This is a genomic window from Microbacterium sp. W4I4, assembly GCF_030816235.1.
GTDB lineage: Bacteria > Actinomycetota > Actinomycetes > Actinomycetales > Microbacteriaceae > Microbacterium.
Map to the genome: position 1 here is coordinate 458,439 of NZ_JAUSXT010000001.1, position 450,501 is coordinate 908,939.

General features: G+C 68.7%; 431 protein-coding genes, 12 tRNA genes, 1 other RNA gene and 6 pseudogenes (2 of these 450 running past the window's edge). 192 read left to right on the top strand and 258 right to left on the bottom strand.

All coding sequences use genetic code 11. The features are described 5' to 3' along the window. Positions 1-36: the 3' end of a S9 family peptidase gene (locus QF046_RS02095; RefSeq protein ID WP_307365722.1), read on the top strand. The gene continues 1,122 nt to the left of window position 1, outside the view; only the last 36 of its 1,158 coding nucleotides appear in the window; its start codon lies off the left edge, out of view; the stop codon is at positions 34-36. A 12-nt stretch (positions 37-48) separates the two neighbouring features. Here the strand turns inward: QF046_RS02095 and QF046_RS02100 are convergent, their stop codons facing one another. Beyond that, a complete protein-coding gene (locus QF046_RS02100; RefSeq protein WP_307365726.1) occupies positions 49-480 on the bottom strand; it encodes a SufE family protein in 432 nt (143 codons plus the stop codon). Positions 481-498: 18 nt separating this feature from the next. Continuing rightward, on the bottom strand, positions 499-1,395 hold the full coding sequence (locus QF046_RS02105) for a sulfurtransferase (protein WP_307365728.1): 897 nt from the start codon (positions 1,393-1,395) through the stop codon (positions 499-501). 130 nt (positions 1,396-1,525) lie between these two features. Here QF046_RS02105 and zapE point away from each other — a divergent pair, with 130 nt between their 5' ends. The 3 genes from zapE to QF046_RS02120 all read left to right on the top strand — a co-directional run bounded on the left by zapE (position 1,526) and on the right by QF046_RS02120 (position 4,545). Next, positions 1,526-2,569 carry a cell division protein ZapE gene (zapE, locus tag QF046_RS02110; RefSeq protein ID WP_307365730.1) on the top strand — a complete coding sequence of 348 codons (1,044 nt, stop codon included), beginning with the start codon at positions 1,526-1,528 and terminating at the stop codon, positions 2,567-2,569. A gap of 113 nt (positions 2,570-2,682) precedes the next feature. Then, positions 2,683-3,918, top strand: coding sequence for an ammonium transporter (locus QF046_RS02115; protein WP_307365732.1), 1,236 nt, complete (start codon positions 2,683-2,685; stop codon positions 3,916-3,918). 21 nt (positions 3,919-3,939) lie between these two features. Continuing rightward, a complete protein-coding gene (locus QF046_RS02120; RefSeq protein ID WP_307365734.1) occupies positions 3,940-4,545 on the top strand; it encodes a type II toxin-antitoxin system PemK/MazF family toxin in 606 nt (201 codons plus the stop codon). Between the two features lie 23 nt (positions 4,546-4,568). Here the strand turns inward: QF046_RS02120 and QF046_RS02125 are convergent, their stop codons facing one another. Further along, a complete protein-coding gene (locus QF046_RS02125; protein WP_307365737.1) occupies positions 4,569-5,720 on the bottom strand; it encodes a DUF1611 domain-containing protein in 1,152 nt (383 codons plus the stop codon). Between the two features lie 249 nt (positions 5,721-5,969). Here QF046_RS02125 and QF046_RS02130 point away from each other — a divergent pair, with 249 nt between their 5' ends. Further along, positions 5,970-6,362 (top strand): SPW repeat protein, encoded by a 393-nt coding sequence (locus tag QF046_RS02130; RefSeq protein WP_307365739.1) that lies wholly within the window; start codon positions 5,970-5,972, stop codon positions 6,360-6,362. A 1-nt stretch (position 6,363) separates the two neighbouring features. Here the strand turns inward: QF046_RS02130 and QF046_RS02135 are convergent, their stop codons facing one another. Beyond that, entirely contained in the window at positions 6,364-7,263 is a 900-nt protein-coding gene (locus tag QF046_RS02135) for a TIGR01777 family oxidoreductase (protein WP_307365741.1), read from the bottom strand. Between the two features lie 70 nt (positions 7,264-7,333). Between QF046_RS02135 and QF046_RS02140 the strand changes: the two genes are divergently transcribed. Then, entirely contained in the window at positions 7,334-8,026 is a 693-nt protein-coding gene (locus QF046_RS02140) for a spermidine synthase (RefSeq protein ID WP_307365743.1), read from the top strand. A 28-nt stretch (positions 8,027-8,054) separates the two neighbouring features. On the opposite strand, the gene QF046_RS02145 is transcribed toward QF046_RS02140, so the two are convergent. Next, a tRNA-Val gene (locus tag QF046_RS02145) sits at positions 8,055-8,130 on the bottom strand. 199 nt (positions 8,131-8,329) lie between these two features. Between QF046_RS02145 and QF046_RS02150 the strand changes: the two genes are divergently transcribed. From QF046_RS02150 to QF046_RS02170, 5 genes are all read left to right on the top strand, one after another. After that, positions 8,330-8,402, top strand: a tRNA-Gly gene (locus QF046_RS02150). Positions 8,403-8,455: 53 nt separating this feature from the next. Next, positions 8,456-8,526: transfer RNA gene (locus tag QF046_RS02155), tRNA-Cys, on the top strand. A gap of 26 nt (positions 8,527-8,552) precedes the next feature. Further along, positions 8,553-8,624: transfer RNA gene (locus QF046_RS02160), tRNA-Val, on the top strand. Positions 8,625-8,729: 105 nt separating this feature from the next. After that, entirely contained in the window at positions 8,730-9,017 is a 288-nt protein-coding gene (locus QF046_RS02165; protein WP_307365745.1) for a hypothetical protein, read from the top strand. 123 nt (positions 9,018-9,140) lie between these two features. After that, positions 9,141-9,416, top strand: a complete 276-nt coding sequence (locus tag QF046_RS02170; RefSeq protein ID WP_307365747.1) for a DUF2510 domain-containing protein — start codon at positions 9,141-9,143, stop codon at positions 9,414-9,416. A gap of 325 nt (positions 9,417-9,741) precedes the next feature. Here QF046_RS02170 and QF046_RS02175 read toward each other — a convergent pair whose 3' ends face one another. Further along, complete coding sequence (locus QF046_RS02175) at positions 9,742-10,599, bottom strand: M20/M25/M40 family metallo-hydrolase (RefSeq protein ID WP_307365750.1); 858 nt, start codon at positions 10,597-10,599, stop codon at positions 9,742-9,744. 22 nt (positions 10,600-10,621) lie between these two features. After that, positions 10,622-10,804: pseudogene (locus tag QF046_RS02180) on the bottom strand (M20/M25/M40 family metallo-hydrolase); the annotation flags it as partial. Here QF046_RS02180 and QF046_RS02185 point away from each other — a divergent pair. Next, a complete protein-coding gene (locus QF046_RS02185; RefSeq protein ID WP_307372910.1) occupies positions 10,761-10,901 on the top strand; it encodes a hypothetical protein in 141 nt (46 codons plus the stop codon). The pseudogene QF046_RS02180 and the gene QF046_RS02185 overlap by 44 nt on opposite strands. A 156-nt stretch (positions 10,902-11,057) precedes the next feature. Here the strand turns inward: QF046_RS02185 and QF046_RS02190 are convergent, their stop codons facing one another. Continuing rightward, a complete protein-coding gene (locus tag QF046_RS02190) occupies positions 11,058-11,684 on the bottom strand; it encodes a trimeric intracellular cation channel family protein (protein ID WP_307365752.1) in 627 nt (208 codons plus the stop codon). A gap of 311 nt (positions 11,685-11,995) precedes the next feature. Between QF046_RS02190 and thrS the strand changes: the two genes are divergently transcribed. Together thrS and QF046_RS02200 are read left to right on the top strand one after the other, a co-directional pair. Beyond that, a complete protein-coding gene (thrS, locus tag QF046_RS02195) occupies positions 11,996-13,933 on the top strand; it encodes a threonine--tRNA ligase (RefSeq protein WP_307372636.1) in 1,938 nt (645 codons plus the stop codon). Further along, entirely contained in the window at positions 13,930-14,526 is a 597-nt protein-coding gene (locus QF046_RS02200) for an HIT domain-containing protein (RefSeq protein WP_307365754.1), read from the top strand. Before thrS ends, QF046_RS02200 begins: the two co-directional genes overlap by 4 nt. Positions 14,527-14,607: 81 nt before the next feature. Here the strand turns inward: QF046_RS02200 and pdxY are convergent, their stop codons facing one another. Then, positions 14,608-15,459: a pyridoxal kinase PdxY gene (gene pdxY / locus QF046_RS02205; protein WP_307365756.1), complete on the bottom strand. Its 852-nt coding sequence runs from the start codon at positions 15,457-15,459 to the stop codon at positions 14,608-14,610. Between the two features lie 32 nt (positions 15,460-15,491). After that, the gene (locus QF046_RS02210) at positions 15,492-16,799 is read right to left on the bottom strand and encodes an aminotransferase class I/II-fold pyridoxal phosphate-dependent enzyme (RefSeq protein ID WP_307365758.1); all 1,308 of its coding nucleotides are present in this window, start codon (positions 16,797-16,799) and stop codon (positions 15,492-15,494) included. Between the two features lie 80 nt (positions 16,800-16,879). Here QF046_RS02210 and pdxS point away from each other — a divergent pair, with 80 nt between their 5' ends. Together pdxS and pdxT are read left to right on the top strand one after the other, a co-directional pair. Then, positions 16,880-17,782 (top strand): pyridoxal 5'-phosphate synthase lyase subunit PdxS, encoded by a 903-nt coding sequence (gene pdxS, locus QF046_RS02215; RefSeq protein ID WP_307365760.1) that lies wholly within the window; start codon positions 16,880-16,882, stop codon positions 17,780-17,782. Positions 17,783-17,788: 6 nt separating this feature from the next. Next, positions 17,789-18,382, top strand: a complete 594-nt coding sequence (pdxT, locus tag QF046_RS02220; protein ID WP_307365763.1) for a pyridoxal 5'-phosphate synthase glutaminase subunit PdxT — start codon at positions 17,789-17,791, stop codon at positions 18,380-18,382. A gap of 15 nt (positions 18,383-18,397) precedes the next feature. Here the strand turns inward: pdxT and QF046_RS02225 are convergent, their stop codons facing one another. Then, positions 18,398-19,111 (bottom strand): 4a-hydroxytetrahydrobiopterin dehydratase, encoded by a 714-nt coding sequence (locus tag QF046_RS02225; RefSeq protein WP_307365765.1) that lies wholly within the window; start codon positions 19,109-19,111, stop codon positions 18,398-18,400. Between the two features lie 148 nt (positions 19,112-19,259). Between QF046_RS02225 and QF046_RS02230 the strand changes: the two genes are divergently transcribed. Together QF046_RS02230 and ruvC are read left to right on the top strand one after the other, a co-directional pair. Continuing rightward, positions 19,260-20,021 carry a YebC/PmpR family DNA-binding transcriptional regulator gene (locus QF046_RS02230; protein WP_307365766.1) on the top strand — a complete coding sequence of 254 codons (762 nt, stop codon included), beginning with the start codon at positions 19,260-19,262 and terminating at the stop codon, positions 20,019-20,021. Positions 20,022-20,124: 103 nt separating this feature from the next. Continuing rightward, positions 20,125-20,691 carry a crossover junction endodeoxyribonuclease RuvC gene (gene ruvC, locus QF046_RS02235; protein ID WP_307365769.1) on the top strand — a complete coding sequence of 189 codons (567 nt, stop codon included), beginning with the start codon at positions 20,125-20,127 and terminating at the stop codon, positions 20,689-20,691. 25 nt (positions 20,692-20,716) lie between these two features. Here ruvC and QF046_RS02240 read toward each other — a convergent pair whose 3' ends face one another. The 4 genes from QF046_RS02240 to QF046_RS02255 form a co-directional block, all read right to left on the bottom strand. Next, positions 20,717-22,234 carry an alpha-N-arabinofuranosidase gene (locus QF046_RS02240; protein ID WP_307365771.1) on the bottom strand — a complete coding sequence of 506 codons (1,518 nt, stop codon included), beginning with the start codon at positions 22,232-22,234 and terminating at the stop codon, positions 20,717-20,719. Between the two features lie 99 nt (positions 22,235-22,333). Then, positions 22,334-23,686, bottom strand: a complete 1,353-nt coding sequence (locus tag QF046_RS02245) for an ABC transporter substrate-binding protein (protein ID WP_307365773.1) — start codon at positions 23,684-23,686, stop codon at positions 22,334-22,336. A 44-nt stretch (positions 23,687-23,730) separates the two neighbouring features. Further along, positions 23,731-24,624, bottom strand: coding sequence for a carbohydrate ABC transporter permease (locus QF046_RS02250; RefSeq protein ID WP_307365775.1), 894 nt, complete (start codon positions 24,622-24,624; stop codon positions 23,731-23,733). Next, positions 24,621-25,520, bottom strand: coding sequence for a carbohydrate ABC transporter permease (locus QF046_RS02255; protein ID WP_307365777.1), 900 nt, complete (start codon positions 25,518-25,520; stop codon positions 24,621-24,623). Before QF046_RS02255 ends, QF046_RS02250 begins: the two co-directional genes overlap by 4 nt. Positions 25,521-25,612: 92 nt before the next feature. Between QF046_RS02255 and QF046_RS02260 the strand changes: the two genes are divergently transcribed. From QF046_RS02260 to QF046_RS02290, 7 genes are all read left to right on the top strand, one after another. Further along, the gene (locus QF046_RS02260) at positions 25,613-26,659 is read left to right on the top strand and encodes a LacI family DNA-binding transcriptional regulator (RefSeq protein WP_307372638.1); all 1,047 of its coding nucleotides are present in this window, start codon (positions 25,613-25,615) and stop codon (positions 26,657-26,659) included. 85 nt (positions 26,660-26,744) lie between these two features. Continuing rightward, the gene (gene ruvA / locus QF046_RS02265) at positions 26,745-27,353 is read left to right on the top strand and encodes a Holliday junction branch migration protein RuvA (RefSeq protein WP_307365779.1); all 609 of its coding nucleotides are present in this window, start codon (positions 26,745-26,747) and stop codon (positions 27,351-27,353) included. Next, positions 27,346-28,380 (top strand): Holliday junction branch migration DNA helicase RuvB, encoded by a 1,035-nt coding sequence (gene ruvB / locus QF046_RS02270; protein ID WP_307365782.1) that lies wholly within the window; start codon positions 27,346-27,348, stop codon positions 28,378-28,380. Before ruvA ends, ruvB begins: the two co-directional genes overlap by 8 nt. 69 nt (positions 28,381-28,449) lie before the next feature. Next, positions 28,450-28,866, top strand: a complete 417-nt coding sequence (gene yajC / locus QF046_RS02275; protein ID WP_307365784.1) for a preprotein translocase subunit YajC — start codon at positions 28,450-28,452, stop codon at positions 28,864-28,866. Between the two features lie 35 nt (positions 28,867-28,901). Continuing rightward, positions 28,902-30,644, top strand: coding sequence for a protein translocase subunit SecD (secD, locus tag QF046_RS02280; protein WP_307365786.1), 1,743 nt, complete (start codon positions 28,902-28,904; stop codon positions 30,642-30,644). Then, positions 30,644-31,633: a protein translocase subunit SecF gene (gene secF / locus QF046_RS02285; RefSeq protein WP_307365788.1), complete on the top strand. Its 990-nt coding sequence runs from the start codon at positions 30,644-30,646 to the stop codon at positions 31,631-31,633. Before secD ends, secF begins: the two co-directional genes overlap by 1 nt. A gap of 80 nt (positions 31,634-31,713) precedes the next feature. After that, positions 31,714-33,966, top strand: coding sequence for a bifunctional (p)ppGpp synthetase/guanosine-3',5'-bis(diphosphate) 3'-pyrophosphohydrolase (locus QF046_RS02290; RefSeq protein WP_307365791.1), 2,253 nt, complete (start codon positions 31,714-31,716; stop codon positions 33,964-33,966). Here QF046_RS02290 and QF046_RS02295 read toward each other — a convergent pair. The 3 genes from QF046_RS02295 to QF046_RS02305 form a co-directional block, all read right to left on the bottom strand. Continuing rightward, positions 33,953-34,516 (bottom strand): hypothetical protein, encoded by a 564-nt coding sequence (locus QF046_RS02295; RefSeq protein WP_307365793.1) that lies wholly within the window; start codon positions 34,514-34,516, stop codon positions 33,953-33,955. The two genes, QF046_RS02290 and QF046_RS02295, sit on opposite strands and share 14 nt — an antisense overlap. 75 nt (positions 34,517-34,591) lie before the next feature. Then, positions 34,592-35,938 (bottom strand): DUF349 domain-containing protein, encoded by a 1,347-nt coding sequence (locus tag QF046_RS02300; protein ID WP_373425644.1) that lies wholly within the window; start codon positions 35,936-35,938, stop codon positions 34,592-34,594. Positions 35,939-35,996: 58 nt separating this feature from the next. Next, complete coding sequence (locus tag QF046_RS02305) at positions 35,997-36,302, bottom strand: hypothetical protein (RefSeq protein WP_307365795.1); 306 nt, start codon at positions 36,300-36,302, stop codon at positions 35,997-35,999. Positions 36,303-36,472: 170 nt separating this feature from the next. Here QF046_RS02305 and nirB point away from each other — a divergent pair, with 170 nt between their 5' ends. Genes nirB through QF046_RS02330 form a run of 5 tightly spaced genes read left to right on the top strand, consistent with a single transcriptional unit; the run spans position 36,473 to position 42,468 of the window. Continuing rightward, positions 36,473-39,052: a nitrite reductase large subunit NirB gene (gene nirB / locus QF046_RS02310; RefSeq protein WP_307365798.1), complete on the top strand. Its 2,580-nt coding sequence runs from the start codon at positions 36,473-36,475 to the stop codon at positions 39,050-39,052. After that, positions 39,049-39,435, top strand: a complete 387-nt coding sequence (gene nirD / locus QF046_RS02315) for a nitrite reductase small subunit NirD (RefSeq protein WP_307365800.1) — start codon at positions 39,049-39,051, stop codon at positions 39,433-39,435. Before nirB ends, nirD begins: the two co-directional genes overlap by 4 nt. Beyond that, the gene (cobA, locus tag QF046_RS02320; protein WP_307365802.1) at positions 39,432-40,667 is read left to right on the top strand and encodes a uroporphyrinogen-III C-methyltransferase; all 1,236 of its coding nucleotides are present in this window, start codon (positions 39,432-39,434) and stop codon (positions 40,665-40,667) included. Before nirD ends, cobA begins: the two co-directional genes overlap by 4 nt. Next, complete coding sequence (locus QF046_RS02325) at positions 40,664-41,791, top strand: uroporphyrinogen-III synthase (RefSeq protein ID WP_307365805.1); 1,128 nt, start codon at positions 40,664-40,666, stop codon at positions 41,789-41,791. Before cobA ends, QF046_RS02325 begins: the two co-directional genes overlap by 4 nt. Continuing rightward, positions 41,788-42,468: a sirohydrochlorin chelatase gene (locus QF046_RS02330; protein WP_307365807.1), complete on the top strand. Its 681-nt coding sequence runs from the start codon at positions 41,788-41,790 to the stop codon at positions 42,466-42,468. The genes QF046_RS02325 and QF046_RS02330 overlap by 4 nt, the downstream gene beginning before the upstream one ends. Positions 42,469-42,526: 58 nt before the next feature. On the opposite strand, the gene QF046_RS02335 is transcribed toward QF046_RS02330, so the two are convergent. Continuing rightward, entirely contained in the window at positions 42,527-43,477 is a 951-nt protein-coding gene (locus QF046_RS02335) for a formate/nitrite transporter family protein (protein ID WP_307365809.1), read from the bottom strand. 173 nt (positions 43,478-43,650) lie between these two features. Here QF046_RS02335 and QF046_RS02340 point away from each other — a divergent pair, with 173 nt between their 5' ends. From QF046_RS02340 to QF046_RS02420, 17 genes are all read left to right on the top strand, one after another. Then, positions 43,651-44,982, top strand: coding sequence for a replication-associated recombination protein A (locus QF046_RS02340; RefSeq protein WP_307365811.1), 1,332 nt, complete (start codon positions 43,651-43,653; stop codon positions 44,980-44,982). Positions 44,983-45,155: 173 nt separating this feature from the next. Beyond that, positions 45,156-45,785, top strand: a complete 630-nt coding sequence (gene rpsD, locus QF046_RS02345) for a 30S ribosomal protein S4 (RefSeq protein ID WP_307365813.1) — start codon at positions 45,156-45,158, stop codon at positions 45,783-45,785. 61 nt (positions 45,786-45,846) lie between these two features. Beyond that, positions 45,847-46,035, top strand: coding sequence for a hypothetical protein (locus QF046_RS02350; protein WP_307365815.1), 189 nt, complete (start codon positions 45,847-45,849; stop codon positions 46,033-46,035). A 67-nt stretch (positions 46,036-46,102) separates the two neighbouring features. Next, positions 46,103-48,763, top strand: coding sequence for an alanine--tRNA ligase (alaS, locus tag QF046_RS02355; RefSeq protein WP_307365817.1), 2,661 nt, complete (start codon positions 46,103-46,105; stop codon positions 48,761-48,763). Further along, positions 48,760-49,242, top strand: a complete 483-nt coding sequence (ruvX, locus tag QF046_RS02360) for a Holliday junction resolvase RuvX (RefSeq protein ID WP_307365819.1) — start codon at positions 48,760-48,762, stop codon at positions 49,240-49,242. Before alaS ends, ruvX begins: the two co-directional genes overlap by 4 nt. Further along, a complete protein-coding gene (gene mltG / locus QF046_RS02365) occupies positions 49,235-50,722 on the top strand; it encodes an endolytic transglycosylase MltG (protein WP_307365821.1) in 1,488 nt (495 codons plus the stop codon). The genes ruvX and mltG overlap by 8 nt, the downstream gene beginning before the upstream one ends. A gap of 25 nt (positions 50,723-50,747) precedes the next feature. Next, positions 50,748-51,572, top strand: coding sequence for a shikimate dehydrogenase (locus tag QF046_RS02370; RefSeq protein ID WP_307365823.1), 825 nt, complete (start codon positions 50,748-50,750; stop codon positions 51,570-51,572). A 4-nt stretch (positions 51,573-51,576) separates the two neighbouring features. Continuing rightward, a complete protein-coding gene (gene aroC / locus QF046_RS02375) occupies positions 51,577-52,806 on the top strand; it encodes a chorismate synthase (protein ID WP_307365825.1) in 1,230 nt (409 codons plus the stop codon). Then, positions 52,793-53,323 carry a shikimate kinase gene (locus tag QF046_RS02380; RefSeq protein ID WP_373425747.1) on the top strand — a complete coding sequence of 177 codons (531 nt, stop codon included), beginning with the start codon at positions 52,793-52,795 and terminating at the stop codon, positions 53,321-53,323. Before aroC ends, QF046_RS02380 begins: the two co-directional genes overlap by 14 nt. Next, positions 53,320-54,399 carry a 3-dehydroquinate synthase gene (gene aroB / locus QF046_RS02385; RefSeq protein ID WP_307365829.1) on the top strand — a complete coding sequence of 360 codons (1,080 nt, stop codon included), beginning with the start codon at positions 53,320-53,322 and terminating at the stop codon, positions 54,397-54,399. The genes QF046_RS02380 and aroB overlap by 4 nt, the downstream gene beginning before the upstream one ends. A gap of 12 nt (positions 54,400-54,411) precedes the next feature. Further along, the gene (locus tag QF046_RS02390) at positions 54,412-54,876 is read left to right on the top strand and encodes a hypothetical protein (RefSeq protein ID WP_307365831.1); all 465 of its coding nucleotides are present in this window, start codon (positions 54,412-54,414) and stop codon (positions 54,874-54,876) included. Positions 54,877-54,908: 32 nt separating this feature from the next. Further along, a complete protein-coding gene (aroQ, locus tag QF046_RS02395; protein WP_307365833.1) occupies positions 54,909-55,364 on the top strand; it encodes a type II 3-dehydroquinate dehydratase in 456 nt (151 codons plus the stop codon). Beyond that, a complete protein-coding gene (locus QF046_RS02400) occupies positions 55,361-56,164 on the top strand; it encodes an alpha/beta fold hydrolase (RefSeq protein ID WP_307365835.1) in 804 nt (267 codons plus the stop codon). Before aroQ ends, QF046_RS02400 begins: the two co-directional genes overlap by 4 nt. Positions 56,165-56,327: 163 nt before the next feature. Next, positions 56,328-56,891, top strand: coding sequence for an elongation factor P (gene efp / locus QF046_RS02405; protein WP_307365837.1), 564 nt, complete (start codon positions 56,328-56,330; stop codon positions 56,889-56,891). 2 nt (positions 56,892-56,893) lie between these two features. Beyond that, positions 56,894-57,304, top strand: coding sequence for a transcription antitermination factor NusB (gene nusB, locus QF046_RS02410; RefSeq protein WP_307365839.1), 411 nt, complete (start codon positions 56,894-56,896; stop codon positions 57,302-57,304). 70 nt (positions 57,305-57,374) lie between these two features. Beyond that, a complete protein-coding gene (locus tag QF046_RS02415) occupies positions 57,375-60,644 on the top strand; it encodes a DEAD/DEAH box helicase (protein ID WP_307365841.1) in 3,270 nt (1,089 codons plus the stop codon). 97 nt (positions 60,645-60,741) lie between these two features. After that, positions 60,742-62,316 carry a Rieske 2Fe-2S domain-containing protein gene (locus QF046_RS02420; protein WP_307365843.1) on the top strand — a complete coding sequence of 525 codons (1,575 nt, stop codon included), beginning with the start codon at positions 60,742-60,744 and terminating at the stop codon, positions 62,314-62,316. Positions 62,317-62,329: 13 nt separating this feature from the next. Here the strand turns inward: QF046_RS02420 and QF046_RS02425 are convergent, their stop codons facing one another. After that, on the bottom strand, positions 62,330-63,235 hold the full coding sequence (locus tag QF046_RS02425; RefSeq protein ID WP_307365845.1) for an NUDIX domain-containing protein: 906 nt from the start codon (positions 63,233-63,235) through the stop codon (positions 62,330-62,332). 194 nt (positions 63,236-63,429) lie between these two features. On the opposite strand from QF046_RS02425, the gene pyrR reads away from it, so the two are divergent. The 29 genes from pyrR (at position 63,430) to QF046_RS02570 (ending at position 95,158) form a co-directional block, all read left to right on the top strand. Continuing rightward, complete coding sequence (pyrR, locus tag QF046_RS02430) at positions 63,430-63,960, top strand: bifunctional pyr operon transcriptional regulator/uracil phosphoribosyltransferase PyrR (RefSeq protein ID WP_307365846.1); 531 nt, start codon at positions 63,430-63,432, stop codon at positions 63,958-63,960. Then, positions 63,957-64,922 (top strand): aspartate carbamoyltransferase catalytic subunit, encoded by a 966-nt coding sequence (locus tag QF046_RS02435; protein WP_307365848.1) that lies wholly within the window; start codon positions 63,957-63,959, stop codon positions 64,920-64,922. The genes pyrR and QF046_RS02435 overlap by 4 nt, the downstream gene beginning before the upstream one ends. Then, positions 64,919-66,226: a dihydroorotase gene (locus QF046_RS02440; protein WP_307365850.1), complete on the top strand. Its 1,308-nt coding sequence runs from the start codon at positions 64,919-64,921 to the stop codon at positions 66,224-66,226. Before QF046_RS02435 ends, QF046_RS02440 begins: the two co-directional genes overlap by 4 nt. After that, positions 66,223-66,729, top strand: coding sequence for a hypothetical protein (locus QF046_RS02445; RefSeq protein WP_307365852.1), 507 nt, complete (start codon positions 66,223-66,225; stop codon positions 66,727-66,729). Before QF046_RS02440 ends, QF046_RS02445 begins: the two co-directional genes overlap by 4 nt. Continuing rightward, the gene (carA, locus tag QF046_RS02450; protein ID WP_307365854.1) at positions 66,726-67,898 is read left to right on the top strand and encodes a glutamine-hydrolyzing carbamoyl-phosphate synthase small subunit; all 1,173 of its coding nucleotides are present in this window, start codon (positions 66,726-66,728) and stop codon (positions 67,896-67,898) included. The genes QF046_RS02445 and carA overlap by 4 nt, the downstream gene beginning before the upstream one ends. Further along, positions 67,898-71,185, top strand: coding sequence for a carbamoyl-phosphate synthase large subunit (gene carB / locus QF046_RS02455; protein ID WP_307365856.1), 3,288 nt, complete (start codon positions 67,898-67,900; stop codon positions 71,183-71,185). Before carA ends, carB begins: the two co-directional genes overlap by 1 nt. A 14-nt stretch (positions 71,186-71,199) precedes the next feature. Further along, complete coding sequence (gene pyrF, locus QF046_RS02460; RefSeq protein WP_307372643.1) at positions 71,200-72,099, top strand: orotidine-5'-phosphate decarboxylase; 900 nt, start codon at positions 71,200-71,202, stop codon at positions 72,097-72,099. Then, positions 72,092-73,000, top strand: coding sequence for a guanylate kinase (gene gmk, locus QF046_RS02465; RefSeq protein WP_307365859.1), 909 nt, complete (start codon positions 72,092-72,094; stop codon positions 72,998-73,000). Before pyrF ends, gmk begins: the two co-directional genes overlap by 8 nt. A 79-nt stretch (positions 73,001-73,079) precedes the next feature. Further along, a complete protein-coding gene (gene rpoZ / locus QF046_RS02470; RefSeq protein WP_286302125.1) occupies positions 73,080-73,334 on the top strand; it encodes a DNA-directed RNA polymerase subunit omega in 255 nt (84 codons plus the stop codon). Positions 73,335-73,445: 111 nt separating this feature from the next. Further along, entirely contained in the window at positions 73,446-74,642 is a 1,197-nt protein-coding gene (gene metK / locus QF046_RS02475) for a methionine adenosyltransferase (RefSeq protein ID WP_307365863.1), read from the top strand. 7 nt (positions 74,643-74,649) lie between these two features. Further along, positions 74,650-76,635 (top strand): primosomal protein N', encoded by a 1,986-nt coding sequence (locus tag QF046_RS02480; RefSeq protein WP_307365865.1) that lies wholly within the window; start codon positions 74,650-74,652, stop codon positions 76,633-76,635. 69 nt (positions 76,636-76,704) lie between these two features. Next, positions 76,705-77,625 (top strand): methionyl-tRNA formyltransferase, encoded by a 921-nt coding sequence (gene fmt, locus QF046_RS02485; RefSeq protein ID WP_307365867.1) that lies wholly within the window; start codon positions 76,705-76,707, stop codon positions 77,623-77,625. Beyond that, complete coding sequence (locus QF046_RS02490; protein ID WP_307365868.1) at positions 77,622-79,028, top strand: RsmB/NOP family class I SAM-dependent RNA methyltransferase; 1,407 nt, start codon at positions 77,622-77,624, stop codon at positions 79,026-79,028. The genes fmt and QF046_RS02490 overlap by 4 nt, the downstream gene beginning before the upstream one ends. 4 nt (positions 79,029-79,032) lie before the next feature. Beyond that, entirely contained in the window at positions 79,033-79,713 is a 681-nt protein-coding gene (gene rpe / locus QF046_RS02495; RefSeq protein WP_307365871.1) for a ribulose-phosphate 3-epimerase, read from the top strand. Next, complete coding sequence (locus tag QF046_RS02500) at positions 79,710-79,973, top strand: phosphoribosyl-ATP diphosphatase (RefSeq protein WP_292703086.1); 264 nt, start codon at positions 79,710-79,712, stop codon at positions 79,971-79,973. Before rpe ends, QF046_RS02500 begins: the two co-directional genes overlap by 4 nt. A gap of 38 nt (positions 79,974-80,011) precedes the next feature. Further along, complete coding sequence (gene hisG, locus QF046_RS02505) at positions 80,012-80,854, top strand: ATP phosphoribosyltransferase (protein WP_307365874.1); 843 nt, start codon at positions 80,012-80,014, stop codon at positions 80,852-80,854. Then, positions 80,854-81,615: an imidazole glycerol phosphate synthase subunit HisF gene (gene hisF / locus QF046_RS02510; protein ID WP_307365876.1), complete on the top strand. Its 762-nt coding sequence runs from the start codon at positions 80,854-80,856 to the stop codon at positions 81,613-81,615. The genes hisG and hisF overlap by 1 nt, the downstream gene beginning before the upstream one ends. Positions 81,616-81,623: 8 nt before the next feature. Further along, the gene (gene hisI, locus QF046_RS02515) at positions 81,624-81,995 is read left to right on the top strand and encodes a phosphoribosyl-AMP cyclohydrolase (protein ID WP_307365878.1); all 372 of its coding nucleotides are present in this window, start codon (positions 81,624-81,626) and stop codon (positions 81,993-81,995) included. Between the two features lie 2 nt (positions 81,996-81,997). Further along, the gene (locus tag QF046_RS02520) at positions 81,998-82,591 is read left to right on the top strand and encodes a Trp biosynthesis-associated membrane protein (RefSeq protein ID WP_307372647.1); all 594 of its coding nucleotides are present in this window, start codon (positions 81,998-82,000) and stop codon (positions 82,589-82,591) included. Positions 82,592-82,624: 33 nt separating this feature from the next. Then, positions 82,625-82,858 (top strand): HGxxPAAW family protein, encoded by a 234-nt coding sequence (locus QF046_RS02525; RefSeq protein WP_307365880.1) that lies wholly within the window; start codon positions 82,625-82,627, stop codon positions 82,856-82,858. Beyond that, positions 82,858-83,667: an indole-3-glycerol phosphate synthase TrpC gene (gene trpC, locus QF046_RS02530; protein WP_307365882.1), complete on the top strand. Its 810-nt coding sequence runs from the start codon at positions 82,858-82,860 to the stop codon at positions 83,665-83,667. Before QF046_RS02525 ends, trpC begins: the two co-directional genes overlap by 1 nt. Beyond that, entirely contained in the window at positions 83,664-84,887 is a 1,224-nt protein-coding gene (gene trpB / locus QF046_RS02535; RefSeq protein WP_307365885.1) for a tryptophan synthase subunit beta, read from the top strand. The genes trpC and trpB overlap by 4 nt, the downstream gene beginning before the upstream one ends. Further along, positions 84,884-85,687 (top strand): tryptophan synthase subunit alpha, encoded by an 804-nt coding sequence (gene trpA, locus QF046_RS02540; protein WP_307365887.1) that lies wholly within the window; start codon positions 84,884-84,886, stop codon positions 85,685-85,687. The genes trpB and trpA overlap by 4 nt, the downstream gene beginning before the upstream one ends. A 10-nt stretch (positions 85,688-85,697) precedes the next feature. Then, positions 85,698-86,696: a prolipoprotein diacylglyceryl transferase gene (gene lgt, locus QF046_RS02545; protein ID WP_307365889.1), complete on the top strand. Its 999-nt coding sequence runs from the start codon at positions 85,698-85,700 to the stop codon at positions 86,694-86,696. A 102-nt stretch (positions 86,697-86,798) separates the two neighbouring features. Continuing rightward, positions 86,799-91,358 (top strand): glutamate synthase large subunit, encoded by a 4,560-nt coding sequence (gltB, locus tag QF046_RS02550; protein ID WP_307365891.1) that lies wholly within the window; start codon positions 86,799-86,801, stop codon positions 91,356-91,358. Beyond that, a complete protein-coding gene (locus QF046_RS02555) occupies positions 91,351-92,817 on the top strand; it encodes a glutamate synthase subunit beta (protein ID WP_307365893.1) in 1,467 nt (488 codons plus the stop codon). Before gltB ends, QF046_RS02555 begins: the two co-directional genes overlap by 8 nt. Positions 92,818-92,876: 59 nt before the next feature. Next, positions 92,877-94,325 carry a pyruvate kinase gene (pyk, locus tag QF046_RS02560; RefSeq protein WP_307365895.1) on the top strand — a complete coding sequence of 483 codons (1,449 nt, stop codon included), beginning with the start codon at positions 92,877-92,879 and terminating at the stop codon, positions 94,323-94,325. A gap of 62 nt (positions 94,326-94,387) precedes the next feature. After that, positions 94,388-94,470 (top strand) — tRNA-Leu (locus tag QF046_RS02565). Positions 94,471-94,540: 70 nt separating this feature from the next. Then, positions 94,541-95,158 carry an ANTAR domain-containing response regulator gene (locus tag QF046_RS02570; RefSeq protein WP_307365897.1) on the top strand — a complete coding sequence of 206 codons (618 nt, stop codon included), beginning with the start codon at positions 94,541-94,543 and terminating at the stop codon, positions 95,156-95,158. A 68-nt stretch (positions 95,159-95,226) separates the two neighbouring features. On the opposite strand, the gene QF046_RS02575 is transcribed toward QF046_RS02570, so the two are convergent. Next, positions 95,227-95,598 carry a hotdog fold thioesterase gene (locus QF046_RS02575; RefSeq protein WP_307372649.1) on the bottom strand — a complete coding sequence of 124 codons (372 nt, stop codon included), beginning with the start codon at positions 95,596-95,598 and terminating at the stop codon, positions 95,227-95,229. A 96-nt stretch (positions 95,599-95,694) separates the two neighbouring features. Between QF046_RS02575 and polA the strand changes: the two genes are divergently transcribed. From polA to QF046_RS02610, 7 genes are read left to right on the top strand one after another with little or no spacing between them, the layout of a single operon-like run. Then, positions 95,695-98,346 (top strand): DNA polymerase I, encoded by a 2,652-nt coding sequence (polA, locus tag QF046_RS02580; RefSeq protein WP_307365900.1) that lies wholly within the window; start codon positions 95,695-95,697, stop codon positions 98,344-98,346. Between the two features lie 10 nt (positions 98,347-98,356). Next, positions 98,357-100,030, top strand: coding sequence for a DUF885 domain-containing protein (locus QF046_RS02585; RefSeq protein WP_307365902.1), 1,674 nt, complete (start codon positions 98,357-98,359; stop codon positions 100,028-100,030). A gap of 41 nt (positions 100,031-100,071) precedes the next feature. After that, positions 100,072-101,424, top strand: coding sequence for an MFS transporter (locus QF046_RS02590; RefSeq protein ID WP_307365904.1), 1,353 nt, complete (start codon positions 100,072-100,074; stop codon positions 101,422-101,424). Positions 101,425-101,465: 41 nt separating this feature from the next. Next, positions 101,466-102,221: an SGNH/GDSL hydrolase family protein gene (locus QF046_RS02595; RefSeq protein WP_307365906.1), complete on the top strand. Its 756-nt coding sequence runs from the start codon at positions 101,466-101,468 to the stop codon at positions 102,219-102,221. Between the two features lie 5 nt (positions 102,222-102,226). Beyond that, on the top strand, positions 102,227-102,874 hold the full coding sequence (locus QF046_RS02600) for a YitT family protein (protein ID WP_307372652.1): 648 nt from the start codon (positions 102,227-102,229) through the stop codon (positions 102,872-102,874). A 17-nt stretch (positions 102,875-102,891) separates the two neighbouring features. Next, the gene (locus tag QF046_RS02605; RefSeq protein WP_307372655.1) at positions 102,892-103,620 is read left to right on the top strand and encodes an SUMF1/EgtB/PvdO family nonheme iron enzyme; all 729 of its coding nucleotides are present in this window, start codon (positions 102,892-102,894) and stop codon (positions 103,618-103,620) included. Between the two features lie 39 nt (positions 103,621-103,659). Continuing rightward, complete coding sequence (locus tag QF046_RS02610) at positions 103,660-104,478, top strand: arginase family protein (protein WP_307365908.1); 819 nt, start codon at positions 103,660-103,662, stop codon at positions 104,476-104,478. Between the two features lie 4 nt (positions 104,479-104,482). Here the strand turns inward: QF046_RS02610 and QF046_RS02615 are convergent, their stop codons facing one another. Next, a complete protein-coding gene (locus QF046_RS02615) occupies positions 104,483-105,811 on the bottom strand; it encodes a nitrate/nitrite transporter (protein WP_373425646.1) in 1,329 nt (442 codons plus the stop codon). Between the two features lie 257 nt (positions 105,812-106,068). Between QF046_RS02615 and QF046_RS02620 the strand changes: the two genes are divergently transcribed. The 4 genes from QF046_RS02620 to QF046_RS02635 all read left to right on the top strand — a co-directional run bounded on the left by QF046_RS02620 (position 106,069) and on the right by QF046_RS02635 (position 110,046). Beyond that, entirely contained in the window at positions 106,069-107,046 is a 978-nt protein-coding gene (locus QF046_RS02620) for an acyl-CoA desaturase (RefSeq protein WP_307365910.1), read from the top strand. A 12-nt stretch (positions 107,047-107,058) separates the two neighbouring features. Beyond that, positions 107,059-107,283, top strand: a complete 225-nt coding sequence (locus QF046_RS02625; RefSeq protein ID WP_307365912.1) for a ferredoxin — start codon at positions 107,059-107,061, stop codon at positions 107,281-107,283. Beyond that, positions 107,261-108,898 carry a bifunctional phosphatase PAP2/diacylglycerol kinase family protein gene (locus tag QF046_RS02630; RefSeq protein WP_307365913.1) on the top strand — a complete coding sequence of 546 codons (1,638 nt, stop codon included), beginning with the start codon at positions 107,261-107,263 and terminating at the stop codon, positions 108,896-108,898. Before QF046_RS02625 ends, QF046_RS02630 begins: the two co-directional genes overlap by 23 nt. A 65-nt stretch (positions 108,899-108,963) precedes the next feature. Next, positions 108,964-110,046: a DNA polymerase IV gene (locus QF046_RS02635; RefSeq protein ID WP_307365915.1), complete on the top strand. Its 1,083-nt coding sequence runs from the start codon at positions 108,964-108,966 to the stop codon at positions 110,044-110,046. A 126-nt stretch (positions 110,047-110,172) separates the two neighbouring features. On the opposite strand, the gene QF046_RS02640 is transcribed toward QF046_RS02635, so the two are convergent. Continuing rightward, complete coding sequence (locus QF046_RS02640; protein WP_307365917.1) at positions 110,173-110,658, bottom strand: HIT family protein; 486 nt, start codon at positions 110,656-110,658, stop codon at positions 110,173-110,175. A 31-nt stretch (positions 110,659-110,689) separates the two neighbouring features. Here QF046_RS02640 and QF046_RS02645 point away from each other — a divergent pair, with 31 nt between their 5' ends. Beyond that, a complete protein-coding gene (locus QF046_RS02645) occupies positions 110,690-111,190 on the top strand; it encodes a GNAT family N-acetyltransferase (RefSeq protein ID WP_307365919.1) in 501 nt (166 codons plus the stop codon). Here the strand turns inward: QF046_RS02645 and QF046_RS02650 are convergent. After that, complete coding sequence (locus QF046_RS02650; RefSeq protein ID WP_307365921.1) at positions 111,187-111,648, bottom strand: GNAT family N-acetyltransferase; 462 nt, start codon at positions 111,646-111,648, stop codon at positions 111,187-111,189. The genes QF046_RS02645 and QF046_RS02650 overlap by 4 nt on opposite strands. Positions 111,649-111,698: 50 nt before the next feature. On the opposite strand from QF046_RS02650, the gene QF046_RS02655 reads away from it, so the two are divergent. Together QF046_RS02655 and QF046_RS02660 are read left to right on the top strand one after the other, a co-directional pair. After that, positions 111,699-112,250, top strand: coding sequence for a GNAT family N-acetyltransferase (locus tag QF046_RS02655; protein ID WP_307365922.1), 552 nt, complete (start codon positions 111,699-111,701; stop codon positions 112,248-112,250). Next, on the top strand, positions 112,247-112,720 hold the full coding sequence (locus QF046_RS02660) for a DUF1990 family protein (protein WP_307365924.1): 474 nt from the start codon (positions 112,247-112,249) through the stop codon (positions 112,718-112,720). The genes QF046_RS02655 and QF046_RS02660 overlap by 4 nt, the downstream gene beginning before the upstream one ends. 36 nt (positions 112,721-112,756) lie before the next feature. Here QF046_RS02660 and QF046_RS02665 read toward each other — a convergent pair whose 3' ends face one another. The 8 genes from QF046_RS02665 to QF046_RS02700 all read right to left on the bottom strand — a co-directional run bounded on the left by QF046_RS02665 (position 112,757) and on the right by QF046_RS02700 (position 118,837). Beyond that, positions 112,757-113,287, bottom strand: a complete 531-nt coding sequence (locus tag QF046_RS02665; protein WP_307365926.1) for a GNAT family N-acetyltransferase — start codon at positions 113,285-113,287, stop codon at positions 112,757-112,759. A gap of 262 nt (positions 113,288-113,549) precedes the next feature. Then, positions 113,550-113,975: a type II toxin-antitoxin system VapC family toxin gene (locus QF046_RS02670; RefSeq protein WP_307365928.1), complete on the bottom strand. Its 426-nt coding sequence runs from the start codon at positions 113,973-113,975 to the stop codon at positions 113,550-113,552. Next, positions 113,972-114,232, bottom strand: coding sequence for a type II toxin-antitoxin system Phd/YefM family antitoxin (locus QF046_RS02675; RefSeq protein ID WP_307372660.1), 261 nt, complete (start codon positions 114,230-114,232; stop codon positions 113,972-113,974). Before QF046_RS02675 ends, QF046_RS02670 begins: the two co-directional genes overlap by 4 nt. A 66-nt stretch (positions 114,233-114,298) precedes the next feature. Then, on the bottom strand, positions 114,299-115,099 hold the full coding sequence (locus tag QF046_RS02680; RefSeq protein ID WP_307365931.1) for a bifunctional 2-polyprenyl-6-hydroxyphenol methylase/3-demethylubiquinol 3-O-methyltransferase UbiG: 801 nt from the start codon (positions 115,097-115,099) through the stop codon (positions 114,299-114,301). Continuing rightward, a complete protein-coding gene (locus QF046_RS02685) occupies positions 115,096-115,623 on the bottom strand; it encodes a GrpB family protein (RefSeq protein WP_307365934.1) in 528 nt (175 codons plus the stop codon). Before QF046_RS02685 ends, QF046_RS02680 begins: the two co-directional genes overlap by 4 nt. After that, positions 115,610-117,958, bottom strand: coding sequence for an excinuclease ABC subunit UvrA (locus tag QF046_RS02690; RefSeq protein ID WP_307372664.1), 2,349 nt, complete (start codon positions 117,956-117,958; stop codon positions 115,610-115,612). Before QF046_RS02690 ends, QF046_RS02685 begins: the two co-directional genes overlap by 14 nt. A 14-nt stretch (positions 117,959-117,972) precedes the next feature. Further along, the gene (locus QF046_RS02695; RefSeq protein ID WP_307365936.1) at positions 117,973-118,383 is read right to left on the bottom strand and encodes a VOC family protein; all 411 of its coding nucleotides are present in this window, start codon (positions 118,381-118,383) and stop codon (positions 117,973-117,975) included. A gap of 10 nt (positions 118,384-118,393) precedes the next feature. Beyond that, a complete protein-coding gene (locus tag QF046_RS02700) occupies positions 118,394-118,837 on the bottom strand; it encodes a helix-turn-helix transcriptional regulator (RefSeq protein WP_307365937.1) in 444 nt (147 codons plus the stop codon). 105 nt (positions 118,838-118,942) lie between these two features. On the opposite strand from QF046_RS02700, the gene QF046_RS02705 reads away from it, so the two are divergent. Next, on the top strand, positions 118,943-119,515 hold the full coding sequence (locus QF046_RS02705; protein ID WP_307365939.1) for an HdeD family acid-resistance protein: 573 nt from the start codon (positions 118,943-118,945) through the stop codon (positions 119,513-119,515). Here the strand turns inward: QF046_RS02705 and QF046_RS02710 are convergent. Further along, complete coding sequence (locus QF046_RS02710) at positions 119,502-120,266, bottom strand: SDR family oxidoreductase (RefSeq protein WP_307365941.1); 765 nt, start codon at positions 120,264-120,266, stop codon at positions 119,502-119,504. The two genes, QF046_RS02705 and QF046_RS02710, sit on opposite strands and share 14 nt — an antisense overlap. Before the next feature lie 115 nt (positions 120,267-120,381). On the opposite strand from QF046_RS02710, the gene QF046_RS02715 reads away from it, so the two are divergent. From QF046_RS02715 to QF046_RS02730, 4 genes are all read left to right on the top strand, one after another. Continuing rightward, complete coding sequence (locus tag QF046_RS02715; RefSeq protein WP_307365943.1) at positions 120,382-120,855, top strand: NfeD family protein; 474 nt, start codon at positions 120,382-120,384, stop codon at positions 120,853-120,855. 8 nt (positions 120,856-120,863) lie between these two features. After that, positions 120,864-121,793, top strand: a complete 930-nt coding sequence (locus tag QF046_RS02720) for an SPFH domain-containing protein (protein WP_307365946.1) — start codon at positions 120,864-120,866, stop codon at positions 121,791-121,793. Beyond that, positions 121,790-122,551: a glycerophosphodiester phosphodiesterase family protein gene (locus QF046_RS02725; protein WP_307365948.1), complete on the top strand. Its 762-nt coding sequence runs from the start codon at positions 121,790-121,792 to the stop codon at positions 122,549-122,551. The genes QF046_RS02720 and QF046_RS02725 overlap by 4 nt, the downstream gene beginning before the upstream one ends. A gap of 116 nt (positions 122,552-122,667) precedes the next feature. Beyond that, the gene (locus QF046_RS02730; RefSeq protein ID WP_307365950.1) at positions 122,668-123,051 is read left to right on the top strand and encodes an RNA polymerase-binding protein RbpA; all 384 of its coding nucleotides are present in this window, start codon (positions 122,668-122,670) and stop codon (positions 123,049-123,051) included. A 1-nt stretch (position 123,052) separates the two neighbouring features. Here the strand turns inward: QF046_RS02730 and lnt are convergent, their stop codons facing one another. From lnt to QF046_RS02775, 9 genes are read right to left on the bottom strand one after another with little or no spacing between them, the layout of a single operon-like run. Further along, positions 123,053-124,573 (bottom strand): apolipoprotein N-acyltransferase, encoded by a 1,521-nt coding sequence (lnt, locus tag QF046_RS02735; RefSeq protein WP_307365953.1) that lies wholly within the window; start codon positions 124,571-124,573, stop codon positions 123,053-123,055. A gap of 8 nt (positions 124,574-124,581) precedes the next feature. Next, positions 124,582-127,056, bottom strand: a complete 2,475-nt coding sequence (locus QF046_RS02740; RefSeq protein WP_307365956.1) for an RNA helicase — start codon at positions 127,054-127,056, stop codon at positions 124,582-124,584. Next, the gene (gene tatC, locus QF046_RS02745) at positions 127,053-127,871 is read right to left on the bottom strand and encodes a twin-arginine translocase subunit TatC (protein ID WP_373425648.1); all 819 of its coding nucleotides are present in this window, start codon (positions 127,869-127,871) and stop codon (positions 127,053-127,055) included. The genes QF046_RS02740 and tatC overlap by 4 nt, the downstream gene beginning before the upstream one ends. Before the next feature lie 3 nt (positions 127,872-127,874). Further along, positions 127,875-128,156, bottom strand: a complete 282-nt coding sequence (locus tag QF046_RS02750) for a twin-arginine translocase TatA/TatE family subunit (protein WP_307365958.1) — start codon at positions 128,154-128,156, stop codon at positions 127,875-127,877. Between the two features lie 31 nt (positions 128,157-128,187). Then, on the bottom strand, positions 128,188-129,180 hold the full coding sequence (locus QF046_RS02755) for a YafY family protein (protein WP_307365960.1): 993 nt from the start codon (positions 129,178-129,180) through the stop codon (positions 128,188-128,190). Beyond that, positions 129,177-130,169 (bottom strand): YafY family protein, encoded by a 993-nt coding sequence (locus QF046_RS02760; RefSeq protein ID WP_307365962.1) that lies wholly within the window; start codon positions 130,167-130,169, stop codon positions 129,177-129,179. The genes QF046_RS02755 and QF046_RS02760 overlap by 4 nt, the downstream gene beginning before the upstream one ends. Next, entirely contained in the window at positions 130,166-131,074 is a 909-nt protein-coding gene (locus QF046_RS02765; RefSeq protein WP_307365965.1) for a peptidylprolyl isomerase, read from the bottom strand. The genes QF046_RS02760 and QF046_RS02765 overlap by 4 nt, the downstream gene beginning before the upstream one ends. Positions 131,075-131,084: 10 nt before the next feature. Then, positions 131,085-132,095: a tRNA (adenine-N1)-methyltransferase gene (locus tag QF046_RS02770; protein WP_307365967.1), complete on the bottom strand. Its 1,011-nt coding sequence runs from the start codon at positions 132,093-132,095 to the stop codon at positions 131,085-131,087. After that, complete coding sequence (locus QF046_RS02775; RefSeq protein ID WP_373425649.1) at positions 132,092-132,769, bottom strand: HAD family hydrolase; 678 nt, start codon at positions 132,767-132,769, stop codon at positions 132,092-132,094. Before QF046_RS02775 ends, QF046_RS02770 begins: the two co-directional genes overlap by 4 nt. A 90-nt stretch (positions 132,770-132,859) precedes the next feature. On the opposite strand from QF046_RS02775, the gene QF046_RS02780 reads away from it, so the two are divergent. Then, the gene (locus QF046_RS02780) at positions 132,860-133,702 is read left to right on the top strand and encodes a PAC2 family protein (protein ID WP_307365972.1); all 843 of its coding nucleotides are present in this window, start codon (positions 132,860-132,862) and stop codon (positions 133,700-133,702) included. Positions 133,703-133,744: 42 nt separating this feature from the next. Here the strand turns inward: QF046_RS02780 and QF046_RS02785 are convergent, their stop codons facing one another. Together QF046_RS02785 and QF046_RS02790 are read right to left on the bottom strand one after the other, a co-directional pair. Beyond that, on the bottom strand, positions 133,745-134,575 hold the full coding sequence (locus QF046_RS02785) for an undecaprenyl-diphosphate phosphatase (protein WP_307365975.1): 831 nt from the start codon (positions 134,573-134,575) through the stop codon (positions 133,745-133,747). A gap of 50 nt (positions 134,576-134,625) precedes the next feature. Further along, on the bottom strand, positions 134,626-135,921 hold the full coding sequence (locus QF046_RS02790) for a M20/M25/M40 family metallo-hydrolase (protein ID WP_307365977.1): 1,296 nt from the start codon (positions 135,919-135,921) through the stop codon (positions 134,626-134,628). Between the two features lie 109 nt (positions 135,922-136,030). On the opposite strand from QF046_RS02790, the gene QF046_RS02795 reads away from it, so the two are divergent. Next, a tRNA-Leu gene (locus QF046_RS02795) sits at positions 136,031-136,113 on the top strand. A 184-nt stretch (positions 136,114-136,297) separates the two neighbouring features. Here QF046_RS02795 and QF046_RS02800 read toward each other — a convergent pair. Together QF046_RS02800 and QF046_RS02805 are read right to left on the bottom strand one after the other, a co-directional pair. After that, positions 136,298-137,392 (bottom strand): VIT1/CCC1 family protein, encoded by a 1,095-nt coding sequence (locus QF046_RS02800; RefSeq protein WP_307365979.1) that lies wholly within the window; start codon positions 137,390-137,392, stop codon positions 136,298-136,300. Between the two features lie 99 nt (positions 137,393-137,491). Continuing rightward, on the bottom strand, positions 137,492-139,234 hold the full coding sequence (locus QF046_RS02805; protein ID WP_307365981.1) for a DEAD/DEAH box helicase: 1,743 nt from the start codon (positions 139,232-139,234) through the stop codon (positions 137,492-137,494). Between the two features lie 114 nt (positions 139,235-139,348). On the opposite strand from QF046_RS02805, the gene QF046_RS02810 reads away from it, so the two are divergent. Further along, positions 139,349-140,182: an SGNH/GDSL hydrolase family protein gene (locus QF046_RS02810; protein WP_307365983.1), complete on the top strand. Its 834-nt coding sequence runs from the start codon at positions 139,349-139,351 to the stop codon at positions 140,180-140,182. A gap of 6 nt (positions 140,183-140,188) precedes the next feature. On the opposite strand, the gene QF046_RS02815 is transcribed toward QF046_RS02810, so the two are convergent. After that, positions 140,189-140,992: an RNA methyltransferase gene (locus QF046_RS02815; RefSeq protein WP_307365985.1), complete on the bottom strand. Its 804-nt coding sequence runs from the start codon at positions 140,990-140,992 to the stop codon at positions 140,189-140,191. Between the two features lie 68 nt (positions 140,993-141,060). Here QF046_RS02815 and QF046_RS02820 point away from each other — a divergent pair, with 68 nt between their 5' ends. Beyond that, positions 141,061-141,915: a Sir2 family NAD-dependent protein deacetylase gene (locus QF046_RS02820; protein ID WP_373425650.1), complete on the top strand. Its 855-nt coding sequence runs from the start codon at positions 141,061-141,063 to the stop codon at positions 141,913-141,915. Between the two features lie 9 nt (positions 141,916-141,924). After that, positions 141,925-142,509 (top strand): histidine phosphatase family protein, encoded by a 585-nt coding sequence (locus QF046_RS02825; protein ID WP_307365987.1) that lies wholly within the window; start codon positions 141,925-141,927, stop codon positions 142,507-142,509. A 107-nt stretch (positions 142,510-142,616) separates the two neighbouring features. Here QF046_RS02825 and QF046_RS02830 read toward each other — a convergent pair whose 3' ends face one another. From QF046_RS02830 to QF046_RS02850, 5 genes are read right to left on the bottom strand one after another with little or no spacing between them, the layout of a single operon-like run. Continuing rightward, complete coding sequence (locus QF046_RS02830) at positions 142,617-143,426, bottom strand: CoA ester lyase (RefSeq protein ID WP_307365990.1); 810 nt, start codon at positions 143,424-143,426, stop codon at positions 142,617-142,619. Beyond that, entirely contained in the window at positions 143,423-143,899 is a 477-nt protein-coding gene (locus tag QF046_RS02835) for a MaoC family dehydratase (RefSeq protein WP_307365993.1), read from the bottom strand. Before QF046_RS02835 ends, QF046_RS02830 begins: the two co-directional genes overlap by 4 nt. 26 nt (positions 143,900-143,925) lie before the next feature. After that, on the bottom strand, positions 143,926-145,092 hold the full coding sequence (locus QF046_RS02840; protein WP_307365995.1) for an acyl-CoA dehydrogenase family protein: 1,167 nt from the start codon (positions 145,090-145,092) through the stop codon (positions 143,926-143,928). Beyond that, entirely contained in the window at positions 145,089-147,038 is a 1,950-nt protein-coding gene (locus QF046_RS02845; protein WP_307365997.1) for a biotin carboxylase N-terminal domain-containing protein, read from the bottom strand. The genes QF046_RS02840 and QF046_RS02845 overlap by 4 nt, the downstream gene beginning before the upstream one ends. 5 nt (positions 147,039-147,043) lie before the next feature. Beyond that, positions 147,044-148,597: a carboxyl transferase domain-containing protein gene (locus tag QF046_RS02850; RefSeq protein ID WP_307365999.1), complete on the bottom strand. Its 1,554-nt coding sequence runs from the start codon at positions 148,595-148,597 to the stop codon at positions 147,044-147,046. A 98-nt stretch (positions 148,598-148,695) separates the two neighbouring features. Here QF046_RS02850 and QF046_RS02855 point away from each other — a divergent pair, with 98 nt between their 5' ends. Beyond that, complete coding sequence (locus QF046_RS02855) at positions 148,696-149,289, top strand: TetR/AcrR family transcriptional regulator (protein ID WP_307366001.1); 594 nt, start codon at positions 148,696-148,698, stop codon at positions 149,287-149,289. 37 nt (positions 149,290-149,326) lie between these two features. On the opposite strand, the gene QF046_RS02860 is transcribed toward QF046_RS02855, so the two are convergent. Genes QF046_RS02860 through pdhA form a run of 3 tightly spaced genes read right to left on the bottom strand, consistent with a single transcriptional unit; the run spans position 149,327 to position 152,833 of the window. Then, complete coding sequence (locus tag QF046_RS02860) at positions 149,327-150,703, bottom strand: dihydrolipoamide acetyltransferase family protein (RefSeq protein WP_307366004.1); 1,377 nt, start codon at positions 150,701-150,703, stop codon at positions 149,327-149,329. Further along, positions 150,700-151,719, bottom strand: coding sequence for an alpha-ketoacid dehydrogenase subunit beta (locus tag QF046_RS02865; protein WP_307366006.1), 1,020 nt, complete (start codon positions 151,717-151,719; stop codon positions 150,700-150,702). The genes QF046_RS02860 and QF046_RS02865 overlap by 4 nt, the downstream gene beginning before the upstream one ends. Position 151,720: 1 nt before the next feature. Continuing rightward, positions 151,721-152,833: a pyruvate dehydrogenase (acetyl-transferring) E1 component subunit alpha gene (pdhA, locus tag QF046_RS02870; RefSeq protein ID WP_307366009.1), complete on the bottom strand. Its 1,113-nt coding sequence runs from the start codon at positions 152,831-152,833 to the stop codon at positions 151,721-151,723. 167 nt (positions 152,834-153,000) lie between these two features. Between pdhA and QF046_RS02875 the strand changes: the two genes are divergently transcribed. Continuing rightward, the gene (locus tag QF046_RS02875; protein ID WP_307366011.1) at positions 153,001-153,474 is read left to right on the top strand and encodes an Lrp/AsnC family transcriptional regulator; all 474 of its coding nucleotides are present in this window, start codon (positions 153,001-153,003) and stop codon (positions 153,472-153,474) included. Here QF046_RS02875 and QF046_RS02880 read toward each other — a convergent pair. Beyond that, positions 153,446-154,348 (bottom strand): alpha/beta fold hydrolase, encoded by a 903-nt coding sequence (locus QF046_RS02880; protein WP_307366013.1) that lies wholly within the window; start codon positions 154,346-154,348, stop codon positions 153,446-153,448. The genes QF046_RS02875 and QF046_RS02880 overlap by 29 nt on opposite strands. Positions 154,349-154,413: 65 nt before the next feature. Here QF046_RS02880 and QF046_RS02885 point away from each other — a divergent pair, with 65 nt between their 5' ends. Beyond that, a complete protein-coding gene (locus QF046_RS02885; RefSeq protein WP_307366015.1) occupies positions 154,414-154,677 on the top strand; it encodes a hypothetical protein in 264 nt (87 codons plus the stop codon). A gap of 5 nt (positions 154,678-154,682) precedes the next feature. Here QF046_RS02885 and QF046_RS02890 read toward each other — a convergent pair. Continuing rightward, positions 154,683-154,758 (bottom strand) — tRNA-Arg (locus QF046_RS02890). 47 nt (positions 154,759-154,805) lie between these two features. Between QF046_RS02890 and orn the strand changes: the two genes are divergently transcribed. The 4 genes and pseudogenes from orn to QF046_RS18245 all read left to right on the top strand — a co-directional run. Beyond that, a complete protein-coding gene (gene orn, locus QF046_RS02895; protein WP_307366017.1) occupies positions 154,806-155,432 on the top strand; it encodes an oligoribonuclease in 627 nt (208 codons plus the stop codon). 36 nt (positions 155,433-155,468) lie between these two features. Then, positions 155,469-155,541 (top strand) — tRNA-His (locus QF046_RS02900). 78 nt (positions 155,542-155,619) lie between these two features. Beyond that, positions 155,620-156,312, top strand: coding sequence for a response regulator transcription factor (locus QF046_RS02905; RefSeq protein WP_307366019.1), 693 nt, complete (start codon positions 155,620-155,622; stop codon positions 156,310-156,312). A gap of 452 nt (positions 156,313-156,764) precedes the next feature. Continuing rightward, positions 156,765-157,604: pseudogene (locus QF046_RS18245) on the top strand (sensor histidine kinase); the annotation flags it as partial. Here QF046_RS18245 and QF046_RS18250 read toward each other — a convergent pair. From QF046_RS18250 to QF046_RS02925, 3 genes are read right to left on the bottom strand one after another with little or no spacing between them, the layout of a single operon-like run. Then, entirely contained in the window at positions 157,544-158,125 is a 582-nt protein-coding gene (locus tag QF046_RS18250) for a GtrA family protein (protein ID WP_373425651.1), read from the bottom strand. The pseudogene QF046_RS18245 and the gene QF046_RS18250 sit on opposite strands and share 61 nt — an antisense overlap. Beyond that, the gene (locus QF046_RS02920) at positions 158,118-158,882 is read right to left on the bottom strand and encodes a polyprenol monophosphomannose synthase (protein WP_307366023.1); all 765 of its coding nucleotides are present in this window, start codon (positions 158,880-158,882) and stop codon (positions 158,118-158,120) included. Before QF046_RS02920 ends, QF046_RS18250 begins: the two co-directional genes overlap by 8 nt. Then, positions 158,875-160,428, bottom strand: a complete 1,554-nt coding sequence (locus QF046_RS02925) for a glycosyltransferase family 39 protein (protein WP_307366025.1) — start codon at positions 160,426-160,428, stop codon at positions 158,875-158,877. Before QF046_RS02925 ends, QF046_RS02920 begins: the two co-directional genes overlap by 8 nt. A 202-nt stretch (positions 160,429-160,630) precedes the next feature. Here QF046_RS02925 and QF046_RS02930 point away from each other — a divergent pair, with 202 nt between their 5' ends. The 3 genes and pseudogenes from QF046_RS02930 to QF046_RS02940 all read left to right on the top strand — a co-directional run bounded on the left by QF046_RS02930 (position 160,631) and on the right by QF046_RS02940 (position 161,730). Further along, positions 160,631-160,975, top strand: coding sequence for a metallopeptidase family protein (locus QF046_RS02930; RefSeq protein WP_307372671.1), 345 nt, complete (start codon positions 160,631-160,633; stop codon positions 160,973-160,975). Beyond that, positions 160,972-161,263: pseudogene (gene clpS, locus QF046_RS02935) on the top strand (ATP-dependent Clp protease adapter ClpS). The gene QF046_RS02930 and the pseudogene clpS overlap by 4 nt, the downstream one beginning before the upstream one ends. Continuing rightward, positions 161,260-161,730 carry a DUF2017 family protein gene (locus QF046_RS02940; RefSeq protein WP_307366027.1) on the top strand — a complete coding sequence of 157 codons (471 nt, stop codon included), beginning with the start codon at positions 161,260-161,262 and terminating at the stop codon, positions 161,728-161,730. The pseudogene clpS and the gene QF046_RS02940 overlap by 4 nt, the downstream one beginning before the upstream one ends. A gap of 11 nt (positions 161,731-161,741) precedes the next feature. On the opposite strand, the gene QF046_RS02945 is transcribed toward QF046_RS02940, so the two are convergent. From QF046_RS02945 to dinB, 3 genes are read right to left on the bottom strand one after another with little or no spacing between them, the layout of a single operon-like run. Further along, positions 161,742-162,323 (bottom strand): hypothetical protein, encoded by a 582-nt coding sequence (locus QF046_RS02945; RefSeq protein ID WP_307366030.1) that lies wholly within the window; start codon positions 162,321-162,323, stop codon positions 161,742-161,744. Next, on the bottom strand, positions 162,307-162,627 hold the full coding sequence (locus tag QF046_RS02950; RefSeq protein WP_307366032.1) for a hypothetical protein: 321 nt from the start codon (positions 162,625-162,627) through the stop codon (positions 162,307-162,309). Before QF046_RS02950 ends, QF046_RS02945 begins: the two co-directional genes overlap by 17 nt. A gap of 38 nt (positions 162,628-162,665) precedes the next feature. Beyond that, a complete protein-coding gene (gene dinB, locus QF046_RS02955) occupies positions 162,666-163,922 on the bottom strand; it encodes a DNA polymerase IV (protein WP_307366034.1) in 1,257 nt (418 codons plus the stop codon). A 127-nt stretch (positions 163,923-164,049) separates the two neighbouring features. Here dinB and QF046_RS02960 point away from each other — a divergent pair, with 127 nt between their 5' ends. Beyond that, positions 164,050-164,424, top strand: coding sequence for an SPW repeat protein (locus QF046_RS02960; RefSeq protein ID WP_307366037.1), 375 nt, complete (start codon positions 164,050-164,052; stop codon positions 164,422-164,424). Positions 164,425-164,526: 102 nt separating this feature from the next. Then, on the top strand, positions 164,527-165,126 hold the full coding sequence (locus QF046_RS02965; protein WP_307366038.1) for a TetR/AcrR family transcriptional regulator: 600 nt from the start codon (positions 164,527-164,529) through the stop codon (positions 165,124-165,126). 16 nt (positions 165,127-165,142) lie between these two features. On the opposite strand, the gene gatB is transcribed toward QF046_RS02965, so the two are convergent. Genes gatB through gatC form a run of 3 tightly spaced genes read right to left on the bottom strand, consistent with a single transcriptional unit; the run spans position 165,143 to position 168,467 of the window. After that, positions 165,143-166,657 carry an Asp-tRNA(Asn)/Glu-tRNA(Gln) amidotransferase subunit GatB gene (gene gatB, locus QF046_RS02970; RefSeq protein WP_307366040.1) on the bottom strand — a complete coding sequence of 505 codons (1,515 nt, stop codon included), beginning with the start codon at positions 166,655-166,657 and terminating at the stop codon, positions 165,143-165,145. Further along, positions 166,657-168,171 carry an Asp-tRNA(Asn)/Glu-tRNA(Gln) amidotransferase subunit GatA gene (gene gatA, locus QF046_RS02975; protein ID WP_307366042.1) on the bottom strand — a complete coding sequence of 505 codons (1,515 nt, stop codon included), beginning with the start codon at positions 168,169-168,171 and terminating at the stop codon, positions 166,657-166,659. Before gatA ends, gatB begins: the two co-directional genes overlap by 1 nt. Beyond that, entirely contained in the window at positions 168,168-168,467 is a 300-nt protein-coding gene (gene gatC / locus QF046_RS02980) for an Asp-tRNA(Asn)/Glu-tRNA(Gln) amidotransferase subunit GatC (protein ID WP_307366044.1), read from the bottom strand. Before gatC ends, gatA begins: the two co-directional genes overlap by 4 nt. A 91-nt stretch (positions 168,468-168,558) precedes the next feature. Between gatC and QF046_RS02985 the strand changes: the two genes are divergently transcribed. After that, entirely contained in the window at positions 168,559-170,262 is a 1,704-nt protein-coding gene (locus QF046_RS02985; RefSeq protein ID WP_307366046.1) for a long-chain-fatty-acid--CoA ligase, read from the top strand. A 100-nt stretch (positions 170,263-170,362) separates the two neighbouring features. Beyond that, positions 170,363-172,192, top strand: a complete 1,830-nt coding sequence (locus tag QF046_RS02990) for a DEAD/DEAH box helicase (RefSeq protein WP_307372674.1) — start codon at positions 170,363-170,365, stop codon at positions 172,190-172,192. A 178-nt stretch (positions 172,193-172,370) separates the two neighbouring features. On the opposite strand, the gene QF046_RS02995 is transcribed toward QF046_RS02990, so the two are convergent. From QF046_RS02995 to QF046_RS03010, 4 genes are all read right to left on the bottom strand, one after another. Continuing rightward, on the bottom strand, positions 172,371-172,886 hold the full coding sequence (locus tag QF046_RS02995; protein WP_307366048.1) for an AAA family ATPase: 516 nt from the start codon (positions 172,884-172,886) through the stop codon (positions 172,371-172,373). Further along, positions 172,879-175,197: an NAD-dependent DNA ligase LigA gene (gene ligA / locus QF046_RS03000; protein ID WP_307366050.1), complete on the bottom strand. Its 2,319-nt coding sequence runs from the start codon at positions 175,195-175,197 to the stop codon at positions 172,879-172,881. Before ligA ends, QF046_RS02995 begins: the two co-directional genes overlap by 8 nt. A gap of 92 nt (positions 175,198-175,289) precedes the next feature. Continuing rightward, positions 175,290-176,387, bottom strand: coding sequence for a tRNA 2-thiouridine(34) synthase MnmA (gene mnmA / locus QF046_RS03005; RefSeq protein ID WP_307366052.1), 1,098 nt, complete (start codon positions 176,385-176,387; stop codon positions 175,290-175,292). 10 nt (positions 176,388-176,397) lie between these two features. Continuing rightward, entirely contained in the window at positions 176,398-177,573 is a 1,176-nt protein-coding gene (locus QF046_RS03010) for a cysteine desulfurase family protein (protein ID WP_307366054.1), read from the bottom strand. Between the two features lie 109 nt (positions 177,574-177,682). Between QF046_RS03010 and glgX the strand changes: the two genes are divergently transcribed. The 3 genes from glgX to glgB all read left to right on the top strand — a co-directional run bounded on the left by glgX (position 177,683) and on the right by glgB (position 184,126). Further along, positions 177,683-179,752 carry a glycogen debranching protein GlgX gene (glgX, locus tag QF046_RS03015; RefSeq protein WP_307366056.1) on the top strand — a complete coding sequence of 690 codons (2,070 nt, stop codon included), beginning with the start codon at positions 177,683-177,685 and terminating at the stop codon, positions 179,750-179,752. 97 nt (positions 179,753-179,849) lie between these two features. Further along, complete coding sequence (locus QF046_RS03020; protein ID WP_307366058.1) at positions 179,850-181,922, top strand: alpha-1,4-glucan--maltose-1-phosphate maltosyltransferase; 2,073 nt, start codon at positions 179,850-179,852, stop codon at positions 181,920-181,922. Further along, a complete protein-coding gene (gene glgB, locus QF046_RS03025) occupies positions 181,919-184,126 on the top strand; it encodes a 1,4-alpha-glucan branching protein GlgB (RefSeq protein ID WP_307366061.1) in 2,208 nt (735 codons plus the stop codon). The genes QF046_RS03020 and glgB overlap by 4 nt, the downstream gene beginning before the upstream one ends. 11 nt (positions 184,127-184,137) lie before the next feature. Here the strand turns inward: glgB and QF046_RS03030 are convergent, their stop codons facing one another. Next, positions 184,138-185,088: a tetratricopeptide repeat protein gene (locus QF046_RS03030; RefSeq protein ID WP_307366063.1), complete on the bottom strand. Its 951-nt coding sequence runs from the start codon at positions 185,086-185,088 to the stop codon at positions 184,138-184,140. Beyond that, entirely contained in the window at positions 185,085-186,938 is a 1,854-nt protein-coding gene (locus tag QF046_RS03035; protein WP_307366065.1) for a glycosyl transferase, read from the bottom strand. Before QF046_RS03035 ends, QF046_RS03030 begins: the two co-directional genes overlap by 4 nt. A 163-nt stretch (positions 186,939-187,101) precedes the next feature. On the opposite strand from QF046_RS03035, the gene QF046_RS03040 reads away from it, so the two are divergent. Further along, positions 187,102-188,181 (top strand): AI-2E family transporter, encoded by a 1,080-nt coding sequence (locus QF046_RS03040; RefSeq protein WP_307366067.1) that lies wholly within the window; start codon positions 187,102-187,104, stop codon positions 188,179-188,181. Between the two features lie 19 nt (positions 188,182-188,200). Here the strand turns inward: QF046_RS03040 and QF046_RS03045 are convergent, their stop codons facing one another. The 9 genes from QF046_RS03045 to rpsB form a co-directional block, all read right to left on the bottom strand. Further along, on the bottom strand, positions 188,201-188,917 hold the full coding sequence (locus QF046_RS03045) for an alpha/beta hydrolase (RefSeq protein ID WP_307366069.1): 717 nt from the start codon (positions 188,915-188,917) through the stop codon (positions 188,201-188,203). After that, positions 188,914-189,201, bottom strand: a complete 288-nt coding sequence (locus tag QF046_RS03050) for a hypothetical protein (RefSeq protein ID WP_307366071.1) — start codon at positions 189,199-189,201, stop codon at positions 188,914-188,916. Before QF046_RS03050 ends, QF046_RS03045 begins: the two co-directional genes overlap by 4 nt. Positions 189,202-189,210: 9 nt before the next feature. Next, entirely contained in the window at positions 189,211-189,870 is a 660-nt protein-coding gene (locus QF046_RS03055) for a transglycosylase SLT domain-containing protein (RefSeq protein WP_307366074.1), read from the bottom strand. A 63-nt stretch (positions 189,871-189,933) separates the two neighbouring features. Continuing rightward, positions 189,934-190,518 carry a DivIVA domain-containing protein gene (locus tag QF046_RS03060; protein ID WP_307366076.1) on the bottom strand — a complete coding sequence of 195 codons (585 nt, stop codon included), beginning with the start codon at positions 190,516-190,518 and terminating at the stop codon, positions 189,934-189,936. Beyond that, positions 190,518-191,768: a phosphatidate cytidylyltransferase gene (locus QF046_RS03065; RefSeq protein WP_307366078.1), complete on the bottom strand. Its 1,251-nt coding sequence runs from the start codon at positions 191,766-191,768 to the stop codon at positions 190,518-190,520. Before QF046_RS03065 ends, QF046_RS03060 begins: the two co-directional genes overlap by 1 nt. 5 nt (positions 191,769-191,773) lie before the next feature. After that, a complete protein-coding gene (gene frr, locus QF046_RS03070; RefSeq protein ID WP_307366081.1) occupies positions 191,774-192,328 on the bottom strand; it encodes a ribosome recycling factor in 555 nt (184 codons plus the stop codon). A 73-nt stretch (positions 192,329-192,401) separates the two neighbouring features. Continuing rightward, positions 192,402-193,118, bottom strand: a complete 717-nt coding sequence (pyrH, locus tag QF046_RS03075) for a UMP kinase (protein ID WP_307366083.1) — start codon at positions 193,116-193,118, stop codon at positions 192,402-192,404. Positions 193,119-193,217: 99 nt separating this feature from the next. Continuing rightward, complete coding sequence (gene tsf, locus QF046_RS03080) at positions 193,218-194,045, bottom strand: translation elongation factor Ts (RefSeq protein WP_307366085.1); 828 nt, start codon at positions 194,043-194,045, stop codon at positions 193,218-193,220. A 45-nt stretch (positions 194,046-194,090) separates the two neighbouring features. After that, on the bottom strand, positions 194,091-195,029 hold the full coding sequence (gene rpsB / locus QF046_RS03085; RefSeq protein ID WP_307366087.1) for a 30S ribosomal protein S2: 939 nt from the start codon (positions 195,027-195,029) through the stop codon (positions 194,091-194,093). A gap of 316 nt (positions 195,030-195,345) precedes the next feature. Between rpsB and QF046_RS03090 the strand changes: the two genes are divergently transcribed. Then, positions 195,346-195,927: a murein hydrolase activator EnvC gene (locus QF046_RS03090; RefSeq protein ID WP_307366089.1), complete on the top strand. Its 582-nt coding sequence runs from the start codon at positions 195,346-195,348 to the stop codon at positions 195,925-195,927. Positions 195,928-195,945: 18 nt separating this feature from the next. Here the strand turns inward: QF046_RS03090 and QF046_RS03095 are convergent, their stop codons facing one another. From QF046_RS03095 to QF046_RS03135, 9 genes are all read right to left on the bottom strand, one after another. Beyond that, positions 195,946-196,848: a tyrosine recombinase XerC gene (locus QF046_RS03095; RefSeq protein ID WP_307366091.1), complete on the bottom strand. Its 903-nt coding sequence runs from the start codon at positions 196,846-196,848 to the stop codon at positions 195,946-195,948. 71 nt (positions 196,849-196,919) lie between these two features. Then, positions 196,920-198,104: a DNA-processing protein DprA gene (gene dprA, locus QF046_RS03100; RefSeq protein ID WP_307366093.1), complete on the bottom strand. Its 1,185-nt coding sequence runs from the start codon at positions 198,102-198,104 to the stop codon at positions 196,920-196,922. Then, positions 198,101-199,633 carry a YifB family Mg chelatase-like AAA ATPase gene (locus tag QF046_RS03105; protein ID WP_307366095.1) on the bottom strand — a complete coding sequence of 511 codons (1,533 nt, stop codon included), beginning with the start codon at positions 199,631-199,633 and terminating at the stop codon, positions 198,101-198,103. The genes dprA and QF046_RS03105 overlap by 4 nt, the downstream gene beginning before the upstream one ends. Next, entirely contained in the window at positions 199,630-199,992 is a 363-nt protein-coding gene (locus QF046_RS03110) for a YraN family protein (protein WP_307366097.1), read from the bottom strand. The genes QF046_RS03105 and QF046_RS03110 overlap by 4 nt, the downstream gene beginning before the upstream one ends. A gap of 97 nt (positions 199,993-200,089) precedes the next feature. Next, entirely contained in the window at positions 200,090-200,416 is a 327-nt protein-coding gene (locus QF046_RS03115; RefSeq protein ID WP_307366099.1) for a DUF2469 family protein, read from the bottom strand. A gap of 12 nt (positions 200,417-200,428) precedes the next feature. Beyond that, positions 200,429-201,088 carry a ribonuclease HII gene (locus tag QF046_RS03120; protein WP_307366101.1) on the bottom strand — a complete coding sequence of 220 codons (660 nt, stop codon included), beginning with the start codon at positions 201,086-201,088 and terminating at the stop codon, positions 200,429-200,431. Continuing rightward, positions 201,085-201,816, bottom strand: coding sequence for a signal peptidase I (gene lepB / locus QF046_RS03125; RefSeq protein ID WP_307372678.1), 732 nt, complete (start codon positions 201,814-201,816; stop codon positions 201,085-201,087). Before lepB ends, QF046_RS03120 begins: the two co-directional genes overlap by 4 nt. Positions 201,817-201,933: 117 nt before the next feature. Continuing rightward, positions 201,934-202,278, bottom strand: coding sequence for a 50S ribosomal protein L19 (gene rplS / locus QF046_RS03130; protein WP_307366103.1), 345 nt, complete (start codon positions 202,276-202,278; stop codon positions 201,934-201,936). 173 nt (positions 202,279-202,451) lie between these two features. Then, a complete protein-coding gene (locus QF046_RS03135) occupies positions 202,452-202,940 on the bottom strand; it encodes an MFS transporter permease (protein ID WP_307366105.1) in 489 nt (162 codons plus the stop codon). Positions 202,941-203,042: 102 nt separating this feature from the next. Here QF046_RS03135 and map point away from each other — a divergent pair, with 102 nt between their 5' ends. Beyond that, complete coding sequence (gene map, locus QF046_RS03140) at positions 203,043-203,825, top strand: type I methionyl aminopeptidase (protein ID WP_307366107.1); 783 nt, start codon at positions 203,043-203,045, stop codon at positions 203,823-203,825. 29 nt (positions 203,826-203,854) lie between these two features. On the opposite strand, the gene trmD is transcribed toward map, so the two are convergent. The 4 genes from trmD to rpsP are packed head-to-tail and all read right to left on the bottom strand — an operon-like array spanning position 203,855 to position 205,810. Next, on the bottom strand, positions 203,855-204,562 hold the full coding sequence (gene trmD, locus QF046_RS03145; protein ID WP_307366109.1) for a tRNA (guanosine(37)-N1)-methyltransferase TrmD: 708 nt from the start codon (positions 204,560-204,562) through the stop codon (positions 203,855-203,857). 2 nt (positions 204,563-204,564) lie between these two features. Next, positions 204,565-205,158 carry a ribosome maturation factor RimM gene (rimM, locus tag QF046_RS03150; protein WP_307366111.1) on the bottom strand — a complete coding sequence of 198 codons (594 nt, stop codon included), beginning with the start codon at positions 205,156-205,158 and terminating at the stop codon, positions 204,565-204,567. Continuing rightward, a complete protein-coding gene (locus tag QF046_RS03155) occupies positions 205,142-205,372 on the bottom strand; it encodes an RNA-binding protein (RefSeq protein WP_307366113.1) in 231 nt (76 codons plus the stop codon). Before QF046_RS03155 ends, rimM begins: the two co-directional genes overlap by 17 nt. A gap of 6 nt (positions 205,373-205,378) precedes the next feature. After that, complete coding sequence (gene rpsP, locus QF046_RS03160) at positions 205,379-205,810, bottom strand: 30S ribosomal protein S16 (RefSeq protein WP_307366115.1); 432 nt, start codon at positions 205,808-205,810, stop codon at positions 205,379-205,381. A 207-nt stretch (positions 205,811-206,017) separates the two neighbouring features. Between rpsP and QF046_RS03165 the strand changes: the two genes are divergently transcribed. Then, a complete protein-coding gene (locus QF046_RS03165; RefSeq protein WP_307366117.1) occupies positions 206,018-207,163 on the top strand; it encodes a glutamate--cysteine ligase in 1,146 nt (381 codons plus the stop codon). Between the two features lie 9 nt (positions 207,164-207,172). Here QF046_RS03165 and QF046_RS03170 read toward each other — a convergent pair whose 3' ends face one another. Continuing rightward, positions 207,173-208,144, bottom strand: coding sequence for a sugar-binding transcriptional regulator (locus tag QF046_RS03170; protein WP_307366120.1), 972 nt, complete (start codon positions 208,142-208,144; stop codon positions 207,173-207,175). A gap of 111 nt (positions 208,145-208,255) precedes the next feature. Here QF046_RS03170 and QF046_RS03175 point away from each other — a divergent pair. Further along, positions 208,256-209,969: pseudogene (locus tag QF046_RS03175) on the top strand (glycerol-3-phosphate dehydrogenase/oxidase). A gap of 85 nt (positions 209,970-210,054) precedes the next feature. Beyond that, positions 210,055-211,569, top strand: a complete 1,515-nt coding sequence (glpK, locus tag QF046_RS03180; RefSeq protein WP_307366122.1) for a glycerol kinase GlpK — start codon at positions 210,055-210,057, stop codon at positions 211,567-211,569. 1 nt (position 211,570) lies between these two features. Here the strand turns inward: glpK and ffh are convergent, their stop codons facing one another. After that, positions 211,571-213,124 carry a signal recognition particle protein gene (ffh, locus tag QF046_RS03185; protein WP_307366124.1) on the bottom strand — a complete coding sequence of 518 codons (1,554 nt, stop codon included), beginning with the start codon at positions 213,122-213,124 and terminating at the stop codon, positions 211,571-211,573. A 173-nt stretch (positions 213,125-213,297) separates the two neighbouring features. On the opposite strand from ffh, the gene QF046_RS03190 reads away from it, so the two are divergent. Then, entirely contained in the window at positions 213,298-214,878 is a 1,581-nt protein-coding gene (locus QF046_RS03190) for a UDP-N-acetylglucosamine 1-carboxyvinyltransferase (RefSeq protein ID WP_307366126.1), read from the top strand. A gap of 31 nt (positions 214,879-214,909) precedes the next feature. Here QF046_RS03190 and QF046_RS03195 read toward each other — a convergent pair whose 3' ends face one another. Continuing rightward, positions 214,910-215,494, bottom strand: a complete 585-nt coding sequence (locus tag QF046_RS03195; protein WP_307366128.1) for a TetR/AcrR family transcriptional regulator — start codon at positions 215,492-215,494, stop codon at positions 214,910-214,912. Between the two features lie 118 nt (positions 215,495-215,612). On the opposite strand from QF046_RS03195, the gene lipB reads away from it, so the two are divergent. Further along, entirely contained in the window at positions 215,613-216,263 is a 651-nt protein-coding gene (lipB, locus tag QF046_RS03200; protein ID WP_307366130.1) for a lipoyl(octanoyl) transferase LipB, read from the top strand. Continuing rightward, positions 216,260-217,252, top strand: a complete 993-nt coding sequence (gene lipA, locus QF046_RS03205) for a lipoyl synthase (protein ID WP_307366132.1) — start codon at positions 216,260-216,262, stop codon at positions 217,250-217,252. Before lipB ends, lipA begins: the two co-directional genes overlap by 4 nt. On the opposite strand, the gene QF046_RS03210 is transcribed toward lipA, so the two are convergent. Together QF046_RS03210 and ftsY are read right to left on the bottom strand one after the other, a co-directional pair. Continuing rightward, on the bottom strand, positions 217,249-217,749 hold the full coding sequence (locus QF046_RS03210) for a DUF2004 domain-containing protein (RefSeq protein ID WP_307366134.1): 501 nt from the start codon (positions 217,747-217,749) through the stop codon (positions 217,249-217,251). The genes lipA and QF046_RS03210 overlap by 4 nt on opposite strands. Positions 217,750-217,787: 38 nt before the next feature. After that, a complete protein-coding gene (gene ftsY, locus QF046_RS03215) occupies positions 217,788-218,663 on the bottom strand; it encodes a signal recognition particle-docking protein FtsY (RefSeq protein ID WP_307366136.1) in 876 nt (291 codons plus the stop codon). Positions 218,664-218,687: 24 nt separating this feature from the next. On the opposite strand from ftsY, the gene QF046_RS03220 reads away from it, so the two are divergent. Continuing rightward, positions 218,688-219,089 carry a hypothetical protein gene (locus tag QF046_RS03220; RefSeq protein ID WP_307366138.1) on the top strand — a complete coding sequence of 134 codons (402 nt, stop codon included), beginning with the start codon at positions 218,688-218,690 and terminating at the stop codon, positions 219,087-219,089. Next, positions 219,089-219,373 (top strand): hypothetical protein, encoded by a 285-nt coding sequence (locus QF046_RS03225; RefSeq protein ID WP_307366140.1) that lies wholly within the window; start codon positions 219,089-219,091, stop codon positions 219,371-219,373. The genes QF046_RS03220 and QF046_RS03225 overlap by 1 nt, the downstream gene beginning before the upstream one ends. Before the next feature lie 117 nt (positions 219,374-219,490). Here the strand turns inward: QF046_RS03225 and smc are convergent, their stop codons facing one another. Continuing rightward, complete coding sequence (gene smc / locus QF046_RS03230) at positions 219,491-223,015, bottom strand: chromosome segregation protein SMC (protein ID WP_307366142.1); 3,525 nt, start codon at positions 223,013-223,015, stop codon at positions 219,491-219,493. Positions 223,016-223,572: 557 nt separating this feature from the next. Between smc and QF046_RS03235 the strand changes: the two genes are divergently transcribed. Genes QF046_RS03235 through QF046_RS03255 form a run of 5 tightly spaced genes read left to right on the top strand, consistent with a single transcriptional unit; the run spans position 223,573 to position 227,701 of the window. After that, positions 223,573-223,851, top strand: a complete 279-nt coding sequence (locus QF046_RS03235; protein ID WP_307366144.1) for a hypothetical protein — start codon at positions 223,573-223,575, stop codon at positions 223,849-223,851. Positions 223,852-223,861: 10 nt separating this feature from the next. Then, the gene (locus tag QF046_RS03240; RefSeq protein ID WP_307366146.1) at positions 223,862-224,959 is read left to right on the top strand and encodes a GNAT family N-acetyltransferase; all 1,098 of its coding nucleotides are present in this window, start codon (positions 223,862-223,864) and stop codon (positions 224,957-224,959) included. Further along, the gene (locus tag QF046_RS03245; protein ID WP_307366148.1) at positions 224,956-226,047 is read left to right on the top strand and encodes a GNAT family N-acetyltransferase; all 1,092 of its coding nucleotides are present in this window, start codon (positions 224,956-224,958) and stop codon (positions 226,045-226,047) included. Before QF046_RS03240 ends, QF046_RS03245 begins: the two co-directional genes overlap by 4 nt. A gap of 17 nt (positions 226,048-226,064) precedes the next feature. Further along, positions 226,065-226,586 (top strand): GNAT family N-acetyltransferase, encoded by a 522-nt coding sequence (locus tag QF046_RS03250; protein WP_307366150.1) that lies wholly within the window; start codon positions 226,065-226,067, stop codon positions 226,584-226,586. Between the two features lie 14 nt (positions 226,587-226,600). Beyond that, on the top strand, positions 226,601-227,701 hold the full coding sequence (locus QF046_RS03255) for a hypothetical protein (protein WP_307366152.1): 1,101 nt from the start codon (positions 226,601-226,603) through the stop codon (positions 227,699-227,701). On the opposite strand, the gene QF046_RS03260 is transcribed toward QF046_RS03255, so the two are convergent. The 7 genes from QF046_RS03260 to QF046_RS03290 form a co-directional block, all read right to left on the bottom strand. After that, positions 227,679-228,197: an N-acetyltransferase gene (locus tag QF046_RS03260; RefSeq protein WP_307366155.1), complete on the bottom strand. Its 519-nt coding sequence runs from the start codon at positions 228,195-228,197 to the stop codon at positions 227,679-227,681. The two genes, QF046_RS03255 and QF046_RS03260, sit on opposite strands and share 23 nt — an antisense overlap. A gap of 48 nt (positions 228,198-228,245) precedes the next feature. Beyond that, on the bottom strand, positions 228,246-229,139 hold the full coding sequence (gene mutM / locus QF046_RS03265; protein ID WP_307366157.1) for a bifunctional DNA-formamidopyrimidine glycosylase/DNA-(apurinic or apyrimidinic site) lyase: 894 nt from the start codon (positions 229,137-229,139) through the stop codon (positions 228,246-228,248). A 6-nt stretch (positions 229,140-229,145) separates the two neighbouring features. Further along, on the bottom strand, positions 229,146-229,853 hold the full coding sequence (gene rnc, locus QF046_RS03270) for a ribonuclease III (RefSeq protein ID WP_307366159.1): 708 nt from the start codon (positions 229,851-229,853) through the stop codon (positions 229,146-229,148). A 10-nt stretch (positions 229,854-229,863) separates the two neighbouring features. Beyond that, entirely contained in the window at positions 229,864-230,073 is a 210-nt protein-coding gene (gene rpmF, locus QF046_RS03275) for a 50S ribosomal protein L32 (protein WP_307366161.1), read from the bottom strand. Positions 230,074-230,075: 2 nt separating this feature from the next. Then, positions 230,076-230,570 (bottom strand): DUF177 domain-containing protein, encoded by a 495-nt coding sequence (locus tag QF046_RS03280; protein WP_373425748.1) that lies wholly within the window; start codon positions 230,568-230,570, stop codon positions 230,076-230,078. 128 nt (positions 230,571-230,698) lie between these two features. Further along, complete coding sequence (coaD, locus tag QF046_RS03285; protein WP_307366163.1) at positions 230,699-231,196, bottom strand: pantetheine-phosphate adenylyltransferase; 498 nt, start codon at positions 231,194-231,196, stop codon at positions 230,699-230,701. Between the two features lie 25 nt (positions 231,197-231,221). Further along, positions 231,222-233,396 (bottom strand): ATP-dependent DNA helicase RecG, encoded by a 2,175-nt coding sequence (locus QF046_RS03290; RefSeq protein ID WP_307366165.1) that lies wholly within the window; start codon positions 233,394-233,396, stop codon positions 231,222-231,224. Positions 233,397-233,469: 73 nt separating this feature from the next. On the opposite strand from QF046_RS03290, the gene rsmD reads away from it, so the two are divergent. After that, entirely contained in the window at positions 233,470-234,078 is a 609-nt protein-coding gene (gene rsmD / locus QF046_RS03295; RefSeq protein WP_307366167.1) for a 16S rRNA (guanine(966)-N(2))-methyltransferase RsmD, read from the top strand. Here rsmD and thiL read toward each other — a convergent pair. Beyond that, the gene (gene thiL, locus QF046_RS03300) at positions 234,045-235,055 is read right to left on the bottom strand and encodes a thiamine-phosphate kinase (protein ID WP_307366169.1); all 1,011 of its coding nucleotides are present in this window, start codon (positions 235,053-235,055) and stop codon (positions 234,045-234,047) included. The genes rsmD and thiL overlap by 34 nt on opposite strands. Positions 235,056-235,078: 23 nt before the next feature. Between thiL and QF046_RS03305 the strand changes: the two genes are divergently transcribed. Continuing rightward, positions 235,079-235,552 (top strand): DUF3515 family protein, encoded by a 474-nt coding sequence (locus QF046_RS03305; protein ID WP_307366171.1) that lies wholly within the window; start codon positions 235,079-235,081, stop codon positions 235,550-235,552. Positions 235,553-235,599: 47 nt separating this feature from the next. Here QF046_RS03305 and QF046_RS03310 read toward each other — a convergent pair whose 3' ends face one another. The 7 genes from QF046_RS03310 to QF046_RS03340 all read right to left on the bottom strand — a co-directional run bounded on the left by QF046_RS03310 (position 235,600) and on the right by QF046_RS03340 (position 243,165). Next, positions 235,600-236,688 carry a D-alanine--D-alanine ligase family protein gene (locus tag QF046_RS03310; RefSeq protein ID WP_307366172.1) on the bottom strand — a complete coding sequence of 363 codons (1,089 nt, stop codon included), beginning with the start codon at positions 236,686-236,688 and terminating at the stop codon, positions 235,600-235,602. Continuing rightward, positions 236,594-237,730: an NAD(P)H-dependent glycerol-3-phosphate dehydrogenase gene (locus tag QF046_RS03315; RefSeq protein WP_307366174.1), complete on the bottom strand. Its 1,137-nt coding sequence runs from the start codon at positions 237,728-237,730 to the stop codon at positions 236,594-236,596. The genes QF046_RS03310 and QF046_RS03315 overlap by 95 nt, the downstream gene beginning before the upstream one ends. Continuing rightward, on the bottom strand, positions 237,720-238,469 hold the full coding sequence (locus QF046_RS03320) for a 1-acyl-sn-glycerol-3-phosphate acyltransferase (protein ID WP_307366176.1): 750 nt from the start codon (positions 238,467-238,469) through the stop codon (positions 237,720-237,722). The genes QF046_RS03315 and QF046_RS03320 overlap by 11 nt, the downstream gene beginning before the upstream one ends. A gap of 4 nt (positions 238,470-238,473) precedes the next feature. Beyond that, a complete protein-coding gene (gene murA, locus QF046_RS03325; RefSeq protein WP_307366178.1) occupies positions 238,474-239,838 on the bottom strand; it encodes a UDP-N-acetylglucosamine 1-carboxyvinyltransferase in 1,365 nt (454 codons plus the stop codon). A 107-nt stretch (positions 239,839-239,945) separates the two neighbouring features. Then, the gene (leuD, locus tag QF046_RS03330) at positions 239,946-240,566 is read right to left on the bottom strand and encodes a 3-isopropylmalate dehydratase small subunit (RefSeq protein ID WP_307366181.1); all 621 of its coding nucleotides are present in this window, start codon (positions 240,564-240,566) and stop codon (positions 239,946-239,948) included. A gap of 2 nt (positions 240,567-240,568) precedes the next feature. Beyond that, positions 240,569-241,999 carry a 3-isopropylmalate dehydratase large subunit gene (gene leuC, locus QF046_RS03335; RefSeq protein ID WP_307366183.1) on the bottom strand — a complete coding sequence of 477 codons (1,431 nt, stop codon included), beginning with the start codon at positions 241,997-241,999 and terminating at the stop codon, positions 240,569-240,571. A 173-nt stretch (positions 242,000-242,172) separates the two neighbouring features. Further along, positions 242,173-243,165: a TerC/Alx family metal homeostasis membrane protein gene (locus QF046_RS03340; RefSeq protein ID WP_307366185.1), complete on the bottom strand. Its 993-nt coding sequence runs from the start codon at positions 243,163-243,165 to the stop codon at positions 242,173-242,175. A 224-nt stretch (positions 243,166-243,389) separates the two neighbouring features. Here QF046_RS03340 and QF046_RS03345 point away from each other — a divergent pair, with 224 nt between their 5' ends. Genes QF046_RS03345 through QF046_RS03365 form a run of 5 tightly spaced genes read left to right on the top strand, consistent with a single transcriptional unit; the run spans position 243,390 to position 247,681 of the window. Beyond that, entirely contained in the window at positions 243,390-243,947 is a 558-nt protein-coding gene (locus QF046_RS03345) for an RNA polymerase sigma factor (RefSeq protein ID WP_307366188.1), read from the top strand. After that, a complete protein-coding gene (locus QF046_RS03350) occupies positions 243,944-245,005 on the top strand; it encodes a DUF4349 domain-containing protein (protein WP_307366190.1) in 1,062 nt (353 codons plus the stop codon). Before QF046_RS03345 ends, QF046_RS03350 begins: the two co-directional genes overlap by 4 nt. 59 nt (positions 245,006-245,064) lie before the next feature. After that, positions 245,065-245,601: a helix-turn-helix domain-containing protein gene (locus tag QF046_RS03355; RefSeq protein WP_307366192.1), complete on the top strand. Its 537-nt coding sequence runs from the start codon at positions 245,065-245,067 to the stop codon at positions 245,599-245,601. 1 nt (position 245,602) lies between these two features. Beyond that, positions 245,603-246,850: an MFS transporter gene (locus tag QF046_RS03360; protein WP_307366194.1), complete on the top strand. Its 1,248-nt coding sequence runs from the start codon at positions 245,603-245,605 to the stop codon at positions 246,848-246,850. A gap of 24 nt (positions 246,851-246,874) precedes the next feature. Further along, positions 246,875-247,681, top strand: coding sequence for an SDR family oxidoreductase (locus tag QF046_RS03365; protein WP_307366197.1), 807 nt, complete (start codon positions 246,875-246,877; stop codon positions 247,679-247,681). A gap of 45 nt (positions 247,682-247,726) precedes the next feature. Here the strand turns inward: QF046_RS03365 and QF046_RS03370 are convergent, their stop codons facing one another. From QF046_RS03370 to QF046_RS03390, 5 genes are all read right to left on the bottom strand, one after another. Next, complete coding sequence (locus QF046_RS03370) at positions 247,727-249,097, bottom strand: HNH endonuclease signature motif containing protein (protein ID WP_307366199.1); 1,371 nt, start codon at positions 249,095-249,097, stop codon at positions 247,727-247,729. A gap of 122 nt (positions 249,098-249,219) precedes the next feature. After that, positions 249,220-249,295 (bottom strand) — tRNA-Glu (locus QF046_RS03375). A gap of 62 nt (positions 249,296-249,357) precedes the next feature. Next, on the bottom strand, positions 249,358-250,383 hold the full coding sequence (locus QF046_RS03380; protein ID WP_307366201.1) for an LLM class flavin-dependent oxidoreductase: 1,026 nt from the start codon (positions 250,381-250,383) through the stop codon (positions 249,358-249,360). 28 nt (positions 250,384-250,411) lie between these two features. After that, positions 250,412-251,260: an SDR family NAD(P)-dependent oxidoreductase gene (locus tag QF046_RS03385; RefSeq protein ID WP_307366203.1), complete on the bottom strand. Its 849-nt coding sequence runs from the start codon at positions 251,258-251,260 to the stop codon at positions 250,412-250,414. A 93-nt stretch (positions 251,261-251,353) separates the two neighbouring features. Then, positions 251,354-251,426: transfer RNA gene (locus QF046_RS03390), tRNA-Glu, on the bottom strand. Between the two features lie 167 nt (positions 251,427-251,593). Here QF046_RS03390 and QF046_RS03395 point away from each other — a divergent pair. After that, the gene (locus tag QF046_RS03395; protein ID WP_307366205.1) at positions 251,594-252,232 is read left to right on the top strand and encodes an MBL fold metallo-hydrolase; all 639 of its coding nucleotides are present in this window, start codon (positions 251,594-251,596) and stop codon (positions 252,230-252,232) included. 16 nt (positions 252,233-252,248) lie between these two features. Here the strand turns inward: QF046_RS03395 and pepN are convergent, their stop codons facing one another. Then, the gene (gene pepN, locus QF046_RS03400) at positions 252,249-254,759 is read right to left on the bottom strand and encodes an aminopeptidase N (RefSeq protein ID WP_307366207.1); all 2,511 of its coding nucleotides are present in this window, start codon (positions 254,757-254,759) and stop codon (positions 252,249-252,251) included. A gap of 50 nt (positions 254,760-254,809) precedes the next feature. Next, positions 254,810-256,012, bottom strand: coding sequence for a PLP-dependent aspartate aminotransferase family protein (locus QF046_RS03405; RefSeq protein WP_307366209.1), 1,203 nt, complete (start codon positions 256,010-256,012; stop codon positions 254,810-254,812). A 114-nt stretch (positions 256,013-256,126) separates the two neighbouring features. On the opposite strand from QF046_RS03405, the gene QF046_RS03410 reads away from it, so the two are divergent. Next, a complete protein-coding gene (locus tag QF046_RS03410; protein ID WP_307366211.1) occupies positions 256,127-256,621 on the top strand; it encodes an Lrp/AsnC family transcriptional regulator in 495 nt (164 codons plus the stop codon). Positions 256,622-256,647: 26 nt separating this feature from the next. On the opposite strand, the gene msrA is transcribed toward QF046_RS03410, so the two are convergent. After that, on the bottom strand, positions 256,648-257,205 hold the full coding sequence (gene msrA / locus QF046_RS03415; RefSeq protein WP_307366214.1) for a peptide-methionine (S)-S-oxide reductase MsrA: 558 nt from the start codon (positions 257,203-257,205) through the stop codon (positions 256,648-256,650). Between the two features lie 176 nt (positions 257,206-257,381). On the opposite strand from msrA, the gene QF046_RS03420 reads away from it, so the two are divergent. Continuing rightward, positions 257,382-257,855 (top strand): carboxymuconolactone decarboxylase family protein, encoded by a 474-nt coding sequence (locus tag QF046_RS03420; RefSeq protein WP_307366216.1) that lies wholly within the window; start codon positions 257,382-257,384, stop codon positions 257,853-257,855. A gap of 12 nt (positions 257,856-257,867) precedes the next feature. On the opposite strand, the gene QF046_RS03425 is transcribed toward QF046_RS03420, so the two are convergent. Continuing rightward, positions 257,868-258,863 (bottom strand): pirin family protein, encoded by a 996-nt coding sequence (locus tag QF046_RS03425; RefSeq protein ID WP_307366218.1) that lies wholly within the window; start codon positions 258,861-258,863, stop codon positions 257,868-257,870. A 248-nt stretch (positions 258,864-259,111) separates the two neighbouring features. Here QF046_RS03425 and QF046_RS03430 point away from each other — a divergent pair, with 248 nt between their 5' ends. Continuing rightward, complete coding sequence (locus QF046_RS03430; protein WP_307366221.1) at positions 259,112-260,893, top strand: 5'-nucleotidase C-terminal domain-containing protein; 1,782 nt, start codon at positions 259,112-259,114, stop codon at positions 260,891-260,893. A gap of 388 nt (positions 260,894-261,281) precedes the next feature. Further along, positions 261,282-261,650, top strand: a complete 369-nt coding sequence (locus tag QF046_RS03435; protein ID WP_307366223.1) for a hypothetical protein — start codon at positions 261,282-261,284, stop codon at positions 261,648-261,650. Positions 261,651-261,729: 79 nt separating this feature from the next. Here QF046_RS03435 and QF046_RS03440 read toward each other — a convergent pair whose 3' ends face one another. After that, the gene (locus tag QF046_RS03440; protein WP_307366225.1) at positions 261,730-265,806 is read right to left on the bottom strand and encodes a metallophosphoesterase; all 4,077 of its coding nucleotides are present in this window, start codon (positions 265,804-265,806) and stop codon (positions 261,730-261,732) included. A gap of 198 nt (positions 265,807-266,004) precedes the next feature. Here QF046_RS03440 and QF046_RS03445 point away from each other — a divergent pair, with 198 nt between their 5' ends. After that, positions 266,005-266,949, top strand: coding sequence for an O-acetyl-ADP-ribose deacetylase (locus tag QF046_RS03445; RefSeq protein WP_307366227.1), 945 nt, complete (start codon positions 266,005-266,007; stop codon positions 266,947-266,949). Between the two features lie 272 nt (positions 266,950-267,221). Here the strand turns inward: QF046_RS03445 and QF046_RS03450 are convergent. From QF046_RS03450 to QF046_RS03490, 9 genes are all read right to left on the bottom strand, one after another. Next, positions 267,222-267,293, bottom strand: a tRNA-Gln gene (locus QF046_RS03450). Positions 267,294-267,403: 110 nt separating this feature from the next. Then, a complete protein-coding gene (locus tag QF046_RS03455) occupies positions 267,404-267,901 on the bottom strand; it encodes a lipocalin family protein (RefSeq protein WP_307366229.1) in 498 nt (165 codons plus the stop codon). A 92-nt stretch (positions 267,902-267,993) separates the two neighbouring features. Next, complete coding sequence (locus QF046_RS03460) at positions 267,994-269,295, bottom strand: threonine/serine exporter family protein (protein ID WP_307366232.1); 1,302 nt, start codon at positions 269,293-269,295, stop codon at positions 267,994-267,996. Between the two features lie 44 nt (positions 269,296-269,339). Then, a complete protein-coding gene (gene gltX, locus QF046_RS03465; RefSeq protein ID WP_307366234.1) occupies positions 269,340-270,848 on the bottom strand; it encodes a glutamate--tRNA ligase in 1,509 nt (502 codons plus the stop codon). Positions 270,849-270,909: 61 nt separating this feature from the next. After that, positions 270,910-272,169: an MFS transporter gene (locus tag QF046_RS03470; RefSeq protein ID WP_307366236.1), complete on the bottom strand. Its 1,260-nt coding sequence runs from the start codon at positions 272,167-272,169 to the stop codon at positions 270,910-270,912. After that, positions 272,166-272,942 (bottom strand): fumarylacetoacetate hydrolase family protein, encoded by a 777-nt coding sequence (locus tag QF046_RS03475; protein WP_307366238.1) that lies wholly within the window; start codon positions 272,940-272,942, stop codon positions 272,166-272,168. The genes QF046_RS03470 and QF046_RS03475 overlap by 4 nt, the downstream gene beginning before the upstream one ends. Positions 272,943-272,979: 37 nt before the next feature. Next, positions 272,980-274,074, bottom strand: coding sequence for a branched-chain amino acid aminotransferase (locus QF046_RS03480; RefSeq protein ID WP_307366239.1), 1,095 nt, complete (start codon positions 274,072-274,074; stop codon positions 272,980-272,982). 47 nt (positions 274,075-274,121) lie between these two features. Beyond that, positions 274,122-275,171, bottom strand: a complete 1,050-nt coding sequence (locus tag QF046_RS03485; RefSeq protein ID WP_307366241.1) for a 3-isopropylmalate dehydrogenase — start codon at positions 275,169-275,171, stop codon at positions 274,122-274,124. A 129-nt stretch (positions 275,172-275,300) separates the two neighbouring features. Further along, on the bottom strand, positions 275,301-276,845 hold the full coding sequence (locus QF046_RS03490; RefSeq protein WP_307366243.1) for an MFS transporter: 1,545 nt from the start codon (positions 276,843-276,845) through the stop codon (positions 275,301-275,303). A gap of 79 nt (positions 276,846-276,924) precedes the next feature. On the opposite strand from QF046_RS03490, the gene QF046_RS03495 reads away from it, so the two are divergent. Next, positions 276,925-277,488: a TetR/AcrR family transcriptional regulator gene (locus tag QF046_RS03495; protein WP_307366245.1), complete on the top strand. Its 564-nt coding sequence runs from the start codon at positions 276,925-276,927 to the stop codon at positions 277,486-277,488. Here the strand turns inward: QF046_RS03495 and serA are convergent. The 3 genes from serA to QF046_RS03510 all read right to left on the bottom strand — a co-directional run bounded on the left by serA (position 277,464) and on the right by QF046_RS03510 (position 280,034). Next, a complete protein-coding gene (gene serA / locus QF046_RS03500) occupies positions 277,464-279,083 on the bottom strand; it encodes a phosphoglycerate dehydrogenase (RefSeq protein ID WP_307366247.1) in 1,620 nt (539 codons plus the stop codon). The two genes, QF046_RS03495 and serA, sit on opposite strands and share 25 nt — an antisense overlap. 115 nt (positions 279,084-279,198) lie before the next feature. Next, positions 279,199-279,546 (bottom strand): hypothetical protein, encoded by a 348-nt coding sequence (locus QF046_RS03505; RefSeq protein WP_307366249.1) that lies wholly within the window; start codon positions 279,544-279,546, stop codon positions 279,199-279,201. Further along, on the bottom strand, positions 279,543-280,034 hold the full coding sequence (locus tag QF046_RS03510) for a DNA polymerase III subunit gamma/tau (protein WP_307366251.1): 492 nt from the start codon (positions 280,032-280,034) through the stop codon (positions 279,543-279,545). Before QF046_RS03510 ends, QF046_RS03505 begins: the two co-directional genes overlap by 4 nt. Positions 280,035-280,106: 72 nt before the next feature. On the opposite strand from QF046_RS03510, the gene QF046_RS03515 reads away from it, so the two are divergent. Then, positions 280,107-281,033, top strand: a complete 927-nt coding sequence (locus tag QF046_RS03515) for a hypothetical protein (RefSeq protein ID WP_307366253.1) — start codon at positions 280,107-280,109, stop codon at positions 281,031-281,033. A gap of 96 nt (positions 281,034-281,129) precedes the next feature. Here the strand turns inward: QF046_RS03515 and QF046_RS03520 are convergent, their stop codons facing one another. From QF046_RS03520 to QF046_RS03550, 7 genes are all read right to left on the bottom strand, one after another. Continuing rightward, positions 281,130-281,873: a copper homeostasis protein CutC gene (locus QF046_RS03520; protein ID WP_307366254.1), complete on the bottom strand. Its 744-nt coding sequence runs from the start codon at positions 281,871-281,873 to the stop codon at positions 281,130-281,132. 80 nt (positions 281,874-281,953) lie between these two features. Further along, positions 281,954-283,303: an alpha-L-fucosidase gene (locus tag QF046_RS03525; RefSeq protein WP_307366256.1), complete on the bottom strand. Its 1,350-nt coding sequence runs from the start codon at positions 283,301-283,303 to the stop codon at positions 281,954-281,956. Further along, a complete protein-coding gene (locus QF046_RS03530) occupies positions 283,300-284,880 on the bottom strand; it encodes a M81 family metallopeptidase (protein WP_373425654.1) in 1,581 nt (526 codons plus the stop codon). Before QF046_RS03530 ends, QF046_RS03525 begins: the two co-directional genes overlap by 4 nt. Further along, positions 284,877-285,866: an ROK family protein gene (locus QF046_RS03535; protein ID WP_307366258.1), complete on the bottom strand. Its 990-nt coding sequence runs from the start codon at positions 285,864-285,866 to the stop codon at positions 284,877-284,879. Before QF046_RS03535 ends, QF046_RS03530 begins: the two co-directional genes overlap by 4 nt. Before the next feature lie 8 nt (positions 285,867-285,874). Then, positions 285,875-286,804: a carbohydrate ABC transporter permease gene (locus QF046_RS03540; protein ID WP_307366260.1), complete on the bottom strand. Its 930-nt coding sequence runs from the start codon at positions 286,802-286,804 to the stop codon at positions 285,875-285,877. Then, complete coding sequence (locus tag QF046_RS03545; protein WP_307366262.1) at positions 286,794-287,705, bottom strand: carbohydrate ABC transporter permease; 912 nt, start codon at positions 287,703-287,705, stop codon at positions 286,794-286,796. Before QF046_RS03545 ends, QF046_RS03540 begins: the two co-directional genes overlap by 11 nt. 25 nt (positions 287,706-287,730) lie before the next feature. Next, complete coding sequence (locus QF046_RS03550; protein WP_307366264.1) at positions 287,731-288,990, bottom strand: ABC transporter substrate-binding protein; 1,260 nt, start codon at positions 288,988-288,990, stop codon at positions 287,731-287,733. 152 nt (positions 288,991-289,142) lie between these two features. On the opposite strand from QF046_RS03550, the gene QF046_RS03555 reads away from it, so the two are divergent. After that, positions 289,143-290,273, top strand: coding sequence for an ROK family transcriptional regulator (locus QF046_RS03555; protein WP_307366266.1), 1,131 nt, complete (start codon positions 289,143-289,145; stop codon positions 290,271-290,273). A gap of 17 nt (positions 290,274-290,290) precedes the next feature. Here the strand turns inward: QF046_RS03555 and QF046_RS03560 are convergent, their stop codons facing one another. Then, positions 290,291-291,559, bottom strand: coding sequence for an alpha-L-fucosidase (locus QF046_RS03560; protein WP_307366268.1), 1,269 nt, complete (start codon positions 291,557-291,559; stop codon positions 290,291-290,293). A gap of 144 nt (positions 291,560-291,703) precedes the next feature. Between QF046_RS03560 and QF046_RS03565 the strand changes: the two genes are divergently transcribed. The 3 genes from QF046_RS03565 (at position 291,704) to QF046_RS03575 (ending at position 295,447) form a co-directional block, all read left to right on the top strand. Beyond that, complete coding sequence (locus QF046_RS03565; protein WP_373425656.1) at positions 291,704-292,744, top strand: iron ABC transporter substrate-binding protein; 1,041 nt, start codon at positions 291,704-291,706, stop codon at positions 292,742-292,744. 73 nt (positions 292,745-292,817) lie between these two features. Further along, positions 292,818-294,329, top strand: a complete 1,512-nt coding sequence (locus tag QF046_RS03570; protein ID WP_373425749.1) for an ABC transporter permease — start codon at positions 292,818-292,820, stop codon at positions 294,327-294,329. Then, the gene (locus tag QF046_RS03575) at positions 294,326-295,447 is read left to right on the top strand and encodes an ABC transporter ATP-binding protein (protein WP_307366272.1); all 1,122 of its coding nucleotides are present in this window, start codon (positions 294,326-294,328) and stop codon (positions 295,445-295,447) included. Before QF046_RS03570 ends, QF046_RS03575 begins: the two co-directional genes overlap by 4 nt. 71 nt (positions 295,448-295,518) lie before the next feature. Here the strand turns inward: QF046_RS03575 and ilvC are convergent, their stop codons facing one another. The 7 genes and pseudogenes from ilvC to QF046_RS03610 form a co-directional block, all read right to left on the bottom strand. Then, a complete protein-coding gene (gene ilvC / locus QF046_RS03580; RefSeq protein ID WP_307372691.1) occupies positions 295,519-296,583 on the bottom strand; it encodes a ketol-acid reductoisomerase in 1,065 nt (354 codons plus the stop codon). A 5-nt stretch (positions 296,584-296,588) separates the two neighbouring features. Next, positions 296,589-297,098: an acetolactate synthase small subunit gene (gene ilvN / locus QF046_RS03585; protein ID WP_307366274.1), complete on the bottom strand. Its 510-nt coding sequence runs from the start codon at positions 297,096-297,098 to the stop codon at positions 296,589-296,591. A gap of 3 nt (positions 297,099-297,101) precedes the next feature. Continuing rightward, positions 297,102-298,907, bottom strand: a complete 1,806-nt coding sequence (locus tag QF046_RS03590) for an acetolactate synthase large subunit (protein WP_307366275.1) — start codon at positions 298,905-298,907, stop codon at positions 297,102-297,104. 56 nt (positions 298,908-298,963) lie between these two features. Then, positions 298,964-300,698 (bottom strand): annotated as a pseudogene (gene ilvD / locus QF046_RS03595) (dihydroxy-acid dehydratase). Between the two features lie 9 nt (positions 300,699-300,707). Beyond that, positions 300,708-301,505, bottom strand: coding sequence for a trehalose-phosphatase (otsB, locus tag QF046_RS03600; protein ID WP_307366277.1), 798 nt, complete (start codon positions 301,503-301,505; stop codon positions 300,708-300,710). Continuing rightward, on the bottom strand, positions 301,502-302,926 hold the full coding sequence (locus QF046_RS03605) for a trehalose-6-phosphate synthase (protein WP_307366279.1): 1,425 nt from the start codon (positions 302,924-302,926) through the stop codon (positions 301,502-301,504). Before QF046_RS03605 ends, otsB begins: the two co-directional genes overlap by 4 nt. A gap of 46 nt (positions 302,927-302,972) precedes the next feature. Then, complete coding sequence (locus QF046_RS03610; RefSeq protein WP_307366281.1) at positions 302,973-304,202, bottom strand: MFS transporter; 1,230 nt, start codon at positions 304,200-304,202, stop codon at positions 302,973-302,975. 144 nt (positions 304,203-304,346) lie between these two features. Between QF046_RS03610 and QF046_RS03615 the strand changes: the two genes are divergently transcribed. Continuing rightward, positions 304,347-304,625, top strand: a complete 279-nt coding sequence (locus tag QF046_RS03615) for a hypothetical protein (protein WP_307366283.1) — start codon at positions 304,347-304,349, stop codon at positions 304,623-304,625. A 121-nt stretch (positions 304,626-304,746) separates the two neighbouring features. Here QF046_RS03615 and QF046_RS03620 read toward each other — a convergent pair whose 3' ends face one another. From QF046_RS03620 to QF046_RS03630, 3 genes are read right to left on the bottom strand one after another with little or no spacing between them, the layout of a single operon-like run. Then, positions 304,747-305,925, bottom strand: a complete 1,179-nt coding sequence (locus QF046_RS03620) for an acetyl-CoA C-acetyltransferase (protein ID WP_307366285.1) — start codon at positions 305,923-305,925, stop codon at positions 304,747-304,749. Beyond that, positions 305,922-306,575 carry a CoA transferase subunit B gene (locus QF046_RS03625; protein WP_307366287.1) on the bottom strand — a complete coding sequence of 218 codons (654 nt, stop codon included), beginning with the start codon at positions 306,573-306,575 and terminating at the stop codon, positions 305,922-305,924. The genes QF046_RS03620 and QF046_RS03625 overlap by 4 nt, the downstream gene beginning before the upstream one ends. Position 306,576: 1 nt before the next feature. Continuing rightward, positions 306,577-307,353 (bottom strand): CoA transferase subunit A, encoded by a 777-nt coding sequence (locus QF046_RS03630; protein ID WP_307366289.1) that lies wholly within the window; start codon positions 307,351-307,353, stop codon positions 306,577-306,579. An 80-nt stretch (positions 307,354-307,433) separates the two neighbouring features. On the opposite strand from QF046_RS03630, the gene QF046_RS03635 reads away from it, so the two are divergent. Further along, positions 307,434-308,252: an IclR family transcriptional regulator gene (locus QF046_RS03635; RefSeq protein WP_307366291.1), complete on the top strand. Its 819-nt coding sequence runs from the start codon at positions 307,434-307,436 to the stop codon at positions 308,250-308,252. Between the two features lie 124 nt (positions 308,253-308,376). Here QF046_RS03635 and QF046_RS03640 read toward each other — a convergent pair whose 3' ends face one another. Genes QF046_RS03640 through QF046_RS03680 form a run of 9 tightly spaced genes read right to left on the bottom strand, consistent with a single transcriptional unit; the run spans position 308,377 to position 316,979 of the window. Further along, positions 308,377-309,279 (bottom strand): alpha/beta hydrolase, encoded by a 903-nt coding sequence (locus QF046_RS03640; protein WP_307366293.1) that lies wholly within the window; start codon positions 309,277-309,279, stop codon positions 308,377-308,379. Then, on the bottom strand, positions 309,264-310,016 hold the full coding sequence (locus QF046_RS03645; RefSeq protein ID WP_307366295.1) for a 3-hydroxybutyrate dehydrogenase: 753 nt from the start codon (positions 310,014-310,016) through the stop codon (positions 309,264-309,266). Before QF046_RS03645 ends, QF046_RS03640 begins: the two co-directional genes overlap by 16 nt. Then, positions 310,013-310,690: a TetR/AcrR family transcriptional regulator gene (locus QF046_RS03650; protein WP_307366297.1), complete on the bottom strand. Its 678-nt coding sequence runs from the start codon at positions 310,688-310,690 to the stop codon at positions 310,013-310,015. The genes QF046_RS03645 and QF046_RS03650 overlap by 4 nt, the downstream gene beginning before the upstream one ends. Next, positions 310,674-312,218 carry a class I adenylate-forming enzyme family protein gene (locus QF046_RS03655; RefSeq protein ID WP_307366299.1) on the bottom strand — a complete coding sequence of 515 codons (1,545 nt, stop codon included), beginning with the start codon at positions 312,216-312,218 and terminating at the stop codon, positions 310,674-310,676. Before QF046_RS03655 ends, QF046_RS03650 begins: the two co-directional genes overlap by 17 nt. An 8-nt stretch (positions 312,219-312,226) precedes the next feature. Continuing rightward, complete coding sequence (locus QF046_RS03660) at positions 312,227-313,345, bottom strand: branched-chain amino acid ABC transporter permease (protein ID WP_307366302.1); 1,119 nt, start codon at positions 313,343-313,345, stop codon at positions 312,227-312,229. A 2-nt stretch (positions 313,346-313,347) separates the two neighbouring features. Beyond that, positions 313,348-314,223: a branched-chain amino acid ABC transporter permease gene (locus QF046_RS03665; protein WP_307366304.1), complete on the bottom strand. Its 876-nt coding sequence runs from the start codon at positions 314,221-314,223 to the stop codon at positions 313,348-313,350. Continuing rightward, positions 314,220-314,930 carry an ABC transporter ATP-binding protein gene (locus QF046_RS03670; protein ID WP_307366306.1) on the bottom strand — a complete coding sequence of 237 codons (711 nt, stop codon included), beginning with the start codon at positions 314,928-314,930 and terminating at the stop codon, positions 314,220-314,222. The genes QF046_RS03665 and QF046_RS03670 overlap by 4 nt, the downstream gene beginning before the upstream one ends. Continuing rightward, positions 314,927-315,739, bottom strand: coding sequence for an ABC transporter ATP-binding protein (locus QF046_RS03675; RefSeq protein ID WP_307366309.1), 813 nt, complete (start codon positions 315,737-315,739; stop codon positions 314,927-314,929). Before QF046_RS03675 ends, QF046_RS03670 begins: the two co-directional genes overlap by 4 nt. Before the next feature lie 52 nt (positions 315,740-315,791). After that, on the bottom strand, positions 315,792-316,979 hold the full coding sequence (locus QF046_RS03680) for a substrate-binding domain-containing protein (protein WP_307366310.1): 1,188 nt from the start codon (positions 316,977-316,979) through the stop codon (positions 315,792-315,794). A gap of 128 nt (positions 316,980-317,107) precedes the next feature. On the opposite strand from QF046_RS03680, the gene QF046_RS03685 reads away from it, so the two are divergent. Together QF046_RS03685 and QF046_RS03690 are read left to right on the top strand one after the other, a co-directional pair. Continuing rightward, positions 317,108-317,548, top strand: coding sequence for a MarR family winged helix-turn-helix transcriptional regulator (locus QF046_RS03685; RefSeq protein WP_307366312.1), 441 nt, complete (start codon positions 317,108-317,110; stop codon positions 317,546-317,548). Beyond that, positions 317,545-318,771: an MFS transporter gene (locus tag QF046_RS03690; RefSeq protein ID WP_307366314.1), complete on the top strand. Its 1,227-nt coding sequence runs from the start codon at positions 317,545-317,547 to the stop codon at positions 318,769-318,771. Before QF046_RS03685 ends, QF046_RS03690 begins: the two co-directional genes overlap by 4 nt. 11 nt (positions 318,772-318,782) lie before the next feature. On the opposite strand, the gene QF046_RS03695 is transcribed toward QF046_RS03690, so the two are convergent. Beyond that, positions 318,783-319,706, bottom strand: a complete 924-nt coding sequence (locus QF046_RS03695; RefSeq protein WP_307366316.1) for a LysR family transcriptional regulator — start codon at positions 319,704-319,706, stop codon at positions 318,783-318,785. Between the two features lie 127 nt (positions 319,707-319,833). Here QF046_RS03695 and QF046_RS03700 point away from each other — a divergent pair, with 127 nt between their 5' ends. From QF046_RS03700 to QF046_RS03715, 4 genes are all read left to right on the top strand, one after another. Beyond that, positions 319,834-321,417, top strand: coding sequence for an amidohydrolase (locus tag QF046_RS03700; RefSeq protein ID WP_307366318.1), 1,584 nt, complete (start codon positions 319,834-319,836; stop codon positions 321,415-321,417). Between the two features lie 101 nt (positions 321,418-321,518). After that, positions 321,519-322,487: an ABC transporter substrate-binding protein gene (locus QF046_RS03705; RefSeq protein WP_307366320.1), complete on the top strand. Its 969-nt coding sequence runs from the start codon at positions 321,519-321,521 to the stop codon at positions 322,485-322,487. Between the two features lie 9 nt (positions 322,488-322,496). Beyond that, a complete protein-coding gene (locus QF046_RS03710) occupies positions 322,497-323,459 on the top strand; it encodes an amino acid ABC transporter permease (RefSeq protein ID WP_307366321.1) in 963 nt (320 codons plus the stop codon). Next, positions 323,456-324,220 carry an amino acid ABC transporter ATP-binding protein gene (locus QF046_RS03715; RefSeq protein ID WP_307366323.1) on the top strand — a complete coding sequence of 255 codons (765 nt, stop codon included), beginning with the start codon at positions 323,456-323,458 and terminating at the stop codon, positions 324,218-324,220. The genes QF046_RS03710 and QF046_RS03715 overlap by 4 nt, the downstream gene beginning before the upstream one ends. A gap of 33 nt (positions 324,221-324,253) precedes the next feature. On the opposite strand, the gene QF046_RS03720 is transcribed toward QF046_RS03715, so the two are convergent. Beyond that, entirely contained in the window at positions 324,254-324,739 is a 486-nt protein-coding gene (locus QF046_RS03720; RefSeq protein ID WP_307366325.1) for a hypothetical protein, read from the bottom strand. A 73-nt stretch (positions 324,740-324,812) separates the two neighbouring features. Between QF046_RS03720 and QF046_RS03725 the strand changes: the two genes are divergently transcribed. Beyond that, positions 324,813-325,907, top strand: coding sequence for an LOG family protein (locus QF046_RS03725; protein ID WP_307366327.1), 1,095 nt, complete (start codon positions 324,813-324,815; stop codon positions 325,905-325,907). Between the two features lie 60 nt (positions 325,908-325,967). Here the strand turns inward: QF046_RS03725 and QF046_RS03730 are convergent. Then, positions 325,968-326,040, bottom strand: a tRNA-Lys gene (locus QF046_RS03730). Positions 326,041-326,193: 153 nt separating this feature from the next. Between QF046_RS03730 and QF046_RS03735 the strand changes: the two genes are divergently transcribed. Together QF046_RS03735 and QF046_RS03740 are read left to right on the top strand one after the other, a co-directional pair. After that, positions 326,194-327,003: an inositol monophosphatase family protein gene (locus QF046_RS03735; RefSeq protein WP_307366329.1), complete on the top strand. Its 810-nt coding sequence runs from the start codon at positions 326,194-326,196 to the stop codon at positions 327,001-327,003. A gap of 31 nt (positions 327,004-327,034) precedes the next feature. Then, positions 327,035-327,610, top strand: a complete 576-nt coding sequence (locus tag QF046_RS03740; RefSeq protein WP_307366331.1) for a hypothetical protein — start codon at positions 327,035-327,037, stop codon at positions 327,608-327,610. Between the two features lie 55 nt (positions 327,611-327,665). Here QF046_RS03740 and QF046_RS03745 read toward each other — a convergent pair whose 3' ends face one another. Next, a complete protein-coding gene (locus QF046_RS03745; protein ID WP_307366332.1) occupies positions 327,666-327,863 on the bottom strand; it encodes a hypothetical protein in 198 nt (65 codons plus the stop codon). A 98-nt stretch (positions 327,864-327,961) separates the two neighbouring features. Here QF046_RS03745 and QF046_RS03750 point away from each other — a divergent pair, with 98 nt between their 5' ends. After that, on the top strand, positions 327,962-328,573 hold the full coding sequence (locus QF046_RS03750) for a TetR/AcrR family transcriptional regulator (protein WP_307366334.1): 612 nt from the start codon (positions 327,962-327,964) through the stop codon (positions 328,571-328,573). A gap of 88 nt (positions 328,574-328,661) precedes the next feature. On the opposite strand, the gene ssrA is transcribed toward QF046_RS03750, so the two are convergent. Next, positions 328,662-329,031: a transfer-messenger RNA gene (gene ssrA, locus QF046_RS03755) on the bottom strand. Between the two features lie 146 nt (positions 329,032-329,177). Here ssrA and QF046_RS03760 point away from each other — a divergent pair. Further along, positions 329,178-329,837 (top strand): SIMPL domain-containing protein, encoded by a 660-nt coding sequence (locus QF046_RS03760; protein WP_307366336.1) that lies wholly within the window; start codon positions 329,178-329,180, stop codon positions 329,835-329,837. Between the two features lie 56 nt (positions 329,838-329,893). On the opposite strand, the gene hflX is transcribed toward QF046_RS03760, so the two are convergent. Next, positions 329,894-331,402 (bottom strand): GTPase HflX, encoded by a 1,509-nt coding sequence (gene hflX, locus QF046_RS03765; RefSeq protein WP_307366338.1) that lies wholly within the window; start codon positions 331,400-331,402, stop codon positions 329,894-329,896. Positions 331,403-331,474: 72 nt separating this feature from the next. On the opposite strand from hflX, the gene QF046_RS03770 reads away from it, so the two are divergent. Then, the gene (locus QF046_RS03770) at positions 331,475-332,119 is read left to right on the top strand and encodes a class I SAM-dependent methyltransferase (protein WP_307366340.1); all 645 of its coding nucleotides are present in this window, start codon (positions 331,475-331,477) and stop codon (positions 332,117-332,119) included. A 30-nt stretch (positions 332,120-332,149) separates the two neighbouring features. Here the strand turns inward: QF046_RS03770 and dapF are convergent, their stop codons facing one another. From dapF to QF046_RS03850, 16 genes are all read right to left on the bottom strand, one after another. After that, on the bottom strand, positions 332,150-333,022 hold the full coding sequence (gene dapF / locus QF046_RS03775) for a diaminopimelate epimerase (RefSeq protein WP_307366342.1): 873 nt from the start codon (positions 333,020-333,022) through the stop codon (positions 332,150-332,152). Positions 333,023-333,045: 23 nt separating this feature from the next. After that, positions 333,046-333,585 carry a dihydrofolate reductase family protein gene (locus QF046_RS03780; RefSeq protein WP_307366344.1) on the bottom strand — a complete coding sequence of 180 codons (540 nt, stop codon included), beginning with the start codon at positions 333,583-333,585 and terminating at the stop codon, positions 333,046-333,048. A 40-nt stretch (positions 333,586-333,625) separates the two neighbouring features. Beyond that, positions 333,626-334,555: a tRNA (adenosine(37)-N6)-dimethylallyltransferase MiaA gene (miaA, locus tag QF046_RS03785; protein WP_307366346.1), complete on the bottom strand. Its 930-nt coding sequence runs from the start codon at positions 334,553-334,555 to the stop codon at positions 333,626-333,628. Next, complete coding sequence (miaB, locus tag QF046_RS03790) at positions 334,552-336,102, bottom strand: tRNA (N6-isopentenyl adenosine(37)-C2)-methylthiotransferase MiaB (RefSeq protein WP_307366348.1); 1,551 nt, start codon at positions 336,100-336,102, stop codon at positions 334,552-334,554. Before miaB ends, miaA begins: the two co-directional genes overlap by 4 nt. A gap of 90 nt (positions 336,103-336,192) precedes the next feature. After that, positions 336,193-336,927 carry a regulatory protein RecX gene (locus tag QF046_RS03795; protein WP_307366350.1) on the bottom strand — a complete coding sequence of 245 codons (735 nt, stop codon included), beginning with the start codon at positions 336,925-336,927 and terminating at the stop codon, positions 336,193-336,195. 2 nt (positions 336,928-336,929) lie between these two features. After that, positions 336,930-337,979 carry a recombinase RecA gene (recA, locus tag QF046_RS03800; RefSeq protein ID WP_307366352.1) on the bottom strand — a complete coding sequence of 350 codons (1,050 nt, stop codon included), beginning with the start codon at positions 337,977-337,979 and terminating at the stop codon, positions 336,930-336,932. Between the two features lie 257 nt (positions 337,980-338,236). Beyond that, positions 338,237-338,458, bottom strand: a complete 222-nt coding sequence (locus QF046_RS03805) for a DUF3046 domain-containing protein (protein WP_307366354.1) — start codon at positions 338,456-338,458, stop codon at positions 338,237-338,239. A gap of 16 nt (positions 338,459-338,474) precedes the next feature. Next, a complete protein-coding gene (locus QF046_RS03810) occupies positions 338,475-338,783 on the bottom strand; it encodes a helix-turn-helix domain-containing protein (RefSeq protein WP_307366356.1) in 309 nt (102 codons plus the stop codon). Between the two features lie 174 nt (positions 338,784-338,957). Further along, positions 338,958-339,440, bottom strand: coding sequence for a CinA family protein (locus QF046_RS03815; protein ID WP_307366358.1), 483 nt, complete (start codon positions 339,438-339,440; stop codon positions 338,958-338,960). Then, entirely contained in the window at positions 339,437-340,012 is a 576-nt protein-coding gene (gene pgsA / locus QF046_RS03820; protein WP_307366362.1) for a CDP-diacylglycerol--glycerol-3-phosphate 3-phosphatidyltransferase, read from the bottom strand. The genes QF046_RS03815 and pgsA overlap by 4 nt, the downstream gene beginning before the upstream one ends. After that, entirely contained in the window at positions 340,012-342,762 is a 2,751-nt protein-coding gene (locus tag QF046_RS03825; protein WP_307366364.1) for a DNA translocase FtsK, read from the bottom strand. Before QF046_RS03825 ends, pgsA begins: the two co-directional genes overlap by 1 nt. A 120-nt stretch (positions 342,763-342,882) precedes the next feature. Next, the gene (locus QF046_RS03830) at positions 342,883-344,559 is read right to left on the bottom strand and encodes a ribonuclease J (RefSeq protein WP_307366366.1); all 1,677 of its coding nucleotides are present in this window, start codon (positions 344,557-344,559) and stop codon (positions 342,883-342,885) included. Positions 344,560-344,620: 61 nt separating this feature from the next. Further along, positions 344,621-345,598, bottom strand: coding sequence for a 4-hydroxy-tetrahydrodipicolinate synthase (gene dapA, locus QF046_RS03835; protein WP_307366368.1), 978 nt, complete (start codon positions 345,596-345,598; stop codon positions 344,621-344,623). 70 nt (positions 345,599-345,668) lie between these two features. Beyond that, positions 345,669-346,430 (bottom strand): SDR family oxidoreductase, encoded by a 762-nt coding sequence (locus QF046_RS03840; protein WP_307366370.1) that lies wholly within the window; start codon positions 346,428-346,430, stop codon positions 345,669-345,671. Continuing rightward, the gene (locus QF046_RS03845) at positions 346,430-346,906 is read right to left on the bottom strand and encodes a dihydrofolate reductase (protein ID WP_307372694.1); all 477 of its coding nucleotides are present in this window, start codon (positions 346,904-346,906) and stop codon (positions 346,430-346,432) included. The genes QF046_RS03840 and QF046_RS03845 overlap by 1 nt, the downstream gene beginning before the upstream one ends. 17 nt (positions 346,907-346,923) lie before the next feature. Continuing rightward, entirely contained in the window at positions 346,924-347,736 is an 813-nt protein-coding gene (locus QF046_RS03850) for a thymidylate synthase (RefSeq protein WP_307366371.1), read from the bottom strand. A 94-nt stretch (positions 347,737-347,830) separates the two neighbouring features. On the opposite strand from QF046_RS03850, the gene QF046_RS03855 reads away from it, so the two are divergent. From QF046_RS03855 to QF046_RS03865, 3 genes are all read left to right on the top strand, one after another. After that, entirely contained in the window at positions 347,831-348,256 is a 426-nt protein-coding gene (locus QF046_RS03855) for a thioredoxin family protein (protein WP_307366373.1), read from the top strand. Beyond that, positions 348,253-348,837: a DUF4395 domain-containing protein gene (locus QF046_RS03860; RefSeq protein WP_307366375.1), complete on the top strand. Its 585-nt coding sequence runs from the start codon at positions 348,253-348,255 to the stop codon at positions 348,835-348,837. The genes QF046_RS03855 and QF046_RS03860 overlap by 4 nt, the downstream gene beginning before the upstream one ends. Before the next feature lie 87 nt (positions 348,838-348,924). Then, positions 348,925-349,350: an OsmC family peroxiredoxin gene (locus QF046_RS03865; protein ID WP_307366378.1), complete on the top strand. Its 426-nt coding sequence runs from the start codon at positions 348,925-348,927 to the stop codon at positions 349,348-349,350. A 72-nt stretch (positions 349,351-349,422) separates the two neighbouring features. Here the strand turns inward: QF046_RS03865 and QF046_RS03870 are convergent, their stop codons facing one another. The 6 genes from QF046_RS03870 to QF046_RS03895 all read right to left on the bottom strand — a co-directional run bounded on the left by QF046_RS03870 (position 349,423) and on the right by QF046_RS03895 (position 357,065). Next, positions 349,423-349,860, bottom strand: a complete 438-nt coding sequence (locus QF046_RS03870; RefSeq protein ID WP_307366380.1) for a hypothetical protein — start codon at positions 349,858-349,860, stop codon at positions 349,423-349,425. Further along, complete coding sequence (dapB, locus tag QF046_RS03875; protein ID WP_307366382.1) at positions 349,857-350,603, bottom strand: 4-hydroxy-tetrahydrodipicolinate reductase; 747 nt, start codon at positions 350,601-350,603, stop codon at positions 349,857-349,859. The genes QF046_RS03870 and dapB overlap by 4 nt, the downstream gene beginning before the upstream one ends. 63 nt (positions 350,604-350,666) lie before the next feature. Beyond that, positions 350,667-351,269: a histidine phosphatase family protein gene (locus QF046_RS03880; RefSeq protein WP_307366384.1), complete on the bottom strand. Its 603-nt coding sequence runs from the start codon at positions 351,267-351,269 to the stop codon at positions 350,667-350,669. A 113-nt stretch (positions 351,270-351,382) separates the two neighbouring features. After that, positions 351,383-352,408, bottom strand: a complete 1,026-nt coding sequence (locus tag QF046_RS03885; protein WP_307366386.1) for an aldo/keto reductase — start codon at positions 352,406-352,408, stop codon at positions 351,383-351,385. A 220-nt stretch (positions 352,409-352,628) separates the two neighbouring features. Continuing rightward, positions 352,629-354,902: a polyribonucleotide nucleotidyltransferase gene (locus tag QF046_RS03890; protein WP_307366388.1), complete on the bottom strand. Its 2,274-nt coding sequence runs from the start codon at positions 354,900-354,902 to the stop codon at positions 352,629-352,631. A 261-nt stretch (positions 354,903-355,163) separates the two neighbouring features. Next, on the bottom strand, positions 355,164-357,065 hold the full coding sequence (locus tag QF046_RS03895) for a GDSL-type esterase/lipase family protein (protein WP_307366390.1): 1,902 nt from the start codon (positions 357,063-357,065) through the stop codon (positions 355,164-355,166). A 180-nt stretch (positions 357,066-357,245) separates the two neighbouring features. Here QF046_RS03895 and QF046_RS03900 point away from each other — a divergent pair, with 180 nt between their 5' ends. Together QF046_RS03900 and QF046_RS03905 are read left to right on the top strand one after the other, a co-directional pair. Next, the gene (locus QF046_RS03900) at positions 357,246-357,854 is read left to right on the top strand and encodes a DedA family protein (protein ID WP_307366392.1); all 609 of its coding nucleotides are present in this window, start codon (positions 357,246-357,248) and stop codon (positions 357,852-357,854) included. Positions 357,855-357,898: 44 nt separating this feature from the next. Next, positions 357,899-358,072, top strand: coding sequence for a DUF5302 domain-containing protein (locus tag QF046_RS03905; protein WP_307366394.1), 174 nt, complete (start codon positions 357,899-357,901; stop codon positions 358,070-358,072). A gap of 33 nt (positions 358,073-358,105) precedes the next feature. Here the strand turns inward: QF046_RS03905 and QF046_RS03910 are convergent, their stop codons facing one another. The 3 genes from QF046_RS03910 to QF046_RS03920 are packed head-to-tail and all read right to left on the bottom strand — an operon-like array spanning position 358,106 to position 360,755. Continuing rightward, positions 358,106-358,855, bottom strand: a complete 750-nt coding sequence (locus tag QF046_RS03910) for an SDR family oxidoreductase (RefSeq protein ID WP_307366396.1) — start codon at positions 358,853-358,855, stop codon at positions 358,106-358,108. 31 nt (positions 358,856-358,886) lie between these two features. Further along, positions 358,887-359,531, bottom strand: a complete 645-nt coding sequence (locus QF046_RS03915; RefSeq protein ID WP_307366398.1) for an FMN reductase — start codon at positions 359,529-359,531, stop codon at positions 358,887-358,889. Positions 359,532-359,534: 3 nt separating this feature from the next. Then, positions 359,535-360,755, bottom strand: a complete 1,221-nt coding sequence (locus QF046_RS03920; protein WP_307372696.1) for an LLM class flavin-dependent oxidoreductase — start codon at positions 360,753-360,755, stop codon at positions 359,535-359,537. Between the two features lie 134 nt (positions 360,756-360,889). On the opposite strand from QF046_RS03920, the gene QF046_RS03925 reads away from it, so the two are divergent. After that, on the top strand, positions 360,890-362,035 hold the full coding sequence (locus QF046_RS03925; protein ID WP_307366400.1) for an acyltransferase family protein: 1,146 nt from the start codon (positions 360,890-360,892) through the stop codon (positions 362,033-362,035). Positions 362,036-362,086: 51 nt separating this feature from the next. Continuing rightward, the gene (locus tag QF046_RS03930) at positions 362,087-363,091 is read left to right on the top strand and encodes an isopenicillin N synthase family oxygenase (RefSeq protein WP_307366401.1); all 1,005 of its coding nucleotides are present in this window, start codon (positions 362,087-362,089) and stop codon (positions 363,089-363,091) included. 7 nt (positions 363,092-363,098) lie between these two features. On the opposite strand, the gene QF046_RS03935 is transcribed toward QF046_RS03930, so the two are convergent. From QF046_RS03935 to rpsO, 3 genes are all read right to left on the bottom strand, one after another. Beyond that, on the bottom strand, positions 363,099-363,434 hold the full coding sequence (locus QF046_RS03935; protein WP_307366403.1) for a transcriptional regulator: 336 nt from the start codon (positions 363,432-363,434) through the stop codon (positions 363,099-363,101). After that, complete coding sequence (locus QF046_RS03940; protein WP_307366405.1) at positions 363,427-364,278, bottom strand: hypothetical protein; 852 nt, start codon at positions 364,276-364,278, stop codon at positions 363,427-363,429. The genes QF046_RS03935 and QF046_RS03940 overlap by 8 nt, the downstream gene beginning before the upstream one ends. A 269-nt stretch (positions 364,279-364,547) precedes the next feature. Further along, positions 364,548-364,817, bottom strand: coding sequence for a 30S ribosomal protein S15 (gene rpsO / locus QF046_RS03945; protein WP_307366407.1), 270 nt, complete (start codon positions 364,815-364,817; stop codon positions 364,548-364,550). A gap of 154 nt (positions 364,818-364,971) precedes the next feature. Here rpsO and QF046_RS03950 point away from each other — a divergent pair, with 154 nt between their 5' ends. Next, positions 364,972-366,264, top strand: a complete 1,293-nt coding sequence (locus QF046_RS03950) for an MFS transporter (RefSeq protein WP_307366409.1) — start codon at positions 364,972-364,974, stop codon at positions 366,262-366,264. Positions 366,265-366,304: 40 nt separating this feature from the next. On the opposite strand, the gene QF046_RS03955 is transcribed toward QF046_RS03950, so the two are convergent. The 6 genes from QF046_RS03955 to QF046_RS03980 all read right to left on the bottom strand — a co-directional run bounded on the left by QF046_RS03955 (position 366,305) and on the right by QF046_RS03980 (position 371,469). Next, entirely contained in the window at positions 366,305-366,853 is a 549-nt protein-coding gene (locus QF046_RS03955) for a YceI family protein (protein WP_307366411.1), read from the bottom strand. Positions 366,854-366,999: 146 nt separating this feature from the next. Then, entirely contained in the window at positions 367,000-367,368 is a 369-nt protein-coding gene (locus tag QF046_RS03960) for an FKBP-type peptidyl-prolyl cis-trans isomerase (RefSeq protein WP_307366413.1), read from the bottom strand. Positions 367,369-367,452: 84 nt separating this feature from the next. Further along, the gene (locus QF046_RS03965) at positions 367,453-368,265 is read right to left on the bottom strand and encodes an ABC transporter permease (protein ID WP_307366415.1); all 813 of its coding nucleotides are present in this window, start codon (positions 368,263-368,265) and stop codon (positions 367,453-367,455) included. A 7-nt stretch (positions 368,266-368,272) separates the two neighbouring features. After that, a complete protein-coding gene (locus tag QF046_RS03970; protein WP_307366417.1) occupies positions 368,273-369,100 on the bottom strand; it encodes an ABC transporter permease in 828 nt (275 codons plus the stop codon). Between the two features lie 76 nt (positions 369,101-369,176). Beyond that, complete coding sequence (locus tag QF046_RS03975) at positions 369,177-370,358, bottom strand: extracellular solute-binding protein (RefSeq protein WP_307366418.1); 1,182 nt, start codon at positions 370,356-370,358, stop codon at positions 369,177-369,179. Between the two features lie 40 nt (positions 370,359-370,398). Beyond that, a complete protein-coding gene (locus QF046_RS03980) occupies positions 370,399-371,469 on the bottom strand; it encodes an ABC transporter ATP-binding protein (RefSeq protein WP_307366420.1) in 1,071 nt (356 codons plus the stop codon). Positions 371,470-371,578: 109 nt separating this feature from the next. Between QF046_RS03980 and QF046_RS03985 the strand changes: the two genes are divergently transcribed. Both QF046_RS03985 and QF046_RS03990 read left to right on the top strand, forming a co-directional pair. Beyond that, positions 371,579-372,385, top strand: coding sequence for a FadR/GntR family transcriptional regulator (locus QF046_RS03985; RefSeq protein ID WP_307366422.1), 807 nt, complete (start codon positions 371,579-371,581; stop codon positions 372,383-372,385). 31 nt (positions 372,386-372,416) lie between these two features. Continuing rightward, entirely contained in the window at positions 372,417-373,127 is a 711-nt protein-coding gene (locus QF046_RS03990) for a cache domain-containing protein (RefSeq protein ID WP_307366424.1), read from the top strand. Between the two features lie 133 nt (positions 373,128-373,260). Here QF046_RS03990 and QF046_RS03995 read toward each other — a convergent pair whose 3' ends face one another. Continuing rightward, on the bottom strand, positions 373,261-374,556 hold the full coding sequence (locus QF046_RS03995; RefSeq protein ID WP_307366427.1) for a PrsW family intramembrane metalloprotease: 1,296 nt from the start codon (positions 374,554-374,556) through the stop codon (positions 373,261-373,263). Between the two features lie 60 nt (positions 374,557-374,616). Between QF046_RS03995 and QF046_RS04000 the strand changes: the two genes are divergently transcribed. After that, entirely contained in the window at positions 374,617-375,486 is an 870-nt protein-coding gene (locus QF046_RS04000; protein WP_307366429.1) for a fumarylacetoacetate hydrolase family protein, read from the top strand. 149 nt (positions 375,487-375,635) lie between these two features. On the opposite strand, the gene QF046_RS04005 is transcribed toward QF046_RS04000, so the two are convergent. The 4 genes from QF046_RS04005 to QF046_RS04020 all read right to left on the bottom strand — a co-directional run bounded on the left by QF046_RS04005 (position 375,636) and on the right by QF046_RS04020 (position 379,923). Further along, positions 375,636-377,096 carry an aspartate ammonia-lyase gene (locus QF046_RS04005; RefSeq protein WP_307366431.1) on the bottom strand — a complete coding sequence of 487 codons (1,461 nt, stop codon included), beginning with the start codon at positions 377,094-377,096 and terminating at the stop codon, positions 375,636-375,638. Positions 377,097-377,145: 49 nt separating this feature from the next. Then, entirely contained in the window at positions 377,146-378,063 is a 918-nt protein-coding gene (locus QF046_RS04010; RefSeq protein WP_307366433.1) for a phosphodiesterase, read from the bottom strand. A gap of 61 nt (positions 378,064-378,124) precedes the next feature. Continuing rightward, the gene (locus QF046_RS04015) at positions 378,125-378,460 is read right to left on the bottom strand and encodes a peptidase (RefSeq protein WP_307366435.1); all 336 of its coding nucleotides are present in this window, start codon (positions 378,458-378,460) and stop codon (positions 378,125-378,127) included. Next, positions 378,457-379,923, bottom strand: coding sequence for an inorganic phosphate transporter (locus tag QF046_RS04020; RefSeq protein ID WP_307366437.1), 1,467 nt, complete (start codon positions 379,921-379,923; stop codon positions 378,457-378,459). The genes QF046_RS04015 and QF046_RS04020 overlap by 4 nt, the downstream gene beginning before the upstream one ends. A gap of 198 nt (positions 379,924-380,121) precedes the next feature. Between QF046_RS04020 and QF046_RS04025 the strand changes: the two genes are divergently transcribed. Together QF046_RS04025 and QF046_RS04030 are read left to right on the top strand one after the other, a co-directional pair. Further along, positions 380,122-382,227, top strand: a complete 2,106-nt coding sequence (locus QF046_RS04025; RefSeq protein ID WP_307366439.1) for a S9 family peptidase — start codon at positions 380,122-380,124, stop codon at positions 382,225-382,227. 297 nt (positions 382,228-382,524) lie between these two features. Beyond that, a complete protein-coding gene (locus QF046_RS04030; RefSeq protein ID WP_307366441.1) occupies positions 382,525-383,493 on the top strand; it encodes a hypothetical protein in 969 nt (322 codons plus the stop codon). A 155-nt stretch (positions 383,494-383,648) separates the two neighbouring features. On the opposite strand, the gene QF046_RS04035 is transcribed toward QF046_RS04030, so the two are convergent. From QF046_RS04035 to truB, 6 genes are all read right to left on the bottom strand, one after another. Beyond that, positions 383,649-384,677 (bottom strand): 6-phosphofructokinase, encoded by a 1,029-nt coding sequence (locus QF046_RS04035; protein WP_307366443.1) that lies wholly within the window; start codon positions 384,675-384,677, stop codon positions 383,649-383,651. Between the two features lie 221 nt (positions 384,678-384,898). Next, positions 384,899-387,046 (bottom strand): DEAD/DEAH box helicase, encoded by a 2,148-nt coding sequence (locus tag QF046_RS04040; RefSeq protein ID WP_307366446.1) that lies wholly within the window; start codon positions 387,044-387,046, stop codon positions 384,899-384,901. A 172-nt stretch (positions 387,047-387,218) separates the two neighbouring features. Then, positions 387,219-388,166, bottom strand: coding sequence for a bifunctional riboflavin kinase/FAD synthetase (locus QF046_RS04045; RefSeq protein ID WP_307366448.1), 948 nt, complete (start codon positions 388,164-388,166; stop codon positions 387,219-387,221). Next, entirely contained in the window at positions 388,163-388,555 is a 393-nt protein-coding gene (locus tag QF046_RS04050) for a hypothetical protein (protein ID WP_307372699.1), read from the bottom strand. The genes QF046_RS04045 and QF046_RS04050 overlap by 4 nt, the downstream gene beginning before the upstream one ends. 72 nt (positions 388,556-388,627) lie before the next feature. Beyond that, on the bottom strand, positions 388,628-388,996 hold the full coding sequence (locus tag QF046_RS04055; protein WP_307366450.1) for a hypothetical protein: 369 nt from the start codon (positions 388,994-388,996) through the stop codon (positions 388,628-388,630). After that, the gene (gene truB / locus QF046_RS04060) at positions 388,993-389,886 is read right to left on the bottom strand and encodes a tRNA pseudouridine(55) synthase TruB (protein ID WP_307366451.1); all 894 of its coding nucleotides are present in this window, start codon (positions 389,884-389,886) and stop codon (positions 388,993-388,995) included. Before truB ends, QF046_RS04055 begins: the two co-directional genes overlap by 4 nt. A 43-nt stretch (positions 389,887-389,929) precedes the next feature. Here truB and QF046_RS04065 point away from each other — a divergent pair, with 43 nt between their 5' ends. Beyond that, positions 389,930-390,817 carry an A/G-specific adenine glycosylase gene (locus tag QF046_RS04065; protein WP_307366453.1) on the top strand — a complete coding sequence of 296 codons (888 nt, stop codon included), beginning with the start codon at positions 389,930-389,932 and terminating at the stop codon, positions 390,815-390,817. Positions 390,818-390,828: 11 nt separating this feature from the next. On the opposite strand, the gene rbfA is transcribed toward QF046_RS04065, so the two are convergent. The 8 genes from rbfA to QF046_RS04105 all read right to left on the bottom strand — a co-directional run bounded on the left by rbfA (position 390,829) and on the right by QF046_RS04105 (position 401,484). Further along, positions 390,829-391,260: a 30S ribosome-binding factor RbfA gene (gene rbfA, locus QF046_RS04070; RefSeq protein ID WP_307366455.1), complete on the bottom strand. Its 432-nt coding sequence runs from the start codon at positions 391,258-391,260 to the stop codon at positions 390,829-390,831. A 65-nt stretch (positions 391,261-391,325) separates the two neighbouring features. Then, positions 391,326-394,085, bottom strand: a complete 2,760-nt coding sequence (gene infB, locus QF046_RS04075; RefSeq protein WP_307366457.1) for a translation initiation factor IF-2 — start codon at positions 394,083-394,085, stop codon at positions 391,326-391,328. Positions 394,086-394,179: 94 nt separating this feature from the next. Next, complete coding sequence (locus QF046_RS04080) at positions 394,180-394,452, bottom strand: YlxR family protein (protein WP_307366460.1); 273 nt, start codon at positions 394,450-394,452, stop codon at positions 394,180-394,182. Between the two features lie 52 nt (positions 394,453-394,504). Beyond that, entirely contained in the window at positions 394,505-395,488 is a 984-nt protein-coding gene (gene nusA / locus QF046_RS04085; RefSeq protein WP_307366462.1) for a transcription termination factor NusA, read from the bottom strand. A 138-nt stretch (positions 395,489-395,626) separates the two neighbouring features. Continuing rightward, complete coding sequence (locus tag QF046_RS04090; protein ID WP_307366464.1) at positions 395,627-397,681, bottom strand: PhoX family phosphatase; 2,055 nt, start codon at positions 397,679-397,681, stop codon at positions 395,627-395,629. 130 nt (positions 397,682-397,811) lie between these two features. After that, positions 397,812-398,846, bottom strand: a complete 1,035-nt coding sequence (locus QF046_RS04095) for a TIGR00730 family Rossman fold protein (RefSeq protein WP_307366466.1) — start codon at positions 398,844-398,846, stop codon at positions 397,812-397,814. Between the two features lie 29 nt (positions 398,847-398,875). Then, on the bottom strand, positions 398,876-400,630 hold the full coding sequence (locus QF046_RS04100) for a proline--tRNA ligase (RefSeq protein WP_307366468.1): 1,755 nt from the start codon (positions 400,628-400,630) through the stop codon (positions 398,876-398,878). Positions 400,631-400,713: 83 nt separating this feature from the next. Further along, positions 400,714-401,484: an isocitrate lyase/phosphoenolpyruvate mutase family protein gene (locus tag QF046_RS04105; RefSeq protein ID WP_307366470.1), complete on the bottom strand. Its 771-nt coding sequence runs from the start codon at positions 401,482-401,484 to the stop codon at positions 400,714-400,716. Between the two features lie 107 nt (positions 401,485-401,591). On the opposite strand from QF046_RS04105, the gene QF046_RS04110 reads away from it, so the two are divergent. Next, a complete protein-coding gene (locus QF046_RS04110) occupies positions 401,592-403,013 on the top strand; it encodes an RNB domain-containing ribonuclease (RefSeq protein WP_307366472.1) in 1,422 nt (473 codons plus the stop codon). After that, entirely contained in the window at positions 403,010-403,858 is an 849-nt protein-coding gene (locus QF046_RS04115; protein ID WP_307366474.1) for a phosphotransferase family protein, read from the top strand. The genes QF046_RS04110 and QF046_RS04115 overlap by 4 nt, the downstream gene beginning before the upstream one ends. Positions 403,859-403,879: 21 nt before the next feature. Here QF046_RS04115 and QF046_RS04120 read toward each other — a convergent pair whose 3' ends face one another. The 5 genes and pseudogenes from QF046_RS04120 to QF046_RS04140 all read right to left on the bottom strand — a co-directional run bounded on the left by QF046_RS04120 (position 403,880) and on the right by QF046_RS04140 (position 407,847). After that, positions 403,880-404,593: an alpha/beta fold hydrolase gene (locus QF046_RS04120; RefSeq protein WP_307366476.1), complete on the bottom strand. Its 714-nt coding sequence runs from the start codon at positions 404,591-404,593 to the stop codon at positions 403,880-403,882. A 38-nt stretch (positions 404,594-404,631) separates the two neighbouring features. Continuing rightward, the gene (locus QF046_RS04125; protein ID WP_307366478.1) at positions 404,632-405,612 is read right to left on the bottom strand and encodes an aldo/keto reductase; all 981 of its coding nucleotides are present in this window, start codon (positions 405,610-405,612) and stop codon (positions 404,632-404,634) included. Between the two features lie 69 nt (positions 405,613-405,681). Then, entirely contained in the window at positions 405,682-406,536 is an 855-nt protein-coding gene (locus tag QF046_RS04130; RefSeq protein WP_307366481.1) for a hypothetical protein, read from the bottom strand. Positions 406,537-406,542: 6 nt separating this feature from the next. Next, a pseudogene (gene ispG / locus QF046_RS04135) lies at positions 406,543-407,695 on the bottom strand (flavodoxin-dependent (E)-4-hydroxy-3-methylbut-2-enyl-diphosphate synthase). Beyond that, complete coding sequence (locus tag QF046_RS04140) at positions 407,683-407,847, bottom strand: hypothetical protein (protein ID WP_307366482.1); 165 nt, start codon at positions 407,845-407,847, stop codon at positions 407,683-407,685. The pseudogene ispG and the gene QF046_RS04140 overlap by 13 nt, the downstream one beginning before the upstream one ends. A 159-nt stretch (positions 407,848-408,006) precedes the next feature. Here QF046_RS04140 and QF046_RS04145 point away from each other — a divergent pair, with 159 nt between their 5' ends. Further along, positions 408,007-409,884, top strand: a complete 1,878-nt coding sequence (locus QF046_RS04145; RefSeq protein WP_307366484.1) for an anthranilate synthase family protein — start codon at positions 408,007-408,009, stop codon at positions 409,882-409,884. A gap of 27 nt (positions 409,885-409,911) precedes the next feature. On the opposite strand, the gene QF046_RS04150 is transcribed toward QF046_RS04145, so the two are convergent. After that, complete coding sequence (locus tag QF046_RS04150) at positions 409,912-411,225, bottom strand: RIP metalloprotease (protein WP_307366486.1); 1,314 nt, start codon at positions 411,223-411,225, stop codon at positions 409,912-409,914. 415 nt (positions 411,226-411,640) lie between these two features. Here QF046_RS04150 and QF046_RS04155 point away from each other — a divergent pair, with 415 nt between their 5' ends. The 3 genes from QF046_RS04155 (at position 411,641) to QF046_RS04165 (ending at position 414,386) form a co-directional block, all read left to right on the top strand. Then, a complete protein-coding gene (locus QF046_RS04155) occupies positions 411,641-411,892 on the top strand; it encodes a hypothetical protein (RefSeq protein WP_307366489.1) in 252 nt (83 codons plus the stop codon). Positions 411,893-412,045: 153 nt separating this feature from the next. Next, on the top strand, positions 412,046-412,702 hold the full coding sequence (locus QF046_RS04160) for a DUF1775 domain-containing protein (protein WP_307366491.1): 657 nt from the start codon (positions 412,046-412,048) through the stop codon (positions 412,700-412,702). Between the two features lie 73 nt (positions 412,703-412,775). Then, complete coding sequence (locus QF046_RS04165) at positions 412,776-414,386, top strand: Mur ligase family protein (RefSeq protein WP_307366494.1); 1,611 nt, start codon at positions 412,776-412,778, stop codon at positions 414,384-414,386. 84 nt (positions 414,387-414,470) lie between these two features. Here QF046_RS04165 and dxr read toward each other — a convergent pair whose 3' ends face one another. Both dxr and QF046_RS04175 read right to left on the bottom strand, forming a co-directional pair. After that, positions 414,471-415,556 carry a 1-deoxy-D-xylulose-5-phosphate reductoisomerase gene (gene dxr, locus QF046_RS04170; RefSeq protein ID WP_307366496.1) on the bottom strand — a complete coding sequence of 362 codons (1,086 nt, stop codon included), beginning with the start codon at positions 415,554-415,556 and terminating at the stop codon, positions 414,471-414,473. A gap of 66 nt (positions 415,557-415,622) precedes the next feature. Next, positions 415,623-416,582 (bottom strand): FKBP-type peptidyl-prolyl cis-trans isomerase, encoded by a 960-nt coding sequence (locus QF046_RS04175; protein ID WP_307366498.1) that lies wholly within the window; start codon positions 416,580-416,582, stop codon positions 415,623-415,625. Between the two features lie 128 nt (positions 416,583-416,710). Here QF046_RS04175 and QF046_RS04180 point away from each other — a divergent pair, with 128 nt between their 5' ends. Continuing rightward, on the top strand, positions 416,711-417,487 hold the full coding sequence (locus QF046_RS04180; RefSeq protein ID WP_307366500.1) for a 1-acyl-sn-glycerol-3-phosphate acyltransferase: 777 nt from the start codon (positions 416,711-416,713) through the stop codon (positions 417,485-417,487). A gap of 10 nt (positions 417,488-417,497) precedes the next feature. Here the strand turns inward: QF046_RS04180 and QF046_RS04185 are convergent, their stop codons facing one another. Next, a complete protein-coding gene (locus tag QF046_RS04185) occupies positions 417,498-417,983 on the bottom strand; it encodes an OsmC family protein (RefSeq protein ID WP_307366502.1) in 486 nt (161 codons plus the stop codon). 55 nt (positions 417,984-418,038) lie between these two features. Here QF046_RS04185 and QF046_RS04190 point away from each other — a divergent pair, with 55 nt between their 5' ends. Beyond that, a complete protein-coding gene (locus QF046_RS04190; protein ID WP_307366504.1) occupies positions 418,039-419,034 on the top strand; it encodes an asparaginase in 996 nt (331 codons plus the stop codon). 28 nt (positions 419,035-419,062) lie between these two features. Here QF046_RS04190 and QF046_RS04195 read toward each other — a convergent pair whose 3' ends face one another. From QF046_RS04195 to prmC, 17 genes are all read right to left on the bottom strand, one after another. Continuing rightward, positions 419,063-421,744 (bottom strand): FtsK/SpoIIIE domain-containing protein, encoded by a 2,682-nt coding sequence (locus QF046_RS04195; RefSeq protein WP_307366506.1) that lies wholly within the window; start codon positions 421,742-421,744, stop codon positions 419,063-419,065. A 57-nt stretch (positions 421,745-421,801) separates the two neighbouring features. Next, positions 421,802-422,596, bottom strand: coding sequence for a PP2C family serine/threonine-protein phosphatase (locus QF046_RS04200; protein WP_307366508.1), 795 nt, complete (start codon positions 422,594-422,596; stop codon positions 421,802-421,804). A gap of 72 nt (positions 422,597-422,668) precedes the next feature. After that, positions 422,669-423,652, bottom strand: a complete 984-nt coding sequence (locus QF046_RS04205; RefSeq protein ID WP_307366510.1) for an aldo/keto reductase — start codon at positions 423,650-423,652, stop codon at positions 422,669-422,671. A gap of 122 nt (positions 423,653-423,774) precedes the next feature. Beyond that, the gene (locus tag QF046_RS04210; RefSeq protein ID WP_307366512.1) at positions 423,775-424,554 is read right to left on the bottom strand and encodes a DUF5684 domain-containing protein; all 780 of its coding nucleotides are present in this window, start codon (positions 424,552-424,554) and stop codon (positions 423,775-423,777) included. 132 nt (positions 424,555-424,686) lie between these two features. Then, entirely contained in the window at positions 424,687-425,427 is a 741-nt protein-coding gene (locus QF046_RS04215; protein ID WP_307366514.1) for a YaaA family protein, read from the bottom strand. 78 nt (positions 425,428-425,505) lie between these two features. After that, complete coding sequence (locus tag QF046_RS04220) at positions 425,506-425,766, bottom strand: F0F1 ATP synthase subunit epsilon (protein WP_307366516.1); 261 nt, start codon at positions 425,764-425,766, stop codon at positions 425,506-425,508. A gap of 2 nt (positions 425,767-425,768) precedes the next feature. After that, entirely contained in the window at positions 425,769-427,223 is a 1,455-nt protein-coding gene (gene atpD / locus QF046_RS04225; protein ID WP_307366518.1) for a F0F1 ATP synthase subunit beta, read from the bottom strand. Between the two features lie 26 nt (positions 427,224-427,249). After that, positions 427,250-428,146: a F0F1 ATP synthase subunit gamma gene (locus tag QF046_RS04230; RefSeq protein ID WP_307366520.1), complete on the bottom strand. Its 897-nt coding sequence runs from the start codon at positions 428,144-428,146 to the stop codon at positions 427,250-427,252. 19 nt (positions 428,147-428,165) lie between these two features. After that, complete coding sequence (gene atpA / locus QF046_RS04235) at positions 428,166-429,806, bottom strand: F0F1 ATP synthase subunit alpha (protein WP_307366522.1); 1,641 nt, start codon at positions 429,804-429,806, stop codon at positions 428,166-428,168. Between the two features lie 51 nt (positions 429,807-429,857). Beyond that, positions 429,858-430,646, bottom strand: a complete 789-nt coding sequence (locus QF046_RS04240) for a F0F1 ATP synthase subunit delta (RefSeq protein ID WP_307366524.1) — start codon at positions 430,644-430,646, stop codon at positions 429,858-429,860. Further along, on the bottom strand, positions 430,646-431,188 hold the full coding sequence (locus tag QF046_RS04245; RefSeq protein WP_307366526.1) for a F0F1 ATP synthase subunit B: 543 nt from the start codon (positions 431,186-431,188) through the stop codon (positions 430,646-430,648). The genes QF046_RS04240 and QF046_RS04245 overlap by 1 nt, the downstream gene beginning before the upstream one ends. A gap of 27 nt (positions 431,189-431,215) precedes the next feature. Continuing rightward, the gene (atpE, locus tag QF046_RS04250) at positions 431,216-431,452 is read right to left on the bottom strand and encodes an ATP synthase F0 subunit C (protein ID WP_042541851.1); all 237 of its coding nucleotides are present in this window, start codon (positions 431,450-431,452) and stop codon (positions 431,216-431,218) included. 44 nt (positions 431,453-431,496) lie between these two features. Then, positions 431,497-432,240 (bottom strand): F0F1 ATP synthase subunit A, encoded by a 744-nt coding sequence (gene atpB / locus QF046_RS04255; protein WP_307366544.1) that lies wholly within the window; start codon positions 432,238-432,240, stop codon positions 431,497-431,499. A gap of 182 nt (positions 432,241-432,422) precedes the next feature. Then, positions 432,423-432,926: a hypothetical protein gene (locus tag QF046_RS04260; RefSeq protein WP_307366547.1), complete on the bottom strand. Its 504-nt coding sequence runs from the start codon at positions 432,924-432,926 to the stop codon at positions 432,423-432,425. Further along, a complete protein-coding gene (locus QF046_RS04265) occupies positions 432,923-434,119 on the bottom strand; it encodes an MraY family glycosyltransferase (RefSeq protein ID WP_307366549.1) in 1,197 nt (398 codons plus the stop codon). The genes QF046_RS04260 and QF046_RS04265 overlap by 4 nt, the downstream gene beginning before the upstream one ends. Continuing rightward, positions 434,116-434,889 (bottom strand): L-threonylcarbamoyladenylate synthase, encoded by a 774-nt coding sequence (locus tag QF046_RS04270; protein ID WP_307366551.1) that lies wholly within the window; start codon positions 434,887-434,889, stop codon positions 434,116-434,118. The genes QF046_RS04265 and QF046_RS04270 overlap by 4 nt, the downstream gene beginning before the upstream one ends. A gap of 48 nt (positions 434,890-434,937) precedes the next feature. Beyond that, positions 434,938-435,795: a peptide chain release factor N(5)-glutamine methyltransferase gene (gene prmC, locus QF046_RS04275; protein ID WP_307366553.1), complete on the bottom strand. Its 858-nt coding sequence runs from the start codon at positions 435,793-435,795 to the stop codon at positions 434,938-434,940. Positions 435,796-435,896: 101 nt separating this feature from the next. Between prmC and cysK the strand changes: the two genes are divergently transcribed. After that, positions 435,897-436,844: a cysteine synthase A gene (gene cysK / locus QF046_RS04280; RefSeq protein WP_307366555.1), complete on the top strand. Its 948-nt coding sequence runs from the start codon at positions 435,897-435,899 to the stop codon at positions 436,842-436,844. An 11-nt stretch (positions 436,845-436,855) separates the two neighbouring features. Then, positions 436,856-437,425, top strand: coding sequence for a serine O-acetyltransferase EpsC (gene epsC / locus QF046_RS04285; RefSeq protein WP_307366557.1), 570 nt, complete (start codon positions 436,856-436,858; stop codon positions 437,423-437,425). A gap of 88 nt (positions 437,426-437,513) precedes the next feature. Here the strand turns inward: epsC and QF046_RS04290 are convergent, their stop codons facing one another. From QF046_RS04290 to lysA, 6 genes are all read right to left on the bottom strand, one after another. Next, positions 437,514-437,762 carry a hypothetical protein gene (locus QF046_RS04290; RefSeq protein WP_307366559.1) on the bottom strand — a complete coding sequence of 83 codons (249 nt, stop codon included), beginning with the start codon at positions 437,760-437,762 and terminating at the stop codon, positions 437,514-437,516. 866 nt (positions 437,763-438,628) lie between these two features. After that, positions 438,629-439,702: a peptide chain release factor 1 gene (gene prfA, locus QF046_RS04295; RefSeq protein WP_307366561.1), complete on the bottom strand. Its 1,074-nt coding sequence runs from the start codon at positions 439,700-439,702 to the stop codon at positions 438,629-438,631. A gap of 25 nt (positions 439,703-439,727) precedes the next feature. Further along, positions 439,728-441,821 (bottom strand): transcription termination factor Rho, encoded by a 2,094-nt coding sequence (gene rho, locus QF046_RS04300; RefSeq protein WP_307366564.1) that lies wholly within the window; start codon positions 441,819-441,821, stop codon positions 439,728-439,730. 164 nt (positions 441,822-441,985) lie between these two features. Then, on the bottom strand, positions 441,986-442,948 hold the full coding sequence (thrB, locus tag QF046_RS04305) for a homoserine kinase (RefSeq protein ID WP_307372702.1): 963 nt from the start codon (positions 442,946-442,948) through the stop codon (positions 441,986-441,988). A gap of 29 nt (positions 442,949-442,977) precedes the next feature. Beyond that, on the bottom strand, positions 442,978-444,294 hold the full coding sequence (locus tag QF046_RS04310) for a homoserine dehydrogenase (protein ID WP_307366566.1): 1,317 nt from the start codon (positions 444,292-444,294) through the stop codon (positions 442,978-442,980). A 71-nt stretch (positions 444,295-444,365) separates the two neighbouring features. Next, complete coding sequence (lysA, locus tag QF046_RS04315; RefSeq protein WP_307366568.1) at positions 444,366-445,757, bottom strand: diaminopimelate decarboxylase; 1,392 nt, start codon at positions 445,755-445,757, stop codon at positions 444,366-444,368. Between the two features lie 119 nt (positions 445,758-445,876). Here lysA and QF046_RS04320 point away from each other — a divergent pair, with 119 nt between their 5' ends. Continuing rightward, complete coding sequence (locus QF046_RS04320) at positions 445,877-446,917, top strand: YihY/virulence factor BrkB family protein (RefSeq protein ID WP_307366571.1); 1,041 nt, start codon at positions 445,877-445,879, stop codon at positions 446,915-446,917. Positions 446,918-446,923: 6 nt separating this feature from the next. Here QF046_RS04320 and QF046_RS04325 read toward each other — a convergent pair whose 3' ends face one another. Genes QF046_RS04325 through QF046_RS04335 form a run of 3 tightly spaced genes read right to left on the bottom strand, consistent with a single transcriptional unit; the run spans position 446,924 to position 450,411 of the window. After that, a complete protein-coding gene (locus QF046_RS04325; protein WP_307366575.1) occupies positions 446,924-447,676 on the bottom strand; it encodes a DUF2993 domain-containing protein in 753 nt (250 codons plus the stop codon). 16 nt (positions 447,677-447,692) lie between these two features. Further along, a complete protein-coding gene (argS, locus tag QF046_RS04330; protein ID WP_307366577.1) occupies positions 447,693-449,360 on the bottom strand; it encodes an arginine--tRNA ligase in 1,668 nt (555 codons plus the stop codon). A gap of 52 nt (positions 449,361-449,412) precedes the next feature. Further along, positions 449,413-450,411, bottom strand: coding sequence for an N-acetylglucosamine kinase (locus QF046_RS04335; protein WP_307366579.1), 999 nt, complete (start codon positions 450,409-450,411; stop codon positions 449,413-449,415). 87 nt (positions 450,412-450,498) lie between these two features. On the opposite strand from QF046_RS04335, the gene QF046_RS04340 reads away from it, so the two are divergent. Beyond that, positions 450,499-450,501, top strand: the beginning of a protein-coding gene (locus tag QF046_RS04340) for a MurR/RpiR family transcriptional regulator (RefSeq protein ID WP_307366581.1). The gene runs 933 nt beyond the window's last position; only the first 3 of its 936 coding nucleotides appear in the window; the start codon lies at positions 450,499-450,501; its stop codon lies beyond the right edge, outside the window.

Here is a 450,501-nt window from a genome sequence, read left to right on the forward strand (position 1 = left end):
ATGGATGCACAGGGACTGGTGCCGGCGGCATCCTGAGCGTGGCGCGGGTCAGCGCTTCTGGACCACCTGGCGCTTCGCGCGCATCAGCATCCCCGTCATCCCGGCGATGCGCAGCGGCGAGACGGCCCTCGTGAGGCCGATCGTCTGCGGGTAGTCGCCCGGGATCGCGAGCACCTCGTCGGCGGTGAGGCCGGTCAGGCCCTGCACCAGGATGCTCGCGAACCCGCGGGTCGTGGGAGCCTCCGGCGGCGCCGTCGCGTGCATGGCGACGACGCCGTCGGTGACCTCGACGTTGATGAACACAGGGGACTGGCACTCGGCGACGCGCTCGTACATCTCGTCGTGGCCGACGAGGTGCTCGGGCACCGGCGGAAGCTCGTCGGAGTACTCCAGCAGAAGCTCCAGGCGTTCCGCTTCGGGAAGCTCCAGGAACTCCTCGCGGACCTCGGCGAGACGAGCGGGAAGGTGCGTGTCAGTCACTCTGCAATTCTCCCACGCTCAGAGGGAGCCGGGCTCCGAGCCCGTCGCGATCGGGACGCGCACGGCGCTGCCCCACTCGGTCCAGGAGCCGTCGTAGTTGCGCACGTTCTCGAATCCGAGCAGGTGCTGCAGCACGAACCAGGTGTGGCTGGAGCGCTCACCGATGCGGCAGTAGGCGACGACGTCGTCACCCGCCTTCAGGCCGGCGCCGTCGAGGTAGATCTCCTCGAGCTCGGCGCGCGTCTTGAACCCGCCGTCCTCGGCGACCGCGCGGCTCCACGGCACGCTCTGCGCGGTGGGGATGTGGCCGCCGCGAAGCGAGCTCTCGTCGGGGTACGCGGGCATGTGGGTGCGCTCACCGGAGTACTCCTCGGGGGAGCGGACGTCGATCAGCGGACCCTGGCCGATGAACGCGAGCACGTCCTCCTTGTAGGCGCGCAGCACGGAGTCGTCGCGCTCGACGATCGGGTACTCGGTCGCCTCGCGGACGGTCTTGTCCTTGGTGATGGCGCGGCCCTCGGAGATCCACTTGTCGCGGCCGCCGTCGAGCAGGCGCACGTCCTCGTGTCCGAACAGCGAGAACACCCAGAGCGCGTAGGCCGCCCACCAGTTGTTCTTGTCGCCGTAGATGACGACGGTGTCGTCGCGCGAGATGCCCTTGCGGCTGAGGAGCTCGGCGAAGCCCTCGCCGTCGACGTAGTCGCGCACGACCGGGTCGTTCAGCTCGGTGTGCCAATCGACCTTCACCGCGCCCGGGATGTGTCCCGTCTCATACAGCAGGACATCCTCGTCGGACTCCACGACGACCAGGCCCGGCTTGTCGAGATTCGCCGCCAGCCACTCCGTGGTGACGAGCCGGCCGGGTTCGGAGTACTCGGAGAATTTGGTGGATGAGTTGTCGATCTCGACAGTCACAGTTGCTCCTCTTGATTCAGGACGCGGGGTTGGGTGATTCGACGGCGTAAAGTTGAGCCGTCTCCTTCGACGATAGATCCCTTCGGGTGGGCCCGCATCCGGTTCGTAAGACTATGACTTCAGGAATGTGATGACCCAGCAGATCAGCACGGGCGTCGTGCACCTCATCGAGCGCACGCCGTCGGTCACCGGACCCGAGATGCTGGCGAGCATGACACCACCGCCGCAGTTCGCCTCGGCCACCTTCGAGACCTATCGGGCCGACCCGGCCTACCCGTCGCAGGAGGCCGCGAAGGAGACGCTGCAGCGATTCGCCGGAAAGAGCGAACCGGCCAGGAAGACGGGCCTGTTCCGTCGGGCGCCGAAGGAGACGCCGATGAAGCCGGGCGTGTATCTGGACGGCGGCTTCGGCGTCGGCAAGACGCACCTGCTGGCATCCGTCTACCACGCGCTTCCCGCGCGCCGGAAGTACTTCGGCTCGTTCATCGAGTACACGGCACTGGTCGGAGCCCTCGGCTACCGCAACACGGTTGACCTGATGCGCGGCGCGGACCTGCTGTGCATCGACGAGTTCGAACTCGACGATCCCGGCGACACGATGGTGATGACCCGTCTGCTGGGTGAGCTCGTGGCGTCCGGCACCAGACTCGCAGCCACCTCGAACACCCCGCCCAACGCGCTCGGAGAGGGCAGATTCGCCGCCCAGGACTTCCTGCGCGAGATCCATGCGATGTCCGACAGCTTCGAGACGCTGCGCATCGACGGCGTCGACTACCGTCAGCGCTCGATCGACGGCAGCGCGTCCGTGCTGGAGGATGCCGAGTACGACCGGCGCGTGGCCGACGCCGCGGGCGACGGCGTCGCATCCGATGACGAGTTCTCCGAGGTGATCCGTCACCTGGCGAAGGTGCACCCGTCTCGGTACATCCGCATGATCGACGGGCTCGACGCCGTGGGGCTGCGAGACGTGCGCGTGCTCACGGACCAATCCGAGGCGCTGCGTTTCGTGGCCTTCGTCGACCGCGTGTACGACGCTCAACTGCCCGTACTGGCGACGGGGGTGCCGCTGGATTCGGTGTTCGCCGAGGAGATGCTGGGCGGCGGATATCGCAAGAAGTATCTGCGTGCGGTGTCACGACTGAACGCTCTGACGCATTCCACCCGAGCCGCGTAACACGCTGTTCACATTCGCGCGCTCGGCGTAACCGCCCTGCAACACGGCGAGCGATCGGCTGAAACGCAGCGCCTCCACACTGGAGCTCACTCTTCCCGAAAGTGAGGTTCGTTATGGATGCCGCAGGCAACATCTCCTGGGTGATCACCGCCACTGCGCTCGTTCTGCTCATGACGCCTGGCGTCGCATTCTTCTACGGCGGTCTCGTCAAGGCGAAGAGCGTCATCAGCATGATGATGATGAGCTTCGGGGCCATCGGGCTCATCGCCGTTCTCTGGTTGCTGTACGGCTTCGCGATGAGTGCCGTCGAATCGCCCTGGCAGTTCGCCGGCAACCCGTTCTCGGACTTCGGCCTCGCCGAGTCCTCGCAGGAGCCGGGCGCGAACGTCGCCCTCCTCTCGGTTGCTTACGGTGCGACCTTCGCGATCATCACGGTCGCTCTGATCTCCGGCGCGATCGCCGACCGCGCCAAGTTCGGCCCCTGGCTGATCTACGTCGGCATCTTCGGCACTCTCGGGTACTTCCCGATCGCCGCATGGGTCTGGGGCGGCGGCTGGGTCATGAACCTCGGCTCGATGCTGTTCGGTGAGGACAGCGGAATCGCTGTGATCGACTATGCCGGTGGTACGGCCGTGCACATCAACGCCGGTGCTGCGGCGCTCGCTCTGGCGATCGTTCTCGGCAAGCGCATCGGCTTCCAGAAGGGCATCCAGAGGCCCCACAACGTGCCGCTGGCGCTGCTGGGCGCTGCGCTGCTGTGGTTCGGATGGTTCGGTTTCAACGCCGGGGCCACCTGGCTGAACGAGGACCTCGCAGGTGCCGGCCTCATCATGATCAACACGCTCGGCGCGGCTGCCGCCGGCATCCTGGGCTGGATCCTGGTGGAGAAGCTCAAGGATGGCAAGCCGACCTCGGTCGGTGCGGTTTCGGGTCTCGTCGCCGGTCTCGTCGCCATCACCCCCGCCTGCGCCAACCTGACCCCTGGCTGGTCCGTGCTGCTGGGCGCGCTCTCCGGCATCGTCTGCGCCCTCGCGATCGAACTGAAGTTCCGCTTCGGCTACGACGACTCGCTCGACGTGGTCGGCCTGCACCTGGTGGGCGGTCTCTTCGGAACCGTCTACCTCGGCTTCTTCGCCACGGGCCAGGGCCTGTTCGTCGGCGGTGACGCTCGACTGCTCGCCGTGCAGGTGATCGCCTCGCTCGGCGTCATGGTCTACTCGTTCATCGCGTCGTTCGTGATCGGATTCGCGATCGAGAAGACGATCGGCTTCCGCGTGAACAGCGAGGAAGAGGTCGCCGGTGTCGACCTGGCCGTGCACGGAGAGGCCGGTTACGCACTGGTCGAGTGACCCGCGGATAGGGTGGGGTGCGTGAGTTCGACGAAGCGCATCCTGTCCGCGGTGGCCGACATGATCATCCGGATGCTGGCGAAGGAAGACCCGAAGCGGCCTTCCCGACCCCGGCATCCGGATGCCGTGCTTCGGCCGGACGGTCGTGCGGGCGCCCCGCCCGTGACGCGGGGTGCGCAGCATCCCGACCAGGAGGTCTCGCCCGGGCGGACGCAGGGCTCGCAGACGATCCAGGTCGATCCGGAACGCGTGCGGGACGTGAGCGTCAGCTACTCGCCGTCCCGCAACAGCCTTCCGAATGCCGGCGAGGTGATCTGGACGTGGGTGCCCTACGAGGAGAACGACGGCCGCGGCAAGGATCGTCCCGTGCTGGTGATCGGACGGCAATCGGCCGACCGCGTGTATGCGGTGCGGATGACCAGCAAGGCGCACGACGGCGATCGCGACTTCCTCTCGATCGGCTCCGGTGACTGGGATTCGCAGGGACGCGAGTCCTGGGTGGACATCGAGCAGCTCTACAGCGTGCAGCACGAGGGGATGCGGCGCGAGGCCGCCGTGCTCGACCGCACCCGGTACGACGGCGTCGCGCAGGCGCTCATCCGGCGGTACGGCTGGGCGCGCGCCTGACTCGAATGCCCGGACGCGTCCGATCAGGCCGCGACCGGCGCGGCGAGCTGCGGAAAGGCGAGCAGCACCATGTCGATGAGCTCGTCCGCTGACTCGGTGAGCGGGTCGGTGGTGGGGAGACCGGACTGATCGGCGATGATGCGGATGGCTTCGGGGATCTCGGCGCGGGTCATGCCCTCGTGGTTGACGGTGATCCCGATGACCTTGGCCTCGCTGAACGTCTCGATCAGGGTGATCTCGCTGGCGAGGGTCGGCATGGCGATGCGCGGGAAGTCGCCCAGGGTGAGCCGGCGCGGCGCATGCTGGAGGATCGCCGCAGCAGGTCGGCTCCCGCGCAGGATGTACGCCGATGTCAGGTAGGCGGGGTGGCTGAGCGCCCCCTGTCCTTCCACGATGATGACATCGGGGTTCTCACCCTCGAAGGCCGCGACGACCTGGTTCTCGACCTCACCGGAGCAGTACTGCGGGATGAGCGCATCCAGCGCCACGCCGTACTTCCCGCCTTGGATGATGGTGGTCTGTCCGGTGCCGACCAGGACGGCGCGGATGCCGCGGGCGTTGAGTGCCTGCGTGAGCAGCGTTGCAGTCGTGCGTTTGCCGATCGCGCCGTCTGTGCCGAGGACGACGATGCGGGGACAGGTGACATCGAAGATGCGACCGGAGAACTGATGCAGTTCTTCGATGCGCCGCGGGCGGCGGACATCGGTGATCGTGACGCCGCTCAGCAGGCTCGCCGCGACGAACTCCACGTCATCGCCGAGGAACTCGTGCAGGCCGTTGATGATGTGCATGCCGCGGGCGATTCCGTCCAGGAGCACGACGCGCTGCTCCGGCGAGAGACGGCCATCGCTGGGTGCGACACCGCAGATCAGGTAGTCGGGAGTGCGTCCCGCGTGTGCGATCGCCTCGTGAAGATTGGCCAGGATGGGGATGCCGTTCGCCTTGCCGTCCAGGATCATGCCCGCATCGGCGCCGGCGTTGTCGCTGTCGATCACGCTGAGAATGTCGTACTTCTCGGAGTGACGGACGAGGCCGTTGGCGGTCTTGCCGTCCTGTCGGGCGAACTGGCCCTCACAGTAGATCACGGCGGTGGAGCCGGCCGGAAGCGACGGGCCGGCAGCCGGATGTCGCTCGTCTCGCGGGAGGTCGGCATGGGTCGGGACAAGAGTTTTCATCGGATTCCTCAGCTGTCGCACAGAGGAGGCGACAAGAAACGGAGGGCCGTGAAGCTGTCGGTCGACGAGAAGTCTTCCCTGATGGCCGGCGAAGTGCCGACAGGGCTGACGCTACCAGTCCGGTGAGGGGGGAAGGGCCGGCGAGGCTCAGCGAGGGACGGGCGGCGGTTCGCGGGTCGGGCAATCCGATCGTCCCAGGGCTCCGAACAGGTGGTGAGCCGCTGTCCGCGGCGACACGAAGGAGGAATCATGCGTTTCATCCCCACCAAGGTCCACGGCATCCTCGACTACGTCGTGGGAGCGGCGCTGATCGTCGCACCGTGGCTGTTCGGATTCGCCGGTGTCGGCGGAGCCGCTGTCATCATCCCGATCGTGCTCGGTGTGGGCCTCATCGTCTACAGCCTGTTCACGAAGTACGAATGGGGTCCGTTCGGGTTCATTCCCATGCCGGTGCACCTCGCGTTCGACATCGTCGCGAGCCTGTTCCTGGCTCTCTCGCCCTGGATCTTCGGGTTCGCCGGCGAGGCGGTGAACGTCTGGCTGCCGCACGTGGTCGTCGGCGCCGCGGTCATCGTGGTCGTGCTGTTCTCGCAGACCCAGCCTCAGGGCGCGTCCGTGAAGTCCGGTGCTGTCCGCGCCTGAGTCACCCTTGCAGCGCCGTCGCGATGGCTGCGGCGGCGCTGTGGTGTTCGAAGGCGAAGCCCGTGCCGGTGAGCGCAGCCGGCACGGCATCGACGGATGCCAGCAGCAGTGCGTCAGCGGCGGGGCGTCCTAGTGCCGCGCGCAGCGCCCATGATGGTGCCGGCAGCAGGTAGGGCCGGTGGAGTCGTCGCGCAAGCTCCCGGCCGATCTGGCCCGCCGTTGCAGGGGTCGGACCGCTGAGATTGACGGGACCGGTGAGATCGGTGCTGATCACGTGACGGATCGCGCGGACCTCATCCTCGAGGGAGATCCATGGCCAGAGCTGCGTACCGGGTCCGAGTGGTCCGCCAAGGCCCATCCGGGTGAGCAGAATCATGGACTTCAGCACAGCTGCCGGATGCAGCAGCGGCGCGGTCCGCAGAAGGGCGACGCGCGTTCGGTCGGATGCTGCCAGCGCCGCACCCTCCCACTCCACGCACAGTTCCGCGAGGAATCCGCGCCCTGGCCCGGACTGCTCGTCGACGGTTGCGCCCGAGCGGTCGCCGTAGTAGCCCACGGCGGATGCTGAGATCAAGGCGGGAGCCTGGTCGCCGAGGCTCGTGAGAGCGGCCGCGAGCGTGCGCGTGGGACGCAGTCGAGATTCGCGCAGCGTCTTCTGGTAGCGCGATCCCCAGGGCAGTCGCCCGATGCTCGCCCCATTGAGGTTGACGACGGCATCCGCTCCGGCGAGCACGTCGGGGGAGAGGGCGTCGTCGTCTGTGAGCCACTCGACCTCGTGCGGAGTGCTGGCACGGCGCCTGACGAGGTGGACGACCTCTGAGCCGTCCTCCCGCAGTGACGCGGTGAGCGCCTGCCCGATCAGACCGCTCGCGCCGGAGATGATGACTCGCTTCGGTGTCATGTCCGCCTTCCGTGCTCGCCGCCTGATCTGACATTACGTCGCCGGCGATAGACGTGCGAACATCGGACCCATGAGCAAGCGATTCGAGGAACTCGACTGGCAGCAGACGCCCATGGGGGAGGTGACCCTGCGGCGACGGTTCGACCTGGTTCTCGGCACTGACGTCTTCGAGGCGATCCTCAACGACGAGCACCTCATGTCGACGCACTTCACGGTCGCTGAGATCGAGCTCGCCCACCTCGGATTGGCCGCCCTCGAAGGACGCGATCTCGACGTGCTGGTCGGCGGCCTCGGACTCGGGTACACCGCGCAGGCGGTGCTCGAGCATGAGAACGTGCGCTCCCTCACGGTCGTCGAGGCGATCGACGTCGTCGTGGACTGGCACCGCCGAGCCCTGCTGCCGATCTCGGCTGCGCTCACCGCCGACCCACGCCTCAGCATCGAGATCGGCGACTTCTTCGCCCGGATGCGAGACGACCAGACGCCTCGCGTCTTCGACGCGATCATCGTCGACATCGACCACTCGCCCAGTCACCACCTGCATCCCAGCCATGCGCCGTTCTACACGGAGGCCGGCATTCAGGCGATGCGGCGGCACCTGGCCCCTGGCGGTGTGTTCGCGCTCTGGTCGGACGATGCGCCCGACGCCGCCTTCACAGCGGTGCTCGCTGGCGTGTTCGAGCATGTGCAGGCCGAGGTCGTCGCGTTCGACAACGCGCTCACCGGCGGCCGCTCGGCAAACTCGGTCTACGTCGCGCATTGAGGCGTCTGCGGACCGAGGGAGGAGATTGTGGTGGGCGATACCGGACTCGAACCGATGACCTCTTCCGTGTGAAGGAAGCGCGCTACCAACTGCGCCAATCGCCCATGTGGAGTTGTGTCGTGCACCGTGGCACAGATCAAGAGCATACCCGATCAGAGCGCGGCCCCCGACACCGGGGCGCGCGCCGGGCGTGGCGTGAGGGCCGCGTTCGGGCCGGACACGCCCGGCGTCGCGCGGCGGTTTGGCGATGGGGCGAAACCTGAGCTAATGTATTCCAAGTGCCCGGGTCACCGGGAACGAAATGCGGATGTAGCGCAGTTGGTAGCGCACAACCTTGCCAAGGTTGGGGTCGCGAGTTCGAGTCTCGTCATCCGCTCGAGTGCAGGATTCTCTCCGGAGGAGCCGGCATGTGGGTTCCAATCCACCTCTGGTGGCGTGGCCGAGTGGCTAGGCACCGGCCTGCAAAGCCGTTTACACGGGTTCGAATCCCGTCGCCACCTCGCTGAAAACTGAATAAGCCTTTTAGGCGCGATTGGCGCAGCGGTAGCGCGCTTCCCTGACACGGAAGAGGTCACTGGTTCGATCCCAGTATCGCGCACAGAGTAAATACCAGATCAGCCCCAGTTTCCTGGGGCTTTTTTGGTTCCACTACCGTGTCGCTACCGATAGGTTCCGGTTTCCGACTGGTACTAGGGTTCGAGCTATGGACCCTGCAATTGAGTACCTGCGCTCTCGTCGTGGCTTCACGGATGCCGCCAGCATGACGACCTACCGGGTCTATATTCACAACCGCGAAGTTGAAGTTGCGATCCGCGATTACGGAGACGACGTGACGCGCGGCCGCTTCTCTGCGGAGGCCCGTCTCGTCGATGTGCCCGACGGTCGCGAGCTAGTGATGAACACCTTCGGCCTGAGCTTGGGTAACCCCGACGACTCAGTCGAGGCTGCGTTAGATAACGTCCACTGGAATGTGTTCGAGTTCGAAGAGTAGTCGCGGGCACTGTGGTACTGGTGAGGCACGGCCGCGGATGCCAAGGCGTTTACGGGGCGCTGGGCCACACTATGCTGACGAGGTCGAGACTGTGCGACGTGGGGTCGCCGAAGGGGGAACGCTGTGAGCACACCCGCTGGTTGGTATGACGATGGCAGCGGCCGTCAACGTTGGTACGACGGCGTGCAATGGACCGATCACTTTGCCCCGACGCCGGTTCAACCAATGCACACGATGGGCCCGATGACCTCGTCCCAGTTGAACGTGAAGCGCGAAGTTTCGTACGTCCGACCGCAGCAGGGCCACAGCATCGTTATGCACTTGCTGCTCGGCGTTCTCGTGGTCTGGATCAACGTCATTTACATCTCCGTCAGCCCCAACCACTATTGGCACGCGTGATGGTTTCTCCGAGTGCTACCACGTGACTATTGGAGTGAGCGGTCGGTAGCCAAGAATTGCGTTCACGTTGTTGTGAAGCTCGCTGAGGTCAATGTGGTCCCAGGGCTTCGCATTCCGAAGTGCTGCCCATCCGACGAGTCCTTCGATGTGCTCCAGGGAGCGAAGGTAGGACGGCAGACCCAGGAAGACGCGCACGCTCTTTCTCAACGCAGTCTGGCCCACGCCGTCCGCCGGGTCGATCGCCCGGTCGCCCATGGGGCAGACCACGCCATCGAGAGTGTCGGGCGCGGGATGACCGCCGATGGTCGCCGGGTCGGCGCTCGTCCTACCCGCGCCCCAGCCACGCTCCCGCCGCGACGATCAGCGCCGCGGTTCCGGTCTGCAGCGTCGGCTGTATGACGGGCAGGAACAGGGGGGAGTGGTTGCCGGGTATGTCGGATTCGACGGTTCCCTTCTCGACGGCGGCGCTCCACAGCTCAGGATCCGTCCCGCCGATGCCCCAGTACGAGTACGGCACGCCCAGCGCGGTGGGGATGTCGCTGAAGTCCTCGCTCGCGGTCTGCAGCGGCAGCTCGCCTGCCTGATCTCCGAAATGCTCGCGGAAGGCCGCGGCCAGCTTCGTCGTCACGGCCTCGTCGTTGGAGGTCAGCGGGAAGCTGTCGTACACCTCGATCTCCGGCTCCTTCGGCGCACCGGACGCGACGCTCTCGGCGCGAGCGATGCGCTCGATCGCCGCGAGCATCCGCTCCCGGGTCTGCATAGTGTAGGTGCGCAGATTCAACTCCAGGATGGCGTCGTCGGGGATGATGTTGCTCTTCGTGCCGGCACGGATGCTGCCGACGGTGAGCACCGCGGGCTCGCTCGGTGGCAGCTCACGTGACACGATCGTCTGCAGCCGCACGGCGATGAACGCGGCCAGGATCACCGGATCGACGGTGTTCTGCGGCATCGAACCGTGCCCGCCGCGACCGTGCACCGTGATGCGCACACTGTCGGCGCTGGAGAGGATCGGACCGACCCGGGTGTTGACCGTCCCCGAGGGGCCGACGAGCACATGCTGGCCCAGGGCCACGTCGGGGTGGGGGATGGCATCCGCGAGTCCGTCCTCCAGCATCCCCCGTGCTCCGTCTCCGGTCTCCTCGGCGGGGCTGGAACAGCGCGACGAGCGTGCCCTGCCAGGCATCCGGATTCTCCGACAGCAATCGCGAGGCGCCCAGCAGACAAGACACGTGCACGTCGTGGCCGCAGGCGTGCATCACGGGGGTCTGCCGACCGTCGGCATCCGTCGCCTCGGCCGTGCTCGCATAGTCGGCACCGGTCTTCTCCTGCACGGGGAGCGCGTCCATGTCCGCGCGCAGCAGCACCGTCGGCCCCTCGCCGTTGCGCATCACGCCGATCACCCCGGTGCCGCCGATGCCCGTGGTCACCTCGAACCCCCACGCGTTCAAGCGCACGGCGAGCTCGGCCGCCGTGCGCGACTCCTGATGGGAGAGCTCCGGATGCTGATGGAGGTCGCGGTAGAACGCCTCCTGGTCCTGCCGGATCGAGTCGTATCTCGCGACGACGTCTGCGATGGTGCTCACGGCGCTGCTCCCTCCCGGATGCCACGTGGCATCATCGCCACGATACGACCGACTTCTCTCAGGGGGAAGATTCCTGTGCACCGGCGCGCGCGTGCGGGATGCGCCAGCGGAAGTGCAGGGACAGCACGCGGAACACGAACACCAGAGCGGCGGCGATGAAGGTCGACAGCGGAGTCGGCAACGGCGAGTACCACAGCGCCGCAGTCAGCGCCGCCCCGAGGAACGCGGGCACCGCGTACAGATCCGACGGGTTGAACAGCTGCGGATCACGGTTCGCGACGACATCGCGCAGCAGTCCGCCGCCCACACCGGTGGTCACACCCAGCAGCGCGGCCGCGACCGGGTTCATGCCGGCGTTCATGGCGGTCGCCGTGCCCGTGGTGCAGAACAGCGCGAGGCCGCCGGCGTCGAAGATCAGCAGCGGTCGAGAATGACGCTCCACCCCAGCCGCGACGAAGTAGACCAGCACCGCGGCAGCGACCGGCGCCACCAGATGGATCGGCTGATCGAACGCCACCGGCGGTCTGCCGATGATGAGATCGCGGATCACCCCACCGCCGAGACCGGTGAGGCTGCCGAGCAGCAGCGAGCCGATGATGTCGTAGCCGCGCTGGGCCGCCAGAAGGCTGCCCGAGAGGGCGAAGAAGAACGTGCCGAGCAGATCCAGCACCAGTGCCCAGTTCATGCCCGCCCTTCGTCCGCGATGATCCGCCATCATTCCAGCACACAGAGCCCGCTGAGTCCCGGTTCCGGATGGTCGGGCGCGGCGGCGTAGACTTGATCCATGGAATTCGTGTCGACCTGGACCGTGGCCTCTGCCACCGGTGTCGTCACGCGAACTACGGGCGCCTGAGCGGGCGGGCGCGCGTGCGCCCGAAGCTGAGCCGTCGTCTCATTCCATCGTCAATCTGGAGAATCCCCGTGTCAGACTTCGCCCAGCCCAGCGCCGACCAGCGCGACGGCTTCGCCCTGTTCACCGATCGTTCCGTCATCGCCATGCGCGTGAACGGCGTCCTCAAGGACCTGGCCGCGACCGTCGCTGACAGCGACGTCGCCCTGCCGGTCACCGTCGACAGCAAGGATGGCCTCGACATCCTGCGCCACTCGACCGCGCACGTGCTCGCGCAGGCGGTGCAGCGCATCCGTCCCGCCGCGAACCTCGGCATCGGACCGTTCATCACTGACGGTTTCTATTACGACTTCGGCGTCGACGAGCCGTTCACCCCCGAGGACCTCAAGTCCATCTCGAAGGAGATGCAGCGCATCATCCGCGAGGGTCAGCGCTTCACCCGTCGCGTCGTCACCGAGGACGAGGCGCGTGCCGAGCTCGCGAACGAGCCGTTCAAGCTCGAGCTGATCGACTTGGCCGGTGGCCCCGGCTCCGGAGCGGATGCTGCGGAAGGCGCGTCCGTGGAGGTCGGCGCCGGCGAGCTGACCATCTACGACAACGTGTCCAAGGACGGCGAGGTCGCCTGGAAGGACCTCTGTCGCGGACCGCACGTGCCCAGCACCCGCCTGCTCGGCAACGGCTGGGATCTGACCCGGGTCGCCGCCGCCTACTGGCGCGGCAGTGAGAAGAACCCGCAGCTGCAGCGCATCTACGGCACCGCGTGGCCCAGCAAGGACGAGCTGCGCGCCTATCAGGAGCGCCTCGCCGAGGCCGAGCGCCGCGATCACCGCAAGCTCGGCGCCGAGATGGATCTGTTCTCGTTCCCCGACGAGATCGGCTCGGGCCTGGCCGTCTTCCACCCTCGCGGCGGCATCATCCGCTACGAGATCGAGGAGAACCTCCGCCGTCACCTGCTGCGCAACGGCTACGACGTCGTCAACACCCCGCACATCACGAAGAAGGACCTGTTCCAGACTTCGGGTCACCTGCAGACCTACGCCGACGGCATGTTCCCCCCGATGCACCTCGATGAGGTCGTAGACGAGGACGGCAACGTCACGCGTCAGGGTCAGGACTACTACCTGAAGCCGATGAACTGCCCGTTCCACAACCTCATCTTCCGTGCACGGGGTCGCAGCTACCGCGAGCTGCCGCTGCGTCTGGCTGAGTTCGGCACCGTGTACCGGTACGAGAAGAGCGGAACGCTCTCGGGGCTGACCCGCGTACGCGGCCTGACTCAGGACGACGCGCACATCTATGTCGCCCAGGACCAGGTGCGAGAGGAGCTGACCACCAACCTCAACCTGGTGCTCGAGCTGCTGCGCGACTACGGGCTGAACGACTTCTACCTCGAGCTGTCCACCAACGAGGTGGGCAACCCGAAGTTCCTCGGCGAGCCCGAGCAGTGGACCACCGCCATCGACACGCTGCGCGAGGTCGCGATCGCGTCGGGCCTGGAGCTGGTCGCCGATCCCGGCGGCGCGGCGTTCTACGGTCCGAAGATCTCCGTGCAGGCGCGGGATGCCATCGGCCGCACCTGGCAGATGTCGACCATCCAGCTCGACTTCAACCAGCCGGAGCGCTTCGAGCTGGAGTACACCGGTCCCGACGGCGCCAAGCACCGCCCGGTGATGATCCACCGCGCCCTGCTGGGCTCGGTCGAGCGCTTCTTCGCCATCCTGCTCGAGCACTACGCCGGCGACTTCCCGCTGTGGCTGGCGCCCGCGCAGGTCGTGGGCGTGCCTGTCGCCGACCAGTTCGGCGACTACCTCGGCGAGGTCGTCAGCCAGCTGAAGGCCGCCGGCGTGCGCGCCGAGGTCGACCACTCGGACGACCGGATGCAGAAGAAGATCCGCAACCACACCACGTCCAAGGTGCCGCTGATCCTCATCGCCGGCGAGCAGGACCGCGCCGCGGGCACCGTCTCGTTCCGCTTCCGAGATGGATCGCAGGAGAACGGCGTTCCCGTTGTCGACGCGATCGATCGCATCCGCCGGGCGATCGCCGCCCATGCGCGGGTGATGACCTCCGAGGATCTGGCATGACCTCCGACACCGCCGAGCCGGGCCCTTCGACCGGCTCAGGCCCTTCGACCGGCTCGGAGATCCATAGCGTCGAGGACGGGGGCCACCTGGCCGGCGTGCCGGACGAGTTCCAGCGACTCTGGACCCCGCACCGGATGGCGTACATCCAGGCGGGGCCCGAGGTGCTGCGCGAGGATTGCCCGTTCTGCGAGGCTCCGAAGCATCCGGATGCCGAGCGGCTGATCGTCGCGCGCGGAGAGTCCGCGTACGTGCTGCTGAACCTGTTCCCGTACAACTCCGGCCACCTGCTCGTGTGCCCGTACCGCCACATCGCGACCTACGATCAGGCCACACCCGAGGAGGTCGCCGAGATCGGCGAGCTCACCCAGGTCGGCATGCGCGTGCTGCGTCAGGTCTCGAACTGCGACGGCTTCAACCTGGGCATGAACCAGGGATCGGTCGCCGGGGCCGGTGTCGACGCGCACCTGCATCAGCACATCGTCCCGCGTTGGACGTCGGATGCGAACTTCTTCCCGATCATCGCGAAGACCAAGGCGCTGCCTCAGCTGCTCGGCGAGGTGCGCGAGGCCGTCGCGCACGCCTGGCCGCGCTGACATACCCGTCTATATGGCGCAAACCGCCCCTGTTCTCGCGAATCAGGGGCGGTTTGTGCCATATAGACGGGCTCTGCGGGCTCAGCGCACCTGGTGCGCGGTGAACTGCAGACGCGGGTTCGCGTAGGCCTCCTGCGCCTGCACCAGCTGCAGTTCCCGGTCGCCGGCATCGAGCGTCAGCTGCAGCAGATCGAACACGCTCGAGACCGTGCGCTCGAGGGCGACCTTGGCATCACCCGTGGCCACGTAGTGCGCGGTGAACAGCGCCGCGGTCACGTCGCCCGAACCATTGGCCTTCATGGGCAGGTGCGGGGTCGCGACCAGCCAGGCGCCCTTGCCGTCGGCGGCGAGCATCTCGATGGTGCCCTCCTCGCGGTCCGGACGCTCCACCGAGGTCACCAGCACGGTCGACGGGCCCATCGCCATCGCAGCGTCCACCGAGGCCAGAGTCGACTCCAGGGTGTCGGGGGAGGTGTTCGTCAGGTACCCGAGCTCGAACTGGTTCGGGGTGATGATGTCGGCCACGGGCACCACGCGGTCGCGCAGCAGTTCGGGGATGGCGGGAGCGACGAAACAACCCGACTTGGCGTTGCCCATGACGGGATCGCACGCGTACACGGCATCCGGATTCGCGGCCTTCACGCGCGCCACGGCGTCGATGATCACATCTCCGATGCCCTCGCCGCCCTGGTAGCCGCTGAGCACGGCGTCGATCTCGGGGAGGACCCCGCGCTCCTCGATGCCCGTGATCACCTCGCGCACATCGCTCGGGTCGATCATCGGACCGCGCCACGCGCCGTAGCCGGTGTGGTTGGAGAAGTTCACCGTGTAGACAGGCAGCACCTCGACGCCGATGCGCTGCAACGGGAAGACGGCGGCCGAGTTGCCGACGTGACCGTGCGCCACGGCCGACTGGATCGAGAGGATTTTCATCCTGACATCCTCTCACCCCGCAGGAGGGATGCTCAGCGCGCGGCGCTCTCGAGGTCATCGAGCAGACGGGCGGTGTCGGCCTCGGACAGGTCGTGCACGGTCAGACGCACATGGTCGGACACGGGGGAGGCCTCGTCGATGCGGAACTCGTCACCGGTGCGCACCAGCCAGCCGCGGCGCATCAGGCGCTCCGCTGCGACACGCGCCGGCACGGGCAGGCGCACCCACAGGCTCAGCCCGTCGGTGGAGTCGGTTCGGATGCCGCGGGAGAGGAGCTCAGCGGTGAACGCGCTGTTCCGCTCGGCGTAGTGACTCGCGGCATCCGCGATCTGCTGGCGGATGCCGGCATCCGCGAGCTGCGCATGCGCGAGACGCTGCAGCAGGTGGCTCACCCAGGTCGTCCCGGGGTTCAGCCGCATGGCGAGCCGCTCTGCCGTCGTGGGATCGGTCGCGGCGAGGGCGAGGCACATGTCGGGGCCGAGGAACTTCGACACCGAGCGCACCAGCGCATAGCGGCGGTGGCCCGGAGCGATCAGCGAGGCGTACGGGTGCGCGGAGAGCATGGAGAAGTGGTCGTCCTCGATGATGAGCACGTACGGATGCGGTTCGAGCACCTTGCGCAGCGCCGCTGCGCGGGCGGCCGTGAGGCTCACTCCAGTGGGGTTCTGGGCGCGCGGTGTACTGATGATCGCGCGTACGCCGGCATCCAGCGCGGCCTGCAGACCGTCCACGGTCATGCCCTGCTCGTCGACGGGGACGGGCACGCCGCGGTACCCGCCGAGACGCACCGTGTGGATGCTGGAGAGGAAGCAGGGGTCCTCGAGAGCGACGGCGTCGTCGCGGGTGAGGGCCTGGGCGAGGAGCCGCTCGACGGCATCCACGGCGCCACTGGTGACGCTGATGCGCAGATCATCGCGGGCCAGGTCGGCGAGCATCCACTCGCGTGCCCAGTGCTCCAGGCCCGGGTCGATGACCGGTTCGCCGTACAGCACAGGACGTCCGACGATGCCGCCCAGCGCGGCGGATGGATCGGGAATCCGCCGCGGGTCGGGGTTGCCGGAGCCGATGTCGTGCAGCACGGTGTCGGCGGCCACGCCCTCCTGGGCGAGCGGTGCGCCACCGGCCATGAGGGTGCCACCGCGGCCCTTGGAGATGACGAGACCCGCCTGGGCCAGCTGCCGATAGGCGGCCACGGCGGTATTGCGGTTGACCCCGAGGGTCGCAGCGAGCTCGCGGACCGGCGGGAGCGCGTCGCCCGGGCGCACCACGCCCCGCTCGCGCAGCGCTCGCACGCTGTCGGCGATCTCGGCCGCCGTGCTGCCCGTTATCTCGAAGTCCATCGCCTTGATTCTATGGTGCTATCTTTTGACATAGGTCAATGAACTGTTTGTACTCACCTGATCCCCGCCGAGGAGACACGATGGCTTCCACCGAGCAGACACCCACCACCGGATCGCAGCGCGTCAAGCGCGGTCTCGCCGAGATGCTGAAGGGCGGGGTCATCATGGACGTCGTCACGGCAGACCAGGCGAAGATCGCCGAGGACGCCGGCGCCGTCGCCGTCATGGCGCTCGAGCGAGTGCCCGCCGACATCCGCGCGCAGGGCGGCGTGTCGCGCATGAGCGATCCCGACATGATCGACAGCATCATCTCCTCGGTCTCCATCCCCGTGATGGCGAAGGCCCGCATCGGTCACTTCGTCGAGGCGCAGGTGCTGCAGGAGCTCGGCGTCGATTACATCGACGAGTCCGAGGTGCTCTCGCCGGCGGACTACGTCAACCACATCGACAAGTGGCCCTTCACGGTGCCGTTCGTGTGCGGTGCGACCAACCTCGGCGAGGCGCTGCGACGCATCAACGAGGGCGCGGCGATGATCCGCTCCAAGGGCGAGGCCGGCACCGGCGACGTCTCCGAGGCGATGAAGCACATCCGCAAGATCCGCGGTGAGATCGCCGCCCTCGGCTCGCTGTCCAAGGACGAGCTCTACGTCGCCGCCAAGGAGCTGCAGGCGCCCTACGAGCTGGTCGCCGAGATCGCCGAGACGGGCACGCTGCCCGTCGTCCTGTTCGTCGCCGGTGGCGTCGCGACGCCCGCCGATGCCGCGCTGATGATGCAGCTCGGCGCCGACGGCGTGTTCGTCGGCTCCGGCATCTTCAAGTCCGGCGACCCGGCCGCGCGCGCCGCCGCGATCGTGAAGGCCACCACGTTCTACGACGACGCGAAGGTCATCGCGGAGGTCTCCCGAGGCCTCGGCGAGGCCATGGTCGGCATCAACGTCTCCGACCTGCCCGCACCGCACCGGCTCGCCGAGCGGGGCTGGTAAGCACCGATGGCAGAAGCCCGCGTCGGCGTGCTCGCGCTGCAGGGCGATGTGCGCGAGCACGTCGCCCTGCTGGAGCATCTCGGGGCCGAAGTCGTGCGCGTCCGGCGCCCGGAGGAGTTCGCGCAGGTCGACGGACTGGTGATCCCCGGCGGCGAGTCGACGGTGATGGACAAGCTGTCCCGGATGTTCGGGCTGGCCGATCCCATCCGGGAGGCCATCCGTGGCGGGATGCCGATGTTCGGCACGTGCGCCGGGCTGATCATGCTCTCCGATCGTCTGGCGGACGGCATCGATGGTCAGCAGACCTTCGGCGGTCTGGATGCGCTCGTCCGCCGCAACGCGTTCGGCCGGCAGACGGAATCCTTCGAGGTGGATCTCGACATCCCGGAACTCGGCCCCGACCCCGTGCACACCACCTTCATCCGCGGGCCCGTGGTCGAGGAGGTCGGAGCGGATGCCACGGCGCTGGCGTCGCTCGAGGACGGCCGAGTCGTCGCCGTCGAGCAGGGAAACCTGCTGGGGATCAGCTTCCATCCGGAGTTGAGTGGGGAGCCGCGCTTCCACCAGCGGTTCCTGGACCGGGTCACGGCGCACGCCTGACGTCAGCGTCTGACCTCAGTCCGGCGCCGACGCGTCCGATGCGACGGCGGAGAAATCCGCGCACAGCACGCCCAGGTTCCCGTCCTGGTCCGCGATGACGATCATGCCCGGTGCATCCTCGTCGTCGACGACCGTGCCGCCCGCGGCCTGCACGGCGGCGAGCCGATCCGCCATCCGCTCGGGGGCGATGTACACCTCGATGTGGATCCTCTGCCCTGCCTCGTCGCCGTCGCCGAACCACAGATGCGGGACGCGGTCGGTGGCGTCCCTGATCTCGTCGCCGGGCGTGCCCCGCCCCTGCGACGCGGCGTCGCCGGTGAGCAGCGCGGCCCACACCGGGGCGATCCTGTCGGAGTGCACGGTGTCCAGACCCAACTCCAGCTGCGACACCGCAGAGGAGTCGGCGACGAGTCCGTGCGCGACGGCGATCTCGGTGATGGCCCGCGCCAGGGCGAGGTCCTTCTCGGTGACCCACTCGACGATGTGCTCCACACCCTCCGCATCCCGGTGGACGGCATCCGTGCTGACCAGCTTCAGGTCCACGTAACCGTCGCCGATCGTGGTGTGCGGGTGATGGTCGAGCGACTCGCCGGCCCGCGCGATCGCCGCGATCAGACGCACGGCCTCGGCATAGTCCGGCACCGCGTAGCGGGCGTGCAGCCCCTGTGCGAGCTTGCGCCAGTCCATCAGGCCGGCGGCGGCGATCCGGGCGCTCGAGAGCATGTCCATGCGGGGAGCCTAACGCCGGTCGTGACCGTGCGACAGGCCCACTCCGGCACCACCGGAATGCAGGGTTGAATTCGCCGGCGGCGGTGAGTCGTTAGACTGGACGATGCCCTGGGCGCTGCTCCGGGGCGGATAAGACGAGCGGAGATATATGTCCGGGCATTCCAAGTGGGCTACGACCAAGCACAAGAAGGCGGTCATCGACTCGCGTCGCGCCAAGGCGTGGGCAAAGCTCATCAAGAACATCGAGGTCGCGGCCAAGCTCGGCGGCGCCGACCTCGCCGGCAACCCGACGCTGTTCGACGCGGTGCAGAAGGCGAAGAAGACCTCTGTCCCCAAGGACAACATCGACCGCGCAGTGAAGCGCGGTGCCGGCATCGGCGGCGAGTCGGTCGAGTACGCCTCGATCATGTACGAGGGATACGGCCCCAACGGCGTCGCCTTCATGATCGAGTGTCTGACCGACAACAAGAACCGCGCCGCCGCCGAGGTGCGCACGACGCTGAGCCGCAACGGCGGAACGCTCGCCGACCCCGGGTCGGTCGCCTACAACTTCACCCGCAAGGGCGTCATCGTCGTGGGTTCCGAGGGCACCACCGAGGACGACGTCATGGAGGCGACGCTCGAGGCGGGGGCCGAGGAGATCGAGGGCCACGCCGATGGCTTCGCGGTCATCACCGAGGCCAGCGACCTGGTGACGGTGCGCTCCGCGCTGCAGGAGGCCGGCATCGACTACGAGTCCGCGGACGTCGAGTTCGTCCCGAATCTCAAGGTCGAGATCGACGCCGATACGGCGCGCAAGGTGTTCCGCCTCATCGACGCCCTCGAGGACAGCGACGACGTGCAGAACGTGTTCACGAACTTCGACCTGAGCCCCGAGGTGCAGGCCGAGCTGGAGAGCGACGACGAGTAGGCCCTTCGACGGGCTCAGGGACCCATGGGTTGCTGAGCCGGTCGAAGCAGCGGCCCCGGGCGCGCCTGCGTCCGGGGCCGTTTCGCGCCCGTAGCCTGGGGGAGTGAGCTCTCTGCGCGTGCTCGGGATCGACCCGGGCCTGACCCGGTGCGGTGTCGGCATCGTCGACGTCGACAGCCGACGACGAGCCACCCTCGTGCACGTCGGTGTCGTGCGAACGCCCGTGGATGCCGACCTGTCGGTGCGACTGGCAGCGGTTGCCGCAGGCATCCGCGCGGTCATCGAGGAGCACAGGCCCGACGCCGTCGCCGTGGAGCGCGTGTTCGCGCAGCACAACGTGCAGACCGTGATGGCCACCGCCCAGGCATCCGGCGTCGCCCTGCTCATCGCCGCCGAGGCGGGACTGCCCGCTGCCACCCACACGCCCAGCGAGGTCAAGGCCGCGGTCACCGGCTACGGCTCCGCCGACAAGCGTCAGGTGCAGTCGATGATCGCGCGGATCCTTCGCCTGGATGCACCGCCGCAGCCCGCGGATGCCGCGGATGCTCTGGCGATCGCGCTCTGCCATGCGTGGCGAGGGGGTGCGGCCGGCGCGTCGCCCTCCGGAGCGGCGCTCACGCCCGCCCAGCGCGCCTGGGCAGCGGCTGAGCGGAGCGCTCGCACTCGCTGAGGCGCGATTCGCCGACCGCCCGGGGTCAGTGCGTCGCCCGCGTGAGACGGAGCATCGTCCACGAGACCGGCGGCAGTTCGACGCCGGCGTGTTGGTCGACGACTCGCGCGGTCCCGTTGTCGCGCGGAGCGACCGAGGAGTCGTCATCAGCCGTGGCCGACCAGGTGTGGTCGGGGTTGGACAGGGTGATGGCCTCCACGAGCCGCAAGCCTGAGAAGCCGCGCAGGTCCACGTTCAGCGTGAGCTCGTCGGTGGCGGAGCGGTTCGTGGCGAGGATGACCAGGTCGCCGGACTCGTCGTCGTAGGTGGCCACGGCATCCAGGGCTGTCACCTCGCCGAACCTGGCCGTGTCGACCATCGGCGACTCGATCGCGAGGCGCAGCACATCGCCCTTCGCGAACTGCGAGGTCAGGGCGAACGGGTGGAAGATCGTCTGCTTCCAGACCCGTCCACCTGGCTCGGTCATGATCGGCGCGATCACGTTGACCAGCTGTGCGAGCGACGCCGCATGCACCCGGTCGGTGTGCCGCAGCAGAGAGATCAGCAGATTGCCGACGACGACGGCATCCGCGACGTTGTAGCGGTCCTCGAGCAGCACCGGTGCGACGGGCCAGTCGTCACCGCTCGGCGGACGCGATTCGGCGCGGTTCTGGTACCAGACGTTCCACTCGTCGAAGGAGATGTGGATGGAGCGGGAGTCCTTGCGGGCGGCACGCACCCCGTCGGCGGTCGCGCTGACCGCATCGATGAAGCGGTCCATGTCGACCGCGCTGGCCAGGAACGAGCCGAGGTCGCCGTCCTGCTCCCAGTAGTACGCGTGCGCCGAGATGTAGTCGACGTGCTCGTACGCCTCGGTCAGCACGGTCTGCTCCCACGCACCGAAGGTGGGCATCTTCGAGCCGGAGGAGCCGCACACCACCAGCTCCAGGTCCGGATCCATCATGCGCATCGCGCGGGCGGTCTCGGCCGCCAGGCGAGCGTACTCCTCGGCTGTCTTGTGTCCGATCTGCCACGGGCCGTCCATCTCGTTGCCGAGACACCACATCCGGATGCGGTGGGGCTCCTCGGCGCCGTTGGCCCGTCGCCGGTCGGACAGCTCCGTGCCGCCCGGCACGTTGCAGTACTCCAGCAGATCCAGCGCCTCCTGCACGCCGCGCGTGCCGAGATTCACGGCCATCATCGGCTCGACCCCGGCCTTCGTCGCCCAGCGCATGAACTCGTCCACACCCACGAGATTCGGATCGGTCGAGTGCCAGGCGAGGTCCACCCGTGCGGGGCGTTCGGACACCGGGCCGACGCCGTCCTCCCAACGGTAGCCGGAGACGAAGTTGCCGCCCGGGTATCGCACGGTGGAGACACCGAGCTCGCGGGTCAGGTCGATCACGTCGTGACGGAAGCCGTCCTCGTCCGCGCTCGGGTGGTCGGGGTCGTGGATGCCGGTGTAGACGCAGCGTCCGAGATGCTCGACGAACGCACCGAAGGTGCGGCGCCGGACCGGGCCCACGACGAAGGCGGGATCGGCGGTTATGGATGCAGATGACATGACGAGAGATTCGCTCCTGGATACGGGTGCGGGTATGGGAAGGGCGGGCGCAACGACATGGGTCGTTCCGCCCGCCCAGGGGTTGGGTCCAGCGTGCTGCTACTGTCCGAGCTCGTTCTCCAGATCGCTCTGAGCCTTGTCGAGCGCGTCCTTGGCGGGCGTGCCGTTCTCGTAGATCTCATTCAGCGCGACGGTGCGGAACAGGTTGTCCACTGCGGGCAGGTTCTCGTTCGAGAACGAGGTGAAGTGGCCGATGCCGCCCTTCACGGAGTTCAGCACGTCGAACAGGTTCGTCTCGAAGTACTTGTTGAACTTGTTCTCCGGGTTGTGCGTGATCGAGTCGTCCTCCCAGAGCGACATGTTCACCGGGTCGAATCCGAGCACTTCCCAGACCGCCTTGTTGGCTTCGGGGGAGAGCTTCGCGAAAGCCAGGAACTCCGACGCGAGGTCCTGCTGCTTCCCGCCGGCGAGGACCGCGGTGCCGGTGCCGCCGCCGCCGATCGTCAGCGTGTCCGAACCCGCGACCTGCGGAGCCGGGGCGATGGCGATCTTGCCGGCGAGGTCGGGCATGTAGTCCACGTAGCGGGACGTGTACCACGCCGGGTAGACGATCGCGGCGTAGTCGCCGTTGTTGATGGCGCCGTAAGCCTCCTCGCTGTCCGGGCTGCCGCCGGGGATCGTCGACAGTGCTCCGGCCTCCTTCATCCCCTGGAACATCTCCATGGTCTTGACGACCTCGGGGCTGTTCACAGCGACATCGCCGAGTCCGTCGTCCGCGAACAGCTGGCCGCCGTTCTGTGCGATCGCGAGAGTCTCGGTGAAGAACACGCCGGTGCTCGCCACGCTGAATGCCTTGCCGGTCGCCTTGTTGTACGTGACGCCGGCGTTCTCGAAGTCATCCCACGTCTTGATGGTCTTGTAGTCGACGCCGGCGGCATCCATGAGCTCCGTGTTGTAGAACGCGACGAACGCGCCGACGTGCGTCGGGTAGCCGTAGATCTTGCCGTTGCGGCTGTACAGGTCCAGACGTGCCTGGACGATGTCGTCGACGTACGGCTGGGCGGCTTCGGTGAGGTCTGCGAGCGGTGGCTTGTCGCCCTTGACGAAGTTCGAGAACTTGCCCACCTCGATGTCGGCCAGGTCGGGAAGACCCTGCCCCGCGTTCACCGCGAGCAGGAGCTTGTCGTGCATGTCCTGGTAGGGGTAGACGGTGACGTCCAGATCGATCGGCTTGTCGGGGTTCGCCTCGTTCCACTTGACCGCCATGTCGTCGTAGACGGCGGCGTGGAGCTCGGCGAAGACCCACATGTTGAGCTTGGTGGCGTTCTCGGGGGCGTCAGCGCCTCCGATGACGTCGCCGTCGGTCTTGCCGTCGCCGCTGGAGCAGCCGGTCAGGGCGGCGGCAGCCAGTCCGGCTGCGACCGTCGCGGTCAGAATCCTTCGCATACGCATTGTGTTGCTCCTTCTGTCTTGGTCGTGCTGTGCAGGGTGCGGATTCAGCCCTTCACCGCGCCGGCTGTCATGCCGTCGATGAAGAACCTCTGGAAAGCGAGGAAGAGGATGAGGATCGGGATGAGGGAGAAGAACGATCCGATGATCAGCAGCTCGTAGTTGTTCCCGTAGGGCGTCAACAGGGTGTTGAGGCCGATCGGGAGCAGGAACTTGTCGGGGGAGCGCAGCACCAGCAGCGGCCACAGGAACGTGTTCCAGACCGTCATCCCGTTGAGGATGGCCATGGCGGCGAACGCCGGTCGGGCGATCGGCGCGACCAGGCGGAAGAAGATGCCGAACTCCGAGACCCCATCCACCCGCCCGGCCTCGAGGATCTCCCGCGGCACGCCGAGGAAGTACTGCCGGAAGAAGAAGATCGTCACCGCCTGTGCCAGGAACGGCAGCACCACGATCCAGTACTGGTCGGCGGCGCCGATGTCGTTCACCTGCACGTACAGCGGCAGCATCAGCATCTCGAAGGGGATCGTCATCAGAATGATCACCAGGATGAAGCCGAGGCTCTTTCCCCGGAACTCGTACATCGCGAAGCCGTAGGCCACGAACGAGCTGATCAGCAGAGTGCCCACCACCTGGATGACGGTGATGATGAGGCTGTTCCAGAACCACTGGAAGTACAGTCCGGAGTCGGTGAACAGCATCACATAGTTGTCGAGGCTGAGCTCGGAGAAGTCGAACGAGAACGACATCCCGTTGCGGATGATCTCGTTGCCGTCCTGGAACGTCCCGACGAAGATCGCCAGGATCGGCACGAGCGACACCAGCGCGATCAGGACGAGGAACGCGCTCTGGATCAGAACGGCCGTGCGACGCGAGATGCGCGGGCGCTCGACGACGATGGTGCGGTCGGTCTCGGACGAAACCGTGGTCTGGGTCGTCATCGCGCGGACTCCTTCTTGAACGTGCCCGTGGCGGTGAGCTGGGTGAGGTTGATCACGAGGACGAGGACGAGCAGTACGACGCCGACGGCGGAGGCGAAGCCGAGGTCGTTCTCCTGGATGCCCTTGCGGTACAGGTATCCGACGATCGTGAGGCCCTGATTGTTCGGGGAGTTGTTGCCGGCGTAGAGCATGAAGCTCTCCAGGAACATGGCCAGCCCGCCGTACACGCTGATGGTCGTGACGTACACGATGGTGGGCTTGAGGCCGGGCAGGGTCACGTTGAAGAACTGCTGGATCTTCCCCGCGCCGTCGATGGATGCCGCTTCGTAGTACTCCGAGGGGATCGCCTGCATGCCGGCGAGGAAGTACATCGTGTTCACTCCCGCCCAGCGCCAGAGGGCCAGGAGCAGCAGCGCGAACAGGCCCGTGAGGTCCTCGCGCAACCAGCGCACCGGGCCGAAGCCGAGGAACGAGACGACCTGGTTCATCAGCCCCGAGTCCGTCTCGGAGAACATGAGCCGGAACACGATGCCGGCCACGACGACGGAGGTCAGCGCGGGTACGAACAGCGATGACTTGAAGAAGTTCTTCATACGCACGCTGCCGAGCTTGGAGTTGATGATCGCCGCGAGGATCATCGGGATCGGGACCAGCACGATGAGGGTCAGCACCATGTAGCGGATGCTGTTGAACATCGCCTTCCAGAAGACCTGGTCGCGCCAGAGCCGTTCGTAGTTCCGCGTGCCGATGAAGGTCGCCTGGCCGTAGAGCACCTCCTGGAAGCTCATCACCACCGAGCGTCCGACCGGAACGAGCCAGAAGATCAGCAGCGTGAGAACGAACGGGAGGATGAAGAGATACGGCGCGAGGCGCTGGTTGTAGAGAAGCTTCTTCATGCGGTGGTGCTCTTTCTCTGCGACGACGGCGCTTCGGACCCGGCGCTGTGCATTCGGGGGCGTGGCGGGGCATGATGGACGGCGTGGTGACGATGAGGGAAGTGGCGCGCGAGGCGGGAGTCTCGAAGATGACGGTGTCGAACGTCATCAACGACCGGGCCGGTGCGAGCCAGGAGACGCGGGCTCGCGTGCTGGATGCCGCCGAGCGACTGGGCTATCGGATGAACGACGCCGCCCGTCATTTCCGCGCCGGGCGCAGCGGCACCTTCGGGCTGCTCGTGCCGCACCTGGACGGTCCGTACTACGCGCATCTGACCGCACGACTGGACACGCTGGCCCGAGCGCAGGGCTACCACGTGATCCTCGAACGCACGGGCGCCAGCCGTGAGGGCGAACTCGCCGCGCTGGCGACGGACCGCATGCGCTCCTACGACGGAATCGTCTTCAGCCCCGTGGAACTCGACATCTCCGACGTGATCGCCGCGGAGATCAGCTCCCCGATGGTCCTGCTGGGTGAGCGTCGACTGAGCGGTCCGTTCGATCACGTGATGATGGACAACGTGGGCGGTGCGGAACTGGCCACCACCCACCTGATCGAGGGCGGCGCGACCCGCATCGCCCTGGTCGGCGGATGCCGAGGCCGACTCGGCATCAGCATGCCGACCCTGCGAGCGCGCGGTTACCGCCGTGCTCACGAGCTCGCGGGAATCCCGGTCGACGACCGACTCATCGGCGTTGCAGCGTCGTTCACCACGGTCGACGGGTACCAGGAGATCATGCGGCTGCACGAGGAGGGCGTGCCGTTCGACGGCGTCTTCGCGCTGACCGATGCCGCCGCGATGGGCGTGCTGCGGGCGCTCGTCGATCTCGGGGTGCGCGTCCCCGACGAGGTCCAGGTGATCGGATTCGACAACGACCTGGAGGGCGACTACCTCATCCCGCGTCTGACGACCATCGATCCCGGGAACGACTCGATGGCCGAGCACATCATGCAGCGGCTGCTCGGTCGGGTCGAGGGGCGATTCGCGGTTGGTGAGCAGGCAGTCGAGGTGGTGACGACTGCTCGAGTCGTGGAACGTGAAACGACGCGGTCGAGCATTCGCCGAAGGGTGATCGATCACGTAACCGCTCTTCCTTGAGGTCGGGTATTTACCGGTACAGTATTGGGCGGCGGGGCGCCTGTCAATCGCCGGGGAGTGTCGGCGTCCTCGGTAGGCTGGGGACATGATCTCCTCGTTGCGCGGCATCGTGCTGCACACGGCATCCGACCGCGTCATCATCGAGACGGGTGGCGTCGGGCTGTCGGTGTTCGTGCCGGCGGACGTGGCTCACATCGCGACCGAGGGCGAGCAGCTGCGGCTGCACACCAGCCTCATCGTCCGCGAGGACGCCCTGACGCTGTACGGATTCGCCGACCGCGACGAGCTGGAGATCTTCGGACAACTGCTCAGCGTCACCGGTGTGGGCCCGAAATCCGCCCTCGGAGTCCTGTCGCACCTCACGGTCGACCAGATCGCCGAGGCGGTGACAGGGGAGGACGACGCGCCGTTCCGGCGAGTGTCCGGCATCGGGCCGAAGACCGCGAAGCTCATCGTCGTGCAACTCGCCGGCAAGGTGCATGCCCGCGTGACGAGCTCGCCGCCGGCGACCGCCCCGAACAGCGTGGTCGACCAGGTCGTAGCGGCTCTCGTGGGTCTCGGCTGGACCGAGAAGGTCGCGGTGGAATCCGCCGCCGAGGTCGCTGAGGGTGCGACGGATGCCGAGCGGGAGTCCGTGCCCGCACTGCTGCGCCGTACTCTCGCCGCCATGGGGCCTGGTGTCAAGCGTGGCTGAGCACGAGGCGCGCGACGCCGCTGAGGCGGTCGACGAGACAGAGCTGGCCATCGAGGGCGCACTGCGCCCCACGAGCCTGGGGGAGTTCGTCGGGCAGCCCAAGGTGCGCGGGCAGCTGCAGCTGCTGCTCGAGGCGGCCCGCATTCAGGACCGCCCGGCCGACCACATCCTGCTGGCCGGGCCTCCCGGACTCGGCAAGACCACCCTCGCCATGATCGTCGCCCACGAGAGCGGGCGCCCCCTGCGGCTGAGCAGCGGACCTGCCATTCAGCACGCCGGGGATCTTGCGGCCCTGCTGTCAAGCCTCACGCCCGGTGAGGTCCTCTTCATCGACGAGATCCACCGCATGGCGCGCTCCGCCGAGGAGATGCTGTACCTCGCCATGGAGGACTTCCGCATCGACATCATGGTCGGCAAGGGCGCCGGCGCCACCAGCATCCCGCTCGATCTCGCGCCGTTCACGCTGGTGGGGGCGACCACACGCTCCGGCCTGCTCCCGAATCCGCTGCGCGACCGATTCGGGTTCACCGGTCACCTCGAGTTCTACGAGGAATCCGACCTCGAGCGGGTCATCGCCCGCTCCTCCGGGGTGCTCGGCGTCTCACTGCCGCACGAATCACTGGTCGAGATCGCCCGCCGATCGCGTGGCACGCCGCGCATCGCGAACCGACTGCTGCGCCGCGTGCGCGACTATGCGCTCGTGCACGGCGGCGGGGAAGTGGCTTCGATCGCGGACGTGCGTGCCGCGCTGGAGCTGTACGACGTCGACCCGATCGGGCTGGACCGACTGGACCGCGCCGTGCTGGACGCCCTGGTGCGCCGTTTCCGCGGTGGGCCCGTGGGGCTCAGCACGCTCGCGGTGGCCGTCGGTGAAGAGGCGGAGACCGTCGAGAGCGTCGTCGAGCCGTTCCTCGTGCGCATCGGTTTCCTCGGGCGCACGCCGCGCGGGCGGATCGCGATGCCGGAGGCGTACGCGCACCTGGGCGTGAAGCACCCCGAGGGTGCGGCATTGTTCGATGACCTATAATCACTGAAGACTTCCCCCCTCCTCACGCACCGCCGCGTTCGGCGTGCACCTCGAAAGGCTCTCGCTCTTATGGAAATCATCCTCTTCGGTCTTCTCGCCGTGATGCTCGTGTTCATGTTCCTGAACAGCCGCAAGCGTCAGAAGCAGATGAAGGCGCAGCAGGAGGAGAAGGCGACGAAGACGGTCCCCGGCGCCAAGGTGCTGCTGCAGGGCGGCCTGTACGGCACGGTCGTGTCCTACGACCCGGTCGACCTCGACAAGCCTGCAGAGATCGAACTCGCCCCCGGTGTGGTGATCGAGGTGCACAGCCAGTCGATCCTTCGCATCGTCGAGCCGACCGAGGATCTGGAGTCGGATGAGGCCGATGAGGACGACGAGGACGAGGCCGAGGTCGTGGAGGATGCTCCCGCGGACGGCATCGAGTCGATCCAGGTGGAGACGCCGGAAGAGACCAAGGCGCGTCTCGAGCGCAACAACGACAACTGACGCACGGCGTCTACTCTCGCGGAAAGCGGAACCACGTGGCATCCACATCCCCGACTCGCCATGCCTGGCGGGTCCTCCTCGGCCTGCTCATCGTCACGGCGGTGCTGTTCGGCATCAACTCGCTGGGCGTCTATGTGTTCAAGACGGACGCGGGCAAGGCCGCCAGTGCATGGGCTCCTGAACTCGCGCTCGACCTGCAGGGCGGAACGCAGATCATCCTGGAGGCGGCGACGCCCGATGGATCCGCCCCTTCGCAGGAGCAGCTGAACCAGGCCGTCTCGATCATCCGCCAGCGCGTCGACGCCTCGGGCGTCGCCGAGGCGGACATCACCACTGAGGGCGGTCGGAACATCGTGGTCCAGATCCCTGGGCCCGCCGACCAGCAGACCCGCGACCGCATCCAGGCCAGTGCCAAGCTCGAGTTCCGTGCGGTCATCCAGACTGCAGCGCCGGCGACCGAGTTCGCCGGCGAGGACGGCAAGAGCACGCCGTACCCGACCCCCGACGCGTCGCTGCAGGCCACGCCGACGGTCAAGCCGACGGATGACTCCGATCCGAACTGGGTGACCCCCAAGCTCCAGGCCGAACTCCTCGCCTTCGACTGCAACGCCGAGCGCGACGGCAACGCGCCCGAGGACGAACCGCTCATCGCGTGCGAGTCCGACGGTTCGGCCAAGTACATCCTCGGCCCGATGGAGCTGGACGGCACCGTCATCAACGACGCCACCGCCGGTCGCGAGCAGCAGTCCGGCCGCTGGACCGTCAACCTCGAGATGGATGCCAAGGGGACGAAGGTCTTCGGCGAGATCAGCCAGCGGCTGAACGCCAACCGCCTCGCGAACCTCAGCCCGCGCGACCAGTTCGCGTTCGTGCTGGATGGCAAGGTCATCTCCGCGCCCGTCATGCAGGCGGCCATCCTCAACGGCAAGCCGAGCATCTCGGGCAACTTCACCCAGGAGAGCGCGAAGGCCCTCGCCGATCAGCTCAAGTACGGCGCCCTGCCGCTGAGCTTCACCGTGCAGAGCTCGGACACCGTCTCCGCGACGCTCGGCTCGCAGCAGCTGCAGTACGGGCTCATCGCGGGTCTGATCGGTCTCGCCCTGGTGGCCTTGTACTCGCTGATCACCTACCGGGCACTCGGCTGGGTGATCATGGCCTCGATTGCCGTGATGGGCGTGCTGACGTACATCATCATCGCGATCCTCGCCTGGCGGATGGGGTTCCGACTCTCGCTCGCCGGTGTCGCGGGTCTGATCGTGTCCATCGGATTCACCGCCGACTCGTTCATCGTGTACTTCGAGCGAATACGCGATGAGCTGCGTGACGGAAAGTCGATCACCGCGTCCGTCGAGGACGGCTGGGGTCGCGCCAAGCGCACGATCTACATCTCCAAGTCGATCAACGTGCTGGCGGCCGTGGTGCTGTTCATCCTCGCGGACGCCACGGTGAAGGGCTTCGCGTTCACCCTGGGTCTCACGACCCTGATCGACGTGTTCATCTTCGTGATCTTCACGCACCCCGTCATGCAGCTGCTCGCCCGCACGCGCTTCTTCGGCGGCGGACACAAGCTGTCCGGTCTGGACCCGCATTCGCTGGGGGCCGTGTACCGGGGCCGCGCGCAGTTCCGCGATGTGACCGTCGGTTCGACCGGCCGCGCCGCCCGCGCGAAGGGCGCACGCGGTGAGGCCGAGAAGCGGCAGACCATCGCCGAGCGCAAACGCGCAGAATCATTCGCCGCCTACGGATCCAAGGATGCCGGAAAGGACTCCGACTCCTGATGTTCTCCATGAATGAGTTCGGCAACAACCTGTACTCCGGCAAGACGTCCTTCCCGTTCGTCGCCAGGCGCAAGCTGTGGTTCGTCATCGCGATTCTGCTGGTGGTCGGCTCCGCTCTCGTGCCGCTGTTCCGGCCGGTGCAGTTCTCCATCGAGTTCACCGGCGGCTCCCAGTTCATGGTCGTCGACCCCTCGTCGCGGAATCAGAGCCTGGCCACCGAGGCCGTCCGCTCGGTGGTCTCCGACGCCACCACCAAGGTCGTCATCGTCAACGACAAGGACGTCCGCGTCCAGACCGACCAGATGAGCCCGAAGGACACCCAGCTCGTCAAGGCCGCCCTCGCGGATGCCTTCGACGTGAAGGCCGACGAGGTCGCGGATTCCTTCATCGGCCCGGCCTGGGGTGCGAACGTCACCCGACAGTCGCTGTGGGGCCTGGCGATCTTCCTCGCTCTGACCTTCCTGATCCTCGGGATCTACTTCCGCACCTGGAAGATGTCCGCGGCGTCGATCATCGGCCTGCTCGACGTGCTCATCATCACGGTCGGCATCTACGCCCTCGCAGGGTTCGAGATCTCGCCGGCGGCGGTGATCGGATTCCTGACGATCCTGGCGTATTCGCTGTACGACACCACGGTCGTCTTCGACAAGGTCCGTGAGAACACCGCCGAGGACGTCAACCAGACGACGCGGACGTTCGGCGAGTCGGTGAACCTGGCCGTGAACCAGACGCTGATCCGATCGATCAACACCTCAGTGGTGGCGGCTCTTCCCGTCGGAGCGATCCTCTTCATCGGCGCGCTCTGGTTCGGTGCAGAGACTCTGACGTCCATCTCGCTGTCGATCTTCGTCGGCATCCTGGTCGCGACCTACTCCACGCTGTTCGTGGCAGCGCCGCTCTACGCCGCCTTCCGCGAGCATGAGCCGGCCCTCATCGCGCACGACAAGAAGGTCATGGAGCAGCGCGAGCGCTCCGCTGTCAACGCCTGATCCCACGCGGGCGGGGCTGATCCTGCTTCGGCGGGGAAGGGCCCTCGCCCGCGTAGGATGGATCGGGAACAGGAGTGCAGATGGCGGATTCGCAGGTCACATCGCAGGGTTCCAGCCTGCGTCGGCTGGTACCTCGGATCTTCTCGCGCGCGCCTCGGGTCAACGACCTCGACAACCTGATCCGCACGGTCCGCGCGAACCACCCGCGAGGCGACCTGCCGATCATCGAACGCGCATACCGGGTCGCACGCGACAAGCACGCCGGTCAGGTGCGTCAGAGCGGTGAGCCCTACATCACGCATCCGCTCGCGGTCGCACAGATCCTCGCCGATCTGGGGCTGGGTCCCCGCGCCGTCGCCGCCGCTCTGCTGCACGACACCGTCGAGGACACCGGCTACGCGCTGACGGAGCTCACCGACGCGTTCGGCGACGAGGTCGCCATGCTGGTCGACGGCGTCACCAAGCTCGACAAGGTCAAGTACGGCGAGTCCGCGCAGGCCGAGACCGTCCGCAAGATGATCGTCGCGATGTCCAAGGACATCCGCGTGCTGCTCATCAAGCTGGCCGACCGGCTGCACAACGCGCGCACCTGGGGTTTCGTCCCGCCGGAGAAGGCCGCGAAGAAGGCCAAGGAGACGCTCGAGATCTACGCCCCGCTGGCGAATCGTCTCGGCATCCAGACGATCAAGTCCGAGCTCGAGGATCTCTCCTTCGCGGTGCTGCACCCGAAGATCTACGCCGAGATCAACAGTCTGATCGCCCAGCGGACCCCGCAGCGCGAGAAGTATCTGCAGCAGGTGATCGAAGCCATCGATGAGGATCTGCACGAGCTGCGCATCCGCGGCAAGGTCTTCGGCCGGCCCAAGCAGCTGTACTCCGTCTATCAGAAGATGGTCGTCCGCGGTCGCGAGTTCGACGACATCTACGACCTGATCGGCATCCGCGTCCTGGTCAACTCGGTGCGCGACTGCTACGCCGTCCTCGGCGCCATCCACGCGCGCTGGACACCGCTGCCCGGCCGGTTCAAGGACTACATCGCCACCCCCAAATTCAACCTCTACCAGTCGCTGCACACGACCGTCATCGGGCCCTCCGGCCGCACGGTCGAGATCCAGATCCGCACGCACGAGATGCACCAGCAGGCCGAGTTCGGCGTCGCGGCGCACTGGATGTACAAGGAGCGGATGAACGGCGGCAAGGTCGATCCGCGCAAGAGCGACACCGACATGGCCTGGCTCGCGCACATCTCCGACTGGCAGGCCGAGACCGCCGACCCCAGTGAGTTCCTCGACTCGCTGCGGTTCGAGATCGGTGCCAAGGAGGTCTACGTCTTCACGCCGAAGGGCCGTGTCATCGGTCTGCCGGCAGGGGCCACGACCGTGGACTTCGCCTATGCCGTGCACACCGAGATCGGTCACCGCACGATGGGCGCGAAGGTCAACGGCCGCCTGGTGCCGCTGGAGACCGAACTGAAGAGCGGCGACGTGGTCGAGGTGTTCACGTCGAAGAATCCGGATGCCAGTCCCAGCCAGGACTGGCTCGGATTCGTCAAGAGCACGCGCGCACGCAACAAGATCCGCGGCTGGTTCACTAAGGAGCGCCGCGAGGAGGCCATCGAGCAGGGCAAGGAGGCCATCGCGCGCGCGATGCGCAAGCAGAACCTGCCACTGCAGCGTCTGATGAGCCAGGAGTCGTTCTCCGAGGTCGCCACGCAGCTGCGCTACGAGGACGTCTCCGCCCTGTACGCGGCGGTCGGCGAGGGACACATCTCCACGCAGTCGGTGCTCGAGAAGGTCACAGCGCTGGTGGCCGTGGAGCCGGACACCTCGACGGGTGCGATCCAGCTGCCGGCCCGCGGGCCCGCGCGGGAGAACCGCACCTCCGACTCCGGCATCCTGGTGCGCGGTGCCTCCGACATCCTCGTCAAGCTGGCCAGGTGCTGCACGCCCGTCCCGGGTGATGAGATCGTGGGCTTCGTGACACGGGGCAGCGGCGTCTCGGTGCACCGTCAGGACTGCGTCAACGTGAAGGCGCTCAGCGCGGATTCCGAGCGGTTCATCGAAGTGGAATGGGCGCCGACCACCAAGAGCGTCTTCCGCGTGCAGATCCAGGTCGAAGCACTCGACCGTTCGGCCCTGCTCTCGGACGTCACGCGCGTGCTCAGCGAGCACCACGTCAACATCCTCTCCGCTTCGGTCACGACGACCGACGAGAGACTGGCCCTCAGCCGCTTCGTGTTCGAGATGGGCGACTCGGTCCACCTGGACCGCATCCTCAACGCCGTGCGACGCATCGACGCGGTCTACGACGTGTACCGCGTCACGACCTCCTGACGCCACCGGCGGCGACGAGCGCGTCGACCAGTTGCACGGCGCCGCGGCGCCCCGGACGGCGCGGAGTGGCCTCCAGCCTGACGCGCACGTCGGCGAGGAGCTCCGGCTCCACCAGCAGCAGCGCGCGCAGCCAGGGCGCGTCGGTGTGCGCGAGAGCCGCATCGAAGAGCAGTTCCATCGCAGTCGGCAGCACCCCCGTCACGTGCACGCCCGCGATGGTCTGAACGCTGTCCGGTGCCGCGCGTCCCTCGTGGTAGACCACACGGGGAACGGTGACCGAGCGGAGCCGGGTCGCACTCGTGCGGCGCACGTGGTGCAGCATCGGAGGCGAGTCGCCCGCGCCGTGGATCCATGCGGCGGTGGGACCGCATGCGGCCGTGTTCGCCGGAACCAGATGGGCGATGCTCGTCGCCCTGGCATCCGCTCCCTCCACGGTGTCCATCGGCATGTACCCCTCGCCGACCTCGATGACGTGGCCGTCGAGCCGTGCCGCACCCAGCTCGACGGCGGTGAGCCGGTCGCCGGGGCGGTAGAACAGGGCGGGATGCATGAGAAAAGTATGAGCCGCGCCGCCCGGTGAGGGGCGAGCGCGGCTCACACTGTGGATAACGCGGTGGCGCCGGGGTCAGCCGCCGAGGGCGCTCAGCCAGGTGCGGCGGGCGGCAAGCGCCTCGGTCGCCTCCTTGACGGCCTTGTTGTCGCCGGCCTTCTCAGCCGCGGCCAGCTCGTCCTCGAGCTTCTCGATCGCCTCGAGGAGCTGCGAGCTCATGTCGCCGACACGGGCCTTGGTCTCGGGGTTGTTGCGCTTCCAGTCGACCTCTTCGCGAGACTTGAGCGCCTGCTCGATCGTGCGCATGCGGTCATCGAGCGCACGCTCCTTCTCACGCGGGAAGATGCGACCCACGTCGTCCCACTGCCGCTGGATGCGGGTCAGCAGAGCGCGGGCGCGCTTGAGGTCGGCCTCGTCGGCGACGGCCTTCGCCTCGACGAGGAGCGCCTCGCGCTCCTCGATCCGCGGTGCGGAGTCGGCTTCCTCGGCCGCGGACTGCTCAGCGCGAGCGGCGTAGAGTGCATCGCCGGCCGCCTTGAACTTCGCCCACAGCGCGTCATCGGCCTTGCGTCCGGCACGACCGGCGGCCTTCCACTCGTCGAGCAGGTTGCGGTACGTGGGAATCCCGTCCACGCCGCGTGATGCAAGCGCCTCAGCACGCTCCACCAGGCGCGACTTCACGTCGCGAGCGGCGCGGTGCACGTCGTCGAGCTCGGAGAAGAACGAGCGGCGGGCCTTGTCGACCGTCGAACGGGCGTCGCGGAAGCGCTTCCAGAGCTGCTGGGCGGTGCCCTTCGACAGACGCGGCCCGTTCTGCTGGTGCGCCTGCCAGGCGTCGAAGAGCTCGGTCATCTCGACGGTGACCTGCTTCCACTGCACCTTCTCGAGATCGCGCGCGGCGATGGCCTCGGCCTTCTCGACGATGCTCGTGCGCTCGGCGATGGCCTCGTCGAGGGCCGCCTTCGCGGCTTCCGCCTCCCTGGCGGTGGCCTCGGAGAGGGATGCGATCAGGCTCTCGATGCGGGTGCGCAGACCGACCAGGTCGCCGACGGCGGCTGCATCCTTGGCCTCGCCGAGAAGATGCGTGGCCTGCTTGGTGAGATCGGATGCCGAACTGCCGCCGCCCTGAGCGCGGGTCTCGAGCGTGCCGAGCTTGACGGCCAGGTCGTCGAACTTGCGGGCGTAGTAGGCCAGCGCCTCGTCGGCGGTGCCGTCCGGGTACTGCCCGACGGCGCGCCAGTCCTCGCCTTCGCGGACTTCGACGGTGCCCTCGTCGGTCACGCGTCCCCACTCGGCGGCATCCGATGAGACGGGTGCCGCTGCGGCGACGGGAGCTGCGGGAGCCGCGGCCATGCGGGGCATGGCCAGGCGCGGCGGACCGGGTACGGGCGGCGTGGGCTTGGGGGCGTTGTCGTCAGACACGGTGTTCTCCTTGCGCGGTCGTTCCGCGGGAGTGGAAAGGGACGCTGCTCAGCCTAGTTCACTCGCCGGGCGTCTGCGTGGGCAGCGGGGTGGAGGCGGGAGTGGTCGGAACGGGCGAGGACGTCGTCGTCTCGACCGGAGCTGAAGGAGTCGGTGACGGCGCGGGGGCGGTCACCTGTGCGTGGAGCGTCTGGCTGACCACGGCACCGATCACGATCAGGCCGCCCGCGATCACAGCGATGACGGTGTCCCGGCGACGCCGGGATCCCTGCTTCTCGTTCCACTGCCTCCGGGCGGCGTAGAGCCGCGCCCGCTCGGCATCCGTGCGCGTGCGCTGTGCGCCGCGAGTACCGCGTACCGCCATCGTGTCCCTGTCTCCGTCCTGCGGCGATGCCGCCCCTGCGAGCCTACCGGCGAGGGCCCTCACATCTTCGTTACCCCTTTGTGAGGGAATCGTTCCCTGCGCGTAACGCGGACTCGTCGGTTCGCGAAACACGGCCTCCGTAGCGTCATCACAACGAAAGAGGGGGACCGATGACCGTCGAACTCATGACTCCCGCCCGCATTCTCGTGGTCGGCGCAGGGATGGTGGCGCACCGCTTCGTGGACAGTCTTCTCAGCGGCGCCGACAGCCGATGGGCTGTCACGGTGATCGGCGAGGAGCAGCATGCGCCCTACGACCGGGTCGGGCTGACCTCCTTCTTCACCGGAGCGACTCCGGAGACGCTCACGCTCGACCGAACCGTGTTCGACGACCAGCGCGTCACCCTGCTCACCGCAGACCCCGTGGTGAGCATCGACCGCGCGGCCCGCACGGTGCGCACTCGATCCGGCGACGCGCACACCTACGACGCCCTGGTCCTCGCGACCGGCTCGTATGCATCGCGTCCGAGCGTGCAGGGCCACGAGCTGCCCGGCTCCTTCGTCTACCGGACCCTGGAGGACGTGACGCAGCTGCGCGGCCACGTGCAGGCGCGTACCGCGGAGCTCGGACGGACGCTGCGAGGCGTCGTCATCGGCGGGGGCCTGCTCGGGCTGGAGGCCGCGGGGGCGCTGCAGGGGATGGGCGTCGCGGCGACCGTCGTGCAGTCCTCGGACCGGCTGATGTCGGCCCAGCTCGACGTCGCCGGAGGCGGCATGCTGCAGCGCCTCATCGAGGCGCGTGGGCTGACCGTACGGACCGGGAGCCGCACCACGGCGCTCGTTCCCGACGAAACCGGCGCCGTCGGCGCCGTGCAGTTCCAGGACGGTGACACCGTCGACGCCGACGTGGTGGTCTTCACCGTCGGCGTGCGGCCTCGAGATGAACTCGCCGCGGACGCCGGACTCGCGCTGCACCGCACCGGCGGCGTCCTCATCGACGACTCCTGCCGCACCGAGGACGACCGGATCCTGGCCATCGGCGAGGTCGCCAGCTTCGACGGCCGCTCGGTGGGCCTCGTGGCTCCCGGGTACGCGATGGCCGAGGTCGCCGCCGCGGTGCTGCGCGGTGGCGAAGCGTCTTTCCCCGGTTACGACGACTCCACCAAGCTCAAGCTGTCCGGCGTCGACGTCGCCAGCTTCGGGGATGCGATGGCCACCACGCCGAACGCCCTCGACGTCGTCTACACCGATCCCATCGCCGGCGTGTACAAGAAGCTCGTGCTCTCGGACGACGCGAAGACGCTGCTGGGCGGCATCCTCGTCGGCGATGCATCCGCGTACGGTGCGCTGCGCCCGCTCGTGGGAGCCGCCCTCGGCGGTGATCCCGCCGCCTACCTGCTGCCGGAGGGGCTCACCGAGGCGCCCGTCGGCGAACTTCCGGATGCCGCGGTGGTGTGCTCCTGCGCCAACGTCACCGCCGGCCGCATCCGACAGGCCGTGCACGAGGAGGGCTGCACCGACGCCACGTCGGTGAAGAGCTGCACGCGGGCGGGCGCCACGTGCGGCTCGTGCGTGTTCATGGTCTCCAAGATCGTCGGCCAGGAGCTCGCCAAGACCGGCCAGGTCGCATCCACGGCCCTCTGCGAGCACTTCGACCTGTCGCGGCGGCAGCTCTTCGACGCGGTGCGCGTGTCGGAGCTGACGACGTTCAGTTCGATCATCGCCCGGTTCGGCCGCGGGCGCGGCTGCGACATCTGCAAGCCCGTGCTGGCGAGCATCCTGGCCGTGCTGGTCGGCGAGCACGTTCTCGAGGGCGAGAACGCCGCGCTGCAGGACACGAACGATCACGTCATGGCGAACATGCAGAAGGACGGGACGTACTCGGTCGTGCCGCGGATGCCCGGAGGCGAGGTCACCCCTGCGGGCCTGATCGCCATCGGGCGCATCGCCGACGACTACGGCCTGTACACGAAGATCACCGGCGGCCAGCGCATCGACATGTTCGGCGCGCGGCTGGAGCAGCTCCCGGCGATCTGGGGCCGCCTGGTGGGCGCCGGGTTCGAGTCGGGTCAGGCCTACGGCAAGGCGCTGCGCACCGTGAAGTCCTGCGTCGGCTCCACGTGGTGCCGGTACGGCGTGCTCGATTCGGTGGGCATGGCCGTGCAGCTCGAACTGCGCTACCGGGGCCTGCGCGCGCCCCACAAGCTGAAGGTCGGCGTCTCGGGATGCGCCCGCGAGTGCGCGGAGGCCCGCAGCAAGGACGTCGGGGTGATCGCCACGGAGGACGGCTGGAACATGTACGTCGGCGGCAACGGCGGCTTCTCGCCCCGGCATGCGCAGCTGCTGGCATCCGGCCTGGACGACGACGGGCTGATCCGCGCGATCGACCGGTTCTTCATGTACTACATCCGCACCGCCGACCGGCTGCAGCGCACCGCACCGTGGTGCGAGGAGCTGGAGGGCGGACTGGACGGGCTGAAGAGCGTGATCTTCGACGACGAGCTGGGCATCTGCGCGGATCTGGATGCCGCGATGGCTCGGCACGTCGAGCGGTACGAGGACGAATGGGCGGCGACGCTGCGCGATCCCGAGAAGCTTCGGCGCTTCAGCTCGTTCGTGAACGCCGCGGACACTCCCGATCCCTCGCTCGCGTACGTCGCCGAGCGCGGACAGGTGCGGCCGGCGACGGCCGATGAACGAGCCGCCGGTGGCGTGCTCATCGCAGGAACGACCTTGGAGGTACGGGGATGACCATCACAGCGGATGTCGAGACGCTGGTGCGCGTGTGCGCCGTGAGCGACCTGGAGGTGGAGCGCGGCAGCGCCGCGCTGTTCGGCTCCACGCAGATCGCCCTGTTCCGCCTCGCCGACGGGACGCTGCACGCCGTGTCCAATCGCGATCCCTACACCGGCGCGCAAGTGATGTCCCGCGGGATCGTGGGAACCCGCGATGACGCGCCCACGATCGCCTCACCGCTGCACAAGCAGGTCTTCGACCTGCGCACCGGGCTGTGCCTGGACACCAAGGGAGCAGAGCCGGCATCGCTCCGGGTCTGGGCGGTCGTGGAGCGGGACGGCGATGTTCTCCTGGACCTGACGCAGGAGCTGACCCAGGTCGTGGCGGAGGCGGCATGACGCTGATGCTGGGCGTCTCGCTCGCCGGTCGCGAGGTGCTTCTCGTCGGGGGCGGTCTGGTCACCGCCAGGCGGCTGCGTCGGTTCGTCGACGAGGGCGCCGTGGTGCGCGTGGTCGCCCCGCAGCTGCACCCTGAGACCGCACGTCTCGTCCGCGAGCACGGTGCGACCTGGCATCCGTGCCGTTTCCGCGCCCGCGACCTCGCCGGTGCCTGGCTCGTGCACGTCGCGACCGGCGACGCGGGCACGGACAGCCGCGTCGTGGGTCTGTGCGAGCGCCGCCGCGTGATCTGCATCAGCGCCGGCAACGGAGAGCACGGCTCCGCGCGGATGACGGCGCAGCTGGACACCGGTGACGTGACTGTCGCCGTCACCAGTACGCACGGCGCCGATCCTCGCCGCTCGGCCGCCGTGCGCGATGCGATCGACGACCTCATCGCGACGGGGAGCCTGCCGCTGCGGCGTCGGCGTCCGGCCCGTACCGGGCGGGTGGATCTGGTCGGGGGAGGCCCGGGTCCGGCGGATCTCATGACCGTGCGCGCACGGCGACTGATCGCCGAGGCCGACGTCATCGTGACCGACCGGCTCGGACCGGCCGCCGAGGTCATGCGCGGTCTCGACGCGGATGTGCAGGTGATCGATGTGGGCAAGCGGCCCGGTCATCATCCCGTGCCTCAGGAGGAGATCAACCGCATCATCGTCGAGCACGCGACCGCCGGCCGCCGTGTCGTGCGTCTGAAGGGCGGAGACCCGTTCGTGTTCGGACGGGGCGGCGAGGAGATGCAGGCGTGCCTCGAAGCGGGGGTCGCCGTGGACGTGACGCCTGCGCCGTCCAGCGCCATCGCGGTGCCTCAGGCCGCGGGCATCCCGGTCACGCATCGAGGCGTCGCCTCAGCGTTCCACGTGGTCAACGGGCAGGGTGCCATGGAGGTCTCCACGCTGGCCGCGATGGCGGACCCCACGGTGACGACGGTGGTGCTGATGGGCGTCGCGGCGCTCCCGCGGATCGTCTCCGACGCCCTGCGGCACGGCGTCGCGGCGGACCGTCCGATCGCCTTCGTGGAGAGCGGACACACACCGCAGCAGCGCACGACGCGCTCGACCCTAGGTCGCGCGGTCGCGGATGCTCAGCAGATCGGGCTGCGCAACCCCGCCGTGATCGTGATCGGAGATGTCGCGCGCGCAGGGCTCCTTCTGCCGGACGGGCCCTTCGTCCGGGCGGCTTCCGCGTGACCGCGCGCCCTGGCCCGGACGCCGTGCTGGAGGGCTGCGTGATCGTCATCGCCGCCGACCGTCGCTCCGCCGATCTGGCCGCCGCGCTGGAGCGTCGCGGGGCCGTCGTCCATTGCGCTCCTGCACTCAGCATCATCCCCGCGATCGATGACGACGAACTGATCACACGCACCCGAGAACTCATCGTTGAGCCGCCGGATATCGTCGTCGTGACGACCGGAGTGGGTCTGCGCGGCTGGATGGATGCCGTCGACCAGAACGATCTTCACGCCAGCCTGTCCGACGCTCTGGCGGGCGCGCGGTTCGTCGCCCGCGGCCCCAAGGCGCACGGCGCGATCCAGCAGGCCGGATTCACGGCCGACTGGGTCGCCGAGTCCGAGACCTCCGCCGAGGTGGCCGAGTACCTCATCGCCGACGGTGCGGCCGGGCGCAGGATCGCCGTCCAGCACCATGGCGCGGGCGCCGATGACCTGGATGAGCAGCTGGAGCGACACGGCGCACAGGTCGTGCCGCTCACCGTGTACCGCTGGGGGCCGCCGCCCGACCCGGACGTCGTCCGGCGATCGGTGCTGCAGACCGCCGCAGGGGGCGTGGATGCCGTGCTGTTCACCTCCGCGCCCGGAGCCCGCGAGTGGGTGCGCATCGCCGAGAGCCAGGGAGTGCTCGATCGCATCCGGGAGCGCGCGTACAGCGGCAGACTGCTGCTCGCGTCGGTCGGTCCGATCACCGCCGGGCCCCTCGACGACGTCGACCTGCCGACCCGGATCGCCGCACGCGGCCGGCTCGGTTCGCTCGTGCGCAGCGTGGTGGAGCACTACAGCGGCCGTGAGCCCCGGCTGGCGACGGCGGCGGGGGAGCTGCAGGTGCGCAGCGCCGGGGCGGTGCTGGACGGTCGTCTCATCGGGCTGTCACCCGCATCGGCCAGCATCCTCGGCGCGCTCTTCGACGCCCGCGGCCGGGTGCTCAGCAGGGAGGAGCTGGGGCATGCACTGCCACGGGGCGGCGAACGCGCCCATGCCGTGGAGATGGCGATCGCCCGCCTGCGTGATCGCCTCGGCGGCGGCGACACGGTGCAGACGGTGACCAAGCGCGGATATCGATTGACGACGGAGGAACCGGAATGACGACACTCATCGCCTGCTCGCACGGCACGAGCTCGCCGGAGGGCCGCGCGACGGTCTCACGGCTGGTCGCACTCGTGCAGGATCGGATGCCGGCGGTCCGGGTCGTGCCCGCGTTCGTCGATGTGCAGTCGCCGCGGGTCGACGTCGTCGTCGCGCGAGAGAGCCGCAGCGACACCACGGTCGTCGTCCCGCTGCTGCTCTCCTCGGGACACCACACCGCGGTGGACATCGCCAGCGCGGTGGCCGCTCACGCGCCCGCTCGCCAGACGGATCCGCTGGGTACGCATCCGCTGATCGCACATGTGCTCGCGACCCGGCTGCGCGCCGCAGTACGGGGCGCATGGCGGCCGGGTGACAGCGTGGTGCTCGCGGCGGCCGGATCCAGCGACCCGGCCGCCGCCGCCGATGTGGACGCGGCAGCGGAGAACCTGCGTCGCCTGGTGCCGGCACCGGTCACGGTGGGGTACGCGTCCGGTGCGGGTCCGCGCCTCGCCGAGGCCGTGTCCTCGTCTCGAGCCGACGGTGCGACGCGCGTCATCGCCGCCAGCCACATGCTCGCTCCGGGATTCTTCACCGGACTGGTCCGTCGCTCCGGTGCCGATGTCGTCTCGGCCCCGCTCGGCGCCGACCCGCGCGTCGCCGAGGTGATCATGGAGCGGTATCAGCACTCGCTCTGACATCGGACAGCAGTGAGGGGCGTGGCCGGCGGCCACGCCCCTCACTGCTGTCGTGCGGTCATCGACCACCCGGCTGCGAGACGAGTTCACGGATGTCGGCCTCGTCGAAGTGCGCGGCACGGGCATCCGCCTCGTCGACGACCGGTGCACTGACGACCGGGGCGCTGACGACGGGAGCGACGACGACGGGCCCGGTCGTGCGGCGCGGCGAGCGGAGGCGGGTGCGTCCGTGGGTGAAGTACAGCGGAAGCGCCACGAACAGCAGACCGCCGAAGAGGTTCCCGATCACCGTGGGGATCTCGTTCCAGATCAGGTAGTCCCAGAGCGTGAAATCAGCCCCCAGCATGAGCCCAGAGGGGAAGAGGAACATGTTCACGATCGAGTGCTCGAAGCCCATGTAGAAGAACAGCGTGATCGGCAGCCACATCGCCAGGACCTTGCTGGACAGGCTGTCGGATGCCATGGCCAGGACCACACCGGTCGAGACGAGCCAGTTGCAGAGCACGCCTCGGATGAACAGCGTGAGCATCCCGGCGAGTCCGTGATCGGCGTAACCCACCGTACGGCCGTGTCCGATCTCGCCGATCGCGTGCCCGACGGCGCTGGGCTCGGTGGAGAACCCGTAGGTGAAACAGACCGCCATCAGGACGGCGACCAGGACGGCCCCCATCAGGTTGCCCAGGAACACCAGGCCCCAGTTGCGCAGCATCGCTCGGATGGTCGCGCCCGGCCGCCGGGCGATCACGGCCAGCGGGCCGAGCGTGAAGACCCCGGTGAGCAGATCGAAGCCGAACAGGTACAGGATGACGAAGCCGATCGGGAAGAGCACCGCGCCGAGGAGCGGCTGCGCGGTCTGCGTCGACACGGTGACGGCGAAGGCGGCGCCCATGGTGAGCAGAGCCGCCCCCATGAAGGCACGGATGAGGGTGTCCCGGGCGGACAGCTGCATCTTGGCAGCGCCGGCGTCGATCATGCGGGCGACGAGCTCGGGTGGCTTGATGTAGGACACGGAACCTCCAGCGACGGGAGCCCGGCGGGCTCGGCTGCCCTCAGCCTCACCGCGCACCGTTTCGGGGGAGGGGCTGATCCGTTACGGCCGTGGAACGATCTGCTCACCTCGCCGCGGACGCGCAGTGAGATCGCCGCGTCGAGCGTGTCCGCGACCGCGACTAGCCTGGAAGCATGACGCCAGCCGCACCCCTGCTCTCCGGGCAGACGCCGCTTGCCGTGCGCATGCGGCCGGTCTCGCTCGACGAGGTCGCGGGTCAGAAGCATCTGCTGCGCGCGGGCTCGCCGATCGTGGCCCTCGCCGACCCCGACACGACCACGCCCGGTGCGGTCTCGATGATCCTCTGGGGGCCGCCAGGTACGGGCAAGACGACTCTGGCTCAGGCCATCGCGCGCTCCTCGGGCCGTCGCTTCATCGAGCTGTCCGCCATCACCGCCGGCGTGAAGGATGTCCGGGAGGTCATGCAGGACGCCGTGACCCAGCGCGACCTCTACGGGCAGACGACGATCCTGTTCCTCGACGAGATCCACCGCTTCACCAAGGCGCAGCAGGACGCGCTGCTGCCCGGCGTCGAGAACGGCTGGGTCATCCTCATCGCGGCCACCACCGAGAATCCGTCGTTCTCGGTGATCTCACCGCTGCTGTCACGGTCCCTGCTGCTCACCCTGCAGCCGCTCACCGATGACGAGATCGGCGAACTCGTCGACCGGGCGGTCACCGATGCGCGCGGGCTGTCGGGTGCGGTGACCGTCGCCGACGACGCACGGGCGGCGCTGATCCGCCTGGCCTCCGGAGACGCCCGGCGCGCTCTGACCGGCCTGGAGGCGGCTGCCGCCGTGGCGATGTCGCGGGCCGACGATGAGACCTCTGCGGTGGTCTCCGACGAGGATGTCGCGCAGGCCGTCGACCGTGCACTGCTGCGCTACGACCGCCAGGGCGATGAGCACTACGACGTCATCAGCGCGTTCATCAAGTCGATCCGCGGCTCGGATCCGGATGCCGCCGTGCACTACCTCGCGCGCATGATCGAGGCGGGGGAGGATCCCCGCTTCATCGCGCGGCGACTCGTGATCTCGGCCGCGGAGGACATCGGACTGGCCGATCCGCAGGCGCTCGTCATCGCGAACGCCGCCGCCGATGCCGTGGCGTTCATCGGGATGCCGGAGGGGCGCATCCCGCTCGCGGAGGCGACCATCTACCTGGCCACCACCGCCAAGTCGAACGCGGCGTACATGGCGATCAACCAGGCCATCGCCGATGTGCGCGCGGGCGGATTCGGGCGGGTCCCGATCCACCTGCGCGATGCGCACTACGCGGGTGCCAAGCGACTCGGGCACGGCAAGGGCTACCGGTATCCGCACGACAGCGATGCGGGCATCCTGCCGCAGCAGTACCTTCCCGACGAGCTGCAGAGTCGCCGGTACTACGAGCCGAAGAACCTCGGCGCCGAGCGCGACATCGCACCGCGACTGGAGCGCATCCGCAAGATCCTGGGCGACCGCTGAAGTCGGACCGCTGCGTCTGTTAGCATTGAACGGCTCGAAACCCAGTTTTCGGGCATCCCTCCACTCCTGAATCACTTCCCGACGCGCCCCGGCGTGCGCTGCGAGAAGGCGGAACCGAGGCGATACGCCCGTGAGACGTGAAAGACGCGTCCACGTCACGGAAGGAACACTTCGTGGTCACGAAGTCCCAGGACCGCCGCAAGGTCCGTCTCAGCCGCGCGCTGGGTATCCCGCTCACCCCGAAGGCCGCCCGCTACCTCGAGAAGCGTCCCTACGCTCCGGGTGAGCACGGCCGCACCAAGCGCAAGGCCGACAGCGACTACGCCGTCCGTCTGCGCGAGAAGCAGCGTCTTCGCGAGCAGTACGGCATCCGCGAGAAGCAGCTCCGCATCGCGTTCAATGAGTCCCGCCGCAAGGACGGCCTGACCGGTGAGAACCTGGTCGAGCTCCTCGAGATGCGTCTCGACGCACTCGTGGTGCGTTCGGGCTTCGCCCGCACCACGGCGCAGGCCCGTCAGCTGGTCGTGCACCGCCACATCCTCGTCGACGGCCAGCTCGTCGACCGCCCGTCCTTCCGCGTGAAGCCGGGTCAGCTCATCCACGTCAAGGCCAAGTCCGAGGCGCTCGAGCCCTTCCAGGTCGCAGCCGCCGGCGGTCACGCCGAGGTCCTGCCCCCGGTTCCGGCTTACCTCGAGGTCGAGCTGGACAAGCTGCAGGCCCGCCTGGTCCGTCGTCCGAAGCGCGCCGAGGTCCCCGTGACCTGTGAAGTGCAGCTCGTCGTCGAGTACTACGCAGCCCGCTGATATCAGCACGCACGAGAGGCGCCGGGGGATTCCCCGGCGCCTCTCGTCGTAGGATGGCGGAATGAAGAATCTGAGCTGGTTCCTGATCGGTGTGATCGGCGGGTTCGTCGCCGCGCACTTCATGAACAAGGACCCTCGTGGTCAGGAGATCTTCGCCGAGGTCGATGCGCGCATCTCGGAGTTCGCCGGCATCCTCGGCCAGGCGTACCGCCAGCAGGAGGCGCGCCTGTCGGACCCTGCAGACGACTGACCACGATTTCGAATCGAGCCGCGTCCCGAGGACGCGGCTCCGCCACGCAAGGAAACCCACGAGCACTATGAGAACTGCGGAGATCGCGCAGCGCTACCTCGATTACTTCGAGAAGAACGACCACCTCATCGTCCCTTCGGCCTCTCTGGTCAGCGACGATCCGTCGTTGCTGTTCACGGTCGCCGGAATGGTGCCGATGATCCCGTATCTGACGGGTGTCGTTCCTGCGCCTCACCCCCGCATCGCGGACGTGCAGAAGTGCATCCGCACCAATGACATCGAAGAGGTCGGACGCACGGCGCGCCACGGCACGTTCTTCCAGATGCTCGGCAACTGGTCCTTCGGCGACTACTTCAAGGAAGGCGCGATCCGCTACGCGTGGGAGCTGCTGACGTCTTCCGAGTCCGACGGCGGACTCGGGTTCGATGAGAAGGACCTCTGGGTCACGGTCTACGAGACCGATGACGAGGCGGAGTCCATCTGGCGCGACATCATCGGCCTCAAGCCCGAGCGCATCCAGCGCCTCGGCCGCGCCGACAACTACTGGAACACCGGTCAGCCCGGCCCTGGCGGACCGGACTCCGAGATCTTCTTCGACCGCGGTCCCGCGTACGGTCGCGACGGCGGTCCGGCCGTCGACGACAGCCGGTTCCTGGAGATCTGGAACCTCGTGTTCATGCAGGACTTCATCGACAACATCCGCGGCAAGACCGAGTTCGACATCACGGGCGAGCTGCCGATGAAGAACATCGACACCGGCATGGGCCTGGAGCGGGTCGCGTTCCTCAAGCAGGGCGTCGAGAACATGTACGAGACCGACCAGGTGCGCCCGGTGCTGGATCGCGCGGTCGAGCTCTCCGGCCGCACCTACGGCGCGGTGCACGAGGACGACGTGCGCTTCCGTGTGGTCGCCGATCACGTGCGCTCCTCGCTGATGCTGCTCTCCGACGGCATCCGCCCCTCCAACGAGGGTCGCGGCTACATCCTGCGCCGCCTGATGCGCCGCACGGTGCGCTCGATGCGCCTGCTCGGTGTCGATGCACCGTCGTTCCCCGAGCTCTTCGAGGCATCGCGCGACGCCATGAAGTCCTCGTACCCCGAGCTGGAGAAGGACTGGGGCGTGCTGTCCTCGGCTGCCTTCGCCGAGGAGGAGACGTTCCGTCGCACGCTCGCGCAGGGATCCACCATCCTCGATCTCGCGCTGAGCGAGACGAAGAAGAAGGGCGCGGCCACGCTGAGCGGCCCCGAGGCGTTCCTGCTGCACGACACGTACGGATTCCCGATCGACCTCACCCTCGAGGTCGCCGAGGAGGCCGGCCTGTCCGTCGACCGCACCGCGTTCGACTCGCTCATGACCGAGCAGCGCGAGCGCGCCAAGGCCGATGCCCGCAACCGCAAGCGCCAGCTGGCGGATGTCTCGGTGTACCGGCAGTTCCGCGCGCTCGGTGAGACCGGTTACCTGGGATACACCGACCTGCAGGCCGACTCCCGCATCCTCGGCATCATCGTCGACGGCGCACCCGTGCAGACGGCGTCCGAGGGCCAGGTGGCGGAGGTCATCCTCGCCGAGACCACTCTCTACGCGGAGTCCGGCGGCCAGGTCGCCGACAAGGGCACCATCGTCGGCACCGGCTTCGAGCTGGACGTGCTGGACGTGCAGCGTCCGGTTCCCGGACTGATCAGTCACACCGTGCACGTCGCCTCGGGCGCCGTGGCGATCGACGACCGTGCGACCACCGTGGTGGATGCCGCCAACCGGCGCGCGGCTCGTCAGGCGCACTCGGCCACGCACCTCGTGCACGCCGCGCTGCGGGACACGCTCGGCCAGACGGCCACGCAGGCGGGTTCGCTGAACCGTGCGGGCTACATGCGCTTCGACTTCGCATGGTCGCAGCCGCTGTCGGCGGAGACCCGCACGGAGATCGAGGACATCGCCAATCGCGCCGTCAACGACGCGCTCGAGGTCACCACCCGCATCGTGTCGCTCGATGAGGCGAAGGAAGCCGGCGCCATGGCGCTGTTCGGCGAGAAGTACGGCGACGTCGTCCGCATGGTCGACATCGGCGGTCCCTGGTCTCGCGAGCTCTGCGCGGGCACGCACGTCTCCTCGAGCTCCGAGATCGGTCTCGTCAGCGTCGTCGGCGAATCGTCGGTCGGCGCGTCGAACCGCCGCATCGAGGCGCTCGTGGGTCAGGACGCGTTCCGCGAGCTCGCCGCGGAGCGAACGATCGTCTCGCAGCTGTCCGCGGCACTGAAGGCGCCGCGCGACCAGCTGTCCTCGCGCATCGAAGAGCTGCAGGCGAATCTGAAGGCTGCCGAGAAGCGGATCGCACGGTTCGAAGCCAAGGAGCGCGAGGGTCGGGTTCCCGCTCTCGCCGAGGGCGCGCGGATGGTCGGTGTCCACCGCGTCGCCGCGACGTCGCTGGGCGAAGTCGGCTCCGCGGATGACGTCCGCACCCTGGCGTTGAGCGTACGCGAGCGTCTCGGGTCGGACGCGGCCGTGGTGGCGTTCGGCGGCATCGTCGGCGGACGTCCGATCGTGGTCGTCGCGACGAACGACGCCGCCCGCGCGGTGGGTGCGAAGGCCGGTGCGCTGGTGCGCATCGCGGCCGGCGTGCTCGGCGGGGGCGGTGGCGGCAAGGACGACGTCGCACAGGGCGGCGGAACCGACGCCACGGCGCTGGACGCCGCGCTGGAGGCCATCGTCACGGAGCTCACGGCAGCGTGACCGGCTTCCGTCGCGGCACCCGGCTCGGCATCGACGTGGGGAAGGCGCGCGTCGGTGTGGCCCGGTGCGATCCGGACGGCATGCTCGCGGTTCCCGTGGAGACGGTGCCGCGCTCGGACGCCTCGATCGATCGCATCCAGCAGCTCGCGCAGGAGTGGGAGCCGCTGGAGATCATCGTCGGCCTGCCCGTGAACATGCGCGGCGAGGACACCCCCTCGACGACCGATGCGCGCGAATTCGCCGCGGCGATCGCCCGGCGCACCGGAGTCTCCGTGCGGATGGTGGACGAGCGGCTCAGCACCGTCACGGCGCACGCGGCGCTGCGCTCTTCGGGGAGATCTCAGAAGAAGTCTCGTAGCATTGTCGACCAGGTGGCGGCGGTCGTGTTCCTGCAGCACGCCATCGACACCGAGAAGAGCACCGGTACCCCGGCCGGTGCGTTGATAGATTTCGATGAGGAGTCCGTCCACGATGACTGACGCCGACGATTCCCCGCACCACGACGGTCTGGGCCGTCTGTTCGACAACCTCCCGACCGCGGCGTCGAACCTCCCCGAGCGCTCAGCCCGCGAGGAGCCGGCACCCGGCTCGCGCCGTGCGCTGCGGGCAGCTCGGGAGAGCACGGAAGCCCCGAGCACGCAATCGGATGCCGCAGCCGACAAACCCACCAGCGCGTCCGAGCCTGCTGCTGCACCCGTGCCCGCCGGCGCACCCGTGCCCGCCGCTGCTCCCGCTTTCGCCCCCGTTCAGGCCGCACCCGCTGCGGCCGAGCCCGCAGTCGTGGGGGAGACCGCGGATGGACGATCCGCCGAAGGCGACCAGCTCGATGACCTGTTCGCCCCCGAGCGCCATCACAGCGCGCCGACCAGGAAGCGCGGTCGCGGCTGTCTGATCGGACTGATCATCGTGCTCGTGCTGCTGGGCGGCATCGCGGCCGGCGGTGCATGGGTCTACAACACCTACCAGACCAAGATCGACGATCTGATGGGCTGGGGCGAGCCGAAGGACTACGAGGCCGGACAGGCCACCGGCGAGGCCCTGGTGACCATCAGGAAGGGCGACACCGGCTCGCCGGTGTCGACTGCGCTGTTCAACGCGGGCGTGACGAAGACGAAGAGCGTCTTCTACGACTATCTCGTCGCCGAAGGCTCGGCGGCCACGTTCTACCCCGGCGTCTACAAGCTGCAGAAGAAGATGACCGCAGCCGCGGCGTTGAAGGCTCTCGAGGAGCCCTCGAACCGCATGGAGAACACCGTGCGCATCAGCGAGGGCGGCACGGTCGCGTCCTCACTGCCGCAGATCGTCGACGGCGTCGGCATCCCGCTGGCGGACCTGCAGGCGGCGATCAAGGACCCGACCGTCTACGGGGTGCAGGCGAAGACCCTCGAGGGATGGCTGTTCCCGGCGGTGTACACGTTCGATCCCGGTGCCACCGCGAAGGACGTCATCGCCCGCATGGTCGCCCGCACCCAGGAGTCGCTCGCGAAGGTCGGCGTCCCCGCGGACGATGCGCAGCGCGTGCTCGCGATCGCCTCCATCGTTCAGCGCGAGGGCCACACCGCCGACTTCGCCAAGGTCTCGCGCGTCATCGAGAACCGGCTCGACCCGGCCAACGACGAGACGCACGGCCTGCTGCAGATGGACTCGACCGCCCAGTACGGCTACGGACTCACGCACGAGGGCCCGGTCTCGTCCTGGCCCTGGGAGACGGTCAAGAACGACCAGAACCCGTGGAACACGTACCAGCACGCGGGTCTGCCGGCCTCGCCGATCTCGAACCCGAGCCACGCCGCGATCGAGGCGGCGTACAACCCCGTGGACGGCCCGTGGTTCTACTTCGTCACCGTGAACCTCGACACCGGCAAGACGGTCTTCTCCGCGACCTATGCGGAGCAGCAGGCCGCCGAGGCCGAGTACCGGAAGTGGTGCAAGGACAACCCGGACGGCGGATGCTACTGATGGCGGGGGCCGCGGCGGTACGCACATGACGTCGGGCACCCGGCTCGCCGTCTGGGGCGACCCGATCGGCCACAGCAGATCGCCGGCCATCCATTCGGCCGCGTACCGCGTGCTCGGGCTCGACTGGCAGTACGACAGGCGCCGGGTCGACGAGCATGCTTTCGCGGACGCACTCGACGAGCGCGACGCCACCTGGCGCGGTCTCTCGCTGACGATGCCGCTCAAAGAGGTCGCGCATGCCGCGGCCGACGAGGTCGACCGTCACGCCGCGCTGACCGGCGCGGTCAACACGCTGCTGCTCGGCGACCGGCTTCAGGGGTTCAACACCGACGTGGGCGGCATCGTCGACGCCTTCGCGCACGCGGGCGTCGATGAGGTCCGCCGTGTCCGCATCCTGGGGGCCGGGGCGACCGCGGCATCCGCTCTGGTCTCCGTCGGCGAACTCGGGGCGGAATCGGTGGAGGTGCGCGCCCGACGTCCCGAGGCCGTGCAGCGACTGCAGCGGATCGCCGCCGAGCTGGGCGTACGGGTCACGGCCGCGCCGTTCGGCGCGCCCGCGGACGACGTCGACGCGACGATCGCGACCCTGCCCAGCGGGACGGTGCTGGACGCCTCGGTGTCGGCGCCGCTGTCGGCATCCGGCGGTGTGCTGTTCGAAGCCGCCTACGCTCCCTGGCCCTCCGCTCTGGCCGCCGGCTGGACATCGGCCCCGGTGATCTCCGGGTTCGAGATGCTGCTGTACCAGGCCGTGCGTCAGATCCGCATCTTCCTGTACGGCGACCAGGACCAGCCGCTGCCCGAGGAGGACGTCATCGTGGCGGTCATGCGGTCGGCGAGCATGGAAGACTAGAGGCATGCTCCGCGTGCTCACGGCCGGCGAATCCCACGGCCCCGAACTCATCGCCGTCATGGAGGGTCTTCCCTCCGGCGTCACGGTCACCGCCGAGGCCATCCAGGCCGATCTTCAGCGACGCAAGCTCGGCTACGGGCGCGGCTCGCGGATGAAGTTCGAGCAGGACGAGCTGACGATCTCCGGCGGTGTCCGCCACGGGCGGAGCATGGGCAGCCCGATCGCGCTGCGCATCGGGAACACCGAGTGGCCGAAGTGGACCGAGGTGATGAGCCCGGCGCCCGCCGAGCTGACCGAGAAGTCCCGCGGACGCGGCGCGGCCCTGACCCGCCCGCGCCCGGGACACGCCGACCTGGTCGGAATGCAGAAGTACGACTTCGATGAGGCCCGTCCGATCCTCGAGCGCGCCAGCGCCCGCGAGACGGCGGCCCGCGTGGCACTCGGCGCCGTGGCCCGGTCGTTCCTCGCGGAGCTGGGCATCCGTCTGGTCAGCCACACCCTCTCGATCGGCCCGGTGCGGGTGCCCGACGGCTCACCGCTGCCGATGCCGGATGACGTCGACGCGCTGGATGCCGATCCGCTCCGGTGCTTCGACGCCGAGACCTCCGCACGGATGGTCGCCGAGGTCGACGACGCCCGCAAGGACGGTGACACGCTCGGCGGCATCGTCGAGGTGCTGGCCTACGGGCTTCCGCCGGGGGTGGGTTCGCACGTGCACTGGGACCGTCGCCTGGACGGCCGCCTGGCGCAGGCGCTGATGAGCATTCAGGCGATCAAGGGCGTCGAGGTCGGCGACGGCTTCGAGACGACCCGTCGCCGCGGATCGGCCGCTCACGACGAACTGTTCGCGACCGAGGACGGCATCACCCGCGCATCCGACCGCGCGGGCGGCACCGAGGGCGGAATGACCACCGGAACCGTGCTGCGCGTGCGCGCCGGCATGAAGCCGATCGCGACCGTTCCGCACTCGCTGCGCACGATCGATGTGGCCTCCGGTGAGACGGCGACCGCGCATCACCAGCGCTCGGACGTGTGCGCGGTGCCCGCTGCGGGCGTCGTGGCCGAGGCGATGGTGGCGATCGAGCTGACGAACTCGCTGCTCGAGAAGTTCGGCGGCGACAGCATCCGCGAGACCCGTCGCAACGTCGACGGCTACCTGGCGGGCATCCCTGAGACGCTGCGCACGGCGCCGGCGTCGGAGGCGGCGCTGCTCGCCCATGATGAGCTCTCCTGAGCGGTCCGAGACGCCGCTGACCCTGGTGCTCGTCGGCCCGATGGCCGCCGGCAAGACGAGTGTGGGGCGTCGCGTCGCGCGCCTGCTCGAGGTGCCGTTCATCGACACCGACAAGCGGATCGCCGCGGAGCACGGACTGATCCCGCAGATCTTCGCGGAGCACGGCGAGCCGTACTTCCGTGCGCTGGAACGCCAAGCGGTCGCTGATGCCGTCTCCGAGGGCGGCGTCGTGTCGCTCGGCGGGGGAGCTGTGACGGATGCTGGGACGCGGGCACTGCTCGCGCAGCATCCGGTGGCATTCCTGACCGTGAGCGCGGAATCGGTCGCCCGTCGCATCACCGGTGCGGGACGCCCGCTGCTCGCGGGTGAGGGCGACCCTGTGGAACGTTGGCGGACGATCTTCGACGAGCGCCGCAGCTGGTACGAGGAGGTCGCGGATCTCACCGTCGACACCTCGCACCGGCCGATGGGCGTGCTCGCGGAGGAGATCGCCGCTTGGAGGAAGGAACTGGCATGAGCACGAAGACCATCAGTGTGACGGGGCTGGCCGCGTACGACATCACCGTCGGCCGGGGGATCCTCGACCAGGTGCAGGCCGCGCTGGCGCCCGAGGTGCGGAAGGTGCTCGTGGTCCACGCCCCGACGCTCGCGCTCCGTGCCGCCGAACTGCGCGACCGGCTGATGGCCGACGGTTCCCTGCAGGTGCTGCTCGCGGAGATCCCGGATGCCGAGGCGGGCAAGCGCATCGAGGTCGCGGCGTTCTGCTGGCAGATCATGGGCCAGGCCGACTTCACCCGCAGCGACGCCGTGATCGGCTACGGCGGCGGCTCCGTCACCGACGTCGCCGGCTTCGTGGCCGCCACCTGGCTGCGCGGCGTGCAGGTCGTGCAGGTGCCGACCACGGTGCTGGGCCTCGTGGATGCGTCCGTCGGCGGCAAGACCGGCGTGAACACCGCCGAGGGCAAGAACATGGTCGGCGCATTCTGGGCGCCGCGCGCCGTGATCGGCGATCTGGACGAACTGGGCAGCCTGAGCGCGAACGAGGCGACGGCGGGCTATGCGGAGGTCGTGAAGGCCGGCTTCATCTGGGCACCCGAGATCCTCGACATCATCGAAGCCGACCCGCAGCGCGCGGTGGACACCTCGTCCGACGAGTTCCGCCGCACCATCGAGCTCGCGATCGAGATGAAGGCGAAGGTCGTCTCGGACGACTTCCGCGAGGCGGGGCTGCGTGAGATCCTCAACTACGGCCACACCCTCGGTCACGCGATCGAGCACGCCGAGCGCTACCAGTGGCGCCACGGCGCGGCGATCTCGATCGGCATGATGTACGCCGCCGAACTCTCCCGGCTGGCGGGCCGACTCTCGGATGCCGCGGTGGATCGTCACCGCAGCATCCTGGACCTGCTCGGGCTGCCGACGACCTACCGCGCCGGGGCGTGGCCGGCGCTGCTGTCGACCATGCAGCGCGACAAGAAGGCTCGGGGCGGGATGCTGCGCTTCATCCTGCTCGACGACATCGCCAAGCCGACCGTGCTGCAGGCTCCTGACGAGTCGCTGATGTTCGCCGCCTACCAGGAGATCGCGGGCTGATACAGTCCGGTCATGCGCAGAGGCGGGATGCTGGCGACGGTGATCGTCGTGGGATCGATGCTGGTCGGATGCAGCGGCACGGGCGCGCCCGACGAGGGCGGGTTCGGTCTGGGCGCGCTGACAGCGGAGGACGCTCTGGCGGCGTTCGTGCGCGCCGGCGCCGCGCCGGAGCGACTGCGCGGCACGCTCACGGTTCGCGATGACGGATGCTTCACCTGGTCGGGCGAGTCCGGCGACGGCGCGTGGATCGTCTGGCCGGATGCGGCCGAGTCGGATCGTGACGATGGCGGCCGAGTGGTGCTGGACGGCGGGGAGGTCGTGTCCGACGGATCGGCACTCTCCGCGGAGGGGGCGCTGATCGCGCTCGCCGACCTGCCCGACGGCGGGAATCCGGACTCCTACTTCGGGGCGTACGGCGGATTCTGCGATGCGGGCTCCGAAGGCGTGATGCTGCTCACCGCGGTTGCGGCCGGCTGAGCCGACAGGGGCTCGCTGGTAATGTGCGGAGCGTGTCCGCACCTCTTCGCCTCATGCTCCTGAACGGCCCGAACCTCAATCTGCTCGGCACCCGCGAGCCGGAGGTGTACGGCACCGCCACGCTGGCCGACGTCGAGCAGCTGACCGCGCAGACGGCGGCGGACCTCGGGTACGAGGTGCGTGCGCTGCAGAGCAACCACGAGGGTGCGCTGATCGATGCGATCCATGCCGCCCGCGAGGACTGCGCGGGCATCGTCATCAACCCGGGTGGGCTGACGCACACCTCGGTCGCGCTGCGCGATGCGCTCACCGGCGTGAGCCTGCCGTTCGCGGAGGTGCACATCTCGGACGTGTACGCCCGCGAGAAGTTCCGCCACTTCTCCTACCTGGACGACGTGGCCGCCGTGCGGGTGGTGGGCAGGGGCGTCGACGGGTACGCCGAAGCCGTGCGCGCACTGGTCGCGTTCATCGGCGATCAGGACTCGTGATCGCATCCGCGGACCTGCATGAGGCCGGTCCCGCGATCGCGAACGGCACCGCGGTCCTGCTGCTGGCGGGATCCAGTGGACGGGTGGAGCGGGAGCGCGCGGAGCTGCTGGCCGTCACAGGAGCGCGGGTGCGCGCCATCCGCTGGTTCGGTGGGACCGGACAGCGTCCGACGCCTCACGAGGTGCCTCTCGAACTGTTCGCCGAGCAGATATCGTCGCTGCGACAGGATGCTGATCGCGTGGTGCTCTTCGGCACGTCCTTCGGCGCCGAAGCCGCCCTCGTGACGGCGAGTCGGTTCGCCGTCGACGGTGTCATCGCGGCCGCGCCCTCCTCTGTGGTCTGGGCCGGGACCGATGGGACATCATGGTCGTCGCACTGGACGCACGACGGAGTGCCGCTGCCGGCGGTGTCCTTCGATCCGACATGGATCCCGGCTGCGGAACCGCCGTCGTTCCTGCCGCTCTACGAAGCAAGTCTGCGCGTCGATGAGAACGCGACCGCGGCTGCGCGGATCCGCGTCGAGGACATCACCGGCGAGGTGCTCCTGGTCGCCGCCGGAGATGACCAGGTCTGGCCGAGCATCTACTTCGCCGGCGCGATCGAGCATGTGCGGCGGGATGCCGGACTGAAGACGACCATCATCAGCCACCCGCAGGCCGGGCACCGGATGATCCTCCCTGGCGAGAAGGCGGTGAGCGGCGGGGTCTCGATGCGTCGCGGGGGCACCCCCGAAGCGGACGCCGAACTGGGTGCACGCGCCTGGCCGGAGATCCTCCGGATGCTTCAGACGGCGAGCTGACGGCGAGCGCGACGACGGCGGTGCAGAGCCTCGACCGTCCGGGGGCGCGTGCGCCTCGTGAAACGGTCGCCCATCGGCATCCGATAGAATCGACTCTCGGCCACTTTCTCGGCGCCTCCGCGCCAAGGCCACCGAACCTTCTACATGAACGGACTCCACCCGCATGGCATCCACCGCAGACATCAAGAATGGCGTCGTCATCAAGATCGACGGGCAGCTCTGGAGCGTCGTGGAGTTCCAGCACGTCAAGCCGGGCAAGGGCGGCGCCTTCGTGCGCACCAAGCTCAAGAACGTGGTGACGGGCAAGACGGTCGACAAGACGTACAACGCCGGCACGAAGATCGAGATCGAGAACGTCGACCGCCGCGACTTCACCTACCTGTACACCGATGGCGACAGCTTCGTGTTCATGGACCAGGAGACGTACGACCAGATCAACGTCCCCGCGGTGACCGTCGGCGACTCGGCGAACTTCCTGCTCGAGAACCAGCAGGTCCAGATCGCGCTCAACAACGACAACCCGCTGTACATCGAGCTTCCGGCGTCCGTCGTGCTCGAGGTCACGTACACCGAGCCCGGCCTGCAGGGCGACCGCTCGTCGGCCGGCACCAAGCCCGCCACGCTCGAGACCGGTTACGAGATCCAGGTCCCGCTGTTCCTCGACCAGGGCACCAAGGTCAAGGTCGACACCCGTACCGGTGGCTACCTCGGCCGGATCAACGACTGACCTTGAGCGCTCGTACCAAGGCGCGCAAGCGCGCTCTCGACATCCTCTTCTCGGCCGACGTGCGCGGCGAGACCCCTGCGGTCACGCTGGCCGCCGCCGCCACCCGCGCCGCGAGTGAACCGTCGCGTCAGGCATCCTGGCTGTACGCCCGCGACATCGTCGACGGGATCATCGACCACCAGGACGAGATCGACGAGCAGATCACCACCCACAGCCGGGACTGGAAGATCGACCGGATGCCGGCCGTCGACCGTGCGCTGCTGCGCATCGGCACGTGGGAGATCCTGTTCAACGACGAGGTGCCGACCGCCGTCGCCATCGACGAGGCCGTGGAGCTCGCCAAGGAGCTCTCCACCGAGGACTCCGGCGCATTCGTCCACGGTGTGCTCGCGCGCATCGACCGCTCACGCTGATCCGTCACGCCAGCCGCACCCGGACCTGCGCCGGGCGCGGTGTGTCCCAGGCAGGCGAGAGGATGCTGAGATGAGCATTCCACGCCCCAGCGTGCAGCAGCTGCGCCGTCTCGCCGGAGACGGCGGGTACCAGCGCGGCCTGGACTACGCGCGACGCGGATACGTCCAGCGCACGTCGTGGGATGCCGAGACGCAGACGCTCACGGCGGAGGTGTTCGGCAGCGGCTCCGGCAGCTATCGGTGCCGTGCGCAGTTCGACGGCGGCGCCATCCTCAGCACGGCGTGCTCCTGCCCCGTGCAGCGCGCCTGCAAGCACGTGGTCGCGGCGATGCTGATCGCGGCCGACACCGAATCCGCAGAAGCCGCGGCCGAGGACAGACAGCGCGACGCCAAACGGGCGTCCTGGCGACGACTGATCCCGCAAGCGCCGAACACCCGGCCCACCGCCTCGCTGGCACTCGGCATCGAGCTTCGCGTGCGCCCGTCGCGCGCGGTCGACCGGTGGGGGGCCGCCGCGGCGCGCACCGCGACACCGCGCGAACTCGTCCGCGAGCACGGCGAGGTGCAGCTGGCCGTTCGGCCGCTCATGCGCAGCGACTCGACCGGCAAGTGGATCCAGGGCGATGCCACCTGGGACGGTGTGCGGCGGCCCGGCATCCGCTTCGACGCCGGACAGGCCCGCTGGTTCACCGACTTCCTCGCGATCGCCAGGGACTCCCTGCTCTCCGGCACAGCGGGCGACTGGATACCCCTCGACCGGGTCGAGTCGCCGCTGCTCTGGCAGCACATGGACGCTCTGCGGGACCTGGGCATCCCGATGATCGCCTCGCAGAAGCACACCACCGTGCGCATCGCCGGCACGGCATCCGCCGGTCTGCGCATCGACGGCACCGACGACGGGGGACTCCTCGTCGAGACGGACGTGCGCATCGACGACGTGCGCGTGCCTGCGGCATCCGTCCGCCCGATCGGCTCCACCGGACTGTACCGGTGGGAGGTCGTCGGCGCCGACATCGAGGTGACGCTCGCCGCCGCACCGCTGACGTCCCCGGTGCGCGCCGCCATCCTCGCCGCGGAGACGATCGAGGTGGCCGGCGAGGATCGCGACCTCTTCCTCACCGAGGCGTACCCCGTCATCGCGCGACAGGCCGCCGTCGCCGTGGCATCCGGGCTGGAGCTGCCCGCACCGGCGCGGCCGGAGCCGGTGCTGCGCGTGGCATTCGGCGCCGCGGATCGACTGGAGCACCGCTTCGAGTGGGAGTACGCCGGCCACGGGACGGTCCCGGTCGTCGAACCAGGCCAGGGCCCCGTCGACGGGACCTTCCGTGATGCGGAGGCCGAGCGGCAGGCGCTGCGCGACCTGGAGCGGCTGTGGGGGTCGGCGACGGACGAGCCGTTCCAGCCGCGAGGCGTGCGCACCGGAGTGGCCACCGCGGAGTGGACGGCCAGGGTGCTGCCCGTGTTCGAGGACAGCGACGTTCGCGTCGTGGTCACCGGGCGGCGCAAGAAGTACCGCGAGTTGTCCGGCGCCCCCGAGATCGCGGTGTCGACGGTCGAATCCACCGATCCCGACTGGTTCGACCTCGGCGTGATCGTCAAGATCGACGGCATCTCCATCCCCTTCAAGCCGCTGTTCACCGAGCTCAGCAAGCGCCGCGCGAAGATGGTGCTCGTCGACGGCAGCTACTTCTCGCTCGCTCACCCCGCACTGCAGTCGCTGCGCGACCTCATCGACGAAGCCGCGACTCTCGCCGAGTGGGAGACCGGCCCGCGCCTCAGTCGGCATCAGACGGCGCTGTGGGAGGATTTCGAGGACCTCGCCGATCAGTCCGAGGCGGCCGTCTCCTGGCGCGTCCTCGCCGAGGGGCTGCGCAGCGTGGAGAGCATCCCTGCGACCGCGGTACCCGCCGGTCTGACCGCACAGCTGCGGCCGTATCAGAAGCAGGGTTTCGACTGGCTCGCCTTCCTCTGGAAGCACCGTCTCGGAGGCGTGCTCGCCGACGACATGGGGCTCGGCAAGACCTTGCAGCTGCTGAGCCTGATCACGCATGCGCACGAGACGGGGGAGAAGCGCCCGTTCCTCGTGGTGGCGCCGACGTCCGTTCTCGGCACCTGGCGCAGCGAGGCGGCGCGATTCGCTCCGGGCCTGCGCGTGCAGGTCGTCGAGGGAACGTCCGCACGGCGCGACGAGCGGATGACGGATGCCGCGCAGCGCGCGGACATCATCGTCACCTCGTACACGCTGCTCAGGCTCGACGGCGACGAGTACACGGCGATCGACTGGGCCGGCGTGATCCTCGACGAGGCCCAGTTCGCGAAGAACCCGGCGACCAAGGCGCACAAGGCGATCGCGGAGCTGCGGGCGCAGGTGAAGATCGCCGTCACCGGAACGCCGCTGGAGAACACGCTGACCGACCTGTGGGCGCTGTTCTCGCTGACCGCGCCTGGTCTGTTCCCGTCGGCGCGCAGATTCCGCGAGGAGTACGTGCAGCCGATCGAGAAGGGCAAGGTGCCGGAGAACGAGGAGGGCGGCGAGTACCGCCAGCGGCGCCTCGCCCGATTGCGCCGCCGCGTCCGCCCCCTCATGCTGCGCCGCACGAAGGAGATCGTCGCCGCCGACCTGCCGGAGAAGCAGGTGCAGGAGGTGTTCGTCGAGCTCTCGCCCGCGCACCGCGCGCGCTACGACACGGTGCTGCAGCGCGAACGGCAGAAGCTGCTCGGGCTGCTCGCGGATCTGGATCGCAACCGGTTCACGGTGTTCCGCTCGCTGACGATGCTGCGGATGCTGGCGCTCGCGCCTGGCCTGATCGACCCGGCCGACGCCGGCGTGCCCTCGAGCAAGCTCGACGTCCTGCTCGAGCACGTGCAGGAGCTGAAAGCCGAGGGACACCGGGCGCTCGTGTTCAGCCAGTTCACCAGCTTCCTCGACCTCGCCGCCGAGCGTCTGACCGCGGCAGGGATCGAGCACGTGCATCTGGACGGCTCGACACGACGTCGCAGCGAAGTCATCGACAGCTTCCGCGGCGGAGATCAGCCGGTGTTCCTGATCAGCCTCAAGGCGGGTGGCTTCGGCCTGACGCTCACCGAGGCCGACTACGTGTTCCTGCTCGATCCCTGGTGGAACCCGGCGGCAGAGGCGCAGGCCATCGACCGCACGCACCGCATCGGCCAGGATCGTCCGGTGTTCGTGTATCGCCTGATCGCGTCGGGCACCATCGAGGAGAAGGTGCTGGCACTGCAGCAGCGCAAGGCGCGGCTGTTCACCGCGGTGATGGACGATGAGGACCTGTTCTCCAAGGCGATCACCGCCGACGACATCCGCGGGCTGCTGGAGACCTGAGGTCGTTCGACGACGGCGTCCGATGTCCCCGACGCCGCGCCGCCGACGCACAGCGTGCGCTCGATAGAATCGAGGCTGCCCAAGCACGAGGAGAGATATGCGGATCACGGGACTCGGTCACGCCGGGATGTTCATCGAGACGGTCGGCGGGAACATCATCTGCGACCCTGTCGTCGGTCCGTCCTTCTTCGGCTCGTGGTTCCCGTTCCCCGACAACCGGGGCCTTGACTGGGAGCGCATCGGCCGGGAGGCCGACTTCCTGTACATCTCGCACCGCCACCGCGATCATTTCGACCCGCGCGCGCTGGAGAAGTACATCCGCAAGGACATCGAGGTGCTGCTGCCGGAGTACGTCACGGACGACCTCGAGAACGACATCCGCGCCCTCGGATACGAGAACATCTTCTACGCACCCGCCGGCCAGGTCTTCGAGCGCGGCGGCACCAAGCTCATGATCACGCCGCTGCGTGCGCCCAGTGACGGCCCGATCGGCGACTCCTCGCTGAGCGTGGACGACGGCACCGCGTCGATCCTGAACCAGAACGACTCGCACCCGCTCGATCTCGACGCGCTGCTCTCGTTCGGCAAGCCGGAGGCGTACTTCACGCAGGTGTCCGGGGCGATCTGGTGGCCGATGGTCTACGACCTGCCGCAGGACGCCAAGCAGAACTTCGCCAAGCTCAAGCGCGAGGCGCAGAACAAGCGCGCCATGTACTACATCGAGAAGGTCGACGCCCCGCACGTCTTCCCGATGGCCGGCCCGCCCATGTTCCTGCGCGACGACATCTTCCGCTACAACGGCACCGGCCAGGACGACGACTCGATCTTCACCGATCAGAAGGAGTTCCTCGGCCACCTCAAGGAGCAGGCGCCGCAGTACGACGGCCGGCTGTTCGTGCCGGGCACGGTCGTGGAGATGAACAGCGGCGAGATGAACGTCTCGCAGTCGCTGTACACGGACGCCGAGATCGCGCACATCTTCGATGAGAAGTGGGACTACCTCGAGGAGCAGCGCTCATCGCGTCAGCAGGAGCTGCGCGACGAGGAGGCCACCCGCGCCGAGATCCTGCCGCCCGCCGAGATGCTCGCCGCGATCAAGGAGTGGTGGGAGCCGCTCATCAAGAAGTCGCGCACCATCCGCCTCGGCGTCGGCGGGAACGTGCGTTTCATCATCGGCGATCTGGACATGGTCGTCGACTTCCCCAAGGCCAAGGTGCGCGAGTACGCGGGGGAGGAGTGCATCTACTGGTACACGATCCCCGCCGATCTCGTCTCCACCAACATCCGCGATCACGAGATCGACTGGTCGAACTCGATCTTCCTGTCCATGCAGTTCTCCGTGGGCCGCAGCGGCAAGTTCAACGAGTTCCTCACCACGTTCCTGAAGTGCCTGTCGGTGGACCGCATCGAGTACGTCGAGAACTGGTACCAGGAGCAGACCGACCAGACCGAGGATGCCGAGATCGGCGACTGGGTCGTGCAGCGCCGCTGCCCGCACCTGCGCGCCGACCTGACCCGCACCGGAAAGATCGACGAGGACGGCGTGCTGACCTGCTCGATGCACGACTGGAAGTGGGACTTGAAGACCGGCAAGTGCCTGACCACCACCGGTCACCCGATCCGCGTCTCGCAGTGCCCGCTCACCGACGAGGCTCTGCGCGTCGGCGCGTGAGCGGCAGCTGCGGTCAGCGCTGAGCGAGCAGCAGTTCCTTCAGCTCAGAGGGACGCAGGTCGAGGGTGCGCAGTTCGTCGAGCGTGACGACCTCGACCTCGTACGCACCGCGTGACGGGTCGTCGAACTCGGGGCCGTCGGCAAGGGTGGGATCGATCGATGTCAGCCGGGCCGCATAGAAGACCTCGGAGTGGATGCTGTCGAGCTGACGCTCGAGCACGATCTCGCCGAGTTCCACCTCAGCACCCAGCTCTTCGTGCAGCTCGCGGCGCAGCGCATCATCCGCGGAGGCGTCGTCCAGCATCACGCCGCCACCGGGCGTCGTCCAGTACGGCTCCTGACCGGGGCGCGCGCGCTTGATCAGCACGAATCGTCCGTCGGCATCCGTAAGCACCGCCCGCACGCGCAGCAGCGGGATGCCGATCTCCACCACGTCCGGAAAGCGCAGCGCCTCCCAGAAGGCCACCGCATCCGCGACGAGTCCCTGCGACGCAAGCCAGGCGGTCAGCACCATCCCGTGGGTGCCGACGACCACGTGCCGCGCGTCCTGCGCCAGCAGGCCCTCGTGGAAGCGGCGGGCAGCGGCATCCGGTGTCTCCCAGCCCTCGTGCCGCTCGTCGAGTCGCCCCGCGATCCACGCCCGCCTTGCGTCCCGAAAGCCGTCATGGACGCTCTCGACCCGGTCGACCTCGCGGAAGGACACGGCGGTGGCAACAGCCGATTCGGGGAGACGCAGTGCGAGCGCGACAGTCTGCACAGCCTTGCGCTCAGGGCTGGACACCGCAGAGGCTGCGAGGGCTTCGAGCTGGAGCGCTGCGGCTGCGTTGATGCCATCGCTGCTGAGGATCCATTCGCCGGGCGGCCGTGTCGCGTCGACCTCGGGCATGGCGTGTCGGACGAAGGTTGCACCGCGAAGCATCTCGCCAGAGTAGGCCGTGGTGACGAACTCCGGAGAGTGAGCGACAGACACGGCGTGTCGACGCGCGACATGCCGAGCTCGGGGCCGGCGCTCCGATTGACGTCACCAAGACATTGCAACGCCACCGAGTCGCTAGACTGGACACATCACCCACCTTTAAAACCGTCCAGAGAGGCGGAGAAGGGAAGTGGCCAATGTCCGCACGCACCGTGCTGCAGGAAGCCGATATCGCGCGCGCTCTGACGCGCATCGCCCATGAGATCCTCGAATCCAATCGGGGAGCGGAGGGCATCGTCCTCCTCGGGATCCCCACTCGCGGGGTCACTCTCGCCGACCGGCTCGGACCGGTCATCTCCGGGATCGCCGACACCGAGATCCCCGTGGGATCGTTGGACATCACGCTGTTCCGCGACGATCTGTCGAAGCATCCGACCCGCTCGCCCAAGCGCACCGAGATCCCCGACGGCGGCATCGACGGCAAGACCGTGGTGCTCGTGGACGACGTGCTCTTCTCCGGGCGCAGCATCCGCGCCGCCCTCGACGCGATCCAGTCGATCGGCCGCCCTGCGGTCGTGCGGCTGGCGATCCTCGTCGACCGCGGCCACCGCGAACTGCCGATCCGCCCCGACTTCGTCGGCAAGAACATCCCGTCGGCCAGCTCCGAGCGCGTGAATGTGCGCCTGAAGGAGCTCGACGGGGTCGACGAGGTGACGATCGAATCATGAGGCACCTGCTCGACACCCGCACCCTCGACCGCGCGACCGCCCTGCAGATCCTCGACGTCGCCGAGGACATGGCAGACACCCAGTCCCGCCAGGTCAAGAAGCTGCCGACCCTGCTCGGCAAGACCGTGGTCAACCTCTTCTTCGAGGATTCCACCCGCACCCGCATCTCGTTCGAAGCCGCAGCGAAGCGGCTCTCGGCCGACGTCATCAACTTCGCAGCCAAGGGTTCCAGCGTCTCCAAGGGCGAGAGCCTGAAGGACACCGCGCAGACTCTGCAGGCGATGGGAGCGGATGCCGTGGTCGTGCGCCACTCGGCATCCGGCGCCCCCCGCACCCTCGCCACCAGCGGTTGGATCTCGGCGGGCGTCGTCAACGCCGGAGACGGCACCCACGAGCACCCCACCCAGGCGCTCCTGGACGCCTTCACCATCCGCAAGCGCCGCTTCGGCGCCGACAGCCGCGGCCGAGACCTCAGCGGACTGCACGTGGTCGTCGTCGGCGACGTGCTGCACTCGCGCGTCGCCCGCTCCAACGTCTGGCTGCTGTCGACGCTGGGCGCGGATGTCACTCTCGTCACCCCGCCGACCCTGATCCCGCAGAACGTCTCGCAATGGCCCGCCCGCGTCATGTACGACCTGGACGCGGCTCTCGCGACCGGTCCGGACGCGGTCATGATGCTGCGCATCCAGGCCGAGAGGATGCACGCCGCGTATTTCCCGACTGAGCGGGAGTATTCGCGGCTGTGGGGTCTGGATGCCGTGCGTGCGGCGGGTCTGCCGGAGGGTAGCATTGTGATGCACCCCGGCCCGATGAACCGCGGCCTGGAGATCTCCTCCGAGGCCGCCGACTCCCCACGATCCACCGTGCTGGAGCAGGTCACGAACGGCGTCTCGGTGCGGATGGCAGTGCTGTACCTGCTTCTCGCAGGGGAGCGGAACGACGAACGAGGGGAAGTGAAATGAGCCAGGCCCTCGTCATCGCAGGAGTCCAGCTGCTCGGCCGCGAGAGCACCGACATCGTCATCGAGAACGGTGTCATCGCCGAGATGGGATCCGGACTCAGTCGCTCCGGTGCGCGCGTCATCGACGCCGCAGGGCTCGTCGCCCTGCCCGGCCTCGTCGACCTGCACACGCACCTCCGCGAGCCCGGCTTCGAAGCATCCGAAACGGTGCTCACCGGCACACGTGCGGCCGCGGCCGGCGGGTTCACCGCCGTGTTCGCGATGCCGAACACCCAGCCCGTGGCCGACACCGCCGGAGTCGTCGAGCAGGAGCTCGCCCTCGGCGAGGCCGCCGGTTACGCCACCGTGCAGCCGATCGGCGCCGTCACCGTGGGGCAGAAGGGCGAGCGGCTCGCCGAGCTCGGTGCGATGGCCGCCTCCCGCGCACGCGTCCGCGTCTTCAGCGACGACGGCTTCTGCGTCTGGGACCCGCTGATCATGCGCCGCGCCCTGGAGTACGTGAAGTCCTTCGGCGGGGTGATCGCGCAGCACGCGCAGGACCCGCGTCTGACCGAGGGCGCCCAGATGAACGAGGGCATCGTCTCCGCCGAGCTGGGGCTGGCCGGCTGGCCGGCCGTCGCCGAGGAGTCGATCATCGCCCGCGACGTGCTGCTCGCCGAGCACGTCGGCTCGCGCCTGCACGTGTGCCACCTCTCCACCGCCGGTTCCGTGGACCTGATCCGCTGGGCCAAGAAGCGCGGCGTGCAGGTGACAGCCGAGGTCACCCCGCACCACCTGCTGCTGACCGACGAGCTCGTCCGCGACTACGACGCGCGCTACAAGGTAAACCCGCCGCTGCGCACGCAGGAGGACGTCCTCGCCGTGCGCGAAGGACTCGCCGACGGCACGATCGACATCGTCGCCACCGACCACGCCCCGCACCCCGCCGAGAACAAGGCCTGCGAGTGGCAGGCGGCCGCGAACGGCATGGTCGGTCTGGAGAGCGCGCTGCGGGTGGTCCACCAGTCGATGGTCGCCACCGGGATGCTGGAATGGTCCGACGTCGCGCGCGTGCTGAGCACGACCCCCGCGCGGATAGGTCAGCTCGACGGGTTCGGCTCACTCGAGGTCGGCCGCCCCGCGCACATCACGCTGTACGACGCGGACGCGCCCGGCGTGTTCACGGAAGCCGACCTGCACGGCCGCAGCCACAACTCGCCCTATCTCGGGAGGGAGCTGCCGGGCCGTGTGCAGTGGACCCTGCACGGCGGTGTCGTCACCGTCGAGGACGGCGCACTGGTCGAGCAGCTGGGTACGGCGAAGTGACGCGCGAGAGTGCAGCGCTGGTCATGGCCTGCGTCGCCGCCGTGATCCTCATCGCCATGTTCCTCGGCTGGCGACGACGAATCCGGCGGGACTCCGCTCTGACCGCGCCGATCGGAGTCCCGGAGCATGCCGAGGTGACCGGTCGTCACGAGGTGCTCTACGTGTCGACGACCGCGCACGATCAGCCCCTCGAGCGCGTCGTCGTGCAGCCGCTGGCGTACCGCGCACGAGGTGAGCTCGTGCTCACCGACAGGGGAGTGGCACTGAGCCTGGACGGCGCTCCCACGGTCTTCATCGCCTCGACACGACTCGTCTCAGCGGACCGCGCCACCGTCACCATCGACCGCGTCGTGGAGCCGGGCGGCCTGATCCGCCTGGTGTGGCGGGTCGCCGACGGCATCCTCGTGGATTCATTCCTGCGCCTCGCATCCGCCGAGCCGCAGCAGATACTTCCGGAGCTCGAGCGCCTGAGCGCCGCCCCGGAGAACGGAGAACAGTCTTGACCGCATCGCACACGGGGACCACGTCCCCGCTGACGCCCGCCGTGCTCGTGCTCGAGGACGGCACCCGCTTCGAGGGCCGCGCATACGGCGCCCTCGGAACCACGCTCGGCGAGGTCGTCTTCGCCACCGGTATGACCGGCTACCAGGAGACGCTCACCGACCCCTCCTACGCAGGGCAGATCGTGCTGCAGACCGCGCCGCACATCGGCAACACCGGCATGAACCAGGAGGACATGGAGTCCACCCGGATCTGGGTCGCCGGGTACATCGTGCGCGACCCCGCCCGACGCGTGTCGAACTGGCGCTCCGAGGAGTCCCTGGACGACGCGCTGGTGAACGACGGCATCGTCGGCATCAGCGGGATCGACACCCGCGCGCTGACCCGTCGCATCCGCGACGCCGGTTCCATGCGCGGCGGCATCTTCTCCGGGCCGGCCGCAGAGCTGGATGCCGAGGAGCAGCTGCGTCAGGTGACGGACGCCCCGCAGATGGCCGGCCAGAACCTCTCCGCCGCGGTGTCGGTCTCCGAGACCCGCGTCATCCCCGCGGCGGCCGACCGCATCGGCAACCTCGCCGTGCTCGACCTGGGCATCAAGCAGTCCACGCTCGACAACCTCGCCGCCCTCGGCTTCGACGTGCACGTGCTGCCGCAGTCGGCATCCTTCGCCGACATCCGCGCGGTCGAGCCCGTCGGAGTGTTCTACTCGAACGGCCCCGGCGACCCGTCGGCATCCGACGCTCAGGTCGCGGTGCTCCGCGAGGTGCTCGACGCCCGGCTGCCGTACTTCGGCATCTGCTTCGGCAACCAGCTCTTCGGACGCGCACTCGGATTGGGCACCTACAAGCTCACGTTCGGGCACCGCGGCATCAATCAGCCGGTGCTGGACAAGTCGACCGGCCGCGTGGAGATCACCGCGCACAACCACGGCTTCGCGGTCGAGGCGCCCCTGGAGGGCACCTTCGCCAGCCCGAACGGGTACGGCGCCGTCGAGGTCAGCCATGTCGGACTGAACGACCAGGTCGTCGAAGGCCTGCGCGCGCACGACATCCCCGCCTTCTCGGTGCAGTACCACCCCGAGGCCGCGGCAGGTCCCCACGACGCCCACTACCTCTTCGCCAGGTTCCGCGACCTGGTTCTGTCAGATCTGATCCAGAAGGACGCCAAGTAATGCCGAAGCGCGAAGACATCAACTCCGTTCTCGTGATCGGCTCCGGCCCGATCGTCATCGGCCAGGCGTGCGAGTTCGACTACTCCGGCACCCAGGCCTGCCGTGTCCTCCGCGAGGAGGGCGTGCGCGTCATCCTGGTGAACTCGAACCCGGCCACGATCATGACCGACCCCGACTTCGCCGACGCGACCTACATCGAGCCGATCACCCCCGAGGTGATCGAGACGATCATCGCCAAGGAGAGGCCGGATGCCATTCTGCCCACCCTCGGCGGTCAGACGGCCCTCAATGCCGCCATGGCGCTGCACGAGCGCGGCATCCTGGAGAAGTACGACGTCGAGCTGATCGGCGCGAAGGTCGACGCCATCCGCAAGGGCGAGGACCGCCAGATCTTCAAGGAACTGGTGCTGGAGGCCGGCGCCGATGTCGCGAAGTCCGTCATCTGCCACAGCATGGACGACCTGATCGCCGGTGCTGAGCAACTCGGCTACCCTCTCGTCGTCCGGCCCTCGTTCACCATGGGCGGCCTCGGTTCGGGCTTCGCCTACGACGAGGCGGACCTGCGCCGCATCGGCGGTGCCGGCCTGCACGACTCGCCCACCCACGAGGTGCTCCTGGAGGAGTCGATCCTGGGCTGGAAGGAGTACGAGCTCGAGCTCATGCGCGACACGGCCGACAACACGGTCGTCGTCTGCTCGATCGAGAACGTCGACCCGGTCGGCGTGCACACCGGCGACTCGATCACCGTCGCCCCGGCCCTCACGCTCACCGACCGCGAGTACCAGAAGCTCCGCGACATCTCGATCGACATCATCCGCGCCGTGGGCGTGGACACCGGCGGCTGCAACATCCAGTTCGCCGTCGACCCGTCCAACGGACGCATCATCGTCATCGAGATGAACCCACGTGTCTCACGGTCCTCTGCCCTGGCATCGAAGGCCACCGGCTTCCCGATCGCCAAGCTCGCGGCCAAGCTGGCGCTCGGCTACCGCCTCGACGAGATCCCGAACGACATCACCGGTGTCACTCCCGCGAGCTTCGAGCCGACGCTGGACTACGTCGTGGTCAAGGTGCCGCGCTTCGCCTTCGAGAAGTTCCCCGCGGCGGACGCGACCCTGACGACCACCATGAAGTCGGTCGGCGAGGCCATGGCCATCGGCCGCAACTACACCACCGCCCTGCAGAAGGCCCTCCGCTCCCTCGAGCAGCGTGGATCGTCGTTCCACTGGGGCGCCGAGGAGCGCTCCATGGAGGAGCTGCTCGAGATCTCGAAGACACCCACCGACGGCCGCATCGTCGTGCTGCAGCAGGCGCTGCGCAAGGGCGCCACCATCGAGCAGGCGTTCGACGCAACCGCGATGGACCCGTGGTTCCTGGACCAGATCGTGCTGATCAACGAGGTCGCCGAGACGGTCGCCCAGGCACCCGAGCTGGATGCGGCCACGCTGCGCCTCGCCAAGGAGCACGGCTTCTCCGACATCCAGATCGCGCAGCTGCGCGGCATCACCGACGTCGAGGTGCGCGGCATCCGCCACGCCCTGGGCCTGCGCCCGGTCTACAAGACGGTCGACACCTGTGCGGGAGAGTTCCCGGCCCTCACGCCGTACCACTACTCGAGCTACGACTTCGAGACCGAAGTCATCCCCTCGGAGCGCACCAAGGTCGTCATCATCGGATCCGGCCCGAACCGCATCGGTCAGGGCGTCGAGTTCGACTACTCCTGCGTGCACGCGTCGTTCGCACTGTCGGATGCCGGTTACGAGACCATCATGGTCAACTGCAACCCCGAGACGGTCTCCACCGACTACGACACCTCGGACCGGCTGTACTTCGAGCCGCTGACCCTCGAGGACGTGCTGGAGGTGCTGGACGCCGAGTCGCACAGCGGCACCATCCTCGGCGTGGTCTGCCAGCTCGGCGGCCAGACACCGCTCGGACTCGCGAAGGGCATCGAGGCCGCCGGCTACACCGTGCTCGGCACCAGCCCCGCCGCGATCGACCTGGCCGAGGAGCGCGAGCTGTTCTCGCGCCTGCTGGACGACGCCGGACTCGTCGCACCGCGCAACGGCACGGCGATCGACGTGGAGGGCGCTGTGCGCATCGCCGAGGAGATCGGCTACCCCGTGCTCGTGCGCCCGAGCTTCGTGCTCGGCGGTCGCGGCATGGAGATCGTCTACGACACCGAATCGCTGCGCGACTACTTCGTTCGCACGGCGGGCCAGGTCATCATCGAGGAGGGCAAGCCGCTGCTGGTGGACCGCTTCCTCGACGATGCGATCGAGCTCGACGTGGACGCCCTGTTCGACGGCACCGACCTGTACATCGGCGGCATCATGGAGCACCTCGAGGAGGCCGGCATCCACTCCGGCGACTCGAGCTGCACCCTGCCGCCCATCTCGCTCGGACGCAGCGACATCGACCGCGTCCGCGACGCGACGCGCCTGATCGCCGAGGGCGTGGGGGTGCGCGGTCTGCTGAACGTGCAGTTCGCGATCAGCGCCGGCGTGCTCTACGTCATCGAGGCGAACCCGCGCGCGAGCCGCACGGTGCCGTTCGTGTCGAAGGCGCTGGGCATCCCGCTGGCCAAGGCCGCCAGCCGCATCATGACCGGATCCACCGTCGCCGAGCTCATCGCCGAGGGCATGATCCCCGTCCAGGACGGTTCGAAGGTGCCGCTGGGCGCCCCGATCGCCGTCAAGGAGGCCGTGCTGCCCTTCAAGCGGTTCCGCACCCACGACGGCAAGGTCGTGGACTCCGTGCTCGGCCCGGAGATGCGCTCGACCGGCGAGGTCATGGGCATCGACAAGGACTTCCCGACCGCGTTCGCGAAGAGCCAGGCCGCGGCGTACGGCGGCATGCCGACCTCGGGCACCGTGTTCATCTCGGTGGCCGACTCCGACAAGCGGGCCGTCATCCTGCCCGCGCACCGTCTGCAGCAGCTCGGGTTCACGCTGGTCGCCACCGAGGGGACCGCAGAGATCCTCGCCCGCAATGGCATCCACGTCACCGTGGTGTCCAAGTACAGCGAGACGCAGGCCAGCGGTGAGCGCAACATCGTGGACCTGATCAACGACGGCGAGATCGACATCGTCGTGAACACGCCCAGCGGCGGCACGGCACGCGCCGACGGCTACGAGATCCGCGCGGCCGCTGTCGCAGCGGACAAGGCGCTGTTCACCACCATGGCGGTGCTCGGCGCCGCGGTGAGCGGCATGGATGCGGCGAACGAGGGCTTCTCGGTGCGCAGCCTGCAGGAGTACGAGCTGGACCGCAGGGCCGCGAAGTGACCCAGTCCGCCGAGATGCCCCAGTCCTCCGAAATCGCCGCGTCGCCCGAGATCGCCGCGTCGTTCGGCGTGCGCCTTCGCGCGGCGCTGGATGCGCACGGCCCGCTCTGCGTCGGCATCGATCCGCATGCGGCGCTGCTCGAGCAGTGGGGCCTGTCGCAGGACGCCGAAGGGCTGCGCTCGTTCGGACTCGCGGTGGTGGAGGCCGCCGCGGGCAGGGTCGGCGTGGTCAAGCCGCAGGTCGCGTTCTTCGAGCGCTTCGGGTCGAAGGGCTTCGCCGCACTCGAGGATGTCATCGCGAGCGCGCGGTCCGCCGGGCTGCTCGTGCTGTCCGACGCGAAGCGCGGTGACATCGGCTCGACGATGGCGGGATACGCGTCGGCATGGGTCGAGCCGGGTGCGCCCCTGGAATCGGATGCCGTGACCGTCAGCCCCTACCTCGGGCCCGAGTCGCTGCGCGAGACCATCACGACCGCGGTGCGGGCGGGCAAGGGCGTGTTCGTGCTGGCGGCCACCAGCAACCCCGAGGCCGCGTCGCTGCAGACCGCACGCACGGTCGACGTCGCCGCCGCTGACGACCAGACCGTCGCGCAGCGCGTCGTCCGCGACATCACCTGGGCGAACGGATCTCCCGCCTTCGCGGGCGGGCTGGGTCCGGTCGGCGTGGTGATCGGGGCGACCGTCGACCTCGCAGAGGCGGGGCTCGACGTCCGGTCCCTGGCCGGCACGCCGATCCTCGCGCCCGGTTTCGGCGCACAGGGCGCGAGGCCGGAGGACCTGGTTCCCAGGTTCGGCGCACTCGCGGGGCAGGTGCTCGCGAGCGAGAGCCGCAGCATCCTCGGCGCGGGACCGCAGGGGATCGCTGCAGTCATCGCGGAACGGGCCGCACGGTATCAGGAGGTTCTTCGTGGCTGAACATCGCATCGTCCCTGAGGTCGACCGCCAGGCGGCGTCCCAGCGGGCACTGGAGCGACGACGCGGTCGCGCCTCGATCAAACGCGACCTGACCACGCGCGTCACGACGGGTCAGGAAGTCCTGCGACAGGCGGTGCAGGATCCCGACTCGGATGCCGCGACCATGCGCGTGACCGACTTCCTGCTCGCGCTGCCCGCGATCGGCACGGGCAAGCGCGACCGCATCCTGGAGGAGCTGCACATCTCGCCGGTCAAGCGACTGGGCGGGCTCGGCGTGCGTCAGCTCGCCGCGCTGTCGGGCTGGCTCGACGAGCGCTTCCCTCCGCACTCGGCGCGTCCCGGACGCAGCCGGCTGCTGGTGCTCGCCGGACCGACCGCTGTCGGCAAGGGAACGGTCGCCGCGCACATCCGCGAGAGTCATCCGCAGATCCACCTGTCGGTGTCCGCCACCACCCGATCCCCGCGGCCGGGCGAGATCGACGGCGTGCACTACTACTTCGTCGACGACGAGACGTTCGACCGGATGATCTCCGATGACCAGCTGCTCGAGCACGCGACGGTCCACAACAAGTACCGTTACGGCACTCCGCGCGGTCCCGTGGATGCGGCACTGGCCGAGGGCAGGACGGTTCTGCTCGAGATCGATCTGCAGGGTGCACGCCAGGTGCGCGCCGCGGAGCCGTCCGCGACCCTGGTGTTCCTGCTGCCGCCCACGTGGGACGAGCTCGTGCAGCGGCTGATCGGCCGGGGCACCGAGGACGCCGAGGAGCGCGCCCGCCGACTGCGCACCGCGCGCAAGGAGCTGGCGGCCCAGAACGAGTTCGATTACCTCGTCGTGAACGCCGACGTCGCCACGGCGGCGCGGGAGGTCGTAGAATTGAACTCAGGCTCTGCGCGCTGATCCTCGCGCGCGCTCAGTTTCACCGATTTAGCGACACGTCATCGTCCGATGGCAGCGTCGCCTGACCAGGAGGTCCACCATGGCCGGACACAATCAGGGCATCATCGACCCGCCGATCGACAATCTGCTGGAGCGCGTCTCCTCGAAGTACGAGCTCGTGATCTTCGCGTCCAAGCGCGCGCGCCAGATCAACGACTACTACTCCGACCTGCACGAGGGCAACCTCTTCGACAACGTGGGCCCGCTGGTCGACTCGTCCGTCGAGGACAAGCCCCTCACGATCGCTCTGCACGAGATCAACGAGGACAAGCTCCGCATCCGTCACGCCGAGTGACCACCTGCACCCTGTGAGCCGCCGACGTCCGCAACCGGATGTCGGCGGCTTCACGCATACTGGCGTCGAGCCGACCCCGGTTCCGCCCGACAACCCTGCTTTGGAGCACCGATGAGCGCCCTGCGCCTGTTCACGTCCGAGTCCGTCACCGAGGGGCACCCCGACAAGATCTGCGATCAGATCTCCGACAGCATCCTCGACGGTCTGCTGGCGGTCGATCGCGACTCCCGTGTGGCGGTGGAGACCCTGGTGACCACCGGACTCGTGCACGTGGCCGGTGAGATCCGCACCGAGGGCTACGTCGACATCCCCACGATCGTGCGCGACGTCGTCAACGGCATCGGCTACACCTCCAGCGACATGGGCTTCGACGGCTCGTCCTGCGGTGTGAGCATCTCGGTGGGGGAGCAGTCCACCGACATCGCACACGGCGTCGATCAGGCGCAGGAGCAGCGCGACGGGGGCTCCACCGACCCGCGCGACGAACTCGGCGCGGGCGACCAGGGCATCATGTTCGGCTTCGCGACGAACGAGACCCCGCAGCTCATGCCGATGGCCGCGTGGACCGCGCACCGCATCGCCGAGCGACTCACCGAGGTGCGCCGCTCGGGCGAGCTGGACTTCCTGCGCCCCGACGGCAAGACCCAGGTCACGCTGGGCTACGACGGCTTCACGCCGAAGTCCATCGAGGCGGTCGTGCTGTCCACCCAGCACCACCCCGACATCTCGCAGGACGAGCTGAAGGCGCTCGTGCGCGAGAAGGTCATCGACCCCGTGCTCGCGCAGACCGGACTCGACCTGTCCGAGGATCTGACCTACTACATCAACCCGGCAGGGCCCTTCGTCACCGGCGGTCCGAAGGGCGACGCGGGGCTGACCGGCCGCAAGATCATCATCGACACCTACGGCGGCGCAGCCCGCCACGGCGGCGGCGCATTCAGCGGCAAGGACCCGTCGAAGGTCGACCGCTCCGCGGCCTATGCGATGCGCTGGGTGGCCAAGAACGTCGTCGCCGCAGGACTCGCCGATCGCGCCGAGGTGCAGGTGGCCTACGCCATCGGCGTCGCCCGCCCCGTCGGTCTGTACGTGGAGACGTTCGGCACCGGAACGGTCTCCGACGATGCGATCATCCGCGCCATCGAGTCCGTGTTCGACCTGCGCCCGCAGGCCATCATCGAGGATCTCGACCTGCTGCGTCCGATCTACGCGCAGACCGCCGCCTACGGCCACTTCGGCCGCGAGCTGCCCGACTTCACGTGGGAGCGCATCGACCGCGCAGAAGAGCTGCGTCGCGCTGCCGGCGTCTGAGTCCGCCGTGGCCCCGGACCCGGTCGAATCGGCGGAGCAGCCGCCCGCGAGCGCGGGCGGTGCGCGCCGCATCGCCCGCGTGCTCATCGACTCGCCGCTTCCGCAGCTGGATCGACTGTTCGACTACGCATTGCCGGACGCGCTCGGCGAGGTCACGCCCGGCGTGCGGATCAAGGCACCGCTGCGCACCGCGGGGCGGGTGATCGACGGCTTCATCGTCGAGATCGACGTCGAACCGGATGCCGGTCGCACGCTCTCCGAGATCGACAGCGTGGTCTCGTCGACGGTGGTCATGCCCGACCGCCTGTACCGGCTCGCTCGTCGCGCCGCGGATCGGGCTGCGGGCGCGGCATCCGACATCCTGCGACTCGCGATCCCCAAGCGTCAGGTGCGCGTCGAGAAGGCCTGGCGCTCTCCCGCGGCCGCCCCCGTCCCGGATGACGCGGCCCTGACGCGCGCTCGCACAGCCGTCGCCGCCTACGACGGTCTGGACGCCCTGCTGGCCGAGTCCGGTCGCGCCGCGGTGGAGGCCATCCCGGTCGCGCAGGACGACGTCCCCGCATGGGCTCTGCTGATGGCATCCGCCGCGGCCCTGCAACTGGCCGAGGGCCGCTCCAGCGTGCTGGTGGTTCCCGACTACCGCGACCAGGACGTCCTGCTCGCCGCTCTCGCGACCCTCGTCGACGACGAAGCCGTGGTCCGCCACGACGCCAGACAGCCCAACCCCGATCGCTACCGCGCATTCCTGCGCACCCTCGACGACGCGCCCTGCGTGGTCGTGGGCAACCGCTCGGCGGTCTACTCGCCCGCACGCGCCGGGCTCGTCGCTATCTGGGATGACGGCGACGCACTGCTCGCCGAACCGCTCGCCCCGTATGTGCACGCGCGCGACGCCGCTCTGATCCGTCAGGAGGAGGAGGGCAGCGCGCTGCTGCTGCTCGGGCACACCCGCTCCACGGACGCCGAACGGCTCGTCGTGCACGGGTGGCTGCAGGACATCACCGCGACGCGCCGGGTGACGCCGCAGGTGCGGCTGAGCACCCCACAGGAGCTCGAGCAGACCGGTCAGCGCGTTCCCTCCAGCGCCTTCGCGACGGCTCGCGCGGCGATCGCCGAAGGCCCCGTGCTCGTGCAGGTCGCGCGCCCCGGGTTCGCTCCGACTCTCGTCTGCGCCGGATGCCGTGCGCCGGCGCGATGCGCGCATTGCGGCGGCCCGCTGGGAGCACGCCGCCGTGGTGCTGTGCCGGTGTGCGGATGGTGCGGGCGCTCCGCCAACTCCTGGCACTGCCCGGAGTGCTCCTCCGATCAGGTGCGGCTGGCGTCCTCCGGCACGGAGCGGACGGCCGACGAGCTGGGCCGAGCATTCCCCGGCGTGCGCGTGATCGTCTCCGACGGAGCTCACCCGCTGCAGCACGTCGACTCCAAGCCGGCACTCGTCGTCGCCACCCGCGGCGCCGAGCCGGCCGCCGCCGGCGGCTACCGCGCCGTGATCCTGCTCGACGGGGCGCGGATGCTGCAGGCACCCGAGCTGCGCATCGGCGAATCCTGCCTGCGCTGGTGGGCCAACGCCGCATCGCTGGCGGCCCCCGGTGCCCCCATCCATCTGGTCGGCGTGAACGGTCCGGTGGCACGCGCGCTGGCGACCTGGTCGCCCGCCGCATACGCGCGCAGCGAACTCGAGGCGCGGCTGCCGCTGCACATGCCTCCGACCGCACGCGTCGCGCAGATCGACGGCCTGCCGGCTTCCGTGCGCACCGCGCTGGGCGCGCTGGCGGAGATCGGGATCTCCGGTGACGCCGTACTCGGGCCCCTGCCCTCGGGAGACGACGGACGCGTGCGCGCGCTGGTCCGCTTCGGCTACGCGGCCGGCCAGGGCGTCGCGAGCGTGCTGCGGGCCGCGGTGGTCGCGGATGCCGCCCAGCGACGCCGTGGCCGAGGTGCGCCACGGGTGTCGCTCTCCGTGCACCTCGATATCCTCGAACCAGAGATCTGAACGCAACCCGACGCCGAACCGGGCGCCGGTTGCCCCGAACGCCGATCAACCCCGAGCGGAGAACCTTCCATGCGCCTCGTCTTCGCAGGCACGCCCGCCGTCGCCGTGCCCACCCTGCACGCCCTCGCCGCCCGTCACGAGATCGCCGCGGTGGTCACCCGACCCGACGCGCCCCAGGGACGCAAGCGCGTCCTGACCCCCTCCCCGGTCGCCGCGGCGGCCGAGGCGCTCGGGCTTCCGGTGATCAGGGCGGCCCGACTGGATGACGAGGCGACGGCGCAGATCGCCGCCCTGGACGCGGATCTCGGTGTCATCGTCGCCTATGGCGGGATCGTCCGTGAGCCGCTGCTGTCCGCACCGCGGCACGGCTGGATCAACCTGCACTTCTCTCTGCTGCCGGCGTGGCGCGGCGCGGCTCCCGTGCAGCGGGCACTCATCGCCGGCGACACCGAGCTCGGAGTCAGCGTCTTCCAGCTCGTCCCGGCACTCGATGCCGGTGACGTGTTCGCCATGCAGACGGTCGACATCCCGGCAGATGCGACGGCCGACACGGCGCTGGCCATCCTGGCCGAGGCGGGCGCCGGCGTCACCGACGACGTGGTCACGGGAATCGCCGGTGGCACCGCGACGGCGACCGTCCAGGAGGGCACCATCACGCTCGCCCCCAAGCTCGTTTTCGAGGACGGCGCACTGGACTGGACGCAGCCGGTGGCGTCCGTGTTCGCGCGATACCGGGGTGTGACGCCCGAGCCCGGCGCGCACACGACCATCGACGGCGCGCGGCTGAAGATCCTCGCCGCCGCGCCCGCCGCAGATGCCCCGTCACTCGCACCTGGTGAGGTGTTCGCCACGAAGACCGCCGTCCTGATCGGCTGCGGTGCCGGAGCCCTGGAGGTGACGCGCGTGCAGCCCGCAGGCAAAGGGGCGATGAACGCCGCCGACTGGTGGCGCGGCCTCCGCGCCGACGAGTCCGTGCGAGCCGGCTCATGAGCGCCGCAGAGAAGGGCAAACGCGGCATCCAGCCCGCCCGCTGGGTCGCCTACGACGTGCTGCGCGCGGTGACCGACGACGACGCCTACGCGAATCTGCTGCTGCCGAAGCTGATCGTCGAGGCAGGGCTCAACCCGGCGGATGCCGGACTCGCGACCGAGCTCGCGTACGGCACGCTGCGACGCCGCGGCACCTACGACGCGATCATCGCGGTTGCCGCAGGGCGCCCGGTCGAGGAGATCGATCCCGCCGTCCTGGATGCGCTGCGACTGGCGACCCATCAACTGCTGGCCACCCGCGTGGCCCCGCACGCAGCGGTCAACGAATCCGTGAACCTCGTCGCCGCCGAGGTCGGACGCGGCGCCTCGGGCTTCGCGAACGCCGTGCTGCGGCGCATCGCCCGAGACGACGCCGGGGTCTGGCAAGAGCGCATCGAAGCCGATGCGCGCTCCGACGACGAACGACTCGCCCTTCGCACCGCGCACCCGGTCTGGGTGATCAGGGCGCTTCGTCGCGCCCTGGCCGCAGAGGGCCGCGGCGACGAGCTCGACGAGCTGCTTCACGCGGACAACGTCTCGCCCGAGGTCACGCTGGTGGCACTGCCAGGGCTGGCCGAGCGCGGCGAGCCGGCACGGCCCTACGCGGCCACGGCCTTCGCGTCACCCGGAGGCGATCCGCGCGAAGTGCTCCGCGATGCGGCCGGAACGATCCGCGTGCAGGACGAGGGCTCGCAGCTCGTCGCCCTGGCCCTGGCATCCGCCGCGCCCGTCCGCGCGGGGGAGCGGTGGCTGGACCTGTGCGCGGGCCCCGGCGGGAAGACCGCGCTTCTTGCCGCCATCGCTCACCGCGACGGCGTGCAGCTGGAGGCCAACGAGGTCGTGCCGGTGCGCGCCGGTCTGGTCCGCAAGGCACTGCGTCCGCTGCCGATCGACGTGCCCGTGCATGAGCAGGACGGCCGCGAGTTCGCGGCGCAGCATCCGGGCGCCTTCGACCGCATCCTCGTCGACGCGCCCTGCACCGGACTCGGCGCCCTGCGCCGCCGTCCGGAGGCGCGCTGGCGCAAGTCGCCCGCCGACGTGGCCGAGCTGGTCGTGCTGCAGACGCAGCTGCTGGATGCCGCGATCGACGCCCTCGCCCCGGGTGGAATCGTCGCCTATGTGACCTGCTCGCCGCATCTGGCCGAGACCTCGGGCGTCGTGTCCGAGGTGCTGCGGCACCGCGACGACGTCACCGAGCTCGATGCGCAGGCCGTCATGGCCGAGGTGGCCACCGCGCCGATCGATCTCGCCTCGGCCCCCGACGCGGAAGCCCGACGCGTGCAGCTGTGGCCCCACCGTCACGGAACGGACGCCATGTTCCTCGCGCTGCTGCAGCGCCAAGACCGCACTGCTCAGGAAGGATGACCCCGTGAATCTCCCCACCTCACCCCGCATCAACCCCAGCATTCTCGCCGCGGACTTCGTCAACATGCAGAGGGATCTCGCCCGCATCGCCACGGCCGACTTCGCGCACGTCGATGTGATGGACAACCACTTCGTCCCGAACCTCACCTTCGGGCCGCAGATGGTCGAACGCATCCAGGCGACAAGCCCCATCCCGCTGGACGTGCACCTGATGATCTCCGATCCGGATCGTTGGGCTCCCGGCTACGCGGAGCTGGGCGCGGCGAGCGTCACATTCCATCTCGAAGCCGCCGCCGACCCGGTCACGCTCGCCCGCAGGCTGCGGGACATGGGGGCGCGTGCCGGTGTCGCGATCAAGCCCGGAACCGCCGGCGAGGCGCTCTACGACATCCTCGACGAGTTCGATCAGGTGCTGGTCATGACCGTGGAGCCCGGCTTCGGGGGACAGGGTTTCATGCCCGAGACCATGCCCAAGCTGCGCGCCCTGCGCGACGAGGCCCGCCGCCGCGGATCGGACGTCTGGCTGCAGGTCGACGGCGGAATCTCCGCCTCCACGATCGAACAGGCGGCACAGGCGGGGGCCGACACGTTCGTCGCCGGGTCCGCCGTGTACGGCGCCGACGACATCGAGGCGGCCGTCACCCGGCTCCGGGATCTCGCCAGAGCGGCTAGCCTGGAATCGTGAAGACATTCGACGAGCTGTTCGCCGAGCTCCAGCGCACCGCCGAGACCCGCCCCGAGGGCTCCGGGACGGTCGCCCAGCTGGACCGCGGCGTGCATGCGATCGGCAAGAAGATCGTCGAAGAGGCCGCCGAGGTGTGGATGGCCGCGGAGTACGAGAGCGACGAGAACGCGGCTGAGGAGATCTCCCAGCTGCTGTACCACCTGCAGGTGATGATGCTCGCCAAGGGGCTGAGCCTGGAGGACGTCTACCGACATCTGTGAGCGCGTCCCCACCAGACCGTTCGAACAGAAAGACCTTCATGCTGCGCATCGCCGTTCCGAACAAGGGCTCGCTCTCCGAGACCGCCGCCGAGATGCTCGCCGAAGCCGGGTACACCGGCCGGCGTGATCCCAAGACCCTGCACGTCATCGACGCCGACAGCGACGTCGAGTTCTTCTACCTGCGTCCCCGCGACATCGCCACGTACGTGGCCTCCGGCGCCCTCGACGTGGGCATCACCGGTCGGGATCTGCTGCGCGACGTGCGCCAGGACGACGCGCGCGAGATCGAGCAGCTGGGCTTCGCCCGCTCGACCTTCCGCTTCGCCGCCCCTCCCGGCAGGTATCAGACCATCGCCGACCTCGAGGGCGTGCGCGTCGCATCCGCCTACCCGGGCCTGGTCGACGACTTCCTGCGCGAGCACGGCGTCACCGCTGAACTGGTGCCGCTGGACGGCGCCGTCGAGTCGGCCGTGCAACTGGGCGTCGCCGACGTGATCGCCGACGTCGTCGAGACCGGCACCACCCTCCGCCAGGCCGGCCTGGAGATCTTCGGACCGGTGATCATCGAGTCCGAGGCCGTCCTGATCAGCCGCCCAGGAGACGTCCCCGGCACCGCACGTCTGCTGCGCCGCCTGCGCGGCGTGATGGTCGCCCGTCGCTTCGTCCTGCTGGACTACGATCTGCCCGCCCGCCTGGTCGACGAGGCGGCCGCCATCGCCGGTGGCCGGGAGTCGCCGACGATCTCGCCGCTGCGCGACCCCGAGTGGGTCGCCGTGCGCGTCATGATCCCGCGCAAGGGCATGAACCAGGTGATGGACGACCTGTACGCTCTCGGCGCGCGGGCGATCCTGGTCACCGCGATCCACGCCGCGAGGCTCTGATGACGCTGGCCGCTCGCGTCATCCCCTGCCTCGATGTGGCCGCCGGCCGCGTCGTCAAGGGCGTCAACTTCAAGGACCTGCGCGACATGGGCGATCCTGTCGAGCTCGCGGTGCACTACGCCGCGCAGGGCGCGGATGAGATCACCTTCCTCGACGTGACCGCCACGGTCGACGCACGGGCGACGACCTACGAGGTCGTGCAGCGCACGGCCGAGCAGGTGTTCGTGCCGCTCACCGTCGGCGGGGGAGTGCGCAGCGCCGAGGACGTGGCGCGTCTGCTCTCCGTGGGGGCGGACAAGGTGGGCGTGAACTCGGCCGCCATCGCCCGACCGGAGCTCATCGGCGAGATCGCGGATCGCTTCGGGGCCCAGGTGCTGGTGCTGTCGCTGGACGTGAAGCGCGCCGGCACCACGCCGTCGGGCTTCGTCGTCACGACGCACGGCGGTCGTGCCGAGACGACCCTGGATGCCCTCGAATGGGCGCGTGAGGCCATCGAGCGCGGCGCGGGCGAGCTCCTGGTCAACTCGATCGATGCGGACGGCACGAAGGACGGCTTCGATCTGGAGCTCGTCGGCCTCATGCGCGACGTGTCATCCGTGCCCGTGATCGCCTCCGGCGGTGCCGGCGCCGTGAGCGACTTCGCCCCCGCGATCGAAGCGGGAGCGGATGCCGTGCTCGCCGCCAGCGTCTTCCACAGCGGACTGCTGACGGTCGGCGACGTCAAGGACGCCCTCCGGGCGGAGGGCGTGGTGGTGAGGTGAACGACTCCGTGAAGAACGAGATCGTGAAGAACGAGATCGTGGAGAACGAGATCGCCCGCGTGGTCTGGAACGACGCCGGACTCGCGCCGGTCATCGTGCAGCAGCACGACACCCTCGAGGTGCTGATGCTCGCGTGGATGAACGACGAGGCGCTGCGGCGCACCCTCACCGGCGGACGAGCCGTGTACTGGTCGCGCTCCCGCCAGGAGTACTGGCGCAAGGGCGACACCTCCGGCAACACGCAGCGCGTGCACGGCGTGGCCGTGGACTGCGACGGGGATGCCATCCTGCTCACCGTCCATCAGGATGGGCCCGCCTGCCACACGGGAACCCGCACCTGCTTCGACGGGCGTGAGCTCACCGTGACGGGCAGCGAGTGACCATGCTGCGACGCGCACGGCTGCTCGCGGTGCTCGGATTCCTGATCGCGGGCGGCATCGGCATCATCTCCTCGACCCAGACCTGGATCACGGTCCAACGCGCCGACACCGAGCAGCCTCTGCTCGTGGCAGGCGCGGATGCCCTCGCCCTGCTCGCTCCGCTCTCACTCGCCGTGCTCGCTCTGGGCGCCGCGATGTCGATCGCCGGCCGTCTGCTGCGGTACGTGTTCGCCGTCCTCGGGGGAGCAGGTGCGATCGTGCTGATCCTCGGTACGCTCCCGATCCTGTCAGGCGCGCCCCTCGCGGCCGTCGCCCCGGCCCTGACGGAAGCCACCGGGCTGAGTGGTGACAAGGCGCTGGGATCCATCGTGACGGCCCTGGAACCGACAGCCTGGGTGACGGCGGCTCTGGTGGCCTGGATCGTTCTGCTGCTGGCATCCGTCTTCGTCCTCGGCACCGCGCATCGCTGGAAGTCAGGCGGCCGGCGCTACGAGCAGCCTGGGGCGGCGCACCACGAGCACACCGGCCCCTTGGATCCGATCGACTCCTGGGACGAGCTGTCCCATGGCACCGATCCGACCGGGCCTTCCCGATAGACTGAGACCATCGCCGACCTCCCGGAGGAGAACATGACCAACCCGATCGCCGACCCCGGTCACGGACACTCGCCTGCAGCCTGGACGGCCGTGGTGATCATGCTGGTGGGCTTCGCCCTCGGCACCGTCTTCTTCTGCGTGCCGAACGGCGAGGTGGGCGTCTGGGTCTCCGCCGCCATCGTCCTCATCGGTGCGATCTCGGGTTGGGTCCTCGCCAAGGCCGGCTGGGGAGTGAAGGGCCCGAAGTACACGCCGAAGGCGCACTGATGGTCCTCGCCGACCTGACGGCCGGCGCTGTCGAGGATGCCGAGCGTCGTGCGTTGACGCGGCCGCTCGCCGACGTGGAGCGAGACGCCCTTGCGCGCCCCGCGGCACACGACGCCCTCGCCGCCCTGGCACCCGCCGACCGGGTGAAGATCATCGCCGAGGTCAAGCGCGCCAGCCCCTCTCGAGGCGCCCTCGCGGAGATCCCCGATCCCGCCCTGCAGGCGTCCCTGTACGAACAGGGCGGGGCCTCGGCGATCAGCGTCCTCACGGAGGAGCGTCGCTTCGGCGGCAGCCTCGCCGATCTCGAGGCCGTGACCGCACGTGTGTCGGTTCCCGTCCTGCGCAAGGACTTCATCGCGACGCCGTACCAGGTGTTCGAGGCCCGTGCGGCGGGCGCGGCTCTCGCGCTGCTCATCGTCGCGGGGCTCTCTCGGTCGACGCTGCGCGAGCTGCACGCGCTGATCCTCGAGCTCGGGATGACGCCCCTCATCGAGACGCACTCCGCGGAGGAGCTCGACGTCGCGATCGACCTGGGCGCCTCGCTGATCGGCGTGAACGCCCGCAACCTGAAGACCCTCGAGCTGGATCGCGACCTGTTCGCGCGTCTTGCGGACCGGATCCCCGACACGGCGATCCGCGTCGCCGAGTCGGCGGTGCTCGCTCCGGAGGATGTCCGTCGCTACCGCGAGGCGGGAGCGGATGTCGTGCTCATCGGAGAGGCGCTGGTCACCGGCGACCCGGTGGCGACTCTGACGAGCTTCCTCGAGGCCGGATCGATGGTCGTCCGCGGCCAGAAGGAGTCTCTGTGAGTCTGCGGGACCAGCACGGGCCGTTCTTCGGCGAGTTCGGTGGGCGGTACATGCCCGAATCGCTCATCGCCGCGATCGACGAACTGACAGCGGCGTATGAAGCCGCCATCGTCGACCCGGAGTTCCGCTCCGAACTCGCCGGGCTGCTGCACTCCTACGCCGGGCGGCCGTCGCCGATCACCGAAGTAGCCCGGTTCGCCGAGCACGCCGGGGGCGCGCGGGTGTACCTCAAGCGCGAGGACCTCAACCACACCGGATCCCACAAGATCAACAACGTGCTGGGGCAGGCGCTGCTGACCAAGCGGCTCGGCAAGACCCGCGTCATCGCCGAGACCGGGGCGGGCCAGCACGGCGTCGCCACGGCCACCGCGGCCGCGTTGTTCGGGCTCGACTGCACGATCTACATGGGCGAGGTCGACACGGAGCGCCAGGCGCTGAACGTGGCGCGGATGCGGCTGCTCGGCGCCGAGGTCGTCCCGGTCAAGACCGGATCGCGCACTCTGAAGGACGCCATCAACGACGCCTACCGCGACTGGGTGGCGACCGTCGAGACGACCAACTACATCTTCGGGACCGCGGCCGGGCCGCATCCCTTCCCGGCGATGGTGCGGGACTTCCAGAAGATCATCGGCGAGGAGGCTCGCGAGCAGCTGCTCGCCGAGGCCGGCCGCCTTCCGGATGCCGTCGTCGCCTGCGTCGGCGGCGGCTCCAACGCGATCGGCATGTTCGACGCGTTCCTGGATGACGAGGGCGTGAAGCTCTACGGCGTGGAGGCCGCCGGCGATGGCGTCGACACGCCCAAGCACGCCGCCTCGATCGAACGCGGCCGCCCCGGCGTTCTGCACGGCGCGAAGACCTACGTCCTGCAGGACGAGGACGGCCAGACCGTCGAGTCGCACTCGATCTCGGCGGGTCTGGACTACCCGGGCGTCGGACCCGAGCATGCCTGGCTGTCGGACATCGGCCGCGCCGAATACATCCCGGCCACCGACGACGAGGCGATGCAGGCGCTGCGCCTGCTCAGCCGCACCGAGGGCATCATCCCCGCGATCGAGTCCGCGCACGCTCTCGCCGGCGCGCTGCGCATCGGCCGGGAACTGGGTCCGGATGCGATCATCGCCGTCTGCCTGTCCGGCCGCGGTGACAAGGACATGGACACCGCCGCGCGGTACTTCGAACTGTACGACCAGGAGATGTACGACCAGGAGGACCCGTCGTGAGCCGCGTCGAGAATGCCATCCGCAGGGCGCACGATGCGGGCCGTGGCGCGTTCGTCGGCTACCTGCCTGTCGGATACCCCGACCTGCAGACCAGCATCGACGCGGCCCTCACCCTGGCCCGCAACGGCGTCGACGTCATCGAACTCGGCCCGCCGTACTCCGACCCTGTCATGGACGGTGAGGTGATCCAGCAGGCCACCCAGCAGGCGCTCGCGAACGGCTACCGTACGCGCGACCTGTTCACGGCCGTGCAGGCGATCACCTCGCAGACCGACGTGCCCGTCGTCGTCATGACGTACTGGAACCCGGTGCTGCAGTACGGCGTCGACCGCTACGCGGATGACCTGCTCGCCGCCGGCGGGGCCGGGCTGATCACGCCAGACATCACGCCCGAGGCTGCAGGGGAGTGGATCGCCGCGAGCGAGCGCACGGGCCTGGACCGCATCTTCCTCGCCGCGCCCACCTCGACCGACGAGCGACTCGATCTCGTCATCAAGGCGTCGACCGGATTCGTGTACACCGTCTCCACGATGGGCATCACGGGGGAGCGGGCGGCACTCGACCGCGCCGCGCGCACGCTCATCGAGCGCATGCGCGAGCGCGGCGCGACGTCCGCATGCGTCGGCATCGGCATCTCCAACGCCGAGCAGGTCGCCGGCGTCGTCGATTACGCCGATGGCGCGATCGTCGGCACCGCACTGGTCAAGGCGCTGCGCGACGGCGGACTGGACCGACTCGCGGAAATCACCCGAGCACTCGCGGACGGCACGCCGTCCGCACGATTCGTGACAGGAAACTAGACTCACTCTCATGTCCCTCGCGCTTCACAGCACCTTCACGAGTGTGCTCACCAGCATCCCGAGCCCTCCCTCCAGCGGTTTCAACATCGGCCCTGTGCCCATCCGCTACTACGCGCTGTGCATCATCGCGGGCATCATCGTGGCGACGATCCTCACCAACCACCGCCTCACCAAGCGCGGCGCCGAGAAGTGGGTCGTGATCGACATCGCGATCCTCGCCGTCCCGCTGGCGATCATCGGTGCGCGCATCTTCCATGTGCTCACCCACCCCGGCTTCTACTTCGGCCCGGGAAGCAACACCTGGAACCCCTTCGAGCCCGGCTCGGTCTGGGCGATCTGGGAGGGCGGCATCGCGATCTTCGGCGCACTGCTGGGCGGTGCGGTCGGTGCCTGGCTGGGATGCCGATGGACAGGCATCCGCTTCTGGACATTCGCCGACGCCCTCGCGCCCGGACTTCTCCTCGCACAGGCGATGGGCCGCTTCGGCAACTGGTTCAACCATGAGCTCTTCGGTCTGCCCACCGATCTGCCCTGGGGCCTGGAGATCGAATCCACCAACCCCGCGTTCCCTCCCGGTCTTCCCGACGGCACACTGTTCCACCCGACGTTCCTCTACGAGGTCATCTGGAACGGCCTCGGCGTGCTCGTGCTGCTGTGGATCGGCAGCAGGCTGCGCCTGCAGTGGGGCAAGCTGTTCGCGGTCTACCTGATCTGGTACGGCGCCGGCCGCATCGTCTGGGAGTCGATCCGCATCGACCCGAGCGAGATCTTCTTCGGCTTGCGCAGCAACGTGTGGGCGGCGATCATCGGTGTGGTCGTCGGAATCGTCATCCTCATCGTGCAGACGCGTCGCCACACCGGTGTCGAGGCGTCTGCATACGCGAACGGTCGGCAGCGGCCTGATGCGGATGTAGAATCGCAGAACGAATCCCTTGATTACGTCGACCTGAGTGAGCCTCCGGCCGATGAGATCGACGCAGGAGCACCCGCCACAAGCACCGCTCCATAGAGCGGGCGCGTCATTTCGACGCCCTGCGGCGTGTGATCATTCACACTGAACGAGCGGGCCAGCGCTGTCCCCGGTTTCACTCGACACTGAGGACGGTGACTGGTGTACTTCCAGCCTCCCTATGGCGCCTCCGGCGCATACCCCCCGAAGCAGGGACTTTACAATCCGGCGTTCGAGAAGGACGCCTGCGGTCTGGCGATGGTCGCGACTCTGCGCGGCGAAGCCGGGCACGACATCATCGCGCTGGCGCTGGAGGCGCTGCGCAACCTGGAACACCGCGGTGCGATCGGCTCGGATGCCGGCACCGGCGATGGCGCCGGCATCCTGACCCAGATGCCGGACGCGTTCCTCCGATCGGTCACTGACTTCGATCTCCCCCCGGTCGGCGAGTACGCCGCGGGCCTCGCGTTCCTCCCTCGGGAGTCGAGCGCACGCCGCGAGCAGAAGGCCGGCATCGAGCGGATCGCCGCCGACGAGGGCCTCTCCGTGCTCGGCTGGCGCACGGTGCCCACCGCGAACGAGAACCTCGGCAAGCTCGCCGATGACGCCCGCCCCGCGTTCGAGCAGCTCTTCCTCTCCGCACCCGGCGGAGCCGCCGGCATCGCCCTGGACCGCATCGCCTACCGTCTGCGCAAGCGCGCGGGCCACGAACTCGACGCCTACTTCGTCTCCCTGTCCGCCCGGACCCTCGGCTACAAGGGCATGGTCACCACCCTGCAGCTGGAGCCGTTCTACCCCGATCTGCAGAACGAGCTGTTCGCCTCCGAGCTGGCCGTGGTGCACTCCCGGTACTCGACCAACACCTTCCCGTCCTGGCCGCTGGCGCAGCCGCTGCGGATGCTGGCGCACAACGGCGAGATCAACACCGTCGGCGGCAACCGCAACTGGATGCGGGCGCGCCAGTCCCAGCTCGAATCCGAGCTGCTCGGCGACATCGCCCCGCTGCTGCCGATCTGCACGGAGGGCGCCAGCGACTCGGCCTCCTTCGACGAGGTCCTCGAGCTGCTCACCCTCACCGGCCGCAGCCTGCCGCACGCAGTGATGATGATGGTGCCCGAGGCCTGGGAGAAGCAGCCCGACCTCGATCCCGATCTGCACGCCTTCTACGAGTTCCACGCGAACCAGATGGAACCGTGGGACGGCCCCGCCGCGCTGATCTTCACGGACGGCACCCAGGTGGGCGCCACGCTCGACCGCAACGGTCTGCGGCCCGGCCGCTGGACCGAGACCACCGACGGCCTGATCGTCATCGGCAGCGAGACCGGGGTGCTGGAGTTCGCACCGGAGCGGATCAAGCGCCGTGGGCGTCTGCAGCCCGGTCGGATGTTCCTCGTCGACACGGCTCAGGGCCGCATCATCGAGGATGAAGAGGTCAAGCGCGACCTCGCCTCGCTGGAGCCCTGGCAGGACTGGCTCGATCAGGGTGCCGTGCAGTTGGCGGATCTCCCCGAGCGCGAGCACATCGTGCATCCGGCGGCATCCATCACCCGCCGTCAGCGCACCTTCGGCTACACCGAGGAGGAGGTGCGGATCCTGCTGACCCCGATGGGGCAGACCGGCGCCGAGCCTCTCGGCGCGATGGGCACCGACACTCCGATCGCCGCACTCAGTGACCGGCCCCGTCTGCTGTTCGACTACTTCGTGCAGGAGTTCGCACAGGTCACCAACCCGCCGCTGGACGCCATCCGCGAAGAGGTCGTGACCAGCCTGCGTCTGGGGCTGGGCCCCGAACGCAACCTGCTGAGCTGGGGGCCTGAGCACGCGCGCACCGTGAGCCTGGACTTCCCGGTGATCGACAACGACGAGCTGGCGAAGATCCGTCACATCGATCGGGCGCTGCCGGGCCGCTCCACGGCGACCATCCGCGGTCTGTACCACTTCGATGCGGGCCCGCACACGCTGCAGGATCGGCTGACCGAGATGTGCGCCGAGGCGGATGCCGCCATCGAGCGCGGCGCGGAGTTCCTGATCCTCTCGGATCGCGACTCGAACAAGGACCTCGTCCCGATCCCATCGCTGCTCATGGTCGCCGCCGTGCACCACCACCTGATCCGCCGCGAGAACCGCATGAAGGTCGGGCTCGTGGTCGAGGCGGGCGACGTGCGCGAGGTCCATCATGTCGCGACTCTCATCGGCTACGGCGCCTCCGCCGTGAACCCGTACCTGGCGATGGAGACCGTGGAGCACCTGGTGCGCACCGGTTACATCACCGGCATCTCGCCTGAGCAGGCCGTGCACAACGTGATCCACGCGCTGGGCAAGGGCGTCCTGAAGATCATGTCCAAGATGGGCATCTCCACCGTGTCGTCGTACGCGGGCGCCCAGGTGTTCGAGGCCATCGGCCTGAGCCAGGACCTTGTCGACGCGTACTTCACCGGCACCGAGACCCGCCTGGGCGGCATCGGCATCGAGGATCTGTTCGCCGAGAACCAGGCAAGGCACGACTTCGCCTACCCGGAGGACTCCGCAGCCCGGGCGCACGAGCGCCTGTGGACCGGCGGGGAGTACCAGTGGCGCCGCGACGGCTCACCGCACCTGTTCAACCCGGACACCGTGTTCCGCCTGCAGCACGCCACGCGCACCCGTCGCTACGACATCTTCCGCGAGTACACCGCCCTGGTCGACGACCAGTCCCGGGAGCTGAAGACCCTGCGCGGCCTGTTCGAGCTGCGCACGGGCGAGCGTCCGGCGGTCCCGCTGGACGAGGTGGAGCCGGTCAGCGCCATCGTCAAGCGGTTCTCCACGGGAGCGATGAGCTACGGCTCGATCTCCAAAGAGGCGCATGAGACGCTGGCGATCGCGATGAACAGCCTGGGCGCCAAGTCGAACACCGGCGAGGGCGGCGAGGACCCGGAGCGGCTCGTGGATCCGGAGCGTCGCAGCGCCATCAAGCAGGTGGCATCCGGACGCTTCGGCGTCACCAGCCAGTACCTCACCGAGGCGACCGACCTGCAGATCAAGCTCGCCCAGGGCGCCAAGCCGGGGGAGGGCGGCCAGCTGCCGCCGCAGAAGGTGTACCCGTGGGTGGCCCGCACACGCCACGCCACGCCAGGCGTCGGACTGATCTCGCCGCCGCCGCACCACGACATCTACTCGATCGAAGACCTCAAGCAGCTCATCTTCGACCTGAAGCGAGCGAATCCGAAGGCGCGGATCCACACCAAGCTGGTCAGCCAGTCGGGCATCGGGGCTGTGGCCGCCGGCGTCGCCAAGGCGCTCAGCGACGTGATCCTGGTCGCAGGTCATGACGGCGGCACGGGCGCGAGCCCGCTGAACTCGCTCAAGCACGCGGGCACCCCATGGGAGCTCGGCCTCGCCGAGACCCAGCAGACGCTGATGCTCAACGGCATGCGTGACCGCGTGGTCGTGCAGGTCGACGGCCAGCTCAAGACAGGCCGCGACGTGATCATCGGCGCGCTGCTCGGAGCCGAGGAATTCGGCTTCGCGACGGCTCCGCTGATCGTCAGCGGCTGCATCATGATGCGGGTCTGCCACCTCGACACGTGCCCGGTCGGCGTCGCCACGCAGAACCCTCTGCTGCGGTCTCGCTTCACGGGCAAGCCGGAATTCGTCGTGAACTTCATGGAGTTCATCGCGGAAGAGGTGCGCGAGCACCTCGCCGCACTCGGATTCCGCTCGCTGGATGAGATCATCGGGCACACCGAACTGCTGCGCACGGATGCCGTCGCCCAGCACGGCAAGGCCGCGGACCTCGATCTCAGCCCGATCCTGCAGGGTCCGGCGTTCCCGGCGAGCGAGCCCCGCAAGAGCGCCCGCCACCAGGACCACGAGCTGCAGAAGCACTTCGACACCACACTGATCGCCCTGTCCGCCGACGCGCTCGACGACGGCGATCCTGTGCGGATCGACCTGCCCATCCGCAACACGGAGCGTGCGGTGGGCACGATGCTGGGTCACCACGTCACGTCGCGGTACGGCGCGGCGGGGCTGCCCCCGGAGACCATCGACGTCACCCTGCGCGGCACGGCCGGGCAGTCGCTCGGCGCGTTCCTTCCGGCCGGCATCATGCTGCGCCTGGAAGGCGACGCCAACGACTACGTGGGCAAGGGACTCTCCGGTGGGGACATCGTCATCCGCCCGCCGCGGGACGCCTCCTTCGCCCCGCATCGCAACGTCATCGCCGGCAACGTGATCGGCTACGGCGCGACGAGCGGCTCCATGTTCATCTCCGGAGTCGTGGGGGAGCGGTTCCTGGTGCGCAACTCCGGCGCCACGGCCGTCGTGGAGGGTGTGGGCGACCACGCGCTCGAGTACATGACCGGCGGTCTCGCGGTCATCCTCGGCACCACGGGACGCAACCTCGGTGCCGGCATGTCCGGCGGCATCGCCTACGTGCACGGCCTGCGCGAGGCGCAGGTCAATGCAGGGGCGCTCGAGAGCGGCGAACTTCGGCTCCTCGGTCTGGACGACGCCGACGTGGCCGCGCTGGAAGGACTGCTGACCGAGCACGTGGAGCGCACCGGCTCGCCGCTGGCGGCCGAGCTGCTCGCTGATGCGGATGCCCTGCGCACCGCGTTCGTGAAGGTGCTGCCGCGCGACTACGCGGCTGTGCAGGAGATCCGCCGAGAGGCGGAGGCCGCGGGGGACGATCCCGACGGCGAGAGTATCTGGACCCGGATCCTGGAGGTGACCGGTGGCTGATCACAAAGGCTTTCTGAAGACGACCGAACGCGAACTGCCGGCTCGCCGCCCGGTTCCCGTGCGCATCATGGACTGGAAGGAAGTGTACGAGCCCACAGACCACACCATGCTGCGCCGCCAGGCCAGCCGGTGCATGGACTGCGGCGTGCCCTTCTGCCACTCCGGCTGCCCGCTGGGCAACCTGATCCCGGAGTGGAACGACCTGACCTGGCGCGATGAGGGTTCTGCGGCGAGCGACCGGCTGCACGCCACGAACAACTTCCCGGAGTTCACCGGGCGGCTGTGCCCGGCCCCGTGCGAGAGCGCCTGCGTCCTCGGCATCAACCAGCCCGCTGTCACGATCAAGCGCATCGAGCAGACCATCGCCGACGACGCGCTCGAGAACGGCTGGGTGCAGCCGCAGCCGCCCGAGCGTCTGACGGGAAAGACCGTCGCCGTCGTCGGGTCGGGTCCTGCCGGTCTCGCCGCTGCCCAGCAGCTGACGCGCGCCGGTCACACCGTGGTCGTGTACGAGCGCGATGACCGCATCGGCGGCCTGCTGCGCTACGGCATCCCCGACTTCAAGATGGAGAAGCAGCTCGTCGACGCCCGCATCGACCAGATGACGGCGGAGGGTACGAGATTCCGGCCCGGCGTCGAGATCGGCGTGCAGCTGTCCTGGAGCGACCTGCGGGCACGGTACGACGCCGTATTGGTCGCGACGGGCTCGACCGTTCCCCGTGAGCTGGCGATCCCCGGGCGCGACCTGCCCGGCGTGCATTTCGCCATGGACTACCTCGTGCAGGCCAACCGCGTGGTCGCCGGCGACGAGGTCGCCGATCAGATCTCCGCGAAGGGCAAGCACGTGGTCGTGATCGGCGGCGGCGACACCGGCTCCGACTGCATCGGCACCGCGCACCGTCAGGGCGCGCTGAGCGTGACCAACCTCGCGATCGGGCGTCAGCCCGCCGAGGAGCGCGGTGAGCACCAGCCCTGGCCGACGCAGCCCACGCTGTTCGAGATCCAGTCCTCGCACGAGGAGGGCGGCGAGCGGACCTACCTGGCTTCGACCGTCGAGTTCCTGTCCGACGAGAGCGGGGCGCTGCGTGCGCTGCGTGTGGCCGAGACGGCCTTCGTGGACGGCAGGCGCGTGCCGCAGAGCGGCACCGAGCGGGAGATCCCCGCCGAGCTCGTGCTCATCGCGATGGGCTTCACCGGCCCGGAGACCCACGTACTCGGCGACCAGGATGTGCCCGCTGTCACCGGCACGGGCAACTACCGTCGCGACGCGCGCTTCGTCTCCTCGGAGCCGGGCGTGTACGTCGCCGGCGACGCCGGTCGCGGCCAGTCGCTCATCGTCTGGGCGATCGCCGAGGGCCGCGCTGCGGCCGCGACGATCGACCGCGACCTGATGGGCGACACGGTGCTGCCGAGCCCGGTCGCCGCAACGGATGTCGCACTCAGCGTCCAGCCCGCGTAGGCTGAGCGCGGCACCGTCGCCATTTTGTTTCCATTCCCTTCTTACCCCTGGAGAAGCCGTTGAGACGCGCGAAAATCGTGGCCACGCTCGGACCTGCAACCTCGACCTATGAAACGGTCCGTGCACTGATCGAAGCAGGTGTGGACGTTGCCCGGCTGAACCTCAGCCACGGCGACTACACCGTGCATGACGCGAACTACGCCAATGTGCGCCGCGCTGCTGACGACGCCGGACGCCCCGTGGCGGTGCTCGTCGACCTGCAGGGTCCGAAGATCCGCCTCGGCAAGTTCGAGGACGGACCGTACGAGCTGGCCGTCGGCGACATCTTCAAGATCACCATCGAGGACATCGTCGGAAACCGCGAGATCTGCGGCACCACGTTCAAGGGCCTGCCCCAGGACGTCAAGGCCGGCGACTTCCTGCTGATCGATGACGGCAAGGTGCGCGTGCAGGTCGTCGAGACCGACGGCACCGTGGTGACCACCAAGGTCATCGTCGCCGGCGCCGTGTCGAACAACAAGGGCATCAACCTGCCCGGTGTCGCTGTCAACGTCCCCGCACTGAGCGAGAAGGACGAGGACGACCTGCGTTGGGGTCTGCGCACCGGCGCCGACCTGATCGCGCTGTCGTTCGTGCGCGACGCCTCCGACGTCGAGCGCGTGCACGAGATCATGGCCGAGGAGGGCGTGCGCGTCCCCGTCATCGCGAAGATCGAGAAGCCGCAGGCCGTCGACGCACTCGAGGAGATCGTCGACGCATTCGACGGCATCATGGTCGCCCGCGGCGACCTGGGCGTGGAGCTTCCCCTCGAGGCCGTGCCGATCGTGCAGAAGCGTGCAGTGGAACTGGCGCGCCGCATGGCGAAGCCGGTCATCGTCGCCACGCAGATGCTCGAGTCGATGATCTCCAGCCCGGTGCCGACGCGCGCCGAGACCTCCGACGTGGCGAACGCCGTGCTCGACGGTGCGGATGCCGTCATGCTCTCCGGCGAGACCAGCGTCGGCGACTACCCGATCGTGGTCGTGGAGACGATGGCCCGCATCATCGCGTCCACCGAGGAGCACGGTCTGGAGCGCATCTCGCCGCTCACGAACAAGCCGCGCACGCAGGGCGGGGCGATCACGCTCGCGGCCCTCGAGGTGGCGGAGTTCGTGGAGGCGAAGTTCCTCTGCGTGTTCACGCAGTCGGGTGACTCGGCACGCCGCCTGTCGCGGCTGCGCTCGCGCATCCCTATGCTCGCGTTCACGCCCGAGCCCGGCATCCGTCGCCGCATGGCGCTGACCTGGGGCATCAACTCCACTCTGGTCGACCTGGTGCAGCACACCGACGCCATGTTCCACCAGGTGGATGACTACCTTCTGGGCACCGGGCTCGCCAAGGAAGGCGATCGCGTCGTCGTGATCTCCGGGTCGCCTCCCGGAATCGTGGGCTCCACGAACGACATCCGCGTCCACAAGGTCGGGGATGCGGTCGGCGGAGCTGCTCCGATCTACAAGAACGGCGTCTGAGCTGATGCGAGAAGGGCGGGCCCACGGGTCCGCCCTTCTCGCATGCGCTAAAGTCGATCCGGGCCGGCGTGGCGGAATGGCAGACGCGGAGCACTCAAAATGCTTTGTCCGTAAGGACGTGTGGGTTCGAGTCCCACCGCCGGCACATGCATGGCGGGGCGCCCGAAGGGTGTCCCACCAGCTCGAACAAGGATTCACCCCGATAGGATGTAACCGTGACCGAAGAACAGCCTGAGCAGCCCACGGCATCCGCCCCGCGACGCGTCGTCGTCGCCGAGGATGAGTCGCTGATCCGCCTCGACATCGTCGAGATCCTGCGAGACAACGGATTCGACGTGGTCGGCGAGGCCGGTGACGGCGAGACCGCCGTGCAGCTGGCGACCGAACTGCGTCCTGATCTGGTCGTGATGGACGTGAAGATGCCTCTGCTGGACGGCATCAGCGCCGCCGAACGGCTGCACAAGGCGAACATCGCGCCCGTCGTGCTGCTGACGGCATTCAGCCAGAAGGAGCTCGTGGAGCGCGCCAGCGAAGCCGGCGCCCTGGCCTATGTGGTCAAGCCCTTCACGCCGAACGACCTGCTGCCCGCGATCGAGATCGCGCTGGCCCGCCACGAGCAGATCATCACGCTCGAGGCCGAGGTCTCCGACATGGTCGAGCGCTTCGAGACCCGCAAGCTCGTCGACCGGGCCAAGGGCCTGCTCAACGAGAAGATGGGCCTCAGCGAGCCGGAGGCCTTCCGCTGGATCCAGAAGGCGTCCATGGATCGCCGACTGACCATGCAGGATGTCGCGAAGGCGATCATCGAGCAGCTCGCCCCCAAGAAGTCCTGACGAAGCACGAAGGCCCGGATGCACGGCATCCGGGCCTTCGTCGTCTCCGCAGTTCAGGTGCGGGCGTGTCAGGCGGGAAGGTCGCGGATCATGTTCGTGATCCGGATGGTCGAGCAGCGCCGGCCCTGATCGTCGCTCACGACGATCTCGTGGACGGCCATGCTTCGTCCCAGGTGGATGGGGGTGCAGACGCCGGTCACGACGCCTGAGGTGGCCGAGCGGGTGTGCGTGGCGTTGATGTCGACGCCGACGGCGAGGCGACCGGGGCCCGCATGCAGATTCGCCGCCATGGACCCGAGTGACTCGCCGAGCACCACGTAGGCGCCGCCGTGCAGGAGGCCCACCGGCTGCGTGTTGCCCTCCACGGGCATGGTGGCCACGCTGCGTTCGATGGCGAACTCGGTGAAGACGATGCCCATCTTCTCCGCCAGAGCGCCCATGCCGCGCTGGGTGGCCCACTCGATGCCCGTCAGCTGTGCCTGTTCCGTCACGTGTCCTCCTCGGCGAGTGTCCGTCGTGCTGGCTAGGCTTGCAGGGTGACGGACTCCGCAAAGCCTACCCTCATGGTCATCGACGGCCACTCGCTCGCCTACCGGGCGTTCTTCGCCCTTCCGGTCGAGAACTTCACGACGAAGGACAACCAGCACACGAACGCCATCTACGGGTTCCTGTCGATGCTGGTGAACCTCATCAAGGCCGAGAAGCCCACGCACATGGCGATCGCCTTCGACACGTCGCGGCATTCGTTCCGCACCGACGAGTACCCGGAGTACAAGGCCACCCGCTCCGAGTCTCCTCAGGAGTTCCGCGGGCAGGTCCCGCTGCTGCAGGACTGCCTGGCCGCGATGTCGATCACGGTGCTGACGAAGGAGGGCATCGAGGCCGATGACATCCTCGCAACCCTCGCCCGTCAGGGCTCCGAGAAGGGCTATGACGTGCTGGTGGTCTCGGGCGACCGCGATTCGATCCAGCTCGTCAATGACGAGGTCACGCTGCTGTACCCCTCTGTGCAGGGAGTCTCCCAGCTGAAGCGGTACGATCCGGCTGCGGTCCAGGAGCGCTACGGGGTCCGCCCCGAGCAGTACCCGGACATCGCCGCGCTGGTCGGAGAGACCAGCGACAACCTCCCTGGCGTGCCCAAGGTGGGCGAGAAGACGGCCGTCAAGTGGCTCACCCAGTTCGGCAGCCTCGACGAGCTGCTGGAGCGCGCCGGTGAGATCAAGGGCGTGGTCGGCGGCAACCTGCGCGACCACATCGAGGACGTGCGCCGCAATCGCAGGCTGAACCGCCTGCTGAACGACGTCGAGCTCCCCCTGGGGCCGGATGAGCTCGCGGTGGCCCCCATCGACGCACAGGCCGTGCGGGACATCTTCGCGCGGCTCGAGTTCCGCACGCTGCTGCCCCGCGTGTTCGAGGCCGTGGGCGCCGGTGACGAGCCCGTGCACGAGGCTCCGACCGTGCAGCTTCCCGTCGCGGTCGAGTCCACCGCCGAAGATGTAGCCGCCTGGCTCCAGGGGCGCACCACCGAGGTGGCCGTCAACCTGATCATCTCGGGCGGGGCGATCTCCCGCGTGGGGGTCGCGGACGGCACGGAGCTCCGCGAGTGCGCGTGGGACGAGCAGACAGGCGTCGCGCTGCGGCCCTGGCTCGAGTCCGACGCAGCCAAGGTGCTGCATGACGCCAAGCCGCAGGTGAAGGCGCTGCTGGCCGCGGACATCCGTCTCGGGGGCCTGGCCTACGACACGCTCCTTGCCGGCTGGCTGATGCGCCCGAGCCTGCCCGACAAGACCCTCGGACACCTTGTCGGCCGCTATCTGGACGAAACGCTTCCGGAGGCAGACCCGACGCAGCTCGTTCCCGAGACCGACGGCGCCACTCCCGCGCAGGAGGCCTGGTTCACGCTGCGCACCGCCGACGCGATCCGCGAGGCGATGCACGAGTCCGTGGCATCCGTGCTCACCGATATCGAGCTGCCCACGCTGCTCGCCCTCGCCGACATGGAGATCGCCGGGGTCGCGGTCTCGCACGACGTTCTCTCCACCTTCTCCGGTGAGCTCCTCGCACGCACCGAGGTTCTCGCCGCGGAGGCGTTCGAGCTGGTCGGGCGCGAGTTCAACCTGGGGTCGCCGAAGCAGTTGCAGGAGGTGCTGTTCGAGGATCTCCAGCTTCCGAAGACGCGCAAGACCAAGACCGGCTACTCCACGGATGCCGCGGTGCTGGCCGATCTGCAGGAGAGCCACCCGCACCGATTCCTCGACCTGCTGCTGCAGCACCGCGAGGCCACCAAGCTGCGTCAGATCATCGAGTCGCTCGACACCGCCATCGGCAAGAACGGGGCGTTCGGTGACGACGCGCGCGTGCACACCACGTACGTGCAGACCGGCAGCCAGACCGGGCGCCTCTCCAGCACCGACCCGAACCTGCAGAACATCCCCGTGCGCACGGAGGAATCGCGTCGCATCCGCAGCGCCTTCCAGGTGGGCGAGGGCTACGAGACCCTGCTGACCGCCGACTACTCGCAGATCGAGATGCGCATCATGGCGCACCTCTCGGGTGACGAGGGGCTCATCGAGGCATTCCGCTCGGGCGAGGATCTGCACCGTTTCGTCGGCTCTCGGGTGTTCGGCGTCGAGCCCGAAGAGGTCAGCTCGGCCATGCGCACCAAGGTCAAGGCCATGTCCTACGGCCTCGTCTACGGGCTCAGTGCCTTCGGCCTGTCCAAGCAGCTGCGCATCGAGCAGTCCGAGGCCAAGCAGCTGATGATGGAGTACTTCGCGCGCTTCGGCGCCGTGCGCGACTACCTGCGCGCGTCGGTCATGCAGGCCAAGGAGGACGGCTACACCGAGACCATCTTCGGCCGCCGCCGTCCCTTCCCCGATCTCAGCAGCCCGAACCGCGTGCTGCGCGAGAACGCCGAGCGCGCCGCGCTGAACGCGCCGATCCAGGGCAGTGCCGCCGACATCATGAAGCTCGCGCTGTTCCGCATCCATTCCGATCTGCGCTCCGCCGGGATGCAGTCGCGCGTGCTGCTGCAGATCCACGACGAACTCGTGGTCGAGGTCGGCACGGGGGAGTGGGCGGCGGTGGAGAAGATCGTCCGCGACCGGATGGCCGGTGCCGCCGACCTGACCGTTCCGCTGGACGTTCAGGTCGGCCGCGGACAGGATTGGAACGAGGCCGCGCATTAGGCTCGACCCCATGACTGCTGAAGCCCGCACCCCGTCCGCGATCGATGATGTCGCCGAGCGCTGGGTGGACACCCTGGTCGACCTGTCGCCGGTACTGGCCACCTACATCGGCCGGAACGAGGCCAACGGACGGCTCGATGATGTCAGCCCGGAGGGCCATGACCGCTCCGTCGCCGCCGCTCGTGCCGCGCTGGCCGAGCTCGACGCGCTGGAGCCCGTCGACCGCATCGACGAGGTCACGAAGACCGACCTGTCGGCCGAGTTGCGCCTGCAGGTGGAGCTGCACGACGCGCAGTGGCACCTGCGCGACCTCAACGTGATCGCCTCGGCGCCGCAGGATTTCCGCCAGGCGTTCGACCTGATGCCGACCGCGCAGGTCGACGACTGGGCGGTCGTCGCCGAGCGTCTGGCCGCCGTGCCCGACGCGCTGCGCGGCTACGTCGACACACTTCGGGAAGGCATCCGTCAAGGCGTCGTCCCCGCACGCCGTCAGGTGAGCGAAGTCGCCACCCAGATCGCGCGTTACAGCGCCGATGACGGCTTCTTCGCCAAGTTCACCGCCGACGCGACGCCTGCGGAGGGGCAGCTTCCTGCCTCGCTGGCACGCGACCTGGCGGACCGTGCGGGCGCGGCGCGCCTCGCCTACGACGAGCTGCGTTCCTTCCTGATCGGGGAACTGGCACCGGTGGCATCCGAGGAGGATGCCGTGGGCCGCGATCTGTACGCTCTGAACTCGCGCCGGTTCCTCGGTGCGACGATCGACCTCGACGAGACCTACGAGTGGGGCCGCGACGAGCTCGCGCGAATGGTCGCCGAGCAGCAGTCGATCGCGGAGGAGATCCTGCCCGGCGCCTCCGTGGAGGAGGCGGTCGCGCACCTCGAGGCCGACCCTGCGCGCAAGCTTCACGGCACCGAAGCGCTGCAGCGGTGGATGCAGGAGACCAGCGACCGCGCTATCGCCGAGCTCGGCGCCAGCCATTTCGACATCCCCGAGAAGATCCGGGCGCTGGAGTGCATGATCGCTCCCACCCAGGAGGGTGGGATCTACTACACAGGCCCCACCGATGACTTCTCACGCCCCGGCCGCATGTGGTGGTCGGTGCCCGAGGGTGTGACCGAGTTCGACACCTGGCGCGAGCTGACCACGGTGTACCACGAGGGCGTTCCCGGCCATCACCTGCAGATCGCGCAGGCCACCTACAACCGGGCCGAGCTGAACACGTGGCGTCGCGTACTGGCGGGCACTTCCGGACACGCAGAGGGCTGGGCGCTGTACGCGGAGCGTCTCATGCAGCAGCTGGGCTATCTCGACGATCCGGCCGACTGTCTCGGCATGCTCGACGGTCAGCGACTGCGTGCACTGCGCGTGGTGCTCGACATCGGTGTGCATCTGGGCAAGCCCCGCCTGGACGGAGACGGGGTCTGGGACCATGACTATGCGCTGGAGATGATGCGCCACAACGTGAACATGTCCGACGAGTTCCGCCAGTTCGAGGTGAACCGCTACCTGGGCTGGCCAGGGCAGGCGCCGTCGTACAAGGTCGGGCAGCGGATCTGGGAGCAGGTCCGCGACGGTGTGCACGAGCGGGAAGGCGACGCCTTCTCCTTCAAAGACTTCCACAAGCGCGCGCTCGACATCGGCGGAGTGGGGCTCGACACCCTCCGCAACGTCCTGCTCGACTGATCCGCGCCATCCGCACGCGGGCGCGGCTCTACGATGAGAGCATGTCCGGACCAACGCTCTCGAGCCGATCCTCGCTCGCCGCACGTCTTGATGCGCTGCCGTTCACACGGTCGCATCTGCGGGTCCTGACGGGTTCCGGCGTCGGCTGGGCGCTGGATGCCATGGACGTGGGCCTGATCTCGTTCATCATCGCCGTGCTCGCCCAGCAGTGGTCGCTGTCTCCCGCGGAGACGGGCTGGATCGCCTCGGTCGGCTTCATCGGCATGGCGATCGGCGCGGGTGTCGGTGGCCTGCTGGCCGACCGCCTGGGCCGGCGACAGGTGTTCGCCATCACGCTGCTGGTCTACGGTGTGGCGACCGGAGCGAGCGCCCTGGTCGGGGGAGTGGCGATGCTGCTCGTGCTGCGCTTCTTCGTCGGGCTCGGCCTCGGTGCAGAACTGCCCGTGGCGTCGACATACGTCAGCGAGTTCGCTCCGGCGGCGATCCGGGGCAGGCTCATCGTCATCCTCGAGGCGTTCTGGGCGGTCGGCTGGACCGCCGCGGCCCTCATCGGCTACTTCGTGATCCCGGCGTCCGAAGACGGCTGGCGCTGGGCCTTCGCGCTGGGTGCCATCCCTGCCGCCTATGCGCTGGTGGTGCGGTGGGGTCTGCCCGAGTCGCCCCGCTGGCTGGCATCCCGCGGCCGCATCGGGCAGGCCGATCGGATCGTGTCCTCGCTCGAGACGGATGCCGCGCTGCAGCGGACCCAGACGATCCGCAAGGCGCCGGCGGTCGAGCCTCTGGCAGCCACGGCATCCGCGCGCATGCGCACTCTGTGGTCGCCGGAGTTCCGGCTGCGCACACTCAGCGTCTGGACGGTGTGGTTCTGCGTGAACTTCGCGTACTACGGCGCGTTCATCTGGATCCCCAGCATCCTCTTCGCCGCAGGCTACGACCTGGTGAAGTCGTTCGGCTTCACCTTGCTGATCACGCTCGCGCAGCTGCCCGGCTATGCGGTCGCGGCCTGGCTCATCGAGGCGTGGGGGCGACGTATCACGCTGTCGGTGTTCCTCGCAGGATCCGCCGTCTCCGCCGTGCTGTTCGGCGTGGCCGACAGCCAGGTCGCCATCATCGCGTCAGGCATGGCGCTGTCGTTCTTCAACCTCGGGGCGTGGGGCGCGCTGTACGCGGTCACCCCGGAGATCTATCCGACCTCGCTGCGGGCGACCGGTGCCGGGTGGGCGGCCGCGGTCGGACGGATCGCCTCGATCGTCGCCCCGCTGGTCGTGCCGGTGCTGCTCGCTCGAGGAGGTGCGCCGCTCGCGTTCGTCATCTTCTCCGCCTTCTTCGTGGTCGCCACCGTCGCTGCGTGGGGACTCGTCGACCGACGCGGAAAGTCGCTCGACGACCGTTGACACGTCGCTCGGCGCTCTCCAGCGGTCATAGGCTGGAAGGCATGGCGGAAGTGCGTTTCGTGGCGATCGGAGACTCGTTCACAGAGGGTGTCGGTGACGAGCTTCCCGACGGGACGGTACGCGGTTGGGCCGACATCGCCGCGCAGGGGTGGGCGAATGCCGCAGGCACAACGATCGAGTACGCCAATCTCGCCATCCGGGGACGGCTTGCCTGGCCGATCGTCGAGCAGCAGCTGGAGCCTGCGCTGGCACTGCGACCGACCCACCTGTCCTTCAACGCCGGCGGCAATGACATGCTCCGCCCGAACGCCGACATCGAGCACATCGCCGATGCGTTCTCCCGTGTGCTGCGGCGCTGCGACGAGGAGGGCGTGCGGCTGATCGTGCTGTCCGGCGCCAACCCGAGCGGACGTCTGCCGATGGGCAAGATGGTGCAGCGTCGCGGTGATCAGCTGTCCGAGGCCGTCATACGTCGCATCGAGGACCGCCCGGACGTCATCCGGGCGCTGAACTGGCCGGACACCGAGCTCTCGCGCGCACCGTACTGGTCGGAGGACCGACTGCACATGAACACGCACGGCCACCACCGGGTCGCGGCCCGCGTGCTGCACGCTCTGGGCTACGAACCGCCGGCCGAGTGGTGGTCCCCGGCCGCGCACCCGCCCGCTGGTCCCAGCGGCTACACGTACTACCGCGAGTTCGTCGGCCCCTGGGTCAAGCGGCGCGTCACCCGGACCTCGTCCGGCGATGGCCGGACGGCGAAGTACGGGGCGTGGGTCGAACGGAATCCGCAGTGACGGCGATGGCGGGCCGGCGGATGCCGCGACGCATCGTCCAGCTGCTGATCGGGCTGTTCCTGTACGGCATCGGAATCGCGTTCATCATCCGGGGTGCTCTCGGCGCCGCTCCGTGGGATGTCCTCTCGCAGGGCATATCGATGCATCTGCCGCTGAGCTTCGGCATGATCACGATCATCGTCAGCGCGATAGTGCTGCTGGTCTGGATACCGATCCGTCAGAAGCCCGGCGTCGGGACCATCCTCAACGCCGTGCTGGTCGGCCCGTCCGCCGATATCGGATTCCTGGTGATCCCGGAGACGGATCTCCTCTGGGTGCGCGTGGTGTTCTTCGTGATCGGCCTCACCACGCTCGCCGCCGCCACCGGCCTCTACATCGGCGCCCATTTCGGTCCCGGGCCCCGCGACGGGCTCATGACAGGACTTCATCGGGTGACAGGGCGCCCGATCTGGATGGTGCGCACCGCGCTGGAGATCACGGTGGTCGTGATCGGCTGGCTCCTCGGCGGCATCGTCGGGTTGGGGACCGTCGCCTTCGCGCTGCTCGTCGGACCGATGTGCCAGTTCTTCATGCGGGTGTTCGAGGTGAAGCTGCCCCAGCGTCCCGTTTCGAGCAGAGATGAAGACCTGCGGCCGGACTCCGTGACGGGCTGATCGTGGATATCACGGAGATGCGGATGATGCCCGCGGGCACTGTCACCCTGCATGACGCGCGACGCAACGAGCACAGGACCGTCGAGCTCGAGCCGTTCGAGATCGGCGTGTATCCCGTCACCGAGGAGCTGTTCGCGGAACTCCTCGGTGTGCCGTCGCAGCATCCGCGGCGCCCTGCCCGCGATCTCAGCTGGCTGCGGGCGATCCGGTTCTGCAACGCGGCCTCGGAGTGGGAGGGCTACGACCCCGCGTACACGTACGACGGCGAGGACGTGACGTGGCATGTCGACAGTGACGGGTACCGTCTGCCCACCGAAGCGGAGTGGGAGTTCGCCTGCCGGGCGGGGTCCGTGGGGCCGCACTACGGGCCGCTCGCGGATGTCGCCTGGACGGCGCTGGACGGCGTGAGCGCGCCCCAGGACGTCGGCGCCAGACTCCCCAACCTGAACGGGCTGTTCGACACGCTCGGCAACGTCTGGGAGTGGTGCTGGGATCTGCTGGATCCCGAGCGTTACGACGACTACCGCGTGTTCCGCGGCGGCGGTTTCAGCGACGATGCCTGGAGCGTGCGCGCATCGGTGCGCCGCGGGGGCGGGCCGCGCATGCATCATGATGATGTCGGGATGCGGTTGGCGCGGGGCGGATTCGACACGGAGCAGGCCGCGCAGGGCTGGTCGGCGGCGGCGGACATCGAACGCGGCGGCCGCGGGGGACCGCGTCCGATCGGATGGACGCCGCGGCGCTGAAGCGCTGCGCGCGAGCAGGACGACCACGAGGAGAAGCGCATGTCACGCAAGATCGATGTCATCATCTCGCAGGGGCGGGTCGGGGATCGCTCCGACGGCGCCCTTCCCGGCGCGCTCAAAGCAGGCAGGGCACTCGGCCGACTGCTGAGCGTGGACCCGCGCATCGTCGGCACGCCGTCTGCGGCGGTCACCGATGATTGGACGGTGAGCCTGCCTGCAGCATCCGAGACTCTGACCGTGCTGCGGGACGCGCTTCGCGAATCTCTCGACGCCGGGAGCGTACCCGTCCTGGCCACGAACACGTGCGGGGCGAGTGTGGGTACGCTGCCGACGGTCGCCGAGCGGTTCCCCGATGCCGTCGTGCTCTGGATCGACGCGCACGGCGACTTCAACACACCCGCGACCACCGAGTCCGGCTATCTGGGCGGCATGGTGCTGGCGGCGGCGTGCGGACTGTGGGACAGCGGTCACGGTGCCGGCCTGGATCCGACGCAGGCGATCATCGTGGGCGGTCGGGACATCGACCCGGCTGAGGCGGATCTGCTCGAGCGCAGCGGTGTCAGGGTGCTTCCTCCGGCGCAGAGCACTCCGGCTCGGGTCGCGGAACTGGTCGGCGACCGGGACGTGTGGATCCATGTCGACTGGGACGTTCTGGAGCCCGGTTACATCCCCGCCGCGTATCGCGTGGAGCAGGGACTCCTGCCGCACGAGATCGCTGCGATCTTCTCGGCGTTGCCCACCGAACAGGTGCGCGGCGTCGAACTGGCCGAGTTCGAGGACGACGACCTGGAGGTGCCTTCGCGCGTCAGCGTGGAGCTGATCCTGGAGACCTTCCAGGCGCTGGGGCTGCAGAAGTAGACCGTCAGCGGCGGCGTCTGCGCTCGGGATCCACCCCGATGCGGATGCGGGTGCGCTTGCGTTCGATGATGATCATCGTGATGCCGAGGATCCACAGCGGCACCTGGGTGAAGAACGCCCAGCGGAAGGCATCCATCGAATAGGTCGACGGCGTTCCGGCTCCCTGGAGGTCGAGCATGAGCCCGATCAGGAAGATCGCCGTCAGGGCGGCGAGGAAGCCGCCGGAGTTCGTGACGCCGGTCGCCGTGCTGAGGCGATGAGCGGGGTTGTGCGTGCGTGCGTGGTCGAAGGCGATCATGGATGCCGGGCCGCCGGCCCCGAGACACATCACGAGCACGACAAGCAGCCATACCGGGGCTGGACCGGGCCAGAAGATCACCAGCAGCCACGCGATGACCTGCACACCGATGCTCGGCAGCACGAGTGCGAGCGAACGGCGCAGCGGACTGCGGCGGGAGAGCTCTCCGAGGATCGGCCCCAGGACCATGGCGACGACGACGTTCAGCGACAGCAGGCCTGCAGCGGCCGCATTCGAGAGGCCCTCGCCCGCCGTCAGGAACGGCATGCCCCACAGGAGAAGGAACGCGGTGCCCGCGAAGGGCGTCGTGAAGTGCGACCAGAAGGCGAGCCGGGTACCGGGGTGAGCCCAGGCCGCGCGGATGCCGACGCCGGTGTCGATCGATGAGGTGACCACTCGGATCACGCCTGTCTCGGTGTTGACCGTGACGTCCTCCGTGCGCTCGGGAGGCCGGTTGCGCACGATCGCCCAGACCAGGATCGCGAACAGGACGCCGAGTCCTGACACGCTGCCGAACGTGATCGTCCAGGTGGTGGAGTGCAGCAGGGCCGCCAGCGGAAGCAGAGCGACCAGCTGCCCGGCCTGACCTGCGATACCGGTCATCTGCACCATCAACGGGCTTCGCTGCGCGGGGAACCAGGTGGCGACCAGCCGCAGTACGGCGGGGAAGATCGCGGCGTCACCGGCGCCGAGAAGCACGCGCGCGACGATCGCGACGCCGATGCTGGGCGAGACCGCCATGACGAACTGGCCGGCCGCCATCAGCAGCATCCCGATCACCATGATCGGACGCGACCCGAATCGATCGAGCAGCACCCCGATGGGGATCTGCATGCCACCGTAGACGGCGAGCTGCACGACGGCGAAGAGCGAGAGCGTGGCGGCATCCGCCTGGAACCGCTCGGCCGCGTCGACGCCGGCCGCGCTCAGCGAGCTGCGGTTCACGATCGCGAGCACATACGCGGCGACGGCGACCGACCAGATCAGCCAGCCGCGCCAGCTCGGCGAGCTGCGGGGGAGGGGAGTGGCGGTCACTCCATCAAGATTAGTGGGCGCACGGCTGCGGCTGTCTCGACTATCGACTCGTCGTGCGAGTGTCAAGGCTGTGGCGAGCGTTCTCTCCGGTACATCATCATCGCAACTGAGCGGATATCCGAGGAGATGATGGCAATGATCCATTCCAGCGGAACGACCCAGAGCGGCCTTGAGATACTCCGGAAGCAGCGATGACCGGGGAGAGGTACGTGGAGGCCTTCCATGCTCTGTCCGCAGAAGCCAACGAAGCCGGACTGATGAGACGTCGATACGGCTTCTACTGGACGATGATCCTGTTCTGGATGCTCGCGGTCGCAGCCATCCTCATCGGCGTCGTCCTCCTGGGACCGACGTGGTGGCAGCTTCTGCTGGCGGCGCTGCTGGGGCTGGCGTTCGCCCAGCTAGGCTTCCTCGGTCACGAGGCCGCGCACCAGCAGGTCTTCGCTTCGGCCGGGTGGAACGAATGGATGTCGCGGGTGATTGCCGGACTGTTCACCGGCCTCAGCTTCGGCTGGTGGGTCGACAAACACGGTCGGCATCACGCGAACCCCAACCAGGATGCCCTCGATCCGGACGTCGACGCCGGGGTGGTCTCATTCACTCCCGAGGGCACCGACCGCCGGTCCGGCGTCATGGCGAAGATCGGCGAATACCAGGGCTACTACTTCCTCCCCGTCCTGCTGTTCGAGGGGGCGTCTCTCCATGTCGACTCGTTCAGGAACATCCTGTCGGGAAGGAACGTCACGCGCCGCTGGACGGAGATCGTCTTCGTCGGGGTCCACTTCGTCGGATACCTGGCTCTGCTGTTCATCGTGCTGCCACCGGGCATGGCGATCGCCTTCTTCGCCGTGCAGCTCGCTGTCTTCGGATTCCTCCTCGGCGGCGCGTTCTCACCCAATCACATCGGGATGCCGACCGTGCCGCACGACGTGGACCTCGACTTCCTGCGACGACAGGTCTACATGTCACGAAACGTGCGTGGCGGGCCGGTCGTGCATTTCTTCATGGGAGGACTCGAGTACCAGATCGAACATCACCTGTTCCCGATGGCACCCAGGCCGAACCTGCGGGCACTGCAGACGGTCGTGCGCCGACACTGCGCCGAGCAGGGCATACCGTACACCGAGACCTCGCTCGGTGAGGCGTTTCGCACGATCATCGCTTATCTCAATCAGGTGGGGTTGAAGAATCGCGATCCCTACACCTGCCCGCTCGTGAGACAGTACCGAGGCTGAGGAGGCCAGTCCATGAAGGTGACAGCGAACCCGACGACCTGCATCGCTTCCGGCAACTGCAGTCGCACCGCCCCGCGTGTCTTCGCGAACCTCGAGGAGAACCATGGATTCGTCAGCATCCTGAATGAGCATCCCGAGGACTCCGACTGGGCCGCCGTGCGCGAAGCGGAGAGCCTGTGCCCTTCGGCGACCATCCGCATCGAGGACGATTCTGATGACATTCCAACCGGGACGTGAGGCAGCCCGCGCTCTACGCTCGATCCATGAGTCGACCGCGCATCCGTTCGTCGCCCTGCGTCGAGCCCGCATCCTGCCGCGCTGGATGCGCCGGCTTGATGCCCGCACCGCGCGGGCGATCAACCGGCGCCGCGTTCCCGCGTACGTCGATCGCCGGTTCGTCCGGATCTCACGGCTTGCCGACCGCAGCCGGCTGTGGTTGGTCATCTCCTTCCTGCTCTACGCCATGGGCGGTCGGGCCCGGCGCGGGGCCGTGCGCGGCGCCGCGTCGCTCGTCGTCGGCAGCGTGCTGGCGAACCTGGTGGGCAAGAAGATCTTCGGCGGCGACCGGCCTCTGCTGAAGGATGTGCCGGTGCCTCGTCGTCTGAAGAGGTTTCCCACATCAGCGTCGTTCCCGTCCGGGCACGCGGCATCGGCTGCGGCGTTCGTCACCGGAGTGGCGCTCGAGTCCGGCCGAACAGGTCTCCAGCTGGCGCCGCTCGGCACCGCGGTGACGTACTCCCGGCTTCACACCGGCGCGCACTGGCTTTCGGATGTGATCGGGGGAGTGGTGCTGGGAAGCGCGGTCGCGGTCGCCGGGCGGATGCTGATTCCCGCTCGCCCGACGCCTCCACCCGTGCGCTCCGCGCCGGCCGTCGGGCTGCCGGCCCTGCCGGGCGGGGAAGGCGCCTTCATTCTCGTCAACGGATCCTCGGGGATCGATCCACGCCGCCCGGACCCGGTCGAGTTCCTCTCCGACGCGCTGCCGGACGCCCGCATCCATGTCCTTCGGGACGGTGACGACATTCCGGGCCTCGTGCGCGAGGCAGCCGGGTCGCAGGCGCCGCCGCGGGTGCTGGGGGTCTGGGGCGGGGACGGCTCGGTCGCGGCCGCCGCAGATGCCGCGCGCAGCGTCGGTCTTCCCCTGCTCGTGCTTCCCGGCGGCACCTTCAATCATTTCGCCCGCACGGCTGGCATCCCGACGATCGATGACGCCTTGGAGGCTCTCCGGACGGGTGCAGGTCGGCGCGTCGATGTCGCCGAGCTCGCGCTCGACGCAGGCGAGTCCTTCACCGTGCTCAACGGGGCCTCCGTCGGTGTCTATGCGGGCTTCGTCTCGGAGCGCGAACCGAGGGAGAAGGGACTGGGCAAGCCGCTCGCCGCGCTCGTGGCCGCGGCGCGGGTGCTGGCGCGGGCAGAGGCAATGCCGGTGAGCGTCGACGGGCATCCGGCCAGGGTGTGGTCCGTCGCTGTGGCAGTCGGGCAGAACTCGTCGGCATCCATGGTTCCGCTCCAGCGCCGCCACCTCGACGACGGGCTTCTCGACGTGCGCGTGCTGCACGCGGTCGGCAGGATGCCGCGGCTGCGCGGCCTGGTGGCGCTTGCTTTCGGCGCGCGGGCATCCTCGCTGCTGGATCGCGTGCCCGGACGCGGCGGGCTCAGGACGATCGAAGCGTTCACCGCGAGGACGGTGCGGATCGAAGTCCGGACGGAACCCGGACAGACGATCGGAATCGCCCACGATGGCGAGGTGACGGAGACCGGGCTGCGCGGCGGCGGTGCCGTGGCCACGGTCACCATTGCCGCCGGGGGCCTGGACGTGTACAGCGTCGCCGCGCCCGATGATGCCCGGTGACCTGCGCGGTCCGCCGCGCTCAGAGGTTCCGTGACAGAACGAGCGGAAGCGCGCACACTCGAGGCATGAGTCCGATTCCCTGGGTGCTTCACGTGGATATGGATCAGTTCATCGCGGCCGTGGAGGTGCTGCGACGACCGGAGCTCGCCGGTCGGCCCGTCATCGTCGGCGGGAACGGCGATCCGACCGAACGTGCGGTGGTCTCCACCGCGTCCTACGAGGCGCGCGCCTTCGGGATCGGATCGGGGATGCCGCTCAAGATCGCCGCACGCAAGGCACCGGACGACGCTGTCTTCCTGCCCGTGGACCACGCCGCGTACGAGCAGGCATCCGCCGAGGTCATGGGTGCGCTGCGAGAACTGCCCGGAGTCATCCTGGAGGTGATCGGCTGGGACGAGTGCTTTCTGGGCACGACGACAGATGATCCCGAGTCCGTCGCCGTCGCGGCCCAGCAGGCGGTGCTCGCTGCCACGTCGCTGCACTGCTCTGTCGGGATCGGCGACAACAAGGTGCGGGCCAAGATCGCGACCGAGTTCGGCAAGCCCCGCGGGATGTTCCGTCTCACGGAGCAGAACTGGTTCGAGGTCATGGGGGACAAGTCCACTCGTGAGCTCTGGGGCGTGGGGTCGCGTGTGCAAGCGCGCCTCGCCGAGCACGGCATCCGCACAGTGCGGGAACTGGCGGACGCGGACGAGGCGGAGATCGTTGGCGAATTCGGTCCGAAGATGGGTGTCTGGTACCACGGGCTCGGCTTCGGGCACGGTCCAGCCGTGGTCGACGACGCCCCCTGGGTAGCCCGCAGTCACAGTCGCGAGACGACTTTCCAGCAGAACCTGACCACACGCGCGGAGATCGAGGCGGCGATCAGCGGGCTCGCAGCGCAGGCCTTCGCCGATTGCGCCGCGGAAGGACGACCGGTCATGCGGGTTCACCTGAAGGTGCGCTATGCGCCTTTCGAGACGCGCACTGTGGGCCGCAGGCTCCCCGAGGCGACCATCAGCAGCGCTGATTTCATCGCAGCCGCACTCGCGCTCAGCGCCGGGCTCGACCCTGACCGAGAGGTCCGTCTGCTGGGCGTCCGCGCCGAGATGTCGATGCCCGGCGGCGGCGACGCGATCGAGCGTACGCCGGTGCGCGGCCGGATCTGAACGTTCAAGGGGATCCGTCGGTGCTGACGTGAAGTCAGCATCTGCCAGCAGGTGTCCGGAGCTTGCAGTCGCGCCCACTCGTCGTCCGTCCACCACACGGCTTCAGAGTAGCGGCGAACGCTTCGTTCAGATGTCGAACTGATACGGCATGCCCAGCGCACCCCTCAGCTTGAGTGCATAGGGCTCTCGCTCGGAAGGCCCGACCCAGTGCGAGTCTTCGTGCCGCTGATAGAGACGATCGTTCTCATACCGCGGAAACACGTGCACGTGCAGATGCCAGACATCCTGGTTTCCGGCGGGCTCGTTGTGCTGGCGGAGGGAGGTTCCCTCGCAGCCGTATGCCGTCCGCATCGACGTCGCCACCCGCTGGACGAGATCCCACATGGCGTGGCCGTCCGCGGTGGGAAGGTCATAGATGTTCTCGATGTGCGCCCGGGGCATCACCAGCACCGCACCCGGATTGTCCGGCCACCACTTCGGCGCGATGCGGGCATACGCATGGTCGGTTACCGCGATGACATCCGAGGATCGGTTGCGCTCGTTGAAGACGCCCAGTTGGAGGCGGCAGAACGGACAGTCATAGCCTTCCGGCTCATGGGAGGTCGCGGGCACGCTTGATCCTCTCACTTCTAGACTGAGTCGCATGCTGACGACGCCGCGACTGCTGCTCCGGCCGCAAGAGACGGCCGACGCCGAGGTGTTCCATCAGCTCTGGTCGGAGCGTGATCCGCGAGTGCCTGGGCATCGACGACTCGACGAGCAGGGGAGACCCACTGTAGAGGACATCGCAGAGGACATCCGGCAGTCGGGGTCCACCTCCCTGCTGCTCAGCGCCGTGCTACGCGAGAGCTCGGAACTGATCGGTTATGCGGGCCTGATCTTCAGCGGGAAGGGCGCCGAGAACGAGCCGGAGATCGCGTTCGAGCTGCTGCAGCGCACACACGGGAACGGGTACGCGACCGAGGCAGGCGAGGCCGTACTGGCGTGGGCGAGAGAGCTCGGACACCGCCGGCTCTGGGCGTCGGTGTGGGACTGGAACATCGCATCGCTCCGAGTGCTGGAGAAGCTGGGCTTCCGCGACGCGGGCGTGCAGCATCCGGCCATGGAACACGGCCGGACGATCCTCACGGTGCGGGAGCTCTAGAGCGTCAGCATCATCGAGGAGATTCCCGGACGTTCGGATTCTGTGCGCCGGAACCCCGCCCGCTCGTACGTGGTGATGGCCGGAAGATTGCCGTCGATCACGTTCAACGACAGCTGCGTCGCACCGAGCTCGCGAGCCCTCTCCTCGGCGAGGACGACGAGCATGTGGGAGAGGCCGCGGCCGCGCAGCGCGGGATCGATGATGACGCGGGCGAGACGCGCCGTGCCGTCTTTGAGCGTGAGATCGAAATGCCCCGCGATCGCGCTGTCGGTGCTGTCGCGGTTGTCGACAACGACCCACGCGGTGAGCCCGGGTATCTGCGCCATGACCTGCAGATGGCTGGGCTCGATCGGCCACGTCAGGCGCGGACCGGTGAACAGGTACAGCCCTTCGGCATCGTCGATCCACGAGGCGACGGTCTCGCAGTCGGCGTCGATACGCGCCCGGGTTTCCCACATGTCGACCATTCTCGCCGTCTCCGACTGCGGAGGCATGCCAGGCTTGCCGCATGGGACAGCGGACGACGCCGACGGTTGTGGGGGAGAGGGTGACGCTTCGCGACTTCACGGAGCGTGACGTCGCGCTGGTTGCATCCGTCGTGGATGACCCGCTGATCCCACTCATCAGCACGGTTCCGGCCCAGGGCGATCGGTCTCAGATCTTCGCTTACATCGAACGTCAGCGAGGACGCGCGATCAGCGGGGCGGGGTATCAGTTCACGGTCGTCGACAAGGCGACCGACGAGCCGGTCGGGCAGGTCGGCCTGACGTTCCGGGAGCCGATGCTCGAACGCGCCAGCGTGGGGTACTGGATCGCACCGGACCGCCGGGGAGCGGGATTCGCGACGGCTGCCATCCAGGTACTGGTCGGGTGGGCGTTCGCGCACCTGCCTATCCAGCGTCTCGAACTCTACGTCGAACCCTGGAATGAAGGATCCTGGCGGGCAGCCGAGGCTGCCGGGTTCCAGCGCGAGGGCCTGCTTCGACAGTGGGAACACGTCGGATCCGAGCGCAAGGACATGTACATGTATGCACTGCTGCGGGAACCCGGGATGAGATGACCTGTCCTGACCTGCCCGATTGGCCGCCGACTGATCGAAGTCACCGCCGCTCCGAGATCTCCGCGATCATCGGGCGCGGTGATGCGGCGTGGGAGCGAGCCGCGCACGACATCCTGCGGTGGGGTGTGAAGACCGCCAGCGGATTCACCGTCGATTCGTCGGGGCCCGTGTCAGCGGGGGAGCGCGTCACGGTGACTGCACGCATACTCACCGCGACCGTCGTCGAACCGGTGGAGGTGGTCGCCGTCGTCGACGAAGCCGACCGCGTCGGATTCTCGTACCGCACTCTGCCCGGGCATCCGGTCAGCGGTGAAGAAGCGTTCATCGTGCATCGTCACGGGGATGACGTGAGGATCACCGTGCGCTCACTGACGCGGGCGGCGCCGCAGCAGCCGTGGAGGGCGCTGTATCCGCTGCTGCGCATCGCTCAGCTGTTCGCACGACGCCGCTACCTGAAGGCGCTGCGCTGAACTGACGGGGTCGGGGAGCCGACACGGGCTCCCGAATCAGTGCCGAGCGCTCCACTGCGAACGGAGGACGCCCATGACCACGATGTCCTCGTAATGCCCGCGAACCCAAGCATGCTCACGAAGGTGTCCTTCGATGACGAGTCCGGCCTTCTCATACGCGCGGATTGCGGCCAGGTTGCTCGCAATCGTCTGAAGGTGCACTCGATGCAGGTTGCAGCGCGTGAAGGCGAACTCGATGATCTGCGTGACCGCTTCGGCTCCGATCCCTTTGCCTCGAGCGGTCGGCTGAAGGGCGATGCCGACCTCGGCATGGCGAGCCAGGTCATCGAAATCGAAGAGCGAGACGCTGCCGACTGCCCGGCCGTCGAGGTCGATCACGAAGCGGACATCCTTGTCGGAGGCCGTTTCGGACGGCATCAGGCGGGCGTCGAATGCACTCCGCGTCAAGGGCGCCGGCATTGACGCACTGCGTTCCTCCCAGGTGTCAAGCTCTGCAGCGATCGCGTACAGCATGTCGAGATCGCTTGCGGTGACGCATCGGAGACTGACTGCGGACGGGGCGGACATGCCCAAATCGTACTCGTCACCGATCCGGCGCGGCCCAGCGCGTCATTCGAACTTTCATGAGCCCGTCGAAATCGGGATCCGCGAACTCAGCTTCAGACCGCTCTTCCGGAGGCTGACATGTCGAACGAGACAACTGACATATCTAGCGAGACCGGACAGCAAGAGTCTACGAGTCGGGGAGCACAGTAGATCAGTGGTTCTGACATAATGTGCATTATCGGTTGTTCCACGAGTGACCAATTCCGCAGACAGTCGCAAGAACTCAGACGTTCGTGTCACCGACCGGAAGCCCGTGGCGACGCCAGGCCTCGCAGAGCGTTCTGTCACCGGACAGTGCCACGACGTCGAGGGGCACGAGCCTCAATGCGCTCGCGCAGTGAACGGCGTCGTAACCCCGAAGCGCATCGGAATGAGCCAGGATCGCTGCGGCATGCATCAACGCCTCGTCGACCTCGACGACGGAGACCTCCTTCCAGAGCGCGTCCAGCACCGCATGGGCTGCTTCATGCTCGCCGGCATCGATCCGATGAGCCCGCAACGCCGACGCCAGCGCTGCGGATGCCTCGACGTAGGTGATCCGAGACGAGAACTTCATGCTCGCTTCATCCCACAGTCGCGCGCAGCGTGCCGCGCTCGGCTCGGTGATCGTCAGAGGCATGAGCGCGGACGTGTCCAGATAGACGATCATCTGCGCTGTTCGGCGATCAGGTCAGTGACACGTACGCCTTCACCGGCCTTCACGGGTTCCGGCCGCGGCGCCTTGGGCCGCTCGGCGGGCGCCACCAGACCCTCGGCGATCAGTCGTTCCAGCGCGCTGGGCGCGTCGTAGGCCACCAGGCGGGCTACTGCCCTGCCGTGGTCCGTGACGACGATCTCCTCGCCGTCGCGCGCTGCGGCGACGAACCGACTCAAGCCGTCCCGCAGTTCGCGGATTCCTACGTTCATCACTCCCCCATTAGTGGCGCTTTTATGACATATATTCTAGCCACTTCTCGTTCCGGGGTGCAAGGATCAGGCAGGCACTCGCGCCACAGCGAGCAGATGCGCGCTCTGGTCGCGGATACCGGGAGCAGCGGATGCCGCGCGCGCCACAGTCAGCGCAGCGTCCCGCACATCGTTGGGAACGTCGCCGGCTGATTCGAGCAACAATCCGGCGGGCCCCTCCACGCCGAAGACATCGATGACGTCCAATCCGGCATCCGCGACCTCTGCTGCCAACTCCTCGGACGTGTGGAAATGACCCGCGGGGAACCGCAAACCCGAACTCGGAGTGCCGTCGGCGATCAGGGCCGCCCACTCCCCCGGAATCGGCGACGGCACCGGTCTGCCCAACGATGCGGCCCCGAACGCGACATAACGTGAAAGTCCGGCAGCGAGAACAACCCCGCCGGGTCGCACCACGCGCGCGGATTCGAGTAGGGACGCCACGCGTTCATCCCGCGAGGCGAGGTGGTAGAGCGGGCCGAGCAGGATCGCCGCGTCGAAGGAGTCGTCCTCGAACGCCAGCGAGCGGGCATCCCCCACCGCCGCCGAAACGCCGACCGCCTGCGCCTGCTCGACATGTCGAAGCACCGGATCGATCATCTCGACGGCGTATCCGGCATCCATCAACGCTCGGGAGTGGATGCCGGCGCCGCCGCCGACATCCAGCACGCGCCCGCTCGGCGCATGCTCACGGATGATCTCCTGCGTCCGCTGGAACTCCAAGGGGCCCTGCGCGGATCGGGTCGTCAGCCGGACATGCTCATCGAACACCTCGCCGTAGTACGTCTGAATGCGCGCGTCGATGTCGTTCTGATCCTCGGCCGTCATGCACTCGAGGATATGGGTTGGCCCGAGCGATGCTCGTCCAGCAGCTCACGCATGATCTGCGTCTTGCCAGCGGTGTACTCGCCCCATCCCGTCTCACCATCGGCGAGTCTGCGCTTGACTGCGAGGTATGACTCGCGAGCGTACGACGAAGCGCGCAGCAGGTCGCGGAAGTCGAGGCGGTCCTGCCATTGCCCGCCGCCGATGGTGACCACGTGGACTACGGCATCCCGATCGAGACGCGAGGGCAGACACAGCCAGGCATGATCCGGCCTGACACCCTCACGGTCGAACCCGTCATCGCGCAGAGCGACCGCGGATGCCGCAACGGCATCCGCCTGGACGCCGACGAGCACATCGACGACATCCTTCGTTGGCAGGCCGGGTACCGCGGTCGAGCCGATGTGCTCGACCGCGGCGTCCGGCAGGACGTAGAGGATGCGGGCGCGCAACGCTGCGAAACGCCGCTCCCACTGCACAGGACGCGGCGCGACCAGCGAGACTGCGAGGTCTTCAGGACCCGACATAGGCCGCCAGGTGCTCCCCCGTGAGTGTGGATCGGTCCGCCACCAGTTCTGCGGGCGTTCCCTCGAACACCACGCGACCGCCATCGTGTCCGGCGCCGGGACCGATGTCGATGATCCAGTCGGCGTGCGCCATCACCGCCTGGTGGTGTTCGATGACGATCACGGTCTTACCCGACTCCACCAGGCGATCCAGCAACCCGAGGATCTGCTGCACGTCCGCGAGATGCAGTCCGGTGGTCGGCTCGTCCAGCACGTAGACGTCGCCCTTCTCCCCCATCTGAATGGCGAGCTTCACGCGCTGACGTTCGCCGCCCGACAGCGTCGACAACGGCTGACCGAGCGAGAGGTAGCCGAGTCCGACATCCTCCAACCGCCCCAGGATGGCTGCCGCCGCCGGAAGCTTGGTCTCGTCTGCAGTGAAGAACTCCCGCGCCTTCGAGACGGGCAGATCCAGCACCTCGGTGATGTCCAGGCCGCCGAGCTTGTACTCGAGCACGCCCGCCTGGAACCGCTTGCCGCCGCAGTCCTCGCAGGGCGTCTCGATGGTGTCCATGAAGCCCAGTTCGGTCACGATCACCCCCGCGCCCTTGCAGGTCGGGCAGGCGCCCTCCGAGTTCGCACTGAACAGTGCCGGCTTCACGTCGTTCGCCTTGGCGAAGGCCTTGCGGATCGGCTCCAGCATCCCGGTGTACGTCGCGGGATTGCTGCGGCGCGATCCCTTGATCGCACTCTGATCGATCGAGACGACGCCCTCGCGCGGCGAGACCGAGCCGTGGATCAGCGAGCTCTTGCCGGACCCTGCGACTCCCGTCACGACGGTGAGCACGCCGGTGGGGACGTCGACATCCACGTCCTGCAGGTTGTTCGCCGTCGCTCCACGGATCTCGATCGGTTCCGACCCTGAGCGCACCGACTCCTTCAGCGACGCCCTGTCGTCCAGATGCTGACCGGTGAGCGTTCCACTGGCGCGCAGGCCCTCCACGGTGCCCTCGAAGCAGATCTCTCCACCGGCTCGCCCGGCACCAGGGCCGAGATCCACGACATGGTCGGCGATCTCGATCGTCTCGGGCTTGTGCTCCACGACCAGTACCGTGTTGCCCTTGTCGCGCAGTTCGCGCAGCAGAGCGTTCATGCGCTGGATGTCGTGCGGATGCAGGCCGATGGTCGGCTCGTCGAACACGTACGTGACATCGGTGAGCGACGAGCCCAGGTGGCGCAGCAGCTTGATCCGCTGCGCCTCTCCCCCACTCAGCGTGCCCGAGGGGCGATCGAGACTCAGGTAGCCGAGCCCGAGCGACACGAATGAGTCCAGGTTCGCGCTCAGCGCGGTCAGCAGCGGGCCGGCGCCGGCGAGATCCAATCCGCGCACCCATTCGGCCAGGTCGGTGACCTGCATGCGGCACGCGTCGGCGATGCTGACCCCGCCGATCTTCGACGAGCGTGCGCCCTCCGTCAGGCGGGTGCCCTCGCACTCCGGGCAGGTGGCGAACGTCGCCACCTTCTCGACGAAGCGGCGGATGTGCGGCTGCAGGGCGTCCAGATCCTTCGACAGCATCGACTTGGTGATCTTCGGGATCAGACCCTCATAGGTGATGTTGATGCCGCTGATCTTGACCTTGGTCACGTCGCCGTAGAGAAAGAGCTGTCGCTGCTTGTCGGTGAAGGTCGCGATCGGCTTGTCGGCGGGATAGAAGCCCGATCCTGAGAACTGCTTCACCATCCAGCCGTCGGCGGTGTATCCGGGCACCATGATCGCCCCGTCCTCCAGCGACTTCGCCTGGTCCACGATCTGCGCCAGGTCGATGTCGGAGACTGCTCCCCGACCCTCGCACCGCGGGCACATGCCGCCCAGATAGATGGCGTCCTTGACGATCTTCTTCTCACCCTTGGGCCCGGTCATCACCCCGCTGGCCTTCTGAGTGGGGATGTTGAACGAGAACGCCGTGGGGCCGCCGATGTACGGCTGACCGAGCTTGGAGAACAGGATGCGCAGCATCGCGTTCGCATCCGTCACCGTGCCGACCGTGGACCGGGGGTTCGCGCCGAGACGCTCCTGGTCGACGATGATCGCCGTGGTCAGCCCCTCCAGCACGTCCACGTCGGGCCGGGGCACGGAGGGCATGAACCCCTGCACGAACGCGCTGTAGGTCTCGTCGATCAGGCGGCGGGACTCCGCCGCGATCGTGTCGAAGACAAGCGAGCTCTTCCCCGAGCCCGAGACGCCGGTGAACACCGTCAGGCGCCGCTTGGGAAGGACGACGCTGACGTCCTTCAGGTTGTTCTCTCGTGCGCCTTCGACGCGGATGCGGTCATGATTGTCGGCGGTGTGCGCCATGGGGAACCTCTCGCTCACGCGGACTGCTGCAGACGCACCATATTGCCAGCCGGATCGCGGAACGCGCAGTCACGCAGGCCGTACGGCTGATCGATCGGCTCCTGCACGACATCCGCGCCCCTCGCCTCGATCTCCGCGAACGCCGCATCCACATCCGCGGTCTCCAGGACGACGCCGCCGTAGCTGCCCTTCGCCATCAGCTCCAGAATGGTCGAGCGCTCGTCGTCGTTGATGCCGGGATCGACCGCGGGCGGCGTCAGGACGATCGCCGTGTCGGGCTGTCCCACCGGACCGACGGTGATCCATCGCATCCGCCCCTGGCCGACATCCATCCGGATCTCGAAGCCGAGCAGGTCTCGGTAGAACGCCGCCGAAGCCTCGGCGTCGGTGTGCGGAAGGAAACTGGCCTTGATCGTGATGTCCATGACCGCGACGCTACCGGGACTCCGGACGCCGCGCTTCTCGATTCCTGATCGGTCTCGTCGCCTGTTTCTCCAGCCACGACGGGACCCCCGGACCATGGCCGGGATCCGCCTTGTATGCACTGGGCGGCATGCCCACGAGTTCGGCGAAGCGGGTGCTGAAAGTGCCCAATGACGAGAAGCCGACCTCGAAGCAGACCTCGGTGACCGACAGGTCGCCGCGGCGCAGCAGCGCCATCGCCCGCTCGATGCGTCTGGTCATCAGATAGGAGTACGGAGACTCTCCGAAGGTCTGCTTGAACCGGCGACTCAGATGCCCGGCGGACATGTGGACGCCCTGCGCGAGGGATTCGACATCCAGTGGACGCGCGTACTCGCGGTCGATCCGATCCCGCACCCGGCGAAGCGCGACCAGTTCGCGGAGCCTGTCCTCGGACGGATTCGGATGCCGTGTCACCCGGCCATCGTCGCATGCGGGCCGCGCGCACCGCATCCGCACCCCACGGCGTCCAGCCCAGCCGTTAGGCTGACGACACCGTCCGAGCACCCAGAAAGGCACGTCATGACCGACGCAACCGCACATGTCAGGTCGTTCGTCTCACTCGTCCGCAAGAGCCTCGCCGTGTCCGGCGTGATCATGCTTCTGCTCGGCCTGTTCATCCTGGTCTGGCCGACCAAGACCGCGATGTTCTTCGCCGGGGTGATCGCCGTCTACCTGATCGTGCAGGGGCTCGTCTACATCGGCACCGGCGTCTTCTCCCGCAGCGACGGCGGCTGGTCGCGCCTCGGCCACGTCGTGCTCGGGCTTCTCTATGTCGTCGGCGGAGTCCTCGCGTTCGTGAACCTGTTCGCCTTCACCGCGACCCTCGTGCTGTTCATCGGGATCATGCTGGGCATCACGTGGATCATCGACGGCGTCGTCGCGCTCTCGCTGCTGAATCACGGCAGCTCGCGCATGTGGACGATCATCTACGCGATCCTCAGCATCGTCGCCGGCGTGATCCTGCTGCTCTCGCCGTTCTACGTCGCCGTGTTCTGGTGGCTGACGGGAATCGCGCTGGTGGTGCTCGGCATCCTGCAGATCGTGCGTTCGATCACGCTCCGCAAGGACGCCGCGGCACTCACTCAGGAATGAAGTCGGAGGTGTCGCCGATCAGACGCGTGTTGTCGGCGGGAACCGGATCGACGGCAGCCTGGGCCACCTCGGCCGCGAACTCCGACACGTTGTAGAGCTTGCCGGCCGACTCGCGTCGCCCGGCGATCGCACCCGGGTTCGCGCGCTCGAGAAGCGTCGCCGTGATGGTGCCCTCGATCATGTCGCCGGATACGACGATGAAACCGATCCCCTTATCGGCAAGTCCGGGGATCAGCTCGCGCAGCGCGTCCTCACCGGCCCGCTTCGACTTGGCGACCGGCTCGTACTCGGGCATGGTCGGCGTCGTGCGGATGAAGTGCGCCTGGTGGCTGGTGACGAACACGACGCGTGCGCCCTCCCCCATCAGCTGCTCCGCTGCCTGCAGCACGTTCACCTGCGCGTCGCGATTGAGAACCAGCGCGTAGTCCTCGGCCACACCGGACTCCATGCCGCCCGAGGCGTTCAGCACCAGCACGTCCAGGCGACCGAACTCGGCACGCACCTGATCGAACATGCCGGACACGGATGCCGGGTCGGTCAGGTCCGCACCGACGACGAGCACGCGGCGTCCGAGCGCGCGCAACTCGTTCGCGAGCTTCTCGGCCCGGGGCGCCTTGTTGCGGAAGTTGATTACGACGTCAGCGCCGGCTTCGGCGAAGTAGCGGACGGTGTCGGCGCCGATGCCTCGAGACGAGCCGGTGACGAGAGCCACCTTGCCGTCGAGCGAGCCGGCGGGGAGAACCTGGGTCATTTCTGACTCCTCGTAGTACGGGGTGGTCGCTCGGATGGCGACCTTCCAACCCTACAACGCAGGTGGTGCCATCCCCCGGGAACACCCCCGTGATAGGTTGACCGCAGGAGGGCGCATGAACGGTCTGGAGACAGTGCTCGAGGGCATCGAGCAGTGGGCGTGGATCGGCTGGATCGTGCTCATCGCACTCTTCCTCGTGATCGAGATGCTCACTCTCGACTTCACCTTCCTGATGCTGTCCTTCGGCGGCGCCGTCGGTCTGATCACCGACCTGGTCGGACTGCCGTTCTGGGCGCAGGTGATCATCGCCGCCGCTGCCGCAGCCGCGTTCATCTTCTTCCTGAGACCGCCGCTGCTGCATCGGCTGCGCCGCGGCGAGGATCCCACCAAGTCGAACGTGGACGCGCTTCTCGATCTGCGTGGGACAGTCCTCCAGGACATCACCGAGATCTCCGGCCAGGTCAAGCTCAGCAACGGCGACACCTGGACCGCACGCAGCGCCGACGGCACTGCCATCATCCGCGGCAGCCGCATCGCCGTCTCACAGATCAGCGGTGCGACCGCCATCGTCCGCCCCGTCACCGATTAGGAGCACTGATGGACGATTCCTCGTTCCTCCCCGCCGCGATCGCCTGGATCCTGGCGATCGCCGTCATCATCTTCGTGCTGGTGACGCTGGCGCGGTCGATTCGCATCATTCCGCAGGCCACGGCCGGCGTGGTCGAGCGTCTCGGCCGGTATCACAAGACGCTCGCGCCCGGACTGAACCTGCTGATCCCGTTCATCGATCGTCTGCGGCCGTTGATCGACATGCGCGAGCAGGTCGTCTCCTTCCCGCCGCAGCCCGTGATCACGGAGGACAACCTGGTCGTCTCGATCGACACGGTCGTCTACTTCCAGGTCACGGACGCCCGGGCTGCGACCTACGAGATCGCCAACTACCTCGGAGCCGTCGAGCAGCTCACCACGACCACGCTGCGCAACGTCGTGGGTGGGCTCAACCTCGAAGAGGCCCTCACCAGCCGTGACGAGATCAACGGCCAGCTGCGCGTGGTGCTCGATGAGGCCACCGGCAAGTGGGGCATCCGCGTCTCCCGTGTGGAGCTGAAGGCGATCGACCCGCCCCTCTCCATCCAGGACTCGATGGAGAAGCAGATGCGTGCGGAGCGTGACAGGCGCGCCGCCATCCTCACGGCGGAAGGATCCAAGCAGTCCCAGATCCTCGAGGCGGAAGGCCAGCGTCAGGCGGCCATCCTCAAGGCCGAGGGCGACAAGCAGGCGGCTGTCCTGCGCGCACAGGGTGAGGCCGAGGCCATCCAGAACGTGTTCGCCTCGATCCACGAGGGCCGGCCCGACGACAAGCTGCTCGCCTACCAATACCTGCAGATGCTGCCGAAGATCAGCGAGAGCGCGTCGAGCAAGCTGTGGATCATCCCCAGTGAGCTCACCGAGGCGCTCAAGGGCATCGGCACCGCCTTCACTCCCCGTCAGGGCCCGCCCGCCGGCGACTCGCAGCCCGGCGCGTGACGCACCCGTTCTTCTCCGGAACACGACACCCGCGAGTCCTCGCCCACCGCGGCCTCGTGCCCGACGGCGACACGTCGCTGTGGGAGAACACGGCGGGTGCGTTCGCCGCGGCCCAGGCGGCGGGCGCCGAGTACATCGAGACGGACTGCCAGCTCTCCTCCGACGGCGACGTCGTGCTGTTCCACGACGACTCGATCGAACGGCTCACTGGCGACCCGCGGCTCGTATCCTCGATGCGCACCCGAGAGCTGGAGGGCCTGTTCGCCGATCACGGCGGACTGCTGACCGTGGCAGACGCGCTGGACGCCTTCCCGGAGAGCCGGTTCAACATCGATGTGAAGACCGCAGCCGCGGTCGATCCCATCGGTCGTCTTCTCGCTCCGCACACGCACCGGGTCCTGGTCACCAGCTTCTCCGACCGCACCCGGCTCGCCGCCCTGGACTCGATCAGGCGCGCCGGCGCGCCGACACCGCCCGCCACGTCCGGCGGCAGCCGCACGATCCTCGCGCTGCGCGCTCTCTCCGCGATGCGCCTCTCCCCCGCACGTGTCCTGCGCGACATCGACGCTGTGCAGATCCCGGAGCGTCATGCCGGAATCCGGATCCTCACGCCTCACCTGCTGCGCGCGGCGCACGCTCACGGCGTCGAGGTGCACGTCTGGACGGTCAACGAGCCCGACGTGATGCGGCGGCTCATCGACAGCGGCGTGGATGGCGTCGTCACCGACCGCGCGGATCTCGCCCTGAAGGCCATCTGAGCGCTCATCCGCGCGGAGCGCTGGGATTCCCCTGTGAGTTCCTCGCGGAAACAGCTCCCATGGATGAAGCGCACAGGCGCGACCGTTATACCTGACAGCGACGAGAGGACCACACAATGGCAGATCGCAGCCTTCGCGGCATCCGGCTGGGTGCCCAGAGCCTTCAGAGCGAAGAGGGAGTCGTGTTCATGGAACGCCGCTCCACGACGTACAAGTGCGAGTCGTGCGGCCACGAGACGACCCTGATGTTCTCGGCCGAGGCCGAGCCGCCGCAGACCTGGGAGTGCCGCGCATGCGGTGCCGAGGCCGTGCTGCAGGTCGACGGCGCCTCGGTGAAGCTCGAGGAGAGCGACCAGAAGGCCGCCCGCACCCACTGGGACATGCTCCTGGAACGCCGCAGCAGGGACGAGCTCGAGGAGCTCCTCGAGGACCGTCTCGCATACGTGCGCGCACGTCGTGGGTCGGGAGACGACCCCACTCGCGAGCGCATCGGCGCCTGAGTCAGCGTCGCCGCCGCGCCATCAGGCCGGCGGCGACCAGCGCTCCGGGTCCGGTGACCAGCAGCAGGAGCTGCACCCACGGGCCCAGCAGGACACCCGCCGTGAGGCCGGAACGCAGTTCGACATCTTCGAGCAGCGCTCCGGCCTCATCTGCGTTCAGACTCGCGACGGTCGTGCCATCGGGTCGGATGACTTGGCTGGTGCCCACCGTGGAGACGTTCACGACGCTTCGGCCCGTCTCGATCGCGCGCATCCGCGCGAAGGAGAGCTGCTGCAGATTCTCCGCGGTACCCCGGAAGTCGGCGTTGTTGGTCTGGAAGACCAGCACCTGCGCACCGTCCTGCACACCCTCGCGGATCACCTCGTCGTAGATGACGTCGAAGCAGATCGCCAGACCCACGCCCACATCTCCGACCTTCACGAGCGGGGCGTTCCTGCCCGGCGTGTACTCACGGCCGATCAGTCCGATCAGGTCGGGCGCCAGGGCGTAGAAGAATGCGCGGTCGGGCACGTACTCCCCGAACGGCACCGGGTGCCGCTTGTCGTGCAGCTGCTCGGCTGTGCCGTCGGACGTCCACAGGAACGACGTGTTGAAATACTTCTCACCGCGTTTCGTCGCCGTGTTGGCGAGCAGCGGCGCGTCCACCGAGCTGACCACGCGCGTCAATCGGCGCGCGGTGGAGGGGTCCTGGAAGGGGTCGTAGTCCACCCCGCCCTCGGGCCAGACCACCAGGTCGACCTTCTCGCCCTCGAGCTTCTCGGTCGCCGCCATCTGCGCATCGATCACGCCGTAGTCCACGCGCTCGTCGAAGTACCCTGTCGTGCCGTTGCCCTGAACCGCCGCGATCCTCATCCCGCCGGCATCCGTCGTCGGGAACAGCGGCACGAACAGCATCACGAGCACGGTCACGACAAGGGGCGCGAGTCGAATGGGGCGACGCCAGGTGCGCAGTCGCACCGCCTCGATGGAGAGTGCCACGACGAAGACCATAAGGAAGCTCAGCCCGCTCACGCCCACCCAGGATGCCACGGGAGCGAAAGGGCCCTCCGACTGGGTCATGCCGAGCCTCGCCCATGGGAACCCGCCGTACGGCCAGTTGCCCAGGAAGAGCTCGTGCACGGTCCAGAGTGCCGCGACGATCGCCGGCAGCAGCACCGCCCTCGCCTTCGGCCACACACGAGGCAGCCAGCGGTATGCCAGCGCGACCAGCATCAGGGAGACGCCGGTCAGGGCGGCCTCGAGCACGCTGAGCGCGATCCAGGGCACCGGTCCGAGATAGCGGGCCGTCCACGACACCAGGAGCGAGAAGAGCACGATCCCGTAGACGGAGCCGACCAGCACCGCACCCCATGTCTTCCGTCCCTCCAGCGAGACGAGGACCAGTGCGACGGCCACGAGCGCCAGAGGCCAGATCGCAGCGGCGGGGAACGCCAGGTTCATCAGCAGGCCGGCGACCGCCGACATCCATGCCGCAGCCCACAGCGGCACGAGCGGGCGCGCAGATGCGACGGATTCCTTCACGCGCACGATCACACCGCTGCGTAGGCGACGATCCCGCGCCGCACGCCGTCCAGGGCACGTCGCGCCGTGCGGGCAAGATCGCCGTCCTCGGCGACGATGGAGAGCTGGTCCAGCAGGTCGATGGTCTGCTTCGCCCAGCGCACGAAGTCACCGGCGGCCATGTCCGCGTCGATCAGAACGCGATCCAGGGACCCGCCTCGGGCCCAGGAGTGCATCGCGGCGGCCAGGCCCGGCGCCAGCGGCTCGGTGCGCGGCAGCGAGTAGTCGTGCTCGATGTCGTCCAACTCGGCCCACAGCCGGGTCGTGGCGTCGTAAGCGATGCGGAAGGCGCCACGCGGCAGCCCCCGCTCCCCCGTGTTCTGCTCATCGCGGCGCGGCTCGTACACCAGGCAGCTGGCCATCGCCGCCAGCGACGGTGCGTCCAGGGTGCGCCACAGGCCCTGGCGCAGCGACTCGGCCACGAGAAGGTCGCGGTCGCCGTAGATGCGGCGCATGGTGCGCCCCGCCTCGGTGAGGCTGAGATCGTCACCTGAACCGTCGAGGTAGTCGACGACCTGGAGCACGTCGATCACCCGGTCGAAGATGCGCGCCACCGTGCCGGTGCGGGTCTCGATCTGTCGGCGGATGCGATCCGTGTCGCGTTTGAGGCTGAAGTACCGCTCCGACCAGCGGGCGTGCGCCTCACGGTCGGGGCAGCTGTGGCAGGGGTGACGCTGCATGCGTGTGCGGAGGTTCTGTATCTTCTTCATCCGCTTGTCGCGGGCGATGCGGGACCCACCGGCATCCTTGCGGTTCTTCTTCTCCAAGTCGCTGAGCTCGCGGCGCAGGGCCGCATACTCCAGGAAGTCGCCGTGCTCGCACTGCATGGCGTTCTGATAGCCCTGCAGCGACTCCTCGGCATCCTTGACCTTCTTCGCCAGACCGACGACGGCGCGGTCGGCCTGGAATTGCGCGAACGACGACTCCAGGATCTCGCGCGCACGGGTGCGGCCGAACCTGTCGATCAGATTGACCGCCATGTTGTAGGTCGGGCGGAAGCTCGAATTCAGCGGATAGGTGCGGCGGGATGCCAGGGATGCCACGGACTGCGGGTCCATGCCCTCCGTCCACTGGACGACGGCGTGGCCCTCCACGTCGATGCCGCGCCGTCCGGCGCGCCCCGTGAGCTGGGTGTACTCCCCTGACGTGATGGCGACGCGCGCCTCGCCGTTGAACTTCTCCATCTTCTCCAGCACGACGGTGCGCGCCGGCATGTTGATGCCGAGTGCGAGCGTCTCGGTGGCGAAGACCGCCTTGACGAGCTTGCGTCGGAACAGCTCCTCCACGACTTCCTTGAAGGCGGGGAGCATTCCGGCGTGGTGCGCGGCGACGCCGCGCTCGAGGTTGTCGCGCCACTCCCAGAACCCCAGGACGTCGAGATCCTCGTCCTGCAGCGACCGCGTGCGCTCCGTGACGATCTCGCGGATCTCGGCGCGCTCCTCACTCGTGGTCAGGCGAAGGCCCGCCCGGCGCACCTGCTGCACGGCGGCATCGCAGCCGACTCGACTGAAGATGAAGAAGATCGCGGGCAGCAGATTCGCCCGCTCCAGCAGCCGAACGACGTCAGGCCGGTCCATGCGCTCGATGCGCTGTGCATTCGACGCCCGCACGGGCCGCTTGCCCCCGCGATGCGGTCGCTGGGCCTGACGGCCCGCATGCTTGTTGCTGATGTACTCCTGCGCCTGCCGGTTGCCTTCGTACCGTGAGCCGGTGAACGAGCGGATGCGGAACAGCTCCTGGTTCACCTGTGCCGTGGCGACTCCGGCTCGGTCATCGAAGAGCGGCAGCAGGTCGTCGCGCACCAGGACGTGCTGCTCCAGCGGAACGGGCCGCGTCTCGGAGACGATGACATCGGTGTCGCCACGAACCGTGTCGAGCCAGTCGCCGAACTCCTCGGCGTTCGAGACCGTCGCGCTGAGCGAGATGAGCCGCACGGCCTGCGGCAGGTGCAGGATCACCTCTTCCCAGACAGGACCGCGGAACCGATCGGCCAGGTAGTGCACCTCGTCCATGACGACGTAGCGCAGCCCGCTCAGCGCGTCGGAATCGGCGTAGAGCATGTTGCGCAGCACCTCGGTGGTCATGACCACCACGCGAGCACTGCCGTTGATGTTGGTGTCGCCGGTGAGCAGTCCGACCTGATCCGCTCCGTACACCTCGACGAGCTCACGGAACTTCTGGTTCGACAGTGCCTTCATCGGCGTCGTGTAGAACGCCTTCTGCCCCGGCGTCTGCATGGCGAGGTGGATCGCGAACTCGCCGACGATGGTCTTGCCCGCCCCGGTGGGCGCGGCCACGAGCACACTGCGCCCACTCTCCAGGGAATTGCAGGCCGCCACCTGGAACGGGTCCAGTTCGAAGCGCTGTCGGGCCGCGAACTTCTGCGTCTGGGGATGCTGAGCCGACGCCTGCGCCGCCGCATAGCGCTCAGCGGGAGAAGTCATGCGGCGAGCTGGTCGGGGTCGAGACCCGAGGCGATCCGCTTCTTCCGCTTGCGTCGATCGAAGAAGAGCGACACGAAGGCCGCCGCGAAGTACAGCACGATCAGGATGCCGCCGAGCAGGAACATGGAGGTGATGTCTGCCGCGGGCGTTGCGATGGCGGCGAACAGCGCGGCGACCAGCACGGCGATACGCCACCCCTTCAGCATGGCCCGCCCCGTGATCACACCGGCCAGGTTCAGCGCCACCATGAAGACCGGCAGTACGAACGAGACGCCGATCACCAGGATGAACTTGATGATGAAGTCGTAGTAGTAGTCCGAGTCGAGGAAGTTCTTCCCGGCATCCGGGACGAAGTTCGACATCACCTCGATCACGTGCGGGGCGACCATCACGGCGACATATCCGCCGGTGAAGAACAGCGGGACCGCCGCGCCGACGAAGGCGACGGTGTACTTGATCTCCTTCTTGGTCAGACCGGGCATGATGAACGCCCAGATCTGCCAGAGCCACACGGGTGCGGACAGCAGAAGACCGATCGACAGCGCCATCCGGATCCGCAGGTTGAATCCGGACGTGATCTTCGTGAACATCAGCTCAGCGAAGTCGGCACCGCGCTGCTCATTGATCATGTCGATCGGAAGCGTGATGAATTTGATCACCGGATCCGTGATGATGAACGCGATGATCATGCCCGCAGCGAGACCGATCACCGCGATGATCAGGCGACGACGAGCCTCGCGAAGGTGCTCGCCCAGCGACATCCGCCGATCGCGCTTCCCTTCATCAGAGGGCGCGTCGACGCTCAGTTCCGTCACGACCTAGGAGGCGCGAGGCGGTGTGTCCTGATCGGCAGGACGCTCAGCCGTGGAGGCCGCGGTTCCGGCCGCCGGGGCCGCAGTGCCGGTGGACGTCGCCGTGGTGCCGTCTGCTGCGGTGGCATCCGTGTCGTCGTCGCTCTTCATGGCCTTCATCTCGCCCTTGAAGACGCGAGCGGACTGGCCGATGCTCTTCGCCAGCGCAGGCAGCTTCGCCGCGCCGAACAGAAGCAGGATGATGATCAGAATGATCCACAGGTGCGGGCCTGCGAAGAGATTGCCCATGGAGTACTCCTCTTGTGGGTCGGTGTGCGGTTCAGTCTACCCGCGCATCGGGCGCATGTGGTCCACCGTACAGCTCGAGTCCGGCCGCTGCCCAGTCGCGTGTGGCGGACCGGGCGATGACCGGTTCGAGCACCTCGAGCGCTCCGCCGAACCTCGCCGCGATCCGCTTGATTCCGCGGGGATCCGCCATCCCGATCTGCAGCGTCACCTCGCCGTCCTGACGCGCGATCTCCTCGTGCGCGAAGGCACCGAGCAGCGGAATCAGACGTTCCGGAAGCCGCATGATGACGTGCCCTGACCCGGCCTGCGAGCCGAACTCCGCGGGCAGGGCCGCATCGGCGTGCGTGATGGCGATGTCGGTCAGGCGGGCGTCGCTGACCCGATCGAGATGGAAGGTGCGCATCGCCTTGCGCAGATGGCACCAGCCCTGCAGGTACCACTGCCCGTTCGTGATCAGGATCTGCGCCGGATCGACCGTGCGCGTGGTGGGCTCGGCGTCCGGCGCCTGATAGCGGAACGCGACGGCGACGCCGTCGTGCAGCGCCCGCGACACCACCTTCTGCACCTCGCTGACCGTCACCGGGGCGACGACCAGGTCGGGTGGCGCGTCGGCGGATCCGCGTGAGAGCTTCGCGATGAGTCCTGAGACGAGTCCGGAGTCCGCGACCGCGGGAACCGCTGCGACCATCTGCAGACCCGCCAGCAGTGCAGCGGCCTCCCGTGCCGTGAACCGCGGCACGCGCCGCAGCGCGACGTCGTTCGTGATCTCGATGATGTCGTGCTCGTCGAGCAGATCCCAGTCGATGTCGAACATCTCCTGAGGCAGCTGCCAGTAGCCGGAGTCGCCGGGCAGCCCGATGACCGTGAGCTTCTCGACCATCGAGCGCATCTCTCGCGGCGTCACGCCGAACTCGTTCGCGGCCTCGTCCAGCGTGACCTGCCCGCGCTCGAGCAGATAGGGCACAAGGGTCAGGTACAGGCGCACTCGGTCGCCGGCGAGCAGCGGAGCGGATGCCGCATTCATGCGTGCTCCTCCTCGGAGTGCGCGGCCACGATGCCCTGCAGGCGCTCGATCACGCTGTCGCGCAGGTCATCGGGCTCCACCACCCGCACCTCGGGCCCGTACGTCGCCAGCTCGTCGGCGAAGATGTGCCGATCCACGTACGGCACGCGCATGCCCTGGACAGCCGGGGTCGATCTCCGGCCGAGACGCAGTGCGGCCTCCGTGCCCGGGGTGACCTCCAGCAGCGCACTCTGCGATGCGGCGACAGCGGTGAGGCCCGACAGCGCCCGATCGGCCGCGCCGTCGCGCAGTGCGGGATCGAAGGTCTGTCCGGTCACCTTCACATCACTGATGATGCGACTCAGCAGGAAGGTGCGCTCACCCTCGGCATCCACATCCACCCCGAAAAGGTGCCAGCGCGCCTCGTACTCGACGAGCGCGAGCGGCTGGACCCGACGGCGCGTCGACGAGGCCTCCCCCGGCTTCAGGTAGTCGAACACGATCACCCTGTTGCGTTCGATTCCCTCCTGGATCGCGGGGAACGCGGGATCGCGCACGGCGATGCGCGGGGCGAAGCCGATGATCGGCTCGTCGCCGTCGATGCCCAGCGCGCGGATCTTGCGCACCCCGGCCTGCGCATCGGACGAGACCGACTCGCTGCTCCAGACGCTCCCTGCCAGACGCAGGACGGCGAGCTCCGCGTCACTGAATTCGATGTCCGCAGGGAGGTCGTAGTCGGCCTGCGGGATGCGATAGCGGGCCTCGCGCAGATCCTGCGGATCGGTCGGATCGCCGATCGTCTCCACCGGCATCCCGAGCGCGCGCAGCTCGTCCTTGTCGCGCTCGAACATCTTCTCCAGAGCGTCCGCTTTGACGCCGGCGGCGCTGCGCTGGCGATAGCCGGAGACGTTCTCGAGAATCTGCTGCTTGGTCAGCCCGATCTCCGTGGCCATCAGCGCCACGACGAGATTCGTCAGGCGTTCCTCCGGCGGGATCTGAGCTCGGGTCATCCCTGAGCCAGTTCCGGCGGAACGATGCCCAGCACGTCGACCACGTAGGCGGTGGCGGCGCCCTTCTCGCCGGGGACGACGACGAGCAGTTGCGAGCCGACGGTCGCCTTGGCGACCTCCTCCATGACGGGCTTCGGCAGAGTGGTCGCGTCGTACACGACGCCCGAGCCCCAGGACGAGCCGGTGACCGTGCGGTCCGCCCAGGCGACCGCCGTGTAGTTGAACATCGCCGTGCCGTCGTCGACCTTCGCGCCGTGACCGGCGATGAGCGTCTGGGTCACGGCCTTCTTCGGCGCGCTGGTGTCGGGGATGATGATCCCCGGCTGGCCGTCGGCCGCACGCACCACCGTCGGCAGGCCGCGCGCGTCGTTGAAGACATCGCGGCCCTCGGCCTTGGGCAGGAGCACTTCCTGGATGTCGATGGAGCCGACCAGACTGCCCTGCGCATCCAGGCCGGCCTGCTCGGCCATGCCCTCGGGCAGATCAGCGGCGGGGATGGCGAACGCGACGCGCGATCCCTGGGTGGCGCACGTGAGCGCGGCACCGCCGCCGCCCAGCAGCTCGTCCATCTTCTTCGGCGACCAGATCACCGCACCGGACTGCAGAACCTGTCCGGTCGTTCCGCTGAGCAGCGTCATCGCGCCCACGACATCCTGCCCGGACTCGCGAACGGCGGGGCCGTCGCCGACGATGAGGTCGTCGTAGATCACGTGCGACGTGGGGACGGGCGAGGTGAGGGACACCTTCGGTGCGCCGATGTCGCCGGTCGCCTTGACCGCCATCTGCAGAGCCGCGGAGTCGTCACGGACGCATCCGGCGGCGTTCGACCCGGACGCCGCCGAGCATCCGGTCAGGACGAGAGCGGACAGGGCGAGAGCCGAGAGGGCTGCGGTCGTTTTACGCACGCGCCCCAGTCTATTCCGAAGCCGGCTCCCCCTCGCGCGACGCGGCGGCGATGCGGGCACCGGATGCCGCCTTCTGCGCCTCGCGTGCGCGCTTGCGCAGATTCTTGTCCGTGATCTCGCGGTCGCCGACGGCACCCGGGGTCCACAGTTCGACATCCTCGTCCGTGTAACTGGACTTGGAGGCGCGGCGCCGCACTTCCGGCGGGACGGCGCCGGGAGCCAGTCGCCGGGCCGTCAGCAGGAAGCCGGTGTGCGCCACCATGCGGTGATCGGGGCGGACGGCGAGACCCTCGACGTGCCAGCCGCGCACCATCGTCTCCGACGCGTCGGGCTCGGTGAACAGGCCCGTGGCGCGGATGCACTCGGCCACACGGGACAGCTGGGTGGCGGTCGCGATGTAGCAGATCACCACGCCGCCGGGAGTGAGCGCGTCGGCGACGACGTCCATGCACTCCCAGGGGGCGAGCATGTCCAGCACCACCCGATCGACCGTGCCGTCCTCGAACTGGGCGGGAAGCTCCTCGGCGAGGTCGCCGACCACCACGTTCCACGATTCGGGCGTCTCGCCGAAGAATGTCTCCACGTTCGCGCGTGCGACCTCGGCGAAGTCCTCCCGCCGTTCGAACGACGTCAGCCGTCCATCGGAGCCGATGGCGCGCAGCAGCGCGAGCGAGAGGGCACCGGAACCGACACCGGCCTCGACCACGACGGCGCCGGGGAAGATGTCGGCCTGCATGACGATCTGCGCCGAGTCCTTCGGATAGACGATCGCGGCGCCACGCGGCATCGACATTGCGAAGTCCCGCATCAGCGGCCGCAGCGCCAGGTAGTCGTGCCCGGCGCTGTTGGCGACGACCGAACCGTCGGGGAGCCCGATCAGGTCGCTGTGCTTGAGCACGCCGTGGTGCGTGTGCAGTTCGCCGTCTTCGCGCAGGGTGATGGTGTGCATCCGCGCCTTGGGACCGGTCAGCTGCACACGGTCGCCCTCGCGGAAGGGCCCACTGGGTCGTCTGGCGTTCATCGGGAGGTCTCCTTCGCGTAGCGACCGTGCAGGTCGCTGATGTCTGCTGCGGTGCGCCCCTCGAGCGTCGGCCACAGCTCGTGAGCGGGCGTGTCGTCCAACGGGACGATGTGCGGCACGCCCAGCGTGACCGCCCCCGAGGCGTGTCCGGCGCGCACTCCGGTCAGCGAGTCCTCGATGACGACCGTGTCGGCGATGTCGACGCCGAGCGTCGCCGCGGCCTGCAGGTAGGGATCGGGGAACGGCTTGGGCCGGGCCACCTCATCGCCCCCGATCACGAGATCGAAGGCGGTGAAGTCGATCAGCGAGACGACATCCAGCGCCATCCGCTTCATCGACATCGTGACCAGCGCCGTGCGGATGCCGTTGGCGCGCAGTTCGGCGAGCAGCTCGCGTGCGCCTGGGCGGAATGGCACGCCGTCGTTGCGCAGTCGGAACGCGACCTCATCGGTGAGTCGCTGCACGATGTCATCGGCATCCATCGCGACGCCGTACCGCTGCAGGATGCCGGCGCTGTCGATCAGCCCGTTGCCGACGAGTTGCAGAGCATCCTCGTGCGTCCATGTGCCGCCGAAGGACTCCACGAGCCGTGTCTCGGCGTCCATCCAATAGGGTTCGGTGTCGACGAGGGTTCCGTCCATGTCCCACAGGACTGCGCTGGGCTTGATGCTCACTTCACCCATGCTAGCCGGGGCGCATGTCCCACCCCGACGGCGGGCGACTACCCTGGAGGGATCCCTTCGGGACCCACAGGAAGGAGAGCGGTGGACGTTCTCGGCTCACGGATCATCGTCGCCGCATTCGATGGTTGGAACGACGCCGGCGAGGCTGCCAGTGGCGCCATCGCCGCCCTGCGCGACTCGATCGAATACGAGAAGGTCCACTCTGTGGACCCGGAACTGTACTTCGATTACCAGTACACGCGTCCTTCGACGCGGCTGGACGCGACCGGTCAGCGGGAGCTGAACTGGCCCGAGGCGGCGCTGTGGCGCCCCGCGGTACCGACCGACGGCCCGGAGCTGTGGCTCCTGACCGGATCGGAGCCCGCGCGCGCGTGGCAGGCGTTCGCCTCGGAGTTCATCGACGTCGCCCTTCGCGATGATGTGACGGGTTTCATCACGCTGGGCGCCATGCTCTCGGACGTGCCGCACACCCGCCCGATCTCGATCTTCGCCGCGAGTCAGAACGACCGGGTGCGCAGCGTCCACGGTTTGGACAAGTCCACCTATGAGGGTCCGGTGGGAATCCTCAGCGTCTTCGAGCACTTCGCCGAACGTGCCGAGATCCCCACGGCGAGCCTGTGGGCCAGCGTGCCGCACTACGTGGCATCCGCCGCCCCTTCGCCCAAGGCGACCCTCGCCCTGCTCGACCGGCTCGAGGAGCTCACCGGCGTGGGACCGGCCCGAGAACACCTGCGCACCGAGGCAGCCGCCTGGGAGGCGTCGATCGACGCCGCCGCAGCGGAAGACGAGGACATGACCGAGTACATCCACCAGCTGGAGCGCACCCGCGACACGTGGGACTCCCCCGACGCGTCCGGGGATGCCATCGCGCAGGCGTTCGAGCGCTACCTGCGTCGCCGTGGCGACGGACCCGACAAGCGCTGAGTCAGGGGCCCTCCGCCAGTCGGGCGGAGTGGGGCGTGGGGATCAGCGCGGGGCGAGCACGCCCATCGAAAGCAGGACGATCAGCGCGACGCCCAGCAGCACGCGGTAGATCACGAAGGGCAGGAAGCTGCGCTTGGAGATCCAGTTCATGAAGAACGCGATCACACCGAGTGCGACGACGAAGGCGATGCCGGTGGCGGCGAACGTCTCCCCCAGCGTGAAGTACTGCTGATCGTCGCCGCCGTGCTTGAAGAGCTGGTAGAAGCCGCTGCCGAATACGGCGGGGATCGCGAGAAGGAACGCGTAGCGTGCGGCCGCGGCGCGCTCGTAGCCGAGGAACAGACCCATCGTGATCGTGCCGCCGGAGCGCGAGACGCCCGGGACGAGGGCGAGGGACTGGGCGATGCCGTAGGCGATGCCGTGCGGATAGGTGAGCTCGTCGAGCTTGCGCTTCTTCGCACCCATGTAGTCGGCGATCCCGAGCAGCAGACCGAAGCCGATCAGCATGATCGCGACGATCCACAGCGACCGCAGGGTGGTCTCGATCTTGTCCTGGAACACCAGACCGAGCACGACGATCGGGATGCTGCCGAGGATGATCAGCCAGCCCATCCGCGCGTCGGGATCGTTGCGGGCGACTTTGCCGGTCAGTGAGCGGAACCACTGCCCGACGATGCGCACGATGTCACGCCAGAAGAACACCACGACCGCGGCCTCCGTCCCGATCTGGGTGATCGCGGTGAACGCGGCCCCGGGATCGGCGCCGGACGGCAGCAGCTCGCCGACGATGCGCAGGTGCGCGCTGGAGGAGATCGGCAGGAACTCGGTGAGTCCCTGGATCACGCCGAGGAAGAGTGCTTCAAGCAGGTTCATATGGTGCTTTCTTGAAGGGGGCGCGTCTGTGTCCCGCGAGCGGATGCCGCTCAGCAGGTGCGCAGCAGATCGGCCAGCACGCGCTGACCGAACTCCAGAGATTCTACGGGCACCCGCTCATCCACTCCGTGGAACATTCCTGTGAAGTCGAGATCGGCGGGCAGACGCAACGGCGCGAACCCGTAGCCGGTGATGCCGATCGACGCCAGAGACTTGTTGTCGGTGCCGGCGCCGAGGAGGTACGGGATCACGGGCACGCCCGGGTCGTGCCTTCCAAGGGCGGCGACCATGGCATCCACCAGATCGCCTGCGAAAGGCGTCTCCATTCCGATGTCGCGCACGACGGTCTGGATCTCGATGCCGTCTCCGACGATCTCCTGCAGCTGGGCGAGCACGTCGTCCTCCGTGCCGGGGATCACCCGCACATCGATGAGCGCGCTGGCGGTCTCGGGGATGACGTTGTGCTTGTATCCGGCCTCGAGCACGGTCGGGTTGGCCGTGGTGCGGAATGTGGAGCGCAGGAACGCCTCGGCAGGACCTGCGGCGGCGGCGAGAGCGTCCGGGTCGTCCACCGACCGTCCGGTGAGCTCGCTCAGCCCCTCGAGCAGAGCCTTCGTCGTCGGCGTCAGTCGGATCGGCCAGCGGGTGCGGCCGATGGATGCCACGGCCTCCGCCAGCCGGGTGATGGCGTTCTCCTCGTGGTACCGGCTGCCGTGACCGGCACGCCCCTTGGCGACCAGCCGCAGCCACATCAGTGCCTTCTCCCCCACCTGCAGCAGGTAGGCGCGGTGCTCGTCGACGGTGATCGAGTAGCCGCCGACCTCGCTGATCGCCTCGGTGGCACCGGCGAACCATTCGGGCCGGTCGCGCACGACCAGGGCCGAGCCCTCGACGCCGCCATTCTCCTCGTCTGCGAAGAAGACCAGGATCAGGTCCCGCTCCGGCTGCTCGCCCGCGCGCAGCATGTCCGCGACCGCGGCGAGGATCATCGCATCCATGTTCTTCATGTCCACAGCGCCGCGTCCCCACAGCATCCCGTCCCGGACGACGCCCTCGAACGGGTCGACGCTCCAGTCCTCGGCCACGGCGGGAACGACATCCAGATGTCCGTGCACCACGAGTGCCGGCCGCTCGGAGTTGCGTCCCCGGATTCGGGCCATGACGTTGGTGCGTCGCGGGATCGGCTCGTAGTACTCGGGCTCGAGCCCGAGCGAGCTCAGGAACGCGCCGACGTACTCGGCGGCCTCGCGCTCGCCGTTCGCCTTGCCGCCGCCGTAGTTGGACGTGTCGATGCGGATCAGGTCCTGGGCGATCTGGGCGACCTCGGGCAGTGCGGTGTCGGACATGTCCTCAGGCTATCGAAGAGCGGAGGCGCGCCCGGGCCGCACGACGGTTCGGTGCGGTCTGCGAAACCTGGTAATGTTTCTCTTCGGTCGGCAACGGCCTTCACCACCTGCGCGGGTGGCGGAATGGTAGACGCGCTGCGTTGAGGTCGCAGTGCCCGCAAGGGCGTGGGGGTTCAAGTCCCCCTCCGCGCACAGGAGAATATGGAAAGCCCCGGTCATCTCGACCGGGGCTTTCTGCATTGCTCCGTATGCGACTCGGCTGGCTGTGCTCACCCGTCGGCGGAAACGACAGATGTCGGCAGAAATCGCCAGTTCCTGCCGACATCCGTCGTTTCTGCCGACATCCGTCGGAACGAGCGGATGCCGAACAACCGGCTCAGGCCACACCGACTCCGAACACGAGTCCGAGCGCGTAGGTGATTGCGGCGGCACCGAAGCCGATGGCCAACTGGCGCAGTGCGCGTCGCAGCGGCGGGCCGCCGGACAGCACGCCCACCATGGCACCGGTGACCAGCAGCGCGAGGCCGACCAGCAGCAGCGCGACGAGAACTGCGGCGAGCCCGGTCAGCCCGAAGATCCAGGGCAGCACGGGCACGATGGCGCCCGATGCGAACAGCAGGAAGCTGGAGATCGCCGCCGTCCAGTCGCTGCCGACGATGTCGTGATCGCTGTGCGCCATGTGCGCGCTCACGGGCCCGGTCGCCGTGCGTCTGGCGCCCTCGCGAGCGGCGGTCATCACGCGCTCGGCGCGCGCGAGTGATTCCTCCTCGGTCATCCCTCGCGCCCGGTAGACGAGCGCGAGTTCGTTGGCGTCGATGTCCAGATCGCCGGCGTTGGCATCCGCATCGTTGTTCGCCTCGGTGGCCGCCAGCAGCTCGCGCTGCGACCGCACCGAGACGAACTCCCCCGCGCCCATGGAGAGCGCTCCGGCGAGCAGCCCCGCGATGCCGCTGAACAGCACGAAGCCGCCGCTGACCCCGGTCGCCCCGATCCCGAGCACCAGAGCGAGGTTGGACACCAGTCCGTCATTGGCGCCGAACACGGCCGCGCGGAACGAGCCGGACAACCGCCGGCGACCGCGAGCGGCGAGACCGCGCACAACCTCGTGATGCACCTTCTCGTCGGCGCGCATCGCCGGCGTCGCGTGCTTCTCACTGTCATAGGGCGAGCGGGCCTCGGCGCTCTGCGCGAGCGCGAGCACGAAGATCGAGCCGAACCGGCCGGCCATCCAGCCCAGCATTCGGGAGCGCAGCCCGGCCCTGGGCAGGCGCGCGGGCTCGCCACCCAGCATCTCCAGCCAGTGCTGCTCGTGGCGGTGCTCGGCTTCGGCGAGGGACAGCAGGATGTCGCGCTCCTCGCCCTGTTTGCGTGTGGCCAGGCGCGAATACACCGCGCCCTCGGCACGCTCTTCGACAAGGTAGCGAGCCCACTGCCGACGCTCTGCGGCGGTGGACGGATCGGGCGCGGTCATGAAGCCTCCGGGCTCGTCAGGGAACATTCCACGCTACCGAGCGCGGTGACGCGGACCCGCATCAGAACGGGGATTGACAGGTTTTCGGAGACCCGAAGGTCAGGCGCGCACGCGCTTGCGCAGCACGTCGATGCGGGACTGCAGCTGGGTCACCGTCGCCTGCGCCACAGCGGGACCGCCGCAGACCCGACGCAGCTCGGCATGCACGGATCCGTGCGGTTCGCCGCTCTGGCGTGCGTACAGCCCGACCAGGCTGTTCAGCAGCTGCCTCTGCTCGCGCAGCGTGCGGTGCAGCGGCGCGGGAAGCGTGGTCGTGGCCTCGGGGGGCGTCGCGGCCTCGCGGGCCTCTCTGAGCCTGCCCTGGCGCGCCTGACGCTGCATGAGCAGCTCGTGCACCGACTCGGGCTCGAGAAGACCGGGGAATCCGATGAACTCCTCCTCCTCGGGCGTGCCCGGCTCGGCGAGCTGGCCGAAGTCCTTCCCCTCGAAGACGACCCGGTCGAAATGCGCGAGCGAGGAGATCGCCTGGTAGCTGAACTCCTGGGTGAGAGCGTCGGATGCCTCTTCCTCACGGTTCGCGCTGTCCAGCAGCGAATCGTCGAGGCCGTCCTCGTCCTTGGTCTGTCGATCGAGGGCGTGGTCGCGTTGGCGCTCCATCTCGCCGGCGAGCGTCATCAGGACCGGCACGTTCGGAAGGAAGACGCTGGCGGCCTCGCCGCGACGACGCGCGCGCACGAAGCGCCCGATCGCCTGCGCGAAGAACAGCGGAGTGGACGAGGAGGTCGCGTACACGCCGACGGCCAGGCGCGGCACGTCCACGCCTTCGGACACCATGCGCACCGCGACCATCCAGCGGCGGGTGCTGGAACTGAACTTCTCGATCCGCTCCGACGCCGACGCATCGTCGGACAGCACCACGACGGGCTGCTCGCCGGTGATGCTGTGCAGGATCTTCACGTACGCGCGGGCGACGGTCTGGTCGGTCGCGAGCACCAGCCCGCCGGCATCCGGCACGTGATGGCGGATCTCGGTGAGTCGGCGATCCGCGGCGGACAGCACCGCCGGCATCCACTCCCCCTCCGGATCCAGCGCTGTGCGCCAGGCCTGCGAGGTGACGTCCTTGGTGTTGTCCTGCCCGAGGTGGGCTTCGAGCTCGTCCCCGGCGCTGGTGCGCCAGCGCATCTTGCCTGAGTACATGTGGAACAGCACGGGCCGCACGACGCCGTCGGCGAGGGCGCGCCCGTAGCCGTATGCGTAATCCGTACTGGAGATCCGGGCGCCGGACTCGTCGGGCAGGTACTCCACGAACGGGATGGGTGCCGTGTCGCTGCGGAACGGCGTTCCCGACAGCAGCAGCCGACGGCGGGCCGGGCCGTAGGCCTCGCGGATCGCGTCGCCCCAGCTGAGCGCATCTCCGCCGTGGTGCACCTCGTCGAGGATGACCATGGTCTTGGCGTCCTCGGTGAGGTGCCGGTGCAGACTCGCCTTCGCGGCCACCTGCGCGTAGGTCACGACGACGCCGTGATAGTGCCGCGCCGGGGCCCAATGGCTGTTGCGGAATCGCGGATCGAGGCGGATGTGCACACGCGCGGCCGCATCGGCCCACTGCGTCTTCAGATGCTCCGTCGGGGCGACCACGATGAGCCGATCCACCTCGCCCATGCGCAGCAGCTCGACCGCGAGTGTCAGAGCGAAGGTGGTCTTTCCTGCTCCCGGGGTCGCAGCGACGAGGAAATCGCGCTGATCGGCCTGGAAATACGCGTCCAGGGCCTCTCGCTGCCAGGCCCTCAGCTTGTCGGCGGTACCCCAAGGGGCGCGCTGAGGGAAGGACGGAGAGAGCATCGGATCTACGATAATCCAGCCCGCCGACATCGGCTCGCCCCTCGACCGCTTCGCGCGAGTAGGCTCGCACAGGCGCTCGCGCCGTGGATGACCGGAATGTCGAAGGAGAACCCCATGACTGACGATGACGAATCCCGCCGCGCCCCGTTCGCCGAGAACCAGGGCCCGCACCCCTGGCGGCGCTTCGTCGCCATCGGGGACTCGTTCACCGAGGGCATCGGCGACCCTGACCCGACCGTCCCGGACGGCCACCGCGGCTGGGCGGACCGCGTCGCCGAGGTGCTCGCACAGGAGGTGGACGATTTCGCCTACGCGAACCTCGCCGTGCGCGGCAAGCTCATCGCGCAGATCGTCGCCGACCAGATCGACCCCGCGATCGCCCTCAAACCCGACCTCATCTCGATCTGCGCAGGCGGCAACGACGTGATCCGCCCCCGGACCGACCCCGACGACATCGCCGCGCAGCTGGAGGACGCCGTCGCGCGCCTGTCCTCCACCGGGGCCGCCATCGTTCTCTTCACCGGCATCGACACCGGCTTCACTCCGGTGTTCCGCGCGTTCCGAGGCAAGGTCGCCATCTACAACGAGAACGTCCGCGCGATCGCCGATCGGTACGACTGCGTCGTCGCCGACCAGTGGGCTCTGAAGGTCGTGCAGGACTCGCGATTCTTCGATGACGACCGCCTGCACTTCAACGCGCTCGGACACCACGAGGTCGCCCGGATGGTGCTGCGCGCACTGAATGTGCCGAACGACCTGCAGGCCATGCAGCCCGATCCGCTGCCCGTGCGCTCCTGGCGGGAGGCTCGTACCGAGGACATCGGCTGGGCACGCGAGCACTTCGTGCCGTGGGTGCTGCGGCGTCTGCGCCACCAGTCCTCCGGCGACCACATCGCCGCGAAGCGTCCCGAGGCGGGTCCGGTGCGCCTGCCCGGGTCTGAGGCGTGAGGCGGCTCAGGACCTGGTCATCTCCCAGAGCGCGACGGCGGCTGCGGACGCGACGTTCAGCGAGTCCACTCCCCCGCGCATGGGGATCGTGACCACGGCATCCGCCGCCTCGATCGCCTCGGCGGTGAGCCCATCGCCCTCGGTGCCCATCACCAGGGCCACGCGCTCGGGCCGTGCGGCGGAGTAGGCGTCCAGCGCCACCGCGTCGTCGCTGAGCGCGAGGGCCGCGATCTCGAAGCCCAGCCCGTGCAGGGCGGGCGCCGCCTCGGCCCAGTCCCCGATCCTCGTCCACGGCACCTGGAAGACCGTGCCCATGCTGACCCGCACGCTGCGGCGGTACAGCGGATCGGCGCAGCGCGGCGAGACCAGCACCGCGTCGGCACCGAGCCCGGCAGCGGCGCGGAAGGCGGCACCGACGTTCGTGTGGTCGGTGATGTCCTCCAGCACCAGCACCAGACGTGCGCCGCGCAGCACGTCGCCGAGAGCCGGCTCCGTCGGGCGATGCATGGCGGCGAGGGGCCCGCGGTGGATCGCGAATCCGGTCACCTGCTCGCTGATGGCGGACGAGGCCACGTAGACGGGCACGTCGGCACCGGCCAGGGACTGCTCGACGGCATCCAGCCACTTCTCCTGCGTCAGCACCGACCGAGGGCGGTGGCCCGCCTGCACGGCCCGGGCGATGACTTTCGCGGACTCGGCCATGTAGAGCCCGCCCTCGGGCTCGTGGAGCCGACGCAGAGTGACGTCGGTGAGCGACCGGTAGTCATCGAGGCGATGGTCGGAGGCGTCGTCGATGTGCGCGATGTCCATGCTTCCACTCTTCCAGGTGCGCTGCCGGAGCCCGTGCCCGCACGGCGTCGTAGACTTCCCACGTGCAGGTGAGCGAGACGGAAGACAGGGTGGACGCGCATCGCGTCCCGCATTCCGAGATCGATCGCATCGCCGAGCTGCTCCAGGGTCGCCGTGTCGCGGTCCTCACCGGGGCCGGGATCTCCACCGACTCCGGAATCCCCGCCTACCGCGGTATCGGGGCGCGCCCGCGCGCGAACCCGATGACCATCCAGACCTATCTGGCCGACGAAGCCGCGCGGCGCCGCTACTGGCTGGGTGGCCACCTGGGCTGGCGTGCATTCACCTCCCCCGACCCCAACGAGGGTCACGCGGCAGTCGCGCGGATGGAGCGGTCCGGCGCTGTCAGCGGCGTCGTCACGCAGAACGTCGACGGACTGCATCTTCGGGCAGGAAGCACCCGGGTCGTCGAGATTCACGGCACGATGCACCGTGTGCTCTGCCTGAGGTGCGGCCAGGTGCTGGACCGACGCGCCGTCGCCGACCAGCTGGAGGACCTCAACCCGTGGGTGCGCACGCCCGAGAACATCGAGCTGAACCCCGACGGCGACGTCACACCGGAGAGCACCGAGGGATTCGTCATCCCCCCGTGCACCGTGTGCGGCGGGATGCTGAAGCCCGAGGTGGTGTTCTTCGGCGAGTTCGTCCCCGCGGCTCGCTTCCGGGCGGCCGAATCGCTGCTGCATGCGTCCGACGCCCTGCTCGTCGCGGGCACCTCGCTGACGGTCAACTCCGGCATCCGCATCATCGAACGGGCTCGGCGCCGCGGCATCCCGCTGGTGATCGTGAACCGCGAACCGACCCGCGCGGATGCCTGGGCCGACGCCGTCGTCTCCGGCGGCACCAGCCCCGTGCTCAGCGCTCTCGCCGACCGGCTCGCGTAAGGTCGAGACGTGACCCTCATCACCCTCGTGCGCCACGGCCAGACCGATTGGAACCTGGAGCGACGCATCCAGGGCACCACCGACATCCCCCTGAACGACACCGGACGCGCCGACGCGCTCGCCGCCGCGGAGGTCCTCGCGACCGAGTCGTACGACGCTGTGTACGCCAGCCCGCTGGTGCGTGCGCAGGAGACCGCGCAGATCATCGCGACGCGGTTGGGTCTCGCAGCTCCCGTGACGACGCGCGGCCTGCGAGAGCGGTCGTTCGGCGAGGCCGAGGGCATCGACGTCGCCGACTACATCTCCCGCTATGGCGGCTGGCACTCCGAGGTCCCCGGCGCGGAGAGCCTCGAACAGGTCAGCGAGCGGGCGCTGGACTCGCTCGACCGCATCGTGCGCGCCTCACGACACCGCTCGACCCCCAACCAGGAGTCGCTCATCGTGGTCAGCCACGGCGGCGTCATCCGCGCACTGTTGATGCACGCCTCGGGTGGCACGCTTCCCCGCGAAGGCGACCTTCTGCGCAACGGCTCCGTGCACCGGTTCGTCGCCGAGCACGCGACGCTGCGACTGCTGGAGCCGATCTCGGGCTGAAAGTCCGACACCCCGCGCGGCCATATGCGGCTGTCGCGGATGGATTCCCGGATTGCGTCCGCGCGAAGCGCAGATCACCGCGCGAAGCGACCACCGGATACCGCGGCTCACGCCCCGGCTGCGGCCAGCACCGCCCTGGCGTGGCGCAGCACGGGCTCGTCGACCATCCGCCCTTCGAATCGGAAGACGCCGCGCTCGTGCTCGGCAGCGGACAGCACCGCCCGCGCCCACTCCACCGTCGCGGCATCCGGACGGTACGCCTCGCGGATCGTGGCGACCTGCTTCGGGTGGATGCACGCCGTCGCGCGGAACCCGGATGCCACGGCATCCGCCGCCTCCGCCGCGAGGCCCTCGGCATCGTCGATGTCCACGTGGATGGCATCGATGGCTGCCTTGCCGTGCGCGGCGGCGGCGATGAGCACCGCAGAGCGCGCGTGGCGGGCGACATCACGGTACCGGCCGTCGGGAAAGCGGCTCGCGGAGCCGCCGATCGAGGCGACCAGGTCCTCTGCGCCCCACATGAGCGCCGATACCCGCGGGTGCGCGGCGATCTCAGCCGCGTGCACCACTCCCGCGGCCGTCTCGCACAGGGCGATCAGCGTGTAGGACTCGTCGAAGACGTCCAGCGCGGCGGCATGCTCGGTCTTCGCGACCATGACGTTGCGGAACGGCGTTCGTGCGACGGCTGCGAGATCTGCGGCGAACTCGACCGAGGAGGGATCGTTCACCCGCACGATGACACGCGCAGGGTCCAGGTCTGCGGCGAGGAGATTCTCCCGTGCCTGTGCTTTGGCGGCGGGAAGCACCGCATCCTCGAGGTCGAGGATCACGGCATCCGCCTTCGCCAGCCCTCCGGCGAACCGTTCGGGACGATCTGCTGGGCAGAACAGGATCGCGGGTCCCAGATCGAATGTCATGATTCCTCCTCCGGCACGCAGTGCATCAGGGCGATCCTGGTGGCGGTCGCGACGACGACGCCGTCCTGGTTGCGGCCGGTGTGCGCGATCGTGACGATGCCCTGGCCCGGTCGCGACGATGACAGGCGCTTCTCGGTGATCACGCTCTCGGTGTACAGCGTGTCACCGTGGAACACCGGATGAGGGAAGCCGATGTCGCTGAGTCCCAGCTGCGCCACCAGAGTGCCCTGGGTGAGCTGGGCGACCGAGGCACCGACCATGGTCGACAGCGTCCACATCGAGTTCATCAGCCGCTGCCCGAACGGCTGCTCCCCCGAGAACGCCGCATCCAGATGCAGCGCCTGCGTGTTCATGGTCAGCGTCGTGAACAGGACGTTGTCCGCCTCGGTGGCCGTACGGCCGGGGCGATGCAGGTAGCGAGCGCCGAGCTCGAACTCCTCGTAGTACAGGCCGCGCTGGACGATGTCGGTCATGATCGCACCCTAGTCCTTTCGACGACTCAGCCCGTGAGGCCCAGCTTGCGGGCGATCACCAGCAGCTGCACCTCGGTGGTGCCCTCGCCGATCTCGAGGATCTTCGAGTCGCGGTAGTGCCGGCCGACGGAGTACTCGTTCATGAAGCCGTTGCCTCCGAAGATCTGGGTGGCGTCGCGGGCGTTGTCCATCGCCGCGTCACCCGAGACGAGCTTGGCGATTGCGGCCTCCTCTGCGAACGGCCTGCCGGCGTCGCGCAGGCGCGCCGCGTGGTGCCAGGCGAGCCGCGCGGTGTGGACGCGGGCGCGCATGCGGGCGAGGGTGAACTGCGCGTTCTGACGCGTGCTGAGCGCCGCGCCGAACACCGTGCGCTTCTGCGCGTAATCGACGGCCGCCTCCAGACAGCCCTCCGCCGCACCCGTCGCAAGGGCTGCGATGGCGATGCGGCCCTCGTCGAGGATGCTGAGGAAGTTGCGGAACCCCGTGCCGCGATCACCCAGCAGGTTGCCCTCGGGGACGCGGACGCCCTGCAGCGTGAGCGGGTGCGTGTCGGATGCTTTCCAGCCGACCTTGTCGTAGGCGGGCTCGACGGTGAATCCGGGGGTGCCGTTCGGCACGATGATCGTCGAGATCTCCTTGCGTCCGTCAGTCTCGCCGGTCACCGCCGTGACGGTCACGAAGCGGGTGATGTCGGTGCCGGAGTTGGTGATGAACTGCTTGGTGCCGTCGATGACCCACTCGCCGTCGTCCAGGCGCGCCGTCGTGCGGGTCGCGCCGGCGTCGCTGCCTGCCTCGGGCTCGGTGAGGCCGAAGCCCGCCAGCTGCTGCCCGGCCAGCAGCGAGGGCAGGTACTCGGCCTTCTGCTCCTCGGTGCCGAAGCGGTGGATGGGCATCGCGCCGAGGCTGACCCCAGCCTCGAGGGTGATCGCGATGGACTGGTCAACGCGGGCGAGGCCCTCGATGGCGAGGCCGAGTGCGAGGTAGTCGCCGCCCTGGCCGCCGTGCTCCTCGGGGAACGGCAGACCGAACAGGCCCAGCTCTCCCATCTGCCGCACCACGTCGAGGTTGAGGGTGTGGGTGCGGTCGGCCTCGTAGGCCTGGGGGGCGACCACCTGTTCGGCGAAGTCGCGCACCATCGCGGCCAGCTCGCGCTGCTCCTCGTTCAGGCCGATACTGCTCAGGTCGTCGGTCATGCTGTCTCCTGTTCGCTGACGTGGGCGACGGGCTGGTCGCGTCGCACCTGGTCGCCGAGAGCGACCAGCAGCTGCACCGTGCCGTCATGGGGTGCGAGCACCGGGTGCTCCATCTTCATCGCCTCGATCGAGACGAGCGGGTCGCCGGCGCGCACCGTGTCTCCGTCGGCGACGTGCACGGCCACGACCGCGCCGGGCATCGGGGCTCGGCATTCGGGCTGACGTGGACCGGATGCCATCGTGCGCTCGGCGAGCCGACGTCGCATCCGCTCGCGGCGCGACAACGGCCGCAGCCGCATCGTGATGCCCTCTTCCGAGGCCCAGACGGCACCGTCGGCATCGGAGGCCGCCGCCGCGTGGCCACCGAGGCCGCCACTCGTCTCGACGACCTCGTCGGCGTCGGTCAGGAAGACCGTGGGTGTCGTCGTCGCGGATGACCCGAGACGCCAGCCCGGAACCGAGCCCCACAGCTCACCGACGTTCGGGGCGGAGGCGACGGGGACGGCGGATGCGGCCGCAGCCAGCATCCGCTCTGACGGATGCTGCGCGGGAAGCGGCAGCATGGTCTCGATCAGCCCGGTGTCCAGGTCGCCGGCGACGACGCGCTCGTGCCGGCTCAGTGCCCGCAGGAACGCGATGTTCGTCTCCACGCCGAGCACGACGGTGCGGGCCAATGCGGCATCGAGCCGACGCAGCGCGGCGGCCCGATCGCGACCGAAGGCGATCACCTTGGCGATCATCGGGTCGTAGAAGCCCGTCACCTCGGACCCGGTCTCCACCGCCGCATCCACGCGCACACCACGCGGCACGTCGAACAGGAGCACACGGCCCGTGGAGGGCAGGAAGCCGCGTTCCGGTGACTCGGCGTACACCCGCGCCTCGATGGCGTGCCCGCGCACCTCCGGCGGCTCGGGCAGGGCGCCGCCGGCGGCGACGTCGAGCTGCAGGCCGACCAGGTCGAGTCGGGTGACCTCCTCGGTGACCGGGTGCTCGACCTGCAGACGGGTGTTCATCTCGATGAAGAAGAAGTCGTCGACCGAGTCCGCCTCCACGAGGAACTCGACGGTGCCGGCACCCACGTACTCGACGCTCTGCGCGGCGGCCACGGCGGCATCCAGCAGGCGCCGGCGCACGGCATCGGGAAGGTTCGCGGCCGGGGCCTCCTCGATCACCTTCTGATGGCGACGCTGGAGGGTGCACTCCCGCTCCCCCAGCGCGATGACCGTGCCGTGCGAGTCGCCGAAGACCTGCACCTCGATGTGCCGCGGGCGCTGCACGAGCCGCTCCAGCACCATGGAGTCGTCGCCGAAGGCGGCCGTCGCCACGCGCCGGGCAGTCGCCAGTGCGGAGAGCAGCTCGTCGCCGGAGCGCACGACCTCCATGCCCTTGCCGCCGCCGCCCGCACTGGGCTTGACGAGCAGCGGGTACCCGACCTCGTCGGCCTGCGTGCGGATCTGCGTGTCGGTCATGCCTGCCGCGTCGAATCCGGGGACGACCGGCACGCCGTGCGCGGACACGTGGTTGCGGGCGCGGGCCTTGTCTCCCATGATCTCGAGCGCGCGCACATCCGGGCCGATGAACACGATGCCCGCCTCCGCGCACGCGCCGGCGAGGGCGACGCTCTCCGAGAGGAAGCCGTAACCCGGGTGGATGGCCTGGGCGCCGCTCTGCAGGGCGGCGTCGACGATGGCATCCACCCGCAGATAGGACTCCGCGGCCGGTGCTGCGCCGATGCGCACGGCGGCGTCGGCCTCACGGACGTGCGGGGCGTCGGCATCCGCATCGCTGTAGACGGCCACGCTGCGGATGCCGCGCTCACGCAGCGTGCGGATGATTCGGCGCGCGATCTCGCCGCGGTTGGCGACGAGGACGGTGTCGAACCCTTCACTTCGACTCGCTGGCGCTCGCTCAGTACAGGCGACAGGGTCAGGGACCAAGAGATTCATATCGATCACATCCGGAAGAGGCCGAAGCGCGGTTCGGGCAGCGGCGTGCGGGAGACGACATCCAGGGCGAGGCCCAGCAGGTCGCGGGTCTGGTCGGGGTCGACGATGCCGTCGTCCCACAGGCGCGCGGTCGCGTAGTAGGGCTCGCCCTGGTCCTCGTACTGGGTGCGGATCGGGGCTTCGAACTCCGTGCGCTCGTCGGGGGTCCAGGAGTCTCCGTGCGCGATGAGCTGATCCTCCTTGACCGTCGCGAGCACGGATGCCGCCTGAGGACCGCCCATCACCGAGATGCGGCTGGCCGGCCAGCTCCACAGGAAGCGCGGTGAGTACGCCCGCCCGCACATCGAGTAGTTGCCGGCGCCGAACGACCCGCCGATGATGACCGTGAGCTTGGGGACGCGGGTCGTGGCGACCGCCGTGACCATCTTCGCGCCGTCCTTCGCGATACCGCCGGCCTCGGCTTCCGTCCCCACCATGAATCCGGTGATGTTCTGCAGGAACAGCAGCGGGATGCCGCGCTGGTCGCACAGCTCGATGAAATGCGCGCCCTTGAGCGCTGACTCGCTGAACAGCACGCCGTTGTTGGCGACGATGCCCACGGGATGTCCGTGCAGCACGGCGAAGCCGGTGACGAGCGTCGTGCCGTACTCGGGCTTGAACTCCGTGAAGGTGTCGGCGTCGACGAGACGGTCGATGACGACGTGCACGTCGTACGCGGCGTTCACATCGACCGGCACGACGTCGTACATCGAGCCGGACTCGGCGGCCGGATGCGAGGAGACGACGTCCCAGGCGGGTGCGGCGGGCTTCGGAAGCGTGGCCACGATGTCTCGGAGGATCTCCAGGGCATGCTCGTCGTCCTCTGCGAGATGATCGACCACCCCGGAACGGCGCGCGTGCAGCTCTCCCCCGCCGAGCTCCTCGGCCGTGACGATCTCGCCGATGGCGGCCTTGACCAGCGGCGGCCCGCCGAGGAAGATCGTGCCCTGGTTGCGCACGATCACCGTCTCGTCGCTCATCGCCGGCACGTAGGCGCCGCCCGCGGTGCAGGAGCCGAGCACGGCGGCGAGCTGCGGGATGCGCTCGGCCGAGAGCCTGGCCTGGTTGAAGAAGATCCGGCCGAAGTGGTCGCGGTCGGGGAAGACCTCGTCCTGCTTGGGCAGGAAGGCACCGCCGGAGTCCACCAGGTACAGGCAGGGCAGGCGGTTCTCGAGCGCGATCTCCTGCGCACGCAGATGCTTCTTGACGGTGAGCGGGAAGTACGTGCCGCCCTTCACCGTCGCGTCATTGCAGACGACCATGACGTGCCGTCCGTGCACCAGACCGATGCCCGCGATGACCCCGGCTCCCGGAGCCTCATCGCCGTACATCCCGTAGGCCGCGAGGGGCGCGATCTCGATGAAGGGGCTTCCCTCATCCAGCAGTCGAGTCACGCGGTCCCGGGGCAGCAGCTTGCCACGAGCGACATGGCGTTCGCGGGAGCGCTGCGGGCCCCCGAGGGCGGCTTCGGAGAGTCGCTCTCGCAGCTCGCCGGCCAGTTCCAGCTGGGTGGCGGCCATCGTGGGTCCTCCTCGACTCACATTCGGTGCTGATATTTCGCGCCAGATTGGTTACTGTTCACTAACCCGACAATTCAGGTTAGCGAGGATTAACCGAAATGACAACGCCCGGAACCGCCCGTGATCGAGCCAAAGCCGAACGCACCGACGCGATCCTCGTCGCTGCCGCCCAGCTGTTCGCGGAACGCGGCTATTCGGGCGTGAGCCTGGAGGAGATCGGCGCCGCCGTCGGCGTATCCGGGCCGGCCGTGTATCGGCACTTCGCGGGCAAGCAGGCGCTGCTGGGAGCCCTGCTGATCGGGGTCAGCGAACGCCTCGTCGCCGGTGGGCTGGACGTGTCCTCGGCGGCCGCCTCGGCGGAGCGACGGATGCAGGATCTGGTCGGCTTCCACGTCGACTTCGCTCTCGGCAACGCCGACGTCATCCGGGTTCAGGACCGCGACCTCGCCTATCTGTCCCCCGAGGGAAGAGCCGACGTGCGCCGCCTCCAGCGCGCCTACATCGAGCTGTGGATCGATGCGCTCGCCGCCCTCGTCGACGAGGATCGCGACGCGCTGCGCCTGCGCGTGCAGGCCTGCTTCGGCCTGCTCAACTCGACGCCGCACAGCACGACGGCCGCCCTGCGCGAGCGCGTCGACACAGCCGCACTCCTGGCCGCGATGGCTCTGGCAGCGCTGCGCGCCGAAGGCTGAGCGATGACCTCCGTCGGCGCCCAGCCCTCGAAGCGGTTCAGAAGAGCATCGCCCGCCCTGGCTGCTCGAGCAGGTCGGCGACGTCCTTGAGGAAGCGGGAGCCCTCGGCGCCGTCGACGAGGCGATGATCGAACGACACACTCAGGGTCATCATCTGACGAAGCGCGATCTCACCCTTGTACTCCCAGGGCTGACGACGCACGGCGCCCACGGCCAGGATCCCCGACTGGCCGGGCGGCAGGATCGGCGTGCCCGCATCGATCCCGAACACGCCGATGTTCGTGATCGAGAACGTGCCGCCCGAGAGCTCAGCCGGGCTCGTCTTCCCAGACCGAGCAGTCTGCGTGAGCTGCTGAAGAGCATCCGCCATGCCGGTCAGCGACAGCCTCTCCGCGTCTCGGATGATCGGGACGATCAGCCCGCGCTCGGTGGCCGCGGCGATCCCCAGATCCACATAGTGGTTCTCGATGATCTCGCCCGCATCCTCATCCCAGGTCCCATTGAGCGAGGGGTTGCGCCCGAGTGCCAGACAGACCGCCTTGGCCACCAGCACCAGCGGCCCGATGCGGTGCTCGGACACCGAGCGGTCGGCGCGCAGCTGATCGATCAGCTCCATCGTCGCCGTGACGTCGACCGTGTGGAAGGTGGTCACGTGCGGTGCGGTGAAGGCGCTGCGGACCATGGCCTGCGCGGTGGCCTTGCGCACGCCCTTGACCGGGATCCGCGTCTGCGACCGCTCGCCGGACGGCACAGATGGCACGAAGAGCTGCTGCTCCGACGATGGCGACTTCGCGGATGCCGACCGGATGTCGGGTGCCGCAGCACCCACGCGCTCGGCGTAGGCGTCAACGTCGGAGCGGGTGATCACGCGATCGCCGACCTCTGCCGCGACCAGTGCGAGATCGACGCCCAGGCGCTTTGCGTGCGCGCGCACGGGCGGTGTCGATCGCGGGCGCTCGCCGACCGTCGGCTCGGCGACGCTCGGCGGAAGAGCATCGTGCGGTGCGGCCTCGAGCACCGCGGCGTCGGCACGCGCCGCGGCATCCGACGGCGCCCCGCGTCGGGCACGACGGGCCGGGCGGCCGCTGGACGCGGGCGCCGCGCCGTAGCCGACCAGGTTCGGCTGGGCCCTCTCCTCACCGGCAGCCGCCTCGGTGGTGGGTTCCGGCTCGGCACCGGCGACGTCGAAGGCGATCAGCGGCGCGCCGACCAGGACCGTGTCACCCGCGCCGGCGTGCAGCGAGGTGACTGTGCCCGCGTACGGCGAGGGAAGCTCGACCACGGCCTTGGCCGTCTCGACCTCTGCGAGCGTCTGGTTGAGGGTGACGGTATCACCGGGCTCGACCATCCACTGGACGACCTCTGCCTCGGTGAGGCCCTCACCGAGGTCGGGAAGGTTGAATTCCGCGATCACTGCTGGGCCTCCTTGGCTGCACTGAGACTGTTCGGCCGATCCATCACGCGATCCACCGCGTCGAGGATGCGGTCCAGATCCGGAAGGTGGAACTTCTCGAGCTTGGCCGGCGGGTACGGGATGTCGTGGCCGGTCACGCGCACCGGTGCCGCCTCGAGGTACTCGAAGCAGAACTCGGTGATGCTCGCGATGATCTCGGCTCCCACACCGGCCTCACGGGATGCCTCGTGCGCCACCACCACGCGGCCCGTGCGCCGCACGGACGCGGAGACGGTCTCGTAATCCACCGGCGAGAGAGAGCGGAGATCGATGACCTCGAGCGAGATCCCCTCGTCCTCCGCTGCCGCTGCCGCATCCAGTGCGGTGCGGACCATTGCGCCGTAGGTGATGATCGTGGCATCGGTGCCGGCCCGCACGACACGGGCGAGCCCCATCGGCGGGGCGTCTGCCAGGGGTGCTTCCAGATCGACCTCCCCCTTGTGGTGGTACAGCCGCTTGGGCTCGAAGAACAGCACCGGGTCGTCGCTGGCGATGGCCTGACGCAGGCAGCGGTAGGCATCCTGGGGGTCGGAGACGGCGATCACGCGCAGGCCCGCGGTGTGCACGAAGTACGCCTCGGGCGACTCGGAGTGGTGCTCTGCCGCGCCGATGCCGCCTGCCCACGGCACGCGGATGGTGATCGGCATCTTGACCCGCCCCTGCGTGCGGTAGTGCAGTTTGGCGACCTGGGAGACGATCTGATCGAACGCCGGATAGATGAATCCGTCGAACTGGATCTCGATCACGGGCCGGTATCCGCGGAACGCGAGGCCGACGGCCGTGCCGACGATGCCGGACTCCGCGAGAGGCGTGTCGATGACGCGCTTGGCGCCGAACTCGTCCAGGAGCCCGTCGGTGATGCGGAACACGCCGCCGAGCGTGCCGATGTCCTCCCCCATCAGCACGACCTTGTCGTCATCCTGCATGGCCTGTCGGAGGCCGGCGTTGAGGGCCTTGCCCAGAGTCATCTGCGTCATCTCAGGCCTCCTCGAAGGTGGCGAGGTATGCGGCGTACTCGTCGCGCTCGCGCTCCAGACCGGAGTGCGGCTCGGCGTAGACGCGGTCGAACACGGCCATCGCCGGTCGCGTGATCATGCCCAGGCACGCCGCGCGCATCTCGCGGGCCATCTCATCGGCCTGAGCCTGCACCGAGGCCAGGTGCTCGTCTGTGAGTTCTCCGGCGGCGCGCAGGTGCGCCTCGAGTCGGCTGATCGGATCGCGACGACGCCACTGCTCGAGCTCCTCGTCGGAGCGGTAGCGCTTTGGGTCGTCCGCCGTGGTGTGCGGGCCCATCCGGTAGGTGACGAGTTCGAGATACGCGGGTCCCTTGCCGGAGCGCGCATGGTCGAGGGCCCAGCGCATGGCCGCGACGCAGGCGAGCACGTCGTTGCCGTCCACTCGCATGCTCGGGATGCCGAAGCCGGGCGCGCGCCCCGCCAGCGGGAACTGCGACTGCAGACCGACCGGCTCGGAGATCGCCCAGTGGTTGTTCTGGCAGACGAAGACCACGGGGGCGCCGTAGGACGCGGCGAAGACCATCGCCTCGTTCACGTCGCCCTGGCTGGTGGCGCCGTCGCCGAAGTAGGTGACGGCGACCTCGTCCGCCTCATCGAAGCGGATGCCCATGGCGTAGCCCACAGCGTGCAGGGTCTGGGCGCCGATGATGATCTGAAGCGGAGCGATGCGCAGTTCGGCGGGATCGTACGCCGCACCCTCCTCGCCGCGCCACATGCGCACGTAGTCCGCGGGCTTCGCGCCGCGGCTGTACATCACACCGGTCTCGCGGTAGCTCGGGAAGACGAAGTCGCGGGCTTCCAGCGCCCGCCCGGTGCCGATCTGCGCGGCCTCCTGGCCGTTGCAGGGGGCCCACAGGCCGAGCTGCCCCTGGCGCTGCAGCGCGATGCCCTCGGCGTCGATGCGGCGCAGCACGACCATGTCGCGGTGCAGATCGCGCAGGGCGTCGAAGTCGATGTCCTGGACATGGCGATCCAGCTGCGGGTTCGGCATCCGCCTGCCGTCCGGCGCGATGATGCGCTCGGTGAGTTCGAGATCGTTCTCCGTGTCGATGATCGGAGTGTTCTGCGGTGACATCGGCGTCCTCCTGACGTGGCGGCCCTTGTGGGGTGTGCACGGCTTTCCCGACGGCTCCGTCGGTATCTCCGAGGGTACGTCTACCTGACACGTCGCTCAAGCATGTGCGCGGCGGTTGAGCATGTTGCGAAGTCAGCGAGGATCCGGGGCTGATATCGTGTGGCACTATGCCCGCACTCGATCGTGTCGATCTCGAACTGCTCGTCGCCCTCTCGGAGGATCCGCGCACGACCGTCGTCGCCCTGGCGGAGCGGCTGAGGCTCTCTCGCAACACGATCCAGGCGCGGATGGCCCGGCTGGAGCAGACCGGCGTCTTCGAATCCTATGAGCGGTCGTTCTCCACCGAGGTGCTGGGCTTCCCTCTGCAGGCGTTCATCAGCATCGGCGTTCGGCAGACCGAGCTCCCGCGGATCATCGCCGAACTCTCGCGCGTTCCCGAGATCGTTCAGGCGCACGGACTCAGCGGTTCCATCGACATCATGGCCCGCGTGGCCTGTCGCGACGCGCGTCATCTGTTCGACACCGACGCCCGCATTCTGTCGATCGAGGGCGTCGAGCGCACGGAGACCTCGCTGGCGATGGGTGAGGTCATCCCGTTCCGCGTCGCCGGACTCATCGGCCTCGCTCGACGGGAAGCGTGAGGAACCGCCGGATCGCACCGGCCGCCTCCGCAGGCGTCTCGTAGTGGATGAGATGGCCGACATCGGCGATCTCGACGAGCTCGGCGTCCGGGAACAGCGTCGCGAGACGCCGCTCCGCCTCGATCGGCGTGATGTCGTCGCGCTGTGCGGCGACGAGCAGTGCGGGGACGTCGATGACGCCTGCGAACGCGCTCACATCGTGCGACACGCTCGTGACGAAGGCGTCATGCAGCACGTCCCGGTCGGCGAAGCGCGAGAAGTACGTGTCGTGCTGATCGTGGATGAATCGCCGCAGCGCTCTGTCGCGGGTCTTCGCCATGGCGATGCTCATCACGCGCACGATGAGCGGGTTGCGCAGCAGCATCGTGCCGAGGCGCTCCGGAAGCCGGGCGCCCAGCCAGTAGTACATCACCGCGAGGCGGGTCAGGATGCCCTTCGGGCCCTCGAGCGCGGGCGCGCCGATGGGATTGACGAGAATCAGTCGCGGGGTGCTCAGACCACCTGCGACGGCCGCTGAGGCGACGATCGATCCGAACGAGTGCCCGAGGATCACGGCACCGGGGGCGACAGTGCGCGCGAACTCCGCCAGCCACCCCGAGTACAGGCCCAGGTCGTGCTCGCGGCCCGGAATCGGGGGCGTCTCGCCGAAGCCGGGCAGGTCCGGCGAGATGACCCGCACGCCCGGAAGATACGCGACCACCGGCTCGAGACCGTGGTGCTCTCCTCGGAAGCCGTGCACGGCGACGATCGTCGGGACGCTCGCACCCTGAGGGCCGTAGACCCAGTACGCGGTCGTCGAGCCGAGCACCTCGACCTCGCGTCGTTCGACGGGGATGCTCCCGAGTCGGGCTGCGTAGGGAGAGTCCACGGGCATGCTCCGAGTCTACGGCCCCCGATGTCGGTGGCCGTCCTTATGTTCGAAGGAGGAAAGGAGCAGTCATGCGCACCTACTCGGATTCACTCCCCTCGATCCTCTGGGAGACGCCGTCGCTGACCTCCCGCGCGGAGCATCTGGAACGCGCCGGCGACCATCTCTGGCGCGTCATCGACGCCCACGGCACGATCCGTGGTCATCTCCGAGTCGTGGCCGACCCCCTCGGCATCCGCTACCGGGCGGAGCGTCTGAACCTCTCGTCCGGCGGGTTCCTTCTGGTCGGCGAGTTCTGGGATGCCGACGACGCCGTGGCCGCGCTGCGGTATTGAGCGGTTGGTGCCCCCTGCAGGATTCGAACCTGCGACCGACAGATTAGAAGGCTGTTGCTCTATCCACTGAGCTAAGGGGGCGCGGACATTCAGATTACCGTGTCGGCCGCCCTCGATAGGATCGACGCATGGTTTCAGCGTCAGAGAATGATCGACTCGTCTGGATCGACTGCGAGATGACGGGCCTCGATCTCGCGATCGACGAGCTGGTCGAGATCGCGGTGGTCATCACCGACTTCGACCTGCGCCCGCTCGACGCGGGATTCCAGATCGTCATCAAGCCGGGTGATGCCGCACTGTCGAACATGAACGAGTTCGTCACGAACATGCACGCGACGTCCGGGCTGATCGAAGAGATCCCGAACGGCGTCGCGCTGGCCGAGGCCGAGGCGCAGACCCTTGAGTACATCAAGCGGTTCGTGCCGCTGGAGCGCAAGGCTCCGCTGGCCGGGAACACGATCGGCACCGACCGGATGTTCCTCGCGAAGTACATGCAGCAGGTCGATCAGTACCTGCACTACCGCAACGTCGATGTGTCCAGCATCAAGGAGCTCTCCCGCAGGTGGTACCCGCGGGTGTTCTTCCAGGCACCCGAGAAGCACGGCGGACACCGCGCTCTCGCCGACATCCTCGAGTCGATCCGCGAGCTGCAGTACTACCGCGACGCCGTGTTCGTCGCGGAGCCGGGACCCACCTCGGATGAGGCGCGCGAGGTCTCCGCGCGCACGGTGTCAGAGTTCGCTCCGAACATGTAATAGACTCTTGGAGTTGCCTTCTCAGGAAGGCGCATGGTGGGTATAGCTCAGCTGGTAGAGCACCGCGTTGTGGTCGCGGGGGTCGCGGGTTCAAGCCCCGTTACTCACCCAGGATGGAAGCCCCGGACTCGTCGAGAGTCCGGGGCTTCTTCCATTCGTGATCGGCACGCGCACTTAGAATCCAGGTGTGGTCGCGCGAGTGCTGGTGGTCGACGACGAGCCGCAGCTCGCCGACCTGATCGCGCGCCATCTGCGCCGCGAAGGCTACGAGGTCACGGCGGTCGGCGACGGCATCGCCGCACTGCTGAGCTGCACCGACACCGACTTCCATCTGGCGGTCGTCGACGTGAACCTGCCCGGCATGAACGGGTTCGAGCTGGCGGGCCGGCTCCGTGAGAGCGACAGCCGCATCGGCATCCTGCTGCTCACGGCTCGGGATGCCGTCGGCGATCGCGTACGCGGGCTGGATGCCGGTGCCGACGATTACCTCGTCAAACCGTTCGAGTTCGCCGAGCTGTTCGCACGGCTGCGTGCGCTGCGACGTCGCGATCATCTGGAGAGCGCACGCCTCGAGCTGGGCGATGTGTCCATCGCCATGGATCGGGCGGCGGCCGAGGTGAACGGCAGCGCCGTTCCACTGAGCAGACGTGAGTTCGACCTGCTGCGTGCCTTCGTCGAGCGGCCGAATGACACGCTCGCACGCGAGTGGATCCTCTCGGAGGTATGGGGGTCTCCGCATTTCGCGTCGAACGTCGTGGACCAGTACGTCGGCTACATCCGTCGCAAGCTCGCCGACGCCGGCTCGACCGTGCGGATAGACACGGTGCGCGGCGTCGGCTTCCGAGTCCTCGCCGGCCCGGCTGATGAGGCGAGCCGATGACGCGCCGGCTGTCGATACGCGCTCGGATCGTCCTCGGCTCCACCGCCGTGGTCATCGTGGTCGTCATCGCCGCCTGCCTGGCCGTGTACGCGCAGATATCGTCCATCGCCGTCTCCCGCGAGAAGGCCGTGCTGCACGGCATCGCGGAGGTGTACCGCGGCATCATCATCCAGGACCCGACCGAGACGCTGGACAAGCCGGGCGTCGATCAGCACGTCGCGGTGATCGCACCGGACGGCGCCGTGAAGATGAACACGCTTCCGTCTTCTCTCCACGACCGCATTTCGGAACTCGCGGAGCCCGGACCCGCACTGCGGGAGATCCGTGACGGCGAGACGTACTACGTGTACGTCGAACCGGTGGAGACGCCGTCGGGCAACTGGACCATCCTCGTCACGCGTGACAGCGACATCGCGGCGGGCATCGTCGCGCGCGTGGTGGGTCTGCTCTGGATGCTGCTGATCGGCGGCGCGGTGCTGTTCGCCGCCGGTGCCTGGTTCGTATCGACGGCCGCACTGCGTCCTGTCGAGAACCTGCGTCGCAGCGCCGAGCGGCTGGCCCTGCGACGCAGCGAGACGGCGTACCTTCCCGTCGGCGGAACCGGCGACGAGATCGATTCGCTCGCGCGCACGCTCAATCAGCTCATCGAGGACGTGCGCGCCGCCGGTGCACGAGAGCAGCAGATGGTCGCGGATGCCAGTCACGAGCTGCGAAACCCGCTGGCAGTGCTGCGCGCTCAGCTCGAGCTGGTCGACGGCACCGACCCCGAGGCGGACCGCATCCTGCTCGCCGAGGCCCGCACTACTTCGAACCGGCTGATCCGACTGGCTCAGACGATGCTGGAGCTCTCACGGATCGAGGCGGGTTCGTCGTCCGCCGAGACTCCGCTGCGCGTTCTCGCCGACGAGGTCACCGAGCGCATCGACCATGTGCGATGGCGCCTGGCCGACCCTGCATCCGATCTGCAGGGATCGGTGGATCTCGAGATCCACATCGACGTCGCGGACAGGGAGGACACGGCGCGGATCGACGCCGCCGACATCGCTCGCGTCGTCGACAACCTCGTGGACAACGCGCTGCGCGCATCGACGGGCTCGCCGGTGGCCGTCGAAGTGGTGCTGCGCCGTATCGACGGGGTCCTCGAGCTGATCGTCACGGACGACGGGCCCGGTTTCGATCCGGTCATCACGGATCGCGCCTTCGAGCGATTCACCCGCGGCCGTGAATCCGACTATGCCGGTGGCGGACTCGGCCTGGCCATCGTCGCCCGCATCGCCGAGCTCGCCGGCGGGTCGGCGAGCATCTCCTCCGACCGGGCCACCGGGTCGGAGGTGGGCATCAGCGTGCCGGTGTCCTCACCGGAGGATCCCCGCTCGCCGAACACCCACCAGCGATAGGCGCAGAACCGCACCGCCGAGCCGAGCGCGAGCCCGACCACGTTCGCCGAGATGTTGTCATCGAGAGCGCTGGTCAGTCCCAGGACATCACGGGAGAACATCAGGCACAGCAGCGACACTCCCCCGCCGATGAGGCTCGCCACGAGGAACTCCGCAGCCTCGCGCCCGGTGTCGCCACGTCGATGCTCCCGGAAGGTCCAGGAGCGATTGCCGATCCAGTTCACGGCGATCGCCAGCAGAGTCGAGATCGCCTTGGCCGCCACGGGCCACCACGCCCAGCCGAACGGTTCGTGCGCGCGCAGCAGGTTGAACACGGCGACGTCGACGACGAACCCCACGCCGCCCACCACGCCGAATCGGAGCAGCTGGGTGAGAAGCGCCGTCCCGTCCGATCTCTCCGCCGCGGTCTCAGACATGCGCGTGCTCCCGTCGCGGGCCCTCCGCGACCGAGGTCGTCCGGTTCGACATCCGTCGTCTGATGCCCCATGCCGTCACCTGCCGGAGGGCTTCCCTCACGATCCGACTCGACATCTTGGACTCGCCGCCGGCGCGCACGTCGAACGTGATGGGCACCTCGACGACGCGGTCACCGTCGGCGACGGCGCGGTCCAGCATCTCGATCTGGAAGCAGTACCCCTGGCTGGCGATTCCCTGCCGGATGATGCGCTCCAGCGCCGTCGCCCTGAACACGCGGTATCCCCCGGTGATGTCGTGCTGCGCAAGCCCGAGCATGAGGCCCGCGTACGCACTGCCCGCACGGGAGAGCAGGAGCCGATGCCAGGCCCACCCCGGGGCCGAGCCGCCGGCGACCCAGCGAGACCCGATCACCAGGTCCGCGCTGTCGACCGCTGCCAGCAGGGCCGGCAGATCCTCGGGCCGATGCGAACCGTCAGCATCGCTCTGCACCACGGTGTCGTACGAATGCCGCAGAGCCCAGCTGAACCCGGCGAGATACGCCGGTCCGAGCCCCCGCTTCGCGGTCCGGTGCAGCACGTGAACCGCGGAGTCGGCGAATGCGAGCGCGTCGGCGATGGCGCCGGTGCCGTCCGGGGAGGAGTCGTCGACCACCAGCAGATGCGCCTCGGGCGCGGTGGTGCGCAGGCGCGCGATCATTCCGGGCAGCGTCTCCGACTCGTTGTAGGTCGGCAGGATGACGATGATCTTGTCACTCATGATGAGCTCCCCTGGTGAATTCGTAGACGATGGTGCGGTGCAGGTGCAGTTCGGTCGCGAGCGCGTACCCGCTGCGCCGCAGGGCGGACAGATCGGCGCCGGCGCTCTGCGCGCCCTTGGTCTCCAGCAGCCACACGGTGTGCTCGGGAAGCATCGAGGCGACGGCCGGAACCGGGGCGAGTTCGTCCCAGAGGCCGGCGCGATCGGTGAAGGAGGTGACGAGCTGCGGGTCGCGCAGTCCGGAGAAGTCGTCGGGGTACAGGCGATACGCCAGCCGGGCGGTCCGGGACGGACGCGGCCCCGCTCCGAACAGCACCGCGTCGCCGGGCTGAGCGCGCTGTGCGACCGCGTCAGCGACGACGCGGAAGTCGGCCCCGCCGTCCTTCGCGTAAGGAGTGCGCTGATGCAGGTATTGGGGAACGGTCACGCCCAGCACGATCACGGCGATCAGCGCCGCGGCGATCGGGGCGAGCCTGGGGAGTCGACGGGCGGCTGCGCCGACGATGCCGGTGATGCCGCGGGCGGCGAGCAGCGCCACCGCACCGAGGCTCACCGCCAGGTAGCGAGGGTTGTAGGTCGGGGCCACGAACACGTCGACCGCGATCAGCGCGAGTGCCGGCATCGTCAGCCAGGCGAGGGCGAAAGTGCCCTGGGCGCGCTGCCTCGTCGTCGCCAGGGTGATGAACACCGCCATGACGATCAGGGCCCACAGCACGACTGCGACGGCGCTGTGCGAGAACCAGGGTGTGATGAGCACGCCCTTCGGCGACAGGTACCCGCGGTGTGCGAGGAAGCTCACCTGACCGCGCTGCAGTGCCGCCAGCGCAAGGATGGGCAGTGCTCCGAGGAATGCGGAGCCGATGGTCGCCATCATGTCCCCGCGCACCTCGCGCGGGTTGCGGTGCGGCGCTTCAGCCCATCTCGGCACCAGCAGGAGCACGGCGCACAGCGTCAGCGGCACCAGCAGCAGGTACACGAAGAACCAGGAGCAGACGCCCGCCAGCACGCCGAACAGGATCCATCGACGCCGCGCTGCTCCCTGTCGTGCCAGGTGGGTGAACAGCACCACGAGCCAGACGGCCGTCGCGGCGGTGATCGCATAGCCGCGGGTCTCGATCGCCAGGGAGCTCGCCCGAGGGATGACGGCGACGAGGAGTCCCGCGACGACCGCAGTGCTGCGTCCGAACCACATCCGACCGAGAGTGACGACCCCGGCTGCGAGAGCGCCGATCGCGATCACGCTGAGCGCTCGGGTCGCCCACTCCCCTGTTCCGAAAGCCCACATCCACACATGCAGCAGCATGTAATACAGGCCATGCACGGCGTCCACGGCGCCGAGCTCGGTCAGCAGGCTGGGCAGCGGCCGGGTGCCCGACAGGACGCTCGCGGCTTCGTCGCCCCAGTACGACGGGATGCCGGCGCCGATCCCGTCGACGAGGCTGGCCACGATGCCGATCCCGATCGGCAATGCTGCCCGGCGCAGCCGGGGAACACGCGACGGGTCGAGCCGATCGCGACCATCGGGGCGCGTCTGGATAGTGACCATGCGACGAGCCAAGCCCCCGTCGCTCCGCGCTGCCTATGAAATCCGGTCCCGGCTTCTGAGAGTTCTCACACGCGTCTCCTCCCCCTCCGGGCCTGGATAGCATCGAGGTATGTCCTCGCACGGCCCGCACGCCTCAGAATCGAACCCGAGCGACCCCGTGTCGCCGGAATCGGGCTCGGAGGCCGCCCTCGCCGATACCGGCATGGAGATGGATGCAGAGGCCTTCGAAGCCCTCGTCACCGATGAGCTCGACCGTCTCCCCGACGACATGGTGGACGGGTTGGAGAACCTCGTCTTCGTCGTCGAGGACGCGCCGGAGAACGGCGAGGAGCTGTTCGGCCTCTACGAGGGCTTCGCCCTAACCGAGCGGGGACAGTACGGGATGGGCGAGCTGCCGGACCGCATCATCGTCTACCGGCACGCGCACCTGGCGGCCTGCCGCGACGAGTCCGAGCTGCGCGACGAGGTCCACACGACCCTCGTGCACGAGATCGCCCACTTCTACGGCATCGACGACGCGCAACTGCATGAGCTGGGGTGGGCATGAGCACACCCGCATCCGTTCCCACGATGGACGAGCAGCTGACCTCAGCGCCGCTCGTCCCGTGGCAGCTGGTCGTCTGGGACGACCCGGGTGAACCTGATGAGCTATGTGGCCCGCATCTTCCGCACGTACTTCGGGTTCCCCGAGGAGAAGGCGACCCGGCTCATGCTGGCCGTCCACAACGACGGTCATGCGGTCGTGGCGACCGGACCGAGGGAGACGATGGAGATGCACGCGCAGGCGATGCACGGCTTCGGTCTCTGGGCGACCGTGCGGAAGGCGCCGCAGTGACGACACTGAAGATGACTCTGGCATCGATCGAGGGACGGCACCTGCTCGCCATCGTCGACGAGTACATCACCCTGCTCGACGGCCCCAGAGACGAGCCCGATCCGGCCCTGGAGCGGCTCTCGCCCCCCGCGTATCCGGACGACCTCGCGGCTTCGGCGGAGTTCCGCCTGAGCACGCGCGAGGACGGCTTCGACCAGCGGCTCGCGGATGCCCTGGAGGTGCGCACCGGTCTCGAGCGCTTCGAGGACGAAGGGGGTGAGCCCACCACCCTCCTGGAGATCAGCACGCACGCTCTGGACGCCTGGCTGCGCACGCTGTCGGGCATCCGTCTTGTGCTCGCGTCCCGTCTCGGCATCGGGCGGATCGATGCCCACGACCCTGACGACCTTCGATTCGGAACCTACGACTGGCTCGGCTACCGCCTCGAGATCCTCGTCCAGCTCGCCGACCAGCACGACGCGCGCTGAGCGCCGGCGCGCTACGGGGTGCGCACCGAGATGCCCGCCAGGGACTCGGGAGAGTGTCGAGCCATGTGCGCATCCTCCTGCGCCGCCCACATGTTCCAGTGCATCCGGAATCCTTCGCCGTCCCGATCGAGGGCGCGTGTACGGCGGGCCGCGTGCGGCCCGTCCACCCACACCGTGACGTCCGCCAGGGGCGCGGATGCCGGTGTCAGCGCTCCGCAGCCTTCGACGATGAGCCCGAGGGCCGGGTCGACGGCATGCGCCTCGGCCTGTTCGCCGTTCTCCCAGTCCCAGCGTCGCCAGATCCCCAGGCGTCCGCGTCCGTGCGGGACGAGAATCGTCTCGCGGGCGATCTCGGCACCGCGCTCCAGCCCGTCCCAGCCCGGATAGATCGAGTCGAGCGCGACGAGCTGCACGGGTGTGCGCAATGGCCACGCCCGCGCCAGACGCGCCGCCAGGCTGCTCTTGCCCGCACCGCTTCGCCCGTCGATCACGACGACCGGGTTGGACGCCGACAGCGCGACGATCGCCGTTCGGATCCGAACGGTCGCCTCGGTGAGCGCAGCGTCGAGCGGATCGCTACTTCTTGAGTGCACGGATGACGCGGCTCAGCGCCCGGCCGGTGACCCACACGAAGGGGACAGCCACAGCGAGCAGTGCGACGAGGTTGGGCTCGAATCGCAGGCCCTCCTCCCGGCGCACATATACGCCGAGCGGAATGGATACGCCACCGCCGCCACCGGCCGCGCTGTCGTCATGGCTCGAGGTGCCTCCGAAGCCCGCCCAGGTGAGTGCGACCGGAGTGATGCTCACCCCGTCCACGTCCTGCGGTTCCCCGTAGGCGCTCTTCACCCCGAAGGATGCGACCTGCTTGCCCAGTTCGAGTGCGATGTTCGGCATCCCTCCACGCTAGTCCAGGTCGTACCAGGACGCGACGCTCACTCCCTCCCGAACGGTCGCGGAGAATCCGCCGCACCGCGTTCGCGCGTGCGCCCCACATGCCGCGCCCGGGTGATCGTCCCGACCCCGAACCGCTCTCTCGCGTCGTCCAGGGTGCCCTCGAGTCGTCGCTGCTCCTCGTCGTCGTCCCACAGCGCCAGAGCACTACCGCCCGAGGGCCGGAGCTTCTCCGCGCGGACACCGACCAGCCGCACCGGTTCGCGGCGCTCGATCTGGTCGAACAGCGCCACTGCGGTCTCTCCGATGCGCTGTCCGACCTCGGTGGGCTCGGCCAGCGAGGTCGTGCGACTGATCGTGCTGAAGTCCGCGAAGCGGATCTTGATCGCAACCGCGGCCGCCTGCCACTGGGCGGCACGCAGCCGCGCGCCGACCCGGTCGGCGAGTCGCAGCAGTTCGGAGCGCAGCAGCGGCGCATCCAGGATGTCCCGCTCGAACGTCTCCTCGTGACCGATGCTCTTCTCGATCCGCTCCGTCTCGACGGGGCGGGCATCCTCGCCCCGCGCCAGCTGCTGCATGCGCTGCGCGAGAGCAGGACCGACGGCGCGGGCCAGTGCTTCCAGCGGCGACTCGCGCACGTCGCGGATCAGGCGGATGCCGCGGCGCTCCAGCGCCTCGACGGCTTTGGGCCCCACGCCCCAGATCGCCCCCACCGGCCGGGGATCCAGGAACTCCTGCGTCCTGGCCGCGGGCACGATCAGCATGCCGTCGGGCTTCGAGATGGTGGAGGCCATCTTGGCGACGTGCTTGGTCGATGCCACGCCGACGCTGCAGGTGATCCCCACCTCGTCGCGCACGCGCCGACGCAGCAGCACCGCGATCTCACCCGGACTCCCCCACAGCCGGCGCACCCCGCGCACGTCGAGGAAGGCCTCATCGATCGACAGTTGCTCCACGAGCGGCGTGACGCTGTGGAAGACCTCCATCACAGCATCGGACGCCGCGCGATAGCGGGTGAAGTCCGGTGCCATGATCCGCGCGTTCGGGCACAGGCGCAGCGCCTGCGACACGGGCATCGCACTGCGGACGCCGTAGCGCCTCGCCTCGTACGAGGCACTCGAGACGACCGACCGGCCGTCCGGAGCGCCGATGATCAGCGGCAGGCCGCGCAGTGACGGATCGTGCAGCACCTCCACGGAGGCGTAGAACGCATCCATGTCGACGTGCAGGATCCCGGTGCCGGAGTCGTCAGCGCCCTCGCGCGAGACCAGGCGTCCCGATCCGTCTCCACGTCCCATCCCTCCATTGTCCCCGCGACCGCCGACATCCGCTGCGCAGGACTTTGACCGATCGGTCAAGACCTGGCGTACAATGATGCACGACCCCCGATTCGGGAGCCATCTGACTGCAAGGAGGATGAGTTCAATGAAGAGGTGGACACGCTGGCAGGACTGGGTGGCCGTCGCCGCCGGACTGTACGCGGCCCTGGCGAGCATCTGGACCACGCCGCGCACGAGCGCGTCGATGTCCCTGATGGTCGTGCTGGGCGTTCTGATGGTCGTGGCCGGGCTGTGGAGCCTGGCAGCACCCGGATCCGTGGCGATGGAGTGGATCCTCGCCGTGATCGGCGCGCTGCTGTTCCTGTCGCCCTGGTTCGGTGCCTTCGCCGGAAGCGCCGGTCCCGCGTGGACCGCGTGGATCTGCGGAGCCGTCGGCGCGATCGCAGGACTGTGGGCGCTCGCACCCGCCATGAAGGCGCATCACGCGTCTGACGGCGGAGCGCGCGCCGCGCACGCGTGACCTGCGCGGCACACACGGATGCGGGACGATGGTCGACCGTCGCCCCGCATCGCTGTGCGTGGGACGAACCAGCACGCGATAAACCGAGGATGAGGAGACCCGATGCGCTCTGACAGCGATCCGACAGGCACCCGCATCCGGATACTGGATGCGGCGGAGCGTCTCTTCGCCCGGCACGGGTTCGACGGAACCTCCACCGCGACGCTGGCGAGTGCCGTCGGTGTGCCGAAGGGACTGCTGTTCTACTACTTCCCCACCAAGCCGGACATCCTCACCGCACTGCTCGATGAGCGGCTGAGCGCCAGCACCCTCGACCCGACGCTGCTGGCCGTGCCGAACGATCCGGTGCAGACGCTGGTCAATCTCGGCGAGCGCGTGCTCGGAGATCGCGCCGCGTCGCGCATGCTCCGCGACGTCATCTGGCACGAGTCGCACATCCGCCCTGAGGTGCAGGCGGTGCTCACGCGATATCGGCATGCGCTGCACGACGCCGTCGCCGCAGCCCTGCAGGCGAGCCTGCCGCGGAGCGTCGATCTGCACGCACTGCGCGCGGCGGCCTCGGCGTGGGCGGCGACCATCACAGCGCGACCTCTGGAGCCGCATCGCGCCGACGAACAGGCTCGCGACCACGAGGTGGTGGATCTGCGAGCACTGGCACGCGTGCTGAGTGCGGGGCTGCTGTCCACGACGAGGACGTCGTGAACGGCAGCCCTGCCCGCTACTGCGCTGCCCGCTCCAGGATCAGCTCGCGCACGCGCGCGGCATCCGCCTGACCCTTCATCGCCTTCATCACCGCGCCGATGACGGCGCCTGCGGCCTGGACCTTGCCGTCCTTGATCTTGGCGAGCACGTCCGGCTGAGATGCCAGAGCCTCGTCGATCGCGGCGATCAGCGCGCCGTCGTCGGAGACCACCGCAAGACCGCGCGCATCCACGACCTCCTGCGGCGTGCCCTCACCGGCGATCACGCCCTCCAGCACCTGGCGTGCCAGCTTGTCGGTGAGCGTGCCGGCATCGACCAGCTTCTGCAGCGCGGCGACGTTCTCGGGGCTGATCGACTCGGTGGATTCGCGTCCTGCTGCGTTCGCGAGACGGGAGATCTCGCCCGTCCACCACTTGCGAGCGGCGGCCGGGGTGGCGCCGGCGGCGACCGTCGCCTCTACGACCTCCACCAGGCCGCCGTTGCGGACGTCCTGGTACTCCAGGTCGGTGAAGCCCCAATCGGTCTTCAGGCGGCGACGGCGGGCGACGGGCTGCTCGGGCAGTGCCGCGCGCAGTTCCTCCACCAGCTCGCGCGAAGGCTCCACGGGCAGCAGGTCCGGCTCCGGGAAGTAGCGATAGTCGTCGGCATCCGACTTCGGACGACCCGGCGAGGTCGTGCCGGTGTCCTCATGCCAGTGACGGGTCTCCTGGGTGATCGTGCCGCCGTCGGCGAGGATCTGAGCCTGACGCTGGATCTCGTAGCGCACCGCCCGCTCGACGGAGCGCATCGAGTTGACGTTCTTCGTCTCGGTGCGGGTGCCCAACTTCTCGGTGCCGCGCGGGCGCAGCGACACGTTCGCGTCGCAGCGCAGGTTTCCGCGCTCCAGACGTGCCTCGGAGATGCCCAGCGACCGGGCGATGTCCCGGATCGCCGCGATGTACGCCTTGGCGTACTCCGGCGCACGGTGCTCGGCGCCGAAGATGATCTTGGTCACGATCTCCACCAGCGGCACACCGGCGCGGTTGTAGTCGACGAGCGAGTACTCGGCGCCCTGGATGCGTCCCGTGGCGCCACCCATGTGCGTGAGCTTGCCGGCGTCCTCCTCCATGTGGGCGCGCTCGACGGGGATCGTCACGAGCGTGCCGTCCTCCAGTTCGATCTCGACGGATCCCTCGAAGGCGATCGGCTCGTCGTACTGCGAGATCTGGTAGTTCTTGCCGAGATCCGGGTAGAAGTAGTTCTTCCGCGCGAAGCGGCTGGACTCGGCGATCGAGCAGCCGAGGGCGAGTCCCAGGCTGATCGCGGAGCGCACGGCCGTCTCGTTGACGACCGGGAGCGAGCCGGGAAGGCCGAGGTCGACAGGCGCGATCAGCGTGTTCGGCTCCGCCGCGTGGAACTCCTCGTGTGCCGGGTTCGGGGCCGCGGAGAACATCTTCGTGCGTGTGTTCAGCTCGACGTGCACCTCGAATCCGAGGACGGGCTCGAACAGCTCGAGCGCCTTGTCGTAGTCCATGAGCTTGGCGGTGGCCATCAGCGCGTCCCTCCCAGGGCGGTTGCCTTCTCGAGCAGGGGTGCGCCCCACGAATCCACGAGCGCGGCCTCGACAGCCGCGCCCACACGGTACAGACGGGCGTCCTCACGGGCGGGTGCGAGGAACTGGATGCCCACGGGCAGCCCGTCCTCGGCGGCCAGACCCGAGGGGATCGAGATCCCGGGGACACCGGCGAGGTTCGCCGGGATCGTGGTGAGGTCGTTCAGGTACATCTGCAGAGGGTCGTCGATCTTCTCGCCGATCTTGAACGCCGTGGTCGGCGCGGAGGGCGTCGCGATGACGTCGACCTGCGCGAACGCCGCGTCGAAGTCGCGCTGGATCAGCGTGCGGACCTTCTGCGCGCTGCCGTAGTAGGCGTCGTAGTAGCCGGCCGACAGCGCGTAGGTGCCGAGGATGATGCGGCGCTTGACCTCCGGACCGAAGCCGACCTCGCGGGTGAGGGACATGACGTCCTCGACCGTTCCGCCGCCCTCGGGGGTGACGCGCAGGCCGAAGCGCACGGAGTCGAACTTCGCGAGGTTGCTGGAGGCCTCGGCGGGCAGGATCAGGTAGTAAGCGGCGACGCCGTACTCGAAGTGGGGTGCGGAGATCTCGACGATCTCGGCCCCCTGCTTCTCCATCAGGGCGAGCGACTCGCGGAAGGACGCGGCCACGCCGGCCTGGAAGCCGGAATCCGGCAGTTCCTTGACGACGCCGACCTTCAGTCCCTTGAGGACCTGACCGGATGCTCCCTCACGGGCGGCTGCGGCGAACGAGGGCCACTCATCGGGCAGCGACGTGGAATCCTGCGGGTCGTGCCCGCCGATCACGTCATGCAGCAGACCCGCATCGAGCACGGTGCGCGCCACGGGGCCGACCTGGTCGAGACTGGACGCCAGGGCGATGGAGCCGTAGCGGCTGACGCCGCCGTAGGTCGGCTTGATGCCGACCGTGCCGGTGACGTGCGCGGGCTGGCGGATCGAGCCGCCCGTGTCGGAGCCGAGTGCGAGCGGCGCTTCGAACGCGGCCACGGCCGCAGCCGAGCCACCGCCCGAGCCGCCGGGGATGCGGTCCAGGTCCCACGGGTTGCGGGTGGGGCCGTACGCGGAGTGCTCGGTGGAGGAGCCCATCGCGAACTCGTCCATGTTGGTCTTGCCGAGCGGGATGAGCCCTGCTGCACGCGAGCGCGCGACCACTGTCGCGTCGTAGGGCGACATGTAGCCCTCGAGGATCTTCGAGCCGCTCGTGGAGGGCTGATCCGTGGTGACGAGGACGTCCTTGATCGCGAGCGGCACGCCGGCGATCGGTCCGAGCTGCTCGCCGGCCGCGCGACGCGCGTCGATGTCGGCGGCTGCCGCGAGGGCGTGCTCGTTGATGTGCAGGAAGGCGTGCACGTCGCCATCCACGGCGGCGATGCGGTCGAGGTGCGCCTGGGTGGCCTCGACGCTGGAGATCTCGCCCGCGCTCAGCTTGTCGCCGAGCTCGGCGGCGGTAAGCCGGATGATGTCGCTCACTGCTCTTCTCCCAGGATCGCGGTCACGCGGAAGCGGCCGTCTGCGGCATCCGGTGCGTTCTGCAGCACCTGCTCGTGCGTGAGGGTCTGCCCGACCTCATCGGGGCGGAACACGTTGGTCAGCGCGATGGGGTGGCTGGTGGCGGGGATGTCAGGGGTCGCCACCTCCGACACCTTCGCGATGTTGTCGACGATGGCGTCGAGCTGACCGGTCAGCTGGGTCACCTCGTCGTCGGAGAGCTGGATGCGCGCGAGCACGCCGAGATGGCGTACGAGTTCAGGGGTGATTTCAGACACCACCCCAGTCTACGAGAGCCGAGCCTCCCGACTTCCCCCGGTCATCGAGCGAGCTGCGCGAGTCGAAAAGCTCAGCGCCTAAGCTGAGACCGTGACGACGTACGTTCCTCCTCGCCCTTGGATCGCCAGCTACGCCGCGGGGGTGCCCGAGGATCTGCCGCCGGTGTCCGGCTCTCTGGTCGACATCGTGGCGGCGTCCGCACGCGATTACCCGGATGCGGTGGCGCTGCAGTTCTTCGGACGCGAGACCACCTACCGCGAACTGCAGGAGGCCATCGACCGTGTGGCCGCGGGCCTGCGCGACCTGGGTGTGAAGGCAGGAGACCCGGTCGCGATCGTGCTGCCGAACTGTCCTCAGCACATCATCGCGTTCTACGCCGTCCTGCGCCTGGGCGCGGTCGTCGTCGAGCACAACCCGCTCTACACGGCGCGCGAGCTGCGCAAGCAGTTCGAGGACCACGGAGCGAAGCACGCGATCGTGTGGAGCAAGGTCGTCGAGACCGTGCAGGACTTCCCCGACGACCTCGCCGTCGCCGGCATCGTCTCCGTCGACGTCACCAGGGCGATGCCGTGGCTGACGCGGCTGGCGCTGAGGCTGCCGATAGCGAAGGCCCGCGCCTCCCGCGATGCCCTGACCACCAAGGTGCGTGGAGCGATCAGCTGGGACTCGCTGGTCGCATCCGCTCCCCTGCCGTCCTCGGCGCCCAGCCCGCAGACCGATGACCTCGCGATCATCCAGTACACCTCGGGCACCACCGGCACGCCGAAGGGCGCCGCCCTCACACATCGCAACCTGCTGGCCAACGCAGCGCAGGCCCAGGCCTGGGTGCCGTCCATCACCCGCGGTGACGGCTGCGTCGTGTACGCGGTGCTGCCGATGTTCCACGCCTACGGCCTCACCCTGTGCCTGACATTCGCCATGTCGATGGGGGCCCGCCTGGTGCTGTTCCCGAAGTTCGACCCCGACCTGGTCCTCGAGGTCACCAAGAAGCACCCCGCGACCTTCCTGCCGCTCGTGCCTCCGATCGCCGAGCGGCTGCTGGCCGCCGCCAAGGAGAAGGGCATCTCCCTGGCCGGCACCGAGGTCGCGATCTCCGGTGCGATGGCACTCTCCCATGAACTGGTGGTCCCGTTCGAGGAGGCCTCGGGCGGCTTCCTCGTCGAGGGATACGGTCTGAGCGAGTGCTCGCCGGTCCTGATGGCCAACCCGGTCGCCGACAGCCGCATCGCCGGCACCGTCGGCCTGCCGCTGCCCGGCACCGAGTGCCGGGTCGTCGACCCGGAGGAGCCCACCCGCGACGTCCCGCCCGGCACCGCCGGGGAGCTGGTCGTCCGCGGCCCGCAGGTGTTCTCGGGCTACTACGGCAAGCCAGAGGCCACCCAGGCGGTCTTCGCCGATGGCTGGTTCCGCACGGGCGACATCGTCACGATCGACGAGAGCGGCTTCGTGCGCATCGTCGACCGCATCAAGGAGCTCATCATCACCGGCGGCTTCAACGTCGCCCCGACCGAGGTCGAGGTCGCGCTGCGACAGCATCCGGATGTCGTGGATGCCGCCGTCGTCGGCCTGCCGAGCCCCCATTCCGGCGAGGAGGTGGTCGCCGCGATCGTGGTCGCGGACGGCGCCGAGAACGTCGACATCGAGGCGATCCGCGAGTTCGTACGAGGAATCCTGACTCCGTACAAGGTGCCCCGCCGGATCTTCATCGTCGACGAGCTGCCCACCTCGCTGATCGGCAAGGTGCTGCGCCGCCAGGTCAAGGAGAGGCTCGTCGCACTGACCACCGGGGCGTGACAGATCGGGCGCACTGCGTCTGCACAGGCGCAGGCACTATCGTGGGCAGGTGACTGCTGACGATACCGCCGCTGCTGATAGCCCTGCCGACGCCCCCTCCGTGACCGACGAGTCCACCGCTGAGGAGACGCCCAAGCCCGGCTTCGAGCAGCTCGGTCTCACCGGTCCCGTCCTCAAGGCCATCCGCGACCTCGGCTACGAGACCCCCTCTCCCATCCAGGCGGCGACCATCCCGCTGCTGCTTCAGGGTCGCGACGTGCTCGGTACGGCGCAGACCGGCACTGGCAAGACGGCGGCGTTCGCGCTGCCCGTGCTCGAGCACCTGGATCTGACTCAGAAGACCCCGCAGGCACTCGTCCTGGCCCCGACCCGCGAGCTGGCGCTGCAGGTCTGCGAGGCGTTCGAGTCGTACTCCTCGCGCATGAAGGACGTCCGCGTGCTGCCGGTGTACGGGGGCCAGGCGTATGGCGTGCAGCTGTCCGCACTGCGACGTGGAGTGCACATCATCGTCGGCACCCCTGGGCGCATCATGGACCACCAGGCCAAGGGAACGCTCGATCTGTCGGAGCTCAAGTACCTCGTGCTCGATGAGGCCGACGAGATGCTGAAGATGGGCTTCGCGGAGGATGTCGAGCAGATCCTGGCCCAGACCCCCGAGAGCAAGCAGGTGGCGCTGTTCTCCGCCACCATGCCGCCGGCGATCCGTCGCCTTGCCCAGAAGTACCTCAACTCGCCCGAGGAAGTCGCCATCACGGCGAAGACCACGACGAACCAGAACATCACCCAGCGGTACCTCGTCGTCTCCTACGCCCAGAAGGTGGATGCGCTCACGCGCATCCTCGAGGTGGAGAACTTCGACGGGATGATCGTCTTCGTCCGCACGAAGAACGAGACCGAGACGCTGGCCGAGAAGCTGCGAGCCCGCGGCTACTCCGCAGCGGCCATCAACGGCGACGTGCCGCAGGTGCAGCGCGAGCGCAGCGTCAACCACCTGAAGAACGGCAAGCTCGACATCCTCGTCGCCACCGATGTCGCCGCACGAGGCCTGGACGTGGAGCGCATCAGCCACGTCGTCAACTTCGACATCCCCACCGACACCGAGTCGTACGTGCACCGCATCGGCCGCACCGGCCGCGCCGGACGCAAGGGCGACGCGATCAGCTTCATCACGCCGCGCGAGCGCTACCTGCTGGGCCACATCGAGAAGGCCACCCGCCAGAAGCCCGCGCTGATGCAGCTTCCCACCACCGAGGACGTCAACTCCACGCGTCTGGCGCGCTTCGACGATGCCATCACGGGCGCCCTCGAGGAGACCGCCCGTATCGAGGCATTCCGGGACATCGTCGCCCACTACGTGCGCAATCACGACGTGCCGGAGGCGGATGTCGCCGCCGCCCTCGCCGTGGTCGCTCAGGGTGAGACTCCCCTGCTGCTGGATCCCCAGCGCGATGAGCTGTCCCGCGCCGTCGAGCGCGACAACCGTCCGCCGCGCGAGCGCAACGATCGCACTGGCGCCGATCGTGGCGGTGACCGTGATCGTGCCCCGCGCGAGCGTCGTGGTCGCGGCGACTACGCGGCCTACCGCATCGAGGTCGGCCGCCGGCACCGCGTCGAGCCGCGTCAGATCGTCGGTGCGCTGGCGAACGAGGGCGGCCTCGGCCGCGACGACTTCGGTGCCATCGCCATCAAGCCGGACTTCTCCATCGTCGAACTGCCCGTGAACCTCGACCCGTCCGTGCTCGCCAAGCTGAGCGACACCCGCATCTCGGGACGCCTGATCGAGATCAAGCCCGACCGCGGAGTCCCCAGCCGCCGCACGCCGCGCGACGGAGACCACCGCAGCGGCGGCCGTGACTTCCAGGACGACCGCCGCGGCGGCGACCGCGGTCAGTACCGCGACGACCGTCCCGCGCGCAAGCCGCGGCACTAGAACCGAGCACGTTTCTCCGGCCGCGCCGGGGATCGAGGGCGGCTGGGCGGATTCCGCTCAGCCGCCGTTCGCGTCTCAGAGCTTCAGATCGAAGTGATGCGCGGTGATGTTCATCCGTTCGCGCAGGTGGAACCGGTGTGCGTCGAAGCGCTGCACACCGGAGTCGGCGTCACGTCGCTCACATCAGCTCCTTGATGGTCGTCGCGAGATCGATGACGTCGATCGGCGTGCTCGTGTCGACGCGGATCAGGGGGAACCCGGTCATGGGCCGCGCGGCATCGGCCGCGGCCTCCCATTCGTCCAGACGCCCCTGATCGTCGTGCACGGCATGCCGGGAACGGGTCAGGTACCGCTCGCGCATGACCTCGCGCGGCGCCTCGCACCAGACCTCGACGCCCACGGGCGAGCCGGCGGATTCCCATCCGCGGCGGAACCACTCCTCGTCCCGCCCGGCGAGCCAGACGGACTCGATGAGCACCGCGCCCTCCAGCATTCCGACGATCCGCCACAGCGCGTCCGCGGCGAGGGCGCCGATCGCCCGAGTGGGCAGCACCGCGTCGACGGCGTCGCCGAGGGCTTCCTTGATCGCGTCCTTCGAGACCAGCGGCACCCCGAGCTCGGCCGCGAGCGGGCGTGCCAGAGTCGTCTTGCCCGCACCGGCCATGCCGTTCAGGACGATGATCCGATCAGGCATCCAGAGCGCCCGGGCCCCGTGTCACGAGAACATGGAACTGGGCGGCATCGAGGATCCGGAGGCCGAGGTCCTCGGCCTTGGCCAGTTTGGAGCCCGCGCCCGGGCCGGCCGCGACGAAGTCGGTCTTCTTCGAGACGCTGGATGCCGCCTTGCCGCCGGCCTTGATGATGGCCTCCTGCGCACCCTCGCGGGTGTACCCGTCCAGAGACCCGGTGGCGACGACGGTGAGTCCGTCCAGCACACCGCCCGCCTCGACGGCGGCACCGGGGCCGGGATGGCCGGGCGTGGACCACTGCACACCGGCATCCGCCCACTGCTGGACGATCTCCTGATGCCAGTCCACCTCGAACCAGTTCAGCAGCGACTCGGCGATGATGCCGCCGACGCCTTCGACGGCAGCGAGCTCCTCCAACGACGCCGAGCGGATGGCGTCCAGCGAACCGAACCACTGCGCGAGTGCGCGCGCGGCGACCGGCCCCACGTGGCGGATGTTCAGCGAGACCAGCAGGCGCCAGAGCTCCTTGGTCTTCGCCTTCTCGAGTTCCGCGAGAAGCTTGATGGCGGATGACGACGGCTGCGGCCCATCGGCGCCCGCCTTCTTCTCTGCGGGAGTCGGATTGCGACGGAACGGCGACCGGGTCTTCACGATCCCGTCGTCGTCCTCCTTCGGCAGTCCTGTCTCCGCATCGCGCACGACCACCGAGATGGGCACCAGATCCTCCAGGACGAGGTCGAACAGCCCCGCTTCTGTGGGGAGGGGTGCGGATGCCGGCGGCTCCGCCTGTGTGAGCGCAGCTGCCGTCACCTCGCCGAGCGCCTCGACATCCAGCGCACCGCGCGAGCCGATGTGCTCCACGCGTCCGCGCACCTGTGCCGGGCAGGATCGCGCGTTCGGGCAGCGCAGATCGATGTCGCCCTCTTTCATGGCCCGCAGCGGGGTGCCGCACTCGGGGCACAGCGCGGGCATCACGAACTCGCGCTCGGTGCCGTCGCGCCGCTCGACCACGGGTCCGAGAACCTCGGGGATCACGTCCCCGGCCTTGCGCAGCACGACGGTGTCGCCGATCAGCACGCCCTTGGCCTTGACGACGTCCTGGTTGTGCAACGTTGCTTGGCGGACCACGGAGCCGGCGACGTGGGCCGGGGCCATCACCGCGAACGGGGTGGCGCGGCCGGTGCGTCCCACCGAAACGACGATGTCGAGCAGGGTGGTCTGCACCTCCTCGGGCGGGTACTTGTAGGCGATCGCCCAGCGCGGCGCACGGCTGGTCATGCCCAGCTCGTCGTGCAGCTCGAGCTCATCGACCTTGACGACGATGCCGTCCAGTTCGTGCTCCACGTCGTGACGGTGCTCACCGAAATGCGCGACGAACTCCGCGACCTCGTCGACCGTGTGACACACCTTCGTGTGCGGGCTGGTCGGCAGCCCCCATTCGGCCAGCAGGTCGTACACCTCGCTCTGCGCGGCGACAGGCGGGTTCGCCCAGGCGCCGATGCCGTGCACGTACAAGGACAGCGAGTTCACCCGCAGCATCCCCGCCTCGTGCTCCAGCCCGTCCTTCTTGTCGAGCTGCTGGCGCAGACCACCGCTGGCGGCATTGCGCGGGTTCGCGAACGAGGGGAACCGTCGCGCGGCGGCGGCGCGGGCCTTCTCCTCGTCGAACGGCTTCTTCGCCCCACCGCGCGCCTCCCACTTGGCCAGGGAGTCCGCGAAGGCGCGGTCGCGGAACGAGGCCTGTGCGGCGTTGAGACGCTCGAACGCGACGACGGGGATGAAGACTTCGCCGCGCACCTCGACGATGGACGGGTGCCCGCTGCCCGAGAGCCGCTCGGGGATGTCGGCCAGGCGCAGGGCGTTCTCGGTGACGATCTCACCGACCCGGCCGTCGCCGCGGGTGGCGGCCGAGGTGAGAATGCCGTTCTCGTAGCGCAGATTGATCGCGAGACCGTCGATCTTCAACTCGGTCAGCCAGGCGACATCGCGGCCCGCAGCCGCTCGCGTCTTCGCCTGCCAGTCCCGCAGCTCCTCCGGAGAGAAGACGTTGTCCAGGCTCAGCATCCGCTCCGCGTGCTCGATCGTGTCGAGCCCGGTGGTCTCGGCTGCGCCGACCATCTGCGTCGGCGAGTCCTGTCCCTGCAACTCGGGGTGCAGGCGCTCCAGCTCTTCGAGCCGTCGCATCCATCCGTCATACGTCGCGTCGTCGACCAGTGAGGTGTCGCGCCCGTAATAGGCGTCCTTCGCATCAAGGATGCGAGTGGTCAGCTCTTCCGCCTCGGCACGGGCGGTTTCCAGCGAGATGTTCTCCGGCACCCCGCAAGTCTACGAGCGGGGTGCGACATCCGCCCTTCACTTCGACTCGCTGGCGCTCGCTCAGTACAGGCGACAGGCTCAGGGACCAGGGCTCACGCCCCGACGGGGACCGCCGAGACCGTCGTATCGATCGTGAACTGGCCGAGCACATGCGTGCCGACGTACAGCACGGCGCTCTGCCCTGGCGCGACACCGTCCAGAGGCACGTCCGGAACGACGCGTACTCCGGCATACGTCACGAAGGCGTGCGCGGGCACGGGGTCGGCGTGGGCCCGGATCTGCACCTCGCAGGCGAAGTCCGATGCCGTCGGCGCGGCGCCTGCCCAGGAGAACCGCTCCCCCGAGATCTCCGCGATCGCCAGCGCCTCCTTGGGCCCGACCACCACCGTGTTCGTGACCGGACGCACCTCGAGCACGAAGCGCGGCTTGCCGTCGGGGGCGGGCACGCCGAGGTGCAGGCCGCGGCGCTGACCGACGGTGAACGCGTGAGCGCCCTCGTGCGAGCCGATCACGGCGCCGGAGCGGTCCACGACCTCGCCGGTCTCCGCACCGACCTTCTCGGCCAGCCAGCCGCGCGTGTCGCCGTCGGGGATGAAGCAGATGTCGTGACTGTCGGGTTTCTGCGCGACGCTGATGCCGCGCTCGGCGGCCTCTGCGCGCACGATCGCCTTGGAGGGCGTGGAGCCGAGCGGGAAGTAGGTGTGTGAGAGCTGCTCGGCGTTGAGCACTCCCAGCACGTAGGACTGGTCCTTCGCGCTGTCCGATGCCCGGTGCAGCTCGAGTCCCTCGGGGCCGTCCACCAGCGTGGCGTAGTGCCCGGTGCAGACCGCGTCGAAGCCGAGTTCGATGGCGCGCTCCAGAAGCGCGGCGAACTTGATCTTCTCATTGCAGCGCAGGCACGGGTTCGGGGTGCGCCCGGCCTTGTACTCGGAGATGAAGTCCTCGATCACGTCGTCGCGGAACCGCTCCGAGAAGTCCCAGACGTAGAAGGGGATGCCGAGCAGGTCCGACACGCGGCGGGCGTCGAGCGCGTCCTCCACCGTGCAGCATCCGCGGCTGCCGGTGCGCAGGGTTCCACCGGCCCGCGACAGGGCGAGATGGACGCCGACGACGTCGTGGCCGGCTTCGACGGCGCGGGCCGCCGCCACTGCCGAGTCCACTCCACCGCTCATCGCCGCCAGTACACGCATGACGACCAGTCTACGAGCGGGTGGCTGACCGGGCGCCGGATGCCCGTTCGTAGACGTCCGCGATGACCGCGAGGACCGCGTCGACATCGGCATCCGTCGACGTGCGTCCGAGTGTAAAACGCAGTGCGCTGCGCGCGTCGCGCTCGCTGCGGCCCATGGCCATCACGACGTGCGAGGGCTCGGCGACGCCGGCCTGGCAGGCGGAGCCGGTGGATGCCGCGATGCCGGCCATGTCGAGCAGGAACAGCAGGCTCTCCCCCACCGCACCGGGAAACAGCACGTGCGCATTGCCCGGCAGGCGCCCGATCCGATCACCGAGCACCTCGGCCTGCGGCACCGCCCGGAGGATGCCGTCCAGCAGACGATCGCGCAGCATCCGCAGCCGCACGCCCTCCGACTCCATCTCGCCCGATGCCGCCTCCAGCGCCGCCGCGAACGCGGCCGCGCCCGCGACGTCCTGCGTTCCGGCTCGCAGGCCGCGCTGCTGGGCCCCGCCGTGCAGCAGGGCGGTGAGACGCGCGGAGCGGGCGACCACGAGCGCACCCGTGCCCACCGGGGCGCCGAGCTTGTGGCCGGCCACGCTCATGGCGACGAGCCCGACGGCGGCTGCCGCATCGCCGCGCAGACTGCGGAAGGAGAGCGGCAGGTGGCCCCACGCGGCCACGGCATCCAGATGCAGAGGAACCCCGGCATCCGCCGCGTCATGCGCGAGGGCCGCCGCGTCGTTGAGCGTGCCCGCCTCGTTGTTCGCGACCAGGGCGGTCGCCAATGCGGCGCCGTCCAGCGCTTCGCGGAACGCCGCCTCGTCGATCCGGGCGACGGCGTCGACGGGCACGTCCCGCACGACCGCGCCCTCCTGCGCCAGCGCGGTCACCGTGTCCATGGTGGCGTGATGCTCGGCATCCGGTAGCACCACCGCATCGGAACCCTCGCGACGGGATCGCCAGAGGCCGTGCAGAGCGGTGTTGATCGACTCGGTTCCACCGGACGTGAAGACCACCTCGATCGGATCGCATCCGAGAACCGCGGCGGCACGCTCACGCGATTCCTCGAGCACCCGACGGGCGTCCTGTCCCGCGCCGTGGGTCGACGACGCGTTGCCGAGCACGTCTCCGGCGGCCAGCCACGCCTCGCGCGCCTCCGGCCGCAGGGGGGATGTCGCCGCATGATCGAGGTAGAACCGCATCCCTCCATTGTCGCCTGTGCACTGTCATCGTGGACCTGCGAGACCCGGGCTCATCGATGTCGGCACTCGAATTCACCCGCGGCGGACCTGCGCGCATATGCTTTAGCCCATGCCTGCGCCGACCACCCCCTCCCTCGAGGGTCCCGCACTCGATGATCTCGGCGTCCGTCTGCACGACGGGGTCGGCACGCTTCGAGTGTGGTCGCAGAATGCCTCCTCCGTCGAACTCGTCGTCTTCGACGCCGACGACCTGGACTGGGAGACCGCGCAGGCGCCGCTGGAGCGACGCCCGGGCGGCGTCTGGGAGATCACCACCGATCTGCTGCAGCCCGGAACGCGCTACTCGCTGCGCGTGGACGGCCCGCATGGCCCCGGCCACACCTTCAACCCCGAAACGCTGCTGCTGGATCCGTACGGTCGTGGTCTCGCCCAGGGCGACGGCTACGAGGAATGGCGCTCGGTCGTCATCGAGGACGGCTTCGACTGGGGCGGTGTCGCCAAGCCGCAGACGCCGCTGGATCGCACAGTGATCTACGAAGGCCACATCAAGGGGCTCACCAAACGGCACCCGGATGTCACGCCGGCCCTGCACGGCACCTACGCGGGGCTCGCGCACCCGGCGATGATCGCGTACCTGAAGAACCTGGGCGTCACCGCGGTCGAGCTGCTGCCCGTGCACGCGTTCGTCCCGGAACCGCGCCTGCTGGAGCGTGGCCTGACCAACTACTGGGGCTACAACACCCTGAGCTTCTTCACCCCGCACACCGCGTACGCCACGGAGGCGGCGCGCAATGCCGGGCCCGAGGCGGTGCTCGCCGAGTTCAAGGGCATGGTCCGGCTGCTGCACGAGGCGGGACTCGAAGTCATCCTCGACGTGGTGTACAACCACACCAGCGAAGAGGGCCTCGGCGGCCCGCGGTCCAGCCTGCGCGGCATCGACAATGCCTCCTACTACCGGCAGCACGCCGATGGCACGTACATAGACACCACCGGCGTCGGCAACACGGTCAACACCGCCACGGATGCGGCAGCGCGCCTGGTGCTGGATTCGCTGCGGTACTGGGCGACCGAGATGCAGATCGACGGCTTCCGGTTCGACCTCGCCACGGCTCTCGGACGCGACGCGAACCACGAGTATGACCGCGAGCACCCGCTGCTCGCCGCGATCCGCGAGGATCCCGCGCTGCAGGATGTGAAGATCATCGCCGAGCCCTGGGACGTGGGCTTGGGCGGCTGGCAGACCGGCAACTTCCCGGACGGCTGGAGCGAGTGGAACGACCGCTACCGCGACCGCGCCCGCAACTTCTGGCTCAGCGACATCGACTATGCACGTCGCGCCTCTGCACCGGTCGGCATCGGCGGATTCGCCAACCGACTGGCCGGTTCCGCGAACACGTACAGCGAGGAGCGCGGGCCGCTCGCCAGCGTCAACTTCGTCACCGCCCATGACGGTTTCACGCTGCACGACGTGGTGGCCTACGACGGCAAGCACAACGAGGCCAACGGCGAGGGCAACCGCGACGGCGCCGATATGAACCGCTCGTTCAATCACGGCGTCGAGGGGCCGACCGACGATCCGGCGATCCTCGCGCTGCGACGCAAGGCCATGCGCAATCTGATGGGTACGCTGCTGCTCTCCGCCGGCATCCCGATGATCACCGCGGGCGACGAGTTCGGACGCACGCAGGGCGGCAACAACAACGCCTACTGCCAGGATTCGCAGCTGAGCTGGCTGAGCTGGGAGCACGAGCCGTGGCAGCGCGACCTCACCGCGCACGCGGCGCTGCTGACCCGGCTGCGCGCGGAGAACCCTGCCCTGCGACCCAGCCGCTACGCGAGGCTCGGCGAGCACATCCCGGAATCCAGCGTGATGGACTGGTTCGACCAGGACGGCGACACGATGGAGGTCGAGCAGTGGAACGACCCCCGCAACCGCACGCTGCAGTACGTGGCGGCCAGTGTGCCCGAGAACGGCGCATCCAACCGCATCCTGCTCATCGTGCACGGGATCGAGGCGCCGATCGACGTGCGCCTTCCCGACTCCATCGAGGGCGCCACCTCTTTCGTGGAACTCTGGTCCAGTTCGGACGAGGTCCCGTCGGCTGAGCAGCGCCGCCACTCCCCCGGCGATGTACTGCCGATTCCGGGCACCTCCATGCGCCTCTTCCGGGTGGACTGAGCGCCGGCCACACGGGGTGACGGGCACCGTCAGAGCCGAGTCGCGACCCGCACGGCGAGGGGCTGGCGCAGACGGCGCGGAGCGGTACATTCAAGGTGTGGCCACACGAACCGCTCAAGAACCCGCGGCGCTGAGAAGCCCCGCCAGGATTCCTCTGCGGCCTGCCGCCGAGACCGACTCGCCCGGTGGCACGAGGGCCGGCCGCATCCCGCTCTTCCTGCCCACCCCGCACGTGCCCCAGGGCTATCCGCCCAAGGCCTTCGCCGGTGAGGTCGTCCCGTTCAGCGTGGTCGCATTCCGTGAGGGGCATGACCGCATCGGCGCGCATGTGCGGCTGACCGATCCGACCGGCGCCGAATCGCTGCATCGGCTCGCACCCCTCGCCGACGGCACCGACCGGTGGCGCGCGGAGATCGCTCTCGACCTGGTCGGCGAGTGGACGTACCGCTTCGAGGGCTTCGCCGACGATTTCGCCACCTGGGCGCACGCGTCCGAGGTCAAGGCCGCGGCCGGTGTGGACATCGCCGTGATGAGCGCGCAAGGCGTCTCGCTGCTCACCGCCGCTGCCGCCGAGAAGGATCGTCCGGCGGCGGAGCGCACGCTGCTGCGCGCCGCGGCCAAGAGGATGCGGACGCCGGATGCCGACGCGCTGATCGCCGTCTCGACGGACGCCGCTCTCGCCGCGGCGTTCGCCGCCCGCCCGCACGTCTCGCTCGGCTCGACCACGGAATGGCTTCCCCTGGTCGTGGAGCGACTCCGGGCGGGTGTCGGCGCCTGGTACGAGTTCTTCCCCCGATCGGAGGGCGCGGTCCGCCGCAAGGACGGCTCCGTCAAGAGCGGCACCTTCCGCACGGCGGCGAAGCGTCTGCCCGGCGTCGCCGGGATGGGATTCGACGTGCTGTACCTCGTGCCCGTGCATCCGATCGGAGAGACCAACCGCAAGGGGCGCAACAACACCCTGGTCACCGAGCCTGGAGACCCCGGCTCCCCGTATGCGATCGGCGCCGCCGACGGCGGGCACGACGCGATCCACCCCGAGCTCGGCACCGAGAAGGACTTCCGTGCGCTGCTGCGCGCCGCACAGAAGGAAGGCATGGAGGTCGCCCTCGATCTGGCGCTGCAGGCCTCCCCCGACCATCCCTGGGTCCGCGAGCACCCGGAGTGGTTCACGACGCTGCCGGACGGCACGATCGCGTACGCCGAGAACCCGCCGAAGAAGTATCAGGACATCTATCCGCTGAACTTCGACAACGACCCCGAGGGCATCTACGCCGAGATGCTGCGCGTGGTGATGCACTGGGTGAACCTGGGCGTGAAGATCTTCCGCGTCGACAACCCGCACACCAAGCCGCTGCAGTTCTGGGAGTGGCTGATCGGCGAGGTCAACGCCGACGCCCCCGGCGTGGTCTTCCTCGCCGAGGCGTTCACCCGGCCGGCCGTGATGCGCGCGCTCGCCGCCGTCGGGTTCCAGCAGAGCTACTCGTACTTCACCTGGCGCAACACCAAGGCCGAGCTCGAGGAGTTCCTCACCAGCGTGTCGCAGGAGACCAGCGACTTCATGCGTCCGAACCTCTTCGTGAACACGCACGACATCCTCACCGAATACCTGCAGTTCGGCGGTCGCGCCGCGTATCGCATCCGCGCCTGCATCGCCGCGACCGCGGCGCCCACCTGGGGCGTGTACGCCGGCTACGAGCTGATCGAGAACGTCGCGCGCCCGGGGTCCGAGGAGAACATCGACAACGAGAAGTACGAGTTCAAGTTCCGGGATTGGGACGGCGCCGAGCAGCGCGGCGAGTCCCTGGCGCCCCTGCTGCGCCGCCTCAACGAGATCCGTCGCGAGCATCCGGCTCTGAACCAGCTGCGCAACATCACGTTCCACTGGAGCGACGACGATTCCGTCCTGGTCTACTCAAAGCATCTCGACGCCGCTTTCACGGGGACCGGCGCGGACGACACCATCATCGTCGTGGCCAACCTCGACCCGCACTCCGTGCGCGAGACCACCGTGCACCTGGACACGCGCATCTGGGGCGTTCAGCCGGGTGAAGGGTTCGAGGTGGAGGATCTTCTCACGGGCGCCACGTGGACCTGGAACGAACACAACTACGTGCGGCTCGACGCCTTCGCCGAGCCGGTGCACATCCTGAAGGTGAAGGAGCGATCATGAGCTACATCGAGGATGTCTCCGTATCCGAGGAGTGGAAGAAGGCCGGCAGCGGTTCGCACCACGACCCGCACATGCTCCTCGGCGCGCATCCCACGACCGACGAGGTCGGCAGGACCATCACGGTCATCCGCACCCGTCGACCGCTCGCGGAATCGGTCACCGCCGTCTTCCTGGACGGCGACCGACTGCCGCTCGAACACGTCGCACACGGGATCTGGGAGGGTAACCATGCCGGTCCCCCGTCCGCCTACCGGATCGCCACGGCCTACGCCGGCCAGAACGAGACCCTCGTCGGCGATCCCTACCGGCACCACTCCGCGATCGGCGAGGTCGACCTCCACCTCATCGGCGAGGGCCGTCACGAGAGGCTCTGGCAGGTGCTCGGCGCCCATCCACGCGTGCTGGACGGCGACAGCGGCGTCGACTTCGCCGTATGGGCTCCGGATGCCAAGGCGGTCCGAGTCTGCGGCGACTGGAACGCCTGGAACGGCGAAGGACACGCCATGCGGTCGATGGGCGCGAGCGGCGTGTGGGAGCTGTTCATCCCCGACGTCTCGGTCGGCAGCCGCTACAAGTTCGAGATCCTCACCGCGGACGGGCACTGGATCCTCAAGGCCGACCCGATGGCTCAGTCCGCTGAGCTGCCACCGGCCACGGCGTCCGTCGTCACCCTCAGCGCCTACCGTTGGAATGACGGCGCCTGGCTCACGCGCCGCGCCGCCACCCACGCGGTCGCCCATCCGATGTCGGTCTACGAGGTCCATCTCGGCTCCTGGCAGGAAGGGCTCACCTACCGCACCGCGGCCGACCCGCTCATCGAGCACATCCAGGCCACCGGCTTCACGCACGTGGAGTTCATGCCTCTGGCCGAGCACCCGTTCGGCGGATCCTGGGGCTACCAGATCTCGGGCTACTACGCGCCGACCAGCCGGTACGGCACCCCCGACGACCTCCGCTACCTGATCGACAGGCTGCACCAGGCGGGTATCGGCGTGATCATGGACTGGGTTCCGGGTCACTTCCCGAAGGATGCTTTCGCGCTCGCGCGCTTCGACGGTCAGTCGCTCTACGAGCATGCCGATCCGCGACGCGGCGAGCATCAGGACTGGGGCACGCTGATCTTCGACTACGGACGCAACGAGGTCCGCAACTTCCTCGTCGCGAACGCGCTGTACTGGTTCAGCGAGTTCCACGTCGACGGCCTGCGCGTGGACGCCGTGGCCTCCATGCTCTACCTGGACTACTCGCGCAAGGACGGCGAATGGGAGCCGAACGTGCACGGGGGCCGCGAGAACCTGGAGGCCATCCGCTTCCTGCAGGAGGTCACCGCCACCGCATACCGCCTGCACAAGGGCATCGTGATGATCGCCGAGGAGTCCACGGCGTTCCCCGGCGTGACGGCCCCCACCGACCACGCCGGACTGGGGTTCGGGTTCAAGTGGAACATGGGCTGGATGAACGACTCGCTGGAATACATGAAGCGGGACCCCCTGTACCGCTCGCACCACGAGGGTGAGATCACCTTCTCGTTCGTGTACGGATTCGGTGAGAACTACATGCTCCCCATCAGCCACGACGAGGTGGTGCACGGCAAGGGCACTCTGATCTCACGGATGCCGGGAGATCACCACCACAAGCTCGCCAACGTGCGCGCCTACCTCGGCTACATGTGGGGCCACCCGGGCAAGAAGCTGCTCTTCATGGGTCAGGAGTTCGGACAGATCGGCGAATGGTCCGTCGACCGCGAACTGGACTGGTGGCTGCTCGACCAGCCCTCGCACGCGCAGCTTCAGAACTTCGTCAGCGCGATGAACGCGGTCTACCGCCGGCAGGCGCCGCTGTGGGAGCGCGACAACGACAGCCGATCGTTCACGCGACTCGGTGCACCCACCTGGGATCCCGGCATCGTGGCCTTCGAGCGCAGGGACGCGCACGGCGGTCGGCTGGCGGTCGTGACGAACTTCTCCGGAGCCACGCGCACCGGCTACCGTCTGGCGCTTCCCGTCGAAGGCGCCTGGCAGGAGGTGCTGAACACGGATGCCGCGGAGTACGGCGGCAACGCGAACGGCAACCTCGGCCTCATCAAGGCTTCCGGGGAGAGCGACGATTCTCCTGCCGTCGCCTCGGTCACCCTCCCCGCACTGTCGACGATCTGGTTCCGTCACCAGGTCGACCCGCACGTGCCGACCATCAGTCGGGGCTGAGCCGCCGGGCTCTAGAACAGAAGCGAGGCGAGTCGGGTCCGCGCGGTGACCACGCGCGGGTCGGCTGCGCCGATCAGCTCGAACAGCTCCACGAGACGTTCGCGCACCGGAGCCTTCTGATCGTCCTCGACTTCGGCGAACAGGTCCAGGAGACGACCGAAGGCATCCTCGACGTGTCCGCCGGCCAGATCCAGGTCGGCGACGCGGAACTGCGCCTCCACATCACGAGGGGCGGCAGCCGCCTCCGCCCGCACCTGCTGAAGGTCGAGTCCCTGGACTCGGTCCAGCAGCCGCACCTGGCCGAGACCGGCCTTGGCGTCCTCATCGCGCGGGTTCTCCGCCAGTGCACGCTGGTACGCAGTGATCGCACGGGCGTAGTCGCCGGCCTCGATCGCCTCGTACGCCTCTGCGTGCAGCGGCGGGAGCGGAGCCTCCGCCGGCTCCTCAGGCTCTGCCGCATCCGCTGCGCCATCGGCGCCCTCGACGGGGACCGAGCCGGTCACGCCGTTCTGCGCGGCCACCTCGAGCAGCTTGGCGAACACTTCGCGCACCTGCGGCTCCGGGACGGCACCGGTGAACATCGGCACCGGCTGGCCGCCGATCAGGGCGACCACCAGAGGAATCGACTGGGCACGGAACGCCTGGGCGATCTGCGGGTTGGCGTCGACGTCGACCTTGGCCAGAACGACGCGCCCCTGCTGCTCGCGGGCCACCTTCTCGATGATGGGGCTGAGCGTCTTGCACGGTTCGCACCACTCGGCCCACAGGTCCACGACCACGGGCACCGATCGTGACAGCTCCAGGATCTCGCCGAACGAGGCGTCGGTGACGTCGACGACACCGCCGGCACCGGGTGCCGCGGAAGCCGCCTCGGCGGTCGCTGAGGCGGGCTGCGCCGCGCGCCCGCGCAGCGAGGACAGATCGACGGCGCCGCGGAGAGCGGCGGCGGAGATATCGGTCACTTGATCACCTTCACGTTGAGGATGTCCTGGTGATAGGCCAGGAGACGGATCTGCTGGTTGGTGCCCTGAGGAGGAACGGCGAAGAAGAGCTGGAACCCGTACGTCGTCACGTACCCCTTGGCGGACTCCGAGACACCCGTCAGCGCCTTGGCCTGCGCATCGGATTCGAACTTGATGACGGCATCCGGGCTGGTGCTGGTCACGGTCTGGATGTCGTCCACCGACACCGCCACGACTGCGCCGCTCTCCAGCGTCGCCAGCGACAGGGGCTCATAGTCCGCGGGCTTCATCTCGAAGACGGCCTTGGAGGTCTTATCGGCCTTCACCTCCGCGGCCTTCTCCAGAAGTGCCGTCCGGCTGTCCCGCACCGCGGCGGCGAGCTGGTTCGCGACGTCGTCGAAGGCGCCGGCGTACTGGCTCTTGTCTCCGGCATCGACATAGTCGGAGAACGCCGCTGCGAGTTCGGCGGGCTCCAGCGACAGGAATGCGGATTCCGCGGGCACGCGCGTGGTGCCCAGCCATGCGGGTGCCACCTTCGGGAACTCTCCCGACGCGGGCATCTCCGACATCGAGGTGACCCGGTAGTCCGCCCACGGGTCGGCCTGGGTCATTGCGAGGAGGACGGGAGGCTGCGCGTCGCTCTTCTTCGCCGCGGTGAGCGCCAGCACTGTCCGCGGCCAGCCGTCCGTCGCCTCCGGCAGAAGGATCTTGACGTCCTCGAGAGGGACGATGAGCGCGGTGTCGCGGTCCGCGATCTTCCCGCGGAGGACGTACTCGGTCTTGCGTGCGGCCAGAGCGGCACCCGTCAGCCGCGTCTCGGCCAGTGCCGCGTCGAGATCGCCGTCGGCTTTCGTGAGGGTCTTCGCGATCTCCGAGACGATGCGCTGCCCCTGCTTCTGGGTGACGACCGGCTGCTTCTGGTTGTCCGGCGTCACCACAGTCGGCGTCGGCGTCGGTGTCGGCGTGGCCGCGTCGAACTGCGGCCACGAGTCCGCCGAGCAGCCGGTGGCCAGCGCGGCCGTCAGGGCGAGCGCAGGGAGCGCCAGTGTCAGGCGACGTCGCACGGATGTCGTGCGCCGGTTGCGCCCCCCGTCGGCGTCTCCCGTCGCGGGCGGTGCGCTCTCGTCGCCCGGCTGCTGCTCGGATTCGGACCCGACCTCGATCTCCTCGCGCATCGGCATCGTGATCGGCTGCGTCTCGGGCAGAGGACCGGGCCCCTTCCGGCGCGGACCGCGTCCGCGCCGCTGGAAGCGGATCGCGAGCACGTAGAGGATCAATCCGACGATCAACAGAAGCGCGCCGGCGGCCATCAGCGGTCCCGCCCAGGGCGTGCGGGTGTCCAGCCCCCAGGTGACCAACAGGTCAGAGGGTGCCGGCTCCACACCGTCGCGCGCCACGAGGACGCTGTTGCCCGGTGTGAGCTGAAGCTCGGCGACCAGCGAGTCCTTGTCGGCGAAGGAGTCCAGCCACAGGTCGGAACCCTCCGGCGAGCGACCGGAGGTGTCTCCCCCGGCGGCCGGCGCCTGCTCCGCTTCGACGTGGGCGGTCTTGGGCTTGCCCGTCTTGGTGAGCGTCACGCTGTCGTAGGCGGTGTCCGACAGCCACGACTTCATGTCGTCGGTGCGGCCGTAGGCCACGAAGATGTCGCCCTCGCCGCGCACGAGGAGGGTCTGCAGTCCATCATGCGCACGCAGCACGTCGGCGTCGATCAGCACGTAGGGCGTCGGTTCGTCGACCGCCAGCTCCATCCGCTGCTCCGATGGGCCCATGAAGACGGTGCGCTGCGCGATCCCCGCTCCGATGAGAACCGTGGCCAGCACGAAGGCCACGACGGCCCATACGAATCGCACGAATCAACTCCCTTACGTGGCCCCGGGCATTCCCCGACGGTCTCCGCTCGACATTCCAGACTATCCAAAGCAGCTGTGTATTGCCCACCAAGCGCGTGCGGCACGTCGTTCCTGCCTGCGGCCGTCGGAGCAATAGGCTTGCTCGCATCCGACCAGGAGAAGCATGAAGATCCACAGCCCATTCCGCACCGCACTGGTGGCCACGCTCGGCGTCGGCCTCGGCATCGTGCTGCTCACCAGCGTGCAGACCCTTTCGACCGTCATCCTCTACCTCGGCACAGCGCTCTTCCTGAGCCTGGGCCTGGATCCCCTGGTGACTTTCCTCGAGCGCCGTGGCCTTCCGCGCTGGGCGGCTGTGCTGACCACGATCGTGGCCGTGCTGGGCATCTTCACGGTCATCGTCCTCATCGTCCTCCCTGTTGTCATCCAGCAGATCTCGCAGTTGGTGTCGCAGGTGACCGCGTTGATCGTCGACGGCGACACCACGGTGCAGAACTTCCGCGACTGGCTGACCGAGACCTTCCCCAACCTCCAGGTGGACGCGGTCTTCGCTTACGTCGAGAACTGGATGCAGCAGGAGGACTGGGCCAAGAACGTCACCGAGTGGAGCGCCTCGATCGGACAAGGCGTGCTGATCGTCGGCGGCGCAGTACTGGCAGGTCTCTTCGGCGCGTTCATCGTGCTCGTGCTCACCATCTACCTGACCGCCTCCACTCCCTCACTCAAGCGCGCCGTCTACCAGCTTGTCCCCGCCTCACGGCGCGAGCGCTTCATCGACATCGCCGACCAGATCACCGACTCCGTCGGGCACTACGTCATGGGGCAGGTGACGCTGGGCGTGATCAACGGCGTCCTGAGCTCGATCTACCTGAGCATCATCGGCGCGCCGTTCACCGCCGTCCTCGCCGTCATCGCGTTCTTCTTCTCGCTCATCCCGCTGGTCGGCACGCTCACCGGCTCGACGATCATCGTGCTGACCTGTCTGCTGCCCGGCGTCGGCGCACCGTCGACCGCCCTCGCCGCCGCGATCTACTACCTCATCTACATGCAGATCGAGGCGTATCTGCTCGCGCCGCGCATCATGAGCCGGGCCGTCGCCGTGCCCGGCGCGGTCGTCGTTATCGCTGCTCTCTCCGGAGGCGCGCTCCTCGGCCTGCTCGGCGCACTGATCGCCATCCCCGTGGCGGCCAGCATTCTGATCATCTACCGTCAGGTGCTGATCCCGCGGATGAACGAACGCTGAACTGCAGGAGGGCGCAGACTCAGCGCTCCCAGTCGGTGCTCAGCGGAAGGGCGGTGGGATTCACCGCCGCGACGATCTCCGTCATGATCCGACGCGTCTGACTCTCCCCCACCCACAGGTGCCGTCCGCCGTCGACGGCGATCAGCCTGGCGTGCGGTACCGCGGCGAATCGCTCCCGCGCTTCGGCCGGACGCAGGAAGTCGTCATGCTCGGGGACGACGACGATCATCTCCCGCTCGTCGCCGCGCCAGCCGGCGAGATCGTGATCCGTCGCGCGGTGGAGCGGCGGAGAGAGCAGGATGACCCCCTCCACATCATGATCGCGTCCGTACTTCAGGGCGAGCTCGGTGCCGAACGACCAGCCCACCAGCCACGGCCGCGGCAGTCCCCGCTCGCGCACGAACTCGACGGCCGCAGCGACGTCGAACTGCTCGCCCGCTCCGCCGTCGAACGCGCCGCCGCTGGTTCCCCGCGGCGAGGCCGTGCCGCGGGTGTTGAAGCGAAGCACGGCGAGAGAGGCCTGCGCGGGCAGCCGGGCGGAGGTCTTGCGGATGATGTGGGAGTCCATGTTCCCGCCGGCCGTCGGCAGCGGGTGCAGGGTCACCAAAGTCGTGACCGGCGGCCGATCCCTCGGCACGGCGAGCTCGCCGACCAGAGACACCCCATCAGCGGTCTCGAACACGACGTCGGCGCGCTCGGCGGGAAGCAGAATCGGGCCGCGGATCTCGAAGCTCATGCGATCCGCCAGCAGGCCGTGTGCCAGTGCCGACGCGCCGCGAGGTCCGCCGACTCGCCCAGCACGCCGTCCGCGCGCCATACGACCAGGTGCGCCGTTCCCGGTGGGACGGCACGACCGCAGCCCGGGCAGAGGTACTCCTTGACCGCCTGCACGGCGGAGATCGGCTGCACCGTCCACTCGTGACCACGGCGCATCTCGGTGCGCTTCCACCCGGCCAGCAGGCGATCGAAGGACTCGTCCGTCCGCGACGACTCAGGCCGTCGCCGATTCGACCGTGCCATACGTGCGGCTCACCACCAGTGGTGGGTGGTCCAGAACCTGTAAGCTCCCGCCCAGCCGCCGTAGCGGCCGGAAGCGTAGCCGCTGCCCCAGCGCAGGTTGTCGACCGGGTTGTAGCCGTTCCCCGGCACCTTGCTGCAGGGCAGCGCCTGGACGAGACCGCACGCACCCGACGACTTGTTCGTCGCGTTCGGGTTCCAGCCACTCTCGCGGGAGACGATGTAATCGACGTACGGCCAGTCGCTGGAGGCGATGCCGGCCGCCGACATCCACTCCTCCTTCGAACCGCCGCCTGTGTATTTCGGCCGCGACGGGGCGCTGGATCCGGATTTGGTCGAGGCCGGCTGAGCGGTGGGCTTCGGCTTGGGCTTCGGCTTGACGTAGACCTCGAACGTGCCGCGTGCGACGGGCTCGATCTTCGCGCCCTCGACCGTCACGGTGATGTTCTGCGTGTCCTGGGCAGCCAGGGAGTACGCGGTGAGCTCGGAATCCCCCGCGGTGGTGGGGTCCGCGACGGCGGTACCGGTAGGCGCGAGCAGAGCCGCGGAGAAGCCGATCACCGCGAGCCCCGCGCCGACGGCGCTGAGCCGACGTCGCCAGGGATTCGTCTTCGTCCGCCTCGACGCGTTCGGGCGCGTCGAGGACGATATCAATTCGTTATCGGGAGTCACGATGGGCATCAGTATATGCAGAACAGCCTGAGACATCCATGAGTGCCACGCGCCATGCGGGAATCAGCGCACCGCGAGCATGACATCGACGGTGGCGTCCAGGAGCGCATCGACCTGCTCCTCGCGGTATCCGCCCCGCTGCATCCGGAACGCGGCGTCTCGCACCTGCTCCACCGTCAGCGCCTCGCCGTCGCGCAGGTATGCCGAGATCCGGTCGGCCACGTGATCGACCTCGTCGATGCGATAGCCGAAGGTCAGCCCGCCGGTGCGCGCGAATCGGTGCCGCGGCGCGCGGGAGAGGTGATCGAGGATGCGCTGGGCGTCTCTGCGCGCGTCGGCGACCCACTCGTCGACGCCGACGGCGCGCACAGCACGGGCGCGGCGCCGTGAGGCGAAGGCGTCCTCGACGCGCCCCAGCGCGGCATCGACGTCGGCGATGACATACCCGTGTTTCACCAGCGGGAAGGATGCACTGCGCACGTCCTCGGCTCCGAAGTCGTCGCGTTCGTCCTCGAAGGCCGCGCGGGCTGCTTCCAGGAACGCGTCCACGGCAGAGCGGTGATAGCCGCGCTGTCGCCCGGACGTCAGCGGGAAGGCCGCGGGAGCCTCCTGCTCATCCCGGAACACGTCGAGGTCTGCATCGGTCATCAGAAGCCAATCCACGGAGAGAGCAAAAGGTACAGGGCCAGCGCAGGCACCGTCGAGGGCAGGATGCTGTCCAGCCGATCGAGCAGGCCGCCATGGCCGGGAAGCCAGGAGCTCATGTCCTTGATGCCGAGGTCGCGCTTGAGCATCGACTCCCCCAGATCGCCCAGGGTCGCCGAGAGCAGGATGGCGGCGCCGAGGATCAGGCCGCCCCACCATTCGAGGTGCAGCAGGAAGATCGCGAGCAGCACGCCCACGACGAGCGACCCCAGGACGGCGCCCGCGAAGCCCTCCCAGGTCTTCTTCGGGCTGATTCGCGGCGCCATCGGATGCTTGCCGAACGCGAGACCGGCCGCGTAGGCGCAGGTGTCGGCGGCTACGGCGATCGCGACGAACGACAGCACCCACCACTGCCCGTTCTCCTGGAACAGCAGCATGATCGCCACCGAGGTGAGGAAGGGCACGTAGATCTGCACGAAGGCGCCGACAACGACATCCGCGAGGACGTCCCCGTAGGTGCGACCGTCCTTCACGACCATCTGGGCGACCATCCGCCAGACTGCGATGAACGAGACCGCGACGATCAGCACGACCCAGCTGATCCAGAATTCCCCGGACGCCGCGGCCAACAGCACTCCGACGGCGGCGATGAGCTGGGGCGCCACGTCGACGCGGCGTCCGCCTGCGCGCAGCGCGCGCGAGAGTTCGTATGTTCCGAGGAGCCCGGCGGCCAGGGCGACCGGCACGAACAGCCACTTCACGAAGAGCAGCGACGCCACGAGGGCACCGCCGAAGGCCACCCCGATGACGATCGCGAGGATGAGGTTGCGACCGGTGCGCGCCTTGATCCGCTCGTTCGCCTGATCGAAGTGATCACGCGCCTGCGACACGTGGGTCTCGATCTGGTCGCGCGCCTGAGTGACATGCGTCTCGAGTTCGTCTCGCTTGGCCCGCCACTGGTCGCGGATGGCTCCCTGGGAGCCGGTCGCCGTGCTCGGGCCGCGCCCGGCAGAGTCCGCAGCACCGGGAACGGCAGGACGAGGCGGCACCTGTGACGCGTCGAACGCGGGGAAGGCGCTGTCTGCGAGCGGCACCGGGTCGGGTGCCGGCCGGGGAACACCGCGCACGGGGGTCGCGACGTCCTCGGCGTCGTGCGCCTGCGCATCCGCGTCGGCAGGCGACGCCGGGCCGACGTCCCGGCGCGGCTCCTGCGCGGCCGGGCGTCGATCCTCGGAGTGGTTCTCGCCGGACATGCCGATCAGACCTCGAGGAGCTCTGCCTCTTTGCGCTTGAGGGCGTCGTCGATGGCGTCGACGTGCTGGCGGGTCAGAGCATCCAGCTCCTTCTCGCCGCGTGCGACCTCGTCCTCACCGACCTCGTCCTTGAGCGCATCCAGCTCGTCCTTGGCCTTGCGACGGATGCCGCGTACGCGGACCTTCGCGTCCTCGGCCTTGGTGCGCACGAGCTTGACGTACTCCTTGCGGCGCTCCATCGTCAGCTCAGGCATCGTCACACGGACGATGTTGCCGTCGTTGGTGGGGTTCGCACCCAGGTTGGGCATGTCGCGGATCGCCTGCTCGATCGCACGGAGCGCCGACTTGTCGTACGGCGTGACGATGAGCGATCGCGCCTCGGGGTTGGCGAGCGACGCGAGCTGCGCGAGCGGAGTCGGCGAACCGTAGTAGTCCACCATCACCTTCTGGAACATCTGCGGGTTGGCGCGGCCGGTGCGGACCGTGGTGAAGTCCTCCTTGGCAGCTTCGACCGCACGCGCCATGCGTCCGGTGGTGTCGGTGAGGACATCCGCGATCACGGGGGCTCCTAACATCAGGGGTTTCAGATGATTCTATCCGGCGCGGGCGCACGGACAGTGAGCGACAGGGCGCTCAGGCGGTGACGAGCGTGCCGATCGGCTCGCCCAGCAGCGCCCGGGTGACATTGCCCGCCGGCTCCATGCCGAACACGCGCATGTCCATGGCGTTGTCCATGCAGAGGCTGAAAGCCGTCGAGTCGACGACCTTGAGACCGCGCTGCAGCGCGTCGCGATACGTGACCCGCTCGATGCGCTCGGCCGTGGCGTCCTTGTGGGGGTCGGCGGTGTAGATCGCGTCGACGCCGTTCTTGGCGACGAGCACCTCCTGGGCACCGATCTCCAGCGCGCGCTGGGCGGCCACCGTATCGGTGGAGAAGTAGGGCAGGCCCGCGCCGGCGCCGAAGATCACGACGCGTCCCTTCTCCATGTGCCGCTCCGCGCGCAGCGGGATGTACGGTTCGGCGACCTGGGTCATCGAGATCGCGGACTGCACGCGCGTGGCCGCACCCGCCTGCTCGAGGAAGTCCTGCAGGGCGAGCGCGTTCATCACGGTGCCGAGCATGCCCATGTAGTCTGCGCGGCCGCGGTCCATTCCGCGCTGGCTGAGCTCGGCTCCGCGGAAGAAGTTGCCGCCGCCGACGACGATGGCGATCTCGACCCTGTCCACCGCGGCGGCGATGTCACGGGCGATCTGGCCGACCACATCAGGGTTCACGCCGAGCTGGCCGCCCCCGAACGCTTCGCCGGAGAGCTTGAGGAGAACGCGGCGGCGTCCTGTGCTTTCGGTCATGGGGTGTGTCCTCTCGTCCGGTTTCAAGATAGTGCCTCAGCCTGGTCTGGGCATGCAGAAGGGGTTCGGATCGAATGGATCCGAACCCCTTCTCAGGTGTTACGCGCCGACCTTGAACCGGGCGAAGTCGGTGACGGTGATACCGGCATCCTTCGCGACCTGGCTCACGGACAGCTTGTTGTCCTTGGCGTAGTCCTGCTCGAGCAGGGCGACCTGCTTGAAGAACGAGGTCACGCGACCTTCGACGATCTTCGGCAGTGCGGCCTCGGGCTTGCCCTCGTTGCGGGAGATCTCGGTGACGATCTCACGCTCCTTGTCCACATCTGCCGCGGGGACGTCCTCGCGGGTCAGGTAGGACGGGTTCGCGAACGAGATGTGCTGCGCGATGCTGCGAGCGGTCTCGGCGTCGTCACCCGTGTAGGCGACGACGACGCCGATCTGCGGCGGCAGGTCCTTGCTCGTGCGGTGCAGGTAGGCCGAGAGGCCCTCGCCCTTGACGGTGCGGACCTTGCGGAGCTCGACCTTCTCGCCGATGATCGCAGCCTCATCGGAGATGAGCTGCTCGACGGTCTGGTCACCGGCGGGAGCTGCGAGTGCAGCCTCGACGGAGTCTGCACCGACAGCGGCGACGGCGTCCGCCACCTTGTCGGCGAGCGTGATGAAGCGCTCGTTCTTCGCGACGAAGTCGGTCTCGCAGGCGAGCTCGATCAGCGTGACGGCACCCTCGGTCTCCCGAGCGACGATGAGGCCCTCGCTGGTGGAGCGGTCGGCGCGCTTCGCGTTGCCCTTCGCACCCTTCAGACGCAGGATCTCGGTGGCCTTCTCGACGTCGCCGTCAGCCTCCTCGAGCGCCTTCTTGGTGTCGACCATTCCTGTGCCGAGCTGCTCGCGCAGCGCCTTGATGTCGGCGATGGTGAAGTTGGCCATGTGTGGTGGCTCCTTGCTTCGTATCTGTGCGGGTGTGCGGTGTGCTTACTTGGCGTCTGAGTCAGCAGCGGCCTCGGCCGGTGCCTCTTCAGCGGCCGGAGCCTCGACGGTCTCCTCGGCGGCGGGAGCCTCGACGGTCTCCTCAGCGACGGGAGCCTCGACGGTCTCCTCAGCGACGGGAGCCTCGGTGGCCTCGGCGGCGGGAGCCTCGGTCTCGGCGGCAGGAGCGTCAGAGCCCTCGAGGAGCTCCTTCTCCCACTCGGCCAGCGGCTCGGCGTCGCCCGACTCGGGGTTGTGCTTCTGCTGCAGGCCCTCGGCCGCGGCGTCGGCGATGATGCGGGTCAGCAGCGAGACGGAGCGGATCGCGTCGTCGTTGCCGGGGATCGGGTACTGGAAGTCGTCCGGGTCGGCGTTGGTGTCGAGGATGCCGATCACCGGGATGCCGAGCTTCTTGGCCTCATCGATCGCGAGGTGCTCGCGCTTGGCGTCGACGACCCACAGGGCGGACGGCGTCTTGGTGAGGTTGCGGATGCCGCCGAGCGACTTGTGCAGCTTGTCGAGCTCGCGCTTCTTGAGCAGCAGCTCCTTCTTGGTGAAGCCCGAGACCGAGGGGGTCTCGTAGTCGAGCTCCTCGAGCTCCTTCATGCGGGCCAGACGCTTGGCGATGGTCTGGAAGTTGGTGAGGAGTCCACCGAGCCAGCGCTGGTTCACGAAGGGCTGGCCGACGCGGGTCGCCTGCTCGGCGAGGATCTCCTGAGCCTGCTTCTTGGTGCCGACGAAGAGGATCGTGCCACCACGGGCGACGGTCTCCTTGACGAAGTCGTAGGCCGAGTCGATGTAGCCCAGCGACTGCTGCAGGTCGATGATGTGGATGCCGCTGCGCTCGGTGAGGATGAAGCGCTTCACCTTCGGGTTCCACCGACGGGTCTGGTGTCCGAAGTGCACGCCGCTGTCGAGCAGCTGGCGGATGGTGACCACAGCCATGGTCGTCTCCTTGTTCTGACGCTGTCGCGTCGTTGAGGTTATGTCGCCGATCGAGTGATCGGCATTCCTGGTGCCCGGCGCACACCCGCCCGTTCTTCGAACGGGACCTGTGGGAGTGGGATGCCGCGACCGTGGTCGCTCTGGGCACGCGTAGTCACCCCGATTTCGGGGTGCTCCTCCAGTGTACAGGATGGCGGCGCACGCGAACCGCCGTCGGAGCACGCTTCACCCTGCACATTCCGTGCCGGTCACGGGTTGTCCACGGATGCCGGATTCCCGAGCCCTCAGCGACCGGCTCGACTGCCAGTGTGGTGGGATGACGGCGTTCATCGGGTGGCGCGGACGACGGCATCGGCGGTTGTCGGTGCTGGCGCTCGGCATCGCCATGGGGCTGCTGCTGGGCGGATCGGCAGACCGCGCGACGGCCGTCACCGGTGAGCTCATCCGCGCCGGCGAGGCGACGCCAGGTGACTCCGCACCCGGCTACCCGTGGGTGTGGCCCACGGACGGTCAGCGGCTGGTGATCGCTCCGTTCCGCGCACCGGCCCATGACTACGGGCCGGGGCATCGTGGGATGGATGTGGCGGCGGAGCCCGGCTCTCAGGTGCAGTCCCCGGCGGACGGCGTGATCGCGTTCCGCGGCACCGTCGTCGACCGCCCGTTGATCACCATCGATCACGGTCGCGGCTATGTCACGACTCTGGAGCCCGTGGCATCCGATCTCTCCCCCGGCGACGTGGTGACCGCGGGTGATGTCCTCGGCGTGCTCGCCGACGGAGGTCACGCGCCGCGTGGCACCCTGCATGTCGGGGTGCGGGTGGATGACGTGTACGTGAATCCGCGTGGACTGTTCGGGACGCCGCCGCGGGCGATCCTGCTTCCGTGCTGCGCGAGCTGACCGCGAGTACGGTCGGCGTCACGCCCGCGGGTGGGCGAGTCGATAACTGGCGGTGAGGCGCTCGGCGGACACGTGCGTGTAGATCTGGGTCGTGCCGAGGCTGGCATGTCCGAGGATCTCCTGCACCGCGCGCAGGTCGGCGCCTCCGTCGAGCAGGTGGGTCGCGGCGGAGTGCCGCAGGGCGTGGGGGCCGACGTGCTCCGCGCCGACGATGGGTCCGAGGACCCGGGCGACGACGGTGTACGCGGTTCGGGGTCCCATGCGCGCGCCGCGGGCGCCGAGGAAGAGCGCGGGTGTCGCCTTCTCGGCGCGGGCGAGCAGGGTCGGGCGACCCCGCGTCAGGAACGCGCCCAGTGCCTCGGCCGCAGGGGCGCCGAACGGGACGACGCGCTCCTTGGCCCCCTTGCCGAGCACCCGTACGGTACGGCGCTGAAGGTCGAGGTCGTCGACGTCGATCCCGCAGAGCTCCGAGACGCGGATCGCGGCCGCGTACAGCAGTTCGAGCAGAGCATGATCGCGCAGCGCGACCGGGTCGCCGCCCGAGGCGGCGGCGCGCTGGTCCTCCAGCAGCGTCCGCATGCCGTCGGCGGACGCCACGACGGGAAGTGTCTTCGCGCGTCGCGGCGTGATGAGACGCAGACTCGGGTCGAGGGCGACCATGTCCGCATCGTGGGCCCAGGAGAAGAAGGAGCGCACGGCGGCCGCCCGCCTCGCCATGGTGGAGCGCGCGTCGCCGCGCTGCGTCGCCTGCCAGAGCCAGTCGCGCAGCGCCTCGAGATCGATGTCTGCGATCTCGATGTCGCCGGTGGCCCGCCCGAGGTCGGCGAGGTCGGAGCGGTACGCGCGGACGGTCGACGGCGACAGGCGACGCACCTGCGCCAGATGCGTCGTGAACGCGTCGGCGGCCTCCGAGAACCTCATGACTCCAGGATGCCGCGCCCGGCGCCTCCCGGCGCCTTCCCGCGCCGAGAGCGCTGCCGCGCCGTGGTGCGTCAGGAGGTGCGTCGCCAGCCGTCCGGCACGTGCTCGACGAGGCCGTCGAGGTCGAGCAGCCCCAGCAGGCTGCGCACCCTGGCCTCCGCGAGTCCGCTCAGCCGTGCGATCTCGTTCACGTCACGGGGTGTGCGGGTGCTGACCGCGTCGAGGAGGCGGACCTGATCCGGACTCACCGGCATCGAGGTCGCGACGTCGTCGGCACCGTCCTGCCACAGTTCGCGCACCTCCTGCGCGCTCGTGACGCACACCGCGTCGTATTCGCGCAGCAGTCGATGGCATCCGGCGGACGCGGCCGACGAGATGGGGCCGGGGACGGCCCCCAGCGGTCGCCCGAGCGCCGCGGCGTGCCCTGCCGTGTTGAGGGATCCGCTGCGCCAGCCGGCCTCGACGACCACCGTGGCCGCGCCGGCCGCGGCGATGAGTCTGTTTCTCTGCAGGAACCGCCATTTGGTGGGCGCGCTCCCGCAGGGCACCTCGCTGAGCACCGCGCCACCGGCGCGGATCCGGTCGAACAGCTGCTGGTGCCCGACCGGGTAGGCACGGTCGATCCCGCCGGCCAGGAAGGCGATCGTCGTGCCGCCCGCCCCCAGCGCTGCGCGGTGTGCGGCGCCGTCGATGCCATACGCGCCGCCGGAGATGATGACCACGCCGCCGGCGGCGAGGTCGCCGGCCAGCTCGGCCGCGACGGACTCGCCATAGGCGGTGGCCGCACGAGCCCCGACGATCGACGCGGTCCGCCGACCGACGCACCTGCCCAGGTCACCTCGCGCCCAGAGCACCACGGGTGCGTGCACGCCGAGGTCCTCGAGGCCGGCGGGCCACAGATCGTCTCCCGGCAGCAGCAGCCGTCCTCCGATCACCAGGCAGGATTCCATCGCGTCCCACACGGCCTGGCTGCGCGCCCTCGGACTCCAACGCGCCTGTGCCTCGGCGAGCTGCCGCGGCGAGATCGAGCCCGGCACCAGCAGGCCCGACTCCCCCATCTCCCCCACGGCCATCTCCAGAGCGCGGATAGCCCCGTGCTCGGCGATGAGGGCACCCGCCACACCGTCGCCCGGCTCCACGAGCACCGACCACGCCACCCGTGCGAGCGTCTCCTCGGGGGCAGCGTCCGGCCGCAGTCGCGACGCCGTCGGCAGCAGCCTGTCGTCATCCAGCATCCTGATCACCACCGCATTCATGCCAGCAGGCCCTTCTTGAGAAACAGAGCCCGCCCGAGCTCTTCGATGCCGGGCGAGGTGAGCCCCGCCAGGTCGGCCGCTGTCCACGCGATGCGCAGCACGCGGTCGTACGCCCGGAGGGTGACGGTGCCGCGTTCCAGGGCACGATCGAGTGGCGCGCGTGCGGCCGCGGGCAGCCGAAGCGCTCCGTGTCGGAGCCGCTCCCCCGGCACCTCGCCGTTCACGCGCCAGGGCGAGCCGCGCCAGCGTTCTGCGGCAGCCTCCCGCGCCGCGAGCACGGCGCTGCGGGCGACGGCGGATGTGGTCGCCGAACGCTCTCCCGAAGTCGCGCGCGACGCAGCGACCCGCGCTACCTGCAGATCGATGTCGATCCGGTCGCGCAGCGGCCCGGACAGCCGCGACGCATAGCGGCGGATGGCCATCGGCGGGCAGGTGCACTCCGCTCCCCGCACCCCGTAGTTTCCGCACGGACACGGATTCATCGCCAGGATCAGCTGGAACCTCGCCGGATAACTGGCGGTGAATCCTGCTCGATGCACCTCGATCCGTCCGGATTCCAGGGGCTGTCGCAGTGCATCCAGTGCGACTCGCTGGAACTCCGGCGTCTCGTCGAGGAAGAGCACGCCGCGGTGCGCTCGGACGATGGCTCCCGGTCGGGCGACCCGGGATCCGCCGCCCACAAGAGCAGCCGAGGATGCACTGTGGTGGGGCGCGACGAACGGCGCGACGGTGTCGAGCGCCAGCACCGGCTCCCCCGCGAGCGAGCGGATGGCGGCCACCTCGAGGGCCTCGGCATCATCCAGCAGCGGCAGGATGCCGGGCAGCCGCCGCGCCAGCATGGTCTTGCCCGCACCCGGCGGACCGCTGAGCATCATGTGGTGTCCTCCAGCGGCGGCGATGATCAGAGCATCCACGGCCTCCTCCTGACCCACGACATCCGCCAGGTCGAGCGCGGTCGCTCCGGCATCGCCGTCCTGCGCGGGCATCCCGACCGGCTCGACTTCGGGCACCTCCACTTCGGCACCGTGCAGCGCCGCGACCTCCCCCAGCGACGCCGCCGCCCGCACCTCGATCCCCGGCACCAGCGCCGCTTCGGCGGCGTTCGCGTACGGGATGATGACACGCTCGAAACCTGCACGTGCGGCGGCGTAGACGGCGGGCAGCACCCCGGGCACAGGTCGGAGCCTGCCATCGAGCCCGAGCTCCCCGATGTGCACCGTGGAGCGGATCGCCTCGGGAGGCAGCACCCCGCCGGCCGCGGCCGTCGCGACGGCGATGCTCAGATCGAACCCCGAGCCGTGCTTGGGCAGACTGGCGGGCGACAGGTTGACCGTCAACCGCCGTCGAGGCACGTCCAGGCCGGCATTGCTGCATGCATTCCACACCCGCTGGACGGCCTCGCCGAGCGCCTTGTCCGGCAGCCCGATGATCTTGAAGTCCGGTGTCTGGGTGGAGAAGTCGGCCTCCACCTCGACCATGTGGCCGTCGACGCCGGTGAGCGCGACGGCCCAGGTGCGCGCCGTGCTCACAGCAGGTCCACCAGGTGCTCCAGTCGGGCGGTCTCGGCATCCGCTCCGATCAGCCCCACGACCTCCAGCCGCAGCCGGCGTCTGCGCGCAGCATCCGGATGGGCTGCCGACCAGGCGAAAGCCAGACGCCACAGGCGGCGCCGCTTGCGCTCGTCCACCGCCTCGAACGGATGCCCGTACAGATCGGTGCGCCGGGTCTTGACCTCGACGATGCACAGCGCATCGTCCACGGTCGCCACGATGTCGATCTCGCCCTGATCGCATCGCCAGTTGCGATCCAGGATCGCGTACCCGCGGGTTCTCAGGTACTCGGCGGCGCGCTCCTCGCCGGCCCTCCCCAACACGTCTTTCGCTGCCATGACGACAGCCTGACGGGCCGCACCGACGCCGAGAGGCTCAGATCACAGCGTCTGGGGAGAACTCACCGGAATCAGTGAGATGTGGAAACCAGTGGGGTCACTTGCCGTCGAGCGAGAGCTCGTCGGGCAGTTCGAACTCGCGACGCTGCAGCTCCTCGACGTTGACGTCCTTGAACGTCAGCACGCGCACGGCCTTCACGAACCGGTCGGCGCGGTAGATGTCCCACACCCACACGTCCTTCATCGAGATCTCGAAGTAGAAGTCGTTCTCGGTGTCGCGACGGACGACGTTGACCTCGTTGGCCAGGTAGAACCGGCGCTCCGTCTCGACGACGAACTGGAACTGCGCCACCACATCCCGGTACTCGCGGAAGAGGGCGAGTTCGAGTTCGCGGTCGTAGTCGTCGAAGGAATCTTCATCCATGGTGGTCCCAGTCTAGAAGAGAGTCGGAGCATCGGCGATCGCCCAGGATGCGCGGTGCAGCGGGGACAGGCCCCGCTCGCTGATCGCACGACGATGCTCGAGGCTGGCATAGCCCTTGTTGCGGTCCCACTGATAGTCGGGATGATCGGGGTGCAGGCTCACCATCAGGTCGTCACGGGCCACCTTCGCGATGACCGAGGCCGCCGAGACCGAGGCGCAGTCGCGGTCGCCCTTGACCACTGTGCGGACGGTCAGCGGCTCGGGATGCACCCGTGACACGTAGTCGTGATTGCCGTCGAGCACGACCAGGGTCCGGTCCAAGGAGGCACCGAGGTCGACGACGCCCTGCACGGCGCGGGAGGCCGCGAGGCCGAGCGCGCGCATGATGCCGACCTGATCGATCTCCGCAGCGCTCGCCCAGCCGACGGCGGACGCCATCACCCAGTCGCGGGCGCGCTCGGCCATCGCGGGCCGACGGGGCTCCGTGATGAGCTTCGAATCGCGCAGCCCCTCGGGCACCCGGCGGCGAGCCCCCGCGGCATCCATCACCGCGGCACCGACCGCGACCGGTCCTGCCAGCGCTCCGCGCCCCACCTCGTCGAGCGCGATGATCAGATCGCACTCCTTCAGCAGCATCCGCTCCAGCCGCAGGGTGGGCGCGACGACGGTCATCTCGGCTCCGGCACCGCTCGGAAGACCTCGTCGTGCGTGTCGATGAGCCCGAACCGATCCAGCGGCCAGGTCGTCAGGAACGCGCGTCCGACGACGTCGTCCAACGGCACGAAGCCGCCGCCGGGCAGCTCCTGGTGGGCGCGCGAATCCTGAGAGCGATCACGGTTGTCGCCCATCACCCAGATCGAGTTCGCCGGAACGGTCACGTCGAAGTCGGAGTTGGATGCAGCGGTGTCGCCCTGAGGAAGGTTGAGGTAGGAGAGCTCGTCGATCGGCGATCCGTTGACGGTGATCTGCCCGAGCGCGTTGCAGCACACGATGTGATCGCCGGGGAGGCCGATCACTCGCTTGACGAGGTGGTTCTGCGCATCCGACGTCGACAGCCCCACGAAGGTGAGCACCCAGTCAGTCGCCGCGACGAGCGGGGGCTGTGCGGGCCGCTGCGGGGCGGGAGGCAGCCAGCCGCCCGGATCCTCGAAGACGACGACGTCACCGCGCTCGTACCCCGCCCAGCGTGGTGTGAGCTCATCGACGAGGATGCGGTCGTTGATCAGCAGTGTGCGCTCCATCGACCCGGACGGGATGTAGAAGGATCGGACGACGAAGGTCTTGACGACGAAGGACACGAGCGCCGCGATGAGGATGATCACGATGACGTCCCGCAGGAATGCCAGCGCCCCTCGCCGCCGGGGCGGATTATCCGCGGTTTCGGCGGCGTCGGCTGTCATCTGCACTCTCTTCTTCTTCCCGCCGCACGATGACGGCAGCTACCAGCGTCGCACATCCGGGGACGAACGACAGAACCCCGGGACGAGTGTCCCGGGGTTCCATGAGGGTTATGCGCGTCAGCCGCGCTTCTCCTTGATCTTCGCCTTCTTGCCGCGCAGGTTGCGCAGGTAGTACAGCTTCGCGCGACGCACGTCACCGCGGGTGACGACCTCGATGCGCTCGAGCACCGGCGAGTGCACCGGGAAGGTGCGCTCGACGCCGACCTGGAAGCTGATCTTGCGGACGGTGAACGTCTCGCGCACACCGTCGCCCTGGCGACCGAGGACGACGCCCTGGAACACCTGGACACGCGAACGGCTGCCCTCGGTGATGTTCACGTGCACCTTGACGGTGTCACCGGGGTTGAAGTCAGGAATGTCGGAACGGAGCGATGCCGCGTCGACGGCGTCAAGGATCTGCATGATCGTCTCTCTCTGCACCCGCCACAGGTCGGGTACATGAATTCAAAGGAACAAGAACGGGTGTGTGTCGAGCGGCGCGCAAGGCGTCCGCGGGCTCCCCTGAGGCAGAACCGGATTACGGCACAAGCATCCATTCTGCCATGGATCGGGCGAAGAGCGAACCACCCCCGCGCTCAGTCGCGCCGACGATGCTCCTCGAGCACGATCACGTCAGGTTCCGCCTGCGCCCGCGGACCGTCCATCCGGGGTGCTGTGCTCCAGCTCACCGTCTCGCGGATGCGCACGCCGGCGCCTCTTGCCTCGTTCCAGAGCTGCCAGAGCTGCAGCCAGAACAGACCGATCGCGGCGATGATCGCGCCGGTCAGCAGCCAGCCGAAGCCGCCGTCGAGGAACAGCCCGACAGCGATCGTCAGCACATGCCAGACCATGAATCCGGCGACGTCCCACCAGGACAGCGCGCGTTCTGCGCGCACGGACGGACGCGAGCGCGTCAGCAGGGTGAGGACCAGCTGGCCCGCGAAGACCGCCGGCATCGCCATGACGAGCACCCACAGCAGGGCCCAGGCGTTCTGGCCGAAGATCGCCCAGCCGATGAAGATCCACAGCGGCAGCACGAAGGCCGCCGGCAGGAGCCACCGGAAGAACGCCTGACGCAACCACATGATCCGATACTACGTCTGCGAGCACGGCCCGGGTCAGGGGTTCGCTGTGAGCTTGAGGTGCGCGCATCGGGGAGAATGGATGCTGACGAGAGGATCTTCCCCATGATCGAACTGCGCACTCCGGCCGAGATCGACGAGATGCGAGCCGCAGGCCGCTTCGTCGCCGAGACGCTGGCGACGCTGCGCGACGAGACGAAAGTGGGCACCAACCTGCTCTCGATCGACCGCCATGCGCACGAGCTCATCCGCAAGGCCGGGGCGGAGTCCTGCTACATCGACTACGCGCCGTCGTTCGGAAACGGGCCCTTCGGAAAGGTCATCTGCACCTCGATCAATGACGCGGTGCTGCACGGCCTCCCCCACGACTACACGCTGCGCGACGGCGACCTGGTCTCTCTGGACTTCGCCGTCTCCGTGGACGGCTGGGTCGCCGACTCGGCGGTCTCGTTCGTCGTCGGTACGCCGCGCGATGAGGACCTGCGCCTGATCGACACCACCGAGCGCGCCCTGGACGCGGCGATCGAGGCGGCCGTCATCGGCAACAGGATCGGCGACATCTCGGCATCCGTCGCCGCCGTCGCGCACGGCGAGGGCTACTCGATCAACACCGACTTCGGCGGTCACGGCGTCGGGCGCATCATGCACGGCGACCCGCATGTGCCGAACGACGGCCGCGCAGGCCGCGGGTTCCCGCTGCGCGAGGGCCTGGTCTTCGCCCTGGAGCCCTGGTTCCTGGCCACCACCGATGTGCTGCGCACGGATGCCGACGGCTGGACGCTGCGCAGCGCCGACGGCTCTCGCGGGGCGCACTCGGAGCACACCGTGGCTGTCACGAAGGACGGCCCGATCGTGCTCACCGACCGGTCGTTCCTCGGCGTCGACTGACACGGCTGCTTTCGCCGGCGCGGTGGCGCTCAGTCGAGCAGGTCGGGACGACGCGCGCGCGTGCGCTCGAGCTGCTGGTCGCGGCGCCATGCGGCGATCGCGCCGTGGTTGCCGCTGAGCAGGATCGGCGGCACCTCGCGGTCGCGCCACATCGCGGGCTTCGTGAACGAGGGGTACTCGAGCAGGCCGTCCTCGTGCGACTCCTCGACGAGGCTCTCGGGGTTGCCGACGACACCGGGGATCAGTCGGCCGATCGCCTCGACCATCGCCATGACGGCGACCTCTCCCCCGTTGAGCACATAGTCGCCGAGGCTGATCAGACGCACCTCGCCCAGCGATGCGGCGTACTCGAAGACGCGCTCGTCGATGCCCTCGTAGCGTCCGCAGCCGAAGATCAGGTGCTCGCGGGTCGCGAGGTCGCGGGCGGTCGCCTGAGTGAACACCTCGCCCGCGGGCGAGGGGAAGATGATGGTGGGCGCGCCCTTCGACAAGCTCAGGGACCCATTCCCGGAAGAGGCCAGCTGGTCGAGCGCCTCGCCCCAGGGCTCGGGCTTCATGACCATGCCGGCGCCGCCGCCGTAGGGCGTGTCGTCGACGGTGCGATGCCGATCGTGCGCCCAGTCCCGCAGGTCGTGGACATTCAGGTCCAGGATGCCGGTCTCCTGCGCCCTGCCGAGCAGCGACAGCGTCAACCCGTCGAAGTACGACGGGAAGATCGAGACGACGTCGAGACGCATGCTCAGTCGGATGCGGCGGAGGTGTCGTCGGAAGCGGCGGCATCCGGAGCCGGAAGCTCCTCGAACAGCCCGGGCGGCGGGGTGACGATCACTCGTCCGGCCGCGATGTCGACCGAGGGCACGATGGCCTCCACGAACGGGACCATGACCTCTGCGGTGTCGGTCTTGACGATCAGCAGGTCCTGGGCGGGCATGTGCTCGACGCGCAGGATCTGGCCGAGCACGACGTCGTCGCGGACGACATCCAGCCCGATCAGCTGGTGCGAGTACCAGGCGTCGTCCTCGACCTCGTCGTCCTCATCCATCCAGAGGATGGCGCGGACGAGGGTCTCTGCGGCGCTGCGGTCGTCGATTCCGTCGAGGAAGACGACCGAGTTGCCGTTCATCACCCGGTACTCGCGGATCGTGACGGTCTTGCCGTGCCACGCGGATGCCTCCGGCACCTGCAGCGTGAACTCGGCACCCGGTACGAAACGGCGCTCGGGATTGTCGGTGTACAGCTCGAGCTTGAACGCGCCCTTGAGCCCGTGCGCCTTGAGCAGGCGGCCGACGCGAAGCTGGTTCTTCTCGCTGGCCACGTCAGTCGTCCGCGACATCGACGCGGACACGACGTCCGTCGGCGAGGGCGGCGATGAGGGTGCGCAGCGCTTTGGCTGTGCGGCCGCCGCGCCCGATCACGCGACCACGGTCATCCGGGTGCACATGCACCTCGAGCAGATCGCCCCGGGGCGATTCGGATGCGGTGATGCGGACATCCTCCGGGTGATCGACGATCCCCTTGACGATGTGTTCGAGCGCGGCGGCGAGCACGGCGGATTACTCTGCGTCGGCGGCGGGGGCCTCAGCGGCCTCCGCGTCAGCAGCGGCAGGAGCCTCCTCAGCAGGAGTCTCCTTCTTCTCGATCTTGGGCTTGACGACCGACTTCTTGGCCGCGTCGATCTCGAAGGGAGCCTTGGGCTCCTTGACCTGGACGGTGGACTTCGCGTCCTTGTCGCCCTTGAACTTGCCCCAGTCGCCCGTGAGCTTGAGCAGCACGGCGACCTGCTCGGTCGGCTGCGCGCCGACGGACAGCCAGTACTGCGCGCGCTCCGAGTCGATCTCGATGAACGAGGGCTGCTCGGTCGGGTGGTACTTGCCGATCTCCTCGATCACGCGACCGTCGCGCTTGGTCTTGGAGTCGGCGACGACGACACGGTAGTAGGGCGCACGGATCTTGCCGAAGCGCTTGAGACGGATCTTGACAGCCACGATTCTCCTGAATGGTGTGGAAAGGAAGATGAACGACGCCTGGAGCGTGGGGTGCACACCCGGCGGAAGCTCTGAGGGGGGGAGGGATGCTGGATTAGAGGGTCGAGCAGCCTTCCGACCCTTCATTCTGCCAGATCTCGGCGCACACCGCGAAACGACGCGACACGACGCGCGGTTCGGCGGCCTGCCGCGTGTCAGAATGTGCCCGTGCCGATCGAATTCGCCTCGTCTCCGCGCTCCACCGTCGGGTTGGAGTGGGAGGTCATGCTCGCCGATCCCGTCACGGGAGACCTGGTCGGGCGCGCCCCGGAGCTGCTGACCCTTCTCGAGGAGGAGAGCGCGCCGCAGCGGTACACGGTCACCGGCGAGCTGCTCACCAACACCATCGAGGTCACCAGCGGCGTCGGCAGCAGCGTCTCGCATGCGGTGGAGGACATCGCCGCGGCGATCGCCGCCGTGCGCCGGTCCACCGATCCCGCCGGAATCGAGCTGCTGTCGGCCGGAAGCCACCCGTACGCGCAGTGGTTCAACCAGCGCGTCACCGACAAGACGCGCTATCACAAGCTCATCGAGCGCACCCAGTGGTGGGGGCGGAACATGATGATCTGGGGAATCCACGTGCACGTCGGAATCGACGACCGCGACAAGGTGCTGCCGATCATCGGCGCGCTGTCGGCGTTCCTCCCCCATCTGCAGGCGCTGTCCGCGTCGAGCCCGTACTGGGCGGGTGAGCGCACCGGCTACGCCTCCAACCGCTCGCTCGTCTTCCAGCAGCTGCCCACCGCGGGGCTGCCGTGGGCGATCGAGACCTGGTCGGAGTTCGAGTCCTTCGTCGACGACATGACCCGCACCGGGGTGATGGCCGACCCGTCCGAGATCCGCTGGGACATCCGCCCCGCTCCGCGCTGGGGAACGATCGAGGTGCGCGCCTGCGACGGGATGTCCACGCTGACCGAGCTCGCGTCCGTCGCCGCGCTCACCCAGACCCTGGTGGAGTTCTTCTCCCGCGAGCTCGACGAGGGGCGCGAGCTGCCGACGCTGCAGTCCTGGTTCCACCGTGAGAACAAGTGGCGCGCCGCCCGGTACGGGCTGGATGCCAGGGTCATCGTCGATCGCGCCGGCTCCCAGGTGCCGGTGCGCGAGCACATCGGCGCAGTGGTCGAGGATCTGCTGCCCATCGCGCGCGATCTCGGCTGCGCCCGAGAGCTCGACGGCATCCGCAGCATCCTGCAGGGCGGCGCGAGCTACGCCCGTCAGCTGGAGGCGGCGGATGCGGCGAACGGCGACCTGCGGGAGGTCGTGCAGCATCTGATCCGCGAGTTCCGGGCGGGTCCGGAGCGTTCGGTCGAGTGAGACCGCCCCTCAGCGCTCGTCGACGAGCAATCGCGCGAGTGTCTCGTCCAGCACGACGTCCGTGACGATGCCGGCGGCGAAGGCCGCGCGCAGCGAGCCGAGTTTCGCCGTGCCGGAGACCACGCAGACCCGCCGCGGGACGCGCCTCAGTCGATCCAGGCCGGGACCGGTCGATCGGGCGTTCAGGCGGATGTCCTTCCAGCTGCCGTCCGCGCGGAAGAAGACGGTCGCCACGTCGCCGATCGCGCCGTCCTCGCGCAGGCTCCGGTAGTCGTCGCGGCCGAGATAGCCGCCCACATAGACCCGGCTGGGTACCTCGGCCTGCGGGGAACCCAGGCCGAACACGGCGATGTCCATCGAGGACTGGAACGTCAGCACACGGCGGGTGCTGCGCTCGCGCCACATCGCCTCGCGGGTGTCGGGGTTGTCGAAGAACGCCGGCACCGGGAACTGCTCGACCTGCGCCCCGAACGCGGCGCCGAAGCGCTGCAGGATGTCGCTGGAGTACTCCAGCCCACTGGTCTGGATGTTGCCCGCCCCGTTGAGCTGCACGAATGTGGTGCCGTGGGTCTCCTTCTGCACGAGCGACCGGCTCACCGTGCTGATCGTGGACCCCCAGGCGATGCCGACCGTCATGTTCGACTCGATGAACTGCGAGAGCAGTCGCCCTGCCGTGAGGCCCACCCGTTCCAGGCGCTCGACGTCGCTGACGATCCCCGACATCGGCACGATGTGCGCGGCGATCCGGAAGCGGGTGCGCAGCTGCTCCTCCAACTCCCCCACGCGCTCGAACGGCGAGTTGATGCGGATGTCGACCAGTCCGGTGTCCCTGGCGTGCGTGAGCAGTCTGGACACGGAGGACCGCGATGTCTCCAGCTCGGTGGCGATGGCATCCATCGTCATGTCCTGCAGGTAGTAGAGCTTCGCCGCCGTGAGCGCGGCGTGCATCCTGGCGTCGTGCCGACCGGCATCCGCAGTCATCCTGACCACCTCCGGGGATCTGCGTGCACATTCGTGCACGCCGTTTGCATGATTCTGTCATGCGGCGGATGCTGGAAGCACCGTCGAGGAAGCACGGACGAGGGAGAGATCATGGTCGACACCACACGGCAGTCACGCCGGGACAGCGAACTGGCAACCGTGCGCGATGCGGGGCGGACCACCGTCCTGATCATCGGCGCGGGCATCAACGGCATCTCGCTGTTCCGCGATCTGGCCCTGCAGGGAGTCGACGCCGTGATCGTCGATCGCGGGGACTTCGCCGGCGGTGCATCCTCGGCATCCAGCCACATGATCCACGGCGGCATCCGCTACCTGGAGAACGGCGAGTTCCGCCTGGTGCGCGAATCCGTGCGCGAGCGCAACGGGCTCCTCCACATCGCGCCGCACTACGTCAAGCCCCTCGAGACGACGATCCCGATCTACTCGACCTTCTCCGGCATCCTCTCCGCTCCGCTCCGCTTCCTGACGCACCGCAGCGGCAAGCCTCAGGAGCGCGGCGCGCTGCTCATCAAGGCGGGCCTCACGCTGTACGACACGTTCTCGCGCGACGGCGGCGCCGTGCCGCGGCACCGCTTCCTCGGGCGCACCTCGTCGCTGGCGGAGCTCCCCCACCTCGACCCGAAGATCAAGTACACCGCCACGTACTACGACGCCTCCATGCACGATCCGGAGCGTCTGGCGCTGGACGTGCTGCAGGACGGCCGCTCCGCGAACGCCGGCTCCTACGCGCTGAACTACGTCGAGGCCGTCGGACGCGATGCCGATTCCGTGACGCTGCGCGACCGGGAGACCGCCGAGGAGTTCACCGTCCGCGCGGACGTCATCGTGAACACCTCCGGCCCGTGGACGGATCTCACCAACGACGCGCTCGGCGAGCCGACCCGCTTCATGGGGCGGGACCAAGGGCTCGCACATCGTGCTCGATCACCCGGAACTGCTGGCGGCGACCCAGGGGCGCGAGATCTTCTTCGAGCACTCCGACGGCCGCATCGTGCTCATCTACCCGCTCAAGGGCAAGGTGCTCGTCGGCACCACCGACATCGAGGCGGATCCCCGTGAGCCTGCGCGCTGCACCGAGGAGGAGGTCGACTACTTCTTCGACCTGATCCGCCACGTGTTCCCCGCCATCGAGGTGGACCGCGACCAGATCATCTACCGGTTCTCCGGCATCCGCCCGCTCCCCCGTCATGAGGACACCGCGCCCGGCTTCGTGTCGCGCGACTACCGCATCGAGCTCGATGAGACCCAGGCGGCCCCGATGCTGAGCCTGGTCGGCGGCAAGTGGACCACCTTCCGCGCCCTGGGCGAGCACCTCGCCGACCGCACCCTGGCTCTGCTGGGGCGCACGCGCTTCGTGTCGACCGAGGGACTGCCGATCGGCGGCGGCCACGGCTTCCCCCGCACCACCCGTGCGCGTGCCGCATGGAAGCGCACGAACCTGCCTGGAGCGGATGCCGCCCGCGGAGATCAGCTCCTCACCCGATACGGGACGCGTGCCGCCCAGGTGTGGCAGCACATCGAGCAGGGGCAGGATCAGCCGCTCGCAGGCGGCGCGCTCTCGATGCGCGAACTGGAGTGGATGGTCGAGAACGAGATGGTCGTGCGGCTCGCGGATGTCGTGCTGCGCCGCACCAGCATCGCGTTCACGGGCGACGCGACGGGTGCGCTCCTCGGAGAGCTCGCGGACGCGCTCGCACCGCTGATGGGCTGGGATGCCGACCGCCGCGACGCGGAGGTCGAGGCATCCGTCCAGATCCTCAACGACGCGCACGGCCTGTCGCTCGAGGTTCCCGCGCGCCGCTGAGATCGTGGGATGACCGCGGTCCGGGCGCGACCGAGGCGACGATGAAAGAATGCGGGTCACCGATGTCCCGCTGAAGGAGAGCAGCATGGCCGAGTACGTTCTGTCGATCGACCAGGGCACGACGTCCAGCCGGGCGATCATCTTCGATCACGCGGGTGCCGTCGTGGCATCCGGTCAGAAGGAGCACGAGCAGATCCTGCCGCGCGCCGGCTGGGTCGAGCACGACCCGGCGGAGATCTGGCAGAACGTGCAGGAGGTCATCGGCCTGGCCCTGACCCGCGCGCATCTGACCCGGCACGACATCGCCGCCGTCGGGATCACCAACCAGCGCGAGACCGCCGTGGTGTGGGACCGTGCGACGGGCGAGCCGGTGTACAACGCGATCGTCTGGCAGGACACCCGCACCCAGGAGATCGTGGATCGCCTTGCGGCGGACGGCGGGATCGATCGCTTCGCCGAGTTCGTCGGACTGCCGCTGGCGACATACTTCTCGGGCACGAAGGTCGCCTGGATCCTCGAGAACGTCGACGGAGCACGAGAGAGGGCGGATGCCGGCGAGCTGATGTTCGGAACGACCGACACCTGGGTGCTGTGGAACCTCACCGGCGGAGTGGACGGCGGTGTGCATGCCACGGACGTGACCAACGCGTCGCGCACCATGTTCATGGATCTGGAGACGCTGCAGTGGCGCGACGACATCCTGAAGGCCTTCGGGGTGCCGGCCTCGATGCTGCCGGAGATCCGCTCGTCGTCGGAGGTGTACGGCACGGCGGAGAACTCGTCGCTGCTGCGCGAGACCCCGATCGCCGGCATCCTGGGCGACCAGCAGGCGGCGACGTTCGGGCAGGCGGCGTTCCGCGCCGGCGAGAGCAAGAACACGTACGGCACCGGATGCTTCCTGATCTTCAACACCGGCGAGGAGATCGTCCGTTCGAAGAACGGGCTGCTGACCACAGTCGGCTACAAGCTCGGCGACGCCCCGACCCATTACGCACTGGAGGGCTCCATCGCCGTCGCGGGCTCGCTGATCCAGTGGCTCCGCGACCAGCTGGGTCTGATCTCTTCCGCACCCGAGGTCGAGGAGCTGGCCTCGCTGGTGGAGGACAACGGCGGCGTCTACATCGTCCCCGCCTTCTCCGGCCTGTTCACCCCCTACTGGCGCCCGGATGCCCGCGGCGCGATCGTGGGCCTCACCCGCTTCGCCAACCGCAACCACATCGCCCGTGCGGCGCTGGAGGCCGTCGCGTTCCAGACCCGAGACGTGCTGGACGCGGTGAACGCGGATGCCGGAGTGGAGCTGAAGGAACTGAAGGTGGATGGCGGCATGGTCGCCAACGATGCGCTCATGCAGTTCCAGGCCGATGTGCTGGGGGTCAGTGTCGTGCGCCCGAAGGTGGCCGAGACCACCGCACTGGGCGCCGCATACGCCGCCGGGCTCGCCGTCGGCTTCTGGAGCGACCTCGACGAGCTGTCCGCGAACTGGCAGGAGGACCGACGGTGGGAGCCGACTATGGCAGCCGACGAGCGCGATCGTCAGCTGCGCCTGTGGCGCAAGGCCGTCACCAAGTCGATGGACTGGGTCGACGAGGACGTGCGCTGAGTCAGTTCTTGCCGAAGAGCTTCTGGATCTCGGCCAGGTCGGCCTCGGTCGGAGCCTTCTGACCGCCACCGAGTCCGAAGCCGGAACCGGTCGGGTTGGAGGCGGCCGTCGGGAGCCCGGCGTTCTCGGCGGCGCGCTTGGCGGGGTTGCCGGAACGGGAGCCGCTCTTGCTCTTGGCGCCCTTCTTGCCGCGCTTGGTCGACGCGCCGGGCTTGCCCATCGGGCCCATGCCGGGGATCTGCGGGGTGCCGCCGCGGGCGACGGTCTTCATCATCTTCGCGGCCTGCTCGAAGCGCTGGACGAGCTGGTTGACGTCGGTGACGGTCATACCGGATCCCTTGGCGATGCGCAGGCGGCGCGAGCCGTTGAGCAGCTTGGGTGTGCGGCGCTCAGTCGGGGTCATAGAGCGGATGATGGCCTCGGTGCGGTCGATCTCCTTCTCGTCGAAGTCGTCGAGCTGCTGCTTCATCTGGCCCATGCCCGGGAGCATCCCGAGCATCTTCTTCATCGAGCCCATCTTCTTCATCTGCTGAAGCTGGTCGAGGAAATCCTCGAGGGTGAAGGCCTCGGTCGCGAGCTTCTCGGCCATCTTCATGGCCTCTTCCTCGTCGAAGGCCTGCTGGGCCTGCTCGATGAGGGTCAGGATGTCACCGAGGTCGAGGATGCGGCTCGCCATGCGGTCGGGGTGGAAGGGCTCGAGGTCTTCGAGGTTCTCGCCCGTGGAGGCGAAGATGATCGGGCGTCCGGTGACGGATGCCACCGACAGCGCCGCGCCACCGCGTGCGTCGCCGTCGAGCTTGGAGAGCACGACACCGGTGAAGTCGACGCCCTCCTGGAAGGCCTTCGCCGTGTTCACGGCATCCTGACCGATCATCGCGTCGATGACGAACAGGACCTCGTCGGGATCGGTGGCCTTGCGGATGTCGGAGGCCTGCTTCATCAGCTCGGCGTCCACACCGAGGCGACCGGCGGTGTCGATGATGACCACGTCGTGCTGCTGACGGCGGGCATGCTCGACGCCGGCCTTCGAGACCTGAACGGGGTCGCCCACGCCGTTGCCGGGCTCCGGGGCGAAGACGGTCGCGCCGGCGCGCTCCGCGACGACCTGCAGCTGGGTCACGGCATTCGGACGCTGCAGGTCGGCGGCGACCAGCAGCGGCGTGTGGCCGTCGGCCTGCAGCTGGCGGGCGAGCTTGCCCGCGAAGGTCGTCTTTCCCGAACCCTGCAGGCCCGCGAGCATGATGACGGTCGGCGGGGTCTTCGCGAACTCCAGCCGGCGCTGCTCGCCGCCGAGGATCGCGACGAGCTCCTCGTTGACGATCTGGACGACCTGCTGCGCGGGGTTCAGCGCCTTGCTGACCTCGTCGCTCAGGGCGCGCTCGCGCACCTTGGCAGTGAAGTCCTTCACGACGACGAGAGCGACGTCGGCATCGAGCAGAGCCCGACGGATCTCGCGGACGGTGCCGTCGACGTCGGCGGGGCTCAGCTTTCCCTTCGTGCGCAGATTGCGGAAGGTCTCGGTGAGCCGATCGGAGAGCGTGCCAAATGTAGCCATGGTGCCCTCGATTCTACGGGAGCACAGCCCTGTCGCAGCGCAGGGAGGCGTTCTGGCCGCCCGCCGCGGTGGAATCTCGCATACGACGTGCGCACGCGCTCGCCAACGCACTCAGGATGCCGGATCAGCCAATTCGGCGCCCTTGGTATCTCACAGCCGGTATATTTGCGACCATGACGATGGATTCCGTACGGTCAGCACCCCGCAGCGACAGCACCCCCGATTCGGAGGAGCCGCTGCAGACCACCGCAGCCCGCCTGATCCGCGACGCCCGCGTCGCCCAGAACCTCACCCAGGCGCAGCTCGCCGCTCGGGTCGGCACCAGCCAGAGCGCGATCAACCGCATCGAGCGCGGCGGACAGAACCTCACCCTCGAGCTGCTCGCACGCGTCAACGCCGCGCTGGGCAACGAGATCCTCACCCTCGGTCAGCCCAGCACCAGCCAGCACATCCGCGTGCAGGGCGGACGACGACTGAGTGGGTCGATCACTGTCAACTCCAGCAAGAACGGAGCGGTCGCTCTGCTGTGCGCGAGCCTGCTCAACCGCGGGCGCACCACCCTGCACCGCGTGGCCCGTATCGTCGAGGTCGATCGCATCCTCGACGTGCTGCGCAGCTTCGGCGTCTCGGCCGTATGGTCCGAGAACGGCGAGGACCTGGAGATCCGGGTGCCCCAGCAGCTCGACCTCAGCGCGATCAACGCCGACGCCGGGCGCCGCACGCGCAGCGTGATCATGTTCCTCGGCCCGCTGCTGGGCCGCCACAAGGAGTTCTCCCTCCCCTACGCGGGCGGCTGCGACCTCGGCACCCGCACGGTCGAGCCGCACATGCTGGCGCTGCGACGCTTCGGCCTGTCGGTCGAGGCGACCACGGGCTGGTACCGGGCGACCGTGACCGAGGTCGGCGACGACGAGCTGCACGTGGTGCTCACCGAGCGCGGCGACACGGTCACCGAGAACGCGATCATGGCGGCCGCCGGCCGCGACGGCGTGACGGTCATCCGCAACGCCAGCCCGAACTACATGGTGCAGGACCTGTGCTTCTACCTGGAGCTGCTGGGCATCCGCATCGAGGGAGTCGGCACCACCACCCTGCGCATCCACGGCAGGAGCGAGATCGACGAGGACGTCGACTACTGGCCCGGAGAGGATCCGGTCGAGGCCATGACCCTGCTCACCGCCGGCATCGTGACCGGGTCGGAGATCACCGTGAAGCGCGTGCCGATCGAGTTCATGGAGATCGAGCTGGGCGTGCTCACCGAGATGGGCCTGCAGTATGACCTCACCCCCGAGTACCCGGGCGCCAACGGACGCACGCGACTGGTCGACCTCACCGTGCATCCATCGACCATGCACGCCCCCGTCGACAAGATCCACTCCATGCCGTTCCCCGGGATCAACATCGACAACCTGCCGTTCTTCGCGGTGATAGCCGCCAGCGCCGAGGGCACCACGCTCATCCACGACTGGGTGTACGAGGGACGGGCGATCCACCTCTCCGATCTCACCCGGCTCGGCGCCGACATCCGCCTGCGCGACCCGCACCGCCTCGACGTCACCGGCCCCACCCGGTGGTCGGCGGCGGACGTGATCTGCCCGCCCGCACTGCGCCCGGCCGTGGTCCTGCTGCTGGCGATGCTCGCCTCGAAGGGCACCAGCGTGCTGCGCAACATCGCCGTGATCGAGCGCGGCTACGAGGGCCTGTGGTCGCGCCTGAACGAGATCGGTGCGGCGATCACGCCCTTCCGCGACTGAGCAGAGGACGAGCCCGGCGGGGTCCGTCCCGTCAGCCCCAGGGAAGATCGTGGATGCTGCGGAGGGCCTCGTCGAACTGCGCTTCGAGCGAGGCCTGACCGGCGCCCTGCTCGGCCCATACCCGCAGTGACGACAGCACCGCGGTGGCCAGCGCGGAGCCGAGGATGTCGGCGCGGATGTCGTCGATGCCGGCGCTGCGGGCGGCGCCTGCGACCGCGGACGAGATCCGGGCATGACGCAGGCCGGTGTCGCGGAGGAGTTCGGAGTCGAGGCCCATCGCCGCAGAGTTGCGCAGGGCGAGCGCCAGCGGGTCGGGGGCGAAGTCCTGGACAATCGGTTCGAGTGCCGCGCGGACCGCGGGCCCGTCGGCATCCGTGCCCAGTGCGGCCAGGGCCACCGACGCCACGGCGATGCGCGCATCCAGCCCCGACCACAGCACGTCGCTCTTCGAGTCGAAGTAGTTGAAGAAGCTCGAACGGCTCACGCCGGCGCGACGCGTGATGTCGACGATCGACGTGGCGTCGTACCCCTGCTCGAGGAACAGCTCGCAGGCCGCCTCGGCGAGGGTCTCCCGCGATGACGCGCGGGGGCGTCCTGCGCGAGTCTCCGAAGCCATGAAGGTCATGGTAGCCGCCGGAGCCGACACACCGCGCCCCCGAAACGGGCGTAGGGTGTTCACAGCACTATTCTTGCACTGCATCCAACAACTTCTGTCCCGTCACGAGGGAGTGCCCATGCTCGACATCCGCTTCGCCGGTCTCGCACCGGACTTCGTCCCCTACCTGGACGGGTGGGAGCTGCAGCGCAGCATCCACCGCGACGTCGTCGCCGGTGCGCGACGCGACACGCTCCTCCTGCTCGAGCACGAGGCCGTCTACACCGCCGGCAAGCGCACCGAGCCCCAGGAACGGCCGCAGGACGGCACGCCGGTGGTCGATGTGGACCGCGGTGGCAAGATCACCTGGCACGGCCCCGGCCAGCTGGTCGGCTACCCGATCGTTCGACTGCAGGAGCCGATGGACGTCGTCGCGCACGTGCGCCGCATGGAACGGCTGCTGATCAGCATCCTGCAGCCACTCGGCGTCGACGGCTATCAGGTCGAGGGTCGCAGCGGCGTCTGGGTGCGCAGGCCTCTCTCCGAGGACAAGGTGGCCGCCATCGGCGTGCGCGTGCAGCAGGGCGTGACCATGCACGGCTTCGCGATCAACTGCGACAACTCGCTCGCAGGCTTCAGCGGCATCATCCCCTGCGGAATCACGGATGCCGGTGTGACCACTGTGAGCGAGGTCGTGGGAGCCGACGTCTCCCCCGCCGACATCGTGCAGGCCGTCGCCGACGCCTTCGCCGCCGAGTACGCCGAGTCAGGGCAGGAGGTGGCCGCGTGAGCGCCGCAGCACCCGAGGGCCGCAAGCTGCTGCGCCTGGAGATCCGCAACGCGGAGACTCCGATCGAACGCAAGCCCGAGTGGATCCGCACCAAGGCGAAGATGGGCCCGGAGTATCAGGCACTGCACTCGCTCGTGAAGGAGGAGGGCCTGCACACGGTGTGTCAGGAGGCCGGCTGCCCGAACATCTTCGAGTGCTGGGAGGACCGTGAGGCCACGTTCCTGATCGGCGGCTCGCAGTGCACCAGGCGCTGCGACTTCTGCCAGATCGACACCGGCAAGCCCGCGGCCTACGACGTCGACGAACCGCGCAGGGTCGCGGAGAGCGTCACCCGGATGGGCCTGCGCTACGCGACCGTGACGAGTGTCGCCCGCGACGACCTGCCCGACACGGGCGCGTGGCTGAACGCCGAGACCGTGCGGCAGATCCACGCGCAGAACCCGAACACCGGAGTCGAGCTGCTCGCGAACGACCACAGCGGCAATCCCGAGTACCTGGGTCAGATCTTCGACGCGCGGCCGGAGGTCTTCGCCCACAACGTCGAGACCGTGCCCCGGATCTTCCGTCGCATCCGCCCGGCGTTCACCTACGAGCGCTCCCTGAACGTGATCACGCAGGGGCACGAGGCCGGACTCATCACGAAGTCGAACCTCATCCTCGGCATGGGCGAGGAACCTGCGGAGGTCATCGAGGCGCTGCAGGATCTGCACGACGCCGGGTGCGACATCATCACGATCACGCAGTACCTGCGTCCCACTCCACGCCACCTGCCCGTGGCGCGCTGGGTCAGGCCCGACGAGTTCGTCGGGTTCAAGGCCGAGGCGGAGCGGATCGGGTTCCTGGGTGTGCTCGCCGGTCCCCTGGTGCGCTCGTCGTACCGCGCCGGGCGGCTCTGGGCTCAGTCGATGCAGTCGAAGGGACGGGAGATCCCCGCCCACCTCGCACACATCGCCGAAGGTGCGGACCTGGGCTTCGCGCAGGCGGTCTAGTCGGCGCTCATGATCGACTGAACCGTGCCGTCGTCGGCGAGGTTCACGAGCAGCACGTCGTCGGTGGCATCCGCATCCAACGCGTACTCCATCACTGCGAACGGATCGGATCCGCCGTGCTCGTCGACGAGGATCGTCATGCTCATCAGGCTGAGCGAGCGGATGATGTCGACCGGGCCGTCGCCGCTCACGTCGACGAGCACATCCTCGAGCTCGTCCCCGTAGGCCTCCTGCTGCTGCAGGATGAACTCGGTGACCTCACTGGTGCGGTCGTCGACCTCGGTGAGCATGGCCCGGCGCACCACAGCATCCAGGTTCTCGATCCCCGCGATCAGTCCCGCCGCCACGTCCAGCGCGGCCTGTGACACATCGTCCTGATCCGGCGCGGTCAGGTCGACGGTCACGGACTGGTCACCGAAATCGACGCGCTCGGTCCAGAAGATGGCCCCGTCGGGCCCTGAGGAGAGAACTCCGAAGTAGTCGTGTTCGATCGCCATATCGCTATGAAACCAGCCTCTGTGTCTGTCCGGTAGTCCTACGCGTCGACGAGCGACTGCACGAAGACGTGCGGAGTGAATCCGGTGAGGTCGTCGATGCCCTCGCCCTGGCCCAGCAGCTTGACCGGGATGCCGGTGCGCTCCTGAACGGCGAGGATGAATCCGCCCTTGGCCGACCCGTCGAGCTTGGTGATCACCAGGCCGGTGACACCGGCATGCTGCAGGAAGGCCTCGGCCTGGAGCACCCCGTTCTGACCTGTCGTGGCGTCCAGCACGAGCAGCACCTCGCTGATCGGGGCGAGCTTCTCGACCACCCGGCGCACCTTCGACAGCTCGTCCATGAGCCCGCCCTTGGTGTGCAGGCGCCCTGCGGTGTCGATGATCGCGATCTCGATGCCCTGCTGCTTCGCGTACTCGACGGTCTGGTACGCCACGGATGCGGGATCCTGGCCCTCGTGCTGGGGACGGACGATCGCCGCTCCCCCGCGTTGCGCCCACGTGGCGAGCTGGTCCACCGCCGCGGCACGGAACGTGTCGGCACCGCCGACGACAACGCTGCGCTCGAATCCGCGCAGGAACTTCGTGAACTTGCCGATGGTGGTGGTCTTGCCGACCCCGTTCACACCGACCACCAGCACGACCGCGGGGCGCTCGCTGAGCTTGAGCGTGGTGTCGAACTTCGCGAAGCGCTCCTCCAGGGTCTCCCGCAGCATGCGCTGCAGGTCCTTCGGGTCGGTCGTGCGATACTTCTCGACCTTGTCGCGCAGCTCATCGAGCAGCTGTTCGGTGATGTCGGGCCCGAAATCCGCGGTGATCAGCGCGGTCTCCAAGTCCTCCCACGTCGTCTCATCGATCGTGGGTTTGACGAACATGCCGCGCAGTGCGCGACCGAGGGACCACGATTTCTCCGCCATACCCCCCAGCCTACGATGGTCGGCATGAGCATCCGTCGAGTGCACGTCCACGGCGCGGGCAGACGCGGAGCAGACGCGTGGCCGAGCGCCCGTGAGAAGGCCGACGAGTTCGTCTCGTTTCCGCCCGCTTCGACGGTCTCGGAGCAGGCGCACCTGCTCGCGCAGGACTTCGGCTCGGAGCCCGTGATCCTCTACGCGCATTCGATCGGCGCGGTGCCCGTAGCGCTCGCGTCCGGGCGGGTGCGGATCGCGGGGCTGGTCATGGTCGAGCCGGCGCTGTACGACATCGCCCGGGGTGCGGAGTCCATCGAACGGCACATCGGGATCGTCACGGAAGCACGCGCACAGGCGGATGCCACCGGCGCACGCTGCGCCAGTGCATCCCTGGCGACCTCAGGGCATTCTGGGCGATCCTGCGTCCTCTGATGTTCGGCGGACCGTTCGAGCCGGATGCCTGGGAGCGCGAGCATCCTGTGGCGGAGAGGTGGGCGAAGACGAACCTGCCCTGGGGTCATGGCGTACGGGCTGGCATGCTGCACGGCATCCCGACCCTGGTGGTGACCGGCGGCTGGAACGACGAGTACGAGCAGATCGCAAAGGTGCTGGTCGATGACGGCGCGCAGCATGTCGTGCTGGTCGGCGCCCAGCACAGGCCGATGGACCTGCCGGCCTTCGCCGAGGCAGCGCTCGCCTTCGAAGCTGCGTTGTGACCGAGGCATACACCAGGCGAGCAGTTTCGTCGTCCGGAGTCACGCGGCGTGTCGGCGCGCCGGAGGCCACGACACGCCGCTACAGCAGCTGAGGCTCCGGACGACGAGACGCAGCCGTCAGACGGCTGCCGCGGCGCGGTCGCCGACGCGCTGACCGACGACGGCAGAGACGCCGTCCTGCCGCATGGACACGCCGTACAGCGCATCCGCGATCTCCATGGTGCGCTTCTGGTGGGTGATGACCAGCAGCTGCGAGTTCTCCCTCAGCTGCTCGAACACCGTCAGCAGTCGTCCGAGGTTCGCGTCGTCCAGGGCCGCCTCGACCTCGTCGAGGATGTAGAACGGGCTGGGGCGCGCCTTGAAGATCGCGACGAGCAGCGCCACCGCGGCCAGGGAGCGCTCACCGCCCGAGAGCAGAGAGAGCCGCTCGATCTTCTTGCCGACCGGACGGACGGCCACCTCGATGCCGGTGGTGAGCATGTCGTCGGGGTTCGTGAGCGAGATGCTGCCCGAACCGCCGGGGAACAGCAGCGGGAAGACCTCGCCGAACGCCTGCTTGGTGTCCTCGAACGCGGCGGCGAAGATCACCTGCATCCGCTCGTCGAGCTCGGCGATGATCGCGAGCAGATCCTGGCGGGTCTTGGTCAGGTCGGTCAGCTGCTCGGTCAGGAACGCGTGCCGCTGCTCGAGCGCGGCGAACTCCTCCAGTGCGAGCGGGTTCACGCGCCCCAGCTGTCCGAGTTTGCGCTCAGCATCCTTCAGCCGGCGCTCCTGGATGCGGCGATCGAAGGGGATCTCGGTGTCCTCGTCCTGCTCCTCCGCGCCCGGATCGCGTGGAACCGGCTGATCCGGACCATATTCCGCAATGAGAATATCTTCGTCGAGTGCGAGCTCGGAGGCGACGCGCTCCAGCAGGCTGGTCAGGTGGAGCTTCTTCTCGTGGATCTGCAGCTCGAGTCCGTGCACGCTCTCGGTGAGGCCTGCCAGTCGTTCCCGCAGCGAGGTCTCCTGCACGCGCAGGGCCGACAGCTCCTCGTTGTGCGCGGAACGTTCGGACTCCGCGGCAGCCAGCGCGACGCGCGCCTCGGTCACCGAGCGGTCGATCGAGTCCAGGACGCGCGGGACCTCCTCGGCGACGGCGGATGCCGCCTCGCGCTGAGCACGGCGGATGACGGCACGACGCGCGGCCTCGGCCGCAGCATCCCGCTCCTGCGCGCGCTGGCGCTCCAGCGAGGCGACGCGCGCTTGGGCGGCCCGGACACGCTCGCGGAGCGTCTCGATCTCCAGTCGTGCACGGACCTCGCCCTCACGAGCGGCTTCCAACGCCTCCAGCAGACCGTCGCGGGCAGAGGCGTCCAGGACGGGGCGGGGTTCGGACTCCGACGCTTCCAGCTCGCCCTGCGCGCGGGTGGCGGCGGCCTCGGCATCCGCGACGGCCGCCTGCGCCTGGGCGAGACCGGACTCCAGACGCTCGCACTCGGCGATCGCGGCCTCGTGCTGCACCGTGACCCGGTTCACCTGCTCGGCGTGACTGGCGAGTTCGGCGTCGTGCTCGCGCAGCATGCGCAGGGCTTCCTTGGCGCGGCGGCGCGTCTCCTCGACGCGCTCGGTGGCGCCTTCGCGCGCGTCGCGCAGCTCGGTGGCGGTCACCCGCACGTCCGCCAGGCGTTCGGTCGCCGCATCGCGCTCTGCGGCGAGCTCCAGGCGGGACGCCTCTCCGGATCCGGCGCGCATCGTGTGGGCGGTGATGACTTCGCCGGTCTTCGTGACGATCGTGGTCTGCGTGTCGGAAAGCGCGTCGAGCACCTTGCGCGCGGCACGGGCCGCCGCGAGGTCGTCTGCGATCAGCACCGCGGACAGGATCCCGCGCACACCTGCGGGGGCATCGACCACCTCGGCCGCCGACACCGTCCCCGGGGTGTCCGGTGAGGTGGGCGACGCATCCACTGCGGAGTCGGCGATGACGAAGTCGACCGTTCCGCGCGCTCCCCCGGAGGAGACCAGATCGAACGCCGCGGCGACGTCGTCGACCAGCACGCCTTCGGTGAGCGGACCGAGCACGGCGGCGATCGCGGCCTCGTAGCCGGCGCGCACCTGCACGGCGTCTCCGACCAGACCGCGCACCCCGGATGCGCCGGATGCCACGATCTCGGCCGCGCCGCCGGAGAGTGCCAGCGCGCTGCCGAGCGCGGCGGCCTTCGCCGTCAGCGAGTCGGCCTCGCGCTCTGCCTCGTGCAGTCGTTCGCGCAGCGAATCGCGCTCGCCTTCGGCCTCGGTGACCTGCTTCTGCGCCTCGTCGTACGCCGCCGCGTACTCCGCGGCCGTCCCCTCGGGTGCCTCGGCGTCGGCGATCGAGTCGAAGGCCTCGGCTGCCTCACGTCGTCGCACGTGGGCGGCCTCCAACGCGCTCGCCTGCCGCTCCACGGCACCGCGCACGGCGGCGAGGGCGGATGCCGCGGCATCCGCGTTCCCGCGCAACGAGCTGAGCCGCATGTCGTACTGGGAGACCAGCGCGCTCTGCTCGGCGATGTCCACGTCCAGCGTGTCCAGCTCTGCGCGCGCGTCGACGACCTCGCGGCTGGCGAGCACGGCGGCATCCTGCGCGTCGCCCAGCCCCTCGGAGATGCGTGTGATCTCGTCCTTTGCCTCGTCGATAGTGTCCTGGGTGACCGTGATCGCGGAGATGGTGTCGTCGTCCTCGGTGCCGAGCAGCGCCAGGCGCTGGTTGGCGAGGGTGTACAGGCTCCGCATCCGCTCCTGGGCCTGCTCCAGCCCGAATGAGACACGACGTGCCTCATCGACGGCGGCGGAGTTCTGCTGCGCTTCGAGGCGTTGGATGCCGGAGCGCACGGTGTCGGCCTGCTCTGAAAGCACCAGCCGTTCGGTGTGCCGTTCGTTCTCGGTTCGGGTGTGGTCGGCCAGCGCTGTGCGCAGCGCGACGACGTCATCGGCGAAGATCCGCGCCTTGGCATCGCGGACGACCGCGGCGATACCGGCCGCCTCGCGGGCGATCTCGGCCTGCTTGCCCAACGGCTTGAGCTGCCTGCGGATCTCGCCCGCGAGGTCGCTCAGACGGGTGAGGTTGGTCTCCATCGCATCGAGCTTGCGGATGGTCTTCTCTTTGCGACGGCGGTGCTTGAGGATACCTGCCGCCTCCTCGATGAAGCCGCGACGGTCTTCGGGCGAGGCCTGCAGGACGGTGTCCAGACGGCCCTGGCCCACGATCACGTGCATCTCGCGCCCGAGCCCGGAATCGCTCAGCAGTTCCTGCACATCGAGCAGTCGACAACTGGAGCCGTTGATCGCGTACTCGCTGGAGCCGTTGCGGAACAGGGTGCGGCTGATCGTCACTTCGGCGTACTCGATCGGCAGCGCACCGTCGCTGTTGTCGATGGTGAGTTTCACCTCGGCGCGTCCGAGCGGACCGCGCGTGGAGGTGCCGGCGAAGATGACGTCCTCCATCTTGCCGCCGCGGAGGGTCTTGGCACCCTGCTCGCCCATCACCCAGGCGAGCGCATCGACGACATTCGACTTGCCCGATCCGTTGGGCCCGACGATGCACGTGACGCCCGGCTCGAAGACGAACGAGGTGGGCTGGGCGAAGGACTTGAAGCCCTTGAGCGTCAAGCTCTTCAGATGCATGCGCGCACCGTTCGTCGTGCTGGTCGGCCGGGGAGAATCACGCCGCCACGCTACCGGAATCCGGGCCTCGCACCAGGATCCCGCGCGGCGAGGAGACGGATCGATCCGAAACGCGACACGCCGATGAACAGAAATGGCTTGACGTCAGCTGTGAGAATCCACTAGCTTTGCAAACCGGATCGCTCACGAAAGGAGAACGCTCATGATCACCGCGAACATCACGCCACCAGCCGCAGGCTCCCACGCCTCGCGCGCCGCGGATCAGACGTTCTCCGTCTTCGGCTTCCGCACCAGCGCGCTCTCGTAGAACTGCAGCTCGCGATCTGCTCCTCTGGAGTCTGATCCCGCCCGGTTCCCGCCGCTCCCGCATCGGTCGATGACTTCGACCCTCTGCATCCCGTGCGACGTCTCCCTTCGTCGAGACCTCTCGCCCGCGCCCCGTCCGTCATCGGACTCTCCGACAGAAATCGGACGCTCTCGCAGCGACCGCTCCGTCGGAAGACGGTGGACGTCGCGCATCGTCCCCTTCTGGAATTCAACCTGAAACGAGCACTCTCGTGAGTACTGAAGCACTGCTTCGCCAGACCATCCACCCGCCTTGTACCGAGGACGAGATCCTCGAGATCACCGTTCCCGCCGACCGCGCTGAGCTCACGCTCGGTGACCGGCTCTCCCTGCGCCTCGGCCTGTGGCTGCTGCTGCGGGCCCAGCGCAGCCCGCGTCGCGCCCGCACCCTGAGCCACGAGGACGTCATGCTCCTTCGTGCCCGTCCTCGGATCACCGAGCACGAGGCCATCAGCGTGCTCACCTTCGACCTGCAGCGTCAGCTGCGCTGATCTGGAGATCATGATGAGCATTCGACTCACCGATACGGCGGTTCTGCGTCCGCTCGTACTGCCGGCACGAGCGGACGCGGCACCGACCGAGGACATCCGTGTCTATGCCGACGTGCGCAATCGCGCGATCCGCGACGTCACCGGCCGCGACGACGACGACATGACACCGGAGTCGCTGCTGCCGATCCTCCGCTCGAACTCCACAGCCTCGCGCAGGCAATGGATCGTCGAGCAGGACGGTCAGGCGGTCGGCTGCGTGACGTACGCCATTCCGCAGGACGGGGAAGCCGCGACCGCGTTCGTCACCATCGCCCTGCGCAAGCACGCCTGGGGCGCGGGCATCGGGTCGGCCGCGCACGCGTACGTCGAGACCGAGCTGCGCTCGGAGGGCATGCGCACCCTGCTGCACTGGGCCGAGCACCACCACGACGGGTCCGGTCTCGAGCCGATCCCGTCGCCGATGGGATTCGGATCGGTTCCCGCCGACCATGCGGCACGCTTCCTGCAGCGCCACGGCTACCACGTGGAGCAGGTGGACCGCGGCAGCGAGTACGTGTACTCCGCCGCCGGCATCCGCGATCTGGAGGCGCTGCGCGCCCGGGCCGCAGCGCCGGCGGCGGGGTACCGCATCGTGCAGTGGATGATGCCGACGCCCGCCGACCGCGTCGAGGGATACGCGTGGCTCAAGTCGCGGATGTCGACGGATGTCCCCGAAGGCGACCTCGGGCTTCCGGTCGAGGTCTGGGATGCCGCCCGCGTCGCCGAGCACGATGACAGATACGCGCAGCGCGGCTGGACCGTGCAGGTCACCGCCGCCGAGCACGTGGACACGGGCGAGCTGTGCGCGTTCAACGAGCTGACCATCGGGCCCGATCCGACAGGCCCCGCCCACCAGCAGGACACCCTGGTGCTGGCCGATCACCGCGGGCACCGTCTGGGGATGCTCGTCAAGACCGCAGGTCTCCTCTCCTGGCACGAGCGCTTCCCCGCGTCCGCCCGAGTCATCACCTACAACGCCGAGCAGAACCGGCCGATGCTCGACATCAACGAGGCCATCGGCTTCACCCCCTTCGCCTACGAGGGCGCCTGGAAGAAGGTCCTGACATGACAGACATCCTCATCACCCCGATGGTCGTTCCCCCGACCGCCGACGCTCCGGATGCGACCGAGTTCCGTGCGATGATCGAGCTCGCCAATCAGGCGGCCGAACTCGACGCCGGCATCGACGACCTCCGCGACACGGCGGAGCAGGTGCTGCCGTCCTGGCTCGACCAGTCCGACCGCGTCCACCGCGGCTTCATCGCGCGCAGTCGCGGCGAGATCGTCGGAGCCGCCGCGATCACGACGGCGACCCAGTCGGGCACCAGCGCTGCGGAGATCGAGCTCATGCTCCTCCCCGCGCACGCACAGAACGGGGTCGGAGCGGCGCTCCTGGAACGCATCGAGCAGGAGGCGCTCGTGCTCGATCGCAGCATCCTGCAGGCCTGGACGCTGCACCCGGCGGCGGGTGGAGAGCGGATGCTGACCCCGGCGACCGGATGGGGCGAGGTGGCCGCCACACCGCTGAGCGAGCTGCTCGGGGCGAATGGCTACGCACTGGAACAGGTCGAGCGCAACAGCATCCTCCCGTTCGACGGAACGCTCGACGACGCCGAGCGGCGTCTCGCCGAGGCGGTCGCCTTCGCGGGTGCCGACTACCGGATCGTGTCCTGGACGCTGCCCACGCCACCGGAGCTGCGCGCCGGCTACGGCAGCATGATCGCCCGGATGGCTACGGACGTGCCCAGTGGCGATCTTGAGTTCACTGTGGAGACGTGGGACGACGAGCGCGTCGCGAGGCGTGACGCGACCTTCGCCGCCGGCGGCCAGACGATGTCCGTCGCCGCTGTGGTGCACGAACCGTCCGGCGCGATGGTCGCCTTCAACGAGCTGAACATCGGTGCGGACCCGATCGGCGTCACCCACCAGTGGGGCACACTCGTCGTGAAGGAGCACCGCGGAAGGCGGCTGGGCACGATCGTGAAGTGCGCGAACATCCTGCGCTGGCGCTCCGTCGCCCCGGACTCCCCCAAGATCTCCACCTTCAACGCCGAGGAGAACCGGCCGATGCTGGACATCAACGAGAGCATCGGCTTCGTCCCGGCATCGTATGCGGGCGCCTGGCAGAAGCGCCTGTCCTCGGAGCCGAACACGTGACGGGTGAGGAGGGACGGATGCTGCTGAGCACGTCGCGCCTGGATCTGCGCGAGATGACCGAGTCGGACCTGCCCGCGCTGCGCGCGATCCTGCAGGATGCCGAGACGATGACCGCGTACGAGGGCGCGTTCGACGACCAGCGTGTGCAGGCCTGGCTGATGCGGACGCTCGCCTGCTACCGCGACGACGGCTTCGGCCTGTGGGCCGTGATCCTGCGGGAGACCGGCGAGATGATCGGCCAGTGCGGAATCACGCGCCAGCACATCCTCGACAAGGACGTGCTGGAGGTGGGCTACCTGTTCAACCGCGCACATTGGCACCACGGCTATGCCGCCGAGGCGGCGGCGGCCAGCCGCGACCATGCGTTCGGGACGCTCGGCGCCGACCGCGTGTACGCGCAGATCCGGGACACGAACATCGCCTCCATGAATGTGGCGATCCGGCTCGGCATGACCGTGCGCGGCCGGTTCGTGAAGCAGTACCGGGGCGTGGACATGCCCCACCTGGCGTTCGCGATCGATAGTCCGACAGCGGCCTGACCTAGCATCGTCATATGACCGGAGCCCCCTACGACCTCGATCTGCACGCAGTACACGACCCGGCCACTCCCCCTCAGCAGCTCGCGGACATCGCGGCCCGACGATACGATCTGCACGCGCTCATCGCCGTCCACCCGCAGGCGTACCCGGATCTTCGCACGTGGATGGGCCAGGTGAACCCGGTCACCCCGCAGCCGCCGTACCTGACGATGCCGGCCGGTGCTCCGGCCCCCATGGCACCGCGTCGTCGAAGCGGAATCGGGTTCTGGATCGGCGGTTGCGGCTGCCTCACGCTCATCGTCGTGATCATCCTGGTCGTCACGATCGGCGGGCTGCTCGGCAGCAGGAGTTCGAACCCGTCCTCGCCTGAGGGCGATCCGAGCGGCGCTGCCGCCCAGGATCAGGTCATCGCGGAACAGATGGGGATCTACGCGGAGGAGAAGGCGAAGTACGACGCACTGGCTGCGCAGCTCGAGGGAAACCCGGTCGCACCCCTGGTCATCGATCAGGACTTCGTGAATCGCATCGCGAAGGAAGCAGCCGTTCCGAACATCTCGGAGATCACCGCGCGGTCGGTGGCGCAGCGCACTCGTGAGTTCCGAGAGGAGCTGGAGGCCGAGGTCTCTGCGGCGCGGGAGCGGCAGGGCAACAGCTCGGGCACGCTGACCGAGCAGATCGTCGACCAGGCCGGAGGCGGATTCATCGACATCCGCTGGGATGCCGATTCGGCCTGCGGCGATGCGGAGGACGACAGCATCACCACGGGCTGCGTGCTCACCGGCCATCCGCTTGTCGTGCACCTTCAGCCCGAGGACCAGGCCGGCAGCGACTGGGAGCGCGAGATGGTGACCGTCCACGAACTCGCCCACGTCTACCAGAACGCCGACGCCCGTCGCTTCGAGGATGGCAAGGGCGAGGCGGATCGCCTCGTCGAGAAGGGGCTGTTCCAGGGCAGCGACGAGAAGATGGCCGACTGCTATGCACTCACCTACTACGACCGGGATTCACTCAAGCACGGGAACGTGACACTCGGCTACGGCTACGTGTGCAACGCCTCGGAGCGCCAGGCCATCCGCACGTGGGCGGCCGACCTCAACGCGCCGATGCCGGGCTGACCCTGTCCTTCATCACGACGACGGGCAGTACGGCTCCCGTTCGACTCACCCGAGACTCCCTGCTCACGATGTCCATGCCCAGATACTCGTAGAGTGCGATGTTGCCGGCCTCGTCCGCGCGCACGGCGCACGACAGACCGTCGAGCCCCTCGGCCTCGGCCTGTCCACGCAGAGCACGGACGAGCTTTCCGGCCAGACCGGTCCCCCGGGCATCGGGGTCCACACCCAGTCGCCCGAAGTACAGCGTTCCGTCCTGGGCACGCGTGTACTTGACCACCGCGACCATGCGCCCGCCGGCGCGTACGACACCCAGGCGAAGACCGTCCGCCATCTCGGCGCGCAGGGTGTCCGCCGTCTCCTGCAGAGCACCGGACGGCTGTCCTTTGGCCGTGTACTCGTCGAACGCGCGATGCATCACCCCGATCGCCTCCAGCACGGACGCCTCCTCCGCGAACAGATCGATGACGATGCGGGGATCCTCGGCCGGCGTGCTCATCAGATAAGCCTACGGACGCTCATGGCCTGACTCGCGCTGCAGCCGTCCTCACCGCTTCCGCTGACACCGCGGGCAGTAGTGGCTGGAGCGGTTCATGAACGCCGCGCGCCTGATGGGCCCGCCGCACCGCGGACAGAGCTGCCCTTCGCGCCCGTAGGCGTTCAGCGAGTGCGCGAAATAACCCGCCTGCCCGTTCACGTTCACGTACTGCGCGTCGAAGCTGGTGCCGCCCTCGGCCAAGGCCTTGTCAAGCACGAGCCGCACCTCAACCAGCAGACCTCGCAAGGCCCTCGCGGACAGTGCCCGCCCCTCCGTCTCGGGATGGATGCGGGCCGCCCAGAGCGACTCGTCGGCATAGATGTTGCCGATGCCGCTGACCAGGGTCTGATCGAGCAGGATGCGCTTGATCGCGCTGGCACGTCGGCGAACGGATGCGATGAACCCCGACTCGTCGAACGCCGGATCCAGCGCGTCTCGGGCGATGTGCGCGACCTGTGTCGGCACGAGCGGCAGCAGCGTGCCGAGACCGCCCGGCGCGGCATCCGGAGTCCCGACGAGCTCGTCGAGCGCGAGCGATCCGAACGTGCGCTGATCGGCGAACACCACCGCGAGGCGCCCGTGCTGCGGGTGCTCGATGTGCAGCCGGATGCGCTCATGCCGTTCGGCGGCGGCATCCGGTTCGCGCAGCAGCATCTGGCCGCTCATCCCGAGATGGGCGACCATCGCATCCGCGTCGCCCTCCAGCGCGAGCCAGAGGAACTTCCCACGTCGCGAGGCAGCCGTGAAGGAGCGTCCTTCGAGACGGCCGACGAAATCGCCCGCGCCGAGCGGATGCCGGGTGAGTGCGCGCTCATCGAGGACATCGACCGCGCTGACCCGCGCGCCGACGACGGCCGGCGCCAGACCGGCTCGGACGACCTCGACTTCGGGGAGCTCGGGCACAGGGAATCAGGTGCCGGACGGCTCGGTGCTGGCGCTGAGTTCCCGCCAGGCGGTCAGCGCGGCCGCCATCTCGGCGGTCTTCTTGCTCGTCCCGTTTCCGGTGCAGCTGAGGTCACCCACCACGACCGTCGCCGTGAACACACGGTCATGGTCGGGGCCGGCGGATTCGATCGAGTACTGCGGCGGCGTGGCGCTGAGCCGCGCGGCGAGCTCCTGCAGGCTGGTCTTCGGGTCCATCGCGGCGCCGTATCGCTCGGGATCGGCCAGGAGGGGCTCGGTCAGGCGCAGCACGAGGGCCTCCGCGGCATCCGGGCCTGCGGACAGGTACGTGGCGCCGAAGACGGCCTCCATCGTGTCCGCGAGGATCGAGTCCTTGTCGCGGCCGCCGGTGTTCTCCTCACCGCGTCCCAGACGCAGGTGAGCACCCAGCCCGATGCCGCGGGCGACCTCGGCCAGAGCCACCGTCGACACGACGCTCGCGCGCCGCTTCGCCAGTTCGCCCTCGTCCAGATCGGGATGCGTGGTGAAGAGCATCACGGTCACGGAGATGCCGAGCACGGAGTCCCCGAGGAACTCCAGACGTTCGTTGTGCGGGATCCCACCGTGCTCGTACGCGTACGAACGGTGGGTCAGCGCCCGCTCAAGAAGCTCGGCGTCGATCTCGACGCCGAGCTTCTGAGTGAGAGTCTGTGCCCCCGCGGATTGCTCCGCCATGATCGTCCGATCAGACGTCGGCGACCTTGCGGCCCTTGTACTCGAGGAACAGCTCGGTGCCCTGCGAGTCGGTGACGACCTTCGCCTGGTGCGGGCGGCTGTAGACGACATTGCCGTTTTCGATGGTCTTCACCAGAGCGATGGGCGCCGCCTTCCACTGCGCACGGCGCGAGCGGGTGTTCGAACGGGAGACCTTGCGCTTCGGGGGGTTACCGGCCATGACTAGCTCTCTTCTTTCTCGGCGCCGCGGCTCTCTGTCGCGGCGTCCTGGTCTGTGATCTGGCGGAGCGCACTCCATCGAGGATCAATGGGAGCTGTGCTCTCTGCGTCGGTGCTCACGGCCAGCTTCTCGCCCGTACTCGAGTCGAGACCCGGGCAATCCGGCTGACACACCGGCTGAAATGGAAGCGACAACACGACCGCATCCCTGACCAGAATTTCAAGATCCACGTGGTCGTCTTGAACCTCGTAGTCAGTTTCTTCCTCACCAGGATACGCGAAAAGTTCCTGGAATTCGACTTCGACAGGCGCGACGATATCGGTGAGGCAGCGACCGCACACCCCGGTGTAGTCGGAGTCGGCCGTGCCGGAGACGAGAATGCCCTCGTGGACCGACTCCAGACGCACCTCGATGTCGACGGTCTCGCCGGCTTCGACGGAGACGATGCCCTCACCCCACTTGTCGGCGAGGGTCACGGAGATGCTATGCTCGCGCATCTCTCCGGGCTTGCGGACGATGTCGCGGACAGGAAGGAAATACGGGCCGTTCACTCGGGACTTCACCCCGCCATGCTACCGGCCCTGAGGCTGAGAGGCACCGGCATGCGAGGTCGTCGACCGCACGATCAGAGGCCGCGGGCCCCCGTGTCGAGGAAGGATGCGACGACGGGAGGCACGAACGGCGAGACGTCGCCGCCGAGGGCTGCGACCTGGCGGACGAGCGAACTGGACACCATCGCGTGTGCGGGGTCGGGCAGCAGGAAGACCGTCTCGATGTCGGCGAGGTGGCGGTTCACGATGGCCATCGGAGACTCGTAGGCGACGTCGACCTGCGAGCGGATGCCCTTGACCAGGACCCCCGCGTCCACGTCGCGTGCGTAGTCGACGAGCAGACCCATGCTCCAGGAGCCGACGATGATGTGCCCGTCGATGCCCGCTTCGGCGATCGACTGCTCGAGCAGCGTCATCCGCTGGGCGATCGGCAGCATCGCCTCCTTGCCGGGGTTGTGCACGATGAGCACATGCAGCTCGTCGTACAGGCGGGCCGCGCGGCGGATCACATCGAGGTGACCGAGGGTGGGCGGGTCGAACGAACCCGGGACGACGGCGATCCGACTGTTCATCCCCCCAGCCTAGGACAGCCGACCCTCAGTTCTTGCCGAGAGCCGCCCGGTCGGCATCCGTCACGCGCCGCTCGATGGTGGCGCGCAGCGCAGGATGCTTCTCCAGAGTGGGATCCTCGCTGAAGATCGACGCGGCGATCTCCCGGGCGCGCACGATGAGGTCGGCATCCTTGACGACGCGCAGCAGGCGCAGCGACGACCGCGCACCCGACTGGGTCGCACCCAGCACATCGCCTTCACCGCGCAGCTCGAGGTCGACCTCCGCCAGCTCGAAGCCGTCGAGCGTCGCCGCGACCGCATCGACCCGCTCGCGGGCGATGGAACCCGCTTCCGCCTCGGTGACCAGCAGGCAGAGTCCGGGATGCTCACCGCGACCCACGCGGCCGCGCAGCTGATGCAGCTGCGAGACACCGAAGCGGTCGGCTTCCATGATGATCATGGTGGAGGCGTTCGGCACGTCGACGCCGACCTCGATCACCGTGGTCGCGATGAGCAGATCGATCTCGCCGCGCGCGAAGGCCTGCATGACGGCATCCTTCTCCTCCGACGGCATCTTGCCGTGCAGCACGGCGCGCCGCACCTTCGAGAGCTCGGGATGGGTCGCCAGCAGCTCCGCGAGCTGCACGACACCCCACTTCGGACCCTTGCCCTCCTCGTCGGGAGGCGGTGCCGCACCGTCGGAATCGACGGACTCCTTCGCGGTGTCGATGGCCGCGCACACCGCGAAGACCTGACGGCCTGCGGCGATCTCCTCGGCCGTACGGGTCCACACGCGCTGGAACCAGGCGGGGTGCTCGGCGAGCGGAGCGGTGAAGGTCTGGATGCCGGCCCGGCCGGACGGCATGGTGCGGATCACCGAGGTGTCCAGGTCTCCGAACACCGTCATCGCGACCGTGCGCGGGATCGGCGTGGCGGTGAGCACCAGCGCGTGCGGCGCGGTGCCCTTGGCGCGCAGCGCCTCGCGCTGCTCGACGCCGAAGCGGTGCTGCTCGTCGACGACGACCAGGGCGAGATCGGCGAACGTGGTCTTCTCGGACAGCAGGGCGTGCGTTCCGATGACGATGAGCGACTGCCCGGACGCCACGCGCAGTGCGGCCTTGCGACGCTCGGGGGCGGACATCTGTCCGGTCAGGAGGGTGGGCATCAGCTGCGGCGCGAGGTCGCGGCCGAGCATCCTGGTGATCGAGCGCAGGTGCTGCCCCGCGAGCACCTCGGTCGGGGCGATGAGCGCGGCCTGTCCCCCGCTTTCGGCCACCTGCACCATCGCCCGCAGCGCGACGAGGGTCTTGCCCGAACCCACCTCGCCCTGCACGAGCCTGTTCATCGGACGCTCCGCCGTGAGATCGGCCGCGATCTCGGCGCCGACCAGCCGTTGGTCATCCGTGAGCGAGAACGGCAGCGTCGCATCGAAGCGCTCGAGCAGGCCACCCGGCTTCGCCTCGCGCGACGTCGCGGTGAGGCGGCGCACCTGCTCGCGCTGCTGCAGCAGCGCAGCCTGCAGGGTGAGGGCCTCGTGAACGCGCAGGGTGCGGATGGCGGGTTCGATGTCCCCGCGCTGCTGCGGACGGTGAATCCGCTCGAGCGCCTCGCGGGCGGTGAGCAGGTCTTCCGACAGCCGCAGCGTCTCGGGCAGCGGCTCGGAGACCTCACCGAGCCCGTCGAGCACCGGTCCGATGATCTTGGCGATCTGCCAGCTCTGGATCGCCGAGGTGGCCGGATAGATCGGGATCGGCACACTCCTGCGCGAATCCGCCCGCCGCTGGGCGGCGTCGAGGTCGTCGAAGAGCTCGTACTCCGGGTGCGCGAACTGCACGGTCTCGCGGAACATCCCGACCTTGCCGGAGAAGATGCCGCGCCGACCCGGCGAGAGCTCCTTCACCCGCCATTCGGCCTGCCCCAGGTTCTTCGCGAAGAAGGTCAGCGACATCCGCCCGATGCCGTCGCTGATGACCACCTCGGTCATCGCCCCGCGCCGATTCTTCATGGCGCGCGCGTTGGAACTGACCACCTCGGCGACGATGGTGACCGTCTCGCCGATCGGAAGCTCGCGGATCGGGGTCAGCTCACCCGGATCGGCGTAGCGTCGAGGGTAGTGTCCGAGCAGCTCGCCGACCACGGTCATGCCGAAGGCCCGATCCAGGGTGCGCGCCGAGGTGGCGCCGACGGCCTGGGTCAACGGCGTGTCGAGCTCGAAGGACATGCTCCGAGTCTAGAGAGGGGCACCGACCCCGACGCGCACGGCCGAGTGCGTCGCCGTGTCGTATCGTGAACGGGTGACGAGGATCATCGCCGGCGCCGCTCGCGGCATCCGCATCGACGTGCCGGGTGCGGGCACCCGCCCGACCAGCGACCGCGTGCGCGAGTCGGTCTTCGGCGCTCTGGAGTCGATGCAGGCCATCGACGGCGCGCGCGTGCTCGACCTGTACGCGGGCAGCGGCGCCCTCGGGCTCGAGGCCTGGAGCCGAGGTGCGTCCTCCGTGGATCTCGTCGAGCGCTCCCGACCCGCGGCCGCCATAGTAGGCCGCAACATCACGACCGTCGCCAAGGCGCTGGGCGTCCCCGGCGACGCGAGGGTGCACCAGAGCGCCGTTCACGCCTTCCTGACGCGCGTCTCCGGCCCGTACGACCTGGTCTTCACCGATCCGCCGTACGACCTCGACGACGCGGCGATGACGGCGGATCTTCTGGCGCTGACTCCCCTGCTCTCACCGGACGCCGTCGTGGTGATCGAGCGGGCGCGCCGGTCCACGCCGCCGGACCTGGATGCCGCGGGTCTCACGCTGCTGCGGGAGAAGTCGTACGGCGACACCGCCGTCTGGTGGGCTGAGCCCCTTCAGGGATCGGACGATCAGCCTGCGACGACGCCGTCCCAGTCGCGGTAGGGATCCCAGCCGCCCGGTGGAATCGGATCGCCGTCGAGCAGCACGGCCGCCCCCGCACGATCTACGACCGTCCCGATGGCGACGAATCCCTCGGGCAGTGCGGTCCCTGCCGGGAAGGTCGCCAGCAGCCCGTGGTCCTCGCCGCCGCGGAGGGCTCGAGCGCGGTCTCCCCCGTGCGCCAGCGCATCGATGGCAGCGCCGGCGAAGTCGATCGAGATGCCCGAGGCATCCGCCATCCGTCCGGCATCCAGCGTCAAGCCGTCCGAGACGTCCATCATGGCCGTCGCCCCGGCATCCGCCGCCGCAGCACCCCGCGCGATCGGCGGCACCGGCCGCAACTGCCTGTCCAGACCGTGCATCAGTCCGGCATCCAGACCGCTGCGGTCGACCGGAACCGGCGCGGATCCGTCGCGGAAGTCCGCGAACAGCGTCTCCAGGCCCGCCGCCGCCGCCCCCAGCTCACCGGCGAGAGCGACCACGTCGCCCGGCCGCGCACCGGCGCGCGTGACGGCGCTGCGTCCCGACAGGTCTCCGAGAGCGGTCACGGCGATCGTGAGCAGATCCGAGACCGTCAGGTCGCCGCCGACGACAGCGCAGCCCGGTGCGAGGACATCGCAGGCATCCCGGAATCCGTCGGCCATCGCCGCCACGAACGACAGCCTGGTGTCCCGGGGAACCGCGAGAGCGACGAGCAGCGCCGTCGGAACCGCGCCCATCGCGGCGATGTCGGCCAGATTCACCGCGGCGGCCTTCCAGCCGAGGTCGTGGCCGCTGGACCAGGCCGTGCGGAAGTCCGGTCCGTCCACCAGCGTGTCCGTCGTGGCCACCACCGAGCCGGACGGTGCAGCGATGACCGCCGCGTCGTCTCCGGGGCCGAGGATCGTGTGAGCGGCGGTTCCGGTGCGGGCGAGGATCGTCCGCAGCACCGTCCCCTCCGCGATGTCGCCGATGCGAGGGTCGTCGGGATCGGATGCCATGCCGACAACGGTAGCCTGGAATCATGCTCCGTCGTCTCGCCCCGCTCGCCGGAGTCCTGGCTCTTCTCGCGCTGACCGGGTGCTCCAGCACCGTCGCGCTGAAGCCGGCTCCCGACGCGAACAACCCGGCGTGCGCCGAGGTGACCGTGCGCCTGCCCGATGCCATCGACGGCTTCGACAGACGCTGGACCGATGCCCAGGCCACTGGCGCGTACGGCGATCCCACCACGGTCATCGTCGCCTGCGGTGTGGCCGTTCCCGGTCCCACTGCCACGCTGCAGTGCATCACGCTCGAAGGCATCGACTGGCTCGTCGACGAATCGGCCGCACCGTGGATGCGGATGACGACTTACGGCCGCGACCCTGCCGTGCAGGTGTTCGTGGACACGAAGAAGGCCGGCGCCAACGAGGTGCTCACGAACAGCAAGCTCGTCGGCGCCGTACGGACCACTGCCGCGACCAGCGAGTGCACCGCACCCGAAGAGCTGGTGCAGTAGCCGTTCGTTCGCGACGCCCCACCGCAACGGTCAGGCGCCGCGCGCGCTCACTTGCTGAGACCGGCCTCGACGAGCTCGGTGATCAGCTCGGAATAGCTCAGCCCCGACGCGACCCAGCACTTCGGGAACATCGAGAACTGCGTGAATCCGGGCATGGTGTTCAGCTCGTTGACGATCAGGTCGCCATCCGCGGTCACGAAGAAGTCGACGCGGGCCAGGCCCTTGCCGTCCACGGCTTCGAACGCGCGCACGGCGGTGTCCTGCAGACGGGCGATGAGCGCCTCATCGACATCCGCAGGGCACACGATCTCGACGCCCTCACCCCCGAGGTACTTGCCCTCGAAGTCGTAGAAGCTGCGCGAGGTGAGCACGACCTCGCCGGGCAGCGAAGCCCGCGCCCGAGCACCACCGCGCCCGGCGAGCACACCGACCTCGATCTCGCGGCCGGTGATGCCGGACTCCACGAGAACCTTCTCATCCTCGGCGAACGCGATGCGCATGGCCTCGTCCAGGCCCTCGCCGCCTGCCACGCGCGACACGCCGACGCTGGAACCGGCACTCGCCGGCTTCACGAACGCCACCGGGCCCAGATCGAGGATGCGCGCGCGCACGGCCTCGGCATCCGCATCCCAGTCGGAGCTGCGCACGGTGATCCCGGGAGCCACGTCGATGCCGGCCGCCGACAGCGCCAGCTTGGTGAAGTGCTTGTCGAGGCACACGGCGGAGTCGAGGATCCCGCCACCGGCGTAGGGCACCTCGAGCACGTCGAAGAATCCCTGGATCGCGCCGTCCTCACCGTGCAGACCGTGCAGCAGCGGCAGCACGACATCGATCTCCCCGAGGTCGATCGTCGAGCCGTCCGAGGCCACCACACGCAGTCGACGATCCCCGCCGGGTTCCGGCCAGCGCACGCGGGTGCCGTTGTCGACGACCTCGGGCATGCTGTCCGGATCGATGGCGAACCGGGACGGATCGTCCTGCTCGAGCACGAACGCGCCCTCACGGGTGATCCCGACCGGGATCACGGCGTACCGCTCGCGGTCAATCGCCGCCAGGACCCCGCCCGCCGTTGCGGAACTGATCGAATGCTCGCTGGAACGCCCGCCGAAGAGCACCACCACCGTCTGCTTGTCCATGATTGGTTCTCTCCTCCTGAGGAGTGTCGTCGTCGGTCGTGAGGTGCGGTGCGATGTCGCGGGGATCCATCCGCCCGTCGAGCACCATCTTCACCTGCTCGACGATCGGCATGTACACGTCGGACTCGTGGGCGAGCTGAAGGATCGGCGCCACCGACGCGAGACCCTCCGCCGTCTGGTTCATCTGCTTCACGACGTCCTGGAAGCCGTATCCCTGACCGAGCAGACGCCCCGCCGTGTTGTTGCGACTCAGCGGCGACTGGCAGGTGGCGATCAGGTCGCCCAGCCCCGCCAATCCCTGCAGCGTCTCGGGCCGCGCCCCGTTCGCGACCGCGAAGTCCGTCATCTCGACGAGCCCGCGCGTGATGATCGACGCCTTGGTGTTCTCGCCGTAGCCGACGCCGTCGACGATGCCGATCGCGACCGCGATGAGGTTCTTCAGCACGCCGCCGAACTCCGTGCCGATCACGTCGGTGTTCACGAAGGATCGGAAGTAGTGATTGCGCGCCGTGCGGGCGACGGCATCGGCGGTATCCTGGCTGAGCGAGGCGATCACGGCCGCCGTGGGCTGCTCGCGTGCGATCTCGAGGGCGAGGTTGGGGCCGGATGCCACGGCGATGCGATTCGGGTCGCAGCGCAGCTCCTGCTCGATGACCTGGCTCATCCGAAGTCCCGTGCCGCGCTCCACGCCCTTCATCAGGCTGATGATCGGTGCGTCACTGTCCGCGATGAGCGGGCGCAGCGCCTTCAGGTTCTCGCGCAGCGACTGACTGGGCACCGACAGGTAGATCTGGTCGGCGCCGTCGAGCGCACGGGAGATCTCGTGGGTCGCGGCGATCGAGCGTGGCAGGTTGATGCCGGGCAGGTACTGCGAGTTGCGCTTGGCCTCGGAGATCTCCTGGGCGAGCTCGGGCCGCCGGGCCCACATCGTCACCTGGGCGCCGCCGTCGACGAGGATCTTGCCGAACGTGGTGCCCCAGCTGCCCGCGCCGATCACGGCTGCGCGGGTTCCCTTACCTGCTGCTTCGCGTTTAGGAGTCAAGACGCCCCGTCTCGTTCTGTCCGTGCTCCGCAGGGTTCCAGCGTCGCTCCGGCGCCTTCTCGCCGCGCAGCTGCTCCAGCAGAGCGGTGATCGCGCTCATCAGGCGTTCGGTGGCCTCGTTGAGCACCGCCTGCTCGCTGCCGCGTCCCTTCAGGTCGGAGAGGTCCACGGGGTCGCCGACGATCACGCGGACGCGCTTGCGCAGCGGCCACAGGCTGATGCCCTTCTGGTAGCGGCCCATGATCTCCTGCGTGCCCCACTGGGCCATCGGGATCAGCGGGATGTCGCCGGACAGCGCCAGCCGCACAGCCCCTGACTTGCCGCGCATCGGCCACAGGTCCGGGTCTCGGGTGAGCGTGCCCTCGGGGTAGACGATCACGCCGCGGCCGTTCTCGACCAGCTCTCGCGACTGCAGCATCGTCTGCTTGGCGGCCTTCGCCGAGGAAGCGCGCGCGACGGGGATCATGCCGGTGCGCGTGAGCACCCAGCCGAGCACAGGGATCCGGAACAGGCTCTCCTTGGCCATGAAGCGCGGGAGACGCCCGGTGCGGTACACCTGCATCGCCACGATCAGCGGGTCGAACTCGGAGTAGTGGTTGGGCGCGAGCACGAACGCCCCTTCGCGGGGCAGCTTGTGCGCGTCGATGGTCGTCACCTTGGCAAGCAGCGACACCGGGGGGATGACGATCGCCGCCAGCGGCCAGAACAGGCTCGGACGGCTCCGCTCGGAAGCAGCCATCAGATCACCGGACGACGTCGAAGTCGGCGCCCAGCGCCTGCAGCTTGTCGAGGAACTTCTCGTACCCGCGGCTGAGGATGTCGACCCCGGACACCTGCGACTCCCCTTCCGCGGTCAGAGCGGCGATCACGTGGCTGTATCCGCCGCGCAGGTCGGGCACGACGATGTCGGCCGCGCGCAGCGGGGTCGGGCCGGTGATGACGGCGGCCTGTTCGAGCTCGCGGCGCGGGACCCGGCGCGGACCGTTCTGCAGCCCGTGCGGGTGCACGACGATGTCGGCGCCCATCTTGACCAGGGCCTGCGTGAAGCCGAAGCGGTTCTCGTAGACGGTCTCATGAACGATGGAGCGTCCCCGAGCCTGGGTCAGCGCGACGATCAGCGGCTGCTGCCAGTCGGTCATGAACCCCGGGTGCACATCGGTCTCGACGACGACGGGCTTGAGCTCGCCGTCGCGACGGAAGAGGATGCCGTCCTCCTGCACGTCGAACCAGCCGCCGGCCTTGCGGAACACGTTGAGGAAGGTCAGCATCTCCTGCTGCTTCGCACCGGCGACGAAGATCTCGCCGTCGGTGGCCAGCGCGGCGCACGCCCACGACGCCGCCTCGTTGCGGTCGAAGATGCAGCGGTGGTCGTAGCCGCGCAGCGTCTCGACGCCCTCGATGAGGATCACCCGGTTGGGCTCGTAGGAGATGATGGCGCCCATCTTCTGCAGCAGGGCGATGAGGTCCATGATCTCGGGCTCGATGGCCGCGTTGCGCAGCTCGGTGGTGCCCTTCGCCCGCACCGCGGTCAGCAGCACCTGCTCGGTGGCGCCGACACTGGGGTACGGCAGGTGGATGTTCGCCCCGTGCAGCCCGTTCGGGGCCGACAGGCGGATGCCGCTGGGCTGCTTCTCGACGATGGCGCCGAACTTGCGCAGCGCGTCGAGATGGAAGTCGATCGGCCGATCGCCGATGCGGCAGCCACCCAGGTCGGGGATGAATGCCTGACCGAGCTTGTGCAGCAGCGGTCCGCAGAACAGGATCGGGATGCGCGACGCGCCCGCGTGGGCGTCGATCTCCTCGTAGTGGGCCGACTCGACCTCGCTCGGATCCAGCAGGAGCGAACCGGGCTCGTCGCCCTCGCTGACCCTCACACCGTGCACCTCGAGCAGCGAGCGCACGACGGCGACGTCGCTGAGGCCGGGGACATCGCGCAGCGTGCTGGTCGTCTCGCCGAGGAGGGCCGCCACCATCGCCTTGGTCGCGAGGTTCTTCGCGCCCTTGACGTCGACGCGGCCCCGAAGCGGCCTGCCTCCGCGGATCGCGAGCACGGATCCGGCGGGAACCGGAGCCTCGTCGACTGCAGCATCGCGCAACGGTGTCGTCATTCGGGCCTCTTCTTCATCAGGACAGCACGGCGGTGGCCGTGAAGCTCTCATCCAATCACGGCTGGTGCCGCGAGGGCTTGTGGCCCTCGGCCCTACCCGCTCCGCGTCTATCGGACGGGAAGCGTGCGTGGCCGCCACGATTCGCGGCGGGCCTCGAACTGCGCGATCTTGTCTTCGTTGCGCAGAGTGAGCCCGATGTCATCGAGCCCCTCGAGGAGCCGCCACCTAGTGTAATCGTCTATCTCGATAGGCACCTGGAGGGCCTGCCCTGAGCCTGTCGAAGGGTCGCCGATCGTGGCGGTGCGCGCCTCGAGATCGACTGTGATGTCCCGGCCGGGCTCCTCGTCGATCAGCGTCCAGATGCGTTCGATGTCGGCCTCGTCGACGGTCGCGGCCAGCAGTCCCTGCTTGCCCGAGTTGCCGCGGAAGATGTCGGCGAAGCGCGAGCTGAGCACGACCTTGAAGCCGTAGTCGCGCAGCGCCCAGACGGCGTGCTCGCGGCTCGAGCCGGTGCCGAAGTCGGGACCGGCCACGAGCACGGATGCCGTGCGGAACGGCTCCTGGTTGAGCACGAACTCTGGGTCCTTGCGCCACTCGTGGAAAAGCGCATCCTCGAATCCGGTCTTGGTGACGCGCTTGAGGAAGACCGCCGGGATGATCTGGTCGGTGTCGACGTTGGAGCGCTTGAGAGGGGCGGCGACGCCGGTGTGCGTGGTGAACTTCTCCATGGTCAGTTGTTCCCTTCGAGGTCGCTCGGGCTGGACAGAGTGCCGCGGATCGCGGTGGCTGCCGCGACGAGGGGCGAGACGAGGTGCGTGCGCCCGCCCTTGCCCTGTCGTCCTTCGAAGTTGCGGTTGGAGGTGGACGCGCAGCGCTCCCCCGGTGCCAGCTGGTCGGGGTTCATGCCCAGGCACATCGAGCATCCGGCGAAGCGCCACTCCGCACCGAACGCCTCGACGATCTTGTCGATGCCCTCGGCCTCGGCCTCCAGTCGCACGCGTGCGGAGCCGGGGACGACCATGACGCGCACGCCGTCGGCCTTCTTCCTGCCCTCGATGATCGACGCGAACGCACGAAGGTCCTCGATGCGGCTGTTCGTGCAGGACCCCATGAACACGGCATCCACCCGCACATCCTTCAACGGCGTGCCCGGCGTCAGGTCCATGTATTCCAGCGCCCGCTGGGCGTTGGCGCGCTGGTTGGCATCCGCGATGTCGGCGGGGTCGGGAACGGAGGCCGACAGGGAGCTGCCCTGGCCGGGGTTCGTGCCCCAGGTGACGAAGGGCTCCAGCTCGCTCGCGTCGAGATTCACCTCGGCGTCGAAGACGGCATCCGCGTCGGTCGGCAGCGTGCGCCAGTAGGCGACGGCGTCGTCCCAGTCCTGTCCCTGAGGGGCGTGCGGGCGGCCTTCGAGATACGCGAACGTGGTCTCGTCCGGTGCGACCATGCCGGCGCGTGCGCCGGCCTCGATCGACATGTTGCAGATCGTCATGCGCCCCTCCATGGAGAGGTCGCGGATCGCGCTGCCGCGGTACTCGAGCACAAAGCCCTGGCCACCGCCGGTGCCGATCTTCGCGATCACTGCGAGAATGATGTCCTTCGCGGTCACGCCGGGGCGCAGCGTGCCCTCGACGTTGATCGCCATGGTCTTGAAGGGCTTCAGCGGCAGCGTCTGGGTCGCCATGACGTGCTCGACCTCGCTCGTGCCGATGCCGAATGCCATCGCGCCGAAAGCGCCATGCGTGGAGGTGTGCGAGTCGCCGCAGACGACCGTGATACCCGGCATCGTCAGGCCGAGCTGCGGGCCGACGACGTGCACGATGCCCTGCTCGGCGTCGCCGAGGGAATGCAGGCGCACGCCGAACTCCTCGGCGTTGCGACGCAGCGTCTCGATCTGCGTGCGGCTGGTGAGGTCGGCGATCGGCTTGTCGATGTTGAGCGTCGGAGTGTTGTGGTCCTCCGTCGCGATCGTCAGATCGAGCCGGCGCAGGGGCCTGTTCTCGGCGCGCAGGCCGTCGAACGCCTGCGGGCTGGTGACCTCGTGCACCAGGTGCAGGTCGATGTAGATGAGGTCCGGTTCCCCGTTCTCGCCCTTGACGACGAGATGGTCGTCCCACAGTTTCTCGGCGAGGGTACGGGGTCGGGTGATGTCACTGCTCATGTGGCGCTGTCTCCTGAGGTATCGAATCGGCCCATGCAGGATGCCGCGACGAGGAAGGCCTAGATCGAGGTCTCGTCGCGGCTGCTAAGGAGGAGAGCCGCTCGCATTCCGTCAGGCTATCACCGCGGACGTGCGGGTCGGACCAGGATGACATCCGGCCGACCCGCACCCGATCAGCTCTCGAGAGTGGCCGACCGCTTCTCGCGCGAGGATGCGATCAGGCTCGCGATCGTGGCGACGGCCATCGAACCGAAGATGACGCCCAACGACATCCAGTTGTCGATGTCGGGGGCCCAGGCGATCGGCTCGCCGCCGTTGATGAACGGCAGCTCGTTGATGTGCATGGCGTGCAGCACGAGCTTCACACCGATGAAGGCGAGGATGAAGGCGACGCCGTAGTGCAGGTACCGCAGACGGTCGAGCAGGTTGCCCAGCAGGAAGTACAGCTGACGCAGCCCCATCAGGGCGAACAGGTTCGCCGTGAAGACGATGAACGGGTTGGTGGTGATGCCGAAGATCGCCGGGATCGAGTCGACCGCGAACATCAGGTCCGTCACACCGAGCGAGACGAAGACGATCAGCATCGGCGTCCAGATCTTCTTGCCGTCGACGACCGTGCGCAGCTTGGGCCCGTCGTACGAATCGCTGATCGGGATGACCCGGCGGATCTGACGGACGATGAAGTTCTCGGTCTGCGCGTCGTCCTCCTGCTTGTCTGGCAGGGACTGCCGGATGGCGGTGAAGAGCAGGAACGCACCGAAGACGTAGAAGATCGGGCTGAGGTGCTCCACTGCGGCGCCGACGATGATGATGAAGATCGCTCGCAGGATCAGCGCGATGATGATGCCCACCATCAGCGCCTCCTGCTGATAGCGGCGCGGCACCGCGAACTGCGTCATGATCAGGATGAACACGAACAGGTTGTCGATGGAGAGGCTGTATTCCATCGCCCAGCCGGTGAGGAAGTCGAGCGAGGTCTTCGCGTCGCCGACGATGTACAGCACGCCGGCGAAGATCAGGGCGAGCGCCACGTAGAACGCCACCCAGAGGGCGGATTCCTTGGTGGAGGGGATGTGCGGGCGCTTGAGGATGAGCAGCAGGTCGCCGAGGAGGATGGCGGTCAGCACGACCAGCGCGGTGATCTCGAACCAGACAGGAATGTCCAAGGGAGAAGGGCCTTTCGAAGGGTGGCGGAAATCCGAAAGTCTCTCCCCGCACCGTGGTGCGCCACGCGGCCGGAGCAGCGATGACGATGCTCGTGATGACGATCCGCGCGATGACGGGATACTCCCCTTCGCTCGAACGATCGTACCCGAGTCTGAGACGATGAGTGATCCACCGACACTCTCAGGTGAGAGACAAACTGCGACAGCCAGCGATCGGAACGGGAATGCCGACGAACAGCGAAGACCGCGAATGGGCCGAACGGGCGGCATCCGGGGATCGGGATGCCTTCCGCGCGATCTATCGCGCCTACGTCAAGCCGGTGTACTGGATCGCCCACGGCATCCTCGGCTCCATCCCGGATGCCGAGGACATCGCCCAGGAGACGTTCGTCGTCGCCTGGCGCAAGCTCCCCGCCCTGCAGCTCGCGAGCGAGTCGCTGCTGCCGTGGCTGGCGACGATCTGCCGCTTCCAGGCCGCGAACCGGCTGCGGGTGCTGCGACGCGATCGCGCGCACACCGCGGATGCGCTGGACGAGACGATCCCCGACACGGTGAGCGTCGAGGATCAGGTGATCTCCGCAGCCCTCGCGGAGCGCATCGCGAGCGAGGTGGACCGCCTCGACGAGCTGGACCGCGCCATCTTCCGCCTCTGCACGGTCGACGGCTACGCCTACCAGGTCGCCGCCGAGGAGCTCGGAGTCAGCCACGCGGTCGTCCGCAATCGTCTCTCCCGGGTGCGCACGCGACTTCGCGGCGCGGTGAAGGAAGTGAGAGACGCATGACCGAGAACACCGGCATCGCACTGCCGCCGCTCAGCGACGACAGCATCGCCCGGATCGAGAGCGCCGTGTTCGACGAGATCGGCGACGACTCGGCATCCCGCTCCGTCTCAGCGCGCCGCCAGGAGCCGCATCGTGTGCGGCGACGCTGGGTCACCGGGCTGGGCATCGCCGCGGCGTTCGTCGTGGGCGCGCTCGTGACACCACCCCTCATGAATGCGGTGTCCGGCGGCACGGGCGCAGCCGACACTGCGTCAGGCGGCGCGAGCACAGCCTTCGACAGCGGCCCCGTGCCCGCCATCGGTCAGCCCGAGACCGCGACGGATGCGGGCAAGGCCGTCGACGCGGCAGGCGATGTCGCAGACGCCGGCCGCGACATCATCACGACCGCGCAGCTGACTCTGCGCGTCGGCGATGTCGCGAAGGCAGCGGCTGCGATCAGCGACCTGGCTGCGGAGCAGGGCGGCTATGTCGAGTCCACCGATATCGGTCTGGCTCCGGGAGCACCGATCGATTCGACCACGATGCCGCCTCCGGACCGGGGCGAAGGATGGATCAGCATCCGCATCCCCGCCGCGAAGCTGACGGACGCGATGAAGGCCGCCGAAGCTGAAGGGCAGGTGCTGGGTTCGTCCATCTCCCGCCAGGACGTCACGTCCACGGCCGTGGACCTGCGGGCTCGGGTGGATGCGTCGAAGGCGTCCGTGCAGCGGCTGACCGAGCTGATGGCCAAGTCCGGATCGGTCGCGGACCTGATCGCGGCGGAGTCCGCCCTGAGCGAGCGCCAGGCGCAGCTGGAGAGCTACGAGCAGCAGCTGAAGAGCATCGACGAGCAGGTGGCGATGTCGAGCATCCGCGTGCAGCTCACCGAGCGCACGACTGCGACGAGCGCCGATCCCGCAGGATTCGGGGACGGACTTCTGGCGGGTTGGAACGGGCTCATCGTCTCGCTGAATGCCCTCGTGGTCGCGTTCGGATTCCTCCTCCCCTGGCTCGTCCCGATCGCCGTCGTGCTTCTGGTGGTCTGGCTGATCCGGCGGCGGCGGCGCGTAGTTCCTTGATTTTCCGGGGTATACAAGAACTCTTGTGAGTATCCGACTTCGCCTTTAGCGTTGTCGACGTGGAAGACATCTCGGTCATCACGGCCATCACGCATCCGGTCCGACGCCGCATCGTGGATCGCCTGCTGCTGCACGGCGCCACCCAGGTCGGCGTGCTCGCGCGGACGCTCGACGCGCAGGTGGGCAGCATCAGCCATCACCTGCGGATGCTGCAGAAGGCCGGCGTCGTCGAACAGGTCGATCCGCCGGACGGCGATCGCCGCGCCAGCTGGTGGCAGCTCGCGCGGCGGTCGTTCACCTGGTCGTCCGCCGACTTCGACTCCCCCGCGGATGCGTTGATCGCTCGCGAGGCGCAGCGCGCGAATGTGCGCAACCAGCTGGATCGTCTGCAGCGCTGGTACCGCGTGTCCGCGCAGAGCGAGATGGAGGGCTTCAACACCGACACGCTCGCCTGGGCGACCCCGGACGAGCTGATGGATCTGCAGCATCGGCTGGGCGCCGTGCTCGACGACTGGAGGGCGGGGATCGACCGCACGGACGGGCAGGAGCGCACGCCGGTGTACTTCTTCGCGCATGGATTCCCGACGGAGGTGTGAGATGACCACGAGCGAGACACGGATGCTGCGACGCCCGCCCTCCTTCCGGAAGGACCGGATGGTGCAGGCGTGGCTGACGATCAAGGCCGTCTCCGACGCCGGCGATGCGATCTTCCTGATCGCGTTCGCCTGGACGGCCGTGCAGATCGCCTCCCCCGCCGTCGCCGGGCTGGTCGTCGCGGCAGGCACGCTCCCGCGCGCGGCCGTACTCCTCATCGGGGGCGCGTATGCGGATCGCGTGGATGCCAGACGGCTGATGATCCTCTTCAACCTGCTGCGGATCGTGGTGCTCATCACGGTGACGGTGTGGTGTCTCGCGACCACGCCCACCGTGGCACTGCTGCTGGCCGCGAGTGTGGCCTTCGGGCTGTGCGACGCGTTCTTCGAGCCGGCGGCCGGAACCATGCCCCGCCAGCTCGTGGATGTCGCGGATCTGCCCGCGTACTCCGCGCTCAGTCAGACGCTCTCCCGCCTGGGCACGATGGCGGGCTCGGCGATCGGCGGATTCCTCGTGGCGGCCTACGGCATCGCCGGCAGTGCGGGGTTGAACACCGTCACGTATGTGGTGGTCGTCGTGTTCATCCTCCTGTGGCTGCGTCCGCGCTTCGCGCTCCCCCGCGCAACGGCGCAGCAGAGCGTGCTGCGGGATGTCGCCGACGGCTTCCGGTACCTCGGCCGTGAACGCGCCACGCGGACGCTCGTGATCGCGCTGTCCGGTCTGAATCTGGCCGTCGGGCCGGCGATCTCGATCGGCCTGCCGCTGCAGGCGACGGCGCAGGGCTGGGGTGCCGGGGCCGTGGGCGTGTTCGAGGCGCTGGTGGGCGGCGGCGCGATGATCGGCGCACTGGTGGTCGTGCGGTGGCGGCCGCGTCGCGAGGCGGTCGGCGGGTTCACCGCACTCATCGCACAGGGCGCCGGAATCGTCGCGCTCGGCGCCGGCTCGCAGATCGTCGTGGGCGCCGGATGCCTCGTGGTCGGGCTCACCGCCGGCTTCGCCTCAGTGCTGCTGGGCTCGACCTTCGCGGCGACCGCCGCGCCCGACCACCTCGGCAGGCTCGGGTCGATCCTGCGACTGGGCGATGACTGCCTGATGCCGGTGGCGATGGCCCTGTTCGGGCTGCTCGCCGGCATCCTGCCGCTGTTCGTGCCTTTCGCGATATACGGCGGAGCGATGGCGCTGCTGATGATCGTGCCGCTCCGCAATCCGCAGATCCGGAGCATCGCCCTGTCAACCCCTGTCGGGGCATGAGCTGCGCCGGATAGCCTTCCGGGCATGACGACAGACGGATTCCTTCCCCGCCACGCCATTGTCACGGCTTCCGACTCCGGCATCGGCGCCGCGACGGCCGTGGCCCTCGCCCAGGCGGGCATGGATGTCGGCATCACCTGGCACGAAGACCAGGAGGGCGCCGAGAGCACCGCCGAAGCCGTTCGCGCACGCGGACGAAACGCCGTGGTGATGCACTTCGACGCGACCGACTTCGACGCCGTGCCGGGTGTCGTCGACGACCTGCGCGATCGGCTCGGTGGCCTGGACGTGTTCGTGAACAACGCAGGAGCGAGCACTCCCAGGGCCGTGCTGGAGATTCCGATGCGGGAATGGCTGGACACGATGGCGCTGAACGTCGACGGTGCGTTCCTCGGTCTGCAGACCGCCGCACGGCACATGGTGCGCGCCGGTTCAGGCGGGCGGCTGATCGCTGTGACCAGCGTGCACGCGCATCAACCGCGGGTCGGCCTCGGCGCGTACATCGCCGCCAAGCATGCGCTCTCCGGGCTGATCAAGACGATGGCGCAGGAGCTGGGTCAGCACAGGATCACGGCGAACTCCGTGGCGCCGGGCGAGATCGCCACCGCGGCCAGCGGACGCACCTCAGAGGATGCGGAGCGCACGCACCGGCCCGGCATTCCGCTGGGACGACCGGGCAAGGCGGAGGAGGTCGCCGCGGTGATCGCCTTCCTCGCCTCGCCCGCCTCGAGCTACGTCACCGGCGCCGACTGGTCCGTGGACGGCGGAATGCTGCAGATGGGTCCGGAGGCCGGGTCGAATGTGCAGGACGATTCGTGGCGCGAAGTGTGACTCCCCCGAACGGCACCCGGCGACCCGTACGCCGCAAGGGCGCTCTCAGAAGGGCGCGAGGAGTGCTTCTGATGTCGCCGCCCACGGATCTGCCGGTCGATCGTCGGGATGATCGTCAGCGTGTCGCGTGTTGTCTGTGAACGTGACGGTGTTCTGCGGTGGTGGTCTGTCGATGTAGACGTGTCCGGTGGGACTGGTCCATTCCAGCAGCCCATCGCCGAGCTGGATGACATGCCAGGGCGAGTGGTGTTTGAGGACGTGATGTCGTCGGCACAGCGCGGCGAGGTTGTCATCGGCAGTCGGCCCGCCGGAAGCGGCGTCCTTCGTGTGATCAAGATCGGAGTCGCGGACGGGCATCCCGCATCCGGGGAACCGACAGCGTTGATCGCGCGCTCGCAGATGCCGTTTGAGTTCTTTCCCGGGCCGGTACCGGTCCACGGCGAGCATTGCCCCGCCGATCGGGTGGGTCAGCACGCGATCCCACCCGGATGCAGCACCTGCCAGCATCCGGGCCGTTTGCGGGTCGATCGGTGACCGGCCCTCCAGCTCCGCAGCCGGCGACTCGATGCCGGTAGCGCCCATCAACGTCAGGGCCGGCACGGTCACGGTCACCTTCGCGACGATGGCGGAGAGCAGCCCATCCGGAGTGTCGTGCCCGGCCGGCGCACCGGTCAACAGCAGATCCAACGCGAGATCGGCGCGCTTCTGCGCGAGCGTTCGCAGGTCGGCTGCGGCCTCTTCGCCGGGTTCGGAGTCGGTGCTCTGCTTCTGCGCAGCGGTGAGCGATTTCGCCGTCTGCGTGAGCCGGTCGAGTGCCCCGTGCACCAGGGCAGTCGGGCCGAAGACCCCCAATTCTGACATCCCATCCGGGTGCTCCTTCACCCACACGGTCCGCGTCTCTCGCGCCTCCTGGTGTCGCTCGTCCAGCGAGCGTGCCTGGTACTGCTCGGCCAGGCGCTCCGCGATCGGCCGCAACCGGTTCGGCGATTCATCCTCCGCGAACTCCAGCACCCGTGCCGCGTACGCTGCGCGCGCGTCGGGATCGTCGATGTGCATCCCGGCATCGACGATCACCCGGGTGTGTCCGGCACTGATCCGCCCGGCACCCTGCGCCGCCCACACCGCTGGGAACCGGTCGACCTTGACCTCGGCATCCGCCATCCGCCGCTGCACCGTACGGTCACTGACGCGCAGCGCCGCTGCGAGCTCCGCCGCCACCGTCCGCAGCGTCAGCTCCGCCTCATCGGCATCGCCTTGCTGCTCGACCATCGACATCGCCAACCGCGACGCCAGGGCCAGCACCCCGTCGCGGGCGGCCTGCATCGCATTGACGGACCGCTCCGCATCCCGCGCCATCTCAACCAGCGCGTCGAGCGACTTCATCTGCTCGTCCGAGGCTGTCACCATGGCGTTCATAGAACAAGTATCCGAGTGGCCACCGACATTCGAACGCCTCTACGATGAAAATCGGGACCCGCCAGATCACGAACGCACAACGAAGAAGGTCCCCCGGACAATCCGGAGGACCTTCTTCGTGTTGGTGACCCCAGCGGGATTCGAACCCGCGTTACCGCCGTGAGAGGGCAGCGTACTAGGCCGCTATACGATGGGGCCGTCATTGCAACCGTTCAAGTATGCCATGACCACCAGGCCAGAACAAATCCGGCCGGGCCTGCTCAGCCGAGCATGTCCTTGACCATCGGGACGACCTTCTCGCCGTACAGACCGATGGACTGCATCATCGTCTCGTGGCTGATCTGGCTCTGGTCGTACTTGAAGTCGAACCGGTCGACCCGCAGCGTGCCCAGTGTCGCCACGATCTTGCGAGCCACGGTCTCGGGCGAGCCGACGTACAGCGCACCCGATTCGATCTCCCGCTCGAAATCGCCCACCGCGGGCGGTGCCCAACCGCGCTCCTCGCCCATGCGCGTGCGCATCGCGAGCCAGCCGTCGTGCGTGAGCCTGCGCGCTTCCTCGTCGGTGTCGGCGACCAGGCCCGGCGAGTGCACGGCCACCGGCTTGTGCTGCACCCCGAACTGGTCCTGGGCGCGATCGAACAGATCGATGTACGGCGCGAAGCGCGCGGCCGGTCCGCCGATGATCGCGAGGAACAGGCCGAAGTTGTAGCGTGCCGTACGCACGACGGAATCGGGGCTGCCGCCGACTCCCACCCAGGTGGGGATCCCCCCGGCGGTCGTCGGGAACACCCGCTGATCCTCGAGCGCGGCACGGGTGCTGCCCTGCCAGGTGACCGGCTCCTCCTTCAGCAGGTGCGAGAGCAGGTCGAGCCGCTCCTCGAAGAGCTCCTCGTACTGACGCAGGTCGAACCCGAACAGCGGGAACGATTCGATGAACGACCCGCGACCGGCGACGATCTCGGCGCGGCCGTTCGAGACCGCGTCGAGTGTCGCGAAGCGCTCGAACACGCGCACGGGATCATCCGAACTGAGCACGGTCACAGCGGAGCCGAGGCGGATCCGTTCGGTGCGGGACGCTATCGCGGACAGCACCATCTCGGGGCTGGACACGGCGAAATCGGGGCGGTGGTGCTCCCCCACGCCGAAGAAGTCCAGACCGACCCCGTCGGCCAGGACAGCCTGGTCGATGATGTCGCGGATCACCTGGGGATGCGGGACCGGAGCCCCCGCGGCGTCATTGGTCACGCCGCCGAAGGTGTCGAGTCCGAATTCGATGTCGCTCATGACGGGGTCAACCTCGCATCCGACAATTTCATTCCTGCGAATGGATCTCGCGGAACGGCCGGACCATCTCCTCAGAACTGTCCCACAGCCGGCGGGCGAGGTCGACGTCATGCGCCTGGGGATTCGTCTTCGTGGAGATCCTCCGGGACTCGTAGTACCCACCGGGCACGAAGGTGAGGCCTGCACTGCCCTCTGCGAGCCAGACGAACTGGTCCGCACCCTTCTCGGGCGGAATCGTGAACAGCGTCCGGAACGGCCCGTGGTAGATCCGACGAAGGAGGTGATTCGTCTCGCCGGCGAAGCCGGTCGCGACCATTCCCGGGTGGAATGCGACGGCGGAGATCCCGTCGTCGCCGTGCCTGCGCTGCAGCTCCTCGGTGAAGAGGATGTTGGCGAGCTTGCCGTTGCCGTACGCCCTCAGCGGGCTGTACGCGTTCGCGTTCTGCAGATCGTCGATGTCGAATCGGGCGAACAGGCGGGCAGCCGCACTGGAGGTCTGGATCACGGTCGCGCCCGTCGCGGTGAGTGCGGGCATCAGCAGCTCGGTCAGCAGGAACGGGGCGAGATGGTTGACCTGGAACGTGCGCTCGAACCCGTCGACGGTGAGCGTGCGATCGCCCATCATCCCGCCGGCGTTGTTGGCCAGCACATCGATGCGCGGGTGAGCGGCGAGCAGCGCATCGGCGAGGCTGCGGACCTGCGACAGGTCTGCGAACTCCGCCAGATGCCAAGGCGTGCCGAGCTCGTCCGCGAGTGCCCGGGTCTTCTCTTGGGATCGACCGACGATGACGACCTCATGGCCGTCGCGGCTCAGTCGACGTGCGGCCGCGGCGCCGATGCCTCCGCTTGCCCCCGTGATGATGACGGTCTTCGACATGATGCCCTCCAGAACGATCGGACGATTTCGTCGAGCATCCCCAGCATGGATGACGAAGGCCCTCCGATCTCTCGGAGGGCCTTCGCGTGTCTGTGACCCCAGCGGGATTCGAACCCGCGTTACCGCCGTGAGAGGGCAGCGTACTAGGCCGCTATACGATGGGGCCGTCCGGCCCGTGAGGGCCGTTCAGGCAACCGTGCAAGTCTGCCATGGCGCCTCCCGCGCGTCCAAATCAGCGCCGCCCCGACGCACAGATGGGCGTGTCGCAGCCGGGAGGATCCACGTCGCGTCACGGAACTTGTCGCACATGGGCCGGAGGTGTTGAATCTGCTCATGCGTCTCACCAAGTTCGAACATGCCGCACTCCGCCTCGACCACGACGGGCAGACCCTCATCATCGATCCCGGGGCGTTCACAGCCCCTGTGGATGACCTCGCGGCCCTCACCGCAGTCGTCATCACCCACGAGCACCCCGACCACTGGACTCCTGCACACCTCGACCGGCTGCGCAGCGCGGCACCGGGCGTGCCGATCTTCGCGCCGTCAGGCGTGGCCGCCGCAGCCGAGGGGTATGACATCACCGTCGTCGCTCCCGGCGACACCGTCACCGCCGGCGCCTTCACGCTGCGCTTCTTCGGCGGCATCCACGCCGTGATCCACTCCTCTCTGCCGACCGTCGAGAACGTCGGAGTGCTCGTCAACGACGAGCTGTACTACCCCGGCGACTCGTATGCCGTGCCCGAGGGCGTGCAGGTGAGCACGCTCGCCGCGCCGATGGGCGCCCCGTGGCTGAAGGTCGGCGACGCGATGGACTTCGTCCTCGAGATCGCCCCTGCGCAGGCGTTCGGCACGCACGACGTGCCCCTGTCGGAGATCGGGCGCACGATGCATCAGCAGCGCCTGCAGTGGGCCACCGAGCAGGGCGGCGGTCAGTACTTCGACCTCAGGGTCGGCGACTCCATCGACCTCTGAGCATCGTGGGGGCTGCTCAGCCGTGCTGAGCGGCCCTCACCCTCAGGTCGCGGGCGAGGTCGTCACGGGACTCGATCACCAGGCGCCGCAGGGCACCGGGGGCATCCGTGTTCTGCTCGAGCCAGGCATCGGCATGGCTGGTCGTCGGCGATGCCGGGAACAGTCCCACGACGAGACGCTGCGCCAGCTCGATGCTGCGATCCGACCACACCTCGCGGATGCGCTCGTAGTACTCCTCGTCGAACGAGGCGATGAGGTCGCGTCGACCGCCCGCGCGGAAGCCGCCGATCGTGGCATCCAGGTGGTCGTTGGTGAGCGACCGGTCGTTCCATGCCGCCTCCCACGCGGCAGCGCGCGTCACGGCTTCCGGCAGGGATGCCAGCGCTCGGATCTCGGCGGTGCGCCCGGTCGCGGTGTCGTCCTTCGCGCGTTCGGCGATGATCTCCGTGACGGTCGCGTGGCCGGTGGTCGCGAGCGCGGTCAGCATCATCCAACGCAGGTCGGCGTCCACGGGCAGTCCGCGTGGTGCGCGGTCCTCGAGGATGTTGTGCACCTCGTCGGCATGGACGACGCTGAACCCGGATGCCGCCGCGAACGCACGGGCCCAGGCCAGCTGCGCGTCACTGCCCGCATCGGCGGACTGCAGCGCCGACCAGGTGGAGTCGGCCCAGGCACGACTCTGCCCCTCGCGCGACTCGTCGGCGACGTAGTGGCGCACGGCGAAGGCGGCGTTCGCGAGCACGGCGGTGAGCAGCGCGACGTTCGGCTCGGCCGGGGCGTGCCGCCGGACGATGTCGAGATACCGTTCTGCGCCGAGCTCGCCGTCTCGTGTCGCGTTCCACAACGATGACCACACCAGTCCGCGCACGAGGTCATCCTCGAGCGTGGACAGCGACTCGGTCACGGTCGTCAGGGAGCGCTCGTCGAGCCGAGCCTTGGCGTAGGTGAGGTCGTCATCGTTGAGAAGCACCAGGTCGGCATCCGGGATCTCGACAGAGGTGCGCTCGTCGTGGATGCTCAGCTCGATGCGCTCGCGCAGCGCGAGTCCGCCGTCGTGCCGGTCGTACAGGCCCACGCGCAGGCGATGCGGCCTTGGGCCGGCGGTACCGCCGTCCTGGACGATGACGCGGCCGCCATCGGCATCCGCGTCCAGCCACAGCGTCGCGACCCCGCTGGTCTCCAGCCAGGCGCGCGACCAGGCGCGCAGGTCCTGTCCGGAGACCTCCTCGAGTTCGTCGAGCAGATCGCCGAGCGTGGTGTTGCCGAAGGCGTGCGCGGCGAAGTAGCGCCGGGCGCCCTCGAAGAACGCCTCCTCGCCGACGAAGGCGACCAGCTGCTTGAGGACGGCGGCACCCTTGGCGTAGGTGATGCCGTCGAAGTTCAGCTTGGCGGCCTCGAGGTCGGGGATGTCCGCGACGATCGGGTGAGTCGTGGGCAGCTGATCCTGCCGGTACGCCCAGGTCTTGCGGCTGTTCGCGAAGCGCGCCCAGGCGTCGGTGAACCGGGTCGCCGCAGCGGACGCGTGCGTGCCCATGTAATCGGCGAACGACTCCTTCAGCCACAGGTCGTCCCACCAGCGCATGGTGACGAGATCGCCGAACCACATGTGGGCCATCTCATGAAGGATCGTGTTGGCCCGTCCGCCGCGCTGCGCGTCGGTCGCCGCTCCGCGGTTGATGTACGTCTCGGTGAAGGTGACCAGACCCGGGTTCTCCATGGCTCCGAGGTTGTACTCGGGGACGAAGATCTGGTCGTACTTGCCCCAGGGGTACGGGTACGCGAACGCGTCGCTGAAGAAGTCGAGCCCCTGCGTGGTCACCTCGATTATCTCGTCGGCCTCGAGGTGCTCGGCCAGTGACGCGCGGCACAGCACGCCGAGTTCGATGCGCTGCTCGCCTCGCGACCATTCCCCGTCGATGCGCGCATAGGCGCCGGCGGCGACCGCGGTGATGTAGCTGGAGATCGGCAGGGTGGGGGCGAACTCCACCCGCTGCATGCCGATTCCCTCGTGCACCCGCTCGGGCGACTGGTTGGAGAGCACGTGCCAGCCGGCGGGCACCGTGACGTCGAAGGTGTAGGCGGCCTTCATGTCGGGCTGCTCGAAGCAGGCCATCACCCGGCGCGAGTCGGCCGGCTCGTACTGGGTGTACAGGTAGGTCTCGCCGTCGACGGGATCGTGGAAGCGGTGCATGCCCTCGCCGGAGCGACTGTATGCGGCGACGGCCTCGACGCGGACCTCGTTCTGCTCGGCCAGCTCATCGAGGAGGATGCGCGCACCGTCCCAGCGGACGTCCTGCTCCTCGCCGTTCACGACCACGCGTGACACGCTGTCGCCGATGAAGTCGATCCACGTGTCGGGCGTCGTCGCGTCGAACGTCAGCGTCGTGATGCTCGGGAATCCCGACCGCGCCCGCTCCGGCGCACCGGTGAGATCCAGCTCGACGCGGATGCTGTGCACGGTGACGTGCGCGGCCCGCTCGGCAGTCTCTTCACGGCTCAGGTTCGCGGTCGCGTTCGCAGAAGTCATTGCTCCATCGTGTCACGTCGCTCGCGCCGTCGCAGGCGATTCCGGGACCCTCAGCGCCCTCCGGCGGTCGCCACAGGGGACGGCGCCTTGGCGAGAGCCTGCTCGAGGTCGGCGAGCAGATCCTCGACGCTCTCCAGGCCGATCGAGAGCCGCACGATGTCCGCCCCGGGTCGCGCTTCGGGAGCGACGGGCCGGTGCGTGAGGGCTGCGGGATGCTGGATGAGCGAGTCCACTCCCCCGAGCGAGACGGCATGGGTGAACAGGCGGACGGCACCGGTGAGGGCCTCGGCGGCCGCATATCCCCCGGCCAGGCGGATGGCGATCATCGCCCCGCCTCCGCGCATTTGCCGACCGACGATGCCGCGCACGTCGTCGAGCTCGGGGTAGAACACCTCGGCGACGGCGGGGTTGTCCTGCAGCTTCGCGATCATGGCGCGCGCGTTCGCCTGCTGCGCCTGCAGGCGAACCGGCAGCGTGGCGAGCCCGCGGTGCAGCAGGTAGGCGCCCAGCGGGTGCAGCAGTGCCCCCGTGATGGCGCGGACGCGCCGCAGCGCCTGCGCGGTCTCCTCGGAGCAGGCGATGACACCGGCGATCACGTCGCCGTGCCCGCCGATGTACTTTGTCGCGCTGTGCAGCGACATCGCGGCCCCGAGGTCGAGCGGGTTCTGCAGCAGTGGGGTGGCGAAGGTGTTGTCGACCATGACCGGCACGCCCTGTGCCTGCGCGACGACCGCCGCGATGTCGACGAGGTCGAGGGTGGGGTTCGCCGGCGTCTCGAGCACGATCAGCCCGGTGTCGGGACGGATGCTGTCGCCCACCTCGTGCTCGTGGCAGAAGGTGACCTCCGCGCCGAGGAGGCCCGAGTCCAGCAGGTGGTCGGTGCCGCCGTACAGCGGGCGGACCGCGACGATGTGATGCTTTCCGGCTCCCGTGGTGTGCGAGAGGATCGCCGCGGTCGTCGCGGCCATGCCGGAGCTGAATGCGACCGCCGCGTCGGCGTGCTCGAGCTCGGCCAGCGCGTCTTCGAAGCGGGCGACCGTGGGGTTCCACAGCCGGGCGTACACATTGCCGCCATCGGCCAGCGGGTGCCCGCCGTTCGCCATCGACTCGTACGAGTCGCCGCCGTGCAGGATGTCGGGCAGCGGGTTCGTCGATGACAGATCGATCGGGGCGGCATGCACCCCCATCGCGGCGAAATCGGAGCGTCCGGCGTGGACGGCGACGGTGTCGGGATGCAGCGGCAGGTCAGACATGACACCAGGATGCTCCCTGCAGCGGACACCTGCCACCATCGTTGTTCACCATTCGGTCGAGCGCGGGCATATGTTGTTCTGAGAACAACAGCATCGACTCATCGGGAGCAGGAATTGGCAGCAGCGCACACCGCCACTGGGCACTCCGCCGCGGCGGACGAACTCGACCTGCGCATCCTCGCCGCGCTGACCGCGCAGCCGGACGCCCCCGTCAAGCAGCTCGCGGCCGGGCTCGGCATCCCGGCCTCGACCTGCGCCTTCCGGCTGCGTGCACTGCGCTCGCGCGGCGTGATCACGGGCCTGCACGTGGTCATCGATCCGGCCGCGCTGGGAGCCACCGTCCAGGCGATGATCCGGGTGCGCCTGGCGAACCACAGCAAGAGCGGGGTCGATGCACTGTTCGACGCGCTCGTCGCCACGCCGGGGGTCCTGCAGGTGTTCCACATCGCCGGCGCCGATGACTTCATCGTGCATGTGGCCGTGACCGATGCCACCGCGCTGCGCGACATCGTGCTCGAGCACATCACCGTGCACGATGTGGTGCGGGCGACGGAGACGCAGCTGGTCTTCGAACGCCGCGAGGGCGTCGGAATGCTCCCGAGGGCCTGACGCCGATCCGGCTCAGAGCGTGAGACTCACGCTGTGGCAGCGGCGTCGCGCCGCGGCAGCACCCAGCCGGCACGCGGGAAGTGGCAGGTGTACCCGTCCGGGTACCGCACCAGGTAGTCCTGATGCTCGGGCTCGGCCTCCCAGAACGGCCCGGGCTGCTCGATCGTGGTGACAGCGGCACCGGGCCAGAGGCCCGAGGCGTCGACGTCGGCGATCGTGTCGCGGGCGATCCGCTCCTGCTCGGCGTCGAGCGGGAAGATCGCCGAGCGGTAGCTTGAGCCGATGTCGTTGCCCTGACGGTTCAGCGTGGACGGGTCGTGGATCTGGAAGAAGAACGCGAGGATGTCGCGGTAGGTGGTCTTCGTCGGGTCGTAGACGACCTCGAGGGCCTCCGCGTGGCCGGGGTGATTGCGATAGGTCGCGTGATCGTTCTCGCCGCCCGTGTACCCGACCCGGGTGCCGAGCACGCCGGGCTGACGACGGACGAGGTCCTCCATGCCCCAGAAGCATCCGCCGGCGAGAACGGCCGTCTCGGCGTTCGGCTGACGGGTGATGGATCCGGTGTCGCTGCTGCCGCTGGTCATCTGCTGCGCTCCTCTGGTCGGTGCTCGACGTGCTGCCTTTCCATTGTCCCTCGATCCGCGCACACGCGCGCCGCCCTGCCGTCATCGCGTTCAGGACTGGGGAATGCCGGCGAAGCCCTCTAGGTTGGTGCTGACGGCGGGTCGGCACCCGCTCGCACTGCACACCGAGGAGAGTCATGCGCCCCTATCTGGACAAGTCCGCCCCCGAGGTCTGGAAGGCGGCGGCCGCATACTCGGCGGCGGTCGCCAAGCACGCGGAGAGCAGCGGGCTCTCGGTGCACGACGCCGAACTCATCAAGGTGCGCGCCTCGCAACTGAACGCCTGCTCGTTCTGCCTCGACCTGCACTCGCGCGAAGCGCGCGCCGCCGGCATCACCCAGCAGAAGCTCGACCTGCTGCCCGCGTGGCGTGAGACGGCCCTGTTCTCCGAGCGGGAGACGGCGGTTCTGGCCGTGGCCGAGGCCGCTACCCGGATGCCGTTGAGCGAGGAGTCCAAGGCTGATCTGGCCGGCGCCAGGGCCGTGCTCGGCGATGCCGCCTTCGCTGCGGCCGAGTGGGTCGCGCTGACCATCAACACGTTCAACCGGATCTCGATCCTCAGCGAACACCCGGTGCGCGCCCGCGGAGCCGACGGACAGCTGCTGGCCTGACGTGCCTTCGGGCTACTCGCGGGGCCGCAGGGTCACCGTCGGCATCGGCGGTGCCGGCAGCGGGGCCAGCTCGCCTTCGGGATACGGTCCGAACAGGGCGGGCTTGTCGGCATCCATGGGGTCGGACGGCTCGAACCCGAGCTCCGACTGGTAGCGGCGGCGGAACTCCACGATCTCGTCGTGGCTGCGTCCGATGAAGTTCCACCACATCACGATCTGCTCCCCCAACGGCACGCCGCCGAGCAGGATCACCCTGGCGCCCTCGGCGCCGGCCGCGATGCGCACGCTGTCGGCACCGAGGGGCGTGTAGCCGAGTTCGCGGTGCTGCACGGGCGTGCCGTTCAGGCTGATCGATCCCGTCTCGGCCAGCGCCGCATGTTCGAAGTCCGCGCGGACCTCGAGCACCACCTCGGCACCGGGTTCCATGATGAGCTCCGCACCCAGCAGATCCGGAGTCCGGGTCTCGACCGGGGAGGTCGAGCCCAGAAGCGAGCCGATGAACACGCGAGCGGTGATGCCGGAGAGCTCGACGGGTTCGGGGGCGTAGTGCGCGAACGCGTGCTCGGAGAACCGGGTCGCCTCCGGCATGGCGTACCAGAGCTGCACCCCGTGGAGGACAGTGGTCTCGGGCGCGCTGACCTCCTGGTGCGTGATGCCGCTGCCGGCGATCATGAGGTTCAGCTCGCCCGGGAGCACGGCCGCTTCGACACCGCTGGAATCGAGGTGGTCGATGCGTCCGGTGAACAGCCACGACACGGTGGCGAGTCCGGTGTGCGGATGCCGCGGCACGACCATCCCTCCGGAGCTTGCGACGTCGTCGGGACCGTAGTGGTCGAGGAAGCACCAGGCGCCGACCAGTGATCGCTGCTTCTGCGGCAGTGTGCGGTAGACGGTCATGGCCCGCGGGCCGCCGAGCGGCACCTCACGCGGGGTCAGAACCTCGACATCGCGGCAGAGCTCCCCCGGCTCGAGCACGCGCTCCGGAGGGTTCTTCTCCAGGTTGGTCATGCGGGCCCCCTCGGCGTCCGATCGTCACTGCTCCTCTCAGCGTATCCATTCGGCGCATCCGGCGGTCCGCCACGCGGCGACGCATCCACCCGCCATCGACTGTTCACCCGTGTCGCCCTGGTGCAGAGCGGTCCGGCGTGATTTCATCAGGCTTCATGACAGTAGAAACACAACTCCCCTCCGAGTCGCCCGAACCCCGGCGGCACTCGACCCCCACCTCCGACGTCACGCCTGACCATCCCACAAGTGTGAGTCGTCGTGGGTTCCTCACCGGAATCTCGGCCGCGGGCGCCCTCGCCGCCGCCGGGTGGGTCGCCCAGCCCGAATCCGCATCCGCATCCGCAGGCGGGATCGGCAAGTCGGTGACCATCACGATCGTCGGCTCGTCCGACATGCACTCCCACGCACTGAACTGGGATTACTACAAGGACGCCGAGTACAGCGACAAGGCCGGCAACGTCGTCGGTCTCGCGCGCGTCTCGAGCGTCGTGAAGCAGATCCGCGCGGATCGCGGCGCGGACCGGACCATGCTGTTCGACGCGGGCGACACTCTCCAGGGCACACCGCTCGGGTTCTACTTCGCCAGCGTGGAGCCGATCACGCGGACCGGCGCGATCCACCCGATGGCCGCGCAGATGAACGCGATGGGCTACGACGCGGTCGCGCTCGGCAACCACGAATTCAACTACGGTCTGGACTTCCTGGACACGTGGATCTCCCAGATGGACGCCCCGGTGCTGGGAGCGAACGCGGTGCGAGCCGGCACCACCGTGCCCGCGTACCGTCCGTACACGATCAAAACCCTCAACGTGAAGGGCCACAAGCCGATCCGCGTCGGCATCCTCGGCCTGACGAACCCCGGCATCGTGATCTGGGACAAGGCGAACGTCAGCGGCGAGGTGGAGGTGCTCGGCATCGTCGAAACCGCCAAGCGCTGGGTGCCCATCATCCGGGATCAGGGCGTCGACGTCGTGGTCGTCAGCGTGCACTCCGGCGACAGCGGTCTGTCGTCGTACGGCGACGACCTGCCCAACGAGAACGCCACGGCGATGATGGCGGAGCAGGTTCCCGGCATCGACGCGGTGCTGTTCGGCCACGCGCACAAGGACATCCCCGAGCGCTTCGTGACCAACGTCGTGACCGGCCAGGACGTCGTGATGAGCGAGCCGTCCTGCTGGGGCCAGCGGGTGAGCGTGTTCGATCTCGAACTGCAGCAGGTCAAGGGCAGGTGGACCGTCGCCTCGAAGCGCGCCATGAGCGTCAACGCGAACACGGTCGAGGACGATCCCGAACTCGTCGCGCTCGTGAAGGCCCAGCACGACACCGTGGTCGAGTACGTCAACACGCCCGTGGCGACCTCCACCGAGGAACTGTCGGCCGCCGAGGCGTGCTGGAAGGACACCGCCATCCTCGACTACGTGAACCGGGTGCAGGTCGACACCGTGGCAGCGGCGATCGCGGGCACGCCCGAGGCGTCGCTGCCCGTCCTGTCGATCGCCGCGCCGTTCAACCGCGCCGCGACCTTCCCCGCAGGTCAGGTCACGCTGCGCGATGTCGCCGGTCTGTACATCTACGACAACACGTTGATGGCCTCGGTGCTGACCGGTGCGCAGATCAAGGACTACCTCGAGTACTCCGCGAGGTACTTCCAGCAGGTCGCGCCAGGCACCCCGGTGGACCCTGCGAGCTGGACCAACGCCGACAACATTCCCGACTACAACTACGACCAGTTCTCAGGGGTGACCTATGACGTGGACATCTCCCAGCCGCAGGGCTCGCGCATCGTGAACCTGGCCTGGGAAGGCGCTCCGGTGGCTCCGGATCAGCGCTTCGTCGTCGCGGTGAACAACTACCGCCAGTCCGGTGGCGGCGGCTTCCCGCACATCACGGACGCACCGGTCGTCTACAACGCGCAGGTCGCGATCCGTGACGCGATCGTCTCCTATGCGACCGCCGCGGGCACGATCGACCCGGCCGACTTCCACGTCGAGAACTGGCGGCTCGTGCGAGGCGGCGCCCCGGTGTTCTGAGCATCCGCTCTGCGCCTGTCTCGGGCCTCTCGGCGGCGTGCTCACGCTGTCGGGAGGCCCCTTCGCCTGCTATCCCCGATCGCCCTCATCGTCCCGGTCGATCTCATCGAGCAGATCCTTCAGTGCCTTCTCGATCGATTCGTGTTCGTACTGTCCCGCCCTGCTCTCGCCGGAGATCACCGCGCACCGATGCAGCTTGCGGAAATCTCCGTACGGGAGACACCGACGTTTCCCCGATGCTGCGGTGTGCAGAAGGGGCTGGCAGGTGCCGGTGCCGCGTGCTATCCCGGAGACCGGGTGAATCCCTCATAGCGCGGAAACCCGAAGGAATCCAGCCCGTGGCCACAGGAATCCGGATGGTCGATCCTTGATCCTGAAGGAGGTCATCATGTCGCACCGCACCCCGGATCACGGAGCTCCCTACCCAGGTCTGGACCCGACGAAGGTCACCAGCCAACCCGCACTGCGCACGTCATCCGGTGCGATCTGGCTCGTCGCGTCGACCGTCTTCACCGCGGTGTGCCTGATACCGCTGATCGGCATCATCGTCACCGACGGCGCCGCAGCGATCGTCGCCCTCATCGCCGTCGTCGTGCTGCTCTGCCTGCTCGCGGCGATGTTCATCATCCGTTTCCAGGCCGAACCGGGTCCCCGGCGTCTGCGGTGGCTGGCCGCATGCATGCTGGCGATGGCGGTCGTGGCCCTGACCGCCATGGTCATCTGCGTGGCGATCGTGTGGGGGTCCGTACCGCGCTGAGGCGACGGGAACCCGGGGCGATCACATCAGAGCACCGCCCCGGCCCATTCGGACCGGGGCAGTGCTCGTTGTCAGGCCGTCACTCGGACGACGCGGGCTGCGTCGGCTCCGGCGTGGCGGTCGGCACCGGTGCAGAAGTCGGCTCCCGCGTGTCGCTCGGTTCGGGCGAAACGGTCGGACCCGGCGTGGGTGCCGGTGCGCTGGGCGTCGGCGTCGGGCTCTTGCCCACGTAGGGCTCCAGCTCCGGCGTCACCGCACCCTCGGACGCTCCGCGCGTGACGAACACGCTCGGCAGCGACGGGGTCTCGCCGCCGCCGGTGGAGCGGGCGACCACGAACCAGGCGTAGGCAGTGCCGGTCTTCAGGCCCGTCCACTCGACCGATGCGACCGCGCCCGAGTCGACCGTCTGCTCCCCGATCACAGCGATCGGGTTGTAGAGCGCGAGCGAGTCGGTCTTGAAGCTCGTGGTGCGGCTGCTGAGGTCGACCGGCAGCACCATGTTGTCGGACGTGGAGTCGTAGCGGTTCGCCGGGTCGTACTCGTCGGCCCCGAAGTCATCGAGGAACGGCGAGTAGGTGTCGACCATCATCTCGCCGCGGGCCACGTCGAACTGCAGCAGTCGCAGGTAACTGGCACCGAACCGCAGGCGATCGGTGGGAGCGTACCCGCCGATCTCCGTGAGCCCGAGCTCCTCAGCCGTCACCGTGTAGGCCTGGTAGTCGGCGAGCAGCTCGACGACACCGTGACTGACGACGCCGACCTTCGGCTTCACGTTGGTGCCGACACCGTGCACGTGACCCGCGAGGACCAGGAACACGTTGGGATTGTTCTCGACGACCGTCTTGAACAGCAGCGACCCGTCCGGAGCGGCGAAGCGCGCGTCACGACCATCCGTCTGCTTGCTCGCAGCCAGGTAGTCGTGCGAGAGCACGATGCCGTTGCGCTCCGGGTAGCGCTTGAAGATCGAGTCGGCCCAGGCCGCCTCCTCCTTCGTGACGCCGTACGAGAGACCGACCGAGACGAACTCGATGCCGCCGGCGGAGAACAGTGTGTAGTTGTTCTGGTTGTCGCCCTCGCGCCACGGACCACCGTATTCGGCATCCACCCACTGATCGTCGGCGGCTTCGTACCGGTCGGGGCCGTAGTACTTGTTGTACAGGGCCTCGGGGCCGTCCTCCGTGCCGGACTGGTTGTCGTGGTTGCCGGCGATGACCTGGTTGGTCACACCGGCGCCATCGAGGATCTCGAACTGCCTCGAGGACAGATCGAACTCGCCGACGACCTGCTTCTGCATCTCTTCGGTGGCGGGCTTGCGGATGTTGTTCTCGATGATGTCGCCGGTGTGTGCGACGTACTTGATCTTGCGCTCCTCAGCATTCGACGCGATCCAGCGGGTCGTGTCGCCGAACGCCTTCTCCCAGATCGCCCGCTCGGCCGCGGACTCCTGCTCGACGGCGCCCTCCGACAGGTACTGCGTGTCGGTGAAGTGGGCGATCGAGAAGTCGTACGAGTCTGCGTCAGCGAAGCCCTCGGCACCGGGGTCGATCTCATCGGCGAAGGGATCCTCACCGGTGATCATGACGTGCACCTGCTGGCCGTCGATGTAGCTCTCGCCGACCAGCGACGACAGCAGCGTGTTCCCCTCGAGCGCACCGCGGGAGCTGGAGAGCACGTCCCACGCCTTCGTCTTGAGGTTCCAGACGCGCAGCGACACGACACGGGTCGGGTCGATGACGCCCTCCCAGCGAAGCACCGGATCGGCAACCTGGCCCTTGAGCTGCACGTCGAAACGCTGGAACGCCACGTCACCGCTGGCCGGAGCGTCGAGGGTGAGGCCGTCGCCCGGAGCGAGCGCGGTCACCTTGCCGACGTTGCGCTCGCCCACGACCTTGAGCGTGGTCGGGACCTGCGTCGCCGAGCCCTGCCAGGCCTGGTTCGGGGTGAGGATCTCCGCACGGGCGAACTGCGCCGTGACCTTGCCGCCGTCGGGCTCTGCGACCGTGGCGGACAGTGTGACGGAACCGTCGATTCCGGTCTTCCCGCTTGCGGGCTTGAGGTCGGCGGGGACGTCCGGAATGCCTGCCGACGCGAAGACGAACTCGCGCGTCGCGGCATTGCCGAGAGCATCCTCAGCCTTCACCGCGATGGTGTGCTCGCCTGCGGACAGACCGGGACCGACCTGGGCGCCGAGAACGATCGGCTCGCCATCCAGAGTCAGCTCGGGTGTGCCCACGAGTCCGGTCGCGTCCTCGAGCTGCACGTCCAGTGCGACCGCCGAGGTGATCCTCGCACCGGCAGCCGGGGTGCTTCCGGCGATGCTCGGGGCGGTGTTGTCGGTGATCAGCGTGCGGGTTGCGACCTCACCGGTCGTCGCGGTCGCGGCGATGGTGTGCGTGCCGTCGGCGAGCTTCGAGGTGTCCACGTCTGCACGCAGACCCTGCGCGGTGGCACCCTCGACGACGAAGTTCACGTCGACCTCGCGGAACAGGTTGAGGTTCGATCCGCAGTTGCCGTCGCCGAGCGCGTAGGACGGCTTCGCCCGCTGGGCGACAGCAGTCCCGGTCGCCGGCGCGAGAGCCACGTCCGAGATCGTGAAGTCGTCGCGGTTGCACGCGCCGGGGGTCGTACCGGTGACGAACTCCACCGTGTTCGCGCCGGGGAGCAGCCACTCGTTCGGGATCACGATGTCGGCGCGCTCGCTGACGTACGGGCCGCCGAGAACCTGCGAGATGCCGTTGATCACGATGCGGTTTTCGAATGCCGGATCGGCCGAGTTGGAACCGACGGTGAAGCTCAGCACCGCGTCGCCCGTGCCGAGGGTCGGCAGTGTGGTGACCGCCGGTGCGTCGATCGTCCAGGTGGTCGTGGCCTTGGCGAGCTTGCTCTTGTCTGATCCACAGGTGCCGTCGCCCATGTCGTAGCTGTCCGCGAGCTCGCCGGCGGTGACGCTGCCGGTGCTCGCCGCGAGGGCGAGATTCGAGACGGTGAAGTCGTCGAGGTTCGCGCAGCTGCCGGAGGTGATGTCGCCGGCGATCAGCTCGATGGTGTTCTCACCCGGTGACAGGTAGCGGTTCGGGACGGGGATGTCCACGCGCTCGCTGACGTAGTCGCCGAGGATGTCGATCTTGTGCCCGTTCACCAGCAGGTGGTTCTGGTAGCGGTTCTCGATCGAGTTCGAGCCGACAGTGAAGCTGAAGGTGGAGCTGTCGGTTCCGAGGGTCGCCGGAGCGGTCGGCGCATTGCCGTCGACCGTGATTCCGGCGACGCCGCCTTCGGCATCCGCGGGTCGCGAGGCCGTCACGGTCTGGATGCGGTTGGTCAGCGTGCCATCCTCGGGCGTGATGCGCGGGGCACCGGCCGGGGCGTTGTTCACCTTGACCGCGTGCGTGACCGTGCCGCCCGCAGCCGTGGTCGCCACGATGTCGTGCTCGCCATTGGCGAGGGTGGTGGTGTCGACATCGGCGGACAGCCCAGTGCTGGCCATCGGGTCGCCGAGGACGAAGAAGGTCATCTCGGCCTTGAGGATCTTCGAGGAGGTGCCGCAGTCGCCGTCGCCGATGTTGTAGACGAGAGGGTTCTCCTCGCCGTCCGCGATCTCGCCGAGCAGCTCGAGCCCTACGGCCTCGATGACGAAGTCGTCGTAGTTGACGCCGCACGCGGAGGGCGCTGTTCCCGCGAACAGCTCGACGCTGTTCTCGCCCTGGATGAGCCAGTCGTTGCTGACGGGGATCTCGACGCGCTCATCGACCCAGGTCCGGTCCTGGTCGATGCGGTGGCCGTTCACCAGGATGTAGTTCTGAAAGGTGATGGATGCGGAGTTCGTGCCGACGTCGAAGGCGAGGGTCGAGTAACCGGGAGTGGCGGCCGCGCCGACGGGAACCCCGTCGACGGTCAGGCTCGACACCTCGTCTCCTGCCGTGGTCGCGTCGGATGCGATGGTCGCGACGCCTTCGAGCCAGGCACCGGCCTCCGGCGTCAGACTGGGTGCTTTCACCGGGGTCTCGACGGGCTTGGCCGTCGGGACCTGGGTTGCGGATGCTGCCGGAGCAGCCATCCCGGAGATGACGATGGTGCAGGCGACGGAGGCCGAGACCGCCAGCGCACCGCCCTTCCATCGCAGCGATCCGCCGTGGGGGCGAGGATCTTTCGGCCGCATGTGCGTGCCGTCCTTTCGTGGATCCAGAGAAGTCGGGCGCACACGAGCTGGGGGCCGCATGCGTCCAGAGGGACGCACACAGACTCGCGCAGCTGAGTGAACCCTGAGAGAACTGAATGGGAATCCTGTGCTTCGTGATGCCGAAGAACAGGGAGGACGGGGCCCTCCACCTGTCGAACCGGCGACTACGTTGGTCGCATGGTGAGCATCACCGCTGTCCTCGGCGACATCACTCAGCAGCGCGTCGACGCGATCGTCAACGCGGCGAACCGACGCATGCGCGGCGGCGGGGGCGTCGACGGCGCGATCCACCGTGCAGGCGGCCCCGAAGTGCTGGCGGACTGCATCGCGCGCTTCCCCGCGGGCCTCGAGACGGGCGATGCCGGGTACACGACCGCCGGGCTGCTTCCGGCGACGTGGGTGATCCACACGGTCGGCCCGAACCACGCGGCCGGGGAGCAGGATCCGGACCTTCTCGTCTCCTGCTATCGACGTTCCCTGGAGGTCGCCGACGAGCTGGGCGCGCGTAGCGTGGCGTTCCCCCTGGTGAGTACGGGAGTCTACGGCTGGCCGCTGCGTGATGCGGTCAAGATCGCGGTGCGCACCCTGGCCTCTGCGAACACCCGCGTCGAGGAGGTGAGGATCGTCGCGTTCGACGAGGATCTCCATGACCTCGTGCAGTCGGCGCTCACCCACCGGATGGCCACCCACCTGCTCGCGAGCGTGCGCGTACTGCACGAACGCGGCTACCAGACGGTCAGGGCACTTCCCTACATGAGCCCGTCCGGCATCTACTGGCGCGTCGAGATCTCCGATACGCCGTTCTTCACGGACGCCTCTGCGCGGCGGAGCGTCGGATACTCGACCGCGGGCGGCCTGGAATTCGCGGGCAGCGCGGTCACCGCCACGACCTCCCCCGAGACCTTCGCGGACCTGATCCTGCGCGCGCTTCCCGGACTCGTACGCGCCGATGACCGCCGGTATGCGGCCTGGTACTCGGAACTCATCGACCTCGTGAACGAGCACGACCGGCTGCCGGTCGCGTTCTCCGACTCGTATGTGCAGGAGCCCGGTTGGGAGATCGGCTGGGGGTCGGACGTGCGCTTTCCGGAGCCGCCGGAAGCGCCGACGCCTCGTCGCTGACGGGTGCCGAGGGGGCTGGTCAGACCCGCCGCTCCGCCCTCGCGCTCATCGTCCCCCGAGCTGCGTGATGATCGTCCGGGTCAGCCATGGACGCACTCCACTGCGCGGGAACCACTGACCTGGCCTCGAAGGCGGCCGTGCTGCGCGCACATGCCGATGTGATGCGCCCGTCATCGCGCCTCACGCGCGTGGTCGTCCGACTGCTGGGACGCGACCGAGCAGAGGACAGGTGAAAACAAGAAAACCCCCGCCTGAGCGGGGGTTCAATCTTGCTGGGGTACCTGGACTCGAACCAAGAACAACGGTACCAGAAACCGCCGTGTTGCCAATTACACCATACCCCAAGGGCAAAACCGAAGCCTCGCACCGAGGTTCAAGCATACCCGAACGACGCACGGATGACGAATCGACGCGGGTCGCCCGGGCGTGGCGGCATCGCGTCACCACGGAGGCGTCAGACCTGCACGACCCGCCCCGACTGCGACGGACGAATCCAGTCCGCGAGATCGAAACCCTGCTCTCGCGCGGTGTCGAGGTACGAGCTCTCCAGCTCCTTCGACATCCGGTGATCCCGTGACAGCAACCAGAGATGCTTGTGGTCGGGCGTGCCCACCAGAGCGTTCTCGTAGCCCTCGTCGATCCGCAGGACCCAGTAGTCGGCCTTCGTGAACGGGATCCAGCGCAACGACTCCGGCAGGAATGTGACCTGCAGCCGCCCCGGGTGCTCGTCGTCAGGGAGCCCCTGTCCGAGCGCCTGCGTCGGTTCGCCGTTCTCGTCGAGGCAGCGGTTGTCGACGCGGACGGTGTGGTCGTCGTTCAGCGAGTACTCCGCCGTGACATCCGTCGATCGCTCGTCTTCGAACCGCAACGGCAGCCGTCCCACCTCGAACCACAGACCCAGATACCGCCCGAGTTCCAGTGCCGGCACCGACCGCGCTTCACCGTCTCCCACGACATCCTCCTCTGCTCGCGTGCCACGATACAGAGGGCGCCGCGCCGCGCTGAGGGGGTTGCGGGCCGGCCACGTCGTCGACTACGGGGCGCTCAGAGCTCGCCCATCCGCGCCGGTCTCGTCCAACGCAGGAACACCGTCGAACGGGTGATGCGGGCCAGATCCGCGAGCAGAGCCCCCACCTTGGTCCCGATGCACAGGCTCAGGAACATCATCGGCGCCGACACCAGCGCCTGAGCGTCGAAACTGGCAAGCGCGACCAGTCCGACGGTCCCCGGCACCAGCAGCAGGAATGCGGGCTGGAACGAGACCGTGGCCGGGATGGCCAGTGTGACGCGCTCCAGCACACGCGCCGCGACGAACAGCACGGCCGCTGCCGCCCCCGTCGCCACGACGCTCCCCACCAGCGGGCTGAACAGTGCCAGGACGGCGTAGGTGCCCGTCATCACGACCACGCACACCACGGTGAGTCGGAAGCCGGAGCCGAATGCGAGTCCGATGCCGATCGCCAGGACGATCACGGCGATCCACGCACCCCAGAGCGGTGGCAGCGACTCCCATCCCCCGCGCTCCGTGGTCAGTCGCACGGCCTCCCCGACCAGCGCCGCGGACGCCGAGTCGATGCGCAGTCCGGTCAGCGCGGCACCGGAGTACACACCGGCGGCCATGAACGCGAGCATGATCAGCCCGTACATCAGCCGGGAGGCGCCGGTCACGATGTCGGTGGAGGTCAGCTCCAGCAGCGCGTTGGTGATCAGAGCCCCTGGCACGAGGATGGCGATCGGCGCGCACACCGCGAACAGCGGCACGGGGCCGAGATCCAGCCAGCCGGCGACGGCGCCGACCAGCAGGGTGGAGACGAACGCCGACACGAACGGTGCGACCGCTGCGGCAGCGCGCACGCGCATCATCAGCATCGTCAGACCGCCCACCAGCAGGCCGACCAGCAGCGCGAGCACGATCGCCCACCACGGGCAGCGGAACAGCCATGCGAGCGAGAGGGAGAGCAGTCCGCAGCCGATCAGGTTCTGAAGGCCGGGATGGCGGCGCGGTGTCGCGCGGATGGATGCCATCCGCGCCGGCGCCTCGGCCAGCGACGTCGAACCCGACTCGAGCTCGTGCACGAGACGGCTGGCCCGGGCGGACTGGCGGAACGTGCGCGCCTCGCCCTTGCCCATCACGGTCGTCGTCGCGGAGGCGGAGCCCGGCCTGCTGACCATCACCATCTCGGGCAGGATCGCGAACTCCAGAGACGTTCCCGGAACGGTCCGCTGACTCACCTGCTCCAGCGAGCCGCGGACATCGGTGACCGAGGTGCCGCACTCCAACAGCAGCACGCCGAGGTCGCCGAGGACGACGTCCGCCTCGGCGGCAGGCAGTGCGACATCCGTCACGCCGGCTTCCTTCCTCGATCAGCGACGCGCGAGGTGCCTCGGGATCAGGCCAGCGAGTCGGCGAGTGCGCGCAGTCGACGCAGAGTCTCGTCCTTGCCGAGCAGCTCCATCGATTCGAACAGCGGCGGCGAGATGCGGCGACCGCTGAGTGCGACGCGAGGCGGGCCGTACGCGATGCGCGGCTTGAGCGCCAGCTCGTCGACGAGCTTCGCCGAGAGAGCGTCCTTGACGACATCCGTCGTGAAATCCTCCACCGGCTCGAGCGCGGCGACGCACGCCGCGAGCACCTCGGCGGCGTTGGCGGGCAGGCCCTTCAGGGCATCCTCCTGGTACTCGACCTCGTCGGTGAACAGGAATCCGAGCAGGTCGGGCGCCTCGCCCAGCATCTGCATCCGCTCCTGCACCAGCGGCGCCGCACGGAAGGCGAGAACGATCTGATCGTGCGTGGGCTCGGCGTCGCCGAACACGCCGCCGGCGGCCAGATACGGCAGCATCCGCTCGGCGAAATCGCGCCCCTCGAGCAGACGGATGTGGTCGCCGTTGATCGACTCGGCCTTCTTCTGGTCGAAGCGGGCCGGGTTCGGGTTGACGTTCACGATGTCGAACGCCTCGATGAACTCCTGCAGCGAGAAGACGTCGCGGTCGGGTCCGATCGACCAGCCCAGCAGCGCCAGGTAGTTCAGCAGACCCTCGTGGATGAAGCCGCGCTCGCGGTGCAGGAACAGGTCGGCCTGCGGGTCGCGCTTGGACAGCTTCTTGTTGCCGGTCTCGCCGAGCACCAGCGGCATGTGCGCGAAGCGCGGGACGAAGGTGGTCACCCCGGCCTTGATCAGCGCGTCGTAGAGCACCAGCTGACGGGCGGTGGAGGGCATGATGTCCTCGCCGCGCAGCACGTGCGTGATGCCCATGAGCGCATCGTCGACGGGGTTCACGAAGGTGTACAGGGGCTTGCCGTTCGGGCGCACCAGCACATAATCGGGGAAGGAACCGGCCGGGAAGGTGATCTCGCCGCGGATCAGGTCGTCGAAGGTGAGGTCTTCGTCGGGCACGCGCAGGCGCAGCGCCGGCTGACGACCCTCGGCGCGGAACGCGGCCTTCTGCTCGTCGGTGAGGTCGCGGTCGAAGTTGTCGTAACCGAGCTGCTTCGCGCGGCCGTTGGCCTCGTTGCGGGCGTCGATCTCCTCGGCGGTGGAGAAGCTCTCGTACACCGCGCCGGCGGCCTTGAGCTTCTCGATCACGTCGACGTAGATGTCCGAGCGCTCGGACTGCCGGTACGGAGCGTCCGGGCCGCCGACCTCGACGCCCTCGTCCCAGTCGATCTTCATCCAGGTGAGGGCGTCGACGAGCTGCTGGAAGCTCTCCTCGCTGTCACGGGCGGCATCGGTGTCCTCGATGCGGAAGATGAGCTTGCCGCCGTTGTGCCGCGCGTAGGCCCAGTTGAACAGGGCCGTGCGCACCATGCCGACGTGCGGCAGGCCGGTCGGCGAGGGGCAGAAGCGCACACGGATGTCAGACCCGGTGGCGGTGGTGGTGAGGGGGTGCACGGTAGCCATATCCCCTTGATTCTACCGGGGCCGGATGCTGCCGCCGATGCCGCTCACCGGGAGCGCCGGCTCATGCGGTCGGGCGGATCCTGCCCAGAGGCGAGAGCGCGATGATGGCGATCACGAACACCAGCGCGACCACGCCCAGACCGGCGTAATCGAACGTCGTCAGCACCCAGCCGGCGCCCGCCGCCCCCGCCGCGGCGGTGAGGCTCATCAGAGAGTCGCTGATGCCCTGACGCCGCGGACGCATGGCCACGGTCGAGGACTCGGTCAGCAGGGCGGCGCCGGCGACGGTGGCCGCGCTCCAGCCCAGTCCCAGCAGGATCAGCGCGACCATCACCCCCGACGGAGTCTGACCGGCGACGATCGCGGTCACCAGCGACCCGACGAGAAGGCCCTGCCCCAGCAGCACCACGCGGATGCGCCCCCAGCGGTCGGACAGGATGCCGAAGACCGGAGAAAGCCCGTACATGCCGGCCACGTGCAGCGCGATCGTGACACCGACCAGAAGTGTGACGTCGGCGCTCGAGGGCATCCCACCGTCCATGCTGTGCGCCATGTGCTTGAGGTGGATCGGCGTCATCGCCATGACCGATGCCATGACGGCGTGCGAGCCGGAGACCGCGAAGATCGCATAGCGCGCGACGACCGGGCGATCGACGCTGGCCCCGAGCACAGCAGCACGGGAGGGCGAGCCGGCCATGCTCAACGCGGTGAGCAGCGGATCAGGTCGCAGCGCCACCAGGTACAGCACGAGCGCCGCGCTCTGCGCGACGAGGGAGAACAGGTACGAGCCGGTCAACGGCGGCATCCCGATCGCCTGTCCGAGGATCTCCCCCGGGGTCAGCAGCAGCGGGCCGGCGACGCCGCCGATCGTGGTGGACCAGACGACGACCGACAGGTCGCGCCCGCGGTGCTGGGGGGAGGCCAGATCGGTGGCCGCGAAGCGGGACTGCAGGTTTCCCGCGTTGCCCATGCCGATCATGATGATGCCGACCAGCAGCAGCGGGAACAGCCGGGTGGCCGCCGCGAGGATCACGATCGAGACGCCGATGAGGGCGAGCAGGTTCCCCGCGGTCAGGGAGAGTCGCCGGCCCCTGCGTGCCGCGAAGCGCGCGAGCGGGATCGCGAAGGCGGCGGCGCCGAGCGTGACGGATGCCGTGGCCAGACCCGACAGCGCGTCATCGCCGGACAGGTCCGCGGCGAGGAGGGCGCCCAGCGAGACGGTCGACCCGAAGGCGATGCCGCCCAGCACCTGACCGAGCGAGAGCACCCGGACCGTGCGGCGCTGCAGCGCAGCGAGGTCCCCGACGACGAGCTCGCTCACGGCACGGGAGTCGCGTCGCGCACGGGGTTGCGCAGAGTGCCGAGACCGGTCACCTCGATCTCGATGGTGTCTCCGGCCACGACCGGGCCGACACCGGCGGGCGTCCCCGTCATGATCACATCTCCGGGCAGCAGGGTGAATGCGGCGGAGGCGTAGGCGATGATGTCGGCGACGGAGTGGATCATGTCGGTGAGCGGCGCCTGTTGGCGCACCTCGCCGTTCACGCGCGTCTCGATGCGGGCCGTGGACGGGTCGAAATCGGTCTCGATGGCGGGCCCGAGCGGGCAGAAGGTGTCGAAGCCCTTTCCGCGGGTCCACTGTCCGTCCTTGCGCTGGATGTCGCGCGCGGTGAAATCGTTGCCGACCGTGTAGCCGAACACGTAGTCCAGCGCGTCCTCGGCGCGCACGTTCTTCGCGATGCGGCCGATGACGACGACCAGTTCGCCCTCGAACTCGGTGCGCTCCGACACCGCCGGTCGCAGGATCGCGTCACCGGGTCCGATCACCGAGGTGTTGGGCTTGAGGAACAGCAGCGGCTCCTCGGGGGCGACGTTGCCGAACTCGGCGGCGTGCTCGTGGTAGTTGCGGCCGACGCAGACGACCTTCGAACGCGGGATCACCGGCGCGAGCAGCGCGGCATCCGCCAGCGGGATGCGCTCCCCCGTCGTCTCGAACCCCGCGAACATGGGGTCGCCCGCGAGCACGACGAGATCACTCTCGTCGACGATGCCGTACCGGATGCCTTCGCTGTGACTGAAACGTGCGATCTTCACCCGCACAGCCTATCCGTCGGCATCCCCTCCCGGGGCGTCAGGCGTCGAGGCGGATCAGCCAGCCGTGCTTGTCCTCGCGGCGGCCGTACTGGATGTCGGTGAGCTCCTCGCGCAGCGAGAGGGCGAGTTCGCCCAGCGGCTGCTCGTCTTCGAAGCCGTCGCCCACAAGGGCGCCGATCGGGGTGACCACGGCGGCGGTGCCGCAGGCGAACACCTCGACGATGTCGCCGGATGCCACGCCCTCGCGCCACTCGTCGAGCGAGACCGCACGACGCTCGACGGTCAGACCGCGGTCCTCGGCGAGCTGCAGCAGCGAGTCGCGCGTGATGCCCTCGAGGATCGACTCGGATGCCGGCGTCACGACTCGGCCGTCCTTGAAGACGAACACGACGTTCATGCCGCCGAGCTCCTCGACGTTGCGGTCAGCATCGAGGAAGACGACCTGGTCGCAGCCCTTCTCATACGCCTCGGCCTGCGGCAGCAGACTGGAGGCGTAGTTGCCGCCGGTCTTCGCCGCACCCGTGCCGCCCTTGCCCGCGCGGGCGTAGTTCTCGCTCAGCCAGATGCGCACCGGCTTCACACCACCGGTGAAGTAGGCGCCGGCGGGGCTGGCGATGACGTAGAAGGCGACCTTCTTCGCCGGGCGCACGCCCAGGAAGGCCTCCTTGGCGAACATGAACGGCCGCAGGTAGAGGCTCTGATCGGAACCGGAGGGCACCCAGGCGCCGTCGACCGCGATGAGCTCCTTGAGCGCCTGGATGAAGTAGTCGGCGGGCAGCTCGGGCAGAGCCAGGCGGCGCGCGCTGTTCTGCAGACGCGCCGCGTTGCGGTCGGCGCGGAAGGTGTGCACCGAGCCGTCGGCGTGCCGGTACGCCTTGATGCCCTCGAAGATCTCCTGCCCGTAGTGCAGCACGGCAGCCGCCGGGTCGAGCGAGATCGGACCGTAGGGCTGCACACGCGGACGGTGCCAGCCGCCCTTCTCCGACCAGCAGATGTCGACCATGTGGTCGGTGAAGCTGGTGCCGAACCCGGGGTTCGTCAGGATCTCTTCGCGCTGAGCGGGGCTCTTGGCTGCGAGGTTCTTCGTCACGGCGAACGTGAGCTCGGGGGCGCTGGTAGCGGTGTCGGTCATGTCTGTCCTCGATCGTGATGCGGCGGCTGTGCGCGCGTTGTCTCAGGTTACGCCTGCAGCAGGGCGATCACGGCGTCACCGATCGCGCTTGTGCTGCGGCTGCCCTCACGGGCCGCGATGTCCTGCTCCACCGCACGCTGGATGCGAGCGGCTTCGTCGTGCAGCCCGAGGTGATCGAGCAGCAGGCCGACGGAGAGGATGGCGGCGGTGGGATCCGCCTTCTGCTGTCCTGCGATGTCGGGTGCAGAGCCGTGCACGGGCTCGAACATCGAGGGAGAGGCGCTGTCGGGATTGATGTTGCCCGATGCTGCGAGGCCGATGCCACCGGTGACGGCACCTGCCAGATCCGTGAGGATGTCGCCGAAGAGGTTGTCGGTGACGATCACGTCGAAGCGGGAGGGGTCTGTCACGAGGAAGATCGTGGCCGCATCGACGTGCAGGTAGTCTACGGCGACATCAGGGTGCTCGGAGGCCACCTCGTCGACGATCCGCTTCCAGATCGCGCCGGCGTGCACGAGCACGTTGGTCTTGTGCACCAGGGTGAGCTTGCGGCCGCGCCGCCCCGCCAGGTTGAAGGCGTAGCGGACGACGCGCTCCACCCCGAAGGCGGTGTTGACGCTGGTCTCGTTCGCGACCTCCTGCGGCGTGCCCCTGCGGATGCTTCCGCCGTTGCCGACATACGGCCCCTCGGTTCCCTCGCGGACGACGACGAAGTCGATCTCGCCGGGGTTCGACAGCGGGCCGGATGCTCCGGCGAAGAGCTTCGACGGGCGCAGGTTCACGTAGTGGTCCAGCTCGAAGCGCAGCTTGAGCAGCAGACCGCGCTCGATGTTGGCATCCTTCAGCCGCGGGTCGCCTGGCACCCCGCCGACCGCGCCGAGCAGGATCGCGTCGTGCGCGCGGATGGACTCGAGGTCCTCATCGGTGAGGGTGTCGCCGGTCTCGAGGAAGCGGGCTGCTCCCAGAGAGAAGGGCGTCTTCTCGAAGGCGACGTCGCTGCCCGCAGTGACGGCGTCGAGCACGCGCTCGGCCTGCGCGATGACCTCAGGGCCGATCCCGTCTCCTGGAATGACGGCCAGCTTCACGACGCGCGACATGAGTCTCCCTCGCAACCACGACTGTCCGCCGCGCGGGTCGCCGCGGACACTGCGTTCCAGCGTAGCGGCGCGGCGCGAACGCTCCGACTCCGAGTCATCGGCGCCAGCCGAGGCAGGGCCGGATGCCGCTCAGCGTTGCGTGTCGCCCCGCGCGGGCCGCAGGGTGACGAACCCCACGATGACCGCGCAGAGCACCAGCCCCGCGCCGATGATCGAGGTGGTCACCACGCCGGAGCCGAAGGCGGCTGCCGCTGCATCCCACAGCGCGGCACCGAGCCGCTCCGGGAGCTGCTGCGCCGCGGTGTAGGCACCCGCCAGCGTCTCCCGTGCATGCATCGCGATCGCAGACGGCACTCCGTCGGGGATCACCAGCGCGCCCCGGTAGAACGCCGTGATGATGCCGCCCAGCACCGCGGTTCCGAGGACCGCGCCCAACTCGTATGCGGTCTCCGACACGGCGCTGGCGGCACCTGCCTTCTCCGCAGGCGCGTGGGCGAGGATCAGCTCGTTCGAGATGGTCTCCGCAGCGCCGATCCCGATCCCCAGCACGATGAAGGCGATCAGCAGCCAGATCACGCTGTTCAGGTTCGCGGTCGCCGCGACGATGACGTATCCGAGCGTCGACAGCAGCAGGCCGAGGGGCACGACGATGTGGGGCGCGACGCGACGCGAGATGGGTACCACGCACAGACCCGCCACGATCATCGCGGCCATCCCGGGCACCAGGGCGAGGCCCGCCACCATCGGCGACATTCCGATAACCAGCTGCAGCTGCTGCGACACGAAGTACAGGAACCCGACCAGCGCGACGACGCTGAGCAGGTTGACGATGATGGCCCCGCTGAAGCCGCCGCGCCGGAAGAGCGTCATGTCGAGCATGGGGATCTCCACGCGTCGCATTCGCCGCACGAACAGGAAACCGGCGACGATCCCTGCGGCGAACAGCGCCGCGGCCGCGAGATTCGGACCGTCGACGGAGAAGGATTTGATCGCGAAGACGATCGGCACCAGAGCCGCCATCGAGAGGAGGATGCCCAGCGGGTCGATGCGGCCCGGATTCGGATCCCGGCTCTCGGGCAGCAGCCACATCCCGCCGACGAGCAGCGGGACCAGCACTGGTACGGCGACGAGGAACACCGCACCCCAGGCGAAATGCTCGAGCAGGAAGCCGCCCACGACGGGGCCGAGCGCGGAGCCGGCGGAGAACGCCGACGCCCAGATCGCGATCGCCAGACGGCGCTGGTCGCGATTGCGGAAGATCGAGCGCAGAAGCGACAGTGTGGACGGCATGAGCATCGCCCCGAAGAGGCCCAGCGCCGCGCGCGCGGCGATGAGCAGACCCGCCGTCGGTGCGAACGCGGCGAGCACCGAGACGGCCGCGAACCCGATCGCGCCGATCAGCAGCATCCGTCGGCGTCCGAACCGGTCGCCGAGAACGCCCATCGTGACCAGGAGGCCGGCCAGCACGAGCGAGTAGACATCGATGATCCACAGCTGCTCGGTCCCGCTGGGCTGCAGTGCGAGCGAGATCTCCGGCAGAGCGAAGGCGAGCACGGTGTTGTCGATCGAGACGAGCAGCACCGGGAGCATCAGCACCACGAGCGCCGCCCAGCCGCGGATGCCGACGCGCGCGCCGTCCTCGTCAGTCCGCGCGACCGTTCCTGTGCTGGACATGACCGTTCCTCCGATTACTTTACCGTCCGGCTGGTACAGTAACACATGTCCGCATGAACCGAACCGAGGAGGAGTCGCCATGCCCCGTCCCCCACTGGCGCGCGAGCGCGTGCTCGACGCCTACGAGAGCATCCTGCTGACCGACGGCGAACGCGCCGCGACCCTGGACGCCGTCGCGAAGGCGGCCGGGGTGTCCAAGGGCGGCCTGCTCTACCACTTCGCCTCGAAGGACGAGCTGACGGCCGGACTCGTGCAGCGACTGGCTGATCTGACCGATGCCGACCTCGCGCGCATGCGCAGCGCCGCCGAAGGGCCGGTCGCCTACTACGTGCGCACCTCGGTCATGGAGGGCGATGCGCTGGACCGCGCCCTCATCGCGCTGACGCGGCTCGCGCAGAGCGGCTCAGCCGCGGCATCGGGCGCCCTGCAGGACTCGCGCACGCAATGGGCCGACGAGATCCGCCCGCAGGTGCGCGACGAGGCCGCGCTGGAGCTCGTGATGCTGGTCGGCGACGGGCTCTACTTCAACAACTCCCTGACGGTCCCGCACGCCGAACGCGGCACCGTCGGCGGCTTCGTGCCGACCGGTGCCGCGCTCGTCAGACTCGTCGAGCTGGTTCAGGCCTCAGTGATCTCGATCTGACGGAAAAGGTCGGCCTCGATGGTCGCACTGATGTCGGCGAGCAGCTCGTCCGAGACCGGAGAATCGAGCGTGAGCACGCTCAGCGCCTGGGCGCCTGCGGCCTCGCGCGCGATCTGCATGCCGGCGATGTTGATACCCGCCTCACCGAACTTCTGGCCGTAGACGGCGACGATTCCCGGACGGTCGGTGTACATCATCACGACGTGGTGCTTCTCGATGGGCAGCTCGATCGCGTGTCCGTTGATCGACACCAGCTTCTCGACCTGCTTCGGGCCGGTGAGCGTGCCGGAGACGGCGAGCTGCGATCCGTCGGACAGTGCGCCGCGCAGTGTGATGACGTTGCGGTACTCCTCGCTGACGTCGTCCTGCAGCAGGCGCACGGCGACACCGCGCTGCTCGGCGAGGAGGGGGGCGTTCACATAGGACACGCTCTCGCTGACGATGTTGGTGAAGACGCCCTTGAGGGCCGCGAGCTTGAGCACGCTCACGTCGTAGTCGTTCAGCTCGCCGTGCACCTCGACGTCGAGGCTGGTGAGCGGCGACTGCGAGAGCGCGGAGAAGATCTGGCCGAGCTTCTCGACCAGGGCGATGCCGGGGCGCACGTACGGGTCGATGACACCGCCGGCGACGTTCACGGCGTCAGGCACGAGGTCGCCGCCGAGCGCGAGGCGCACCGAGCGGGCCACCGAGACGCCGGCCTTCTCCTGCGCCTCCTCGGTGCTCGCGCCGAGGTGCGGGGTGACGACGACGTTCGGCAGCGCGAGCAGCTCGGCTGCGGTCCCGCCCTCCGCGGGCGGCTCCGAGGTGAACACGTCCAGACCGGCACCGGCGATCTCGCCGGCGACGAGCGCCTCGTGCAGAGCCGCCTCGTCGATCAGCCCGCCGCGCGCGACGTTGACGACGAAAGCGGTGGGCTTCATGGCCGCGAACTGCTCGGCACCGATCATGCCGGTCGTCTCGGGCGTCTTCGGCATGTGGATGGTGAGGAAGTCGGCTTCGGCGACGAGCTCGTCGAGGGTCACCAGCTGCACGCCGAGCTGCTGGGCGCGGGCGCTCGTGACATAGGGGTCGTAGGCGACCACCCGCATGTCGAAGGCGTTCAGGCGAGCGGCCACGAGCGCGCCGATGCGGCCGAGGCCCACGATGCCCACGGTCTTCTCGAACAGCTCCGCACCCGTGAAGGAACTGCGCTTCCAGGCGCCGCCGGACAGCGAGGCGTGCGCGGCGGGGATGCGACGCGCAAGGCTCAGGATGTGGCCGATGGTCAGTTCTGCGGCCGAGACGATGTTGGAGGTGGGCGCGTTGACCACCATGACACCGGCCGTGGTGGCGGCCTTGATGTCCACGTTGTCGAGGCCGACGCCGGCGCGGGCGACCACCTTCAGCTTCGGTGCGTGCGCGAGCGCCTCGGCATCGATGCGCGTCGCGGAGCGCACCAGGACGGCATCCGCGTCGGCGAGGGCGGCGAACAGCGCCTCGCGATCGGTGCCGTCGACGTCGCGGACGTCGAAGTCGGGGCCGAGAGCCTCGATCGTCGCGGGTGAGAGGACCTCGGCGAGGAGGACGACGGGCTTGGTCTCAGACTGATTCGGCACAGATATCCTTCGGGGCAGCACACGGTGGGTTAGCCGATGCGCCGCACGCCGTCGGGGCGCGATCGGGACACACATTACCGCAGCACGGCCGTCGCGCCCGACCGTGTGACGTCGTTCAGCCGCCGGTCAGCGCCTCGAGGTTGCGGATGACGTAGCTGAAGGTGTTGAGCAGGAAGACCGCGCTCAGACCGAGACCTGCCAGCATCACCAGGATGGACACCCCCAGCGGGCGGCCCCTGCTCAGCACGAGTGCGACCGCGAAGATCACTGCGGCCACGGCCACGGGGAGCAGCAGCAGAAGCCATCCGTAACCGGTCATGCCTCCGGCCGAGAGCTGGATGGCGTAGAACACCGCGGTCCAGATGACGAACGCGTAGGCCAGTCCCCCGATCCCGGTCAGGAACCCGCGCAGCGCGCTGCCGAGACGACCGGGGGCCGTCGGCGTCGATGCGTACTCACTCACAGCGCACCTCCTCCCCCGGAGACGACGAACGGCCAGGGCACCAGCAGCACGGCTCCGGCGACGAGCCAGACGATCCGCACCCACGACCGCGAGCCCCGGGTGGCGGCGAGCACGGCGACGAACCAGAGGGCGGGCGCCAGCACGGCCAGCCAGAGCGCACCCTGATACAGGGGCACCGGAAGCGTGAAGGTCACCGGCAGCTGCATCCCGACCCCGCCGAGGATCCAGCCGACCGTGTAGAGCAGGTAGATGCCGCCGAGGATGCCGATCATCAGCAGCGTCGCCGTGCTGATCCCCTGCGGCTCGTCGTCGGCATCCGCTTCGGACACGGAAGGCGTCACGGATGCCGACGGCGACTCGTTCAGGGGCGGAACGGGGGCGGCGGATGCCGTCGGCTCCGGCTTCGGCCTGCTGACCTCCGGGCGACGCGCGTCCAGCGCATCATCCCCATCCCAGCTGAGAGCGTCGTCATCGCCTTCGGATTTCATCCCCTCAGCGTACCGGCGACGGCGGCAGCCTCCCAGTAGGCTCAGGGGCGACACCACACCGGGAGGAACATCGTGGCAGAGAGCAAGAAGAAGGCCGTGCAGCCGGATGCGGCCGCGGACGAGTCCGCACGCACCTGGGTGCCCACCGCCGAGGCGAAGAAGAAGGCGACGACGTTCCGCTGGATCGCCGCCGCACTGTGGGTGCTCGCCATCGCCGGTGAGGCCGTCGGAATCTTCTGGCTGCTCCGGCAGCGCGTCGTCACCACCGAGGGCGGGCTGAAGCGCGACCCCGACACCGGACTCCTGCAGGAGCAGGTCGCGACCTCCACGTTCCCGCAGTGGGCGTTCATCAGCCTGCTCGTGCTGCTCGTGGTCATCGCGGCGCTCTCCATCACCGGATCGGTGCTGTGGAAGAAGGCGAATCGGCTGGACCCCGCGAAGAAATCGGACACGGTCCGGTTCTTCGTGCAGAACCAGCTCGGCGCGATCATCGCGATCATCGCCTTCGTGCCCCTGATCATCCTGGTGTTCCTGAACAAGGACATGGACAAGGGCCAGAAGGCCACGGCCGGAATCGTCGGCATCGTGCTCGCCCTCGTGGCGACCTACTTCGGCGCCGACTTCAACCCGCCGTCCGTGGAGAAGTACACCGCCGACCAGTCCACCGTCATCCAGCTCCTCGGGCAGGACGAGGTCACCTGGGTCGCCGGCGGCGCCGTCTACCACGTGTGCGACCAGGTCTCCGACATCCAGACCGGCAGCGAGATCCAGACCGGCACCACCGCGCAGGCCATCGAGGCCGGCAAGGAGCGGCTGACGCTGAAGTTCGCCTCCGAGCTGGAGAAGTGCGGCCTGCCCGTCCCCGAGAACGCCACCGAGATCGCCGATGCACTGCGGCAGATCCAGGGCGGTCAGACCGTCAGTCTGCCCGCACCCGTCTGGGGCGAGGGTGTCACCCCTCCGCTCGTCGTGGAGGATGCGGCTCCTGCCACGAGCTGACAGGACTCCTCATAGACGTCAGAGGCCGCTCCCGACATGTCGGGGGCGGCCTCTTGCGTGGAGAACGTCTGACGCAGGGATCCTCCGGCGCAGGGATCAGAGAAGCGCGCCGTCGAGCGCAGCCCGGACATCCGAGACGATGCTCGGGTCTGTCACGTCATAGCCGTCCGTACCGCCTCCGGGGCCGCTCGGAGCGGTGTCGCCCGAGGATCGACGCGCCGAGAGGTGCACCGCATCGACACCCGCGGCGACCAGCTGCGCGATGTCCTGCACCCGCACTCCCCCGCCCGGCATGATCTGCAGGCGCCCCGCCGAAGCGCGCACCATGGCGGAGATGGCGTCGATCCCATCGATGCTGCGCACGGCGCCGCCGCTGGTCAGGATCCTGCGCACGCCCAGGGCGGTCAGTTCGTCCACGACGGATGCCGGATCGGCGAGTGTGTCGATCGCCCGGTGGAAGGCCACATCGGCGTCCCCGGCAGCATCCCGCCAGCGCCGCATCGCCTCGGCGTCGACGGCGCCACCCTCGGTCAGCGCGCCGACGATCACGGATCCCGCGCCGCGGCGCACGATGTCGCGGATGTCCGCGCTCACCAGCGCGATCTCCTCGGCGTCGTACACGTACCCGCCGGGCCGTGGGCGCACGAGAACGGTGAGCCGCTCTCCGCTGCCGACCGCCGCCAGAACGGACTCCACGGTGCCGGCCGATGGTGTCAGCCCGCCCGTCTCGGAAAGCGCCTGACAGAGCTCGACCCGGTCAGCGCCCGCCGCCACGGCACGTCGTGCGCCGGCTGCGTCCTGCACGGCGATCTCCAGCAGCACGGAGCCTTTCGAGTGCACCGAGCCTTTCGAGTGCACCGAGCCTTTCGAGTGCACGGAGCCTTCCGAGTGCACCGGGCCTTCCGAATGCAGCGGGCGGGTCATGAGACGGTCGCCACGGCCACCGGCGCCGCCCGCAGCGCGTCCGGGATCCGCAGCGTCACGGCACCGCCGGAATCCGTGACGGACTCGGCGCGGGTGCCGTCCGCCCAGCGGACCTCCGACGAGCCGGACAGCTCGACGGGTAGCGTCATCTCGCCGACGGACGGGTCGAGCGCGTGCACGTGCACGTCTGCCCCGGAACGCGTGTACCGCACCGGTGCACCGGTCTCTTCACCGAAGCGGATCCACGGACGGGTGCCGTACACGGCCTCTCCGTTGACGTTCATCCACGCACCGAGTTCGCGCATCGCGGTGCGCTGGAGCTCGGGGATGGAGCCGTCCGCCGCGGGGCCGACGTTGATCAGGAGGTTGCCGTTCTTGGAGACGATGTCCACCAGCATCCGGATCAGCTCGGTTCCCGACAGCGAGTGCCGCTCGTCCTCGGCCTGGTTGAAGCCGAAGGAGTATCCCAGGCCCCGCGTCGACTCCCAGGGCTGCTCGAGGATCTCGGGGATGTGCGTGTACTCGCGGGTGAGGAAGCCGTGGTACGGCACACCCCACCGGTCGTTGACGACGCCCTCGGGCACCACGTCGAAGTAGCGTCCGAGCAGGGCCGCGACCGCGAAGTCGTCGGCGCCCTTCCCACCGTCGGGCCATTCGATGTCGTTCCACAGCACATCGGGCGAGAACCGTTCGATGAGCTCCTCGAGCTGCGCGGCGGAGTAGCGGGCGAAGGCCTCGTCGTGGCGGCGGTAGCGGAACAGATCGGTATCGGACTCGATCGGCGGGAAGTCGCCGACATGCCAGTCGAGGGCTCCCGAGTAGTAGACGCCGAAGCGGGCGCCGGCCCGCCTGGTGGCGTCGTGGAACTCGCCGATGAGATCGCGCCGCGGCCCGCGGGCTGCGGCGTTGAAGCCGGTCGTCTGCGTGTCCCACAGACAGAACCCCTCGTGGTGCTTCGTGGTCGGCACGATGTACCTCGCGCCGGCGCCGACGAGTTCTGCCACGAAGGCATCGGCATCGAACGCGGACGCGTCCCAGTGATCGGCGAGGTCCTCGTAGGACGTGCCAGGCCCGTACAGCTCCTGGTGACGCTGCCAGGTGGGGCTGCCGGGGATGCGGACGGTGTTGCCGTACCACTCGGCGTACTGATGCCAGGCGTAGGCATCCTCGGTCGGGATGTTCACGCCCTTGCCATGCTGCACGGCCCATGCGGGGACCGAGTACAGACCCCAGTGCACGAAGAAGCCCAGCTTGGCGTCGCGGTACCAGTCCGGCACGCTCTGCATCGGGTACGACGGCGCTGCGGCGCCGAAGTCGGGGCCGGTGCGTGTCTCGAAGTTCATCATGCGGAGGTCTCCTCGCGTCGGCTCACGTGCGCCGTGAGGGCGGGCGTGCCCGTCGTGTCGAACGGGAAGACGCCGGGGGCCAGGTGGCTGTGTCCCAGCCGGAGCAGGTCCTGATCGACACCGCCTGGTGTGAGGGCGAGGGTCCAGTCTGCGGCGAGCTCGTACAGCTCGGGCTCCAGGTAGCCGATCTTGACCACGACGATGTCCGCAGCCTCGGGATCGAGGTCGAGCATCCGGAAGTCGTCCAGGTGGTGGAACGGCTTGCGCCGCTCCGTGATGATCGCGTGCAGACCGCCCGCGGCGATGACCGCCTGCGTGCCCGCATCCGAGTCGCCCTCGGTGATCGAATGGACCCGGCCGGTGATCTGCACCGGGCCGCTGGGCCCGTCGTCCACGCCGGCTCCCGCGGTGACCGTGACCGCCGCGCCCACTCCGGCCGCGCGGGCCTCGGCGACCGCGGCCGCGTCGAAGATCGACGCGACGAGGGTCGTCAGGTTCCCGTCCGTCAGCTCCGGCCGCGTGAGCAGCTCGGTCAGCGTCCAGGTCACGTCTCCCGCACCGCCTGCTGTCGGGTTGTCGCCCGAGTCCGAGATCAGGTACGGACGCCGTGCGTCGGACGCCGTCGCCCTCTCGAGCGCGCCGTCCAGCGTCGCGGTCGGACCGACGAACACGAAGTCCTCCCTGGCATCCCAGAATCTGCGGGCCAGCCGCTCCGCCTCGCGCGCGATCAGGTCCTCATCATCGCCGAGGACGACGACGTAGGCCCGACAGCGCGGCTCGTCGGCCCACGCGTAGCCGATCCAGATCGATGCGTCAACGACGCCGTCCATCGCGGCGATGCCGGGCAGTTGGGCGTACAGGCCGGCGGCGGGCTCCAGCCGTGTGCTGGTCTTCTCGCCGGGCAGCAGCACCGGTACCGGCACCCAGGCCTTGTACGGACGACGGCGCAGCGGGTCGGAGCCGTGCAGGCCGCGAAGCCGCGAAAGCAGATTCCAGACCGCGCGCTCCTTGGTGTTCATCCAGTCCTCGTGCGGCGCCATCCGGTAGCAGGTCAGCAGATCGACCGCATCGCGCAGCACCTCCGAGACGTTGCCGTGCAGATCCATCGACGTCGAGATCAGAGTGTCGGGGCCGAGCGCTTCGCGCACGGCGGTGGCGAGATCGCCCTCGGCGTCGGTCATCCCGATCACGCTCATCGCACCGTGGATGTCGAAGAAGAAGCCGTCGAACGGCCCATGCGTGCCGATGCTGTCGCGGATGCCCTCGACGATCGCGGTCTTCATGCGGGCATAGGTGTCGGGTGCCACCGCACCGCCGGGCAGCGACCGCCCGTGGTGGATCGGCACCCACTGGGCCGCCTGCGCCAGCTCCCGGCCCTCGGCGAGGAACGGGTAGTACGCAAGCAGGTTGTCTCCCGTGCGGATGGTGAACGCCTCATCGCCGGAGATGTGCGGCGAGAACGTGCTGGACTCGATGGAGATGCCGCCGATGCCGATGCGGGGGCTGGACAGGCCTCCGCGCGTAACGGCCGCCAGCGGCGGCATCCAGATCTCGTGGGCGTCGGGTTGAGCCGTCATGCGACCACCGGTTCCTCTCGTACTGGTGCGGCGGGCACGAGCGCCCTCGCCGCGGCGGCTGCGCCCAGCGCCACCGCATCCGTGTGCAGTGTCGCAGGCACGATGTGCAGGGGCACGCCCGACACGGGGGAATCCGTGGCGAGTGCCGTCTCGATCGCAGGTGCGAGCAGGTCCCAGGCACGGGACACTCCCCCGCCGACGACGGCGCTGGACAGGTCCAGCATCCCGGCGGCGCTCGCGCAGGCCAGCGCGACGGCACGGCCCGCAGCCTCGTACACCGCGATCGCGTCGACATCGCCTGACCGCGCGCGGTCGGCGACCTCGTGCGCGGACAGCCCGCCCTCACCGGTGCGCTCTCCGTATCGCAGGCCGATGGATGTGCCCGAGGCCAGCGTCTCGAGGTGCCCGACCTGACCGCAGGTGCATCGCACGGTGCTGTAACCGGGCGTGTGGCCGATCTCACCAGCCGCGCCGTGCGGCCCGTGCCTCAGTCGTCCATCCAGGACGAGTGCGCCTCCGACGCCGGTGCCCAGCATGACGCCGAGCACATCGCTGTCGGTGGCGGTGCCGTGGCTGAGCTCACCGAGCAGGAAGGCGTTGACGTCGTTCTCGATCGCCACCGGCACTCCGAGCCGTTCGCGCAGCTCAGCGGCCAGCGGGAATCCGACCCAGTCCACGAACGTCGCCGACGCGGCGCGGACGGTCCCGGTCGCGTGATCGATCACGCCGGCGGCGCCCACTCCCGCGGCGAGGAGGACCCCGTCCTGCTCCTCGAGCAGTTCCCGCGTCAGGCCTGCGGCGGCGTCGGCCATGGCAGACCCGCCGTCACGGGCCGGCGCCGCCACCTGACCCCGGGCGACGATCCGTCCGGATCCGTCGACGAGCATCGCGGCGATCTTGGTTCCACCGATGTCGATCCCCGCCACCAGGCCGGGTACCGCCGTGCTCCCCTCCGAGGGCATGGCTGTGCTGTGATGCTTGCTCATCGAACCGCTCAACGCCCCCCGAGGCCGGCCATGGCGATGCCCTTGACCAGATGCTTCTGCAGGGCGATGACGAGGATCGTCGTCGGGATCATCGAGATGATGGACGCCGCCATCTGCAGATCCCAGCGCGTGCCGGTCAGGCCGGAGAAGCTCGCCAGTCCCACGGGCAGCGTGCCGAGGGAGTTGTAGTCGACAGTCACGATCAGCGGCCACAGGTAGCTGTTCCAGAACGAGAGGAAGGTGAACACCGACAGTACGGCGATGGAGGACTTCGACAGGGGCAGGATGATCTGCGCGAAAGTGCGCACGGGGCCCGCGCCGTCCACTCGGGCGGCCTCCTCCAGCTCGTAGGGGATGCCGCGGAAGAACTGTCGCATCAGGAACGTTCCGAAGGCGCCGAACGCGAACGGGAAGATGAGGGCCTGGTAGGTGTCCACCCAGCCGAACCACTGCATCACCTGGAACATCGGGATGACCAGCACCTCGGCGGGGACCATCAGCGTCGCGAGGAAGAGGACGAAGACCGCGTCCCGCCCCTTCCAACGCAGCCGTCCGAACGCGTACCCGGCCGTAGTGGAGACGAACAGGACCACCACGGTGCCCGCGACAGAGGTGAACAGCGAGTTGCCGATGTAGGTCCAGAACGGACCGAACTCGAAGACCTCGACGAAGTTCGACCACCGCAGCTCCGAGCCGAACAGGCTCGGAGGCATCGCGAACATCTCGCCGTTCGGCTTGAGCGCCGCGAAGAACGCGTACACGAGCGGCAGCATGAACAGCGCCGCCGCGATGTACACCGCGATGTGCGCGAAGATCAGCCGCACACGTGCGGCCGGGGTCATCGGAGCCCGACCGGAGCGCCTTTCGGGGTCGATGTGATCGTCGCCGTCGCGGCTGACGATCGCGCGCGTGGTGGGGGCTGCGATGTCAGTGCTCATAGTGCACCCACTTCTTCTGGGCCGTGAACTGGATGGCCGTGATCGTGATGATGAGGGCGAACAGGATCCAGGCGCCGGCCGCGGCGAGTCCCAGATCCTGGAACTTGAAGCCCTGGTTGTAGATCCACATCACCAGGGGAAGCGTGCTGTTTCCCGGGCCTCCGCCGGTCAGCAGCTGCGGCTGCACGAACACCTGCAGCGAGGTGATCATGGTCATGATCGTGGCGAAGAAGATCGCCGGGGAGATCATCGGGATCATGATGCTCCAGGTCATCCGCAGGCCCGCCGCACCGTCGATGCGCGCGGCCTCCATGACGGACTCGGGCAGCTGCTCGAGCGCCGCGGAGAAGATCAGCATGTTGTAGCCGATGCCCTGCCAGACGCTCATGACGACGACCATGATCATCGCCCAGTTCTTGTCGGCGAGGAAGTTCGGCAGCTCCACACCGAACCAGGTCTGTGCGAGGCCGTTGAACAGGCCCTGCGGCTGCAGGAGCATCTTCCACACCAGCACGTTGGCGACCATCGGCGTCACCACGGGGATGAAGAACAGCACGCGCAGCGCGCCGCGACCGCGGATGCGCGGCCCCAGACCGATCGCCAGGATGAGCGAGAAGATCACGCTCAGCGGCACGTACAGCACCGTGAACACCAGCGAGTTGCGCAGCGCGGGAAGGAAGTTCGGGTCGGCGAACAGCCGGAGGTAGTTGGCTCCTCCGTTGAAGGTGCGCTCGCCGAAGGTCGGCCAGTCGAAGAAGCTCATCACGATGGACAAGCCGACCGGAACGATCGTGAAGAGGGCGAGGCCCACCAGGGCTGGGCTTGCGAAGCCCAGCGCCTGGCGCGCCTCGACCTTGGCGAGCGACCGCGGGCGGCGCGTGGGCGCGTACGTCGTGGTCATCTCTGTGTCTCTCTCGGGTTCGGTGTCACTTGCCGAACTGCTGCTGGGCGGAGTCGAGGATGTCGCTCATCGAGTCCTGCCCGTTGTACACGCTCACCAGCGACGGCTGGACGAACGTGCCGACCTTGGCCCAGTTGTCCGAGACGTACTGCCCCTGGACGTCCTGGAAGGCTGCTTCGAAGACGGCCTTCACCTGATCGCGGTGCGCCTCATCGATCGACTCGAAGTAGAGCGGCTGGCTCTCGGCGCGTGCCGGGTAGCTGCGGCCGGACGAGGCGATGTAGTCCTGGGAGTCCTTGCTGAGAAGCGAGCCGAGCACCTTCAGCGCGGCTTCCTTGTTCTCGCAGCTCTCAGCGATGCCGAAGCCCGAGCCGAGGATCAGGCTGAGATTGCCGTTGTCACCCGTGGGCAGGGGCGCCAGGCCCGCCGTGAATCCGGCGTCGTTGTTCAGGTAGCCGACGGCGTTCCATGTGCCGTCGACGGCCATGGCCGCGTTCTCGCTGGTGAACTGGTTCTCTCCCCAGCCGCCGTCTGAGGCCGACGCCACCGGGGCCGCCACCTTCTGGTCGGTGACCAGGCCGGAGTACCACTCCGCCGCCTTCAGGAACGCCGGGTCGGTCAGCTGCAGGGTGCCGTCCTTCGACACGGGCTGCACGCCGCTCTGCGCGATCGGCAGCGCCTGCCACTGGAAGTCGCCCATCCCGATGCCGAATCCGTACTTGCCACCGGTGGTCGCCTTCTTCGCGGTCGCCTCGAAGTCGTCGAATGTCCAGCCGATCTCGGGGATGTCCGCACCGGCCGCGGCGAGCTGGTCCTCGTTGTAGTACGTCAGCATGGTCGAGACGTCGAACGGGAGACCGTACATGTCGCCCTTGTTCGAGAGGATCTCCAGGCTGCCGTCGGCGAAGTCGGACTTGGCGAGGCCCGCGGTGGCGAGGTCGGCGTCGGTGAGCTTGACGAAGCCCGACGTGTAGCTGGCGAGCATGCCCGAGTTCATCCCGGTGACGCAGGCCATGTTGCCTGATGCCATGTTCGTGGTCAGCTTGGTGAAGAAGTCACCCCAGGGCGCGGTGCGCAGTTCGATCTTCAGATCGGGGTTCTGCTTCTTCGCCACGGCGATCTGCGCCTCGAGCGCGGCCGTGTCGTCCTCGCTGCCGGCCCACATGTCGACGGTGATCGTGTCGCCGTCGGTGGATCCTCCTGAGCTGGGCCCGTTCGAGCATCCCGCCATCGCCACGGCGACGCCGGCGACCGCGATCACAGCCCCCACACGCTTCATCTTCATTGATTGTCTCCTCGCAGGACGGTTAGTTATTTCGAGCCTCGAACTAACCTGGTATCGTTTTGAACGAAGGTACGCTTTCATACTTCGAATGCCGATGCAACCCGAACATCCGATGTTCTCCGGGCGCGTCGGCGACAACTCCAGGGGAATCGATGCAGAATTCCGACGACGCGAGCAATCGCCGAATCATCGAACTCGTGGCACGCGGCGAGGCACGTTCGAGGAGCGCCCTCGCGGCGCATCTCGGTGTCGCGCCGTCGACCATGGGCACTCGCGTGCAGAGCCTGGTCGATGCCGGCATCCTGCGCGAGGCTGGAGCCGGAACCTCCCGCGGCGGCAGACGCCCCCGGATGCTGCAGCTGGCCGAGGCCGGCACGATCCTCACCGCAGACCTCGGCGGCGGTCATGCCAGGATCGGACGCCACACGCTCGGCGGCGCCCTGGACCGCGTGGACACGATCGAGGTCGATCTCACCGAAGGACCCCAGGCCACCCTCGCCAGGATCAGCAATGTGCTCGATCGCTTCGGCGAGAACTCCTCGGTCCGGGCGATCGGAATCGGCCTCCCCGGACCGGTTGATGTCGAGACGGGCGCCGTCGACCAGCCCTCACGCATGCCGGGATGGCCGGGATTCCGCGTCGGAGAGCACCTGCGCGCCCGCCACGGCGTGCCCGTCGTCGTCGACAACGACGCCAACCTCGCCGCGCTCGGAGAGCACTCCGTGCAGTTCGGCGCGAAGCAGCACAGCATCACCGTCAAGGCCGGCACGGCGATCGGCAGCGGGATCATCGTGGACGGACGCGTGCACCACGGCGCCACCTTCGCCGCCGGCGACATCACGCACACCCGGATCGACGGCAGCGGCGACATCCCCTGCTCCTGCGGCAACACCGGATGCCTGGAGACAGTGGCCAGCGGCGCGAGCCTGGTGCGGCAGATGCGCGAGCGCGGGCACGACGCGGTGCAGACGGCCGAGGACGTGCTCGCTCTCGCTCGCGATGCCCATCCGGATGCCACGACACTGGTGCGCACGGCGGGCACGCACCTCGGTCAGGCCCTGTCGGGCGTGGTGAACTTCTTCAACCCGCACGCCGTGTTCCTGACCGGCAGCATGAGCGCGTCGGAGCCGTTCCTGGCCGCCGTCCGCAGCCGCGTGTACGAGGCCTGCCACCCGCTCGTCACGCAGACGCTGCGGATCGAGGCGGCCCGCACCGGCGCGGATGCGATTCTGCACGGCGCGGCGCGGCAGGCCATGTACCAGCTCGAGTTCGCCGAGGCCTGAGCCCGCGAAGCCGAGCCTCACTCCTCCGTGAGCGTCAGCTCGATGACGGGCACGAGCACGTCGGGACGACGCACCGGCAGGTGCACGGTCAGGGTGCCCTCCGCCTCGACGGCGGGCGTCATGTGCGACTCGTGCTGATCCGGATCCGGCACGGACGTCTTCAGCCAGGAGCCGTCGTCGAGCAGTCGGGCGAACGACACCTTCCCACCCAGATCGGGAAGGTGCACGAACCCCAGCGGCCAGCTGAACAGGTGCAGGTAGAGCTTGCGGCCACGACGCGTGTACACGCCTTCGCGCGGCGGGGTGAAGTCGGCGTGACCCGCCCCGACGATCGCGTCGCGGTGCAGCAGCATCCACGCGCCGATCTCCTCGAGAGTCCGCGCGTCGCGGGGGGCGATCGCCCCGCGTCCGTCCGGACCGACGTTGAGCAGCATGTTGCCGTCCATCGACACCGAGTCGGCCAGCATCTGCACGAGCAGCGTGGGCGACTTCTGATCCGTGTTGTCCCGGTGGTAGCCCCAGGATCCGTTCAGCGTCTGGCAGGCCTCCCACACCTGCGGCGCCCCGTCGGAATCCCGCAGCGGTGAGGTGGGCTGGTACTGCTCCGGCGTGACGAAGTCGGCCGGGATGCCGAGCCGGTCGTTCACGAGCATGTCGGGCTGCAGTTCGCGGCACATCGCGAGCAGGGCCGACGCATCCCAGGCCTCGGGCCCCTTGCCCTCCCAGCCGTCACGGGACTCGGGATAGGTGAAGTCGAAGAACAGGTAGTCGATCCTGCCGTAGTCCGTGAGCAGCTCGCGCACCTGACCGTGCAGGTACTCCCGGTACCGCGCCATGTCGCGCCCGGCGTTGAGCTCCGCGGCGTTCTCATCGTCGCGTCGCGGATGATTCCAATCCACCGTGAAGTCCGGATGACTCCAGTCGATCAGCGAGTGGTACAGCCCGACGCCGAGCCCCTCGGCGCGCACGGCGTCGACGAACTCGCGCACGAGGTCACGATCGGACGTCGTCCGCGACGAGAAGTCCGTCAGGGCGGAGTCGAACAGACAGAAGCCGTCGTGGTGCTTGGTGGTGAGCACCACGTACCCCATGCCGGCCTCCTTCGCGGCACGGGCGATCGCCTGTGCGTCGAAGCGATCGGGATCGAAGTTGTCGAAGTACTGGCGGTAATCCTCGTCCGTGAGGCGCTCGTAGCTCTGCACCCATTCATGACGCGCGGCCACGCTGTAGATGCCGAAGTGCACGAACATTCCGAAGCGGGCCTCGTCGAACCATTCCTGTCGCATGGCTCAATCCTGGCATAGACATCGGATGTCTATGCGTTCTGCGCGCGAGGACCTCGATCCTCGACATCTCGATTGTGTGATTAGGGTTGCCTTACCTATATTGGAATGGACGCGATCGCGTCGCACCCTCACCGAAGGACACCTGTGAACCGTCGCTTCCGCCTGCTGTCGGCCGCCTCCATCGCCGCCGTCGCAGCCCTCGCACTCGCCGCCTGCAGCACCGCCCCCGCTGCCCCTGACTCCACGCAGCCCGCGGACGAGACGATCACCGTGTACAACGCGCAGCACGAGAGCCTCACCAAGGAGTGGATCGATGCTTTCACCGCCGAGACCGGTATCAAGGTCCAGGTGCGCAACGGCGACGACACCGAGATGTCGCAGCAGATCATCCAGGAGGGCGACCGCTCCCCCGCGGATGTCTTCCTCACCGAGAACTCGCCCTCGATGACAGCCGTCGAGAAGGCGGGTCTGTTCACCTCACCCGGCGACGAGGCACTCGAGAACGTCCCGGCCCAGTACCGCCCGTCCTCGGACAAGTGGGTCGGCATCGCCGCCCGCTCGACGGTCTTCGCCTACAACACCGACGCGCTCTCCGAAGCCCAGCTGCCCGCCTCGATGATGGACCTCGCCGACCCGGCATGGAAGGGCCGTTGGGCGGCATCCCCGTCCGGTGCCGACTTCCAGGCCATCGTCTCCGCACTCGTGCAGCTGAAGGGCGAGAAGGACGCCGAGTCCTGGCTCAAGGCCATGAAGACGAACTCCGTCGCCTACAAGGGCAACTCCACCGCGATGAAGGCCGTGAACGCCGGCGAGATCGACGGCGCGATCATCTACCACTACTACTGGTTCGGCGATCAGGCCCAGACCGGTGAGAACTCCGACAAGGTCGCCCTGCACTACTTCAAGGACCAGGACCCCGGCGCTTTCGTGTCGGTGTCGGGCGGCGGTGTCCTCGGATCCAGCAAGCACCGGGCCGCGGCTCAGAAGTTCCTCTCGTTCATCACCGGCGAGAAGGGTCAGAGCATCCTCGAGACCGGCGCCTCGTTCGAGTACCCGGTCGGCTCCGACGTCGCCGCGAACTCGAAGCTCGTTCCGCTCGCAGACCTGGACGCCCCCGAGATCGACCCCGCCTCCCTGAACTCGAAGCTGGTCACCGATCTGATGACCCAGGCCGGCCTGCTCTAGAGTCGGGAACATCACGACCACCACCGCTCCCGGCCGGGCGGGCGGAGCCCGGCTCCGCCCGCCCTTCGGCGTCATCCTCGCCGGGGTCCTGGTCGCCGCCCTCTCCCTCGTCCCGCTGATCTTCGTCATCACGACAGCTGCCCAGATCGGCTGGGATGAGTCGATCGCGCTGATCTTCCGCCCTCGGGTCGGCGAGCTGCTCGGCAACACCGTGCTGCTCGTCGCGCTGACGGTCCCGCTGTCGGCCGTCCTCGGCGTCGGCGGCGCCTGGCTCGTCGAGCGCACCTCACTGGTCGGCGCCGGGTTCTGGGGAGCGGTGCTGGCCATGCCGCTCGCGATCCCGGCGTTCGTCAACTCCTACGCGTGGGTGTCCGTCATCCCCTCGCTCTCCGGTCTCGGATCAGGAGTGCTCCTGGCGACGCTGTCGTATTTCCCGCTGGTCTACCTGCCCGTCCGCGCGGCCCTGGCGGGTCTCGATCCCGCGCTGGAGCAGGCGGCCGCGAGTCTCGGTCGCGGACCGGTGCGGGTGTTCTTCGGCACCGTGCTCCCCCAGCTGCGCCTCTCGCTGCTCGGCGGCACGCTGCTGGTCGGCCTGCACCTGCTCAGCGAGTACGGCGCCTTCGCACTGATCCGCTTCGACACCTTCACCACCGCGATCATGGACCAGTACCGGTCTACGTTCAACGGATCGGCGGGCAGCATGCTCGCCGGAGTGCTGACGCTGCTGTGCCTGGCGCTGCTCGTGATGGAGAGCCGCGCCCGCGGTCGCGCCCGGTACGCCCGGGTGGGCTCGGGCGCCGTGTCGCCGCCGAGCCGCATCCGCCTGCGCCGGTGGCAGCTTCCCGCCCAGCTCGGCCTGGGCGGCGTCGCCGCACTGGCACTCGGCGTGCCTGCCGTGGTGATCGGCGGCTGGCTGATGTTCGGCGGCATCCGCGTCTGGCAGGCACCCGATCTCATGCTGTCGCTGCTGCAGACCCTGGGGCTGGCGCTCGGTGGCGGGGCGCTGACGGTCGTCGCGGCCTTCCCGCTGTCCTGGATGGCCGTCCGCCACCCCGGTCGGCTGAGTCGCCTGCTGGAACGGACGAACTACTTCACCAGTTCGATGCCGGGGATCGTCCTCGCTCTCGCCCTCGTCTCCGTTTCGCTGACCTTCGTGCCCGCCGTCTACCAGACCACGCTTCTGCTGCTCATCGCCTACGCGCTGCTGTTCCTGCCCCGCGCGCTCGTCCCATTGCAGGCGGGCATCGCCCAGGCTCCCCCGCAGCTGGAGGAGGCCGCGCAGGCGCTCGGTCGATCACCGCTGCGCGCGTTCCTCGGCGTCACACTGCGCCTGGTGGCTCCCGCCACCGCAGCGGCGCTCGCGCTGGTCTTCCTCGCGATCGCCGGTGAGCTCACCGCGACGCTGCTGCTCTCCCCGATCGGCGTGCAGACCCTCGCGACCCGGTTCTGGAGTCTGTCCAGCGAGATCGACTTCGCCGGCGCCGCACCGTACGCCCTGCTGCTGGTGGTGCTCTCCGCACCGATGACGTACCTGCTGTTCCGACAGTCCACGAAGACCCCGAACACGAAGGCGACGACCTCATGAGCGCCCACAACCTCGGCTCCACGGGAGCGGTGGCGACCCTGGCCACCGGTCCCATCCCCGACGCCCACCTGCAGCTCACCGGCGTGACCGCATCGTACGCGGGACACCGGGTTCTGCACGGGGTCGATCTCGCGGTGCGCCGCGGCGGCATCACCGCGGTCGTGGGTGCGTCCGGCTCCGGCAAGACGACGCTGCTGCGCGTGATCGCCGGATTCACCCGAGCGGATGACGGAGAGATGCGCCTCGGCGAGACCCAGGTCACCGCGCCGGGGATCTGGGTGCCGGCGCACCGCCGGGGAATCGGATACGTCACGCAGGACGGCGGGTTGTTCCCGCACCTGACCGTCGCGCGCAACATCTCCTTCGGCCTGGAGCGACTCTCTCGCGCGGCCCGCCGCGACCGCGTAGCCGAACTCCTCGAGCTCGTCGCACTGCCGCCGGACTTCGCCGACCGTCGCCCGGATCAGCTCTCCGGCGGTCAGCAGCAGCGGGTGGCCATCGCGCGGGCGCTTGCGCGCGAGCCCGAGCTCATGCTGCTGGACGAGCCGTTCTCGGCCCTCGACACCGGCCTGCGGGCTGCCACCAGACAGGCGGTGTCGGAGATCCTCGCGCGTACGGGCACCACCGCGATCCTCGTCACCCATGACCAGTCCGAGGCGCTCAGCTTCGCCGATCAGGTCGCGGTGATGCGCGACGGCGAACTCGTGCAGACCGGGCACCCGTTCGTCGTCTACACGCACCCGGTGGACCGCGGAGTCGCGGAGTTCCTCGGCGACGCGATCCTGCTCGACGCCTGGCTGGACGGCTCGCTGGCCTCGTGCGCGCTCGGGGATGTGCCGGTGCGCAACCCTCCCGTCCAGGGCCGCGTGCAGCTGCTGCTGCGACCCGAGCAGGTGCAGGTCGTCGCGGACTCCCCCGTGCACGGGACGGTCGAGGACGGCATCTACTTCGGCGCGGAGAGTGCGCTCAGGATCCGTCTGGAACCTCGCCCGGATGCCGACCCGCGCCTGCCCGCGGAGCAGCCCACCATCACCATCAGGCACTGGAACGCCGCGCTGACCCGCCCCGGCAGGCGCGTCGCCCTGCGCGTGATCGGCGAGGGCGTCGTCGTGCAGTGAGTCGCAACCGGCCGGAATGAGAAGGGCACCCCCGGATCCCGGGGGTGCCCTTCTCGTTCAGAGGTGCCTGGTCAGCGCGCTGCGCTGCCCTCGATGTAGTCCTCGTCCGCCTGCTTCCAGGCGAACAGCGAACGCAGCTCTTTGCCGGTGACCTCGATCGGGTGACCCTGCTCCTTCTCGCGAAGAGCCAGGAACTCCTGTGCGCCGTTGTCCTGGTCGTCGATGAAGCGCTTCGCGAACGCGCCGGACTGGATGTCGGCGAGCACGCCCTGCATCCGCTCCTTCACGCCGGCGTCGATGATGCGCGGACCCGAGACGTAGTCGCCGAACTCGGCGGTGTCGGAGATGGACCAGCGCTGCTTGGCGATGCCGCCCTCCCACATCAGGTCGACGATGAGCTTGAGCTCGTGCAGCACCTCGAAGTAGGCGATCTGCGGCTGGTAGCCCGCCTCGGTCAGGGTCTCGAAGCCGGCCTGCACGAGGTGGCTGACGCCACCGCAGAGCACGGCCTGCTCGCCGAACAGGTCGGTCTCGGTCTCCTCGGTGAAGGTCGTCTTGATGACGCCGGCACGGGTGCCGCCGATGGCCTTCGCGTACGAGAGCGCCAGCGCCCAGGCGCCGCCCGTGGCGTCGCGCTCGACGGCGATGATGTCCGGGATGCCACGGCCGGCGACGAACTCGCGGCGCACGGTGTGACCGGGGGCCTTCGGCGCGATGAGGATGACGTCCACGCCCTCCGGCGCGTCGATGTAGCCGAAGCGGATGTTGAAGCCGTGCGCGAAGGCGAGGGCCTTGCCCGCGGTCAGACGGTCCTTGATCGACTCGTTGTAGATCGTGCGCTGGTGCTGATCGGGCGCGAGGATCATGATGACGTCGGCCCACTCGGTGGCGTCGGCGACGTTCTTCACGGGGAAGCCGGCCTCTTCGGCCTTGGCGATCGACTTGGAGCCCTCCTTGAGGGCGATCGTCACCTCGACGCCCGAATCGCGCAGGTTCATCGCGTGGGCGTGGCCCTGCGAGCCGTAGCCGACGATCGCGACCTTCTTGCCCTGGATGATCGAGAGGTCAGCGTCGTCGTCGTAGAAGATCTCGGTGCTCACGTGTGTTTCTCCTTGGTTGTGGTTCTGAGGATGTATGGGGGTCAGCCGCGCAGGACGCGCTCGGTGATGCTCTTGCCGCCGCGGCCGATGGCGAGCAGGCCCGACTGGGCCAGTTCCTTGACGCCGAAGGGCTCGAGGGCCCGCAGCAGCGCCTGGACCTTGCCCTGATCGCCGGTGACCTCGATCACCAGCGCGTCGGGAGCGTAGTCGACGACCGAGGCGCGGAACAGGTTCACGATCTCGAGCACGTTCGAGCGGGTGTTGTTGTCGGTGCGCACCTTGATGAGCATGTGCTCGCGCTGCACGGACGACGAGAACTCGAGCTCGACGATCTTGATCACGTTGACCAGCTTGTTCAGCTGCTTGGTGACCTGCTCGAGCGGCAGCTCGTCGACGTCGACCACGACGGTGATGCGCGAAATGCCAGGCACCTCTGTGACGCCGACCGCGAGCGATTCGATGTTGAAGCCGCGACGGGCGAAGAGCCCGGCGACCCGGGTCAGCAGGCCGGGGGTGTCCTCGACCAGCAGGCTCAGAACATGCGATGCCATGGCTCAGATCTCCTGGTCGAATGCGGGCGCGTGGTCACGCGCGTACTGGATGTAGCTGTTGCTGAGACCCTGCTTGACCATGGGCCACACCATCGAGTCCGCCGACACGACGAAGTCGATGACCACGGGCCGGTCGTTGGTCTCCAGCGCGAGTTTGATCGCGGCATCCACTTCGTCCTCGGTCTCCACGCGGATCGCGAGGCAGCCGTACGCGTCGGCGAGCTTGACGAAGTCGGGGATGCGCACGGTGCCGTGCCCGGTGTTCAGGTCGGTGTTCGAGTGGCGCCCGTCGTACAGCAGGGTCTGCCACTGGCGCACCATGCCCAGCGACGAGTTGTTGATGATCGCGACCTTGATCGGGATGTTGTTGATGACGCAGGTCGCGAGCTCCTGGTTGGTCATCTGGAAGCATCCGTCGCCGTCGATCGCCCACACGACGCGGCCCGGCTCGGCGACCTTGGCGCCCATGGCGGCCGGCACCGAGTAGCCCATCGTGCCCGCTCCGCCGGAGTTCAGCCAGGAGTTGGGACGCTCGTACTTGATGAACTGCGCCGCCCACATCTGATGCTGTCCGACGCCCGCCGCGTACACCGCTTCGGGGCCGGTGAGCTCGCCGATGCGCTGGATCACGTGCTGCGGGGAGAGCAGTCCATCGGTCGTCGGCGCGTAGCCGAGCGGGAACTCCGACTTCAGCCCGTCCAGGTACGACCACCACTCCTCGGTGTCGGGTTCCGCTCCCCCGATCGCGCCGCGGAACGCGGTGTCGAGGTCGACCAGCACGTCGCGCACATCGCCCACGATCGGCACGTCCGCGGTGCGGATCTTGGAGATCTCGGCCGGGTCGATGTCGACGTGCACGACCTTCGCGTGCGGTGCGAACAGCGACACGTTTCCGGTCACCCGGTCGTCGAAGCGCGCGCCCAGCGACACGATGAGATCGGCCTCCTGCAGGGCCAGCACTGCCGGAACCGTCCCGTGCATGCCGGGCATGCCGAGGTGCTGCGGGTGCGAGTCGGGGAACGCCCCGCGGGCCATCAGCGTGGTGACGACCGGTGCCCCGGTCGCCTCCGCCAGCGTGAGCAGTTCAGCCGACGCGCGGCCGCGGATCACGCCGCCGCCGACGTAGAGGACGGGCTTCTTGGCTCCGGCGAGCATGGTCGCCGCAGCCTGGATCTGCTTCCCGTGCGCCTTGGTGACCGGCCGGTAGCCGGGCAGGTCCACCTTGGGCGGCCAGTTGAACGGCGCCACGGCCTGCTGGGCGTCCTTCGTGATGTCGACGAGCACGGGGCCGGGACGACCGGTCGAGGCGATCTCGAACGCCGCCGCGATGGCGCCGGGGATGTCCTCCGCGCGCTTGACGAGGAAGGAGTGCTTGGTGATCGGCATCGTGATGCCCACGATGTCCGCCTCCTGGAAGGCGTCCGTCCCCATCAGCGTCGAGAACACCTGTCCGGTGATCGCCACGATCGGCACGGAGTCCATGTAGGCGTCGGCGATCGCCGTGACCAGGTTGGTCGCACCCGGTCCGGAAGTCGCGATGCAGACGCCGACCCTGCCGGATGCCGAGGCGTAGCCCTCGGCGGCGTGGCCCGCACCCTGCTCGTGGCGCACCAGGATGTGGCGCAGCTCCGAAGCATCCATCAGCGGGTCGTAGACCGGCAGGATCGCGCCGCCAGGAAGACCGAAGACATCGGTCACCCCGAGCAGCTCGAGCGAGCGGACGACCGCCTCTGCGCCGGTGATCTCGGGAGCGGATGCTGCGCGCGCCGGCGGCCGAGGCACGGCCGGAGCGGAATCAGGAGGAGTCATGTCATTCCTAGATGATCTGTCGGAGTCGGTTCACGCCTGAACGGCGGAGGAAGCACTCAACCGGTTACGGCGCCCTGGGCTGCGGAGCGCACGAGACGGGAGTACTTGGCGAGGACACCACGGGTATAGCGCGGAGGAAGTGGCTCCCAGCCCTCACGGCGGGAGCTCAGCTCGGACTCCTCGACGAGTAGCTCGAGAGAGCGAGCCGCGATATCGACCCGTATCAGATCACCATCGCGCACGAAGGCGATAGGACCTGCGTCCACCGCTTCGGGTGCTATGTGGCCGATGCACAGGCCGGTTGTGCCGCCTGAGAATCGTCCGTCTGTCAAGAGTAGTACATCTTTTCCGAGCCCCGCGCCCTTGATGGCCGCGGTGATCGCGAGCATCTCGCGCATGCCGGGGCCGCCCTTGGGGCCCTCGTACCGGATGACGATGACCTCGCCCGCGTTGATCTCGCCGTTCGCGACGGCATCCATCGCCGCACGCTCGCGCTCGAACACGCGCGCCGGCCCTTCGAACACGTCGGCGTCGAAGCCGGCCGACTTCACGACGGCGCCCTCGGGTGCGAGGGATCCGTGCAGCACGGTCAGGCCGCCGCTCGCGTGGATGGGGTTGTCGAAGGTGTGGATGACCTCGCCGTCGAGCGGACCCGGGTTGAGGTCGGCGAGGTTCTCGGCCAGCGTCTTGCCGGTCACCGTGAGCGCGTCGCCGTGCAGGAGTCCCTCGTCGAGCATCGCCTTCATGATGACCGGGATGCCGCCGTGACGGTCGACGTCGTTCATGACGTACTTGCCGAAGGGCTTCATGTCGGCCACGTGCGGGACCTTGTCGCCGATGCGGTTGAAGTCGTGCAGGTTCAGCTCGACCTCGGCCTCGTGCGCGATGGCGAGCAGGTGCAGCACGACGTTGGTGGAGCCGCCGAGGGCCATCGCGAGTGCGATCGCGTTCTCGAACGCCTCGGGGGTGAGGATGTCGCGCGTGGTGATGCCCTGACGCAGCAGGTTGACAACGGCCTCACCGGAGCGGTGCGCGAAGTAGTCGCGTCGACGAGCAGCTGCGGGCGGCGCCGCCGATCCGGGAAGGCTCAGCCCGAGCGCCTCGGCGACCGACGCCATCGTGTTGGCGGTGTACATGCCGCCGCAGGCGCCTTCACCGGGCGCGATCGCGCACTCGATGCGCTTGAGGTCCTCTTCGCTCATGAGTCCGGCGCGGCATGCGCCGACGGCCTCGAACGAGTCGATGATCGTGACGTCCTTCTCGGTGCCGTCCGAGAGCTTGACCCACCCGGGTGCGATGGATCCTGCGTACAGGAAGACGCTGGAGAGGTCGAGGCGGGCGCTGGCCATCAGCATGCCGGGGATCGACTTGTCGCAGCCGGCCAGGAGCACGCTGCCATCCAGTCGCTCGGCCATCATCACGGTCTCGACCGAGTCGGCGATGACCTCGCGGGAGACCAGCGAGAAGTGCATGCCCTCGTGGCCCATCGAGATGCCGTCCGAGACGGAGATGGTGCCGAACTGCAGCGGGTAGCCGCCACCGGAGTGGACGCCCTCCTTGGCGCCCTGCGCGAGCCGGTCCAGGCTCAGGTTGCACGGGGTGATCTCGTTCCAGCTCGACGCGATGCCGATCTGAGGCTTGTCCCAATCCATCGTCGCCCATGCCGACGGCGCGGAGCATCCCGCGGGACGTGGTCGCCTCGATGCCGTCTGTGACGACTCGGCTGCGCGGCTTGATGTCGATTTCTGATTGTGCGCCGGGCGCACCGGAATGAGCTTCACGGGAGGACATGACGGAAGTCTATTCCCGACCCGAGGCGCGTTCGGTCGCAATGACACCAAGGAGATCGGCGACCTGCTGTGGGGTGTCCACACGCAGCGTCGCCGCGGTCTCCCCCGCTCCCACTCTCACTCCGAGGTCTCCCGCCGCCAGAACGCGCATCGCGTCCTCGTCGGTCACATCGTCTCCGGCGAAGACGATGCCGGTGGCGCCGGTGCGCGCGCGGAGCGCGGCGATGGCGGCATCCTTACCCTCGGCGCGTGAGGAGAATTCCAGGATCCGGTCGCCCGTGCGCCGTCGCCAGCGCGCCGCGCGACGGGTCATCACCTCGTCGACCGCCGCGAAGGCTGCGCGCTCGACATCGGGTTCCGCCGGACGCCCGTGGATGCCCACGCCGAACGTCTTGCGCTCCAGTTCGACGCCCGGGTAGTCGGTCAGCAGCGGTTCGAGCTCGTCGAACAGCGATTCGCGCAGCTCACGCTCCTGCTCCTGCTCGCCGGCATTCGCCTCCCCCTCGCCGGGGAACCAGTACTGCGCGCCGTGGGAGCCCGCCAGCAGCACCGGCGAGTCGTCGGCGTGCTCGGCGATCTCGCGCAGGTGCACGAGGCTGCGACCGGAGACGTATGCGACGAATGTCGCGGGCAGCGCCGCCAGTCGTGCCACGGCGTCGGTGATCTCGGGCAGCGCGCGAGCGCTCATGGGCTCGGCGACCAGGGGTGAGGCGGTGCCGTCGAAGTCGAGCGCGATCAGCAGCACCGGGGTGCGGGCGATCGCGGTGATGGCGTCGTCTGCGGCATCCGGCTTCCAGTCGCGGGTCATGCCTGCTCCTCCTCGGGGTGTCGGCGTCGGTGGGCGGCTTGCTCCAGCGCCCTCAGGAACGACTGCGACCAGTCGTTCACGTCGTGCTCGAGCACACGCTTGCGCAGCGACCGCATCCGACGGCTCTGCTCGTGACGCGGCATCTCGATGGCCGTCACGATGGCATCCTTCACGCCCTCGATGTCGTGCGGGTTGATGCGCACCGCCTGGCGGAGCTCGTCGGCCGCGCCGGTGAACTCGCTGAGCACCAGCACACCGCGGTTGTCGGCGCGGGTGGCGACGTACTCCTTCGCCACGAGATTCATCCCGTCACGCAGCGCCGTGACGAGCATGACGTCGGCCGCGAGGTACATCGCCACCATCTCCTCGCGCGGGAAGCCCTGATGCAGGTAGCGGATGGCCGTGTGCCCGAGCGTGTCGTGGTTGCCGTTGATGCGCCCGATGGCCAGCTCGACCTCGTCGCGCAGCAGCATGTAGGCGTTCACCCGCTCGCGGCTCGGACTGGCGACCTGGATGAATGCGACGTCCTCCACGGAGATGCGACCCTGGTCGAGCAGTTCGCCGTAGGCCTTGATGCGGTGTCCGATCCCCTTGGTGTAGTCCAGCCGGTCCACGCCGAGCAGGATGTGCTTCGGGTTGCCGAGTCCCTCGCGGATCTCGACGGCGCGGGCGCGGATGTCAGGACGCTGCGCCAGCTCACGGTACGGGGTCGTCTCGATGGAGATCGGGAACGCCCGCACATGACTGACCCGGCCGTCCGGCATGGAGACCGTGGTCGCCTTGGTCTCGTATCCCAGGCGCCGCTTCGTGGCGGCGAGGAAGCTCGCCGCATCCTGTGCACGCTGGAAGCCGATGACGTCGGCGCCCAGCAGTCCGCGCAGCACCTGATCCCTCCACGGCAGCTGGGCGTACAGGTTGTGCGAGGGGAAAGGGATGTGGTGGAAGTAGCCGATCGTGACGTCGGGGCGCAGGCTGCGCACCATCTCGGGCACGAGCTGCAACTGGTAGTCGTGCACCCAGACCGTGCCGTTCCTGGCGACGGCCGCAGCGGCCGCCTCGGCGAAGCGCTGATTGACGGAGACGTACGCCTCCCACCACTCGCGGTGGTACTGCGGCGGCGCGATGACGTCGTGGTACAGCGGCCAGATCGTGTCGTTGGAGAATCCTTCGTAGTACTCCTCGACATCCGCTTCGCTCAGCGGCACCGGGATCAGACGGATGCCGTCGGCATCGAACGGCGGGAGATCGACATCGGGCATGCCCGCCCAGCCGACCCAGGCGCCGTCCACGCTGCGCATCATCGGCTCGAGCGCGGCGACGAGCCCACCCGGCGAGGTCCGCCAGATCTCCTCCCCGTCAGCGGTCACTATCCGGTCGACCGGAAGACGGTTGGCGACGACGACGAACTCTGCGGCGACCATGGGACTCCTCTGCTCGGTACCCCCAGGCTACCCAGCGCGGGCCGAGTCAGCGCAGGGGTGGTGAGAGAAGACGGTTCGCGATACCGGCGACCACGACGATCGCCGCGGAGACGAGCGGCATCAGCAGCGCCGCTCCCGTGCCCGCGCTCTCGGCGAGTCCGCCCGTGATCGCCGCCGCAGCGGCCTGACCGACGACGACTCCCGAGCCGAGCATCGTCATGACGGTGGCCGAGCGCCCCAGCGGACTGCGCGCCGCGCCCAGGCTGTACAGGGTGACCAGTGTCGGTCCGATTCCGATGCCCAGCAGGGACAGAGCGATCGTCATCGTGGTGATGTCCGACGCGTTCGCCACGAGCACCGAGCCGCCCAGCAGGACGGCGCCGAAGGCGAGCCAGCGGGCGTGCAGGGTGAACCGCGGCGGAAGCCAGGCGACACCCAGCGCGAGGATCGCCGAACCGATTCCCATCACGCCGTACAGCAGCCCGGCCTGCTCGGCCGCACCGCGATCGGCCATGAACGACGTAAGCGAGGTGAGCATCGAGCCGAAGAACAGTCCGACGCCGAAGATGCCGATGACGACCACCAGGAGTACCGGTCGGAACAGCTCGGACACCGGCGACGGTGCGGAGCCGTCGGCGCCTCGGGCCGCCGATACGTGGCGGGCGGTCGGATGCAGCGCGAAGGCGCCGACGAAGACGAGGGTCAGCGCGGATGCCAGGGCGATCGGCGCCCAGGGGGTGATCAGCGACGCCAGGGCGCCCACGATGAAGGGCCCGAAGACGAAGACGGTCTCGTCGGCCGCGGACTCGTAGGACATGGTCGCCGAGGTCGTACGCGCCCGCAGGGCCCGCGGCATCCGGTCGTCGATGATCGTGACCAGCCGCGACCGGGACATCGGCGACACCTGGGGTGCGGTCGCACCGATCGCGAACGCCGACAACAGCACGAGGGCCTGATCCAGCGGGCTGTACACGACCACCGCGAACGCGGCGAGCATGATCGCGTTCAGCACGGCGGAGGCGATCAGCACCGGGCGCTGCCCGTAACGGTCGGCGGCGGCCCCCAGGAACGGACCGATCAGGGCCGTGCCGAGTCCGACGGCCGCGGAGGTGATGCCGCCCAGGCTCAGCGAGCCGCGGGCGGTGACGACCACGGTGAGGACGCCGACGACCATCATCGCGAAGGGAAGTCGCGCGACGAACGCGATGAGGAAGTACGGCAGGCCGGCGAGGCGGATCAGGCTCGGCGCGCTCGGCGAAGAGATGGTGTGCGTCATGGCTCTCGGGCGCCGCAACGGTTCCGCGTGACGCCGGGTCGGGTGCCGCCGCTTTCCGCCGGAGAGCCGACGGCCGGTAGATACACAGTTGGAACTGCTGTCAAGACTACCCGAGCATCCTGGGCACTCGGCTAGCGTGGGCTCATGCGCTATCTCCTTCGCACCGGACTCTTCGGCGCCATCACCACCGGCGTGACCCTCCTGCGCGGCACGCGCGGCCAGCAGATCACGTGGCGCGCGGTTCTCGGCTGGCTCAGCTGGGCGATCACGCTCTCACTGGCCATCGGCGCGGTCCAGGACATGCGCCGTCAGGAGAAGGGCCTGCCCGTCGCGGTGGATTCGCCGTTCGCGCCGAAGCCCGACAAGCGCGACCGCAAGGAGAAGCGCCGCGACGAGGTCGCGCGCATCGCCGCCGAACGCTGAGCGCACTCCCCGCGACGCGCGCGTTACGCCCGGCGCGGTGAACTGCGCTTCGCGCGGATGCCCTGCGGCATCCGGTCCGCGCGAAGCGCACATGTCCGCGTGACACGCACGCGAGCTCGACTCAGCGGGTGAGGATGAGCGCCTCGCCCTGACCGCCACCACCGCAGAGGGCGGCGACGGCCGTGCCGGATCCGCGCTTCGCGAGCTGGTGCGCCAGGTGCACGACCAGGCGCGCGCCGCTGGCGCCGATCGGGTGCCCGATGGCGATGCCGCCGCCGTCGACGTTCACGATGTCGGCGGAGAGCCCGAGTTCCTGCTGAGAGCGGGCGACGACCGCGCCGAACGCCTCGTTGATCTCGACCAGGTCCAGCTCGGATGCCGCGATCCCCTGCTTCTCCAGCGCACGCGCGATGGCCTGTGCCGGCTGCGCCTGCAGGGAGTTGTCCGGGCCGGCGGTCTGCCCGCTCGCGCCGATGACGGCCAGTACGGGCCAGCCCTTCGCCTCGGCGTTCTCCCGCGTCGTGACGATCACCGCGGCGGCGCCGTCGGAGATCTGCGAGGAGTTGCCCGCGGTGATCGTGCCGCCCTCGGCGAAGGCCGGCCGGAGCCCTGCGAGGGATTCCACGGTCGTGTCCGGGCGCACTCCCTCGTCCTTGCTGACGACGAGCGGGTCGCCCTTGCGCTGCGGTACCGACACCTCGACGATCTCGGCATCGAAGGCGCCGGACTGCTGCCCTGCGGCCGCGCGCTGGTGCGAGAGCGCCGCGACGGTGTCCTGCAGCTCGCGGGTCATCTCGAAGCGCGGGTTGTGCCGCTCGGTGGAGGCCCCCATGCTCTCCCGGTCGTAGACGTCGGTCAGGCCGTCGTGCGCCATGTGGTCGAGCACCTCGATGCTCCCGTAGGCCCAGCCGTCGCGGGATCCCATCAGCAGGTGGGGCGCGCGTGTCATGGACTCCATGCCCCCGGCGACCACGGTCGTGGCGTCGCCGGTGCGGATCATCCGTGCGGCGTCGATCACGGCGGTCAGGCCCGACAGGCACACCTTGTTGACGGAGTGCGCCGGCACGTCCCATCCGATGCCGGCGCCGATCGCGGCCTGGCGGGCGGGGTTCTGCCCGGAGCCTGCCGAGAGCACCTGGCCCATGATGACGGCATCGACGTCGGTGGGCGAGATGGCGGCCTGCTCCAGTGCCCCGCGGATCGCGAACGAGCCGAGCTGGGGTCCGCTGAACGAGGCGAGCTGCCCCTTCAACCTGCCCTGGGGCGTACGGGCTGCTGCGACGATGACGATGTCGCTCATGAGTTCTCCTTCAGATTCTCCGAGACCGTCAGAGACGGTTCGGTGGCGTCGATGACATCCTGCACGCTCACGCCGGGAGCGGTCTCCACGAGCACCAGCCCGTCGGGGGTCACGTCGATCACGGCCAGATCGGTGATGATCCGATCGACCACCCCTCTGCCGGTCAGCGGCAGCGAGCATTCGTTCACGATCTTGGCGGAGCCGTCCTTCGCGACGTGCTCCATGAGGATGATGACGCGCCCGGCGCCGTGCACGAGATCCATCGCGCCGCCGGGCCCCTTGACCATCTTGCCGGGGATCATCCAGTTGGCGAGGTCACCGCCGACCGAGACCTGCATGGCCCCGAGGATGGCGGCATCGATCTTGCCGCCGCGGATCATGCCGAAGCTCATCGCCGAATCGAAGAACGCGGACCCGGGGTTCAGCGTGACCGTCTCCTTGCCCGCGTTGATGAGGTCGGGATCGACGTTCTCCTCCGTCGGGTACGGGCCGACGCCGAGGATGCCGTTCTCGGACTGCAGCACGAGGGTCACGCCGTCGGGCACGTAGTTCGGCACCAGAGTCGGCAGGCCGATGCCGAGATTGACGTACGAGCCGTCCGCGAGCTCCTGTGCGGCTCGTGCAGCCATCTCATTCCGGGTGAGTGCCATGTCAGTTGCCTTCCTGGGTGCGCACTGTTCGCCGTTCGATGCGCTTCTCGATGGCGGATCCGACCTCCACGACGCGGTGCACGAACACACCGGGCAGGTGGATGCAGTCCGGGTCGAGTTCGCCGGGTTCGACGAGCTGCTCGACCTGGGCGATGCAGATGCGGCCGGCCATCGCGGCGATCGGGTTGAAGTTGCGGGCCGCCTTGTTGAAGATGAGGTTGCCGTGCCGGTCGCCCTTGAGTGCGTGCACGAGCGCGTAGTCGGTCGTGATCGACTCCTCCAGCACGAAGTCGCGCTGCTCGCCGTGGAAGTCGAAGCTGCGCACCTCCTTCGGTGCGGAGGCGACCGCGACGGTTCCGTCGGCGTTGTACCGGCGCGGCAGGCCGCCTTCGGCCACCTGCGTGCCGACCCCGGTCTGCGTGAAGAACGCGGCGACGCCCGAACCCCCGGCGCGCAGCTTCTCTGCGAGGGTTCCCTGAGGGGTCAGCTCGAGCTCGAGGTCGCCTTCGAGGAACTGCCGCTCGAACTCCTTGTTCTCGCCGACGTACGAGGACGTCATCTTGCGGATGCGCTGCGCACCGAGCAGGATGCCGAGCCCCCAGTCATCCACGCCGCAGTTGTTGCTGACGACGCTGAGGTCCGTGGTGCCCCGCGCGTGCAGCGCCTCGATGAGGATCATCGGGTTGCCGGAGAGGCCGAATCCTCCGACGGCGAGAGATGCTCCGTCGGGGATGTCGGCGACGGCTTCCGCCGCCGAAGCGAACTGTTTGTCGATCACAGGGCCACTCCTTCGTGATGGGTCACCTCCAGCATCCGCCGTCGTCGGATCCCGGGCAAGCGGATGCTTGCGATGTGGTCATGGATCCGGGTAGCGTCCACATTGTGGAATCTGCTTCGTCCGGCCGGCGCACCGTCCCCGGCGCACAGGCCATCGCTCGCGCATCGGCCCTGCTGCGTCTGGTCTCCGCGTCGGCGGATGGTGCGTCACTGCTGCAGCTGGCGAAGGATGCCGATCTCAGCCGGTCCACGGCGCATCGCCTGCTGACCGCGCTGCGCCTGGAGGGGCTCGTCGATCAGGATGAGGCGACGTCGCGCTGGATGCCGGGTCCCGAGCTGTATCTCATGGGGACAGCGGCGGCTGCGCGGTACGACATCACCGAGATCTCCCGCGACATCGTGCGCTCGCTGGCCGTGAAGACCGAGGAGAGCGCGTTCCTGTCCACGCGGCGCGCCGACGAGACGGTGTGCCTGATCCGCGAGGAGGGTCCGTTCCCGATCCGGTCGTTCGTGCTCAGCGAGGGTGTGCGCTTCCCCCTCGGCGTCGCGAGCGCCGGCATCGCGATCCTGTCGTTCCTGCCTGACCACGATATGGATGCGTACCTGGAGCGCCATCCCGAGCTCGAGGAGCGCTGGGGGCGCGCGCACGCACCGGGTCCGCTGCGCAAGCGCCTGGCCGAGACGAAGGAGCGCGGCTACGCCATCAATCCCGGTCTGATCCTGGCGGGGTCCTGGGGTCTGGGCGCTGCGGTCTTCGACCGGGAGGGACGCGCCGAGTGGGCGCTGAGTCTGACCGGCGCGGAGTTCCGGTTCGGTCCCGATCGGCTCCCCCAGCTCGGCCGCACGCTGCTCGCGCACGCCCACCAGCTGTCGTCCCGGATCGCCGGCGCGCGGCGCTGACCCGCCCGCCGTGCGATGCACTTCCGGGGCCGACACGCCAGATGGAGGACGTTTCCCGCGAATCGGTCCGACATCTGGCGTGTCGGCCCCCAGAACGTAACGGGTCGCGCGGACTCCGAACGGGTCAGGTGAGCTCGGCCCGCACGAGTGGCGCCAGCATGTCCGCACCGCGCGCGCTCATCACGACCGTGTAGTGGTTGAGGTCGTCCAGGGCCATGTGCCGCACCTGCGGGAACGTCTCGAGCAGCTTCTGCAGGTGTGCGGGCGCGTACAGGCCCGGCGTCTCGTTCTGCAGTCCGCGCGGCACGGTGAGGAACAGGGTCGGCGTCGACAACGCGGCCAGCGCATCCGGCAGCGTGCTGCCCAGGTTCATGTCGGCGGTGTCCTCGGCCATGATCCGGTAGCTCGTCGCGGAGCGCAGCGCGCCGCCGTCGGCCACCAGATCGTAGGCGATGTACGCCTCGAGCTCGTCGCTCCAGTCTTCGGAGAAGGCCGGGTGTCCGCGCCAGAAGTCGTCCATGTAGGCGTCGACGCTCGGCCATCGCTGCGACAGCCGCTGTGCCACCGGACCGAGGATCATCGGCACGAGCTGTTCCGGATCGATGCCGGCCGGCACGTCGAGCGGCAGGCCGCCGTCCACGAGCACCATCCGGGACACCCGATCGGGATGCCGGTCCGCGAGCACCACTGTCACGAAGGCGCCCATGGAATGTCCGACGACGGTCGTCTCGGCGATGTCGAAGGCATCCAGCACGGCGGCCAGATCGTCGGCGTGCGCCGTCATCCCGGCCGGGCCCTGCACGGCGTGGCTCGCACCGCGGCCGCGCAGGTCGGGGGCGATCAACCGCACCCCCGGCAGTCGGTCCACCAGGAACGGCCAGGCCAGGTGCGAGGAGGTGATGCCGTGGACGAGCAGCGCCGTGCGGGTCGGGTCGCCCTCCGGGTCCCAGACCCCCACGCGTAGATCGCCGCCGGACACGGGCACCTCGACGGTTCGATAGGTGTGCGGCATCAGCGGGCGCTCCATCCGCCGTCCATGGTGTACGAGGCACCGGTGACCATGCCCGCGGCATCCGAGACCAGCCAGCCCGCGAGCGAGGCGACCTCGCTCGCCTCGACGAGCCGCTTGATCGCGCTCTCGGTGAGCATGATCTTCTCCACGACCTCGGACTCGGGGATGCCGTGCAGGCGTGCCTGATCGGAGATCTGCTTCTCGACCAGCGGCGTGCGCACGTAGCCGGGGTTGATGCAGTTGCTGGTGACGCCATGCGGGCCGCCCTCCAGCGCGGTGACCTTCGACAGGCCCTCCAGTCCGTGCTTCGCGGCGACGTACGCCGATTTGAAGGCGCTGGCGCGCAGGCCGTGCACGCTGGAGATGTTCACGATGCGTCCCCACCCGCGCTCGTACATGCCGGGCAGTGCCGCGCGGATCAGCAGGAAGGGCGCCTCGAGCATGATGCGCTGGATCGTCCGGAACGCGTCGGGATCGAACTCCTCGATCGGGCTCACCCGCTGGATGCCGGCGTTGTTCACGAGGATGTCGGCCTGCAGCGTAAGATCATCCAGCGCCGTGGTGTCGGAGAGGTCGACGATCCACGTGTCTCCCCCGATCTCGGTGGCCGCCGTCGCGGCGGCATCCGCATTGAGATCGGCGATGACGACATGCGCGCCGCGCCGGACGAACTCCTGCGCGCAGGCGAACCCGATTCCGCTCGCGCCACCGGTGACGACGGCTCGCCTGCCGGCGAGATCCTGCTCGGTCATCGTTCCATCCCCTTGATCGGAGTAGTGCTGTCCGGGCGCAGTGCCCGGGCGATGAATGCGGTCATGCCGTCCAGCACGGCCGGGTCGATCTGCGCGGGCGGTCGACCGCCGGCGTCCTTCTCCCAGAGCAGGTAGCGCATGCCGATCAGCTCGCCGGCGCCCATCAGCGCCCACGCGACCACCTCGGTGTCCAGCTCCGCAGCGACCTCACCGCTGCGCTGGGCGGCCGCGAGTCCCGCCTGGTAGCCGTCCACGATGCGCTCGTAGTGCAGCCTGAGCATGGCGGGCGAGACGAACTCGGCCTCGCGCACGACGCGGTACAGCGCCGGATGCTGCGCGGTGAAGCGGAAGAACCCCTCGAAGCCGAGCCGCTCGGCCTCGATGCGTCCGGACGCTCCGGCCATCGCCTCGGACATCGAGTGCCGCACCCGGCTGTTCAGGTCGAGCACCAGCGCCTCGAAGATGGACTGCTTGCTGTCGAAGTACAGGTAGAAGGTGCCCAGCGCGACACCGGCGTGCTCGGTGATCTTCACGATCGACGCCTCGTGATAGCCCAGCTCGGCGAAGACCTGCTCCGCCGCCTCCAGCAGTCGCCTGCGGGTCTTCTGCCCACGGGAGGTCAGCGGTCGTCCGGTCGCCGACGAGACCGGCGGATCCTCAGTGTGCACGATCATGATTCTCCTCCTGCGCGTTTCGCAGCTGCTGCGCCCGACGACGCAGCTGGGCTCTGGCGACCTTCTCGATCGTGGAGCGCGGAAGCTCGGCGACGAACTCGATGTGCGCGGGGAGCTTGAACGAGGCCAGTCGCTCTGCGGCGAAGGCCCGCAGCTCATCCGCGGAGATCGGCGCTGCCGACACGACGAACGCGAAGCCCCGCTCGCCCCAGGTGTCATCCGGCACACCGACCACGGCGCACGCCGCGACCAGTGGGTGGGAGCTCAGCGCACGCTCGACCTCGGCGGGGGCGACGTTCTCACCGCCGGAGACATAGATCTCCTTGAGGCGATCGATGACATGGTGGATGCCGTCGGCGTCTCGTCGCAGCAGATCGCCGGTGCGCAGCCAGCCGCCCTGCTTGGCGCGTGCAGTGGCCTCGGGGTCGTCGAGGTAGCCGGCGAAGACGCTGGATCCGCGCACCCACAACTCACCCGTGGCGGGCCCTGCGAGTTCGAGTCCCGTCGCCGGGTCGGCGAGTCGCGCGTCGACACCCGGGTAGGGGCGCCCGACCGCGCCGGGGTGCGCGGCGATGAGGTGCGGGGCGAGGTAGAGCACGTTGGGTCCCGCTTCCGTGAGCCCATAGCCCTGGGTGAACGCCACGCCGCGCTGCGCCCAGCTCGCGACGAGCTCCTCGGGGATGGTCGCTCCCCCGGCGACGACGCGTCGCAGGCTGGACAGGTCGGCCGATGCCCAGAGCGGATGCCGCTGCAGCATCCGGTACTGCGTCGGCACGCCCATCATCGCCGTCACGCCGCGCTCGGAGATCAGCTGCAGCACCCGGCCCGGATCGAAGGAGCGCTCGAGCACGACCGTCGCGCCGCGCCACCAGGCCTGCAGGGGCTGCACATTCCAGGCGGCCACGTGATACTGCGGCAGCATCGCCAGCACGACGTCGTCGGCGCTCAGCGGCATCGCCCGATCCAGTGCCAGGTTGTTCCAGAAGCAGTTCTCCTGGGTGAGGACGACGCCCTTGGGCGCGGCCTCGCTGCCGGAGGTGTAGATGATCAGCAGCGGATCGTCGTCCCGCGCCGGGCGCGCCGGTGCGGAGCGCGCGGCCCTCGGCGCCTCGCGTTCGACCCCGGAGACGCCGAGCGGTGCGTGCGGTGCTGCGGACTGCGCCAGCTCGAGCGCGGCCGCGGAGAGAGAGCAGTGCTCGTCCTCGATCAGCAGGAGCGCCGGGTCGGTGCGGGTGATGAGATCCGCGAGCTCGGCCGGAGTCAACCGCCAGGACAGCGGGACCAGTGCGATCCCCAACTCGGCGCACGCGAAGAACGTCACGATGTGATCGGTGGAGTTGCCGGAGACCGTCGCGATGCGCTGGCCGGCGCCGTAACCGGCATCCGTCAGCAGCCGCGCGAGAGCGGCGGTGCGAGCCGCCAGAGCCGCGTAGTCGGTGCGCACGCCGCGGTCGTCCACGGCGATGCGCGCAGGCGCGGCAGCGGCGCTGTCGCTCAGCCAGCGGCCGATGGTGTGGGGTCCCGCCATGGCATCCATCATGGCGCGACCGCCTGCCGGTCGATCTGCTGCTCGAGCGCGTCGAGAGCGCCACCCTCCTGCACTCCGCCGTCCCTGGCGCCCCGACGCCGGCGCATCCAGGAGTCGACCGTGCCGGCGATCCCGCCCGGCAGGAACATGACCACGAGGATGAACAGCACGCCGAGGATGAACAGCGGCTCCGAGAGCGGCACGCGCAGCACGTCGGGCAGCTGCTGGATGCCGTCTGCGCGGGCGAGCACGGTGAGGCGCTGATCGAGGATCGTGTAGAGCACGCCGCCCAGAACCGCGCCCCAGCGGAACCCGACGCCGCCGAGTACCACCATGACCAGCACGGTGATGGTGAGGTCGGCGCCGACCGCGCTGGGCTGGGTGCCCGACTGCAGCAGCAGGTAGGCGATGCCGGCCAGTGATGCGCAGAGCCCGGCGATCACGAAGACGAGCAGTTTGGCGCGGGCGGGATGCAGACCCAGCACCCGCACGCGCAGGTCGTTCTCGCGTGCGGCCGCGGCGAGGTGGCCGAGCCGCGAGCGGTCGACCCAGAGCACGATCAGGTACACGATCACGACGACGGCAAGCGAGACCCAGTACAGGTTGCGGGTGTTGACGACGCCGACGAGCCAGTCGGGAACACCGTCGGTGTTCAGACCGAGGCCCTCTTCTCCGCCGGTGATCGCCTGGTTGCGGCGCACGAGCACGGATCCGGCCTGTGCGAACGCGAGGGTGACCATCGCGAAGGGGATGCCGTTGACACGCATGGCGACCGCGCCGGTGACCACCGCGATCACGATGCCGCCCAGCAGTGCCGCGAACACGCCGGGCACCAGGGGCAGCTGCGCGGCCTCGAGCACGATGCCCAGTCCGTAGGCGCCGGCGCCGAAGTACAGCGCGTGTCCGAAGGAGAGCATCCCGGCCGTGCCGAGCATCAGGTTGTACGACAGCGCGAGAGCGGCGAAGACCATGCACAGCGACATCAGGGCGAGCGATCCGGGCGTGTACGTCGGGCCCGGCAGCACGCCCGGGATCGACAGGTTCAGCATCGGCAGCAGGGCCAGGACCACGACGAGCACCGCGCCCACGATGAACGGGAGAAGGCGGGAGAAACGGGTGGTGCGCATGATCAGGCCCTCTTTCCCATCAGACCGGCCGGTCGCACCAGGAGCACGACCGCGAGCAGGATCACGACGATGAAGTCACCGGTGCCGCCGAGGTAGGTGTTGGCGATCTGCTGCATCGTGGCCACGAGCACTGAGGCGATCGCCGCGCCCGTGAGCGACCCCAGTCCTCCGACCACGGTGACGATGAAGGCGAAGATCAGCAGCGTCGAGCCCATGTGCGCCGAGACGTAGGTCAGCGCGTGCATCGCGAGGACTCCCCCGATGCCGGCTGCCGCGCCGCCGATCGCGAACACGAGCGTGAAAGAGCGTCGCACGTCGATGCCGAGCGCGGTGACCATGGCCCGGTTCTCGACGCCGGCGCGGATGATCATGCCGTAGCGGGTCTTCTTCAGGAAGATCACGAGGCCAGTGAGGACGAGACCTGCCGCGATGATCAGCACCCAGTACTTGTTCGGGATGCTGGCGCCGAGCACCGACGTGGTCTCGCCGAGCCACGGCGGGCCGGCGATCGTGATCGGGTCGGTGCCCCAGATGCCCTCGAAGAGTGCGACGGCGGCGAACGAGAGACCGACGGTGACGAGCACCTGCTCGATGTGGCGTTCGTACAGCGGCCGGATCAGCAGCAGCTCCGTGCCCGCCGCGAAGAGGGCACCGACCACCGCCCCGACCAGGATGGAGAGCAGGAACCCGCCCCAGCTGGTCACGCCGATCGCCTGAGCGACGGCCCAGCCGACGAACGCGCTGAGGGTGAGGAAGGCGCCATGCGCGAAGTTCAGCACGTGCATGAGCCCGTAGATCAGGCTCAGACCGCTGGCGACGAGGAAGTACAGCGCGCCGAGGCCCAGGCCGATGATGAGGGTCAGGATGAGGGTGCTCACTTGTGCTCCTCCGCGCTGACGCCCAGCAGGCGTCGGGTCAGGTCGGCGTCGTCGAGGATCTCGGATGCCCGGCCGACGAGCGCCACGCGTCCGTCGGCGATCACGATGGCCTGATCGGCCAGTCGGCGGACGACATCGAGGTTCTGCTCGACGAGCAGCATGGGAACGATGCGGGCGGCCTCGGCGAGCGCATCGGCCACCTCGGTGACGATCTTGGGCGCGAGCCCCTTGGTGGGCTCGTCCACGAGCAGCAGTCGGTTGTCGTTCAGCAGTGCGCGCGCGACCGACACCATCTGCTGCTGCCCTCCGGAAAGGGTGCCCGCACGCTGATCGCGCCGGGTGACGAGGTCGGGGAAGAGCTGGGCGACGAAATCGCGGCGCGGCTCGCGCTGGCGTTCGGCGAGGGCGAGGTTCTCGGCGACCGTGAGCCCCGCGAAGACGTCGCGGTCCTCTGGGACGTAGCCGACGCCGCGCTGCACGATGCGGTGCGTGCTGAGGCCGTCGATCCGCTCGCCGTCCAGCAGCACCTCCCCCTTGCGGGAGATGAGGCCGAGGATGCCGCGCAGCGTGGAGGTCTTGCCGGCGCCGTTGCGGCCCAGGACGGCCGTGATGCCGGTCGCAGGGACGTCGAAGGTGACATCCTCGACGACCTGCTGGCCGGCGATGGATGCGCGCAGGTTCCGCACCTGCAGGATCGGGGCGCTCACTTCGGCTCGCTCCGCTCGCTCAGTGCATCGCACGCGTCGCTCGTCCCCAGGTAGGCGCTCTGCACGGTCGTGTTCTCCATGATCCGCTGCGGGGTGTCGACGGCGATGATGCTGCCGAAGTACATCACGGCCACCAGGTCCACCAGTCCCATCAGGACCTCGATGTGGTGCTCGACCATCAGCACCGTGCAGCCGGTCTCGGCCTGCAGGCCCCGGATGCTGTCCACGAGCCCGGCCACGTCGCCGGAGGCGACCCCCGCCATGGGCTCGTCGAGCAGCACCAGGCGGGACCGTGTGGCCAGCAGCACGGCGATCTCGAGCTTGCGCTTGTCGCCATGGCTGATGTCTCCTGCTCGCGCATCGAGTCGATGCCCGAGGCCCACCGAGCGCAGCAGTTCCTCGGCGCGGATGCTGGCGGCATCCGTGCGCCTCGGGAAGTGGAACAGCGAATAGCTGCCCGGCTGGGTCGCCTGCACCGCCGTGCGCACGTTCTCGAGCACCGTCAGCTGCGGGAACAGGCTGGAGGTCTGGAAGGTCCTGCCCAGTCCCGCCCGCGCACGCTGCGGCACGCTGGCGCGGGTGATGTCCACGCCGTCCATCAGGATGCGTCCGGCGGTGGGCCGGATGACTCCCGAGACGGCGTTGAACAGCGTGGTCTTGCCTGCGCCGTTCGGTCCGATGACTCCGACCAGGGCGCCCGGCTCGACGGAGAGGTCGACGTCCTTGAGGATCGTCGCCCCTCCGATGTCGAGGCCGAGGCCCTCGATCCGGAGCGACGCTCCGGTCGCGGACGGGACTGGGGTGCTCACCTCGCCTCCCTCCGGTCGCTCAGTACGCCGCATCGTGTCCTGATCCTCCGGGTCACGGCGCGACGTCGGCGGCGGGAACCGTCGAGACGAGCTCGGCGGCGAAGGATCCGTCCTGGGCGACGAGCTTGGCCTGGTACATGTCCTGCAGCAGGGCGTGATCCTCGGCGCGGACGGTGTTCTTGCCCTTGGGTCCGTCGAACTCGAAGCCCTCGAGAGCCTTGATCATGGCATCCACATCGCCCTTGCCCTCCTTGACCGCCTGCACGAGCATGATGGCGGCGTTGAAGCCGTCGGGGCTGAACAGGTCGGGCTCGGTGCCCGCCTTCTCGAGACCCGTGACCATCGCGGTGTTGACCTCGTTGTCGGGCGCTGCGGCGAAGTAGTGGTTCAGGAAGTTGATCTTCTCGGAGGCGACGCCGTAGGCGCCGAAGGTCGCGCGGTCGCCGAGGCCGGTGACGACGGGGATCTCATCGAGCACGCCCTGCTGGCTCATCGCCTGCCACATGGCGCCGGACGTTGCTCCCGCCCACGCGACGAACACGAGGTCGGGCTTCGCGGAGAGCACCTGCTGGGCGAAGGGGGTGAACTCGGTGACATCCTCGGCCACGAGCACGGGCTCGACCGTTGCCCCCTTAGCTCCCAGGATCGCTTCGACCGCGGCGACGTTGCCCTGCCCGAAGGCGGTGTTCTGGGCGAAGACCGCGATCTTCTTGCCGTCGATGTCATCGAGGAAGGTTCCCGCGGTGGCGACGTCCTGCGCGGACTGCCGACCCGAGCGGAACGTGTAGTCGTTGATGCCGGTGATCGCGTCCGCCGCGGCCGGACCGGAGATGAAGAGCACCTTGTTCTGCGCGGCCTGCTCGGCCACGGCGAGCGCGACGCCCGAGGACGCGCTGCCCATCAGGATGTTGACGCCGTCGCCGATGAGTTCCTTGGCCGCGGTGACAGCCGTGTCGGGGTCGCCGGCGTCGTCGCGGTTCTCGATGACGATCTTGGTGCCGTCCACGGCGCCCGTGCCGTCGGTGGCGTAGTCGAGACCGACGGCGAAGGCGTCCAGGTACTGCTTGCCGTAACCGGCGAGCGGGCCGGTCTCGCTGGTGATGACGCCGACGCGCACCTCTGCCGGGCCCTTGTCGCCGCCCTCGGCAACGGGTGCGCCCGCCTGCGGCGCGCACGCCGTCATCACGAGGGCTGCGGTGACGAGCACCGAGCCGAGGAGCAACTTCTTCGTAACTCGCATCTGGACGCCTTTCAACGGTGGAAGGTCGGGAACATGAAACCCGATTCAGGTATTTGGAATCTATAGCACTCGACGCAGGACGTCAATCGACGCGCGTGACGCATACCGTTTGATATATACTCCTAGGTATGAATCGGTCGGATGTGATCCCGTCATTGGTGCTGTCCGCCCACGCGCTCGCCCGCATCGCCGCACAGGAGGCGGGGAACGAAGCGCCCTCAGCGCAGTGGCGATCCCTCGGCATCCTCGAGCGACGCGGCAGCCTTCGTCTCGGCGAGCTCGCCCAGGCCGCCCGCACCACGCAACCGGGGATGACCCGACTGATCGGCAGCCTCAAACAGGCGGGCCTCGTCGACCGGGCGGCGGATCCTGCCGACACCCGGGCGACGCTCGTCTCCGCCACAGCGGCGGGCCTGCAGGCACTCGCGGACTGGCGCAGCGAGATGCGCGACACCCTCGCTCCCCGCTTCAGCGGGCTCGACGATGACGACTGGACCGCACTGCAGCGCGCGGCCGAGATCCTCGCCGTCCACTCACAGGAATCGAACACGACAGGAGATGCCGCATGAGCGGAACACCCCAGGGATCGGTCTGGCGACAGCCGGCGCAGGTATGGGCGGTCGCATTCGCGTGCGTCGTCGCCTTCATGGGGATCGGCCTCGTCGACCCGATCCTCCCGGCCATCGCCGACTCCCTGCAGGCGTCCCCGGTCGAGACCGAGCTGCTGTTCACCAGCTACCTTCTGGTGACCGGCCTCGCGATGCTGGTGACCAGCTGGATCTCCAGCCGGATCGGCGCGAAGGCCACCCTGCTGGTCGGGCTGGCGCTGATCGTCGTCTTCGCCCTGCTGTGCGCGATGAGCGGCAGCGTCGACTGGGTGATCGGGTTCCGTGCGGGTTGGGGCCTGGGCAACGCGCTGTTCATCTCCACGGCACTCGCCACCATCGTCGGAGCCGCCGCCGGCGGCAGCGGCGCGGCCATCGTGCTGTACGAGGCCGCTCTGGGTCTCGGCATCGCCATCGGGCCGCTCCTGGGCGGTCTGCTCGGCGAGGTCAGCTGGCGCGGACCGTTCTTCGGCGTCGTCGCCCTGATGGCCATCGGCTTCATCGCGGTGCTCGCTCTGGTGCGCAACGGCGAGGAGAAGCGTGCGCCGATGCCGTTCTCGGCTCCGTTCCGCGCCCTGGGTCGACCGGCGCTGGCGATCCTCGCGGTCACCGCGCTGTTCTACAACATCGGGTTCTTCGTGCTGCTGGCCTTCTCGCCGTTCCCTCTGGGATTCGGCGCGATGGGCATCGGCTTCACGTTCTTCGGCTGGGGCGTCGCCCTCGCCATCACCAGCGTCTGGGTCGCGCCAGCGCTCATGCGACGGATGACCCGCACTGCGATCATCCTCGTCACGCTGCCGCTGCTCGCGATCGTCCTGGTCGTGGCGGGACTTGTCGTGGCCAGCTCCACCGCACTGGTGATCTGCATCATCGCCGGGGGTCTGCTGCTGGGTGTGATGAACACCGTGCTGACCGAGGCCGTCATGGAGGCGACGGATCTTCCCCGCTCGGTGGCATCCTCGGCCTACTCCGCAGTCCGGTTCCTGGGCGGCGCGATGGCCCCGCCGGTGGCCGCCGCCCTGGCGCACGCCTATGGCGACACCGTGCCGTATCTGTTCGCCGCGGCATCCGTGCTGATCGCAGCCCTGACAGTGCTGCTCGGCCGCCGCGTTCTCTCGCACATCGATGATGCCGGCGAGGGCGCGGGAGAAGATGCCGAGGCGATTCTGGTTGGCGACGCCGCCTGAGCCACCGGCGATCAGTGCTGTTCTGCGGGGACCCCCAGTCCCCGCAGAATCTGCGCCACCTCGTCGAGGAGCTGCTCGGTGTGCGACCCGGCCCTGTCGCCGACCACCAGAGCGAACAGCTCGCGAGCGAGATGGATCGTCGGGACGGACGGAACGACGATGCCGTCCGGGATGGTCTGCAGAGTCAGAAGGGGAACGAAGGACCCTGCCGTTCCCGACGCGACCATCCGCAGCGTCGTGTGCACGTCGTCCGAGTTCGCCACGATGTGCGGGCGGAAGTGGGATGCCGCGAAGAGCCGCTTGATCGCGGCAGCGTCGCTCGTGCCCGGAATGTGGGTGATCCACGGCATCCCGCTCAGCTGAGTCGGCGCGATGACCTCGCCCGGGGCGAATCCCCAGGCAGCCGGGAGGACGAAGCGATACTCATCCCTGCCGAGGAACCTGGACTGCACGGAAGACGGCCAGGCGAGCCCCGTCTGGCCGACCTGATAGACGAGCGCGACGTCCAGCTCGCTGCCGCCCTGAAGTCGCTGCACGAGGCGTGACGGCTCGCCGATGAACGTCTGGAGGGTGACGTCCAGCCTCTGCCAGGAAGGACTCGCCGCGAGCGCGGGCATGAGCTCCGTCGCAAGACTCGCGAACGCACCGAGGCTGAGCTCGTGCCGGGACACCGAGTGGGCGCGAGCGACGGCCGTGACCAGGGCACTGATCGCGTTCAGGACCTTCGGCGAGTGGTGCGCCATCACCGCCGCCGCTTCCGTGGGACGCGCATTGTGCGCCGACCGATCGAAGAGCTGCACTCCGGCATCCTTCTCCAGCGCTGACATCTGCTGCGAGACGGCGGATGCGGTGTACCCGAGACGATTCGCCGCGGCCGCGAAGGAGCCCAGGCGGATCACCTCGAGAAGTGTCTGCAGGTGGGTCGGATTCAGCATCAGCATTCCTTATGCTCAGCGCGAGGATCCCTGGGGATCCGCTTACGCATGGGCGGGGCCATCTAAATTACCCTGGCAGGAACCCGGTCGAGTTCCCGACGACCATCCCGCGAGGAAGCAGAGATACATGGCCGCGACCCTCTACCGCAATGGGCGGATCCATCTGATGGACGGTTCGGGGCGGATGGCGGACTCGCTGCTCGTCGAGGACGGCACCATCACCGCCGTCGGCGCCTTCGCCGAACTGCGTGATCGGATCGGACGCCCGGTCGCCGAAGCGGATCTCGAGCGACGCGCCGTTCTTCCCGGGCTCGCCGATGCTCACATCCATACCTCGATGCACGCGCGCACCATGGCGACGCTCGATCTGCGAGGTGTCAGAAGCCTCGGCGAGTGCCTCGAACTCATCCGTGTGCATGCAGCGAAGTCCCAGCCCGGCGAGTGGGTGTTCGGGAACCGCTGGGACTCGAACATCTGGGATGTCCCCGTTCAGCCGAATCGGCACGACCTCGATGCGATCTGCCCGGACAAGCCGGTCGCGCTGCCGAGCATCGACGGCCACAGCTTCTGGCTCAACTCGCGTGCCCTCGAGGCCCTCGGGTACGACCGCCGCACGCCCGACCCCGCCGGTGGGGAGATCGTCCGCGATGCGCACGGAGATCCGACCGGGATTCTGCGGGAGGTCGCAGGCCACCCCGTCGAAGCACTGATGGCCTCTCCGCTGTCCGGCGATCTGGCCGTGCAGCTGCGCGCGACCCAGGAGCACCTCCTGTCGGTGGGTCTGACCAGCATCCACGACCTCGACGGCGAGGACTGCCGGGGTGCGTATCGGGAGATGCGCGAGGCGGGCGATCTCAAGATCCGCGTCCACAAGTCCATCCCGATGGCGTTCCTGGACGAGGCCATCGCCGAAGGCCGGATCACCGGCGACGGCGACGACTGGATCTCCACGGGACCCGTCAAGCTGTTCTCCGACGGAGCTCTCGGATCCCACACCGCGCACATGGGGGAAGACTTTCCCGGCATGCCGGGCAACCACGGTATCGAGGTCATCGAATACGCCGAACTGGTCGCCCTGATCAGGAAGGCGGCGAGTGCAGGAATCGCGGTGGCGACGCATGCCATCGGCGATGAGGCGAACCACCTGGTGCTCGACGCATACGCCGAGACGAAGTCGGTCTCGGATGCGCGGCGCCTTCGCCATCGCGTCGAGCACGCTCAGCACATGCGCCGGGAAGACGTCGCTCGTTTCGCCGAACTCGGCGTGATCGCGTCGATGCAGCCGACGCACTGCACCTCGGACATCGCCCTGTCGAACGCCCTGCTCAGCGGCCGCGAACTCGCGAACTACCCGTGGCGTTCGCTCCTCGATGCCGGCGCCGCCTTGGCCTTCGGCTCAGACGCACCGGTCGAGGACCCCGATCCGCTGCACGGAATCCATGCCGCAGTCACCCGCCAGGATCGGTTCGGTGAGCCGGAAGACGGATGGGAGCCGCAGGAGCGGTTGAGCATCGTCGAGGCGTGGGACGGATTCTCGAAGGGCCCGGCGTTCGCCGCAGGGATGGAGGCGAAGCTCGGCCGGCTCACCGCAGGTCGTCTCGCCGACTTCATCGTGCTGAGCGAGGACCCGTTCGAGGTCGCACCCCACGAACTTCGCGATCTGTCCGTGATGACGACGGTCGTCGGCGGCGAGATCCGATTCCAGCGCTAGCACGTGGAGTCGACTCGACGCTCTGATCGAATCGGCTCGCCCCCCCACCCCAGATGCACCCTCGCATCGGATCCTCCGATGTCGGAGAACAGGAGAAGCCCATGACCATCTTCACCCGAGACAACCGCCGCCGTGGAGGGATCGCCCTTCTCCTCGGAGCTGTGCTGCTGGGTACGACCGCCTGCGGCGGGCAGAGCCTGAACGCCGCTGACGACGCGCCCGACAAGGCGCCGTCGAGCCTGCAGCAGGCGCCCGCGGAGGATCTCGCCGCAGAGATCGTGAACGCGATCGAACCGAACGCCGAGCTCGCCGGACTCGTCCCCGACGAAATCAAGGCCAAGGGCCTGCGGATGACGACGTCGCAGGGATACCCGCCCATGGAGATGTTCGCGACCGATGGCAAGACCCTGATCGGCGTCGACCCCGCACTGGGCCTTGCCATCGCGCGCACGCTGGGCGTCGGCTTCGAGCTGAACGACGAGGACTTCAACGCGCAGATCCCCGGCGTCACCACGGGTCGCTACGACATGATCATGTCCTCGATGACCGACAACGCCGAACGGCGCGAGGTCGTGACCTTCGTCGACTACGTCAGCGCGGGCAACGGCTTCCTTGTGAAGGGCGGGAACCCGAGCGGTGTGCTGCTGCCGACCGATCTCTGCGGAAAGGTCGTCTCGGTGGTCGACAACGGCTCTGCGCTGATCCTTGCCGAGCAGTACGCCGCGGACTGCGCGGCGGCGGGTTCGAAGGCGCTGGAGATCACGCGCTTCCCTGATGAGATGGATGCGATCCTCCAGATCCAGAACGGTCGCTCGGATGCGGTCATCACCGACTACCCCGTCGCGGTGACACGCGCCAACGACCCGGAGATGGATTTCGACGCCGTCGCGATCGAGGGCAATGAGAGCCCGTGGGGAATCGCGATGAACCCGGACAAGACGAAGCTGATCGAGGCCGTGCAGGCCGCTCTGCAGAGCCTGATCGATTCCGGTGACTACGCCAAGATCCTCGAGGCGTGGGGCGTGGGCCAGATGGCAGTCGCCTCCGCCGTGATCAACGCGGGCGAGTAGGCGATCCGGATGGCCGCCATTCTCACACGCACGCAGAAGTTCATCATCGCGAACGGTCGAGAGATTCCGGTCATCCGTCGGGTCCACTGGGTCAGATGGTTGGGGGGCGCGGTCGCAGCGGTCTGCTTCGCGCTCTTCATCGTCAGTCTGGCAACCAATGAGAACATCCGCTGGAACCGGGTTCTGGACTACCTGTTCGACGGGAAGATCCTCGACGGACTTGTCGTCACCATCTGGGTCAGCATCCTGGCGACCGTTCTCGGCCTGGTGCTCGGGGTTGTGCTGGCAGTCATGAAACTGTCGCACAACCCTGTGTTCAACTGGCTGTCGACGATCTACATCTGGTTCTTCCGGAGCACACCCGTGCTCGTGCAGCTGATCTTCTGGTACAACCTGGCCTTCCTGTTCCCGCGCATCATCCTGCAGATCCCCTTCACCGGCATCGGTGTCTTCTGGGACACGAACGAGGTGATGACCGGGTTCAACGCCGCACTGCTCGGACTCGGCCTCAATCTCGCCGCATACTTCGCCGAGACGGTGCGCGCCGGCATCCAGGCGGTCGATCGCGGCCAGACAGAGGCCGCCGCGGCGACGGGGATGACCTCGTTCCAGCAGACCCGCATCATCGTGCTGCCCCAGGCGCTGCGGATCATCATCCCGCCGACCGCGAACGAGTTCATCTCGATGCTCAAGACGACCTCGCTCATCTACGTCGTGGCAGGCAACGACCTGATGACCAACGCGAGCCAGATCTACAAGCAGAACAACCTCATCATGGAGCTGCTGATCGTCGCGAGCATCTGGTACATGGTGCTCACGGCCGTCGCTACGTTCCTGCAGACGAAGCTGGAACAGCGATTCGGCGTCGACGCGGTGCGGGTCGTGCGCGGTGCGTCGTGGACGCAGAGGGCGATGGGAGCGATGCGTGCGAACAGCGTCATCTCCCCCGAGAGGAAGGCGGCACAGCGATGAGCACCGCATTGGTCAAGGCGCAGGGCGTGACGAAGAGCTTCGGCGCCCACCGGATCCTGCACGGTGTGGACTTCGACGTGCAGCCCGGGGAGGTCAGTTGCATCATCGGGCCCTCCGGCTCGGGCAAGTCGACCTTTCTGCGCTGCATCAACGCCCTCGAGACGATCGACGGCGGCAGCCTCGAAGTCGACGGTCAGCAGGTCGGGTACGACCTGCGCGACGGCAGGTTCCACCAGTGGCGGGACAAGGACTTCGCGCGCTTCCGCTCGGGAATCGGCATGGCCTTCCAGCGCTTCAATCTGTACGGGCACCTGAATGCTCTCGACAATGTGACCTGCGGGCTCATCCACGTCGCGAAGACGGACAAGGCCGTCGCCCGCGCCCGGGCCCTCGAGCAGCTGGATCGTGTCGGTCTCGCGGATCACGCGCACAAGCGACCCGACCAGCTCTCGGGTGGTCAGCAGCAGCGCGTCGCGATCGCGCGTGCGCTGGCGATGGATCCGAAGCTGCTGCTCTTCGACGAGCCGACGTCCGCGCTGGATCCCGAACTGGTCGGCGAGGTGCTCGAGTCCATGAAGGTGCTGGCCGCGGACGGCATGACCATGGTGGTGGTGACCCACGAGATCGGCTTCGCCCGTGAGGTCGGCGACACGCTCAGCTTCTTCGACGGCGGCGTCATCGTGGAGCAGGGATCCCCCGAACAGGTTCTCAGCGCTCCGTCCTCGGACCGGACGAAGGCCTTCCTGACCAGGGTTCGCTAGCGCGGAGAGGGAGTCCAAGCGATGGCGTGCTGATCACTCGACCATCAGGTCGTCGATCTCCAGGTCCTCGTCGAGCAGGCAGTAGATGATCAGGTCCGGATACTGCTCAGGGGCGATGTAGAGCAGTGTGATCCCTCCGTCGCCGAACACGATCACGCCGTCCAGGGCGATGTCCGCCTTGAGTGTCCGCAGCTCGTCTTCCAGGTCGACGTCCTCGTCGCCCTCGTAGGCCGCATCGGTGAGCTCCTCGGCGACCTCCTGCTCGCGCTGATCGAGCGTCTCCTGAGTCAGTCGTGCGAGCGCGTGACGAACGGTGGCCTCCATCGCGTCCAGGTCGGGCAGGTCCTCACGGACGACGTCATCGATGTCCTCGTCATCATCATCGTCCTCGCCGTCATCGTCCCGTTCGAACTCCTCGTCGAACTCGTACTCCACAGTGACGCGGCGCCCGCCGGGCAACTCGACAGCAGCCGTGAGAGCTCCGTCCTCGTCCTGGTCGATGTCGTCAAGCTCGATCATGAGAACCTCCTGATCGCCATGATGTCACCGCGTCGCGACGGGCGGAAGAGCCAGTGCGCCTAATCTCATCGACATGAGGAGAACCCGCGGAAGCGTGATCTACGTCGACTCGCTCGACGAGCTGGACCAACGATTGGCATCCGGGGCGCGCTCGTTCTCGGGGTGGCGGCTCCGCGACCTCGACCTCACCGACCGCAGTGCGGCACTGCGCGCAGCGGACGTGACGGGCGCCCTGTTCCTGGGGTGCGTGCTGCGCCCGGACGACGGCGAGTCCGTGCGTGCCCGTGGTGCGATCGTGTTCCCCATGATCCCCGCCGTGCCGATCGAGATTTATCGCACGGCGTTGTACACCCCGCAGGAGCTGTACGACACCGCGGACTACGCGGACAGTCTGGACGCCCGCGTGTACGCCTGGTCCCAGCACGAGGATTCCCGCGACACCGCCCTGGCGCAGGCGCTGCACGACCACAGCCTCGGTCTCGCGCTGGATGACTGGACGCACGTCCGGCGGCTGGTGGGCGTGATGGGCGGCCATGGCATCGAGCGCGGAGAGCACGCGTACGCCGACGGTGCACGACTGGGGCGGATGCTGGCGCAGACGCACACCGTCGCCACGGGCGGCGGCCCCGGTGCGATGGAGGCCGTCAACCTGGGCGGCTACCTGAGCGGTCACGACGAGGATGCGCTGGACGAGTCGCTGGACGTCCTCAGCCGGGTGCCGGACTTCGCCGCGCACATCGGAGACTGGGCACAGGCGGCGTTCGCGGTGCGCGACCGGTTTCCGCACGGATCCGAGTCTCTCGGCATCCCCACCTGGCATTACGGTCACGAACCGCCCAATGCGTTTGCGAGCGCGATCGCGAAGTACTGCCGCAATGCGCAGCGTGAGGCGATCCTGCTGGAGGTCTGCCAGGCCGGCATCGTGTTCCTGCCCGGGGCGGCCGGAACCGTCCAGGAGATCTTCCAGGACGCCTGCGAGAACTACTACGCCGACGAATCGTCCCTCGCCCCCATGGTGCTGGTCGGGCGCGAGTACTGGACCGAGCGCTACCCCGCGTGGCCTCTGCTGCAGGCGCTGGCGAAGGGACGGCCGATGGAACCGCACGTGCACCTGGTCGACGGCATCGATGAGGCCGCCGAGCTCATGCGCAGCGGAGCGTCACGCTGACCATCGCCCAGAAGCAGAAAAGCCCCGGAACACTGGCGAGAGTGTTCCGAGGCTGATCCGTGCACCCCCAGGGACTTGAACCCTGAACCCATTGATTAAGAGTCAATTGCTCTGCCGATTGAGCTAGAGGTGCGTGGTCCGGATGAGTACCCCGACCGAGGAATTACATTACCAGCGGCCGGGGTGCGTGCCAAATCGATTCGGGATCTCGGGCGCGTTGCGTATCGTTTCACGACCGATATACGCGGAGCCTGCTCCGGTGACAGCCCCGGACTAGCCTGGGATGGTGACCGTCTCCCCTCCCGCCACGGACTTCAGCACCGACCTCGCGCTCGCTCTTCGGCTCGCCGACGCCGCCGATGCCCAGTCCCTTCCGAGGTTCGACGCTCCTGATCTCGAGGTCTCGCGCAAGGCCGACCGCACTCACGTCACGGATGCCGATCTCGCCACCGAGCGGGCCATCCGCGAGATCCTCAGCACCGAGCGTCCGGACGACGGCATCCTCGGCGAGGAGTACGGCACGGAGGGCGATGCACGCCGCCAGTGGATCATCGACCCCATCGACGGCACCGCGAACTTCCTGCGCGGAGTGCCGCTGTGGGGAACCATGATCGCCCTCGCCGTGGACGGCGTCCCGCAGGTCGGGGTCGTCAGCATGCCCGCCCTGGGCCGCCGCTGGTGGGCATCGGCCGGCGGGGGCTCCTGGACGGCGACGGATGCCGGTCCGCGGCGGATCGTCGTGTCGGGCGTCGACTCGCTGGACGATGCGAGTGTGAGCTTCCAGAGCATCGCGCAGTGGTCGGATGCCGGAAAACTGCCTGAGCTGCTCGCTCTGGCCGATCGGGTCTGGCGCGATCGCGCATACGGCGACATCTTCAGCTACATGCTCCTGGCCGAAGGGCGCATCGACATGGTCGCGGAGTTCGACGTCAAGGAGTACGACATCGCGGCCGCGGTGCCCATCGTCCGTGAAGCCGGCGGACGCATGACCGCGTTCGACGGCACCGAGACCCTGTCCTCCCTCTCAGCACTCGCCACCAACGGCATCCTGCACGACCCGTTCCTCTCCCTGTTCCGCGACGTGCAGCGCTCCTGAGCGCGGCACGCACCCCTCCCCCACGGATCACATGAAAAACCGCACCCCTCTGGCGGCCCTCGCGATTTTCGCAGCCCTCTCCCTCACCGCATGCAGCGGCGCCGCCCCCAGCCCGACGACTCCGCCTCCGACGACCGACGCCTCGACGCAGACGCCTCGAGCGACGGTGACGACCGGGCCGGTGGAGAAGACCCCGACCCCCACGACGGGCGAGCCGCTCACCTGCGACAACATGATCTCCGCAGCCACGGTGGATGCTCTGACGTCACAGGGCTGGACGTTCCAGGAACAGGAGCTCCGCATCGGCGAGAGCCCCGTCGACGGCGGCCTGCTGTGCTCCTGGGCCGATTACACGACGGCATCCGACCACGGTCAGATGTACGGCTGGGGACCGATCAGCGAGCAGCTCGCCCGCACCGCAGAGTCCGCGCTCGAGCGCGACGGGTGGCTGCGTTCCAGCGAGAGCGGCAGGACGTACCTCACCGAGGACCCCGCCTACGCGATCGCGAAGGACGACGAGGGATTCGGGATGACCTACGAGTTCGGTGATGGCTGGGGTCAAGTTCGCGGACACGAAACAGGGGCTGCTGCTCATCGAACGGGATGAGTGAGACAGCCCCCGGATGCGGTTGCGCCGCGGGATGCGCGGCGCAACCGAGAGATCAGTTGTCGCGCTGGTTCCAGTTGTCGGAGCGGCGCGTGTCGGAGCCGCGCTGGCGCATGACGTAGGCGAGCGCGAGGCTCACCAGCAGAATGCCCGCGGAGAACACGACGCCCTGTGCGGTCGGCAGGCTCCAGGAGATGCCGAACAGGTAGAACCCGCCCAGGAACAGGACCATGAACACGATGAAATCGACCACGTCGAAGCCTCCCGATCGTCGAATACCCATCCAGCTTAGTGGTCTTCGACCAGCACCGACGACGCGGCAGCCGACGCCGTGCGGACTAGATTGAAGGCATGCCGAGGATGACGAATGCCGCCGGACCCGCACGGCGCGGACGCCCGGGGCATGATCGTGCCGACATCATCCGCGCGGGCGTGCAGATCTTCAACGAACAGGGATACGACGCGACCTCGGTCTCGGACCTCACGGGCCGGCTCGGCCTGACCAAATCCGCCCTGTACCACCACGTGGACTCGAAGGAGCAGATCCTCCAGGTCGCACTGGAGGATGCACTCGGCGGACTCGAGAAGGCGCTTTCGGATGCGCTCGCGCGTCCCACCGCGGGTGAGCGGCTGACCGGGATCATCCGGGGTGCCGTGCGCGTGCTCACCGAGCGTCAGCCGGAGGTGACACTGCTGCTGCGTCTGCGGGGCAACAGCGAGATCGAGTCGGCTGCGCTGGCTCGCCGTCGGAGCTTCGATCACACCGTCACCGAGCTGGTGCGCGAAGCGCAGTCCGAGGGTCTGGTGCGCGCCGATCTGGATGCCGGTGTCGCGACACGACTGATCTTCGGCATGATCAATTCCGTCGTCGAGTGGTACCGCTCCGACGGCGCCGTGGATCCGGATCTGCTGTGCGATGAGATCCTCACCGTGGCCATGGGCGGCCTGCAGGCGCGCGACTGACCGGTTCAATCCTCCGGGCCATGACGACAAGAACCCCGACAGCCACGTGATCACGCGGCTGTCGGGGTTCTCATCCTGTGACAGCGGTTGGTGGAGCTGGGGGGAATCGAACCCCCGTCCGACGCTGCTAATCCACGTCTTCTCCGGGCGCAGTCTGTGAAAGCGTTCTGCTCGGCTCCGACCTTTGTCACAGACACCTAAGTCGACGAGCCCAGCCTGGGAAGAGTCCCGTGTGACGTCCAGACGCCATCACACAGCAAGATCCCTAGATGACGCCAGGGTCCGTAGCGGGATCACCTACGGTCTGACGGACTATCGGGCTCGCTTATGCAGCGAGGGCGAAGTCGTTGCGCTTTACGTTGGCAACTATTGGTTTGCAGGGAGCGTTCGCGAGATAACCCTGCATCCTCGGCCCGCTTCTCGTCGATACACAGGCGCCGTCGAAACCGATCAGCCCCGTGGACCTTCTTGCGAAGGAGCCGCTGTCACACTGTGGAATTACCAATCGGGCGCTTTCGCTCCCGAGCATCACAGACTACAACGAATCCGCGCCGCATCCTATTCCGGCGCCGGGACGTCGGCGGCGTGACGTACAGTCGCTCTCATGAGCGACGTCATCATCACCGTCCGAGGCGAACACGAGCTGCGGATCGCGCCCGAGCGGGCCACCGTCCATCTGACCCTCGCCTTCGACGGCCCCGACCGTGCCCAGGTCGTCGACAGGACCCTCGCGGCCGCCGGGCCGGTGCGCGAGCGCATCGAGGCGCAGAAGGCCTCGGGCAGCGTCGTCGAATGGTCCAGCGAGCGGATGGGCGTCTTCAGCGACCGGCCATGGAACAGCGAGGGCCGCCAGCTCGCGCCGGTGCACCGTGCGAGCGTGGACTTCACCGCGACGTTCTCCGACATCTCGGCGATGTCAGAGTGGGTGGCGGAGGCATCCGGCGAAGACGGCGTCTCGGTCGGGTACATCGACTGGCATCTCACTCCGCAGACCGAAGCGGAGGTGGAGCGGGAGGTTGCCGCCCAGGCCGTCGGCGTCGCCGTCGCACGGGCCCGTGCCTACGCCGAGGCGCTCGGGCTGCACAACGTCACGCCGCTGGAGATCGCAGACCGCGGACTGATCTCGGCCGGGGTGCCTCCGCAGGCCAAGGCCGCCATGCGGGCCGGTGCCGCCTTCGACCTGGAGTCGGCCGGTGGCCTGGAACTGCAGGGCGAGGAGATCACCGTCTCCGCCACCGTCGAGGGCCGCTTCGCGGCCAACTGAGCCCCGCCCGCCGACTGAAGGGGCCGGCCGGGCAGGACCCGGCCGGCAGACTCGAGTCAGCCGACGAGGTACGGCGCCAGCTCAGCGGCCAGTCGCTCCGAGACGTGCGCATGCACGAGTGTGCCGCCCTCTTCGTGTTCCGCCGAGATCAGTACGCCCGTCTCGTGCACCGCGGAGACCAGTTCGCCACGGTCGTACGGCACGAGCACGTGCACCTCGACGGCGGGCATCGGCAGCATCCGCTCGATCGTCGCGCGAAGCTCGTCGATGCCTTCTCCGGTGCGGGAGGAGACGAAGTGCGCGTCGGGCGCCAGCCCGCGCAGCACCAGCCGCTCGTCGTCACCGACCAGGTCCGCCTTGTTGAAGACGATGATCTCGGGCAGGTTGCGGGCACCGACATCGCCCATCACGTCACGGACGGTCTGCATCTGCGCGGAGGGATCGGGGTGAGAGCCGTCGACCACGTGCACGATCAGGTCGGCCTGGCCGACCTCCTCGAGCGTCGAGCGGAACGCCTCGACCAGCTGGTGCGGCAGGTTGCGGACGAACCCGACCGTGTCGGTGAGCGTGTACACGCGCCCGTCAGCCGCCTCCGCGCGCCGGACGGTCGCATCCAGCGTGGCGAACAGCGCGTTCTCGACCAGCACACCGGCGCTGGTCAGCGCGTTCAGCAGACTCGACTTGCCCGCGTTGGTGTATCCGGCGATTGCGACGGACGGGATGGTGTTCCGCCTGCGCTCGGCGCGCTTCGCGTCGCGCGCAGGCGCGAAGTCGCGGATCTGACGACGCAGCAGCGCCATCCGGGTGCGGATGCGGCGACGATCCAGCTCGATCTTCGTCTCACCGGGGCCACGCGACCCCATACCTGCCCCGCCGGCGCCGACCTGGCCACCGGCCTGACGGCTCATGGAGTCACCCCAGCCGCGCAGACGCGGCAGCAGGTACTCGAGCTGTGCGAGTTCGACCTGCGCCTTGCCCTCACGGCTCTTGGCGTGCTGGCTGAAGATGTCGAGGATCACCGTGGTGCGATCGATCACCTTCACCTTCACGACATCCTCCAGCGCACGCCGCTGGCTCGCGGCCAGCTCGGTGTCCGCGATCACGGTGTCCGCGCCGACGGCCGCGACGATGTCCTTGAGCTCCTGCGCCTTGCCTCGGCCGAGATATGTCGCCGCGTCCGGGTGCGGCCGGCGCTGCAGCAGACCGTCGAGAACGACCGCTCCGGCTGTCTCGGCGAGAGCGGCGAGTTCGCGCAGCGAGTTCTCGGCATCCTCCTGGGCGCCCTGCGGATACACGCCCACGAGGACGACGTTCTCCAGCCGCAGCTGCCGGTACTCGACCTCGGTGACGTCCTGGAGTTCGGTGGAGAGACCACCCACACGCCGCAGCGCGCGCCGGTCGTCCAGATCCCACTGCTCGCCATCGTGGGCGCCGTGCGCGGCCGTGGAATCGCTCTGCAGAGCCTGAGCCGCGCCGAACACCTTCGCCTCGGTTCGCGACTCTGCGTGCGCGAGCACGCGGTCCAGCGCTTCCGATGTGGTGCTGTCGTCGTGCGTCTTCGTCATCCGGTCCTTTTCTTCGACATCATCTGCCCAGGGCGCCTTAACCTTAGCCCCGGCGTCCGGTACGCTCTCTGCATGCCGTCCGATCACTATTTCAGCGCGGCCCCGGCAAGTGCAGAGAACCTGCGCACCCTTCGCGTCACCCTCGCAGGACAGGAACTGGAACTGACCACCGCTGGTGGGATCTTCAGTCCTGACCGGCTGGATGCCGGAACGGCCGTGCTGTTCGCCAATATGCCCCCGCTGCCGCCTGGAGGCGACTTCCTCGACCTCGGATGCGGTTGGGGCCCCATCGCGCTGACGATGGCTCTTTCCGCTCCCCACGCCACCGTGTGGGCCGTGGACGTCAACGAGCGCGCCCTTGATCTGACCCGCCGCAACGCCGAGGCGCTCGGCCTCACCAATGTCAACGCTGTGAAGCCCGACGATGTTCCCGATGAGGTCTCGTTCCGCACGATCCGGTCCAATCCGCCGATCCGCGTGGGGAAGAACGAGCTGCACGGGATGCTGGAGCGCTGGATCCCCCGTCTGGACGAACGCAGCGACGCCTGGATGGTCGTGCAGCGGAATCTGGGGGCGGATTCGCTGCAGCGCTGGATGGCATCGACGTTCACGCCCGGTTTCAGCGTGCATCGCGCAGCCACGGGCAAGGGCTATCGGGTGCTGAAGGTGCGCCGCCACGGCGACCCTCCCACCGCGCCGATCACCGTCACCGGCTGAGGTCGACGCGCCTCGCTCGGTCCGCGGGCGTCAGACGAGGTCGATCTCGCCCCGGTAGACCAGCTGCGCGGGACCGGACAGAGCGACGTGCTCGCCGTCCTCGGCGGCGAACATGCGCACACCGAGCGTGCCTCCGGGCACCTCGACGCGCCACTGATGCGGCGCACGCGCTCCGGCCCAGTGCCGGACGGCGAGAGCGGAGGCCACGGCACCCGTCCCGCAGCTGAGCGTCTCGCCGGAGCCGCGCTCGTGCACTCGCATCCGCAGCTGGCCGACGCCATCGCGCATCAGCGGTTCGCCGGGCACCACGAATTCGACGTTGGCGCCCGCTGCGGGTGAGGGATCGAGGATCGGCGTCGGGTTCAGATCGAGTCCGGCCAGCTCCTCATCGGATGCCAGCGCCACCACGACGTGCGGGTTGCCGACGTCGATGCCGAGGCCGGGGCGTGCCACCGAGAGGCCGGCGGCGCGGGCCAACGGCTCACCACCGGCCAGACGCCAGCGTCCCAGATCCACCTGGTAGCCGTTCTCACTGCGCATGACGTCGCGAACACCGGCGCGGGTGCCGATGGGCAGCGTCGATCCCGGCTCCAGCGTCGCGAGCGACGAGCGCAGCAGGTAGTGGACGAACACCCGGATGCCGTTGCCGCACATCTCGGAGACCGATCCGTCGGCGTTGCGGTAGTCCATGAACCACTCCGCGGCCGGTTCCTCGGCCAGCGCCGCCGCGCCGTCCGCGATCGCCGAGGAACGGACGACACGCAGGACTCCGTCGGCGCCGACGCCGAAGTTGCGGTCGCACAGCGCCTGCACCCGGCTCGGTGTCAGGTCGAGTTCCCCGTCCACGTCTTCGATGATGACGAAGTCGTTGCCGGTGCCGTGTCCCTTGGTGAATGCGACCATGCCGCAATTCTACGGGTCGGCGATCATGAGCCGGCCAACGGCCCGACCACCCGGTAGCGCCCGCACAGGAAGCTCTGGTTGCGTGCGACGTCGAGGAGCTCGAGATCCAGAGCGCGTGGCAGCACGGCCGCGCCGGACCCCAGGGTCACGGGCGCGTACTGGATCCACACCTCGTCGACCAGGCCGGCATCGATGAAGCGCCCGACCAGCTCTCCCCCACCGACGATCCAGAGATCCCTGCCACCGGCCGCAGCCGTCATCTCGGCGTGCACCTCCCGCACGTCGGACTGCGTCAGCCGGACATCCGCACCCGTGGGCACGTCGAGCTCACGGTGCGAGAACACCCACGCCGGCAGCGTGTAGCTCCAGCCGTCCTCGTCGTGCTCCAGGATCCACTCGTATGTGTGCGCGCCCATCGCCATCGCACCGAGCCCGGCCCGGAAGCCGGGGTAGGCCATCGGTCCGTCGTCGTCGATGTCCTGCTTGAGCAGCCAGTCCAGGGAGTGATCGGCGGTGGCGATGAAGCCGTCGAGACTGGAGGCGGTGTAGTAGTGGGTGGCCATCAGTCCATCGTGACGGGCGCCACCGACATCGACAAGGGCATCAGTCCTCGGCGACGAGACTCTCGACCCGAACCGCCATCGGGTCGAGCCATTCGATGCCGGGGTAGCGCTTGAACCAGGAGACCTGGCGGCGGGCGTATCGGCGGGTCAGGGCCTGGGTCTCGGCGATGGCGTCCTGCTCGTGCTTCTCACCGCGCAGCTGAGCGAGCGCCTGCGCGTATCCGATCGCCCTAGACGCCGTCACACCGCGCTCGATGCCGTCCTCGCGCAGCTGTGCGACCTCATCGAGCAGCCCGGTCCGCCACATCTGCTCGGCACGGTGATCCAGACGCTGTACGAGTTCCGGGCGGTCGACGTGCAGTCCGAGGATGCGGGTGCGCGGATGCCACAGCACGGGCGCTTCGGGCAGGGCGGCCCCGTGGGTCTGTCCACCCTGTTCCAGCACCTCCAGGGCGCGTACGATGCGACGGCCGTTCTTCGGATCGATCCGCTCGGCCGTCGCGGCATCCTTCTCGCGGAGTCGCTCGAACAGGACGCCCGCGCCGAGCGCGTCGAGTTCCGCCTCCAGGCGTGCGCGCACGACGGCATCGCGCGGCGGGAACCGGAAGTCGAAGATCACGCTCGAGACGTACAGGCCCGATCCCCCGACGAGGATGGCATCGCCCCCGCGTGCGTGGATGTCGTGCACTGCGGCGCGGGCGATCGGCTGATACCAGGCGACAGCAGCCTCATCGATGACCTCGCGGACGTCGAACAGATGGTGCGGGATGCCGCGGCGCTCGTCGACGGCCAGCTTGGCGGTGCCGATGTCCATGCCGCGGTACAGCTGCATGGCATCCGCGTTGACGATCTCCGCAGGATTGCCGAGCGATCGCAGACGCTCGGCGAGGTCGAGTGCGAGATCGCTCTTGCCGGTGCCGGTGGCGCCGACCACCGCCCACAGGCGCGGCTCGCGCGCGGGTGCGGTCACACTCCGGTGCGCAGGGTAGGCAGGCCGAGCGATACCGCGCGCGGAGCACCGGACTCGCCGGCGGGCGCGGGAACCGCGCAGCTCGCCGCCTGGGCACGATCCCACGCATCGCCGCCGCGGGTGCGGCGGATGCGCAGGGGGGCGCCTGTCGGGTCATCGGCGAGCAGGTGGAAGGGTGCGCCGTGCGTGATCGTGACGGCCACGATGTCGCCCGGGCGCGGGAGATCCGAACCGGGCGTCACCTCGAAGTGCACCAGTCGGTTGTCCTCGGCACGGCCGGTCAGGCGATGCGTCTCGGCATCCTTCTTGCCCTCGCCGACTGAGACCAGCACCTCGACCTCACGGCCGACCTGCTTCTGGTTCTCCTCGAGGGAGATGCGCTCCTGCAGGGCGATCAGGCGGTTGTAGCGCGCCTGCACGACCTCCTTGGGCACCTGGTCCGCCATGGTCGCGGCGGGTGTTCCCTCGCGGATCGAGTACTGGAATGTGAAGGCACTGGAGAACCGCGCCTGCTCGACGACCCGCATGGTGTCCTCGAAGTCCTCGTCGGTCTCGCCGGGGAAGCCGACGATGATGTCGGTGGTGATCGCGGCGTTCGGGATGCGCTCGCGCACCCGGTCGAGGATGCCGAGGAAGCGGGAGCTGCGGTACGAGCGGCGCATGGCCTTCAGGATCCGGTCGCTGCCGGACTGCAGCGGCATGTGCAGCTGGGGCATGACGTTCGGCGTCTCGGCCATCGCATCGATGACGTCGTCGGTGAACGCCGCGGGGTGCGGACTGGTGAAGCGGATGCGCTCGAGCCCGTCGATCTCGCCGGCCGCGCGCAGCAGCTTGCCGAACGCCTGACGGTCGCCGAATTCGACGCCGTAGGAGTTCACGTTCTGGCCGAGCAGCGTGACCTCGATCGCGCCGTCCTCCACGAGCAGCCGGAGCTCGCTGAGGATGTCGCCGGGGCGACGGTCCTTCTCCTTGCCGCGCAGGCTGGGCACGATGCAGAACGTGCAGGTGTTGTTGCAGCCCACCGAGATCGAGACCCAGCCGCTGTGCGCGGAGTCGCGTTTGGTCGGCAGGGTGGACGGGAAGACCTCGAGCGCCTCGAGGATCTCGAGTTCTGCCTCGCCGTTGTGTCGCGCGCGCTCCAGCAGCCCCGGAAGAGAGCCCATGTTGTGCGTGCCGAAGACCACGTCGACCCAGGGTGCCTTGTCGAGCACGGCCTGCTGGTCCATCTGCGCCAGGCAGCCGCCCACGGCGATCTGCATGCCCTCGTGCTTGTCCTTGACGGACTTCAGATGTCCGAGCGTGCCGTAGAGCTTGCCTGCGGCGTTGTCGCGGACCGCGCAGGTGTTGATGATCACGATGTCGGCATCGGCGCCGTCATCCGCACGCACATAGCCTGCGCTCTCCAGCGACCCGGAGAGGCGCTCGGAGTCGTGCACATTCATCTGGCAGCCGAAGGTGCGCACCTCATAGGAGCGCTGGCGTCCATCGGCATCGACCGCGGCCGAAGAGGGCGCGATGATCGTCGGTTCGGAGGAGAGAAGAGACATGATCCAGCCATTCTACGATCCGCGGCCGCCGATGGGCCCGCCGCCGGCGGCGACTCCTCCCGCTGGAGGAGAAGACGTCCGCGTGAACGGTCAGTCCGATTCGACGAAACGGACTCCGGAGCGTCCTCCCGAACGTCCGCTGCCCGCTTCGCGAAGCGCCGTGCGAGCGGCGTTCATCGCCGATGATCCTCCGTAGCCGCGTCGGGCGAGCTGCCCCAGCAGCCGCCTCAGGGCCGCCTCGGGTTCCAGCCTGGCCATACCGGGAGCCTTGCTGCGGGCGTACTCCAGAGCGCGCTCCTCGTCGTCGTCCGGCAGCTCCGAGAGCGCGTCGTCGACGATGTCGCGAGGGATGCCTCGCTGAGAAAGCGCGCGGGAGAGGGCGACCCTCCCCTGCCCCTTGCGCTCGACGCCTGCCGTCACCAGCAGCGAGGCGAGCGTGCGGTCGTCGAGATAGCCACGATGCAGGAACTCGTCGATGATCTGATCGATCGTGTCGCGGTCTACGTCGTTGGAGCGCAGCACAGTCCGGGCCTCCGATACCGACAGCTGCTTGGCACGCAGCTTGCGCACCAGCATCTCCGAGGCTCTCGCGCTGAGCTCGTCCGAGTTCACCGCGGGCGTCTGCTCGTCCTGATCCATGCCACCGACAAGAGTGGGGACGAACGGCGCGGGCGTGATCGGGTCGTCGGCCAGCGCGGAGCGCCAGACGCCCTCGGGTCCGGTGCGCCGAGGCATCTCGCCGGGCTCGGCGTCCTTCGACGTGTGCGCCCCGAAAAGGGGGATGACGGGGGCGAGGTGCTCCTCGCCCCCGTTCCGGTTCGTCATGATCAGGCCGGGCGGCGCTCGGCCAGCTGGTCGGCCGGCGCCTCTTCGACCGCCTTCATGCCGATGCCCAGCTTCTGCTTGATCTGGGTCTCGATCGCGAGTGCGATGTCGACGTTCTTGATCAGGAAGTTCCGGGCGTTCTCCTTGCCCTGACCGAGCTGGTCGCCGTCGTAGGTGTACCAGGAGCCGGACTTCTTCACGATCCCGTGCTCGACGCCGAAGTCGATCAGGCTGCCCTCGCGGGAGATGCCGATTCCGTACAGGATGTCGAACTCGGCCTGCTTGAACGGCGGCGCCATCTTGTTCTTGACGACCTTGACGCGGGTGCGGTTTCCCACCGCGTCGGTGCCGTCCTTGAGCGTCTCGATGCGGCGGATGTCCAGGCGGACGGACGCGTAGAACTTCAGCGCCTTTCCACCTGCGGTCGTCTCGGGCGAGCCGAAGAACACGCCGATCTTCTCGCGCAGCTGGTTGATGAAGATCATCGTGGTGTTGGTCTGGTTCAGCCCACCGGTGAGCTTGCGCAGCGCCTGCGACATGAGGCGCGCCTGCAGACCCACGTGCGAGTCGCCCATCTCGCCCTCGATCTCGGCACGCGGCACCAGAGCCGCGACGGAGTCGATGACGATGAGGTCGATGGAGCCGGAGCGCACGAGCATGTCGGCGATCTCGAGCGCCTGCTCGCCCGTGTCGGGCTGGGAGACGAGCAGCGCGTCGATGTCGACGCCCAGCTTGGCCGCGTAGTCGGGGTCGAGTGCGTGCTCCGCGTCGACGAAGGCGGCGATGCCGCCGGCGCGCTGCGCGTTGGCGATCGCGTGCAGGGTCAGGGTGGTCTTACCCGAGGACTCCGGCCCGTAGATCTCGACGATGCGTCCACGCGGCAGTCCTCCGACGCCGAGAGCGACGTCGAGGGCGATGGAGCCGGTGGGGATGACTTCGACAGGGGCCCGCTCGTCGCTGCCCAGCCGCATGACCGAGCCCTTCCCGAACTGGCGGTCGATCTGGGCGAGGGCTGATTCCAGGGCCTTCTCGCGGTCCGAGGGTGATGGCATGACGTGCTCCTTCTGCTCGCGTGCTGCCGCCTGTAGGCTGTCGCGGCCACCCCGACTGGGGTCGCTCTCCGACAAGGCGCATGGCTCAGTGCCACGTCATTCACGCTAAGAGGTGCCACCGACATTGCATCGGCGCGCCCACTGATTGTGGATGACAGTCGCTACGAGACCACTTGTGCAGAACGATACGCGCTCCTCGAACACATCTTCGACGACACGCCGTCGCGTGTCGTCGAAGATTCGTTCAGTGGATTCGTTCAGCGCTTGCGCGGCTCCAGCCGGCCCACACCGTACCGACGCTCGGCGGGCACGTCGACCTCGTCGCACAGCGCCAGCCAGATGTCGCGCGGCGGCACTCCGGCATCCAGTGCCTCCAGCGCCGTCGTGCCGAGGCCGCCGAGGACGAGATCCTGCGTCAAAGACGTGGCCCTTGCACCGAACTCGTCATCGACCGCGCGCAGGAATTCGCTGCGTCTCATGCGTGTGCGGTGCCGCTCAGTGGAGCGAGAGCTCGGGCTCGACCGAGGCGACCAGGTCGTCGGGCACTACGTCCGGGAAGCTGCTGATGCCCTCGATGACCGAGATGCGGTCGCCGACCTCGCGCATGATGGTCGAGATGGGAACGTCCAGAGCATCGGCGACCGAGGCGAGGATCTCGCTCGACGCCTCCTTCTGGCCCCGCTCGACCTCGCTGAGGTAACCGAGCGCGACGGACGCCTTGCTCGCGACCTGCCGGAGGGTCCGACCCTTCTGCAGGCGGAAGTCCCGCAGCACATCGCCGATCTCCTGTCGTACAAGGATCATCGGAACCTCCTCTCCATTGTCTTGCTCGGATGCCGATCCGAATGGACAGCCAGTCTAGCCTGTTCGCTTCGCACCGAACCTACTGTTTCCCGCTGTGCTTCTGTTGTGAAAGAACGCTTCGTCGTGGTGTGTCGAATGTTGAGCACATCACCATCAACCTCGTGCCGCTTCGGGCTATTCCCGGACCGCCTCGAGCGCGAGCTCGATGGCCGCGTCGCGCGCCTGGGCGCGGATCTCATCGCGCGAGCCCTCGAACACGAAGACCCGCGACCGCGCTCCGAACGGTGTGGCGACACCGATGTGGACCGTGCCCACCGGCTGCCCGTCGGGAGACTCCGGCCCCGCGATGCCCGTGGTGGCGATGCCGACGTCCGCCGGACGCCCGTCGACGGCGACGGCGCGACGGACACCGTCGGCCATCTGGACCGCGACTTCGGGGTGCACCGGGCCGTGAGCGGCGAGCAGATCGGCATCCACGCCGAGGAGGGTGTGCTTGACGGGCGTCGCGTAGGCCACGACCGCGCCCCACAGCGCGGCGGAGGCGCCGGGCACCGTGACGATCTCGGAGGCGACGGCTCCCCCTGTCAGCGATTCGGCCACGCCCAGGGTCCAGCCGCGCTCGCGCAGCGCCGAGACGAGCTGTGCGGCCGCGGTCACGGCGCGCTTCGCCGACCGCGGGTCTGCGCGAAGACGTAGTCGATGCCGCTGGCCACGGTGAGCAGCAGTGCGAGCAGCATCAGCACGAATGTCACCATCGTCCACGCCGGCTGCCCGACGAGGACGTGCAGGGGAAGCAGCGCCCACCCGAGGGCCACGCCCTGCACCACGGTCTTGATCTTGCCCATCCATGCGGCCGCGACCACGTGCTCGTTCACGATCATGAGGCGGTGGATGGTGACGCCCCACTCGCGGATGAGGATGATGATGACGATCCACCACCCCACCTCGCCGAGGATCGCGAGTCCGAGGAAACCCGCTCCGGTGAGGAGCTTGTCGGCGATCGGGTCCCACAGCTTGCCGAAGTCGCTGACGATGTCGTACCGCCGGGCGAGGTAGCCGTCGACCCAGTCGGTGGAGATGCCCAGGACGAAGATCGCGCCCGCCACCCAGCGCAGCACGAGGTCGTCCGCTCCGAAGGTGCCGGCCAGCAGCAGCAGGATGAAGAAGACGACGGCGAGCGGGATGCGGGCGATCGTGATCGCGTTGGGCAGTTGGCGCGGGATGCTCATCAGTCGCGGCCCGTCAGGCCCCAGGCGTCCTCGTCGCCGTCGCCGTCGCTCTCCACCTCGGGCAGCCCCTCGAACTGCTGCTCGATCGGGTCCCGGGCGTACATGTCGTGCTCGGCCGATGCTGCGGCCTGCGCAGGTGACGCAGGTGACGCCGGTGACGCCGGCACATCATCGCCGCGGAGCTTGGCGAGCACGCCGGGCAGCTGCTCGTTGGTGACGAGCACGTCTCGGGCCTTGGAACCCTCGGAGGGTCCGACGATCTCACGCGATTCGAGCAGATCCATCAGCCGGCCCGCCTTGGCGAAGCCGACGCGCAGCTTGCGCTGCAGCATCGACGTCGATCCGAACTGCGAGGACACGATCAGCTCGGCGGCGGCGAGCAGCAGCTCCAGGTCGTCGCCGATGTCCGCGTCGACCTCCTTGCGCTTCGCCTCGGCGGATTCCTGCACGTCGGGACGGTACTCGGGGCGGGCCTGCTGCGTGACGTGCTTGACGACGTCCGCGATCTCGCTCTCGTCGACCCAGGCGCCCTGGAGCCGGAACGGCTTGGACGACCCCATCGGCGAGAACAGCGCGTCACCCTGACCGATGAGCTTGTCGGCGCCGGGCGAGTCGAGGATGACCCGGCTGTCGGTGACGCTCGTGACGGCGAACGCGAGGCGGGACGGCACGTTGGCCTTGATCAGACCGGTGACGACATCGACGCTGGGGCGCTGGGTCGCCAGCACCAGGTGGATGCCGGACGCGCGGGCCAGCTGCGTGATGCGGACGATGGAGTCCTCGACGTCTCGCGGAGCGACCATCATCAGGTCGGCGAGCTCGTCGACGACGACCAGCAGGTAGGGGTACGGCTTGAGCACCCGTTCGCTGCCTGCCGGGAGGTCTACCTCACCGGCCCGTACGGCGCGGTTGAAGTCGTCGATGTGGCGGAACCCGAACGACGCGAGGTCGTCGTAGCGCATGTCCATCTCCTTCACGACCCACTGCAGCGCCTCTGCCGCCTTCTTGGGGTTCGTGATGATGGGCGTGATCAGGTGCGGCACGCCGGCGTAGCTGGTGAGCTCCACGCGCTTCGGATCGATCAGGACCATGCGCACATCGGCGGGGCGCGCCCGCATCAGCAGGCTGGTGATCATCGAGTTCACGAAGCTGGACTTGCCGGAGCCGGTGGAACCCGCCACCAGCAGGTGGGGCATCTTCGCGAGGTTGGCGACGACGATGTTGCCGCCGACGTCCTTGCCGACGCCGATCGTCATCGGGTGCGTGCTCTTCTGCGCCGCGGCGGAGCGCAGCACGTCGCCCAGGGCGACGGTCTCCTTGTCGACGTTCGGGATCTCGATGCCGATGGCGCTCTTGCCGGGGATCGGGGAGAGGATGCGCACATCGTTGGAGGCGACGGCGTAGGAGAAGTTGTTGCTCAGCTGCAGGATCTTCTCGACCTTGACGCCCAGACCGACCTCGATCTCGTACTGTGTGACCGTCGGTCCGCGCGAGAAGCCGGTGACCTTGGCGTCCACCTTGAACTGCTCCAGCACGCTGGTGATCTGCGCGATGGTGTTGTCGGTGGCATCCGATCGTGTGACGGGCGGCGGTCCTGCCTTCAGCACACCCGGCGAGGGCAGCACGTACGGCGCGGCGGGCGGCTGGAGCCCGTTCGCACCGGGTCCGGCCGTGCCGAACCCGTCGAGACCGGGAAGCTCCCCCGTCGAACCGTCGTCGTCGAGCAGCGCCGTGGTGTTCTGCTCGCCGAGCATGTCCGCCAGCGCACTGACATCGGTGAGCACCTCGGTGGCGGCATCCTGAGGTGAGTCGTCGACGATGACGGCCTGGTCGTAGGCGGCCTTCTTGCTCGGCTCGCCGAGCAGCGCCGTGATCGCCTGGGAGTCGACGTCGTCCTCGGGGTCCTCCTCGCGACCGGTCTTGTTGCGTCGCCACCAGGGCAGCGCGTCGTCCTTCTCATCGGAGTCCTGCGGGGCCTCGTCGACCGCGGCGGGGCGCAGCGGCCGCTCGGCGCCGAACATCCACGCGTACAGGTCGCCCAGTCGCTCGCCGATCCGGTTCGGCGGCGTCTTGGTGAGGATGAGCACGCTGAGCAGAGCCAGCAGCCCGAGCACGATGTAGGCCACGACCGGAGTGAGGAACGCCAGCGGCTCCCCCAGCATCCAGCCGAACAGCCCACCCGCGGCACTGAGGGCGGGCATGCCGTCCTTCGGCTGGGGACGTGCGAGGACGCCGAACTTGTCGACCACTCCCGAGGCGACGTGGCAGAAGCCGGCGAGAGCGAGGACGAAGAATCCGAAGCCGATCCCGATCCGCCCGTTGTCGTGCACGGACGAAGGATGCCGGAACAGCCACCCCGCCAGCAGGAGCAGCAGCACTGGGAGCACGAAGGCCACCCGGCCGATCAGCAGCCCCCAGGTGTACGCGCTGATGTTCTGCGCGATCTGCTCGCCGATGAAGAACCACTCCACGACCGCGCCGGCGCAGGCCAGCAGGACCAGCAGGAACGGGAATCCGTCGCGGCGCTGCTCCTTCTCGAGAGACTCCGGCCCGAAGGCGCGGAACAGCCCGCCGACACCGTGCGCCAGCCCGAGCCACATCCGCGCCGCCAGCGGCGCCTTCTCCGCCTCGTCGACGTAGCGCTTGGGCGCGGGCGCCGCCTTGGCACGCGAGCGCGGAGCCGCCTGCCGCTCGGGACGCGACGAGGACGCCGCGGACGCGCGCTCAGACTTCGTGGTGCTCCTGGCCATGTCTCCACGCTACGTCCGAACACCGACATCCGGCCGCAATGACGCGGGTTTCCAGGGGATCACGCCTCGATCAGGCGTGCTCCCCCGGTCTCGGTCGCGCCGCGATCGGGCGCGGCCACGTCACGCCTCGATGACGAGCGGGACGATCATCGGGCGGCGGCGCAGCTTCTGGTTGACCCAGCGGCCGATCGTACGGCGCACGATCTGCGACAGCGCGTGGTTGTCGCGCACGCCGTTGCCGGCGGCCTCCTTGAGGGCGGCGACGATCTTGGGTACGACGTCGTCGAAGACGCGATCGTCCTCGGCGACACCGCGTGCGTGGATCTCCGGCCCCGAGATGACCTGACCGGTGGTCGAGTCCACGACGATGATCACGGAGACGAAGCCCTCCTCGCCGAGGATGCGACGGTCCTTCAGATCGGCATCCGTGATCCCGCCGACGGTGGAGCCGTCGACGTACACGAATCCGATGTCGAGCTGGCCGGCCACCCGGGCCTCGCCGTCGCGCAGGTCGATCACCGTGCCGTTGGATGCGATGAAGGTGCGCTCCTCCGGGATGCCGGTGTCCTGCGCGAGCTTGGCGTTCGCCGTCAGGTGGCGGTACTCGCCGTGCACGGGCAGCACGTTGCGGGGCTTGAGGATGTTGTAGCAGTAGAGCAGTTCGCCGGCGGCGGCGTGGCCGGAGACGTGCACGCGGGCGTTGCCCTTGTGCACGACGGTGGCGCCGAGCTTGGTGAGTCCGTCGATCACTCGGTAGACCGCGTTCTCGTTGCCCGGGATCAGGCTCGAGGCGAGGATCACCGTGTCGCCCTCCCCCGGCTCGATGGCGTGGTCCAGGTTGGCCATGCGGCTGAGCACGGCCATCGGCTCGCCCTGCGATCCGGTGGACATGTAGACGATCTTGTCGTCGGGCAGGTCGCGCGCCTTCTTGTAGTCGATGAGCACGCCGTCCGGAACCCGCAGGTAGCCGAGCTGCTCGGCGATGGTCATATTGCGAACCATGCTGCGGCCGAGGAACGCAACCCGACGTCCGTGAATGTGTGCGGCGTCGATGACCTGCTGCACACGGTGCATGTGGCTGGAGAAACTGGCAACGATCACACGGCGCGGGGCCTTGCCGATCACCTGGTCGAGCACGGGACCGATCGAGCGCTCCGTGGGCGTGAAGCCCGGAACGTCGGCATTGGTGGAGTCGACGAGGAACAGGTCGACCCCGTCATCACCCAGACGCGCGAAGGTGTTCAGATCGGTGATGCGGCCGTCCAGCGGCAGCTGGTCCATCTTGAAGTCGCCGGTCGCGAGCACGACGCCCGCCGGGGTGGTGATGGCGACGGCCAGCGCGTCGGGGATGGAGTGGTTCACCGCGATGAACTCGAGATCGAACGGGCCGACCTGCTCCTCCTCGCCCTCCTTCACCGTGAGGGTGAAGGGCTTGATGCGGTGCTCCTTGAGCTTCGCCTCGACCAGAGCGAGGGTCAAGCCGGAGCCGATCAGCGGGATGTCGCCCTTCAGGCGCAGCAGGTAGGGCACGCCGCCGATGTGGTCCTCGTGGCCGTGCGTGAGCACGACGCCGACGATGTCGTCGAGGCGGTCCTTGATGGGCGAGAAGTCGGGCAGGATCAGGTCGACGCCCGGCTGGTGCTCCTCGGGGAAGAGCACGCCGCAGTCGACGATGAGGATCTTGCCTTCGTACTCGAACGCGGTCATGTTGCGGCCGATCTCACCGAGACCACCGATCGGGGTCACGCGGAGCGTGCCCTGGGCGAGTGGTTCGGGAGCGGCGATGGGGGTGGACATGGACGTCTCCTCTGTCGGACACACGCGTGCCCGTTCGTTTGCGTTCAGCGCGTGAGAGCGCTCATCGAGTGGTGCCGTGCACCTTCGGCAGGGCGCCGCCGGCGGCGGCGTTGCGGTCGGGACGGAAGTTCGAGAAATCGGCGCCGGGGACATCGGTGACCAGCGCGAGCTCGTCCTCGATGATCGCGGCCTCCCACTCCTCCGGTCCGACCAGTGGCAGCCGCACACGCGGGCTGCCGATACGGCCGAGGCCGTGCAGGATGTACTTCGCCGCGACGGTGCCGGGCACATGGGTCATCACCGCGCGCACCAGTGGCTCGAGGCGCTGGTGCTCCGCGGTGGCGGTCTTCAGGTCGCCGCGGTTCACGGCGTCGATGATGGTGCGGTACGGCGCGGACGTGATGTTGGCCGTCACCCCGACGAGCCCTGTCGCGCCGATCGCGAGGTGCGGCAGCACGTTGGCGTCATCGCCGGAGAAGTACATCAGGTCCGTCTGGTTGAGCACTCGGCTGACCTCGGAGAAGTCGCCCTTGGCATCCTTCACCGCGAGGATGTTCGGGTGCTTGGCCAGGCGCACGATGGTCTCGTACTTGATCGGGACACCCGTGCGGCCCGGGATGTCGTACAGGATGACCGGCAGGTCCGTCGCGTCCGCGACGAGGCGGAAATGCGTGAGGATGCCCGCCTGGGTGGGCTTGTTGTAGTACGGCGTGACGATCATGATGCCGTCGGCGCCGGCCTTCTCGCTGGCTTTGTAGAGCTCGATGGCGTGCGCGGTCTCGTTCGACCCGCCGCCGGTGATGATCTTCGCCCGGCCCGCTGAGACGTCCTTGCCGACCTCGACCAGCCGCAGCTTCTCGTCGTCGGTCAGGGTGGAGGTCTCACCGGTGGTTCCGGTCACGACGATGCCGTCGGCGCCGTCGGTGATCACCTTGTCCATGTGCTTCTCGGTCGCGGGCCAGTCCACTTCGCCGTCGGCGGTCATCGGGGTGACCAGCGCGACGAGAACCTGTCCGAAGGGATTGTCCGAGAGCGTCATGCTCTCAGGTTATCGCGTCAGCCCCGGATCCATGCGCCCGAGACGGGTCCGGGAGCGCAAGCCTGCGTGTTCAGACCCGCCCCCGGCGCGCGACGCCCGCCGTCAGCGAGCTGGGCAGGAGCCTGCTCGCCGCGACGATCACCTTGTACCGCAGCGACGGGATCGACACGGATCGGCCGCGCGCGGCATCCCGCAGCCCCTCGCGAACGACGTCCTCGGCGTTCAGCCACATCGGTCCGGGCACGCCCTCCTTGCCGGCGGCGAGCCCCATCCGGGCGTGGAACGAGGTGTGCGTGAAACCCGGGCAGAGGGCGGTGACCGACACCCCGTCGCGGCTGTACTCGCCGTTCGCCCAGCGGCTGAAGCCGATCAGCCACGACTTGCACGCCGAATAGGTGGAACGGGAGATGAAACCGGCGACGGATGCGACGTTGATGATCCGTCCGCCGCGGCCGCGCATGGCGCGGATGGCCGCGTGCATGAGACGCATCGGGGCCTCGACATGCACCCGCAGGTGACGCACCTCGTCATCGATGTCGTTGTCCGCGAACTGCAGCGGCAGGCCGAATCCCGCGTTGTTGATCAGCAGGTCGACGGGGTGGTCCGCGTCGGATATCCGCGCCGCGACGCGATCGACATCCGCCTCCCGCGACAGGTCGGCGGTGATCACCTCCACAGCGATGCCATGCGACTCTCGCAGCTCCGATGCGAGTTCCGCGAGGGCGTCGGCGCCGCGGGCGACGAGCACCAGGTCTGCGCCTCGGCCCGCGAGCTGGTGGGCGAACTCGGCGCCGAGGCCGGCGCTGGCTCCGGTGATCAGTGCGGTGGGCATCAGCGCTCGTAGCCCAGGAAGCGATAGCGGATGCCGGTGCGGGACGTCTGCCACTCCCCCTCGTCGACCAGGCGCCAGCCCTCCTTCGACGGCGCGTAGGCGTCTCCCGCCACCTTCAGGTCCAGCTCGGTGACCTCCAGGCGGTCGGCCTCGCCGATCACCTGGCGGAAGATCTCGGACCCGCCGATGATCCAGACCCGGTCGAGGCCCCGCACAGCCTCGGCGAGGTTCGCGGCTCGACGGACGCCCTCGGCGCTCCAGTCCTGCTGGCGGGTGATCACGATGTTCTCTCGGCCCGTCAGCGGGCGGAACCGCTCCGGCAGCGAGTCCCAGGTGCGCCGCCCCATGACCACCGGCTGTCCCAGGGTGATCTCCTTGAAGTGCGCGAGGTCCTCGGGCACATGCCAGGGCATGCCGCCCTGCGCGCCGATCACACCGCCATCCGCTTCGGCCCAGATCAGGCCGACCATCGGCATTCCCGAAGACACCGCGCTCATACGGCGACCGCCCCACGGATCGCGGGGTGGTGCTGGTAGTCCACGACCTCGAAGTCCTCCTCGTAGTCGTAGTCGAGGATCGACTCGGGGGTGCGCGTGATGCGCAGCGTGGGGTACGGGTACGGCTCACGTGTCAGCTGCTCGCGCACCTGCTCCCGGTGATTGTCGTAGACATGGCAGTCGCCGCCGGTCCAGACGAACTCGCCCGGCTCGAGACCGGTCTGCTGAGCGACCATGAGGGTCAGCAGCGCGTAGGAGGCGATGTTGAAGGGCACGCCGAGGAAAAGGTCGGCGCTGCGCTGGTACAACTGGCACGACAGCTTGCCGTCGGCCACGTAGAACTGGAACAGCGCATGACACGGTGCCAGCGCCATGTCGGGGATGTCGGCGGGGTTCCAGGCCGACACGATGAGTCGGCGGGAGTCGGGCGTCGCCTTGATCTGCTCGATCACCTGGGACAGCTGGTCGATGCTCTCGCCGTCGGGCGTCGGCCAGGATCGCCACTGCACGCCGTACACAGGACCGAGCTCGCCGTCGGCATCCGCCCACTCGTCCCAGATCTTCACCCCGTGCTCCTGCAGCCAGCGCACGTTCGAGTCGCCGCGCAGGAACCAGAGCAGCTCGTAGGCGATGGACTTGAAATGCACCCGTTTGGTGGTGATCAGCGGGAAGCTCTCGGCCAGGTCGAAGCGGATCTGCCGGCCGAAGACGCTCGTCGTCCCGGTGCCGGTGCGATCGTCCTTGTGCGTGCCGTTCTCGAGCACATCGCGGAGCAGGTCCTCATAGGGCGTGGGGATGGCGGCGCTCATGCCTGCAACGATACCTGCGCAGAGCCCGTGCGGGCGGAATGTCATGCTCCGTCACATCGGCCCCGCCCGCCGCATCCGGACTTATCGTGGACACATGCCGCTCTCCTCCGCCCTGATCGCACTGGCCGCGCTCGTGGCCGTCGCCGTCATCACGGGCGTGATCTGGCGCGTCCGCGACGGACGGCGCCGTTCCGGATCGGGCGCGATCGATCCGGCCGACCTCGGTGTCACGTCCGGTCGCATCTCGCTCGTGCAGTTCAGCACCGAGACGTGCACCCGCTGCCCGCAGGTGCGACGGATGCTGCAGGGCATCGCCGCGGGCCATGACGGCGTCGACCACATCGATGTCGACCTCACCCATCGCCCTGATCTCGCCCGTCGCCACCGCGTGCTCAGCACCCCCACGACGTTTCTGATCGGCACGGACGACACCCTGATCGCACGCTTCAACGGCGCGCCCCGCCGCGCCGACATCGAATCCGCACTGACCGGACTTCCCGCATTTCAGGAGGCATCATGAGCGACGCCGCTCCCCCGCACGGCATCGACCCGCGCGGGCCGCGCTTCGGCGCGTGGATCACGTCGGTGCTGCTTCTGGTGGCGACGTTCCTCGGGCTGACCGGCATCGCGGCGCAGAGCGCGTCGGCGACATTCGGCTGGTTCGCCTACCAGCCGCTCGCGGATGCGACGTTCGTCGGCTCCGGCTGGGCGCTTCCCGCAGCATCCTTCGGCCAGCGCATCGTCGACCCGGCCTTCCTGCTCACTCTCGTCGTCGCGCTGCTGTTCCTGTGGGGCGTGCTGTCCCCCACGACGCATCCGTGGAGCACGCTGTTCCGACGCGTGGTGCGCCCGCGGCTCGCGCCGCCGACCGAGCTGGAGGATCCGCGTCCGCCGCGGTTCGCGCAGGGCGTGGGACTGTTCGTGGTCACGCTCGGCCTGGTGCTGCACCTGATCGGGGTTCCCCTGGCCCTGCCGATCGCGACCGCCGCTGCCTTCATCGCCGCCTTCCTCAATGCCGCCTTCGGCTTCTGCCTGGGCTGCCAGCTGTACCTGCTGCTGCAGCGCGCCGGCGTGCTCGGGCGCACCACACGCCCGGCCTGACGACGGGTACCGGACGACCACCCGTCGTGGGTAGGCTGGCGGGACGACGCGACCCCGCGACGACGACCGCCCATCTCAGGAGGAAACATGTCCGTCACCAGCGAAGCCGCAGCCACGTGGACCGGTTCCCTGACCGAGGGCTCGGGAACCGTCGCGTTCTCGTCATCGAGCCTCGGCACCTTCCCCATCGACTGGAAGGCCCGCAGCGAGGGCTCCGACACCACGACCACTCCTGAGGAGCTCATCGCCGCCGCGCACGCCTCGTGCTTCAGCATGGCTCTCTCGCACGCTCTGAGCGAGAACGGCACTCCTCCCGAGCGCGTCAACGCCTCGGCATCCGTCACGTTCAAGCCCGGTACCGGCATCACCGGCAGCCACCTGAACGTGAACGCCACGGTCCCGGGCATCACCCCGGAGAAGTTCCAGGAGATCGCCGAAGGCGCCAAGACCGGCTGCCCCGTCTCTCAGGCTCTCGCCGGAATCGAGATCACCCTCGAGGCCAGCCTGGCCTGACGTCCCGCTGTATGGCGCGAACCGCCCCTGATTCGAGAGAATCGGGGCGGTTCGTGCCATATAGACGGGTTCTCAGGGGCGGGCGAGGCGGATGGCCTCGCGGATGCTTGCTCTGGCGTCTTTGCGTCGGCCTGCGGCGTCCTGCACGACGCCGAGTCGATAGCGCGCCCGCCAGTCCTCGGCATCCGCCTCCACCGAGGTCGCGTACTGCGCGATCAGCGGCTCGACGTCCTCGCGGCGCAGACGCCCGCTGGGCGTGAGCTGCTCCGGAGCCTCCGGCATTCCGCCCTCGCCGTCGAGGATGCGGCCCAGCCTGTCGGCGGAGAAGCCGAACAGGAGCTCGCGCACCAGCGCCCAGGCGCCGATCGGCGCGATGATCACCAGTGCGACGCCCATCCCGATCGACAGCGCGGTGCCGACCGAGAAGAACATCACGCCGAGCCACACGGCGATGACGATGTACAGCAGCAGCGCGGCGCCCATCACGACGACGCCGATCCGAGAGGTCACGAGCGGGCCCGGATGCCGATGTCGATGATGTTCTCCAGACCGACGACGATCCCGCGGGCGTCGCGGGCGAAGGGAAGCGCCAGCCGGATTCCGGGTGTGTACGCGGCTGCGGAATCGATCGTGTCGTGCACGATCGACAGCGATTCTCCCGCACCCGACAGGATCGCCTCCTGGCGGGCGATCACGCCCGGGCGCCGCAGCGAGTGCACGGGCACACCGGCGACCTGCTGCCCGCGTGCACGCTGATCGCCGTGCGGAGCCTCGAAGGGCCCCCTCTCATCACGGGCATCCGCCATCAGCTCGGCGGTGCGCACCGCGGTTCCGCTCGGCGAGTCGATCTTCGTGTCGCGGTGCGACTCCACGATCTCGGCGGACGGGAAGAAGGGTGCTGCTGCCGCCGCAAGTGCCGTCCCGAGGGCAGAGCCCAGCGAGAAGTTCGGGATGAACACCACCCCCATCTCGGCGTCCGCCACCAGGGGTCGCACCGGGGCGATGCGCTCCTGGGACCATCCCGATGTGCCGACGAGCACATTGATGCCGCGGTCGATCGCCGCGCGCACCACGTCGATGCTCACCGCCGGCGCCGACGCGTCGACCACCAGATCGGCGCCGTCCAGCTCGCTGAGGTCGCTGGCCGAACCGAGCACGCTGCGCACCTCGAACCCGTCGAGCTCATCGATCACGTGATGGATGATGCGCCCGAGCTTGCCTGATCCGCCGACGAGGGCAACCTGAGTGGTCATGACTCCAGTCTAGATTCGCCGGCCGGGCCCTCTTGCCGCGTGTCGTCCTCGACAGGCACTCGCTCAGACGGTGATCGCGTCCGGAAGACCGGTGCGCAGCTCCATCGGCAGATGACCCAGGTCGTTGTGGCTCATCAGCGTCCACGGTCGGCCCTGCTTCTGCACGATCACGCTCAGGCCGCAATGCGCCTGGTTGAGCGTCATCCAGCGCCAGTCCGGAGCGCCCAGCACTTCGCGCACGAACCACGAGATCACGAAGTTGTGGGTGATGAGGACCTCGTGCACATCGCCGTTGCGTCGACGCAGGAACTCCCCCACCGCGTCCGACATCTGTGCGGCGCCCGCCTCGATCTCGGCGTCGCTGACCGAACCGAAGAACGGCTCGTAGGCGCTGGGAGTCTCCTCGGACATGCCGCTCGGCACGCAGTCGAAGAGCAGCGCCGAGGGCACCGGGTCCACCGCGGGCAGTCGCGCGGCGATGGCACGGGCCGTCTCCGCCGCGCGCAGCAGCGGGGAATGCCAGACGGCATCGAGCGGAAGGCCCGAGAGCCGGTCTGCGATGAGCTCTGCCTGACGTTGACCTCGAGGTGAGAGTGGTCCGTCGTCGATGCCGTGCTCGGCGTCGACATGCTCACCGTGTCTGACCAGATATATGTAGTGCGTCACAACCCTGCTCACTTCGTGCCACCGCGTCGGGGCGCTTCCAGCTTAGGTCACGCGTCCGACGCTCGGGCCCCGGAAGACGCCGGGGCTGGGTCCCGGCCGCAGAGCGCGGGCTTCTACTCCCCGGCGCGCGTGAGTTCGGCGACCTGCGTGCGCGTGAGCGTGATGCCCGCACCCTGCATGAGCTCGTCGACGTGCTCGAGGGCGAAGGCGTTCACGATCGGCGCGACGACCGTGCGCTGCGCGAGCAGCCATGCCATCGAGACGGCGGCGACGGGAACGGCGAGCTCGTCGGCGATCAGGTCGAGCGCCCTCAGCACGCGGATGCCCTTGCGGTTCAGGTGACTGCGCATCTGCTGTCCGCGCACGCCCACCGCCGACGACTTGCTGCGGTGCCGGCCGGAGAGGAATCCGTGTTCGAGAGCGTGCGAGGGCGTGACCGCCAGGCTCTGCGCCGCGGCGACCAGGCGCAGGTCGCCCTCGAACTCATCCCGGCGCACGAGGTTGTACGGCTCGTCGAGCACTTCCAGCCGCGGGTAGCCGGCCGCCGCGAGGATCCGCGCCTCCACGAGTCGCTCCGGCGCGAAGCGGAAACCGCCGACCACCGCGATCTTGCCCGCCTCGCGCAGCCACTCGACCGTCGCGAGGGTGTCCTCGAGGTTCGTGCTGCTGTCGAGCGAGGCATCCAGATAGAGCACGTCGATGCGGTCGACCCCGAGCCGGGTGAGCGAACCCTCCACCGCACGCACGAGGTTGACGGAGCCCAGGCCGGGGTTGTCGGCATGGGAGCCGATCCTGGCGCTCAGGACGACCTGCTCGCGTCGCCCGCCCGAGGTCTTCAGCCACTGCCCGATGATGTACTCGCTGCGGCCCCCGGAGAAGCCGTCGGCCGTGTGCACGGCGTTGCCGCCGAATTCGAGGTAGCGATCCAGCAGAGCATGACTGGTCTTCTGGTCGACATTCCAGCCGAACTCGGCGGCTCCCAGCATCAGCGGGAAGATCGAATAGCCGGTCTCGCCGAGAGCGACGCGGATGCACTCCCCGACGCCGGGGCCGATGACGGGGATCGGGGCGGAGGGATGCGCATCAGGGGCATCGGCGCGCGAGGGCTGATCGGCCGTCCCGATGCCGAAAAGCTTCATCTCCCACCCCCGCGGATCCTCGATCCGTCTTGCATCGCACCCCCCGGTGCGTACTCACAGGCTAAGCGACGTCCCGCGCTGCGACGTCCACCATGACGAGGGTGCGCAGAAGTTCTCGTAACGATCCGATCACATCGGATACGACAAGACCCGGAATCCTGTGGCACTCCACAGGATTCCGGGTCTTCGTCAGGGATGCCGACTCATCGGCATCCGTGGATCACGCCTCGACGGTCTCCGGGGCCTTGTCGCCCTCGGCGGCGGCGTCGTCGAGCACGGGCTCGAGCGACAGCTTGCCGCGGTCATCGATCTTCGTGATCTTCACGAGGATCTTCTGGCCGACCGAGAGGACGTCATCGACGTTCTCGACGCGCTTGCCACCGGCGAGCTTGCGCACCTCGGTGACGTGCAGCAGTCCGTCCTTGCCCGGCAGCAGCGAGACGAAGGCGCCGAACGTGGCGATCTTCACGACGGTGCCGAGGAACTGCTCGCCGACCTCCGGGTTGGTGGGGTTGGCGATCGCGTTGACCTGGGCGCGGGCGGCCTCGGCCGACGGACCGTCGACGGCGCCGATGTAGACGGTGCCGTCCTCCTCGATGGAGATCTGCGCGCCGGTCTCGTCCTGGATCGCGTTGATCGTCTTGCCCTTCGGGCCGATCAGCTCGCCGATCTTGTCGACCGGGATCTGCACGCTGATGACGCGCGGCGCAGTGGGCGCCATCTCGTCGGGAGCGTCGATCGCGGCGTTCAGCACGTTGAGGATCGTCAGACGCGCGTCGCGGGCCTGGGTCAGGGCACCGGCCAGCACCGACGACGGGATGCCGTCGAGCTTGGTGTCCAGCTGGATCGCGGTGATGAACTCGCTGGTGCCTGCGACCTTGAAGTCCATGTCGCCCAGCGCGTCCTCGGCACCCAGGATGTCGGTCAGCGCCGCGTAGCGGGTCTCACCGTCGACCTCGTCCGAGACCAGGCCCATGGCGATGCCGGCGACCGGCGCGCGCAGCGGCACACCGGCGTTCAGCAGCGACAGGGTCGAGGCGCAGACGGAGCCCATCGAGGTGGAGCCGTTGGAGCTCAGCGCCTCGGAGACCTGACGGATCGCGTAGGGGAACTCCTCGCGGGTGGGCAGCACCGGCACGAGCGCGCGCTCGGCGAGGAAGCCGTGCCCGATCTCGCGACGCTTCGGCGAACCGACGCGACCGGTCTCACCGGTGGAGTACGGCGGGAAGTTGTAGTGGTGCATGTAGCGCTTGTGCGTCACCGGCGACAGCGAGTCGATCTGCTGCTCCATCTTGAGCATGTTCAGCGTGGTGACGCCCATGATCTGGGTCTCACCGCGCTGGAAGATCGCCGAGCCGTGCACGCGCGGGATGACCTGCACCTCTGCGTCCAGCGGACGGATGTCCGCCAGGCCACGACCGTCCATGCGCACGCCCTCGGCGAGGATGCGTCCGCGGACGATGTTCTTGGTGACCGACTTGTACGCACCGGAGACCTCGCCCGCGGCGGATGCCGGGAGCGTGCCGGCCTCGATGGCGGCGGCGACCTCGGCCTTGACGCGGTCCTTGACCTCGTCGTCGGCGTTCTGGCGCTCGACCTTGTCGGCGATCTGGTAGACCTTCTCGAGGTCTGCCGTCGCGGACGCGGACACGAAGTCGAACGTGGCCTGCTCGTACGCGGGGAAGACCGGGTAGACGCCGGGCTCCTTCGACGAGTGCTGAGCCATCTCGGCCTGAGCCTCGACGAGCTTCTTGAGGAACGGCTTGGCGGCCTCGAGGCCACCGGCGACGATCTCCTCGCTGGGCTTGACGGCGCCGGCCTTGATGAGGTTCCAGCTGTTCTCGGTGGCCTCGGCCTCGACCATCATGATGGCGACGTCTTCCGAGCCGTCGGCCTTCTTGACGACGCGACCGGCGACCATCAGGTCGAACACGGCCTCTTCGACCTGAGCCTGGTTCGGGAACGCGACCCACTGGTCGGCGTGCTCGCCCTGGCCCGGGATCAGCGCGAGGCGGACACCGGCGATCGGGCCCGAGAACGGCAGTCCCGAGATCTGGGTCGAGGCGGAGGCGGCGTTGATCGCCAGCGCGTCGTAGTACTCGCCGGGAGCGATCGACAGCACGGTGATGACGATCTGGACCTCGTTGCGCAGGCCGTCGACGAACGACGGACGCAGCGGGCGGTCGATCAGGCGGCACACCAGGATCGCCTCGGTGGAGGGGCGACCCTCGCGACGGAAGAACGAACCGGGGATCTTGCCTGCGGCGTAGGACCGCTCCTCGACGTCGACCGTCAGCGGGAAGAAGTCGAAGCCCTCGCGCGGGTGCTTGCCCGCGCTGGTCGCCGACAGGATCATGGTCTCTTCGTCGAGGTAGGCGGCGACAGCGCCCTGCGCCTGCTGGGCGAGGCGGCCGGTCTCGAAGCGGACGGTGCGGGTTCCGAAGCGTCCGTTGTCGAGGACGGCTTCGGCGGCAGTGATTTCAGGACCTTCCAAGAGGTCTCTCCTTCTTTGTTTAGGCTCGCGCGTCCGTATGACGGGCGAGTTCTCGCGAAGGAGCGGATGCGGACAGATATAGGCGCGCGGGCACTCCCGCGAATCTCGCCTGCACTGGCCACCAGTAGAAGATCACCCGGCGCCGTGTGCGACGAGGAACCCACCACAGGGGACCAGCTTCTCAGCCGACCGCTCCGTACTAAGTCGATATGCAGTTGATGGATGCCACAGGCATCCGAGTCAAGCCTAGCAGGGCACCCATCAGCTCACGCGTTCTCCCACGCGGGAGCTGTTGCGGGCGATGTACACGAGGTCGTCGTGCTTGGCCGACCGCCCGTCGCCGGCCGTGCGCCCGAGCACCCGGCGTCCCGCCCAGGGCAGGGCGTGGTGCCGCCACCAGGCCCTGCGGGTTATGCGCTCGTGCTCGTGCAGCGACTCCTCGAGCAGGCCCAGCGCCTCGGCGTGCGGGACGCCCAGCGCCTCGGCCACTCGGTAGGCCAGGAAGCGGTGCCCCCGACGGGAGAGGTGCACGAGGTCCTCCGCCCAGTTCGGGCGCTCTCCGAGGGAGGCTTCCAGATCGGTGTCGATCAGGATGGCGCCGGTTCGCTGCGCCACCGCGGCGAGCGCGCTGGCGAAGGCGGAGAACCTGCGGGCGAAGCAGGCCGATGCCGCACGCCGGGGCAGGAAGGGGGTGATGAGCACGACATCCGCCCCGCTGCTCCGCAGCTGAGCCACGGTGTCCTCGACCTGTGCGGCGAGCGCTGCGACGTCGACGCGCAGCCGCACCAGGTCGTTGGCACCGACCAGCACGGTTGCCAGGTCGGGGCGCAGTTCGAGGGCTCGCTTCAGCTGCGGCCCGGAGACATCCGCGACGCGACGGGATCGGACGGCGAGATTGGCGTAGTGCAGTCCCCCTCGCGCGGCCAGCAGCAGCGCGAGCCGGTCGGCCCAGCCGCGCTCGAGACCGTCCGGCCCCAGGTCGCCGAGCCCTTCGGTCAGCGAGTCCCCCAGTGCGACGCAGCGCCGCCAGCGCCTGCCCTGCTGCGGCGCCGCGGGTTCGGGGCGTCGGGTGCGCGGCACCCGGAGCGTGCGATCGACGGCCTTGAGTTCTCGCGCCTCGTCGAAGTGCCCGACCAGCTGATCGCACACCGCCGCCCAGGAGCGCCCCTGTACGGCTTCTCGTCCGGCACGGCCGAACGCCTGTCGTTTGCGGGTGTCGCCGGCCAGATCCTTCACGCGCATGCGCAGGTCGTCGAGGTCGCCCGGGCGGTAAAGCCACCCGTCGATCCCCGATCGCACCAGATCGAGCGGGCCGCCCCGACCCGTCGCGATGACCGGCACCCCGCTGGCGTGCGCCTCCTGCAGGGTCTGGCCGAAGGTCTCGCTCTCCCCCGGGTGCACGAAGATGTCGAAGGACGCCACCGCTCGCGCCAGCTCGGCACCGGCGAGCTGCCCGAGGAACACGGCGTCCGGCAGCAGCGTCTGCAGCCGAGTGCGGGCCGGCCCGTCCCCGACGATCACCAGCCGGATGCCGGGGATGCCGCGCAGCGCGTGCAGGTCCTCCACCTGCTTCTCCGGAGCGAGGCGCCCGAAATAGCCGACGATCACCTGTCCCGGCTCCCTGTTCACCCAGGACTCATCGCGTGCCCCCGGGTGGAATCGCTCGGCGTCCACGCCCCGACCCCAGCGGCGCACCCGGTCTATCCCGAGACGTGCGAGCTGGTTCTCCGATTCCCGGGACGGCGCCAGCGTGAGCGTGGCGCGCCGATGCATCCGGGCAAGGTGCGCTTCGGCGAGCGAGGTGGTCACCGCGACGCCGTAGCGGGCGGCGTAGGCGGCGACGTCGGTCTGGTAGGCGGCGACGACGGGAAGGCCGAGCCGCTCGGCGGCGACTGTGCCCCGCCAGCCGAGGGCGAACGGTGAGGCCAGGTGCACGACATCGGGCTCGAAGCGCCGCAGCGAGTCCAGGACGCGCCCGGCGGTGGCGGTGCCCACCCGCACGTGCCGATATCCGGGCAGCGGCACCGATGCGACCCGGTCGACTCGCGCCGCTCCTGATCGCAGGGGGGTGCCCGGAGCGGACGGCGCGATGACGTGCGCGATGTGCCCCGTGCGCTCGAGGTGGCGGAGGATCTGCAGCACTGACCCGGTCACACCGTTCATGTGGGGAAGGAAGGATTCGGTGACGATCGCTACTCTCACAACGTCAGGATGGCCCGGTCGGAGCGCGTGACCGTCCCGAAACGGCCTCCGTCGTCGTGTGTTCACCGGATGCACGGATGCCGGTCATCTCCTCACCTTCCCGTCGTTCTCCGTTCACCCGGACCTGGGAGAGTCCTCTCCGTGATCCCGGAGCCCGTGCTGCAGATCCTGACCGGCCCGTGGGGAGTCCTGCTGATGGGCGCGCTCGTCGTCGGCGACGCCTTCCTGGTCGTCATTCCGGGAGAGATCGCCGTCACGGCGCTGGGCGCCATCGCCATGTCTCAGGGGACGCCGCCGCTGCCACTGATCATCGCGGTCGCGGCTGCGTCAGCCTGGTGCGGCGACGTCGCCTGCTACCTGATCGGTCGGCTCGTCGGGGTGGAGCGCTGGCGGTGGATGCGCGCGTCACGGATCCGATCGGCGCTGGCCTGGGCGGGACGGCGACTGAGCACCGGTACGGCAACAGTCCTGTTCACCGCGCGCTTCGTTCCGTTCGCCCGCCTCGCGGTGAATCTCATGGCGGGTGCCACACGCATCCGTGCACCGCGGTATCTGACGCTCGCGGCGCTGGCGGCGACCGGCTGGGCCGCGTACCAGGCGGCCATCGGCGCGATCGTGGCCGCGATGCTGCCGTCGGCACCGCTCGTCGCCGTGGCCGTGTCCGTGGTGGTCGCCGTGGCGCTGGGGGCGGTCATCGATCTGGTCGTGGCTCGCTTCAGCTGCGTGCATGCGGCGGGGCCCAACGACTGAACCCACCTAACGACTGAACCCACCTAACGACTAGGCTGACCGACATGAGCGAAGACAAGGCAGTCTCCCCCGAGGAGATGAAACGCAAGTTCAAGGAAGCGCTCGACAGGAAGAACGCGAAGAGTCGCGGCGGTGAATCGCACCTCGACGGCGACTCCGCCGTGCACGCGACGAACGCCCCTCAGATGAAGCGCGAGTTCCGGCGCAAGAGCGGCTGACCCGCTTCCGCATCCACCTGCTCTCGGCTCAACTCATCTCTCGGGTTGGGCCGAGAGCCATTCTGCGAAGGTGATGCCCTTCAGGTCCGCATCGTCCTGCGGCAGAAGCGCCCCCGAGCGCATCGCCCGGCCGAACGCACCGGGCAGACCGATCCTCGGCATCCAGCCGTCGTGTCCATGGTGCCTGGCCCAGGCCCGCATCATCTCGGCGAGTTCCTCCTCGCGCGGGCCTGCGATGTCTCTCGCCCTGCCGTGCGCCGGATGCTCCGCCAACTCGACCAGACGGGTGGCCACCTCACCCGCGTCGATCGGCTGCGTGCGCATCCGCACGGCCAGGTGCAGCGGTCCGACGGCGGCGCGCGAGTGCATCTGCGCCGCGAAGTCGTGGAACTGCGTCGCCCGCAGGATCGTCCACGGCACATCCCCCGCCGTCACAGCATCCTCCTGCGCGAGCTTGCCCGCGTAGTAGCCGTACGGTGCGCGATCCACGCCGACGATCGACAGCGCGATGTGATGTCCGGTACCGTCCTGTCTCTGACCGGCGAGAAGGTTGGCAGTGGTCCGCGTGAAGAACTCGGCGGCTTTCTTCGCATCCGTGGTCGTGATGCTCAGCACGTCGATGACGGCGTCCGCGCCGCGCAGCGCGCTCTCCAGACCGACGCCGGCGAGGACATCCACGCCCGCGCCTCGGCTCAGCACTCGCACGGCATGGCCGCGCTCCTGAGCGACGCGGACCACGTGCGATCCGATGACTCCGGTGCCCCCGGCGATGGCGATGTCCATGCGTCCATCCTCTACCGCCGGGGCGCTGGAGTCACTCCCCCGCGAGGCCGCCGAGAAGATGACCGAACGAACGGCCCTTGCCGAGGTACGTGTCCGGGTCGAACGGGTCGGCATCCGTGACGGCATCGCGGCGTGCGATCGCGTCGGCGAACTCCCGCGCACCGCGCTCCACGCGCGCGCTCAGCGGCGCCACATCGTCGGCGTTCGCGCCCCAGTCGCTGGACGCCGCGAAGACGCCCGTCGACACGGGCTCCGCGTGCAGATAGGTGAACAGCGGACGGATCGCGTAGTCGATCGCCAGCGAGTGCCGTGCGGTGCCCGCGTTCGCACCGATCAGCACCGGCTTGCCCGAGAGGGCGTCCGGGTCGAGCACGTCGATGAACGACTTGAACAGGCCCGCGTAGCTGGTGGAGAAGATCGGGGTGACGGCGATCACGGCATCCGCCGAGACCACCCGGTTGATCGCCTCCTCCAGCGGGGCGGGAGCGAAGCCCGTGAGCAGGTTGTTGGTGATGTCGTGCGCGAGGTCGCGCAGTTCGATCACGTCGGCCTGCGCCTCGATGCCGCGCTCACGCAGCGCCTTCACGGTCTCGGCGAGCAGGCGGTCCGCCAGCATCCGCGTGGAGGACGGGTTGGACAGGCCGGAGGAGATCACGGCGATACGACGCTCGCTCATATCTCACGCCTCCGTCCGGGTCAGTCCGAATGCCGCACCGGCGGGAGCCGGCCCTTCGACAGGCTCAGGGACCCAGTCCTGGTAGGGCGAGCCCGTGGTGAGGTTGTCGCCGCGATTCGCACCCGGGCGCGCCTCGCGGGCGGGTCCGTCGCCGTACACGGCGCGCACGCGCGCCGCGTGGGTGGGCGCGTCGGGAGCCTCGGGCGCGCGGTTCTGCGCGAGTTCCTTGCGCAGCACGGGCACGACCTCACTGCCGAGCAGATCGATCTGCTCGAGCACCGTCTTCAACGGCAGACCGGCGTGGTCCATCAGGAACAGCTGGCGCTGGTAATCGCCGAAGGTGTCGCGCATCGCCGCGTAGCGGTCGATGACCTGCTGCGGCGAGCCGACGGTCAGCGGAGTCATCTCGGTGAAGTCCTCCATCGAGGGACCGTGACCGTAGACGGGGGCGTTGTCGAAGTACGGCCGGAACTCGTTCACGGCATCCTGCGACTTCGGGCGGATGAACGCCTGTCCACCGAGGCCCACGATGGCCGTCTCCGGGGCGCCGTGGCCGTAGTGCGACCAGCGCTGACGGTACAGCTCGATCAGGCGCTGGTAGTGCTCCTTGGGCCAGAAGATGTTGTTCGCGAAGAAGCCGTCGCCGTAGTACGCGGCCTGCTCGGCGATCTCGGGGGTGCGGATCGAGCCGTGCCAGACGAACGGCGCGACGCCGTCCAGCGGACGCGGGGTGGCGGTGAAGCCCTGCAGCGACGTGCGGAACTTGCCCTCCCAGTCGACGACGTCCTTGGTCCACAGCTCGTGCAGGAGCGCGTAGCTCTCGATCGCCAGGGGCAGGCCCTGGCGGATGTCCTTGCCGAACCACGGGTACACCGGGCCGGTGTTGCCGCGGCCCATCATCAGGTCCATGCGACCGCCGGACAGGTGCTGCAGCATCGCGTACTCCTCTGCGATGCGCACAGGGTCGTTGGTGGTGATCAGCGTCGTGGAGGTCGAGACGATCAGCCGCTCGGTCTGCGCGGCGATGTACGCCAGCAGGGTCGTGGGGCTCGAGGAGAAGAACGGCGGGTTGTGGTGCTCACCGATCGCGAAGACGTCCAGTCCCGCGTCCTCGGCGTGCTTGGCCATGGTGACGGCGGCCTGGATGCGCTCCCGCTCGCTGGGCGTGACGCCCGTGGTGGGGTCCTGCGTGATGTCGCTGACCGACATGAGACCGAACTGCATGCCGGACCGGTCGCTGCTCTGTGCGTCCATGTTCTTCTCCGCTCGGGATGCTGTGGCATCCGTTTGTATTCATTTGAATGTAGTTGATGCAACGCCTCCACAGCAAACTTATTCCCGGCCGGTAGCCTCGGATGATGAGCAGTGCAGTGCAGCATCCGCCCACCGGTTCCACGGGCGCGATCCCCCGCCCGCGTCGACGGGTTCCGTTCTGGGACAACGCCCGCTTCGCCTGCATCGTGCTGGTGGTCCTCGGGCACGGCATCCAGCGTCTGATCTACGACTCCGACGTCTCCTACGCGTTCTACCTCTGGGTGTACGCGTTCCACATGCCCGCCTTCGCGCTGATCTCCGGCTACTTCTCCAAGGCGTCCAGCCCCACCAGACGGCAGATGGCGCGAGTCATCACCGACATCCTCGTGCCCTACCTGATCTTCGAGGGACTGTGGACGCTGACCAAGCTGCTCGTCGAAGGCCAGGCCGATCCGAACCTCACCCAGCCGTCGTGGACGCTGTGGTTCCTGATCGCGCTCGGCATCTTCCGCCTCGTGCTGCCGTATCTGGCGCTGCTGCGCTGGCCGCTGGCGTGGGCGCTCGCCGTCTCGATCGGGGTCGGCTACCTCAGCAACGTCAACAGCACGTTCTCCCTCTCGCGCACCCTCGGACTGCTCTTCTTCTTCACGCTGGGCTGGTGGCTGCGCGAGCGCGACCTGGTCCGCCGCTTCCAGTTGATCGACTTCCGCCCCTGGTGGCTGCGCGCCTCCGCGATCGTGGTGCTCGGCGTCTGGGCGTTCGTGTGCTGGCGCTGGCTGCCGATCTGGGATGCCGTGGACCTGCGCTACTGGTTCTTCTACGACGACTCCTACGCGGGCCTGTCCGCAGACCAGTGGTGGGCGGGCGGCGTCCGCCTGGGGCTGATGGCGCTGGCCCTGCTGCTGAGTGCGTCGTTCCTCGTGCTCATGCCGCGCCGGACGCACCGCTGGACGACGCTCGGGCAGTACACGATGTACGTGTACCTGCTGCACTCCTTCGTGCTCTACCCGTTCCGCGAGTCCGGCGCGCTGCGCGGGCTCGACCCGACCTGGATCTGGCTGCCCCTGATCACGGTCCTCGCCGTGCTCATCGCCTTCGCACTCGCGTCGAAACCGGTGCGCCGCGTCTTCCGTCCCCTGATCGAGCCGCGCCCGCGCTGGATGTTCGGCGACCCGGCGCTGACATCCGATGCCGATCACCGCAACGATCCGACCGGATCCCGGCGCAGCAGAGAAGAGCCTTCGAAGTAATCGCGCGAAACAAATCCGGCGACCGGTCAGTCATGCGCCTACCGTCGATCCATGGCAGATCTCACCCTTCCCGTCCTCGATCTCTCCCGGCTCGATCTCGGCCAGGAGGAAGCGGACGGCTTCCGCGCGGACCTGCGCGCCGCGACCCGCGATGTCGGCTTCTTCTACCTGACCGGAACAGGCATCCCCGCAGAGTTGGAGCAGCGACTGCACCGTGCCGCGCGCGACTTCTTCGCCCTCCCCGAAGGCGACAAGCTCGCCATCGAGAACGTGAAGAGCCCGCACTTCCGCGGATACACCCGTGTCGGAGGCGAGCGCACGCAGGGCGCGGTCGACTGGCGCGAGCAGATCGACATCGGACCGGAGCGGGATGCCGTCGAAGGCGGCCCGGCCTTCACCCGGTTGATCGGCCCGAACCTGTGGCCGGCCGCACAGCCCGAGCTGCGCGAGGTGGTCGCGGAATGGCATGCCGCTCTGTCGGCGATCTCGCGTCGACTGCTGCGCGCGTGGGCGCTGTCGCTGGGTGCGGAGGAGAGCTACTTCGACGATCATTTCGGAGAGCCGTCGACACTGATCAAGATCGTGCGGTACCCCGGAACCGATCAGCCGCTCCCCCAGCAGGGCGTCGGGGCGCACAAGGACAGCGGCGTGCTGACCCTGCTGTGGGTGGAGCCCGGTCGCGGAGGCCTGCAGGTCGAGCGCGACGGCCAGTGGGTGGACGCCCCGCCCGTCGACGGCGCGTTCGTCGTGAACATCGGCGAGCTGCTGGAGTACGCCACCGGCGGCTATCTCAAGGCCACGAACCATCGCGTGATCTCGCCCAAGGCTCCGGGTGATCGCCTGTCGATCCCGTTCTTCTTCAACCCGGCGCTGGACACGCAGCTGCCCTTGATCGATCTGCCGCCGGAGTTGGCCGCGCAGGCCCGAGGGGTGACCGACGATCCGAACAATCCGATCCACAGTCTGTACGGCGAGAACGCCTTGAAGTCACGACTGCGCGCGCATCCGGACGTGGCGGCGATCCATCACTCCGATCTCATCGCCGCTTCGGCGTAGCATCCGATCACGGCGCGTCGGCACCACCGGCGCCGAAGTCGACGATCGCCTGCAGCGCGCGCACGTGCGCGTGGAAGGCCCGGCGGCCCACCGTCGTGCTGTGCACCCACGTGCGCGGGCGCGAACCGACCTGCCCTTTGCGCACTTGGACGTAGCCGGCATGCTCGAGCGCGGAGATCGCCTTGCTGAGGGCGGAGTCCGAGACCTGCAGGATGCCGCCGAGCGTGGCGAAGTCGAGCTCCAGGTCCTCCCCCATCGCGGCCATCAGCGAGAAGCGGATCGGGCTGGCGAAGCTGTCGTCCAGGCGCAGGCGCGGATGCTCCCGCCCGGGCGTCTCAGTCACGCTCCGGCTCCTTCAGCGCCCCGACGACGAAGGCCAGGGCGATCAGCCCACCGGCGATGTACCCCGGGATGGACAACGACAGGCTCGTGAACTGCAGGAGCAGTACCAGCGCGACGGTCGTCGAGCCGGCGACGGCGAAGCAGACCCAGTGGAACGCTCCCCAGGCGGTGGCGACCGCTGTGCCTCCGGTGATCGTCGCGGTGAGCAACCAGGCCGACAGGGCGATCATCACGACGACCATCGCGATGGCTGCGACCAGGGCAGTCGTCGCCACGCTGGCCACGGAGATCCCCAGCGCGACACCGATCCCGATGGTGGTGACCCGCACGGTGCGGGTGAACGGAGTACGTTCGCGTCCGATCGACTCCGAGGCGGCATGACGCCATTCGCTTCGGGCCAGCAGGGCGTAGAGCGCGAAGGACAAGACCCCGGGGAGCAGGCGGACACCCCAGGGCAGGTCGGCCTGGAGGAAGAGCGTCGCCAGCGCTCCGACCACCATCACGGCGATGATGATCACGACCGCGGTGCGCAGCCGCTGCTCGCGGCCACGACGCTGATAGCCGTACTCCTCGCGGAGCGTGATCACGAGCTGGGTCCAGATCAGGAACGGCACGATGAGCACCACGATGTTCAGTCCGGTGCCGGGCGGAAACGCGAACATCAACGCGACGAGGTAGACGCCGAACGCCGCCCCCTCGACGAGCAGCAGCCGGGCGGCGGCACGACGATCGATGAACTGCTCGCGGCGCTGCGCCACGCGCGCGGACTCCTCGAGATACGCCTGCGCGATCGCCGCCGACGGCGGATCCAGCGGTGCCGCTCCGGACTCAGGTCGCTGCTCCATGGCATCCCCTCATACTTTCCACTCGGAAACTCAGTTACTTTCCTAATGGAAAGCGAGCGCGAGGTCAAGCCCGCATGCAGGATTCATCACGGCATCCAGCCCTCTCCCCGCGGCGAGACATCACTTCCCGCATGAGAAACCACGTGTGCGCGTGTGTCTCATGCAGAATGTGGTTTCTCGCGCTTGAACCCCGCCGGGAATGAGTGAAGGCCGCCCACACCGTGGGCGGCCTTCTCAAGAATGTTCTGCGCGATTGAACGCTGGTGCGATTAGCGACGCAGTCCGAGACGCTCGATGAGCGAGCGGTAACGGCTGATGTCGATGTCCTGCAGGTAACCCAGCAGGCGACGACGCTGACCGACGAGCAGGAACAGCCCACGACGCGAGTGGTGGTCGTGCTTGTGCTCCTTGAGGTGCTCGGTGAGGTCCTTGATGCGCTGCGTCAGCATCGCGACCTGCACCTCGGGGGATCCGGTGTCACCGGGGTGCGTCGCGTACTCTTCCATGATCGCCTTCTTGACGTCTGCTTCCAGTGCCATAGATTCGATCCCCTCTCGGTTCGTTGCGCGGCGCCCGACGTCTGATACGTGGGCTCTCTTTATCCGCGGCCGATCAAACGGCAACCTGAACAGCCTACCAGCCTTCCCGCACGCTCTGCGCCTCGCAGGCGTCGGGGCCGGATAGCCTCGTCTGGTGCAGTTCTCCCGCGGTCTTCTCATCGACCTCACACCCGTTCGGACCAGTCCCGCCTTCGCGCGCATGTGGATCGGGTCGGCGCTGTCCGGCATCGGCGGCCAGCTGACCGTCGTCACCGTCATGCTCCACGTCTTCGAGCTGACGGGCAGCACGTTCGCCGTGTCGATGATCGCCGTCGCGGGTCTCGTGCCGATGATCCTGGCGGGGCTCTACGGCGGGATGCTGGCGGATGCGTTCGACCGCCGTCGGGTGGCCCTCATCTCCGCCACGGTCGCCTTCGCCGCCACCGCCCTTCTCGCCGTCCTCACCTGGACGCATGCGGAGACCATCTGGTGGCTGTACGCGCTGAGCATGATCATCGCGGCCGCGAACTCCGTGGGCATGGCCACGCGCACGGCGATCGTGCCCCGGCTGATCCCGCTCGACCAGCTGGCGGCGGCATCCGCGCTGAACGGCATCTCCTTCGGGCTCACCGTGATGGTGGGTCCCGCGGTGGCCGGCATGCTGGTCGCGCTGACCGGATTCGGCTGGACCTACACGATCGATGTCATCCTCATGCTGTCGATGTTCCTCGGACTGTGGACGCTTCCCGCGCTGCTGCCGGAGGGCACGATCGTGCGACCGGGGCTGGCCTCCCTCGTCGACGGCTGGCAGTTCCTGCGTCGCGCGGGCAACATCCGGATGCAGTACCTGCTCGACATCACGGCGATGACCTTCGGCCAGCCGCTGGTGCTCTTTCCTGCGCTCGGAACCGTGCTGCTCGGCGGCGGCGCGATCACCACCGGCATCCTCACCGCCGCGGTCGCGGTCGGCACGTTCGCGTGCAGTCTCTTCTCGGGCAGGATCGTGCACTACCGCTGGCACGGACTCGGCATCGTGCGCGCTGTGCAGGCCTACGGTGCGGCGATCGCCCTGTTCGGGATCGTGCTGCTCGTGGGCGTCTTTCTGCCCTCGGCATCCGAGCACACGCCCCACGTCGTGCTCATCGTCGCGGCCTGCGTCGCACTCGCCCTGTCGGGAGCAGCCGACAATGTCAGCTCGATCTACCGCAACACCATGATGCAGGCGGCCGTGCCCGACACGATGCGCGGCCGACTGCAGGGCATCTTCGTGATCGTCGTCGCGGGTGGACCCCGCGTCGGCGCACTGTACGCCGGCGTGCTGGCCACGCTGACCACCCTGTGGTTCCCGCCGCTGCTGGGCGGGTTCCTCGTGATCGTCGTCGCGGCGATGCTGTCGCGGCTCAGCCCGCGCTTCCGCGTCTATGACGCACTGAGCCCCGCGGCCTGACGCGGGCGGCGTCGGATCGCGGGGCTCGGGAGCGGTGGGCTCAGGCCTGCAGGGCACCCTGCAGCTCGAGGCCGATGGTGATCTCCTTGCCGACGAGCACGCCGCCGGACTCGAGGGCGGCGTTCCAGGTCAGGCCGAAGTCCTCGCGGTTGATCACGGTCTTCGCCGAGGCGCCGGCCTTGTAGTTGCCGTACGGGTCCTGGCCGAAGCCGCCGAACTCGAACTCGAAGCTGACCGGCTTGGTGATGCCGCGGATCGTCAGGTCGCCGTCGACGAAGAAGTCGCCGTTCTCGACGCGCGCGCCGGTGGAGGCGAAGTCCATGGTCGGGAACGTGTCGGTGTCGAAGAAGTCGGCCGAGCGCAGGTGCGCGTCGCGGTTGTCGTCCTTGGTGTCGATCGAGGTCACGTCGACCTTGGCCGAGACCTGGGCCTCGAGCGGGTTCTCCGGGGCGACCAGGGTCGCCTCCTTCATCCCGAAGGTGCCGCGCACCTTGGAGATCATCATGTGGCGCACGCTGAACGTGACCTCGCTGTGGGACGGGTCCAGGATCCAGGTGCCGGGACGGTAGCCGGGGATCTCGATCGACATGTGGTTTCTCCTCAGGTTGATGGGGCCGCATCTCACGGCGTCGAAGGGAGAAACTTACATGCAGGTGAATCTATTCCCGAGAATGCGAAAAAGACCTCCGCTCGCGAAGAGATCGCGGGCGGAGGTCTGAATCGAAGGCGGTCGGATCAGCCGACGGCGACCAGGTCGATGATGAAGATCAGGGTCTTGCCGGACAGGAAGTGTCCGGAGCCCGCCGGGCCGTAGGCCAGGTGGGGCGGGATGGTGAGCTCGCGGCGTCCGCCGACCTTCATGCCGGGGATGCCCTCCTGCCAGCCCTGGATCAGGCCGCGCAGCGGGAACTGGATGGTCTCTCCGCGACCCCAGGACGAGTCGAACTCCTCGCCGGAGTCGTGCTCGACACCGGCGTAGTGCACGGTGACGGTGTCGCCGGGCTTCGCCTCATCGCCGTCGCCGACGATGATGTCGCGGCTGACGAGCTCAGTCGGGGCGGGTCCGGTGGGGGCGTCGAACTCGGGCTTTGTGCGATCAGTCATGAATACATCAAACCCCGGCCCATGCGCGCAGGTCAACGTGACGAGTCCGCTGAGCGCGAACTCCACTCAGGCGCCCGCCGCACATCACCCGCGGTCGCCGATGTCGCGCGAGAGCCGCTGCGACACCCAGACGGGGATGAAGGATGCCAGGATCACCACCGTCGCGACCACGTTCACGACATTGGCCTCATTCGGCCTGGCCATCTGGTTCATGATCCACAGCGGCAGCGTGTCCACCCCGGGCGGGGCGGTGAAGATCGTCACGTACACCTCGTCGAAGCTCAACGCGAATGCGAGGATCGCCCCGACCACCAGCGCACTGCGGAACTGCGGGAAGGTCACCAGACGGAACGTCTGCCAGGGCGAGGCGCCGAGATCCTTCGACGCCTCCTCGAGGCCCGGGTTCATCCTGCGCAGCCGTGCGAGGACGTTGTTGAACACCATCACGATGCAGAAGGTGCCGTGGGCGATGATCATGCCCCAGAACCCCACCTGGATCCCGATCGGCTCCAGGATCTGGTTGTACGTGTTGTTCAGTGCGACACCGGTGACGATGCCAGGCAGAGCGATCGGCAGCACGACCAGCAGATTCACCGCGCGCTGGCCGAAGAACCGATGGCGCTGAAGGGCGAACGAGACCAGTGTGCCCAGGACCAGTGCGATCACGGTCGCGCCGGTGGCGACCAGGACGGAGTTCAGCAGCGCGTCGCGCACCGGCTGGCTGGTGAACGCGCGACCCCACCACTGCAGCGAGAAGCCGGTGACCGGCCAGCTCGCGAGGCGCGTGGAGTTGAAGGAGTTCAGCACCACGAGCATCAGCGGGATGTACATGTACGCCAGGATGATCGCGACGATCACTCCGAGCACGATCCGCGCGGTGCGGGAGAGTCTCAGCATGCTCTGCTCACATCCTTTCCAGAGCCCCGGTGCGCTGCACGCTCACCAGGTAGATGACGACGAACGCGATGGGGACGACGGAGAACGCCGCCGCCAGCGGCGGGTTCAGGTTGATGTTGGACGCGATGACGCTGCCGATCATCTGCGTGTCACCGCCGACGAACTTCGCCACCAGGTAGTCGCCGAGACTCAACGAGAACGTGAAGACGGATCCCGCGATGATGGCGGGCTTGATCAGCGGCAGCACGACCGTCCGGATGGTGCGCCAGGCACCTGCACCCAGGTCGGCGGACGCGTCGAAGAGGTTGGTGGGCAGCTGCCGGATCGCGGTGTACACCGGCACGGCCATGTAGGGCAGCCAGAGATAGGTGAGGGTCAGCACCACGGTGATCACCGCGAAACCCGGGCCCTCTATGCCGAAGGGCGCGAGCATCCAGTTCAGAAAGCCGTTCTGCGTGAACGTGATGCGCATCGCGATCACCTTCACCAGATAGCCCGCCCAGAGCGGCAGCGTGATCGACACCGCGAGGAAGGCGCGCAGACCCGGTGAGGCCACCTTCGCCATGAATATCCCCAGCGGCACGGAGATGAGGATCGCCAGGAGCGTGACGCTGAGCGCGATCCCCAGGGTGCGCAGCGAGGTGGACAGGTAGGCGGGATTCGTGACGAGCTGCTCGAAGTTGCGCAGGGTGAAGCCCGGCTTCACCTTGGACGTGAACGGGTCGGTCAGCCAGAACGCGGTGATGAGCAGCATCACCAGCGAGAAGATGTAGATGCCGATGAGCCAGGTCATCGGCAGAGCCAGCAGACCTGCGATCCGTGCGCGGCGCTTCATTTCGATCCTGTCGTCGAGAGGGCGGTGCCGGGGCGGAGGATCACTCCCCCACCCCGGTGCCGGCGGGTGCCGAGGGTCAGCCCTTGACGGACGTCCAGGCGTCCGTCCACTGCTGGAAGTTGGTGCACTTCACCTCGGTGCGTCCGTCGATGCACTGCTCGATCGGGGTGGTCCAGAACCACACCTTCTTGAAGTACTCCTCGTTGGTCGCGTTGTAGTACTCGCAGTGGGCCGCGGCCTCATCGCTCGTGTCGCAGAATGCCGCGTTCGCGGGCGCCATGCCGAAGTTCATCGCGATCGCGCCGTTCACCTCGGGCGAGGACGCGTAGTCCATCCACGCGTACGCGCAGTTCGGGTTCGCGGACTCCGCCGCCAGCATCCAGGCGTCCGACCATCCGGTCGAGCCCTCCTCGGGGAGCACGCTCTTGAACCTGTCATCCTCGGTGAGCTTGCGCAGCACCTCCCAGGACGTGCCGAGCACCGAGGTGCCACCGGCGAACGAGGTGATCTGCGCAGCAGGGTCCGCCCAGTACTCCGAGACGATGTCGCGCTGCTGCTTCAGCAGATCGACGGCCGCCTGAAGCTGCTTCTCGTCCAGAGCGTAGGGGTTCTCGATCCCGAGTTCGGGCTCGTGCGCCATCAGGTAGACGGCGGCGTCGGCGATGTAGATCGGCGCGTCGTACGCGATGACCTTGCCCGCGTAGGGGCTGTCCTTCTCCCAGGCGACGTCCCAGCTGGTCGGCTCCTCGGTGACGACGGTGCTGTCGTACTGCAGGATGTTCGCGCCGCGGCCGATCGGGATGCCGTAGGACTTGCCGTTGATGGTGTCGTAGATCTGCCCCTTCATGCCCTCGACGATGTCGTCGCCGAAGTGCGGGATGAGCTCGAGGTTGAGCGGCTGCACGTCTCCTCCCGCGATCAGGCGCAGGCTCGCGTCGCCGGATGCCGAGACGAGGTCGTAATCGCCCGTGCGCATCAGCTGCACCATCTCGTCGCTCGTGCCGGCGATGCGGCGGTTCACGGTGCACCCCGTCTGCGTGGTGAACGCGTCGGCCCATGCCGGCTCGACGAACCCGGACCACGCGACGATGTTCACCTCCTTCTCGTTGTCGCCGAGCTCCTTCAGCATCGGTACGTCCGGCACCTCGATGGACAGTCCGCCCGCGGCGGCACCGCCGTCGTCCGCTGCGGAGCAGCCGGTGAGCACGAGTGCCGCCGTCGCTGCGATGGCTGAGACAGCCAGAACCTTCTTCTTCATGTGATCGCTCCTTCGTGATCTCGGTATGTCGGGATTGTGGTCAGGGAAGTCGTGCGGCGTGAGCGGGGTTCCAGGCCACCTGCACCCGGTCGCCGCGCGCGGGCTCGGCCGCGCCCGTGAGGTCATGCGCGTTGGGCCGCTCGGCGATGATGTCGACACCGGCGTCGGTGCTGACCAGGCAGCGGGTGGCGGGCCCGGTGTACACGGTCTCCGTCACGGTGCCGACCAGAGCGACCTCGCCTGCGCCCGGACCGGCATCCGCAGTCAGCACTCGCACCCGCTCCGGTCGGATGCTCATCGTCAGGCGGTCCCCGGTCAGCTGCTCAGCCAGGTCCGCCTCGATCAGGTTCGAGAGGCCGAGGAAGCGGGCCACGAACTCGGTGCGCGGCTGCTCGTAGACCTCGCGCGCGCTGCCGATCTGCTCGATCCGGCCGTCGTTGAAGACGGCGACCCGGTCGCTGAGGGTCAGTGCTTCCTCCTGATCGTGCGTGACGAAGATGAACGTGATGCCCACTTCGCGCTGGATCTGCTTCAGCTCGATCTGCATCTGCTCCCGCAGCTGCTTGTCCAGTGCACCGAGCGGCTCATCCAGCAGCAGAACCTGCGGACGCAGGATGAGCGCGCGCGCCAGCGCGATGCGCTGGCGCTGTCCGCCCGAGAGCTGGTGCGGCAGCCGGTCGGCGACGTGATCCAGGCGCACGCGGCGCAGCGATTCCTGCACCTGCTCGATCCGAGCGGACTTTCCGGCACCGCGCACGCGCAGCCCGTAGCCGACATTGTCGGCGATGGTCATGTGCGGGAACAGCGCATAGTCCTGGAACACCGTGTTGACGTCGCGTGCGTGCGGCGGCGTGCGCGTGACGTCGACGCCGGACAGTCGAACGGTGCCGGAGGTCGCGTCCTCGAAGCCGGCGATGATGCGCAGCACCGTCGTCTTGCCCGACCCGGACGGTCCGAGCATGGAGAGGAACTCCCCCGGTGCGACGTGCAGATCCAGATCGCGTACAGCGGTGAACTCCCCGAAGGACTTGCTCAGCCCCTGCAGCGACACGCTGCCCCGATCTGTGAGATCGGTGCCGGTGTCCTGCGCCAGTGGTGCGGGCGTCGTCATGTCGTGCTCCTCGGTCATCGTCGAAACGGGGAAGGTTCCGTAAACATATAAAACCGTAGGACATATTTCAAGTCTTTCCTCTCGGCATCCGCCGTGCGAGAATCCAGATATGGATTCGCTGATGCCGTCGCCGCAGCTGCGATCCGACGCGCGTTCGGCGGACACCGCCCCGCCGCGGCAGCCGCACCGGCTGCAGGGGGCGCTCTTCCAGCCGATCGGCGACGAGGGCCGTGCCGAGCTCGTCGAGCGTCGACTCGTCGATGCCATCCAGCGCGGTCATCTGCGCGCCGGCGAGCGACTCCCCGCGGAATCCGAGCTCGCCCGCAGCTTCGGCGTGGCGCCGGTGACGGTTCGCGAGGCGCTCCTCGCCGTGCGCGGCCGCGGCCTCATCGTCACTCGACGCGGACGTAACGGCGGCAGCTTCGTGGCCGACGATGCCGACCCGCTCGCGTTCGCCCGCGTCGAGCTCTCCCGCACCTCTCGGATCACCCTGCGCGACATGGGCGCGCACTACGCCGCCATCACGGCGGCGGCCGTCCGCCTGGCCGCGCGCCGCGCCGACCCCAGCGAGACCCATCGGGTGCTGCACCGCCTGCAGAGCATCGGCGACCTCGAACTCGAGCAGCAGCGTCGCGTGCTCGATGATGTGCAGGTCGAGCTCGTCTCGCTCAGCCAGTCCGCACGACTCACCCGCGAGCAGATGCGGCTGCAGGCCGAGTTCTCGCCCTATCTGCGGCTTGTGGGTCCCGACGCGGAAGGCCTCGCCCGACAGACCACGAGCCTCGTTCAGATCATCGAGGCTGTCGAGTCCGGTGACCCGGACGATGCCGCACGACGCACCGAGACCATGGTCGCCGACGTCATCGACGCCCTGATCCAGCTGCAGAGCTCGACGCCGACCTCTGCCCTTCCCTGATGATGACCATCGACGTGCACAGGAGGACGCGATGAGCACCACTGCCACCACCACAGCCCCGACAGCGGCGGCGCGGATCGTCGAGGACTACTTCGGCTCACCCATCCGCACACTGCTGGAGTGGTCGGACCCCTTCGCGATCGAGCTGTCCGCCCTGGCCGCCGTGGGCACGCTGAACCGCGCGCGACTGGATGCCGCCGTCGAACCCCATGCGCTGCGCACCCTCGCCCTGCCGGGCGTGCCCGTGTACGGAGCGGGGTTCATCGCGGCGATCGATCTGCTGTCCGACGCCCAGAGCCATCTCGCCTGGTGGCAGGGCGAAGACAGGCGCAAGCTGGTGCTGGCCTCGCAGTCGGTCAACAAGGAGCACATCGACTACAGCGAGCTCGAGTGGTACCGCGTGCCGATGAGCACCCGGGTGCCGCACGTCGCGGGCCCCTACGTCGACTATCTGTGCAGCGATGAGTACACGATCACGATCGCGGTGCCCGTCATCTCGGAGGGCGCGCCTCTCGGTGTCGCGGGCCTGGATCTGCTCGTCTCCGAGGTGGAGCGCGAGCTGACGCCGCGATTCGCCGCACTCGGGCAGCAGGTCACGCTCACCAACGGCGTCGGACGGGTCGTCGTCTCGACCGACCCGCGCTGCGCCACCGGAGATTCGGTGCGCGGCAGCCGACTCGCGGATCTGCCTCGGATCGCGTGCGCCGGGGTCGCGCTGGATGTCATCGTCGAGGCGCTCTGAGCGGATCCCGCCGGACCTCTTGACTTCCACGCAGGTCGGAGGCACCCTGTCTGTAGGCCAACTCAGCGCCCGGGAGACTAGCAGGCATCGCCGCAGCACCGGGCGCTGAGTCTGTCCGCGCCGACCCTGCCGCTCAGTACGCCAGCAGCTGCATCCTGGTCGTGCGCGTCCTGGAGAGCAGGACGTGCTCGTCGGCGGCCGCATACGCGTCGTGCCCGTTGATCGCGCGCTGACGCACGGCCGCGAGGGCGGCCGCATCCTTGATGAATGAGCGCATCAGCACCCGGCGGTCACCGGGAAGCCCCGCCGCCCAGGCCAGACCGACCTTGCGTCCGGCGGGGGTGGCCAGCATGACCACCTCCTCGGGGGTGAACCAGCCGGCGGCAGCGTAGTCGCCCAGGCGCTGCTGGGTCAGTCTCGCCTCCTCCCGGCGCAGAGCGACGATCACGAAGATGAAGACGAGGAAGAGAGGCACCTGCGTGGTCAGGTACAGCACGGTGAAGTCGCCGAGCAGGGATGAGCCGTTCCAGAACGCGTGCAGAGCCACCGCGCCGAGCAGGCCCAGCGCGCCGGCGCCCAGTGCACCGGCGGTGCCGGCGCCTCGACGGGCTGCGAACCCGATGGCGAACCCGGTGAGCGCGGCGAACATCGCGTGGGCGAACGGCGAGACGAGGCCGCGCAGGATGAAGGTCAGCGTCAGCTCCCCCGCACCGCCGTTGATCAGGCTGATGCCGAAGTACTGGATGTTCTCGGTGAAGGCGAAGCCCGCACCCACCAGCGCACCGTACACGACGCCGTCCACCGGACCGTCGAAGGCTCGGCGTCCGATGACGAACACGAGGAACACGCCCAGCCCCTTGGCGATCTCCTCGATGAAGGGCGCCTGGATGACTCCGGTGAAGAACGAGTTGCGCATGCCTGCCGTCATCGTGAGCAGCAGATCGAAAAGCAGTGCGATCCCGACGGCGGCCACCGCGCCCCATGCCAGGGCGAACACCACCAGGCTCTTGGGCTCCGGCTCCCACCGGTCGATGAGCCGGACGCCGAACAGCACGATCGCGAGCGGGACGAGAGCGAGGACGAGCCCCACGAGCGAGGCCCCGGTGCCGAGGAACATGGCGAAGTACGCGATGAGGGCCAGCAGCGCGAACCCGAGGATGCCGAACAGCCAGATGGACACGGAGCGGCCCTTGCGCACCGGCATCGGCAGCGCGGGCATCGTCGGCTCCGCCGTCGTCGGCTGCGGCGCAGACGGAGCCGCTGCCGCGGGCCGGGTTGCGACCGCCCGATCGAAGACGGACGCGAATCCGGCGGTGGGCTGCGGCGCGCTCAAGGCGGCTTCCGCGCGGACGTGGACCGGCTGCGGCGGCTGACCGTACACCGGCTGCGGCGGCTCACCGTACTGCGGGGGCTGTCCTCCAAAGCTCATACGGAAAGCCTAGAGGGAGCCTCTGCTCTCCGATGCACCGCGCCGGGTAGCGTAGAGGACATGCGGTTTGCCCATCTGAGCGCTCACGACTCCGACACCCTCCATCTCGCCGTCATAGACGGAGACGAGGCAGTGCTCGTCAGTGACCTCCTCTCCCCCGGACCCCACACACTCCAGCAGCTCATCGCCGGCGGTGACGAGCTGCTCGACGATGTGCGCCGCGCATTCGCCGCGGGTGCGGCACCACGGCATCCGATCGCAGGATTCTCCTTCGATTCCGCGATCATCGACCCGCCGGCGATCCTGGCCGTGGGCCTGAACTACTCGGCGCACTCCAGTGAGCTGGGGCTGAAGACCGATGCGGCGCCCACGGTGTTCACGCTCTGGCCGAACTCCCTGACCGGACACCAGCAGACCACGTCGTGGCCGCGCACCCTCAGCGAGTCGATCGACTACGAGGCCGAGCTGGGCGTGATCATCGGCAAGCCGACCAAGAACATCTCCGCGGACGACGCCTTGAGCGCGGTGTGGGGGTACACGGTGGTCAACGACATCACGGCCCGCGACATCCAGTTCGCCGAGGCGCAGTGGTGCCGCTGCAAATCCTTCGACGGCTTCACCCCCACCGGTCCGGTGGTCGTGACGGCCGACGAGATCCCCGACCCGCAGGCGCTGCACATCTGGACCGTCGTCGACGGGCACACGGTGCAGGACTCGACCACCGGCCACATGGTCCGCACGGTCGCCGCTCTCGTCGCGCACCTCTCCTCGTCGGTCACCCTGCTGCCCGGCACGCTGATCTCGACCGGCAGCCCGGGCGGCGCCGGCTACTCGCGCGACCCGCAGATCTTCCTGCGCGACCGTTCGACGGTCACGGTGGGCATCGACGGCATCGGCGAGCTCACCACGCACTGCCGCATCCTCGACTGATCCCCCCGCCCACTCCGGACATCGCTGACGCACTGCCCGGAGCCTCGGGGCGCGTGGCCCCCTCGTTGCTGTTGCACCTGTTCGCCAGATGCATCAGGGGCGGATGCTGTTCGTGCAGCATCCACCCCTTCTCCGACATCCGTCGCGTGTCAGCTCAGCGGGAGGTCCTCCGCAGCGATCACCGGGATGGCCGAGGTGACGGTCTCCAGTCCCGAGAGTCGCGCCGGCGAGATCTGCTTCATGACCTCTTCGCGCGACATCAGACCCGCTTCGACGACCAGATCGGCGATGTTGCGATTGGTCAGCAGTGCGGTCTTGGCGAGGGCGGCGGATGCCGCGTAGCCGATGAACGGGGTCAGCGCGGTGACCACGCCCACGGACGCGCCGACCATCGCGCCGAGACGCTCACGGTTCGCGGTGATCCCATCGATGCAGTTGACGCGCAGCGTCCACATGGCCTGGCGCATCCAGGTGATCGACTGGAAGATCGAGTGCGCGATGACGGGCTCGAACGCGTTCAGCTGCAGCTGACCGCCCTCCACCGCCATGGTGACGGTGACATCGGCGCCGACGACCGCGAACGCCACCTGGTTGACGGCCTCGGGGATCACCGGGTTCACCTTGCCTGGCATGATGCTGGAACCTGCCTGCATCGCCGGCAGGTTGATCTCGCCGAAACCGGCCTGCGGCCCGGACGAGAGCAGACGCAGGTCGTTGCAGATCTTGGAGAGTTTGATCGCGTTGCGCTTCAGCGAGGAGGAGAACGACATGAAGGCGCCCGTGTCGCTGGTCGCCTCGACCAGGTCGGTGGCCGTGCTGAGGTCGAGGCCGCTGATCTCGCGCAGGTGACGCAGCACGGTGGGTGCGTAACCGGCATGCGTGGTGATGCCGGTGCCGATCGCCGTGGCGCCCATGTTGATCTCGGTGAGCAGCGAGGCGTTCTCGGTGAGACGGCTGTGGTCCTCACCGAGGGTCGTGGCGAAACCGTGGAACTCCTGGCCGAGCGTCATCGGCACGGCGTCCTGCAGCTGGGTGCGCCCCACCTTGAGGATGTCGTGGAACTCGCCCGCCTTGCCCAGGAACGACCGGCGCAGCAGGTCCAGCTCGTCGAGCAGCGAGAGCAGGTTGAGGGAGAGCCCGATCTTCACCGCGGTCGGGTACACGTCGTTGGTGGACTGGCTGCGGTTGGTGTGATCGATCGGCGAGAGGTAGGCGTAGTCGCCCTTCTCGCGTCCGGCCATCTCGAGGGCGACGTTGGTGATGACCTCGTTCGCGTTCATGTTCGTGGAGGTACCGGCACCGCCCTGGATCACACCGACCGTGAACTGGTCGTGGAACTCTCCGTCGATGATGCGCTGCGCGGCGTGGTCGATCAGGTCCGCGCGCTCCGCATCCAGCACGCCGATCTCCTTGTTGGCGCGCGCGCTGGCCTGTTTGACCATCGCGAGCCCGCGGATCAGATCCGGATACACCGAGATCGGCCGCTTGGTGATCGGGAAGTTCTGCTCGGCCCGCAGCGTGTGCACGCCGTAATAGGCGTCGGCGGGGATCTCGATGCTGCCGATGGAGTCGGTCTCTGTGCGGGTGAGGGCAGGCGCGTCAGCGGCCATGTCACGTCCTTGTGGGTAGTGGCGGGTGGATGCGGGGGATGCCGCCAGTCTACGCCTTCGACCTCGGCGGCTTGCGTGAGAAGGCCCCCAGCCGCTCGTCGGCAGACAGCTCCGCCATCGCCTGAGTCCACTCCTCGCTGAAGTAGTCGCCCGTCGGCGCTTCCGCGACGGGGACGACCGTGTGGGTGATGACGTCGGGCCGCACGTGCACGAGCTGGAAGGCCTGCGCGGCATCCATCCCGTTGACCTCCGCGGCGGGCCGACCGAGGTTCATCGTGTAGCAGGTGGAGGAGGCCACGCTCACGGGGACGCCGGCGAACATGCCCGAGGAAGAGTAGTGCAGGTGGCCGGCGAGGATGCCGCGCACATCGGTTCCTCGGATGACGTCGGCCAGCTCGTCCTGATGGCGCAGCTCGAGGATGTCGAACAGCGGCACGTGCGCGGGCAGCGGCGGGTGATGCATCGCGAGCAGCGTTCCGTGCGGCGCGGGATGCCGCAGCTGCTCCGCGAGCCAGTCCCGCTGCGCCGCGTCGATATCGCCGTGGTGCCAGCCGGGAATGCTGGAGTCGAGGGCGATGAGCCGCAGGCCATCGAGATCCCACACGCCGGTCACCGGTTCCTCGGTGGCCGGTGCGTCGAGCAGCTCCGCACGCAGCGCCGGGCGCTCGTCGTGATTGCCGGCCACCCAGACGATCGGGCAGCCCAGGTCGGCCGCGACCGGCTCCAGCATCGAGCGGAGCCGACGATACGCGTCCGGTTCGCCGAAATCGGTCAGATCCCCGGTGATCACGATCGCCGAAGGATGCGGGTGCACCCGGCGAACGGTCTCGAGGGTGTGGGCCAGATTGCCCTGGCTGTCGGACCCGCCGGCATGTCGGACGCCGTCCGCGAGGAAGTGCGGATCACTGAGATGGATGATCGTGTGCGACGCGGGCTGATGGCGTCCGAACACGGGCGGATCGATCATCAGGCCAGCCTACGACCGGGAGGCGACATCCGGCGGGAATCCGACGGATACCGGGAGACGGTCAGTGTCCGATGACGATGATCAGGATGCCGCTGAGAACGGCCGCGCCGCACAGCACGAAGCATCCGATCGCCGCGAGGAACGCGAGATTCTTCTGACCTGCGGTGAGCGGGCTCTTCCGGGCGGATTTCGCGGCCTGCTTCGCGGCGCGCTTGATCTCCTTCTCGGAGAACACCGTGATGGCATCCGTGAACTCCGCGGGAGAGACGACGGGCACGCGTCCGGCGCGCACCAGCATCCGCAGCCCGAGGGAGTAGAGCGACACCACCGCCACGGCGCCGACCAGGGCCGCGACGAACACGAGGAGGAACGCGCTCCAATCGATCACGACGGTCATCGTGCACCCTCCTGATCATCGATCGCCAGATCCCACTCGGCGAGCTTCGCTCGCGCACGGCGGCTGGCGCTGAGCGCCTCCCACTCCTGGCTCGCCTGCTCCGCCTCGGCGTACTTCTGCGCTGCGCGCTCCGCCGCCTTGCGTGCGGCCTTGACCTCAGCGGGCGTGCCGCCCGCCTTCTTGAGCTTCTTCGCACGACGTGCCGCGCGCTCGGCCTCGTCGGCCTTGCGCTCCGCCCGCTCAAGTGCGCGCATCAGCTCGATGCGGCTGGTGCGGCGGGTCGGACCGGGGACCTCGGGCAGCTCCACGACGTGCCCGGACTCGGCGACGTCGCTCATCGCGTTGGCGGAGGTCACCGCGTTCTTGCGCGAGCGCAGGAACAGGCCCACGATCACGACGAGCGCGATCACCGCGTCGATCAGAACGCCCCAGCCGTGGAACCACATCACGAACAGCGCGGCGAATGCGCCGACGGCACCGGCGGCGGGAAGGGTCAGCAGCCAGCCGATCGCGATGCGCCCGGCGGTGCGCCACCGCACCACCGATCCGCGACGACCCAGACCCGAGCCGATGACCGAGCCGGAGGCCACCTGCGTGGTGGACAGTGCGAAGCCCAAGGCGCTCGAGGCGAGGATCGTGGCGGCGGTCGAGCTCTCCGCGGCGAAGCCCTGTGCGGGCTTGACCTCGGTGAGCCCCTTGCCGAGCGTGCGGATGATGCGCCAGCCGCCGAGATAGGTGCCCAGCGCGATGGTGAACGCACACGCCACGATGACCCAGAACTCCGGGTTGTGGAAGTGTTCGCTGTCGGGGTCGCCGGTCTGCCAGCCGACCGTGATCAGCGCCAGCGTGATGACGCCCATGGTCTTCTGCGCGTCGTTCGTGCCGTGCGCGAGGGCCACCAGCGAGGAGGTGAAGATCTGTCCCCAGCGGAAGCCGGAGCGTCCGTCGGGCTTGCCGTCGTAGCGGCGGGTCATGCCGTAGGCCACCTTGGTCGCGACGAAGGCGATGAGTCCGGCGGTCAGTGGTGCGATCAGCGCCGGGAGCACGACCTTGGACAGCACCACGCCGAAGTTGATTCCGGCGACGCCGAAGCCGACCAGGGTCGCCCCGATCAGGCCGCCGAACAGCGCATGCGACGAGCTGGAGGGAAGCCCCAGCAGCCAGGTCAGCATGTTCCAGGTGATCGCGCCGATCAGACCGGCGAAGATCAGCTGCGGCAGCAGGTCGTGCGGGATGTCGCCTTCATTCACGATGCCGCCCGACACGGTCTTGGCGACCTCTGTGGACAGGAATGCGCCGACGAGGTTCAGGAGTGCTGCCAGGAGCACCGCGGTCTTTGGCTTCAGTGCGCCGGTCGCGATCGGCGTCGCCATCGCGTTCGCGGTGTCGTGGAATCCGTTGGTGAAGTCGAAGAAGAGTGCCAGTGCTATGACCAGCACGACGACGAGGGCTGCGGTTTCCACCGGTCTCTTTCGTTGGGATTGCCAAGGAGGGGATGCCGGGAATCCGGCGTGACGAACGAAGAGTTCACCGTGGGTTCAAAATCCGTTTACGGGCCCGCAAGAATCCTCCCACCCTCCTCCGCCGTGGTCAACTTGCCTCACGGCGCACCGGTGCGGGCCGCCGCGCCCGGGGCGCACGCACCGCGCTAGCGTTGAGGCGTGAGCGATTCCCGCATTCAGCCGCCCGTCGCGGCCCGCCGCCCCATCACCCGCACCCACCACGGCGACTCCTTCGAGGACTCGTACGAGTGGCTCAGAGCCAAGGACGACCCCGAGGTCATCGCGCACCTCGAGGCGGAGAACGCCTACACCGAGGCACGTACGGCCGACCTCGAGCCGCTGCGAGAGCGACTGTTCCAGGAGGTGAAGTCGCGGGTGCTGGAGACCGATCTGTCGGTTCCGACCCGACGCGGCGACTGGTGGTACTACGGACGCACCGAGGAGGGCGCCCAGTACGGCATCCAGTGCCGCACCGCCGCCACGGGCGAGGACTGGACTCCCCCGGTGCTCGAGCCCGGCGTGCCCGTCCCAGGCGAAGAGGTGCTTCTCGACGGCAACGTCGAGGCCGAGGGCCACGAGTTCTTCTCGCTCGGCGCGTTCGACATCTCCGACGACGGCACGCGGATGCTGTGGTCGGTCGACGTCGAGGGCTCGGAGGTGTACACGGTCCACGTGCGCGACCTCGTGACCGGCGCACGGCTGGAGGATGTGATCGAGAACACCGGTCAGGCGTTCTTCACACCCGACGCGGAGTCGGTCGTCTACACGACGCGTGACGAGGCCTGGCGCCCTGACACGCTGTGGACCCACCGCCTGGGCTCCGCCGTCGCGGACGACACCAGGCTCTTCCACGAGCCCGATGAGCGCTTCTGGCTCGGTGCCGGCATCACGCGCAGCAAGAAGTACCTGGTGATCGGGCTCGGCTCGAAGATCACCAGCGAGGAGCTGCTGCTCGACCTGTCCGATCCGGACGCCGAGCCGCGAGTGGTCTGGCCGCGCCGCGACGGCGTGGAGTACTCGGTCGATCACGCCGTCGTCGACGGCGAGGATCGGCTTCTCATCCTGCACAACGACGGCGCCCTCGACTTCGAGCTGGTCTCGGTCGCGGCATCCGACCCGGAGGGCGAGCGGCAGGTGCTGCTGCCGCACATGCCGGGCCGCCGCCTGCTGGACGTGGACTGCTTCCGCGACTTCGCGACGGTCGAGTTCCGCTCCGAGGGGATGCCGCACGCGGCGCTTCTGGACCACCGAACCGGCGCCCTGGACGTGGTCGAGTTCGACGAGCCGCTGTACGAGGCGTACTTCAGCGGCAACCCGGAGTGGCACGCGCCGTTCCTGCGGATGGGCTACACGTCGTTCGTGACGCCGTCGACCGTGCTGGAACTGGAGCTGGCCACGGGCGAGAAGCACGTGCGCAAGCAGACGACCGTGCTGGGCGGGTACGAGCCGGCCGACTACGGACAGCAGCGCGTCTGGGCGACCGCTCCGGACGGCGTGCAGGTGCCCGTCTCGCTGGTCTGGAATCGTTCCTTCGGCGAGCCCGGCGCCTCCGCGCGCCCCGTGCATCTGTACGGATACGGCTCGTACGAGCACTCGATCGACCCCGGCTTCTCCGCGATGCGCCTGTCGCTGATGGACCGCGGGGTGATCTTCGCGGTGGCGCACGTGCGCGGCGGCGGCGAGATGGGCCGGCACTGGTACGAGGACGGCAAGGAGCTGCGCAAGCGCAACACCTTCACGGACTTCATCGCCAGTGCGCAGCACCTGATCGACACCGGTGTCACGACGCCCGAGCGCATGGTCGCGGAGGGTGGCAGCGCGGGCGGTCTGCTGATGGGCGCCGTCGCGAACCTGGCTCCTGAGCTGTTCGCCGGCATCCTGGCCGGTGTCCCCTTCGTCGATGCGCTGACCTCGATCCTGGACCCGTCGCTGCCGCTGACCGTGGTGGAGTGGGACGAGTGGGGCGACCCGCTGCACGACCCCGAGGTGTACTCCTACATGAAGACGTACACGCCGTACGAGAACATCCTCACGGACGTCGCCTACCCGCGCATCCTCGCGATGACCTCGCTGAACGACACCCGTGTGCTCTACGTGGAGCCCGCGAAGTGGGTGTCCGCGCTGCGGCACTCCGGCGCGCAGGACGTGCTGCTCAAGTGCGAGATGACCGCCGGGCACGGCGGGGTCAGCGGACGCTACAACGCCTGGCGCGACCGCGCGTTCGAGTTGGCGTGGATGCTGGACGTGCTCGGCCTCGCCGACTGATCCCGGGCGCGGATCGGGTCGCTGTACTCAGCCCTGTGTCCGCACCCGATTTTCCGCCCTGTCTCCCCCACCCCCATGTCCCAGCAGTGGCGGCTGTGCGCACCCCGCACCCGCCACTGCTGACCCGCTCAACGCGTCGTGTCCCAGAACCGGCGAGTGGGTGGTCCCTTCAGCCACCACGACTGGGACATGGAATCCGGGGCCGTTCGCTCTGCACATTCCGGCTGTCCGGCGGATTGTGCACAGTTCCCGGGACCGGGCATCCTCCGATCTGTCCTGACCGGGTGAGATATGGGGATGACTCGCAGGCAGCCGCTTCCCGACGACCTCGTCCACGGACCCTTCCACGTCTCCCAGGCGCGCGAGGCCGGCGTCGCGCGTTCGCGGCTGCGGGCCGCGGACCTGGCCTCGCCCACCCGTGGTGTCCGGCGGGTTCGCGGCGAGCAGCCCGAGGAAGAGGATGCCAAGCTCACACCGACGCAGCGGATGCAGCGTGTCTCAGCGCTGCTGCGCGAGGAGGTCGACGCGTTCGCCGTGGCGTTCACCCCGCATCAGTTCCTGAGTCACGAGACGGGGCTCGCGATCCTGGGCACCCCGCTGCCGTACACGACCGCGAACCGGCGCAAGGTGCATGTCTCGGTTCGACGCCCGCATCCGCTGCCGCGTCGGTGCGGCGTTCACGGGCATCGCCTGCAGGAGCGGAAGGCGGCCCGATGGCGAGCAGGCGGTCTGCCGATCGAGCATCCGGCGCGGATGTGGCGTCAGGCGGCCTCTCACTGGGACTTGGATCACCTGATCATCGCAGGCGACTTCCTCATCCACCCGCGCCGCCGCCTCGTCACTCTCGACGACCTGCGCGAGGAGGTGGTGGAGGCAGGTGACGTGCGCGGCCTGCTGCGCGCTGCCCTGCAGGAGATCCGCGCCGGATCCGAGAGCTCCGAGGAGAGTCGCCTGCGCCTGCTGCTGACTCGCGCCGGCCTGCCGGAACCGGTGCTGAACATGAACCTGTTCGACAGCAGCGACCGATTCGTCGCGCGCCTCGACCTCGCCTACCCGCAATACAGGGTGGCTCCGGAGTTCGACGGCCGCGGGCACGCGGACGTCGATCAGTTCGCCAAGGACGCCGACCGCTGGGATGCGATCCGGGCACAGGACTGGCGACACGTGCGCATCCTCAGCCACCACATGCGACCGAATCCGCAGATCGCCGTCGACAAGGTTGCCGCCGCGTTGTTCGACGCCGGGTGGCGGCCCGGACGCGGATGATTCTCCGTCCCAGAAGTGGCGGGTGCTGTGGCATCCGACCTACCTCTTCTGGGACGCGCCCTCGGATGCGGAGCAGCAAGGGTCGGTGAGCGACCCTGCCACCCGCCATTTCTGGGACACGGAGGCGGCTCAGAGCGGGTACAACGAGCGGACGCTCAGCCGAAGAGCGCGGATGCCTCGTCGTAGCGTTCGCGCGGCACGGTGTTCAGCTCGCCGAGAGCCTCCTCGAAAGGCACCAGGACGATGTCCGTGCCGCGCATGGCGACCATCTGGCCCCATGCGCCGCTCATGAGGGCGTCCGCGGCGTTCAGCCCGAGGCGCGTCGCGAGCACGCGGTCGAAGCCGGAGGGCGAGCCGCCGCGCTGGATGTGTCCGAGAACCGTGGACCGCGTCTCGACACCGGTGATCCGCTCGATCTCCGGTGCGAGCATCTCGCTGATCCCGCCGAGGCGCGGACGATTGAAGGCGTCCAGGCCCTTGTCGCTGTACGCCTCGTCCATGTCGGTGAGCGTGAAGCCCTCCGAGACGACGACAAGAGGAGCACGACCGCGATCGCGGGCGCGTGAGACGAGCGCGCAGATCTCGTCCATCGACATCGGCACCTCAGGGATGCAGATGACATGCGCCCCCGCGGCCATGCCTGCATGCAGGGCGATCCATCCGACGTGGCGCCCCATGACCTCGGCCACCATGCAGCGCTGGTGCGAGTCTCCGGTGGTGCGCAGCCGGTCCATGGCGTCCGTCGCGATGTTCACGGCCGTGTCGAATCCGAACGAGTAGTCGGTCGCGCGCAGATCGTTGTCGATGGTCTTCGGCACGCCGAGGACGTTGATGCCGTCCTTGGCGAGACGGTCGGCAGCCGCCAGCGTGCCTTCGCCGCCGATGGCCACGATTCCGTCGATACCGTGCGCGGCGAGCGTCTTGGCGATGTTCTCGGCGCCGCCGCGCGATCCCTCGTAGGGATTGGTGCGGCTGGTGCCGAGGATGGTGCCTCCGACCTTGGACAGCCCCTTCACCTCGTGACGGGTGAGCGGGAAGAAGTCGCCGTCCACGACGCCGCGCCAGCCGTCGCGGATGCCGACGAACTCGAGGTCGTACGTGGTGGTGCCCTTGAGCACGATGCCGCGGATGACTGCGTTGAGGCCGGGGCAGTCGCCGCCGCTGGTGAGAATGCCGATCTTCATGCTGCTGCCTTCATGATTCGGGGAAAGGGGTAAGGGCGACGCTGCCTGCATCCGACCCTAGTGGTGAACCCAGGTCGATGCCATTCCGCATCGCATGAAAAACGAGAATCTTGCCGAGCCGTTATGGCCATACGTCGATACTTTGCCGAATCGCATCCGAATCAACGACAGAGGGCGCCAAGAACTGTTGTTCTTAACGCCCTCTGCGGAGTCGATGACGTTCAGTCGCCGCCCAGCGCCTCCCGCAGCAGGTGCATGAGCGCCGCCATCTGCACGGACTCGCTCGCGGTCTCCTCGACAGCCTCGCCATCCAGTGCACGGGCGGCCAGACCCTGCTTCTGATCGATGAGCTCCGCGATCTTCGTGTCGATCGTGTGCGCGGCGATGATTCGCCACGCGGTGACGGGCTCGTCCTGGCCGATGCGGTGCACCCGGTCGATCGCCTGGGTCTGCTCCGCGGCCGTCCAGCTGAGCTCGGCCAGTACGACGTTCGACGCCGCCTGCAGGTTCACGCCCACGCCGGCCGCCGTCAGCGAGCAGACCGCGATGCCGACCGAGGGGTCGGTGTTGAACGCGTCGATGGCCTGCTGGCGTGCGGGCGTGGACTGATCCCCACGGATCGAGACCGCTTTGATTCCGGATGCGGCGAAATGCGCCTCCGCCTGATCCATGACGTCGATGTGCTTCGCGAAGAACACGACCTTCGCGACCGAGCGCTGCAGCTGAGCGGCGTAGTCGGCGGCGAGTCCGGCCTTGGCCTGACCGATCCTGCGCACCATGGTGAACACGTTGTCGCCCCCGGTGCCGGCAGCCTTGGATTCCTCGAGCTCGTTGTGCGCGACGAGGCGGACGATGTCGTCGTTGATCTCCCCGGGGGTCGCGGGACCGTGCGCGGCCGCGCGGGCCTCGACGATGCGCCGGTACTTCGCGGCCATCCGCTCCCCGAGCTCGCGCTCGGCCTGACGGATGCTGCGTCCGAACTCGTCGTCGAGCTGCACGGGCAGGTCGGCGATGAGCTTGTCGGGCAGGTCGGCCGCGACGTCCTTCTTCTTCCGGCGCACGATTCCCATCGAGATCACGGCTTCGCGCGCTTCGGCGTAGAAGGACTTGTCCGCGGGGGTGAGCCCGGTTGCGTCCAGCTTCTCCATCAGCTGCGGAGTCGGCTTCTCGCCGTTGGTCCAGCCGAGGAACCGCCAGATCGCGTCGAAGTCCTCGACGTCGTTGATCAGCGGGGTTCCCGTCAGCGCGAGCAGGAGCGGGTCACGGGTGCGCTCGCGCACCCGTGCTGCCAGCGCCAGCACGTTCTGCGAGCGCTGCGAGGAGAGGTTCTTGATGAAGTGCGCCTCGTCGACGACGATGCCCTTCAGGCCGATCTCGCCGAGCCACGACAGGTGACGGTCGAGGATCTCGTAGTTGACGATGAACACGTCGGCGAAGGCGTCGATGTCCGCGCCGTCGCCCTGGATGACGGTCGCGCGGCGCTGCGGGGTCCACAGTTCCACCTCGCGCGCCCAGTTCATCTTCACCACGTTGGGGACGACGACCAGCAGCGGGTATGCGTCGGCCACGGAGGCTGCGAGCACGGACTGCGCGGTCTTTCCGAGACCCGGCTCGTCGGCCAGCAGGAAGCTGCGGTGACCGGCGCGGACGGCCTCGACGAAACGGGACTGGTGCACCATCACCTCGCGGCCCTTCGGCGAGAGGTGGTCGTACTCGGGGGTCGGAGGCAGCTCCATGGTGGCCGCTCCCCCGCCCGCACCCGACTCGAAGGCCTTGTAGAGCGGTCCCATGAGCTCCCAGCCGTCCAACCGGCGACGAGGCACGGAAGCCGCTCTCGGGGTGAGGTCCGGCTCGAGGAAGGGGTTGGCGAGCTGTCGCGACTCCACGGACGGCGGGGTCACCTGCTTCTCGGCGAGGGCGGCGGGGACGACGTTCGTGACCCTGACGGGCGCCACGTCGGTGATGATGAGCTCCTCGGGCGCGAGTTCCGCACCGGACTCGAGGAGCCAGTCGCGTCGCATCCGCTTCGCCACCGGAGAGGTCGCCTGGTCTGCCTCGAGCAGCTGGATCAGCGAGGTGTCGCGTGCGGCCGTCTTCGCGAGGATCGTCGCAACGCCATCGAGTCGCTTGAGCAGTTCCGCACGTGCGGAGTCGATCAACTCGGCATCCGTCTTCACCCTGGCACGCTCTTCGCGCACCAGGAACGCGATCACCTGGAACTTGACCCGATTCGTGGGTCCGAGCTTGGATCGCTGCGCCTTCGCCTCGATCTCGCGCACCTTGCGCGCGAGGATGGGGATCAGCGGTGCCTCTTCGTCGCGACGAGAGGTCTTCTTGCGCCGCGATGCGGCAGTCGCCGTGGTCGGCATGCTCCTCCTGAGCGTGAGTGCCGAAGCGCCGAAGGGGCCTTCGGTTCGTACTGTGATCCGCGTGTGGCGCCAGCCAGGACCGTGCGGACGGCGACTCCGGTCTGCGCGCGTCGTACGGCGGACATCGGATGCCAGGGCATAGTTTACGGCATCCCCGGCGTTGATGCGATCGTCAATCCTTTTCGAGGCGTGTCCGCGCTTCGGTGACATCCGCGGCCATCTGCGCGATGAGCGCGTCCATCCCGTCGAACGCGACCATCCCGCGCAGATGCGAGGTGAACTCCACGGTCACGTGGTGGCCGTACAGGTCCAGTCCGACCTCGTCGAGCACATGCGCCTCGACCTGACGACGATGCACGTCGTCGAAGGTCGGATTCGTCCCCACCGAGATCGCGGCCGGATGCCGGATGCCGGTGTCGTGGTCGTCCAGCCAGCCGGCGTAGACGCCGTCGGCGGGCGCGAGTGCATCGATGACCTCGGACAGGTTCGCGGTCGGGAAGCCGAGTTCGCGCCCTCGCTTGAGTCCGTGCACGACTTCGCCCGACACGGAGACCGGGCGTCCGAGCACCCTGGCGGCCTCGACGACGTCGCCTGCCGCCAGCAGCTCGCGGATCCAGGTGGAAGACACCCGTCGCTCGCCGCCGTCAGGATGCACGTCCTCGACGACGTCGACGGTGAATCCGTAGCGCGGGCCGAGTTCGCGCAGCAGCGCGACGTCTCCCCTGCCGCCGCTGCCGAAGCGGAAGTCCCGCCCGACCAGCACCGTCACGACGTGCAGCGCGTCGACGAGGATGTCGCTCACGAAGTCCTCTGCCGCCAGCGACGCCAGCGCGCGATCGAAGGTGAGCAGCAGCGTGGCATCCAGATCCAGCTCGCCCAGCAGGTCCAGCTTGCGATCGGTGACCACGACGTTCTCGGGGCACGACTCGGGCCGCAGGATCTCGAGCGGGTTGCGGTCGAACGTCACGGCCACGGCGCGCGCGTCCGCGGCCCGCGCGTCCTCGCGCATCCGCTCGATGACCGCACGGTGGCCCAGGTGCACGCCGTCGAACTTGCCGATCGCGACCACGCTGGGACCGAAGTCCGCGGGCACCTCGGAGAGGTCGCGGAAGACGATCATGCCTGCTCTCCCTTCGGCGGGTGCGTGCGCAGCCACCACAGGCCGAACACCGGCAGCACGAGCGGGATGAAGACGTAGCCCATGCCGAAGTACGACCACACGCTGTCGTGTCCGAACAGCGCCGGCACGAGCAGGCTCAGCGCCCCCACGACGATCACGCCGGTGAGCTCGAAGACGATCGCGATCCAGGCGACCGTGTACCAGCCACGGCGGTGCGCGAGGATCAGCGCGAGAGTCGCGACGATGTACACGACGGCGGCCATCGCGGACAGCGAGTACGCCAAGGGTGCCTCGTCGAAGCGACGGACGATCTGCACGAAGCTGCGTCCGGTGGCGCCGAGAGCCATCACGGCGTAGACGATGACGAGAACCCGGCCGATACCCGTCATTCGGGTGCGCGAGTGGATCTGGGGCGATGCATCGGTGTGGGACATTGCGTCCACCATCCTAATCCGCTCGGATCACGCGATCTGCACGGTCCAGATCGTCTGCATCCGCCACAGCATGATCGCCAGCGACAGGCCGACGACGCCGAGGACGACCGTGCTCCAACGCGTGCGATCCAGCAGAGCCCACACCACGCCGCCGGCGGGCAGCAGCAAGGCGCCGATCAGATAGACCCAGTACTCGAGAAGGTCGCCGGTGGGCGGATTTCCCGCCAGCGGTGAGATGATCGCGATGACGGCCTGCACGATCAGCAGCACCTCCATCAGCAGCACGCTGCCGACCGAGTAGTCGCTCGGGCGCCGCCCGGCGAAGCCGAGGATGAGGCAGAAGAGGCCCGCCGCGCACGCGATGACGATCTGGACGATGGTGAACCACAGGATCACGCCTGCACCTCCGGCATGTTCATGGCGCTCTTGATGTCCTTGCCGCGTGCCTCGAGGATGCCGACGAGCGCTCCGTCGGGGTCGAGGGCGGCCACCTCGGATGCCGTCAGCCGGTCGCGCTGACCGACCAGACGCTTCCCGTGGCGCAGATCGCGGGCTTCCTCGGCCGTGACCGGCAGCACCGGCATCACGCGCTCCGCAGCCGCTGCGGGGCTCAGGGTCGGCGCACCGTCGAGATCATCGATGCCCACGGCGTCCTCGACGTGGAAGCCGCCGACCCGGGTGCGACGCAGCGCCGTGAGGTGACCGCCCACGCCGAGCGCGTCACCGAGGTCGCGCGCCAGGGCGCGGATGTAGGTTCCCGAGGAGCAGTCCACGATCACATCCAGGTCGAGGAAGTCCGCCGTGCGCCGCTGGGCGATCAGGTCGAAGCGCGAGACCGTCACCTCTCGGGCGGCCAGCTCGACGCTCTCCCCCGCGCGCACCAGATCGTAGGCGCGGCGACCGGCGACCTTGATGGCGGAGACGGAGCTCGGCACCTGCGAGATCGCACCGGTGAGGCTGCGGATGCCGTTCTGCACCGCCTCGTCGTCCACGCTCGCCCAGGCCCCGGCATCCGCGGTGTCGACGAGGTCGCCCTCGGCGTCGTCGGTCGTGGTGCGCGAGCCGAGGCGGATGGTGGCCGTGTAGGTCTTGTCGGCGCCGACGATGTACGTCAGCAGTCGGGTGGCGCCCTCGATGCCGATCACCAGCAGGCCGGTCGCCATCGGGTCGAGGGTGCCGGCGTGCCCGACCTTGCGGGTGCCGAACGCCCGCCGGACGCGCGCGACCACGTCATGACTGGTCAGACCACCGGGCTTGTCTACGAGGAGGATGCCATGCGATGCCACTCGTTCAGCCTACCGAGTCGCGGTGCTCGTCTAGGCTGGCGGGATGCCGTCCGCAGCCCCCGATCCTCGCGTGCTCGCCGACTGGTACCGCCGCGAGGCGCGTGACCTCCCGTGGCGCCGGACCGAGTTCTCGGATCGTCATGGTGCGTGGGGAACGCTGGTCAGCGAGTTCATGCTGCAGCAGACGCCGGTCGCTCGGGTGATCCCGCATCTGACCGCGTGGCTGGAGCGATGGCCCTCACCGGATGCCATGTCCACGGCCACGCCGGCCGAGGTGGTGCACCAGTGGGCGAACCTGGGCTATCCGCGCCGCGCTCTCTGGCTGCACCGTGCCGCGGTGGAGACCGTCGAGCGCCACGGCGGAGTGGTCCCCCGTGATGTCGGAGCGCTGCTGGAGCTGTCGGGCATCGGCGATTACACGGCCCGCGCGGTGGCGGTGTTCCACTACGGCGACCGGCATCCCGTGGTCGACACCAACACCCGTCGGGTGATCGCGCGCGCTGTGGACGGCCGTGCTCAGCCGGACCCGCCGTCGAAACGGGACCTTGAGCGTATGTCGGCTCTGATGCCCGAGGACGTCGACGAGTCGGCGGTGTTCAACGCGGCGATGATGGAGCTGGGGGCGACCGTGTGCACGGCTCGGGCGCCGAAGTGCGAGGCCTGTCCGATAGCCGCGCAATGCGCCTGGCTCGCCGCGGGCCGGCCGGACACCGGTGACACCCGTCGCCGTCAGGCGCGGTACGAGGGTTCTGACCGTCAGGCCCGCGGCGGAGTGCTGCGGGCGCTGCGCGGCGCCGTCGACCATCGGATGCCGGCGGATGAGGTGCTCCCCGACTGGCCGGATGCCGTCCAGCGCGACCGCGCGATCGACTCGCTGATCGTCGACGGGCTGATCGAGGCGTCAGCGGGGATGCTGCTGCTCCCCCGCTGACGGCGCTCGAATCAGTCCTCTTCGTCGTCCTCGTCGCGCACGTACGGGTCGGCGTCGCCGGCGTGGGTCGCACCCACGGCGAGCTTCGCCACCTCTTCGTCGCGCTCACGCGCCTGCCGCAGCAGGTCGGCGATGTGCCCGGCGTTCTCGGGCAGGGCATCCGCGATGAACTCCAGCGTGGGCACGAGGCGCACGTTGAGCTGACGACCCACCTCCTTGCGCAGCAGCCCTGTGGCCGACGTCAGCGCAGCACCGCTGGCGACGCGCTCCTCGTCGGTCCCCAGCACCGTGTAGAACACGGAGGCATGCTGCAGGTCTCCGGACACGCGCACGTCGGTGATCGTCACGAACCCGAGGCGCGGGTCGCGCAGTCCCTTCTCCAGACGCTCGGCGAGGATGACGCGGATGCGGTCCGCGAACCGTGCCTGTCGTTCTCCGGCCATGATTCCCACTCCCTATGTGAAGAATGAGGGGCGCCCAGCGGGCGCCCCTCACCTGTCTGATCGGATCAGCTGCGGGTCTTCTCGACCATCTCGATGGTCTCGATCTCGTCGCCGATCTGGATGTCGTTGAACTTGCCCAGACCGATACCGGCCTCGAAGTCCGTGCGGACCTCGGTGACGTCGTCCTTGAAGCGACGCAGCGACTCGATGGCGAGGCCATCTGCGAGGACGATGCCATCGCGGATGACACGGGCCTTCGCGTTGCGCGTGATCGTTCCCGAGCGGACGATGACACCGGCGATGTTGCCGAACTTCGAGGAGCGGAACACCTCGCGGATCTCGGCGACACCCGACTGGACCTCTTCGAACTCCGGCTTGAGCATTCCCTTGAGGGAGTTCTCGATCTCGTCGATCGCCGAGTAGATGACCGAGTAGAACCGGACATCCACGCCCTCGCGGGCCGCAGCCTCACGGGCCTTGGGGTCGGGGCGGACGTTGAAGCCCACGATGATCGCGTTGTCGATCGTCGCGAGGTTCACATCCGACTCCGTGACCGCACCCACACCACGGTGGATGATGCGCAGCTGCACGGTGTCGTCGACCTCGATCTTGAGGAGCGACTCCTCCAGCGCCTCGACGGCACCGGACACGTCGCCCTTGATGATGAGGTTGAGCGTCTCGACCTTGCCCTCTTCGAGAGCACGGGTGAAGTCCTCGAGCGAGATGCGCTTGCGGGCCTTGGCCAGCAGGGCGTTGCGCTCGACGGCCTCGCGCTTCTCAGCGATCTGACGCGCCATGCGGTCCTCGTCGGTGACGATGAAGACGTCACCGGCGCGGGGCACCGAGTTCAGACCCTGCACCTGCACGGGGCGGGACGGAGCTGCGTACTCGACCGAGTCGCCGTTCTCGTCGAGCATGGCGCGGACGCGGCCGTAAGCCGTTCCCGCCACGATCGAGTCGCCGACGTGCAGCGTTCCGGACTGGATCAGCACCGTCGCGACCGAACCGCGGCCCTTGTCGAGCTTCGCCTCGATGGCGACACCGCGAGCGGCCTTGTTCGGGTTGGCCGTGAGGTCCAGACCCGCGTCGGCGGTCAGCAGGACGGCATCGACGAGCTCCTGGATGCCGGTGCCCGCACGGGCCGACACATCCACGAACAGCACGTCTCCGCCGTACTCCTCGGCGACCAGACCGTACTCGGTGAGCTGCTGACGGACCTTGGCCGGGTTGGCCTCGGGCTTGTCGACCTTGTTCACCGCGACCACGATCGGCACACCGGCCGCCTGGGCGTGGTTCAGGGCCTCCACCGTCTGCGGCATGATGCCGTCGTCGGCGGCGACCACGAGGATCGCGATGTCGGTGACCTGCGCACCACGGGCACGCATGGCGGTGAACGCCTCGTGACCCGGGGTGTCGATGAAGGTGACCGCACGCTCGATGCCGTCGTGCTCGGTCCAGATCTGGTACGCGCCGATGTGCTGGGTGATGCCACCGGCCTCGCCCTCGACGACATTGGACTTGCGGATCGCGTCGAGCAGTCGGGTCTTACCGTGGTCGACGTGACCCATGACGGTGACCACCGGGGGACGGATCTCGAGGTCATCCTCGCTCTCCGCCTCCAGCTCGGCATCGAGGTCGAGACCGAAGCCCTCGAGGAGCTCCTTGTCCTCGTCCTCGGGCGAGACCATCTGGATCTTGTAGCCGAGCTCCTCGCCCAGCACCTCGAAGGTCGCCTCGTCCAGCGACTCGGTGGCCGTGGCCATCTCGCCGAGGTTGAAGAGGATGGTGACCAGCGTTCCGGGCTGAACGGTGTAACCGTTCAGTGCCTCGAGCTTGTCCGCGAAGTCCGCGATCGATGCGCCGCGGCGCAGGCGGATGATCTCGCCGTTGCCCTTGGAGACGTTGACGCCGCCGACGATCGGCGCCGACCGCATCTCGAATTCCTGGCGCTTCGCCCGCCGCGACTTGCGCTGCTTGCTCTTGCCGCCGCCCTTGCCGAAGGCACCTGCGGTACCGCCGCCGGGTCCACGACCACGACCGCCGCCACCACCGGGACGACCGGCGAATCCGCCGCCGCCACCGGGACGCGCGCCGGGACCTGCACCGGGAGCGCCGGCGCCGCCAGGACGACCGGGGCCGCCGGAGCGCTGCTGGAACGGTGCGCCACCGGGACGACCGCCCTGACCGCCGCGTGCGCCACCGGGGCCGCCGGGGCCGCCGGGACGACCGGGACGCGGAGCGCCGATTCGCGGGGAGTCAGCGCGCGGAGCCTGCGGACGCGGGATGTTGCCGGGGGTAGGACGCTGGCCCATGCCCTGTGCCGACGCGAACGGGTTGTTCCCGGGGCGAGGACCTGCGGGACGCGCGCCCATTCCCTGCGCCGAGGCGAAGGGGCTGTTGCCCGGGCGCGATGCGCCGGGCTTCGGTGCGCTGCCGCCGGGCTTGGGGCCGGCCGGCTGGGACTCAGCGGGCGTCGCCGCGGGCTTGTCCTCGACCGGTGCCGGGGTGCTCTCCGCCTGCGGCTCCGGAGTCTCCGGCTTCGCGGCGGGCTTCGGTCCGGGCTTGGGTCCGGGCACCGGAGCGCCGGACTTGACGCCGGAGGGCGCCGGAGCCTTCGCTGCGGGCTTCGCCTCAGCCTTGGGTGCCGCGGCCTTCGCCGCGGGATCGGCCTCGATGGCAGCGCGAAGCTTGCGCGCCACAGGGGGCTCGATGGTCGAAGAGGGACTCTTCACGAACTCGCCCAGCTCCTTGAGCTTCGCGAGTGCGAACTTGCTGTCGATGCCGAGTTCAGCGGCGATCTCGTGTACGCGTGGTTTACCAGCCACAATTCTCCTGTCGGGGTCGGTCCACCCTGACAGGGCAGACCACTAGTCGCGGACGGGTCTCATTTCGAGCCGTTCACTTTGTTTCCATAGCCGTTCAGCCTTTGTTCTTCGAGCCGTACTGTTCGATGGTCTGCGCATCCTCCGCCTCGGGGAAACCGATGGCAGGTGAGACGCGAAGTGCTCGTGCAAAAGCCCGGCGCCGCAGAGCGGCAGCCAGACATTCGGATGTCGGATGCAGCCATGCGCCCCTCCCCGGCAGCACGCCTCGCTCGTCGAAGACGAGCTCGCCGTTGTGCTGGACCACTCTGATCAGAGTGGTTCGAGAGGCACGATCGCGGCAACCGACACACGTTCGTACAACATCCATCTTACACCTCACCGCACTGTCCGAAGCCCGGCGCACCGCGCCGGGGGGTCCGTCACTCCATCACGCTGTCGGGCTGGATGTCGATCTTCGCGCCGGTCAGCTTCGCCGCGAGGCGCGCATTCTGTCCTTCCTTGCCGATCGCCAGCGACAGCTGGTAATCGGGAACCAGTGCGCGGACCGCCTTGATGTTGGCGTCCAGCACGAAGGCCGAGGTCACCTTGGCGGGCGAGAGCGCGTTGGCGACGAAGGTCGCCAGGTCGGGGTGATGGTCGACGATGTCGATCTTCTCGCCCGACAGCTCCTCGGTGACCGCGCGCACGCGGCGACCCATCTCACCGATGCACGCTCCCTTGGCGTTGACCGACGGGTCGTTCGCCTTGACCGCGATCTTGGTCCGGTGACCGGCCTCGCGGGCGAGAGAGACGATCTCGACCAGCCCGGCCGCGATCTCGGGGACCTCCAGGGCGAAGAGCTTGCGGACCAGGCCCGGGTGGGTGCGCGAGACCGTGATCTGCGGACCCTTGGTTCCCTTGGCGACACTGGTCACGTACACGCGCAGGCGCGTGCCGTGCGTGTACTCCTCGCCGGGGACCTGCTCCTCGGGAGGGAGGATCGCCTCGACGGAACCGAGGTCGACGTGGATCATGCGGGGGTTCGGGCCCTGCTGGATGACGCCGGCGACGATGTCGCCCTCTTTGCCGCGGAACTCGCCGAGCACCGCGTCATCGGCGATGTCGCGCAGTCGCTGGCCGATGACCTGCTTGGCGGCGTAGGCGGCGATGCGCCCGAAGTCGTCAGGAGTGGTCTCCTCCTCGCCGATGATCGCGCCCTCTTCGTCCTTGACGGGCTGCAGCACGGCCACATGTCCGGTCTTGTCGTTGAGCTCGACACGCACGCCGTCGGGAATCGTGCCCTCTTCGGAGACGTGCTTGCCGTAGGCGGTGAGGATGGCCTGCTCGATGATCGACACGAGCTCGTCGAAGGGGATCCCCTTCTCCTTCTCGATTCCTCGCAGCAGTCCGAGTTCGATGTCCATCAGCGGTCTCCTCTATTCAGCTCTCATCCGCGGAAAGACGCTCCGCGGGCATCCGTCCAGAATAGCCGAAACGGAGGGCGCCGGACGAGCCGCGCACGGCGACGCCCCCGGCACTCACCGGGGGCGTCGCGACGCGGGTCAGACCCGGTGCACCTGCACCACGGCCGGACGAGGAGCCGCGGCGACGTCGCCGGGCGCGTTCGACCCGTAGTCGGGGAACAGCGACCGCGGGACGTCGAACGTGCCGTCCTCGCCCGGGTGCTGGACAGCGACGAAGACCAGGCCCTCCTTGTCGTGGATGACCGGCCCGCACGTCTCGGCGTCGCGCGGCACTGCGAGGAACTGCTGGACGTGGCCGCGCTCCTGGCCCGTCAGCGGCACCTTGAACAGTCCGTCGGCGTAGCCGATCGTGCTCGGTGCGCCGTCGGTGGAGATCCACAGGTCGCCCGCCGAGTCGAACGCCACGTTGTCGGGACAGGAGATCGGCGAGACGAGCTCCTTCGGGAAGCCCGCGAAGTACGCGCTGTCGAACGTGTTCGGATCGCCGCACAGCAGCAGGATGCTCCAGCCGAACGTCGTGCCGCCCTGCCCCGCGGTCTCTGTCAGCTCGATGACGTGGCCGTAGCGGTTGCCGGTGACGGGGTTCGCCTCGTCGACCTCGGTGCGCTTGCTGTTGTTGGTGAGGGCGACGTACACCTTGCCGGTGACCGGGTTCGGCTCGACGTCTTCAGGGCGGTCCATCTTCGTCGGACCGACCGCGTCGGCGGCGAGGCGCGTGTGCACCAGCACCTGCTCGGTGGTGAAGCCGGGCACGACGCTGCGTCCGCGCTGAGTGAGCGGGATCCAGATCCCGGTGCCGTCGAACGCTCCGTCGGAGGGCAGTGCGCCCGAGCCGGTGACCTCGGCGACGGGCGAGTTGCCGCTGAACTTCGCGACGTACAGGTCGCCTTCGCTCAGCAGGGACAGGTTCTTGCGACGCGAGCCCGAGATGCGGTTCTTCGAGACGAACTTGTACAGGTAGTCGTTGCGCTCGTCATCGCCCATGTAGGCCACGACGTGTCCGTCCTCGGCGACGCGCACGTTGGCGCCCTCGTGCTTGAACCGGCCCATGGCGGTGTGCTTGCGCGGCGTGGAGGTCGGGTCCTGCGGGTCGATCTCCACGATGTAACCGAAGCGGTTCGGCTCGTTGACGTACGCCGGGTCGTGCGCGTCGAAGCGGGGGTCGTACGCCTCCCAGCCCGTCGAGGTGCTGGTCGTGCTCGAGCCGCTGTAGCGCTGCTGCTCGGTGGTGTCGGCGGCCCAGGCGAAGTAGCCGTTGAAGTTCTCCTCACCGGAGAGGATCGTTCCCCACGGCGTGGTGCCGCCGGCGCAGTTGCCGAGAGTGCCGCGCACCCAGCGGCCCGCGGGGTCGGCCGCCGTCTTGACCAGGTCGGATCCCGCCGCCGGGCCGGTCAGCTCGAACTCGGTCTCGACGGTGATGCGACGGTTGCGTCGACCGCCGACGACGTACTCCCACGGGTCGCCGACCTTGCGGCGGCGGATCTCCACGACGGACATGCCCTGCGCGGCCTTGTAGATCTCGCCACGGCGACGCAGCTCTGCGGCATCCGTGGTGTCCGGGAACATGAGCTGGGGGTTGACGTACTCATGGTTGTTGACGAGTACGCCCGTCTTCCCGCTCGGGTCCGCGACGATGTCGAGGTAGTCGCTGTTGTAGCCGAACTGCTCGGCCTGCGCCTCGGGCGTCTGTGCGTCGATGTCGAACGCGGGGGTGCGCGAGAACAGCGGATCGCCCCAGCGGATGATCGGCTTCCAGGTGTAGCCCGCCGGCACGGTGAACGCATCGACTGCGGCGGGCACGGGCGCGATGGCGCCGAAGGAGAGCCCCGCACGGCCGGGACGGGCGAACGATGCGCCCGGGCCCGCGACACCGGCTGCGGAGGGCGAGGACACCGGAGCGCCCTTGCCGACGCCGACGGCCACGGCCACTGCGGCTGCGGCGCCGAGGCCGAACAGCGCACGACGCGAGAAGACGGCGGATGCGATCGAGCGGAAGTCCTCGTTGGCGGAGGTGTTGCACTCCGGCCCCATGCACGCGTTGGCGCATTTGAGCTCACACGTCACGGCCGAGCGCTTGCCCCGCACGTGGTCGAGCATGGGCAGGTTTCGTCGGGTGGGTTCGGTCAGGGTCATCAGTCCTCCTGGTCGGATGGCGGCACCTGAAAGGATGCTCGGCCGGATCGACGCGGCGGTGAACAGACGTTGAACCCTTCGTGCTCGGACCGCCCGCGTGCTCGGGCGGCCAGAACTCGGACGACCGGATTCAGACGGCCGAGGGCAGCTCGTCGATCGCGCGGATGAGCGCGAACAGCGACCCGACCGCACGCTGGCGGAGGTTGAGCACCAGGCGCGGCAGCTCCACCACGTCGCCGTCGGCGATCTCCGTCTCCAGCGCTCCGCTGCGCTCGATGCGCCCTTCGGCGCACATGTCGCCGAATCGTTCGTTCAGGCTCTGCACGTCGGCATCCGTGGGCTCGTGGACCAGCCGCAGGACGAGGCGGTCTCCCACCCAGCGCAGCGAGTCGTAGTTGCGCCAGAAGGCGGTGATGTCGGCGACCGCCTCCTCGACGGAGTCGGTGATGAGCACACGGTCGAGGTCCTGCGGAGAGATCACGCCTGCGGGCACCAGATGCTCGTCGATGAAGGTCTTCAGGCCGGTCCAGAACGAGCCGCCCGGCTCATCGAGCAGCACGATCGGCATGGGTTCCGCTTTGCCGGTCTGCTGCAGGGTGAGCAGCTCGAACATCTCGTCCATCGTCCCGAATCCTCCGGGAAGGCAGATGAAGCCCCGCGACTCCTTGATGAGCATGAGCTTGCGGGTGAAGAAGTATTTCATCGACACGATCTGAGCGTCCTGCTCGACGATCGAGTTCGCGCGCTCCTCGAACGGCAGTCGGATCGAGACTCCCAGCGACATCTTCGAGCCCGCTCCCTCGGCGGCGGCCTGCATGATGCCGGGCCCCGCGCCGGTGACCACCATCCACCCATCACCGGCCAGCGCCGCGGCGACATCGCGCGCCTGCACGTACAGCGGATCGTCGTGCAGCGTGCGCGCCGATCCGAAGACCGTCACCTTGGGGATGTTGTGGAAGGGCTGGAACAGGCGGAACGCATCGCGCATCTCGCTGAGCGCCGACGATGCGATCTTGAGGTCGAGCCGGTCGGTGTTCTCCCTGCCGAGCAGGAGCGCGGTCTGCAGCATCCGCGTGATCAGCCCGCGCTCCGCACGGATACCGGCCCGCTCCAGAAGTCCGGTGAGCTCGTGTCGCAGATCGTCGTCCAGCATGCCATCCGTCATGCCCTCAGCCTGTCACAGCCTCCGCGGGCTCAGCGCGTCAGGCGCGCCACGGCATCCGCCGCCGAGATGGACTCGCGGTCTCCCGTGCTGCGATCCCAGAGCTCGACCTGACCCTCTGCTGCGCCGCGTCCGACGATCACGATCTTCGGCACGCCCACCAGCTCGGCGTCACCGAACTTCACACCGGGCGACACCTTCACGCGGTCGTCGTAGAGCACGTCGAGTCGCGCGGACTCGAGCTGCTTCGCGATGTCCTCGGCCACGTCGAAGGCGACCTGGTCGCGTCCCGCCGCGACGACGTGCACGTCGAAGGGCGCGACGGACGCCGGCCAGATGAGGCCCTTGTCGTCGTTGTTGAGCTCGGCGATGATCGCGAGGATGCGGGTGACGCCGATGCCGTACGAGCCCATCGTGACGGTGACGAGCTTGCCGTTCTCGTTGAGGACCTTCAGCCCGAGGGCCTCAGCGTACTTGCGGCCGAGCTGGAAGACGTGCCCGATCTCCATGCCGCGGGCGAGCGAGACCGGGCCGGAGCCGTCGGGGGCCGGGTCGCCGTCACGCACATTCGCGATCTCGACTGTGCCGTCCGCGACGAAGTCACGGCCGGCGACGACGCTGTGGGCGTGCTTCTGGTCGATGTTGGCGCCGGTGACCCAGCTGGTCCCGTCCGCGACGCGGGGATCGACCAGGTAGCGGATGCCGGTGGCCGACTCCTCGCCGAGGATCGCGCCGGTAGCCGACCAGGGGCCGATGTAGCCGCGCACGAGCAGCGGGTGCTTCTCGAAGTCGGAGTCCGTGGCGGGCTCGACCTCAGCAGGAGCGAAGGCGACCTCGGCGCGCTTCATGTCGACCTCGCGGTCACCGGGGATGCCGACGATGACGAGGTCGCGCGAGCCGTCGAGGTGCTGCAGCGCCAGCACGACGTTCTTCAGCGTGTCCGCGGCGGTGTACTCGCCGTCGAGCACGTCGTTGGCGTGCGCCACGAGGGTGTCGATAGTGGGCGTGTCCGGCGAGTCGAACACCGTCGCCTCGGCCGTCCCCTCCCAGCCCACGGCATCCGGAGGCATGGTCACGTATGCCTCGACGTTCGCGGCGTAGCCGCCCTCGCTGCGCACGAAGGTGTCCTCGCCCACGGGAGTCGGGTGCAGGAACTCCTCGCTGCGCGAGCCGCCCATGGCACCGGCGTCGGCCTGCACGATGGCGTACTCGAGGCCGAGGCGCTGGAAGATGCGCTCATAGGCGTCGCGCTGCGACATGTAGCTGACGTCCAGGCCCTCGTCGGACGCGTCGAAGGAGTAAGCGTCCTTCATGGTGAACTCGCGACCGCGCAGCAGGCCGGCCCGCGGGCGGGCCTCGTCGCGGTACTTGTCCTGGATCTGATAGAGCGTCAGAGGCAGGTCCTTGTACGACGAGTACAGATCCTTCACCAGCAGGGTGAAGGCCTCTTCGTGCGTCGGGGCGAGCAGATAGTCGCCGTCCTTGCGGTCCTGCAGGCGGAACAACAGGTCGCCGTACTCCTCCCAGCGCCCCGTGGCCTCGTATGCCTCGCGGGGCATCAGTGCGGGGAAGTGCACCTCCTGCGCGCCGGCCGCCTCCATCTCCTCGCGGACCACCTTCTCGATCTTCGCCTTGACGCGAAGGCCCAACGGCAGCCACGCGAAGATACCCGCCGCCTGCGGTCGGATGTACCCGGCGCGGATCAGCAGCTTGTGGCTGGCGACCTCGGCACCTGCCGGGTCTTCGCGGAGCGTACGGAGGAAGAAGTTCGATAGACGAGTGACCACCTCTCGATTGTACTGATCGTGGTCACTCGTCTTCGTCGCGGTGTCAGCTCAGGGCGCTGAGTGTCAGTTCAGGGCGCTGAGTGTCAGTTCAGCGCGCGGGTGCTGGCGGGGATGACGCCGTCGGCGTACAGATCCGTCGCGAGATCCTGCAGGGCGGTGAGCGCGACGCGCTGCACCATGGGTCCGTAGGAGATGCGGGCGACGCCGAGCGCCTCGTACTCCGCGGCGGTCAGAGCTCCGGGGAGGCCGATGACACTGACCTTGCCCGCGCCGATCCCCTCGACGAGGGTGCGGGTCGCGTCGGCATCGAGGATGCCGGGCACGAACACCGAGGTGGCCCCGGCGTCGAGGAAGGCGCGGCCGCGCTGCACGGCATCCGCCAGCTTGTCTGCGAGCGGCTTGTCGCCGCCGCGAACGATGGCGTCCGTCCGGGCGTTCAGGGCGAAGTCGACGCCCTCCGCCTGCCCGGCCTTCACGATCGCCTCGACCTGCGCGACGGACTCGGCGAACGGCCGCATCCGGTCTTCGATGTTCGCACCGACGATGCCGACGCCGATGGCGAGGCGAGTCGTCTCACCGGCATCCCCGTAGCCGTCGTCGAGGTCGGCGGAGACGGGAAGGTCGACGGCGGCCGCGATGCGGCCGACCATGTCGAGCATGAGCTCACGCGGGATCTGCCCGTCCGCGTAGCCGAAGGTCGCGGCGATCGAGTGGCCGGCGGTGGCGAGCGCGCGGGTCTCGGGAAGGGCGGCGATCGCCTTGGCTGAGACGACGTCCCAGATGTTGACGACGCGGAGGATCTCGGGGGCTTCGTAGAGACGGGTGAGGGTCTGAGCCTTGTCTGCGGTGGTCATGTCTCTCACGCTACTGCCCGCCGTGGACCTCGGCGCCGGGATGGCCGAGAATGACGCGCGGGGCGGGCTCTCCACCTGCCTGGACCCCACCGGCATAGGCTGACGGCATGCCTCAGCGTCGATCCCATGTCGCCCCATCCGCCGCTCAGAGCGATCTGGCAGCCGCCCTCGCGGCACTGCGAGCCGGAATCGAGGCGCCGATCGAATTCTCGAAGGAGGCGCTGGCGGAAGCCGAATCCGCGAAGCCGACCTCACCCGATCTGGATCTGCGCGACGTGCCGTTCGTCACGCTCGACCCGCTGGGTTCCAAGGACCTCGATCAGGCGCTGCACCTGGAGCGCGCCGGCAGCGGCTTCCAGGTGCGGTACGCGATAGCCGACGTACCCGGGTTCGTGACCCCGGGCGGCGCCATCGACACGGAGGCGCGTCAGCGCGGACAGACGCTGTACCTCGCGGACGGGAACATCCCGTTGCATCCGCTCGCCCTCTCCACCGACCGCGCGTCGCTGCTGCCGGATCAGGAGCGACCCGCACTGGTGTGGACGTTCGCGCTGGACGACACCGGGAAGGTGAGCGAGTTCCGGCTGGAGCGGGCGCTGGTGCGCTCGCGTGCGCAGCTGGAGTACGTGTCGGCGCAGGCCTCCGTCGACCGCGGCGAAGCCGGCCCTCTGGCTCTGTTGCAGGAGATCGGCGAGCTGCGCCAGGCCCTGGAGCAGCAGCGCGGTGGCGCGAGCCTGAACCTGCCGGACGAGGAGGTCGTCCAGAAGCCGGACGGCACCTACAGCATCGAGCGACGTCATCCGCTGGCCGTCGAGGAGTGGAACGCGCAGCTGTCGCTGATGACCGGCATGGCGGCCGCCGAGCTGATGACGGGCGCCAAGGTCGGAGTGCTGCGCACCATGCCGCAGCCCGACGAGAGCGCGTTCACCAGATTCCGCCGCCAGACCGAAGCGCTCGGCCGGCCCTGGAAGACGGGGCGCTACGGCGATTTCCTGCGCGATCTGGACAAGTCCGATCCGCTGACGCTTCCCGTGCTGGAGGCCGCCGCGTCGCTGTTCCGCGGTGCGGGGTATGTGACCTTCGACGGCACCCTCCCGGACGGAGACCTGGAGCAGGCCGCGATCGGTGCGCCCTACGCGCATGCGACCGCTCCCCTGCGCCGGCTGGTCGACCGCTGGTCGCTTGCGATCTGTCTCACGATCTCACAGGGGCAGCCCGCTCCCGAGTGGGCGACGTCCTCGCTCGAGCAGCTGCCTGAGCTGATGGCGCAGTCCAGCCAGCGTGCGTCGCAGCTGAACGCCGACACGCTCAGCCGCGTCGAGGCCGCGCTGCTGCGACCGCTCATCGGACACGACGTGCAGGCGAGCGTGATCGAGTTGCGCGGTGAGGACCGTGCAGCGGTGCAGATCGCCGACCCCGCGGTGACCGCCTCGGCGCACGTGCCGGCGGGCACGACGCCCGGCGAGACCGTGACGCTGCATCTGGTGGGCACCGACGTCGCCAAGGGCGAGGTCGAGTTCGCCGCGTGAGCGGGCGATTCGGCGGGCTTGACGCGGCTCAGCGGGCTTGGGTCGATGAACGTCTGCCGGATGCCGAGCTGATCCGCGACATGTCGTGGGGCCTGGTCGACACCACGGTGCTGCACGTGCGCGTCGCCGGTGAGGAGTTCGTGGTGAAGGCCGCAGGCCCCGAGGACACGCACCTGCCCCGGGAGATCGCGGCGCACTCCTCCTGCACCGCTCCCCTGATCACCACCGGGCACGCGGCCCTGCTGCGGGACTCCTCCGCGCCGCTGCGCGTCATCCTGCTGGATCATCTACCCGGTGAGCTGGTGCTGGGCACGGATGCCGAGTGGCAGTCCGACACGTACGTGCAGGCCGGAGAACTGCTGCGCCGCCTGCACGAGCAGGAGTCGCGCACGGATGCCGACTACGAGGCCCGCGCGACGGCCCGCGCGCTGTACTGGCTCGACCAGCCGCACCGCGTGGATCCGGCGGCTGCGGCTCGCGCTCGCGCCGTGCTGCAGGCGGCACCCGCTCCCGCCGTGACGCTCGTGCCCACCCACGGCGACTGGCATCCCCGCAACTGGCTGTTCGACCGGGGAACGGTGCGCGTGATCGACTTCGGGCGGTTCGCGTTCCGCCCGGCATCCAGCGATCTCACGCGCCTCGCCGCTCAGCAATGGCAGTCGCACCCGGCGCTCGAGCGGGCGTTCTTCGACGGCTACGGCGATGACCCGCGCGACCCGGACCTCTGGCGGCTCGAAGCCCTGCGCCAGGCGGTCGGCACGGCCTGCTGGGCGCACCAGGTCGGCGACGAGGCATTCGAGGCACAGGGCCACAGGATGCTGGGCGAAGCGCTGGCCGCGTACTGAGCACACCATCAGTGTTCTCGGTCAGGCGAACAGCTCCGGCAGCGTCGCGCAGAACTCGTCGAAGTGGCTGTACCAGACGGAGTGCGCAGCACCGGGGATGCCTCGCACGTCGACACCGTGGCTGCGGAAGCGCTCGGCGTCCGCGTCCGTGACGAAGCGGCTCGGCTCCGCTCGGACGAGGATCGATCCCGGCGCAGGCTCGTGCGCGACATCGGCGCCCGACGAGATCGACGCGGCCGTCATCGGGTGGAAGCGCTCGGCCGCGCGCGCCTCGACGACGGCATCCGTCTCGCTGTAGAACGGCCGACTGGCGCGCAGCCAGACGGGATCCGTCCGGCTGCGGCGATCGGCCTCGTATCGTGCGGCGAGGGCGAGCTGATCCTCACCGCCTGAGAACGCACACGCTGTGTCGACATAGACGGCGCGTCGGATCGGCATCCGCTCCGCGACAGCGGCCAGCACCGTTCCGCCGTAGGAGTGACCGATCGCGTCGAGCGGCGCGCCGGGCGCGATCGCCTGGACGCTCTCGATGACATCACCCGCGACGGATGCCACGGAGCACGCCTCATCCCGCGGCGAGAGTCCGTGCCCTGGGAGGTCGATCGCGATGACCCGGTAGCCGCTCCGCTGCAGCGCGGGCGCGATGCGCCACCAGCTCTCCGCGGAGCCCATCATGCCGTGCAGCAGCAGCACGACGCGGTCTCCGCTACCGGAGTCGATCGTGTTCAACAGCATCCGGACAGTCAACCATCCTCGACGTGGGGATCCGCCGGTCAGCGGTTGACGGTGCGCTGCATCGACTCCGGGTACCGCTCGCCATGCACGCCGATCCGCGCCGCGATCGCATCGAGATCGTCGAGCTCGGCGCTGCTCAGCTCCAGCTCCGCAGCACCGATGTTCTCGCGGATGCGAGACATCCGCCGTGTCCCGGGGATCGGCACGATCCAGGGGCGCTGAGCGAGCAGCCACGCCAGCGCGATCTGTCCGGGCGTCGAGTGCTTCTCCTTGGCCAGCTCCGCCACGTGCGCGACCAGCGCGCTGTTCGCCTCGCGGTTCTCCTCCGTGAAGCGCGGGAGTCCTCGGCGCATGTCATCGTCGGCGAAGCTCGTGCTCGCGTCGATCGCTCCGGTGAGGAATCCGCGTCCCAGCGGACTGAACGGCACGAATCCGATCCCGCGCTCCTCCAGAGCGGGCAGCACCTCCACCTCCGGGTCGCGGGTCCACAGCGAGTACTCGCTCTGCACGGCCGTCACCGGGAATACGGCGTGCGCACGCCGGATCGTCGCCGCCGAGGCCTCGGACATCCCGAAGTGCCGGACCTTGCCCGCGGCGACGAGCTCGGCGACCGTGCCGGCGACGTCCTCGATCGGCACGTCCGGGTCGACGCGGTGCTGATAGAACAGATCGATCACATCCGTGCGCAGGCGTCGGAGCGAAGCATCCGCCACCTCGCGGATGTGCTCGGGGCGACTGTTCATCCGACCGGGGGTCCCGATCTCGAAGCCGAACTTCGTCGCGATCACCACTTGATCCCGCACCGGTTCGAGCGCCTCCCCGACCAGCTCCTCGTTCACATAGGGCCCGTACACCTCTGCGGTGTCGAACAGGGTCACGCCGGCGTCGACGGCGCCGCGCAGCACGGCGATCATGTCCTCGCGCGAGCCGGGATTCGGCCCGTAGCTCTGCGACATGCCCATGCAGCCCAGGCCGATGGCCGAGACCTCCAGTCCCAGCCCGAGATTCCGTGTCTTCATGCGTGTGCTCCTCTGCTCAGCAGAGAATCGTACGCCCGTCACGACCCGGTGAGGGCGACTCCGCGGAGCTCAGGCGGGCGCGACCCTGGTCGTCATGACGAGCAGCTGCGGGTCGCTGAGGTCCAGCGACACCGTGATCGAGGCGAACTCGGCCAGCGAGCGCACATGCGTGCCACCGCAGAGGAACCCGACCTCGCCCTCGGGCAGCTCGCAGCGCCAGTGCCTCCGGTCCGCGATGCTCGGGCCGTCGACGTCGATGCGGCTGGCCCCGCCGGATGTCACCCAACCCGCCAGGAGTTCGTTGATCCGCGCCTCCCGCTCGGCGAGAGAGCCCTCGAAACCCTCGGAGTCGAAGCCGGCCTTGCGCAGGCTCTTGCCGAGGCGATACTCGTCGACGCTGCCATCGTCGTGGATGCGGCTGGTCTGATTGGCGCGACCCTCGAAATCGGGGTTGCCTAGCGGGTCCGTGCCGATCTCCTTGCGCCACAGATCCGCGAGCGCGGCATCCAGCGCGAGGGATGCCAGGTGACAGGCGGTGTGCCCGCGGCTGAGGGATGCACGGCGATCCGCATCCACGTCGAGCACGACGCGTGCTCCCGCTGCGACATCGGCGGGAATCGCCCCGTCGATCCGATGCGCGACCAGCCACGACCATCCCTCGGCTCCGCGCTTCACGGGGATGTCGACCCCCACGAAGAGCGACCCTTCCTCGTCGACGGCGGCCATCACGGCCTCGGAGACCTCCAGGCGGGTGCCGCCGAGAGTGATCGTGCCGGAGTCACCCGGCTGATCCGGCCAGGTGTGATCGACCGGGTGGAATGGCGTGGCGTCGACGACGATCACCGAGGAGCCGCGGTCGACGATCAGCACCTCACCGTCGCCGGTGAGGGAGCCGTCGGGGAACGATACGCGCGTGGGCTGCATGGCGAATCAGCTGGTGACGACCTGCGCGGTGCCGAGCGGGGCATCCGCACCCATCTCGGCGGCGATGCGGTTCGCCTCTTCGATCAGGGTCGCGACGATGTCGGCCTCGGGCACGGTCTTGATGACCTCGCCCTTGACGAAGATCTGCCCCTTGCCGTTGCCAGATGCCACGCCGAGGTCCGCCTCGCGCGCCTCGCCCGGACCGTTGACGACGCAGCCCATGACGGCCACGCGCAGCGGGACGGTCATGTCCTTGAGACCCTCGGTGACGGCATCCGCCAGCGAGTACACGTCGACCTGCGCGCGTCCGCAGGAGGGGCACGACACGATCTCGAGCTTGCGCTCGCGCAGGTTCAACGACTGCAGGATCTGGTGGCCGACCTTGACCTCTTCGGCGGGGGGTGCCGACAGCGATACGCGGATCGTGTCGCCGATGCCCTCGCCGAGCAGGATGCCGAACGCTGTGGCGCTCTTGATGGTGCCCTGGAAAGCCGGACCCGCCTCTGTCACGCCGAGGTGCAGCGGGCCAGTCGCCCCGCTCCGCGAGCTGACGGTAGGCCTTGACCATGACGACAGGGTCGTTGTGCTTGACCGAGATCTTGAAGTCGTGGAAGTCGTGCTCCTCGAACAGCGAGGCCTCCCACACGGCGCTCTCCACGAGCGCCTCCGGGGTCGCCTTGCCGTACTTCTCCAGCAGTCGCGGGTCGAGCGACCCGGCGTTCACGCCGATGCGCAGCGACACACCGGCGGCTTGCGCGGCCTTCGCGATGGCCCCGACCTGATCGTCGAACTTGCGGATGTTGCCCGGATTCACCCGGACCGCAGCGCAGCCGGCATCGATCGCCTGGAACACGTACTTCGGCTGGAAGTGAATGTCGGCGATCACCGGGATCTGGCTCTTCCCCGCGATGATGTGCAGCACATCCGCGTCGTCCTGCGACGGCACGGCGACCCGCACGATCTCGCAGCCGGATGCCGTCAGCTCGGCGATCTGCTGCAGCGTCCCGTTGATGTCGGTGGTCTTCGTCGTGGTCATCGACTGCACACTGACGGGGGCATTGCCGCCGACGAGCACCTTGCCGACCTTGATCTGGCGGGACTTGCGACGGGGCGCGAGGACTTCGGGGACGCGTGGCATCCCAAGATTCACTGCTGGCACTCCTCCAGGCTACCGCCGCTGCATCCACGGGGGCTGGATGCCGGCGCGGCCGCGGTGCGCGTCGCCGGATGCGCGCGATGATCGCCGAGCATGCCCCGGGTGCCGTGCTGGCGACGGGCCTCGCCGGCAGCATCCGGTGATGTCACACCCACGGGCCGGGCATCCTCGATGTGATACTTTCGCGGTATGTCCGCGACCCGCACCTGGTGGCCCGCCTTCTAGGCGGTGATTCGCGTACCCACGAGATCACGACCGCCTTCCGGGGCGGTCTTCTTGTTCTCCGCACCGGATTCCCCAACCTGGAGACACCGATGACCGCTCTGCCCGCTCGCATCCGAGACCTCGCCGCCGATCCGTCGGCATCGTTCGTGCTGATCGCACGCGATGGCGAGGTCGAGCTGCTCACCGGCGACATCGCCGACGTCGAGATGCTCGCGGACATCCCTCTCGACGGGCCGGACGGCGCCCGCGAGGTGTTCGCGATGGTCCCGTATCACCAGGTGCGCGAGCGCGGTTTCGCCGCGCAGGACGACGGCACGCCGCTGCGCTGCCTGCTGGTCGACGAACACGAGAAGCTGGATGCCGCAGAGCTGATGGCCTCCCTCCCCTCCGACTCCATCGCTCTCACCGACGGCGGGTTCGACATCTCCGACGAGGACTACGCCGCGGTCGTGGAGCGCGTCATCGCCGAGGAGATCGGCCGGGGCGAGGGCGCGAACTTCGTCATCCGGCGCGACTACCGCGCCTCTTTCGACGCGGATGACCGCACGGCGGCGCTGACGTGGTTCCGGGCGCTGCTCGAGCACGAGCGGGGCGCGTACTGGACGTTCGCGGTGATCACCCCGGGGCAGATCGCGGTCGGCGCGAGTCCCGAGGCGCACGTCGTCGCCCGCGAGGGCATCGTCACGATGAACCCCATCTCGGGTACCTTCCGCCACCCCGCCGGCGGCGCCACCGCCGAGTCACTGACCGAGTTCCTCTCCTCCACGAAGGAGACCGAGGAACTGTTCATGGTCGTCGACGAGGAACTGAAGATGATGAGCCAGGTGTGCTCCGACGGCGGGCGCATCACGGGCCCGCATCTGAAGGAGATGTCCCGCCTCACCCACACCGAGTACATGCTGCGCGGGCGCAGCCGTCTCGACCCGCGCGACATCCTGCGCGAGACGATGTTCGCCCCCACCGTGACCGGTTCGCCGATGCAGAACGCGTGCACCGTGATCGCCCGTCACGAGCGCGAGCCCCGCGGCTACTACTCCGGCGTCGCCGCACTGTTCACTCCCAATGACGAGGGCGGGCACGACCTGGACGCCCCCATCCTCATCCGCACGGTCTATCTCGACGAGGGTCGCCTGCGCGTGCCCGTCGGCGCCACCCTCGTGCGGCATTCCGACCCGGCCGGCGAGGTCAGCGAGACCCACGGCAAAGCGGCCGGCGTGCTCGGCGCGATCGGCGCGATCGAGCGCGACCATGTCGCCGAGTCGCGCGATGACGACGCCCCCGCTCCAGCGAGGCTCGCGGACGATCCGGCCATCGCGGAGCTGCTGGCCTCCCGGAACACCCGTCTGGCCGATTTCTGGATGCAGCCGCAGGATTCCGCAGCCGCCGACCGCTTCCGCGGCACGCAGGCGCTGGTCGTCGACGCGGAGGACCGCTTCACGACAATGCTCGCCCACCAGCTGCGTCATCTCGGGCTCGACGTGCAGATCGTCGGGTGGAATGCGGTGACCGACGCGGCCATCGACGCCGCGGATCTCGTCGTCTCGGGTCCCGGCCCCGGCGACCCGAGGGATGCCTCATCCGCACGCATCGCACGCATGCAGCAGGTCGTCGCTCGGCGCCGCAGCGCCGGAGCACCCCTGCTGGCCGTATGTCTGAGCCACCAGATTCTCGCCGACGAGCTCGGCATCGACCTGGTGCCGCTGGACTCCCCGCATCAGGGCGTGCAGAAGGTGGTCACCGTGTTCGAGAACGACGCGTCGATCGGCTTCTACAACACCTTCACCGCCCGTGTCGCGCCCGGCACGACGCAGGTCGGCGACGCCGAGGTCTCGGCTGATGCCGCCAGCGGTGACGTGTACGCGCTCCGCGGCGAGCGCTTCGCATCGATCCAGGGCCACCTGGAATCGATCCTGTCGCGCGACGGCATCGCCACGCTGGAGCGGCTGACGGCGCACGCGCTGAGCTGAGGGCGGGTCGTGTGCGGCTGACCGGCGTCAGCCGAGCAGGTTCATGGGCTTGACGAGGTCGGCGATGATCAGCAGCGCCCCCATCGCGATCAGGAGCACGGCGACGACCACGGTGATCGGCACGAGCCGGGTGGCGTCGACGGGGGCGGGCTCCGGGCGTCCGGTGAGCTTGGCCCACATCCGCTTGATCCCCTCCCACAGCGCGACCACGACATGCCCGCCGTCGAGCGGAAGCAGCGGAATCAGGTTGAACACGAACAGCGCCACGTTCAGCGCCGCCAGCAGGTTCAGCAGCACCGCCACACGGTTCAGCACCGGAGCGTCCGCCGCCGCGACCTCACCGGCGATCCGGCCCACCCCGACGACGCTGAGCGGCCCGTTCGGGTCGCGTTCGGCCCCGGTCACCAGCGAGACGCCGACGTTCCACAGCTTGACGGGCAGGTTGATGATCAGCGAGGTCACTCCCCCGACCTGCTGCATCGTCATCTCGGCGCCGGTGCCCAGCGGCTGCCTGGCGTACTCGTACTGCGCCGTGATTCCGGCGTAGCCCACGCTGTGCGTGACGGGTGCACCCGCCTTGTCCAGCACTGCCCTGCCGTTCGCATCGACCTCGCCGCGCTGGGCGACCACAGGCGTCAGGTGCAGGGTGACGTCCTGGCCGTCGCGGCCGACCACGACGTCCAGACTGCGCCCGGGCGAGTCCTGGATGATCTGCGATGCCTCGGCGAACGTGGTGACAGCGGTGCCGCCCACACTGATCAGCGTGTCGCCCGGCTTGAAGCCGGCCTCGGCGGCCGGTGCGACCGGATCCGACGGGGTGCAGTCGTTCTGGGTCACGCCGGCCGGCACCACGCAGGCGCTGACCGAGGAGATGGTGGTGCTGGCCTGCTGGATGCCGATGCCCGAGGCCATCAGCGTGAACAGCAGCAGCGCCAGGACGAGGTTCATCACCGGGCCGCCGAGCATCACGATGATGCGCTTGTACACCGGCAGCCGGTAGAAGACCCGCTCCTCGGCGCCTTCGGCGATGGTCTCGTCGTTCGCGGTTCGGGCGTCCTGCACCAGCGAGGCGAAGACTCCGGTGGCGGGACCGGTGCGACTCGAGGGCGGGTACATGCCCGACATGGAGATGAAACCGCCGACCGGGAGCGCCTTGAACCCGTACTCGGTCTCTCCGATGCGCTTGGACCACAGCCGGGGGCCGAAGCCGATCATGTACTGGCCGACGCGCACGCCGAACAGCTTGGCCGGCACCAGATGGCCCACCTCGTGCAACCCGATCGACACGCCGAGCCCGACGAGCATGAACAGGATGCCGCCCACGTACAGCAGAATCTCCACCCGATCACGCTAGTGCCTGCTCCTACGAATCCGCCGTCCGCCCCCGATAGGCTGGGAAGCGTGTCGATCCGCCAGCTGCGTCTCCTGCGCGGCGCCTCGGCATCCACCGTCGCCACGATGATCGCCGCGCTGTCGCACACCTTCGGCGGCGGCTCCGTTCCGCATCCGCTGCTCATGCTCACCGTGTCTGTGCTGCTGACTCCGGTCGCCGCTCTCCTGGTGGGCGCCCGCGTGCGACTGCCGGGGCTTGCCGCAGCGGTCACCGCGACACAGGTGGTCTTCCACGGCCTCTTCGAGGTGGTGGGCGGGATCACTCCCACCGGCCAGGCCCTGGGGCGGGCATCAGCACGGCGCCATCGTCCTGCACATCGACCCCGGTGCCTCCGCCCCGTCACCGCTGACCGCCTCTCCTGGCATGCTCGCAGCCCACGCGGCCGCGGCCGTGGTCACCGTCGTGCTGCTGCGGCGCGGCGAACTGCTGGTTCAGGCGATCGCACGCTGGGTGCGCGCGCTGCTGCGCACGCCGCAGCCCGCGCCGTCCCACAGCGACGCCACCACCCGCGTTCCCGTGTCGCGCACAGTCCCGCGTGCGGCCTCCCGGCTGCTCGACGACTGCGCCTGGCGACGGGGGCCGCCTGTCTGCGCCCCCCGCATCGTCTTCGGCTGACCCCCTTCCGCGCGTCATCCGCATTCCTGAGCCGATCTTCCTCGGCCCGGCCTCCCGCGCGCCGCTTCCTGCGACCGCGCCGACCGGCGCATCCCTGCGTCGGTCCTGCGTCGCCGCTGCGGCGCACCTCATCGAACTCCTCAAGGAGAAGCAATGTCTCACACCCTTCGACGCGGCGTCCTCGCCGCAGCCCTCGCGGGCGCATTCATCCTCGCCGTGCCCGCCGCCGCCTCCGCACACGTCGGCGTCTCCCCCGATCGCATCCCGCCGGGCGAGTCCACTCTGCTCACCTTCTCGTTCAGCCATGGATGCGAGGAATCCCCGACCACCGCACTGCGCGTCACCATGCCCGAGGGCATCGGCGGAGCCTGGCCGACCTTCGACTCCGATTGGAGCGCGGACATCGAGAAGACGGCGGGCGACAAGGTCTCCGCCGTGACATTCACCGCTGTGAAGCCTGTGCCCCAGGGGCTGCGCGGCATGGTGGGCCTGACCGTGATCACCGACAAGCATGCGGCCGACGAGCTCGTCTTCCCCGTGGAGCAGCGCTGCGTGACCGGAGCGAACGAGTGGACGCAGGTCGCGAAGGACGGCGAGGATCCGCATTCGCTGGATGCTCCCGCGCCCGTCGTCTCGCTGGCCGGGGCGGAGGCGGCCGACGCCACGGGCCACGGAGATCAAGACGGCGCAGCCGGGGCCGCAGGCGACGATCCGTCGACGTCTGCGCTGCCCCTGGTCCTCGGCGGAGGCGGTCTCGCTGTGGGCATCGTCGCGCTCGTGCTCGCCATCGGCGCCTACCGCCGACGCTGAGATCCCGCGGCTGGGGTGTCCGGCGCCGTGCTGTGCCGGACACTCCAGCCGCGCGTGAGATTATGGATTCGACATGACTACCCTGCCTCCTGTGCTCCGCCCCGCCGACCCACCCCGTCGCGCGCTGGCCGAGCTCTCCGAACGCTTCGGCCGTGACTCCCGCGGTGACCTCGCGGACGTCCAGCTCACCGGAATCACCCTCGCCACCGCCGATCTGCGCACGGGCGAGGCCTTCGTCGCCATCCAGGGAGTGAACCGGCACGGCGCCGAGTTCGCGCCGACCGCCGCCGCCCAGGGCGCGGTCGCGGTCATCACGGATGCCGCCGGCGCCGACATCGCCGAGCCGGCCGGCCTTCCCATCGTGATCGTGGACGACCCGCGTGCGGTGCTCGGCGCGCTCAGCGCGTGGGTGTACGGCACGGGGGCCGCCGATCCGCTGCCGCTGCTGTTCGGTACGACCGGCACCAACGGCAAGACCAGCGTCTCGCACCTGCTGCAGGGCATCTTCGATCAGCTCGGAGTCGTCTCCGGACTCTCGTCGACGGCCGAGCGGCACATCGCCGGCGAGGTGATCGTATCCAGGCTGACGACGCCCGAGGCATCCGAGATGCACGCGCTGCTCGCCCTCATGCGCGAGCGCGACGTCGAGGCCGTGGCAGTCGAGGTCAGCGCGCAGGCGCTCTCGCGGCACCGGGTCGACGGCATCGTGTTCGACGTCGCCGGGTTCACGAACCTCTCCCACGACCATCTCGACGACTACGCCGACATGGAGGAGTACTTCCAGGCGAAGCTGCCGCTGTTCACCCCCGAGCGCGCACGGCGCGGAGTCGTCAGCCTGGACTCCGCGTTCGGCGCACGCGTCGTGGAGCGCTCCGGCATCCCCGTGATGACCGTCGGAACTCCGTCGATCGCCGCCGACCCGGATGCCGCGGCCGCGGCCGACTGGGTCGTCACGATCGATGACGAGCGCCAGAACGGCACGGTGTTCACGCTCACCGGCCCGGGCGGACGGTCGCTGACCACGCTGGTCCCCGTGATCGGGCAGCACATGGCCGCCAACGCCGGTCTGGCGATCGTCATGCTGCTCGAGGCGGGCTACGACTGGGATCGCATCACCGCGGCCCTCGAGCGCGACGGGCAGATCATCGCGCACCTGCCGGGTCGCACCCAGTTCGTCTCCGGTGAGAACGGCCCTGCCGTGTACGTCGACTTCGGACACTCCCCCGACGCGTTCGAGAAGACGCTCGCCGCGGTGCGCCGGGTCACGCCTGGCAAGGTGCTCATGCTCTTCGGCGCCGACGGCGACCGCGACGCGACCAAGCGCTTCGACATGGCCCGCACAGCGGTCGACGGCAGCGACATCCTCGTCGTGACCGACCACCACCCGCGCTTCGAGGATCCCGCATCCATCCGCGCGACCCTCGTCGAGGGCGCGCGAAAGGCACGGCCGGATGCGGAGATCCACGAGTTCTCCCCGCCGGAGCAGGCGATCGTCGCCGCGATCGACATGGTCGGCGACGGCGACGCGATCCTCTGGGCCGGCCCCGGGCATCAGGACTACCGCGACATCCGCGGCGTGCGCACCCCGTACTCGGCACGCGAGCTGGCCCGCCGCGCCCTCATCGCCGCCGGCTGGCCCGCTCCCGACTCGCACTGGCCCGTCCCCTACGACGACCGGGTCTGACCCCACCCCAAAGCCCGTCTATATGGCGCAAACCGCCCCATTTCGCGTTCGCGAGGGGCGGTTCTCGCCATATAGACGGGTTCTTCAGGAGGCGGAGGCGGTCAGGGCGTCCGCCTTCGCGCGTGCCCACGTCTCCGCTTCCGCGAGCGCCTCGAGCGTGAGCTCATCGGGCGCGTCATGCACGTCGAGCACGCGCCGAATCGTGTCGACGATGCCGAGGAACGGCAGCCGCCCCTCGTGGAACGCGTTCACGGCCTGCTCGTTGGCGGCGTTGTACACGGCAGGCAGCGTCTTGCCCGCACGCCCGACGGCCTTGGCCAGCGCGACCGCGGGGAACGCCTCGTCGTCGAGCGGCTCGAAGGTCCAGCTGGTCGCCTGTCGCCAGTCCAGCGGACGCCCCACGCCGCCGACGCGGTGCGGCCAGTCCAGCCCCAGCGAGATCGGCAGACGCATGTCGGGCGGCGATGCCTGGGCGATGGTGGATCCGTCGACGAACTCGACCATGGAGTGCACGATCGACTGAGGGTGCACGACCACCTCGATGTCGTCGTAGTCGACGTCGAACAGCAGATGCGCCTCGATGACCTCGAGGCCCTTGTTCACGAGCGTCGCCGAGTTGGTGGTGACCATCCGGCCCATGTCCCAGGTCGGGTGCGCGAGCGCCTGCGCCGGCGTGACCTCGGCGAGCTCGGCACGGGTGCGCCCTCGGAACGGTCCACCGGACGCCGTGACCACCAGTCGGCGCACCTCCTGCTTCGCACCGGCGCGCAGCGCCTGCGCGATCGCGGAGTGCTCGGAGTCGACCGGGACGATCTGATCGGGCTCGGCCGCCGAGCGCACCAGTTCGCCCCCGACGATCAGGGACTCCTTGTTGGCAAGCGCGAGCGTGCGACCGGCCTTCAGCGCGGCGAGCGTGGAGCCGAGTCCGATGGATCCGGTGATGGCGTTGAGCACGACATCCGCCTCGACATCGCGGACCAGCTGTTCCGACTCGGATGCTCCGAGCGCGGTGTGCTCGAGGTGGAACTCCTCGGCCTGCTGTGCGACGAGATCGACCTGTGATCCGGCGGAGATGCCGACCAGTTCGAATCGTCGGGGGTTCGCGCGGATCACATCCAGAGCCTGCGTTCCGATGGAGCCGGTGGAGCCGAGGACGATGATGCGACGCATGTCGCCAGCCTAGCGAGCACGCGCCCCCTCCGCGGGTGCAGAGGGGGCGCGTGCTCGGAGGAGGGACTACTGTCCGGCGGCAGCCGGTGCGTGCATGGTGGCGAGGATGTCGATCACGAAGACGAGCGTCTTCCCGCCCAGCTCGTGAGCCTTGGCATCCTCTCCGTATCCGAGCGCGGGCGGGATGACGACCAGCACCTGGGAACCGACCTTCTGGCCGGCCAGCGCCTGCACGAACCCGGGCACGTAGGTGTTGCCGGGAATCGAGATCGGCTCGCCCTTCTTCCAGGAGGAGTCGAAGCTCTTCCCATCCGCCCAGTCGACGCCGTAGTACTGCAGCAGCGTGGTGTCGCCGTCGGCGACGGCCGCGCCATCGCCCTGCTTGAGCACCGAGACCTTCAGGTCCTTGGGTGCGTCGCCCTCGGGGATGGTGATGCCGGGCTCGCCGTCCTTGGCGAGCTTCACGGTCGGCATGCCGTCGACCGGCGCCTGCGGCTCGCCCCATGCTGCGGTGTCGACCGTGCCGAGCACGTCGATGATGTACACCTGCGCCCCCGGGCCGCTCTGCTGGGCGGGGAAGGCCGCTGCGATGCGCGTGCCGATCGGGACGCAGCCGATCACCTGCGAGAGGGTCGGGTTCGCGAGGACGTTCTGCGGAAGGATCTCGCCGGCCGCGTAGCCGAGGTCGCCGAGCTTCTCACCCGTGGTGGTGTCGAACGCGCTGAGTGCGTAGGAGACGTAGTCGCCCTTCTTGATCTCCGCACCGTCGCCCTTGCTCACGACCGTGCGCTGCAGGTCCTTGACCTCCTGCTTCGGGGTGAACGTCGCGGTGGACGGCTTGCCGAACGCACCGTCGATCTTCACCGAATCGGTGAGCGCACTCGGCTTGACCGCCTGCTCGCACACGTCACCGCCGCTCGCATCAGCGGAAGCGCTCGGAGTGGGCTCGGGCGAGGAGCCCGCACCGCAGCCGGTCAGCAGCAGCGCCGACACGGCGAGGGTGGAGAGGAGGGCGAGGGGACGCACGCGCAAGATGGGACCTCATGATCGCTGAAGGGGAAGCTCCCATCCTGCCGCATGCGGCTTTGTCGATGCTGAACGCCACGGCGCGCGCCATGCCGTGGGAGGAATGCAGGGCTGGATAAACTTCTCCGATGAGCTCTGAGCAGTCGGTCGAATCCGAGCACGATCCGGAATCGCAGGTTCCCCGGCATGCCGGATTCAAGTACGCGGTGGGTCGGATGGTCGCCCGCCCGCTGGCGAAGCTCGTCTACCGCCCTCGCATCGAGGGTCGTGAGAACGTGCCGCGTGACGGTGCCGTGATCCTCGCCAGCAACCACCTGTCGTTCATCGATTCGATGGCCATCCCGGTCGCCGCGCCCCGACCGGTGCATTTCCTCGCGAAGTCCAGCTATTTCGAGGGCACCGGCCTGAAGGGCGCGCTGTCCCGGGAGTTCTTCACCTCGGTCGGCGCGATCCCGGTGCACCGCGGCGGTGGTCAGGCCGCGTTGGACGCCCTCGACCAGCAGCGGCAGCTGCTGGAGGAGGGACTCGCTGTCGCCCTGTATCCCGAAGGCACTCGATCCACCGACGGGCGGCTCTACAAGGGCCGCACGGGTGTGGCCTTCCTCGCCCTGCAGACCGGCGCCCCCGTGGTGCCGGTCGGCCTGATCGGCACCGATCGCGTGATGCCGGTCGGCGCGACGATGCCGTCGCTGAAGGAACGGGTCACGGTGCGCTTCGGCAAGCCGATCGACGTGTCCAAGCACGGCGCGGCGACCAGTGGCAAGGCGCGCCGTCTGGCGACGGACGAGATCATGGCCGCCATCCACGAGCTCAGCGGCCAGGAACTCGCCGGCGTCTACAACGAGCCGCCGGCGCAGAACCCGATCGACAAGATCAAGCAGGCGCTGCCGCACGAGCGGCGCTGATCCCCGCGCATCAGTCGGCGACGGCCACCGTCGCCTCGTGCCGCACGGGGAAGTTGACGGAGTTGGCGATGAAGCACCAGTCATACGCCTGCTCGTGCGCCCGCTCGGCGGCCTCGACCATACCGGCATCCGCGACCGTCACCTGCGGTCGCAGCACGACCTCGGCGAAGGCTCCGCCTCCGCGCCCGTCCTCGCGCATTGTTCCGGTCGCCGCGTCCCGGTAGGACGTGACCACCACTCCCGCGGTCACGCACGCGTGCAGGTACGACAGCAGGTGGCATTCCGAGAGCGCCGCCAGGAGCAGGTCCTCGGGGTTCCAGCGCGTCGGATCGCCGCGGAACGGCCTGTCAGCGGATGCGAGCAGCTCCGGCTTGCCGTCGATCGCGATGTTCACATCGCGCGCGTAGTCGCGGTATCCGCTGGTACCCGTGCCGCGGTTTCCGGTCCAGGTGGTGGTGAGTGCGTAGTGGTGTTCGCCGAGCGGGAGCTGTGCCATCGGGCCAGTCTCGCATCTCCCGGACCCGGGCTGCCAGGCGCACTAGGCTGGATGGGTGCTGGAAACGCTGACTCTCCGTGATGCTGTCGAACTCGCCGTCGTGGAGCGCAGCGGCTTCGTGGAATCCCGCCACGTGGGCGCTGCGGTGGTGCTCTCACCGGATGGCGAGGTGGTCGCGCAGCACGGCAACGCGGATGCGATGATCCTGCCGCGATCGAGCATGAAGCCGCTGCAGGCCGTGGCGAGCATGACCGCGGGCGCGTCTCTGGAGGGCGAGCAGCTCGCTCTCGGCACGGCGAGCCACTCCGGAACCGACCGTCACGTCGAGGTGGTCCGCGAGATGCTGACCGCCGGCGGACTCACCGAGGATGACCTCGCGTGCCCTGAGGCGTGGCCTTCGGATGCCGCGACCCGCCGCGAGATGATGAGCGATCACGCCGCGCAGTCCCGCATCCGGATGAACTGCTCGGGCAAGCATGCGCTCATGCTGCGCGCCTGCGTAGCGACCGGCTGGCCGACCGAGGGGTACCTCGAGCAGTCCCACCCCCTCCAGGCGCACATCCGCGAGGTCGTCGAGCGGCTGACCGGCGAGAAGGTCGCACTGACGGCGATCGATGGTTGCGGCGCACCCGTGCACGTCATCACGCTGACCGGCATCGCCCGTGCGATCCACCGCATCGGGACCGCCTCGGAGCGCTCCCCCTTCGCCCTTCACCGCGTGGCGGGCACCCTCGTGCGCGCGGTGCGGGAGAACCCTTGGACGATCGCCGGCCCCGGCGAGCCCGACACCATCGCCATCGAGACACTCGGCGTGTTCGCGAAGCACGGCGCCGAAGGCGTCATGGTCATGGTCGCTCCGAACGGCACCACGGTCGCGTTGAAGATGCTCGACGGAAACGGACGCGCGGCGACCATCGTGGCCGCCACACTGCTGGCGCGTGCCGGCGGACTGAGCGACGCCGACGTGGCGACCCTCACCGCGGCTCTGCCGCTGACGGTGCTCGGTGGCGGCGAGCGTGTCGGCGCCATCCGCGTGGCCGACGGTCTCTGACCTCGGCATCCCCTGACGCCGGAGCCTCTCAGGCGAGGAGCACACGGCGAGGACGACCTCCGGCCTCCACACTCCAGGCGCGGTCCTCGTGCTGGCGCGCGTACGGCGGCAGCTCGCGCACGCCCGCGAGCTGGCGGAGCTCACTCGCGCACTCCGCCGCGACCACGAGCTCACCAGCCGTGCGCACGGTCTGCAGACGGGCCCACTGAGCACGCCACTGCTCGGGATCGCCGATGATGATCACTCCCCCATCGCCGTCGGACGGCCCGCCCTGCTCGAGGGTGACGATCCGATGGGTCGTCCTCGCACCGGCGAGCGCGGCCCGGGTGGCGTCGACCGATGGTGTGATGATGCCCACGACCCGCCTGCTCGGCTCCCACGGGTCGGGCTCGACGGTTGCAGGGGTCGACCGAGACCCGTCATCCGGTTGGAACAGCTGGGTCTCCCTGTCGTCGAGCCAGGCGCGTCCTGCGGGCCGATTGCGGTCGAAGGCCGCCGGTTCCCCGCCCGCCGCGATGTGCTCGACCTTGCTGGTGAGTCGCAGCAGCGCGCGACGGGGAAGCGCGTCCACGAGCCTCCCCAGCGGCCCGGAGACCCGCGACAGGGCGATCACGGTGCCGGCGGGGTCGCGGACGATGCTCTCCCAACGTGTCAGGAACAGCTGCGCGTAGTCGGCCGGGTACTGTCCGACCAGTACGTCGAGGTCGTCGCAGAGCACCGGCCCGTGGCTTCCGCCGGCCAGCTCCGCCACGGCATCCCAGGCCTTCTCCGGATCAGCGGGCACGAGAACGGCATCCGGCAGCTGCGACGCGATCATCCTCAGGGCGCTGCTCTTGCCCGACCCGGGGCCGCCGATCACCGCGAGGCGCTCCCCCGACGCCAGCCCGACCCGCGGCTGACGCTGCCGCAGCGGCTCATCCGCCAGACCCAGCAGGACCACGCTCTCCCGTCGGTCCGCTGACGGCAGAGGAAGTCGTGCGGGAAGCGGCGGCAGCCACGGGCTGGACTGGGCGGCGTGCCCCTCCCACCGCTGCGCGATGGCGAGCAGATCGGCCTCGTCGGTCAGCGCGATGCGCACCGCGAGCGCCTCCCCGTCATGCGGCCGTCTCACGAATGCCAGTCCACGGGATTCCACGCCGCCGCGCAGCTGTGCCGCAGCATCCGAGCCGATCACGAATCTGCTGTCCGCCGTCTCCGCGACGCGCAGGCTGATGCGCAGCGGGCAGTTCGCGGCGAGGGCTTCCCGGATGCTGCCGCTGGCGCGCTGCGTGCCCAGCACGAGGTGCATGCCGAGCGCTCGACCTCGGGCCGCGACATCCGTGAAGATCTCACCCAGCTCGGGATGCTCCTGCAGCAGGGCCGCGAACTCGTCCACCACGATGACCAGCCGCCCCAGCGACGTGCATTCGCCGACGTCGCGCACACCTGCAGCAGCGAGGGCCGCCTCGCGCCGGCGCAGCTCGGCCGTGAGGCTGCCCACGCCGCGCCGCGCGCCCTCGGCATCCAGATCCGTCACGACCGCGACGACGTGCGGCAGCCGCCGCAGCGGATCGAAAGCCGTGCCACCCTTGAAGTCCACCAGCACGAAGGCGACGTCCTCCGGCGCGTGCACGGCGGCGAGAGCGGCGACCCAGCTCGTGAGCAGCTCGCTCTTGCCCGTCCCCGTCATCCCGGTCACGATCGCGTGCGGACCGTCCTCGACGAGATCCACGCTCAGGTCGCCCCGTTCGCCGCGACCGAAAGCAGCCAGAAGACCGACGGATGCCGCAGGCGTGAGCTCGTCGAGGCCGATCCGGTCGGGGATGGAGCCCTCGTCGTCGGTCCGCGCGGTCAGCCGGGCCCCGATCGCCCGTGCCTGCCGCGCGGAGATCGCCTCGACGGACACCGCGGTGTCGCCGTCCGGCGTCCGCGCGCGTGCCCGGTGGGGCACGGTGCAGTCGACGATGGTCGTGATCCCCTCCGGCGCCTCCTCCCCCGGCATCCGGATGCAGATCTCCGCATCCACCGGCTCGTCGCCGTCGCCGACGCGCAGACGGAACCCCGCACGCCGCCGTCCTACGTGAGGAAAGGCCTCGAGGGCCCACTCCGGCGCCGCATCCCCGCAGACGGCGAGTTGGCCGGAACCGAAACGGAGGCAGAGCTGTGCCACGAGGGCGCGTGCGACCGCCTGAGCGACCGGGCGCGGTGCACGGATGCAGATGCCGCCGCCGAGCGGCACCGACACCGGCGCGTCCTCGAGCCGCTGCGTGCGGGCCCGGAACGCGCGGGAGCGCTCATCCTCGCCGCCTCGCGCCTGCACACGGCTCACGCGCGCCCCGCGTCCCAGCACCACCGCGGTGTCGTGTCCCACCGGCGCATGACCTCGCAGCGGCTGCTCGCGCAGGCACTCGGCGACGTCCGGCTCGCGTCGCCGCAGCGTCGCGAGTTCCTGGGCGTGCAGCTGCTCCAGCTCCCGCTCCGCGCGCTGCCAGGCGGCATCCGATTCCACCTCCGCGCGACGCCGCTCCCTGCCGCGCGTGCGCAGTCCGTCGAGGAACGATGCGACGAGCATCAGGGGGCCCAGCGCGGCGAAGCACAGCGCGAACAGGGATCCGGTCACCACCCAGAGGACGACACCCGCGATGACGGGCACGACGGCGGCGAGCAGAGGCAGTGACGGGCGCCGCGCATCAGCCGGAGCGGCGGGCAGAACGATGGTGGTGGCATCCATGCACCCATTGCATCGCACCGGATCCCGCGAAATCGGCCTGTCCACAGGCCGAAAGGGTCATTCCTCGGAATCGGGAATTGTGGAGGGAGATTGCGGCAGGAGCACGCGCAGGACGATCAGTGTCACATTGTCGCGCCCGCCGTTCTCCAGCGCGGCATCCACCATGGCATCCACGGCGTCGCCCGGATCATCGTGCTCGCGGAGGAAGTGCAGGATGCCGTAGTCGGTGAGCTCCTTGGTCAGCCCATCCGAGCAGATGACCAGCCGGTCCTCGTCACGAAGATCGATGTTCACGTAGTCGGGCGCGACCAGTTCGCTGGCGCCCACCGCACGCGTGATGACGTTGCTGTAGGGGTGACCGTCTGCCTCTTCCGGGCTGATCTTGCCCGACGCGATGAGCTCCTGCACCACGGAGTGGTCGGTGGTGACCTGCAACAGGCGGTCGTCGCGCTTGAGGTACACGCGCGAGTCGCCGATGTTCAGCGCGATCCACCGCCACGCCCCGTCCTCGCCGCGCTCGAGGAAGACGCCCGTCAGGGTCGTGCCTGTGCCCTCGTCCGTCGTCTCGGGGTGACTGTGGATGTCGTCGATCGCCAGATGAAGCGCCTGCTGGATGCCGGCATCCGTGACCTCGCCCTGACCGAGCATCTCGTCCAGTCGGGCGATGGTGTTCTGGCTGGCGATCTCGCCGCCGGCGTGCCCGCCCATCCCGTCTGCCACCACGAACAGCGGGAACTTCGCCAGGTAGGCGTCCTGGTTGTTCTCGCGGCGTCGGCCACGATCGGTCGTGCCGGCCCATGAGAGCTGCAGCTCGTCGCTGACGCGATACGTCTGCGTTGAAGTCTCAGGCACGGTCTGTCTCCGTCGTGTGGGCGGACGCGGGGGCGTCCGTGGAATACAGGTACATCGTAGTGGTGTCGCCGCTCAGATCTGCGATGCGGGGTCCTCGACCAGCGGGAAGAGCCGGTCGATCTCGGCGAGATCCGCCGCTGTCGGGACCCAGGCGTCGGCGGCCGCGGCGTTGGCCTCGACCTGCGCGGGCGTGGTCGCGCCCGCGATGACGCTTGAGACTCCGGGCTGTGCGAGCAGCCAGCCGAAAGTGGCCTGCAGCATGGTGATGCCGCGCTCGTCGCAGAACGCCTGGTACGACTCGAGCGCATCCCACGGAGCATCGGCCCAGATGAACTTGCGGGTGCCCATGATGCGGCTGTCGGAAGGACCGCCGTCGCGCGTGAACTTGCCCGTGAGCAGACCGTTCTTCAGGGGGAAGAACGGGAAGAATCCGAGACCGTAGCGGTTGACCGCCGGCAGCACCTCGCGCTCGGAGGCTCGCGCCAGCAGCGAGTAATGGTTCTGCGCGGAGATGAAGCGCCCGGTCGAGCGCGCCCGCGCGGTGAACTCGGCCTCGGCGATCTGCCAGCCGTCGAGATTCGAGTGGCCGTAGTAGCGGATCTTGCCCTCGTCGACGAGCTCGTCGAGGGCATCGATCGTCTCGGCGATCGGCGTCAGCGGGTCGGGCAGGTGCAACTGATAGAGGTCGATCCAGTCGGTGCGCAGGCGTCGCAGGGAGTGCTCGACGGCGAGCCGCACGTAGCGCCGCGATCCGCGGCCACCCGGGAAGTCGTAGCCCCTATCGGCTTCATGGCCGAACTTCGTCGCGAGCACGATGCGGTCGCGACGGCCTTCCAGCACCTCGCCCATCAGCTCTTCACTGCGGCCGGGCGTCGCGCCGTACATGTCGGCGGTGTCGAAGAAGAACACCCCGCTCGCGAGGGCCGCATCGATCACGGCACGGGTGCCCTCCAGCGTCTGCGTCACCGTGCCCGCGCGGCCGAAGTTGTTGCATCCGAGTCCGGTCGCGGACACGACGAGGCCGGATGCGCCTACGCGACGCTGCGATGTACCCATGCATCCACCGTATCGAATCCAGGAGGCCCTCCGCGTCGCGGGCTGTCCGATTCCGGGTCGGGAGGCGGACAGGATGCAGAGAGGCCCCCGACCGAAGTCGAGGGCCTCACCTGTGGATCAGATCACGCAGGCGGCTGCGTGGGGTCCGCCGGCGGAGCCGGCGGCGTACCGGGAGCAGCCGGTGGAGCGGTCGGGGGTGCGGGCGGCGTCGCCGGCGGCGGCACCGGGGCACCGGGAGCCTGCGGCGCGGGTGCGCCGGGAGCCGGAGGCACGGGAGCGCCGTATCCGGGCTGTGCCGGCGGCTGGTAGCCCTGCGGAGGTGCCGCGTAGCCCTGGGGTGCGCCATATCCCTGCGGGGCGCCGTAGCCGGGAGGGATCGACCCTGCCGACGAGGTGGGAACGCCCTCCCAGACGGTGCGGTCTGCCAGGAAGCCGTTGGCCGCCCACGGCGCAGGAGCGACGTTCGTGTTCCACCGCGACTTGTCGAAGGCGTTGATGCCCAGCCAGACGATGCTGAGGAGCACGTAGAGGATGACCCAGGCGGCCTCCTTCTGCAGCTTCAGGCCGACGCGCCATGCCGCCATCGCGGCGAACACGCCCAGTGCGAGCCCGAGCAGGCCGCTGAAGATGTTGAGCACCGGGATCCAGGAGAGGACGATCATTCCGCCGATGCCGTAGAGCACCAGCCAGGGGCTCATGTCACCCAGCTTGAAGAAGACCATCACGTTGTAGACGGGGACCCAGGCGCGCCACTTGCCCTGCACCCCTGCCTTCTCGAAGATCTTCATCAAGAAGAAGGAGCCGATGACGTAACCGACCACCGCCACGAGGAAGAAGATGACCCCCATGACGGCCATCAGTGCATAGAAGGCACTGAGTCCGGCGAGATCTCCGTTGTCCATGTCGTCTCATTTCCGTTGTCGACCGGGGAAGACGCTGCACTCCCCCTGCGAATGCATCGCAACCGCCATGCTATCGGCCGCCCATTCCCGCGGGCAATGGTGCACGGGGGTAGAGGTCCCCATTCGACCGCGTCAGTCGTCGACGACGAGCTCCCAGATGCCCGCTTCCGGGGCTCGGTGCAGGCGGATGCCGCTGCGCTCCGCCCAGGCCAGCAGCCCCTGCGGCGTGCGGCTCCTCGGGCGTGTCGTGGCGAGGGCTCGCACCAGCTCGCCCTTGGCCTTCTTGTTGAAGTGGTTGAGCGCCCTGCCGGTGGAGGTCACGACACGCACGTACGCGGAGCGCACGGAGTCGGGCACCGGTCCCAGCGCGACGTACGCCTCGCTGCGCAGGTCGAGCAGGAACTCGTGCTCGGCGAGAGCCCGGCTCGTCGCCTCGGCCCAGTGCCTGCGCAGGGGTGGGATGCCGGCCAATGAGGTGCCCGCCGCGAAGCGGTACGCCGGGATGGCATCCAGTGCGCCGACCGGTCCGAAGGGCGCGCTGTGGATGAGCACGTGCTCCCCCAGCCAACGGCGGGCGCTGCGATCCAGATTCGGTGCGTCCAGGGCGTCGTAGAGCACGCCCGTGTAGCGGTCGATCGCCGGCATGGTGGGAGCTGAGCGAAGCATCCGATTGTGCTCGACATCACCCGCCTGGCGGTCGCTGAGCTTGAGCACGCGCTGCGCCTCGACAGGGTCGGCGGACAGCGCGACCAGCGCCGCGGCCAGCTGCTCGCGCTGCTCGCCGAGCGAGGGCAGCGCCAGAGCCGCGAGGTCAAGTGGTGCACCAGCGCCGCCGGTGCGCTTGGTCTCGGATGGAGGCAGGAGGATCTTCATGGTCTCCGGGGGACGAAGAAGCGTCCGCCCGGTCCGAGGTGAACTCAGGACCGGGACGGACGCGTCTGTGAACTGCTGTCAGGCGACCAGAGCGGCGTTGCCGGCCACGATGGTCAGGTTGTCGCCCTCCATCGAGAGGAAGCCGTCCTGCGCGTTGGCCATCACCTTGGTGCCGTCGGCACGGGTGATGCGCACCTGGCCCTCGGCGAGGATGGCCAGCACCGGCTCGTGACCGGCCATGAAGCCGATCTCGCCCTCGACGGTCTTGGCGATGACGAGCGTCGCTTCTCCCGTCCAGACCTCCGCGTCCGCGGAGACGAGGCTGACGTGGAGTGCCATGCTCAGCCGTTCTCCTTCTGGATCTGCGCCCAGCGCTCTTCGACGTCACCGATACCGCCGACGTTGAAGAAGGCCTGCTCGGCGACGTGATCGAAGTCGCCCTTGGCGATCGCGTCGAACGACTCGATGGTCTCCTTCAGCGGAACCGTCGAACCCTCGACGCCCGTGAACTTCTTGGCCATGTAGGTGTTCTGCGAGAGGAACTGCTGGATGCGACGTGCACGCGACACGACGATCTTGTCCTCTTCGGAGAGCTCGTCGACACCGAGGATCGCGATGATCTCCTGCAGTTCCTTGTTCTTCTGAAGGATCTGCTTGACCGTGGTCGCCACGCGGTAGTGGTCCTCGCCGAGGTAGCGGGGGTCCATGATGCGCGACGTCGAGGTCAGCGGGTCGATCGCCGGGTACAGACCCTTCGACGCGATCTCACGGCTGAGCTCGGTCGTCGCATCGAGGTGCGCGAAGGTCGTGGCCGGGGCCGGGTCGGTGTAGTCGTCGGCGGGGACGTAGATCGCCTGCAGCGAGGTGATCGAGTGACCGCGCGTCGAGGTGATGCGCTCCTGCAGAACGCCCATCTCGTCGGCCAGGTTCGGCTGGTAACCCACGGCGGAGGGCATGCGGCCCAGCAGCGTGGAGACCTCGGAACCGGCCTGCGTGAAGCGGAAGATGTTGTCGATGAAGAGCAGCACGTCCTGCTTCTGCACATCGCGGAAGTACTCCGCCATGGTCAGCGCAGACAGGGCCACGCGCAGACGCGTTCCCGGCGGCTCGTCCATCTGGCCGAAGACGAGGGCGGTCTTGTCGAAGACGCCCGCCTCCTCCATCTCGTGGATCAGGTCGTTGCCCTCACGGGTGCGCTCGCCGACACCGGCGAACACCGACACACCACCGTGGTCCTGCGCGACGCGCTGGATCATCTCCTGGATGAGGACGGTCTTGCCGACACCGGCGCCGCCGAACAGACCGATCTTTCCACCCAGCACGTACGGGGTGAGCAGGTCGATCGACTTGATGCCGGTCTCGAACATCGTGGTCTTCGACTCGAGCTGGTCGAAGTTGGGCGCCTTGCGGTGGATCGGCCAGCGCTCGGTGACCTCGAGGGTCTCGCCGGGCTCGAGGTTCAGGACCTCGCCGATCACGTTGAAGACCTTGCCCTTGGTGACGTCGCCGACGGGGACGGAGATCGCCTCGCCGGTGTCGCGCACCTCCTGGCCGCGGACCATGCCGTCGGTCGGCTTCAGCGAGATCGCGCGGACGAGGTCGTCGCCGAGGTGCTGAGCGACCTCGAGCGTGATCTCGGTCGACTCCTCGCCGATGACGATCGTGGTCTTCAGCGCGTTGTAGATGTCGGGGATCGAGTCGTGCGGGAACTCGATGTCCACGACCGGACCGTTGACGCGTGCGACGCGCCCGACGACCGCGGTCGCGGGCTTGTCAGCCGTAGCGGTGGGGGTCATTTGTTCGTCTCTTTCCTGAGGGTCTGTCAGCGGGATGCGAGAGCGTCGGCGCCACCGACGATCTCGGCGATCTGCTGGGTGATCTCGGCCTGGCGCGCGTTGTTGCGCAGGCGGGTGTAATCGGTGATCAGCTTGTCGGCGTTGTCGCTGGCCGACTTCATGGCCTTCTGCGTCGCGGCCTGCTTGGCGGCCGACGACTGCAGCAGCGCGTTGAAGACGCGGCTCTGGATGTAGACCGGCAGGATCGCGTCCAGAACGGTCTCCGCGTCGGGCTCGAACTCGTACAGCGGGTAGACGGTGCTGCCCGCCTCCGAGTCGTCGGCCTCCGCGATCTCCAGCGGCAGCAGGCGCACGTTCTCGGGCGACTGCGTCATCATGCTGACGAAACGGTTGTACACGAGGGTGATCTCGTCCACGCCACCGGCATCCCCGCCGCGCGAGAAGGCATCCAGCAGCGTGTGCGAGATCTCCTCCGCGGTGCGGAAGGAGGGAGTGTCCGTGTCGCCGGTCCATTCCGCGGCCGAGGCGATGCCCCGGAACTGGAAGTAGCCGACGGCCTTGCGGCCCACCAGGTAGAACACCGGCTCCTTGCCCTGCTCGCGCAGCAGCTCCGCCACCTCGAGACCCTCACGGAGGATCTGCGAGTTGAAGGCTCCTGCGAGGCCACGGTCCGAGGAGAAGATGACGACCGCGGAACGGCTGATCTTCTCGGGCTCGCGGGTGAGCGGGTGGTCGATGTTCGAGTGCGTCGCGACGGCGGACACGGCCCTCGTCACGGCACGCGCGAAGGGGCTGGACGCCTTGACGCGTGCCATCGCCTTCTGGATGCGCGAAGCCGCGATGAGTTCCATCGCCTTCGTGATCTTCTTGGTCGTCTGAGCAGAAGAGATCTTCTGCTTGTAGACCCTGAGTTGAGCGCCCATGAATCAGTACCTCACGCGCTTACGCGCGACGACCCTTGACGATCTTCTCCTGGTTGACGTCATCCGCGTCCGCGGCAGCGTGCTCCTCGTGGCCCGGAGCGCCGATGGCGCTGCCCTTGCCGCCCTGGAACTCCAGAATGAAGGCGTCGGTCTGCTTGTCCAGCTCGGCGACCGTGTCGTCGTCGAGGACGTTGGTGTCGCGCAGCTTGTCGAGGATGCCCGTGTTCCGGCGCAGGTAGTCGAGCAGATCGCGCTCGAAGCGCAGCACGTCCGAGATCTCGAGCGTGTCGAGCTTGCCGTTGGTGCCGGCCCAGATCGAGACGACCTGCTCCTCCACCGGGTACGGCGAGTACTGCGGCTGCTTGAGCAGCTCGGTCAGGCGAGCACCGCGAGCCAGCTGACGACGCGAGGCCGCGTCGAGGTCGGATGCGAACATCGCGAACGCCTCGAGCGAACGGTACTGCGCGAGCTCCAGCTTGAGCGTTCCGGAGACCTTCTTGATCGACTTGACCTGAGCGTCACCACCGACTCGCGACACCGAGATGCCCACGTCGACAGCGGGACGCTGGTTGGCGTTGAACAGGTCGGACTGCAGGAAGATCTGGCCGTCGGTGATCGAGATCACGTTGGTCGGGATGTACGCCGAGACATCGTTCGCCTTGGTCTCGATGATCGGCAGACCCGTCATCGATCCGGCGCCGAGCTCGTCGGACAGCTTCGCGCAGCGCTCCAGCAGACGGGAGTGCAGGTAGAAGACGTCACCCGGGTAAGCCTCGCGGCCCGGCGGGCGGCGCAGCAGAAGGGAGACGGCACGGTAGGCCTCGGCCTGCTTGGACAGGTCGTCGAAGACGATCAGCACGTGCTTGCCGCCGTACATCCAGTGCTGGCCGATGGCCGAACCGGTGTAGGGGGCGAGGTACTTGAAACCAGCGGGGTCGGATGCGGGAGCCGCCACGATCGTGGTGTACTCCAGTGCTCCGGCCTCTTCGAGCGCGCCCTTCACCGAAGCGATGGTCGAGCCCTTCTGACCGATGGCGACGTAGATGCAGCGAACCTGCTTGTCGACGTCGCCGGACTCCCAGTTGGCCTTCTGGTTGATGATCGTGTCGATCGCCAGTGCGGTCTTGCCGGTCTGGCGGTCGCCGATGATCAGCTGACGCTGGCCGCGGCCGACGGGGATCATGGCGTCGATGGCCTTGATGCCGGTCTGCATCGGCTCGTGCACCGACTTGCGCTGCATGACGCCGGGCGCCTGCAGTTCGAGGGCACGCACACCCTCGGTGGCGATCGAGCCGAGGCCGTCGATCGGGTTGCCGAGCGGGTCGACGACCCGGCCCAGGTAGCCGTCGCCGACGGGAACGGAGAGGACCTCACCGGTGCGGGTGACTTCCTGACCCGCCTCGATGCCGGTGAAGTCGCCGAGGACGACCACGCCGATCTGGTGCTCGTCGAGGTTCAGGGCCAGGCCCTTCGTGCCGTCCGCGAACGTGACGAGCTCGTTGGCCATGACGCCGGGCAGTCCCTCGACGTGCGCGATGCCATCGGCTGCGTCGGTGACGGTGCCGACCTCGGTCGCCGCGGCCCCGGTGGGCTCGTAGGCGGCGGCGAAGTCCTTCAGCGCGTCACGGATGACGTCGGGGCTGATCGATAGTTCTGCCATTGTCTTCCCTTTGTGTGTCTGGGTGAGCGCGGTTCCCCGCGCCAGTCGTTGTCAGCTCGCGAGCTTCAGGCGAAGGTCGGCGAGTCGGGCGGAGATGCTGCCGTCGATGACGTCATCGGCGATCTGCACGCGCAGTCCCCCGATGACGGTGGGGTCGATCACCTGATTGACGGAGATCTCGCCCCCATAGCGGCTGGCCAGAGCATCACGGAGACGGGTCTCTTGAGCTGCGGGCAGCGGAGCGGCGGTGTGCACGGTCGCGACCGTGCGGCCGGACTGCGCGGAGACGATGTCGATCGCGCGGGCGATGATCTGGCGGACCCGGCGCTCGCGCGGCTGGCGCACGAGCGACGAGGCGATCAGAACCGTGGCCGGAGCCGCGTTCGCACCGAGCACCTTCTCGACCAGCGCACCCTTGGCACGGTCGTCGCCGAGGCGACGACCGAGGGCGAGCTCGAGCTCCGGATTCGCGGCGATGACGCGTGAGAATCCGAACAGCTCTCCTGACACGTCGTCCTTCGGCGAGGCGATGGCGGTCGTGCGGATCGCGAGCTCTTCGACACCGTCGACGAGATCGGACGCGTTCGACCAGCGCTGCGCCGTGACCGTGGTCAGCAGCGAGCGCACCGGCGCAGATGCTCCGGCGAACACGCCCGCGACCAGCGCGGAGCGGGCCTCGGCCGGCGCGGCAGGATCAGCGAGCGCGCCGCTCAGCTGGGCCGACTCGGCGATCGCGCGAGCGGCTGCGAACAGCTCGGCCGCGCTGTCGAGGTTCAGGCCCGACGCTGCGGCAAGCGCGTCCGTCGATGCCGCGAGTGCCTGAGTGGTCGCGCTGCCCATTACCTGGCTGCCTTCTCGATGTCGGCGAGGAAGCGGTCCACCACGGCCGTCGCACGGGCGTCATCGGTGAGGGTCTCCCCCACGACACCGCCGGCGAGGTCGATCGCGAGCGTGCCGACCTCACTGCGCAGCGACACGAAGGCGGACTGACGCTCGGCTTCGATCTGCGTGTGCGCGGCCGCACTGATGCGGTTGGCCTCGCTGGTCGCGGTCTCCTTGGCCTCGGCGACGATCTTCTTGCCGTCCTCACGGGCGGCCTCACGGATCTCACCGGCCTCGGTGCGTGCCTCGGCGAGCTGGCGGGTGTACTCCTCCAGCACCTCCTCGGCCTGCTTCTGCGCCTCATCGGCCTTGGCGATGTTTCCCTCGATGGCGGCCGAGCGCTCGTCGAGCATCGTGGTCAGACGCGGAAGGGCGACCTTCCAGACCACGATGAGAATGATGACGAACCACAAGGCCGACCAGACGATGTCGTACCACGCGGGAATCAGCGGGTTGGGCGCTTCCTCCGCGGCGAGGTTCGTGACAAGAGCGTTCAGCATCCTGTCTCCTTCACAAGTCGCTGCGGATTACGGGAAGGGGATGAAGCCGACAGCGATGCCGACGAATGCAAGCGCCTCGGTGAAGGCGATACCGATCCACATGAGGACCTGCAGGCGACCGGCCAGCTCAGGCTGACGGGCGACGCCCTCGATCGTCTTTCCGACGACGATGCCCACACCGATGGCCGGACCGATGGCAGCGAGGCCGTAGCCGACCGATGCGAGGTGACCGTTGATGTCGGCGAGAACCGTAGTTGCGTCCACGGGATGTTTCCTTTCGGTTTTGGTCAGCTGGTGGGCTGACCCGTTCAGTGCTCTTCTGCTACCGCGAGCTGGATGTAGATCGCGGTGAGGACGGTGAAGACGTAGGACTGCAGGACGACGACCAGGATCTCGAAGATCGTGAACGCGCCGCCGAAGGCGAGCGTCCCGATACCCAGAACTGCCCAGCCGCCGCCCACGGTGAACATGAAGAATGCGGTGGCGGAGAAGCAGAGCACCAGGATCATGTGCCCGACGACCAGGTTCATCATGAGTCGGAGCGTGAGAGTCACCGGACGGATGATGAAGGTCGAGATGAACTCCAGCGGCGTGACGATGATGTACACCGGCCACGGGACACCGGAGGGGAAGAGCGAGTTCTTCCAGAAGCCGAGTGGGCTCTTCTTCATGCCGGCGTAGATGAAGGTCACGTAGCTGATCACGGCCAGAGTGAGCGGTACGGCGATGATCGCCGTACCCGGCATGTTCAGGAACGGGATGATGCCGGTGATGTTCATGAACAGGATCATGAAGAAGATCGTGACGAGCAGAGGCGCGAAGCGCTCTCCGTCCTTGCGACCGAGCAGGTCGTGAGCGATGCCGTTGCGCACGAACCCGAGGCCCATCTCGACGAGGCTCTGGAAGCGGCCGGGCACGACGCTCATCCGGCGCGTGCCGAGCCACAGCAGCAGCACGACGGCGATGACGGAGAGAAGCTGGATCAGGTGGATGCGGTTCACATCGATGACGCCGAAGACCTTGAAGAGAGTCTCCGGGAAGAAGTCATTCATCGAGGGACCGTGGAATTCACCGTCCCCGGCGAACGGACGGGGGATCAGGGTCGCAGCGAGATTCAACAGCGCGGGCTCCAGCTTCGGGTCACCGGTCTGAACCGGGGCGACGAGGGACGGTGTGCATCACAGCGCAAGCGCTCGCAAAACGAGCGGCGGGCACGTACAAAACACTACCAGACTCATTTCTCCTCCGACGCCGCGGGCCCGCCTCCGTCGGCGCTTCCGTCGTCCTCCGGGTTGACGGTGGGCAGGGAGATGTCGCTGACATTCGGCAACCGCATCCGGGTGAGCACGATCACGTCGATGAGAAGCGACATCGCCACTCCTGCGACGATCGACAGGAAGAACACCAGCGGCGAGATCCACGGCTGGCCGGCGAGCACGATCATCACCACAAGAAAGATGCCGAGCTTGAGCAGCCACCCGCCCAGGACGATCGCGAAGAACAGCTGCACGTAGAGCGGATCACCGAACCAGCGATTCGCGAACAGGATGCTCCCCGCGGTGATCCCGAGGAACACCACAGCGAGCAATACGCCGAGCAGTCCGCTCCAGAGCCCGTGCGTCCCGTCGACGGCGAAGCCGACCCCGGCGGCGACGAGCGCCAGCACGGCGGCGGAGACCACCGACCAGATCAGCGTGCGCCGCAGGATCGGGTTGCTGGACACAGGGCTTTTGTTCATTGTGACTCCATGGAGCTGACGGTCGAGGGGCGCCCTGCATCGGCAACGGTCGGTGCGGCAGGGGAAGTCGGACGACGATGCGAGGGCATCAGGGTGACGACGAGGCACGCGGCGCTGCCGACGACGCCGAACAGGACGCCGACGACGTATCCGCCCGGCCAGTCCTGCCTGGTCGCGATGTACATCAGCAGCACGGCCAGGGAGATGACGGCCGTCCAGGCGTAGAAGATGAGCACCGCATCGCGGTCGCGGTGGCCGAGATCCAGCATCCGGTGGTGCAGATGCTTGCGGTCGGGCGCGAAGGGCGACTTGCCCGCCCGCATGCGCCGGAACACGGCCAGGCCGAAGTCGAGGAGCGGCAGCATCACGATGACCAGGGGCAGCACGATGGGGATGAACGCGCCCAGCAGCTGCGAGCGGCCGAAGCGCTCGGGGTCGAACGCGTTCACGTCGCCCTGTGTGGTCACGGCGATGGCGGAGGTCGCCATCAACAGGCCCAGGACCAGTGCGCCGGAGTCGCCCATGAACAGCTTCGCGGGGCTCCAGTTGAAGGGCAGGAACCCGACGCACACCCCGATCAGCACGGCGGCGAGGAAGGTGGCCAGGTTGAAGTAGCTCGTCGCGCCGGAGTCGCGGGTGAGGATGTACGAGTAGACGAAGAAGATGCCGTTGGCGATCAGGCAGACCCCGGCGACGAGGCCGTCGAGACCGTCGATGAAGTTCACCGCGTTCATCACGACGACGATCGCGAGCATCGTGATCGAGATGCTCACCCACGGCGAGACGAGGATCATGTCGCCCACGGGAAGCGAGAGCACCTGCAGTCCGCCGCCGGCGGTGATGATGCCGGCCGCGAGGAACTGCGCGGCGAGCTTGATCATCCAATCCAGATCCCACAGATCATCGATGACGCCGACGATCGCGATCAGCAGAGCCGCCGCGAGGATCGACCACAGCGTGTGCGGAGGCGACCACATGCGCTCGAAGAAGGGGTTCGCCGCCGAGATGAGGATCGCCACGGCGATCCCGATGAACATCGCCACTCCCCCGAGCCTCGGCGTGGGGGTCTTGTGCACGTCCCGTTCACGGATGCCGGGGTAGAGCTTGAATTTCAGGCTCAGCCGCCAGACCGCCCACGTCAGCGCGAACGTGATCGCCGCCGTGAGGATGATCGTGAACAGGTACTGCTTCACTCTTCGTCGACCGTGCTTCCACCGTCGGCCGCGTTCTGAGGCTCGGCCGCGTTCTGAGGCTCGGCCGCGTTCTGAGGCTCGGCCGCACCGGGCTGCTCGACGGGCTCCAGCAGGTCGCCGAGCACCTCTTCGAGCTGCTCGCGCGTGATCGCGCCCTCGCGGAGGATGCGCACGAGCGCGACCTCGTCGGCGCCCGTACCGACGAGCGAGGTCGCATCCACGATGGTCGAGGGCACACCGCTCTCGCTGTACCCCTCCTCGAGGTAGACGGCGACGCTCTCACCGAGCATGGCCTCGGCGTCCGAGGCGATGACAGCGGCATCCCGGCCGGTCAGGTTCGCGCTGGAGACGGCGAGCGGTCCGGTCTCCGCCAGCAGCTCCAGGGCGACCCGGCGGTCCGGCATCCGAACGGCCACAGTGCCCTGGGTCTCACCGAGATCCCAGGTCAGCGACGGCTGCGCCGGCAGAACGATGGTCAACCCGCCGGGCCAGAATGCATCGACGAGCCTCTGCACGGGCTCGGGGATCTCCTCCACGAGCGCGGCCATCATCTCCGGGCCGGCCACCAGCACGGGAGGCGGCATGTCGCGCCCGCGCCCCTTCGCGGTGAGCAGCCGCTGCACGGCCGCCGGCGAGAAAGCATCCGCGGCGATCCCGTAGACGGTGTCGGTGGGCATCACGATGAGCTCGCCGCGGGCGATGGCCTGGCGGGCGTGGCGCATGCCGGCGAGGATCTGAGTCTCATCGCGGCAATCGAAGACAGTTGACATGGCCCGCCCATTCTACGGTGACGGGCTGTCGATCCGCCGTGGCGTCGCTCAGCGCGTCAGCGCCGTCGTCGCGCGGTCACGACGGGTGAGGTCCTCGTGCGTGGCCGTGGAGCGCCATCCGTCGGCTTCCAGCAGCGCGCGGATCTGCGCGCCCTGCAGCTCGCCGTGCTCGAGCACGAGCAGCCCGCCCGGATGCAGCAGCTCCTGAGCACGACGGCTGATCACCCGTACGACATCCAGTCCGTCCGGGCCGCCGTACAGCGCCTGGGCAGGGTCGTGCAGGCGCACCTCGACGTCGCGCGGGATGGCGTCGTCGGGCACGTACGGCGGGTTGGAGATCACCACCGCCGCGGTCCCCCGCAGCTCGTCGAACGCGCTCGCCAGATCGCCGTGCACCAGGGTGAGATTGCCGGCTCCGGCGGTGTTGCGCGCCGCCCATGTGTGGGCCTCGGGCGAGCGCTCGACCGCGAACACTCTGGCGTGCGGCACCTCCGTCGCCATGGCGAGGGCGATCGCGCCGCTGCCCGTGCCCAGGTCGATGGCGACAGGCGCCGGCGTCGCACTCTCCATCAGCGCATCGATGGCGATCTGCACGACCATCTCCGTCTCGGGGCGCGGGATGAAGACGCCGGGTCCCACCTCGAGCTCCAGATGACGGAAGGCTGCCCTTCCGGTCAGATGCTGCAGCGGCTCCCTGGCCGCGCGCCGTGCGACGAGGCCGTCCAGCTGAGCGGACTCCGCCTCTCCCAGTGCCCCGCCGCGGATGACGGCCGCCTGCAGCTCGCCGCGTCCGAGTCCCAGAACATGGCCGATCAGCAGCTCGGCATCCACACCGGGATCGGGCACGCCCGCATCGGTCAGCTGCTGTGCGATGGCGCGCAGACGCGCGGAGAGGGACTCGGGCATGGCTCCAGCGTATGCGCCTGCCCGGCCGGACACATTCAGCGGATGCCTGTGCCCCGCACCGTAGGCTGATCACGCTGATCCCTTCGACGAAAGGTCCGCCCATGGCCGGCATCCACTCCGATATCACCACCGCGTTCGGCAACACGCCGCTGGTGCGCCTGAACCACGTGACCGAGGGCCTGAACGCCACCGTGCTGGCGAAGCTCGAGTTCTACAACCCGGCCTCCAGCGTCAAGGACCGTATCGGGATCGCTATGGTCGACGCCGCAGAGGCCTCCGGCCAGCTCAAGCCCGGCGGCACGATCCTCGAGGCGACCAGCGGCAACACCGGGATCGCACTGGCGATGGTGGGAGCCGCCCGCGGTTACAAGGTGATCCTGACCATGCCCGCCTCGATGTCCAAGGAACGTCGTGTGCTGCTGCGTGCCTTCGGCGCGGAGATCGTGCTCACCGACCCGACCAAGGGCATGACGGGTTCGATCGAGGCGCTCAAGGAGATCCTGGCGGAGAACCCGGATGCCGTGTGGGCGCGTCAGTTCGAGAACGCCGCCAACCCCCGCATCCACCGCGAGACCACCGGTCCGGAGATCCTGCGCGACACCGACGGGAACGTCGACATCTTCATCGCCGGTGTCGGCACGGGCGGCACCGTGACGGGCGTCGGCCAGGCGCTGAAGGCGGTCAAGCCGGACGTCCAGGTGATCGCCGTCGAGCCGACGGACTCCCCCGTGCTCAGCGAGGGCCACCCCGGCCCCCACCGCATCCAGGGCATCGGCCCGAACTTCGTCCCTGACGTGCTGGACCGCGACGTGCTCGACGAGGTGTTCCCCGTGGAGTTCGACGACTCGCTGCGCACCGCGCGCGATCTGGCCGCCAAGGAGGGACTGCTGGTCGGCATGTCGGCCGGAGCGGCTGTCTGGGCTGCGCTGAAGGTCGCCGAGCGACCGGAGAACGCCGGCAAGACCATCGTCGTCGTCATCCCCGACACCGGTGAGCGCTACATCTCCACCGCACTGTTCGAGGATCTGCGCGACAAGCCGAAGGACTGACGGCTCCGGATATGGGCGTCGTCTCCCGGGTCCGCGAGGACATCGCGGCCGCGCGCCGTCGTGACCCCGCGGCGCGCAACGGCTTCGAAGTCGTCGTGCTCTATTCAGGTCTGCACGCGATCTGGGCGCACCGGGTGTGGCATGCGCTGTGGCGGCGCGATCTGCGATTCCCGGCGCGTGCCGGATCGCAGCTCACGCGCTGGCTGACGGGCATCGAGATCCACCCCGGAGCACAGATCGGCCGACGCTTCTTCATCGATCACGGCATGGGTGTCGTGATCGGCGAGACGGCGGAGATCGGCGATGACGTGATGCTCTACCACGGGGTGACGCTCGGTGGTCGCACGAGGGACTCCGGCAAGCGGCATCCGACTCTCGAGGACGGCGTCGCCGTCGGCGCCGGCGCGAAGATCCTCGGACCGATCCGGGTCGGTGCACGCTCGGTGGTCGGTGCGAACGCCGTGGTCACCCGGGACTCGCCGCCGGACAGCGTCCTGGTCGGGATGCCCGCCAAGGCCCGCCCCCGCGACGCCGATGAGAGCGTGCGCGCACTGCTCTCCGCCCCCGACTACTCGATCTGACCCGGCCCGGCTTCAAAGCCCGTCTATATGGCGCTAACCGCCCCAGATCCCTCTGATTCGGGGCGGCTTGCGCCATATAGCGGGGTAGTCACCGGTTCGATGCGGTTGCGCGCGCCGCCCTGACGCGGCGCACCGCCTCATCGTGGTCGCGATACACGTGCTGGGCTGTCAGGCGGACCACGTTCCAGCCCGCTTCCGCGTAGGCCTGATACTTGTCGATGTCGCGCTGAAGCTGCTCACGCGTCAGGTGTCCATCGCTCTCGTACTCGATCGCGATCCTGAATTCGGGGTAGGCGAGCTCACTGCATCCGAGGAATCTTCCGAAGCGGTCGTACACGTCGAAGTCGAGTACGGGCTCGGGCAGGTTCGCATCCCGCAGGATCAGTCGGATCTGCGTCTCCGGTGGGGACGACGCACCGTCGCGAGCCAGCTCGAGCGCACGCCGAAGTCGGGGAGCACCGGGCCTTCCCTTTCGCTCCGTGAGTGCCTGGAGCTCGTCCCGAGTAGCCAGTGGAGCCCCAACGCCGGCCGAAACCCACCGGGATGTCGAGGGGTGCGCAGGACGAAGTCGGCTGCCGCAACCAGAGCATCTTCCTGCAGCATGTTGCCCAGATCCGCCCAGGTGCTGGCAGGGTCTGTCACAGGAAGACCATCATGCTCTGTGACGTGGATGAATCCGCGCGTGAACTGGTGGCCCACCACATCTGGACGGCGCGGCGCTCGCTTCGGTCGGTGGATGCCGACATGGATCTCCTTCTGCGGCCACGCGTGAGTTGAAAGAGGGATGCTCCACACGACGGCCGCGCTTGGTCCGCAGAAGAAGCCGTTGGGCGCAAGAACGGGAAGATACGCGCGCAGCAGCGTCAGATGCTCGGAGCGACGCTGCTCCCATTCGCCTTGCGGTTCGATAGTCTCATCCGTCTCGGCGGGCGCAGTGCGAACGCCACGGTAGGAGTACCGAGGTCCATTCCGCGCAGACGCTTCTCGGAGACGCCGAGTCTGCGCGCATACGCCGTCGAGAAGGCGGTGCCGAGTTGTGGTGGAAGCGGATGCGATGGCATCCCGGCATCCTGTCTGAAACCAGCGTCGCGCCGCTGAAGTTCTCCACAGGCCCGTCTATATGGCGCCAACCGCCCCCAGATCGGTGAAAAGTGGGCGGTTCACGCCATATAGACGGGCTTGATGGGGGTTGGGTCGGGGGTGTCAGCTGCCGAGGGCAGCGAGTCTGGCCTCTTCGTCGGCCGTGATCGCCGACTCGATGATGGGGTCGAGTGCGCCGTCCATCACCTGATCGAGGTTGTACGCCTTGTACCCGGTGCGGTGATCGGCGATGCGGTTCTCGGGGAAGTTGTAGGTGCGGATGCGCTCGGAGCGGTCCATCCCACGGATCTGCGAGCGACGGGCATCGGATGCCGCGGCATCCAGCTCCTCCTGCTGCCTGGCCAGCAGACGGGCACGCAGCACGCGCATTCCGGCCTCGCGGTTCTGAAGCTGCGACTTCTCGTTCTGCATCGACACGACGATGCCGGTGGGCACGTGCGTGATGCGCACGGCCGAGTCAGTCGTGTTGACGGACTGCCCGCCTGGTCCGGACGAGCGGTACACGTCGATCTTCAGATCGTTCGGATCGATCTGGAGCTCCTCGGGCTCGTCCACCTCGGGGAACACCAGCACGCCGGTGGTCGAGGTGTGGATGCGTCCCTGCGACTCCGTGGCGGGCACGCGCTGCACTCGGTGCACGCCGCCCTCGTACTTCAGATGCGCCCAGACGCCCTGCGAGGGGTCGGTCGACGATCCCTTGATCGCGACCTGGACATCCTTGTAGCCGCCGAGGTCGGACTCGTTGCGCTCGAGGAGCTCGGTCTTCCAGCCGCGATGCGCGGCGTACTGCACGTACATGCGCAGCAGATCGGCGGCGAACAGCGCCGACTCTGCGCCGCCCTCCCCCGCCTTGATCTCCATGATCACGTCGCGGGCGTCATCGGGGTCGCGCGGGATCAGCAGTCGGCGCAGCTTCTCCTGGGCGACGTGCAGGCCCTCCTCGAGGGCGGGGATCTCCTCGGCGAACGCGTCGTCCTCGCGGGCGAGCTCCCGTGCGGCATCCAGATCTTCGGAGGCCGCGACCCACGCCTCATACGCCGCCACGATGCGCGAGAGCTCGGCGTAGCGCCGGTTCACGCGCTTCGCGCGCGCCGCATCGGCGTGCACCGCCGGGTCGGAGAGCTCCTCCTGCACCCGGCGATGCTCGTCGATCAGCGTCTGAACGGACTCGAACACGCCGCTGCTCCCGTCTCGCGGAGACTCAGCGGATGTTGTTCTCGTGACCGTGGCTGGAGCCGGTGGACGGCGGCGTCGGGATCGACTTCTGCATCTGGAACAGGAACTCGACGTTCGAGTTCGTCTCCTTCAGCTTGCCGAGCACGACTTCCAGCGCCTGCTGCGGGTCGAGACCTGCGAGCGCGCGACGCAGCTTCCACGTGATCTTGACCTCGTCGGCCGAGAGCAGCATCTCCTCACGACGGGTGCTGGACGCGTTGATGTCGACGGCCGGGAAGATGCGCTTGTCCGCCAGCTGGCGCGACAGGCGAAGCTCGCTGTTTCCGGTGCCCTTGAACTCCTCGAAGATGACCTCGTCCATCTTGGAGCCGGTCTCGACGAGCGCGGTGGCGAGGATCGTGAGCGATCCGCCGTTCTCGATGTTGCGCGCGGCGCCGAAGAAGCGCTTCGGCGGGTACAGTGCCGCAGCGTCGACGCCACCGGTGAGCACACGGCCCGAGGTGGGGGTCGCGATGTTGTACGCGCGGCCGAGGCGGGTGATCGAGTCCAGCAGCACGACGACGTCGCGGCCGAGCTCCACCAGACGCTTGGCGCGCTCGATGGCGAGCTCGGCGACGGTCGTGTGGTCCTCGGCGGGGCGGTCGAAGGTCGAGGCGATGACCTCGCCCTTCACCGTGCGCTCCATGTCGGTGACCTCTTCAGGACGCTCGTCGACGAGGACGACCATGAGGTGGACCTCGGGGTTGTTCTGTGCGATGGCGTTCGCGATCTGCTGCAGCACGATGGTCTTGCCGGCCTTGGGAGGCGCGACGATGAGGCCGCGCTGGCCCTTGCCGATCGGGGCGACCAGGTCGATGATGCGCTGCGTGAGCTTCTCGGGAACCGTCTCCAGGCGCAGGCGCTCCTGCGGGTACAGCGGGGTGAGCTTGCCGAATTCCAGGCGCGTGCCGGCGTCCTCGGGCGACAGACCGTTGATCGAGTCGACCTTGACGAGCGCGTTGTACTTCTGGCGGCCCTGCTGCTCGCCCTCGTACGGCTGCTTGATGGCGCCGACGATCGCGTCGCCCTTGCGCAGGTTGTACTTCTTCACCTGGCCGAGCGAGACGTACACGTCGCTCGGGCCGGCGAGGTAGCCGGTGGTGCGCACGAATGCGTAGTTGTCGAGCACGTCGAGAATGCCCGCGATCGGGATCAGGACGTCGTCCTCGCCGATCTCGGTCTCGAACTCGTCAGCGTTCTGGTTGCCGCCGCCGCGACGCTTGTTGCGCTGGCGGGTGCGTCCTGAACCGGACTCGTCATCAGCGTGAGCATTGTCCGACGAGCCGCCCTGGCCGGCGTTCCGGTCGTTGCCGCCGCTGTTCTGACGGTCGTTGCCGCCGCCCTGACGGTCGTTGCCGCGGCCACGGCTGCGGTTGCGATTGCGCCCGCGGCCACGTCCGGATCCTTCTCCGTCGCCGGAGGAGTCGTCGTCGGAGGAGCCGTTCTGCTCGCCGTTCGACGTGGACTTCTCGGAACCGCGGTCGGAACCGCGGTCGGCGTCGGAGTCGTCCTTGGACGACGCGGTCTCGGCGGATGCCTCGGCGGCGTCGCCCTCGGCCTCGGCGTTCTTGGCACCGCGACGGTTGCGCGTCGGGCGCTTCGCAGGCTCGGCGGCCTCGGCCGGCGCGGACGCCTCAGCCGGTGCCTCAGTGGCATTGTCCGCCGATGCGGTCTCATCGGCCGTCTTCGTGGCGCGCGAGGCGCGCTTGCGTACGGGCTTTGCCGGCGCCTCAGCGGCATCCGCCGTGGGCGCGCCGTCCGCCGCAGCGGCGTTGTCGGACGCCGGAGCCTTGTCGGCCGCCGGGATGTCCAGCGTCTCGGCGTCGGCCTTCTTGGCACGGCTCCGGCGCGGGGCCTTCGGCTTCTCGGCCGCGGCATCCGGTGCGGTCACGGCCTCGGGAGCAGCAGCAGGGGCGGATGCCGTCTGCTGAGCGTCCGCGGTCGGAGCTTCGGCAGCGGCAGCTGCCGCGGAGGCGGTCGTCGCGCGCCGCGGCGCGCGCTTGCGGGCCGGAGCCTTGGTCTCGGTTGCGACCGTGTCACCGGTCGGCTGGTCGTTCTGGGTCTCGGAGAAATTCTCCACGAGTACTCCCTCATATGTCGTGGGAAATGAGCAATCCAGAGAATGCGCAGCAGATGCTGCACGTCACACGCGCCGACGCAGAGCGTCTGCCTGCAAGAACCTGGATGGCTCTTGGGGATCGCGTGCGGATTTCGCAGAAGTGCGACGGGGCCAGATTCACGAACTTACGTGGAGCCCTCCGCTCGATCCCTAACTGTACCACCACGCACGTCCACGGCCAGCATGTGGGCGTCCCAGGGAGTGTCTGTGACGACATCCGCGACATCGACCGCGCGCTGACGCTCGCCCGGCCCGTCGGCGAGCACGAGGACGCTGGGTCCGGCGCCCGAGACGACCGCCGCGTGACCCTGCGCGCGCAGCGCCTGCACGAGACGCAGGGTCTCGGGCATCGCGGCACCGCGGTAGTCCTGATGCAGGCGGTCGGCCGTGGCGTCCAGGAGCAGTTCCGGACTCTGGGTGAGTGCAGCCACCAGCAGCGCCGAGCGTGAGACGTTGAACACGGCGTCCTCGCGAGGAACATGCGGCGGCTGCAGCGACCTGGCCAGCGAGGTCGACATGGTGAACCCGGGGACGAAGACGACCGGTGCCACGCCGCGGTGCACCAGCAGCTTCTTGTGCTGCGGACCGTGCTCACCCGTCCAGGCGATCGTGAGCCCGCCGAACAGGGCAGGGGCGACGTTGTCGGGGTGCCCCTCCAGCTCGGTGGCCAGTCGCAGCAGGGTCCGCTCGTCGAACTCGACGTCGCCCGCCAGCAGGCCCTTCGCGATGAGGATGCCTGCGGTCACGGCCGCGCCCGACGAGCCGAGCCCGCGCCCGTGCGGAACGCCGTTCTCGGCGCTGATGCGCAGGCCGGGCATCTCGCGACCGGCGTCGGCGTACACGTGGGCGATCGAGCGGACGACGAGGTTGCTCGCGTCACGCGGGATCTCCTCCGCGCCGGAACCGGTGACCTCGATCTCGAGTCGGTCGTCGGTGAACGCCGAGACCGTGAGCGTGTCGTAGACGCTCAGCGCGAGACCGAGCGTGTCGAAGCCGGGTCCGAGGTTCGCGCTGGTCGCCGGCACCGTGACCGTCACCGTGCGCTCGGCGCCTTTCGGAGCGGATGCTGCGGCGACGACGGGCTCCATGTCCGCCGGGACGACGGTGACGCCCACGCTCACTCCCCTTCGACGCGCAGCACGGAGACCACGTGCTCGACGACATCGCTGGCGGTGAGCCGCTCGACGGCGGCGCTCAGGGCGCTGTCCGAGGCGCGGTGCGTCCCGATGATGAGGCGTGCGGTCTCACCCGCGCTCTCGTCCGCCGTCGGGATGACGGTCTGCACCAGCGTCGCCACCGAGACGCCGCCCTCACTGAGCAGCCCCGCGATGGTGGCGAGCACGCCGGGCTCGTCGGAGACCTCGAGGGTGATCTGGTAGCGGGTGGTCACGTGGCCGATCGACACGATCGGAAGGTTCGCCCGGGTGGACTCCCCCACTCCCGTGCCGCCGGCGATGTGACGGCGTGCGGCGGAGACCACATCGCCGAGGACGGCGGACGCGGTCTGCACGCCACCGGCTCCGGCGCCGTAGAACATCAGGGAGCCGGCCGCCTCAGCCTCGACGAAGACGGCGTTGTTCGCGCCGTGTACGGAGGCCAGCGGATGCGAACGCGGCACGAGAGCCGGGTACACGCGCACCGATATCGACTCGCCGGCCTCATCGTTCAGCCTCTCGCACACGGCGAGCAGCTTGATGACGAACCCTGCCTCACGGGCCTCTTCGATCATGGTGGCCGTGATCGAGGTGATGCCCTCGCGGTGCACGGCATCCAGCGGCACCGCGGTGTGGAAGGCGAGGCTCGCCAGGATCGCGGCCTTCTGCGCGGCGTCGTAGCCTTCGACATCCGCCGTCGGGTCCGCCTCGGCGTAGCCGAGACGCTGGGCATCCGCGAGCACGTCTGCGAAGTCGGCGCCCTCGGTGTCCATCCGATCGAGGATGTAGTTCGTCGTGCCGTTCACGATGCCCATGATCCGCACCACGCGGTCGCCGGCGAGCGAGTCGCGCAGTGGCCGGATGATCGGGATCGCCCCGGCGGCGGCGGCCTCGTAGTACACCGATGCACCCACGCGGTCGGCGGCCTCGAACACCTCGGGTCCGTGGGTGGCGAGCAGAGCCTTGTTGGCGGTCACCACATCCGCTCCGGAGCCGAGGCCCAGCAGGATGTGCGAGCGAGCGGGTTCGATGCCGCCCATCAGCTCGATGACGATGTCGGATCCGGTGATCAGGGTCTCGACATCGGTGGTGAACAGCTCTCGGGGAAGATCGGCGTCACGCGGCGCATCGACATCGCGCACGGCGATGCCGGCGAGGTCCAGTCGGGCACCGGCGCGGTCGGCCAGCTCATCTGCATGTCGCAGCAGCAGGTCCGCCACCTGCGATCCCACGGCTCCGGCGCCCAGCAGCGCCACGCGAAGTCGTCGGTACTCAGTCATCTGCACTCCTCAGCACGTCGGTTCAGGTCAGTCACGGGCGGCGACGATCGCGCGCCCTGCTCCCGGCCGGGTCACCTCTCGATGCCGGCGTCACGCGCCAGCAGATCGGAGAGGCTCTCGCCGCGTACGATCACGCGGGACTCGCCGCCGTTCACGGCGACGATCGGCGGGCGGGGAACATGGTTGTAGTTGCTCGAGAGCGGCGCGCAGTAGGCGCCGGTTGCAGCGACCGCGAGCAGGTCGCCGGGTGCGACGTCGCCCGGGAGGTATTCGTGATCGACGACGATGTCGCCGGATTCGCAGTGCCGGCCGACGACGCGCACGAGCACGGGGTCCGCATCGCCGAGGCGTGCGGCCAGCCGCGCCGAGAACTCCGCGCCGTACAGGGCGGGCCGGGCGTTGTCGCTCATCCCGCCGTCCACGCTCACGTAGCGGCGGCTGCCGTTCTCGAGCGCGACGTCCTTGATGGTGCCGACCTCGTACAGGGTGATGCCGGCGTTGCCGACGATCGCGCGGCCGGGCTCGAAGGACAGCGCGGGGATGCTGATGCCGCGAGCGGCACACCCCTCCGCGACGGCCGAGACGATGCCCTCGGCGAGGTTCTCGATCGGCTCGGGGGTGTCGACGCGGGTGTAGGCGATGCCGAATCCGCCTCCCAGGTTCAGCTCGGGGATGTCGCCGCCGGCGAGAAGCTCCTGGTGCAGGTCGAGCACGCGGGCCGCGGACTCGCGGAACCCGGCGACGCCGAAGATCTGCGAACCGATGTGGCAGTGCAGTCCGACGAAGTCCAGCCCCTCGATCTCACGGATCCGGGCGACGAGGCCCGGTGCGCTGTCCAGCGCGGTGCCGAACTTCTGGTCTTCGTGCGCGGTGGCGAGGAAGTCGTGGGTCTCGGCGTGCACGCCGCTGTTGACGCGCAGCATGACGCGCTGCGATGCGCCGGTGCGTGCCACGATCGCCGCGAGGCGTTCGATCTCGATCTCGCTGTCGATGACTATGGTGCCGACGCCGACCTCGACCGCCCGCTCGAGCTCCGCCACCGACTTGTTGTTCCCGTGGAAGCCCAGGCGTGCGGCATCCGCTCCCCCGGCGAGCGCGACCTCCAGCTCGCCTCCGGTGCAGACGTCGAGATTGAGTCCTTCCTCCATCACCCAGCGCACGATCGTCGTGTTCAGCAGGGCCTTGCCCGCGTAGTAGACGCGGGCTGTCGTGCCGTTCGCGGCGGCTGCGGTGTCGAAGGCGGCGCGGATGCCGGAGGCGCGACGGCGCACCTCGCCCTCGTCGATCACCTGCAGCGGCGTGCCGTAGGTGCGCACGAGCGCGTCAGCGGACACACCGCCGATGATCAGTTCTCCGTCCGGACCGCGCTCGGCGGAAGCAGGCCAGACCGCGGGGACCAGGTCGTCGGCGTCGTCGGGGACGGCGAGCCATCCCGGGGCGGGCGAGGAGACGGCTGACTGCACGGAACACCAATCTTGGGATGGTCTCCCCGGGCAACGGGCGCTCGGCGAGGATGACCCGATTCTAGGACATCGCCGCGACGCGCCTGGTCATGTTCCGCGCGGTGACTATGGTGATGCAGATGAGCAGCCGAACCGCAGCCGGGCGTCCAGGGCTCTTCTCGCGCATCGCATCGGGGGTGATCGCCTGGCTGCTGCGGTGGCGGCTGGTGCGGGCGGTGCTGCGCTACGCGGGACGCCGAGGTCCGGTGCTGGCGGATGCCGTGACGTATCGCGCTCTCTTCAGTGTCTTCGCCGCCGTGCTGCTGGGCTTCTCGATTGCCGCACTGTGGCTGTCCGGAGACGATGCGGCCTGGGAGGCCGTCGTGGGCGCCGTGGATGCCGCCGTACCGGGATTGATCGCGACGGCGGACAGTGAGGGGATCGTCGATCCGGCGAGCATCTCCGCCCCCGCGGGGCTGTCGATCGCCGGTGTCGTCTCCCTGATCGGTCTGATCGGCTCGGGGCTCGGCGCCATCGGCTCTCTGCGCATCGCGATCCGCAGCATGGCAGGAACCGCGCAGGCCGACCTCGCCTGGTACCGGGTGATGCTGCGCAACGTGATCCTCGCGCTCATCATCGCCGGCACGTTCGTCGCGGCAGCCGCATTGACGGTCGCCGGAGGGTTCGTCGTCGACACGCTGGCCGCTGCCATCGGCCTGCCGAGCTCCTCGACCGCCGTGCGATGGACGGTGCGCGGGGTCTCCCTGGTGGTGGTGCTGGCGCTGAACGCCGTGCTCATCGCGGCGGCATTCCGGATGCTGTCCGGAGTGCGCGCGTCGGCGAGATCCCTGTGGTCCGGTGCGCTCATCGGCGGCACCGCCCTGCTGGTCCTGCAGGAGCTGTCCGGGCTGTTCGTGGGCGGGGCTCAGGCGAACCCGCTGCTGGCGACGTTCGCGTCCCTGCTGGCTCTGCTGCTGTGGCTGAACCTCTCCACCCAGGCGATCCTGATCGCCTGCTCCTTCATCGCGCTGTCGGTGAGCGAGCAGCACGACCGTGTCGCCGAACGGTTCGGCGCCCGGACTCTGACGGAGCAGAACCTGAGGCTGGCGGAGGAGGATGTGCGCATCGCGACGGCCGCGCTGCGCAGGGTTCAGGACGCGGTCGCACGCGAGCGCGACTGAGCGCGGTCAGCGCGGGCAGGTGCCGTTCTCGAGCAGCTCGGGATCGACGGCGATCCGGCCGTCCGCACTGATGTCGGCAACGGCCCTGGTGCCCTCGACGCGCAGCCCGGTGAGCGTGATGCCCGCGGGCAGCTGATCGGCGATGCACAGGCGCTGCGGCCCGGCGAGACGCTCGCCGATGTCGCCGAATCGCCCGGCGAGTGCCTGCAGGTCCACCTCATCGCCTCCGAGCGTCGCCGACACGGGAGTGAGCAGAAGGTCGCCGTCCTCGGCGCCGGGAGTGACCGTCAGCCCCACCGGGATCCCGCGTCCGAACAGGCTGATCTCGCCCCGCAGCGTGGCGTTCGGCGCGTCGAGGGCGATCGCGGCATCCGGCATCTGCGAATGCGCCAGCAGGGTCGCGAACTGCGTCTGATCGATCGAGACGGTGCCGGTCGCGGCCCCCAGCGCTCCGCCGCGCAGCGGCACCCCGGTCGCGGTGACATGTGCGGTGCCGGTGACACCGCCGATCGTCACCTCGTCCGACGACAGCTGCAGCTCGTCGAGCGTGCCGGTGAGCAGCTGCGGAAGCAGCACGCCTGACGCCTGCACCTCGAGCTGCTGATCGGAGGGAAGATCCAGCTGCTCGATCACGATCGAGCGCACGATACCCGGCAGCACGGCGCGGGCGACCAGCTCGGCCGCCACAGCCAGAGCGACCAGCACCACCACCGCGATCAGCAGCACCCACGGCCAGCGCGCCCGTCTGGTCCTGGTCACCGCCGGCGCCGTCATGTCACATCCGCTCGGGTGCCGACACACCCAGCAGGCCCAGACCGTTGCGGAACACCTGGCCGGAGGCGTCGTTCAGCCACAGACGGGTGCGGTGCACGGTCTCGATCGGGTCATCGCCCTTGGGGATGACCCGGCAGCTGTCGTACCAGCGGTGGTACAGGCCGGCGAGCTCCTCCAGGTACCGCGCGATGCGGTGCGGTTCGCGCACCGAAGCGGCGAAGGCCACCAGGCGCGGGAATTCCTGCAGAGCGCCCAGCAGGGCACTCTCGGTCTCGTGGGTGAGCAGCTCGGGAGCGAACTCCGAGCGGTCCACGGCCGAGTCGGCCGCATTGCGCGCGACGTTGTGGGTGCGCGCGTGCGCGTACTGCACGTAGAAGACCGGGTTGTCGTTGGTGCGCTTCTGCAGGAGCTCGGGGTCCAGGTCCAGGGGCGAGTCGGCCGGCGAGCGCTCCAGCGAGTACCGCAGCGCGTCCGGGCCCAGCCAGTCGAGCAGGTCGTCCATCTCGATGATGTTGCCCGCGCGCTTGGACAGGCGGGCGCCGTTGATCGAGACCATCTGACCGATCAGCACCTGGATGTTCTTCTCCGGGTCCTCGCCGGCGGCGCCTGCGACGGCCTTGAGCCGGTTCACGTAGCCGTGGTGGTCGGCGCCCAGCAGGTAGATCTTGTTCTGGAAGCCGCGGTCGCCCTTGTTCAGGTAGTACGCCGCGTCGGCGGCGAAGTAGGTGAACTCGCCGTTGGAACGGCGGATGACGCGGTCCTTGTCATCCGTGAAGTCGGTGGTGCGCACCCAGACGGCGCCCTCCTCGTCGAACACGTGGCCCTGCGCGCGCAGGCGATCGATGGCGCCATCGATCAGGCTCGGACCGCCGTCCTCGGATGCGGCGTGCAGAGTGCGCTCGGAGAACCACACGTCGAAGGGCACGTTGAAGCGCGCGAGGGAGTTCTTGATCTCGGCCAGCTGGTACTCGTACGCCTGGTCGCGGGCGACGACCAGCTGCTCGTCCTCCGGCAGATCCAGCAGACCGGGGTGCGCGGCCAGCACCCGCTGCGCGAGCTCGCCGATGTAGGCGCCCGGGTAGCCGCCTTCGGGGGTCGGCTCGCCCTTCGCCGCGGCGAGCACCGACTGCGCGAAGCGCTCCATCTGCGCACCGGCGTCGTTGATGTAGTACTCCCGGACGGCATGGGCGCCGCTGGCCAGGAGCAGCCGGACGATCGAGTCGCCGAGCGCCGCCCAGCGGGTGTGGGCGATGTGCAGCGGGCCGGTGGGATTCGCCGAGACGAACTCGACGTTCACCGATACGCCGGCCTGCGAGTCGTTGGTCCCGTAGGCCTCTCCCGCGTCGACGATGGTCTTGGCGAGGGCGCCGGCGGCCGCGGCCTCCAGACGGATGTTGATGAATCCGGGGCCCGCCACCTCGACGCCGGCGATGCCGTCGACCTCGGTGAGGCCGTCGGCGATCTGCTGTGCGAGCTCGCGTGGGTTCGTCCCCAGACGCTTGGCGAAGCGCATGGCGACGTTGGTGGCCCAGTCGCCGTGATCGCGATTGCGCGGGCGATCCAGGACGATGTCGGATGCCGTGAGCCCGAGCTCCTCTTCGGGGCGTCGCTCGGCCGCGATCGGGACGAGAACGGCGAGGACGGCTGCGGAGAGGGCTTCAGGATTCATAGACTCACCAGTCTACGGCCCGATGCCTGGGCGTCCGGGGCCCGCTCGTCCGTCAGCGGAACTCGCCGACCGTCTCGGTCAGACGAGCGAGAATCGCGTCGTCCGGAGCTCCACCGGCTGCTCGCACAGCGAGCACGGCGGCGCCGACCGCCCCATCGCCGACCGGACGCAGATCGAGCCCGTCCGCCCTCGCGCCGAGGCGTGCGAGAAAGGCGTCGCGCACCGGGCTCGTGCGCGCCAGAACGCTTCCGCCGATCACGAGGGGTCCGTCGCCGCGCAGCACCGCGGTGAGCGTGTCGGCCAGGTGCTCACCGGCGGCGGCGAGGATGCTGTGGGCCACGGCATCCGGCGCCTCGGCATCCGGCTCCTCGAAGGCGAGCGGTGCGAGCGCCGCGAGCTCGATGGGCGGCGGCGCGTACAGCGCGCCGACGAGCCTTTCGAGTTCGCGCCGTCTGCCCTGCTCGTACACCTCGGTGCGCTCGAGGCCGTAGTGCGCGAGGACCCGATCCGTCAGGGTCGTCGCGGGTCCTGTCCCGTCGAGATCCTGCACGGCAGCACGCGCGATCGCGTGACCGATCCAGAAGCCGCTGCCCCGGTCACCGAGCAGCCAGCCCAGCCCGTCGCCCACCGCGTCGATCCGGCCGTCCTGCACGCGGATGACGCATGCGCCCGTTCCCGACACCAGCGCATAGCCGAACGCGGATGCCGCGCCGCTGAAGTATGTCGCCAGGAGATCCGACTCGAAGACGAGTCGTCCGGAGAATCCCTTCGCGACCAGCCGATCCTGCAGCCATTCCGGCCCGCCGGCGGCTCGCATCCCTGCCATCGCCGCCACGATCACCGGCACATCGGCGAGCGCGAGCTCCGTCCCGGAGAGCGCCTTCTCGATGGCGTCCAGCACACCGTCCGCGGCCCTTTCCGGCCCCGCCGAGATGGGGTTGCCCCGCCCTCCCACGCCGTACCCGAAGCACTCTCCGCGATGGTCCGTCAGCACGGCTCGGGTCGAGGTTCCGCCGGCATCGATGCCGAGCAGAAGAGATTCGTGACTCATTCGTGATGCTGTCCTATTTGACGTTTTCGTCACGTGAGAATAGTTTTCATCTCAACGAGAAAAACCCGAGAGGGAATTCAGGAGGCAATG

What these genes read in the sequence shown, in the direction of transcription:
- QF046_RS04105 (WP_307366470.1), bottom strand. Translation starts at nt 401,484, where the DNA reads ATGACCACCGCAGACAAGGCTCAGACCCTCACCCGTCTCTACGAAGCC.
- QF046_RS02350 (WP_307365815.1), top strand. Translation starts at nt 45,847, where the DNA reads ATGAAGAATCTGAGCTGGTTCCTGATCGGTGTGATCGGCGGGTTCGTC.
- ffh (WP_307366124.1), bottom strand. Translation starts at nt 213,124, where the DNA reads ATGGCTACATTTGGCACGCTCTCCGATCGGCTCACCGAGACCTTCCGC.
- rpmF (WP_307366161.1), bottom strand. Translation starts at nt 230,073, where the DNA reads ATGGCCGGTAACCCCCCGAAGCGCAAGGTCTCCCGTTCGAACACCCGC.
- QF046_RS03250 (WP_307366150.1), top strand. Translation starts at nt 226,065, where the DNA reads ATGCTGCTGAGCACGTCGCGCCTGGATCTGCGCGAGATGACCGAGTCG.
- QF046_RS03260 (WP_307366155.1), bottom strand. Translation starts at nt 228,197, where the DNA reads ATGAGCACGCCGGCCGAGGATCCCCGCATCGTCATCGATCTGTTCGCG.
- QF046_RS03920 (WP_307372696.1), bottom strand. Translation starts at nt 360,755, where the DNA reads ATGCAGTTCGGTCTCATGTCGGTCAGCGACATCACGCAGGACCCCACC.
- QF046_RS03010 (WP_307366054.1), bottom strand. Translation starts at nt 177,573, where the DNA reads ATGCGGTTCTACCTCGATCATGCGGCGACATCCCCCCTGCGGCCGGAG.
- QF046_RS03705 (WP_307366320.1), top strand. Translation starts at nt 321,519, where the DNA reads ATGACCATCTTCACCCGAGACAACCGCCGCCGTGGAGGGATCGCCCTT.
- QF046_RS03990 (WP_307366424.1), top strand. Translation starts at nt 372,417, where the DNA reads ATGAGCACCACTGCCACCACCACAGCCCCGACAGCGGCGGCGCGGATC.
- QF046_RS02645 (WP_307365919.1), top strand. Translation starts at nt 110,690, where the DNA reads ATGCTGACGACGCCGCGACTGCTGCTCCGGCCGCAAGAGACGGCCGAC.
- QF046_RS03725 (WP_307366327.1), top strand. Translation starts at nt 324,813, where the DNA reads ATGAGGAGAACCCGCGGAAGCGTGATCTACGTCGACTCGCTCGACGAG.
- QF046_RS03290 (WP_307366165.1), bottom strand. Translation starts at nt 233,396, where the DNA reads ATGTCCTTCGAGCTCGACACGCCGTTGACCCAGGCCGTCGGCGCCACC.
- QF046_RS02200 (WP_307365754.1), top strand. Translation starts at nt 13,930, where the DNA reads ATGACCTCCGACACCGCCGAGCCGGGCCCTTCGACCGGCTCAGGCCCT.
- aroC (WP_307365825.1), top strand. Translation starts at nt 51,577, where the DNA reads ATGCTCCGCGTGCTCACGGCCGGCGAATCCCACGGCCCCGAACTCATC.
- QF046_RS03955 (WP_307366411.1), bottom strand. Translation starts at nt 366,853, where the DNA reads ATGTCGATCGAGATCCCCGGCTACCGTCCCGGCACCTGGATCCTGGAC.
- QF046_RS03530 (WP_373425654.1), bottom strand. Translation starts at nt 284,880, where the DNA reads ATGACGGCTCAACCCGACGCCCACGAGATCTGGATGCCGCCGCTGGCG.
- QF046_RS03740 (WP_307366331.1), top strand. Translation starts at nt 327,035, where the DNA reads ATGAAAAACCGCACCCCTCTGGCGGCCCTCGCGATTTTCGCAGCCCTC.
- QF046_RS03540 (WP_307366260.1), bottom strand. Translation starts at nt 286,804, where the DNA reads ATGAGCACTGACATCGCAGCCCCCACCACGCGCGCGATCGTCAGCCGC.
- cysK (WP_307366555.1), top strand. Translation starts at nt 435,897, where the DNA reads ATGGCCGGCATCCACTCCGATATCACCACCGCGTTCGGCAACACGCCG.
- dxr (WP_307366496.1), bottom strand. Translation starts at nt 415,556, where the DNA reads ATGCGTCGCATCATCGTCCTCGGCTCCACCGGCTCCATCGGAACGCAG.
- QF046_RS03715 (WP_307366323.1), top strand. Translation starts at nt 323,456, where the DNA reads ATGAGCACCGCATTGGTCAAGGCGCAGGGCGTGACGAAGAGCTTCGGC.
- yajC (WP_307365784.1), top strand. Translation starts at nt 28,450, where the DNA reads ATGGAAATCATCCTCTTCGGTCTTCTCGCCGTGATGCTCGTGTTCATG.
- QF046_RS03545 (WP_307366262.1), bottom strand. Translation starts at nt 287,705, where the DNA reads ATGACCACGACGTACGCGCCCACGCGCCGCCCGCGGTCGCTCGCCAAG.
- QF046_RS03045 (WP_307366069.1), bottom strand. Translation starts at nt 188,917, where the DNA reads ATGAGCTTCGAGATCCGCGGCCCGATTCTGCTTCCCGCCGAGCGCGCC.
- rnc (WP_307366159.1), bottom strand. Translation starts at nt 229,853, where the DNA reads ATGGCGGAGCAATCCGCGGGGGCACAGACTCTCACTCAGAAGCTCGGC.
- pdxT (WP_307365763.1), top strand. Translation starts at nt 17,789, where the DNA reads ATGGCAGAAGCCCGCGTCGGCGTGCTCGCGCTGCAGGGCGATGTGCGC.
- QF046_RS02225 (WP_307365765.1), bottom strand. Translation starts at nt 19,111, where the DNA reads ATGGACATGCTCTCGAGCGCCCGGATCGCCGCCGCCGGCCTGATGGAC.
- murA (WP_307366178.1), bottom strand. Translation starts at nt 239,838, where the DNA reads ATGACGACACCGTTGCGCGATGCTGCAGTCGACGAGGCTCCGGTTCCC.
- QF046_RS03365 (WP_307366197.1), top strand. Translation starts at nt 246,875, where the DNA reads ATGACGACAGACGGATTCCTTCCCCGCCACGCCATTGTCACGGCTTCC.
- QF046_RS02865 (WP_307366006.1), bottom strand. Translation starts at nt 151,719, where the DNA reads ATGACGCAGATGACTCTGGGCAAGGCCCTCAACGCCGGCCTCCGACAG.
- cobA (WP_307365802.1), top strand. Translation starts at nt 39,432, where the DNA reads ATGACGCTGATGCTGGGCGTCTCGCTCGCCGGTCGCGAGGTGCTTCTC.
- otsB (WP_307366277.1), bottom strand. Translation starts at nt 301,505, where the DNA reads ATGACCCGCGACTGGAAGCCGGATGCCGCAGACGACGCCATCACCGCG.
- QF046_RS02995 (WP_307366048.1), bottom strand. Translation starts at nt 172,886, where the DNA reads ATGCCTGATCGGATCATCGTCCTGAACGGCATGGCCGGTGCGGGCAAG.
- QF046_RS03305 (WP_307366171.1), top strand. Translation starts at nt 235,079, where the DNA reads ATGCTCCGTCGTCTCGCCCCGCTCGCCGGAGTCCTGGCTCTTCTCGCG.
- QF046_RS04185 (WP_307366502.1), bottom strand. Translation starts at nt 417,983, where the DNA reads ATGGCACAGCTCCCGCTCGGCGAACACCACTACGCACTCACCACCACC.
- QF046_RS03605 (WP_307366279.1), bottom strand. Translation starts at nt 302,926, where the DNA reads ATGGTCGCCGCAGAGTTCGTCGTCGTCGCCAACCGTCTTCCGGTCGAC.
- QF046_RS03350 (WP_307366190.1), top strand. Translation starts at nt 243,944, where the DNA reads ATGACCGAGAACACCGGCATCGCACTGCCGCCGCTCAGCGACGACAGC.
- dapA (WP_307366368.1), bottom strand. Translation starts at nt 345,598, where the DNA reads ATGACGCTCTCGGACAATCCCTTCGGACAGGTTCTCGTCGCGCTGGTC.
- alaS (WP_307365817.1), top strand. Translation starts at nt 46,103, where the DNA reads ATGAGAACTGCGGAGATCGCGCAGCGCTACCTCGATTACTTCGAGAAG.
- QF046_RS03685 (WP_307366312.1), top strand. Translation starts at nt 317,108, where the DNA reads ATGAATCGGTCGGATGTGATCCCGTCATTGGTGCTGTCCGCCCACGCG.
- QF046_RS02750 (WP_307365958.1), bottom strand. Translation starts at nt 128,156, where the DNA reads ATGGGCAATCTCTTCGCAGGCCCGCACCTGTGGATCATTCTGATCATC.
- QF046_RS03485 (WP_307366241.1), bottom strand. Translation starts at nt 275,171, where the DNA reads ATGTCGCGCGTCGTGAAGCTGGCCGTCATTCCAGGAGACGGGATCGGC.
- QF046_RS03280 (WP_373425748.1), bottom strand. Translation starts at nt 230,570, where the DNA reads ATGCGCGAGCATAGCATCTCCGTGACCCTCGCCGACAAGTGGGGTGAG.
- smc (WP_307366142.1), bottom strand. Translation starts at nt 223,015, where the DNA reads ATGCATCTGAAGAGCTTGACGCTCAAGGGCTTCAAGTCCTTCGCCCAG.
- pepN (WP_307366207.1), bottom strand. Translation starts at nt 254,759, where the DNA reads ATGACTTCTGCGAACGCGACCGCGAACCTGAGCCGTGAAGAGACTGCC.
- QF046_RS02715 (WP_307365943.1), top strand. Translation starts at nt 120,382, where the DNA reads ATGAACGGTCTGGAGACAGTGCTCGAGGGCATCGAGCAGTGGGCGTGG.
- QF046_RS04000 (WP_307366429.1), top strand. Translation starts at nt 374,617, where the DNA reads ATGCGGTTTGCCCATCTGAGCGCTCACGACTCCGACACCCTCCATCTC.
- QF046_RS02670 (WP_307365928.1), bottom strand. Translation starts at nt 113,975, where the DNA reads ATGATCGTCTATCTGGACACGTCCGCGCTCATGCCTCTGACGATCACC.
- trmD (WP_307366109.1), bottom strand. Translation starts at nt 204,562, where the DNA reads ATGCGTCTCGACGTCGTCTCGATCTTCCCGTCGTACTTCGACGGGTTG.
- QF046_RS03910 (WP_307366396.1), bottom strand. Translation starts at nt 358,855, where the DNA reads ATGGACATCGCCATCGCCGGGGGCACCGGAGTCATCGGATCGCACGTG.
- QF046_RS03695 (WP_307366316.1), bottom strand. Translation starts at nt 319,706, where the DNA reads ATGCTGAATCCGACCCACCTGCAGACACTTCTCGAGGTGATCCGCCTG.
- QF046_RS02605 (WP_307372655.1), top strand. Translation starts at nt 102,892, where the DNA reads ATGCGGATGATGCCCGCGGGCACTGTCACCCTGCATGACGCGCGACGC.
- QF046_RS04165 (WP_307366494.1), top strand. Translation starts at nt 412,776, where the DNA reads ATGACTACCCTGCCTCCTGTGCTCCGCCCCGCCGACCCACCCCGTCGC.
- QF046_RS03895 (WP_307366390.1), bottom strand. Translation starts at nt 357,065, where the DNA reads ATGAACGGTGTGACCGGGTCAGTGCTGCAGATCCTCCGCCACCTCGAG.
- QF046_RS04310 (WP_307366566.1), bottom strand. Translation starts at nt 444,294, where the DNA reads ATGACTGAGTACCGACGACTTCGCGTGGCGCTGCTGGGCGCCGGAGCC.
- thiL (WP_307366169.1), bottom strand. Translation starts at nt 235,055, where the DNA reads ATGGCATCCGATCCCGACGACCCTCGCATCGGCGACATCGCGGAGGGG.
- QF046_RS03960 (WP_307366413.1), bottom strand. Translation starts at nt 367,368, where the DNA reads ATGACTGATCGCACAAAGCCCGAGTTCGACGCCCCCACCGGACCCGCC.
- QF046_RS02730 (WP_307365950.1), top strand. Translation starts at nt 122,668, where the DNA reads ATGGCAGATCGCAGCCTTCGCGGCATCCGGCTGGGTGCCCAGAGCCTT.
- QF046_RS03560 (WP_307366268.1), bottom strand. Translation starts at nt 291,559, where the DNA reads ATGCGACAGGAATGGTTCGACGAGGCCCGCTTCGGAATGTTCGTGCAC.
- QF046_RS03490 (WP_307366243.1), bottom strand. Translation starts at nt 276,845, where the DNA reads ATGTCCAGCACAGGAACGGTCGCGCGGACTGACGAGGACGGCGCGCGC.
- QF046_RS03625 (WP_307366287.1), bottom strand. Translation starts at nt 306,575, where the DNA reads ATGGCACTCACCCGGAATGAGATGGCTGCACGAGCCGCACAGGAGCTC.
- rbfA (WP_307366455.1), bottom strand. Translation starts at nt 391,260, where the DNA reads ATGGCCGGAGAACGACAGGCACGGTTCGCGGACCGCATCCGCGTCATC.
- QF046_RS03095 (WP_307366091.1), bottom strand. Translation starts at nt 196,848, where the DNA reads ATGAGGTTCTCGGAGGCCGCCGACGCGTTCACGACGCATCTGGCGCAG.
- QF046_RS04080 (WP_307366460.1), bottom strand. Translation starts at nt 394,452, where the DNA reads ATGGATGTTGTACGAACGTGTGTCGGTTGCCGCGATCGTGCCTCTCGA.
- QF046_RS04120 (WP_307366476.1), bottom strand. Translation starts at nt 404,593, where the DNA reads ATGCTGTTGAACACGATCGACTCCGGTAGCGGAGACCGCGTCGTGCTG.
- QF046_RS02115 (WP_307365732.1), top strand. Translation starts at nt 2,683, where the DNA reads ATGGATGCCGCAGGCAACATCTCCTGGGTGATCACCGCCACTGCGCTC.
- QF046_RS02210 (WP_307365758.1), bottom strand. Translation starts at nt 16,799, where the DNA reads ATGGACTTCGAGATAACGGGCAGCACGGCGGCCGAGATCGCCGACAGC.
- QF046_RS02620 (WP_307365910.1), top strand. Translation starts at nt 106,069, where the DNA reads ATGAGACGTCGATACGGCTTCTACTGGACGATGATCCTGTTCTGGATG.
- QF046_RS03940 (WP_307366405.1), bottom strand. Translation starts at nt 364,278, where the DNA reads ATGGAGCAGCGACCTGAGTCCGGAGCGGCACCGCTGGATCCGCCGTCG.
- QF046_RS04180 (WP_307366500.1), top strand. Translation starts at nt 416,711, where the DNA reads ATGAGCTCTGAGCAGTCGGTCGAATCCGAGCACGATCCGGAATCGCAG.
- QF046_RS02245 (WP_307365773.1), bottom strand. Translation starts at nt 23,686, where the DNA reads ATGCGTATGCGAAGGATTCTGACCGCGACGGTCGCAGCCGGACTGGCT.
- QF046_RS02920 (WP_307366023.1), bottom strand. Translation starts at nt 158,882, where the DNA reads ATGAGTGACAAGATCATCGTCATCCTGCCGACCTACAACGAGTCGGAG.
- QF046_RS03575 (WP_307366272.1), top strand. Translation starts at nt 294,326, where the DNA reads ATGAGCGCCCACAACCTCGGCTCCACGGGAGCGGTGGCGACCCTGGCC.
- QF046_RS02130 (WP_307365739.1), top strand. Translation starts at nt 5,970, where the DNA reads ATGCGTTTCATCCCCACCAAGGTCCACGGCATCCTCGACTACGTCGTG.
- QF046_RS02600 (WP_307372652.1), top strand. Translation starts at nt 102,227, where the DNA reads ATGGCGGGCCGGCGGATGCCGCGACGCATCGTCCAGCTGCTGATCGGG.
- nusA (WP_307366462.1), bottom strand. Translation starts at nt 395,488, where the DNA reads ATGGACATCGAACTCGGACTGCTGCGAGGAATCGAGAAGGAGAAGGGG.
- QF046_RS03245 (WP_307366148.1), top strand. Translation starts at nt 224,956, where the DNA reads ATGACAGACATCCTCATCACCCCGATGGTCGTTCCCCCGACCGCCGAC.
- QF046_RS02815 (WP_307365985.1), bottom strand. Translation starts at nt 140,992, where the DNA reads ATGGACATCGCGCACATCGACGACGCCTCCGACCATCGCCTCGATGAC.
- QF046_RS04240 (WP_307366524.1), bottom strand. Translation starts at nt 430,646, where the DNA reads ATGGGCAGCGCGACCACTCAGGCACTCGCGGCATCGACGGACGCGCTT.
- lgt (WP_307365889.1), top strand. Translation starts at nt 85,698, where the DNA reads ATGTCCCTCGCGCTTCACAGCACCTTCACGAGTGTGCTCACCAGCATC.
- pyrH (WP_307366083.1), bottom strand. Translation starts at nt 193,118, where the DNA reads ATGACCGAAAGCACAGGACGCCGCCGCGTTCTCCTCAAGCTCTCCGGC.
- QF046_RS03965 (WP_307366415.1), bottom strand. Translation starts at nt 368,265, where the DNA reads ATGCTGAGACTCTCCCGCACCGCGCGGATCGTGCTCGGAGTGATCGTC.
- QF046_RS04045 (WP_307366448.1), bottom strand. Translation starts at nt 388,166, where the DNA reads ATGATCGTCTTCCGCGACCTCTCCGAGGTGCCCGCGGACTTCGGTCCC.
- QF046_RS03220 (WP_307366138.1), top strand. Translation starts at nt 218,688, where the DNA reads ATGAGCATCCGTCGAGTGCACGTCCACGGCGCGGGCAGACGCGGAGCA.
- QF046_RS03380 (WP_307366201.1), bottom strand. Translation starts at nt 250,383, where the DNA reads ATGAGCGACATCGAATTCGGACTCGACACCTTCGGCGGCGTGACCAAT.
- QF046_RS03445 (WP_307366227.1), top strand. Translation starts at nt 266,005, where the DNA reads ATGGTGAGCATCACCGCTGTCCTCGGCGACATCACTCAGCAGCGCGTC.
- QF046_RS03060 (WP_307366076.1), bottom strand. Translation starts at nt 190,518, where the DNA reads ATGACCGATGCAGACCTCGACGTGTTCCGGGATGAGCAGGAGGCTCCC.
- atpD (WP_307366518.1), bottom strand. Translation starts at nt 427,223, where the DNA reads ATGACCCCCACCGCTACGGCTGACAAGCCCGCGACCGCGGTCGTCGGG.
- metK (WP_307365863.1), top strand. Translation starts at nt 73,446, where the DNA reads ATGAGCGCCCTGCGCCTGTTCACGTCCGAGTCCGTCACCGAGGGGCAC.
- QF046_RS02785 (WP_307365975.1), bottom strand. Translation starts at nt 134,575, where the DNA reads ATGAACCTGCTTGAAGCACTCTTCCTCGGCGTGATCCAGGGACTCACC.
- QF046_RS03645 (WP_307366295.1), bottom strand. Translation starts at nt 310,016, where the DNA reads ATGACCGAGCAGGATCTCGCCGGCAGGCGAGCCGTCGTCACCGGTGGC.
- QF046_RS03370 (WP_307366199.1), bottom strand. Translation starts at nt 249,097, where the DNA reads ATGAACGCCATGGTGACAGCCTCGGACGAGCAGATGAAGTCGCTCGAC.
- QF046_RS02255 (WP_307365777.1), bottom strand. Translation starts at nt 25,520, where the DNA reads ATGAAGAAGCTTCTCTACAACCAGCGCCTCGCGCCGTATCTCTTCATC.
- QF046_RS04010 (WP_307366433.1), bottom strand. Translation starts at nt 378,063, where the DNA reads ATGATCGATCCGCCCGTGTTCGGACGCCATCAGCCCGCGTCGCACACG.
- QF046_RS02595 (WP_307365906.1), top strand. Translation starts at nt 101,466, where the DNA reads ATGGCGGAAGTGCGTTTCGTGGCGATCGGAGACTCGTTCACAGAGGGT.
- QF046_RS02520 (WP_307372647.1), top strand. Translation starts at nt 81,998, where the DNA reads ATGCTGCGACGCGCACGGCTGCTCGCGGTGCTCGGATTCCTGATCGCG.
- mnmA (WP_307366052.1), bottom strand. Translation starts at nt 176,387, where the DNA reads ATGCGTGTACTGGCGGCGATGAGCGGTGGAGTGGACTCGGCAGTGGCG.
- QF046_RS03550 (WP_307366264.1), bottom strand. Translation starts at nt 288,990, where the DNA reads ATGAAGATGAAGCGTGTGGGGGCTGTGATCGCGGTCGCCGGCGTCGCC.
- glgB (WP_307366061.1), top strand. Translation starts at nt 181,919, where the DNA reads ATGAGCTACATCGAGGATGTCTCCGTATCCGAGGAGTGGAAGAAGGCC.
- QF046_RS03660 (WP_307366302.1), bottom strand. Translation starts at nt 313,345, where the DNA reads ATGCGCACCACCCGTTTCTCCCGCCTTCTCCCGTTCATCGTGGGCGCG.
- QF046_RS04090 (WP_307366464.1), bottom strand. Translation starts at nt 397,681, where the DNA reads ATGACCCTGACCGAACCCACCCGACGAAACCTGCCCATGCTCGACCAC.
- hisF (WP_307365876.1), top strand. Translation starts at nt 80,854, where the DNA reads ATGACGCTGGCCGCTCGCGTCATCCCCTGCCTCGATGTGGCCGCCGGC.
- coaD (WP_307366163.1), bottom strand. Translation starts at nt 231,196, where the DNA reads ATGAACAGTCGGATCGCCGTCGTCCCGGGTTCGTTCGACCCGCCCACC.
- QF046_RS04215 (WP_307366514.1), bottom strand. Translation starts at nt 425,427, where the DNA reads ATGAAGATCCTCCTGCCTCCATCCGAGACCAAGCGCACCGGCGGCGCT.
- thrS (WP_307372636.1), top strand. Translation starts at nt 11,996, where the DNA reads ATGCGCGTGAACGGCGTCCTCAAGGACCTGGCCGCGACCGTCGCTGAC.
- QF046_RS03405 (WP_307366209.1), bottom strand. Translation starts at nt 256,012, where the DNA reads ATGTCTGACCTGCCGCTGCATCCCGACACCGTCGCCGTCCACGCCGGA.
- fmt (WP_307365867.1), top strand. Translation starts at nt 76,705, where the DNA reads ATGCGCCTCGTCTTCGCAGGCACGCCCGCCGTCGCCGTGCCCACCCTG.
- QF046_RS03690 (WP_307366314.1), top strand. Translation starts at nt 317,545, where the DNA reads ATGAGCGGAACACCCCAGGGATCGGTCTGGCGACAGCCGGCGCAGGTA.
- QF046_RS03640 (WP_307366293.1), bottom strand. Translation starts at nt 309,279, where the DNA reads ATGGAGCGCCCGCTGATGCCGCACACCTATCGAACCGTCGAGGTGCCC.
- QF046_RS04335 (WP_307366579.1), bottom strand. Translation starts at nt 450,411, where the DNA reads ATGAGTCACGAATCTCTTCTGCTCGGCATCGATGCCGGCGGAACCTCG.
- QF046_RS03240 (WP_307366146.1), top strand. Translation starts at nt 223,862, where the DNA reads ATGATGAGCATTCGACTCACCGATACGGCGGTTCTGCGTCCGCTCGTA.
- QF046_RS03385 (WP_307366203.1), bottom strand. Translation starts at nt 251,260, where the DNA reads ATGTCGAAGACCGTCATCATCACGGGGGCAAGCGGAGGCATCGGCGCC.
- QF046_RS02830 (WP_307365990.1), bottom strand. Translation starts at nt 143,426, where the DNA reads ATGACATTCGATCTGGGACCCGCGATCCTGTTCTGCCCAGCAGATCGT.
- QF046_RS02630 (WP_307365913.1), top strand. Translation starts at nt 107,261, where the DNA reads ATGACATTCCAACCGGGACGTGAGGCAGCCCGCGCTCTACGCTCGATC.
- QF046_RS18250 (WP_373425651.1), bottom strand. Translation starts at nt 158,125, where the DNA reads ATGTCTGAGACCGCGGCGGAGAGATCGGACGGGACGGCGCTTCTCACC.
- QF046_RS02665 (WP_307365926.1), bottom strand. Translation starts at nt 113,287, where the DNA reads ATGTCCGCCCCGTCCGCAGTCAGTCTCCGATGCGTCACCGCAAGCGAT.
- secF (WP_307365788.1), top strand. Translation starts at nt 30,644, where the DNA reads ATGTTCTCCATGAATGAGTTCGGCAACAACCTGTACTCCGGCAAGACG.
- QF046_RS03555 (WP_307366266.1), top strand. Translation starts at nt 289,143, where the DNA reads ATGCAGAATTCCGACGACGCGAGCAATCGCCGAATCATCGAACTCGTG.
- QF046_RS03810 (WP_307366356.1), bottom strand. Translation starts at nt 338,783, where the DNA reads ATGATCCTTGTACGACAGGAGATCGGCGATGTGCTGCGGGACTTCCGC.
- ruvA (WP_307365779.1), top strand. Translation starts at nt 26,745, where the DNA reads ATGATCTCCTCGTTGCGCGGCATCGTGCTGCACACGGCATCCGACCGC.
- QF046_RS04155 (WP_307366489.1), top strand. Translation starts at nt 411,641, where the DNA reads ATGCTCGCAGCCCACGCGGCCGCGGCCGTGGTCACCGTCGTGCTGCTG.
- QF046_RS03760 (WP_307366336.1), top strand. Translation starts at nt 329,178, where the DNA reads ATGAGCGACGTCATCATCACCGTCCGAGGCGAACACGAGCTGCGGATC.
- aroB (WP_307365829.1), top strand. Translation starts at nt 53,320, where the DNA reads ATGAGCACGAAGACCATCAGTGTGACGGGGCTGGCCGCGTACGACATC.
- QF046_RS02850 (WP_307365999.1), bottom strand. Translation starts at nt 148,597, where the DNA reads ATGGCCGCCACCCAGCTGGAACTGGCCGGCGAGCTGCGAGAGCGACTC.
- QF046_RS04125 (WP_307366478.1), bottom strand. Translation starts at nt 405,612, where the DNA reads ATGAAGACACGGAATCTCGGGCTGGGACTGGAGGTCTCGGCCATCGGC.
- QF046_RS03535 (WP_307366258.1), bottom strand. Translation starts at nt 285,866, where the DNA reads ATGAGCAAGCATCACAGCACAGCCATGCCCTCGGAGGGGAGCACGGCG.
- QF046_RS02490 (WP_307365868.1), top strand. Translation starts at nt 77,622, where the DNA reads ATGAGCGCCGCAGAGAAGGGCAAACGCGGCATCCAGCCCGCCCGCTGG.
- QF046_RS03255 (WP_307366152.1), top strand. Translation starts at nt 226,601, where the DNA reads ATGACCGGAGCCCCCTACGACCTCGATCTGCACGCAGTACACGACCCG.
- QF046_RS02740 (WP_307365956.1), bottom strand. Translation starts at nt 127,056, where the DNA reads ATGACTTCTCCCGCTGAGCGCTATGCGGCGGCGCAGGCGTCGGCTCAG.
- QF046_RS03825 (WP_307366364.1), bottom strand. Translation starts at nt 342,762, where the DNA reads ATGGCCAGGAGCACCACGAAGTCTGAGCGCGCGTCCGCGGCGTCCTCG.
- QF046_RS02680 (WP_307365931.1), bottom strand. Translation starts at nt 115,099, where the DNA reads ATGACGGCCGAGGATCAGAACGACATCGACGCGCGCATTCAGACGTAC.
- QF046_RS03425 (WP_307366218.1), bottom strand. Translation starts at nt 258,863, where the DNA reads ATGACCAACCTGGAGAAGAACCCTCCGGAGCGCGTGCTCGAGCCGGGG.
- QF046_RS02175 (WP_307365750.1), bottom strand. Translation starts at nt 10,599, where the DNA reads ATGCCTGGCAGGGCACGCTCGTCGCGCTGTTCCAGCCCCGCCGAGGAG.
- QF046_RS04035 (WP_307366443.1), bottom strand. Translation starts at nt 384,677, where the DNA reads ATGAAGATCGGCATTCTCACCAGCGGCGGCGACTGCCCCGGCCTCAAC.
- QF046_RS03090 (WP_307366089.1), top strand. Translation starts at nt 195,346, where the DNA reads ATGACGGCGTTCATCGGGTGGCGCGGACGACGGCATCGGCGGTTGTCG.
- QF046_RS04220 (WP_307366516.1), bottom strand. Translation starts at nt 425,766, where the DNA reads ATGGCACTCCACGTCAGCCTCGTCTCCGCGGACGCGGAGGTCTGGACG.
- msrA (WP_307366214.1), bottom strand. Translation starts at nt 257,205, where the DNA reads ATGACCAGCGGCAGCAGCGACACCGGATCCATCACCCGTCAGCCGAAC.
- QF046_RS03610 (WP_307366281.1), bottom strand. Translation starts at nt 304,202, where the DNA reads ATGACGCACACCATCTCTTCGCCGAGCGCGCCGAGCCTGATCCGCCTC.
- QF046_RS02635 (WP_307365915.1), top strand. Translation starts at nt 108,964, where the DNA reads ATGAGTCCGATTCCCTGGGTGCTTCACGTGGATATGGATCAGTTCATC.
- ilvN (WP_307366274.1), bottom strand. Translation starts at nt 297,098, where the DNA reads ATGGCATCGCATGTTCTGAGCCTGCTGGTCGAGGACACCCCCGGCCTG.
- QF046_RS02885 (WP_307366015.1), top strand. Translation starts at nt 154,414, where the DNA reads ATGCGCACCTACTCGGATTCACTCCCCTCGATCCTCTGGGAGACGCCG.
- QF046_RS03980 (WP_307366420.1), bottom strand. Translation starts at nt 371,469, where the DNA reads ATGACGACGCCCGCACCACTGGCGCAGGACACCGGCACCGATCTCACA.
- QF046_RS04270 (WP_307366551.1), bottom strand. Translation starts at nt 434,889, where the DNA reads ATGTCAACTGTCTTCGATTGCCGCGATGAGACTCAGATCCTCGCCGGC.
- QF046_RS03970 (WP_307366417.1), bottom strand. Translation starts at nt 369,100, where the DNA reads ATGAAGCGCCGCGCACGGATCGCAGGTCTGCTGGCTCTGCCGATGACC.
- efp (WP_307365837.1), top strand. Translation starts at nt 56,328, where the DNA reads ATGGCATCCACCGCAGACATCAAGAATGGCGTCGTCATCAAGATCGAC.
- QF046_RS04195 (WP_307366506.1), bottom strand. Translation starts at nt 421,744, where the DNA reads ATGGATGCCACCACCATCGTTCTGCCCGCCGCTCCGGCTGATGCGCGG.
- QF046_RS03915 (WP_307366398.1), bottom strand. Translation starts at nt 359,531, where the DNA reads ATGAGCGAGCGTCGTATCGCCGTGATCTCCTCCGGCCTGTCCAACCCG.
- epsC (WP_307366557.1), top strand. Translation starts at nt 436,856, where the DNA reads ATGGGCGTCGTCTCCCGGGTCCGCGAGGACATCGCGGCCGCGCGCCGT.
- QF046_RS03805 (WP_307366354.1), bottom strand. Translation starts at nt 338,458, where the DNA reads ATGAGACGCAGCGAATTCCTGCGCGCGGTCGATGACGAGTTCGGTGCA.
- QF046_RS04095 (WP_307366466.1), bottom strand. Translation starts at nt 398,846, where the DNA reads ATGACGGATGGCATGCTGGACGACGATCTGCGACACGAGCTCACCGGA.
- QF046_RS04230 (WP_307366520.1), bottom strand. Translation starts at nt 428,146, where the DNA reads ATGGGCGCTCAACTCAGGGTCTACAAGCAGAAGATCTCTTCTGCTCAG.
- QF046_RS03210 (WP_307366134.1), bottom strand. Translation starts at nt 217,749, where the DNA reads ATGGCGATCGAACACGACTACTTCGGAGTTCTCTCCTCAGGGCCCGAC.
- QF046_RS02185 (WP_307372910.1), top strand. Translation starts at nt 10,761, where the DNA reads ATGTCCGCGCGCAGCAGCACCGTCGGCCCCTCGCCGTTGCGCATCACG.
- QF046_RS02230 (WP_307365766.1), top strand. Translation starts at nt 19,260, where the DNA reads ATGTCCGGGCATTCCAAGTGGGCTACGACCAAGCACAAGAAGGCGGTC.
- QF046_RS03360 (WP_307366194.1), top strand. Translation starts at nt 245,603, where the DNA reads ATGACCACGAGCGAGACACGGATGCTGCGACGCCCGCCCTCCTTCCGG.
- QF046_RS03190 (WP_307366126.1), top strand. Translation starts at nt 213,298, where the DNA reads ATGACGATGGATTCCGTACGGTCAGCACCCCGCAGCGACAGCACCCCC.
- pdxS (WP_307365760.1), top strand. Translation starts at nt 16,880, where the DNA reads ATGGCTTCCACCGAGCAGACACCCACCACCGGATCGCAGCGCGTCAAG.
- QF046_RS03720 (WP_307366325.1), bottom strand. Translation starts at nt 324,739, where the DNA reads ATGATCGAGCTTGACGACATCGACCAGGACGAGGACGGAGCTCTCACG.
- QF046_RS04260 (WP_307366547.1), bottom strand. Translation starts at nt 432,926, where the DNA reads ATGAACAAAAGCCCTGTGTCCAGCAACCCGATCCTGCGGCGCACGCTG.
- QF046_RS04160 (WP_307366491.1), top strand. Translation starts at nt 412,046, where the DNA reads ATGTCTCACACCCTTCGACGCGGCGTCCTCGCCGCAGCCCTCGCGGGC.
- QF046_RS03650 (WP_307366297.1), bottom strand. Translation starts at nt 310,690, where the DNA reads ATGATCGTGCACACTGAGGATCCGCCGGTCTCGTCGGCGACCGGACGA.
- rplS (WP_307366103.1), bottom strand. Translation starts at nt 202,278, where the DNA reads ATGCAGATCCTTGACGCCGTCGACGCGGCATCGCTCCGTTCCGACATT.
- QF046_RS02585 (WP_307365902.1), top strand. Translation starts at nt 98,357, where the DNA reads ATGACTGCTGAAGCCCGCACCCCGTCCGCGATCGATGATGTCGCCGAG.
- QF046_RS02435 (WP_307365848.1), top strand. Translation starts at nt 63,957, where the DNA reads ATGAGGCACCTGCTCGACACCCGCACCCTCGACCGCGCGACCGCCCTG.
- orn (WP_307366017.1), top strand. Translation starts at nt 154,806, where the DNA reads ATGGTTTCAGCGTCAGAGAATGATCGACTCGTCTGGATCGACTGCGAG.
- QF046_RS02760 (WP_307365962.1), bottom strand. Translation starts at nt 130,169, where the DNA reads ATGACCCGAGCTCAGATCCCGCCGGAGGAACGCCTGACGAATCTCGTC.
- prmC (WP_307366553.1), bottom strand. Translation starts at nt 435,795, where the DNA reads ATGCCCGAGTCCCTCTCCGCGCGTCTGCGCGCCATCGCACAGCAGCTG.
- trpC (WP_307365882.1), top strand. Translation starts at nt 82,858, where the DNA reads ATGGTCCTCGCCGACCTGACGGCCGGCGCTGTCGAGGATGCCGAGCGT.
- QF046_RS02800 (WP_307365979.1), bottom strand. Translation starts at nt 137,392, where the DNA reads ATGACCGCGCCCGATCCGTCCACCGCCGCAGAGCGTCGGCAGTGGGCT.
- QF046_RS02590 (WP_307365904.1), top strand. Translation starts at nt 100,072, where the DNA reads ATGTCCGGACCAACGCTCTCGAGCCGATCCTCGCTCGCCGCACGTCTT.
- QF046_RS03345 (WP_307366188.1), top strand. Translation starts at nt 243,390, where the DNA reads ATGCCGACGAACAGCGAAGACCGCGAATGGGCCGAACGGGCGGCATCC.
- QF046_RS04145 (WP_307366484.1), top strand. Translation starts at nt 408,007, where the DNA reads ATGACCGCTCTGCCCGCTCGCATCCGAGACCTCGCCGCCGATCCGTCG.
- QF046_RS02140 (WP_307365743.1), top strand. Translation starts at nt 7,334, where the DNA reads ATGAGCAAGCGATTCGAGGAACTCGACTGGCAGCAGACGCCCATGGGG.
- QF046_RS03750 (WP_307366334.1), top strand. Translation starts at nt 327,962, where the DNA reads ATGCCGAGGATGACGAATGCCGCCGGACCCGCACGGCGCGGACGCCCG.
- leuC (WP_307366183.1), bottom strand. Translation starts at nt 241,999, where the DNA reads ATGAGCAGTGACATCACCCGACCCCGTACCCTCGCCGAGAAACTGTGG.
- QF046_RS04040 (WP_307366446.1), bottom strand. Translation starts at nt 387,046, where the DNA reads ATGCCGACCACGGCGACTGCCGCATCGCGGCGCAAGAAGACCTCTCGT.
- QF046_RS02425 (WP_307365845.1), bottom strand. Translation starts at nt 63,235, where the DNA reads ATGCTTCGCGGTGCAACCTTCGTCCGACACGCCATGCCCGAGGTCGAC.
- QF046_RS03905 (WP_307366394.1), top strand. Translation starts at nt 357,899, where the DNA reads ATGAGCGAAGACAAGGCAGTCTCCCCCGAGGAGATGAAACGCAAGTTC.
- QF046_RS02240 (WP_307365771.1), bottom strand. Translation starts at nt 22,234, where the DNA reads ATGTCATCTGCATCCATAACCGCCGATCCCGCCTTCGTCGTGGGCCCG.
- QF046_RS02685 (WP_307365934.1), bottom strand. Translation starts at nt 115,623, where the DNA reads ATGTCGGGTCCTGAAGACCTCGCAGTCTCGCTGGTCGCGCCGCGTCCT.
- rimM (WP_307366111.1), bottom strand. Translation starts at nt 205,158, where the DNA reads ATGTCGCGGACGACTGACGTGGCCAGCGAGAAGAACCAGCTTCGCGTC.
- QF046_RS03860 (WP_307366375.1), top strand. Translation starts at nt 348,253, where the DNA reads ATGAGCGACGCCGCTCCCCCGCACGGCATCGACCCGCGCGGGCCGCGC.
- ftsY (WP_307366136.1), bottom strand. Translation starts at nt 218,663, where the DNA reads ATGGCGGAGAAATCGTGGTCCCTCGGTCGCGCACTGCGCGGCATGTTC.
- QF046_RS03855 (WP_307366373.1), top strand. Translation starts at nt 347,831, where the DNA reads ATGCCGCTCTCCTCCGCCCTGATCGCACTGGCCGCGCTCGTGGCCGTC.
- QF046_RS03975 (WP_307366418.1), bottom strand. Translation starts at nt 370,358, where the DNA reads ATGAAGAAGAAGGTTCTGGCTGTCTCAGCCATCGCAGCGACGGCGGCA.
- QF046_RS04210 (WP_307366512.1), bottom strand. Translation starts at nt 424,554, where the DNA reads ATGGACAACGGAGATCTCGCCGGACTCAGTGCCTTCTATGCACTGATG.
- QF046_RS03770 (WP_307366340.1), top strand. Translation starts at nt 331,475, where the DNA reads ATGCCGTCCGATCACTATTTCAGCGCGGCCCCGGCAAGTGCAGAGAAC.
- atpB (WP_307366544.1), bottom strand. Translation starts at nt 432,240, where the DNA reads ATGAATGACTTCTTCCCGGAGACTCTCTTCAAGGTCTTCGGCGTCATC.
- lepB (WP_307372678.1), bottom strand. Translation starts at nt 201,816, where the DNA reads ATGACAGCCGACGCCGCCGAAACCGCGGATAATCCGCCCCGGCGGCGA.
- QF046_RS03110 (WP_307366097.1), bottom strand. Translation starts at nt 199,992, where the DNA reads ATGGCAGCGAAAGACGTGTTGGGGAGGGCCGGCGAGGAGCGCGCCGCC.
- argS (WP_307366577.1), bottom strand. Translation starts at nt 449,360, where the DNA reads ATGAATCCTGAAGCCCTCTCCGCAGCCGTCCTCGCCGTTCTCGTCCCG.
- QF046_RS03225 (WP_307366140.1), top strand. Translation starts at nt 219,089, where the DNA reads ATGTTCGGCGGACCGTTCGAGCCGGATGCCTGGGAGCGCGAGCATCCT.
- QF046_RS02695 (WP_307365936.1), bottom strand. Translation starts at nt 118,383, where the DNA reads ATGGACATCACGATCAAGGCCAGTTTCCTTCCGCACACCGACGCCGAG.
- QF046_RS02330 (WP_307365807.1), top strand. Translation starts at nt 41,788, where the DNA reads ATGACGACACTCATCGCCTGCTCGCACGGCACGAGCTCGCCGGAGGGC.
- QF046_RS04065 (WP_307366453.1), top strand. Translation starts at nt 389,930, where the DNA reads ATGCCGTCCGCAGCCCCCGATCCTCGCGTGCTCGCCGACTGGTACCGC.
- pdhA (WP_307366009.1), bottom strand. Translation starts at nt 152,833, where the DNA reads ATGTCACCGCAGAACACTCCGATCATCGACACGGAGAACGATCTCGAA.
- QF046_RS02930 (WP_307372671.1), top strand. Translation starts at nt 160,631, where the DNA reads ATGGAGATGGATGCAGAGGCCTTCGAAGCCCTCGTCACCGATGAGCTC.
- QF046_RS03845 (WP_307372694.1), bottom strand. Translation starts at nt 346,906, where the DNA reads ATGCCGATGGTCGGCCTGATCTGGGCCGAAGCGGATGGCGGTGTGATC.
- QF046_RS03850 (WP_307366371.1), bottom strand. Translation starts at nt 347,736, where the DNA reads ATGAGCGCCGCCATCCCCACGCCCTATGAGGACCTGCTCCGCGATGTG.
- QF046_RS03680 (WP_307366310.1), bottom strand. Translation starts at nt 316,979, where the DNA reads ATGCGAGTTACGAAGAAGTTGCTCCTCGGCTCGGTGCTCGTCACCGCA.
- QF046_RS02720 (WP_307365946.1), top strand. Translation starts at nt 120,864, where the DNA reads ATGGACGATTCCTCGTTCCTCCCCGCCGCGATCGCCTGGATCCTGGCG.
- QF046_RS02875 (WP_307366011.1), top strand. Translation starts at nt 153,001, where the DNA reads ATGCCCGCACTCGATCGTGTCGATCTCGAACTGCTCGTCGCCCTCTCG.
- QF046_RS02650 (WP_307365921.1), bottom strand. Translation starts at nt 111,648, where the DNA reads ATGTGGGAAACCCGGGCGCGTATCGACGCCGACTGCGAGACCGTCGCC.
- QF046_RS02855 (WP_307366001.1), top strand. Translation starts at nt 148,696, where the DNA reads ATGACAACGCCCGGAACCGCCCGTGATCGAGCCAAAGCCGAACGCACC.
- QF046_RS02770 (WP_307365967.1), bottom strand. Translation starts at nt 132,095, where the DNA reads ATGAACGCCAGACGACCCAGTGGGCCCTTCCGCGAGGGCGACCGTGTG.
- QF046_RS03615 (WP_307366283.1), top strand. Translation starts at nt 304,347, where the DNA reads ATGCGCTATCTCCTTCGCACCGGACTCTTCGGCGCCATCACCACCGGC.
- rpsB (WP_307366087.1), bottom strand. Translation starts at nt 195,029, where the DNA reads ATGGCTGTGGTCACCATCCGCCAGCTGCTCGACAGCGGCGTGCACTTC.
- QF046_RS03995 (WP_307366427.1), bottom strand. Translation starts at nt 374,556, where the DNA reads ATGAGCTTTGGAGGACAGCCCCCGCAGTACGGTGAGCCGCCGCAGCCG.
- QF046_RS03620 (WP_307366285.1), bottom strand. Translation starts at nt 305,925, where the DNA reads ATGAGCGACATCGTCATCGTCGCAGCAGCCCGTACGCCCCAGGGCAGG.
- QF046_RS02420 (WP_307365843.1), top strand. Translation starts at nt 60,742, where the DNA reads ATGCGGATCACGGGACTCGGTCACGCCGGGATGTTCATCGAGACGGTC.
- QF046_RS03480 (WP_307366239.1), bottom strand. Translation starts at nt 274,074, where the DNA reads ATGACCGACACCGCTACCAGCGCCCCCGAGCTCACGTTCGCCGTGACG.
- QF046_RS02755 (WP_307365960.1), bottom strand. Translation starts at nt 129,180, where the DNA reads ATGAATGCGGCATCCGCTCCGCTGCTCGCCGGCGACCGAGTGCGCCTG.
- QF046_RS02880 (WP_307366013.1), bottom strand. Translation starts at nt 154,348, where the DNA reads ATGCCCGTGGACTCTCCCTACGCAGCCCGACTCGGGAGCATCCCCGTC.
- QF046_RS02370 (WP_307365823.1), top strand. Translation starts at nt 50,748, where the DNA reads ATGACGTCGGGCACCCGGCTCGCCGTCTGGGGCGACCCGATCGGCCAC.
- QF046_RS03590 (WP_307366275.1), bottom strand. Translation starts at nt 298,907, where the DNA reads ATGACTCCTCCTGATTCCGCTCCGGCCGTGCCTCGGCCGCCGGCGCGC.
- QF046_RS03495 (WP_307366245.1), top strand. Translation starts at nt 276,925, where the DNA reads ATGCCCCGTCCCCCACTGGCGCGCGAGCGCGTGCTCGACGCCTACGAG.
- QF046_RS04005 (WP_307366431.1), bottom strand. Translation starts at nt 377,096, where the DNA reads ATGGCCGCTGACGCGCCTGCCCTCACCCGCACAGAGACCGACTCCATC.
- QF046_RS02790 (WP_307365977.1), bottom strand. Translation starts at nt 135,921, where the DNA reads ATGTCCGACACCGCACTGCCCGAGGTCGCCCAGATCGCCCAGGACCTG.
- pyrR (WP_307365846.1), top strand. Translation starts at nt 63,430, where the DNA reads ATGTCCGCACGCACCGTGCTGCAGGAAGCCGATATCGCGCGCGCTCTG.
- QF046_RS02610 (WP_307365908.1), top strand. Translation starts at nt 103,660, where the DNA reads ATGTCACGCAAGATCGATGTCATCATCTCGCAGGGGCGGGTCGGGGAT.
- QF046_RS03115 (WP_307366099.1), bottom strand. Translation starts at nt 200,416, where the DNA reads ATGGATGAAGATTCCTTCGACGACTACGACCGCGAACTCGAACTCGCC.
- QF046_RS03310 (WP_307366172.1), bottom strand. Translation starts at nt 236,688, where the DNA reads ATGGACAAGCAGACGGTGGTGGTGCTCTTCGGCGGGCGTTCCAGCGAG.
- QF046_RS02340 (WP_307365811.1), top strand. Translation starts at nt 43,651, where the DNA reads ATGACGCCAGCCGCACCCCTGCTCTCCGGGCAGACGCCGCTTGCCGTG.
- leuD (WP_307366181.1), bottom strand. Translation starts at nt 240,566, where the DNA reads ATGGAGAAGTTCACCACGCACACCGGCGTCGCCGCCCCTCTCAAGCGC.
- nirB (WP_307365798.1), top strand. Translation starts at nt 36,473, where the DNA reads ATGACCGTCGAACTCATGACTCCCGCCCGCATTCTCGTGGTCGGCGCA.
- QF046_RS02125 (WP_307365737.1), bottom strand. Translation starts at nt 5,720, where the DNA reads ATGAAAACTCTTGTCCCGACCCATGCCGACCTCCCGCGAGACGAGCGA.
- carB (WP_307365856.1), top strand. Translation starts at nt 67,898, where the DNA reads ATGCCGAAGCGCGAAGACATCAACTCCGTTCTCGTGATCGGCTCCGGC.
- gatB (WP_307366040.1), bottom strand. Translation starts at nt 166,657, where the DNA reads ATGGCCACCGCCAAGCTCATGGACTACGACAAGGCGCTCGAGCTGTTC.
- QF046_RS03700 (WP_307366318.1), top strand. Translation starts at nt 319,834, where the DNA reads ATGGCCGCGACCCTCTACCGCAATGGGCGGATCCATCTGATGGACGGT.
- QF046_RS02710 (WP_307365941.1), bottom strand. Translation starts at nt 120,266, where the DNA reads ATGACCCAGGTTCTCCCCGCCGGCTCGCTCGACGGCAAGGTGGCTCTC.
- QF046_RS02305 (WP_307365795.1), bottom strand. Translation starts at nt 36,302, where the DNA reads ATGGCGGTACGCGGTACTCGCGGCGCACAGCGCACGCGCACGGATGCC.
- QF046_RS02625 (WP_307365912.1), top strand. Translation starts at nt 107,059, where the DNA reads ATGAAGGTGACAGCGAACCCGACGACCTGCATCGCTTCCGGCAACTGC.
- QF046_RS03635 (WP_307366291.1), top strand. Translation starts at nt 307,434, where the DNA reads ATGGATCCGGGTAGCGTCCACATTGTGGAATCTGCTTCGTCCGGCCGG.
- QF046_RS04130 (WP_307366481.1), bottom strand. Translation starts at nt 406,536, where the DNA reads ATGCAGCCCACGCGCGTATCGTTCCCCGACGGCTCCCTCACCGGCGAC.
- QF046_RS03395 (WP_307366205.1), top strand. Translation starts at nt 251,594, where the DNA reads ATGCGTCTCACCAAGTTCGAACATGCCGCACTCCGCCTCGACCACGAC.
- QF046_RS03195 (WP_307366128.1), bottom strand. Translation starts at nt 215,494, where the DNA reads ATGGCTTCGGAGACTCGCGCAGGACGCCCCCGCGCGTCATCGCGGGAG.
- recA (WP_307366352.1), bottom strand. Translation starts at nt 337,979, where the DNA reads ATGCCATCACCCTCGGACCGCGAGAAGGCCCTGGAATCAGCCCTCGCC.
- QF046_RS02845 (WP_307365997.1), bottom strand. Translation starts at nt 147,038, where the DNA reads ATGAATCTCTTGGTCCCTGACCCTGTCGCCTGTACTGAGCGAGCGCCA.
- QF046_RS03655 (WP_307366299.1), bottom strand. Translation starts at nt 312,218, where the DNA reads ATGGCGGGACCCCACACCATCGGCCGCTGGCTGAGCGACAGCGCCGCT.
- QF046_RS02415 (WP_307365841.1), top strand. Translation starts at nt 57,375, where the DNA reads ATGAGCATTCCACGCCCCAGCGTGCAGCAGCTGCGCCGTCTCGCCGGA.
- gltX (WP_307366234.1), bottom strand. Translation starts at nt 270,848, where the DNA reads ATGGCTACCGTGCACCCCCTCACCACCACCGCCACCGGGTCTGACATC.
- QF046_RS02675 (WP_307372660.1), bottom strand. Translation starts at nt 114,232, where the DNA reads ATGAACGTAGGAATCCGCGAACTGCGGGACGGCTTGAGTCGGTTCGTC.
- QF046_RS03865 (WP_307366378.1), top strand. Translation starts at nt 348,925, where the DNA reads ATGTCCGTCACCAGCGAAGCCGCAGCCACGTGGACCGGTTCCCTGACC.
- QF046_RS03440 (WP_307366225.1), bottom strand. Translation starts at nt 265,806, where the DNA reads ATGCGGCCGAAAGATCCTCGCCCCCACGGCGGATCGCTGCGATGGAAG.
- miaB (WP_307366348.1), bottom strand. Translation starts at nt 336,102, where the DNA reads ATGTCTCTTCTCTCCTCCGAACCGACGATCATCGCGCCCTCTTCGGCC.
- QF046_RS02965 (WP_307366038.1), top strand. Translation starts at nt 164,527, where the DNA reads ATGCGCTCTGACAGCGATCCGACAGGCACCCGCATCCGGATACTGGAT.
- QF046_RS04030 (WP_307366441.1), top strand. Translation starts at nt 382,525, where the DNA reads ATGACTCGCAGGCAGCCGCTTCCCGACGACCTCGTCCACGGACCCTTC.
- QF046_RS02290 (WP_307365791.1), top strand. Translation starts at nt 31,714, where the DNA reads ATGGCGGATTCGCAGGTCACATCGCAGGGTTCCAGCCTGCGTCGGCTG.
- QF046_RS03930 (WP_307366401.1), top strand. Translation starts at nt 362,087, where the DNA reads ATGGCAGATCTCACCCTTCCCGTCCTCGATCTCTCCCGGCTCGATCTC.
- QF046_RS04245 (WP_307366526.1), bottom strand. Translation starts at nt 431,188, where the DNA reads ATGCTGAACGCTCTTGTCACGAACCTCGCCGCGGAGGAAGCGCCCAAC.
- QF046_RS04110 (WP_307366472.1), top strand. Translation starts at nt 401,592, where the DNA reads ATGCCTCAGCGTCGATCCCATGTCGCCCCATCCGCCGCTCAGAGCGAT.
- QF046_RS03050 (WP_307366071.1), bottom strand. Translation starts at nt 189,201, where the DNA reads ATGGCACGGTCGAATCGGCGACGGCCTGAGTCGTCGCGGACGGACGAG.
- QF046_RS04050 (WP_307372699.1), bottom strand. Translation starts at nt 388,555, where the DNA reads ATGACGGGTATCGGCCGGGTTCTCGTCATCGTCTACGCCGTGATGGCT.
- QF046_RS03525 (WP_307366256.1), bottom strand. Translation starts at nt 283,303, where the DNA reads ATGATGAACTTCGAGACACGCACCGGCCCCGACTTCGGCGCCGCAGCG.
- QF046_RS04205 (WP_307366510.1), bottom strand. Translation starts at nt 423,652, where the DNA reads ATGGGTACATCGCAGCGTCGCGTAGGCGCATCCGGCCTCGTCGTGTCC.
- thrB (WP_307372702.1), bottom strand. Translation starts at nt 442,948, where the DNA reads ATGGAGCCCGTCGTCGCCGCAGCATCCGCTCCGAAAGGCGCCGAGCGC.
- QF046_RS03320 (WP_307366176.1), bottom strand. Translation starts at nt 238,469, where the DNA reads ATGGCTGCTTCCGAGCGGAGCCGTCCGAGCCTGTTCTGGCCGCTGGCG.
- QF046_RS03795 (WP_307366350.1), bottom strand. Translation starts at nt 336,927, where the DNA reads ATGACGAACCGGAACGGGGGCGAGGAGCACCTCGCCCCCGTCATCCCC.
- QF046_RS02655 (WP_307365922.1), top strand. Translation starts at nt 111,699, where the DNA reads ATGGGACAGCGGACGACGCCGACGGTTGTGGGGGAGAGGGTGACGCTT.
- QF046_RS03710 (WP_307366321.1), top strand. Translation starts at nt 322,497, where the DNA reads ATGGCCGCCATTCTCACACGCACGCAGAAGTTCATCATCGCGAACGGT.
- rpsO (WP_307366407.1), bottom strand. Translation starts at nt 364,817, where the DNA reads ATGGCACTGGAAGCAGACGTCAAGAAGGCGATCATGGAAGAGTACGCG.
- QF046_RS02440 (WP_307365850.1), top strand. Translation starts at nt 64,919, where the DNA reads ATGAGCCAGGCCCTCGTCATCGCAGGAGTCCAGCTGCTCGGCCGCGAG.
- QF046_RS02950 (WP_307366032.1), bottom strand. Translation starts at nt 162,627, where the DNA reads ATGCCGAACATCGCACTCGAACTGGGCAAGCAGGTCGCATCCTTCGGG.
- QF046_RS03885 (WP_307366386.1), bottom strand. Translation starts at nt 352,408, where the DNA reads ATGAAGCTTTTCGGCATCGGGACGGCCGATCAGCCCTCGCGCGCCGAT.
- QF046_RS02190 (WP_307365752.1), bottom strand. Translation starts at nt 11,684, where the DNA reads ATGAACTGGGCACTGGTGCTGGATCTGCTCGGCACGTTCTTCTTCGCC.
- rpoZ (WP_286302125.1), top strand. Translation starts at nt 73,080, where the DNA reads ATGGCCGGACACAATCAGGGCATCATCGACCCGCCGATCGACAATCTG.
- QF046_RS02925 (WP_307366025.1), bottom strand. Translation starts at nt 160,428, where the DNA reads ATGGTCACTATCCAGACGCGCCCCGATGGTCGCGATCGGCTCGACCCG.
- dapF (WP_307366342.1), bottom strand. Translation starts at nt 333,022, where the DNA reads ATGGTCGCATTCACCAAGGGACACGGCACCGGCAACGACTTCGTCATC.
- QF046_RS03040 (WP_307366067.1), top strand. Translation starts at nt 187,102, where the DNA reads ATGAAGATCCACAGCCCATTCCGCACCGCACTGGTGGCCACGCTCGGC.
- QF046_RS02575 (WP_307372649.1), bottom strand. Translation starts at nt 95,598, where the DNA reads ATGGGCGCTCTGGCGGAGAAGATGGGCATCGTCTTCACCGAGTTCGCC.
- QF046_RS03840 (WP_307366370.1), bottom strand. Translation starts at nt 346,430, where the DNA reads ATGCCCACCGCACTGATCACCGGAGCCAGCGCCGGCCTCGGCGCCGAG.
- lipB (WP_307366130.1), top strand. Translation starts at nt 215,613, where the DNA reads ATGCTCGACATCCGCTTCGCCGGTCTCGCACCGGACTTCGTCCCCTAC.
- QF046_RS03510 (WP_307366251.1), bottom strand. Translation starts at nt 280,034, where the DNA reads ATGAAATCCGAAGGCGATGACGACGCTCTCAGCTGGGATGGGGATGAT.
- QF046_RS02380 (WP_373425747.1), top strand. Translation starts at nt 52,793, where the DNA reads ATGAGCTCTCCTGAGCGGTCCGAGACGCCGCTGACCCTGGTGCTCGTC.
- QF046_RS03420 (WP_307366216.1), top strand. Translation starts at nt 257,382, where the DNA reads ATGCGCCCCTATCTGGACAAGTCCGCCCCCGAGGTCTGGAAGGCGGCG.
- QF046_RS03135 (WP_307366105.1), bottom strand. Translation starts at nt 202,940, where the DNA reads ATGTGGTTGCGTCAGGCGTTCTTCCGGTGGCTCCTGCCGGCGGCCTTC.
- QF046_RS03120 (WP_307366101.1), bottom strand. Translation starts at nt 201,088, where the DNA reads ATGACCGTCGTCGCGCCCACCCTGCGGCTGGAGCGGATGCTGCTGAAG.
- QF046_RS02660 (WP_307365924.1), top strand. Translation starts at nt 112,247, where the DNA reads ATGACCTGTCCTGACCTGCCCGATTGGCCGCCGACTGATCGAAGTCAC.
- QF046_RS04015 (WP_307366435.1), bottom strand. Translation starts at nt 378,460, where the DNA reads ATGACCGTCGTGATCGATTGGAGCGCGTTCCTCCTCGTGTTCGTCGCG.
- atpA (WP_307366522.1), bottom strand. Translation starts at nt 429,806, where the DNA reads ATGGCAGAACTATCGATCAGCCCCGACGTCATCCGTGACGCGCTGAAG.
- QF046_RS02390 (WP_307365831.1), top strand. Translation starts at nt 54,412, where the DNA reads ATGCGCAGAGGCGGGATGCTGGCGACGGTGATCGTCGTGGGATCGATG.
- pdxY (WP_307365756.1), bottom strand. Translation starts at nt 15,459, where the DNA reads ATGAAAATCCTCTCGATCCAGTCGGCCGTGGCGCACGGTCACGTCGGC.
- QF046_RS02705 (WP_307365939.1), top strand. Translation starts at nt 118,943, where the DNA reads ATGACCGACGCAACCGCACATGTCAGGTCGTTCGTCTCACTCGTCCGC.
- QF046_RS02690 (WP_307372664.1), bottom strand. Translation starts at nt 117,958, where the DNA reads ATGGCGCACACCGCCGACAATCATGACCGCATCCGCGTCGAAGGCGCA.
- glgX (WP_307366056.1), top strand. Translation starts at nt 177,683, where the DNA reads ATGCCTGCGCCGACCACCCCCTCCCTCGAGGGTCCCGCACTCGATGAT.
- QF046_RS02810 (WP_307365983.1), top strand. Translation starts at nt 139,349, where the DNA reads ATGACTGACGATGACGAATCCCGCCGCGCCCCGTTCGCCGAGAACCAG.
- QF046_RS02135 (WP_307365741.1), bottom strand. Translation starts at nt 7,263, where the DNA reads ATGACACCGAAGCGAGTCATCATCTCCGGCGCGAGCGGTCTGATCGGG.
- QF046_RS02835 (WP_307365993.1), bottom strand. Translation starts at nt 143,899, where the DNA reads ATGACCGACATCGTCCAGCGCGGCCTGTACTACGAGGAGTTCGAGCTC.
- QF046_RS03925 (WP_307366400.1), top strand. Translation starts at nt 360,890, where the DNA reads ATGAGCAGTGCAGTGCAGCATCCGCCCACCGGTTCCACGGGCGCGATC.
- nirD (WP_307365800.1), top strand. Translation starts at nt 39,049, where the DNA reads ATGACCATCACAGCGGATGTCGAGACGCTGGTGCGCGTGTGCGCCGTG.
- map (WP_307366107.1), top strand. Translation starts at nt 203,043, where the DNA reads ATGATCGAACTGCGCACTCCGGCCGAGATCGACGAGATGCGAGCCGCA.
- QF046_RS03170 (WP_307366120.1), bottom strand. Translation starts at nt 208,144, where the DNA reads ATGACTGCGGATGCCGGTCGGCACGACGCCAGGATGCACGCCGCGCTC.
- QF046_RS03830 (WP_307366366.1), bottom strand. Translation starts at nt 344,559, where the DNA reads ATGTCCACCCCCATCGCCGCTCCCGAACCACTCGCCCAGGGCACGCTC.
- dinB (WP_307366034.1), bottom strand. Translation starts at nt 163,922, where the DNA reads ATGGGACGTGGAGACGGATCGGGACGCCTGGTCTCGCGCGAGGGCGCT.
- QF046_RS02260 (WP_307372638.1), top strand. Translation starts at nt 25,613, where the DNA reads ATGAGGGAAGTGGCGCGCGAGGCGGGAGTCTCGAAGATGACGGTGTCG.
- tsf (WP_307366085.1), bottom strand. Translation starts at nt 194,045, where the DNA reads ATGGCCAACTTCACCATCGCCGACATCAAGGCGCTGCGCGAGCAGCTC.
- dprA (WP_307366093.1), bottom strand. Translation starts at nt 198,104, where the DNA reads ATGAATGCGGTGGTGATCAGGATGCTGGATGACGACAGGCTGCTGCCG.
- glpK (WP_307366122.1), top strand. Translation starts at nt 210,055, where the DNA reads ATGGCCGAGTACGTTCTGTCGATCGACCAGGGCACGACGTCCAGCCGG.
- hisG (WP_307365874.1), top strand. Translation starts at nt 80,012, where the DNA reads ATGCTGCGCATCGCCGTTCCGAACAAGGGCTCGCTCTCCGAGACCGCC.
- pyrF (WP_307372643.1), top strand. Translation starts at nt 71,200, where the DNA reads ATGCCCCAGTCCTCCGAAATCGCCGCGTCGCCCGAGATCGCCGCGTCG.
- pgsA (WP_307366362.1), bottom strand. Translation starts at nt 340,012, where the DNA reads ATGAGCATCCCGCGCCAACTGCCCAACGCGATCACGATCGCCCGCATC.
- QF046_RS03435 (WP_307366223.1), top strand. Translation starts at nt 261,282, where the DNA reads ATGTCGCACCGCACCCCGGATCACGGAGCTCCCTACCCAGGTCTGGAC.
- QF046_RS02525 (WP_307365880.1), top strand. Translation starts at nt 82,625, where the DNA reads ATGACCAACCCGATCGCCGACCCCGGTCACGGACACTCGCCTGCAGCC.
- QF046_RS03985 (WP_307366422.1), top strand. Translation starts at nt 371,579, where the DNA reads ATGGATTCGCTGATGCCGTCGCCGCAGCTGCGATCCGACGCGCGTTCG.
- zapE (WP_307365730.1), top strand. Translation starts at nt 1,526, where the DNA reads ATGACCCAGCAGATCAGCACGGGCGTCGTGCACCTCATCGAGCGCACG.
- dapB (WP_307366382.1), bottom strand. Translation starts at nt 350,603, where the DNA reads ATGACCACTCAGGTTGCCCTCGTCGGCGGATCAGGCAAGCTCGGGCGC.
- QF046_RS02165 (WP_307365745.1), top strand. Translation starts at nt 8,730, where the DNA reads ATGGACCCTGCAATTGAGTACCTGCGCTCTCGTCGTGGCTTCACGGAT.
- mltG (WP_307365821.1), top strand. Translation starts at nt 49,235, where the DNA reads ATGACTGACGCCGACGATTCCCCGCACCACGACGGTCTGGGCCGTCTG.
- hflX (WP_307366338.1), bottom strand. Translation starts at nt 331,402, where the DNA reads ATGACGAAGACGCACGACGACAGCACCACATCGGAAGCGCTGGACCGC.
- QF046_RS02250 (WP_307365775.1), bottom strand. Translation starts at nt 24,624, where the DNA reads ATGACGACCCAGACCACGGTTTCGTCCGAGACCGACCGCACCATCGTC.
- QF046_RS03780 (WP_307366344.1), bottom strand. Translation starts at nt 333,585, where the DNA reads ATGGCCACCCACTACTACACCGCCTCCAGTCTCGACGGCTTCATCGCC.
- QF046_RS02295 (WP_307365793.1), bottom strand. Translation starts at nt 34,516, where the DNA reads ATGCATCCCGCCCTGTTCTACCGCCCCGGCGACCGGCTCACCGCCGTC.
- QF046_RS03065 (WP_307366078.1), bottom strand. Translation starts at nt 191,768, where the DNA reads ATGTCCGGCGAGAACCACTCCGAGGATCGACGCCCGGCCGCGCAGGAG.
- QF046_RS02805 (WP_307365981.1), bottom strand. Translation starts at nt 139,234, where the DNA reads ATGCTCTCTCCGTCCTTCCCTCAGCGCGCCCCTTGGGGTACCGCCGAC.
- QF046_RS02960 (WP_307366037.1), top strand. Translation starts at nt 164,050, where the DNA reads ATGAAGAGGTGGACACGCTGGCAGGACTGGGTGGCCGTCGCCGCCGGA.
- QF046_RS02840 (WP_307365995.1), bottom strand. Translation starts at nt 145,092, where the DNA reads ATGACCGACGACCTGAGCAGTATCGGCCTGAACGAGGAGCAGCGCGAG.
- QF046_RS04320 (WP_307366571.1), top strand. Translation starts at nt 445,877, where the DNA reads ATGAGCAGCCGAACCGCAGCCGGGCGTCCAGGGCTCTTCTCGCGCATC.